The organism is Rhodanobacter sp. FW106-HT46G03, assembly GCF_058789895.1.
Map to the genome: position 1 here is coordinate 2,622,785 of NZ_JBYTCC010000001.1, position 450,296 is coordinate 3,073,080.

Sequence of the window (450,296 nt, forward strand, 5' to 3'; positions counted from 1 at the left end):
ACGCCGTACTCCGTGCTCGCCGCGCGAATGGTGTCGGCGTACGCCGTGAGGTTGAGCGGCACGCTGCCCCAGCGGATGGTCGAGTGCAGGTCGCAGGCAAAGCAGGTGGCGATGTAGCTGAACAGCATCTTTGCCGCCTGCGCGGCGCGCCCGGCCGGGCGGATGTTGGTGTACTCCACGCTACCGTCGGCGCGCGCAATACGGTACACCGCGCCGCGCAGCACGCGATCGCCCGGCGCCTGCGGCGCGGGCACGTCGGGCAGCACCGCCGCGGCGCCGGCTGCCTGGTGGTAGGTCCAATGCCCGCGCAGCGCGGCCGGCACCACGGAAGCGGGCGGCAACGCCGGTGCCGGCGGTTTCGCCGTGGTTTGCACGCTGCCTTGTACCGCGGCAAGCAGCGTGGCCGCGGCATCGAACGCACTCTTGGTACCCACTACCGTGCCCTGCACGTGCTGCAGCGTGGCGGCCTTGGTCGCGCGACGCGCCGGGGCGCGGCCATAGACGCCGAGCTTGCGGCAATCGCGATAACCGACGGCACTGCTGGTGAAGACCGCCTCGCCGCCGGGGCCCAGGCAGCGATACAGCGTGCCGGCCTGCGCGCGCGGCAGCCACAGGGAACCGGCCAGGAGTACCCCGGCGAGCGCGGCAAAACGCAGCATCGCTGACAACTCGGAAGCGGCGACCCGGGCGGCGGCGTCGCTCCCCTGCGGGCGCACGGCATGAGGCATGCCGAAAGTGTGCCGCCCCGCGGTCCGCCCGCCAAGCACCGGCTGTTGGTTTCGTGCACCGGCGCACTCCGCGCCAGACATTCAAGTCATTGATCCTGCAACGCTTGCTGGAACAAGCGGTGGTCAGCGCGTAAACTGCACGGTTCAGCGCACGTGCGCCCCGCCTCCACCACGGTACCCGCACCATGAGCGGCAAGCTTTTCATCAAGACCTACGGCTGCCAGATGAACGAGTACGACTCGTCCAAGATGGCCGCTGTGCTACACGCCTCGCACGGGCTCGAACTGACCGAAAACGAGGCCGAGGCCGATGTGATCCTGGTCAACACCTGCGCGGTGCGCGAAAAGGCGCAGGAAAAGGTCTTCAGCCAGCTCGGCCGCTGGCGCGAGCTCAAAGACGGCGGCAAGCCGGTGCTGATCGGCGTCGGTGGCTGCGTGGCCTCGCAGGAAGGCGACACCATCGTCAAGCGCGCGCCCTATGTCGACCTGGTGTTCGGCCCGCAAACCCTGCACCGCCTGCCGCAGATGCTCGACGCCACGCGCGCCACCGGCAAGCCGCAGGTGGACATTTCTTTCCCCGAGATCGAAAAGTTCGACTGCCTGCCGGAGCCGCGCGCCGAAGGTCCGACCGCATTCGTGTCGATCATGGAAGGCTGCTCGAAATACTGCAGCTACTGCGTGGTGCCCTACACCCGCGGCACCGAAATCAGCCGCCCGTTCGACGATGTACTGGTGGAAGTGGCGCAGCTCGCCGAGCAAGGCGTGCGCGAGGTGAACCTGCTCGGCCAGAACGTCAACGCCTACCGTGGCCCGATGCACGGTGGCGGCACCGCCGACCTCGCGGTGCTGATCCACGCCATCGCGCAGATCGAATCGATCGGCCGCATCCGTTTCACCACCTCCCATCCATTGGAGTTTTCCGACTCGCTGGTGGAGGCGTATGCGAACGTGCCCAAGCTCGCGAACTTCCTGCACCTGCCGGTGCAGTCCGGATCCGACCGCATCCTCGGGCTGATGAAGCGCGGCTACACCGCGGCCGACTACCGCCGCAAGATCTACCAGCTGCGCGCGGTGCGCCCGGACATCTGCGTCAGCTCGGATTTCATCGTTGGCTTCCCCGGCGAGACCGACGCCGATTTCGAGGAGACGATGACGCTGATCGACAAGGTCGGCTTCGACCAGAGCTTCAGCTTCATTTTCTCGCCGCGCCCCGGCACGCCGGCCGCGAACCTGGCCGACCCGACGCCGATGGCCGTGAAGCACACACGGCTCGAACGCCTGCAGGCCAAGCTCAACGACAACGGCCGCAAGGTAAACGAGGCGATGGTGGGCAGCGTGCAGCGCGTGCTGGTGGAAAAGCCCAGCACCAAGAACCCGCGCGAACTGGCCGGGCGCACCGAAAACATGCGCTACGTGAACTTCCCCGGCGACCCGCGCATGATCGGTCGCTTTGTCGATGTGGTCGTCACCGAGGCGATGACCAACTCGTTGCGCGGCCGCGTGCATGCGCTGGCGGAGGAGCTCGCCGCGTGAGCGCCTTGCACCCCGCCCCGGTCGCACGCCGGCAACGCGACTTTGCGCTCGACCCCGAGGACAACGCCCGTCTCGCCAACCTGTGCGGACCGCTCGACGAGCACCTGCGCCAAGTGGAGCTGCGCCTCGGCGTGGAGATCGACCACCGCGGCAACCTGTTTCGCGCCACCGGCGACGAGGTCGGCACGCGCGCCACGGAAAAGCTCCTGCGCGCGCTCTACGCCTGCACCGAAAACGAAACCTTGAACGGCGCCAAGATCCATCTGCGGCTGGCCGAATCCGGCCTCGATGCGCTCGCGCACGACACCGGCGGCACGGCGCAGGAAGTGCTTATCAAGGTCAAGCGCGGCGTGATCAAGGGCCGCGGCCCGAACCAGGCGCGCTACCTGCACGCCATCGCGCGTCACGACATCAACTTCGGCATCGGCCCGGCCGGCACCGGCAAGACCTACCTCGCCGTCGCCAGCGCGGTGGAGGCGCTGGAAGCCAACCGCGTACAACGCATCCTCTTGGTGCGTCCGGCGGTCGAGGCGGGCGAAAAGCTCGGTTTCCTGCCCGGCGACCTGTCGCAAAAGGTCGACCCCTACCTGCGCCCGCTGTACGACGCGCTGTACGAAATGCTTGGCTTCGAGAAAGTGGCCAAGCTGATGGAGCGCAACGTGATCGAGATCGCGCCGCTGGCGTACATGCGCGGACGCACCTTGAACGATTCGTACGTCATTCTCGACGAGGCGCAGAACACCACCGTCGAGCAGATGAAGATGTTCCTCACCCGCATCGGCTTCGGCGCGGTCGCGGTCATCACCGGCGACGTCAGCCAGGTCGACCTGCCGCGCAACGTGCGCTCCGGCCTGCGCCATGCCATCGACGTGCTGAAGGACGTCGACGGCATCAGCTTCACCTTCTTCGACTCGCACGACGTGGTGCGCCACCCGCTGGTGGCCAAGATCGTGCGTGCATACGAGGCGTTCGAGGCGGAAGCCGGGATTGGCAATACGGGATTGGGGATTGGGGAAAAGTCAAAGCCCGCACCCTGATAACCCTTGCCGCCACGGATACGCATCAATGCCCGCTGCTCGCTCGAATCCCGAATCCCGCATCTCGAATCCCGTGATCGTGCATCTCGGTTACGCGGTGCCGCGCGCAGGCATTCCCGCGGCGGCGAGTTTTCGGCATTGGGTGGCAGCGGCCTTGCGCGGGGCCAGGCGGCGGCAGGCGGCGGAGGTGTCGATTCGCATCGTCGGGGTCGAGGAAGGCCTTGCGCTGAACAACCAGTACCGCGGCAAGCATTACGCCACCAACGTGCTGTCGTTTCCGGTCGAATTGCCTGCCGGCGTGCGCTCGCCGCTGATCGGCGACCTGGCGATCTGCGCACCGGTGGTGGCGCGCGAGGCGGCCGAGCAAGGCAAGCCGGCGCGCACGCACTGGGCGCACCTCACCATCCACGGCACGCTGCACCTGCTCGGCTACGACCACGTTATCGACGCGGAAGCGGAAGCCATGGAAGCGCTGGAAACCCGCGTGCTCGCCGGCCTCGGCATCGCCGACCCGTACGCGCCTCGCGCCTGAATCGACACGCCTTTTCCGCTAGACTGACGGTTCCGCCCGTCTCGGGCTGTGCTACATCGAGTAATGAACGACGACCCCGGCAGTACCAGCGGCCCGGCCCATCGCACCTGGTGGGACAAGCTGGGCCACCTGTTTTCCGGCGAGCCGCGCAGCCGCGCGGAACTGATCGACGAGCTGCGCACCGCCCAGGTCAACGGCCTGCTCGGCGCCGAAACCCTGCCCATGCTCGAGGGCGCGCTCAAGGTCACCGAGCTGTCGGTGGATGACGTGATGGTGCCGCGCGTGCAGATCGTGATGCTCGCCGCCGACACCCCACTTTCCGAGATCCTGGCCGCGGTGGTCGAATCCGGCCACTCGCGCTTTCCGGTGCACGGCGAGGACAAGGACGACATCCTCGGCATCCTCCTGGCCAAAGACCTGCTGAAGTTCTTCGGCAACGGCGACAACTTCGACATCCGCACCATCCTGCGCCCGGCGGTGCTGATTCCCGAGTCAATGCGCCTGAACGTGCTGCTCGAAGAATTCCGCCGCAGCCGCAATCACATGGCGCTGGTGGTGGATGAATACGGCGGCGTCGCCGGTCTGGTCACCATCGAGGATGTGCTCGAACAGATCGTCGGCGACATCGACGACGAGCACGACGACGAAGACGAACCCGCGCAGATCGTCGCCCAGAGCGACGGCTCATGGCTGGTCAGCGCGCTCACCCCGATCGAGGATTTCAACACCGAGCTCGGCGCCGCGTTCTCCGACGAAGAGTTCGACACCATCGGCGGCCTCCTTACCGCGCAATTCGGGCACCTGCCGGAAGCCGGCGAAGACGCCGCTGCTGGCGATTTCCGCTTCCATGTCACCGCCGCCGACGACCGCCGCGTGCAGCAGTTCCGGGTCACGCGCGACGCCCCCGCGCTTTCGTAGGAGCGGCCCTGGCCGCGATCATTCCGCATGCACCACGCACCCGCGGCAGGCTTTGCTGTCGCCACGATCCGCCTGATCCGCTGCCTCGCGGCTTGCGTGCTGCTGTGGTGGCTGCCGGCGTCTGGCGTCCGCGCCAGCGTCGCCAACGCGCCCGGTGCCAACCTCGAGGTCTACCTCGTCACCTACGGCCCCGGCGACGTGTACTGGGAGCGCTTCGGCCATGACGCGATCGAGTTGCGCGACGCCGTCGGTGGTGAAGCGATCAACTTCAACTACGGCATGTTCGATTTCAACGCGAAGAACTTCTTCCTGAATTTCGCGCGTGGCCGCATGCGCTACCTGATGGATGCGGAACCAACCGAGCCCGAAGAAGCCGACTACGTCGCCGCCGGGCGCTCGATCACCCGCCAGCGCCTGGCGCTCTCACCGCAGCAAGCCGGTGCGTTGCGTGATTTCCTGCTGTGGAACCTGCGCCCGGAAAACGTCGGCTATCCGTACGACTACTACGTCGACAACTGCACCACGCGCGTGCGCGACGCGTTCGACAAGGCGCTCGGCGGCATCATCCACACCCAGCTCCTGACGCAAACCGGCAGCATGACCTACCGCCAGCAGACCGTCCGCCTGATGCGTGCGCAACCGTGGCTGATGTTGGTGCTCGACCTCGGCCTCGGCCCGTATGCCGATCAACCCATGAACGGCTGGACCGAAAGCTTCCTGCCCGAAGTGCTGCAACACCAGCTGCGCAGTATTCGCGTGCCCGGCGCTGCCGGCGGCAACCAACCGCTGGTCGAAAGTGAGACCGTGCTGGCGCCCAGCCGCGTCGTCGCCCCGCCCGCGAGCGCCCCCGACCTGCGCCTGCCGCTCGCTGCCGCCGGCCTCGCCTTGGCACTCATCCTGCTCGCCACCGCACGCTGGTGGCGCACCGGTTACGCCCTGCTCGTCAGCATGTTCTGCATCGCCGCCGGCCTGGTCGGCGTCATCCTGATCGCGCTGTGGACCCTCACCGCCCACCACTCCGCCTGGGCCAACGCCAACCTCCTGCTGTTCGGTCCGCTCGCTTTCCTGCTGTCCCGCGCCGCCTGGCGCCTGCGCCACGGGCACGCGCCCTCGCGTCTCGCCGGCACCGCGCTCAGCATGCAACTCCTCGCCGTACTCGCCGCCATCGCCCTGCACGCCCTGCCCGGCACCGTGCAGCAAAACCAACCATGGATCCTGTTCGCCCTGCCCGTCTGGTTGGCCGTAGCGTGGACCCTGCGCCAGGAGCGGCGCGCCGTTACCTGACGACGGGTTTGCCGCTGCAACCACTGCCGCGGCATCATGCCCGGCATGAACAGCATTGCTCCCGTGCGGCCGCCCGCCGATCCACAGGCCATGGTGGTGAACTGTGTCGGCTACCGTCGCGACGGCACGCGTACCGGTGATGTCAGCATCGACGCAATCAGCGACGTGCTGCAGCAGCCGGACACGTTCGTGTGGGTCGGCTTGAACGAACCGGACGAAGCGCTGCTGCTCAAACTGCAGGAAGAGTTCGATCTGCACGACCTCGCCATCGAGGACGCGCAAAGTGCGCACCAGCGCACCAAGATCGAGGCGTATGGCAACTCGTTGTTCATCGTGGTGCAGACCGCGCAGCTTGAAAGCGGTCACATTGCCTTTGGCGAAACGCACCTGTTTCTCGGCGCGCGCTATCTCGTCACCGTGCGCCACGGTGCCTCGCTCTCGTATGCCCCGGCGCGCCGCAGTTGCGAACACTCGCCCGAGCTTCTGGCGCTTGGACCGAGCTACGGCATGTACGGCGTGCTTGATTTCATCGTCGACAATTTGTTGCCGATCGTGCGCGATTTCCGCGAAGAGCTGCAGGAGCTGGAGCAGGACATCTTTGCCGCCAGATTCAACCGCGACACCGTGCGCCGGTTGTACGACATGCAGCGCGACCTGATGACGCTGCGACTCGCCGCCTCGCCGCTGCAGGATGTCATCAGCCAGCTGATGCGGCTGCATCCGCAGTTGATCCCCGACGAACTGCACGCGTATTTCCGCGACGTGCACGACCACGTGACGCGGGTGAACGACGCCATCGGCGCGATGCGCGAAATGCTCTCCGCCGCCATCACGGTGAACCTTTCGCTGGTCACCTTCGGCCAGAACGAGGTGATGAAAAAACTCGCCGGCTGGGCCGCCATGCTCGCCGCCCCGACGCTCATCACCAGTTGGTACGGGATGAATTTCCAGCACATGCCGGAGCTGGCGAAGCCGTGGAGTTACCCGGCCATCATCGGTGTCGTCGCCTGCGTGGTGGGCGGCATTTTCGTCGTGCTCAAACGCTCAAAGTGGCTTTAGCCGCGCGGGCGGCAGGAAACCAGGTTGCGTAGCTGCGCTGGCTTGGCCCGCCCTCCGCGCCAATTCACTCCACCGGCGTGTGCCGGTAGCGCGCCACGTCCTGCGGGCTCACCGCACCGGCACGATTGCCCCACATCGCACGCACATAGCTGACGACGCTGGCGACATCGACGTCATCCAGCGTCTGCTGGTAGGGCGGCATCGAATACGGACGGTGGTTGGTGACCGTGGTCGGCGCAAAGCCGCCCAGCAGTACGATGCGGATCGCGTTGATGCCGGAAGGCTCGGTGACCGATGCGTTGCCAGCCAGCGGCGGATAGACACCGGCAACGCCGCGGCCATCGTCGCCGTGGCAATCCGCGCAACGCTTGCGGTACACCTCCTCCCCATGCGCCACCAGCCGGCGCGCATCGAACAACTGCCAACCCGGCCCCGGCACCTGGCGCGGCGGCAACGCAACGAGATGGGCGGCGATGGCGTTGAGGTCGGCGGCGGTCAGGTACTGGGTACTGCCGCGCACCACGTCCGCCATCGGGCCAAACGCGGCGCCGCGCGCGGCCTGCCCCATCTTCAGCAAATCGACGATGTCCCGCTCGCGCCAACCTGCCAACCCGCCATGCGGGCTGGCAGCGAGGTCGGGCGCAAACCAATGCTGTGCCGGGATCTCGCCCCCGGTCAGCAACGCGCGGTGGCGGGTGGCGCCGAAACGGTTGCGCGGCGCGTGGCACTCCGCACAGTGCCCGATGGCGTCGACCAGATAGGCTCCACGATCACCGGCCACCGGTGCCGCCGGACCGGGGCGAAAATACAGCGCACGCCACAGGCGCAGCAGCCGGCGCTGGTCGTAGGGAAACGCCAGCTCGCTCGACGGGGCTGCCTGGCGTACGGCCGGCAGCGACTGCAGGTAGGCGAAGATCGCCAGCGCATCGTCCCGCGTCATGCGCGTGTACGAGGTGTACGGAAACGCCGGATACAGCGGCTGGCGATCGCGTCCGATACCGGTGTGCAGTGCCTGCCAGAAATCCTCGAAACTCCACGCGCCGAGACCGGTGGCCGCATCCGGCGTGAGGTTGGGCACGGCGACATTGCCGAACGGGGTCGGTAGCCGCCGCCCGCCGGCATACGCGGTGCCACCCTTGGCGGTGTGGCAGCCGGCACAATCAGCGGTCAGTGCGAGATAGGTGCCACGCGCGATGAGCGCCGGATCATGCAGGCTTGCCGCACTTACGGTGCTTGCCGCGCGCGCGACCGGCGCGTGCCCCAGTGGCCGCAACCACCACCACGCGCCCATGGCCAGCGCCGCCATTACAACTGCGCCAGCAACCGCACGACGCGCCTTCATGTGCCGGTCTGGCTGCCGGCCAGCACGCCGCAACGCAGCGGCGGGTCGACGCTGCCAGCCGGTTGCGCGTGCATGTCAGCCGGCAATTCGCGACTGGCGATCCACGCCGCCACGGCGCTGATGTCGGCGGCATCCAGGCGGCCGGCGATGTGCGCCATGCAATCCGGCGCTACCGTGGCGCGGGTATGCGTGCGCCACGCGCCGAGCTGTGCACTGAGGTAGTCGTACGGCAGGCCGACCAGGCCGGGAATGTCGGGCTCGACGCCGGTCAACTGCTTGCCATGGCAACGCTCGCACGCCGGGATGCCGCGCCGTGCGTCACCCTCGCTCACCAGTTGCGCGCCGCGCGTAAGCGCAGCCGGCGGCAGGATCGGCAACTTGGAACGCACGTATGGCACCTGCTGCGCCGAGAAGTAATCGGCAATCTCGCGCAAATAGGCCGGGTCGAGCCCGCGCACGGTGTATTCCATCGGCGCGTACTTGCGCAGCCCGCGCTGGAAATCGGTCAGCTGCCGCGCCAGATAGCCGGCCGGCTTGCCGGCCAGGCGCGGAAAGAAGCCGCTGTCCGGCGTGCCCTCGCCATGCTCGCCATGGCAGGCCACGCAGGCCGCAATGCGCTGCTGCAAGGTGTTCGGTACCGGCGGCGCCGGGGCCAGGGTTGGTGCGTCCGGCGCTGCCGCCCAGACGGTGGCGACGCCACATGCAAGCACCAACGCCGCAAGGCGGCGCACGATACGGCCGGCGGCGTGGCGCGGCCGGCAAGATGGGCACGGGTTCATGCTTGAAGTATAGGCATCCCGCCCCACCGGATGCGCGGCTATGCTGCCAAGAGAACGTCTCACAGGGGAATGCCATGTCGAAGCATCTGCCGGCCTGCACCTTGCTCGCCGCCACCTTGTTTGCCTGCACGCCGCTGGCGGCGCAGAAGGTGGAAACCGCCTACGCCTCCATCGCCACGCTGCAGCAGCGCATGGATGCCGGCAAGCTCACCGGCAAGACGCTGACCCAGGAATTTCTCGACCGCGTCGACCACATCGACCGCCATGGCCCGACGTTGCGCGCCGTGCTGGAAACCAACCCTGACGCGCTCTCCATCGCGGCAAGCCTTGACGCCAAACGTACGCCGCAACACGGACCGTTGTACGGCATCCCGGTGCTGCTCAAGGACAACATCGACACCGGCGACCGCGAACACACCACCGCCGGCTCGCTCGCGTTGATGGCCGCACCGGCGCCGCGCGATGCAACGATCACCGCCAGGTTGCGCGCCGCCGGCGCAGTCATCCTTGGCAAGACCAACCTGAGCGAGTGGGCGAATTTCCGCTCCAATCACGCCTCCAGTGGCTGGAGCGGTGTCGGTGGGCAAACCCGCAACCCCTACATGCTCGACCGCAACCCGTGCGGATCGAGCGCCGGCTCGGCGGCCGCGGTGGCCGCTGGGCTCGCTACGGTGGCGATCGGGACCGAAACCGACGGTTCGATACTCTGCCCGGCGTCGATGACGGGCCTGGTCGGCATCAAGCCCACGCTGGGTCTGGTGAGCCGCGCCGGCATCGTGCCGATCAGCGCCAACCAGGACACCGCCGGCCCGATGGCGCGCGGCGTGGCCGATGCCGCCGCGCTGCTCACGGTGATTGCCGGCAGCGACCCGCGCGATCCGGCTACAGCGGAAGCCGACCGGCACGCCACCGACTACACCCGGTTTCTCGACCTGAATGGACTCAAGCGCAAGCGCATCGGCGTGGTGCGCGAGCTGGCCGGCAACGAGCCGAACGCCGACCGCGTGCTGGATGCCGCCATTGCCGCCATGCGTGCGCAAGGCGCGATCGTGATCGACCCGGTGACGCTGCCGCACCTGCGCGATCTCAGTGCACCGGAAATGACCGTGCTGCTGTACGACTTCAAGCACGACGTGAACGCCTACCTCGCCACGCGCACCGGGTTGCCGGTGCACGCGCTCGCGGACCTCATTGCCTTTGACACGACCCATGCCGCGCAGGAGATGCCGTGGTTCGGGCAGGAGTTGTTCGAGCAGGCCGAGGCAAAGGGGCCGCTCACCGACGCCGCCTATCGCACGGCACTGGCGAAAGCGAAAAAGTTCGCTGGCCCGGAAGGTATCGACGCCGCACTCAAGGCCCACCACCTCGACGCCTTGCTGGCACCCTCGTGGGGGCCGGCGTTCACTACCGATCTCATCCTTGGCGACCACGTGGTGAGCGGCGACCCGACCATCGGCGGCGTTTCGCAGCCAGCCGCCGTTGCCGGCTACCCGTCGATCACCGTGCCCGCCGGCTGGGCCCATGACCTGCCCGTCGGCATCGTATTGTTCGGCGCGAAGTGGAGCGAGCCGAAGCTGATCGAGATCGCCTACGGTTTCGAACAGCACACGCATGCGTGGCAGCCGCCGAAATTCCTCAAGGGACCTGGAATCGGGAATGGAAAATAGGGAATCGGAAAGTCAGCCAGTGACGCCGATTACCTACCCGCGCACCGACTTGCGCACGATCAGCATCGCCAGCTCCAGCGACTGCTCGTAGTTGAGCCGTGGGTCGACCATCGACTTGTAGGCCCGTTCCAGATCGGCCTCGGACAAGCCGCGCGCGCCACCGGTGCACTCGGTGACATCCTCGCCGGTCAGTTCCAGATGCACGCCGCCCAATTGCGTACCGGCCGCGGCGTGGATGTCGAACGCCTGCTCGAGCTCGCCGCGAATATTGTCGAAGCGTCGCGTCTTGTAGCCGTTCGAGGTGTTTTCGGTGTTGCCATGCATCGGGTCGGCCACCCACAACACGCGCCGGCCGGAACGCTTCACCGCGTCGAGCAGCGGGGGCAGCGCCGCCGCAATTTTGGCGTTGCCCATGCGGTGGATCAGCGTCAGCCGCCCGGGCTCGTCGTCCGGGTTCAGGCGCTCGATCAACGGCAGCAACAGTTCCGGCGTGACGCCCGGCCCGACCTTGACCCCGATCGGATTGCGGATGCCGCGGAAATACTCCACATGCGCGCCATCCAGCGCTGCCGTGCGCATGCCGATCCAGGGAAAGTGCGTGGACAGGTTGAACCAGCCGGGGTTGCGCGGCACCAGTCGCGTCTGCGCCTGCTCGTAATCGAGCAGCAGCGCCTCGTGCGAAGTGTAGAAATCCACCTTGGAGAAACCGGCGATCGGCCCAGCCAGCGTCTCCATGAAGCGCAGCGAATCGCCGATGGCCTTGACCATCTGCCGATACTCGGCGGCGAGCGGCGAGTGCTCGACCCAGGCCAGATCCCAGTACTCCGGGTGCCGCAGGTCGGCAAAGCCGCCACCGATCAGTGCGCGCACAAAATTCATCGTCAGCGCCGAGTGCGCGTGGGCGCGGATCAGTCGCTGCGGATCAGCACGTCGTGCCTGCGCGGTGAACGCCGCGCCGTTCACCACATCACCGCGAAAACTGGGGAGCGTCACGCCATCACGCGTTTCGGTATCCGCCGACCGCGGCTTGGCGTACTGCCCGGCAAACCGCCCGACGCGGAGCACCGGCTTCTGCAAGCCATGCACCAGCACCAGACTCATCTGCAGCAGCACCTTGAGTCGGTTGGAGATGATCGGGCTGGTGCAGTCGGCAAAACTTTCCGCGCAATCACCGCCCTGCAACAAAAACCGCTTGCCCTCCTGCGCCTCGGCCAGCCCCTGCTTGAGCGCCAATACTTCCCACGAGGTCACCAGTGGCGGTTGCGCCGCAAGCTTCGCCAACGCCGCGGCCAGTTCGTCAGCATCTTCGTAATGCGGTTGCTGCAGCGCCGGGCAGCTGCGCCAGGAACTTGGTGCCCACTCGGCCGGACGCATATCGGGCACCCCCGCCTTCATGCGCCGACTCCCTTCGCCCGGTTGCGGCCGGCAACAATTGCCCAGGCGCCAAGCAGCACGAACCAGATCAACGACCACCACGGCATCGACAACCCCAGAATCGGTTGTACCGCCGCGCACTCGCCCGAGCCGGACAATACCTTCAGCAGCACGGCAACAAGCCCGCCGTTGCTGGCACGGGTCTCCAGCAGATAACCAAGCGGCGCGCCGCAGCTCGCCACCGCACCCGGCGGTAGTGATTGAATCCACAGATGGCGGACGGCAATGCCGGCACCAATGATGGCAACGGCCGCCGTCAGCACCGCGTACACCCAGCGTCCACCGCCGCGCGGCGCGTGCAGGCCACCGATCAGGAACACGACGCCGAGCGCAATGAAGACCACGCGCTGCAGGATACATAGCGGGCAGGGATCCATCAGCAACACGTATTGTGCGTACAGCGCAAACGCGATCAGCCCGGCACACACGAGAAAGCCCGCCAGGAAGCTGAAGCGGAACGACCAACGCAAGGGATTCATGCTCAAGCCACGACCGGAAAACTGCGACGTTAACCGCTTTGCCGCATGCTGTCAGCACTCGCGCTCGTGCCGTGCCGGCACAAGGCGAAAAACCCCGGCCAGTTGCCCGGTCGGGGTCTCGTTCGGACGTATAAACGTCCGCATATGGTGCAACCTTACTCGGCTTCGGCTTCCGCCTGTGCCTGCGGGCGACCGACCAGTTCGACGTAGGCCATCGGCGCATTGTCGCCGTCACGGAAACCGCACTTCAGGATCCGCAGGTAACCGCCGGCACGCTCGCGGTAACGCGGCCCCAGCTCGACGAACAGCTTGCCCACCGCTTCCTTGTCGCGCAGGCGCGAAAACGCCAGGCGACGGTTGGCGACGCTGTCGGTCTTGGACAACGTGATGAGCGGCTCGGCAACCCGGCGCAGCTCCTTGGCCTTGGGCAAGGTGGTACGGATCAGCTCGTGCTTGAACAACGACGACGCCATGTTCTTGAACATCGACTCACGATGAGCCGTAGTGCGATTGAGCTTGCGTCCGGAGTAAAGGTGGCGCATGGGAATTCTCTCTGTCTGTTGTTATGAAAGGCCGGCACTTGTGTCCGACCTCCCGCGGTTGCCCGCTTATGAAACCTGGGATTCGACGTGGGGGATTCGAGATTCGAAACAGCCACGCACTCGCGAGGACATGCTTTGTCGAATCCCCAATCCCTACTCCCGAACCCCGGCTGTCAACCCAACTGCATGCCGTGCGAAATGCCGGCCGGCGGCCAGTTTTCGAGCTTCATGCCCAGTGCGAGGCCACGCGAGCCAAGCACATCCTTGATTTCGGTGAGCGACTTCTTGCCGAGGTTTGGCGTCTTGAGCAACTCCACCTCGGTCTTCTGCACCAGATCACCGATGTAATAAATGCTCTCGGCCTTGAGGCAGTTGGCCGAACGCACGGTGAGCTCGAGATCGTCGATCGGACGCAGCAGCAGCGGATCGAAACCGCTCTTTTCCGCCTTGTCGGTCGCGCTCTCGCGATGCGAGAAGTCGCCGAACACCGACAGCTGGTCATTGATGATCTCGGCTGCCTTGCGCACCGCGTCCTCGGCACCGATCGTGCCGTTGGTCTCGATGTCCAGCACCAGCTTGTCGAGGTTGGTGCGCTGCTCGACGCGCGCGGCGTCGACCTCGTAGGCCACCTTGAGGATCGGACCGAACGAGGCGTCAAGCTGCAGACGACCGATCGGACGCGCCTCGTCGTCCGGATGCTGGCGCATGCTGGCCGGCTGATAGCCGATGCCGCGCCGCACCTTGAGCCGCATGTTGAGCGTGATGTCCTTGGTCAAGTGGCAGATCACGTGCTCGGGATTGATAACCTCGACCGTATGATCGAGCACGATATCCCCGGCCGTAACCACACCCTTGCCTTTCTTGCTCAAGGTCAGCACCACCTCTTCACCGGTATGCTGGCGAATCGCGATGCCCTTGAGGTTCAGCAGGACTTCGATGACGTCCTCCTGCAAACCCTCAAGCGTGGTGTACTCGTGCAGCACGCCATCGATTTCAACCTCGACGATCGCGCTGCCCGGAATGGACGACAACAACACCCGCCGCAGTGCATTGCCCAGGGTGTGTCCGAAGCCGCGCTCCAGCGGCTCGACCACCACCTTGGCACGATTGGCTCCGAGCTGTTCGACGGTAAGGCCGCGCGGACGCAGCACGCTAGTTGACGAAACTGCCATGCAGAGCTCCGATGATTACTTCGAATAAAGCTCGACGATCAACGATTCATTGATGTCGGTCGGCAGATCGCCGCGATCCGGCACTGACTTGAACGTGCCCTCGAATTTCTTGCTGTCGACCTCGACCCAGCCCGGACGCAGGTCCATGGTGTCGAACACGGTCGCCGCTTCCTGCACGCGCAACTGGTTGCGCGCGCGCTCCGTCAGCGCCACCGCGTCGCCCGGCTTGATCTGGAACGACGGAATGTTGACCTTCTTGCCGTTGACCAGCACCGCCTTGTGGGCGACTAACTGGCGCGCCTGGGCGCGGGTCACCGCGAAGCCCATGCGGTATACGACGTTGTCCAGGCGGCACTCCAGCAGGCGCAACAGGTTTTCGCCCGTGTTGCCCTTGATGGTGGTGGCCTTGGTGTAGTAGTTGCCGAACTGGCGCTCAAGCACACCATAGATGCGCTTGACCTTCTGCTTTTCGCGCAACTGCACGGCGTAGTCCGACAAGCGCATGCGCTTGTTCGCGCCATGCTGGCCGGGCTTGTTTTCCAGCTTGCACTTGGAGTCGACCGCGCGGGCCGGGCTCTTCAGGCTGAGATCTGCGCCTTCGCGACGCGCGAGCTTGCAGGTAGCTCCACGATAACGGGCCATGGGTATGCTCCTTCAGACTCGACGCTTCTTGGGGGGACGGCAGCCGTTGTGCGGAATCGGCGTCACGTCAATGATGTTGAGCACCTTGTAGCCCAAGGCGTTCAGCGAACGCACCGCAGATTCGCGGCCGGGGCCGGGGCCCTTGATGCGCACTTCGACCGTCTTCACGCCGTAATCGCCGGCGGCACGCCCGGCCTTTTCGGCGGCGACCTGGGCGGCAAACGGCGTCGACTTGCGCGAACCGCGGAAACCCGCACCACCTGCCGTGGCCCACGACAATGCATTGCCCTGGCGATCGGTGATGGTGACGATGGTGTTGTTGAAGGAGGCCTGCACGTGGGCCACGGCATCCGTGACGACACGCTTGATCTTCTTCTTGGTCTTGACTGGCTTGGCCATGATTCGATCCGTTTACTTTTTGATGGCGCGACGCGGACCCTTGCGGGTACGTGCGTTGGTACGCGTGCGCTGACCGCGCACCGGCAAGCCGCGACGATGACGCAGGCCGCGATAGCAGCCCAGATCCATCAGGCGCTTGATCGACATGCCCACCTCGCGTCGCAGATCACCCTCGACCACATACTTGGCGACTTCTTGGCGGAGCTTTTCCACCTCGCCTTCGCTGAGCGACTTGATCTGGGTGGTCGGCGCCACACCAGCGTCGGCACAAACCTTCTTGGCCCGGCTGCGACCGATACCGAAAATACTCTGCAGGCCGACCCAGACATGCTTCTGGACCGGCAAATTGACACCCGCGATGCGCGCCATGATGCGTACTCTCCGATGCGTTTCGTGCGCGGTAAACGCGCAATCTTAACCAAAAACAGCTTGACAGGGAAGCCACGCGGCATCTACCGCCCGCGCGTATTCCATCCAACGACCTGTCCCATGCGCCCCAGCAGCCACTAGTTGCGTCGGAGATTGGCCTTCTTGAGCAGACTTTCGTACTGGTGACTGACGAGGTGTGCCTGCACTTGCGCGGTGAAATCCATCACCACCACCACCACGATCAGCAGCGACGTTCCGCCGAAGTAGAACGGCACATGCCAGAATTTCTGCATGAACGACGGCACGAAACAGACCAGCGCGAGGTACAGCGCGCCAACCGCCGTCAAGCGGGTCATCACCGCGTCAATGTAGCTGGCGGTCGATTTGCCCGGACGAATGCCCGGAATCAACGCGCCTGAACGCTTGAGGTTGTCGGCCGTCTCGTCGGCGTTGAACACGATCGCCGTGTAGAAGAATGCGAAACCAATCACCAATGTCGCCGAGACGATCTCGTACACCGGCTCGCCCGGCGTCAGCATCTGCCCCAGGCGCTGCAGCGTGCTGCCAAACCAGCCCGCGTCGGTACCGGAGCCAAACCAGCTCGCCGCCGTCGCCGGGAACATCAACAGGCTTGACGCAAAGATCGGCGGGATGACGCCCGACATGTTGATCTTGAGCGGCAGGTTGGAGCTTTGGTTCTGGTAGGCGCGCGCGCCGCCCGAGCGGCGTGCGTAATTCACCGTTATCCGCCGTTGCGCGCGTTCCATGAACACGCAAAACGCGGTCACGCCAAGCACCACCACCACCACGATCAGGAGCATCAGCACCGACAGCTCACCGTTGCCGGACATGTTGAGCGTCTGCACGACCGCACCCGGCAAACCCGCCACGATGCCCGCGAAGATCAGCAGCGAGATACCGTTGCCAATGCCGCGCTCGGTCATTTGCTCGCCAATCCACATCAGGAACATGGTGCCCGCCGTCAGGCCCACCACCGAGGCGAACACAAAACCGAAACCGGGCGTGTAGACGACTGGAGCGCCACCCGCCGCAACTTGCTTTTGCAGCGCCACCGCAATGCCGAACGATTGGAACAGTGCCAAGCCAACGGTGCCGATGCGGGTATACATCGTCATCTTGCGTTTGCCGGCCTCACCTTCCTTGCGCAGCTGCTGCAAGCTGGGCACCACCGACCCCATCATCTGCACCACAATGGATGCCGAGATGTACGGAATCACGCCCAAGGCAAATACCGAGAACCGCTCCAGCGCGCCACCCGAGAACATGTTGAACATGTCCATCAGGCCGCTGCCGTTCACCAGGTTGCTCATGGCGTCAGGATTGACACCCGGCACCGGAATGAAGGAGCCCAGACGAAACACAGCGAGCGCGCCCACCACAAACAGGATGCGCTGGCGCAGCTCCGTGAGCTTGCCCAGTTTGCCGAGTGCGTTGTTGCCCTTGGCTTGAGCCACCGCGATTACTCCACGCTGCCGCCGGCCGCTTCAATCGCGGCCTTGGCACCCGCCGTCGCCAGCAGACCGGACAACTTTACCGCGCGCTTGATCTCGCCCTTCAGGACCACCTTGACCTTGCGTGCGTTGCTGTCGATCAACCCCGCCTTGTGCAACGCGATCGCGTCGATGACGTCGTCCTTCAACGCGGCGATCTGGTACAGGAACACCTGCTGGCTCTGTGCCTTGAGCTTCGAGCGGAAACCCACTTTCGGCAGCCGGCGCTGCAGCGGCATCTGACCGCCTTCAAAACCGACCGTGTGGGAGCGGCCCGTGCGCGCATGCTGGCCCTTGTGGCCGCGCCCCGCCGTCTTGCCGAGGCCGGAGCCGACGCCGCGACCCACACGCAGTTTGGACTTGCGCGAACCGGCGGCGGGTTGAATGTTGTTCAGACGCATCGGATTACTCCTCCACCCGCACCAAGTAGTAGACCGTGTTGATCAGGCCACGCACCTGCGGGCTGTCCTTCAGTTCGCGGACATCGTTGGTCTTGTTGAGGCCCAACGCCTTGACGCTGAGACGATGCCGCGCCTGCACGCCGCGCAGCCCCTTTACCAAGCGCACGCGCACGGTACCGGAAATTGCCGCTTTCTTAGCCATTGCCCAACACCTCCTCCACCGACTTGCCACGCTTGGCGGCCACCTGTTTCGGCGACGCTACAGCCTGCAGACCCTTGATGGTCGCGCGTACCAGGTTGATCGGATTGCGCGAACCGACGGCCTTGGCCAGCACGTTCTTGACCCCGACCACCTCGAGCACGGCACGCATGGCGCCGCCCGCGATGACGCCGGTACCTTCAGAGGCCGGTTGCATGTAAACGCGTGCCGCACCGTGGTTCGCCTTGATCGCGTACCACAACGTGCCGTTGTTCAACTCGACGCTGACCAGGTTACGACGCGCCCGATCCATGGCCTTGGAGATGGCCACCGGCACTTCACGCGCCTTGCCATAACCAAAACCGACCTTGCCCTCGCCGTCGCCAACCACGGTCAGGGCAGTGAAACTCATCTGGCGGCCACCCTTGACGGTTTTGGCCACGCGGTTGACGGCAATCAGCTTTTCGAGCAGACCGTCAGAACTTTCGCGATCGTTGGAAGCCATTTCTCGATTCCGTGTGCCCGGACCATCCGGGACTTTTGCTTGCGGCGAAGCCGCTTGTAGTTGTGTTTACCGCGGGGATTCGAGAGACGGAATTCGGGATTCGCAGAAGCGGGCTCTTTCGAATCCCGTATCTCGAATACCCAATCCCGGCTCTTCAGAACTTCAAACCTGCCTCGCGGGCAGCGTCGGCGAGCGCCTTGACGCGGCCGTGGAAGCGGAAGCCGGAGCGGTCGAAGGCAACCGACTCCACACCGGCCTTGAGCGCACGCTCGGCGACTGCCTTGCCAACCGCAGCTGCCGCCGCGAGATTCTTCTTGCCCTTCAAGCCTTCGACGACGGCTTTCTGTACCGTCGATGCTGCGGCCAGCACCTTCTCGCCGTTGGCGTCGATCACCTGGGCATAAAGATGCTGGTTGGTGCGATGCACCGACAAGCGCGCCACATTCAACATGCGGATGTGCGAGCGAGTCGACTTGGCGCGCCGCAGACGAGATTCGTTTTTGTTCATCGGTGTTGTCCCTTGAAAGCGGATCGGCTTACGCCTTCTTGGCTTCCTTCAACGTGATCGTCTCGCCTGCATAGCGCACGCCCTTGCCCTTGTAGGGCTCTGGCGGACGGAAGCCGCGAATCTTGGCAGCGGTCTGGCCCACGGCCTGCTTGTCGGCGCCCTTGACCAGAATCTCGGTTTGCGACGGCGCCTCCAGCGTGATGCCGGCCGGCGGCTCGAACACCACTGGATGCGAAAAGCCCAGGCTGAGGTTGAGCGACTTGCCGGCCATCGCCACGCGATAACCCACGCCGACCAGCTCGAGCTTGCGCTCGTAGCCCTCGGAAACGCCCTTGACCATGTTCGCCAGCAGCGCGCGCGCCGTGCCGCCGAACTTGTCGTCGGCGCCTTCGGCCAGCTCGATATTCACCGCATCGCCGCTGGTGACAATCGACACGCCCGGCAACGCATGCACCGACAACGTACCCTTGGCGCCCTTGACGGTGATGACGTCGGCGGCGACCTTCAGTTCCACGCCCTTCGGCAGGTGGATCGTCTTTTTGGCAACTCGTGACATCGTCGACTCCTTAGGCGACCTGGCCGATGATTTCGCCGCCAACGCCCTTGGCACGTGCCTGGGCATCGGTCAGCAAACCAGCCGACGTCGAGATGATCGAGATGCCGAGGCCACCGAGCACCTTCGGCAGTTCACCCTTGCCGCGATAGACCCGCAGGCCGGAACGGCTGACCCGCGAAATCGACTCGATGGCCGGGCGGCCTTCGAAATACTTGAGTTTGATCTCAAGCACCGGCTTGCCCGCTTCCTGAGCAACCTGTGCGTCGAGAACGTAACCCTCGTTCTTGAGAAGGTTGGCCAGCGCCACCTTCAACTTCGACGACGGCATACGCACCGTCGGCTTGCCCACCATTTGGGCATTGCGGACACGCGTAAACATGTCGGCGATGGGATCAGTCATGCTCATGAAAACTTCCTTCAGAGTGCACCGATATCCGAGAAACCGGAGATCAATCAGATTGTGAGGCGACAGAGCCGCCTTCTGCGTTGCGCAGACCGGCGAGTCTATCAGCCTTTCCAGCCAATTGCGAATATCAATGCGGACTAGCGGTACGACGCCCAAGCGTCGCCTTGCGACACGGCACGCTGCCGCGCCGTCAACGATTTACCAGCTTGCCTTGCGCAGCCCTGGCACGTCGCCGCGCATGGTGGCTTCGCGCAGTTTGCTGCGGGCCAAGCCGAACTTGGCATACACCGCGCGCGGGCGCCCGGTCAAAGCGCAACGTGTGCGCTGCCGGCTCGGGCTCGCGTCACGCGGCAACTTCTGCAGCTTGCCCTGAGCTTCCATCTTCTCGTCGTAGGACGACTTCGGGCTGAGCACGATGGCTTTCAGTTCCGAGCGCTTGGCGGCATACCGCTTCGCGATCTTGAGCCGCTTGAGGTCGCGGTTGACCATTGATTTCTTTGCCATGCGATTCTCGCGTCTCTCAGTTGCGGAACGGAAAGCTGAAAGCTTCCAGCAGCGCTTTGGCTTCGGCGTCAGTCTTGGCCGTGGTGGTGATCGAGATGTTCATGCCGCGCAGGGCGTCAATCGCATCGAACTCGATCTCCGGGAAGATGATCTGTTCCTTGATGCCGAAGTTGAAGTTGCCCCGGCCATCGAACGCACGGCCGGAAACACCACGGAAGTCGCGCACACGGGGCAGCGAAATATTGATCAGACGATCAAGGAACTCCCACATGTTCGCCCGGCGCAGCGTGACCTTGCAGCCGATCGGCCAGCCCTCGCGGATCTTGAACGAGGCCACGGAAACCCGTGCCTTGGTCGTGATCGGCTTTTGCCCGGCGATCTTGGTCATGTCGGCAACGGCGTTTTCCAGCACCTTCTTGTTGCCCGCCGCTTCGCCCACGCCCATGTTCAGCGTGATCTTGGTGATGCGCGGAACCTGCATCACGTTCTGGTAGGCGAACTTCTCGGTGAGTTTCGCCACGACCTGTTCTTGGTAAACCTTCTCAAGGCGCGTCATGTCATTGGTCCTTACGCGTCCACGACCTCGCCGCTGGAGCGGAACACGCGCACCTTGCGCCCGTCTTCGAGCGTCTTGGTGCTTACGCGTTCACCCTTGTTGGCGGCGGGGTTGAACAGCTGCACATTGGAGAGATGGATCGACGCCTCACGCTCGACGATCCCGCCAGCCTGCTGGGCCTGCGGGTTCGGCTTGGTGTGGCGCTTGACCAGGTTGACGTTGGAGACGAACACGCGCTCGCCTGCAACCCGCAGCACTTCGCCGCGCTGGCCCTTGTTTTTGCCGGCGATCACGATCACCTGATCGCCCTTGCGGATACGGTTCATGTCTGGCCTCCGCTCAGATCACTTCGGGAGCCAGCGAGACGATCTTCATGAACCGCTCGCTGCGCAGCTCGCGCGTCACCGGCCCGAAAATGCGGGTGCCGATCGGCTCGAGCTTGTTGTTGAGAAGTACCGCCGCATTGCCGTCGAAACGGACCAGCGACCCGTCAGCGCGACGCACGCCCTTGGCGGTACGCACCACCACGGCGTTGTACACCTCGCCCTTTTTCACCTTGCCACGCGGAATCGCGTCGTTCACGGCAACTTTGATGACATCGCCGATCGTCGCGTAGCGTCGCTTGGAACCACCGAGCACCTTGATGCAGGTGAGTTCCTTTGCGCCACTGTTGTCCGCGGCCGAGAGCGTGCTTTGCATCTGGATCATGGCTGCACCCTCCTCAAACGTTCGCGCGGACGACGATTTCGACCACGCGGTGATGCTTGGTCTTGGACAACGGCCGGCACTCGGCAATCCGCACCAAGTCACCTTCCTTCGCACCGAGGTCATCCTGTGCGTGCAATTTGGTCGACCGCCGCACGATCTTGCCGAGCAGCGCATGCTGCACCTGGCGCTCGATCAGGACGGTAACCGTCTTGTCCATCTTGTTGCTGACCACGCGCCCTTCGAGGGTGCGCACCTGCTTTTGCTTGTCACTCATGTCGGCGGTCCCTTACTTCTTGCCGCCGAGCACGAATTTCGTGCGGGCGATGTCGCGCCGGACGCGGCGCAGCTGGTGCGGCTGGCCGAGTTGCCCGGAACCCTTCTGCATGCGCAGGTTGAACTGCTCCTTGCGCAGGTCGAGCAGGTGCTGCTTGAGCTCGTCAGCCGACTTGGTTGTCAGATCTTTGATGGCCATCACATCACCGCCCGGGTCACGAACTGGGTTTGCACCGACAGCTTGGCGGCAGCCAGGCGGAACGCCTCGCGTGCCGACACCTCATCGACGCCTTCGATCTCGTACAGCATGCGGCCCGGCTGGATCTGGGCCACCCAGAACTCCACGCCGCCCTTGCCGGCGCCCATACGCACTTCGATCGGCTTCTTGGTGATCGGCTTGTCGGGGAACACGCGGATCCACAACTTGCCGCCGCGCTTGACGAAGCGGGTCAGGCAACGGCGGCCGGCTTCGATTTGGCGCGCCGTGAGCTGCCCGTGGGTAATGGCCTTCAGGCCGTAATCACCGAAACTGACCACATTGGCGCGCTGCGCCAAGCCGTCATTGCGGCCTTTGAACTGCTTGCGGAATTTGGTTCGCTTGGGTTGCAACATGGCAACTCTCCTTACTTCGCCGCGCGCTCGCGACGGCCTTCGCCATCACGACGCGACTCGCGGTCACGACGACCTTCGCCACCCTCGCGACGCGACGGGGCCGGGGAGTCGTCTTTCGCTTCCTGGCCGATCTGCGTCACGTCGAAGACTTCGCCTTTGTAGACCCACACCTTGACGCCGATCTTGCCGTACGTGGTGGCCGCCTCGGCAAAGCCGTAGTCGATGTCGGCGCGCAGTGTGTGCAGCGGCACCCGACCTTCGCGCGACCACTCGGAGCGGGCAATCTCGGCGCCATTCAACCGGCCCGAAACGTTGATCTTGATGCCCAGCGCGCCAAGGCGCATGGCGTTGCCGACCGAGCGCTTCATGGCGCGGCGGAACATGATGCGGCGCTCAAGCTGTTGCGCGATCGACTCGGCGACGAGTTGGGCATCCAGCTCCGGCTTGCGCACCTCGTTGACGTTGATGTGCGTGGGCACGCCCATCAGCGCCGAGACTTCCTTGCGCAGCTTCTCGATGTCCTCGCCCTTCTTGCCGATCACCACGCCCGGACGGGCGGTGTGGATCGTGACGCGCGCGGTCTTCGCCGGGCGTTCGATCAACACGCGGGAAATACCCGCGGCGGCAAGCTTGGTCTTGAGCATCTCGCGCACCTTGATGTCGGCAACGAGATACTTGGCGTAATCCGCCTTGTTGGCGTACCACTTGGCATTCCAGTCCTTGGCAATGCCGAGGCGGATGCCGGTGGGATGAACTTTGTGACCCATCGTCTGTGTCCCCCGTCAGTTGCCAACGACCACGGTGATGTGGCTGGTGCGCTTCAGGATCCGCGAACCGCGGCCCTTGGCGCGTGCATACATACGCTTCATCGCCGGGCCCTCGTCCACGAACACGCGGGCGACTTTCAACTCGTCGACATCGGCACCCAGATTGTTCTCGGCGTTGGCGACGGCCGAGAGCAGCACCTTGCGCACAAGGTGGGCACCCTTCTTGTTGGTGTATGCGAGCACGTCGCTGGCCCGGCCCACGGGAAGCCCGCGGACAAGATCGGCCACCAGGCGCGCCTTTTGCGCCGAAATGCGGGCGCCACGCAGGATCGCTTTGGCTTCAGTGCTCATCACTTGCCCTTCTTGTCGCCGACATGGCCCTTGAAGGTACGGGTCACCGCGAACTCGCCGAGCTTGTGCCCGACCATGTTCTCGTTGATCAATACCGGCACGTGCTGACGGCCGTTGTGGATGGCGATGGTCAGGCCCACCATGTCGGGCACGATCATCGAGCGGCGCGACCAGGTCTTGATCGGGCGCCTGTTATGAGTGGAAACCGCAGCTTCCACCTTCTTGACGAGGTGAAGGTCAACGAATGGACCTTTCTTCAGAGAACGCGGCATGTCGGTTTCCTGTTACTTGCGACGACGCACAATGAAGTGCTGCGTGCGCTTGTTGTTGCGGGTCTTGTAACCCTTGGTCGGCTGACCCCACGGGCTGACCGGATGACGGCCACCCGAAGTCTTGCCCTCGCCACCACCATGCGGATGGTCCACCGGGTTCATCACCACGCCGCGAACGGTCGGGCGAATACCCAGCCAGCGCTTGACGCCGGCCTTGCCGAGTTTCTTCAGGCTGTGCTCGCCGTTGCCCACTTCGCCGATGGTTGCGCGGCAATCCACCGACACCCGGCGCATTTCGCCCGAACGCAAACGCAACGTGGCGTAACCGGACTCGCGGGCGACCAACTGCACCGAAGCCCCGGCGCTGCGGGCGATTTGCGCGCCCTTGCCCGGCTTCATCTCGATGCAGTGAATCGTGGAACCCACCGGAATCGAGCGCAGCTGCAGGCAGTTGCCCGCCTTGATCGGCGCGTCGCGCCCGGACAACAGACGGTCGCCAACCTGCACGCCCTTGGGCGCGATGATGTAGCGGCGCTCGCCGTCGGCATAGCACAACAACGCGATGTGGGCAGTGCGGTTCGGATCGTATTCGATACGCTCGACCTTGGCGGCAATGCCTTCCTTGTCACGCTTGAAGTCGATGATGCGGTAATGCTGCTTATGGCCGCCACCGCGGTGACGCGTGGTGATGCGGCCGTAGTGATTGCGGCCACCGGTCTTGGACTGCGCCTCAGTCAACGCCGCGTACGGCGCGCCCTTGTGCAACCCTTCGGTGCGGACGCTGACAGCGTCGCGGCGACCCGGCGAGGTCGGCTTGTGGTTGATTAGTGCCATCTCGAAAACTCCTGGCTCAGGCCTTGGCTGCCACGTCGATGGTCTGCCCATCGATGAGCCGCACATACGCCTTGCGCTTGCCCTGGCGGCTGCCAGCGCGGGAACGGAAGGACTTGACCTTGCCCTTGCTGTTGACGATGTTCACCTGCTCGACCTTCACCTCGAACATGTGCTCCACCGCCGCGCGGACATCGGCCTTGGTTGCCTCGGGGGCCACCACGAACACGTACTGGTTGTGCTCGCCGATACGGGCAGCCTTTTCGGAGATGTACGGCGCGCGCAGCGTATCGTGAATGCGTTCGTTGCTCATGCCAGCCACTCCTCGATCTTCTTCACGGCGTCGACCGTCAGCACGACATGGTCGGAACCGACCAGGTTGACCGGGTTCAGCGCCATCACGTCGACGACATGCAGGTAGGGGATGTTGCGCGCGGCGAGGTACAACGCCTCGTTCGAGTCTTCCGACACCAGCAGCACGCGGCCGTTGGCCTCGAGCTCGGCGAGCTTGGCCACCATCGCCTTGGTCTTCGGCTGTTCGATGCCAAAGCCTTCGACCACCTTGAGGCGGCCCTGGCGATTGAGCTCGGACAGAATCGAACGAATCGCAACGCGGTAGGCCTTGCGGTTGACCTTCTGGTCGAAGCTACGTGGGCGCGCAGCAAACGCGATGCCGCCGCCGACAAAGATCGGCGCGCGATAGTCGCCGTGGCGTGCACCACCACCCTTCTGCTTCTTGAACTTCTTGGTGGTGCCGGAAATCTCGCTGCGCGTCAACTGCGCCTTGGTGCCGGCGCGTGCGCCAGCCTGATAGGCGACCACGACCTGATGCACCAGGGCTTGCTTGAATTCACCACCGAAAACACTTTCGGACACGGCGAGCGGCTTGGCGCCAATGACATTGAGTTCCATGGCGTCTCTCCTCAACCCTTGGTGGTCGGACGGATCACGACGTCGCCACCGGTTGCACCCGGTACCGCGCCCTTCACCGCGATCAGATGGCGCTCGGCGTCAACCCTGACCACTTCCAGACCCTGCTGCGTGCGATTCACATTGCCCATCTGGCCGGCCATCTTCTTGCCCGGGAACACGCGCCCCGGGGTCTGGCGTTGACCAATGGAGCCTGGCGCACGATGCGACAACGAGTTGCCGTGCGTCGCATCGCCCATCTTGAAGTGCCAGCGCTTGATCGTGCCCTGGAAACCCTTGCCCTTGGACACGCCGGCAACGTCGACGATCTGCCCGGCCTTGAACACGTCCTCAGCCTTGATCTCGGCGCCGACGCTGTACTTGCCGAGATCCTCGTCGCTGACGCGGAACTCCCACAACCCGCGACCCGGCTCGACTTTCGCCTTGGCGTAGTGACCCTTGGCCGGCGCGGTCAGCAGGTTGGCGCGCTTGGCACCCGTGGTGACCTGTACTGCGCTGTAGCCATCGTTGTCCGTCGTCTTCAACTGGGTGACGCGATTCGGGGTGGCCTCGATCAAGGTCACCGGGATCGAGCGCCCGTCCTCAGTGAAGAGTCGGCTCATGCCGCATTTGCGGCCTACCAGTCCGATACTCATGTTCGTATCCTGTCTATCGCTCAGCCAAGCTTGATTTGGACGTCCACGCCAGCGGCGAGGTCAAGCTTCATGAGCGCGTCCACGGTCTTGTCGTTGGGGTCGACGATGTCGAGCACGCGCTTGTGGGTGCGTGTCTCGTACTGGTCGCGCGCGTCCTTGTCGACGTGCGGCGAAACCAGAATGGTGTAGCGCTCGATCTTGGTGGGAAGCGGGATCGGACCCAGCACCGTTGCACCGGTACGCTTGGCCGTCTCAACGATCTCGCTGGCCGAGCGGTCGATCAGGCGATGATCGAATGCCTTGAGGCGGATGCGAATCTTCTGGTTCGCCATAAACCGTGTCCTGTTATCGAAAGAACCTGGATGCACAACGATGCGGCTTCTCGCCCCATCGCACTGCCCGTTGCTGCCACTGACGGAACGTCAAGCTCCGAATCTCAAAAACGCCAAGCGAGCTCATTCGGGCTCGCCTGGCGTAAAACCGACTTCGTGTTCCGATGACGAGCCATGCCCCGTCGCCATTAGTTTCACGATGGCCGTCCACGGCCAGCGAACTCGAAGTGCTTCCTGCACCTCATTTCGCGGTAGGGAGGCCAGGTTTTAACTGTCCTCACAAAGGAGCTGCGAAGTATAGCGGCATTTCATGCCGCTGGGAATAGGGATGCGTGATTCGAGATTCGTCCAGACACAGCCTTGCGAGCCGCCGCTCTTCCGAATCCCGAATCCCGCCTCCCGAATCCCCGCTTGTTACTTGATGACCTTCGCCACCACGCCCGCGCCGACGGTGTGGCCGCCTTCGCGGATCGCGAAGCGCAGGCCGTCGTCCATCGCGATCGGGTGGATCAGGCTCACCACCATCTTCACGTTGTCGCCCGGCATCACCATCTCCACCCCCGCCGGCAGCTCCACCGAGCCCGTCACGTCCGTCGTGCGGAAATAGAACTGCGGGCGGTAGCCCTTGAAGAACGGCGTGTGGCGACCGCCCTCTTCCTTCGACAGCACGTACACCTGTGCCTCGAAGTCGGTGTGCGGGGTGATCGTGCCCGGGTGCGCCAGCACCTGGCCGCGCTCCACGTCGTCACGCTTCAAGCCGCGCAACAGCAGGCCCACGTTGTCGCCCGCCTGGCCCTGATCCAGCAGCTTGCGGAACATTTCCACGCCGGTGACCGTGGTCTTCTGGGTCGGCCGGATGCCGACGATCTCGACTTCCTCGCCGACCTTGATCACGCCGCGCTCCACGCGGCCCGTCGCCACCGTGCCGCGGCCCGAGATCGAGAAGATGTCCTCGACCGGCATCAGGAACGGGTGGTCGATGTCGCGCTTCGGCTCCGGAATGTAACTATCCAGCGCGTCCACCAGCTTGATGATCGACGGCACGCCGATCTCCGACTGGTCGCCTTCCAGCGCCTTCAGCGCCGAACCCACGATGATCGGGGTGTCGTCGCCCGGGAAGTCGTACTTCGTCAGCAGCTCGCGCACTTCCATCTCGACCAGCTCGAGCAGCTCCGCGTCGTCCACCATGTCCGCCTTGTTCAGGTACACGATGATGTACGGCACCCCCACCTGGCGGCTCAGCAGAATGTGCTCGCGCGTCTGCGGCATCGGGCCATCCGCCGCCGACACCACCAGGATCGCCCCGTCCATCTGCGCCGCGCCCGTGATCATGTTCTTCACGTAGTCCGCGTGCCCCGGGCAATCCACGTGCGCGTAGTGCCGCTTCTCCGACTCGTACTCCACGTGCGACGTCGAGATCGTGATCCCGCGCGCCTTCTCTTCCGGCGCCATGTCGATCTGGTCGTACGCCTTGAATTCGCCGCCGAACCGCTCCGCACCGAGCTTCGTCAGTGCCGCCGTCAACGTCGTCTTGCCGTGATCCACGTGGCCGATCGTCCCCACGTTCACATGCGGCTTGGTCCGCTCGAATTTACCCTTTGCCATGACTTGAGACCTCTAAGTGGAACTTGTTTGTCAGTGCGGCAGCCGCCGCGTCGTTGGATTCACGCGACCGCGAGGCCGCACTGTCTTCATCAAACGCACGGCCGGCAGCGGCCGTCATGGGGGGATGCCGCAGCCGCAAACGGCTGCGCACCCTGGAATTACGCCTTCTTGATGACCTGCTCGGCGATGTTGTTCGGCGCTTCCGCGTAGTGGTCGAACTCCATCGTGAACGTCGCACGCCCCTGCGTCAGCGAGCGGATCGACGTGGCATAGCCGAACATCTCACCCAGCGGCACGAACGAGTCGACGGTCTTGCCGCTCGGGGTATCTTCCTGACCGCGCAGGATACCGCGACGACGGCTCATGTCGCCCATGACGTCGCCGACGTATTCCTCCGGCGTCACCACCTCGACCTTCATGATCGGCTCCAGCAGCACCGGGTTCGCCTTGGCAAAGCCCTGCTTGAACGCCATCGAGGCCGCGATCTTGAACGCCATTTCCGAAGAGTCGACATCATGGTACGAACCGAACACCAGCCGCACCTTGACGCCCACCACCGGGAAACCGGCCAGCGGACCGCTGGTGATCGTCTCGCGCAGGCCCTTCTCGACCGACGGGATGAACTCCTTCGGAATCACGCCGCCAGTAATCTCGTTCAAGAACAGGAAGTCGTCCTTGATGAGCGGGGCGAGCTTCTCGTCCGCGCGATCCTCGTCGGTAATCGGCGACAGAATGATGACGACGTGGCCGTACTGGCCCTTGCCGCCGGACTGTTTGGCGTGCTTGTAGTCGCTCTTGACGTCGCTGGAACGGATCGTCTCGCGATACGCCACCTGCGGCTTGCCGACATTGGCCTCGACATTGAACTCGCGGCGCATGCGGTCGACGAGAATGTCCAGGTGCAGCTCGCCCATGCCGGAGATGATGGTTTGCCCGGACTCTTCGTCGGTGTGCACGCGGAAAGACGGATCCTCCTGCGCAAGACGGCTGAGCGCGATGCCCATCTTTTCCTGATCGGACTTGGTCTTCGGCTCGACCGCCATCGAGATCACCGGCTCCGGGAACGTCATCCGTTCCAGGGTGATGACATGATCCTGCGCGCACAGCGTGTCGCCGGTCGTCACGTCCTTGAGGCCAACCGCGGCGGCGATGTCGCCGGCGTGCACTTCCTTCAGTTCGTGACGCTCGTTCGCGTGCATCTGCAGGATGCGGCCAATGCGTTCCTTCTTGCCCTTGACCGGGTTGTAGACCTGGTCGCCCGCATTCAACGTGCCCGAGTAGACACGGAAGAACGTCAGCGAGCCGACGAACGGATCGGTCATGATCTTGAACGCAAGCGCGGAGAACGGCGCCTCGTCGCTGGCCTCGCGATGGTCTTCGCGCTCGCTCTCGTCCATGCCCACCACCGGCGGGCGATCCTTCGGCGACGGCAACAGTTCGACCACGGCATCCAGCATGGCCTGCACGCCTTTGTTCTTGAAGGCGGTGCCGCAATAAACCGGAATGATTTCGTTGGCGAGCGTGCGCTGACGCAGACCGGCGATGATCTCCTCCTGGGAAAGGGAACCCTCTTCCAGGTACTTGTTCATCAGCTCTTCGCTGGCCTCGGCGGCGGATTCGACCATGAAGCTGCGCGCTTCATCGGCCTTGTCCTTGAGCTCAGGCGGAATGTCCTTGTATTCGAATTTGGTGCCCTGCGCGTCCATGTCCCACAGCACGGATTTCATCCGCACCAGATCGACCACGCCTTCGAAACCGTCTTCGACACCGATCGGCACCACCATCGGCACCGGGTGGGCGCCAAGGCGGGATTTCAGCTGGCCAACGACCTTGTCGAAGTTGGCGCCGGTGCGATCCATCTTGTTGACGAACGCCAGGCGCGGCACTTTGTACTTGTTGGCCTGGCGCCACACGGTCTCGGACTGCGGCTGCACGCCGCCGACCGCGCACAGCACGAACACCGCGCCGTCGAGCACGCGCAGCGAACGCTCCACCTCGATGGTGAAATCGACGTGCCCCGGGGTGTCAATGATATTGAAGCGGTGCTGCTGCATGGAGTGATCCATGCCGTTCCAGAAGCACGTGGTTGCCGCGGACGTGATGGTGATGCCGCGCTCCTGCTCCTGTTCCATCCAGTCCATGGTGGCGGCGCCATCGTGGACTTCGCCAATCTTGTGATTGACGCCGGTGTAGAACAGGATGCGCTCCGTCGTGGTGGTCTTGCCGGCATCGATGTGGGCCATGATGCCGAAGTTGCGGTAGCGCTCGATGGGAGTGGTGCGTGCCATGGTCGTATCCGACGGACTTCCGTTTCCGATAGGGCAACGGCGGCCTTCGTGGCCGCGTTTATTGGGGAGATCCGGCAGCGATGCCGGTTGAACGGGCGCCGACGAGTGTCGTCGGCGCCACACCGCCGCGAATTACCAGCGGTAGTGCGAGAAGGCCTTGTTGGCCTCCGCCATGCGGTGCGTTTCTTCGCGCTTCTTGGCAGCGCCACCGCGGCTTTCCGAGGCTTCAAGCAACTCGGCAGCCAGCTTGCGCGGCATCGAGGCCTCACTGCGCTTGCGCGCCGCCTCGATCACCCAGCGCATGGCCAGCGCGGTACGCCGGCCCGGGCGCACTTCGACCGGCACCTGATAGGTAGCGCCACCGACGCGACGCGACTTCACTTCAACCGCCGGCGCAACATTGCTGAGCGCCTTTTCGACCAGCGCCACCGGCTCGGCGTGCTTCTCGCCCAGATGATCCAGCGCACCGTAGACGATGCTTTCGGCGACCGACTTCTTGCCGCTCTTCATCACCATATTGATAAAGCGAGCGATCAGCTGGCTGCCGTGCTTGGGATCCGGCAGGATGACACGGGCAGGGTGAGAACCTTTACGCGACATAATTGTGTCCTAACAGTCAGGATTTCGGTCGCTTGGCGCCGTACTTCGAGCGCGACTGGCGACGCTTGGTGACACCGGCGCAGTCGAGGCTGCCGCGCACCGTGTGGTAGCGCACGCCAGGAAGATCCTTGACGCGGCCGCCGCGCACGAGCACTACCGAGTGCTCCTGCAGGTTGTGGCCTTCGCCACCGATGTAGCTGATCACTTCAAACCCGTTGGTCAAACGCACCTTGGCAACCTTGCGCAGGGCGGAGTTCGGCTTTTTGGGAGTGGTCGTGTAGACGCGCGTGCAGACGCCGCGACGCTGCGGGCTGTTCTGCAAGGCAGGCGAATCGCTCTTGTAGCTCTTCGGGCTGCGGGATTTGCGCACCAACTGATTGATAGTCGACATGCGTAGCCTTTCCTGAAAACATAAAGGCAGGCCGAACACACTCGGTCTGCCAAGAAGCGGGAATATAACACGTACGACTCGTCTCGGACAAGTCCGCACCCGCCTTCCGTGACCCGAACACGAGGCGCATCCGTGCACCTCATTTCGTATGTTCACCGCGTTGCGTCGTGGCGACGCTTACTCGGCGTGCGTCCCACTGCTGGCCGGTGCCTTTTCGGACGTTGCCGACGTGGAGCCGGAAAGCGTGTCGAGATCAGAGGCGCTCAAACCGCTCTGGTTGCGGCGTGCCGTGTGGTACGCCATGCCGGTACCAGCGGGGATCAGGCGACCGACGATAACATTCTCCTTGAGCCCCCGCAACGTGTCGCGGGTGCCGCGCACCGCCGCCTCGGTCAGCACGCGCGTGGTCTCCTGGAACGAAGCCGCCGAAATGAACGACTCGGTCGCCAGCGACGCCTTGGTGATGCCGAGCAGCACCGACTCGAACTCCGCCGGACGCTCGTCCTTGGCCACCGCGCGCTCGTTCTCGATCATGATGCGCGTGCGCTCGACCTGCTCGCCGCGCAGGTAGTGGCTGTCGCCCGGATCGGTGATCTCGACCTTGCGCAGCATCTGGCGAATGATCGCCTCGATGTGCTTGTCGTTGATCTTCACGCCCTGCAGACGGTAGACGTCCTGGATCTCCTTGACCAGATATGTGGCCAACGCCTCGACGCCCTTCAGGCGCAGGATGTCATGCGGGGTCGGCTCGCCATCCACCACGGTTTCGCCCTTCTCCACGTGCTCGCCTTCGAACACGATGACCTGACGCCATTTCGGAATCAGCTCCTCGTAATCGTTGCCGTCGGCGTCCTTGATGATCAGCCGCTGCTTGCCCTTGGTGTCCTTGCCGAAGCTGACGATGCCGGAGCGCTCGGCCAGCACCGCCGGCTCCTTCGGCTTGCGCGCCTCGAACAGGTCGGCCACGCGCGGCAGACCACCGGTGATGTCACGGGTCTTGGACGACTCTTGCGGGATGCGCGAAATGACGTCGCCGACGCCGACCTTGGCGCCGTTCTGGATCTGCACGATGGCGCCGGCCGGCAGAAAGTACTGCGCGGCGATGTCGGTGCCCGGCAGCTTGAGCTCGTTGCCCTTGGCGTCTTCCAGACGCACGATCGGGCGCAGATCCTTCGCATGCGTGCCGCGGCGCTTCGGGTCGGTGACCACCGCCGATTCCAGGCCGGTCAGTTCGTCGGTCTGGTTCTGCACGGTGACGCCATCGACGAAGTCGATGAAGCGCACCACGCCGGCCACTTCGGTGACGATCGGGTGGGTATGCGGATCCCAGTTGGCGACAGTCTGGCCCGCTTTGATCGGCGCGCCGTCCTTGACGGCAATGGTGGCGCCGTAGGGCACCTTGTAACGCTCGCGCTCGCGACCGCTGGCATCGAGCACCGAGACTTCGCCCGAACGCGACACCGCCACGCGGTGGCCTTGCTCGTGCTCCACCGTCTTGAGGTTGTTGTACTTCAAGGTGCCGGTGGTCTTGACCGACACGTTGTCGACCGCCGCGGCACGCGATGCCGCACCGCCGATGTGGAACGTGCGCATGGTGAGCTGGGTGCCGGGCTCGCCGATCGACTGCGCCGCGACCACGCCCACCGCCTCGCCCATGTTGACCAGGTGGCCACGCGCCAGATCGCGGCCGTAGCACAGCTTGCATACGCCGTGCGGCGCCTCGCAGGTGATCGAGGAGCGCACCAGGACCGACTGCACGCCGGCATCGTCCAGTCGCTTGACCAGTGCCTCGTTGAGCAGCGTGTTGCGGGTGACGATCGGCTCGTCGTCGTTGCCCGGCGCGTACACGTCCTCGGCCGCAACACGACCAAGCACGCGATCACCCAGTGGCTCGACCACGTCGCCACCTTCGATGATCGGGGTCATCGTCAGGCCGTTCTCGGTGCCGCAATCGTCCATGGTGATGACGACGTCCTGCGCCACATCGACCAGGCGTCGGGTGAGGTACCCGGAGTTGGCGGTCTTCAGCGCCGTGTCCGCGAGGCCCTTGCGGGCGCCGTGGGTGGAGTTGAAGTACTGCAGCACGTTCAGGCCTTCGCGGAAGTTGGCCTTGATCGGGGTTTCGATGATGGAGCCGTCAGGCCGCGCCATCAGGCCGCGCATGCCGGCCAGCTGGCGAATCTGCGCTACCGAACCACGCGCGCCGGAGTCGGCCATGATGTACAGCGAGTTCATCGACTTCTGCGGCACCTGCTTGCCTTCGGCATTGGCCACCACCTCGGTGCCGATACCGTCGATCATCGCCTTGGCGACCTGCTCGTTGGTGCGCGACCAGATGTCGACCACCTTGTTGTAGCGCTCGCCGGCGGTGACCAGACCCGACTGGTACTGCTGCTGGATCTCGACCACTTCCTTTTCGGCGACCGCGAGGATCGCCTTCTTCTCGGTCGGAATCTTCATGTCGTCGATGCCGATCGAGATGCCCGAACGGGTGGCGAGGCGGTAGCCGGTGTACATCAACTGGTCGGCGAGAATTACCGTCCACTTGAGGCCAAGCAGGCGATAGCACGCGTTGATGACCCTGGAGATCGCCTTTTTCGACAGCTCGGTGTTGACCAGCGCGAACGGCAGCCCTTCCGGCAGAATGTCGTGCAGCAAGGCGCGACCCACCGTGGTGTCGACCAGCTTGGTTTCCTTGGTCCGCGTGCCGTCGGGGTTGATCGTCACCTCGGTCATGCGCACCTTGCACTTGGCGTGCAGCGCGGCCACCCGGGTGTCATACGCACGCCGCGCCTCATTGACGTCGGCAAACACCATGCCAGTGCCCTTCGCGTTCACCAGCTCGCGGGTCATGTAGTACAGGCCCAGCACCACGTCCTGGGTCGGCACGATGATCGGCTCGCCGTTGGCCGGCGACAGGATGTTGTTGGTGGACATCATCAGGGCGCGCGCTTCGAGCTGCGCCTCGATCGACAGCGGCACGTGCACCGCCATCTGGTCGCCGTCGAAGTCGGCGTTGAACGCAGTGCACACCAGCGGATGCAGCTGGATCGCCTTGCCTTCGATCAGCTTCGGCTCGAACGCCTGGATACCCAGACGGTGCAGGGTCGGCGCGCGGTTGAGCATCACCGGGTGTTCGCGGATCACCTCTTCGAGGATGTCCCACACCTGCGCCTCTTCGCGCTCGACGAGCTTCTTGGCGGCCTTGATCGTGGTCGCCTCGCCGCGCGCCTGGAGCTTGGCGAAGATGAAGGGCTTGAACAACTCCAGCGCCATCTTCTTGGGCAGGCCGCACTGGTGCAGGCGCAGGCTCGGGCCGACGGTGATCACCGAACGGCCGGAGTAATCCACGCGCTTGCCGAGCAGGTTCTGGCGGAAACGGCCCTGCTTGCCCTTGATCATGTCGGCGAGCGACTTCAGCGCGCGCTTGTTGGTGCCGGTGATCGCGCGGCCGCGACGGCCGTTGTCGAGCAGCGCGTCGACCGATTCCTGCAGCATGCGCTTCTCGTTGCGCACGATGATGTCCGGCGCATTGAGCTCGAGCAGGCGCTTGAGGCGGTTGTTGCGGTTGATGACGCGGCGATACAAGTCGTTCAAATCCGACGTCGCAAAGCGGCCGCCATCGAGCGGCACCAGCGGGCGCAGATCCGGCGGCAGCACCGGCAGCACCGTCATCACCATCCACTCCGGCTTGTTGCCGGATTCGATGAAGGCCTCGATCAGCTTGACGCGCTTGGTCAGCCGCTTGAGCTTGGTTTCGGAATTGGTCGAGGCGATTTCTTCCTTGAGACGAATGACTTCCGCCGGCAGGTCGATCGACTTCAGGAGCTCGTAGACCGCCTCGGCGCCCATCCGCGCGTCGAACTCGTCGCCGTGCTCTTCCACCGCCTCGAGGTACTGGTCTTCGCTCAGGAGCTGGCCACGCTCGAGCGGGGTCAGACCCGGGTCGATCACCACGAACGCCTCGAAATAAAGGATGCGCTCGATGTCGCGCAGCGTCATGTCGAGCATCAGGCCGATGCGCGAGGGCAGCGACTTCAGGAACCAGATGTGCGCCACCGGGCTGGCCAGCTCGATGTGGCCCATGCGCTCGCGGCGCACCTTGGCCAGGGTCACCTCGGTGCCGCACTTCTCGCACACCACGCCACGGTGCTTCATGCGCTTGTACTTGCCGCACAGGCACTCGTAATCCTTCACCGGGCCGAAGATGGCGGCGCAGAACAGGCCGTCGCGCTCGGGCTTGAACGTGCGGTAGTTGATCGTCTCCGGCTTCTTCACCTCGCCGTACGACCACGAGCGGATCAGCTCGGGCGAGGCCAGCGAGATCTTGATCGAGTCGAATTCCGGCGTGGCACGCTGCTGGTTGAAAAGATTGAGCAGGTCTTTCATGGTTTTCTCCGAAAGAGCGGGAATAGGGAATGGAGAATCGGGAATAGGAAGAGTGGGGAACGGAGGTTTGGGGACGCCGCGATGCTGCGCGGCCGTGCCCTATTCCCTATTCCCTACTCCCTCACCAATCACTTGGACTCTTCCAGCTCGATGTCGATGCCGAGCGAGCGGATCTCCTTCACCAGCACGTTGAAGGATTCCGGCATGCCCGCCGTCATCTCGTGGTTGCCGTCGACGATGTTCTTGTACATCTGGTTACGGCCCTGAACGTCGTCGGACTTCACCGTGAGCATCTCCTGCAGCGTGTACGCCGCGCCGTAGGCCTCCAGCGCCCACACTTCCATTTCGCCGAAGCGCTGGCCGCCGAACTGCGCCTTGCCGCCCAGCGGCTGCTGGGTAACCAGCGAGTACGGGCCGGTCGAACGCGCATGCATCTTGTCGTCGACCAGATGGTGCAGCTTGAGGTAGTGCATGTAGCCCACCGTGACCTCGCGGTCGAACGCCTCGCCGGTGCGACCGTCGTACAGCGTGGTCTGACCGGAGGTCGGCAGGTCGGCGAGCTTCAGCATCGCCTTGATCTCGGTCTCCTCGGCGCCATCGAACACCGGCGTCGACATCGGCACGCCGCGCTTGAGGCTTTCGGCCAGCTCGACGACCTCGTCGTCGCTCATGGCCTTGAGGTCGACGTGCTGCACGGCGCCGGCAACGTGGGTGTTGTAGATCTCGTCGAGGAACTCGCGAATCTGCTTGGCCTTGGCATGGTTTTCCAGCATGTGCTGGATCTTCTTGCCCAAGCCCTTCGCGGCCCAGCCCAGATGCACTTCGAGAATCTGCCCGATGTTCATTCGGCTCGGCACGCCGAGCGGGTTCAGCACGATATCCATCGGCGTGCCGTCCGCCTGGAACGGCATGTCCTCGACCGGCACCACCAGCGAAACCACGCCCTTGTTGCCGTGCCGGCCCGCCATCTTGTCGCCCGGCTGGATGCGGCGCTTCACCGCCAGAAACACCTTGACCATCTTCAGCACGCCGGGGGCGAGGTCGTCGCCGGCGGTGATCTTGGCCTGCTTCTCCTTGAAGCGCTTGTCGTACTCTTCCTTGTGGCGGGCAACCTGTTCGGCCGCACGTTCAAGGAACTCGGTGACGGCTTCGTCCTTGACGTTGATCTTGAACCAGTCGTCCTTCTTCAGGCCGTCCAGGTAGGCATCGGTGATCGCGGCGCCGCGCTTCAGGCCGCCAGGACCGCTCATCGCGCTCTGGCCGACGAGCTGCTTGCGCATGCGGCTGTAGATTGCGCCTTCGAGAATGCGGAACTGGTCGTCGAAGTCCTTGCGGATACGCTTGACCTCGGTCTCTTCGATCTGCCGTGCGCGCTTGTCTTTCTCGATGCCATCGCGGGTGAACACCTGCACATCGATGACGGTGCCGTCCATGCCCGGTGGCACGCGCAGCGAGCTGTCCTTCACGTCGCTCGCCTTCTCGCCGAAGATCGCGCGCAGGAGTTTTTCCTCCGGCGTGAGCTGGCTTTCGCCCTTCGGCGTGACCTTGCCGACCAGGATGTCGCCCGCCTTGACCTCGGCGCCGATGTAGACGATGCCGGATTCATCCAGCCGCGCCAACGCCTGCTCGCCCACGTTCGGGATGTCGGCGGTGATCTCTTCGGAACCCAGTTTGGTGTCGCGCGCGACGCAGGCCATCTCCTCGATGTGGATCGAGGTGTAGCGGTCTTCCTGCACGACGCGCTCGGAGAGCAGCACCGAGTCTTCGAAGTTGTAGCCGTTCCAGGGCATGAACGCGATCAGCATGTCCTGGCCCAGCGCCAGCTCGCCGTGGTTGGTCGAGGAGCCGTCGGCCAGGGTGTCGCCCTTCGCCACCTTTTCGCCCACCGAGACCAGCGGACGCTGGTTCAAGTTGGTGTTCTGGTTGGAGCGGGTGTACTTGGTGAGCGGGTAGATGTCGACGCCGGCGTCGTTCTCGCCGATCTCGTCGTCATTGACGCGCACCACGATGCGACCGGCATCGGCCTGGTCGATCACGCCGCCACGCTTGGCGGCCACGGTGACGCCGGAGTCGCGCGCCACTGCGCGCTCGATGCCGGTACCGACCAACGGCGCCTCGGAGCGCAACACCGGCACTGCCTGGCGCTGCATGTTGGCGCCCATCAAGGCGCGGTTCGCGTCGTCGTGCTCGAGGAACGGCACCAGCGCCGCCGCGACCGACACGGTCTGCATTGGCGAGACGTCCATGTAATCCACTTCGGCCGCCGGACGCAGCTCGGATTCGCCGCGGAAGCGGCAGGACACGAACTGCTCGATGAAACCGCCGTGCTTGTCGAGCGGCGAGTTGGCCTGCGCGATCACGTGGTCGCCTTCCTCGATCGCCGAGAGGTAATCCACCTGGTCGGTAACCTTGCCGCCGGCCACCTTGCGGTACGGGGTCTCGAGGAAGCCGTACTGGTTGGTGCGCGCGTACACGGCGAGCGAGTTGATCAGGCCGATGTTCGGGCCTTCAGGGGTCTCGATGGTGCACACGCGGCCGTAGTGGGTGGGGTGCACGTCACGCACCTCGAAGCCGGCGCGTTCGCGGGTCAGGCCGCCCGGCCCGAGCGCGGACACGCGGCGCTTGTGGGTCACCTCGGACAGCGGGTTGTTCTGGTCCATGAACTGCGAAAGCTGCGAGGAGCCGAAGAACTCCTTCACCGCCGCCGCGACCGGCTTGGCGTTGATGAGATCCTGCGGGGTCAGGCCATCGGCCTCGGCCAGCGACAGGCGCTCGCGCACCGCGCGCTCCACGCGCACGAGGCCGATGCGGAAGGTGTTTTCCGCCATCTCGCCCACGCTGCGCACGCGACGGTTGCCGAGGTGGTCGATGTCGTCCACCGTGCCGTGGCCGTTCTTGATTTCGATCAGCACCTTCAGCACGTCGAGCAGGTCGGAGCTGTCGCCCAGCTCCTTGACCAGCCGTTGGCACTCCTCTTCCTTGCGCTCGGCAAAGTACTTGTGGTCGTACAACACGCCCGGGCCGACGATTTCCTTGCGGCCCACGCGGCGGTTGAACTTCATCCGGCCCACGGCCGACAGGTCGTAGCGGTCGAAGGTGAAGAACAGGTTGAAGAACAGGTTCTGCGCGGCGTCCTTCGTCGGCGGCTCGCCGGGGCGCATCATGCGGTAGATCTCGACCAGCGCTTCAAGCTGGGTATGGGTGTTGTCCACGCGCAGGGTATAGGAGATGTACGCGCCGCGATCGAGGTCGTTCACGTACAGCGTCGGCACGGTCTCGATACCGGCCTTGCGGAACGCTTCGAGCTGCTCGACGGTGAGCTCGTCATTGGCCGAGGCCAGCAGCTCGCCGGTCTGCGGGTCGGCAATGTCGACCGCCACGATGCGGCCCACCGGGTAATCGTCGGGCACCTCGAGCACGGCGATGTTTTCCGCCGCCAGCTGGCGCACGTGGCGCGCAGTGATGCGCTTGCCCGCCTCGACCAGCACCTTGCCGCCCACGGCGAGGTCGAAGGTGAGGGTTTCGCCGCGCAGGCGCTCAGCGACCAGCTCAAGCGTGGTACCGCCCTTCGCGCCAAGGTGGAACACGTTGTGCTCGAAGAAGATCGCGAGCATTTCCTCGTTGGTGTAACCCAGCGCACGCAACAGCACCGTCACCGGCAACTTGCGACGCCGGTCGATGCGGGTGAACAGCGCGTCTTTCGGGTCGAACTCGAAGTCCAGCCACGAACCGCGGTAGGGGATCACGCGCGCGGAGAACAGCAGTTTGCCCGAACTGTGCGTCTTGCCGCGGTCGTGGTCGAAGAACACGCCCGGCGAGCGGTGCAGCTGCGACACGATGACGCGCTCGGTGCCGTTGATGATGAAGGTGCCGGTGTCGGTCATGAGCGGGATCTCGCCCATGTAGACCTCCTGCTCCTTGACGTACTTCACCGCCTTGCGCGAGGCCGGGCTGTCCTTGTCGTAGATCACCAGGCGCACGGTCACGCGCAGCGGCGCGCTGTAGCTCATGCCGCGGCTGCGGCACTCGCGCTCGTCGAACGCCGGCTCGCCCAGGCGATAATCGACATACTCGAGCGCGGCGTTGCCGGAGTAGCTGGAAATCGGGAACACCGATTTCAGTGCGGCATGCAGCCCCTTGTCACCGCGCTTCTTCGGAGCGACGTGCTCCTGCAGGAATTCCCGGTAGGAGTCGGTCTGGATGGTCAGCAGATTGGGCACGCCCAGCACGGGTGGCCGCTTGCCGAAATCCTTGCGGATGCGCTTCTTCTCGGTAGACGAGTAGGTCATGGGTTGACGCCTCGGTTCGCAGTGACGCCGGCGATGCCGCCTGCCGACTGAATGATGAAAAGCTGGATCTGGGGGATCGCGGTTGGGGACTCGTGCGAGTCTCCAGTCGCCATGCCTCAAATCAAAAGCATCCGTGCCTGATGGACAACAAATGGGCTCCGGCCCATTTGTTGCTCGCCCGCCAAAGGCGGGCTCCGCTGGATCAGGCGCAAGCGCCTGATCCACGGCGGGCCATCCTGGCCCGCAGCCCAGCACCGCCGGGCTGCTCTTGAAGCGGGCAAAGCCCGGGGGCTTTCGCCCCCAGGCTCGCATCGCGCAAAGCCAAACTGAAGGCGCGCAAGAGCGCCAATTACTTCAGTTCAACCGTGGCGCCTGCCGCTTCGAGATCCTTCTTGAACTTCTCGGCCTCTTCCTTCGAGACGCCTTCCTTGAGAACGCCACCCTGCTCGGTGAGGTCCTTGGCTTCCTTGAGGCCCAGGCCGGTGATGACACGCACCGCCTTGATGACATCGACCTTCTTCGCGCCGGCCGACTTCAGCACGACGTTGAACTCGGTCTGCGCTTCGGCTACCGGGGCGGCACCGGCGGCAGCCACCGCCACCGGGGCAGCAGCGGACACGCCAAACTTCTCTTCGATCGCCTTGACCAGCTCCATCACTTCCATCAGCGACTTCGCGGCAACGGCTTCAACGATCTCTTCGTTCGTCAGGGACATGTTGGTTTACCTCTGAAATGGGATTCGATACGGAACAAGCGTGGGGTCAGGCCGCCGCCGGCGCTTCGGCCGGCGCTGCGCCCTCGCCCTGCTTGTCGGCCACTGCCTTGACGGCCCGGGCGAACATCGCCGCCGGTTCCGCCAGCACACGGGCCAGCATGGCGAGCGCTTCGTCGCGGGTCGGCAACGCGGCCAGCACGTCGACGTGAGCGGGCGGGAAGACCTTGCCTTCGACCGAAACGACTTTTGCCTTGAGCTTGTCGTTGGTCTTGGCGAACTCCTTGATCAGGCGACCGGCAGCGCCGGGCTCCTCGATCGAGAATGCGTACAAGAGCGGACCGGTCAGGGCGTCCTTGACGCCTTCGAACTCGGTACCGGCAACCGCGCGCGACGCCAACGTGTTCTTGACGACTTTCAGGAACACGCCGATCTCACGCGCCTTCTTGCGCATCGCGGTCATCTGCTCGACCGTGGTGCCCGCATACTCGGCGGCGATCAGGGAGTGCGCCTTTGCGGCGACTTCGGCCACTTGCGCGACCACTTCTTGCTTCTGGGTCAGATTGAGAGCCATGGCACTCCTCCAAATGAACTCCGCTCACGGCTCCTGCCGCTTGCGGTCCTGGGCGGCGCCTTCCTTGACGCCGAGGGCATCAGCCCCGGGGTGACGGCCTTTCCAGAACGACGAATCATTCCAGTGGGGGCGGCACCATCTGCGCAGGCGGAGTGGCGAACCACCCGATTAAGCAGTGCACTGCCGGCGACACCGGCAGCCCGACCGCACCTGCGGTCTTTGACGGCGGCTCCGAAAACCGGAGCGCCCTCAAAAACGCTGCGCGCAGCCATGTGGCTGCGCGCCATAAACCAACTTACTTCGCCGCCGCAACACTCAGCGACGAGGTATCCACGGCAACGCCAACGCCCATCGTGCTGGACAGCGCCACCTTCTGCAGAAACTGCCCCTTGGCGTTCACCGGCTTGGCTTTCACCAGGTCGTTGATGAGCACGTTGAGGTTGTCGGCCAACTGCGCCACTTCGAACGTGGCCTTGCCGATCGTGGCATGCACGATGCCGGCCTTGTCATTGCGGAACTTCACCTGCCCCGCCTTTGCGTTCTTTACCGCGGTAGCGACGTCGTTGGTGACCGAGCCGTCCTTCGGGTTCGGCATCAGGCCGCGCGGGCCGAGCAACTGGCCGAGCTTGCCGACCACGCGCATGGCGTCCGGCGAGGCAATGACCCGGCCGAAGTCGAGCTCGCCCGCATGCAAACGCTCGGCGAGGTCTTCCATGCCGACCGCATCGGCACCAGCCGCCTTCGCCGCCTCGGCCTTTTCACCCGGCGGGCAGAACACGGCAACCTTGATGGTCTTGCCGGTACCGTGCGGCAGCAGCGAGGAGCCGCGCACGCCTTGGTCGGACTTCTTGGCGTCGATGCCGAGGCGAACCGCGACGTCGACCGACTCGGCAAACTTCGCCTTGGCGTTGTCCTTGACGATCTTCAACGCTTCTTCGAGACCGTAGATCTTGCCCGGCTGCACTGCGGCCTGGGCTGCTTTCATGCGCTTCGTGAGCTTTGCCATGTCTTAACCCTCCACCACCAGGCCCATGCTGCGCGCGCTGCCACCAATGGTGCGCACCGCGGCATCCAGGCTGGCCGCCGTGAGATCCGGCTCCTTCTGCTGCGCAATCGCTTCAAGCTGCTTGCGGGTGATCTTGCCCACCTTGTCGGTGTTCGGCTTGGCCGAACCCTTGGCGACCCCGGTGGCCTTCTTGATGAGCACGGTGGCTGGCGGCGTCTTGGTGATGAAGGTGAAGCTGCGATCCGAATAAGCCGTGATGACGACCGGGATCGGCAGCCCCTTCTCGATCTTCTGCGTGGCGGCGTTGAACGCCTTGCAGAACTCCATGATGTTGAGGCCACGCTGGCCGAGTGCCGGACCGACCGGCGGGCTCGGATTGGCTTCGCCTGCCTTGACCTGCAGCTTGATGTAACCGACAACTTTCTTTGCCATGAGGTTTTCCTTGCGAGTTCAGGCGCCTTGCGGCTCCTCGCGCAGCTCGATCCGTGACGTGGAAAGCCCCTGCTCATCCCGCGGGAGCCATAACAAACGAACCCGCCGCAGCGAAAAGCCACAGCGGGAACCGCGTAGTTTAGGGAGTTGTCACTCTATGCGCAAGCACACGGTACAGCGCGCTTGCGCGGCTGGAACAGTCCATCGGGTACGGAAAATCGAAAAGCGTGCAGCGACCTACGCGCGCGAAGCGGTGTTTCCCATCCCCGACGCCCTACCCCGGCCGTCAGGCCTTCTCAACCTGCCCGAATTCCAGCTCGACCGGGGTGGAACGGCCAAAGATCAGCACGGCAACGCGCAGGCGGCTCTTCTCGTAGTTGACTTCCTCGACCACGCCGTTGAAGTCGTTGAACGGGCCATCGGTGACGCGCACCATCTCGCCCGGCTCGAACAACACCTTGGGCTTGGGTTTCTCGACGCCTTCCTGCACCCGGCTGAGGATCGCGTCCGCTTCGCTGTCGCGGATGGGCAGCGGCTTGTCGGCGGTGCCGCCGATGAAGCCCATGACCTTGGGCGTGTCCTTGATGAGGTGCCAGCACTCATCGTCGATGCGCGGCACCTTGGTGTCCGGCAGGGTCTCGATCTGCACCAGCACATAGCCGGGGAAAAACTTGCGGTCGCTGCGGCGCTTCTGGCCGCCACGCATCTCGATGACCTCTTCGGTGGGCACCAGCACCTCACCGAACTTGTCTTCCATGCCCGCCCGCTGGATGCGATCCAGCAGCGCCCGCTTCACCTGGTTTTCGAAACCCGAATAGGCATGTACCACGTACCAACGCTTGCTCACGGCCTTGACCTCACATCTTGAGCAGCCAGTCGAGAATGACCGACTTCAATATCAGGTCAATCAAGCCCAGCAGCAGCGACAGGATGACGACCACCAACAGAATGACACCGGTCGTCTTGATCGTCTCGTCGCGCGTCGGCCAGACCACCTTGCGCATCTCGAACTGCGATTCGGCAAGAAAGTGCCGCACGCGCCGGCCGAGCTCAGTGAACGCCGTGATCGACAGCGCGATGGCCAGCGCCGCAATGACGGCCAGCAGACGAGCGACCCCGGGGATCCGCTGATCGTTGTCGAACCACGTATAGAAAAAGATGCCGGCCACCAGAATCGCGGCAGCCAACACCAGTTTGGCAATATCGGCAGCGCTTGTGCCTTTGGGCGATTCAGCCTTGATGTTCATGTGTGGTCTGCGAATGCAATCGACGGATGCGGCCGAAGAGCCAGGCTTGCCGTCATTCGCCGTCGACCCTCGATGAGGTGGCACGCCAGGAGGGACTTGAACCCCCAACCTGCGGTTTTGGAGACCGCTGCTCTGCCAATTGAGCTACTGGCGTAGGAAATCCGGGATTCGGGATTGCGATTCGAGATTCGTCCAGACACAGCCTTGCGAGCCGCCGCCCTTCCGAATCCCGAATCCCGCCTCCCGAATCCCCGCTTGTTACTTGATGACCTTCGCCACCACGCCCGCGCCGACGGTGTGGCCGCCTTCGCGGATCGCGAAGCGCAGGCCGTCGTCCATCGCGATCGGGTGGATCAGGCTCACCACCATCTTCACGTTGTCGCCCGGCATCACCATCTCCACCCCGGCCGGCAGCTCCACCGAGCCCGTCACGTCCGTCGTGCGGAAATAGAACTGCGGGCGGTAGCCCTTGAAGAACGGCGTGTGGCGACCGCCCTCTTCCTTCGACAGCACGTACACCTGTGCCTCGAAGTCGGTGTGCGGGGTGATCGTGCCCGGGTGCGCCAGCACCTGGCCGCGCTCCACGTCGTCACGCTTCAAGCCGCGCAACAGCAGGCCCACGTTGTCGCCCGCCTGGCCCTGATCCAGCAGCTTGCGGAACATTTCCACGCCGGTGACCGTGGTCTTCTGGGTCGGCCGGATGCCGACGATCTCGACTTCCTCGCCGACCTTGATCACGCCGCGCTCCACGCGGCCCGTCGCCACCGTGCCGCGGCCCGAGATCGAGAAGATGTCCTCGACCGGCATCAGGAACGGGTGGTCGATGTCGCGCTTCGGCTCCGGAATGTAACTATCCAGCGCGTCCACCAGCTTGATGATCGACGGCACGCCGATCTCCGACTGGTCGCCTTCCAGCGCCTTCAGCGCCGAACCCACGATGATCGGGGTGTCGTCGCCCGGGAAGTCGTACTTCGTCAGCAGCTCGCGCACTTCCATCTCGACCAGCTCGAGCAGCTCCGCGTCGTCCACCATGTCCGCCTTGTTCAGGTACACGATGATGTACGGCACCCCCACCTGGCGGCTCAGCAGAATGTGCTCGCGCGTCTGCGGCATCGGGCCATCCGCCGCCGACACCACCAGGATCGCCCCGTCCATCTGCGCCGCGCCCGTGATCATGTTCTTCACGTAGTCCGCGTGCCCCGGGCAATCCACGTGCGCGTAGTGCCGCTTCTCCGACTCGTACTCCACGTGCGACGTCGAGATCGTGATCCCGCGCGCCTTCTCTTCCGGCGCCATGTCGATCTGGTCGTACGCCTTGAATTCGCCGCCGAACCGCTCCGCACCGAGCTTCGTCAGTGCCGCCGTCAACGTCGTCTTGCCGTGATCCACGTGGCCGATCGTCCCCACGTTCACATGCGGCTTGGTCCGCTCGAATTTACCCTTTGCCATACGCCAGAGTCCCGGTGGAGTCAGTGATGGGGAAACAACCGCCCGGTGCGGGCGAAACCTGTAACGTGGTGCTCATGACTGGAATCGAACCAGCGACCTCTTCCTTACCAAGGAAGTGCTCTACCGACTGAGCTACATGAGCAGAAACTTGCAACGGCTTCCGTGTCGACTGCCGGTTCGGCATCCGGCCGAACGCATGAAATGGTATCGCGTCGCGCGGCAGGCTGGTTCAGTGGAGCGGGAGACGGGAATCGAACCCGCACCATCAGCTTGGAAGGCTGAGGTTCTACCATTGAACTACTCCCGCCCTGCGTGCAGCGTGTTGCGGGCCGCGCCGCTCTCGCGTCGCGTTCCGATTCGCTCCCGGCGAATCGGTCGAACCTGCACTCCATTCGGTGGTTCTCATCCACCTCATGAAGTGCCTTGAATCGCTATCGTGGTGGAGGGGGGTGGATTCGAACCACCGAAGGCGTGAGCCAGCAGATTTACAGTCTGCCCCCGTTGGCCGCTTGGGTACCCCTCCAACAAAGAAGGCGTATTGTGTGGATCGGCCCCGCAGCTGTCAACACCTTGGCTCGGTGTCGGCACGTGATTTGCACGCGTGGTACGCGGTATTTCAGCCGCTCGGCTCGCAGCGTTCCGCCGCGTGCGCGTCAACCAACTCTTCCATCTTGTGCGACAGCGCCTGCATGCCCTTGGCGTAACGCTGCAGGCGGCGCTCGGCATCGTCGCGCGGCTCCCAGTGCGGCACCGGCGTGGGTCCGCCATCGGCGTCATCGAGTGCAACGAACACCATCACGCAGCTCGTTGCCAGGCGCTCCTCGCCGCGGCGCAGATCACGGGCGAGCACTTCCACCGCCAGATGCATGCTGGTGGTACCGGTATGGATCAAACGCGCACGCACGGTCACCAGATCACCGATGCGGATCGGCGCCACGAACTGGATGCCGCCCACCGAGGCGGTGACGCAATAGGCGCCGCTCCACGCCACGGCGCAGGCGTAACCGGCCTGGTCGATCCATTTCATCGCCATGCCGCCATGCACCTTGCCCCCAAAATTGACGTCGGTGGGCTGGGCGAGAAAACGAAAGCTCACCTCGTGCTGGGTTCCAGGCATGGATGTGGCCCACGGCAAACAGGTGTCCCGATTATGCACGCGTGGGCCACTGCCGGCAGCGGCTTCTCGGGAACATGACGGCAAGCCGGGGAAGACACGGCGGCATGACTCAGGCACCCGGTCCGCCCTTGCGGCAACGGCGCGGATTGGCCTGGAGTCTGGTTGGCGAGCTGCACTGGCCTGGCCGCGCGCGGCCAGGCCAATCTTGGGACGGGAACAGCACGGCGACAAACTTCATCGTCGCGCCTCAGCCTGCGGCGACTGCGCCGGTCAGACGTTGAACAGGAAGTGCATCACGTCGCCGTCCTGCACGACGTAGTCCTTGCCTTCCTTGCGCAGGCGGCCGGCGGCGGCGGCGCCTTGTTCGCCCTTGTGGGCGATGAAGTCAACGAAGGAGACGGCTTCGGCGCGGATGAAGCCGCGCTCGAAATCGGTGTGGATGACGCCGGCGGCCTGCGGGGCGGTGAAGCCGCGGTGGATGGTCCACGCGCGCACTTCTTTCGGGCCGGCGGTGAAGTAGGTTTCCAGGTCGAGCAGCTTGTAGCCGGCGCGGATCACGCGGTTCAGGCCGGGCTCGTCCAGGCCCATGGACTGCAGGAACTCGCCGCGGTCGGCCTCGTCGAGCTGCGCCAGCTCCTCCTCGATGGCCGCGCACACCGGCACCACCTCGGCACCTTCGGTTTGCGCGTGGGCGCGCAGCGCGTCCAGGTGTGGATTGTCGGTGAAGCCGTCCTCGAGCACGTTGGCGACGTACATCAGGGGCTTGAGCGTGAGCAGGAACAGGTCGCGGACCAGTGCCTTGTCCTCGTCGGACAGGCGCAGGCTGCGCGCGGACTTGCCCTCGTTCAACGCGGCGGCAAGTTTCTCCAGCACCGGGCGCTTGGCCAGCGCCTCCTTGTCGTTGGCCTTGGCGGCGCGCTCGACGCGGTTCAGCGCCTTGTCCACCGATTCGAGATCGGCCAGCGCCAGCTCGGTGTCGATGGTTTCGATGTCGGCGATGGGGTCGACCTTGCCGGCGACGTGGATGATGTCCGGATGCTCGAAGCAGCGCACCACGTGGGCAATGGCGTCCACCTCGCGGATGTGGGCGAGGAACTTGTTGCCCAGGCCCTCACCCTTCGATGCGCCGGCGACGAGGCCGGCGATGTCCACGAATTCCACTGCCGCCGGCACGATCTTCTGCGGGTTCACCACCGCCGCCAGTTGCGCCAGTCGCGGGTCCGGCACCGGCACCACGCCGACGTTGGGCTCGATCGTGCAGAACGGAAAATTCGCCGCCGCGATGCCGGCCTTGGTGAGCGCGTTGAACAACGTGGACTTGCCGACGTTGGGCAGGCCGACGATGCCGCATTTCATGCTCATGGTTTTCTCCGGGATTCGGGATGTCGGGATAGGAGATTCGGAAAAGCGGGATCGCCAGGCGTCAGACGAATCCCGCATCCCTTATCACGAATCCCGGCTTGGGGTATGCAGCAGCTGCATCGCCTTGTCGAACTCGCCGGCGACCGCAAGGGGCAGAACGTCGAGGGCGCGGGCGATGGCGTCGAGGATAAGGTCTTCGTCCTGCGCGGAAGGCCGGCCGAGCACCCAGTTGACCACTCTGTCCTTGTGCGCAGGATCGTGGCCGGGGTGGCCGGTGCCCAGGCGCAGGCGATGGAACCTGCCATGGCCAAGGTGCGCGATGATGTCGCGCAGGCCATTCTGGCCACCATGGCCGCCGTCGAACTTGATCCGCGCGGTACCGGGCGACAAGTCGAGATCGTCGTGTGCCACCAGGCATTCGACCGGGTCGATCTTGTAGTAGCGCAGCGCCGCGGCCACGGCGATGCCGCTTTTGTTCATGAAAGTGGACGGTTTGAGCAGCCACACCGGGCTGCCGCCAACTCGCACGCGGCAAACCTCGCCGTGCAGTTTGCCGTCGGAACCCCAACGCTCGTCCTGGCTCGCCGCCAGGGCGTCCACAAACCAGAACCCGGCGTTGTGCCGGGTTCGGAGGTATTCGGCACCGGGGTTGCCCAGCCCGACAATCAGCTTCAGACCCGCCATGATGGGGCGCAAACCGCAGTGACCCGCGCCGCGAACGGCGCGGGTCGGCGCGACTTACTTCTTGCCCTTGGCCGGAGCGGCATCCTTCGCCGGGGCGGCAGCGCCCTTGGTCGGGGCGGCCGCATCCTTGCCGGCGGCGGCCGGGGCCGCAGCGGCGGCGGCGGCATCGCCCTCGGCGGCCGGGGCCGGCTCTTCTTCCACTTCGATCTTGGCCATCACCGCGGTGACCACCGCCGCGTCATGCGCCTCGCCCAGGTGCAGCTGCACCAGCTGCACATCCGCCGGCAGCTTGAGCTGCGAGAGGTGGACGATGTCGCCGAGCTTGAGATCCTTCAGGTCGACCTCGATGTGCTCGGGCAGATCCTTCGGCAGGCAGTACACCTCGACCTCGTTGAGGTTGTGGGTGATGACCACGCCGGCCGTCTTCGCCGCCGGAGAAACCTCCTTGTTGAGGAAGTGCAGCGGCACGTTGACGCGCAGCTTGACGCTCTCGTCGATGCGCAGGAAATCCACGTGCATCATCTGCTGCTTGTACGGGTGCTTCTGCCAGTCGCGCAACAGCACCTTCTGCACCTTGCCGTCGATGCTCAGGTCGAGCAGCGAGGAGAAGAACCACTCGTTCTTCGCGGCCAAAAGGATGGTGTTGTGCTCGACCTGGACGTTTTCAGCCGGCTTGCCCGCGCCATAGACGACGCCCGGCACGTAGCTCGCACGACGCAGGCGGCGGCTCGCACCTTTCCCCTCGTCCTTGCGGCTCTCGGCCTTGATTTCGTGAACCTTTGCCATGTTGTGATACCTCGGAAGTTGGCCACCTCGCGGTGGCTGGGTGACTTCCCCGCGACCAGGGAAGTCGATGTGCAGGGAATCGGGAATGGGGAATGGAAAATCGGAAAAGCTGCGTTGCTGCGATCCGATTCCCTATTCCCTACTCCCTACTCCCGTATTCAGTCCACATACAACGAACTCACCGACTCGCCATAGGCGATGCGGCGGATGGTTTCGGCCAGGAGCTCGGCCACCGAGAGCTGGCGAATCTTGGGGCACGCCTTGGCCTCGGGACGCAGCGGCAGGGTGTCGGTGACGACCAGGCGATCGAGGCTGGATTTTTCCAGGTTGCCGAGCGCCGGGCCGGAAAGCACCGGGTGCACGCAGTAGGCCACCACCTTCTTCGCGCCGCGCTCCTTGAGTGCCGCCGCGGCGGCGCACAGGGTGCCGGCGGTATCGACGATGTCGTCCACCATGACGCAGGTCTTGCCGGCAACGTCACCAATGATGTTCATCACCGTCGCCACGTTGGCGCGCGGCCGGCGCTTGTCGATGATGGCGAGATCGGCGTCGTCCAGCCGCTTGGCAACCGCGCGCGCGCGCACCACACCGCCAACGTCGGGGCTGACCACGACCATGTCGTCGGTGCTGTAGTGGCGCCAGATGTCGGCCAGCAGCACCGGCGAGGCATAGACGTTGTCCACCGGGACATCAAAAAAGCCCTGAATCTGTTCGGCGTGCAGGTCGACCGTGAGTACGCGGTCGATGCCGGCGGTGCTGATGAGCTTGGCCACCAGCTTGGCGGTGATCGGCACGCGGGTGGAGCGCGGGCGGCGATCCTGGCGGGCATAACCGAAATACGGCATCACCGCGGTGACGGTGGTGGCCGAGGCGCGCTTGAGGGCATCGGCCAGCGCCAGCAGCTCGACCAGGTTCTTGGCGCTCGGCGCACCGGTCGGCTGGATCACGAACACTTCCTGCCGGCGAACGTTCTCCTCGATCTCGATCTGCACCTCGCCGTCGCTGAAGGTGCTGACCAGCGCCTTGCCGAGCGGCACGCCCAACCGATGGGCGATCTCCTCGGCAAGTTGCGGATGCGCCTTGCCGGCGAACAGCATCATCGGACTGGAATCGGTCCTGTCCACGCTTGTATACCTCGATACCCGTTACTGGCTGGATGGCTGGGGCGGCAGGATTCGAACCTGCGCATGCGGGAATCAAAATCCCGTGCCTTGACCAGACTTGGCGACGCCCCACCAATGGTTTTGCGGTGCCGCCCCGTGGCGACGCCTTGGGCCGGCCCCATGGCCGACTGCGAGCGAACCGTCCTGTTTCGCCCGTCAACGCTGCCTGCGACGATGGCGCGACAAGGCTTCGTGCAAAGGCGAAACCGCCGCACCGGTGGCAACCCGGGCCGTGAACGCCGACGGACAACGGGCCGCGATGGCCTGTGCCTGCTCCAGCGTACGCACTTCCAGAAAGCCGCAACCGCCACTGCCAGAAAGCCGTGCCGCCCCATGGCGACCCAACCAATCCAGCGCCGCCGCCACCTGCGGATGGTGCTTGCGCACCCCGGCAGTGAAGGCATTATCCGCTGCTTCGCCCGAAATAAAGGCGGAAATTGTCGCTGGCGACGTCGGAGGTGTCAATTCCGCGACCGCTGGCGTGATGGCCGAAGCCCCCCGTTCACCGGGATCGAGCAACACGTAATGCCGGCGCGGCAGATGCAACGCGGTGATCTGTCCCCCCATGGCGACCCAGGCTGCCTCGCCGCACAGAAAGGCCGGCACGTGCGCGCCAACGCGGCGCGCCACGGCGGCCAATTCGTCCTCGCCGAGTCCGCATTGCCATAGTTGATTGAGCGCCACGAGCACGGTCGCGGCATTCGAGCTGTCGGCACCGAGGCCACCACTGGGTACCAGTTTCCGCCCCAAGGCCAGATCGGCCCCCGGCCCGTCACCGGCCTGTTCGCGCAACAGGCGCGCAGCGCGCATGGCCAGGTTTTCCTCGGATACGCCACCGAGGCAGTGGATTGCAGCATCGGCGCGCGCGCGCACCTGCAATTCGGTACCGGCGTCGAGCAGGCGATAGGCCGCTTGCAGCACGGCGCTGTCGTCGTCACCCCGACCCACGACGCGCACGCACACATTGAGTCGTGCCGGCGCCGGCCAGGCATGCCAATCATGCGCGGCGAGCGGCGCCAGCGCGCGGCTCATGAACACGCGCAGATGGTCGGGGAACCCGTTTTCGCGGTCGCGCGCCAGCTCCGGCGCAAACGCCGGCGCGTGCTTGTCGACGATCACGAAGCCGTGTTTGGCGTAGAACGGCGCGTTCCACGGCACATCGGCCAAAGTGCCCAGATCCACCCGCCGATAGCCCGCTGCGCGCGCCCAGGCGCAGGCGTGTTCGAGCAAGGCAGCGCCAATGCCGTGCTGGCCGTGCGCTGGCAGCACGTCGATCTCGGCAACGCCGATCGCGTCTGCGCGCGACATCGGATCGAGCCAGATAAAACCGAGTTCATTGCCGTCGATATCCAGCGCCACCCACACATAACCGCGCACCAGCGCCCGCAACAGCTCGCCGCGCGGCATCTCCACCGCTGCATACGCCGGCCACACCGGGTGCGTACGAAACAACTGCACCGCCTTGCGCTCGATCGTGCACAGGGCATCCAGTTGGTCGGGCTCGGCGCGTTCGATGGTGTACGCCACCGGGATTTACCTCGGCGCGAAAGGACTGTCGGGCTGAGGCCCAACCCACAGGAGCACCGGCTTTCGTGGGTCGGGATTCATCCCGACCAAGGGCAGCCGAGCGGCGAAACGCTGAGGGTTCATGGCTGCAAATCCCAATTCTCGATCGACAGCCGCACCTTGTACGGCGGACGCGCGGCAAACACGGTGGTGGGCAGTGGCGGCGTGCGGGTGGTGTCCCACGCGCGGTACTCCACGCTCCAGCCATCCTGCGTCAGGAGCGACGGCAAGCGGTTGTCGCCAAAGGCGATCTCGGCCGGGCCACTGTCGGCACGCAAGCCCAGTACCCACGCGCGCAGGTCGCGCATCGGCACTTCCCAGCCGAGCGCACGCCGCATCAACGCCTCGGCATCCGGGCCATGCCGCGGGCCGCCATCCAGGCCTTCCAGCACGGCGCCGCTCGGGTCGCCATGCAACTCGAAACTGCGTCCGGTGATTGGCGTGCGGAATACGAACCGGTAGTGCTCGCCGTCCTGGGTCCAGGTGAAACCGCCGCTGCCGCCCTCATGGCCGTCGGAGACGCCGAGCCGTCCGCTCAATACCCAGTGGCTGGTGTGCACCAGTGCCTGCTCGCGCGCAAGTTGCGCGTTGAGCAATCCAGCGTCGCCCTTGATGCGCACCATCTGCGGTGCGCATGCCGCCAGCAGCAGCGGCAGCGCCGCCACCCAAAGTCGCACATGACGGTTCATGGGTGCAGTCGCTTGATGGTGTTGGCAAGGTTGACGTTGTGCGGGTCGAGCTTGCGCACCTGATCGAATACCTGCTCGGCCGCCGCATGATTGCCCTGCTGCCACAGCACTTCGCCCAGATGCACGCCAATATCGGCCTGTTTGCTGGCTTGCCACGCGCCGCGCAGGGTTTGCGCCGCCTGGGCAAGGTCGCCCATGCGGTATTGCAACCAGCCCCACGAGTCGGCAATGGAGGGATCGTTCGGCCGCGCGGCACGCGCGCGAGTCAGCAGCTGCTCGGCTTCGGGCAGGTCGCGGTTGGCGTCGGCCAGGGTAAAGCCGAGCGCATTGCTGGCGTCGACGTCGTCCGGCTTCTGCTTGAGGATGGCGCGGAAATCGCGTACTGCGTTGTCCACCTGACCGGCTTCGGCGTAGGCCAGCCCGCGCCCGTACAGCAGCCCGGAGTTGTTCGGCACCACTTGCAGTGCGCGGGTGAACGCGGTGATCGCCTGCACGTAGTTGCCTTCGCGCAGATACAGCTCGGCATCCAGCTGCCACGCCTGGCGCAGCTGGTCGGGCTGATCGAGGTAATCCAGCTGCAACTGGCCCAGCAGCTCGTGCGCCGCCGCGCCGCGGCCTTGCGCCTGCAGCAGCACCGCGCTGCGCAGATCGGCGTCGAACGCGTGCGGATCGTCGTCATCGACCTGTCCGTACCAGCTGAGCGCCTCGCTGCCACGGTGCAGCATTTCCGCGAGCTGGCCGAGCAGGTAGGCGCTGTGCTCGCGCACGCCGGCCGGCGCCTGCTGTACTTGCCGATACAGCGCGGTCAGCGCCTTGGTGTCGTTGCGCCGTGCCGCCAGCGCGGCGCGCAGGCGGTAGGTACCGACATCCTGCGGACCGTGGTCGAGCAACTTTTCGGCTGCCGCATAGTCGCCGGCCTCGCTCAGCATGCCAGCGTAGACCAGGCGCAGATGCACGTCGTTCGGTGACCGCGCGATCGCCTGCTTCAGCAGTTTCCGCGCGCCCGGCACGTTGCCGTTGTGGGCCTGCATGCGCGCGGCCCACGCATACACCTCACCGTTGTGCGGAAAGCGTGCCAGCGCCGCGTCCGCCAGATGCTGCGCCCACGCATGGCGGCCCAGCTTGTCGGCCAGCTCGCTCATCGCCAGCCACGCCTGCGGATCGGGCGGCAGGCGCTGCGGCGTCGCCAATTGCTCCAGCAGTTGCCCGGCCTGGGCCTGGTCGCGCGCGCCCACCAGCACGCGCGCAAACGAGCGCCACGCATCCTTGTCGCGGGTTTCGGTGAGCAGTTTCAACTGCCGCCGCGCCTCGGCGGTGTCGCCGCGGTCGAGCGCAAGCTGTGCGCGCGCCTGCGCCATCGCCGCCGGCTTGCCGCCCAGCGCCTGCCAGCGGTCGAGCGCGCGGGTGGCGGCCGCGTCGTCGTGGGTTGCAATGGCCAACAGCGCCGCACGCTCGGCCACCACGGGGTCGCTGCTGAGCGCCATCGCGCGGTCGTAGTGGCCGGAGGCCACCGCAAGATCGCTGCGTCCAAGCGCCATTTCGCCCGCCATGAGCTGCGCCAGCAGGTCGTGTTCGGCATCTGGCGTCGCCACCGTCATGCGCGCCATCGGCTGCGCCGGTGCCGGCGGACGCGTCGGCTTGGGCGGCAACGGCGCGCAACCGGCCAGCCCGAGCATCAACGCCGCCACTGCCGTAAAATGCCGCATTGGCTTGTCATCGCAACGCGCGTTTCGCACACTGACCACTTGTTTGTCCGCCGTCCGTCTGTCCGTTGCGCCATGTCCGGGTGGCTACCCAAGGCGCCGCGGCGACAAGCTTAGCCTACGCTGCCAGACACACGCCGGAATCTTCGTTACGCCATGCCGCTGATCGCCCTCGGGCTCAACCACCTCACTGCACCGATCGGTCTGCGCGAACAGGTGGCGTTCGACGCGGAGGCAACGCCGTTGGCGCTGCACGAGCTGCAGCACGAACCCGGCGTGGAAGAAGCCTTGATCCTGTCCACCTGCAACCGCACCGAGCTCTACGTGAGCGTGGCCGCCGGTGCCGAGGCGCTGCCGCGGGAGTGGCTGGGTCGCCAGCATCACCTGACCCCCGGCAAGCTCGACGAGTTCCTGTACCGCCACGACGAGCAGGAAGCCGCGCGCCATCTGTTTCGCGTCGCCACCGGACTGGACTCGATGGTGCTCGGCGAGCCGCAGATCCTCGGCCAGGTCAAGGACGCCTACCAGCTTGCGCGCGAGGCGCACACGCTCAAGGCGCCGCTGGATCGCCTGTTGCAGCACACCTTTGCGGTGGCCAAGCGGGTGCGCACGGAAACCCAGGTGGGTGCGCACACGGTGTCGATCGCGTTCACTGCGGTGCGCCTTGCCGAGCAGGTGTTTGCCGACCTGCACGAAGCCTGCGTGCTGCTGATCGGCGCCGGCGACACCATCGAGCTGGCGGCGCAGCACTTGGCCGACCGCAAGGTGCGCCGGCTGATCGTCGCCAACCGCACGCTGGAACACGCGCAGGATCTCGCCGGCCGCTACGGCGGCTACGCGATCGCGCTGGCCGACCTGCCGCAGCACCTGCCCGAGGCCGACGTGGTGATTTCCTCCACCGCCTCGCGGCTGCCGCTGGTCACCCGACCAATGATGGAGCGCGTGATCGCCACGCGACGCCGCAAGCCGGTGTTCATGGTGGACATCGCCGTGCCGCGCGACATCGAGCCGGCGGTGGGCGAGCTGCCGGACGTCTATCTCTACGGCATCGACGACCTGCAGCAGGTGATCGACGACAACCGCCGCTCGCGCGCCGCCGCCGCGCGCGAAGCCGAGGCCATCATCAACCTGCAGGTGGACCGCTACATGGCCTGGCGCCACGCGCTCGGCCTGCACAACCCGCTGGTGGCCATGCGCCAGCATGCCGAAAACCAGCGCGACGAAGTGCTGGAAAAGGCACGTACCCTGCTGGCCCACGGCAAGACGCCGGAGGAGGCGCTGGCCTTCCTCGCCCACACGTTGACCAACAAGCTGCTGCACGAACCCAGCGCCCACTTGCGCGAGGCGGCACTGTCCGGGGATCTCGACCTGCTGCACTCGGCCGGGCGGCTGTACGGACTGGACGAGCACAAGCCCGAACCCTAGCGGTGCGATGTGCCTTGCCGCCGGCGCGCGCTGCGCATCGGTGCCCTTCCCCATCACCGCTGCCGCCACGCATGACCCCATCCATCCGCCGCAAACTCGAAACCCTCGCCGAGCGCCACGAAGAGCTTGGCCTGCTGCTGGCGCAGCCGGACGTGCTGGCCGATGCCGCGCGCTTTCGCGAGCTGTCGCGCGAATATGCGCAGCTGGAACCGCTGGTGGCGGCGCTGCACGAACACACCGCAGCGCAGCGTGAGCTTGCCGAAGCGCGCGCGCTGCTGGACGACGCCGACCTCGGTGCGCTGGCAGCGGACGACGTCGCCCGCTGCGAGGCGCGGCTGGCCGAGCTCGACGGCGAGCTGCAAGTGCTGCTGCTGCCGAAAGACCCGCGCGACGAGGCCAACCTGTATCTCGAAGTGCGCGCTGGCACCGGCGGCGACGAGGCCGCGCTGTTTGCCGGCGACCTGCTGCGCATGTACCTGCGCTACGCCGAGCGTCGGCATTGGCAGGTGGAAGTGCTGAGCGAGCACGTGGGCGAAAAAGGCGGCTGCAAGGAGGCGGTGGTGCGCATTGAGGGCCGCGGCGCGTATTCGCGGCTCAAGTTCGAGTCCGGCACGCACCGTGTGCAGCGGGTGCCGGAAACCGAGTCGCAGGGGCGCATCCATACCTCGGCCGCCACGGTGGCGATCCTGCCCGAGCTGGACGAGATCGACACCATCGAACTGAACCCGGTCGACCTGCGCATCGACACGTACCGGTCTTCCGGCGCCGGCGGCCAGCACGTCAACAAGACCGACTCCGCCATCCGCATCACCCACCTGCCGACCGGCACCGTGGTCGAGTGCCAGGACGAGCGCAGCCAGCACAAGAACAAGGCACGTGCCATGAGCCTGCTGAAGGCGCGCCTGCTCGACGCGGCACAATCGCAGCAGGCCGCCGTGCAGGCGCAGGAGCGGCGCCTGCAAGTCGGCTCCGGCGACCGCAGCCAGCGCATCCGCACCTACAACTTCCCGCAGGGACGGATCACCGACCACCGCATCAACCTTACGTTGTATCGCCTACCCGAAATACTCGGCGGCGATCTGGACGAGCTGATCGACGCCCTGACGCGCGAGCATCAGGCCGACGAACTGAAGGCGCTGTCCGGATCATGAGCGACCTCACCGCACGCGAGCTGGCCGCCGCGCTCGAGCGTCTGGCGGAGCTGCTCGAACACGGCGCCAACGCGGCGGCGGAAACCCTCGCCGCGCACACGCGCGAACGCTTCCCGCACGAGCCGGAGCCGATCCGCCTGCACGCTCTGGCGCTGCTGCAATCAGGCCAGCGCGAACAGGCCCGGCAGGCGCTGCAGCACGCGGCACAAGTGGCCCCGCAGCACATCGCGACCCAGTGCAACCTCGCCACGCTCGAACTTGAAGACGGCGACCCCAATGCCGCCATTGTGCGTCTGCGCACTGCGTTGCGCCGGGCGCCCGGCCACCCCGACATCCTCAACGCCCTGGGCACGGCGCTGATGGCGGCGGCACGCCACGCCCAGGCGCGCGAAGCCTTTGCCATGGCCACCCACGGCGCACCGACGCACGCCGGCGTGCGCCTGAACCTCGCCGCGGCCGAGCTGGAACTCGGCCACGCTGCGCAGGCGGAAATCCACGCGCGGGAGGCCTTGCAACTGGTGCCGGAGTTGCCTGCTGCACACGCACTGCTCGGTCACGCGCTGCGCGCACAGCACCGCACCGCCGAAGCCGCACGCGTGTTTCTGGCGGCCGAACAGCGCGAACCGCACAACCCGGTGCACGCATATGAAGCCGGCCTGGCACTCGACGATGCCGGCGCGCTGGACGCTGCGGCCACGGCGTGGCGACGCGCGCTGCAAGCCGATACCGGGTTTGCCCCGGCGCTCGGCCAACTGGTCTACGCGCAACGCCGACGTTGCGACTGGCGCGGGCTGGACACGCTCGGCGCGCAGCTGCGCCGAGCGGTGGACAATCACCGCGAAGGCATTGGCCCGTTCGCGTTCCTCGCCGAGGACGCCGACGCCGCTGCACACCGCCGCTGCGCCGAAACCTACGCCGGCGTGATCGAACGCCGCATGGCGCCGCTGCGCACGCAACTGGCGCTGCCCGCGTTGATCCTGGCTGCGGAGGCGCCGATCCGCGTGGGCCTGGTCGCCGACGGCTTCGGCGCGCATGCCACCGGGCTGCTGCTGGTGGCGCTGATCGAAGCGCTGGCCACCAGCTCGCTCGACGTCCACCTGTTTGCCACTACGCCGGACGATGGCAGCGCCCTTCGCCGCCGCCTCGCCCGCGCCGCCACCATGCATGAGCTTGCCAGCATGAACGCCGCGCAGTCGGCGCTGGCGATCCACGCCGCCGGCATCGAGATCCTGTTCGACCTGAACGGTTACTGCGGCAAGGACAACGCCGAGCTGATGGCGCTGCGCGCCGCACCGGTGCAGGTGAACTACCTCGCCTACCCCGGCACCAGCGGCGCGCCGTGGATGGACTACCTGCTCGCCGACGCCACCGTTGTGCCGGATGCCATGCGCCCGGCCATCAGCGAAAAGCTGCTGCGCCTGCCGCGCTGCTACCAGCCCAGCGACACCACCCGCGCCGTCGCCCCCGCGCCATCACGCAGCGCGTCCGGCCTGCCGGAACACGGCACCGTGTTTGCCTGCTTCAATGCCGGCTACAAGCTCAACCCCGCCTCGTTCGCGCGCTTTTTGCACGTGCTTGATGGCGTGCCCGACGGCGTGCTGTGGCTGCTTTCCGTCGGTGCCGATGGCGACGAACGTCTGCGCCACGCTGCCACCGAACACGGCATCGCGCCGGCGCGCCTGGTGTTCCTGCCGCACCTGCCGCACACCGAATACCTCGCGCGCTACGCGCTGGCCGACCTGTTCCTGGATACCCTGCCGTACAACGCGCACACCACCGCATCCGACGCGCTGTGGGCCGGCTGCCCGGTGCTCACCCTGCGCGGCGAAACTTTTGCCGGTCGCGTCGCGGCAAGTCTGCTGGAACACGTCGGCCTGCCGGAGTTGATCGCCGACGACGAAACCGCCTTTGTCGAGAGCGCGATCGAACTCGGGCAAAACCCGAATGGGCTGGCCACGCTGCATCGCTACCTCGCGCAGCAAGGCCGCCGCAGCGAGCTGTTCGACATGCCGGGTTACGCCCGCGATTTCGAACGCGCCGTGCAATGGATCAGCGCGCGCCATCGCGCCGGCCTCGCGCCGCAAGACCACGATGTCGCGCCCGCCATCAGCCGGTGACAAACCCGCTGCGCGCGGCCTCCGCGATGTCTTCGCGCGCCACCGCCACGACCTTGGCCGCCGGTGGCCCCTGCCACAGCCAGCGTTCGAGCGCGACGAGCGCGGGCGCACTGCCTTCGGCGATCACCTCGACGCGGCCGTCCGCAAGGTTCGTCGCGCTGCCGGCCAAACCGAGCACACTGGCCTTCTCGCGGGCGCTGGCGCGAAAAAACACCCCCTGCACGCGGCCGCTGACGAGAAAGCGCGCGGCAGGCATCAAGGTTTGCCTTTCGCGATGGCGGCATCCAGCATCTTCGCGTCGATCGGACCGAGGAAGTGGGTGGCGACGGTGCCGTCCGGCGCAATCAGCCAGGTTGTCGGCAAGCCCCGAGGCTCGGCGAAATCCTTGAGCGGCTTGTCCAGCGTGACCTGCGCCACCGGATAACGCACCGGGTGTTTGGCGAGAAACGCCTTGATGTCCGCCGGCTCGCTGTCGTCGTAGGCGATGCCGATCGCACGCACATTCGCGTGGCTGCGCACGTAGCGCGAGAGGTCCGGCATCTCCTTGATGCACGGCACGCACCAGGTGGCCCAGAAATTGACGATCACCCAGTGCCCGCGCTGCGCGGCAAGGCTGAAGTGCCCGCCACCGAGCGTCGCCACTTCCAGTGCCGGGTGCGTCGGCATCGCCGCCTGCACCGGGTTGGCAACCGCCAGCGCAAGCAAGCACGCCGTCAGCCAGTGGAATCGCTTCATGCTCATGTCTCCGGGTGTCCGTCCGTCGTGCCGGCAGCGGGAAACGCCGTCGCCAGCGGCGTGCCCAATCGCACCTGCACCGCGTCGGCCAGCTCGTCGAGCTGCGCCAGCAACGGCATCGGCAGATCCAGCCCGAGCGCCGCCGCCGCGCTTGCCGGCTGCAGCGGCAACCGGTAGGTGCTGTGCCGGTACACGCGCAGCAAGTCGGCGCTGTCGAGCGCACGGCTGAGCAGCCAGCCGCCGGCCTCGCTGCGCTGGATCAGGTCGGCACGCGCAAGGTCGTCGAAATACGCCGCCACCGCGGCACCACGCAGACGTGGCTCGACCGCCACGATCGCGGCCGCATCGACCGTGGCGCCACGCCGCTGGGCGCTGACGAAATGCCCCAGCACGATCATCAGGCCAAGAAATTCCTCGCCCTCGGGCAAGCCTTCCGCCGGCGGCTGGTAATCGAACGCAGAGGCCGACGCCGCGATCGACGCGCCCAGGATCACGATGATCCACGACAGGTAGATCCACAGCAGGAAAATGGGGATCACCGCGAGTGCACCGTAGATCTCGCTGTAGCTGTGCGCGTGATGCACGAAGCGCGCGAACCCCCAGCGCGCCAGCTCGAACAGCACCGCACCGAGCAGCGCGCCGATCACCGCCTTGCGCCATGCCACGCGGCAATTCGGGATCAGGCCGTACATCAGCCACAAGGTGGCAAAGGTGACCACGAACGGCAGCACGCCGAGCATGCGCTGCCCAGCGCTCTCCAACTGTCCGGCCGCCTCGGCGAGCAGCGGGATGGCGGTGACATACGAGGTGAGCGCAATGCCGCCGACCACCAGGATCGGCCCCAGCGTCAGGGCCGCCCAGTACAGCAGCAGGCGCGACCCCCAGCGCCGCGCCTGGTGCACGCGCCAGATGCGGTTCAGGCGGTCCTCGATGCTGACCATCATCGCGATCGCGCTGAACAGCATCACCAGGATGCTGAGCCCGGTGAGCTTGCTGGCGTTGGCGGCGAACGCGATCAGGGTCTCCTGCACGCGCTCGCCGGCGGCCGGCACGAAGTTGCGGAACACGAAATCCAGCAATGTGCCGCGCGCCTGCGCAAACATGGGGAACGCCGCGAACATCGCCAGCATCGCCACCGTCAGCGGCACCAGCGACACCAGCGTGGTGTAGGACAACGCGCCCGCGGTCTCGAAGCATTTGTCGTCGACGAAGCGTCGCCACAGAAAGCGGCCAAAGCTCACCAGACGGTCGCGGTCGAAGCGCTGTTTCATGGGCGATGGTCAGCCTCGCGGGAATCGCCCGTACACTAGCGCAACATCTTCGCCACGCCCACGCATGCTCGACATCCTCGTTCTCTACTACAGCCGTCACGGCCACACCGCGCTGCTCGCGCGGCTCATCGCGCGCGGCATCGAGGAGGTGCCCGGTGCGGTGGCGCGCCTGCGCCAGGTGCCGCCGGTGGCGCCGGTGACCGAAGTGGCGCAGCCCCCGGTGCCGGAAGACGGCGCGCCCTACGCCACCCGCGACGACCTCGCCCAATGCAGCGGCCTCGCGCTGGGCAGCCCGACGCGGTTCGGCAACATGGCCGCGCCGCTCAAGTATTTTCTTGACGGCACCGCCGCCGAATGGGTCAGCGGCACGCTCGCCGGCAAGCCTGCCGCCGTGTTCACCTCCACCACCACGATGCATGGCGGCCAGGAATCCACCCTGTTGTCGATGGCGCTGCCGCTGCTGCATCACGGCATGCTCCTGGTCGGCATTCCGTTCACCGAACCCGAGCTCACGACGACGCAGACTGGCGGCTCGCCGTACGGCGCCACCCATGTCAGCGGCCCGCAGGGTGACCGCCCGATCAGCGAACACGAACGCACCCTCGCCCGCGCGCTCGGCCGCCGGCTCGCCAACGCCGCCCGCCGGCTCGCCACGCCATGAATGCACCACTCCCCATCGAACAAAAACTCGGCCTTGCCGCCTGGGCCGCGCTCACGCTGTTGCAGCCGGTGTGGCATGGCTGGCTGTTCCCCATGGCAAGCAGCGCCGCCACCGTGTGGATCGTCGCCATCGCCACCGTGCCCCTGCTGCTGCCGCTCTTCGCGCTGCGCCGCGTGACGCGCGCGCTCTTATGGGTCGGCATCCTCGCGCTGTTCTACTTTTGCCACGGCGTGGCCGAAGCGTGGAGCCTGCCGGCCGAACGTGCACTCGCCATCGTCGAAATCGCCCTGACCCTGGTGCTGATCGCCGCCCTCGGCGCCGGCGTACGGCGGCCGCGGCGCAGCAACCCCTGATCCACGCGCGCGCCTTCACGCCACGCTGCCTATACTCGCCCCGTTCCCGCAACGGAGGCTCGCCATGGCATTCCTGCAGACCGCGCCGCAACTGGCGCATCCGTGGCGCGAGGAGCGCGTGTTGCATGCGTGGCTGGATCGCGTGCTGCCGGCGGGGCGTCGCGCAGCGCTGGACGCCGACCTTGATGCGCTCGGCGATTACGCACTTCACGCTTGGCAACGTGCGCGCACTATCACTCCGCGCACGCCGGTGCTGACCCAGTGGGACGCGTGGGGGGCACGCGTGGATCGCATCGAGCTCACGCCGACGTGGCAGGAAGGCGCCGCCATCACGGCCCAGCACGCGGTGCTGGCGGCAGGCCATGAAGCGAGCGAATACGCGCGGCTGGAAGAGTTTGCCCGGGTATACCTCTACCACGTGGCCAGCGAGTTCTACACCTGCCCGCTGGCAATGACCGACGGTGCGGCAACGGTGCTGAAAGCCTCGGACAATCGCGAGCTCATGGCACGCGCGCTGCCGCATTTCCTCAGCCGCGACCCGGCGACGCTGTGGCTGAGCGGCCAATGGATGACGGAAACCCACGGCGGCTCGGACGTCGGCAACACCGAAACCGTTGCACGCAAGAGCGACGACGGCCAGTGGCGCCTGTACGGCCGCAAGTGGTTCAGCTCGGCGGTGGTCGGCGAAGCCGCGCTGGCCCTCGCGCGACCGGAAGGCGCCGGTGCCGGTTCCGGCACGCTCGCGTTGTTCTACGTGGAAACCATGGACGGTGCGCACCGCCGGCCTGAGCTTTCCATCGACCGGTTGAAGGACAAGCTCGGCACGCGCGAGCTGCCCACCGCGGAGATCCATCTGGACGGCCTGCCGGCGTGGCCGGTCGGCGAGCTCGCACACGGCGTGCGCCAGATTGCGCCGGTACTCAACATCACGCGCACCTGGAACACGATTTGCGCGGTGGCGCACATGGCCCGTGCGATCGAGCTGGCGCGCGACTACGCCATGCACCGCGAAACCTTCGCCCGCCCGCTGATCGAGCAGCCGCTGCACGCGCAGACGCTGGCCGACATGCAGGCCGAATTCGAGGGCGCGTTTGCGCTGGGGTTCGAGGTGGCGCTACTGCTGGGCCGGGTGGAACACGGCACCGCCGCGCCGCACGAAGTGCAGCTTTTGCGCCTGCTGACGCCGCTGGCAAAGCTGTGGACCGGCAAGCTTGCGGTGCGCATCTGTTCCGAAGCACTCGAATGCTTCGGCGGCCAGGGCTACATCGAAGACACCGGCCTGCCGCAATTGCTGCGCGACGCACAGGTGTATCCGATCTGGGAAGGCGCCACCAACGTGCTCGCGCTCGATGCGCTGCGCACCCTCGACGGCAGTGCGCTGATGGCGCTGCGCACCGCCTGCGCGGCGTGGAACAAAGGCGGCGATCCGCGCGCGGCGTTCGCGATCGACGCGGCGCTGGACGCGGCGCAAGCCCACCTCGACGCCGACCGCGCCCGGCTCGAAGCGGGCGCGCGCGGCATCGCGCTCACGCTGGCGCGCTGCGCGGCGGCGGCCCTGCTCACGCGGCAGGCCACGTGGTCACAGGAGCGTGCCGACGCGCGTCCGGCGGCGGCGTTGCGGCGGTTTCTCGGCCACGGCCTGACGCGCCTGGCCGATACCGAGCCGGACGATACCCACCTGCTGCTGGGCTGAGCGGCAAAGCCCGCTAAAATGGCGGCCTTACCTTGAGCGGCGCATGACCATGCAACACCTCACCATCGTCACCACCGGCGGCACCATCGACAAGATCTATTTCGACGACAAGTCGGACTACAAGATCGGCGCGCCGCAGATCGGCGACATCCTCGGCCAGCTCGGCGTGGCGTTCACTTTCGACGTGATCCCGATCCTGCGCAAGGACAGCCTGCACATCACCGACGAGGACCGCGCGCTGATCCGCTCCACCATCGAGGCGCAGCCGGCGCGGCACGTGCTGGTCACCCACGGCACCGACACCATGGTGGAGACAGCCAAGGTGCTGGCCGGCATTCCCGGCAAGGTGATCGTGCTCACCGGCGCACTGAACCCGGCACGGTTCCAGGGCTCGGACGCGGTGTTCAACGTGGGCTGCGCCGTGGCCGCGGTGCAGACCCTGGCCGACGGCGTGTACATCACCATGAACGGTCGTGTATGGGACCCGGCGCACGTGCGCAAGAACCGTGCGGAAAACCGGTTTGAGGAAGTGCGTGGCTGAGGCCCGCGGAAACGCCTTGAAAAAGCGTACTTGAGAGCTGGGTCTGCGTGAGGCTGGCGCCCACCCCTGCCACGCCTACCCGAACATTCTGGGATGGTTCCACGCCGGATCGAACGCCGGGCTGATCACGCCCTCGACGAAGGCCTGGATCATGTCCCACCTGGCCGTGGGCATTGTCCATTCGGGCGCCCCCATGACCAAGAACCCCGGCCAAGGCCGGGGTTCTTGGTCGCAAGTGCCGGACACGGCGCCGGTTGCCCCGCGCCGTGCCGGTATCGCCATCAGTTCAACGTTTCGGTCAGCGTCACGCCCGAATACGTCTGGTACGCACGCACCGCGATGTAGTACGTGGTGGTGGTCGACGGGGTGAAGCTGCAGCTCTCACTGTTGCCGGTCTTGTACGGGCGGCAGTTGTAGCTGGTGGTGGTCGGCGCCGAGCCGGCCCGCACGTACAGGTCCGCATCGCCCGTACCGCCGGAGATGGCAAACACTGCCGTATGGCCGGCCTGCACGGTTTCGGTGTAGGTGGGCGACCAGTAACCGGTCGCCACCGTGGGCAGGCTCACGCTGGTGGTGGTGCCACCACCCGTGCCGCCGGTGGTGTAGGAGGCCTTCACCGAGACGCCCGAGTACGCCGCATAGGCGTGCACCTTGATGTAGTACTTGCCGACCTGCGGTGCGGCCACGGTGCAGCTTTCCGCGTTGCCGGTCTTGTACGGGCGGCAATCGTAGCTGGACGTGGTCGGCGCGCTGCCGAACTTGGTGTACAGGTCGGCATCGCCAGTGCCGCCGGAGATCGACATCACCAGGTTGCTGGCACCGGTTGGCACCGAGATGAAGTAATCGTTGTCGGCCCCGCTCGCGGCCGACACGCCGGTCACCGCAACGTTGTTGGTCAGCTCCGTCACGCCGGTCGTGCCGCCACCGCCGGTACCCGGGCAGGTGACCCCCACCGCGGTGAAGGCGGCCACCACGTCATTGACGACGTAGCCAAGATCGGTTGCCGCCGACTCCACGCCGCACGCGCCGGAGTTGAACGTGGACGTGGCCGTCCAGTACGACTTGTTCGCCAGGGCGAAAACCTGGAACGCCTTCTTGACGTCCCAGCCGCCGGTCTTGGCCAACACGCAGAACGCCTTGTTGTACACGCCGCTCGAATAATGCACATCGAGGCCGGAGGTGTAGTTGGCCGCGTTGTCGATCGAGCCGCCATCCTGCGGGGGGTTGCACATGTAGCGCAGTGCATCGCCAATGCCGGCACTGGTCTTGACGATGTCCTCGCCGACCAGGAAATCGGCGGCGCCGCGGTCGTAGAACTCCGCCGCCTCGCCGGCGATGTCCGAGTACGCCTCGTTCATGCCGCCGGACTGCCCGGTGTATTCCAGGTTCGAGTTCTGCTCGGTGTAGCCGTGGCTGATCTCGTGGCTGGTCACGTCGAGCGACACCAGCGGGTAGAACGTGCTGGCGCCGTCACCGAAGTTCATCGCCGTGCCGTCCCAGAACGCGTTCTCGTAATTCGACTGATAGTGCACGTTCATCCGCAGCTGCATGTTGAGCGGCGGTGCCCCCATGTAGGACACGTACATGTCATGCACCACGCCACCGAAGTGGTGCGCGTCATTCACCGGCGAATACGCGCCATTGATCGCGTCGGTATCGCTGTTCGGGCAGGTGAAACTGACGATCGAGCCACCGCTGCTCGCGTGGTTGAGGTTGTAGGTGACGACGTTGGTGTTCTGCAACGTGCAGGTGCTGCCGGATTGCGCGACGTCGAGCGCCGCGTAGTCGGTGCCGTACACATATTTGCCGGTTTTCTGGTTGCCGCCGGGGCCGGTTGCGCTGGCATCGGTCAGGCCGTCCCAGCTTTTCAACACCTCGCCGGTGTTGGCGTCCACGATGGCGGTCGGACGCGTGGGCAGGCTGTCGTTGACGAAATACGACACGCGATAGACCAGCCGCGCCGCGCCGTCATCCATCGGGTAGACGAACAGATCCGACTGCTGATTGGCCATCTTTGCGCCGGCAGTCAGCATCGTATGGGCGTGTGCCTTGAGGCGCGCAATGGCGGCCGCGCCGGTAAGCTTCGGCGTCACCGAGCTCACCCCGGAGACGTTGCCCTGCAAGAGCTCGCCGGTGGCGCGCAGTGCGTTGCCCTGCGCATCCTGCAGCACGGCCACGCTGCGGCCGTATACCGGTACGCCGCGGTACATCTGTTGCTGGCGCACCACGCGATGGCCATCGGGCAGCGCCACCGTGCTGCGCGGTGCCAGCGTGGCACCGGCTCCCAGACCAAGGCGTGCCGCCAGCGTGTTGCCCGGTGCAGCGGCAAGGTTCTGCACCCGCACCACCTGGGCATTGCCGGCCGCGGCAACGCCGGCCATGGCCATCCCCACGGCGGCCACCAGCACCTTCAAACGAAACTCGTTCTGCATTGATCGACTCCTGGACTTTTTTTGAGACAAGCAGGCCCGATGCGGCCTGACCGGCCTCATGCGAGAAATGCCGTGCGTGGCACGGCCCAAATGCGCTTGCGATCCAGCGACCCCGGCGGTCGCGTCGAAACAGGCTGCGCCCCTAGCAATCCTTGCGTCGCAGCGGGTTGACGCACTACGGCCCAGCGGCAAGACGCCGCTTCGAGGTCATTCGTCGCCCTCCCCGGTGGCGAACCGCCAGCACGTTATTCCTTGCGAGCATGACGCGCAAGAAATTTTCACATCGGTTCGGTGACTCCAGTCACAGCCCGCGGCTTTTGGCACTTCACGGCCGTGCACCGCACAACGCGTCCACACGCGTCATGACCGTGTATTCGGCCAGTGCCTGGCCTTTGCGGACCGATGCACAGCGCGCTCACGCCACACGGCGTCGGTCGCGCACAAACAAACGGGAACCGGAGAGACAACGGTTCCGCAGGACGCAGAAGCTTGCGTACGGTGCCGCCCACACGGCAAAACAGGGTGTTCGTGGGTCGGGTCCGCACCTCCGTCGCCACGCAGCACTGCGTCCACCCCGACGTTGGCGGTGCCCTTTGCCCCGCACCAACGACAAGCGCCCGCAAAAGCGGGCGCAAGGCAATGGCCGCAGCGAACGAAGCTACAGCTACAGCATGCCGGTTTCGAGCTTGGCCTCTTCCGACATCATGGTGTGGTTCCACGGCGGGTCGAACACGAGGTCGACGTCGGCCTCGGCCACGGTCGGGATCATCAGGAGTTTGGTGCGCGCATCGTCGACCAGGATGTCGCCCATGCCGCAGCCCGGCGCGGTCAGCGTGAGCTTGACGTAGACCCGGCGCTGCCCGTCGTCGCGTTTTTCGAGGCTCATGTCGTAGACCAGGCCGAGGTCGACCACGTTCACCGGGATCTCGGGGTCGAACACGCCGTGCAGCTGCTGCCAGCACAGTTTTTCGACGTCGGCGTTGGTGGCGTTTTCCGGCACCGTCAGCGGGGCGGGCTTCTCCTTGCCCAGCGCATCGGCGTCGTCACCGGCGATGCGGAACAGGTTGCCGTCCACATACACCGTGAAGCTGCCGCCGAGCGCTTGCGTGATGTAACCGATCTGGCCGGCCGGCAGCGTCACCTCTTCACCCTGCGGCACCATCACCGCATCGCAGTCGCGCGAAAAGGTTACCGGTTCGCTGCTCAGCGCAAATCCACTCATGCCACATCACCTTTTGTCGAAGACCCATGCCGCACGTCGCGTACAGCAGGTCGATTATGTCGCAGCGCGTCGCCGCCTGCCTGTCCCAGATCAGGCGCCACCCCGGGGGGCCGGTGCAATGCGGTTATGATCGGCGTTTTCGCCTTGCCGATCGACGCCTTGCCTCCTGCTTCCCCGCCTTCCGCCTCGGCCCTGCGCACGCTGGCCGGCCTCGTCTTTGCGGCGTTCAGCGCGGCCATGCTCGGACTCGCCGCCGGCGCGGTCTGGATGGTGGCGGCGATGTATCTGCAACGCGCTCCGGACTGGTTGGCGTTTGCTGCCGGCGCTCTGCTGGCGCTGGCTACCCGACACTGGCTGCGCCGCCCAGGCCTCGCGGCGGCACTGCTGGCCATGTTCGCGACCCTGCTGGCAGCGCTGTATTTCAACGTGTTGATCGCCGCCGTCCGGCTGGCCGCCAACTTCGATCTGGGGCTGGTCGAGGCGATGCGCACTGCCGGCATTGCCATGTTGATTGCGCTAGCGCGCGTCGGACTGACGCCGGGCGAGCTGGCGTGGTATCTGCTGGCAGCGCTGTTTGCCGGCTGGCTTGCGTGGCGCCCCGGCGCCCGCAAGCCCTGAAGGTCAGTCGTCGATCGCCTTCAGTGCGCTGACCAGTTGCCCGGCAGCAGCCTGGCCGTCGCCGTACAGCATGCGCGTGTTGTCGGCGTAGAACAGCGCGTTTTCGATGCCGGCAAAGCCGCGGCCCTTGCCGCGCTTGATGACGATGACGTGCTTGCACGCCGCCACGTCGAGGATCGGCATGCCGTAGATCGGCGAACCGGGATCGGTCTTGGCCATCGGGTTCACCACGTCGTTCGCGCCGATCACCAGCGCCACGTCGATGTTGGGAAACTCGGCGTTGATGTCGTCCATGTCCTCGATCAGGTCGTAGGGCACGCCGGCCTCGGCCAGCAGCACGTTCATGTGCCCCGGCATGCGCCCGGCCACCGGGTGGATGGCGAATTTCACTTTCACGCCGCGGTCGATCAGCGCCTTGGCGAACTCCCACACCTTGTGCTGGGCCTGCGCCACCGCCATGCCGTAGCCCGGCACGATCGCCACGCGCTCGGCGTAGGCCATCATCACCGCCGCGTCGGCGGCGTCGATCGGCTTTTGTGCGCCGCTGATTTCCTGCGCCGTCCCACTGGCGGCGGCGCCGAAGCTGCCAAACAGCACGTTGCTGATCGAGCGGTTCATCGCCTTGGCCATGAGCTGGGTCAGCAGCGTGCCGGCCGCGCCCACCACCATGCCGGCAATGATGATCGCCTCGTTGCCCAGCACGTAGCCTTCAAATGCCACGGCCAGCCCGGTGAACGCGTTGTACAGCGAGATCACCACCGGCATGTCGGCGCCGCCAATCGGCAGCGTCATCATCAATCCGAACGCGAGCGCCAGCAGGAAGAACGCGCCGATCAGCGGCAGCGTCAGCCCGTTGCCGATCAGTGCCGCCGCGCAAGCCAGCGCCGCCACCAGCACGACCAGGTTGATCACGCGCTGGCCGGGAAACACGAAGCGCTTGTCCATCCAGCCCTGCAGCTTGGCAAACGCGATCATCGAGCCGGAAAAGCTCACCGCGCCGATCAGCGCGCCTAGCACGCCAAGCACCAGCACCGCCGTCGGCAACGGGGCGACCGCCTCGGCGGCCTGGCGGGCCGCGTCGGCAGCCCAGTTTTCGAGCTTGAGCGGCGCGGTGTCCGGCACCGCCAACGCGCCGTGGCGCGCATGTGCGATCAACTCCACCGCGCCGATCGCGGCCGCGGCACCGCCGCCCATGCCGTTGTAGATCGCCACCATCTGCGGCATCGCCGTCATCGCCACCCGGCGGCCGGTCCACCAGGCAACGACCACGCCGATCAGCACCGCGGCAAAGATCAGCCCGCGGTGCTGCATGTCCGGCAGCGCAAACGTGGCCAGCACGGCAACCAGCATGCCCACGCCGGCCCACACGATGCCGCCGCGCGCGGTGCGCGGCGAGCTCATGCGCTTCAGGCCCAGGATGAACAACAGCGCCGCCAGCAGGTAGCAGGCCTTGACCAGCGTCGGTACCCAGCTCATGGCTTGCCCCCCGGCTTTTTCGCGCTGGGTTTGAACATCTCCAGCATGCGTTCGGTCACCACGTAGCCGCCGGCGGCGTTGCCGGCACCGAGCAGCACGGCGACAAAACCGAGTGCGGTCTCAAACGGCGTCGTGGCATGGCCGAGCGCTATCATCGCCCCCACCAGCACGATGCCGTGCACGAAGTTGGAGCCGGACATCAGCGGCGTGTGCAGGATCACCGGCACCCGCGCAATGATTTCGTAGCCGGTGAATGCGGCCAGCATAAAGATGTACAGCGCCAGGAACCCGTCGAGCATGTGTCTCCCCCGCCTCGCAGTCGCGACTGCCGCATCATACGGTGCGTGGTCAACCTGCGCGAGCCCGCAGCGTTGAACACGGGTACCGAACCGCTGGAGCGCACGCATGCACAGGCCGACGACGCGGACGCAGCCGGCATGAATGGCCTTGCAACAACCTTCGACGCAGAGCTCGTCGCGGACAGCGCGTGCGCGGCGCCGGCAACGCTGGACACCTTCCTGGCCGGCGTGGAGCGCCGCGCGTTCCGCATTGCCGAGATCAATCTGCGCCAGCACGAAGACGCGATGGATGCCGTCCAGGACGCCATGTTGCGCCTGGTCAGCCATTACCGTGACAAGCCGGCGAACGAATGGGCGCCGCTGTTCTGGGGCATCCTGCGCCGACGCATCGTTGACCTGCAGCGCCGGCGCAAGGTGCGTTCCATCGTGATCGGCTGGCTGGGCGGCGGGCACGACGACAATGGCGAGGAGCTGCCGAGCTGGGACCCGGCCGACACCGGCCCCGACCCGCTCGACCGCGTGCGCGATGCCCAATCCTGGGCCGACCTCAGCCGCGCGCTGCGCGCGTTGCCGCGCCGCCAGCGCGAGGCATTCTCCCTGCGCATGCTGGAAGGCCTCGACGTGGCCGAAACCGCGCAGGCCATGGGCTGCTCCGAAGGCAGCGTGAAAACCCACCTGTCGCGCGCCATGCAACGGCTGCGCAAAGAGTTGGAGGATTGGCAATGAAGACGTCCGATGAAACCTTCGCGCGCCAAGCCCGCACGCTTTACCACACGGCGGCGCAGCGGCTCGACCCGGCGCTGGCCGCGCGGCTGCGCACGGCGCGCCGTGAGGCGCTGGCCGGCACGGCGCGTCCGGCACGCCGCGTCGCGCGCTGGCTGGTGCCTTCCGGCGCCTGTGCCGCGATTGCCCTGGCGGCCGTGCTGAGCTGGCCAACCATGCCGCTCACTGACGCGGGCGTGGCGGGCAGCACGGCAAGCGCCAACCAGACGACCGAAGCCGACAACCTGTTGCCACCCGACCCGGAACAGGCCGATCCCAACCTTTACCAGAACCTCGATTTCTACGGTTGGCTCGCCGCCAACGCCCGCCAACCAGCCCACTGACCCATGCGCGTACGTTTCCACCCCCTGTGGTTGCTGGTCATGGCCACCTTGCTCGGCTTCGCCACCACCCTGCCGCTGGCGGCCCAGGATGCGCCGGTGGCGTGGAGCAGCCTCACGCCCGCACAACGCGACCTGCTCGCGCCGCTGCAACCGGCATGGGACACGGTGCCGGCACGCCGCCAGCAGCACCTGCTGGAAAAAAGCGAACACTGGGTGACGCTGCCGCCGGAACAACGTGACGAAGTGCGGCGCCGCATCGAACACTGGCAGGAGATGACCCCGCAAGAGCGGGCGCAGGCACGCGAAAACATCAAGCTCTATCGCGCCATGCCACCGGAACAGCGCGAACAGCTGCACGCGGCCTACCAGCGGTTCCAGACCTTGCCACCGGATCAGCGCGCCACCCTGATGCAGGAGTGGCATTCGATGCCGCCCACCCAGCGCTTGCAATGGCTGCACCAGGGCGACGCTGGCGGCATGGCACCGGCAGCGCGCCGGCCGCATCGCTGAACGCGGCACCTGTCGGGCTGAAGCCCGACCCACGAAAGTCGCGCCGGTGGGTCGAAGTTCATCCCGACACGCTCCTGCCGGGCGTCCCCGGCAGGACGAATCAGGCTTTGAACAGCACCTCGCCGGCACGCACGACGCAGCTCTTGGCGACCAGCTCGTCGCCGAAATCGGGGGCAAGCGCGCCTTCTTTCAGCAGCAGTTCGACGAAGTGCAGCACATTGCGCGCGTACATCTCCGACGCGTGCAGCGGTGCGCCGGCTGGCAGGTTGAGCGGCCCCAGCACGATGACGCCGTGGTGGTCGACCCGCTCGCCGGGTTTGGTCAGCGCGCAATTGCCGCCGCTTTCGGCCGCCAGGTCGACGATCAGCGCGCCGGGCTTCATGCCTTCGATCATCGCCGCTGAAAGGATCTTCGGCGCCGGACGCCCGGGTACCGCCGCGGTGGACACCACCACGTCGAACGCCTTGAGATGATCGGCCAATGCCTGTTGTTGCGCGGCGCGTTCCTCCGCCGACAGCTCGCGCGCATAGCCGCCGCTGCCGGCGGCGCTGACGCCGAGATCAAGGAACTTGGCGCCGAGCGATTCCACCTGTTCACGCGTCTCCGGACGCACGTCGTAACCCTCGACCTGCGCACCGAGCCGGCGTGCGGTGGCGATCGCCTGCAGACCGGCCACGCCGGCGCCGATCACCAGCACCTTGCTCGGCCGGATGGTGCCGGCCGCGGTGGTCAGCATGGGGAAGAACTTGGGGCACGCTTCGGCGGCGATCAGCATCGCGCGGTAACCGGCCACGGCAGCCTGCGAGCTGAGCACATCCATCGCCTGCCCGCGGGTGGTGCGCGGCAACAGCTCCAGCGCAAAGGCGCTGAGCTTGCGCGCGGCCAGCGCGGCGATACGCGCAGTCGCGCCATAGGGCCGCAACTGCCCCACCACCAGCGTGCCTTCGCGCAGCTGGCCAAACACGGCGTCGTCGGGCGGCAACACGCAGGCCAAAAGGTCGGCCTGCGCCAGCACTTCATCCGCGCTGGCAAACGCCGCCTCGGGGTAGGCCGTGTCGGGAAAACCGGCGGCACTGCCCGCCCCGCGCTCCAGCAGCACGCGCACGTCCTTCGCCGCCAGTTTCTTCGCCACCTCGGGCGTGATCGCCACGCGGCGCTCGGCCGCAGCCGTTTCCCGCAAGGCAGCTACCGTGATCGGCATTGCACATCCCCTCGTCGATGACCCCGTGCATCTTATCGACTCTGACGCCGCTGCCACCAGCGCGGCACGCGCTAAGCTGGCATGCCGTCCAGGTTCCGGAAGACGCGATGGCACTTGCCCCTGTCCATGCCGATTTGCTCGCCCTTGCCCGCAGCGCACGCCAGCATGCCCACGCGCCTTATTCGGGCTTTGCCGTGGGCGCCGCCGTGCGCACCCGCGACGGCCGGCATTTCCTCGGCTGCAACGTCGAGAACGCGGCCTACGGCCTGTGCAACTGCGCCGAGCGCACGGCGCTGTTCGCCGCGATCGCGGCCGGCTGCCAGCCGGGCGATTTCGTCGCGCTGGCGGTGGTGGCCGACACGCCCGAGCCGGTCAGCCCGTGCGGTGCCTGCCGGCAGGTGATGAGCGAACTGTGCGCGGCGGACATGCCGGTGATCCTCGGCAGCCTTGGAGTCGCCAGCAGCCAGACCAGCGTCGGCGCGCTCCTGCCCGATGCCTTCACCCTGCAGGCGCCTGCGCGCTGAAGCAGCGCGAGGCGCCGGTTACCATGCAGGTTTCCGTCAGCGATCCCGCCATGTCCAACCCGCTGCAATTCCTGCTCGACCGCCACTCCGTTCCCTCGCGCCAGTTGATCGAACCGGCGCCTGACGACGCGATGCTGCGCGAGTTGCTGGCCGCGGCGATCCGGGTGCCCGACCACGGCACGCTGGTGCCGTTCCGGCTGATCCGGCTTGCAGGCGAGGCCAAGCTGCAGTTTGGCGAACGCCTCGCCGCGATCGCGCTACGCAAGAACCCCGATCTGCCCGAGCCCAAGCGCGAGAAAGAGCGCAAGCGTTACACTTGGGCGCCGCTGGTGATCGCCGTGATCGTGCGGCTCGACGTCAGTGGCCGCATCCCGGACATCGAGCAGCGCCTGAGCGCCGGTTGCGTCGCGCACAACCTGCTGCTGGGCGCGCAAGCGCTGGGCTTCGGTGCGCAGTGGCTTACCAGTTGGGCGGCGTACGACCACGACGCAGCCGCGGTGCTCGGGCTGGCGGACCACGAACACGTGGTGGGCTTCGTGCACATCGGCACGCCGAAGATCGGGGTGCCGAACCGCAAGCGCCCGGCGCTCGACGACGTGCTGTCCACGTGGGCGCCATGAACGCGCCCGGCGCCTACCTGGTCGACGGCAGCCTGTACGTTTTTCGTGCCTGGCATTCGCTGCCGGACGATTTTCGCGACACCGACGACCGCCCGGTCAACGCGGTGCACGGCTTCACGCGTTTCCTCTGCGAGCTACTGGAAAAGGTGCAGCCGCAGCGCATCGCGGTCGCCTTCGACGCCTCGCTCACCAGCTCGTTCCGCAACGCGATCTACCCGCCCTACAAAGCCAACCGCGAGCTGCCGCCGCCCGATCTGGAGCACCAGTTCGTGCTGTGCCGGGCGGTCACCGCCGCGCTCGGCATCCAGGTGCTGATCGACCACCAATACGAGGCCGACGACCTGATCGGCAGTGCGCTGTGGAACCTGCGCGGCCACGGCGAGGCCAGCGTGATCGTCTCTGCCGACAAGGATTTTGGCCAGTTGCTGGGCGCGCACGACGAGCAATGGGACTATGCGCGCAACCACCGCTGGGGCCCGGATGGCGTGGTGGAAAAACTCGGTGTGCGGCCCGAACAGGTGGCCGATTACCTCGCGCTGTGCGGTGACGCGGTGGACAACATCCCTGGCGTGCCTGGCATCGGCGCCAAGACCGCTGCCGCGCTGCTCACCCGCTTCGGCACGCTGGACGACCTCCTCGCGCGCATCGACGAGATCCCGTTCCTGCGCCTGCGCGGCGCCGCCAGCATGGCGGCCAAGCTGCGCGAGCACGGCGAGGATGCGCTGCTGTATCGCCGCATCACGCGCATTGCGCTGGATGCGCCCATCCCCGCCGACATCGACGCGCTGCGCCGCCACGGCGCCGACGCGGCGCAACTGCATGCACTGGCCGACCAATTGCGCTTCGGGCCGCTGACGCGCGCCCGGCTCAAGGCGCTGGCCGACTGACGCCAGCCTCCGCCTCGGCCAGCAGCCGCCCGATCGCCACACCCAGCGACAGATCATCCACGGTGCCGAAATGCTGGTCGCGCAGCACGCCGTCGGCATCGATCAGAAGCAGCGTCGGCGTGCCCTGCATGCGATACCTCTGCATGGTCAGCGGGATCGGGCCGGCGTCCGTCGGCGTGTCGACGCCAACCGGAAAGCCGTAGCGGTACTCGTGCAAGAAAGCCTCCAGCGCTTCGGGATTCTGCTGCGCGTGGTGCTCGAACACCGTGTGCAGGCCGATCACGGCGAGCCGCTCCGGCGGAAATGCCGAATGGATGCGCTGCATCTGCGGCAGCGCCGTCATCGCGCAGCCGGGGCACAGCATCTGGAACGCGTGCGCAACCACCACCTTGCCGCGCAGGCTGGCCAGCGTCAGCGGTTCGCTGTTGAACCAGCGGGTAACCTGCCACTCGGGCGCAAGATCGGCAGCGGGCATAGGGTACCTCCGGCAAGGAACAAAACGGCCCGCCCAACGGGCCTGCCGCCAGTCTAGTGGACGGCCACCAGGCACGATCCGGCTCGCCGGCACCCCGCATGCGCCAAGGGTCATGCTTCGCCCGTCCGCGCGACGCGCTATCGTGCCGGTCTCACCTCTTTGCGCGGAACCGCCCATGCACCACTCCCATTGGCTGCTTGCCACCGCCATCGCCGCCGGCCTGTGCGGCACCCCGGCATGGGCCGCCGCGCCTGCCACCGCCAGCTCGAACATCGGCATCGACCTGGCCGGGGTCGACCACGCGGTCAAGCCGGGCGACAACTTCTTCGACTACGCCAACGGCACCTGGCTCAAGACCGCGCAGATTCCCGCCGACCGTTCCAGCACCGGCACCTTTCTCAAAATTTTCGAGCTGACCGAGCAGCACACTGCCGACCTCATCCGCAACGCCAATGCGGGCCACCCGGCCGCCGGCAGCAACGCGCGCAAGATCGCCGACTACTACGCCGCGTACATGGACGAGGCCGCGATTGCGCGCAACGGCATGGCGCCGCTCAAGCCCGAACTGGCCGCCATCGACGCGATCAAGTCCAAGGGCGACCTCGCGCGCATGCTCGGCAGCCGCCTGCGCGCCGACGTCGACCCGATCAACTCCACCCACTTCCACACCGAGCACCTGTTCGGCCTGTTCGTGACGCAGGGCCTGGAAGACCCGAGCCACACCATCGCCTACCTGTTGCAGGGCGGCCTGGCGATGCCGAGCCGCGATTACTACCTGTCGACCGAACCGCACATGGCCGAAGCGCGCGCCAAGTACCGCGCCTACGTGGTCGCCTTGCTCAAGCAGGCCGGCCATGCCCAACCGGAACAGACCGCCGACACCGTGATCGCGCTGGAAACCAAGATCGCCAAGGCGCAGGAAACCCTGATCGACAGCCAGGACGTGCACAAGGCGAACAACCTGTGGACGGCCGCCGACTTCGCGAAAAAGGCGCCGGGGCTGGATTGGGCCACGTACTTCAAGGCGGCCGGCCTCGCGGGCCAGAAGACCATTGACGTGTGGCAACCCCACGCCACCACCGGCCTGGCCGCACTGGTCGGCAGCGAGCCGCTGGCAGCGTGGAAGGATCTGCTCGCCTTCCACACCCTCGATGCCGCCGCGCCGTTGCTGCCCAAGGCGTTTGCCGACCTGCATTTCGATTTCTACGGCCACACGCTGCAAGGCACACCCGAGCAGCAGCCGCGCTGGAAGCGTGCGGTGGGCGCCACCAACACCGATCTCGGCGACGCCGTGGGCCAGCTCTACGTGGCCAAATATTTCCCGGCCTCGTCCAAGACCGAAGTGCAGCAACTGGTCAAGAACCTGATTGCCGCGTTCAACGACCGCCTCGACACCCTGGCGTGGATGACGCCGGCCACGCGCGCCAAGGCGAAGGAAAAACTCGCAACGCTGAAGGTTGGCGTCGGCTACCCGGGCACCTGGCGCAGCTACGCGGCGCTCGACATCCGGCCCGACGACCCGCTCGGCAACCACCAACGCGCGGTGAAACACGAGTACGAGCATCAGCTGGCCAAACTCGGCAAGCCGGTGGATCGCAGCGAATGGTGGATGACCCCGCAGACGGTGAACGCGGTGAATCTGCCGCTGCAGAACGCGCTGAATTTCCCGGCCGCCATCCTGCAGGCGCCGTTCTTCGACCCCAGGGCCGACGCCGCCGCCAACTACGGTGCGATCGGCGCCATCATCGGCCACGAGATCAGCCACAGCTTCGACAACACCGGCGCGGATTTCGACGCCCAGGGCAAGCTCGAAAACTGGTGGACACCTGCCGATCTCGCGCATTTCGAGGCCGCTGGCAAGGCGCTGGTCAAGCAGTTCGACCAGTACCAGGCGCTGCCCGGCCTGCACGTCAACGGCGAGCAGACGCTGGGCGAAAACATCGCCGACGTCTCCGGCCTGACCATCGCCTGGGTCGCCTACCACAAGTCGCTCGGCGGCAAGCCGGCGCCGGTGATCGACGGCCTCACCGGCGACCAGCGCTTCTTCCTCGCCTTCGGCCAGGCCTGGCGCAGCAAGATCCGCGACGCCGCACAACGCCAGCGCCTTGCCACCGACGTGCACGCCCCGGCACAGTTCCGCGCCCTCACCGTGCGCAACCTCGACGCCTGGTACCCCGCGTTCAACGTGAAGCAAGGCGAGAAGCTGTACCTCGCACCGACGCAGCGGGTGAAGATCTGGTAGCTGGCAGCCGGGATGCGGGATTGGGGATTTGGGAAAAGCGCGCTGCGGCGAGACATTCGCTCCTGAGCCGATGCGAAAACGCCGCACTGGGTGCGGCGTTTTCGCGTCTCAGCCGAGCGCGAGGACGTCGCCGAGCAGGGCTTGGGCGGTCACTTCCGGGCCGGCGCCGGGACCCTGGATGACCAGCGGCTGGGTGTGGTAGCGAGTGGTGGTGAGGGCAAACTGGTTGTCGGTGCCGTACAGGCGCGCCGCAGGGTGGGTGAGCGGCACTTCGACCAGGCCGACGCGGGCATGCCCGCGCTGGTTCAAGCGCGCAAGAAAGCGCAGCACGCAACCGCGTGATGCTGCCTCGGCATGGCGTGCGGCCAAGGGCGCGTCGAGCTCTTCCAGACGTGCGAGGAAGGCGTCGGTGGCCAGCGCGCGCAAGGCCTCCGGCACCAGGCCTTCGACCTGGACCTCGTCGGTACCCAGCGCAAAGCCGGCGTTGCGCGCGAGGATCAAGAGCTTGCGCGCGACGTCGTCGCCGGAAAGATCGGCGCGTGGATCGGGCTCGGTGTAGCCCAACTCGCGCGCTTCGCGCAGCAGCGCGGAGAACGGCCGGCTGCCGTCGTAACCATTGAACAGATAGCTGAGCGAACCGGAAAACACGCCTTCGAGCGTGAGCAGCGCATCGCCACAGCGGCGCAGGCGGCGCAGCGTGGAGAGCACCGGGAGCCCCGCGCCGACGGTGGCCGTGTCGCCATACACCGCACCGTGCGCCAACGCCGCCTGCAGGGCACGCCAGCCGGCCAGCTCGCCGCCAGCCAGGGCCTTGTTGGCGGTAACCACGTGGTAGCCGTGCGCCAGCCACTCGGCGTGATGGGTCGCCAGCGCAGCGCTGGCCGTGGCGTCCACCACCACCTTCGTCGTGGCGCCACTCGCATCCAGCGCCGCCAGCAGCGTGGCGTCGTTGCGCGCCTCGCCGCTGTCGCGCAGTTGCTCGCGCAGATTGCGCGCGGCAAGGCGCGCAGGGTCGGTCTCCTGCCGCCGCGAATTGGCCGCCGCCACCAGCTGCACCGAACCGGCCGCCGGGGTATTCAACAGTTTCAGGAACGCGCCGCCGACGACACCGGTGCCGAGCAGGGCCACCGCCGTCGCCATGCGCGGTTGCGCCGCTGGCGCGGCCGCCGTCGCGAGCACCGCACTCATGCGGAAACCCGGCGTTTCGCCTCGCCCGCCTGCTGCGCGCGCACCAGCGCCGCGTCGAGATCGCGCAGAAGATCGTCGCCATCCTCGATGCCGACCGACACGCGCAGGAGGTTGTCGGCAATGCCGGCGCAGCGGCGCGCTTCAGGCGCCATCGAGGCGTGGGTCATGCTGGCCGGGTGCGCGATCAGGCTTTCCACCCCGCCGAGCGATTCGGCCAGCGAGAAGAAGCGCAAACCGTTGACGAACGCGGCGATCTGCGCTTCGTCGCCATCCAGCTCGAAACTGAGCATGGCGCCAAACCCCTGCTGCTGGCGCGCGGCCAGCGCGTGGTACGGGTTGGCCGCAAGGCCCGGGTAATAGACCTTGCGCACCGCTGGGTGCGCAGCGAGATGCTCGGCGATGCGCACCGCGTTTTCCTGGTGCTGACGCAGGCGCACGCCCAGCGTGCGCAGGCCCCGCAGCGTGAGGTAGCTGTCGAACGGCGCGCCGATGATGCCGTTGCAGTTGCCCCACCACTTGAGCTTGTCGGCCAGCTCCGGCTCGCGGGCGATCACTGCGCCGCCCACCACGTCGCTGTGGCCGTTGATGTACTTGGTGGTGGAGTGCACCACCACGTCCGCGCCCAGCGTCAGCGGCTGTTGCAGCGCCGGCGACAGGAAGGTGTTGTCCACCACCACCAGCGCGCCGACCGCGTGCGCCGCCTGCGCCACGTGGCGAATGTCGGTGATGCGCAGCAGCGGATTGGACGGGGTTTCCACCCACACCAGCGCCGGCGTGGCGGCCAGCCCTTCGGCCAGTGCCGCGGGGTCGGTGAGGTCGGCAAACTTGAGCGTGAAGCGGCCCTTCTTGGCCCACGCATCAAGCAGGCGCCAGGTGCCGCCGTAGCAGTCGTGCGCGGCCAGCACGGTGGCGCCGGTCGGCACCAGTTCGAGCACCAGCGCCACCGCCGCCATGCCGCTGGCGGTGATCACCGTGCCCGCACCGTGTTCCAGGTCGGCCAGCGCTTCGCCCAGCAGATCGCGCGTGGGGTTGCCGCTGCGCGAGTAGTCGTAATGCCGCTTCTTGCCGAACGCCTCGAAGCTGTAGTTGGTGGACAGGTGCAGCGGCGGCACCACCGCGCCGTGCTGGGTGTCGCTTTCGATCCCGGCGCGCACGGCGCAGGTGCTGGGGGCAATGGCTTGGCTCATGGGGTGGCTCCGAAAATCAGGAAGGAGGGGGAACGCGCGGCGCAGCGTCACATCAAGGCAGCACGCAACAGCGGCGCAAGCTGCTCGGGTTCCTTGAGAAACGCGTCGTGGCCATAAGGGGACTCGACCACTTCGAGCGTGGCCGGCCCGCGCAACCGGCGCTGCAGCTCGCACAGGTCGGCGAGCGGCACCAGGCGATCGGACGGAAAGCCGATCAAGGTGGCCGGCAGCGGCACCCGTTCGGGCTGGATATCGTGCAGATCGATGGATTCGGACAACGCGAGGAACCGGTCGGCATCGAAGCGGGCGACAAACCGCCGGCCCTGGTGTTCGAGGTAATCCTCGACCGGAAAGTGGAAACGGTCGCCGCGCCACTCCGGCGCACCGGCGAAACGGCGACCGAACTCGGCGCTGCCGCGGTAAGTGGTCATCGCCAGCTCGCGCGCCAGCGCCAACGCCGCGTCGATCTGGCCGCTGGATTGCCCCAGCCGCACGATGCCGCGCTGCACGCTGCGCTGGGCGGTGGACAGCGGGTGGGCGTGATGCGCGCCGGCCAACAGCACCAGGCGTTCCGCCCGCTGCGCGTGCCGCGCGGCAAACGCCAGCGCCACCATCGCACCGTACGACGAGCCGACAAAGGCATGCGCCTTGGCGATGCCGAGCGCGTCGAGCAACGCAGCCAAGAGGTCGGCCTGGTCCTCGCTGGAAATGGTCTTGGTGCCGAGCTCGCCCGGCACCGCCCAGTCGATCGCCAGCACGCGCCAGCGCGTCAGGTCGATCGCCGCGTCCGCCGCGACCAGCGCCTGCCACCAGCCGGGGTTGGCGGCATCCGGCGTGGTGACGTCGCGGTCGGCGGAGATGCCGCCCTGCACGATCACGGTGGGCGCATCCGGCGCGCCGCACCACAGGTAGCGCACGTCGACGTCACGTGCGGCGTGGCCGTACTTGGGCTGGATGCGCAGTTGGCGGGTCGTGCGCTGCATGCCGAGCGCACCATGGCGGCTGCCGGTCGCAAGATCGACGACGTCGGCGTGGCGAACGGTGCGGGGATCGGTCAGCTGGCTCACGGGTATCTCCTCTCCGGCATCGACCTGCGGTGACCTCGGGAGGAGCGCCACGCAGGCGACCACCGCCGCTTGCGCAAGCTGCCCATCTGTCAGTACGCGCCAATGCGCCACCGCAGGAGTTGGCACCGTGGCGGATGACTCCGCAGGTTGCCCCGGCTTCAAAGGGCCTGTCCCTCAGCCGGTCTCGATGAGTGCGGTGAATATTGGCGGGCGTCCGCAAACCTGTCAATAGACGTCTAAACGTCTGGACGTTCATATGCATATTCGTGATATAAATTTGCGCGTGCTGCGCTGGCCTCGCACAGTGGCTGGCGGCATGGCTGATGCGGATCAGGTTGGCCACGCGATGCGCGTAAGCTATGCGCGTCCCCCGTCCCGCCCGGGGCATACTTTCGCTACGCGAGCCTTCCAGCATGAGCATCCAATCCGATCTTTCCGCCGCCGTCGGCCACACCCCGCTGATCCGCCTGCGCCATGCCAGCGAGCTGACCGGTTGCGAGGTGCTGGCCAAGGCGGAAATGCTCAACCCGGGTGGCTCGATCAAGGACCGCACCGCGCTCGGCCTGGTGCTGGACGCGGAACAGCGCGGGCAACTCCTGCCCGGCGGCGTGATCGTCGAAGGCACCGCCGGCAACACCGGCATCGGCCTGGCGCTGGTCGGCGCCAGCCGCGGACACCGCACCGTGATCTTCATGCCGAACACGCAAAGCGCCGAAAAGATCGCCGCGCTCAAGATGGCCGGCGCCGACGTGCACCTGGTGCCTGCCGTGCCGTACAGCGACCCCAATCACTACTCCCACCACGCGCGCCGCTATGCGGAGACGCAGAACGTCGCCAAGGCGGGCAGTGCGTGGTTTGCCAATCAGTTCGACAACACCGCCAACCGCGACTACCACACCGCCACCACGGCGGTGGAAATCTGGGAGCAGACCGCCGGCGCCGTCGACGGCTTCGTCTGCTCGGCCGGCACCGGCGGCACCCTGGCCGGCGTGGCGTTCGGGCTCAAGGCGCGCAAACCGGGCGTGCGCATCGCGCTGTCCGACCCGACCGGCTCGGCGCTGGCCAACTACATTCTGCACGGCGAGCTGGCAGCCAGCGGCAACTCCATCAGCGAGGGCATCGGCTCCAGCCGCATCACCGCCAACTTCGACGGCGCGCCGATCGACACCGCGTATTCGATCCCCGACACCGAGTCGGTGCCGCTGCTGCACCAGTTGCTGGAAGCCGAAGGCTGGTGCGTGGGCGGGTCGAGCGGCGTCAACATGGCTGGCGCGATCCGCCTCGCCCGCGAGCTGGGGCCGGGGCACACGGTCGTCACCATCCTGGCGGATGCCGGTACGCGCTACCAGGCCAAATTGTTCAACCCGCCGTTCCTGCGCGAAAAAGGCATCCCGGTGCCGGCGTGGCTCGACCGTGCCTTTCCGACCACGCCGACGCGCGCCACAGCGGCCTGACGGGGCGTCGATCCAGCACCGCTTCATGCATGCGCTGCTAGCGTGCGCCCATGACGATCACGCCTTTCGACTTGCGCGCCACCATCGTGCGCAACGGCTATGCCTTTGCGGATGCGCCGACCATGCGCACCCTGCTCGATGCCGACACGCTGGCCGACTGGCCGGCATTCGTCGCCAGCTGGGATCGTCTGGGCGACGACCGTTATCTCGCCGCCAAGGGGCGCCACCGGCGCCGTCGGCATGCCGTATTTGCCGCCGATGCCACCGGGCCCATCGAACGCCAGCCGAACCAGCCGCACTACCAGAGCCTCACCTACAACAACCTGCAGGGCGGCATTGAACGCTGGTTCGAACCGCTGGAACCGGCGATTGCCGATGGCGCGAGCCTTGCGCGCATCCTCGCGTTTTGCCGCGAGCAATTCGGCACACTGGCGCCGGCAACGGCGCACTGGCACATCGAGGTGCACCAGTTCCGCATCGAGGCGCGGGCAGCGGAAGCCGGCGAGCCGACGCCCGAGGGCGTGCATCGCGACGGCGTGGATTTCGTGCTGGTGTTCATGATCGACCGCACCAACATCGAGCGCGGCGTCACCACCATCCACGCGCCCGACGGCCACGAGCTGGGCCATTTCACCCTGGCCCACCCGTTCGAGGCCGAGCTGATCGACGACCACCGCGTGTTTCACGGCGTTACCCCGGTACTGCCCAAGGTACCCGGCGAGCCGGCCCACCGCGATGTGCTGGTGGTGACCTTCAAGGCGGCCTGAGCGCAAACTCCTGCGCCGCTGTACGCAGGAAAAACGGCATACGCACCCATCACGTAACGCGGCAGTAACATTCTGCTTGCGCAACGAGGCAGGGGGGCCCGTTGCGCCACCCGGCGCCGAGGAGCGGCGCCTCATCCTGCCGAGGCATCTCATGATTTCTCGTACGTTGCGACTCACCCACGCGACACGCACCCATTCATTCCGTCGCCAGACCCTCGCCGCCGCCTGCTCGGCCGCGCTGCTCGGCCTGGCCTTCTGCAGCACCGCCATCGCCCAGGACACCCAGCCGGCCACCGCCACCGGCACGACCAGCAGCAAGGCGCCGGCCCCCAAGAAGAACGCCGAAAAGAAACCGGCCGACAAGCAGAACGCGCAAAACCTCAACGCCGTAATCGTCACCGGCATTGCCGGCAGTATCGAAAATTCGCTGAGAACCAAGAAGAATTCCAACGAAATCGTCGAGGCGATTTCCGCCGAGGACATCGGCAAGCTGCCTGACGCGAGCATTGCCGAGAGCCTGTCGCGTCTGCCCGGCCTGGCCACCCAGCGCCTGGACGGCCGCGCCAACATGATCTCGATCCGTGGCTTCTCGCCAGACTTTTCCGGCACGCTGCTGAACGGTCGCGAGCAGGCCACGGTCGGCGAGAACCGCGGTGTCGACTTCGACCAGTACCCCTCCGAGCTGATCAGCGGCGCGGTCGTCTACAAGACCCCCGATGCCACCCTGATCGGCCAGGGCCTGTCGGGCACGGTGGACCTGCACACGATCAGGCCGCTGGATCAACCCGGCCGGGTGATCACCGCCAACGTGCGTGGCGAATACACCACCAACGGCGATCTCAACCCCGGCACCGACGTGGGCACGCTGGGCCACCGCGCCAGCATCTCCTATGTCGACCAGTTCTTCGACCACACCCTGGGCCTCGCCGTGGGCTTCGCCCAGCTCGATTCACCGATCCAGAACAAGCGGTACAACTACTGGTGGTGGAACGCGGACAACGGCCCCATCGGCATGAACCAGAACTGGGGCGCGCCACTCACGCCGGGCCTGCCCGACAACGTGGTCAACCAGCAAGGCATGGAGCTGGACGCGCAGTCGCAAACGCAGCGGCGCAACGGCCTGATGGCGGTACTGGAGTGGGCACCCAGCGAGCACACCCACTCCACGCTGGACATGTACTACTCCACGTTCGACAACAAGAAGTACACCAACGACGCACAGTGGTCGAACAACCCGTGGGACAACGTGGCGTTCAGCAACGCGGGCATCACTTCCGCACTGCCCTACCCCATCGTCACCTCGGGCACGATCAGCGGGATCAAGCCGATCCTGCAGAACCAATACCACCACGAGCACGACAAGCTGTTCTCAGTGGGCTGGAACAACCAGTTCTTCTTCGACAACGGCTGGACCGCCACCACCGACCTGTCCTATTCCGGCACCCGCGACAAGGTGCGTGACATCCAGATGTACATGGGGCTGCCTCCGGGCACCACGGCTTCGGTCGACTTCAACACCCCCACTGGCTTCGACTTCCCGAACCTCTCTCCCAGCGTGAACCTCGCCGACCCGAACATGGTCGGGTTCACCGACCCGGGTGGCTACGGCCGCAACGGTCGCGAAGAGTTCGACCGGCAGACCGATACCATTCGCGCGGTGCGCTTCGAGGTCAGCCATCCGCTGGGTTGGATCTTCAGCGACTTCGTGCTGGGCGCGAACTACTCCCAGCGCATCAAGCGCAAGAACGCCGATGTGTTCTTCGCCTGGTTGAACGGCAATGGTTCCTCCAACACCTCGACCCTGCCGTATGACTCGAACTTCTTCGCGCCGATCACCGGCTTCGTGGGCCGGCCCACGCGGCTGAACTTCGGCGGCATCCCCGGCATCCTGTACTACAACGTGGCGGAGGCGCTGCAAAACCAGTTCTACCTCACCGAGGCAAACGGCGCCGGCGACTGGAGCCGCAACTATTCGATCACCGAGAACGTGCCGGTCGGCTACGTGAAGTTCAACATCGATACCAACGTTGGCAACGTACCGGTGACTGGCAACGTCGGTGTGCAGGTGGTGCACACCAACCAGAGCTCGCGGGCGCTGCAAACCGACAACAACGGCGATGCCATCGGCACGCTCAGCGGCGGTATCAGCTACACCAACTGGCTGCCCAGCCTGAACCTGGTATTCCACCTTACCGACCGCCAGGACATCCGCTTCGGCTTCGCCAAGACGCTGGCGCGCGGGCGCATCGACGACGAGAAGGTAGCCAGCTCCGCCTGGGTGTCCAAGATCACCCAAGGGCCGGCCGCCGGCCAGGTGCTGTGGGCGGGCAGCGGCGGCAACCCGAAGCTCAAGCCTTACGTGGCGGTGGGCACCGACCTGTCCTACGAGTTCTACTTCGGCAAGTCGAGCTACTTTGCCGCGGCCGTGTTCAACAAGAACCTGCTCAACTACATCGCCACGCAGACCGAGTTGAACCACGACTTCACGGGCTACGTCAACAACGACCCCACGCTGACGCCCACCAGCAACATCGGCTCGTTCACCATGCCGATGAACGGCAGCGGCGGCAAGATGCAGGGGCTGGAGTTGTCCGGCTCGCTGGAAGGCGGCCTGCTCGCCGATGCACTGGACGGTTTCGGTGCACAGGCCAACTTCTCGCTGACCAACAGCACCGTGTCGCAAAAGGTCATTGGTTCCATCCCGGGCGGCGCCGGGTCGCCACCGACCACCCTGCCGGGCCTGTCGCGCAAGGTGGCCAACCTCACGCTGTTCTACGAGAAATACGGCTGGTCGATACGCGTCGCCGAACGCTACCGCTCCTCGTTCACCGGCGAGATCGTGCCGAATTTCAACCAGATCGCGTATACGAAGGTCATCCCCAACCGGCAGACCGACCTGCAGTTGGGCTACGCCTTCGACGCTGGCAAATGGAAGGGGCTGACGCTGTTGCTCCAGGTCAGCAACTTGACCAACTCGCCTGATGCGAAGGTGCAGGTCTCCGGTCTGGCCGATGGCGAGCAGTTGACCATGCCGCAGTACTACGACACCTACGGTCGCACCGTGCTGCTGGGTGCGAGCTACAAGCTGTAAGCCTGCAACCTTGACGCCCTCCCCGGCCCGCGCCGGGGAGGGCGTTTTCGTGTCCGGCTACAATAGCCGGCTTGCTTCGAGACGCCCCATGTCCACCCATCTTCAAGAAACCCGCCGCCGGCGCACGTTCGCCATCATCAGCCACCCGGACGCGGGCAAGACCACGCTGACCGAAAAGCTGCTTCTGTTCGGCGGCGCGATCCAGCTGGCCGGTGCGGTCAAGGGGCGCAAGGCCGCGCGCCACGCCACCTCCGACTGGATGGCGCTGGAGCAGGAGCGCGGCATTTCGGTCACCAGCTCGGTGATGCAGTTCCCCTACGCCGGCAAGATCGTGAACCTGCTCGACACGCCGGGGCATGCGGACTTTTCCGAGGACACCTATCGCGTGCTCACCGCGGTCGACTCCGCGCTGATGGTGATCGACTGCGCCAAGGGCGTGGAGGAGCGCACGATCAAGCTGATGGAGGTGTGCCGCCTGCGCGACACGCCGATCATGACCTTCATCAACAAGCTCGACCGCGAGGGCCGCTCGCCGATCGACCTGCTGGACGAGGTGGAGTCGGTGCTGGGCATTGGCTGCGCGCCGGTCACCTGGCCGATCGGCATGGGCAAGCGCCTGAAGGGCGTGTACCACCTGTTGCTGGACGAGGTGCACGTGTTCGAGCCGGGCAAGAACTTCACCCGCCAGGATTCCACCATCTTCAAGGGTCTCGATGCCCCCGGCCTCGAAGCCGCGATTGGCGCCGAGGCGCTGCGCGAAGTGCGCGAGGAGCTGGAGCTGATCCGCGGCGCCGCGCCCGCGTTCGACGAGGCCGATTACCTCGCCGGCAGACTGACCCCGGTGTTCTTCGGCTCGGCGGTCAACAACTTCGGCGTGCAGCTGCTGCTCGACTTCTTCGTCGACCACGCGCCCAGCCCGCGCCCGCACGCCACGACCACGCGCGAGGTCGATCCGGAGGAAACCACGCTCTCGGGCTTCGTGTTCAAGATCCAGGCCAACATGGACCCCGGCCACCGCGACCGCGTCGCCTTCATGCGCGTGTGTTCGGGCACCTACAGCTCCGGCATGCGCATGCTGCAGACCCGCACCGGCAAGGAGGTGCGCATTGCCAACGCGCTGACGTTCATGGCGAGCGACCGCGAGATCGTCGAAACCGCCTACCCCGGCGACGTGATCGGCCTGCACAACCACGGCACCATCTCCATCGGCGACACCTTTACCGAGGGCGAGATGCTGCGCTTCACCGGCATCCCCAACTTCGCGCCCGAGCTGTTCCGCCGCGCGCAGCTGAAAGACCCGCTAAAAATGAAGGCGCTGCACAAGGGCCTGGCCCAGCTGTCCGAAGAAGGCGCCACCCAGTTTTTCCGCCCGCTGATGTCGAACGACCTGATCCTTGGTGCCGTCGGCGTGCTGCAGTTCGACGTGGTCGCCTACCGGCTCAAGGACGAGTACGGCGTGGATGCGGTGTTCGAAAACGTCGGCGTCGCCACCGCACGCTGGGTGTACTGCGACGACGACAAGACGCTGGAAGAGTTCCGCGAGAAAAACGCGCTGCATCTTGCCATCGACGCCGCCGGCGAACTGGTCTACCTCGCCCCCTCGCGCGTGAACCTGCAACTTGCGCAGGAGCGCGCACCCGAGGTGCGCTTCTCCGCCACCCGCGAACACGCGGTGGCCGTCGAGGTCTGAAGCCCCGTGTAGACCGGGACTTCAGACCGGCGGTGGCCGCATGCCGGTCAAGGGATGGCCGGATAGGCCGGATCGGCATCCAGCGTGGCTTCGCACACGGCGGCGAGTTCGAGCAGGCGCAGGTCGGAGCCGCGCGCGCCGATCAGTTGCAGCCCCACCGGCAAGCCGTTGGCCAGCGTGCCCATCGGCAAGCTCACCGCCGGGCAGCCGGCGAGGCTGGCAAAGGCGGTGAGATCCCCCTGGTTTTCCGGCACCGGGCCATCGAGCGGGAACGCGCTCTGCGGCGTAGTGGGAACCACCAGCACGTCGATTTGCGCAAACAGCCGGCGCATCTTGAGCGCTGCGGCATCCAGCACGCGATCGGCGTGCACGTAATCGGCCGCGCTTTTTTTCTGCGCGTAGCCAACCAGGTGGCGAAAATGCGGCGACACCGGGTGCACCGGGTCGGCCAGATCGTCGGCATAGGTGCCGAGCATCTCCGCCTCCATCAGCAGGAACCCGGCGCGCCGGGTGCGGGCGAAATTCCAATCGTCGAAATCAACCGTGCGACGTTCGCCCAGTGCGTGCGCAAGCTTGCCTACAGCAGCCTCAAACAACGCCGCCACTTCGGCCTGCACGCCCACGGCAGCCAGGTCGGGCAGAAAACCGCTGCGCAACTTGCCTGGCTCCCAATCCGGAAGATCCAGCGCCACCCGTCGCCGGCGCGAGCGCGCATCGTCGGCGTCGTAGCCCGCGAGTACCTGCAGCAGCACGGTCAGGTCCGCCACGCTGCGCGCAAGAATGCCCACGCAATCCAGCCGCCGCGCCGCCGGCACCAGCCCGCGTGCGGAAATCTCCCCGTGCGTCGGCTTGAGCGCATACACGCCGCAATAGCTGGCCGGGATGCGGATCGAACCCAGGCTGTCCGACCCGATGGCTGCCGCCGCCAGCCCAGCCGCCACCGCGGCCGCCGCGCCGCCGGAGGAACCACCCGCGGTGTAACCGTGTTTCCACGGGTTGTGGGTCGGGCCGAAATGCGGGTTGTCGGTGGCAGCACCAAGCGCGCCTTCGTCCATGTTGGTCTTGCCGACCAGGATGGCACCCGCAGCGCGCAGCCGCGCGATCACGTGCGCATCGCTCGCCACCGGCTGTTCGCGGCCCGGCATGCCGGCGCGCGTCGGCCAGCCGGCAATGTCGATGTTGTCCTTGATCGCCAGCGGTATGCCGTCGAGCCGACCGATCACGCCATCGCGGCGACGGTGCTCGGCGGTGCGCGCCTGCTCCTGCATCAGGCTGAGACTCAACCCCACATACGCGTTGAGGCGCGGGTTGATCCGTTCGATCGCCTCCTGATACGCATCGGCCAGTGCCTGCGGTTTGGTGCGCCCGGCGGCCAGCCAGTGCAGCAGCTGGTAAACGCTGGCGCGGCGCAAGTCGAGATCGGTGATCGGCGGCGTCGAATTCATGAAGCCCTCCTGCCCAGACATGCCCCGATTATCACCGCGCGAAGTGAACTCGGCGCAAGCCCCAGGCGTGTGGACGGTGGAAACGCGAAGCGCAACACGCATTGCCCGACGGCGCCCGAATCCGCACAATGACGGCTCGCATACCTGCCAACACGCATGGTTCATTCGTGTGTGCGGCCATGTTCGAGGGCGCTGTGAGCGAAGAACGCGAAACCATGGAATACGACGTCGTCGTGGTCGGCGCCGGCCCCGCCGGCCTCGCCTTCGCGATTCGCATGAAGCAGCTCTCCGCCGACACCAGCGTGTGCGTGATCGAAAAAGGCTCCACCATCGGCGCGCAGATTCTCTCCGGCGCGGTGATCGAACCCGGCCCGCTCGATGCGCTCCTGCCCGGCTGGCGCAAGGCGCCGCCGCCGATCTGCGTGGCGGCCAGCCACGACGAGTTCTGGCTGTACACCAAGAAAGGCGGCATCCGCCTGCCGACTCCGCCGGGGATGAAAAACCACGGCAACTTCATCGTCTCGCTCGGCGCCATGTGCGCGTGGCTCGCGCCGCAGGCCGAAGCGCTGGGCGTGGACGTGTTCCCCGGCTTCGCCGCCGCCGACACCGTCTATAACGCCGACGGCTCCGTCGCCGGCGTGCGCATCGGCGACATGGGCGTGGCCAAAGACGGCACGCACAAGGCCGGCTACACCCAGGGCATCGACATCAAGGCCAAGGTCACCGTGCTGGCCGAAGGCGCGCGCGGCAGCCTTACCAAGGCGCTAGTCAAACGCTTCAAGCTCGACGCCGGTCACGATCCGCAGGCGTACTCCATCGGCATCAAGGAGCTGTGGCAACTGCCCGACGATGGTCGCGTGCAGCCCGGCAAGATCGTGCACAGCGTGGGCTGGCCTGCCGACACGCATATCTATGGCGGCAGTTTCCTGTATCACCTGGACCAGAACCGCATCGCGCTCGGCTACGTCAGCGGGCTCGACTACGCCGACACCGAATACGTGCCGTGGGAAGCGTTCCAGCAGTGGAAGCACCACCCGCACGTGAAGCCATTGCTGGAAGGCGGCAGCATCATCTCCGCTGGCGCGCGCGCCATCGCCACCGGCGGCTGGCAGTCGCTGCCCACCTGCGAAATGCCCGGCGCGATATTGATCGGCGACGGCGCGGGCCTCTTGAACGTGCCCAAGATCAAGGGCACCCACCAGGCCATCCGCTCCGCCGTGCTCGCGGCGGAACACCTGCTGGCGAGCGGTTTCAAGGCCGCAGGCTACGACGCCGAGCTGCGCGCGTCCGCCGCCATGGACGAGCTCAAGCAGGTACGCAACATCAAGCCCGGCTTCAAGAAAGGCCTGTGGTTCGGCCTGGCCAACGCCGCGTGGGAAACCGTCACCGTCGGCCACTCGCCGTGGACGTGGAAAAACAAGCCCGACTGGTCGAGCCTCAAGAAACTCGACAAGCACACGCAGCCCGGACGCGACTACGTCGACCGCGACCTGCCCCCGCGCGACCGCCTCGCCGGCGTCTACCACGCCGCCACCGAGCACGACGAAGACCAGCCCATCCACCTGCACGTGCTGAACACTGACATCTGCGTCACCCAATGCGCCGCGGAGTACGACAACCCCTGCACCCGCTTCTGCCCCGCCAACGTCTACGAAATGGTCGACGACGACAACGGCGGCAAGCGCCTGCAGGTCAACGCCGCCAACTGCGTGCACTGCAAGCTGTGCGACATCAAGGACCCCTACGAGAACATCGTATGGACCACGCCGGAAGGCGGGTCGGGGCCGAATTATCAGAATTTGTGAGGCTAAGACGCAGCCGCAGCGATTAGCTTCGCTGCAACAACCGCACTCTCGGACCAGCTCTTCCATCTCGTATTCGTGCGCGCAATGGACGCAGGTTCGTGTAGCCACTTCGCCAGTACTGCCACCAGCGTGGTGCCACCGGAATCCTTGAAGTAGCACGCATGTTCGCCAGCCACCTCTCGAAACACGGGGATATCGCGCGCGATCACGGGCAGCCCGTGCCTGGCTGCCTCAATCAATGGCAGGCCAAAGCCTTCTCCAAATGAGGCTGCCAGAAGGATCGAACTTGATCGGTAAATTGCCTCAAGTTCAGCATCGTCTGCATCCGGAACCCAAAACAGCCTGTGGTCTCGTTCTCGATGGCCAGCAAGCCGCTCATGTAACGGCTCCATCATCCAGCCACGGTGGCCTACGATGACGAGGTTGAAGTTTTCACCCCGATCCCAAAGCTCTTCACAGGCATCGAGTGCTTGCAGATACCCTTTACGCGGCTCAAGGGTTCCGACCATCAACAGAGTGGGTCGATCAGCCAGCGGCATGACAAGTGCGTCTCGCAGCACCCCTTTGTTTCCCGTAGGTTTGTCGTCAACCCCAAGTCGGAAGTGGGCAACCACTGGGCGAGTTCTAAACTGATATCCCTCTTCGCAATCACTTGTCCAACGACATACCGCGTCGGCGGTGGCACGCGAGTCACACAATAATTGGTCCGCCAATCGCTTTACCAGCTTCCACCATGTGCCAAACCTAGCTCGTGCATAAGGATGAAAGCACTCGGGCAAATCGAGTGGTAACAAGTCATACACCAGAAAATGCGTGGTGACGCCATGTCGGCGCCAATGTTCTAGCTGTGGCTGGGCTTCAACGAGACGGTCTACAGCCCAGTCGAGACCAATAAAACGGTCGCCTTTCCGCACCTCAACCGCAGGCTCATCCAAGGTTTCGTCTGACTGACAGAGAAGGAACCTCGCATAACGCCGCGCGTAGTGGAATCGCCCCTGGCGAATACGCACAGGCTCAATACTTACACCCTCCGGAGGGGACGCAAGCCAAGCCTTCAACAACTCACGTACGACGCGTTGTACCCCAGTGCCTATATCCTCCGATGCTATCTCGCTAACATCCACAAGCCATTGCGAAAACCTTTCCGGCCCTCGCGCCGCCACCACCAGCTGTGCAACCGCTGCGATATCTGAATCCGCAGCCGGACCTTGTAGAGCGCCGATTTCATCCAGCACCTGAAGTTCACCGGTGCCGGCGGCACCGACCACACAGTGGCTCTGCTGACGTGCCTGAAGCTCCTGCAAAGCTGCCCGGGCACGCGTCGCCACCCGCTCCCAACTGAAGTCAGCCGCACGTGCCAGCCCATAGCGCCTAAGTTCACTGGCACGCTCCGGCGACTCGAGCACCTCACGCATGCGCTCAACAACAGACGCCTCACGTAGCGGATCGAACAGTATGTCGCCTCGCCCCATTACCTCGGGAAGACTGGTCGCATTGCTCGCGATAACGGGGGCCCCCGAAGCCATGGCTTCAAGTGGCGGCAAGCCAAAGCCTTCCCGAAACGACGGAAATACAAACAGCGCGCATCTTTGGTAGAGCTGAACCAGCACGTCGTCATCCACGTAGCCGGCGAACACCAGCCGAGCCGGATCCAGGCCCACATGTTTCGCCGCCCTTTCCAGTCGTCCACGTTCCTCAGCCGCAATTTCGCCCACTAAGAGCAGGTGATGTTTATCGCGCAAGGCACGAGGTAACCCCGCGAAAGCTCGCACAAGGAGTTCCACGTTCTTGCGCTCGTCGAACCCGCCCCCGTAGAGGACGTAAGGGCTATCGAACCCCAAACGAACACGTAGCGCCCACTCGGCCTCATCATCTCTCTGGAGCGGCCGAAAGCGTTCACCGACGCCAGCTCCAATTGCGACCACCGAGTTCGCTGCCAAACCGAGCCGTTCAATGGCGTCCTTACGTACCCAGTCGGAAATCGCGAGCAGACCATGCATCTTTTTGAGCAGAAGCAGCCGATCCTCGTACCACGCTCGCAACTGAGGGTGCTGGAGATGCACGCCGGGGTCGCTCAACGGAATAAGGTCATATAGGGTTGCGACGCTCAAACTCCCATCCGGAGGTCTATCCGGCAATAGCACGTCGTCGACATATCCTTCAAATAAGCTGCTGTGCCAGATCACCTGACCTCTCAGGCTCTCCAAGTAGTGTCTCTGTGCTCGTGCAGCCGCCCTCCGAACCCAGCGCTGTGCACCCCGCCAAGCACCAATACCATCAGGCGCGCCGAATACATAACGTGAGCACGTGTGGAACTCTCCGATGATCGAGTCGCAGGCATCGTCAAAACGTGCATTAAGCAGTAGCGCCGTGTCTCTATGTGTTTCTGCCTGTGCCAACCATGCCCTCGTAAGCGACCGCGTGTAACGGCCAATGCCGCGAAGCCGACTTTGGCATTGCGCTCCTTGAAGGTCGAGGATGATCTTCATCGGCGCGCCATCCGCGCCTTCAGTGCCCGATAGACCTCCGCCGTAGACTCAGGAAGGTCGTCGAGCGCAAGGGGCTGCCAGTCTTGCGGAGTGCGCGGGGCAAACATGTTACGTAAACGTACATCGATCCACGGCAGACGCCCCATTATCCGCGACATCCATTGGCGCAACCACGGGTAGCGTCTGACCAAGCGCTTCAACGTTACCAACAAGTGCCTCACATCCCCGCCCCGCCTGATTTGCCAGGCAGCACCTGGCGCAGGATTGCTTTCGCACTGTCACGCGAAAAGTACTCTCGGATGAGCCGCCTCCCGCCCGCAGCGAGCCGGGTCCACAGAGCTGGATCGTCATAAAGTCGGAGAATGGCAGCTGCGAAAGCTTCCGCATCAGCGGCGATGAGCCCTTGCTCTCCGTCAATGATGTGCATTCCTTCAGCTGCCGTGGGCGTAAGCACGACTGGCACACCATAACTCATCGCCAGATTCACCTTTCCCTTTACTCCCGCTCCAAAACGCAGCGGAGCCACAGATACCCTGCATCGATTCATCAACATATCAAGGTCGGGTACTCGCCCATGCAAGCGCACTCCGGGGCGAGCGAGCCGTGCGCCAAGCTCCGCAGTCATATCACCAACAGCATCCAGGCACAGGTCGTGCTTCGCAGCACGCAGAATCGGCAGGATGGCCTCGACAAACCAAATCAAGGCATCGACGTTCGGGGGATGCCCCGCACCGCCAATGAACAGGAGATCGCTACGTGCTGCGAACGGCGCTCCGCCTTCATGCGACTCGTGGATGTTGCTCAACAGTTCGACACGTGCATGCGGCAGCTCGCGCGAAAGCAAGCCTCGCTCGGTTTCGCTCACCACAAACGTGAGATCGCATTGGCTGATGAGCGCAAGCTCGCGACGTCGTGATGCTTTCGCCTGCCGAGCAAGGCGCCAGTTCCCCGTCAACGTTGCCACCCGCCTCTCCCGCAGGTGGTGCAAGTCAACCGTATCGAAGATGCACCGCGCACTTGGCGCCCGTTTGCGCACCAACCAGAAATATTGGGCTGCCATCGGCAGCCGACATAGCATCACAGCATCCAGCTCCTTACCGTAACGACGCAGCCAAGGCAGCACGCCTCCGTGATGTACGCGCGCGCCATAGCAAGCCAACGATATTGCCTGATCGACAGAAACACCGCCTTCGTCCACGAAAAGGTCGACGTGCCAACCAGCGTCGCACAGCAGCCGCAGCATCGCGCAAAGTCGGTACGAACCTGAGTCCCTTGTCGGGTCAGGGCATGCGGTCTCGATGACCAGCATGCTCGGGCGCTGCAACGCGTCTGCCCACGGCTCCTGCACCACCGGAGCCACCTGACGTTCCAGTGCGGAAAGCTCAATGCGGCGCGCATGCAAGTGCCGCAAGGTACCCCGCCCCCCCCGGAGGGACAAGCTCCGCTGCAAGCGGTGAAACCTCTGCGACGCTCGCCTGAGGTACCACACCAATTCGACGAACACGCCAAGCAAATGAACCTCGATCGAGTCCTGCATCCGCATGATGCTTTTAGTCACGTTAGAATAGCGGCTTTCTTGTCATCCGAAGCGCCTTGATGGCGCCGGTAGAGGAACCTACAGGTGAAAATTCTGGTCGGCTACAAGCGCGTCGTTGATTTCAACGTGCGCATCCAGGTCAAGCCCGACGGCACTGGCGTCGTCACCGACGGCGTGAAGCTCTCGGCCAACCCGTTCGACGACATCGCGCTGGAAGAAGCCCTGCGCCTGCGTGAAAAAGGCATCGCTACCGAGGTGGTGATTGCCGCCATCGGCCCGGCCGACCTCACCGCGCACCTGCGCAACGGCTTGGCCATGGGCGCCGACCGCGCCATCCACGTGGTCACTGCCGACGCCGTGCAGCCGCTCACCGCCGCGCGCACGCTGCTCAAGCTGGTGGAAAAGGAACAGCCCGGCTTGGTCATCCTCGGCAAGCAGGCGATCGACGACGACGCCAATCAGGCCGGCCAGATGCTGGCCGCGCTGTGGGATCGCCCGCAGGCCACCTTCGCCAGCAAGCTGGACGTGGCCGGCGACAAGGCCACCGTTACCCGCGAAGTGGACGCCGGCCTGGAAACCATCGAGATCGATCTGCCGGCTGTGGTCACCGCCGACCTGCGATTGAACGAGCCGCGCTTCATCAAGCTGCCGGACATCATGAAGGCCAAGAAAAAGCCGATCGACACCATCGAGTTCACCACGCTCGGCGTGGAAAACGGCGACCATCTCAAGGTCACCCGCTACGCCGCGCCAGCCAAGCGCAGCAAGGGCGTGATGGTGAAGGATGCCGCCGAGCTGGTGGCCGCGCTGAAGCAAAAGGGCCTGCTGTAAACCCATCCCATTGTGGGCGCTCGCTCGTGGGCGACACTCTCAACCCAATTCTCTTGTAGGAGCCCGCTAGCGGGCGATGCTCTTCTTCCAAGATTCAGAGCAAAAGCCATCGCCCGCAAGCGGGCTCCTACAAAAAAGCTCCGGAGACAATCATGAGCAAGATTCTCGTCATCGCCGAACACCTGGACGGCAAGCTGAACCCCGCCACCGCGCGCGCCGTGAGCGCTGCCAAGGCCGCCAAGCCGGAAGCCATCGATGTGCTGGTGCTCGCCGCACAGGCCGCCGGCGTCGCCGCCGAAGCCGGCAAGATCGACGGCGTGAGCCGCGTGCTCACCGTCGAGCGCGCGGAAAACGCGCACCCGCTCGCCGCCGTGCTCGCGCCGCAAATCGCCAAGGCCGCCGCCAACTACAGCCACGTGTTCGTGCCCTCCACCACGTTCGGCAAGGACGTCGCCCCGCGCGTTGCCGCGCTGCTTGGCGCAGCGCAGATCAGCGATGTCATGGCGGTCGCCGACGCCACCCACTTCAAGCGCCCGATCTACGCCGGCAACGCCATCATCGACGTCGAAACCGACCCCGCGCACGTCGTGGTCGCCACCATCCGCAACGCCTCCTGGCCAGCCGCTGCAAACGGTGCAGCCAGCGCGCCGGTCGAAGCCCTCGCGCTCGACGTCGTGCTGCCCGGCCACACCCGCTTCGTTGGCCTGCAGTCGGGCAAGAGCGACCGCCCCGACCTGCAAAGCGCCGCCAAGGTGGTGTCCGGAGGCCGCGGCGTCGGCTCCAAGGAAAACTTCGACATCATCTTCAAGCTCGCCGACAAGCTCGGAGCCGCCGTGGGCGCCTCCCGCGCCGCCGTGGATGCCGGCTACGTGCCCAGCGACATGCAAGTCGGCCAGACCGGCAAGATCATCGCCCCCGAGCTGTACGTGGCTATCGGCATCTCCGGCGCCATCCAGCACCTCACCGGTATCAAGGACGCCGGCACCATCGTCGCCATCAACAAGGACGGCGAGGCACCGATCTTCGAAGTGGCCGATTTCGGGCTGGTGGGGGATTTGTTCAAGATCATTCCCGAGCTTGAAACCCTCATCAACTAACCACCAATACAGAGCCCTGCTTTGCTGAAGTGCTCAGGCTGACATCTGAAGTAACATCGGCAGGTTTCCCGGTGTAATGGATTCTCTACGGCCTTCATAGTCGGCGGAGGGGGCAGCGCCCCCTACCAAGGCGTTAAGGAAACTCATGTGGTAGACCAAACTCTCCAAACCTCCGCCATACCTGATAAGTCTGATATTCCGCTTGTTGTCGATCTTGATGGCACTCTGATCCATTCCGACCTGTTGATCGAATCGGCCCTTCAGCTACTTCACAAGAAGCCATGGATGCTTTTCTCTCTATTGTATTGGCTATTGCAGGGCAAAGCGTGCCTCAAGAGGATGATCGCAAACCGAGTCCGTCTAGATGCAGAAACGCTGCCGTACAACACAAAGTTGTGCGAATGGCTACGGCAGCAGAGGGGTACGCGTCGATTGATATTATCTACGGCATCCGACGCACTGTTGGTCAGCACTGTGGCTGAGCACACCGCACTCTTTGATGAAGTGATCACCAGCGACGGCATCACGAACAATGCAGGCAAGAAGAAGGCGAGTACTCTGCTCTCACGCTTTGGTGCTGGTGGTTTTGATTACGTGGGTAACACAAAGCAAGACCTTCCCGTATGGCGCCAAGCACGCCACGCCATTGTGGTCGGCAACTCTCGTCGGCTCGTAAAGCAGGCGAGCGCTGTAAGCACAGTCACAGCAACCTTCCCTGTCGCAAACAGCAGTCCACGTGTTTGGGGAAGGGCTTTACGTCTGCACCAATGGATTAAAAACCTACTCATTTTCATACCACTGCTAGCGGCTCATCTTGTCGACAGCACCGCGCTCCTGCACAGCCTATCTGCGTTCTTGATTTTCGGTCTTTGTGCGTTCGAGCGTCTATTTACTCAATGACCTGCTCGACTTGCAAGCCGACCGCCGCCATCATACGAAACGTCATCGCCCCTTCGCAGCCGGTGCACTACCGCTTCTCGTGGGGATACTTCTATCCCCAATACTAACCATCATCGCATTTTTACTCGCACTTCTTATAGGGGCCAAATTTGCGTTGGCGCTCGCAAGCTACTACCTACTGACACTCGGATATTCATCCTATTTCAAGCGGAAGGTCATGCTCGACGTTGTAGTCCTCGCAGGCCTATACACCATGCGAATCCTCGCAGGAAGCGCGGCAATCGACGTTATCCCGTCGTTTTGGTTGTTGGCATTCTCCATGTTCATCTTCCTCAGCTTAGCCATGCTCAAACGATATACTGAACTGATCGCGCTACGCTCCCAAGGTAGTATCATGACCAAGGGACGTGGCTATCACGTGGATGATATCCCACTTATTCAATCCCTTGGTGGTGCGAGTGGTTATCTGGCTGTGCTTGTACTCGCTCTGTACATAGACAGCACCACTAGCCAAGCCCTGTATCATCGCCCGCATGCACTCTGGCTGATATGCCCAATTATGCTTTATTGGATTAGCCGTGCTTGGGTAATTGCTCACCGAGGGGCCATGCACGACGATCCGGTCATCTTCGCAATCAAAGATCAAGTCAGCCGCCTCCTTGTTGCTGCCATGGTCATAGTTGTGATCTTTGCTATCTAGACCACAAGGACAAGACCTATGCCACAAGAACCTGCACTACTGCGTTATCTACCGGCAGTATTGTTTTCCGTTGCTCTAAATGCATCTGCACAATTATTCCTCCGCAGAGGATTGGTCAATCTCTCGCTAACGATGCCTAGAGGTACGAAGGCTGCCATAGGTACGTTACTTACAATTCTCAATTGGGGAGTAGTGCTTGGTCTTCTCTGCTATGCCATCAGTGTATTGACATGGATGTACGTGCTATCTAAGGTTCAGGTAAGCATTGCGTACCCATTTCTAAGTATCGGTTATGTCATCGTTTTGTTTGGCGGCTACTTCTTTTTCAAAGAACCCATCACGATCACCAAATGTATAGGCATTGCGGCAATCTGTGCCGGCGTGGTCCTTATTTCGAAGGCGTAATTACATGGTTAACCATATAATCTTTGGCGGCTCCGGCTTTACTGGACGCCACCTCTCTCAGGCCTTATCCACGCGCGGCGAGGTGCAACTATTATGCGACATTGAAGAACCGAGCTTTCCGTTACCGTTGGGCGCAAAGTTTCTACAGGTTGATATTACTAAGCCACAACAGCTTGCAGCCATTCCTGCAGGGCGCGAGGATATCGTCTACAATTTGGCCGCACGGCAGTTCCATAACCGGGTCCCTACTGTAAACCAAGATGCTTGGTTTAATGCTGTAAACGTCAAAGGCACTGAGAATATCTTGCATTGGATGGCTGGGCATTCCGCCCATAAGCTGATAACGCTTAGCACCGACATGGTTTACGGGGTGCCGCAAAAGCTGCCGGTTCCCCCTTCACATCCTCGCAACCCACTCGGCCCGTATGGCCGCAGCAAGCTTCGCGCCGAAGACCTTTGTACCCAAATGCGCAAGAGTGGCGCGAGCATTACAGTGTTGCGCCCGCGCATGATTGTCGGGCCGGGGCGTCTAGGCATACTTATTAAGCTATTTGACCTGATGCGGAGGAACCTTCCAATACCAATGATTGGCAACGGCAAGAATCATTACCAAATGATTTCCGTGCATGACGTGATCACGGCTATCCTAGCCTCGACGGACGCCGGATTCCCAAACATCGAGCTAAACTTGGGCTCTAGCAATCCTCCCACGGTGCGCGACCTGTTGGAAGAATCAATTCGCCTGGCCCATTCGAATTCGCGCGTATTCGCTACCCCAGCACGACCGCTAAAGTGGGTGCTTGCCGCGCTTGAACGACTAGGTCACCCACTACTTCACCGTGAGCAATACGGCATTGCCGATATCAACTATCTCGTAGATATCGAACCGACCCGTCTAGCAATCGGTTGGTCACCAAAGTATTCGGATACTGATATGTTGTTTCAAGCTTACGAAGAGTATCGATCTATGGAGCGAAATTGACGTGGCGGCCAAATGCCCTAGCAATGTATGTTAGCAGCATAAAAGTCCTTCATAGGCAATAGCGAATTTCATGATGCTTAAGATTAAAAATGGTTCGCCAAGGGCGTACACGTTTCATCGCGTAATGTTGATTATGATTGCAATCACATTGACGATCATATCCGTGTGGTTCTCACGCGATCCATACATTCAAGGTGACGGCATTGAATACCTTGCGATGACATCGTCTATCGTCAATCACCGTTCGCCGGATCTACGAAGGACTGATGTCACAGATTTGCTGAGCAATCCTGCAATCCAAGCAATTAATGCTAACTACATGCGTGAACTGTTACCTGCATTTGGTAACGACGAAGCCAAGCAAATAAACGGTTATTTTCGCTCAAAAGACGGCAGGTTCTACTCTTACCACTTCTGGCTTTATCCAATCTTCAATGCACCGGGATTCGTGCTGTCTAACTGGTTACATATTGATCCAGTTAATTCTTTTTTATTTACAAACGTGTTAATTTTGTTATTGGCCTCAATACTTGCAGTGTCTTGTAGAAGATACTCGATAGGTCAACAATGGGCCTTGTTTGCCTTTATCTGGCTCGGTGGCTCCAGTTTATATGTAAATTGGAGCAGCCCAGAGGTCTTCACATTTTCTACAATGGTCATGGCGGGCATAGAACTTAAGAACCGACGCTACTTCCTTGCCTCATTCCTACTTGCATTAGCCGCGCAGCAAAATCCGCCAGTAGGGCTCCTGAGCGCGGCGTCGCTCTTACTTACCCTGCCCAATCTATGGAGGGGCCGCGCCAAACTACTGTGGCTGTCGAAGCAACTCGCAAAGGGCGTTCTAGTCTGCGTTACGCTCCTTCTGTCCCCATTATTTTACTTCATTAGCTATGGTACATCCAATCTGATTGCGCACTCCGGCCAAGCTTCTGCTGCCAACATATCTGCTGCGCGGCTTGTCTCGTTTTTCTTCGACTTAAATCAAGGCATGGTTATCGGCATACCAGGGCTCGCGGTCGCAGGCACCATTGCCTTGCTTTATTTATGTAACCGAAAGCGTTTCGCGAGATTGCCACTAGGTATTTTGCTACTCGCAGCAATCAGTACACTACTTATGGTCATCCCAAGCCTGAGTACGATCAACTTCAATTCCGGCTCAAGTGGGATGGCGCGCTACGCGTTGTGGTGCGCCGTGCCGTCTGGTTTCGCCCTTATTGAGCTGATAGGTTGTATAGAGCAAGCTTCGTGGCAGTGGACCACCATAGGGAGTTTCGTATTCGCTCAGTTGGTCTCGCTTTCTTCTATGGGGACGCCATTCAATGGCGGCAGTTATCTTGAACTCCGCAGCGGTGCTAGATTTTTACTGCGGCATTCTCCAAGCTGGTACAGCCCAGTACCGGAAGTCTTTGCTGAGCGTATCAGCCATCGTGACGGCGGAGCCAATCCACAGGATACGTATTTTTACGTACACCAAGGGCAGGTTGTCAGGGTGCTATTCGATCGCATTGCCGGGCCACTTTGGCTTCCGCCCTGCCCGAGCCTTCGCCCCCATACAGACTATGGGTCTGGCCGATGGACTTATTTGACGCCACGGGATGGTTCTTGCCGTTCAAACTTGCCCGACGGTGGTCACGTCGTAAGGCGCGGGCTACAGGGTGATATCGCGCCAGTACTCGACAATGTCGAGCGATCATTTACCTGGAAGGCCTGTAGTCTTCCATCACAAGTGGGAGTGACGACTCCTCAATGCGATCGTATTGCCAAAGCTGATGTAGACAAGCCGGGCTATATGGTGTTTGGTCCATACGTCCATTTGCCAGCTGGGCGATACCAAGTGTCCTTCCTCGTCAGGACACACGGGGGCCCAACTACCAAGTGGGACGTCGCTGCCTCTGGTGCTGGTAACATTATCGTTGCGGGAAAGTTCGACGATACCCAAACGATTTTTAAGCCCTTCCGCGTCTCATTCACCGTCCCGGACAATATGGATGGCGCCGCCTACGAGTTTCGTATTTATTTCACAGGACAGCCCACCATCGAGGCAGAAAGTGTTACCTTAAAACTGATGTGAGGCACCCGCGGGTTCTAATGGGGTAACGCCTCTGTTTAACCAACTTACGATATGTTGATCGTTAGATGGCTTTCGGCGCCCATGAATCGAAGATCAAAGCCTTGTATTCATATCAGCAACGAACTGATCTCGTGAAGCATTGCTTCTACTAATGCGGGAGAACCTTTCGACTCGATGTTCAAGCGAAGCAGCGGCTCGGTATTGGACGGACGTAGATTAAGACGCCAACTACCGAAGTCCATGCTGACTCCGTCCACGTGTCCCACCGTCAATACGTTTTGCCTGAATCGAGTTACAATCGCGTCGATGGCCTCCTCAGTGTTAGCAACTTTGAAGTTGATCTCGCCACTGCAAGGGAACGCCTGCCGTCTCGCGCGAAGCATGTCAGCAAGCCCCTCTCTCGTCCTACTTATGCGCTCGGTCAATAGCAGCCACGGGATCATGCCAGAGTCACAGTATGCAAAGTCCTTGAAATAGTGGTGCGCGCTCATCTCGCCACCGTAGATGGCGTCTTCCTGACGCATGCGCTCCTTGATGAAGGCATGGCCCGTCTTTGACTCGATCGGTGTTCCACCCGCATCGCGAACCATCTCGATGGTGTTCCAGGTCAGGCGCGGGTCGTGGATGATTTTTGCGCCGGGGTGCTTGGCCAACAATTGAGTAGCCAGTAGGCCAACAACATAGTAGCCCTCGATAAACTCGCCTTCGCTGTCGAAGAAGAAGCAGCGATCGAAGTCACCGTCCCAAGCGATGCCGAGGTCGGCGCCATATTTGCGTACGGCATCGGACGTCGCGGAACGATTACCCGGAAGAAGTGGGTTGGGGATTCCGTTGGGGAAGCTAGCATCCGGTTCATGATTGATGCGAATGAAGTTATAAGGAAGATGCTTCGCCAGCAAGTCGACAATCGGACCGGCGCATCCATTGCCTGCGTTGACCACAACTTTCAGCGGGCGCAGCTTTTCTGGGTCGATGTAGCCAAGCAGATGATGAATATATGCAGACTTGTCGTGGTCGCTGCGCGTGCGGCCAGGTTGCGACGCATCGCGGAACTGACCTGCTTCGACCAGGCGTTCAACCTCTCTTAACCCTGTGTCGCCACTGATCGGCCGCGAATCCTCGCGAACCAACTTCATGCCGTTGTAGTCCGTGGGGTTATGGCTCGCCGTGATCATGATGCCGCCAGCAATCTTTCGATGGAATGTCTGGAAGTAGACCTCCTCGGTGCCACACAATCCGATGTCGATAACATTGCAGCCTGCGCGGTTCAATCCGGACGAAAGTGCTGCGGCCAACGCGGGGCTATCGCGGCGGATGTCGTAACCCACCACCACGGTTCCACATCCCACTACTTCGGCGTACGCGCGACCAATGCGTTCAGCCAGTTCTATATTCAGTTCATCCGGTATGCGGCCACGGATGTCATAGGCTTTGAAGCTTTTCAGTGCCATGGTTTTGTCCTTTTTAGATTGCTTGACAGCAAGCTTCAATCTTCGGCTGCGTACATCCATGCCAATGTTTGTTGCAACGGGATGATTTCCAGTGGCCCAATCAGCCCGGCCAACTTGCGATTGTCGCCAATCAGGCGGCGCACTTCGTTTACACGCACAAACGCCGGGCTCACCTTGATCTCGATCTGGTACCCCGCCATGGCCCCGACCATGCGTATGACATCGGTCAGGGTGTATGCGTGCCCGGAACACAGGTTGACGGCCTGACCGGCTGCATCAGCATCCAGCAGGCGTCGATAGGCGCGCACCACAAACCGAACATCCTGAAAATCGCGAGCCACATCGATGTTGCCCAGCTCGATGACCTGCTCCTTGCGTCGGAAGTGTCCGACGATCTTAGGTAGCAGGAATTTTTCGGACTGCCCGACGCCGGTGTAGTTGAACGGTCGAACCAGAACGATGGGTAGCCGATCCATCCAGAGCCTAGCCATGTATTCCATGGCCAGTTTGCTGACGGCGTAGTCGTTGGCAGGACTGGCGGTGACATCCTCACTCAACAACTCGATCTGGCTGTTGCCATAGATATTGGCGCTGCTAGCAAGCAGCACACAACGTGGCCGGTGGTCACTGGCTACCAGCGCCTCAAGCAGATGGCGTGTGCCCACCACGTTCGTACGGTAGATCGCATCCACATCGCCATGTGCCACATTGCTGATCGCCGCAAGATGCACGACTACATCCGGACGCACGGCCGCGACAGCGTCCATTACTCCGGCGCGGTCGCAAAGGTCCACTGCCGTGGTACCACGTGCGGTCTCTTGTCCGAGACTGCTGACTTCGTAGCCGGCGAGCTGTAATTCGGATGCCAGGTAGCGGCCAGTGAACCCGTGGCAGCCCGTGACCAGTGCCACGGGCCGGGGGCGATCAGAAGGATTTCCCATGCGCATTTCGCTCCAGGTCAGCGGCCACCATCATGCTGCACAAGTCTTCCAAGCTGGTTTGCGGTTGCCAGCCAAGTGCAGACCGCGCTCTGCTGGCGTTGCCGACCAACAATTCGACTTCGGCCGGGCGATAATAGTCGGGATTGACTACCACCAAGGTGCGTCCTGTTTCATGGCAGACACCACTCTCGGCCTCACCCGCCCCCTTCCAGTCGATCGATACGCCAATCGCCTTGAACGCCATGGCAACGAAGTCGCGCACGGTTTCAGTGCGCCCAGTGGCCAGCACGTAGGTGCCGGGCGCATCTGCCTGCAGCATACGCCACATGCCCTCAACATATTCTTTGGCGAATCCCCAGTCGCGTTTCGCATCCAGATTGCCCAGCTCAAGGCGATCTGCAAGGCCGAGTTTGATCTTGGCCACCGTATCGGTGATCTTGCGTGTTACGAACTCGCGCCCGCGCAAGGGGGATTCGTGGTTGAACAGGATCCCGCTGCAGCCATAAATGCCATAGGACTCGCGGTAGTTGACCGTGATCCAGTGCGCATAAAGCTTTGCTACGCCGTAAGGGCTGCGGGGGTAGAACGGCGTGTCCTCCTTCTGCGGCACAGCCTGCACCTTACCGAACATCTCGGAAGTAGACGCTTGATAGAAGCGAATCTCGGGGTTCACAATACGGATGGCTTCCAGCAGGTTCAGCGCGCCCACCGCAGTGACCTGGGCCGTAAGCACCGGCTGGGCAAACGATACGCCCACGAAGCTCTGCGCAGCCAAGTTGTAGACTTCGGTAGCCTTGCTCTCCTGCAATACACGAATCGCCGATCCGAGGTCGGCCAAGTCGAATTCGATCAAGTGCAGGCGTGGATGCTTGTCGACGCCACGTTCCTTGATGCGCCAGAAGTTGACCGAACTGGTGCGTCGATACGCCCCATAGACCTCATAGCCCTTTTGCAGCAACAGCTCGGCAAGGTACGCCCCATCCTGACCCGTGATACCCGTTATTAGTGCAGTCTTCATTGAACTTAATTCCGTATGAACAAGAGTGGCTACGTAAAAGCAAAGCCGGTTTTGTGTTGTTGCCGCAGAAATCGAATGCCCGATTGCTTGATCGAATCAGTGTCGATCAGTAAACCGCTGGTTACTTGACTACTACCTTGTAACCTTTGATGGTGACATGCGTGCCATCTGCCACCCGCGCACGAATCTCCAGATCGCTGACAGGCTGCGGTAGGCTGAAATCAAACGAAGCCAGTTGGCCCGCCGTCGCTTCGGACGGCTGGACCTTCACGGTCTTGGCAACCTTCGCGCCCTGCGCATAGGACGCATCGAGCTCCAGCGGTTGGGCCGGCTGCGCACCATCAAACTGGCCGAATACGGTAACCGTGTAATTACCGGCAGCCATGCTGGCGTACGGGCCAAACATCAACTGACCCGCCGCCCCCGTCGACTCCAACCCTTTGCCGGCTACCACACGACCCACCTGGGTTGGCACCTTGCCGCTATCCGCCTGCACATCCAGCAACACGGTACCCGCCGGGCGCGCCTGGTTTTGGGCAGACGTCGCCGCAGAAGATGCAGACGACGCATCTGACGCTGAGATGGCCGGATGTTGTCCGCAACCGCACAGCAATACAAGAAGCCCCGACGCCAATGCCGCGCCACGATATTTGTTCACGTTCATCATATTCTCCTTGGAAGTATTCGAAGATTCACAGATCGGGCGAAGTAACCATTGTCGCAGTTTCCGTTGCCGAGTCGTGATCCAACCATGCCAGCGACATCTGCCGTACCCCCAAGCCAAGCAAACGGGTATCCCGAGACAGCCCCAGCGCTGCAGGCGAGATGGCGTCGGCCTGTAGCAAGGTAATTTCCAGCTCACCGTGCTCACCAAGCCAAGTGGATGAAACGGGCCACTGCCGCGAAACCTCTGGACGCGCATGGCTGCAATCCCATGTGTCGAGCAAATGGCCGTTGGCGTAGATCTGGAACCGTTGCAGCGAATGGCGGGCATCCACGAACGCCTTCGCTTGCAGGGCCAGGCAAAGCTGTCGGCCATCGCATTGGCCCGACAAGCGCAGGTGCAGGCGTGAACGCTGTCCCAGTGCCCAACGGCCCCAAGGTTCCGACTCCCCCCACCCGGTGAATTCTACCTTCGTCGCAATGGAACCCGCAGCCGGTACGAGTTGCAGCCCCTGCGCTCCCACGGCCACGCCCGGTTCATACGTTGCACACCAAGGAGCGAGCCAACCCGGCGCATCGCTCACCAGCAGCATCCGAGCCAACTGCGCGGCGCTTTGCTGCCAACTCAGCCAAGGCATGCCCACCGAGCCAGGTGCCCGGGACGCTGCATGCTCCGCAAACCAGCGCTCAATGGTGTCCGCCAATCCACTGGCGTCGTTGGATTGAAAATAGGTGGCATGCGCCCCGGCAACCTCGCGGAACACAGGCAAATCCCGCGCAATGATGGGGACCCCATACTGAGCAGCTTCAATCAGCGGAAGACCGTAGCCTTCGCCTTCGGAAGCCGATAGCAACACGGTGGCCGCGCGGTAAAGCCCACGCAGCATGGTGTCGCTGATCCCCTGGCACCAAAACAAGTGTTTGCCGGCCTCCGGATGGCTCAGGAGCCTTTGGCAGAAGGCCTCCATCATCCAACCCTGCTTGCCCACGATGACCAGATTCAGGCTTGCGCCATGTGCCCACAGGGCCTCAAAAGCTGCCAGCGCTTGCCCGTGCCCCTTCCTAGGCTCAAGGGTGCCCACCATGAGCACCGTGGGGCGCTGGGTTATGGCCTCCAACGCTGTTTTGTCGGTATCAGTCAACTTTTCTGGTTCGGCCGGCTTGCCATCCAGGTCGGCACCGATATGCGAGAAGCCCAGCCGTAGCGGAAGCTTCCGCGGTACCTGGCGGTGATCGATCCATGTGCACAGCTCCTCCGCCACCGTGCGACTGATGCATACAAGACCATCGGCGCAGGTGGCGATACTCTCCAACCAGCGCGCATGCATGGCCTCGGTGTCTTTTGGGAAAAACGCCGGCTGCAATACAGGCAGCAGGTCGTAAACCAGGAAGTAGACGGCAATGCCGCGATGGCGCCAGCTTTGATACAGCGCCTGGTGCGCAGGCACTCTATCCGCGACCCAGTCCAGGCCAAGAAAGACATCGCCACGTCCCAGCTCAGCAGCTTCTTCATCAAGGTCGACACTTTTCAAGCCCAGCAAGCGCAACGCCAAATCGTGCGCATGCACGTAACGCCCATCGACCAGTTTCACCAATTCGACACGCCATCCGTCCGGCGGCGCCTGCAGCAACTCACGCGCCAAATTGCGCGTGACACGTTCGATGCCCGTCTTGAGGTCATTTCCGGCAACCACCGTCACGTCCAGGAACAACCGCGGCAAGCGCATGGGTTGCCGGTTGTGCACTAGCGCCTGCGCTGTCAGCCACAGATCCTTCTCTTGGGTGACGACACCGCCTGCCACGCCGAGGGTTCGGATCGTGTCTTGTTCCAAGGCCAGCGGATGCGTAGTCGCGAACGTTTCGATGGCATCGCGGTAAGCCTGCGCAACCTTGGGCAAGGCATGATGTTCCGTTACTTCGTGCAGGGCCCTTTCGGCGAGCGCCTGGCGCAAGGTCGGCGAGCCGGCCAGCCGCTCCAAGGCATCGGCCAGCGCTCGCTCTTCGAAATGGTCCGGGAGCTTCACCAAGGCATCGTCAGGCAATTCGGCGAAAGTGGCGTGTGCGTTGACGATCAAGGGCAACGCATGCGCCATACAATCGAACACCGCGGCCGACGTTTCACCGCGCGATTCCGTGCGCAACTGCACGGCGACATCGGCCGCCGCCAGCCACGCTTGGTAAGCGTTGTCTTCGGCGAAACCAGTGATGCTGATGAGCGAACGCGCCTGCGCCTGCTCAATGCGCCGCACCAATGCCTGGCCATAATCGCCGCCATGGTTTTCGCCGACAAACACCAATCGGCAATCGGCACGTCTGGCCAAGGTCGACGACAACCAAGCCTCCAGCAGGCAATGGTTGAGTTTGGTGGGCGCCAACATGCCGAACGAACACACCACGAAGGCATCGTCAGGTAAATACAAGTGTTTACGGGCGGCTTTGCGATTCGCCCGATGCGGAGCTTTCGGGAAAGGAATCCGGCGCATCCACGAAGCCGCATGATCGCCGTGGAAACGCCGTGCGTTCGCAATGGCGTAGTCCGAGTGCACCAAAACACCAATGGCGGACTCGAAGACCTCCGTATTGCTCGAGTATGCGCCGATGGTGTAGTCGCGTCCCCTCTGCTGGTCGTCGAGCAATGCTCGGTACCCATGGCCGCCGTACAGCCTGCGCGCATAGTCGGGTTCCGTGCCGGCATGGAGCGAGCGCCAATGGCTCAAAGCTCCGAGACAGGAATCGTGCAGTACGACCGTGCCGGGATACCGCCATAGCAGGTCGAACATATGAAGATGGAAAGGCGAGTTGCCGAACTGGTACAGGATCCGGTCAAACCGATGCGCGTTCTGAGCAAACCAGGTGGTCGTGCGCACTGGTACGCGGGTCTTGAGCTGAACCACAGCCGCTTGCGCCGGCGGTACGACCACATTGATGGCGTAATACTTGGCCAGCTCCGGCAACAGCTCGGCACTGTAGTCGGCTATGCCCGATGCTTCGGGTGGCAGCGGCGACACATAAGCCAGCCGCAGACGGCTTTTGTGCTCCCGTCCGCCGACCGCCTGCTTGGCCCTGCCCGCTTCGAATGCCTCCAGCATCCGCTTGGCACCGCGTTGCCAAGTGAACCCTTTCGCCCGCTGCTTGCCGTACTCAGACCATGCCCGACGCAATGAAGCATCGTCCAAGACCTGCACCATCTGCCCAGCAAGGTCATCAATGTTTGCCGGATCAAAAAGCATGGCGTCCTGTCCAACCACTTCCGGCAAACTGGTTCGGTTGGCCGCCAGCACGGGCGCACCACAGGCCATGGCCTCGAGCACCGTCAGGCCAAAGCCCTCGTGCAGCGAAGGAAACACGAACAGCGCGCATGCGTTGTACAACCCAACCAGCTCGACGTCGTCGATCTGCCCAGTAAAGATCACATCCGTCGCACTGAGATCATGCTTGCGCATGACCTCCTGGAGAAGTACCCGTTCGCCATTGCTGATTCGGCCGCCAATGACCAATAGATGACTGTGGCGAATAGCGGCCTTCGTCCGTGCAAAGGCCGCAATCAGGCTTGAAACGTTCTTGCGGGCGTCAAAGCCCCCCATGTAGAACACGAAATCCCGGTCGATGCCGTGCACCAAGCGCAGCCGTGCTCGCACGGACTCGACGTCTGCCCCATTTAACTGGGTGAAGGCGTCTTCCACACCACATGGTGCGACCGTGACTCGTTGCGCCGGCAGGTCAAGGCACTCCATTGCTTCTTTCTTGGTCCACTCGGAAATCGCAAACCAGTGATCCTGTTTGCGCAGGTCATCCACCTTGCGCATATACCACGCACGCATGTGCTTATCGACCAGATACTCCTCCGGTCGAGTCAGCGGAATCAGGTCATACAGTGTGGTGGACTGTGCGGCGCTACCGGTCAGCCGTCCGCTTGACGTGGCGGAGTCATCCAGCCAGCCCTCGAACAGGCTGGCATTCCACACCCAATCGGCCCCCATCCCGCGCAGAAAGTTTTCGCGCAGCAGTTCCGCTGCATATCGGCGCCAATCATTGCCCGGCTCGATCGCTGCCATCGGGCCCGGCAGAGTGTAATCCACGATGCGTTCGGGCGGCAGCCAATGCGAGAACGCCAGCCGCAGGCTATCTTCGCTACGATCCAGACGCTCGTTCAGCACCAACCAGATCTCGTGCCGCCCTTGCGCAGCCTCGGTCAGCGCCAGCGCCATGGACTTCGCGTACCGGCCGATGCCCCGATGCCGGCTTTCCGACTGCGCACCTTGCAAATCAATAACGATCTTCATTGGATGGCCTATCCTTTTGCCTTACCTGCGCTCGTGTTGGTCATGCGTCTCGATATGTGATAATTCAACACTGTGATGCAGCCGCTGGTAAACCACATCGATCGTTGGCGAAGCCATTCCTTCACCGTGCAAAACATCAAGTGGATTGGCGGAGCTTGCCCCCGCACCCAAGGTAATCGCTGGATGGTCCAGCGCAACAGCTACCAGCTTGGCTTTCAACTTGGGTGACATCATCAGTACCCCGGCACCCAAGCGACGAATCAATGGCCGGCGAACGCTGGCTTTGATCGCGCGCCGTACTGCGCGCCGAATGGCCGCACGGGCACGTCCACGTTGGATCGCTTGTGGGAAGGGCTCCGATGCCGCGCCCGATTCAGCATCGAGTGGCTTTACCCACCGCCGCAACGTACGAATCGGCCTCGTCCAGCGCCAGGAGCGACTGTTCATAAGCTCCTGCAAAGCGTGCTCCGCACGCGAAGCATGATCAACTTGTTCATGCAACTCGCGGTCGAGTCTGCTTGCATGCTGCGCAAGCGCCGCCTGTTGCTCATGCGCTTGTGCCAGTTCATGACGGCCCTGCTGGATGACTGCCCGCAAGTTGTCGATGCTTCCGCTTTGAACGGCATTGTCCCGTTCAAGTTCGACGATACGGGATGCATCTGCTTCGCGAAGTCGCCGCAGCTCACCCCGTTCTGCCTGCTGTGCGTTTTGCACACCCTTCTGAAGTGCGTTCTCTTGTTCCAGCATCGCAATGCGTCGTAACCGGTTGTCGCTGTCATGGCGCAACGCATCCAACTCGGCCAAGTCACGCTGCCACTGTTCGTGTAGGTGCACTTTCTCCTGCTCCAATGTCGCGATACGCCGCAACCGGTTGTCGCTGTCGCGGCGCAATGTGTCCAACGAATCCAACTTCCGTTTCAGCAACTCTCGCGAATCGGTATCGCGGTTAGTCAATTGCGCCAGCCTTGCACCGTGGCTGAAAACTTCACTTCCCAGTCCACAGAGATACTGTTCCATCGTCGCAGACCAGAGGCTCTCTGCTTCCTCATGATGCGTTTCGTCATTGCGGTCACTCGGCTGCATCCGCACGAAACTATCCAGCAAGGCATGGAAGCTCCACTCGCTCCTTGGACGCACCCAAAGTGACTTCAGCCATCCCGAATATGGTGCAGGCAGGCTGAAAGGGCTGACAAACGGAGGCACGCGATAGGGTGAGACAGCATTCAGCGTAGGCTTTACTGTTTCATGCACGAACGAAAAAAACGTTAGAAACAGATCACTCGGCCAGTGTCCAGCCATCGATTCGTGGCTAATCGAGCCGTAATCAATAAGGAGCGATGACCCGTCTTGGTGCAGTAGAACATTCCATACCCGTACATCATTGTGGTAATAGCCGTACCGCTCAAGGACAGCCAGTTGTTCAAGTACGTCACCAATAACCCGATGTGGGTCGTAACTGTCACCACGTGCTATTGCATCGAGCAACAATTGGCCATCTATCATCTCTCGGACTAGCCACCCTTCGGTGGCAGTCTCGCCAAACGAGTCAAGAGAAGGCCAACTATTGGCCAGTTCAGCAGGTGGATTGCCAAGCACCTCAATCTCACGCCGCAACTCCAGGCGATTGGATTCACCCAATTCGCCGTCCAACCTTTGAACCTTCGCCATGCAGCCCTTGCCAAAGAAGTAACGACGCGAAAGCTGGTAAGTGCCCAAAGCCATGGCATGTGGATCGGTAGTTGACTTGGCAAACGCGTTCAGCACGCCTCCCAAGTACCAATAACGATTACTAGCTACATAGAGAGGACGTTGGATATCCGAAAGATGGGTGGGGAAACGCGCTACCTCATGTACGAAGGCAAAGCCACCAAGGAACTCACGCGAATCGCGCGGCTGCGCCTCGGCCCAGTACAAAGGCTCGGTTGCTTGTGCCAACTCGAAAACACCAACGCTCACACACGCCGCGAGACGGTCCAGCAACTGTCGCGTAGCCGGAAATCCATGTTCATATGCGACGTGGTGAAACACACTAAGCCCGAGAACGAGATCAAAACTGTCGTCATCGAGTCCGCAGATAAACTCCTCCAGTCGAGCGTGTTGAAAGTGCAAAGCCCAATCAGAATGCTCGGCTGCCAATGCCGAACAGACCTCCACATTGGCCGCAAGGTAGTCGACTCCAACCACACTGGCGCCTGTCGCCGCCAACGATAGGCTGATAAAGCCTTGCGCACAGCCAAGGTCAAGTATCCGAACCTGCCGCCCGAGCTTGTGGCACATTTCATCCAGTAGCGGGCTGACATGTCGCAGTCGATCACAGCAATCGCGCGACGTCTGAGCAGCCAATTCTGGGTGGCCAAATATTGGCTGATAAACCTCAGGCAGCGCGGCCACCTTGTCTGCAAGCACACCCATCATGCACCCACCTGCACACTTGAAGAAAACTTCGCTCCCAGATCAAGGATGCCTGAGCCGCGCCGCGAGCTATCAGTAGCAGCCAAAATTGCATCGTAACGGCGATCCAGTGGTAGCAGGTCGTTTTCACCACGTCGTTCCGAAACACCTACAGAAATCAAGTGGACGCCTGTATTGAACTGCCAAGGGAATTCAAAGCTGGCAACAACACATGACCCTGGCAGATAAGTGTTTCTTACTTCATCGCCATCACTCAAATGTGAGTTGGTTCCATAAAGGAATACGCCATCATGCGATTTTATCAAAAGGCCAAACACTGGACCCGTGACCTCACGCTCAAACAAGACGCGATAGCTCAACTTGCACGTATGGCCACTTTCCAACAAGGATGGAAATTCGAGCCCATCCATAGTGATGCTGTAATCCAGAATGCGAGCACCGCCATCACCCCATCGATATTCCTCAGCGCGGTAAAGTGGCCGTGTGTGGAAGCGGTCAGTATGGTCCAACGCAAACGGCGTTACGACACTTGTACCTTCCCCGACAGCCTCAGGTGCCTCGTGGCGCCGGTCCCCACCGAACAAGTCGTCAAGATACGCATTGCCTACGTCTCGCGACGGGCCATCCATGACAACAGTGTGATCGCGTATATAGATGCAGCGTGAACAATGTTTCGTCACGTCTGTGACCGAATGTGAAACGTACAACAATGTGGTGCCCGTTTCCTTGAGCTCATTGATACGCTTGAAACACTTGGCTTGAAACGAAAGGTCACCCACCGACAAAGCTTCATCTATGACAAGCAGATCGGGGCGGAAGGCAGTAGCTACCGCAAACGCAACGCGCACCTGCATGCCACTCGAGTAGGAACGCATGGGCTGGTCGAAGTATTCACCAATACCAGCGAACTCTTCGATACCAGGCATAGCCCCGAGAATATCTTCGCGTGCATGTCCCATGAGCCCGCATGCGTGCATGACGTTCTCGCGCGCGGTGAATTCCTGGTTGAAGCCCATACCAAGCTCGAGTATCGCTGTAACGCTACCATCCACTTGCAAGCTTCCGGAGCTCGGATCAAGTGTACCTGCGATCATCTTAAGTAGGGTGCTCTTGCCGGCGCCGTTGCGCCCAAGGATACCAATCGACTCACCCGCTTCAACTACGAGATCGATGTCGTGAAGAACCCAGTTGTCGGTAAAGCCACCCTCTTTGCCAAACCACCCGGCGAAGCGTCGCCACTGCGACCCGAAGACGCGATAACTTTTACCAAGTCCAATCGCACGAATGATGGCCTTGTTCATAATACATCCACCATCTCACTGCTGGCTCGCCTGAACAAAAACAATGCGACCCCAAGAAGCGCCATGGAAATAGCAAGCACCGGAAGAATCAGCCTCCATGGTGGAGCCGTGTCAAAAAGCAACGCATCCTGAAAGCCGCGAGCAATGCCTGACATTGGGTTCAAGTAAATCAACGGGCGTATGCTTGGCGGGAGAATCTCCGGGGAGTACACGATAGGCGTGAACCAGAACATGATCTGCAAGATGATAGGTACCACCTGACCGATATCCCGGATGAATACATTTAGCGTCCCCAAGATGAGGCCTACACCAAGGCCAAGTATCAAGGTCACCGCCATCAGCGGAAACACCCATAGAGCGCCGATTCCCGGATAGCGACCGAACGCAGCCATGACCAGTAAGGTGGCCACGAACAATAACGCGCCGTTTACGAGCGCCACTCCGGACGTTATCGCTGGCAAGCAACTCTTAGGGAACCGCACCTTTTTCATCGTATTGCTGTTGTCAACGAAGATAGTGGTGCAGCGCATAACCAATTCATTAAAAACTGACCATCCGACCATACCCGCCAGAAGGTATATCGAGTATGCCAACTTATCGTTGACGCCTTGTAGCCGTACCGACATTATTTCAGAGAAGATTATGGCATAAATCGCAGCCTGGGCCAGCGGGTTTATAATCATCCACAATGCACCCAGCTTACTTCGCACAAAACGCGACTGAAATTCGACACGCACTGATGAGATGATGAAGTGGCGATAAGTCCAGACCGCTGACCAAATACTTCTCATAACTAATTTTAGCTTCCACTTATGCCTAGTATTCGGAACACGCTATCAAGTTGGCGGCGCCGTCCTTGGTCAATTTAGTGCGCCAATCAAGTCCTCTTGCAAATCGTTCAAACTTTCCACTCCCACCGACAACCTCACCAACCCGTCACTGATTCCCAGCCGCTTACGGATGGCGGGTGGCACCGAGGCGTGGGTCATGATGGCCGGATGTTCGATCAAGCTTTCGACGCCGCCCAGGGATTCGGCCAGCGAAAACAGGTGGCAGCGCTCCAGCATGCGGCGCGCTTTCTTCAAGCCGCCCTTGACCTCGATGCTGACAATGCCGCCGAAGCCGTGCATTTGGCGCTTGGCCAGCGCGTGTTGCGGGTGGCTCTTGAGGCCGGGGTAGATCACGCGTTCGATGGCCGGGTGCTTTTCCAGCCACTTGGCAAGTTCCAGCGCGTTCGCGCAATGGGCTTGCATGCGCAGGTGCAGGGTTTTCAGGCCGCGCATGGCGAGGAAGGAATCGAACGGGCTGGCGACGGCACCGACCGAGTTCTGCAGGAAGGCCAGGCGTTCGGCCAGTTCATTGGTGCTGGCGACGACGATGCCGCCGACAATGTCGGAGTGGCCATTGATGTACTTGGTGGCCGAGTGCACTACCAGATCCGCGCCGAATTCCAACGGGCGCTGCACCGCAGGGCTGCAGAAGGTGTTGTCCACCACCAGCAGCAGGCCGTGCTTCTTGGCAAACGCGGCAACCTTGGCGAGATTCACCAGCTTGAGCAGCGGGTTGGTCGGCGACTCGGCCCAGATCATGCGGGTGTTGGGTTTGAGTGCAGCCTTGAGCGCGGCGGCGTCATTCAGATCGACGAAACTGAAATCAAGCCCCGCGCTGCGCCGGCGCACGCGCTCGAACAGGCGGTAGGTGCCGCCGTAGAGGTCGTCCATGGCGATCACGTGGCTGCCGGAGTCGATCAGTTCCAGCGTGGTCGATGCTGCGGCCATGCCGCTGGCGAAGGCGAAGCCGGCGACGCCGCCCTCGAGGCTGGCAACGCAACGCTCGTACGCCATGCGCGTGGGGTTTTGCGTGCGCGAGTACTCGTAACCCTTGTGCTTGCCCGGGCTCTCCTGCACGTAGGTGGAGGTGGCGTAGATCGGCGTCATGATGGCGCCGGTCGTGGGATCGGGGTGCTGGCCGGCGTGGATGGCGCGGGTGCCGAAACCAAGGTTGGGAGACTGCGTTTTCTTGGGCATGAGGGGTGTGCTTGGCGGATAGGCCCGCGCGTTGATCGCAAGCCGCTTAGTCTACCAGTCGCCCACATAGCTTCCTTAACGCTGTGCTCATCCCGGGCCACGATCCACTCGGGTCCATATGCGAGAATACGTATTTCCGTTGCGCAAGGAACCCCGCAATCATGACCACGCTGCTTGTCACCGGCGGCGCCGGCTTCATTGGTGGCAATTTCGTGCTGCAGGCGGTGGCCGACGGGCTGACGGTCGTCAACCTGGACATGCTCACCTACGCCGGCAACCTCGACACCCTGGCCACGCTCAAGGGCAACCCGCGGCACGTGTTTGCGGAAGGCGATATCGGCGACCGCGCCCTGGTCGCGAAGCTTTTGGCCGCGCACAAGCCGGACGCCGTCGTGAACTTCGCGGCAGAGTCGCATGTGGATCGCTCGATCGACGGTCCCGCGGCGTTCGTGGAGACCAACGTCACCGGCACGCTGGCGCTGCTGGAATGCGTGCGTGATTACTGGCGCTCGCTGGAGGGCACGGCGCGCGAGGCATTCCGCTTTCTGCACGTGTCCACCGACGAGGTCTACGGTTCGCTCGGCGCCGAAGGCAAGTTCACCGAGCACACGCCGTATGCGCCCAACTCGCCCTACTCCGCGTCCAAGGCAGCCTCCGATCATCTGGTGCGCGCGTTCCACCACACTTACGGCTTGCCCACGCTCACCACCAACTGCTCGAACAATTACGGGCCCTATCAGTTCCCCGAAAAGCTCATTCCGCTGGTGATAGCCAAGGCGCTGGCTGGCGAGCCGCTGCCGGTGTATGGCGACGGGCTGAACATCCGCGACTGGCTGTACGTGGGCGACCATTGCGCCGCGATTCGCCGCGTGCTCGAAGCCGGCCGCGTGGGCGAAACCTACAACGTTGGCGGCAACTCCGAGCGCAACAACATTACCGTGGTGAAGACGATCTGCGCGATGCTCGACGCGCGCCATCCGCTGGCCGATGGCCGCCAGCGCGAGTCGCTCATCACCTTTGTCAAGGATCGCCCCGGCCACGACCGGCGCTACGCGATCGACGCCACCAAGCTCAGGCACGAGCTGGGCTGGCAGCCGACGCAGACCTTTGATACCGGCATGGCACAAACCGTGGACTGGTACCTCGCAAACCAGCCCTGGGTGCGTCGCGTGCTGGATGGCAGCTATCGCATGGAGCGACTCGGCGCATGACCACGCAACGCAAGGGCATCATCCTCGCCGGCGGCTCCGGCACCCGACTGCACCCGATCACCCGCGCAGTGAGCAAGCAGCTGCTGCCGGTGTACGACAAGCCGATGGTGTACTACCCGCTGGCCACGCTGATGCTGGCCGGCATCCGCGACGTGCTCATCATCAACACGCCGCACGAGCAGGCGATGTTCCAGCGCCTGCTGGGCGACGGCTCGCAGTGGGGCATCAACATCCACTACGCGGTGCAGCCCTCGCCGGATGGCCTGGCACAGGCGTTCACCATCGGCCGCGAGTTCATCGACGGCAAGCCGAGCTGCCTCGTGTTGGGCGACAACATTTTCTATGGCCACGGCTTCACCGAGCGCCTCAAGCGCGCGGCCAGCCGCGAGCAGGGCGCCACCGTTTTCGGCTATTGGGTGAAAGACCCGGAGCGCTACGGCGTGGCCGAGTTCGACGCCAGCGCCAAGGTCATTGGCCTCGAAGAAAAGCCCGCGCAACCGAAGTCGAACTATGCGGTGACCGGACTGTATTTCTACGACGCCAAGGTGTGCGACTACGCTGCGGCGCTCAAGCCCTCGCCGCGCGGCGAGCTGGAAATCACGGACCTCAACCGCTGCTACCTCGCTGAGGGCACGCTGCACCTGGAGCAGCTCGGCCGCGGCTTTGCCTGGCTCGACACCGGCACCCATGAATCGTTGATGGAAGCGGGCAACTACATCGAGACCATCGAAAACCGGCAAGGCCTCAAGGTGTGCTGCCCGGAGGAGATCGCTTTCGTCAACGGCTGGATCGACGCCGAACAGCTTGGTCACCTCGCTGCCGCCTTGGCGAAGACCGGCTACGGCCAGTACCTGCAGCGTTTGGCCATGCAGGGGCCGGTGCGATGAAAGTGATCGAAACGCGCCTGCCCGGTGTAAAGGTGATCGAGCCGCAGGTGTTCGGCGACGCGCGCGGCTTTTTCTACGAGAGCTACAACGAGGCCAAGTACCGCGATGCCGGCATCGACCGCCGCTTCGTGCAGTCCAACGTGTCGCGCTCCGCACGCGGCGTGCTGCGCGGCCTGCACTACCAATGGCCCAACCCACAGGGCAAGCTGGTGAGCGTACTGGAAGGTGAGGTGTACGACGTGGCGGTGGACATCCGCCATGGTTCGCCCACGTTCGGCCGGTGGGTGGCAGCAATGCTCACGGCAATAAATCACCACCAAATCTGGATCCCCGAAGGCTTCGCCCACGGCTTCTGCGTGGTGTCCGAAGCAGCCACGTTCTGCTACCAGTGCACCGCACTGTACGACCCCAAGGCCGACGCCGGCGTGCGCTGGAACGATGCGGCGCTCGGCATCGACTGGCCGGTGGCCGAGCCGCTGCTATCGGAGAAGGACACCAAGTCCCCGCTGCTGGCGGACATCCCGGCGGAGCGGTTGCCGGTTTACGCGTCATGAAGACCCTTCTGCTTGGCGTCAACGGCCAACTCGGCCGCACTTTCATCGAGGATGGCGGGCTCGCGGCGCGCGGTGAACTGGTGACGGCTTGCCGCGATGGTTCGCGTTTCGACGGGGCGCGCGTCGAGGCAGCCGACCTTGCCGAGCCAGCGACGCTCACGGCGCTGCTCGATCGCGTGCAGCCGGACGTGATCGTCAACGCCGTGGCGTACACGGCGGTGGATCGCGCCGAGCAGGAGGAAGCACTGGCCACGCGCGTCAACGCCGATGCCGTCGGTGTGCTGGGCAATTGGGCCAAGGCGCACGGCGCGCTCGTCGTGCACTACTCCACCGACTATGTGTTCGACGGCGTGGCGCACACCCCGTATGCCGTGGATGCGCCGGTCGCGCCCCTGGGTGCCTACGGGCGCAGCAAGCTCGCTGGCGAAGTCGCGCTGCGCGCCAGCGGCGCCGCGCATTTCATCTTTCGCACGGCGTGGGTGTACGCGCCGCATGGCAAGAATTTTCTCACCACCATGCTGCGCGTGGGGGCCGAGCGCGACGAGCTGCGGGTGGTGGCGGACCAGATCGGCGCGCCGACCAGCACGGCGCTGATCGTCCACGGGACGCTGGCAGCACTGGAAGCGTGGCGCGCCGCAGCGCCGGCCGAACGCGCGGCGCTACAGAGCACGCACCACCTCGTCGCCAGCGGGCACACGTCGTGGCATGGCTTTGCCACGACGATTTTCGACGGCGCGACCAAACGGGGATTGCTGGCCCGCGCGCCGCACGTGGTCGCCATCGGCACCGCCGAGTATCCGACGCCAGCAAAACGCCCGGCGTGGTCAGTGCTCGACAACTCCGGGTTCGAGCGAGACTTCGTCTGTGCGCTACCCGAATGGCAGAAGGGTCTGGATAACGCGCTGAATGCGCTGGCCCGAGTGCGACGCGCCTGAACTATCCCCGAGCACTGGCTGCGGTGCAGATCGTGACTGCGTACAATCGCCACACGTTTCGCCGGTAGGCATGGTGTGGCGGGTATGACGCCCGCTCCGCATTACTGGCTTAGATCAAACAAGGACCTCCACATGCTAATTCCCTTGATCCTCAGCGGCGGCAGTGGCACGCGGCTGTGGCCGATATCACGCAGGAATCTACCTAAGCAGTTTCTGACGCTCATAGGCAAAGGGACGATGTTCCAGCAAGCCGTCGCCCGTACCCATGGGTTGCCGGAGGTGGCACCACCCATTGTGGTGGCAAGCGAGAATCATCGCTTCCTCGTCGCTGAGCAACTACGTGAGGCGAACGTCGACGGCAGCACAATCGTGCTTGAACCCGCCCCACGCAACACCGCACCGGCAGTCGCCTTGGGCGCACTCGAAGCGCTCCAGCGAGATAAGGATGCCGTGCTGCTGGTGCTGCCGGCCGACCATCAGATCGGCGACACCGCTGCCTTCACCCAAGCCGTCACCAAAGCGTTGCCGCTTGCCGCACAAGGCTGGCTGGTGACTTTCGGCATCCGCCCGGATCGAGCAGAAACCGGGTTCGGCTACATCCGTCGCGGCGAGGCGATCGGGGCCGACGGCTTCCGCGTCGAGCGCTTCGTCGAGAAGCCCGATGCCGATACAGCAAAAACCTATCTCGCCGATGGCAGCTACGACTGGAACTCGGGCATGTTCCTGTTCCGTGCTGATCGCTACCTGGAAGAACTCGGCGCCCATGCGCCGGCCATGCTGGACGCCGTGCGCGCGGCGCACGCCACGGCCAAGGGCGACCTGGATTTCGTGCGCGTGGACAAGGATGCCTTCGCCGCCGTACCGGAGGACTCCATCGACTATGCGGTGATGGAAAAAACCGCGCGCGCCGCAGTCATCCCCACCTCGTGCGCGTGGAGCGACATCGGCTCGTGGCAGGCGCTGTGGCTGGCCGGCACGCGCGATGCCGACGACAACCTGCGCGAGGGCGACACGCTCACCGTGGACACCCATGGCTCGCTGCTGCGCTCGCACCCGCACCATTTGATCGCCACCGTCGGCGTCGATGATCTCGTCGTCGTCACCACGCCGGATGCCACGCTGGTCGCGCGCCGTGATGCCGCGCAGGACGTCAAGAAGATCGTCGCCCAGCTCAAGGCCGCCAACCGCAGCGAGCACGCCTTCCACCGCGTCGTGCGCCGCCCGTGGGGCAGCTACGACTCGCTGGAATCGGGCAGCAGGTTCCAGGTGAAACGCATCGTGGTGAAGCCGGGCGCCAGCCTCAGCCTGCAAAAACACCACCACCGCGCCGAGCACTGGGTGGTGGTTTCCGGCACCGCCGAAGTCACCTGCGACGACAAGGTGTTTCTGCTCACCGAAAACCAGAGCACCTATATCCCGCTCGGCAGCAAACACCGCCTGCGCAACCCCGGCAAGATGGCACTGGAGCTGATCGAAGTGCAGTCCGGCAGCTATCTCGGCGAGGACGACATCGTGCGGTTCGACGACGTGTACGGGCGGGCGTAATTTTTCTCTACACCGTGGGAGCGCACCCTGTGCGCTCCCACGGCGGCGGCACGCAGCAATGCGAGGAGTCGCACAGAGCGACAAGCATCCGCCGGCGGCAACTCGCAAGGCATGACCGACATATCGAAACCGGAGTGGATTGCCGCACAGGCGATCGGCCGGCACGGCGTTCCTCACGGCTGGCGCCATTCCTCGCCCGGCATGATGCGACGCATGAAGGCATCGAACATCGGCACGGTGAAGGCCGTATCGCCATGGCTCGGGCTCCAGACCATGCCCTTGGCGATCAGGTGATTGCGTGTTGGCCCCAGTGCGGTGACCTTGCGGCCCAGCACGTCGGCAATATCGCCGGAACGATGCGGGCCAGGGCCGATCTCGGCCATGGCCCGCAGATAGATCTTTTCCGCCGGCGTCAGGCGGTCGAAACGGACGCGAAAAAAGCTTTCGTCCAGGGCCGCCGTGGCTTCGATGGAGGCCTGTTCCACATCCGCCAGCGTGATCGGCGAGGCATCCGCCACGTCCCACGCATGCTTGCCCCACTCCTGCAGGAAATACGGATAACCCTCGGTGGCGGTGACGATGCGCGCAAGTGCCGCGGGCTCGAAATCGACGCCTTCCGCGCGTGCCGGCACAATCAGCGCATCGCGCGCCGCGGCATCATCCAGCGGCCCGACGAACGGAAAGTCGAACAGCCGTTCCGCATAGGATTTGGCGCGCCCCATCTGCCCCGGCAACTGCGGTAGCCCGGCCCCCACCAACATCACCGGCACCTGTTGCTGCGCACAGCGGTGCAGCGCAGTGATGAGCGCGGCCAACTGATCCTCCGCCACATATTGCAACTCGTCGATGCACAAGACGAGAGCCGTACCCGCTGCCTGCGCAGCGCGCCCGGCGGCCTCCAGCAACGCCTGCAGATCGTGTTCCAGATCGCCATTGTCGGCGAGGCCAGCCTCGGGCTCGACGTCGATGCCCACCTCGATATCCGCGTACTTTAACTTGAGCCCCTTGGCGAAGCCCGCCAGCGCCTGCAGCGCGCGCCGCCCCAGATCGGCTGCCTGCGCCGAACGGGACAGACGCAACAAGGATTGTCGCAGCTGCGGTGCCAGCATGGCCGGCAGCGACCGGCCTTCTGGCGCTTCCACCCGCAAGGTATGGATGCCATGCGCCTCCGCCTGCACGCGCATGCGATCCAGCAGCACGGTCTTGCCGACACCGCGCAAGCCGATCATCAACACGCTCTTGGCTTGCCGTCCTGCGCGCACACGCTGGGCGGCAACGTCAACCGTGCGCAACAGCTCATCGCGGCCAGCAAGCTCCACGGGCGGCGCACCGGCACCTGGCGTATAGGGGTTTGCGACGGGATCCATGGGCGAATCATACCGGTCTTATAAAAGTTATCAAACCTTGATAATGTCTATAAAGATCACCAAGGCTTCAAGCCGATGGCGTACCGCATCTTTGCCCCCTACTCCACGGTCACCGACTTGGCCAAATTGCGCGGCTGGTCGACGTCGGTGCCGCGCAGCACGGCGACGTGATAGGCGAGGAGCTGCAGGGGGACGGTGAAGACGGCGGGCGCGATGAAGGCGCCGCCGGCGTCGATGCGCACGAGGTGGCCGCGGTCGAGGTTGCCGTCCATCGGGGCAGCGCTGTCGGCGAAGACGATGAGCTCGCCGCCGCGGGCGCGCACTTCCTGCAGATTGGATTTGAGCTTGTCGAGCAGCGGGCCGTTGGGGGCGACGGCGACCACCGGCATGTCCTCGTCCACCAGCGCGAGCGGGCCGTGCTTGAGCTCGCCGGCCGGGTAGGCCTCGGCGTGGATGTAGGAGATTTCCTTGAGCTTCAACGAGCCTTCGAGCGCCACCGGGTATTGCGCGCCGCGACCGAGAAACAGGGCGTGGTGGCGCGGGATGAAGCGCTCGGCCAGCTCGATGATCTGCGGTTCGAGCTTGAGCGCGCGCTCGATGGCGCGCGGCAAGCTTTGCAGTTGCGCACACAGCTGCGCGTGCTGCTCGGCGGGCAAGCCGCGCTGGCTGGCGAGGCGTAGCGCCAGGAGCGCGAGCGCGGCCAGCTGGGTGGTGAAGGCTTTGGTGGAAGCGACGCCGATTTCCGGGCCGGCGCGGGTCATGAGTTTCAGATCCGCCTCGCGCACCACCGAGGATTCGGGCACGTTGCAGATCGCCAGCGTGCCCAGATACCCGCGGCGTTTGGATTCGCGCATCGCGGCGAGCGTGTCGGCGGTTTCGCCGGATTGCGAAATGGCGACGAACAAGGTGTCCGCCGGCACCACCGCCTCGCGGTACCGGTACTCGCTGGCGACTTCCACCATCACCGGCAGGCGCGCGTGTTCCTCGATCCAGTACTTGGCGACCATGCCGGCGTGGTAGCTGGTGCCGCAGGCAATGATGTGCACGCCGCGTACTTTCGCCAACAGTTCGTCGCCGCCGACGCCGAAAATATTGGGCAGCACGCCGTGCGCGCCGAGGCGCGATTCCAGCGTGTCGGCGACCGCGCGCGGCTGCTCGAAGATTTCCTTCTGCATGTAGTGGCGGTACTCGCCGCGCTCCACCGCGTCGGTGGACAGCTCGCTTTCGTGCACGGCGCGATCGACCGGCTTGCCGTCGAGACCGAACACGCGGGCGCCGTCGCGGGTGATCTCGACGACGTCGCCCTCGTCGAGATAGATCATGCGGTTGGTCACCTGGATCAGCGCCTGCGCGTCCGAACCCAGGAAGTTTTCGCCGATGCCGATGCCGACCAAGAGCGGCGCGCCGCGCCGTGCGCCGACGACCTTGCCCGGCTCGTCGCGGCTGACGACGGCGATGGCGTAGGCGCCTTCCAGGCCGCGCATCACGTCGAGCACGGCCTCGCGCAAAGGCAGGCCGGCGGCGGCGCGCTCTTCGATCAACGCGGCGATCACCTCGGTGTCGGTTTCGGAGGTGAACACGTGGCCGCGCGCTTTCAACGTTTCGCGCAGGCTTGCGTAGTTTTCGATGATGCCGTTGTGCACGATCGCGATGCGGCCGGCGATGTGCGGGTGCGCGTTGGCCTCGTTCGGCACGCCGTGCGTGGCCCAGCGCGTGTGTGCGATGCCGGTGCCGCCGGGGAACGGTGCGGCGAGGTATTTCGCTTCCATCTCGCGCACCTTGCCCTTGGCGCGCACGCGGTGGATTTCTCCGCCTTCGAGCACGGCGAGGCCGGCCGAATCGTAGCCACGGTATTCCAGCGCCTTGAGGCCGGCGATGAGCAACGGCGCCACATCACGCTGCGCGACGGCAGCCACGATTCCGCACATGGTGGAACTCCTTGAAAAACCGTGCCGCGACTGTGCCGGCCACGCGTTTCAACCGGCTTTCAGTCGACCTTTCGCCGCAACCAGTTCAAGAGGTCGATGCGCGTAATGAACCCGAGGAAGGCGGCGCCGTCCATCACCACGGCCACGTGGCCGCGCTCGAATACCGGCAGCAGCGATTCCACCGACGCGTGCACGTCGAGCTTCTGCACGTCGCGAATCATCGCCACCTCGACCGCATCGCGGAAGCGCGCCTGGTCGGCATGCACGTGCATCAGCACGTCGGATTCGTCGACGATGCCGACCAGCTGGTCGCCCTCCACCACCGGCAACTGCGAGACGTCGTAGAGCTTCATGCGGTTGTAGGCGGTAATCAACAGCTCGTGCGGGCCGACCACCACGGTGTCGCGCTTGGCGAACGGGCGCAGCACGAGGTCGCGCAGGTCGCCGTGCTGCTCGCGTTCGAGAAAGCCGTTGTCCAGCATCCAGTAGTCGTTGTAGAGCTTGGAGAGGTACTTGTTGCCGGTGTCGCACACCAGCGTCACCACGCGCTTGGGCGCGCCTTGCTCGCGGCAGTAGCGCAGCGCGGCGGCGAGCAGCGTGCCCGTGGACGAACCGCCAAGCACGCCCTCCTTCGCCAAGAGATCGCGCGCGGCGAGGAAGCTCTCCTTGTCGCTGATGGAGTAGGCCTTTTTCACGCGGGTGAAATCGCTGATGGTCGGCAGGAAATCCTCGCCGATGCCTTCCACCATCCAGCTCGCGGTCTTCTTCGACAGCGTGCCTTCGTTGATGTACTGCGCGAGGATCGAACCGACCGGATCGGCCAGCACGATCTCGGTCTTGGGCGAGGCCTTGGCGAAGAACCGCGAGAGGCCGGTCATGGTGCCCGACGAGCCGCAGCCGACGACGATCGCGTCGACCTGGCCGTCCATCTGTTCGAGGATTTCCGGGCCGGTGGTCTCGATGTGCGCGCGCGGGTTGTCGGGGTTGCCGAACTGGTTGATGAAGTACGCGCCCGGAGTTTCCTGCGCGATGCGCGCGGCCATGTCCTGGTAGTACTCGGGGTGGCCCTTGGCGACGTCCGAACGGGTCAGCACCACTTCGGCGCCCATCGCCTTCAAGTTGAAGATTTTCTCGCGGCTCATCTTGTCCGGCACCACGAGGATCAGCTTGTAGCCCTTCGCCTGCGCCACCAGCGCCAGACCCAGGCCGGTGTTGCCGGCGGTACCTTCGACCAGGGTGGCGCCGGGCTTGATCCTGCCGGCCTGCTCGGCCCCCTCGATCATCGACACGCCGATGCGATCCTTGATCGAGCCACCGGGGTTCATGTTTTCCAGCTTCAGGAACAGCTCGCAGCGGCCGGTGTCGAGGCGCTGCGTGCGCAGCATCGGGGTATGTCCGATGAGTTCGAGAACGCTGTGTTGCACCGTCATGATGGCTTTCCTTGGGCCGGCGTATCGGGGGTGCCCATGATAACTCGTCGTTATAAGGCGACCTATGCGCGTCAGGGCGATCCGCTCGTGTAGGAGCCCGCTCGCGGGCGATGGCGCTTTCGCCCAAGAGCATCGCCCGCATGCGGGCTCCTACAAGGGAGACAGCCCACGAGAGCCCGGGCCCATGAAACATCGCGGCCCCGGCCATCTTCCAAAGCGGAAGATGCCGAGGCCATCAGGAAACGCGGGGGCGGGGTGCTCAACCGAACTGGCGGCGCCCTTCCCACATGCGTTCCAACCTTACTTTTGCCTGCAGTTTTTCGCGCTTCATGCTGGCGAGCGTGCCCTCGTCCATCGGCAACACGCCGATTTCGGCGTCATGCACCTTGCTGTCGAGCTCGCGGTGGTGCTGGTACAGGCGCCGGAATTCGGCGTCCTTCTTCATCAATGCTTCCACGTCGTCATGCTGGGCTTCGAACATGATTGAGCCTCCTCGTGAGTGAGCATGCGGGTGCGGCGCACCCGTTGCGCCGGCGCCCGGCACGCACCCCCACACGCCCGCGCCGGCGTACCGGTAGCGGGCGAAATGACGAAGGGGATGGGCATGAGGCAAACCGGCGGTCATGGAGCGATGCGCTCCATCGGCTCTGACCGTACACCGCGCGCAAAAGTGCCGCAAGACATCACGCAACGCGCCGCGGCAGGCTGCCGCAGCGATGTTGCACTGACGTCAAATCAACGTGAAAACAAAGGCTTGCACCAGCACGAAACGTGCCGGTACACGATTGGGGCCAGGGTCTGTCAGGGCTTGCCGCCGTCGCCTTGTTCGATCTGCGCACGCATGGCCTTGGCGGCTTTGGCGGCCAGTTCAGCCTGATGTTTGGCCGAACGTGCCACCCGGCTTTGCGCCTCGGCCAGACGCTTGGCCTTGGCTGCTTCGGCTTGCGCCTGCTGCGCGGCCTGCGAGTAGGCCTCGCCCTGCAGCTGCAGGCGCTGCGCCTCCTCCTGCGCCATCTGGTATTGCAGGCGTTGGCGTTCCAGCTCGCGGCGCGCGGTGTCCGCTTCCTGCCGCGTGTTGTCGAGCTGGATCTGGTCGTGTTCGCGGTCGAGCTGGGTGAGCTTGGTTTGCGCATCGCGCAGCTGCGCGGTGGCCTTGGCCAGATCGACCCGCCGCTCGGCCATGTACAGCGCATGCGGGCGGTCGCTGGAACCGGCTTGCGCGAGCTGGCCGATGGCATTGCGCGCCAGGGCCTGTTCCGCCTGCGCGTAGTTGCCGAGCACCGGGTCGCTGGCGAGCTGGTTCAAGGCATTGGTCAGGCGACCGACGTCGATGTCATCGCGCTTGGCCTGCGCGCTGCCAAGGGTGCCAAGCGCCAGCAAGGTGGCCGCCGCCAGAGTGGCAAGGCGCTTCATGGCTGGTCTCCGGCAGGCTGAAAGCCCGCGTCGTTGCCGCCCTGCGGCGGGTTGTCGGTGGGTACGGTCTGAAAGCCCTGCCCCGGTTGCGGCGCGGACAGTGTCGAGGCCGATGGCGCCGGCATGTCTTCGATAGGGGCGGCGGCCGGCAACGGCGATGAGCCGGCTGGCGCCGGTGCGGAACTGGCGCCGGCCGGCATCGCCAGCGGCTTGGCGAACTCGGCCGCCGCCGCGGCGGCGGCTTGCGCACCCTGCTCGCGCAGCGCGGCGTTGGTGTCCAGCTTGGCCTGGATCTTGGTGCGCGCGGCGCCCAGGTTGGCCTTGGTCTGCGCCAGCTGCGCATCCACCTGCGATTCGGCCGCGAGGTCGGCGGCCTTGGCGTACTTGCGCGCGGCGATCGCTGCTTGCGCCTGCTGGAACTTGTCCTGCGCAAAGCCGTAATCCACCGGGTCGTAATCAGCGGCGCCAGCATCGCGTGCGGACTGCAACTGCGACTGCGCCAGGTTCATGGCCTGGTTTGGCGGCGGCGCGCTGGCGCAACCGCCGAGGGTCAGCGCCAGCGCCAAGGCGCCAGCCGCCGACAAGGTGTGCAGAAGCCCGCTGACACGGACTTTCGGCACGGATGAAAAGGATGTGTGCACCATCACGCATTCCTGACTAAGCTTCTGCACTTATTGTGAGCGGGCGCGATCGCGCATTGCAACGGCGGGCGACAGAGGTTCAGTGTGGACATTGGTTATTTCCTCAAGTTGATGGTCGACAAGGGCGCCTCGGACATGTTCCTGTCCACCGGCGCGCCGGTGAACATCAAGGTCGAGGGCAAGCTTTATCCGCTCGGCAATACCGGGCTTCCGGGCGGCATGGTCAAGAAGATCGCCTACTCGCTGATGGACGAGGGCCAGGTACCGCAGTTCGAGCGCGACCTGGAGCTGAACATGGCGCTGGCGGTGAAGGAGGCCGGGCGTTTCCGCATCAACGTGTTCAAGCAGCGCGGTGAAGTGGGGATGGTGATCCGCGCGATCAAGAGCGAAATCCCGAACGTCGAGCAGTTGCAGCTGCCGACCATCTTCCGCGACCTCATCATGGAGCAGCGCGGGCTGATCCTCGTGGTCGGCGCCACCGGCTCGGGCAAGTCGACCACGCTGGCGTCGATGATCGACCACCGCAACACGCATTCGGCCGGGCACATCCTCACCATCGAGGACCCGATCGAGTACCTGCACCGGCACAAGCGCTCGATCGTCAACCAACGCGAGGTCGGGCTGGACACGCACAGCTACGCCGAGGCGCTGAAAAACGCCATGCGCGAGGCGCCGGACGTGATCATGATCGGCGAGATCCGCGACACCGACACCATGGACGCGGCGATCTCGTTCTCCGAAACCGGCCACCTGTGCCTCGCGACGCTGCACTCCAACAACGCCGACCAGACGCTCGAACGCATCCTCAACTTCTTCCCCGAGTCGGCGCACAAGAACATCCTGATGAACTTGGCGCTGAACCTCAAGGCGGTCATCAGCCAGCGCCTGGTGATGGGCAAGGACGGGCGCCGGCTGCCGGCCGCCGAGGTGCTGCTGAACACGCCGCTGATTCGCGACATGATCCGCCGCGGGCAGATCCACGAGGTCAAGGAGGCGATGGAGCGCAGCCTCGAAGCTGGCATGCAGACCTTCGACCAGTCGCTGTACCGGCTGTACAAGGAAGGCCGCATCGAGCTGGAAGAGGCGCTGGCCAAGTCCGATTCGCGCGACGGCCTCGCGCTCAAGATCCGCTTGGCCGAAGGCGGCGGCAACAATGCCAACGACAGCGCGCTGATGGGCGGCAACGACCCCTACGGCATGGGTTTCTGATCGTCGCCGCGGGCCGACGGCAAGGCTTGCCCGTCTTCCAGCCGATTGCGGTACAGCGCCGCGCGCACCAGCATCATCAGCGTCACCGGCGCCGTCAGCACGAGCAACGCGCTAATCAGCAGCACCGTCGGCAGTGCCTCGCCTTGCAGCGCCGAGAACCCGAGCGCACACGCCAGCACGACGCAAAACGTGCCCAGCGTGCTGCCGAGCGTCGGCGCGTGCACGCGCTGGTAGAAGTTGCGCAGGCGCAGCAGCCCGAACGAACCGACGCACGCAAACCCGGCACCGGCCAGCACCAGCACCCCGACCAGCACCGCCAGCCACGGCGGCAGGGCGCTCATTCGATCACCTCGCCACGCAGCAGGAACTTGGAAAACGCCAGCGTGCCGGCGGAACCGATCAGGGCGATCACCAGCGCCATCTCCACGTACAGCGCACTGCCCACCCGCAGGCCGATGGTCAGCAGCAGCAACATGGCGTTGACCTGAAACGCATCCAGCGCCAGCACGCGGTCCTGCGCGCGCGGTCCGCGCAGCATGCGCACCAGCGCAAACCCCATTGCCAATAGCAGCAGGCCTTGCGCAACGACCACGGCGACGGCGAGAAAGATCTGGCTCATGACTGGAATACCCGCAGCAAGGGTTGTTCGTAGCGGCGCTTGATCGCCTCCACCCACACCGTTTCGTCGACCAGATCGAGCACGTGGATCAGCAGCACGCTGCGCTGCGGGTCATGCTCGACCCAGATCGTGCCCGGCGTGGAGGTGATGATGCAGGCGAGCAACGCGAGACCGTGCGGGTCGGTCAAGGCGAGCGGGATCGCGACGAAGCCCGCATGCACGCGCCGCCGACGCCCCAGCACCAGCCGCGCCACCGCGAAATTGGAGCGCACGATGTCGGCCGCCACCCGTGCAAACAGCCGCAGCAGGGTGGGCAGATGGCGTACGCGCGCCGGCGGCGGCGCAAGGCGCCCGTAGGTCCACGCCAAAATCCACGCCAGCAATCCGCCGGCAACCCAGGTACCCGGCGCGAGGCTGTGCCGCAACAGCAGCCAGACCACGAGCAGCAGCGCGGCCATCCACGGATGCGGCAGCAGCCGCCTCATGGCAGCACCGCCCGGATGTACTGCGCCGGCGCATGCAGCTGCGCACTGGTGGCCAGCGCGTAGCGCCACGGCCCCGCCGCCAGCACGGTCAGCACGCCGCACACGGCAAGCAGAATCAGCACCGAGGCCACCGCGCCGGGGCGCGTCGCGGGGAACACCCAGTCGCCCTCGCTCCAGAAAATGCGGATGCCGGCACGCACCAGGGCAATCAGCGTGCACAGGCCGGCGGCCACGGTCAGGCCAAACAACACCTGCGCCGCACTGCCGGCGCCAAGCAGCGGCGCCAGCAGCGCAAACTTGGCGAGAAACCCCGACAGCGGCGGCAAGCCGGCAAGCAGCAACGCGCACAACAGGAAGCAGCCGCCCAGCAGGCGCACCGGCGCCGGCACCGAGGGCTGGCTTTCGTCCTCGTCGGCGTACAGCGCCAGCCCGCTCGGGTCGTAGGGTTCCAGCAGCGCTGCGCTTTCGGCCTCCTCGCGCGGCGCGATCAGCCCGGCCAGCAGAAACAGCGTGGCAAGCGCCAGGGTGGAGATCACCAGATACGCCAGCGCGCCGGCAATGACTGTGCCCTGCTGCACGCCAACGGCGCCAAGCAGGCTGCCGGAGGACACCACCACGTTGTAGCCCGCCAGCTCGCCCAGTTCGCGCGTACCGAACATGCCGATCACCCCGGCAATGATCGTCGCGATGCCGCCCCACACGAGCCAACTGCCGCCAAAGCCGGCCGAAGCGGCGCCGGCGCCCGCGCCAAACAGCAACAGCGACAGCCGCAGCAGCACGTAGAGGCCCACCTTGGTCATGATCGCGAACGTCGCCGCCACCGGCGGTGCCACCGCGGCATAGGTGCGCGGCAGCCAGAACCCGAGCGGCCACATTGCCGCCTTGACCAGGAACGCGACGCCCAGCAACCCGGCACCGGCATGCAGCAGCGCGCGCGTATTGGCCGGCACCTGCGGCACAAGCTGCGCCAGTGCCGCCATGTTGAGGGTGCCGGTGACGCCGAAAATCAGGCTCACGCCGACGAGGAACAACAGCGAGGCCACCAGGTTCACCGCGATGTAGTGCAGCCCCGCGCCCACCTGACGCACGCCCGGCCGCCGCAACGCGAGACCGTACGACGCCGCCAGCAGCACCTCGAAAAACACGAACAGGTTGAACAGGTCGCCGGTGAGGAACGTGCCGTTCAGGCCCACCAGCAGGAACTGCGTCAGCGGTTGCACCGCGCCGTCGGGCTGGCGCCAGCGATCCAGCGTGCACGGCAGCAACGCGACCGCGAGCGTCGCCGCCAGCAGCAGCATCAGCGCGCTGAGCCGGTCCGCCACCAGCACGATGCCGAAACGTGCCGGCCAACCGCCGATGCGATAAGCCAGCGGCGTGTCGTTTGCCGTCAGCAGCAAACCCGCTGCCACCGCCAGCACGGCAAGGCCGGACACCATGCCGAGCACCGCGGCCATGCCGCGCCGGCGCTCGCCGAGCAGCAGTTGCAGCGCCGCCGTGGCCAGCGGCACCAGGATCGGGGCGATCAGCCAATGCGGATTCACGGCGTGCCGTCCGGACCATCGACATGGTCGTTGCCGCTGGCGCCGCGCGAAGCCAGCAGCACCACCAGAAACAGCGCAGTGGTGGCAAACCCGATCACGATCGCGGTCAGCACCAGCGCCTGCGGCAGCGGGTCGGCGTATTGCGTCAGGGGCGCCCCGGCGCGCAGCACCGGATCGGCGCCAGTGCGCAGCCCACCGATGCAGAAAATGAACAGGTTGACCGCGTAGGACAGCAGGGTCAGCCCAATGATCGCCTGGAAGGTGCGCGGCCGCAGCATCAGCCACACGCCGCAGCCGGCCAGCACGCCAATGGCCAACGCCAACACCAGCTCCATCAGCTCGTCTCCGGATCGTCGCCGCGGTGCGGGCGGCGCAGCGATTGATGGGCCAGCGCCACCAGCATCAACGAGGTGGCGCCCACCACCGCCCCGAACACGCCCAGATCAAACAGCATGGCGCTGGCCAGCGGCAGCTCGCCCAGCAGCGGCAGGGCCAGGTGGCGCGCATGCGAGGTGAGAAACGGTTGGCCAAACGCCAGCGCGCCAAACCCGGTGGCCGATGCGATCAGCAGACCCAGCGCCGCCCAGCGCAGCGGGGCCACGCGCAAACGCGCCTCCACCCAGCGCGCGCCGCGCGCCATGTACAGAAAAATCAGCGCCACCGACACCGCCACGCCGGCGGCAAAACCGCCGCCCGGCAAATCGTGCCCGCGCAGGAACAGATGCACGCCCAACATCACCACCACCGGGGCCAGCCACTTGATGATGAGGCCGGGGATGCGCAAGTCCTCGACCATCGGCGTCACCCCGTCGTCGTGGCCAACCGCCGCCTGCAGTTGTTGCTGGCGCGGTACCCCGATGCTCTCCGGCGCCGGACGAAACCGGCGCAGCAAGGTGAACACGCTGAGCGCCACAATCACCAGCACGGTGATTTCGCCCAGCGTATCGAAGCCGCGGAAATCGACCAGGATCACGTTGACCACGTTGTGCCCGCCGCCCTGGGCGTACGCGTTTTCGAGATAAAAGCGCGACGCGGAATCGGCAACCGGGTGCCGCATGGCCAGGTAGGCGAGCGTCGCCAGTCCGCCGCCCGCCAGCACCGCCAGGCTGCCGTCGCGCCAGCGCCGCACCCGCTCGCGCACGGTGGGCGTGCTGTGCTCGTCGACGCGCTTGGGCAGCCAGCGCAAGCCGAGCAGCAGCACGATGGTGGTGACCGCTTCCACCACAAGCTGGGTCAGCGCCAGATCGGGCGCCGACAGCCACGCAAAGCTCACGCACAGCACCAGCCCGACACCGCCGGTGAGCACCAGCGCGGACAAGCGGTGATATTTCGCGCGCCGCGCGGCGGCGATGGCGCCCACGCCGCCGAGCAGCCACAACCCGGCAAACAGCGGATCGACCGGCGAGGGTGCCAGCCCGAACCGCATCGTCGCGCCCCACGTTGCTGCCCCGGCGGCGATCAGTGCCACCAGCACGATCAGGCGCAATTGCACCTGCAGGCGACGCGCGGGAAACGCCGGTTGCAGGGCCGCGGGCAAATCCACCGTGAGCCACGCGAGGCCGCGCTCGTAGAGCCGCCGCGTATCGAACCGCTCCACCCACGCCGGCACATCGTGCCGGTTCAGCCAGTTGCGCAACAGCACGAACCCCACGCAGCCGCCCACCAATGCCATCGCACTCATCAGGAGCGGCGCATTCCAGCCGTGCCACACCGCGAGGTTGTAGGCCGGCGTGGCGGCACCCAGCACCGCGTGCGCCGCAGCCGCCAACGGCGCGCCGATGGTGGCCGCGGGCAGCATGCCCACCAGCAGACACGCCAGCGCCAGCAGGCCGATCGGCGCACGCATCCAGCGCAGCGGCTCGTGCGGCACCCGCGGCAACGCATCGCGTGCGCGGCCAAAGAACACGCCCACCACGAAACGCAGCGAATACAGCACCGAAAACGCGCTGGCCACCACCGCCAGCGTCGCCACGACCACATCCGTCACCGGGCCTTGCGTCGTCGTCAGCGCTACCGCAAAGAACATTTCCTTGGACAAAAAACCGTTCAACAGCGGCACGCCGGCCATCGCCGCGCTCGCCACCACGGCCAACCCGGCCGTGATTGGCATGGCGCGGTACAGACCGCCAAGCCGCCGCAAATCACGCGTGCCGGTCTCGTGGTCGACCGCGCCCGCAGCCATGAACAGTGACGCCTTGAAGGTGGCGTGGTTGACGATATGGAAGATCGCCGCCACCGCGCCCAATCCGTTGCCCAGGCCGAGCAGCATGGTGATGAGGCCCAGGTGGCTCACGGTGGAATACGCCAGCACCGCCTTCAGATCGCGCTGGAAACTCGCCGCCACCGCGCCCAGCAGCAGGCTGGCCAACCCGGCACCGCCGATTGCCCAGAACCATGCTTGCGTGCCGGCCAGCACCGGCCACAGCCGCAACAGCAGAAACACGCCGGCCTTCACCATCGTCGCCGAGTGCAGGTAGGCCGATACCGGCGTCGGCGCCGACATCGCCTGCGGCAACCAGAAATGGAACGGAAACTGCGCGCTCTTGGTCAGCGCGCCGAGCGCCACCAGCGCGAGGATGACCGGGTATTGCGCGCTCGCGCGGATCGCCGCACCGGCGCCGAGAATCGTGTCCAAGTCGTAGCTGCCGGCGACCTGCCCGAGCAGCAGCATGCCGGCAAACAGGCACAACCCGCCGCTGGCGGTCACGATCAGCGCCGTGCGCGCGCCTTCGCGCGCCGACGCGCCATGGTTCCAGTAACCGATCAGGAGAAACGAGAACAGGCTCGTCAACTCCCAGAAAAACACCAGCTGGATCACATTGCCGGCAGTCACCACGCCGGTCATCGCCCCCATGAACACCAGCAGCAACGCGCACAAGCGGCTGAGCCGATCCTCCCCCGGCATGTAATAGCGCGCATAGGCGGTGACCAGCAGGCCGATGCCGAACACCAGCACCAGAAATAGCCACGCCAGGCCGTCCACCCGCAGCACCAGATCGAGCCCGAGCGCCGGCACCCACGGCAGCGTCCAGCGCAGCACCTGCCCCGCGGCCATCGCCGGCCACGTGCCGAGCGTCAGCAGCAGGCCGGCCGCGGCCACCGCCATCGTCAGCCAAGTGGCCGCTGCGCGCCGGTGCATGCAAGCCGCCAGGAGCCCGCCGGCGAACGGCAGGCAAAGCAGGGCTGGCAACGCGGCATCCAGGGTCATCAGGCGATCCGTCAGGGATGGCGGCGGGCTTCGTAGGTTGCCGGAGTGCGGCGCAGCGCACCGCGCGCGACCACCTACCCGAGTCTACAGGCCGCCGTGCGTGCGCCACAAAGCCGTTATAGTCGAAGCACCCATGCGCATCCGCGTTGAACGCGGTTGCCGACGCGCTCGGCTCAGGAGAACGCCCATGTCCGCCCTGCCCGCCCCCCCGCATACCCTGTTGCTGGCGACCGACCTGCGCGGACGCTGCGACCGCGCCACCGATCGCGCCCGCCAGCTCGCCCGCCAATGGCAGGCGCAGTTGCACGTCGTCCACGTGTTGCCGCCCGGCAACGAAAGCTGGCCGACCTTGCCGCTCGACCTGGAGCCCGCTTCGCCATCCGCGGATGCCGCCTACGCCATGCAGCAATTGCGGCGCGAATTTGTCGACGATGATGCCGTGCAGTTGCACGTCATCGAGGGGACGCCGGCGGACGCCATCCTCGAACTCGCCGTCACCATCGGCTGCGACTTGATCGTGCTGGGCAGTGACGACGAACCGCCCGTCGGCCGTCTGGGCCGGGTGCTGGAAAGCCTGCTGCGCCGCTCGCCGATATCATTGCTGGCAGTACGCAAGCGGCCACGCAGCGCTTATGCGCAAGTACTGGTCGGCACCGACTTCACCACCGAATCGCGCTACGGCTTGGAGGCCGCAGTCGCGTGGCTGCCCACCGCACGGCTCACGCTGATGCACGTGCTGGACGTGGCTTACCAGTCGCTCTGGCTTGACGCCCCCCACGTCGACCCGTTGCTGGCCATGGAGCACGACACCATGCAGGCATTCCTGGCCGACACGCCGCTGCCTGCCGACGCTTCGACACGCCTGCAGACGCAACTGGAACACGGCCACGCCGAACGCGTGCTGCGCGAGGTGGCCATCGCAAGCGGCGTCGATCTCATCGTCATCAGCGCCTTCCGGCGCGGACTCGCGTTCCATATCCTGGTCGGCGGCACCGTGCGGCGCATCGTGCCGACTGCGCCATGCGACGTGTTGCTGGTGCGTGCGCCGGCGTGAGGTGTCCGGTGCACGGCATTGCTGTTTTGGGACGGGTGATGCCGCGCGGCAAAGGCCGGTCGGGCTGAGACAAGAACGCGCATGGCGCGTCGGTCCACGCCGTGCTTGGCCGAATCCTGAATCCCGGCTCGTCACACCGCCGCCGGCGCATCCGGCTGGCACTCCGGCGCCGCGGCACGGAACGCCTCCAGCTCGTGACACGCCGCATGGATGCGCGCGATTGTCGGGTACGGCTCCATCGGCACGTGCCAGCGCTGCGCGTTGTACACCTGCGGCACCAGGCACACGTCGGCCAGCGTCGGCGTGTCACCGTGGCAAAAACGGCCGGTGTTCATGTTTTCGCCCAGCATGGCCTCAAACGCCGCAAACCCGGTCGCGATCCAGTGCCGCGACCACGTCTTGCGCTGCGCCTCATCCACACCCAGCTCGCGCTCGAGATACTGCAGCACGCGCAGGTTGCCGAGCGGGTGGATATCGCACGCGACCAGCTGCGCGAGCGCCCGCACCTGCGCGCGACAACGCACATCGACCGGCAGCAGCGGCGGTTCGGGAAAGGCCTCGTCCAGGTATTCGCAAATGGCCAGCGACTGGGTGAGCACGCGATCGCCGTCGCGCAAGGTCGGCACCAATTGCTGCGGATTCAGCGCCGCGTAGCCCGGCGCGTGCTGCTGGCCGCCATCCTTGACCAGGTGCACCGGGCGGTTTTCATAGCCGAGACCCTTGAGGTTCAGCGCGATGCGCACGCGGTAGGCGGCGCTCGATCGCCAATAGCCGTACAACACGAGACCAGTAGCCATGCTTGCCTCCTCGATCGAACTCAGGAGCGTGGGCGGCAGAAACGCAAGCGGCTGCGGCTGCGCCGTTTTGGCCTTCCTCCGCGCCGGTCTTTGGCCCATGGAACCACCATGGGCCGGCAAACCGTCACGCAAGCTGGCTCAAAACGTCTTTGCCTCGCCTGCTTGGTTTCCACCGCCCACGCTCCTAGCCAGCGTTATTTGCATCACTTGGGAGCGGATCGGACAATACACGTTTTCTGCCCGCCGAGCGTCGGCGGCAGCAACCAGGCGGGCGAGGCAACGCCGATGCCGCCTGGGTCTGCCACCCACGCTTCCAACGACAGCCCTTTCCTGCACCGGGAGCCACACCGTGTCCGTCATCCGCATGAGCGACCTCGACCTCAACGGCAAGCGCGTCTTGATCCGCGAGGATCTCAACGTGCCACTGGACGAGCACGGGCAAATCACCTCCACCGCACGCCTGGAAGCCGCGCTGCCCACGATCAAGGCCGCGCGCAACGGCGGGGCGAAAGTGATGGTGATGTCGCACCTGGGGCGCCCGAAGGAAGGCGAGTTCGACCCCAAGGCATCGCTGGCGCCAGTCACCCAATGGCTGGCGGACAACCTCGGCCAGCCGGTGCGCCTGATCCGCAAATACATCGGCGGCGTGGAGGCCGGCAACGGTGAGGTGGTGGTGCTGGAAAACTGCCGCATGAACGTCGGCGAGGCGAAGGACGACGAGGCGCTGGCGAAGCAATATGCCGAGCTGTGCGACGTATTCGTGATGGACGCCTTCGGCACCGCCCACCGCGCGCAGGCCTCGACCCACGGCGTGATCCGCTTTGCGCCGATCGCCGTCGCCGGCCCGCTGCTGTCGGCCGAGCTGGACGCGCTGGGCAAGGCGCTGGAACACCCGGCCAAGCCGTTGCTGGCGATCGTCGCCGGCTCCAAGGTGTCGACCAAGCTCACCCTGCTGGAAAACCTGATCGGCAAGGTCGACCAGCTCATCGTTGGCGGCGGCATCGCCAACACGTTCATCGCCGCACTCGGCCACGGCGTCGGCAATTCGCTGGTGGAGCCCGATCTCGTCGATGCGGCGAAAAAGGTGCTGGCCGACGCCAAGGCGCGCGGCGCCGAGGTGCCGCTGCCGACCGACGTCGTGGTGGCGCCGGCGTTCTCGGCCAGCGCGCCGGCCACGGTCAAGCTGGTGGATCAGGTACGCGATGGCGAGATGATCCTGGACATCGGCCCGGAGACCGCCCAGCGCTACGCCGCGCTGATCGCGAAAGCCGGCACCATCGTGTGGAACGGCCCGGTGGGCGTGTTCGAGTTCGACGCGTTCGGCAAGGGAACCGAGGTGCTGGCGCATGCGGTGGCCGATTCCAACGCGTTCTCGATCGCCGGCGGCGGCGATACCCTGGCGGCGATCGACAAATACGGCGTCAAGGCCGGCATTTCCTATATCTCCACGGGTGGCGGCGCGTTCCTCGAATTCCTCGAAGGCAAGGAGCTGCCGGCGGTAACGGCACTCAAGGCGCGCGCCGCGAAGTAATGCTCTGCCTGTTCGACCTGGACGGCACCCTGGTCGATTCCGAACCCGGAATCACCGCCTGCATCCGCTATGCGTTTGACCGGCTCGGCGTCGCCGCGCCGGTCAATCTCAAACCGTGGATCGGTCCGCCACTGCGGCACAGCTTCGCGCCGTATCTGGATGGCGACGGCGCGCGCATCGAAGCCGCGGTGGCGGCTTATCACGAGCGTTTCGCCAATGCGGGCTGGCGCGAGTACGCGATCTACGCCGGCATCGGCAAGGTCATCGAAAGCCTGCATGCCGCCGGCCATCGCCTGGCCATCGTCACCGGCAAGCCGGTGGAACACGCCACGCCGATCGTGCGCTCGCTGCCGTTCGGCGCCGCCTTCGGGCGCATTTACGGCCCGTTGCCGACCGCCACGCGCAGCGAGAAGGCGACGATGATCGCCCGCGCGCTGGACGACTTCGCCAGCACCGCGCGCAACGCGGTGATGGTCGGCGACCGCCACTTCGACATCGACGGCGCGCTGGCCAACCGGGTGCGCGGCATCGGCGTGCTGTGGGGTTTCGGCAGCCGCGACGAGCTGGTCAACGCCGGGGCGAAAACGCTGGCGGCCACGCCCGCCGAGCTGATGGCGGCGCTCGCCGCCTAGCCACCGCAGGCCGTACCCCCTCTCTCCGAAGCGGGGCGGGCGGTCGTGCCGCCAATCGGAAAAACGAAAAGGGCGCCGCATTCCTGCGGCGCCCTTTCGTTCCGCGCAGCCGCTCAGCGCACGACGCGCTTCACCGCATCCACCACCTTGGGCACGGTGAAGCCGAAGTACTCGAACAGCTGATCGGCCGGAGCCGAGGCGCCGAAGCCGTGCATGCCGATCACTTCGCCATCCAGGCCGACGTACTTCAGCCAATAGTCGGCGGTGCCGGCTTCGACCGCGACGCGGGCGCTGCACCACGCCGGCAGCACGCCTTCGCGATATTCCACCGGCTGCGCATCGAACACCTCGGTGCACGGCATCGACACCACGCGCACCGGTACGCCCTGCTGGGCCAGCGTGCGTGCGGCCTCCATCGCCAACTCCACTTCGGAGCCGGTGGCGATCAGGATGGCCTTGAATTTGGTATCGGCCGGATCGGACAACACGTAGGCGCCGCGCGCGATGGCGGCCACCTGTTGCGGCGTGCGCTCCTGGTGCTTGAGCGTCTGGCGCGAGAACACCAGGCCGGTGGAGCCCGCCTTGCGCTCGATCGCGGCCTTCCAAGCCACCGCCGACTCCACCGCGTCGCACGGGCGCCACATGTCGAGGCCGGGGATGTAGCGCAGCGTCGCCATCTGCTCGACCGGCTGGTGGGTCGGGCCGTCCTCGCCCAGGCCGATCGAGTCGTGGGTGTAGACGTGGATGGAGTGCGCGCCGATCAGCGCGCTCATGCGCACCGCGTTGCGCGCGTAGTCGGAGAACACGAGGAACGTGGCGTCGTACGGCACGAATCCGCCGTGCAGCGCGATGCCGGTGCCGATCGCGGTCATGCCGAACTCGCGCACGCCGTAGTGCATGTAATTGGCGTCCGGGCTCTTCTCGGTGACGCTGACCGAGCCCTTCCACATGGTGAGGTTGGAACCGGCAAGGTCGGCCGAGCCGCCGATCAGCTCCGGCAGCAGCGGGCCGAACGCGTTCAGCGTGTTCTGCGAGGCCTTGCGGCTCGCGAGATCCGGGCCTTCGGCCTGCAGCTTGGCGATGTAGGCCTGGGAATCGGCGGCCCAGTTCTCCGGCAGCTTGCCGGCGAGACGGCGGTCGAGCTCGGCGGCCAGCGCCGGGTTGGCCTTGGCGTAGGCGGCGTAGAGCGCGTTCCATACGGCCTCGCGCTTGGCGCCGGCGGCCTTGGCGTCCCAGCCGGCGTAGATCTCGGCCGGGATCTCGAACGGCGCGTAGTGCCAGTCGAGCATGTCGCGCGCCGCGGCGATTTCGTCCTTGCCGAGCGCGGCGCCGTGGCTGGCCGCGGTGCCTTCCTTGTGCGGCGCACCGAAGCCGATGATGGTTTTGCACATCACCAGGGTGGGCTTGCCGACGTCCTGTTTCGCCGCGGCCAACGCGGCCTTGATCTCGTCCGGGTTGTGGCCATCGACGCCGCGCAGCACGCGCCAGCCGCAGGCCTCGAACCGGCCGGCGGTGTCGTCGGCGAACCAGCCGGGCACCTGGCCGTCGATCGAGATGTTGTTGTCGTCGTAGATCAGCGTGAGCTTGCCGAGCTTCCAGGTGCCGGCGAGCGAGATCGCCTCCTGCGAGATGCCTTCCATCAGGCAGCCATCGCCGCAGAACACCCAGGTGTGGTGGTCGACCACGTCGAAGCCCGGGCGGTTGAAGCGTTCGGCCAACAGGTGTTCCGCCAGCGCGAAGCCGACACCGTTGGCGATGCCCTGCCCGAGCGGGCCGGTGGTGGTCTCGACCCCCGGGGTTTCGTTGTATTCCGGGTGGCCGGGGGTCTTCGAGTGCAGTTGCCGAAAGCGCTTGAGCTCGGCTATCGGCAGGTCATAGCCGGTCAGGTGCAGCAAGGCGTACTGCAGCATCGAGCCGTGGCCGTTCGAGAGCAGAAAACGGTCGCGGTTGAACCAGTGCGGGTTGGCCGGGTTGTGCTGGTAGAAGTCGTTCCACAGCACCTCGGCGATGTCGGCCATGCCCATTGGCATGCCCGGATGCCCCGATTTCGCCGCCTCCACAGCATCCATCGCGAGTGCGCGTACGGCGTTGGCAAGTTGGCGGCGGGTAGTCATGGAAAGCTCCGTATGTCGACCGAAAGCGCCATTGTGGCGCAAGCCTGCAGCGCTGTCGCGGTGCAGCAGTGGCCGGGCCCGTCGGTCGGCGTGCAGTCAGCTAGGTTAACTCCGCATTAATAGTGAACTATTCGGTATTGAATCTTTTTCACACGGACTTATCAAAGGGGACGTGCCCGGTGTTCGAACCAACATCGGGCATGCGGCACGCGCCTTTTCCCCCCATGCGCGCGCCGGTTCCTTACATAACAGGAGACTCTCCATGAAAAAGACCCTGCTCGCCCTTGCCCTTGCCGCGACTGGCATGCTGGTGGTTCCGGCTTCGTTCGCGCAGAACGCACCGGTCGACAACGCAGGCTGGTTCATCAACGGCAACGTTGGTCGCACCTCGGTCAACCACGGCCCGTACGACGACCACGACACCGGTTACGCGCTGAATGGCGGTTACCGCTGGTCGCTGGCGCCGAATTTCGCGTTGGGTGCCGAGATCGGCTACAACGACCTGGGCAACATCCGCGCCAAGAACATCTTCCACAGCGCGCCGATCATGGCCCCAGGTCACTCGCAGCTGCACGGCTGGACGGCCGGTGCCAACGCACGGCTCGCACTGAGTGACAGCTGGTACCTCTCCGGCCGCACCGGCGTCTACAGCTGGACCGGCCACGGTCTCAGCAACGACGTCAACCCGGTCCGCAAGAGCCTCGACGACACCAGCTGGTACGCGGGTGCCGGCGTCGGCTACAACCTCACGCCGCAGCTCAGCGTGGGCCTGAACTACGACTACTACGACGCGCAGAAGCAGCGGGTCGACCTGAGCACCGACATGGTGTCGGTGAGCGCCGAATACCGCTTCTGATCCGATCGTTCAGCGTTGCATGCACGACGAAGGGCGCCGCAAGGCGCCCTTCGTTTTTCGTTGCCTTTGAGTTCCCGTTAACTTCACGTTAGCATCCGGCAGCCGCGTGACCTTGCGGCGTGAATACCTCTCAAGGCACAAGGAGTCCCTACATGTACCGGAAATTGCTTCCCCTCGTCGCCGCCTGCGGCCTCTTCGCCACCACTGCCCAGGCCGACCAGACCAACGGCTGGTTCGTCAATGGCAACGTCGGTACCGCCCACTACAAGGCGACCGTCAGCGGCGTGCCCGGCAGCGGCACCGACAGCAACACCGCGTTCATCCTCACCGCCGGCTACCGCGACCAGGGCATCCTCGGCTTCGAAGCCGGGTACACCAACCTCGGCAGCACCACCGCAAAGGACGACTTCGGTGATCGCGCCAAGCTCAAGGCCGACGGCTGGACGCTCGGCCTGAACGGCCATTTCAACCTGAAGGACCGCTGGTACCTTTCGGCGCGCGGCGGCCTGTTCCTGTGGAAAGTGAAAGCCAACGTCACCTACACCGACGTCACCGGCGGCCGTACCACCTTGCGCGGCGACGAACAGGCGCTGGACTGGTACGCCGGCATCGGTACCGGCTACGACATCAGCCGCAACTGGAGCGTGGGCGCGAATTTCGACTACTACAAGATCAGCAAGCACGGCTACGACATCGGCACCCGGGTGTTCTCGGTTGGCGCCGAATACCGCTTCTGAGCAATATCGCGACAGGGTTGAAAACAGGACGGGCGCCGCAAGGCGCCCGTCTTTTTGCGACACGGGATGGAACGGCTCAGCCGTTCCACTGCCCGAGGGCAGCCAGGCCATTGTCTTTCGCCCGGGCATGGACGGTCTTCTGCGCCTCGGCGTAGTTGGCCTTCATGTCCTTCGCCCACAGCTTGAGCGCCGCCTGCTGCATGGCGCGGCCATACGAGAACGACAGCGGCCACGGGTGCGGACCGATCTTGTTCATCGCGTTGAGGTGGGCGGTGGACTGCTGGTCGGTCTGCCCGCCGGAGAGGAACACGATGCCCGGCAGCGACGCCGGCACGCAGGTCTTGAGCACGCGCACGGTGGCCTCGGCCACTTCCTCGGCGTCGGCCTGCTCCTCGCAGCTCTTGCCGGGGATGACCATGCTGGTCTTGAGGATTACGCCTTCGAGCATCACGTTCTGCTCGTAGAGCGCATTGAACACGCTGCGCAGCACGGCTTCGTGCACTTCGTAGCTGACCTCGATGGTGTGGTCGCCATCCATGATGACTTCCGGCTCCACCATCGGCACCAGCCCGGCTTCCTGGCACAGCGCCGCGTAGCGCGCCAGCGCGTGGGCATTGGCTTCGATCGCGGTCGAGCTGGGGCTGTCTTCGGAGATGTTGATGACGGCGCGCCACTTGCAGAACTGCGCGCCAAGCTTGGCGTACTCGGCGAGCCGCTCGCGCAGGCCGTCCAGGCCCTCGGTCACCACGTCGCCGGGGAAGCCGGCCAGTGCCACCGTACCCTTGTCCACCTTGATGCCGGGGATGATGCCGGCCTTTTTCATCACTTCGACGAACGACACGCCGTCCTTCGTCTTCTGGCGCAGGGTTTCGTCGTAGAGGATGGCGCCGGAAATGTGCTCGCCGAGATTCGGCGTGGTCAGCAGCAGCTCGCGGTAGGCACGGCGGTTTTCTTCCGTGCACTCGATGCCGACGGCGTCGAAACGCTTCTTGATGGTGCGGGTCGATTCGTCGATGGCAATGATGCCCTTGCCGGGGGCAACCATGGCCAAGGCAACGCTTTCGAGATCTTCGATACTCATGACGGCTCCGTGCGGCGAGGCAATGACGACCCGCTCAGGTGGGTGCCGCCCGGCTGCGGGCGGCAGGTTCAGAGCCGCGGATTATATCCGGAACCCCGCCGACTGCCGGTGGACGGTCAGCGCGGGGCCGGCAGCGTCAGTGACCGTACCCCGGCAACTTGCAGGGCGCCATCACCTTTTGCTGGCCGTCGTGGCCATCGGGCGCGTTGAACGGGATCACGTAATAGGTGTCGATCGGGTTGCCGGCGCGGTTGGTCAGTGACGGACCGTAGCGGAAGTTCTTCACCGCCGTGACCGCGGTCGGACCGAGGTCGCTCTTGGGCACCAGCTTGGCGAGCTGCACGTTCATCGGCACGCCGTCGGAGCCGATCACGTAGGTGACCGCGGCGCAGCCCGGCGCGTTCAGGTTGAGCCCGCTCGCCGGCGCACTGGTCTCTACCTTGGTGTTGAGCAGGATCCAGTAGTGGTACAGATCCTGCGGACCGACCCGCCGGGTCTGCGCCAGCGCCGGCATGGCGCAGGCCAGCGCGGGAAGCGCGATGAGCAACGAACGGAGCAGCGTGCGAGTGGTCATGAGGAGTCCTTGCGGCGACGGGATTCGAGATTGGGAAATAGGGGATTCGGAAATCGCAACCCGGCGAACTTGCCGCAACCGGCTCTGCCGCATTCCGAATGCCGAATCCCCCTATCCCGGCGATCTGCCCGGAGTCTACGGCGCATAGCATCACGCCAGCGTGCAGATCGCTACAGATCGCGGCTGCTGTCCACCGCGCCGCCCGCTCCCACCGACAACAGCTTCAGGGTATTGGTGCCGCCGACGTGGCCAACCTTGTCGCCATAGGTGATGACGACGTTGTCGCCTTCGGCGAGCCGCCCCTGTTCGAACAACAAGCGTACGGCGGCACGGGTGGAGGCGGCCATGCTCTGCTTTTCGCCGTGGCTGAAGGCCACCGGGCGCACGTCGCGCAGCAGCAGCATGCGCCGGCGCGCGGCGGCAAACGGCGACATGCCGTAGATCGGCACCGCGCTGCGGTAGCGCGACAGCCACTGCGCGGTGGCGCCGGATTCGGTCAGCGCGATGATCGCGCGCGCGCCGAGCCGGCCGGCCAGCACCATCGCGGCGAAGGCGATCGCCTGATCGGTGCGGTCCAGCCGATGGTGCGGGTGCGAGAGGTCTTCCTTCGGCTCGAACTGGCGCTCGGCGCCCAGGCAGATGCGCGCGAGCGCCGCGACCGCCAGGTCGGGATGCGCACCGGCGGCGGATTCCTCGGACAGCATCACCGCGTCGGTGCCGTCGATCACCGCGTTGGCGACGTCGAGCACCTCGGCGCGGGTCGGGATCGGCGAGCGCACCATCGATTGCAGCATCTGGGTGGCGGTAATCACGGCGCGGTTGCGCGCCACCGCCTCACGGATGATCTTTTTCTGCAGGCCGGGCAGCTCGGCATCCCCGATTTCCACGCCAAGATCGCCGCGCGCCACCATCACCACGTCGGAGGCGTCGATGATTTCGCCCAGCACCGGGATCGCATCGGCGCGTTCGATCTTGGCCACCAGCGCGGCATTGCCGCCAGCCTCGTGCAGCAGGCGGCGTGCCTCGTCCATGTCGGCTGCGCGGCGCACGAACGACACGGCGAGAAAGTCGGCGCCGATCTCGGCGGCGAGCTTGATGTCCGCGCGGTCCTTGTCCGACAACGCGGAAACCGACAGCCCGCCGCCCTGGCGGTTGAGCCCCTTGCGGTCCGAGAGCTTGCCGCCCACCAGCACCTGGCAGCGGATCTCGCTGCCGGCCACTTCGAGCACGGTGAGCGCAACCAGGCCGTCGTCCAGCAACAGCACATCGCCGGCCTGCACGTCGCGCGGCAGGTCGTGGTAGCTCACGCCGACTCGATGTTCGTCGCCGGCCGGCGCATCGGCGCTGCAATCGAGCACGAACGCGGCGCCGGTGACGAGCTGGATCGGCCCGTTCGCGAAGCGCTCGATGCGGATTTTCGGCCCCTGCAGGTCGGCGAGGATGGCGACCTCGCGTCCCACCGTGGCCGCCGCCGCGTGCACCGCCTTGGCGCGCTTGCGGTGGTCGTCCGGCTCGCCGTGCGACAGGTTGAGCCGCGCCACGTCCACCCCGTTGGCAATGATGCGTTCGAGCATGCCGGGCGCATCGGTGGCCGGGCCAAGCGTGGCGACGATGCGAGTGCGGCGGGTTTGCGTGGGGGTGCTCATCCGGTGTTTTCCGCGTCTTGCAAAAGTTGCCCCGACTATACGGCAGCCCTCGCGCGAACAAGCCGGAATCGGCTCACTTTTGCAAAGTGGTATTAAGCACTTGCGCCAGGTGCACGCCGGCGATGCGCAGCTGGTTTTCGGCCACCGGCAGCTCCTTGGCCACGTAGTCCTCGCCGATCTTGTGCCCGCTCGGGTAGATGCCGTGGGTGATGGCGCAGGACTCTTCGGCCCACTGCGCATACGGGTTGTCCAGCGGCGAAATCGGCGCCGGCAGTTTCGCCGGACCTTCGGCGGCGAGCGTGGCGCTGTATGCCTGCCAGTCCAGGCCGCGGGTGTTCAACAGGCCGGAATCCCACACCCGGTGCAGGTTGGTGCCGCGGCCCTCGAACTGCACCTGGTAGCGGTTGCCGCCAAGGTCGTCGCGATCGCCGGCATGCAGCGGCTGGTGGATATCGCCCACGAAATGCACCACGAACTTGAGCGCCTCAAGGCGCGCGGCAGCGCTTTGCGTGCGGTCGCCGAGGATCGCGAGGTAGTGCGGCAGCGCCGCGACGATGCACTCGCCGTCGCCGCAGTCGCGCGGCGGGTCGTAGTGGCAGTCGGCATCGTGAAAGTTGACGTAATGCAGCCGACGGGTCTGTTGCCAGAGATCCTGCCGGTCCGGGTCATCCCGCACCTGGTCCGCCCAGCTCGCCACGTCGGCCAGTTGCGTGGTGTGTTCCGCCGCGAGCAACTGCTCGACCGCGGCCAGTGCCGCCGGATCGAGCTGCTGCTGCGCCAACGCGGCGACGATGCTGTGGCCCAGCGGGCCCCAGGCCTGGGCCGCGGGCACGGCGATCAGGGTAGCGAGGGCGGCAGCCAGCAGGCGGCGGGGAAAGGGCATGGACGGCTCGAGACACGTTGGAGGAAAGCCCATCCTGCCATCTTTGCGCGCTCACGCATGGCCCGGAAGTCCCGCCGTGGCGCGCCGGGCCAGCCACGTGTAATACAGCAGCGGGATCACCACCAGCGTCAGCACGGTCGACACCAGGATGCCGAAGACGAGCGACACCGCGAGCCCCTGGAAGATCGGGTCGCCGAGGATGAAGAACCCGCCGAGCATCGCCGCCGCCGCCGTCAGCGCAATCGGCTTGGCGCGCACGGCCGCGGCGTCGATCACCGCATCGGTGAGCGGCCGGCCGGCGGCCAGCGCGTGGTTCACGAAATCGATCAGGAGGATCGAGTTGCGCACGATGATGCCGGCCAGCGCGATCATGCCGATCATCGAGGTGGCGGTGAATTGCGCGCCAAACAGCGCATGCCCGGGCATCACGCCAATCACCGTGAGCGGAATCGGAGCCATGATGATGAGCGGCACGAGGTAGCTCTTGAACTCGCCGACCACCAGCAGATAGATCAGCAGCAGCCCGCCCAGATAGGCGAGCCCCATGTCGCGGAAGGTTTCGTAGGTGATCTGCCACTCGCCGTCCCACTTCACCGCGCTGCCGCTGGTGTCGGCCGGCTGGTGGATGAAGTCCTGGGTGACGCTCTGGCCGTCGAGCGGCGTATGCGCGAGTTTGCCGACCAGCGAAAACATGCCGTACAGCGGGCTGTCGGCGTGCCCGGCATCATCCCCGGTCACGGTGGCGTAGGGCAGCAGATCCTTGTGGTACGCGGCATCTTCCCAGCCGGCTTGACGCACCGTGGTCAAGCCCGACAGCGGCACCAGTGCGCCATCGCGGCCACGCACGCGCAAGGCCAACAAGCGATCCATGCTGGCCTGGTCGCCCGGCGCCAGCCGCAAACGCACCGGCAGCGCGCGCCGCGTACGGCCGTCCATCAAATAGGTGGCGTCGTCGCCGGCCAGCGTGGTGCGCAGCGCCTGCACCACCTCGGCCTGGCTTACGCCAAGCCGCGCGGCGCGCTCGCGGTCGATCGTCACCACCTGGCGCGGGGCGTCGGCCTCCTCGCTGGTGTCGATGTCGACGATGTCGGGGTTGGCACGGAACAATGTTTCCAGCTGCAAGGCCGCGGTACGGATCGCCTGCGCGTTGGGGCCGTAGACCTCGGCCACGATCGGCGCCGTCACTGGCGGACCGGGTGGCACTTCCACCACCTTGAGCGAGGCGCCATGGCGCGCGGCGATCTGCGCCAGCGCGGGGCGCGCGGCCAGCGCGATCGCATGGCTCTGGCGCTTGCGCGCGTCCTTGTCGACCAGATTGACCTGCAGGTCGCCCACCAGCGGGCCACTGCGCAGGTAGTACTGGCGCACCAGTCCATTGAAGGTGATCGGCGCCGCAGTGCCGGCGTAGCCCTGCCAGTTTTTCACTTCGGGAATGGTGGCAACCTGTGCGGCCAGCTCGTGCAGCAGCTGGTTGGTGCGCTCCAGCGTGCTGCCCTCGGGCATGTCCACCACCAGCTCGAACTCGCTCTTGTTGTCGAACGGCAGCATTTTCAGCACCACCACCTTGGCCACCACCAGGCCCACCGACGCCAGCACCAGCACGCCCATCGCGGTGAACAGCCAGTGCCGCCGGCGCGCCGCGCGCGGGCCATGCAGGAACGGACGCATCACGCGGCGAAACAGGTCGGGAATGCGGCCGGTGGCGGCCTCGTGCGCACCGCTGGCTGCGTCGGCACCGGCCGGGTCGGCGTCGACGTGATGGCGCAGCAGGCGCAGCGCGAGCCACGGCGTCAGCACCAGCGCGACGGCCAGCGAAATCAGCATGCCGGCCGAGGCGTTGATCGGGATCGGCCGCATGTAGGGCCCCATCAGGCCGGAGACGAACGCCATCGGCAGCAGTGCGGCAATCACGGTGAAAGTGGCCAGGATGGTCGGCCCGCCGACCTCGCTCACGGCGGCGGGGATCGCCGCGCGCAACGTGCGCCCGCCCAGCGCCATGTGGCGGTGGATGTTTTCCACCACCACGATCGCGTCGTCGACCAGGATGCCGATGGCAAAGATCAGCGCAAACAGCGACACGCGGTTGATGGTGAAGCCCATCGCCCACGAGGCGAACATCGTCAACAGCAGCGTGATCACGACCGCGCTGCCGACCACCACGCCCTCGCGCCAGCCGAGCGCCAGCACCACCAGCAGCACCACCGACAGGGTCGCGAGGAACAGGTGCAGCAGGAGCTCGTCGGCCTTCGCCACCGCGGTTTCGCCGTAGTCGCGCGTCACCGCCACGTGCACGCCGGCAGGGATATCCAGGTTTTCCAGATGGGCGAGGCGCGCGCGGATCGCGGCGGTGATATCGGCGGCGTTGGTGCCCGCCTTTTTCGCCACGGCAATGGTCACCGCCGGCGCGTTGCCGGTGGCCGGACCGCCCTTGCCCGCGGGCGTGCCGAACCACGCATAGCGTACCGGCACCTCGCCACCGGCACGGATGCGCGCCACGTCGGCAAGGTGCACCGGCGCCCCGCCCTTGAGCCCGATCACCAGCTGCGCGACGTCGTCGGCGCTGGCGAGAAACGTGCCGGCGGTGACCGGCGTGGCGCGGTTCGCGGCAACCTGGTCGCCCGCCTGCGCCACGACGTTGGCCGCGCGCAGGGCGTTGACCAGGTCGGCAACCCGCAGGTTGTAGCTGGCCAGCTTGCCGGGATCGAGCTCGACCAACACCACGCGATCGGGCGCGCCGATGGTGTAGACGTCGCGGGTGCCGGGGATGCGCTTGAGGTCGGTTTCCAGCGTACGCGCGACCTGGGCGAGTTGTTCCGGACCGGTGTCGGCGCGATCGCTCCACAGCGTGAGCGCCATCACCGGCACATCGTCGATCCCCATCGGCCGCACTACCGGCTGGCCGACGCCGAGGCCGGGCGGCACGAAATCGCGCTCCTGGAATACGCGGTTGTACAGCCGCACGATCGCGGCCTGGCGCGGCACGCCCACCTTGAACTCCACGGTGACCACCGCCACGCCCGGCCGGCTCATCGAGTACACGTGCTTGACGCCCTCCAGCTCCGAGAGCTTCTGCTCCAACGGATAGGCCACAAGGTTTTCCACCGCGCGGGTGGAGGCGCCGGGAAACGGCACGGTGACGTTCGCCATCGTCACGTCGATCTGCGGCTCTTCTTCGCGCGGCGTGATCATGATCGCCGCGAAACCGAGCAGCAGCGCCGCCAACGCCAGCACCGGCGTAAGCGGAGAAGACTGGAACCAGCGCGCGATGCGGCCGGTGAAGTGCAACCCCGGCGCACTCATGGCTGCGCCTGCGCGCGCTGGGCGATCAGCCAGCGGGCCGCCGCGGCCGGATCGGCGGCAATGCGCTCGCCGGCATCGAGCCCGGCCAGCACCGTCACCCGGTCGCCTTCGGTGTCACCCAGGCGCAACTGGCGCAGCGCCACTCGCCCCTGCGCCACCACGTAGACGCCGGTCAGTTCACCGCGTTCGACCACCGCGCTGCGCGGCACCGAGATCACTGGCGAACCCGCACCCGCAAACGCCAGCTTCACCGTGGTGCCGGGGGACAGGTCGCGGGTGTCCGGCGGCAACCCAAGCCGCACATCCACGGTGTGGGTTGCCGGGTCGGCCACCGGAAACACGGTGATGCCGGTAGCGGCGATGCGGCGCCGACCGTCATCGGCCAGCACCGTGGCGTGGCCGTCGGCGCGCAACGCCGCGGCCACGCCTTGCGGCAGTTTTGCCTCCACCCGCAATGCGCCGAGCGACGCCACCGCAATCAGCTGCTGCGGGAACGGCGGACCCGCCGCGGCTTCGCCCACCTGCACGTAGCGTTTGGTGACGACGCCATCGAACGGCGCACGCACCACGGTGTAGCGCTGCTGGGCGGCAGCCGCGCGCGCCTGCTCACGCGCGGCATCGAGCTGCGCCTTGGCGCTGTCGCGCTGCATGCGCACGCGCTCGAAATCCGCGCGCGACACGTAGCCCTGCGGGGCGATGGCCGCAAACCGCTGGTAATTGGCCTGCGCGTCGGCATACGCCGCCTGCGCGGCCGCGGTCTGGGCCTGCGCGGCGCGCAACGCGGATTGCTGCTCGACGTCGGTGAAACGCACCAATACGTCGCCGCGCTTGACCGTCGCGCCCACATCGAACGGCAGGGCGGTGACGCGCGCGTTGGTTTGCGCCATCAGCACCGCGGCATCCACCGCCTGCACCGTGCCGTCCCAGGTTTGCGCGCCGGCCGCGCCGGCATCGGCCAGCACGGTTGCCAGCGGCGGGTCGCTGGCCGCGGGCGCGGGTACTGCCTGCTTGCCGTGACAGCCGGCAAGCAGGGCAGCAAACAGCAAAAGCGCGATGGGACGCGGCACAAACACCTCCTTATGCGCGCGGCGTGAACGCGCAACCGGGGCGCAGCCCGAACCGGGCCAGGATACGGGCCAGCGGGCAGAACCCGGTGAATGACGACTGCAGCAGATTGGCGCCAACGAACACGGCAAGCAGCAGCCACCCGTTGGATACGAAATACGCCAATGCCACGCTGAGCAGCACCATGCTGCCGGCGAAACCGATAACGACGCGTTCGATGCTCATGCAAGTCTCCTGGCGATGGGCCGGAAGGGACCCGGCTAGAAGTCATGCTAATTTAGTTATAGCTAAATTAGCAAGCCATGCTAAAATCAAGCCGTTGCAACCTACCAATGGTAGCCATGTCCGCTCTCCGCAAACCCGATCTTGCCGCCATGCGCGAACGCGCCGAAGACGCTTCGCAACTGATGAAAACGCTGGGCAACCCGCAGCGGCTGCGCATCCTGTGCCTGCTCGGCGGGCGCGAGTTGTCGGTGGGCCAGATCAACGAGGAGCTGCCCGACCTCAGCCAGTCGGCACTTTCGCAACACCTGGCCAAGCTGCGTGACGAAGGGCTGGTGCACACCCGGCGCGAGGCGCAGACGATCTGGTACACGCTGGCCACCGGCCCGGCTGAGCGGATCATCACCACGCTCTACGGCATTTATTGCGAGTCCGGCAGCGACAGCGCCCGCAAGCCTGCAAGCCGCTGACTTCGGCTGCGGCAATCTGCGCCACCGCAACGCCAACCGGCACAAGGGCTTCCGCTAGAATGGCAGTTCCGGCAACCCGTTCAGGTCGCCATGGCCCGTCATCGCATCGGAGGAAGTGTCCCCATGACCATCAAGGTCGGCATCAACGGCTTCGGCCGCATCGGTCGCAACGTGCTGCGCGCAGCCGTGCAGAACTTCAGCAAGGACATCCAGGTCGTGGCGATCAACGATCTGCTCGATCCGGAGCACCTTGCGCACATGTTGCGGTACGACTCGGTGCACGGGCGCTTCCAGGGCGAGGTCAAGGTCGACGGCAACAATCTGGTGGTGAACGGCAAGCCGATCCGCCTCACTGCCGAGCGCGACCCGGCCAACCTCAGGTGGGGCGAAGTCGGGGTGGACGTGGTGATCGAATCCACCGGCCTGTTCCTGACCAAGGAGCTGGCGCAGAAGCACATCGCCGCCGGTGCGAAGAAAGTCATCATGTCGGCGCCGTCGAAGGACGGCACGCCGATGTTCGTCTACGGCGTCAACGACAAGACCTACCAGGGCGAGGACATCATCTCCAACGCCTCGTGCACCACCAACTGCCTGGCGCCGCTGGCCAAGGTGCTGAACGACAAGTGGGGCATCAAGCGCGGACTGATGACCACCGTGCACGCCACCACCGCCACCCAGAAGACGGTGGACGGCCCGAGCGGCAAGGACTGGCGCGGCGGCCGCGGCATCCTCGAGAACATCATCCCGTCCTCCACCGGCGCGGCGAAGGCGGTCGGCGTGGTGATCCCGGAGCTCAACAAGAAGCTCACCGGCATGAGCATGCGCGTGCCAACCTCCGACGTGTCGGTGGTCGACCTCACCTGCGAGCTGGAAAAACCGGCGAGCTTCGACGAGATCCGCGCCGAGATGAAGAAGCAGGCGGAAGGCCCGCTGAAGGGCATCCTTGGCTACACCGAGGAAAAGGTGGTCTCCACCGATTTCCGCGGCGAGACCTGCACCTCGGTGTTCGACGCCGACGCCAGCATCGCGCTGGACTCCAACTTCGTGAAGCTGGTGAGCTGGTACGACAACGAGTGGGGCTACTCCAACAAGTGCCTGGAAATGGTGCGCGTGGTCGCGGCGTAGGCCGGCGCCACCGCATGTGACGAAAAACCCGCGCCGGGCAACCGGCGCGGGTTTTTCATGGCCACCGCCCGGCGGTTCAGGCCGTGCGTTCGGCCGCGTCGGCGCGCACGCCGAGCCACGCCTTGAGCGAGGCGATGAACAGCGGGATCGAGCCGAAGATGATGAACACCAGATCGCCCGGCAGGCGCAGCCATTCGATCAGGTGCGAACGCGGCATGCCCATGTAATCCATGCTGCGTGCGTGCCAGTAGCCGTGCTTGAGCACATCCCAGATCTGCAGCAGGCCGCTCGGGAACAGGCTCATCACGATCATCAGCACCAGCCCGGCATTGGTGCCCCAGAACGCCACCTTGACGTACTTCTCGATGCCCGGCCAATGCTTGTCGCTCGCGGTCTGGCGCAGCACGAACACCATCAGCGCGATCGCCAGCATGCCGAACACGCCCATCAGCGCCGCGTGCCCGTGGTTCGGCGTGAGCTGGGTGCCGACCTCGAAGTAGCTGACGATCGGCAGGTTGATGAGGAAGCCGAACATGCCGGCGCCGACGAAGTTCCAGAACCCGACCGCCATCAGGAAATAGAACGTCCACTTGTGCGGCACCCGGCGCGGCGTGCCGTCCAGCGCCACCTCGCCCTTGGTGGTGCGCACGAAGTCCCAGGCATCGAGCGTGAGCAGCGTGAGCGGCACCACCTCCAGCGCCGAGAACAGCGCCGACATCGCCATGTTGAACTGCACGTGGCCGACGAAATACCAGTGGTGGCCGGTGCCGATCAGGCCGCCGAGGAAATACAGGATGGCGTCGAGATAGATCACCCGCATCGCGGTGTTGTGGTGGGTGAGGCCGATCTGCACAAAGGTGAGCGCCACCACCGTGGTGGCGAAGAACTCGAAGAAGCCTTCGACCCACAGGTGGATGATCCAGAAGCGCCAGGTCTCCACCACCGTGAGGTTGGTGTGCGCGCCGTAGAACAGCGCCGGGATGTAGAACACCGGGATCGCCACCGCCGCAAGCAGGAACATCCGCCCCACCGGCTTGACGTTGGGGTTGGCGATCTTCGCCGGCCGCGCGATCCAGTACAGCACCGCGAACCAGACCACCAGGCCGATCACCAGCAGGTACTGCCAGATGCGCCCCAGCTCCAGGTACTCCCAGCCCTGGTTGCCCAGCCAGAACCACCAGTCGCCCAGAAGGTTCGACATGCCGGCCCACTCGCCCAGGAGGCTGCCGGCAATCACCGCGATGAAGGCCGCAAACAGCAGATGCGCCCACACCGCCATGCCGCGCGGCTCATCCTTGCGCAGCGAGCGGCCGAGAAACAGCGCCGCCGCCACATACGCGGTGGCGATCCACATGACCGCGCTCTGCAGATGCCAGGTGCGCATCAGGTTGCTGGGGAAAATGTCCTCGAGCTGGAACCCGTAGAAGCTGCCCGGATCGGCGCGGTAATGCGCGGTGGCGCCGCCCACCAGGGTCTGGAACAGGAACAGCGCGGCCACCACCACGAAAAACTTCACCAGCGCGCGCTGGCCGGGGCTGGCCTGCCCCGGCACGATGCTCGGCTCCAGCCGGCGGCCGCGGGAAACCCAGCCCAGGTAGTCGAACTTGCCGAACATCAGGAGCACTGCGGCGATGCCGCCCAAGAGCACCATCAGGCTGAGCGCGCTCCACAGGAAGGCGCCGGGAATCGGCCGGTTGCCCACCAGTGGGTCATACGGAAAGTTGTTGGTGTAGGAGTAGTCGTAGCCCGGCCGGTTAGCCACCGAGGCCCAGGCCGCCCACGCCACGAACGCGGTGAATTGGCGCAGCTCGGTCGGGTCGCTAATGAGGTTCGGCTTGAGCCCGCCGTTGCGCTCGGGATGCTTGAAATACTCGGTCCAGTGTGCGATCTGCCCCTGCCACGCGGCTGCCTCGGCGGCAGTCAGGGTCAGGGTGCCGCTGGCCGCATCGAAACGGTTGGTCTTGAGCGACACCGCAGTCTGCGCGCTTACCGCGGCCCGCTGTCCGGCATCCAGGGTGGCCAGTGAGCGGCCGTACTGCGCCTGGGCCAGGGCCTCGGCGGTATCCACCCCGATTTCATGCAGCGCCTCAGCCGAGTAGTCCGGCCCAAGGTAGGCGCCATGGCCCCAGATCGAGCCGTTGTCCATCAACCCGTATTTCAGGAACACCGCCTGCCCGGCGCGGATGTCGTCGCCGGTGTAGAGGGTTTGTCCCTGCGCAGCGACCACGTGCGCCGGTACCGGCGGAGCCTTCTTGTAGCCTTCCACGGTGATCGCGATCAGCACCACCATGCCAAATACCAGCACGATCAGGATGGTGCGAACCCACCAAGGCGACAGCTTCGCGTAGTCGTCGGTGGGAGGGAGTGCGGCGTCGTTCATCGGTGCTCTCCTTTCTCGAACCAGGCCAGCAGCGGCCGGCTTACGGACAAAAGGCGTTGCCGGCGCGGGCCGGCAAACTAAGACGATCGATCATGCACAACGGTGGCGGCCGCTCCCCACGTGGCCGTCTGCCGAACCTTAACCGTTCCATCGCACCGAGGAAACCGGCGGCGCCGTGCCCCTCAGCGTTTCAGCAACCGCAGTTTGTCCGGCGCGCCATCCCACTTGGCGGCGTCCGGCATGCAGGGAAACTTTTCGGTCATCACCGGCCACTGCTTGGCCAGCTCGGCGTTGAGCCCGAGGAACACCGCCTGCCCGGCCGGCAGGTCGATGTCGGCGTAGATCGCGTCCACTGGGCAGACGTCCACGCACAGCGTGCAATCGATGCATTCGTCGGGGTCGATCGCGAGGAAATTCGGGCCGGCATGGAAGGCGTCGACCGGACACACTTCGACGCAATCGGTGTGCTTGCAGTTGATGCAGTTCTCGGTGACGACGTGAGTCATGCAACCTCTCCCGAAACAACCACTTCGCGACGATGCGCCGGCCGCCGCGACGCGGTCATGACGTGCCTCAGCACCCGCGCGCACCTTGGGCAAATTGTCGCAGTCGGCTGACGCGCGTCACCTGGGGCGGTTGCCGCGATGCGACAATTGGGAGCTTAACCTCAGGGGATACCCATGCCCACCACCGAGTATTACAACGACCGCGTCGTTCGCCAGTTCCTGCTGGCTGCTGCCGTATGGGGCATCATCGGCATGTCGGTCGGCGTCTACATCGCCGCCGAGCTGTACTGGCCGGTGCTGAACTTCGACATCCCGTTCATCACCTTCAGCCGCCTGCGCCCGGACCACACTTTCGGCGTGATCTTCGCCTTCGGCGGCTCGGCGCTGATCGGCACCTGCTACTACGTCGTGCAGCGCACCAGTCATGTACGCCTGGCCTACGACCGCCTCGCCGCTTTCACGTTCTGGGGTTGGCAGCTGGTCTGCATCCTGGCGATGGTGACGGTCCCGGCCGGCCTCACGCAGAGCAAGGAATACGCCGAGTCCGAGTGGTGGATCGACATCCTGCTGGCGATCGTGTGGATCAGCTACGGCGTGGTGTTCTTCGCCACCCTCGCCCGGCGGCGCATCAAGCACATCTACGTGGCGTGCTGGTACTACGGCGCGTTCATCGTGGCAGTGGCGCTGATGCACATCGTCAACAACCTCGCGATCCCGGTGTCCTGGACCAAGTCCTACCCGATCTACTCGGGCGTGGTCGACGCCATGGTGCAGTGGTGGTACGGCCACAACGCGGTGGCGTTCTTCCTGACCACCGGCTTCCTGGCAATGATGTACTACTTCGTGCCGCGTCAGGCGCAGCAGCCGTTGTGGAGCTACCGCTTCTCGATCGTGAACTTCTGGGCGCTGATCTCGGTGTACATGTGGGCCGGCGCGCACCATCTCATGTACACCGCGCTGCCGGACTGGGTGCAGTCGGTGGGCATGGCGTTCTCGATCGTGCTGCTGATGCCGTCGTGGGGTTCGGCGGCGAACGGCCTGATGACCTTCAACGGCGTCTGGCACAAGCTCAAGACCGACCCGGCGGTGAAGTTCATGGTGATGTCGCTGGTGTTCTACGCGGCGGCCACCACCGAAGGCACGATGATGGCGATCAAGACCGTCAACTCGCTGTCGCACTACACCGACTGGACGATCGCCCACGTGCACTCCGGTTCGCTCGGCTGGGTGGCGATGATCACCATCGGCTCGCTGTACGCGATGGCGCCCAAGGTGCTCGGCAAGCCGGCAATGCATTCGCACAAGGCGATGGAGCTGCACTTCTGGCTGCACATGACCGGCACGTTGCTGTACGTGGTGTCGATGTGGACCGCCGGCGTCACCGAGGGCGAGATGTGGCGGGCCACGCTGCCCGACGGCGCGCTCAAGTACGGCTTCCTGGACAGCCTGATCGCGATCAAGCCGCTGTACGTCATCCGCTGGTTCGGCGGCGTGATGATCCTCTCCGGCATGTGGGTGATGGCGTGGAACCTGTGGCACACCGCCGGCGACGCGCGCGCCCGCCTCATCAAGCCGATCCCGGTACCGGTCGCCGAACCGGCGCCGCACCAGATCCCGGCTCCGCTGCCGGCGGCGGGCTGAGGAGAGACGACGATGGCATACAAGCATTTCGAAGCGATCGAAAAGCACGCGCCGCTGCTCGGCGTGTGCATCGCGATCATGGTGTCGCTCGGCGGCCTGGCCGAAATCCTGCCGCTGTTCATCCAGGCCCACCAGGTCAAGCCCCCGGCCAACGTCAAGCCGTACGACCCGCTGCGCCTCGCCGGGCGCGACGTGTACGTGCAGAACGGCTGCTACCTGTGCCACTCGCAGATGATCCGCTCGCTGCGCTTCGAGACCCAGCGCTACGGCCACTTCTCGGTCGCCGAGGAGTCGGTCTACGACCGCCCGTTCCAGTGGGGCTCCAAGCGCACCGGCCCGGATCTCGCGCGCGTCGGCGGCAAGTACTCCGACAAGTGGCAGCTGATGCACCTGATAAACCCGCGCAGCGTGGTGCCGCAATCCAACATGCCGAATTACCCGTGGCTGGCGAAGAACGCCATCGACGGCGCCGACATCCAGGCGCGCATGCGCGTGCTGCGCAAGCTCGGCGACCCGTACACCGACGCCGACATCGCCGCCGCGCCGGAAGCGGTCAAGGGCAAGACCGAGATGGACGCGCTGATCGCGTACCTGCAGGGCCTGGGCATCGCCAACGAGCCGCGTCAATTGGCCGACAAGCCTTCGGTGGACGGGAGCGTGCAATGAATCCGATCTGGGGTGAAATCTCGGGCGTCGTCACCGTGTTCCTGATGGTGCTGTTCATCGGCATCTGGTTCTGGGCGTGGCGCAAGCACCACAAGCCGACCTTCGACCGCATGGCGCACCTGCCGATGGAAGACGAAGATCTGCCGACCCAAGACGCGGCACACGAGGAGAAGACCCGATGAGCACCGGCCTTTCGATCTGGGTGATGTGCCTGGTGGTGTTCAACATGGGCATCACCTTTTTCCTGTACCTGTGGGGCCCGCACGCCAAAATTCCGCAGTCGCCGGATGGCACCACCGGCCATATCTGGGCGGGCGGCGCGATTCGCGAAGGCCTGCACCGGCTGCCGCGCTGGTGGCTCATTTCCTCCGGCACGTTCTACGTTTTGGCGTTTGGCTACCTCGTGCTGTACCCCGGCTTCGGCAACCACAAGGGCACGCTGGGCTGGACCGCCCACGGGCAACTGGCAGCGGAAGAAAGCGCCAACGACGCCAAGCTGTTCCCGCTGCTCGACCGCTTCCGCTTGTACACGCCGGAGCAACTGTCGAAAGACCCGGCGGCGCTGCAACTGGGCAAAGTCTGGTTCGAGGACAACTGCGCCGCCTGCCACCAGTACAGCGGCAAGGGCAACATGGCCCTGGGCGCGCCCAACCTCACCGACCGCGACTGGCTCTACGGCGGCACCGGCAAGGACATCACCACCTCGATCCACGACGGTCGCAACGGCGTGATGCCGGCTTGGGCCAGCCTGGGCGAGGACACGGTGAAGAACCTTGCGCAATACGTGCTGGGCCTCTCCGGCCAGCCGCACGACGCGCAGATGGCGGCCGCGGCCGAACCGATCTTCAAGAGCACCTGCGCCGCCTGCCACGGCCCGGATGGCAAGGGCGGCCAGGCGGTGGGCGCCCCCAACCTCACCGACCAGATCTGGTTGCACGGCGGCACGTTGGTCGACATCACCAAGACCATCCACGACGGCCGCCAGGGCCACATGCCGAACTGGGACAAGCGCCTGACCGACGACCAGATCCACGTGCTGGCGGCCTACGTCTACCACCTGTCGCACCATGCCGACGCCGCCGCCACGGACTGACCGCAGTCAGTGGTACCACCAGCCCATCGCGTGGTTCGGGCTGGTGGTATTCCTGTTGTCGGTGGCCGGTTGCGTGTGGATCATCGTAGTCAGCGTCAAATACGACGACGCGCCGGTCGCGCACCACGCCAACACGGTGCTCGGCGTTCCCGTCTCGGCGTCGAGCAGCCGCCGACCGCAACCATGAACCCGCTCGCCGCGGCGTGGACCCATCCGCAGCTGCTGGCGCAAGTCCTGCGGCCACGCCGCGACGGGCGCAGCGAGGTGGCGTTGCGCTGCGATGCCATCACCCAGCCGCGTGCTGCGCTCGCGCTGGAACAAGCCCTGCGCGCCCTGCCCGGCGTGCAGCACGTGGCGATCCAGCCCGCCGCGCACCGCGTGCGCGTGGTGTGGGACGCCGACCGGCTTGGTCTCGATGATCTGCTCGCGCAATGCGCCGCCGCACACTGCCCCGCCGAACCGCTGATCCACGATGCCGCCGACACCCGGCGCGCGACCGAGCTGCACAGTGCGCTGAAGCGCCTGCTGGTGGCCGGCATGTGCATGATGCAGGTGATGAGCTACGCGCTGGTGATCTATCTCGGCGTGGTCGATGCCGTCGATGTCACCACCCGCAACCTGTTCCGCTGGCTGGGCTTCCTCACCACCATTCCGCTGGTGGCATATTCCGCCTGGCCGTTCTACACCGGCGCGCTGGCCGAACTGCGGCAGCGCCGGCTCGGCATCCATCTGCCGGTGGCGCTCGCGGTGCTGCTGGTGTTTGCCGCCAGCGCGGTGAACACCGTGCGTGGCGCCGGCGAGATCTATTTCGACTCGATCGGCATGTTCGTGTTTCTGCTGCTGGTGGGGCGCTATGTCGAACTGCGCGCACGCGCGCTGGGCAACGCGCAGGGCGATGCGGCGATCGACGCCGCGCCGCTGCTGGCGCAGCGCTACGCCGCCGACGGCCGGATCGAAACCGTGCCGGCGCTGGCCTTGGTACCCGGTGATCGCGTGCACCTGGCTGAAGGCGCCACGGTGCCTGCCGACGGCACGCTCGACACTGCCGCTGCACGCTTCGACGAGACGCTGCTGACCGGCGAATCGCGTCCGGTCCAGCGCCACCACGGCGAACCCCTCATCGCCGGCAGCGTGCTGCTCGACGGGCCGGGCGTGCTGCGCGTCGAACAGGTCGGCGCCGCCACCGCATCCGCCCGCATCGGCGCGCTGGCGGTGCGTGCGCGCCGGGCCCGCCTGACGGTGCCGGCGGGTGATCGCGCCATCGGCCGTTTCATCGCCCGCGTCCTGGTGCTGACCGCGCTGACCGCCGCCGCGTGGCTGCTGGTCAACCCCGCCCGCGCCTTCGATTCCGCGGTGGCGGTGCTGGTCGTCGCCTGCCCGTGTGCATTCGCGCTGACCGCGCCGGCCGCGTACACCCGTGCGCTGGCGGTACTCGCGCGCCGCGGCGTGCTGGTGACCAACGCCGCGGCCCTGGGCCGGCTGGCGGACGTCGACGCCGCGCTGTTCGACAAGACCGGCACGCTCGGTGTGCCGCAGCTTGACCTCTCCGCCATCGAGCCGCTCGGCGCGCGCACTCGCGACGAAGTGCTGGCGCTGGCGGGGGCACTGGCACGGGAGAGTTCGCACCCCCTGGCGCAGGCGGTAACCCGGATCGCCGGCAGTAACCCGAACGGCGCGCATGCGACCGCAGTCGAGGCGGTTGCCGGCGCCGGCCTGCGCGGCCTGGTCGCCGGCCGCAAACTACGGTTCGGGCGCGCCGACTTCGCGCTCGCCGGCCAGCCAGTACCCGCCGCGTTGCGCGAACAGACGATACTTGCCGATGACACCGGCGCACTTGCCGTATTCCATCTCGCCGAACGCCCGCGCGCCGATGCCGGTGCCACGCTCGCGACCCTGCGCAGCGAAGGCGTCAGCTTGAGCATGGCCAGCGGCGACACCCCCGCCCGCGTCGCACAACTTGCGGCCGCCCTGCACATCGACGACTGGCACGCCCGGCAAACGCCGGAAACCAAGCTGGCCCACCTGCAATCGCTGCGCGCCGCCGGCCGCACCGTGCTGGTGGTGGGTGATGGCAGCAACGATGCGCCGATCCTCGCCGGCGCCGACGTTTCCGCCGCGCTTGCCAGCGGCACCTCGCTGGCGCACGCGCAGGCCGACCTGCTGCTGCTCGACGATCATCTGGACGGCCTGGTGCACGCGCGGCGCACCGCGCAGGATCTGCAGCTGATCGTGGCGCAGGGCCGGCGCTGGTCGCTGGTCTACAATCTGTGTGCGGTGCCGTTTGCGGCCTTCGGGCTGGTCACGCCGTGGCTGGCTGCGATCGGCATGTCGCTCAGCTCGCTGGCCGTGGTGCTCAATGCCTTGCGCACCGGCCGCGAGCCGCTGCCCGCGGCGCCGCAGGAGTTGCCGGCATGAACGTGATCCTGGTATTGATCCCGGTCACCATCGTCGTGATCGGGGTCGCCATTGCCCTGTTTTTCTGGGCGGTGAACCATCAACAATTCGACGACCTCGACAGCCCCGCCGTGCTGCCGCTGCTGGACGATGTACCCGTAACGCCCGCCACCCCCGACCCCACCGCCGAGGAGGCCAAAGAAGCCCGATGAATACGCTGGACGAAACCCACATCGCGACCCTGGTCGACCACTTCTACGAGAAGGTGCGCGTCGACCCATTGCTGGGCCCGGTGTTCAACGCCGCGGTGCACGACTGGGTCGCCCACAAGGCGCTGCTCACCCGTTTCTGGTGCTCGGTGGTGCTGCGCGCGCAAAGTTATCGCGGCAACCCGCTGGGCGTGCACCGCGCGCAGCCGGCGATCCGCACCGAGCACTTCGTGCGCTGGCTGGAACTGTGGCACGCGACCACGCGCGAGGTGATGGAACCCGATGCCGCCGACGAAATGGACGCCTTCGCGCAGCGCATCGGCCGCGGCATGAGCATGGGCATGGGCCTCGCCCCGCCACGCAGCGCGCAGCAGCCATTCGGCCTGTCGGTGGTCAGCACGACCCAGGCCTGATCGCCGCCCCACGCAAACAAAAAGCCCGCGGTTCGCACCGCGGGCTTTTTTCATGCCATGACTACGCAGTTCAGGCCAGCGCCTTGAGCGCGGCGTCGTAGTTCGGCTCGTGGGTGATCTCATCCACCAGCTCGGCGTGGATCACCTTGTCGTGCGCATCGAGCACCACCACCGCACGCGCCGCCACACCGGCCAGCGGGCCGTCGGCAAGCGCCACACCGTAGTCGCGCAGGAACTCGCGGCCGCGCATCAACGACAGCGTCTTGACGTTGTTGAGGCCTTCGGCACCACAGAAGCGGCCCTGCGCAAACGGCAGGTCGGCCGAAATGCACAGCACCACGGTGTTCGCCAGCTTGTCGGCCACCTCGTTGAAGTGACGCACCGAGGCCGCGCACACCGGCGTGTCGATGCTCGGAAAAATGTTGAGCACCTTGCGCTTGCCGGCAAAGCTCGCCAGCGTCGCCTCCGCCAGGTCGCCGCCGACCAGATGGAAGGCCGGTGCCTGACTGCCAACGGCCGGGAAGCTGCCATCGACGCGCACCGGGTTGCCTTGGAATTTCACTGTGGACATCGCAAGTCTCCTCAAAACGGATTACAGAATGAACATGGCCTTGGCCAGAAACACGATGCCAGCCATCAGCGTCAGCACGATGCGGTGCGTGTAGCGAAACCGGCACACCGTCATGCGGCCGCGGAAGCCGGACCAGATCGCGTTGGCGAACACACCGAGCACCGCGAACGCCAACGTTACCTTGGCCAACAGCAGCCAGCCGAAATGCCGGCCGTCGCCGATGCACTGGATGCCGTTGCAGTACTGGTCGAACAACACGAAGCCGCTCAAGAACAACAGTATGACCACGATCGGCATGTAATGCCGCACGCGCGCCATCACCGCGGTCTCGAGCTGGTGCATCGTGGCCGCATCGAAACGCTGGTGCAGACCTTCGAGCACGAACACCTCGAACGCCGCCGCCCCCACGAAAAGAATGGCGCAGGTCAGGTGGATCAACACCACCCACTGCAAATACGTCGCAAACCAAGCGTGCACGTTGCACTCCTCACCGCTGGCGGCCAGGTGCCGTCGACCGCCCTTTTGCGCCGATCAGCCCGGCCGGCCATCCGCACGCGGCGTCAGGTAGATCCACGCCGACCGCAGCACCCACGGCAAGAACGCCACCAGCCAGCCGGCGCCCGCCACCACCAGCCACAGATAGTGGTCGCCGCCCAGCTCGGCACCGATGCGGATCAGTGCCACCACCTGCAGCAGGCCGAAGCACAGCCACGGAATCGGGTGCATCTGCAGCGGTCGCCCGGAGTGGCCATGGGTCACGCGGGTCACCATGGCCACCAGCATCGAGCCGAAGAAACCGATCGCGATCGCATGCAGCGGCGCCAGGCCGAGGATGTGCGCGCCGCTCGTGGCGTAAACGAGGTCCTGCGCCGAGAACAGCACGAAGCCGATCGGCAGCCACGCAAAGGCAATGTGCAGCACTGCCAGGAGACCCGGGTGCATGCAGCGCCACGGTTTCCACATCAGCCAATGCGCGCCGAACACCAGCGCCAGCGGCACGTCGCACAACCACAGCCAGCCGGCCAGCCCAGCCGACACCAGCACCACATGCGCAATCAACAGCGCCCACGCCACCGGCAGGCTCCAGTTCGGCCGCCACATTGCGTAGCCCGGCACCAGGTTGCGGCTGAAAAACGGCAGCATGCGATGGGTGACGGTGAAATAGATCGGCAGCAAAAAGGTAAACGTGCCCATGCGCACCGCCACCCAGGCGGCATCCGGCGACACGCTGTCCGGAAACAGCAGCCAGGCGAAGAACAGCGCCAGCCCCAGCGTGCCGACGCAAAACGCCGCCAGCGTCGACCAGCCGTGCTTGTTGCGATCCGCCGAGGCGCGCAGCACGCCGGCCAAAGTGCTGACGCCGATCAGGTAACCGGCCAGCATCATCGCCACGCCGATCTTGAGCACCGTTGGCATGTCGAGCAGGCCGATGGTGCCGACGATGTAGCCGCCCAGCACGCCCCCCGCCACCGGCAGATAACGCCGGGCCGGCACGGTCGGCCCGTTCATCCAGCGCGGGAATGTGGTCATCAGGAAGCCGAACATGAACAGCGGAAACAGGCCGTACTGGATCAGCATGGCGTGCCCCCACACCGGCGGGATCGTGGGCTGCGGCCAGGTAAACCAGCCAAAGCGCAGCGATGCCAGCTCCAGCGTCCACCAGGTCATGCTGAGCAGCACCGCAATGGTGCCGGCGAGAAACAGCGGTCGATGCGGCGCAGCCGCAAGCAGCGCGGCCGGGCCGTCGGCGAAGGTCGCCGAAGAAGTGGATGCGTCCATGGTTACCTTGGGCATTGAATACGAATCAGTTTCGCAGCTCGCCCCGGTGGCGGCCCTGACGTGGATCAGCGCCGTTTTCGCGGTGAACCGTCAATCCGGCAGCAGGCTCGCGCCCAGCTCGCACAACGCGTTTTCGTCCAGCAGTACCAGCTCGCGGCCTTCGAGCGCGATCAAGCTCTGGCTGCGGAAGCGGCCCAGCACGCGGCTGACGGTCTCCGCGGCCAGCCGCAGGTAATTGGCGATGTCGCCGCGCGACATGCTGAGGTGGAAGCGCGTGGCGGAATACCCGCGCGAGGCGTAGCGGTTGGACAAGTCGATCAAAAACGCCGCCATGCGCTCGTCCGCACTGTGGTCGCCCGCCAGCAGCGACACCGCTCCCAGCTCCTTGCTGATGAGACGGAAAAGGTGCTGCTGCACGTTCGGCTGGCGCGCCGCCAGCGCGCTCATCGCCGGGAACGAGAAGCGGCAGAATTGAGTGTCTTCGAGCGCCACCGCGTCGCACGGGAAATGCTCGGGATAGATCGCGTTGAGCCCCACCACTTCGCCCGGCAGGTAGAAACCCAGCACCTGCTCGTTGCCGTCGCGGTCAAACAGCCGGGTTTTCACCGAGCCGGTGCGCACCGCATAGATCGCGCGGAACGAATCGCCGGTGCGAAACACGTGCTCGCCGGCGCGGAACGGCCCCACGTGCTCGACCAGGCAATGCAGCGCCGCCAGGTCGGTCTTGCCATAACCCACGGCCGCGCAGGATTCCGCAAACGCGCAGGTGGAGCAAAAGTGCGCCGCGTCGCCGTCGTCGGTGATCGGCTGCGGCGTGGGGCGCACTCGGCGGGTTGTCTGGATGGATGGCATGGCGGCAGGCACCGTGGGGTCGGTGTGGTCGAATCCTTGCATGATACGCAAGCTGTCCAGTGCCCGCGAGCTCGTGCGGCATCACAGCCCCCGGCCGACCACGGCTCCGGGCACCTCAAAATGTGGGTAACAGAACCCAAGACGACTGCAACGACGCATTGTATCGGCCACCGCGCGCTGGTTTTCGGCCCACGAACCACATAGGGGTCAAACCCCCGCCGCGCAAGCGGTGCCAAGGCAGCACGGCCAGTCGGATTCCAGCCAGCCACGCGCTTTGCTGCTCATTTTTCGACAAAGGCGCGCTCGATCACGTAATCGCCTGGCTCGCGCGTGCGCGGCGAGGCGCGGAAACCGCGGCCGTCGAGCAGCGCGGAAAGGTCCTCCAGCATGCCGGGGCTGCCGCACAGCATCACCCGGTCGATGGCCGGATCGAGCGGCGGCAGCCCGGTGGCCGCGGCCAGCGAGCCGTCGACGATGGCATCGGTGATGCGCCCATGGTGGCGAAACGGCTCGCGCGTCACCGTGGGGTAGTAGATGAGCTGTTCGCGCACCCGCGCGCCGAGGTACTCGTGTTGCGGCAGCTCGGTTTCGAGATAGTGCGCATAGGCCAGGTCGGCCACGCGGCGCACGCCGTGCGCCAGCACCACCTGGTCGAAGCGCTGGTAGGTTTCCGGGTCGCGGATGATGCTCATGAACGGCGCCAGCCCGGTGCCGGTGCCGAACAGGTACAGGCGCTTGCCGGGTTTCAGGTCGGTGAGCACCAGTGTACCGGTCGGCTTGCGCGACATCACCACCGGGTCGCCCACGCGCAGGTGCTGCAGGCGCGAAGTCAGCGGCCCGTTCGGCACCTTGATCGAGAAGAACTCCAGATGCTCCTGCCAGCTCGCGCTGGCAATCGAATACGCCCGCAGCAGCGGCCGCCCCTCCGCCTCCAGCCCGATCATCACGAACTGCCCGCTGTCGAAACGGAACCCCGCATCACGCGTGGTGCGGAACGAGAACAGTGCATCGTTCCAGTGCTGCACGTCGATCACGTGCTCGGTGGCCATCGCTACCATGTATGTGTCGCCGCCTCGAACCGCGCATGCCGCGCGCCGCCGATCGGCGCCACCCATGCTGCAATTGCAGCATTTTACGCGATGTGCCGGTTTGCCGCCTGTGGCTGAACGCCCGCGGCGCCGGCGCTGTATCCGCTGGCGCAATGCGGGACAATGGCGGCCTGATGAATACGCCGGTCACGCCAACTTCGCCGTGGCGGCTGTCGGTCGCGCCGATGATGGACTGGACCGACCGCCACTGCCGCTATTTCCACCGCCTGCTCGCACCGCACGCACGGCTGTACACCGAGATGGTGACCAGCGCGGCGCTGGTGCGCGGCGGGCAGTGGCGCCTGCTGGCGCACGACGCGGCGGAGCACCCGCTGGCACTGCAACTGGGCGGCAGCGAGCCGGCCGAGCTGGCGACCGCGGCGCGGATGGGCGAAACGGCCGGCTACGACGAGATCAACCTCAACGTCGGCTGCCCTTCCGACCGCGTGCAGTCGGGCCGGTTCGGCGCCTGCCTGATGCGCGAGCCGGCGCTGGTGGCCGCCTGCGTCAAGGCCATGCAGGATGCGGTCGGCGTGCCGGTCACGGTGAAATGCCGGATCGGGGTGGACGACCAGGATGCCTACGCCGACCTGCAGCGCTTCACCCAGACCATGGTCGACGCCGGCGTGCAGGTGTTGATCGTGCATGCACGCAAGGCGTGGCTGAAGGGCCTTTCGCCCAAGGAAAACCGCGAAGTGCCGCCGCTCGACTACCCGCGCGTGCATCGCTTGAAGCGTGATTTCCCGACGCTGACGGTGGCGATCAACGGCGGCATTACCACGTTGGCGCAGGTGCGCGAGGAGCTGGCGGCGCTCGACGGCGTGATGCTCGGCCGCGCCGCCTACCACGACCCATACCTGCTGGCCCGGCTGGAGCACGCGCTGTACGGCACGCCGCTACCCACCCGCGAAGTGGTGTTGGAGCGCATGCGCCCATATATCGAGACGGAACTGGCGCGCGGCACGGCACTCAAACACATGACCCGCCACCTGCTCGGTCTGTACCAGGGCGAACCCGGCGCACGCGGTTTTCGTCGGCGCCTGAGCGAGGAGGCGCACCGGCCGGAGGCCGGCTGGACGCTGATCGAACGCGCGCTGCCGATGGCGGCAGCGGCGTGACAGCGGTGACCGGTGCGGTCACTATTCAGGTTCACTATCGAAACTGAACGATGCAAGGCAACTGACGGTTCGGATGTTTCATGAAGGCATGTCGTACATGGGTCGTGTCACTGGCGTTGGTGCTCGGCGCCGGGCCGGCGCTTGCGCAGTCGCAGGCCAAGCCTGGCGAGCTGAGCCTCGGCGACGCAGTGACGCATGTGCAGCAGGAAACCGACGGCCAAGTGCTGTCGGCCGAATCGCGCCGCTGGGATCGGCGCACCGAATACCGTATCAAGGTACTCACCCCCGAAGGCCACGTGCGGGTAATGACCGTACCGGCCTCCGGCAACAGCGCACGCCCCGCCCTTCCGGCAATCCGCAACATCCCGCACCCGCCCGCCCGCGACTTCGGCGGCAAGGAGAGACACTGACATGCGCATCCTTTTGGTGGAAGACGAGGCGCCGCTGCGCGAAACGCTTGCTGCACGCCTGAAACGCGACGGCTTTGCCGTCGATGCCGCGCAAGACGGCGAAGAAGCGCTCTACCTCGGCCGCGAGGTGCCGTTCGACCTGGCCATCATCGACCTCGGGTTGCCGAAGATGAGCGGCATGGAGCTGATCAAGGCGCTGCGCGAAAACGGCCAGCGCTACCCGGTGCTGATCCTCACTGCGCGCGGCGGCTGGCAGGACAAGGTCGAAGGCTTGAAGCAGGGCGCCGACGATTACCTGGTCAAGCCGTTCCACGTCGAGGAGCTCCTGGCGCGGATCAATGCGCTGGTGCGGCGCGCCAGCGGCTGGTCCAAGCCCATCCTGGCCTGCGGGCCGATCAAGCTCGACACCACCGCGCAGACGGTCAACGTCGAAGGCAAACCGGTGGATCTCACCAGCTACGAGTACAAGGTGCTCGAATACCTGATGCTGCACGCCGGCGAGCTGGTCTCCAAGGCCGACCTCACCGAGCACATCTACCAGCAGGATTTCGACCGCGATTCCAACGTGCTGGAAGTGTTCATTGGCCGCTTGCGCCGCAAGCTGGACCCGGACGGCGCACTCAAGCCCATCGAGACCGTGCGTGGACGTGGATACCGCTTTGCCATCCCTCGCACCGACAACGACGACGAGTGAGCCGGCGCGGCGCCGCCCGCTGTCGCTGGCGGCCCGCTCGGCGATCACCTCGGGCCTGGTGTTGGCGGCGTTCCTCGGCCTGGTCGGGGTAGTGATGGCGGTTGCCAAGAAGCAGAGTGCGCTGAACACGCTGCATGATCGCCTGCGCGACGCCGCCATCACCGACATCATCACCCACACCGACGCCAACCGCGACGGCCGCCTGCTGCCGCCCGACTCGCCGCCGCAGAAGTTTTCGCAACCCGGCTCCGGGCTGTACGCGGTAGTGCTCGGGCCGGAAGGTTTCCGCTGGGAATCCACCAGCGCGATCGGCCACGATTTCCATTTCCTCACGCCGCTCAAGCCGGGTACGCGCCAGTTTGCCGGCCCGGTGGATACCCGCATGGGGCGGCTGTACTACTTCGCGATGGGCGTGGCGTTCGACTACCCCGGCCACAAGTCGACCCCGGCCACGGTGATGGTGGCGCAGAACGAACAGCAGTTCGAAGGCGAAAACGCGGTCTACCGGCGCACGCTGGCGTTGTGGCTGTCCGCGCTGGGCATGCTGCTGATCGTGCTGCAGATCGTGCTGCTGCGCTGGAGCCTGCGCCCGCTGCGCAAGGTAGCCAGCGACCTCTCGCGCGTCGAGCACGGCGACAGCGACCATCTGGACAGCCAGTACCCGCTTGAACTGACCGGCCTCACCGGGCGCATCAACGGCTTCATCGATAGCGAGCGCGAGCAGCGCGCGCGCTATCGCCACACCCTGGCCGACCTCGCGCACAGCCTGAAGACGCCGCTGGCCGTGATCCGCTCGCAGCTCGAATCAGCTGAGCAGGGCCCGGCGCGCACAGGCGTGCTGGAGCAGGTGCAACGCATGAACGATCTGGTCGCCTACCAGCTCGCCCGCGCTGCTACGTCCGGGCGGCAGACCTTTGCCACCGCGGTGCCGATCGCCAGCCACGCCGAGGACCTGGTGCGCATGCTGGAAAAGGTCTACGCCACGAAAAACGTCCTGTGCGAGTTCGACATCCAGGAGGGCGCGAGCTTTTACGGCGAGCTCAACGACCTGCTCGAACTGATGGGCAACCTGCTCGAAAACGCGTTCAAGTGGACGCGCCACCATGTGTTTCTCGTGGTCACCGTGCCGCCGGCCGCCGGCCGCACCCACGCCGGCCTCAAGCTCAGCGTCGAGGATGACGGCCCCGGCATCGCCGCCGACCAGATCGAGAAGGTGCTGCAGCGCGGTGTGCGCGGGGACGAGCGCGTGCAAGGCCACGGCATCGGGCTGTCCATCGTGCAGGACATCGTCAAGGCTTACCGCGGGGAGCTGGTGGTGGATCGCTCGCCAGATTTCGGCGGTGCCCGCTTCAGCGTCAACCTGCCGGCCGAATAACCGCCGGCGTCGCGCCCACCACCGCTACTGGATCGAACCGGGCAGCAGCGATTGCCAGCCCAACGGAGCCGGACGTGCGCTGGTTGGCGCGGAACTGCGGCCACCGTGTTCGCTGCCACCGGCCGTGCTGCCGCCACGGCTGCCCGTGGCATTGCTGTTGTCACCGTCGCTTTCGCTGCCGCGCCGCGAGGATGCGGCGTCATGGCTCAAACCGAGCAGATCGCCACCGGTGGCGCCGCCCGCCTCGTGCAAGCTGCTTTCGGCGGCGTTGCGGCTGCCCGACGCCATGTCGTGGGTATCCATCTCCGCTGCCATCGCGCTGCCGATACCGGCCAGGGCCAGCACGCCTGCCACCATCCATTGTTTGCCACTCATGGCATGCAACCCCTTGATCCACAAGCGAGGTTTTGGATGTTCGCAGAAAGCCGCGGGCGATGCCAGTGCCGCCGTGACACGCCCGCGGCAGGCCCACCAGACGCCGGGACGAAACATCACCGACGCCGTTACAATGCTGCGAATGCGCCCAATGAATTCCAATGTGGCAGCCGTGCCCGCGATGCACGTTTTCGCCTGATGCAGGCCGCCGACCTCCTGGCCGAGCTGGCTGCCGGTGAACCGCGCTCCGGGGTGGAGCTGGCTGCCAAGGCCGGCGTGACACGCGCCGCGGTGTGGAAACAGATCGAAGCCCTGCGCGCCCGCGGGGTGCCGATCGAGGCGGGCGGCGCGGCGGGCTACCGTCTGCCATGGCCGGTGCAACTGCTGGATGCCGGGCACATTCGTGCCGCCCTGCCGACCACCGTTGCCCGCCAACTCGGTGGGCTCGAAGTGCACTGGGAACTGGATTCGACTTCGAGCGAGCTGCAACGCCGCGGTGACGACGCCAGCGACCTCACCATCGTCATCGCCGAGACCCAGGGCGCCGGGCGTGGCCGGCGCGGCCGGCAGTGGTTGTCGCCGCCGGGATTGAACCTGTACCTGTCGTGCCTCAAGCGTTTCGACGGCGGCTTTGCCGCGCTGTCCGGACTGTCGCTAGCGATTGGCGTCATCGTGGTGCAGACACTGACGGGCCTGGGCGCGGCGGAAGTCGGTCTCAAATGGCCCAACGACTTGCTGGCCACCGCACCCGGCCAGCCACCGGGCAAGCTCGCCGGCATCCTGGTCGAACTGAGCGGCGAATACCTCGGCCCGTGCGCCGCGGTCATCGGCATCGGACTCAATCTGCGGTTGACCACCGCGCTGCGCGAGCAAGCCGGCCAGCCAGCCTGCGATCTTGCCAGCCTGACCGGCGGCACGCCCCCCGACCGCAACCGCCTCGCCGCCGCGTTGATCGCGGCACTGGTCAACGGCCTCGCGCAGTTCGAGCGCAAGGGGTTTGCGGCGTTTGCCAAGGACTACGCGCGGCATGACTTGCTGCACGGCTTGCCGCTGCGCCTGACCGGCGCTGGCGGCACGCACACCGGCATCGGCGCCGGCGTGGATGAGCGCGGCGCGTTGCTGCTGCAGCGTCCGGACGGCTCGCTGCAACATGTCGACAGCGCCGACGTGACGGTGCGCCGCGCATGAACCTCCTGCTCGACCTGGGCAACACCCGCCTCAAGTGGGCGCTGGCCGAAGACCGGCAGTGGCAGGCGCACGGTGCCATTGGCTGGCAGGACGACATGCCTGCCGCCCTCGCGCGCGCCTGGCAGGCGCTGCCCGCGCCGGCTGCCGTATTCGGCGCCTCGGTGGTGGATACGCTACGCGAAACCCTGGTGGCGACCGCCGTCACCGCCGCCTTCAATCGGCCGACGTCGTGGCTGCGCACGCCGGCGGCTGCCTGCGGCGTGCGCAACGCCTATCCCGAACCGCACCGCCTCGGGGTTGACCGGTTTCTGGCGATGGTTGCGGCCTACGTCGACGGGTTGGCTCCCTGCGTCTTGGCCGGCGTCGGCACCGCGCTGACGCTGGATGCGCTGGCCGCCGACGGCAGCCACCTCGGCGGGTGGATCGCCCCCGCACCGCGGCTGATGCAGCAATCGCTGCTGGGCGCCACTGCGCAGGTACATCCGCAGCATCCGGGGCGCATCGTCGACGCCGCCGACAACACCGCCGATGCCGTTGCTTCGGGCTGCTGGCTGGCGGCGGTGGCCTTGATCGAGCGCTTCACGCTGCACATGGCGCCCGCGCTGGGCGGCGCCCCCATCCTGCGCCTGGGCGGCGGCGACGCCAGTACCTTGCTGCCGCTCTTGGCGCGCCCGGCGCAGCTGGCCCACGACAGCGTGTTGCACGGACTTGCCGCGTGGGTCGCGGCACAATAGGTCGTTTTCGCCACCAACGAGGGGCCGATGTTCCTGCGCTTGTTGTTCGTCCTGCTGGTGACGCTGAACATCGTGGTTGGCGCGTGGCTGTTCCTGGGCCAGCCCTACCCGCACGTGGCGCCAGTCACCAACCCCGGCGTGCCGGAGCTGCACCTGCTGTCCGAGGTCCCTGCCAGTGCGGCGACCACGGCCACCACCAGCCCCGCATCACCCGCCCCAGCCGTGGCCGACGCGACGAGCGCCGCTGAACCCGCAGCGCCGTCCACTCCCGCCAAACCAGCCGTGCCAGCCCCACTGCGCTGCCTCGCCCTCGGCCCGTTCGCCACGCCGCATGATTTGCAACAGGCCCGCAACGCGCTCACGCCCTACACCAAGCGCACACGCTCGCGGCAGGAACAGGTTTCGCAATCGCGCAGCTGGTGGGTCTATCTGCCCGCCTCGCCCAACCGCGCGCAAGCCATCGCCACTACCCGCCAGCTGGCCGACAAGGGCATCAACGACTACTTCGTCGTCAGCGGCAGCGACCAGCCCAACACGGTGTCGCTCGGCCTGTTCCACGATCAGGACAACGCCAAACGCCGGCGGGCGGAAGTGGTGGCTGCCGGCTTCCCCGCCCGCGTCACCGAGCGCACGGAAACGGTGCCGCAATACTGGCTCGACCTGGTCACCGCGCGCAGCGACCTCGACTGGCGCACCCGCGTCAAGGCCGCCGGCGTGGGCTCGCACACCACGCGTTGTTTCTGAGAGAATCCCGCCCCTTGCCGGCATAGCTCAGTTGGTAGAGCAGCTGCCTTGTAAACAGCAGGTCCCCAGTTCGAATCCGGGTGCCGGCACCACCTTGCATGCGCACATCGCCACGTCGGTCGCCCCGCTAAACTGGGCGGCAATCTCATTTCGTGGACATGCACCATGAGCAGCAAAACGATCGCACTGGTGGGGGTTCCCACCGACATCGGCGCCGGCGCGCGCGGCGCGTCGATGGGGCCGGAGGCGTTGCGGGTGGCGGGCATTGCCGAAAAGCTGCGCGCCCGCGGCTACGAAGTGCTCGATCGCGGCAATCTGCACGGGCCGCACAACCCGTGGCTGCCGCCGGTAGACGGCTATCGCCACTTGCCCGAGGTCGCCGAATGGAACCGCGCGGTGCACGCAGCGGTCCACGCCGAGTTGGCGCAGGACAATCTGCCGATCATGCTGGGCGGCGACCACTGCCTCGCCATCGGCTCGATCAGTGCGGTCGCCCGCCACTGTCGCGAGCACGGGCGCAAGCTGCGCATCCTGTGGCTCGACGCGCACACCGATTTCAACACCGCGGCGGCCACGCCCTCGGGCAACATCCACGGCATGCCGGTGGCGTGCCTCACCGGCAACGGCCCGGAACTGCTCACCTCGATCGGCGGCCACACCCCGGCGATCACGCCGGCCGAGCTGCGCCAGATCGGCATCCGCTCGGTGGATGAAGGCGAAAAGCGCCTCGTGCGCGCCGCCGGACTCACCGTGTTCGACATGCGCCACATCGACGAAGTGGGCATGCGCCACACGCTGGAAGCGGCGATGGCCGGCGTGGACGACAACACCCACCTGCACGTGAGCCTCGACGTCGATTTCCTCGACCCGGCAATCGCGCCCGGCGTCGGCACCACCGTGCGCGGCGGGCCGAACTACCGCGAGGCGCAGCTGTGCATGGAGATGATCGCCGACTGCGGCAAGCTCGCCTCGCTCGACATCGTCGAGCTGAACCCCGCGTTCGACCGCAAGAACGCCACCGCCAAGCTCGCCGTCGACCTGATCGAAAGCCTGTTCGGCAAATCCACCTTGCTGCGCTGACGCCGTGGTAGCGCCCGGCGCCGTGCGCGTGGCGAACCGGCAACCACCGGGACGCCTGCGCGCACGGTGCCGCCAGTCACTCCTCCACCAGCGCGGCCGCTGGCGCATTCGCCATCACGGAGGCAATGCCGTTGTCGCGGGCGGCCTCGGTTTCATACATCTCGCTGCTGCCGATCACCTGATGGTTGGCTGCCTTGAGGTCGAAATGGAACTTGCCGTTGGCGGAAGTCTTTTTTTCGAAACGCGCGGCATCCACCGCATGCCGTCGCACCGACTCGATGCCGCTACGCGCGCTGGCTTTTTCCTTGTACCCCTCACTCTTGAGGATGATCTGGCCATTCGTGGCCTTGAGGTTGAAGTAGGTCTCGCCGTTCTTTCCGGTAAACAACGTGAACTTGCCTGGCATCGGTGTGCCTCCGCGGGTGTCGCCCCTGCATCGGGAATATGCCGCGCCAAAAGTGATCTTTTTGCATCGGCGCGCAAAAACTGGGACGGCGCGCGAATGACGTACACTGCCATTTTTGCGCCGCACGCCCCATGCACACCCGAGTCCTTACCGGCATCACCACCACCGGCACCCCGCACCTCGGCAACTACGTCGGCGCGATCCGCCCGGCGATTGCCGCCAGCCGACGTGCCGAGGTCGATGCGTTTTTTTTCCTCGCCGACTACCACGCGCTGATCAAGTGCGGCGACGCCGCGCGGGTCGAGCGCTCGCGGCTGGAGATCGCCGCCACGTGGCTCGCGGCCGGGCTCGATCCGCAACGCGTCACGTTCTACCGGCAGTCGGACATTCCAGAGATCCCGGAGCTGTGCTGGTTCCTCACCTGCGTCACCGCCAAGGGGCTCCTGAACCGCGCGCATGCGTACAAGGCGGCCGTCGATCACAACCGCGAAACGGGCGATGACCCGGACGCCGCGATCACCGCCGGGCTGTACATGTACCCGGTACTGATGGCAGCCGACATCCTCGCCTTCGACGCCAACCATGTGCCGGTCGGCCGCGACCAGATCCAGCACATCGAGATGGCGCGCGACATCGCACAGCGGTTCAGCCATCTATACGGCCACGAGTTCTTCGTGCTTCCTGAGGTGGCGATCGACGAGGACGCGCCGACGCTGCCCGGCCTGGACGGCCGCAAGATGTCCAAGAGCTACGACAACACCATTCCGCTGTTCGCCGGCGGTGCCAGGGCGCTGCGCGAAGCGGTGTCGCGCATCGTCACCGACTCGCGCGAACCGGGCGTGGCGAAGGATCCGGACAGCACCTCGCTCACCACCATCCATCAGGCGTTTGCGAGCGTGGAGGCGCACGCGGCGTTTCGCCAGGCGCTGGTCGACGGGCTGGGCTGGGGCGAGGCGAAGAAGCAGCTCTTCGAGTTGCTGGACGCGACGCTGGCGCCGATGCGCGAGCGCTACGAGGCACTCCTCGCCAGGCCGGCTGACATCGAAGAGATCCTGCATGCCGGCGCCGCGAAGGCGCGCGCGATCGCCACGCCCAAAATCGCCGCCATCCGCGCCGCGGTGGGCCTGCGCGCGTTCCATCAGATGCAGGGCGAAAAACCCGCCAAGGCGGCAAAGACCAAGGCAGCCAAGGCCGCGCGCCTGGCGAGTTTCCGCGATGGCGCCAACGGTTTCCGCTTCCGCCTGTTTGCCGCCGACGGGGCGGAGCTCCTGCTCTCCGTGCCGTTTGCCGACCCCAAGGCTGCTGGCCGCGTGCAGCAGCAACTGCAGGCCGGTGCTGGCGGCGTCGCACTGCGCGCCGAGGGCACGCAATGGGTGCTCGCCGTCGACGGCAACGAGGTGGGACGCTCCGCAGCGGTGGCGGACGAAGCCGCGCGCGCCGCGCTGCGCGGGCACCTCGAAACCGCGCTCGCGCAACTTGTCCGCCACGACGACTGACGCCCGCCATGCGCTTCCTCGCCCTGCTGCTGCTTGCGCCGATCCTCGCCGTGCTTGGCTGGATGTACCTGCACTACGCCAGGTCGCGACCGCGCTCGATCGCGCAGCGGCGCATCGACGCCGCAGCGCTGTGGGTCGCCACGCTCGGCGCGGTGGCCGTTTGCATGGTCGCCTACGACGCCGTGTCGCTGCCCGGCATCGAACACGCCACCGGTCTGCGCGCGAGCGGCGCGATCTGGCGGCAGGTGTTTCCGCCGCTGTGCGGCTACGGCGTGTTCACCGGCGTGCTGTTTGCGGCGCTGGGGTTGCGCCGGTGGCGAAGCTGAAGGCCGGGATTCGAGATTCGAGATTCGGCAAGGCGACCTCGGGGAGCGCCGAGGTCGCGGGTCAGGCTTCAGCCCGACACATTACCCCAACCGAACGCCACGCTCAGCGCACCAGCGGCACGATCTTCTGCTCGATCGCACCGAAGACCGACGCGCCAGCCTGATCGGTGATTTCGATGCGCAGCGTGTCGCCGTACTTCAGGAACGGGGTCGAAGGCTTGCCGTCGCGCAGGGTCTCCACCGTGCGCTGCTCGGCGAGGCACGAAGCGCCAAGGCTGGTGTCCTGGTTGGCGATGGTGCCGGAGCCGACCAGCGTGCCGGCGGCGAGCGGCCGCGTTTTGGCCACGTGCGCCACCAGCTCGGCAAAGCTGAACTGCATGTCGACGCCGCATTCGGGCGCGCCGAACCACTTGCCGTTGAGCCAGGTGCGCATCGGCAGATGCAGCTTTTCGCCCTGCCAGGCGTCGCCCAGCTCGTCCGGCGTCACCAGCACCGGCGACAACGCGGAGCGCGGCTTGGACTGCAGGAAACCGAAGCCCTTCGCCAGCTCGCCGGGAATCAGGCCGCGCAGCGAAACATCGTTGATCAGGCCGACGAGCTGGATGTGCTGCGCCGCCTGGGCCGGCGTCGTGGCCATCGGCACGTCGTCGGTGACCACGATCACCTCGGCTTCGAGGTCGATGCCGAACTCCTCGCTGGGCACCATCACGTCGTCGCGCGGGCCGAGAAAGCCGGCGCTGGTGGCCTGGTACATCAGCGGATCGGTATAGAACGACTTGGGCACCTCGGCACCGCGCGCCTTGCGCACGCGCTCCACGTGCGGCAGGTAGGCGCTGCCGTCGACGAACTCGTAGGCGCGCGGCAGTGGCGCGGCAAGTTGGTGCACATCCAGGTCAAACGCACCGGCCGCCGCACCCAGCGCCAATTGCTGTGCCAGCGCATTCAAGCGCGGCGCCGCGTGCGGCCAGTCGTCCAGTGCGGCCTGCAAGGTGGGGGCAATGCCGTCGGCACGCACTGCCCGCGTCAGGTCGCGACTGACCACCACCAGCGTGCCGTCGCGGCCGCCAACCTTGAGTGAACCCAGCTTCATGCGATGTTCCCGTAGCAAAAGACCAGGACAGCCGGCGCGCGCCGACTGCCGCGAGGAGACGTTACCCGCTCAGACCGGCGGCTGGAAATGCTTTTCCAGATCCAGCCAGCAATGATCGTAGTCTTGCTGCAGTGCCGGCGATTCCAGCAGCTGGCGGGTGGGATGGATGGCCAATTGCGTCTCGAACATGAAGGCCATGGTGTCCGCCACATGCTGCGGCTTGCTGGTATCGGCGTGCGAGCCGGCCTCGAACGAGGCGCGATCGGGGCCGTGCGCACTCATGCAATTGTGCAGGCTGGTGGCGCCGGGCTCGAAGCCACCTTTGCCGCCGCCCTTGGCGTCGTACACGCCGTGGATCAGCCCCATGAACTCGCTGGCCACGTTGCGGTGGAACCAGGCCGGACGGAACGTGTCCTCGGCCACCAGCCAGCGCGGCGGGAAAATGGCAAAGTCGATGTTGGCCACGCCCGGCAATGCGCTGGGCGAGGTCAGCACGCAGAAGATGCACGGGTCGGGATGGTCGTAGCTGATCGAACCGATCACGTTGAACCGGCGCAGGTCGTAGCGGTACGGCGCGTTGTTGCCGTGCCACGCCACGACGTCGAGCGGCGAGTGGTCGATCGGCGCGCGCCACAGGTTGCCCTGGAACTTCGCGATCAGCTCGAACTGGCCGTCGGTGTCTTCGTAGGCCGCCACCGGGTATTCGAAATCGCGCGGGTTGGCGAGGCCATTGGTGCCGATCGGACCCAGCTCCGGCAGGCGGAAATGCGCGCCGAAGTTTTCACCCACGAAACCGCGGGACTTGCCGTCCGGCAGCTCCACGCGAAAACGGCAACCGCGCGGAATCACCGCAATCTGCTGCGGCTCGACGTCCAGCACGCCCATGTCGGTCAGCACCCGCAGGTGGCCGGCCTGCGGCACGATCATCAGTTCGGCATCCGCATCGTAGAAATAGCGGCCCACCATGTCGCGGTTGGCCAGGTACTGGTGGATGCCGATGCCATGCTGCGACGCCGCCGCACCGTTGCCCGCCTGCGTCACCAGGCCGTCGATGAAATCGAGCGCACCGGTTGGTTCCGGCAATGGCGACCAGCGGAACCGGTTGGGTGACGCGGGCACCTCATCGAAACGGTTGTGGAACGTGGGGTGCGCGTACGCCGCGAAATGCCCGTGCGTGGCACCCGGCCGGATGCGGTACAGCCAACTGCGCCGCGTGGCCTCGCGCGACACCGTGAACGCGGTGCCGGAAAACTGCTCGGCGTACAGCCCGTAGGCCACCCGCTGCGGCGCGTTGCGCACGATCAGACATGGGTTGCCTCTTGCAATTCAAAGCCTCCCGGCGGGCGAGGGGCGCAGGATGTCACAGCACGCCGCGCTTCATCTGGTCGCGTTCGATCGACTCGAACAGCGCCTGGAAGTTGCCTTCGCCGAAGCCTTCGTTGCCCTTGCGCTGGATGATCTCGAAGAAGATCGGGCCAATCACGTTCTCGGTGAAGATCTGCAGCAGCAGCTTCTTGTGGGTGGCGGTATCGGCGTCGATCAGGATCCCGTTCTTGGCCAGCCGCGGCACATCCTCGCCGTGGTTGGGGATGCGCGCATCCACCACTTCAAAATAGGTATCCGGCGTATCGAGAAACTTCACGCCCGCCTTGCGCATGCCTTCCACCGTCGCGTAGATGTTCTCGGTGAAGCAGGCGATGTGCTGGATGCCCTCGCCGTGGTACGCGTCGAGGTATTCGTTGATCTGGCTCTTCGCGTCCGAGGACTCATTGAGCGGAATGCGCACGATGCCGTCCGGCGCGGTCATCGCCTTGGACACCAGGCCGGTCTTGGCGCCCTTGATGTCGAAGTAGCGGATCTCGCGGAAGTTGAACAGCTTCTCGTAGTACTGCGACCACTTTTCCATGTTGCCGAAATACAGATTGTGCGTGAGGTGGTCGATGAAGCTGAGGCCGAACCCCCTGGGATTCTGATCGACACCGGGGATCGGCGCGTAGTCGGCCGCAAACACATCGCCCGTGCGCGGCACGAGATACAGCATGCAATCGCCGATGCCCTTGATCACCGGCACCTCGACCGCGCGGCTGGCGAGCTTGTGCGTCATGGCCTCGGCGCCCTTGGCGAGCACCGACTCCTCCACCGTCGCCACCGGCTTGGTGAAGCGGATCGCGAAGCCACAGGCGCTCGGGCCATGCGTGGCGGCAAAGTCGGCGGCGAAGGAATCCGGCTCCTCGTTGACGAGGAAATTGACGCCGCCTTGGCGATACACCGTGATCGCGCGCTGCTTGTGCTTGAGCACCGCGGTGAAGCCCATCAGCTTGAACAGCGCATGCAGTTCCTGCGCGCGCCCTTTCGGCGCGGCAAATTCGACGAACTCGAAGCCATCGATGCCCATCGGGTTTTCAAAGGTGGTGACCTGCATGCCGTATTTGAGCTGGGCGTTCATGACGCGACTCCTGAAGTTCGAAACGCGATGGCGTGCACGCAGCGAAGGTGCAACCATGCCGGTAACCCACCCTTATAGTTTCACCTGTAACTACTTGCAAGGAACGTCGCACCAATGCCGGTTGCCACCCATGCCGACCACGCCCCGCTGGAGCTGGAGCGCTTCATCCCGTACCAGCTCTCCATCGTCTCCAACACTGTCAGCCAGACGATCGCCGACGATTACCAGGCGCGCTATGACCTGAGCGTCACCGAGTGGCGCGTGATGGCGGTGTTGGCGCGCTTCGACGGACTCTCCGCGCGCGAGGTGGCCGAACGCACCGCCACCGACAAGGTGGCGGTGAGCCGCGCGCTGTCGCGCCTGGTCGCGGCCGGCCGCGTGCGCCGGCACATGCACGAAAACGACAAGCGCCGTTCGGTGCTCGGCCTCACTCCCGCCGGCTGGGAAATCCACGACGTCGTGGCCCCCATGGCCCGCCAGCGCGAACGCGACTTTCTCGCGCAATTGAGCGACGAGGAGCAGGCGTGGCTCGGGCGGATTCTCGACAAGTTGATGCCGTAGGGGGCGGGATTCGAGGGTCCGCGAGACGGAAGCGCGCGCGTTGATGTGTCTGCGCGTCACCGAGCCGATCATTTGAGTCCGGCATCAGAGCTAAAGCCGTTACCAGTGCCCCGGGACAGGGCTCCTGCCCTGCCCGGGACTCGCCGGGATCGGGCATCGCCCGATCCCGGCTCCGTCCGGCGCAAAGCGCCGGACGAGGGGCCATCCATGGCCCCTATTTCACCCCGTGCATGAGCCGGTTGACGAGCGGCGCGATGGCGAGCAGCAGCACGCCTGCGCCAAGCAGCAGCCAGAAGCTGAAGGTGAAACCGGAGAGCGCGGCGGCGGCGGTGAGGCCGTGGCTGCCGGCGATGCGGCTGGCGAAGAGGCCGCTGAGGTTGCCGCCGACGGCAAGCGAGAGGAACCAGCCACCCATGGCGAAGCCGACGAGTTTCGGCGGCGCGAGCTTGGTCACCATCGACAACCCGATCGGCGAGAGACACAGCTCGCCCAGCGTCTGCATCACGTAGCACAGCACCAGCGGCCAGAACGGCAGCAGGCCATTCGTACCGAGCAAGTGCGCGAGCGCGTACACCAGCACCAGGAAGCCCAGCGCGTTGAACACCAGGCCGAAGCCGAACTTGCGCGGAATGGACGGCTCGAGATGCCGCTTGTCGAGCGCGCCCCACGTGAGCGCAACGAGCGGCGCGAACACGATGATCGCCAGCGGGCTGACCGACTGGAACCAGCCGACCGGGAATATCCAGCCGCCGAACAGTTTGCGGTCGACCAGATTTTCCGCGAGGAAATTGAACGTGGTGCCGAGCTGGTAATAGAACATCCAGAACAGCACGTTGAACGCGAAGATGATGAGCATCGCCACCACGCGCTGGGTCTGCACCGCGCCGCTGCGCGCGGCCTCCACCAGCAGCAGCGCGGCGACCACCACGAACAGTAGCCCGAGCAGCCATTGCAGGCCGGTCGCGCCCACGCCTTCGAGCAGCCAGTACACCAGTGGCACGGCGATCAGCGCCCCCGCGGCCACGCCCAGCACGCGCCCCATGCCTTCGGCACTTGCTGCCGGCCGACCGATACCCTTGAGCGTGCGCCGCCCAAACCAGAACCACAAAAAGCTGAGCAGCATGCCCACGCCGGCGGCGAGGAACACCAGCCGATAGTTCTGCTGCAGCGGCGTGGCGGTGAAGTGCGCGGCCATCCAGCCGGTAAGCAGCGGGGCAATCAGCGCGCCGGCGTTGATGCCCATGTAGAACAAGGTGAATCCGCGGTCACGACGCGGATCGTCGCGGCCATAGAGCTGGCCGACGATGGATGAAATGTTCGGCTTGAACAAGCCGTCGCCCACGATCACCAGCGCCAGGCCCACCAGCAACATCGCGCGCATGGGCACCGCCAGCACAAACAAACCGGCGGCCATCACCACGGCGCCCAGCAGGATGGTGCGCTGGTAGCCGATCAACTTGTCGGCCACATAGCCGCCGAAAATACCGGTGCCGTAGATGAGCGCGGTGTAGCTGCCGAAGAGAGCGCTGGCCCACGCCTGCCCGCTCGCATCGCCGTGATAGAACTGCGCCACCACGTAGAGCGCCAGCGCCCAGCTCACGCTGTAAAACGCAAAACGTTCCCAGAACTCGGTCATGAACAGCATCCACAGCGGACGTGGATGGCCGAACAGTTGCGGGTAGTCCGGCGCTGCGGCAGCAGATGTGTTCACGCGGGTTCCAATCGAAGTGGCAAGCGCGCAGATGTAACGGCCGCCACGCCGCGCGTCAAACGCGCGGCATCAACGCGTGTCGCGCATCCACTGCGGCTCCCCCGGTGTTGCTGGTGCGAACGCTGCGGCCCGAAGCGTCCGCGCCGGCGGAAAGGCTCAGCCGCCGTGCAGCACCGTGCGCACTTCGATCAACTCGGGGAAGAACGTGAGATCGAGCGCGCGCTTCAGGAACGCCACGCCGGTGGAGCCGCCGGTGCCGCGACGGAAGCCGATGATGCGTTCCACCGCCTTCATGTGGCGGAAGCGCCAGAGCTGGAAGTTTTCCTCCACGTCCACCAGCGTCTCGCACAGGTGGTACTCCGGCCAGTATTTCTCCGGCGCCTCGTAGATGGCGCGGAACACCGGCAACAGGTCCTCGCGCGCCTGCCAGCCTTGGGTCACGTCGCGTTCGAGGATGTCCCTGGGAATGGCATGCCCGCGCCGCGCCAGCCAGCGCAGCACCTCGTCGTACAGGCTCGGCGCGGCAAGCGTCGCGGCCAGCCCGGCGCGAATCTCCGGCGCGTGGTCGAACACCGCGAGCATGTCGGCGTTCTTGTTACCAAGCATGAACTCGACAGTGCGGTACTGCGCGCTCTGGAAGCCCGAGGACGGCCCGAGCGCGTCGCGGAACGCGAGGTATTCGTGCGGCGTCATCGTCTCCAGCACCGACCACTCGTCGAACAACTGCTGCTGGATGCGCTTGACCCGGCCGAACACCTTGAGCGCCTGGTCGGCTTTGTCCGCGCGCAGCATCGCCAGCGCCGCGGAGAGCTCGTGGATCATCAACTTCAGCCACAGCTCGGCCACGTGGTGCTGCACGATGAACAGCATTTCGTCGTGGTACGGCGGGTCGGAAACCGGTTTCTGCGCAGCCAGCAGGGTGTCCAGTTGCAGGTAGCTCGCGTAGGTCATGCGACCGGAAAGGTCGCGCTGGATGCCCGCTTCGAGTTCGCGTCGGTTGTCCGTCATCCGGGTATGCCGTGGCTTGGAAACCGTGCAGTTTAATGCGTGGCCACATGCGGGCGCCGATCCAGGTCAAAACCTTGCGCCGCAGGCGTCCCGTACCATCGCGCATGCTGCGCCGTGTCTTGCTGCGCAATGCCGCAGCCTGTTATCTATGCGCAGTTTTCTCAAGCCGTTTTGATCGCAGCGAGCATCATTGCGGCTACTCGCGCCGGGCCCGTCATGGGCCGCCGCCCCCACTTTCCCCCCTCGCCACCGGGAGCGATTCGTGACCATCGCCGCCAAGTTCGAAATCGAATACCTGCAGTACCTCGACGCCGATGGCAAGCAGGTGCGTGATGACCTGCCAGCCTTCACCAAGAACCTCGACCACATGGTCGAGCTGTACAAGTTGATGCTCTCCACCCGCGTGTTCGACGCGAAATCCATCGCGCTGCAACGCACCGGCAAACTCGGCACCTACGCCAGTTGCCTCGGCCACGAGGCCGCGCACGTCGGCGTCGGCAGCGCGATGAAGCCGGAGGACGTGCTGGCGCCGAGCTACCGCGAATACGGCGCGCAGCTCTACCGCGGCGTGCAGCCGCGCGAGGTGTACATGTACTGGGGCGGCGACGAGCGCGGCAACGACTACCAGAAGGAACCCGCGCGCCACGACTTCGCGTGGAGCGTGCCGATCGCCACCCAGTGCCTGCATGCGGCCGGCAGCGCGCTCGCGTTCAAGATGCGCGGCGAGAAGCGCGTTGCGGTATGCATGATCGGTGACGGCGGCTCGTCCAAGGGCGACTTCAATGGCGCCATCAACATCGCCGGCGCGCGCAAGCTGCCGCTGGTGGCGGTGATCGTCAACAACCAGTGGGCCATCTCGGTGCCGCGCAAGATCCAGTCCGGCGCCAAGACGCTGGCGCAGAAAGGCATCGGCGCCGGGCTGCACTGCATCCAGGTCGACGGCAACGACATCATTGCCGTGCGCAAGGCGATGGAAGACGCGCTGGAACGCGCGCGCAAGGGCGACGGTGGCAGCGTGGTCGAGGCGGTCACCTACCGCCTGGGCGACCACACCACCGCCGACGACGCGCGCCGCTACCGCGGCGAAAAGGAAGTGAAGGACGCCTGGGCGCGCGAACCGCTCAAGCGCCTGCGCAACTGGCTCACCGCCAAGGGCGCGTGGGACGACAAGAAGGAAGAGGCGTGGAAGGCCCATTGCGACGAGTGGATGGACGACGAGGTAAATGCCTACCTCGAAACCAAGCCGCAACCGGTCACCGCGATGTTCGACTACATGTTTGCCGAACTGCCCGCCGACCTCGCCAAACAACGCGCCGCCATGCTTGCGCGCGAAGCGCAGTAAGGACCCACCACCCATGGCACAGATCACCCTTATCGAAGCGGTTACCCAGGCGCTTGCCTACGAAATGAAACACGACGAGAGCGTCGTCGTGCTCGGCGAGGACGTCGGCGTCAACGGCGGCGTGTTTCGCGCCACCGTCGGGCTGTCGGAAAAATTCGGCGAGTGGCGCGTGTTCGACACGCCGCTGGACGAGCTCACCATTGCCGGCGTCACCGTCGGCCTCGCGGCGCAAGGCATGAAGCCGGTCGCCGAAGCGCAGTTCGAAGGCTTCATCTACCCGATGATGGAGCAGATCGCCTGCCATGCCGCGCGCATGCGCAACCGCACCCGCGGCCGGCTCACCTGCCCGGCCGTGTTCCGCGCGCCGTGGGGCGGCGGCATCCACGCGCCGGAGCACCACTCCGAAGCGAACGAACATCTGTTCACCAACATCCCCGGCCTGCGCGTGGTACTGCCCTCATCCCCGGCGCGCGCCTATGGCCTGCTCCTGGCCGCCATCCGCGATCCCGATCCGGTGATGTTCTTCGAACCCAAGCGCATCTACCGCCAGTACAAGGAAGAGGTGCCCGACGACGGCGAAGCGCTGCCGCTCGACGTGTGCTTCGTGCTGCGCGACGGCAGCGACGTCACCCTGGTTACCTGGGGCGCGCAGGTGAAGGAAACCCTCGAAGCCGCCGACCAGCTTGCCGAAGAAGGCATCAGCGCCGAGGTGATCGACGTCGCCACGCTGACCCCGCTCGACTTCGACACCATCGCCGAGTCGGTCGCCAAGACCCACCGCTGCGTGATCGTGCACGAAGCGCCGAAGACGGCTGGTTTCGGTGCCGAAATCGCCGCCCGCGTCGCCGAGGAATGCCTCTACGACCTTTACGCCCCGGTCGAGCGCGTCACCGGCCCCGACACCCACATCCCGCTGTTCCGTCTCGAAATGAAATACCTGCCCAGCGCGGAACGCGTCGTCGAGGCTGCCAAGCGCGCGCTTGCGGCCAGCTGATTTGTCGCCGGGAATCGGGAAGAGAGAATAGGGACCAGGCAAAGTACTGCGCCGCCGCCCGCTCTTCCGGTTCCCGATTCCTTATTCCCCATTCCCGGATCAAACCCATGGCCGACACAAAAACATTTCATCTCCCCGATCTCGGCGAAGGCCTGCCGGACGCCACCATCGTCGAGTGGCTGGTGAAGGAAGGCGACAGCGTCAAGCTCGATGCGCCGCTGGTGTCGATGGAAACCGCGAAGGCCGTCGTCGAGGTGCCGTCGCCGTATACCGGCAAGGTGCTGAAGTTCCACGGCGCCGCCGGCGATGTCATCGAGACCGGCGCCGAGCTGGCGGATTTCGAGCTCGACCCGAAGGGCAAGCAGCGCGCCGAAAGCGGTGGCACCGGCCACCACGCGCCGGCGAAGAAAGCCGCTGCGCCAGCACCCGCCCCGGCGCCCGCGCCAGCCCCCACCGCCGACCGCGAAGACGAAGGCACCGTGGTCGGCGCGATGATTTCCAGCAACGCCGTGCACGTCGAACAAGCCGCCTCCATCGGCGGCGTCAAGGCGGTGCCGGCGGTGCGCGCGTTGGCCAAAAAGCTCAAGGTCGACCTGGCGCGCGTGCGCCCGACCGGCGCCGATGGCGTGGTGACGCTGAAAGACGTCAAGGCCGCCGCCGCCAACGGCAGCGCGCAGCTCGGCGCCGCACCGGCGCAGGTTGCCGCGCCCGTCGTTGCCGCACCCGTTGCCGCGCGCAGCGCCGTGTCGCTCGCCGGCAAGCCGGTACGCACCGCGCCGCCCACCACGCACGTCATCGGCCAGCCCGAGCAGCTCAAGGGCGTGCGCCGTAACATGGCGCGGGTGATGGCCGACGCCCACGCGCGCGTGGTGCAAACCACCATCGTCGACGATGCCGATCTGCACGCCTGGCTCGGCAAGCAGGACATCACCGCGCGCACCATTCGCGCCATCGTCGCTGCGTGCAAGGCGGAGCCCGGCCTCAATGCCTGGTTCGACGACAAGAACCTCACCCTCACCAAGCACCCGCAGGTGGATCTCGGCATCGCCGTGGACACGCCCGACGGCCTGTTCGTGCCGGCACTGCGCAACGCCCACCTGCTCGACCCCCGCGGCGTGCGCGAGGGCATCAACCGCCTGCGCGCGCAGGTCGAGGATCGCTCGATCCCGCCCAGCGAACTCACCGGCTACACCATCAGCCTGTCCAACTTCGGCATGTTCGCCGGCCGCTACGGCACCGTCGTCGTGGTGCCGCCGTGCGTCGCCATCGTCGGCGTCGGCAAGCTGAGCCACGACGTGGTCGCAGTCATGGGCGGCATCGAAGTGCACCGCCGCCTGCCGATCAGCCTTACCTTCGACCACCGCGCCTGCACCGGCGGCGAAGCCGCACGCTTCCTCAAGGTGCTGCTGGACGACCTGGCGCTGCCGCAGTAAGCGGGCCCGCAAGCCTGTATAAAGCCGCCCTTCGGGGCGGCTTTTTTTGGTGCGCCCTGCCCGGCGCACCAAAGAAAAACCCCGCCGTAGCGGGGTTCTTCGTGTTGCAGGAAACGTGGAACGGTGGATCAGAAATCCATCCCGCCGCCCATGCCGCCCATGCCGCCCGGTGCACCGCCGTGGCTGTGCTCTTCCTTCTTGGGCAGCTCGGCGACCACGGCTTCGGTGGTGATCGCGAGGCCAGCGACGCTGGCGGCGTACTGCAGGGCCGAGCGGGTGACCTTGGTCGGATCCAGGATGCCGAACTTGATCATGTCGCCGAACTCGCCGGTGGCAGCGTTGTAGCCGTAGTTGCCGTCCTTGCCGTCCTTGCCTTCCTTGACCTGGTTGACGACGACGCTGGCTTCGGCGCCGGCATTGGAGACGATCTCGCGCAGCGGCGCTTCCAGCGCGCGGCGGGTGATCTCGATGCCGAGGTTCTGGTCTTCGTTGTCGCCCTTGAGGCCTTCGATGGCCTTCTGCGCGCGCAGCAGAGCCACGCCGCCGCCGGGGACCACGCCTTCTTCAACCGCCGCACGGGTGGCGTGCAGGGCGTCTTCGACGCGGGCCTTCTTTTCCTTCATCTCGACTTCGGTCGCGGCACCCACCTTGATGACGGCCACGCCGCCGGCCAGCTTCGCCACGCGTTCCTGCAGCTTCTCGCGGTCGTAGTCGGAGGTGGTCTCTTCGATCTGCTGCTTGATCTGCTTGATACGCGCTTCGATCTTCGCGGCTTCGCCGGCGCCGTCGATGATGGTGGTGTTTTCCTTGGTCACCACGATCTTCTTGGCATGGCCGAGATCGTTGATGGTGGCCTTTTCAAGCTGCAGGCCGACTTCTTCGGAAATGACCTGGCCGTTGGTGAGGATGGCCATGTCCTGCAGCATCGCCTTGCGGCGATCGCCGAAGCCCGGCGCCTTGACGGCGGCGACCTTGACGATGCCGCGGATGGTGTTGACCACCAGCGTCGCCAGCGCCTCGCCTTCGACTTCTTCCGCCACGATCAGCAGCGGCTTGCCGGCCTTGGCCACGCCTTCGAGGATCGGCAACAGCTCGCGCACGTTGGAGATCTTCTTGTCGTGCAGAAGGATGAACGGGTCTTCCAGCTCGACCTGCTGGCTCTGCTGGTTGTTGATGAAGTACGGCGAGAGGTAGCCGCGGTCGAACTGCATGCCTTCGACCACGTCCAGCTCGTTGTCGAGCGACTGGCCTTCCTCGACCGTGATGACGCCTTCCTTGCCGACCTTCTTCATCGCCTCGGCGATGATGTCGCCGATGTGCGTGTCGGAGTTGGCCGAGATGGTGCCGACTTGGGCGATGGCCTTGTCGTCGGTGGTGGGCTTGGACAGGCTCTTCAGCTCGGCCACGGCCTTGGTCACGGCCTTGTCGATGCCGCGCTTCAGATCCATCGGGTTGATGCCGGCGGCGACGGCCTTGAGGCCCTCGCGGATGAACGCCTGCGCCAGCACGGTGGCGGTGGTGGTGCCGTCGCCGGCGTTGTCGGAGGTCTTGGAAGCGGCCTCCTTCACGATCTGCGCGCCCATGTTTTCATAGGCATCGGCCAGCTCGATCTCCTTGGCGACGGACACGCCGTCCTTGGTGATCGTCGGTGCGCCGAAGCTCTTCTGGAGCACGACGTTGCGGCCCTTCGGGCCGAGCGTCACCTTGACGGCGTTGGCGAGCGTGTTCACGCCCTTGAGAATGCGTGCGCGGGCGTCTTCGCCGAAGCGGACTTCTTTGGCTGCCATATTTGTAACTCCGGGATTCGTAATTCGGGATTGGGGATACGGTTGAAGCGGGTGCGGCGAGAATGGGGTGGAGCCGGCTACGGGGGTGGCGCAGGGCGCCGACGAATCCCGAATCCCGACTCTCGAATCCCGGCTTCTCAGCCCTCCAGCACCGCCACCACGTCGTCTTCCTTCAGGAAGACCAGCTCTTCGCCGTCGATCTTGATGTCCTGGCCGGCGTACTTGCCGAACAGCACGACGTCGCCGGCCTTGAGGCTCATCGGACGCACCTTGCCGTCCGACTGGATCAGGCCGGTACCGGCGGCGATGACCTTGCCGCGGGTCGGCTTTTCGGTGGCGCTGTCGGGGATGACGATACCGCCGGCGGAGACGCGCTCCTCTTCCAGGCGCTTGACGATGACGCGATCGTGCAGCGGACGCAGTTTGCTCATGGGTGGCTCCCAAGTCAGGTAAACAAGAAAGTGAGTGGCCAACCGGCCGTCCAACCGCGACGACCTGTTAGCACTCGGTGCAAGTGAGTGCCAATTCTAGCCGTGCAGGGCGCCACTGCAACCTGCGACGCACCACGCCAACACGAACTGGCCCTGACCACAGCTAGTGGGGGAGCGTCCGACTGGTTTCAAGGGCCGGGGACGCCGCGGTTAAAGTGGACGCACCATGAGCACCGCAACCCTGCCCCCCGCCGCCGTCCTTCTCTGCCAGTGCTCCTGTCCGGACCTGGCGTGCGCGCGGCAACTGGCGGAAACCCTGGTCGGCGAACGGCTCGCCGCCTGCGTCAATGTGCTGCCCGGCGTGCAGTCGGTGTACCGCTGGCAGGGCCAGATGCAGAACGAGACGGAAGTGCTGCTGCTGATCAAGACCACGGCGGAACGGTTCGACGCGCTCAAGGCGCGGCTGCGCGCCCTGCACCCGTACGAACTGCCGGAGCTGGTGGCAACCCCGGTGGCCGCCGGGCATGCGGCCTATCTGGACTGGGTGCGGGCGAACGTCGCGGCGGCCGGTGGCCCCGCCGGCAAGCAGTCATAATGTCTGGGCGTGCACGGTGATTTTGCCGGAGTCGAGATGCTGAAGTTCTTCCGCCGCGGTCTGCTGCTGGCCGGCCTGCTTGGCCTCCTTGCCGCCTTCATGCCAGCCATGGCGCAAAGCGCGGACGACGGCCTGCTGCCGGTCACCGAGGCCTACCAGCTCAGCGCCGACACCACGACGCCCGGCGTGGTGCGGCTGCACTGGAAGATCGCGCCGGACTATTACCTTTACCGCGGGCGGATGAAGTTCACCGCCGGCCCCGGCGTGACGCTGGGCGCGGCGCAGACGCCGGCCGGCGAAACCATCAACGATCCCTACATCGGCCCGCAGGAGATCTACCACCACGCGGCCACCGCGACGATCCCGTATACCGTCGCGCCGGGCACCACGCGGCTCGCGCTCGATGTGCGCTATCAGGGTTGCCACGAGGTGGAGCCCAAGATCTGCTACCCGCCGCATACCGAACATCTCGATCTGCCCCTGCCGGCGGCGGCCGCGGGCGGCCATTCGCTCGGCAACGCGCTGCAGCAACTCGGCGCCAACGCGGCGGGCGGCGACAGTGGCGCGGCGTTGCCGGCTGAGCAGGCATTCCGGTTCTCGGCGCTGGCGAAGGACCGGCATGAGCTCCTGCTGCGCTGGACCATGCCGAAGGACTATTACGTCTACCGCGACCGCATCCAGTTGCGCCTGAAGGATGCCCACGGCGTGACGCTCGACCAGCCGACATGGCCGGCCGGCGCCGTCGAGCATGAAGACGTGCAATTCGGCAAGGTCGCGGTGTATTTCGGCGAGCTCGACCTGCCGGTGGCGCTCGCCGGTGACACCTCCAACCTCGCGCAGCTCACGCTGGAAACCACCTTCCTCGGCTGCAAGGACGGCGGCGTGTGCTACCCGCCGATCACCCGGCAGGCAACCATCGACCTCGGCGGTGGCGCCGCCGCGGCCGGCACGCCGGTGGCAACAGCCACCGCCACCACCACATTACCAACCGGCCCGCTGCGCACCAGCCTCGTGGCCGCGTTGCTGCTGGCGCTCGGCGGCGGCTTGATCCTGAACCTCATGCCGTGCGTGTTGCCGGTGCTGTCGATCAAGGCCGTGAGCGTGCTCGAACACGGCGGCGACGCCGCGCATCGCCGCCGCCACGCGCTGGCCTACACCGCCGGCGTGCTGGCGAGTTTCGCCGCGCTCGGCGGGGGCATCGTGGCGCTGCGCGGCGCCGGGCACGCGCTGGGCTGGGGTACGCAACTGCAACAACCGGTAGTGGTGGCCATTCTCGCCTGCGTGATCTTTGCGCTCGGCCTCGCCATGTCGGGCGTGATCGAGCTGGGCGCCAGCTGGGGCAATGCCGGCGCCGGGCTGGCCGCGCGTGGCGGCGCCGGCGGCAGCTTCTTCACTGGCGTGCTGGCGGTGGTGGTCGCCAGCCCGTGCACCGCACCGTTCATGGGCGCCGCGCTGGCGTATGCGTTCGCGGCACCGATGATGAACGCCTTGCTGGTGTTTCTTGCACTGGGCATCGGCTTGGCGCTGCCGTTCCTGGCGATCGGCTTCGTTCCCGCCGTGGCCCGCTGGCTGCCCAGGCCGGGGCGCTGGATGCAAACCCTGAAACAGGTGCTGGCGTTCCCGATGTACCTGACCGCTGCGTGGCTGGCCTGGGTGCTGGCCAACCAGCGCGGCGCCGACGGCGTGGGTCTGCTGCTGGTGGCGCTGGTCGCGCTGGCGGCCGCGCTGTGGTGGATCGAGCGCAGCCGCGGGCGCGGCCCGCTGCGCCACGCGCTGACCGCCGTGCTGGCGCTGGCCACGCTGGCGCCGCTGTATCTCCTGCAGCAGGTGCCGGCCGTCGCCGGCAGCGTCGCCGCCAACCGCCTCAGCGTGCCATACAGCGCGGCCAGACTTGCCGAGCTGCGCGCCGCCGGCACCCCGGTATTCGTCGACATGACCGCCGACTGGTGCATCACCTGCAAGGCCAACGAGCACACCGTGCTCGCCTCGGCCGCGTTCCGCGACCTGCTGCGGCGCACCGGCGCGGTGTACATGCAGGGCGACTGGACCAACGAGGACCCGGCGATCACCGCCTTCCTGCAGCAGTACCACTCGCCCGGCGTGCCGCTGTACGTGGTGTTTCCCGCAGGCGGCGGGGCCGGACGCCAGCTGCCGACGGTGCTGACCACGGCGCTGGTGACGCGCGCGCTCGACGAGGCGGCGCGCGGATGAGCCGCGGCCGGCCATGAGCCGCGAGAACCTGGTCATTCTTGTCGCCGCCGTGCTCGCGGCGGCGGTCGGCGGCTACCTGCAGCACGCAAGCCGCGTCGCGCACGCCGACGGCGGCGTGGCGACCACCACCGTCGACGCCCCGGCACCGGCGCTCTCCTTGCCCGATCTGGCCGGCCATACGCGCACGCTGTCCGACTACGGCAACCGCCGCGTGCTGCTGAATTTCTGGGCCACGTGGTGCGCGCCATGCCTGAAAGAGATGCCGGCGCTGGACGCCGCCCAGCGCAAGTTCGGCGATCAGGGCGCGATCGTCGTCGGTATTGCCATGGACGATCCCGACCGGGTCCGGGCATTTCTCGCCGCGCACCCGGTCAGTTACCCGATTTTGCTGGGCTCGCTGGATGACCCCAGCACCCCCAAACAGTGGGGAAATCGCGACGAAGTGTTGCCTTATAGCGTGTTGATCGACGCCAATCAGCGCATTATCGCTACCCGCCGTGGCCCGCTCGACGCGGCGCAGCTTGCCGACTGGTTACGCACGTCACCACGCTGAGCGCGGCATACGCGGTCGCACGGTGGTTGCCCGCAACCTACGCTGAACATCGTCGATCTGCGGCGAACTGGACAACATCGACTCGACCGCGCACACTGCGCGGCGGTTCGGGCCGTCCGGCCGCCAGCACAGGTGTGGCGTGGCAAAACTTCTGGTCCTGCACGGGCCCAACCTCAATCTGCTCGGTACCCGTGAGCCAGCGATCTACGGTCGCGCAACGCTCGCCGACATCAACCAGCGGTTGACGGCGCAGGCGCAGGCGGCCGGCCATGAGCTGGCGTGGTTCCAGTCCAATGCCGAGCACGAGCTGATCGGCCGCGTGCACCAGGCCCGCGACGAGCAGGTGGCCATGCTGCTGGTCAACGCCGGCGCCTATACCCACACCAGCATCGCGCTGCGCGACGCGCTCGCCGGCGTCGCCATCCCGTTCATCGAAGTGCATTTGTCCAACGTGTTTGCGCGCGAGCCGTTCCGCCACCACTCGTATCTGTCCGACCTTGCCGTTGGTCTCATTTGCGGCTTTGGTGGCGACAGCTACCGCCTGGCGCTGGACGCCGCCATGCAGCGCCTCGCCGCGCGCTGACGTACCCGTTCCCTTTTCCGTCGCCTGCGGGCGGCGCCAACACCCTGAAGGCCAACCCATGGATCTGCGCAAGATCAAAAAGCTGATCGACCTGCTCGAAGAGTCGAACCTCGCCGAACTGGAGATCAAGGAAGGCGAAGAGGTCGTGCGCCTGTCGCGCGTGCCCAAGGGCGGCATGGTCGCCGCCGCGCCCGCGCCGATGTACGCCATGCCGGCCCCGCCCCTGGCCGCTCCGGCGGCCCCGGCCATCGCCGCTCCGGTCGTTGCCAGCGCCCCCGCCGTCGATGCCCTGCCCGACGGCCACGTCATCAAGTCGCCGATGGTCGGCACCTTCTACGCCGCCGCCACCCCCGGCGCCGCGCCGTTGGTCAAGATCGGCCAGCAGGTCAAGGTCGGCGACGCGCTCGGCGTGATCGAAGCGATGAAAATGTTCAACCAGATCGAAGCCGACGCCGCCGGTACCGTCAAAGCCATCCTTATCGACAACAGCGAGCCGGTCGAATTCGACCAGCCAATGTTTGTGATTGGCTGAGAGGCGGGGATTCGGGAGTGGGGATTCGAGATTCGGCACCGCGGCCGCACCACCGGCTTGAAGTATGGCGCGACGCCATGGACCTCGTCGAAGCGATCTACCGGATCAGTGCCACTTTTCCCGACTTCGAACGCTTTGCCCTCAGCCAGCAGATACGGCGTGCTGTTGTCAGCGTGCCGTCGAACATTGCCGAAGGTGCCGCCCGCAAATCGACCTCGGAGTATCTGCGGTTCCTTTCCATCGCTCGCGGCTCACTGGCCGAACTGGACACGCAATTGCATATCGCCGAACGGCTCGACTACACCACGTTTCCACCCGATGCCGTGGAACTGGTCAATTGCGTCTTCGCCAAACTGAACGCCCTCATCCGCTCCCTCCAGCCCCGCGAAAGTTGAGGCACCGCGCAGCATCAACGCTCTTGCTCTTACCAATCCCGAATCCCAGATCCCGAATCCCATGCCTCTAGAAAAAGTCCTCATCGCCAATCGCGGCGAAATTGCGTTGCGCATCCTGCGCGCGTGCCAGAGCCTCGGCATCAAGACGGTCGCGGTGCATTCGACGGTGGATCGCAATTTGAAGCATGTCGGCCTGGCCGACGAGGCGATCTGCATCGGGCCGGCACCGTCGGCCGAGAGTTACCTCAACATTCCGCGCATCATCGCGGCAGCGGAGATTTCCGACGCACAGGCGATCCACCCCGGCTACGGGTTTCTCTCCGAGCGCGCGGATTTCGCCGAACAGGTGGAGAAATCCGGCTTCGTCTTCATCGGCCCTTCGCCGGACGTGATCCGCATGATGGGCGACAAGGTGCAGGCGATCCGCGCGATGAAGGCGGCCGGGGTGCCGTGCGTGCCCGGCTCCGGCGCGCCGCTGGGCGAGGACATGGCGGAAAACATGCGCATTGCGCGCGAGATCGGCTACCCGGTGCTGATCAAGGCGGCGGGCGGCGGCGGCGGGCGCGGCATGCGCGACGTGCGCACCGAGGCGCATCTGGCCAACGCGATCGTGATGACCAAACAGGAGGCCAAGGCCGCGTTCGGCAACGATCAGGTCTACATGGAGAAATTCCTGGAAAACCCGCGCCACGTCGAGATCCAGGTGCTGGCCGACGGCCAGGGCCACGCGATCTACCTCGCCGACCGCGACTGCTCAATGCAGCGCCGCCACCAGAAGGTGACCGAGGAAGCGCCGGCGCCCGGCATCCCCGAGGATTTGCGCGCACGCATCGGCAAGGTGTGCACCGACGCCTGCCTGCGCATCGGTTACCGTGGCGCCGGCACGTTCGAGTTCCTGTATCAGGACGGGCAGTTCTATTTCATCGAAATGAACACCCGCATCCAGGTCGAGCACGGCATCAGCGAGATGATCACCGGCGTCGACCTGGTGCGCGAGCAACTGCTGATCGCCGGCGGCGAGCAGCTGTCGATCCGGCAAGAAGACATCCACGTCACCGGCCACGCGATCGAGTGCCGCATCAACGCGGAAGATCCCGATACCTTCCTGCCCTGCCCAGGTACGGTGAAGCGATTCGAGGCGCCCGGCGGCCCCGGTGTGCGGGTGGATACCCACCTCTACGACGGCTACCAGATTCCGCCCAACTACGACTCGATGATCGGCAAGATCATGGTGCATGCGCCCGACCGCGGCACCGCCATTGCGCGCATGCAACTGGCGCTGGCGGAAACGGTGATCGAAGGGGTGAAGTGCAACATCCCGCTGCAGCAGCGCATCCTTGCCGATGTCGGTTTCCAGCGCGGCCGGCAGAACATCCATTACCTCGAAAAGCGCATTGCCGAGCAGCGCGAAAAGGCGGCGACCGGCAAATAAGCCGGTCGCATACCACCCATGCCGTTCATCGAACTCTCGCTCACCACCCGTCACGACCGTCAACCGCATGTCGAAGAAGCGCTGGACGACCTCGGTGCGCTGTCGGTGACGTTGCGCGACGCCAACGCGGAAACCCCCGACGAACAGGCGATTTTCGAGCCCGGCGTCGGCGAGCTGCCGCTGTGGCCGACCGTCACGCTCTCCGCGCTGTTTGCAGCCGACACCGATCGCCGCGGCCTCGCCGCGGCGCTCACCGACCTGTTGCCGTGGTTGCCCCCCGAAGCGCTCGTGTTCGCCGACGTGCCCGACCAGGATTGGGAGCGGGTGTGGATGGATCAGTACCACCCGATGGCGTTCGGCAAGCGGTTATGGATTTATCCGTGGAACGTGGAGCCGCCGGCAGATGCCGGACAAGTCGTGGTGCGGCTCGATCCCGGCCTTGCCTTCGGCAGCGGCACGCATCCGACCACGGCGCTGTGCCTGGCGTGGCTGGACGGGCTCGATCTCGCCGGCAAGACGGTGATGGATTACGGCTGTGGCTCCGGCATCCTCGCCATCGCCGCGCTGAAACTCGGCGCCGCGCACGCCACCGGCGTGGACAACGATCCACAGGCGCTGATTGCGACCCGCGACAACGCTGCGCGCAACGGCGTCGCCGGACATCTGGACGTCCATTTGCCGGAAGCCAACACCACGCCGCCGGCCGACGTGTTCGTCGCCAACATCCTGGCCGGCCCGCTGGCGCAGCTGGCGCCCACCTTTGCGCAAGCCGCCAAACCGGGGGCGCCGTTCGCCATCTCCGGCATCCTCGACAGCCAGCAGGACGAACTCCTCGCGCGCTATGCCGAGTGGTTCGACGACCTGCACACCGACCTGCGCGACGGCTGGGTGCGCATCAGCGGGCGGCGGCGCGGCTGACCGCAACCGCCTGCTAAGCTGACGGCTCGTCTTGCGCCACGGCCCGCATGTACACCCAATGCCCTGAATGCCTGTCGGTGTTTTCGCTCGGCGCGCCCGTGCTGGTGCAGGCGCACGGCATGGTCATCTGCGGACACTGCGGCGCGAGCTTCGATGCCATGGCAACGCTCGGCGAACAACTGCCGCCGGAGCCCTTCGAAGCGTTGCCGATCAACCCGCCGGGCCTCGCCGTGCCGTTGATCGACGACGTGGTGTATCGGCCCAAACCGGCAACGCCAGTCGTGGCGGCGCCGGCGGCGGCACTGCCCGGCGAGGATTTCTCGCAACTGGTGTTTGCGCCGCGCTTTGCGCAAAAAACATCCAGCCGCCGGCCGAAACGCGCACGCCGCTACCGCGGCGAGCGGCCGCGACGCTGGCCGTGGCTCACCGTCTGCGCCGCATTGCTGCTGGCGCTCGGCGCGCAGCTGGCCTGGATCAACCGCGACTATCTCGTGCGCGATCCGTTGACCGGCGCCTGGCTGCACCACCTGTGCAACACATTCGGCTGTCGGCTGCCACTGGTGGCCGCCCCCAAACAACTGCGCCTGCTGGCCAGCAACGTCGAGACCCACCCCAACGCCGCGCACGCGTTGATGATCAGCCTGAGCCTGCGCAACCAGGCCCGCTTCACCCAGCCGTGGCCGGTGGTCGTGGTGACGCTGTTCGACGCTGGCGGCCACCAGCTCGCCATGCGTCGCCTGCAACCCACCGATTACCTCGATGACGACGACGTACTGCACGCCGGCCTTGCACCCGGTGCCACCACCGCCCTGTTGCTCGAAGTCGAAGACCCCGGCGACAAGGCCGTGGCCTACGAGTTCGGCTTCGAATAAGCGCGACACCGCAGCGCAGCACTTAAAATCCGCGCCCGGCGCGGGTAGACTCTTTGCCCTTCGACGCCAGTTCGTGGCGCCTGAAAGACCATGAACGACACCCACCACGACGCCGCCATGCGCCCGCCGTGGTGGGACTGTCGCGCAAGCCATACCGAGGGAATGCCCGTGAATGCCGTAAGATCGCCAGCCACCGAAGCCGCCGCCCGTCCGGCCGCTTCGCAAAGTGCGCTCGGCGAGTGCGTGACGCGTACGGTGCGCCGCTACTTGGCCGACATCGGCGACACCCCCTGCAGCGAAGGCCTGCACGCCCTGGTCATCCACGAGGTCGAAGGCCCGCTGCTGCGCGAAGTGCTCGCCTTCCATGGCGGCAACCAAAGCCGCGCCGCCACCGCCCTCGGCATCAACCGCGCCACGCTGCGCAAAAAACTCGCGGCGCATGGGTTGCTCTGAGCGGGGATTCGGGATTGGGGATTTGGGATTCGATCCCTAAGCCCACGGTTTTCCGCCAGCACCCACTTCGCGACCACGTATCTCGAATCTCCCATCCCAAATCCCGGAATCCAACCATGCCTACCCCGTCCATCGTCCCCATCCGTCGTGCCCTGATCAGCGTTTCCGACAAGGCCGGAGTGATTGAGCTGGGCAAGCGGCTGGCAGCGAAGGGGGTGGCGCTGCTGTCCACCGGCGGCACGGCGCGCGCGCTGCGTGAAGCCGGCATTGCGGTGACCGATGTCAGCGAGGTCACCGGTTTTCCGGAAATCATGGATGGCCGGGTAAAAACCCTGCACCCGAAGATCCACGGCGCGCTGCTTGGCCGGCGCGGCACCGACGATACAGTGATGGCCGAGCTCGGCATCGCCGGCATCGATCTCCTGGTGCTGAACCTCTACCCGTTCGAGGCCACGGTCGCCAGGCCCGACTGCTCGCTCGAAGACGCGATCGAGAACATCGACATCGGCGGCCCGGCGATGCTGCGTTCGGCGGCAAAGAACTGGAACGACGTCGGCGTCGTCACTTCGCCCGACCAGTACGCAGCCGTGCTGGCCGAGTTCGAAGCCACCGGCGGCATTGCCCGCGCGACACGCTTCAAGCTGGCGGTGGCGGCATTCAACCGCGTCGCGGCCTATGGCGACGCGATCAGCAATTACCTTTCCGGCCTCGAACTGGACGCAGGCTGCACGAAGGTCACCGGCCACGCTGCGTTCCCAGCGCAGGAAAACGCCCACTACGAGAAGGTGATGGACCTGCGCTACGGCGAAAACCCGCACCAGCAGGCGGCGTTCTACCGCGACGCGAAACCCGAGCCGGGCACACTGGCAACCTTCCGCCAGCTGCAGGGCAAGGAGCTCTCGTTCAACAACATCGCCGACGCGGATGCCGCGTGGGAGTGCGTGCGCAGCTTCCACAAACCGGCGTGCGTGATCGTGAAGCACGCCAACCCGTGCGGCGTCGCGGTAAGTCTCGATGGCATCGGCAAGGCCTACGACCTGGCGTTCCAGACCGACCCGACCTCGGCGTTCGGCGGCATCATCGCGTTCAACCGCGAGCTGGACGGCGCCACCGCGGAAGCCATCGTCGCACGCCAGTTCGTCGAAGTGGTGCTCGCGCCGGGCTACACCGACACCGCGCTCGCCGCGCTGGCGAAAAAGCACAACGTGCGCGCGTTGGTGATCCCGCCGCCGGCCAACGGCGAGCTGTGGGCTGCGCACCCCGGCCACAACATCAAGCGCGTGGGCTCGGGCTTGCTGGTGCAGACCGCCGACACCGGCATGATCACCGCCGCCGATCTCAAGGTGGTGACCAGGGTCGCCCCTACCGAGGCGCAGGTGAACGACCTGATCTTTGCGTGGAAGGTGGCGAAGTTCGTCAAGTCGAACGCCATTGTCTACGCCAAAAACCGCCAGACCATCGGCGTCGGTGCGGGCCAGATGAGCCGCGTGTATTCGGCGCGCATCGCCGGCATCAAGGCCGCCGATGAAAAGCTCGAGGTGCGCGGCTCGGTGATGGCGAGCGACGCCTTCTTCCCGTTCCGCGACGGCATCGACGCCGCCGCCGAAGCCGGCATCGTGGCGGTGATCCAACCCGGGGGCTCGATGCGCGATGCCGAAACCATCGCCGCTGCCGACGAGCACGGCATGGCAATGGTGTTCACCGGCATGCGCCACTTCCGCCACTGAGCCACGGCACCGCGCGCCGTTTGCGGCGATGCCGGCACCGCGCCAGGAGCGTGGGCAGTAGAAACCAGGCAGGCGAGGCAAAGCCGTTTTGAGCCAGCTTGCGTGACGGTCTGCCGGCCCCTGGTGGTTCCCTGGGCCTGCAAACCGGCGCGGAAGATGGCCAAAGCGGCGCAGCCGCAGCCGCTTGCGTTTCTGCCGCCCACGCTCCTAACGTGACCCTGATCGGCCGATGCGCATGCGTCGGCCGATCGCGTTTCCGCGTCCCCGCGAGGCACCCCCGATGCATCCGCTCGACCGCCCGGCATGGGCCAGCCTGGTTTCCTTCCATCAGCCGCTGTCGCTTGGCGCCGCGCAGGCCCGGCGCTACGCACGCGACGTCAACGTCTTTGCCGCCACCGGCGCGGAAAGCGAAGACGCGCTGGCGGCGCTTGCCGCGCTGGTCGCCTCCGGCGAACAGGTCTACGTGCTGCAGGCGCCGCCGATCCGGGTGCCCCCGGAACTGGTCGCGCTCCGGCAGGCGCTCTGCGTGCAGATGCTTGCGGCCAACCCGGTTGCAGATGCCGCGGACACCACGGACATGGTGCCGCTCGGCGCCGCCGACGCGGCGGAGATGCTGGCGCTGGCCGAACTCACCGAGCCCGGCCCGTTCCGCCTCGGCACCTGGCGCATGGGCCAATTCTTCGGCATCCGCATCGGCGGCCGGTTGGCGGCCATGGCCGGCGAGCGCTTCCACTGCCCGGGGTTCGCCGAGGTCAGCGGCGTGTGCACGCATCCGGATTTCCGCGGCCGCGGTCTGGCCAGCCGCCTGTCACGCCATGTGGCCGCACGCATCGCTGCGCGCGGCGAAACCGCGTTCCTGCACGCGTGGCAGGATCACGCCGACGCCATCCACCTGTACCAGCGGCTGGGTTTCGCCTGGCGCTGCGACGTGAACGTGGCCGTGCTCGCCCGGCGCTGACGACGGCTACTGGCCGCTGTCGCCCTTGGCTGCCGGCGCGCGGCTGCCGCCCCACTGCAGCACCTTGTACATCACTGGACGCACTGGTGGCGCGCCGTTGGTGGCGTGCATCACGCCGCGGTCGTCCACCGTGTAGGTGTAGGACAGCCCGCTTTTCATGGTGACCACCACCATGTAGACCTGACCACCACGGTGGTACGCCTGATACACCGCGTCGCCTTCGGTGTGCACGGTGACATCGTCGGCCGGGTGGGTGTCCGGCACGGTTTCCGCCTTTTGCCCCGGCGTTGCCGGCAGCGGGATCGGCTTGCCCGGCAAGGGCGTGGCGGTGACCGTGGCCGGGGTGCTGCTGGCGGCCGGTGCCGGTGCACTGGGCGGCGCCACCGCCTGGGTGCCGGGGTCGTTCATGCCCGGCGGGGGCGGCAGCGGCGCGAACTTTGGCGGCGCTGTCTGCGCAAACGCCGGCATGGCCGCCAACGCGGCAAGGGTGACAAGGCTCGCAAGGCGTTTCATCGTGGCTGCTCCGTAGGTGGTTCAAGGATACCAGTGACCTTGCCGGCCCCCATATAAAAGCGCATGCGAGAATTGCCGCATGGCCAAGCTCATCCTGATCGACGGTTCCTCCTACCTCTTTCGCGCCTACCACGCGCTGCCGCCGCTGACCAACGCGGCCGGCGAGCCGACCGGCGCACTGTATGGCGTGGTCGGCATGCTGCGCGCGACGCTGGCGGCGAAGCCCGACTATGCGGCCTTCGTCGTCGACCACTCGCACCACACGTTCCGCACCGAGATGTACCCCGAGTACAAGGCCAACCGCCCGCCGCTGCCGGATGACTTGCGGGCACAAATCCAGCCGATGCTGGACATCGTTGGCGCACTCGGCTTTCCGATCCTGCGCGTGCCCGGCGTGGAAGGCGACGACGTGATCGGCACCCTGGCGCTGGCTGCGCAGGCGGAGGGCATCGAAGTGGAAATCTCCACCGGCGACAAGGACATGGCGCAACTGGTCGGGCCCGGCGTGAGCCTGGTCAACACGATGACCCACACCCGCATGGATCGCGATGGCGTGATTGCCAAATATGGCGTGCCGCCCGAACGCATGATCGATTTCCTGACCCTGATGGGCGACACCGTGGACAACGTGCCCGGGGTGCCCAAGTGCGGCCCGAAGACCGCCGCCAAGTGGATCGCCGACTACGGCTCCTACGACGGCGTGGTCGCCAACGCGGACAAGATCGGCGGCAAGATCGGCGAGAACCTGCGCGCCGCGCTGCCGCACCTGCCGCTCTCGCGCGAGCTGGTGACGATCAAGACCGACGTGGCGCTCGACGGCGGTCCCGCCACGCTGGCGCTGCAGGCCCCGGATGTACCCGCGCTGCGCACGCTGTTCGAGCGCTACGAGTTCCGCGGGGCGCTCAAGGAGCTGGAGACGCGGCTGGAGCAGCGGGCGGCGGGCGGCACCCAGAGCCACGAAACGCCGGAGCCGGAAAACCAGGCCGTCGATCCCGCCATCCCGCATCCCGAATCCGGCGCCGAAGGCAGCTACGAGCTGGTCACCACCCAACGGCAACTCGACGCCTGGGTCGTGAAGATCCGCCGCGCGCCGCTGATCGCGTTCGACACCGAAACCACCGGCCTCGACGCGATGCAGGCGGACATCGTGGGCCTGAGCCTTGCGGTGGAGGACGGCAAGGCCTGCTACGTGCCGCTGGCGCACGATTACCCCGGCGCGCCAGCGCAGCTTGACCGCGACGCGGTACTCGCGCAGCTCAAGCCCATCCTCGAAGACCCCGCGCGGCCCAAGGTTGGCCAGCACGCGAAATACGACATCAACATCCTGGCCCACTACGGTATCGCGGTGGCCGGCGTGCGCCACGACACCATGCTCGAGTCCTACGTGTGGAACGCCACTGCCACGCGCCACGACATGGATTCGCTGGCCAAGAAGTACCTCGGCTACGACACCGTGCATTTCGAGGACGTCGCCGGCAAGGGCGCAAAGCAGATCCTGTTCTCGCAGGTGGATCTCGCCACCGCCTGCCGCTACGCCGCGGAAGACGCGGACATCACCCTGCGCCTGCACCACGCGCTGTGGCCGAAGCTCGAAACCGAGCCGCGCTTGCGCGCGGTGTACGAAGACATCGAGATGCCGCTGGTGCCGGTGCTGGCGGCGATGGAGCGCCGCGGCGTGCTGATCGACGTGCCGGCGCTGCGGCGCATGAGCCAGGAGTTCGGCCGGCGCATGCACGAGCTGGCGCAGCAGGCATGCAAGGAGGCCGGGCACGAGTTCAATCTGGATTCGACCAAGCAGCTCAAGGCGATCCTGTTCGACGAGCTGGGTCTGCCGATGAAGCTGAAAACGCCCGGCGGCCAGCCGTCCACCAACGAGGAGGCACTGGAGGCAATCGCCGATGCGCATCCACTGCCGCGGCTGATCCTCGACTACCGCGCGCTGGCGAAACTGCGTTCGACCTACACCGACAAGCTGCCGGCCATGGTCAACCCGCGCACCGGCCGGGTGCACACCAGCTACCACCAGGGCGCGGTCGTCACCGGCCGGCTGTCGTCCTCCGACCCCAACCTGCAGAACATCCCGGCGCGCACCGAGGAAGGCCGGCGCATCCGCCAGGCGTTCATCGCACCCGCGGGCTGGTGCGTGCTCGCCGCCGACTACTCGCAGATCGAGCTGCGCATCATGGCGCACCTCTCGCAAGACGCGAATCTGCTGAAAGCCTTCCACGACGGCGGCGACATCCACCGCGCCACCGCGGCCGAAGTGCTCGGTCTGAAACCCGAGCAGGTGACGCGCGAGCAGCGCCGCGCGGCCAAGGCGATCAACTTCGGGCTGATGTACGGCATGAGCGCGTTCGGGCTGGCACGCCAGCTCGGCATCGACCGCGGCGAAGCGAGCGACTACATGGCGCGCTATTTCGCGCGCTACCCCGGCGTGCACGCGTTCATGGAAACCACGCGCGAGGAAGCCAAGCGCAAGGGTTACGTGGAAACCATCTGCGGCCGCCGGCTGTACCTGGACAACCTCACCGCGCGCAACGCCGCGATCCGGGCCGGCGCCGAACGCGCGGCGGTGAACGCGCCGATGCAGGGCAGCGCCGCCGACATCATCAAGCGCGCGATGATCGCCGTGGCGGCGTGGCTCGCCGGACGCGACGACGCGCACATGCTGATGCAGGTGCACGACGAGCTGGTGTTCGAAGTGCACAAGGACGCGGTGGATGCCATCCGCGAAGGCGTGAGCGCCCGCATGCAAGGGGCGGCGGAGCTGGCGGTACCGCTGCTCGTCGGCATCGGTGTCGGGGCCAACTGGGACGAGGCGCATTGACGCGCGTTTAACACCACGGTTACGGCCATGTGAAGTGAACGAAACCTGACTTTTTTTCGCGCCGGCGGTAGAACTTTTTCGCACCGGCGCGTTCCTATACCCCGGACGCACGCAACGGCGTCCCGGCTGCTCACCTCCCTGGACAGCCACCGGAGCGCGGAACCTATCCCCTGGGTGACGCCTCCCCGGCCCCGAAAGCACCCCCTGGCTTTCGGGGCCTTTTTTTATCGGCATACTGGTGGCCGGTTTGCCACGGATACCCGCATGCGCCTCACCCTCATTCTGCTTGGCCTCGTCCTCGTCGCGCTCGGCGTCTGGGTCGCGCTTGGCGACGCCAACTACACCCAAACCGAAACGCTGGTGCAGTTCGGCTCGGCCAAGCTCACCGCCGCGCACACCAAGGTGGTGCCGGTGTGGATCGGCATTGCCGGCATCGCCGCCGGCGTGCTGGCCGCGCTCGTCGGCTGGCGCAAGTGCTGACCGTCGACAACGGGAAGCTGGACAGCGTCGGTACAATCGACGGGATGGATGTTTCGTACCTGATCGACTCGCTCAACGACGCGCAGCGCGAAGCCGTGTGCGCGCCACCCGGCCACTATCTGGTGCTGGCCGGCGCCGGCTCGGGCAAGACCCGCGTGCTCACCCACCGCATCGGCTGGCTGCTGCAGGTCGAGCGCGTGCCGCCATGGGCGATCCTCGCCGTCACCTTCACCAACAAGGCCGCGGGCGAAATGCGCGCGCGGCTGGAAAGCCTGATCCCGGGCGGCACGCAAGGGCTCACCGTCGGCACCTTCCACGGCATCGCCCACCGCCTGCTGCGCCGGCATTGGCACGAGGCCGGCCTGCCCGAAGGGTTCCAGATCATCGACGCCGACGACCAGCAACGGCTGGTGAAACGGGTGATCGCCGGACTCGGGCTGGACGAGGCGCAGTTTCCGCACCGGCAGGCGACGTGGACGATCAACGGCTGGAAGGACGAAGGCAAGCGTCCCGACGCGATCGAACACCACGACCACCCGGTCACCGCGACACTCGTGCGCATCTACCAGGCCTACGAGGATGCCTGCCGCCGCGCCGGCCTGGTCGATTTTGCCGAACTGCTGCTGCGCGCCCACGAGCTGTGGCTGAAGAACCCCGCGGTGCTCGCGCACTACCAGCAGCGCTGGCGACATCTGCTGATCGACGAATTCCAGGACACCAACGCGCTGCAGTATGCGTGGATCCGCGTGCTCGCTGGCGCATCGCAGGGAATCGAGAATCGGAAATCGGGAATACGGAAAGCGAGCGCCACCGCGACCTCCGGCGAAGCACCTATTTCCGATTCCCCATTCCCTATTCCCGCGGAAACCGGGCAGGTTTTTGCAGTAGGCGACGACGACCAGTCCATCTACGGCTGGCGCGGCGCGCGGGTGGAGAACATGCAGCAGTTCCTCCGGGACTTCCCCGGCGCACGCACGATCAAGCTGGAGCAGAACTACCGTTCCACCGCGACCATCCTCGCCGCCGCCAACAGCGTGATCGCGCGCAACGGCGGCCGCCTGGGCAAGAACCTGTGGACCGCCGACGGCGACGGCGAGCGCATCGCGCTGTACGCCGCGTACAACGAGCAGGACGAGGCGCGCTTCGTGGTGGACCGCATCCGCGAGTACATCGCCGGACACGGCCACGCGCGCGATTGCGCCATCCTCTACCGCTCCAACGCGCAGTCGCGCAACTTCGAGGAGCAGCTCAACCAGTTCAAGGTGAAATACCGGGTCTACGGCGGCGTGCGTTTCTTCGAACGCGCCGAAGTGAAGGACGCCTTGGCGCACCTGCGCCTCACCGCCAACCGCCACGACGACGCCGCCTTCGAGCGCGCGGTGAACACCCCGCCGCGCGGCATCGGCGAACGCACGCTGGACACCCTGCGCCGCCGCGCCCGCAGCGCCGACACTTCGCTGTGGGAAGCCGCGCTGGGCGAACTCGCCGACGGCAGCCTCGCCGGCCGCGCGAAAAATGCCGTGCGCGGGTTCCTCGCGTTGGTGGATGAGTTGGCGCGGGATTCGAAATACGAGATGCGGGATTCGGAAAAGCGCCAGGTCGACGACGGCGCCGGCTCTGCCGAATCCCCTATCCCCAATCCCGGATCCCTTCCGCTCGCAGAGCGGATCGACCACATCCTCGCCGCCACCGCCCTGCGCGACCACTACGAAAAGGACACCCGCGGCAACGGCGAGGCGCGGGTGGAAAACCTCGACGAGCTGGTCAACGTCGCCGGTCGCTTCGAGCGCACGCAGGAGGACATCGACGCCGGGCTCGACGAGCTCTCCGCCTTTCTCTCGCGCGCCGCGCTGGAAGCCGGCGAGGGCCAGGGCGAGGCGTACGAAGATTGCGTGCAACTGATGACGCTGCACTCGGCGAAGGGGCTGGAGTTTCCGCTGGTATTCCTGGTCGGCATGGAGGAAGGCCTGTTCCCCAGCCAGCGTTCCACCGAGGACGAGAGCCGGCTGGAGGAAGAGCGCCGGCTGGCGTATGTCGGCATCACCCGCGCGCGCGAAAAACTCGTGGTGAGCTACGCCGAATCGCGGCGCCTGCACGGCGGCGAGCAGTTCCCCCGGCCCTCGCGATTCCTCAATGAAATGCCGGCCGAGCTGATCGACGAAGTGCGTCCGCACGTGCAGGTGAGCCGCCCGGTGTATGCCGGGCGCGCCGGCGGTGCGTTGCCCACCTGGCGCGAGGACCCCGGCGTGCAGCTCGGCCAGCGGGTGAACCACCCGAGCTTTGGCGAAGGTGTGGTGATCGCCGCCGAAGGCAGCGGCCCGCACCTGCGCCTGCAGGTGAATTTCGAGGACGCCGGCACCAAGTGGCTGGTGGCCGCCTACGCCAACCTCACGCCGCTGTGAGCGGCGCTGGCGCATAACTCAAACGTTTCGACCTTTGCGGCCTTTATCGAGGAGTCGGTGCATGGATCAGCAAACCCAGTTGGCGCACGCACGCCAGTTCCGCGCGCTGCACGACCGTCGGCACACCTTGTTGTTGCCCAATGCGTGGGACGCCGGCAGCGCCGCGCTGCTTGCCAGTCTCGGCTTTCCCGCGGTGGCCACCACCAGCGGTGGCGTGGCGTGGTCGCTTGGTTATCCGGATGGCGAGCAGGCGCCGTTTGCTGACGTGCTGGCGGCGATCCGCCGCATCACGCGCGCGGCGGCGGTGCCGGTGAGCGTGGATTTCGAGGCCGGTTACGGCGACACGCCGGTGGCCGTCGCCACCCACGTACGCAACGCGATCGACGCCGGCATCGCCGGCCTGAACCTCGAGGACGGCGTGCGCCACACGACCCTGCGCCCGGTGGACGACGCGGCCGCCCGCATCGCCGCGGCGCGCGAGGCCGCCGAACAATCCAAGGTGCCGATCTTCATCAACGCCCGGGTGGACACCTACATGGTGCCGTGGCAGGGCAGCGACGCCGAACGGCTGGAGGAAACCGTGCGCCGCGCGCAGGCCTATCTTGCCGCCGGTGCCGATGGCATCTATCCGATCGGCGCCAGCGATCCGGCACTGCTCAAGACGCTGTGCGCACGGATCGACGCGCCGCTCAACGTCGCCGCTTTCGACAATCTGCCGGATCTCGCCGAGCTCGCCAAACTCGGCGTCGCCCGCGTCACCACCGCCACCCGCCTCGCCACCCTGGCCTACGCCGCCGCCCGCGACGCCGCCGCGCGGCTCAAGGCCAGCGGCCATTTCAGCGGGCTCGCCACCGACTTCGGCTACGGCGACCTGCAAAAACTCTTCCCCCACGCCTGAATCGAGACTCCCCGATGACCCAACGTCTCAACTACCAGACCGCCTCGCCCGATGCGTTCAAGGCGATGATCCACACCGAACAGACCGTGCGCAAAAGCGGGCTGGAGGAATCCCTGCTGGAGCTGGTGAAGATCCGTGCCTCGCAGCTCAACGGCTGCGCGTGGTGCCTGGACATGCACACCAAGGACGCCCGCGCCGAAGGCGAGACCGAGCAGCGCCTGTACCTCATTCCGGTATGGCGCGAGGCGCCGTGCTACAGCGAACGCGAACGTGCGGCGCTGGCATGGACCGAGGCCGTCACCCAGCTGCGCGACGGTGAAGTACCGGACGCGGTGTACACCGAGGTACGCCGCCACTTCGACGAAAAGGCCGTGACCGACCTGACGCTCGCCATCATCGCGATCAACGGCTGGAACCGGTTCAACATCGCGTTCCGCACCACGGTCGGCAATTACGTCAGCCCGAAGGCGAAAGCCTGATTGGACGGCCAAACGGAGGCACCATGAACAAGCAGCAACCCGTTACCGCCATCCTCGGCGCCGGCCCCGGCCTCGGTGCGGCGCTGGTGGCGCGCTTCGTGCGCGAAGGCCACGCGCTGGCGCTGTTGACGCGCACGCCGGCGAGCAGGCAGGCCGCGCTGGACGCCGCCGCCAGCGCCGGCGGCCGTGCGCAAGGGTGGGATTGCGACGCCGGAAGTCCGTCATCGGTCGCCGCCGCGTTTGCCCAGGTGCGCGCCGCACTCGGCGACCCGACGGTGCTCATCTGCAATGCCGGCAGCTTCACCCGCGGCGGCATCCTCGACCTCACGCCCGAAGCCTTCGAGGCCGCGTGGCGGGCCAACTGCTATGGCGGCTTCCTCGCCGCGCGCGAAGTGTTGCCGGCCATGCAAAAAGCACACGCGGGCACGATCCTGTTCACCGGCGCCACTGCCGCGCTGCGCGGCGGCGCCGGCTTCGCCGGGCTGGCAGTAGGCAAGTTCGGCCAGCGTGCCCTGGCGCAAAGCCTCGCTCGCGAATTCGGCCCGCAGGGCATCCACGTCGCCCACGTCGTGATCGACGGCCAGATCGATTCCCCGCGCACCCGCAGCCGCGACCTCGGCCGCGCGGTGGCCACGTTCCTCGCGCCGGAAGCCATCGCCGACGCCTACTGGATGCTGCACGCGCAGACGCACACCGCGTGGACACAGGAGCTCGACCTGCGTCCGGACGTCGAAAAGTTCTGAACGCCACGCACAAAAAAACGGCGATGCATGCATCGCCGTTTTTTCATGTCAGCGAAAAGCTCAGTGGCCCTTTTCCAACCCCTGCGCCTTGAGCGCCTTCTGCACGCCGGCGTCCGTGCGCATCTTCGCCTCGAAGCGCTTGAGGTTCTCGTAACCGGTCAGGTCAACCTTGACGAAATGCGCCCAGGTCAGCACCACGAACAGGTACGGATCGGCGATCGAGCGCGTGGTACCGGCCAGCCAGTCGCGCCCGGTGAGGTGCTTGTCGATGATGCCGAACAAGCCGCGCAGGCGGTCAAGCGCCACCGCATGTGACTTCGCGATGAGCTTTTCGTCGCCGAGGAAGTCGGTGGAACCGAACAACGGCTTGAACGCCGGATGGACGTCTGAATTGAGCATGCCCAGCCAGCGGTTCACCTCGGCGCGGCCGCGCGGCGTGCCATCGCCATCGAGCTTGGCCTGCGGATGCTTGTCGGCGATATAGCTCAGCACCGCGGCGTTTTCGTTGAGGATCCAGCCGTCTTCGTCGATCACCGGCACCTGGCCGTTCGGGTTGATCTTGAGATACGCCGGCTGGTGCAGATCCTCTTTTTTCAGCAACTCGACGGTGTACGGCTCACCGGCCCACTCCAGCACGATGTTGCTGACCAGACCGCAGGAACCGGGAAAACTGTAGAGCTTCATGGGGTGACTCCTTGGGACGACATCAACCAGTATCGCACCGTGCACCGGGGCGGCAAGCGCGGCAGGTCAAGACTACGAGCGAGGTGAAAACCGCGTGTACACGCGGCGCTTTTTTGGCCTGTGCGGGGCGTGTATGGTCGCCGCATCGACATCATCCGGAGCACGCGCCATGGGTACCGCAACCGAGGCCTTCCTGACCGCGCGCAACACGCTGCTGAAGTATCGCGACGACTACGCCAGCGCCGTCGCGCACTTCGCCTGGCCAGCGCTCGACCATTTCAACTGGGCGCTCGACTATTTCGACGTGATGGCCAGGGACAACCCGCGCGACGCGCTGGTGATCGTCGGCAACGGCGCCACCCGGCGCCTGAGCTTTGCGCAAATGGCCGTCCACTCGGCGCAGGTCGCCAACCACCTGCGCAGCCTCGGCGTGCGGCGCGGCGACCCGGTAATGCTGATGGCCGGCAACGAAGTCGCGCTGTGGGAAACCATGCTCGCCTGCATCAAACTTGGCGCGCCGTTCATCCCCTGCAGCGTGCTGCTGACCGAGCAGGATCTGGTCGAGCGCATGCAGCGCAGCGGCGCGCGCCACGTGGTCACCAGCCGCGCGTATGCCGGGCGCTTCACGACCGGCGTCGGCGCGCACGTATGCATCGGCGGCGACGGCGCGCCGGACGGCTGGGTGAACCACGAAGCCGCACGCGCGTTTCCGGAAACCTTTGCGCCGGACGGCGGGACGCGCGCCGACGATCCGCTGATCTACTACTTCACCTCGGGCACCACCTCGCAGCCCAAGCTGGTGGTGCAGACCCACGCGAGTTATCCGGTCGGGCACCTGACCACGATGTACTGGGTGGGCATCCAGCCTGGCGGCGTGCATTTCAATCTCTCCTCGCCGGGTTGGGCCAAGCACGCGTGGAGCCCGTTCTTCGCCCCGTGGAACGGCGAGGCCACGGTGGTGGCGCTGAACACTGAGCGCTTCGATGCCGACGTGCTGCTTGCCTGCCTTGCCGACGAGCACGTCAACACCTTCTGCGCGCCGCCCACCGTATGGCGCATGCTGATCCAGAAAGACCTCGCGGCGTGGCGCAACCGGCTCGCGCTGCGCGAGCTGGTGAGCGCCGGCGAACCGCTCAACCCGGAGGTGATCGAGCGCATCCGCAGCGCATGGGGGCTCACCATCCGCGACGGCTACGGGCAGACCGAAACACCGGCGCTGATCGCCAACAGCCCCGGCCAGAAGCTCATCGCCGGCTCGGTCGGGCGGCCGATGCCTGGCTTCCACATCGAGCTGCTCGACGGCGACGGCCAGCGCAGCGACCAGGGCGAGGTGTGCATCGCGCTCACGACGACGCGGCCCACCGGGCTCATGCAGGGTTACTTGAACGCCCCGGAAAAGACCGCCGAAGTGATGCGCGATGGCTACTACCACACCGGCGACATCGCCGCGCGCGACGCCAACGGCTGGTACACCTACGTCGGCCGGGCCGACGACGTGTTCAAGGCTTCGGATTACCGCATCAGCCCGTTCGAGCTGGAGAGCGCCATGATCAAGCACCCGGCCATCACCGAGGCCGCGGTGATCCCCAGCCCCGACCCAGTGCGCACCTCAGTGCCCAAGGCGTTTGTCACGCTGGCGGCTGGCACAGTGGTCACACCCGCGCTGGCACGCGACGTGTTCGTGTTCGCCCGCCAGGAGCTCGCTGCGTACAAGCGCGTGCGTCGCATCCAGTTCGTGGTGGAGCTGCCCAAGACCATCTCCGGCAAGATCCGCCGGGTGCAGTTGCGCGCCGATGAGATCCGCCGCCGCGCCGCAGACCAACGCGGCGAGCAGGAGTTTCTCGAAGAGGATTTTCCGGATTTGAAGTCGGAGAAGTGAGCCAAACCATAACGTGTTGCGTTACATGACGCCAGCCGTTATGGTTCGCCCATGATTCGGAGTTTCGCCAGCAAGGATGCCGAGACGATCTGGCGCGGTGTCCCGACGCGTCGATTGCCGCTGACGATCCAGCTGGTCGCGCGCCGCAAGCTGCGCATGCTCGACAACGCGGCGACGTTGAACGATCTGCGGGCTCCACCGGCCAACCGGCTGGAACGGCTGAAGGGCGACCGTGCCGGCCAGTACAGCATTCGCATCAACGGCCAATGGCGCATCTGCTTTCGCTGGGAAGACGGCGCGGCGCACGACGTGGAAATCGTCGACTACCACTGAACATCGGAGCCGAATGTGAAAACCCTGCCCAACATCCACCCGGGCGAGATCCTGCTCGAGGAATTCCTGCAGCCGCTCGGCATCAGCCAGAACGCGCTGGCGCGTGCAGCGGGGGTTCCGCCGCGGCGGATCAACGAGATCGTGCTCGGCAAGCGCAGCGTCACCGCCGACACCGCGGTGCGGCTGGCCGCGGCGCTCGGCACCAGCGAGCGGTTCTGGCTTGGCCTGCAGGCCGATTACGATCTCGAACTCGCGCATCGCACCATCGGCAAGGCTGCGGCCAAGATCACCCGCATCGCCGCGTAGCCGCTGCGGCTATCTGTCGGCGCGCGGCCGATACCCGCCAGCAAACCCGCGTGCCGGGTCGCCGTAGAAACCCGTGAGGCCAGGCACCAGTTCACCGGCGAGGAAGCGCGCGACCTGCGCGGCGCTGGCTCCGAGCAGACCCACCTTGTGGCGACCATCGCGGTCGACGACCTCGGTCAGCACCGCGATGCCGGCTATGCACGCGGCGTGCGGCGCCTCCGGCACGGTACTGCCGGGTTCGCCGCGCAAGTCGGCGAGGCCATCCACAGCGAGCGCGCGAATGCGCACGCACGAGGCTTCAACCCGTGCGCGCAAGGCATCCGGCGACATATGCAGAAAGGCAGCGCGGCGTTCGATGATCCACTGCGTCAGCTCGCCCGGATCGACGCCGGGGCACTGCCCGCGATACGCGGCGCCGAGGCAATGATCGGCGGCAGCGGCAAGATGGGCGACGTGGTCGTAGCGCGCGTGCAGTGCGGCGAGCCGCGCCTGCTGGCCGTGCGCCGGCAGCTCGTGCGCGGCCAGCGCAAAGATCTGGCCAATGGACGCCGCCGCAAAGTACTCGGCCGGCGGCTTGCCGTAGCCGGGGTCGCCGGGATGATGGTGGTCGATGTGGGTCACGTTCGCAGCCTCATGCGACCAGCCACATTCGACCGCGTGCACCGTGGCAAACGCCGCAGCGTCCAGTGGTGGCGGATCGGCGGCGTATGCATTGCCGGGGTAGACGCGCTTGCCGGCGCGCGTGGCCGGTATCCACTCGAAGGCGAGAAACTCCAGCACCTCGCGGATGAGCTTCATCTCCGGGTCTTTCGCGCCAAGCACGAACAGCGTGCGCGATGTCGCCGGGTCGAGCACTGTACTGGCCATGGCCCTGGTGCGATCAGCCCTTGAGGCGCGGCACGCCGTGCTCGTCGCGCTCTTCCAGCGCAATCGCAGAGGTGTCGATGACGCCCGCGCCGTGTCCGGCCAGCGACTGCACGGCTTCGCCGCGCGTCATCGCCAGCGCGTTGCGCCAGCAGCGTTGCGCGCGCTCGGCATCGCCCTGCCCGGCCAGCGCCTCGCCGAGCACCTCCCACGCACCACTCGATGGCACCAGCGCCAGCGAACGTTCGAGATACTGGCGCGCCTTGCCCCACAGGTGGTCGCGCACGCACACGCGGCCGGCCGCCAGCAGCAGCACGGCATCGTTCGGATGCGCGTCGAGCCAGCCTTCGACCCGGCGCAGCCGCGCGTCGAGATCGCCACCGGCCAGGATGCCGTAGGTTTCCGCCAGCTGCGGCGACCACTCGCGGCGCAAGGCCGATTCGAGCTCGTCCATCGCCGGCAGGATCAGGCCGAAGCCAGCAATGCGGCGGGCATACGCGTCGATCGCCGCCGGCACCCGGCGTTGCGTCTTCGGCAGGTTCGACCACAAGGTGTTGAGCTCGGCGCCGTCCGGCGCCGCATCGATCGCCGCGCGCAGCACTTCGGCTTCGAGTGCCGCGTAGCCACGGGCGCCAAGTGCACCGCTCTTGTGCAGAGGCTGGAGTGTGGTCAGCGCACGCTTGGTGTCGCCCGCCGCGAGCGCCGCCTGCGCCAGCTCGCGCCAACCGCCCGGCGGCAGCGTGCCCTTGTCGGCATCGGGCGCCAGCAAGGCCAGCGCTTCGCCCGGCTTGCCGTCGCGGCACAGGATGCGGGCACGCAACACCCGGGCCGCCATCGGCGCCGACTGCGAGGCTTCCGCGAGAATCTCCAGCGCGCGCTCGTGCTCCCCCCGCCGCGAGGCGGCCTCGGCCGAAGCCAGCAGCGCCGGACCACGCATCAAGTCCAGTCGCGAGGCGCGGTTCAAATCGCGCTCGGCGTCGCCAAGGCGACCTTCCAGCAGGGCGATCAAGCCGGCGGCAAGACGCCGGCGGCTGACCCGCCGATGGCGCCGCGACAGCGCACCAAAGGGCCAGCTCACGAGCCGCCACAAGCCGGTCAGCACCGCCCACGCCACCACCAGCACGACGACGGCGGCCACCACCGTGGTCTGTACCCGCCAACCGTGCAGGCGCACCAGCACGTAGCCCGGATCGGCAGCCACCCAGTGCCAGCCGAACGCGGCCAGCGCAGCCGCGATCACCAGCCACAGGATCCAGCGCCACAGGCTCATCGTGCCGCCCTCGTCGGGCGCGGTGTAGTGGCCGCCGGAGTGGGCGTGTCGGTCAGCGTGTGCAGCGCGCGCAAGCTGCGCAGCTCCGTCAGGGCCGCACCCAGCGGCACCGGCCGGTTGTGCGGCAACGCGGTCGCCAGCTGCTTGAGACCGGCCCGCGCCTGCTGCACGGCGTCGTTGCCGGTGTCGAACTGGGTGGCGAGGCCGTCGCTGGCGCGCTGCACGGCGCCCGCCCAGGCGCGCGGATCATGCGCCAGCAGCGCGGCCTGCGCCTGGGCCAGATCGAGCGCCACCAATTCACGCGCGAATCGCGCATCGGCAATCGCCAGCGGCGCACCGTTGTCGCGCTGCACGCTGACCACGCCGGCCAACGCGCGGCCAATGCGCGCCCACGCTCCGGTGGCCGACGCATCGACCGGGGTATCCAGCGGCTTCAGCGGCAGGCCCGGCAGCTCGTCACGCAGCGCGGAGAGCTTGCCCAAGGCCACCGATTGCTCGGTCGGCTGGGTCGCGAGCAGCGCGCGGCGCTCGGTCTCGATGCTTTCGCGCAGGCCGGCAAACGCGCCGTCGTTCACTTCCGCCAACGTTTGCGCTGCCAGCGCATAGGCGCGGACGGCACCGCGCGCGTCATGGAACAGGTCGTAGCGCGACTTTGCCATGCGCAGGAGCGACTCGGTTTCATCCAGCAGGGTGGCATCGTGCGCCGAGAGCGTGGTCTCCGAAAGCTTGCCCACAGCCTCTTCCAGCAGGCGCAGGCGATCGCCTTGCGCCTGGGCGGATGCTTGCAGGTTGTGGTCGAGCTGGTCGGCCGCATCCAGCCGCTGCGCAAGGTTGGCACGCCCACCGCTGACGCTGGCCAGCGTGGTTTCCAGCGCGCTCACGCGTTGCTGCAGGGCGGCAAGCGCATGTGCATCGGCTGCCTGGCCACTGCGCTGCCGCCACTGCTGCCAGCCGACGTAACCGGCGGTGAGCAGCGCGATCACGGCCAGCAGCAAGGCCAGCGCAATACTGCCGCCGCGCGACGGCGGTCGCGGCGCCGCGCGGGGTGACGGGGCGGTGGTGCTTGCGGAATCGTGTTCGTCCATGTCCGGCATGCTAACAGGCAGGCCCGGCGGCTTCATCGCCAGCCCGTGAAGCGCGCCCTAGGGGCGCGCGGCAGCGGCCAGCAAATCGGCGGCATTGGCCGACGCAGCCAGCACACTGCGCCGGAAACCGGCCTCTTGCGCGGCCTGTGCAAGACGCTCGCTGCTCACCACGGCCACCGCCGCGCACAGGTGTGCTCGCGCTACCGGCGGCAGCAGATGCATGAGGTGGCCGAGCGCCTCGGCGCTGGACAACAACACGCGGGCACTGCGCGGCAGGCGGTCGATCGCCGCGGCGTGCCGCCGGTCGAGCCGCGGCGGCACGCGGCAATAGACATGCAGTTCGCGCAATTGCGCACCGCGCGACACCAACTGCTCGCGCAACACGCCGCGCCCGCCCGGCGCGCCGATCAGCGCCACGCGCCGCCCGGCCAAGTGTTGCGTCGCCTCCAGGCCAAGCACGCCTTCGCTGTCCTGCCGGGCCGGCACCAACGCCGCCACCCCGAGCCGGGCCAGCGCACGCGCCGTACCGTGCCCCACCGCCAACACCAGGGCGCGCGTGCGCAGCGGCGCCAGGCGCGCCGCGAAACGCACCGCCGCCGGGCTTGTGAACACCAGCACTTCATCCGCCAGCGCCGCACGCAGGGCCGCGGCATCGCCGAGGCCGCGCAACGACAGGCCGGGCAGCAGCACCGGTATGCCGCCTGCCGCGCGCACCCGGCGCACCAGACCGCCGGCGGTGCCGGCAGGGCGCGTGATGACGATGGTGCGCCCCGCAAGCGCCGCGCTTGTGCCTGAATCGTGGAAAGCCATCGGCACTCCCATTACTGCCATCGGGCGAACACTTGCAGTGTAATGGCGGGCTGCGAAGACGACGGATCCACCGTGAACCCGAACACCGACCCCGCGCACGAGCTGGTGCGCTTCATGTACGACAGGATTCCCCTCGCCCGCGCCATGGCGCTGGAGCTGGCTGCCTATGACGAGCACCACCTGTGCCTGCGGGTACCGCTGGCGCCCAATGTCAATGACAAGGGCTGTGCCTTCGGCGGCAGCCTTGCCAGCCTGATGACGCTCGCGGGCTGGGGGCTGGTGGAACTTGCGCTGCGCGCCCGCGGCGAGGTCTGCGACGTCTACGTGGGCGAATCCACCGTGCGTTACCTGCAGCCGGTGTGGGCCGATTTCAGCGCCGAGGCACGGCTGGCCGAAGGTGCCGACTGGGCGCGCTTTTTCACCACGCTGGCCGCACGCGGCAAGGCACGCACCGAGGTGTCCTGCTGCGTGCCGGGCGCCGACGGCAAGCCGGCAGCCACCCTGAGCGCCCGCTTCGTGGCCAAGCGTCACGATTGATGCCCCCGAAGCCGCGCCGCACAATGGCGCGACTTTCACGGAACCCTCTGCCATGCGCCGTCTCCTGCCCCTGCTTGCCGCCAGCGCCTTGCTGCTGGTTGGCTGCGCCGCGCAAAAGCGCAGCGATACCCTGACCACCACGCTCAACGCCTATGCCGGCGCCGTGCGCTGGAACGGTCTGCAAAGCGCCGTGAGTTTCGTCGACCCGGAGGTGCTCAAGGCGCATCCGCCGACCAATCTCGACCTGGCGCGCTACCAGCAGGTGACCGTGACCGACTACGACGACGGCAACGGCCCGACGCCGGTGAGCGACACCGAAGTGCGGCAAACCGCGCGCATCAGCTTCGTCAACAAGCACACCCAGGTGGAACGCAGCGTGGTCCAGCAGCAGCTGTGGCGCTACGACGAGAAAACCCACCGCTGGTGGCTGGAAAGCGGCCCGCCCAACATCCAGCAGGATTGAGCACCCCTGTACAATCGGTGGTTTGACCCTGACGGCGCGGCGTGCGCCGGTGGAACCGACATGCAAGATTTCCTGCACAAGCTGCCCCAATTCCTCGGCAACCACGCGGCGCTGGCGGCGCTGTTCGCGATCCTCCTGGCCGGCCTCATCGTGACCCAGCTCGGCATTCTGTTCGGCAAGGTGAAAGAGCTCACGCCGGGCGGCCTGACGCTGCTCATCAACCGCCACAGCCCGCTGCTCATCGACCTTTCGGCGATCGCCGATTTCGAGAAGATGCACGTGCCGGGCGCGCGTCACGTGCTGATGAGCCAGTTCGATCCGGAGCAGAAGGACCTCGCCAAGGCGAAGGAGCTGCCAGTGGTGGTGATCGACAAGGACGGCCGCGGCAACTCGGCCAAGGCCGCGCAGCGGCTGGTCAAATCCGGCTTCAAGCAGGTGTACACGCTGGGCGGCGGCGTGCTGTCGTGGCAGGCCGCGCAACTGCCGGTGGCAAAAGGTCGCTGAAGGCTACCTTGCGGGCGTCTGGCGGTATCCGGCCGGCTTGAGGCCAGGCTAATCGCGGGCAACCTGTCGGGCTGAAGTCCGACCCCCGGGGGCGGCGAAGCTTGCGCCGGTCGACCCTTGGCCCGACCATCGCCTGCGCCATTACGGATGAAATCCGGCGCGCCTGGCAATGAGTTTGGCCAGCACGTCGGGGGCGTATTCGAACGAGTCGTAGTACAGCCGCTCTTCGGGCAGGCCGGCAGCGATGAATTGCCGGCGCGCGGTCTCGATCATCGCCGGCGGGCCACTCATGTAGACGTCGTGCGCGGAAAGATCCGGGTAATCAGCCAGCACCGCCGCGTGCACCAGACCGCGCCGCAACGGCGGCTCGGCCTCGCCTTCGGACAGCACCGCGTGAAAGCGCAGGTGGCGCGAGCGGTGCAGCCACTGGTCGATCAGCGCGGCCAGATACAAGTCGGCGAGGTGGCGCACGCCCCAGTACACCGTCATCGCGCGGCGGGTGCCGAGCGCGAGAAAGTGCTCGACCACCGCTTTTACCGGCGCAATGCCGGTGCCGCCGGCCATGAAGATCATCGGCCGCTCCGAGTCCTCGCGCGCGACAAACGTGCCCAACGGCGCATCGATCCGCAGCGTGTCGCCCACGGCAAGCCGTTCGGCTACCTCGGAGGTGAAACCGCCGCCGGCAACGTGGCGCACATGCAGCTCGATCAAGCCATCGCGCCGCGGCCCGTTGGCGATCGAAAACGGACGGCGGCGGCCGTCGTCGAGCACCACGTCGAGATACTGCCCCGGCAGCCAGCGCAGGCGCGCCTCGCCCGCCACCGGCAGCAGCCGCAGGCCGGTGACGTTCGGCGCCAGCGGCCACTTTTCCACCACCCGCACGCTCAGTTCGCGCCGCGCGATGTCTTCCACCGAGGGCACTTCGCGCGCCTCGAGCAACAGATCGGTCGTTGGCACCGCCTGGCACGGCAGGATCGCATGCTGCGCCAGCTCGCCGGCATCCAGCGCCAGCGGTGGATTGCGCGGGTAGCCGCACTGCCCGGCCAGCAAGGTGGCCTTGCAGCTGCCGCACACGCCGGCGCGGCACGAATACGGCAACGCCACGCCGGCGCGCTGCGCGGCTTCGAGCACGGTTTCGTCGGCGCCGACGGTAAACCGCCGTCCGGTGCGTTGCAGGGTCACGATGGACACTGGTGCATTGTCGCCGCGATGGCCACGCGCCGACAATACGGCTTTCGGTAAAACTGGAGCGACATGAGCATCTGGCACCACGACATCGACCTGGCGCGCGTCAACGCCTGGCGGGCGGGCACGCTGATGGAGGCGCTCGACATCCGCATCACCGCGTTCGGCGACGACTGGCTGGCCGGCACCATGCCGGTCGACCAGCGTACCCACCAGCCCTACGGCCTGCTGCACGGCGGCGCCTCGGTGGCGCTGGCGGAAACCCTCGGCAGCACCGCGGCCATGCTCACGCTCGACCCGGCGCGTTACCGCACGGTCGGGCTCGACATCAACGCCAACCACTTGCGCAGCGTGCGCAGCGGGCTGGTGACCGGCACCGCGCGGCCGTTCCACCGCGGGCGCAGCACGCAGGTGTGGGAGGTCCGCATCGAAGACGCCGCGGCCCACCTGGTGTGCATCTCGCGGCTGACAATGGCGGTGGTGCCGGCCGCCGCCGTGGCCGCGACATGAAAACCGCGCCCTACGCCACGCTGACGCCCGACCTCGTGCTCGATGCAGTCGCTGCCTACGGCCTATGGCCGGATGGCCGCCTGCTCGCCCTGAACAGCTACGAGAACCGCGTGTGGCAAGTGGGCATCGAGGATGCCGCGCCGGTGATCGCGAAGTTCTATCGCCCGGGGCGCTGGAGCGATGCAGCCATCGCCGAGGAACACGCGTTTGCGCAGGAACTGGCGGACGCCGAGATTCCCCTCGTCGCGCCGCTCGCGTTTGCCGGCCGCACCCTGCTCGTGCACGCCGGTTTCCGCTACGCACTCGCGCCGCGCCACGGCGGCCGCGCGCCACAACTTGAAGCGCGCGAAACGCTTGAATGGCTCGGTCGCCTGCTGGCGCGCGTGCATGCGGTCGGCTCACGGGCAACGTTTGCGCAGCGCGGCGCGCTCAACCGCGAAAGCTTCATCGCCCGCCCGATGCACGCGGTGCTCGCCTCGTCCCTGCTGCCCGCGCACCTGCACCCGGCGTACCGTGACGCGGTGCACGCGCTCGATCGCGCGATCGCCACCCGCGAGGCCGCAGTCGGCCCAGTGCGCACGCTGCGCCTGCACGGCGACTGCCATGCCGGCAACATCCTGTGGACGGATGCCGGCCCGCATTTCGTCGACCTCGACGACGCGCGCATGGGCCCTGCCATGCAGGATCTGTGGATGCTCGCCGCCGACGATGCCGCGCTTACCGCGCTACTCGACGGCTACGAGCAATGGCGCGACTTCGACCGCACTGAGCTGGCGCTGATCCCGGCGCTGCGCGCGATGCGCCAGGTGCATCACGCCGGTTGGATCGCCGCGCGCTGGCTCGATCCGGCCTTTCCTGCCGCCTTCCCGTTTGCCGCCGAACCCTGCTGGTGGGAAGAGCACATCGGCGACCTGCATGCGCTGGCAGAGGAACTCGCCTGACGCCCGCGGTTTCGCCCCGCTGACGCCTCTGGCAGACTGGCGCCTCCCACGCAGGAAGCGACCGATGAAACGATCCCGCACCGCCAGCCTGATCCTGATGGGCAGCGCGCCACTGCTGCTCACCGCCTGCAGCCACGAGCCGGACGCCGTGCGCAGCGGCCTGTACACCTCGGTCGACGCCTGCGTTGCTGCCGGCAACGACGCCACCGCATGCAGCGACGCCTACGTCAAGGCCGCGCAAGAGGCCAAGACCGACGCCCCGGCGTTCTCCACCGCACGCGAATGCGAAGCGCGTTACGGCGAGCTCGCATGCGTCGAGCGCACGGTCGGCGGCCACGGCTATTTCATGCCGATGATGGCCGGTTTCATGCTGGCCCAGGCGATGCGCGGCAACACCGCCACCGGCGCATTTCGCAGCGCGGCGGCGTTTCGCGACAACGCCAACGGCTGGCACCAGGCGCCTTGGCAAAACCAGGGCCCGCCAAACCAAAACCCGCCGGCAGGCGGCGGCTACGGCAGCGGCGGGGGTTACGCCGGTGGTTTTCGCAGCGGCAGTGGGCGCGCGCTGGAAACCGTTACCAGCGCCCCCGACCGCGCGGTGACCACGGTGGGCCGCGGCGGCTTCGGCAGCGGCGGCGCGGCGCGCGGCATGGGTTTCCACGGCTTCGGCGGCTGATGCAGCGTATCGCCATCACCGAGCGCGCGGACTGGCGCGCGCAAGCCGCCGCGTACGGCTTCGGTTTCCACACCATCGACGCCGCCCCGTACTGGGACGAGGCCGCGTACTACGCCTTCACCCTGCGCGAAATCGAGCGGGCGATCGAAGCGCCCACGCAGACGCTGCACCAGATGGCGCTCGATCTCGTCGACCGCATCGTGGGCGACGAACGGCGCCTGCGCCAGCTGGCGATCCCCGAGGCGTACTGGGACTGGATCGCGCACAGCTGGAAAACGCGCACGCCGCACCTCTACGGACGCATGGACCTTGCCTACGACGGCATCGGCGCCGCCAAGCTCTACGAGCTCAACTACGACACCCCGACCTCACTGTACGAAGCCGCGTTTTTCCAGTGGCAATGGCTCGAGGACCGCATCGCCGATGGCACGCTGCCGCGCGACGCCGACCAGTTCAACGCGATCCAGGAGCGCCTGGTCGAGCGCTTCGCCGCCCTTGCACCGCGCATCACGCAGCCGTTCCATTTCAGCGCCGTGCGCGACTCGATCGAGGACCAGGGCACCATCGCCTACCTGCGTGATTGCGCGCTGCAGGCCGGTATCCGGTGCGGCACGCTCGCCATCGAAGACATCGGTATCAGCGTCGACGGCCGCTTCACCGATCTCGACGACCGTGCCATCGGCTGCCTGTTCAAGCTGTACCCGCTCGAAGACCTGTTTGCCGAAGCGTTCGGCCGCTACCTGCCGCGTTCCGGGCTGCAACTGATCGAACCGCCATGGAAGGCGATCCTCAGCAACAAGGGCATCCTGCCGTTGCTGTGGGAAGCCCACCCCGGCCACCCCAACCTGTTGCCGGCGCGCCTCGACGACGGCTCGCCGCTGCCGCCGGGCTGGGTACGCAAGCCACTGCATTCGCGCGAAGGCGCCAACGTGACGCTGCGCCTGGCCGATGGCCACGAGGTCGCCACGCCCGGCCCCTACGCCGGCCCGTGCATCATCCAGGCCTGCCACCCGCTCACCGCATTTGCCGGCCAGTACCCGTTGGTGGGCAGTTGGGTGGTGGGCGACGCGGCCTGCGGCATGGGGCTACGCGAGGATCGCACCCTGGTGACCCAGGACAGCGCGCGCTTCGTGCCGCACGCGATCATCGCCTGACCGCGCCACACGCGGAGAGCGTGAGCCATCAGCGCGTGCGCTCGTCGATGTCGGTGACGCGGCCGTCGACCAAGGTCACCACGATCACCCGGCCATCGCGCCGATACTGCCAATGCTCGCCCGGACTGGCGGCAGCCGACGTCACCCGCGTGCCGCGTCGCTTGCGACTGCGGCTATGGTTCGACACCGCTCGCGCATGGGACTTGTACGACGGCTTGCCAAGCAGGGCCACCACCGTGGCCGCACCATCGCCGGTCACCAATACCTGGCTGCCCACGCGCAAGCTATCGCCCGCCTGCGCACCGGACACCATCAGCGCCAGCCCGAGCAGGCCCCACCATGCCAATGGCCGCATGACATCACCGTTCGTTTGCCGGGCCCATCGCCCGCGCCCACGTTAGGTGGCCTCCGCCACCCGCGCCCAGCGTCATGTACGACCGCGACCGGTCAGCGCGACGCGCGCCGTGGTGTCGGCGTCGGCTGGCGGCTTACTGGCCGAGGTCGATGAGGTCGAGCGTGCGTCCGTGGTTGTCACGCACGCCTTGCTGCAGCGAAACCAGCTGGCGCACCGTCGGGCACAGCGCCAGCACCTGCGGCCGCAGCTGCTGCATGCGTTGGCGCATCCGCGGCTCGAGTTGGGTGGCAAGATCGGCCGCGCGGTCGCGCAGTGCACCGGCGGCCTGCAGATCGCCGCTGGTCGCGGCGTCGATGGCTTGCTGGCCAAGCGCACCGGCCACCAGCGGCAGCAGATCGCCGGCGACCTGGTCGATCACCTGGTCGGCCATGCTGCCCTGCCAGTCGTGGGTGCTTTGGCTGGCCGCGATGCGCTGCTTGAGGCTGGTCGACTCGGCGGCCAGTTTCTGCGCCATCTGCGCGCGCGTACCAGCATCCAGCCCGAGGCCCGCCGATTCGTCGCGCAAGCCCTGCACCGCGATGTCGACGCCGTGGTCGGCGACCACCTTGACCTTGGGCACCAGCGCACGCAGGTCGCGCTCGAACAGGCTCAGGCGATCCTGATCCTCGGCGTTGAGCGGCACCTTCGCGCCATCCACCTGCAAGCTGCCGTGGCTCAGTTCCACCCGCAGCGGCGCCGGGCTGGGGCGGTCGAACAGCACGCTATCCGGGCGAATGGTGACGTCGTAGCTGCTGCTGGCATGGCACGTGGTGGCGAGATCCTGTGCATGCAGCGGCGTGGCCAGCGCCAGGGGCAACAGCAGGGTCAGCAAAACCGGGGTACGCATCGACAGGTTCCGTGGCAAGAATCGGCTACCGATAGCCCGCACGCCGTCAACCCACGCTGAATGCGTCAGTGGCGCCGGCGGAATTGCGCACGCGCCGCCGGCGTATCGAGCCGCCACACCAGCCACCCCAGAAACGGCACCGCCAGCGCCTTCAAGCCCAACGTGATGCGATACACCCGGCGCGCGTGCGCCACCGCCGCGTGCAGTTTGGCGTCGGCGCCAAATTGCGTCAGCGCATCCGCGCTGGCCTGGTCGAACTGCGACCAGCGTGCGAGCATCATGCCGCCACTGGCCAACATCCACAGGGCAAGTGCGGCACAGGCAACGCGCAACGGCGCGCGCGCCCAGCCCTGGCGCAAGATGCAGCCGGCGCACAGCACGATCAGCACGAACGCCGCGGCAAAATAGCCAACGTCCCACGCCAGCAGCTGGTTCAGCGCCCCCGCGTCGGCGGCGGAAACCCGTGCGCGCTGCGCCCACAACAGCTGCGCATGCATCAGGTACTGCACGCAGCCGAAGCCGGCCAACAGCAGCAACAGCCACACCGCCACCCGCCACGGCATCAGGCCGCGCGGCGCGCTGCGGGTATCCAGCCGTGCCATCACCGGCATCAGCGCGCCGCCTTGGGCTGCTTCGCAAGATCGGCCAGCACCTGGCCGGAGTTCGCCTGCGGGTCGACCTTGGTGTAGATCTTCGCGATCCTGCCCTGCGGGTCGACCAGGAACGTGGTGCGCGCGGCGTAATGCACGCCAGCCATCGAGGTGAGCACGCCATAGGTCGTCGCCACCTTGCGGTCAGCATCGGACAGCAGCGGGAACGGCACGTGGTACTTCGCGGCAAACTCCGCGTGCGATTTCACGTTGTCGAGGCTGACGCCCACCACGTCGGCGCCGGCCTGGCGCAGCTTGGCGATATCGTCGCGAAAAGTGCATACCTCGGTAGTGCAGCCGGGGGTGAAATCCTTCGGGTAGAAATACAGCACCAGCCAGTGGCCGTGGTAATCGGCGGGGCTGCGCCAATGGCCGTTCTGGTCCTGCAGGCGAAAGCTCGGCGCGGAGTCGCCCACCTGCGGTCCGGCTTCGGCGGCCAGCAATGGCGCGGCCAGCAGGCCGCATAACAAGGTGAGTAGAAGCAGCAGTGACAGGCGACGCATGGCAGATCCTCCGCAATCGCGATGGTGACGGTCCAGTTTACGCGCCGGTCGCGCCCGGCGCGCGACAAGGCGCGCCGGGTGCCGGTCCCAACGGAAAGCGGCAGTGTTTTCCACCGATGCCGATGCATCCGCGCCATCCGTGGCCGATTGCCACAAACTCAGCGGCGGCTGATGGTGAACTTGCCCACCGACACGCCGAGGTTGATGCCTTCACCGTGGCCAGCCAGCGCCAGCGAGGTGGTGCCCTTGGTCAGCACCTGCGCGGTGCCGCTTTTCACCACGCCAAGTTCGGCGCCGGCCTGCGCGTAATTGCCGAACACATCTCCGATGTTGCGCACGTGGGTGATATCGCCGGTACCGTGGTCGATGCGGAACTTGCCGGCGGTGAGACCGCCGCCGATCACCTTGATTTTCACCGCGGCCTGCTCGCCGTTGTCGCAACGCACGGTGCCGCTGCCCTCGGCGCGCTTGTAGATGATCGACCAGCCTGACAGGCTGAAGTCGAGGTGACATTTGACGTTGGCTTCGGCCGCGTAGGCCGGCATGGTCGGCGCTGCCGTCAGCGCCACCATGCCCAGCGAAAGGACGACAGTCAGGGCCAGAGTGTGCTTGCTCATCGTGATCTCCTTGGCTTGCATCATTGCCCGACCAGCGTTGACGCCTCGCCGTCACGATCGCGTGAGCGGCGGATGACACCGTTCATCTTGATACTTCGCTAACACCACACGCATACACTGAGGCCGTCGTTTCGACCGGAACAGGTATGCCCAAGTATTCGCTGGTGGGTTATGACGGCTCGGATGCCGCCCGGCGCGCATTCGCGTTTGCCATGGACCTGGCGCGTGCCTGCCACGGCCGTGTGCGCGTGGTCTCGGTGTTGCAGGTGGCCGAAGGGGGCGACACCGTCGCCCTGATGATGACCGATGCCGGCGACCAGCGTGGGCAGGAATTGCGCGCCGAACTGGCCACCATTGCACCCGACACCGCGGAGCTGGCCGACATCGAGCTGGTACACGGCAGCCCCGGCGATGTGTTGCTGAACGAAGTGGGCCAGCACGCGATCGACCACATCGTGATCGGCCACACCGAGCGCGGCGCGCTGGCGCGCTGGCTGCTGGGCTCGGTCTCCAGCAACGTGCTGGCGCGCGCGCACGTACCGGTCACGGTCGTGCGCTGAACCGTTGCCCGGCCAGCCAGCGCGTCACCGCGCCGTGAGTCGGGATTCATCGGATGCATCCCGACCAGACTCTGGGATGGGCAGCCGATTGCCCGCAAGTCGGATACGAGCCGGGCGCCCGGATCAAACCTGCGCAGTCGACTACTTCCTGCCGCCCTTCTTCGGCAACGCCTGCCATTGGTCGGGCACGAAGCCGCCCACCTCGTACACCAGCGCGACCTTTTTCTCGCCATCCTGCATGGTCACGTTCAAGGTGATTTTTTGCGCCTTCGCCAGTTGCGCAATGAACCCCTTGTCGTCACGGATCATCAGCGCCGGCTCGCCGGTCGACGGCGCATACGCCTTGATCTCGCGCGCGGTGTCGTCGAATTTCGCCTTGATCGTGCAATTGGCGTGGCACACGAAGCCATGCGCATCACTGAACAGGAATGCGCTCTGGCCCCAACTGGTATGCCGGCGCAGCACAAGGCGCACGCGGGTATCGGTCGGAGTGCTGTTGTAGATCGAGGCCGTGGACTGCGTGCCGCCAGCCATCGGCGCCGTCTGGTATTGCCACAGCGCGGCAAGGCGCCGCTGGGTGCTCACCGTCTGCCAGCGCTTCTCGATCTCCGGCAGCGTCTGCTGCACTTCCTTGGCCGCCGCGCTGTCCGGGAAGCGCTGCACGATGTCCTTGCCCATCGTCACCGCCATCTCGTCGTTCTTGATGCGCAGCAACTCGCGGTAGGTGTCGAGATTGCGCTTGGCCGCAGCATCCTGTACCTGCGCCGCCTGCTGCGTCGGGTTCGGCGCCGGTGCACCGCCCTGCGAACAGGCAGCCAGCAACAAACCGCCGGCAACGGCGGCAAGCAAACGGCAGGCAACGGTCTTCATCGGCAAGCTCTCGCGCGAAACATCAGCGGCGAGATTGGAACAAGCCGCCCACGCAGCGCAAGCAGCCCACGCCAACGCGCTAGCTGTCGGCCAGCGCCGGCACCGGTGGGGCTGCAGCTCGCCCCGAAAGTGGTAACCGCGCCATGCGCGGCGTCGCCCCGCGTTCGCACCCTTCGCTCCCGGGTTCGGCGAGGCCAAACCGTGCGCGTGGCAATGAGCAAGCGATTCCAACCCGGAACGCCGGTGCCGGAGCGGTGACACGACGTCGAACGCGAACAGTGTGCGGGCGTCGAACCAACCGCTCGTTACACTTGACGCCCCTCACGCCAACCAGCTCCGCCATGCTCGTCACCACGCCCGAAGCTTTTCTCGACGCCTTTGCCGCACTCGCGCCACTGCCCGCTGCGGCGGCCACCGCGCGCGCCGCATTTATGGTCGCCCCGGCGGGGTTTTCACTGGCCGCGGAATCGGCGCGCGACAACCGTTACATGGCAATGGATCAGGCCGTGGATCCGCTGCGCGCGCTGGCCCAGCACCAGGCGCTGGCGCAGGCGTTGCGCGCCGACCTGCCAGTGATCGTCTTTCCTGGCGATGCCGCCACGCCGGATGCGGTGTTCCCCAACAACGTGTTCGGTACCGCGCCCGGCAACTTGGTGGTGGGTCGCATGCACCACGCCGTGCGCCAGCGCGAAGCCGAACGCGCTGACATCCGCGCGTTCTTCGGCGAGCTGCTGGGCTACGACGAGGTCGACCTCTCCGGCTGCGGCGATCTCGTTGCCGAGCTGACCGGCTCGCTGGTGATCGACCGCGCGCGCGGCATCGGCTACTGCGGCCTGAGCGAACGCTGCGACCGCGCCGGCGCCGAGGCCATGCACCAGGCGTTCGGCCTGCGCCTCACCTTTTGCTTCGACCTGGCTGCAGGCGAATACCACACCAACGTGGTGTTCGCCCTGCTCGCGGGCCGCGCCGCGATCCTTGCCGCCGACGGCTTTGCCGATCCGGCCGTGCCGCAGGCGATTGCCGGCGCCTACGGGGGACGCGCGTTGTGGCTCACCACCGCACAGAAACAAGCCTATGCGGCGAACGCGATCACGCTTGCCGAGGATCGCGTGTGGCTGAGCGCCGGCGCCGCCGCGTCGCTCACCGAAGCGCAGCGCGATGCCCTGGCACAGTGGGGCTTTCGCCTGGGCAGCGTCGATCTGTCCGAGATCGAGAAGGCCGGCGGCAGCCTGCGCTGCTGCGTGGGCGAGATTTACTAGCGGGCTGGCCGCCTGGCGTTGCCCCTGAACCCGGTAGGCCCTTGCCGTCTCCGCAAAAGAAAACCCGCCAATGGCGGGTTTTCTTTATTGGCTTGCAGCCGCCGGGTCAAATCGTGATCGGATTGGGCTGTTCGGGGTCAAGCTGGTATTCCTTGAGCGCGCGGGCGACGTCCTTGGCGTTGACCTTGCCTTCCTTCGCCAGTGCGGCGAGGGCAGCATGCGCGATCCAGTGCGCGTCGACCTCGAAGAAGTCGCGCAGGTGCTCGCGGGTGTCGGAACGGCCGAAGCCGTCGGCACCGAGCACGGTGAACGAGCGGCCATCCGGCACGAACGCGCGCACCTGGTCGGCCACCGCGCGCACGTATTCGGACGCGGCGATCACCGGGCCGTCGTGGTCGGCGAGGCTGGCGGTCATGTACGCGATACGCGGCGCCTTAGCTTCCGGATGCAGGCGGTTCCAGCGTTCGCAGTCGAAGCCGTCGCGCGACAGCTCGCTGTAGCTCGGGCACGACCACACGTCGGCCTTGACGCCGAAATCGGCATCGAGCAGTTCCGCCGCCCGCAACGCCTCGCGCAGCGCGCCGCCGGCGGCCATGAGCTGCACCCGCGGCACGACCGCCTTGCCCTTGGCCTTGCCCTTCTCGCCACCGCCGTCGCGCACCAGGTACATGCCCTTGATGATGCCGTCGTAGCAGCCTTCGGGCATGTCCGGGTGGGTGTAGTTCTCGTTGGTGGTGGTGATGTAGTAGAAGACGTCGTGCTGCTCCTCGTACATTTCCTTCACGCCGTGCTGCAGCAGCACCGCCACCTCATAGGAATAGGTGGGGTCGTAGACGCGGCAGTTGGGAATGGTGCCGGCCACCAGCGGCGAGGTGCAATCGTTGTGCTGCAGGCCTTCGCCGGGGAAACTGCAGCCCGCGGTGGCACCCACCAGGAAGCCGCGCGTGCGCTGGTCACCGGCCGCCCAGATCAGGTCGCCGATGCGGCGGAAACCGAAGAACGAGTAGTAGATGAAGAACGGCAGCATCGGCTTGTTCGACACCGAATAGCTGGTGCCGGCCGCGATCCACGCCGATACGCCGCCGGCCTCGGAGATGCCTTCCTGCAGCACCTGGCCGTCTTTCGACTCGCGGTAGTACAGCAGCTCGTCGGCATCCTGCGGACGGTATTTCTGGCCGAACGGCGCGTAGATGCCGATCTGGCGGAACATGCCCTCCATGCCGAACGTGCGTGCCTCGTCGGAAACGATCGGCACCACGCGCGGGCCGATCTCCTTGTCGCGCAGCAAGAGATTCATGCCGCGCACCAGCGCCATGGTGTTGGAGATTTCGCGCTCGCCGGTGCCCTTGGTGATCTGCGCAAATGCGGTGAGCTCCGGCGCGTGGGTACGCTCGTCGGTGCGCCGGCGGCGCTGCGGCAGGAAGCCGCCCAGCTCGCGGCGGCGATCCAGCATGTACTGCACTTCCGGGGAATCCATGCCGGGGTGGTAGTACGGCACGTCGGCCAGCTTGTCGTCGGGAATCGGCACCTGGAAGCGGTCGCGGAACTGGCGCACCGCGTCGTTTTCCATCTTTTTCTGCTGGTGGGTCGGGTTCTGCGATTCGCCCGAACCGATGCCCATGCCGTAGCCCTTCACCGTCTTGGCAAGGATCACGGTCGGCATGCCCTGGGTGTGCACCGCCGCATGGTAGGCGGCATACACCTTGTGCGGATCGTGGCCACCGCGGTTCAAGCGCCACACGTCGTCATCGGAAAGGCTTGCCACCATCGCGCGCGTTTCCGGGTACTTGCCGAAGAAATGCTCGCGCGTGTAGGCGCCGCCGAAGGCCTTGCACGCCTGGTACTCGCCGTCGACGGTTTCCATCATCAGCTTGCGCAGGACGCCGTTCTTGTCGCGCGCCAGGAGCGGATCCCAGTAGCTGCCCCACACCACCTTGAGCGCGTTCCAGCCGGCGCCGCGGAATACGCCCTCGAGCTCCTGGATGATCTTGCCATTGCCGCGCACCGGGCCGTCGAGGCGCTGCAGGTTGCAGTTGACGACGAAGATGAGGTTGTCCAGTCCTTCGCGGCCGGCGAGCGAGATCGCGCCCAGCGACTCCGGCTCGTCCACCTCGCCGTCGCCCAGGAAACACCACACCTTGCGGTCGGTCTTGGGCATCAGTCCGCGGTGTTCGAGGTACTTGAAGAACTGCGCCTGGTAGATCGCCTGGATCGGACCCAGGCCCATCGACACCGTCGGCACCTGCCAGTAATCGGGCATCAGCCACGGGTGCGGGTAGGAGGTGAGCAAGTGGCCGTGCGAAACGGTATCCAGTCGGAAGCTGTCGAGCTGTTCGGCGCTGATGCGGCCCTCGAGGAACGAGCGCGCGTAGATACCGGGGCTGGAATGGCCCTGATGGAAAATCAGGTCGCCGGGGTGCTCGGCGCTCGGCGCGCGCCAGAAGTGGTTGAAGCCGACGTCGTACAACGTGGCGCTCGACGCGAAGCTGGCGATATGGCCGCCGAGCTTGCCCGGCTTGCGATTGGTGCGCACCACCATCGCCATCGCGTTCCAGCGGATGATCGAGCGGATGCGCCACTCCATCGCGGCGTCGCCGGGGCTCTTGGCCTCGTTCGCCGGCGCGATCGAGTTGACGTACGCGGTGGTCGGATCGAACGGCAAATGACCGCCGGCGCGGCGCGTGGTATCCACCATCTGTTCGAGCAGATAGTGCGCGCGCTCGGTGCCGTCGTGGTTGATGACGGCACTCAGTGATTCGACCCATTCCTTGGTTTCGGTGGGGTCGAGATCCTGGTCAAGGATGTCGTCGAGCTGATCCATGGGAAAGTCTCCACGGCGCCATGCGGCGCTGATGCTTGCGGAAGGCCAACCGTCGGGGAAACGGTCAGCAAACCCCAAGTCTAGCGGCCGCTGCGTACGCCTGCCAATTCGACCCAGGTCGAGCGCCAACCATGCGCCCGCGCATGCTTGCCCGGCGAATACGCCGCACGCGGAAAACAGGGTTCAGTGCGCGCCGAGCGCGCCGCGCACGAGCGCCACAAACCGCGCCTGATCGATCTCCAGCACGATGCGCGCCTGCGCCGCGCAGCCCGATCGCCCGTTCCAGTCGACCACCGTCATGCCGCGGGTCAAACGGCCGTCCAATTCGATGGCGACCGCGCGCGTTTCCGCCCGGGTGACGATGGTCGGATCGATCGCCACCGCCATCGCCAGCGCATCGGCCGCCACCACGCCGCTGCGGTCATGCCTGGCGTTGTACGCGCGCGCCGTGCCAAACACCTTGGCAAAGAACCGCGCACGCGCGTCGCCGGCAGCCAGCCACGCATCGAACTCGGCGTCCACAAAACCATGCCGCAGCGTGAGTTCCCAATCGACGAGGTCGAATGCGGGGAACGCCTCGAACACGACGTGTGCGGCTTCCGGGTCGAAACCGATGTTGAACTCCGCAGGCAAACTGCGGGTATTGCCGTGGCCGGTGACCGCCCCGCCCATCACCACCAGCCGCCGCACGCGCTGCGGCAATGTCGGATCGAGCCGCAACGCCAGCGCGATGTTGGTCAGCGGCGCCAGCGCCACCAGCGTCAGTTCGCCGGGACGCTCGCGGGTCAGGCGCAGCAGCGCGAGCGCAGCGGCCTCGGCTTCGGCGCTGGCGGCAGGCTCCGGAAAACCCACGTCGCCCAGCCCATCCGCACCATGCACCTGCGCGGCGTCCTCGTCCGGCGCGCGCACCAGCGGCGTCGCACAGCCGGCGTGGATGGGAAAGCGGCCATGGACGAGGTCCTTCAGCACCCGGGCGTTGCGCACGGTGTGGCCGAGGCCGACATTCCCGGCAGCGATGCTCAGCGCCACGATGTCGGCATGCGCGTGCGCCATCAGGATGGCCAGCGCATCGTCCACGCCGGGGTCGGTATCGATCAGGAGCCGCGCGCGGGTCATGCATCGATTCTCGCAGAAACCCGCGGCCGCAAACCTGCGCGCGATCAGCCCGCCGCAGTGAACACGGTGCCCGCCGGGCCGAAGGGTTGCACCAGCCAGTGATCGGCCAGCAGAAAAGCGAACAGCGCAAACAGATAGATGATCGAGTACTTGAACATGCGCATCGCGAAATACGCATCCGGCGGGCGGATCAGCCGGATCGCGTAGTACAGGAACCCGGCACCGAGGGCCAACGCGCCACCAAGGTAGATCCAGCCGTTCATGCCGGTCAGTGCCGGCAGCAGGCTCACCAGCACCAGCAGCACCGTGTAGAACAGCACCTGCCAGCTCGTGTACTTGACCCCATGGGTCACCGGCAGCATCGGGATGCCGGCACGCGCGTAGTCGTCGCGGCGGAAGATCGCCAGCGCCCAGAAGTGCGGCGGCGTCCACACGAAAATGATCAGGCACAACTGCAGCGCATACGGATGCAGCGAGCCGGTGACCGCGGTCCAGCCGATCACCGGCGGGATCGCGCCGGCCAGCCCGCCGATCACGATGTTCTGCGGCGAGGCGCGCTTGAGCACGGCGGTGTAGATCACCGCATAGCCGATCAGGCCGACGAAGGTCAGCACCGCGGTCAGCACGTTCACCCACAGCGCCAGCACGATCATCGACACGATGCCGAGCGTGAGCGCGAAGGCGAACGCCTGCCGCGGCTTGAGTTGCCCGGCGGGCAGCGGCCGGTGCGCGGTGCGCACCATCACCTTGTCGATGCGTTGGTCAATCAGCTGGTTGAACGCGGCGGCGGATGACGACGCCAGCCAGATGCCAAGCGTGCCGAAAATCAGTGCCTGCCAGCGCGGCAGGCCCGGCACCGCGAGAAACATGCCGATCACCGCGCAGAAGACCAGCAGCACCACGATGCGCGGCTTGGTCAGCTGAAAGTATTCGCCCATCACCCCGGTCATGCGCCATCCCCCTCAACCAACGGCTTGCGCTGTGTGCGCGCCAGCGCTCCCACCAAGCTCAACAGTAACAGGGCCGCCATGCCGTTGTGCGCGGTGGCCACCGGCAGCGGCAAGCCGAAGTGCACATTGCTGATGCCGAGCAGTACCTGGCAGACGAGCGCCGCGACGATGGCGCCCGCGCACACCCGAAGCCCCCGCCGTGCCAGCCGCCAGCCGAGCCACAGCAGGTACGCCGTCACCACCAGCGCGCCAAGGCGATGCACCATCTGGATCGCCGTGCGCGCGGCGCCGTCGAGCACGCCGCCTTCGTAGTCCACCCCGATGCCGCGCCACAGGATGAAGCCCTGGTGGTAATCCGCAGCGGGCCACCACTGGCCGAGGCAATGCGGAAACGCGGCGTCGCCAAACCCGCAGGCGAGCGCGGCATAGTTCGACGAGGTCCAGCCACCGAGCGCGATCTGGCAGGCGAGCAGCACGATGCCGAGTGCCACCCAGCGGCGCAGGCCGCGCAGCGCGTCGTTGTTCGCGGCGATGCCGGCAAAGCGCAGTGCGGCGTAACCCAGCAGCGCCAGCGTGGTCATGCCGCCCAGGAGATGCCCGGTGACGACGATGGGCTTCAACAGCAGGGTTACCGTCCACATGCCAAGCATGGCCTGGAACACGATGACGCCAAGCGCAACCAGGCACACCTTGGCTGCCGTCGGCGCCCGCAACAATCCGGCCGCCACCAGCGGCAACACGATAGCGGCCGCGGCGAGCACGGACGACGGCACATGCTCGCCGCGCATGTACAGCGTCACCCCGATCGCCGCAAACAGCGCACTGCCGCCGACCAGCCACCAGAGGCGCCGCTGGCGCCACGCAGCCATCACCGCCATCGCCAACACCAGCATGCCCAGCGTGCCAGCCAGCATGCGGTGCACCTGCTCGCGCCACGCCTTGTGCGCCACGTACGGGCGGTTCGGAAATGCCGCATCCGCCTGCGCCACCGCCTGCGCGTGCTGCGGCCAGGTGGCCTCGCCATAGCAGGTGGGCCAGTCCGGGCACGACAGGCCGGCATCCGACAGCCGCACGAAGGCGCCGAACATTACCAACCCGAGGGCGAACACGGCCGCCAGCAGGCTCAGCCAGCGCAGGCCGCGCGACACGCCGGCGCGGCTCACCGGATCACCTTGCGCAGGTCGCGCAGCACGCCAGCCGGATCAAACCCTGCCGGGTAACTGGCCAGCGCGGTGCCGTCCGATTCGACCAGCACCGCGCCGAGGCTGTCGGGCTCACTCGGACGCCACGCGTCGAGTTTGCCGTCGGTATCGGCACCGATCCGCCAGAAGTTCGCCATGCCCTTGGCGTCCGCGCCGGTCGGCGGCGCGCCGACATACAGCAGCCGCAGTCGCGACTGGTTCTGGTTGAGCATCACCCGCGCCTTGGCCAGCGCGGTCAGCGCGGCGTAACAGTGGCTTGCACAATCGGGCCCGGGCAACGCAATCAGCGTCAACCGCGGCTTGACGTCGCGCCATGCCCAGACGCCGCCATCGGCCATCCGGATCGACAGCTGTTCCTGTGCAAAGTTGCGCTGCGGCAGGATCGGCAAGCCGTTGCCTTTGGCCGTCGGCTGCCAACCGGCCAGCGTCAGCGCCAGCGCCACCAGAAACGGCACGAGAAACACCGCGCCAACCAAAAGCAGTTTCACCCGGCCCTTGCGCAGGGCGGCGGCGGTATCGGTCATGGGCCATCCACATGGTCGGTGGGAGGTTGGCGCCGCTTGCGGCGCTTGTCGCGGTTCACCACGAGCAAAATGACGATCACCGCGACGGCAAACGAGAACCACTGGAACGCGTACGCACGATGGCGCGCCGGCGGCATGTCGCCGAAATCCAGCGTGTGCACGCGCACATAGATCGACGCCGGGTCGGCATCCAGGCTCAGCATGCGTGGATAGAGCGTAGCGCCAAGGTCGGCAGCCACTTGCGTCGGGTCGAGGTAGATCGACTTTTTCGGCCACGTGGTCTGCCGCGCCAGCGCATTGCCGCCCATTTCGAACCCGCGCGGCGGTGGCGGCAGGTACAGCCCGTGCAAATGCTGCACGCCGGTCGGCAACACAGGCAATTGCGGCGTTTTATCGGTGCCGTTGCCGGGCAGGAAACCCAGGTCGACCAAGAGCAGTCGCGAGCTGCCGGTCAACTGCAGCGGCACGAACACCTCGACCCCGCCAAGATCGTCGTGCTTGGGGTTGTCGAGCAGGTAGACGCGATCGGCAACATACTGCCCGCGCACATCGATGCGCGGAAACGCATCGGCCGGCGGGTTGAGCGCCACGCTGGCAAAGCTTTGCGGCGCCGCGGTGGCGGCGGCGGCGTACCGCTGCAGCAGATCCACCTTGAAATCCGCGCGGTGCAACTGCCAGACGCCAAGCCGCACGAACAGGGCAGATGCCGCCAGCGTCAGCACGATGGCCCACCATGGTGGTCGGCGCAGCCCGCCTAGCACGGTGTGCCGCCGCGCGTGGTTATACTCGACGCCATTCCATCGCGCGGATCGCTCACATGGGCTCCATCTTCAAGATCATCGTGGTGGTGTTGCTGCTGGTGGTCATCTTCAGCCTCGCCCAGGCGCTGTACTACATGATGACCGACAAAGGCAGCGACGGGCGCATGGTGTGGGCCCTCACGCGCCGCGTCGTGCTCTCGCTGGTGGTGATCGGCATCGTCATTTTCGGCATCTGGATGGGTTGGCTGCATCCGCACGACGTCGGTCAATGACCACCGCCCGCCGCACCACGAAAAAACCGCCTTCCGGCGGTTTTTTCGTGCCTTGCCGGCACCTGCCTCAAAGCACGTAGACGAACAGGAACAGGCACAGCCACACCACGTCGACGAAGTGCCAGTACCAGGCCACCGCCTCGAAACCGAAATGATGCTCGGGGCTGAAGTGCCCCTTGAGCACGCGCAGCCAGATCACTGCCAGCATGATCGTGCCGATCGTCACGTGGAACCCGTGGAAGCCGGTCAGCATGTAGAACAGCGAGCCGTACACGCCGGTCTGGAACGTGAGGTTCAGTTCGCGATACGCCTCGGCGTACTCGTGCGCCTGGAAGGTCACGAAGGTCGCGCCCAGCAGCACCGTCAGCCCCAGGAACACCAGCACCCGCCCGCGATGCCCGCCGCGCAGCGCGTGGTGCGCAATCGTCACGGTAACGCTGGAGGTGAGCAGGATCAGCGTGTTGAGCAGCGGCAGCCCCCACGGCACCACGGTGCTGAACGCGCCACCGAGCGCCAGCGGCCCGTTGCCGCCATCCGCGCCCCAGGTGCCCGCATACGCGTCGTACAGAAACTGGTGGGTCAGCACGCCATGGCCGCTACCGGCCAGCCACGGCAGCGAGAACATGCGCACGTAAAACAGCGAGCCGAAGAACGCGCCGAAGAAAAACACCTCGGAGAAGATGAACCACATCATCCCCATGCGGAACGAGGTATCCACCTGATCGTTGTAGCGGCCGGCCAGCGACTCGCGGATCACCGAGCCGAACCAGCCGAAAAACATGCCGAGGATGCCAAGCGCGCCGATGGTGATGACGGTCTTGCCGAAACCCGCCTCGCCCGGCTCGGCGTTGAGCCAATGCGCAGCACCAAAAACGGTAAGGAACAACACCACCGCGGCCACGATCGGCCAATGGCTGCGGTTCGGTACGAAATAGATGTCTTGCTGTTGAACCATGATGAGACCCCGTGGAGTTCCCTGGTGACCGCCGGCACGGCACGCCGTGCTCCTGCGCCGCTATTTCATCAAAAGAATCTGCAAAAACGACAGCAGATAAAAAATGCCGATCACCACTGCCAGCACCGTCACCGTGCGCCGCACGCCGCGCCGCTGTGCGCGGCCCATCGGCGTGCGCGCGACGGCGGCGGTGCCGTCGCGCACCTGACGGCGCGGCGGCTCGACCTCGCCCACCGCGGCGGCCTCAATCATCCGCGCCACTGTGTGCCAACTCCTCGTCGCGCACCACCGGCGGCACCTCGAAGGTGTGGTAGGGCGCCGGCGACGGCACCGTCCACTCCAGCCCCTTCGCGCCCTCCCAGGCACGGTTGGCAGCCTTCTGCTTGGAGAAGAACACGCAGTGGATGATGACGCCGAGGAAAATCAGCTGCGAGGCGCCGAACAGGAAGCCGCCAATCGAACTGACCATGTTGAAGCCGGCGAACGCCACGTTGTAATCGGGAATGCGTCGCGGCATGCCGGCCAGGCCGAGGAAATGCTGCGGGAAGAACAGCACGTTCACGAACACCAGGCTGCACCAGAAATGCACCTTGCCCCAGAACTCGCTGTACATGTGCCCGCTCCACTTGGGCATCCAGTAGTACGCGGCCCCCATGATCGCGAACGCGGCGCCGGTCACCAGCACGTAGTGGAAATGCGCCACCACGAAATAGGTGTCGTGATACTGGAAATCGGCCGGCACCAGCGCCAGCATCAGGCCGGAAAAGCCGCCGATCGAAAACAGCACCACGAACGCGATCGCAAACAGCATCGGTGTCTCGAACGTGAGCGACCCGCCCCACATGGTGGCCACCCAGTTGAACACCTTGATGCCGGTCGGCACCGCGATGAGCATGGTGGCGTACATGAAGAAGATGTCCGCGCCCACCGGCATGCCCACCGCGAACATGTGGTGCGCCCAGACCAGGAACGACAGGAACGCGATGCAGGCGATCGCCAGCACCATCGCCTTGTAGCCGAAGATCGGCTTGCGCGCGAAAGTCGGGATGATCTCCGAGATGATCCCGAATGCCGGCAGGATCATGATGTAGACCTCGGGGTGACCGAAGAACCAGAACACGTGTTGGTACAGCACCGGGTCGCCGCCGCCGCCCGGGTTGAAGAAGCTGGTGCCGAAATACTTGTCGGTCAGCAACATGGTCACCGCGCCGGCGAGCACCGGGATCACCGCGATCAGCAGGAACGCCGTGATCAGCCAGCTCCACACGAACACCGGCATCTTGACCAGGTCCATCCCGGGCGCACGCATATTTAGGATGGTGGCGATGATGTTGATCGCACCCATCACCGAGCTGATGCCCATGAGGTGGATGGCAAACACCGCGTAGGCCAGCGACCCGCTTTGCAGCGACAGCGGCGGATACATCGTCCAGCCGCCGGCCGGGCCCCCGCCTGGCAGGAGCAGGGTCGAGTACAGCAGGATGAACGCGAACGGCAGAATCCAGAACGACAGGTTGTTCATGCGCGGCAACGCCATGTCCGGCGCGCCGATCATGAGCGGGATCATCCAGTTGCCCAGCCCCACGAACGCCGGCATGATCGCGCCGAAGATCATGGTGAGCCCGTGCATCGTGGTCAGCTCGTTGAACGTATACGGCTGCACCAGCTCCAGCCCGGGCTTGAACAGCTCGGCGCGGATCAGCATGGCAAAGCTGCCGCCGACGAAAAACATCGTCAGCGAGAAGATCAGGTACAGCGTGCCGATGTCCTTGTGGTTGGTGGACATCAGCCAGCGCTGGACGAAACTCTTCGGCGCGCCGTGATGCTCTTCATGTAGGTCTTGCGTGGTTGCGGTGGCCATGGCCTTGCACCTCTGACTCAAATCTTGTCGATGGCGCAGCCGTGGCGGCTGCGATCAGAAAACGGGAAGGCGCTCACTGGCGCGCCACGGCGAGTGCCGTCGGCGGCGCCGCCGGCGCCGCGGCCGTGGCCGGCGCGGCCTTTTCCTGCGTCGCCAGCCACGTCTGGAATTCGGCCGGCGATACCGCCTTGACCACGATCGGCATGAAGCCGTGATCCTGGCCGCACAGCTCGGCGCACTGCCCGCGATACACGCCCGGCTTCACGATGTTGGCCCAGGCCGAATTGACGATGCCGGGAATGGCATCCATCTTCCAGCCGAAATCAGGCACCCACCACGAGTGGATCACGTCACCCGCAGTGATGACGAAGCGGATCTTGGTGTTGGTCGGCAACACCAGTTGCCGGTCGACGTTGAGCAGATAGGTGTGCTCGCCATCAACTTGCACCGCGTAGGGATCCATGCCGGAATGCAGCTGCCGCGTCTTGTCCGACTGCGCATCCAGCTTGGACACGAAACCGACGTTCTGGATCGCCTTGCCCTGGTAATCGACGTAGTCGTAGCGCCACTTCCACTGGTAGCCGGTGACCTTGACCGTCATCTGCGAGCCGGTGGTGTCGGCAAACGTGACCAGCCCACCGGTGGACATCCACGCCAGCGTGGCAAGGATGATGACCGGGATCGTCGTCCATATCACTTCGACCGTGGTGTTGTGCGCCCACTTCTCGGCCACCGCGCCGCGCGATTTGCGGAAGCGGAACATCGCGATGAACATGGCGCCGAACACCAGCACGCCGATCACCGTGCACACCCACAAACCGACCTGGTTGAGGAAATACGCCTCGCCCGACCAAGTGGTGACACCCTGCGGCATGTTGAGTTGCCACGGGCGCGGGTCGGCCTGCGCTGCGCCGGCGCCAAGCGCCAGCAGCACCCCGCCCGCGGCGACCATCGCGCGTCTCACCCGCGCCGTCACCGCGCGACCGCGGCCTCGCGCAGTGCTGCCCGTTCCGATCCTGCCAGATGCCATGCTTACGCCCCTAGTTGATCCAACCGTGCGGCTGGTCGTGGTTGCCGCCCAGCAATATCTTGAGTTTTCGCCACAACGCGACGCGTTCGGGTTCGGCGAGGAACGTGCCGATTTCCAACTCGCGGCCGTGCGACGCCAACAACAAACGTCGATGCCCGTTTTCCCCATCCTCCAGCCGTGCCCGTACCCAGTACGGCTGGAAACTCACTTGCCGATGCCCCGGCAACCAGCTCACCTCGAGCGCCGCGGCGCCCAGGGTGATCCGTTCGCTGCAATCCCCCGCACGCCACGCCACCGCCAGCGCAACCGCCATGGCACCGGCCTCGAGCGCGGCAAACAGCGGCGCAAACACGTTGCCCTGCCAGCCGCCCCATACGCCGGTTGCCAGCGCCAGCACCGCCAGCGCCACGATCAGCCTGCGCATGCCGCGCCGACTGAGCGCGCGATTGGGTTTGAGCCAAATCGTGACGCCGGATGAATCGGCCACTGCAGGGCGAAGCACGATCATGGAAGTACCGCGTGCCAAGAGCGGGTCGATCATAGGTCGTGAAAATGCAATGGGCAAGATTGTCGCAGGGGCTTGAGGCAAATCATGCCAACCCGCCCGCGAGTCTCGGCATCGGGTTACCAGTGACCGTCACTGGTACGGCACGCAGCGTAGAATCGCCGGTTTCGGTTCACTCTCACTCATCAAGTTCCCAACGTGACTTCGCCCATTCTCAGCCCCGAACTCCCCACCGGCGCCGAGCCGGCCCGCGCGCGGATTACCGCCGCGTGGCTGCGCGACGAGACCGAAGCGGTCAACGACCTTTTGACCCAGGCCAGCTTTCCGCCCACCGAGCGCGAGGCGGTGATCGACCTTGCCGCCGGCCTCGTCACCCGGGTGCGCGCCCGGGTGAAAGACCAGAGCGCGGTCGAATCCTTCATGCGCCAGTACGATCTTTCCAGCGAGGAAGGCGTGCTCTTGATGTGCGTGGCCGAGGCGCTGCTGCGCATCCCCGACAAGGCCACTGCCGACAAGCTGATCCGCGACAAGCTGGGCGATGCCGATTGGAAAAAGCACCTCGGCCAGAGCGAGTCGCTGTTCGTCAACGCCAGCACCTGGGGACTGATGCTCACCGGTCATCTGGTGCAGTTGGCCGAGGAAACCCGGCGTGACTTCACCGGCGCCCTGAAGCGCCTGGCCGGCCGCGCCGGTGAGCCGGCGGTCCGCCTCGCGGTGCGCCAGGCGATGCGCATCATGGGCCATCAGTTCGTGATGGGCCAGACCATCGACGAGGCGCTCGACCGCTGCGCGAAGAAGGAATACGCGGTGTACCGCTATTCCTACGACATGCTTGGCGAGGCGGCACTCACCGCGGAAACCGCCGAGCGCTACCAGCAGGATTACCGCAACGCGATCGGGCGCATCGGCGCGCGCGGGCCGTTCGCCAGCCACGAGGTGGCGCCGTCGATCTCGGTCAAGCTCTCGGCGCTGCACCCGCGCTACGAAGTCGCCCGCCGCGAGGAGGCGCGCGCCGCGCTCACCGCCAAGCTGCTGGAACTCTCACAGCTCGCGATGAAGGCCGGCATCGCGCTGTCGGTGGATGCCGAGGAGGCCGACCGGCTCGAGCTCTCGCTGGATATCATCGGCGCGGTGTTCGCCCACCCCTCGCTCGAGGGTTGGAATGGCTTGGGCATCGTGGTGCAGGCGTACTCCAAGCGCACCCCGTTCGTGATCGACTGGGTCACCGAGATGGCACGCACCACCGGCCGCCGCTGGTATGTGCGCCTGGTCAAGGGCGCGTACTGGGATGCCGAGATCAAGAAGGCGCAGGAGCAGGGCCTGCCCGGCTACCCGCTGTACACGCGCAAGCCGAACACCGACGTCTCCTACCTCGCCTGTGCGCACAAGCTGTTCGACGCCGGCACCGCGCTCATCTACCCGCAGTTCGCGACGCACAACGCGCACTCCATCGCCGCCATCCACCACATCGCGCGCGGCCGCACCTTCGAGTTCCAGCGCCTGCACGGCATGGGCACCGACCTGTACGCCGAGGTGATCGGCAAGGACAAGCTCGACGTGCCGTGCCGCGTGTACGCACCGGTCGGCACGCACGAGGACCTGTTGCCGTACCTGGTGCGCCGCCTGCTCGAAAACGGTGCCAACACCAGCTTCGTCAACCGCGTGGTGGATGAAACCCTGCCGGTGCGCGAGCTGGTGGCCGACCCGTGCGAGAAAGTGCGCGGCTACGCTTCCATCCCGCACCCGCGCATCCCGCTGCCAGTGAACCTCTACGGCGACAACGCGGCGCAGGCACAGCATTCCAATTGGGTCACCCGGAAGAATTCCATGGGCATCAACTTCTCCAACGACAACGAACTCAAGGCCCTGGCCGACACAGTGAATGCGAACGCCGGCCCGTGGCACGCCGAGCCCCTGGTACCGGGCGCGCAAGGCCACGGCGCGACGGTGACGGTGACCAACCCGGCCGACCGTCGGCAGACCGTAGGCAGCTACGTCGCGGCCGACGCCGCACTGGTGGACCAGGCGCTGGCCAACGCCGTCGCCGCGCAGGGCGACTGGGATCGCCTGCCGGCCGCCAGCCGCGCCGCCATCCTCGAACACGCGGCCGATCTCCTGGAATCCCGCCGCGCCGAGTTCATCGCGCTGTGCGTGCGCGAGGCCGGCAAGGGGTTGGGCGATTCGATTGCCGAGATCCGCGAGGCCGCCGATTTCCTGCGCTACTACGCCGCCATGGCGCGCCGCCTGTTCGGCCAACCGGAACAACTGCCCGGCCCCACCGGCGAAGCCAACCAGCTGTACTTGAACGGCCGCGGCGTGTTCGTCTGCATCAGCCCGTGGAACTTCCCGCTGTCGATCTTCCTCGGCCAGGTTTCCGCTGCGCTGGCCGCCGGCAACAGCGTGATCGCCAAGCCGGCCGAACAGACCAGCCTGATCGGTTTTGCCGCGGTCAAACTGCTGCACGAGGCCGGCATCCCCGAAGCCGTGCTGCAATACCTGCCGGGCGACGGCGCGGTGGTCGGCGCCGCGCTCACCAAAGATCCGCGCGTGGCCGGCGTCGCCTTCACCGGTTCGACCGACACCGCATGGGCGATCAACCGCACCCTGGCCGCGCGCAATGCGCCGATCGCCGCGCTGATCGCCGAGACTGGCGGCCAGAACGCGATGATCGCCGACTCGTCCGCGTTGCCCGAACAGATCGTCAAGGATGTCGTCGCCGCCGCGTTCCAGTCGGCTGGCCAGCGCTGCTCGGCCGCGCGCGTGCTGTTCGTGCAGGACGACATCGCCGACAAGGTGATCGACATGCTTGCCGGCGCGATGGCCGAGCTGAAAGTGGGCGACCCTGGCCAGCTCTCCACCGACGTCGGCCCGGTGATCGACGAAGACGCCAAGCAGCTTCTCGTCGACCATGCTGCCCGAATGGACCGGGAGGCGAAAAAGATCACCGAGGCGAAACTCGACGCCGACGTTGCCGCCCACGGCACCTTCTTTGCCCCGCGCGCCTACGAGATCAAAGACCTCGCCACCCTCAAGCGCGAAGTGTTCGGCCCGATCCTGCACGTGATCCGCTGGAACGGCACCGAGCTGCCCAAGGTGGTGGAAGAGATCAACGCCACTGGCTATGGCCTGACGCTCGGCATCCACAGCCGCATCAACGACACCGTGGAGTACATCCGCAGCCACGCCCGCGTCGGCAACTGCTACGTCAACCGCAACCAGATCGGCGCGGTGGTCGGCGTGCAGCCCTTCGGCGGCGAAAGCCTCTCCGGCACCGGTCCCAAGGCCGGCGGCCCGCACTATTTGCTGCGCTTCGCCGGCGAGCGCACATTCACCGTCAACACCACCGCGGCGGGCGGCAATGCGTCGTTGCTGACCATCGGGGAGTAAGGGCCGGGATTCGGGATTGGAGATTCGGGATTTGTAATGGCAAGAGCCCGCGGCCCGCGCGCGCGGGTTGGCGACGACATCACAGGGGAGCTTCGGCTCCCCTGTGGCGTTTCCGGGGATGAAAAAAACCTCCCCGCTTGCGCGGGGAGGTTTGGTGGCAAGGGGCCACGATGGGAAAGCGTCAGAGCTTGTATTGCGCCGAGAAGCTGAGCAGGTTGCCGTAGTCGCTGAAGCGGCCGGTCAGCACATCGCCGGTGGCGCTGGTCGCACCGGCGACGCCGGCATGGCTGACGAAGATGTGCGCGTAGGACGCGTTGAGGTTGAAGTGGTCGGTGACCTTGTAGCCGACGCCAAAGGTAACCATGCGGCGCGCCGCATCCGGCACGCGCGGGTCGCGGTTGGTGTTTTTCATCGGCGCCTGGTCAAGCGCAAAGCCGGCGCGCAGGGTCAGTTGGTTGGTGGCGTAGTACTCGCCGCCCACCGAGGCATACCAGGTGTCGCGCCAGCCAAACGGCAGCGTGGTATCAGGCTGCGAAGGGTTGGCGTAGTTCACGGTGAGCTCGCGCATCACGCTCCACTGGGTCCAGGCGAGGTCGGCACCAATGCCGAACTTGTCCTCCTGGTGCCAGTAGCTCAACGTGGCCGTGGCCGGGTTGGTCAGCCGTGCGGTACCGGTGGTGTGCTGGAACGCTGGAATGCTGCCACCAAGCTGCGGGTTGGCCAACAGCAGGTCGTAGCCCGGCGTGGTGGTGAAGTTCGCGGTGCCGTCGATGTCGTGGCTGATGCGCGAACGGTAATCCAACGCAACGCGGTCGTTGGCGGTGGGCTTCCACAACGTGCCGATCTGCCAGCCCCACGCCCAGTTGTCGCCCTTGACCCGGGCCATGCCATCGACGCCGGGCGGCGTGGCTGCGGCAACGCCGGCCTTGGCGGCTTCGGCCGCAGCCGCCCCCGCCTGGGCCTGCGCCACGATCGACTGGATCATCGCCGTACCCTGCGCCACCGAGATCTGACCGGCGGCCATGCCGGCCTCGATCTGGGTGACCGCGGCGGTGGCCTGCGCGGTACCGGCCGCAAGCTGGTCGTTGATGCCGCCGATGATCTTGCCGCCGATGGCGTTGAAGTTGATCGCGTTGGTCAGCTCGGCGCTGGTGCGCTCGGCAATGGCGCTCGCGCCGACGCTCCACTGGTCGTTGATCTTGAACGAGGCCGACAGCGTGGCATCCAGCGATTGCAGTTTGGTCTTGATCGCGTCGTAGCGGCCCATCCAGTTGCTGTCGTACTCGGTCTGGAAGCCGAACGGCGCATCAAACGCGACACCGAGGTTCACGCGGTCGCTGACCTTGGTGGCAAACGCGAAAGCCGGCACCGGCAGCGTGGTGCCGGCATCGCCGCCGTTGCCGCCGCCAATCGGGTGGCCGAAAGCATCGCGTGAGGTGCCCTTGAACTTGGCGCTGAAGTTGATGGCGGTGACATCGGCCTGGAAGTAAGTGCCGTCCAACTCGCTCATCGCGGCCGGGTTGTTGGCCACGACGGACACGTCGTTGCCGGCGGTGACCGAACCGGCGTAGGCCCGGCCCAACCCCTGCGCACTGTTTTCCTTGAGCTGGAACGCGCTGGCGTTGGCGGCGTTCGGCACCAGGGCGCCCGCAATGGCCAGGCTGAGCGCAGCCAGCGCCAGCGGGCGGGCGACGTTCGGAAGGGAACGGAATGACTTGGACATCACAGGCTCCTGAAATGCATGACAGTTGACTCGCACGGCGTTACCAAAACGAACAATTTTCATACACACGTTTAACATACGTGCCCGCACTGTGCCTTTTTGACCGTGTGCTTGCAAGTGCCCGTGCAGCAAGCTCGCTGCACCGTGCCATCCCGTCACGGCCCATCCCGTCGCTACCGGATGTCGCCCATGCAATGTTTCGTCTACGCGAGCCGGCGCAAGCCGGATACCTACGTTTGGCTGTCGCGTCGCGACGGTTTCGAGTTGCTGCCGAAAACCCTGCACGACATGCTCGGCGAGCTGCGCTTTGCACTGGAAGTGGCACTCGACGCCGAACGCCGACTGCCGCGCGACGACGCCGGGCAAATCCTTTCGCACCTGACCGAACGCGGCTGGCATCTGCAATTGCCGGTCGAGGAAGCAGCCGCCATCGGCGGCGCCACGTCGACGCACTGACCGCCGCGATGACGGGTTAACACGAGGTTACCGTCCCGTTTGGCGACGATTCCTATACTGTGCCGATGACTCAACCGAAATTACGTCGACGCCCGCCGCTGCTGCCCTCCCTCGCGTGGTTCCTGCCCGGTTGGGCCATGGTCGCGTTGGCTGGCGTGGTGGCACATCCGCTCACTCTGATCCCGTTGCTGCTCGCCAACACCCTGGTGATGGCGGCGGTATGCCACGCCATCGGCTTCGACCCCGAGTTCAGTTTCAGGCGCACCGTGCTTCGCCGCGGTACGGCGCATCTGGTGATGTTCACGCTGTACGCGGTGATCGTGTTTGCCCTGGTCGCCTGGCCGATGCTGGCGCTGAACCAGTCGCACAGCCTCTCCGCCACGCTGGCGCTGGTCGCCACGCTGGTGCTGGCGCTGGCCGCGCTGTGGCGCCCGTGGCCGGCGTTCGGCCTGGTTTACGTCTGGGATGATGCCTATCCCGCGCGGCACGACGGTTCGTGGATCTTCACCGCCACGTTGCGCAGCCTGATGTTTGGCCGCTATCTCGCCCGCGAGGAGCGTTTCTTCAGCCACTTCCTGCCGGCCGCGCTGGCGTTGCTGGTGCTGACCTGGAGCGCGATCGCGCTCAGCGGCCTGTACGGCATGCTGCCGCCCGAAATCCGCACCGCACTGCTGGCGGTGTACGGCTTGCTGGTGCTGCCGCTGGGCTGCCTGGTGCTGGCCAACCGCACGCTGCACGCCATGTTGTGCGCGCAGCGCGACCGCCAGCGGCCACGCACGGCCGAAGCCGCCAATCCGTCTGTCCCCTCGCCGATCCCCGACCTGCCGCCACCGCCGCTGACCGCGGCCGAAAGCACCGCCGGCACCGCCGAGCAGGCCACCGCACTGCTTGCCGCCACGCGCGAAGGTGATATCGAGCGGGCGCTGGCGCTGGTTGAAGCCGGCGCCGATCCAGCCACCACACCACCCGCCAGCGACCGCGACCAGCGCCCCGTGCTGATGCTCGCTGCCCTGCTGCCGGACCCCCGCCTCTTGCGCGCGCTGATCGCCCACGGCGCCGACGTCAACCAGGCCAGCGGCGGGTTGACGCCACTGCTCGCGGCCACGCGCGACAGCTGGCATGGCCGCGCCGATGCGGTGATGACGTTGCTCGCCAACGGTGCCAACCCGCTGGTGACCGACCTCGACCAGCGCACCGCGCTGCACGGCGCGGTACTGAGCGAGGAGCCGATCGTGGCGGCGATGCTGCTCGACGCCGGCACGCCGATCAACGCCCTCGACCAGTCCGGCGCCAGTGCGCTCAGCATCGCGTGTGCGGCCGCCAACTGGCCGCTGGTGAAGTTTCTGCTCGAACGCGGCGCCAAGCCGGCGCCGGCCGGCGGCACCCCGGCGCTGGTCGCCGCCGCCGGCATCACCGACGACGACGTCGCCGGCGTGCAACTTTTGCTGAAACACCGCGTCGCCATCAACGCGGTGGACGCCGGCCACCGCAGCGCGCTGATCGCCGCCGCCGCCGAGGGCCACGAGCTGATCGCCCGCACGTTGTGTGCCGCCGGCGCCGATATCACGCTCGCCGACCGCAACGGCAGCACCGCCCTGATGGAAGCCGCGCGCGCCGGTGCAGTCGGCATCGTGCAGCGGCTGGCCGAGGCGCAGCCAGACGCCCGCGTGCGCGACCGCCATGGGCGCGACGCGCTCACGCTTGCCTGCCAGTCGTCGCGCGCCCACGCGGACACCGTGCGCGCGTTGCTGGCGCTCGGCGCCGAGCCCAAGGCACCCGGCAGCGACGGCCGCAGCGCGCTGGATTACGCCGCCGCCGCCGGCCGCTGGGATCTCGTTGCGCTGCTCGATCCGGATACCCCGCTGCCCACCAGCCTCGGCGCAGGCACGCTGGCGCCCGGCGCCGACACGCCGACCCACCTGCTTGATGCCCTGCGCTTTGGCAACTGGACGGTGGTGGCCGGTTTTGGCGAGCGCGCACCGACGTGGCCACAGGCGCAGCTCGCCCAGCTCTACCTGGAACTGGCCCAGCCGGAGCAACGCCAGGCGCGCCATTGGCTCCTGGCGCACGGCCTCGACCCGGAGGCGCGCCTGCTCGCCCAGCAGGCGGACGAAGCTGGCGATGGCGAGACCCACTGGCAGCCGCTTGGCCGGCGGCTGTTCGACGCACTGCTGCTGCAGTTGCCTGCGGCGGCCGATGCCGTCACCGAATTGCTGCAGGCCGGCGCGACACCCGCCGGCGCCGGCCTGCTCGCCCAGGCCGTGCAGCGCCTTGGCAGCACGCCGGACGCGCGCCTGCCACTGGCCCTGCTGGACGCCGGTGCTGACCCGTTTGGCACCGACCAGCGCGAGCGCACGCCGCTGCAACTCGCCGCGGCCTACGGCCAGAGTGAACTGGTCAAAGCCTTGCTCGCCCGCGGCTGCAACCCCGACGCCCGCGACCGCGACGGCCGCACGCCGCTGTTCGCCGCGCTTGAGCAGGGCGCTGCCGCGCTGCCGCTGGTCCGCGCGCTGATTGCCGCCGGCGCCGACGCCGAAGCTGCCGACGCCAACGGCGAGACGCCGCTCGGCCTCGCCTTTGAGCACCCGCAGATCGAGCACTGGCTGGATTGGGGCGCGTGGGCGCGTCCGCACCGCCCGCTGCGCGCCGACGACCTGCCGACCGCGGCGCGCGACGGTGCCCTGGCTGCCGTGCAGCGCCTGCTGGAGCTGGATTTCCCGGTGGATGCCGTCGACGCCTTCGGCGCCACCGCGCTGCTGCATGCCTGCGGCGCCGGCCACCGCGACGTGGCCGAAGTGCTGCTCGATGCCGGGGCGAACCCCGAGCACGCAGCTACCAACGGCATGACGCCGCTCGCCTCCGCCGTGGCCGGTCAGCGGGAAACCACCACACACCTGCTGCTCGACCGCGGCGTCAGCGTGGACCAGCGGCTGCCGAACCAGGGCACCGCGCTGATGGTCGCCGCCGCGCTCGGCCACCCGGCGCTGGTCGATGCTCTGCTCACGGCGGGCGCCGACGTCAACGCCACCGACGCGGACGGCCACAGCGCCCTGCACGCCGCCGCGCAATACAGCTTCCGCCACAACGACAGCCTGCGCGCACGCCGGTTGTTCGACACCCTGCTCAGGCATGGCGCCAGCGTCGACCGGGCCGACCACGACGGCAAGACCGCGTTGATGCTGCTGCTGGGTGCCCACATGCACCCGCTGAAGGATTGCGACGCCACCCACCTGGGTGCGCTGGTACCGGTGCTGCTCGAAGCCGGCGCCGACGCCACCCGCGCCGATACACACGGCCTCACCGCCCTGCACGCCTGCGCCATGCACGCGCTGCTCGCACCTGCCCGCGTGCTGCTCTCGCGCGGCGCCGATCGCGCCGCCGTCGACGGCCTCGGGCGCACCGCGGCCGATGTCGCGAACCAGCTCGGCTACATCGACATCGCGCTGGAACTCGGCACGCGCCACGGCAGCCCCATCCCCAGCGTGCGCCAGACCCTGCGCACGCGCGCGGAAGAATAGCGGCCGCCTCGCGCAGAGCCCGTTCACGCTGACGGAAACCCCGAACGCTGGAGGGCACCAAGCCCTCCGACGTCATCGGCGTGGCACACCAATCAGGGCATTCGGTGACCGCGTGTCCGCCCTGGCCACGCAGCGCGGAAGGCCGCGGCAAGCGCCGTTTTTTCACGGGCTCCCGGGTTTGCCAACGGCCGCCGCAGGCACCTCGGCATCGGCTTCGAACAGGCGATCGAGTTCCACCTGTGCCTCGCGGGTGGTTTCCACCAGCTTGGCCTCGTCGTCGTAAACGACGTATTGCGCCTTGAGCAGCTCGGCGTCGTGCACGCGAAAGCGCTCCACCTGGCCGGCGGCATAGGCGGCCGGCAGACCGAGCGCCAGCAGCACCTGTTCGGTGAGTTTCAGGCTGGAATACAGCGTTTCGCGCACCGGCTCGTCCACACCCAAATCCATCAGCCGCCACACATGCTGGCGGTTGCGGGCGCGCGCCAGGATCTTCAGGCCCGGGTACACCCGGTGCACCATGCGCGCCACCTGCAGGCTGGTTTCCGCATCGTCGATCGCCAGCACGAACACCTCGGCCTTGCCGGCGTGCACCGCACGCAGCAAATCGGGGCGGGTGACGTCGCCATAAAAGGTATCGCCCCATTGGCCAAAATGGCGCACGCGATCCATCTGTTCGGCCGAATGGTCGAGCGCGACGAATGGCACGCCCTGCGCGCGCAGCACGCGCGCCACGATCTGCCCCATGCGCCCGTAGCCGGCCACGATCACCCGCGGTGGCTGCACCACGGCCGGGTCGGCGCTGCGCACCGGGGCATCCGCGTGACCGGCACCGAGCAGTCGCGCGGCGCCGATGACCAGCAGCGGCGTCAGCGCCATCGACAGGCTGATCGCCAGCACCAGCAGGTCGCGCTGCGGAACGGTGATGAGGTGGCGCGTCGCCGCTTCGCCCAGCACCACGAATGCGAACTCGCCGCCGCAGGCGAGCAGCGCCGCCAGACGCAGCGCATCGGCGCGCCCGAGCCCGGCCAGGTAACGGCCAAGCGGCCACAGCACCAGGCCCTTCACCACCAGCAGGGCCGCCACCAGGCCGGCGACCACGAGCGGCGCATGCAGCAGCAGCGACACGTCCATCGACATCCCGACGCTGACGAAAAACAGACCGAGCAGCAGCCCCTTGAACGGCTCGATGTGCGACTCGACCTCGTGCCGGTATTCCGAATCAGCCAACAGCACGCCGGCGAGGAACGCGCCGAGCGTGGCCGACATGCCGGTCAGGTCCATCAGCAGCGTCACCCCGGTCACCACCAGCAGCGCAGTGGCGGTGGACACCTCGACCGTGTCGGCCTTGGCCACGAAGCGGAACAACGGCCGCAACAGATAGCGCCCGCCGACCATCACCACGCCAACCACGGCGATCGCACGCAGCGTGCCGGCAAGATCGAAGCCGTGTCCCGCCGTGCTATGCGCCAGCACCGTCACCGCGGCAATCAGCGGGATCGCGGCCAGATCCTGAAACAGCAAAATCGCGAACGCCTGCCGGCCATAGGCGCTGTTCGCCTGCTTGCGCTCGGCCAGGATCTGCAGGCCGAACGCGGTCGACGACAGCGCCAGCCCACCGCCGACGATCACCGCCGCACCGGGCCGCAGGCCGAACGCCCACCAGCCGAGCACACCGATCACGCCGCTGGTGGCCAGCACCTGCAGCAAGCCAGTGCCAAACACCGCCCGCCGCATCACCCACAAGCGCCGCGGCGACAGCCCCAGGCCGATCACGAACAGCATCAGCACCACGCCGAACTCGGACGCAGCCGCCACCCCTCGCGTATCGCCCACCAGTCCCAGCACCTGCGGCCCGATCGCCACGCCGGCCAGCAGATAGCCCAGCACCGAACCGAGCCGGAAGCGCTTGGTGAGCGGCACGGCGATCACCGTGGCCAGCAAGAACACCACCGCAAGCTGGAGAAAATGCTGACTGTCCACGGACGCTCCCGCAACGACGCTGGCCGATTATTCCACGGGCGCGTTCATCGGCGATGCGAACGCGCGTCGCGGCCGCGTGGGATCATCCGCGCATGAAAACCTTCGCCGCACTGTTCGCCTTCGTCCTGTTCGCACCGCTGGCGCCGGTGGCCGCGCACGCCGCCATACCGGTGTACGGCTACCACGTGGTGCACCGCTACCCGCACGACGTGAAGGCATACACCGAAGGCCTGCTGTACCGCGACGGATTCCTTTACGAGAGCACCGGGCAGGTCGGCAGCTCCGGCGTGCGCAAGGTCGAACTCGCGACCGGCAAGGTGCTGCAATCCGCGCCGACGCCATGGCCGGATTACGGCGAGGGCATCGCGAACTGGAAGGATCGGCTGATCCAGCTCACGTGGAAGAACCAGGAGGGTTTCCTCTACCACCTGGCAACGCTTGAGCCCTACGCCAAGTTCGGTTACCCGGGCGAAGGCTGGGCGCTGACCAGCGATGGCCAACGCCTCTACATGAGCGACGGCACGCCGACCATCCGCATCCTCGACCCGGAAACGCTCCGGCAGACCGGCAGCATCGCGGTCACCGTGGCCGGCGAGCCGCTGCGGAACATCAACGAGCTGGAATGGGTGAAGGGCGAGATCTGGGCCAACGTGTGGCTCACCACGCGCATCGCGCGCATCGATCCGGCCAGCGGCAAGGTGGTCGGCTGGATCGAACTGGCCGGGCTGGTGCCGCCCGCCAGCACACTGGCCGACCCGCTCAACAATGTGCTGAACGGCATCGCCTACGACGCCAAACACGACCGCATCTTCGTCACCGGCAAATGCTGGCCGTGGTTGTACGAAATCCGGCTGACCGCCCCCGCACGCAACCACTGACGCCTATTTCGGCAACGCGCCGATCGTGCGCAACCAAGTGGCGGCCAGCGCCGGCCAATGCGTGATCGGCGCCGCGGTGGGGCGCAGGCCGAACGCATGGCCGCCGTGCGCGTAGATGTGCAATTCGGCCGGCACGTGCGCTTTCGCCAACGCGGCGGCATAGACCAGTGACTGGCTGACGCCATCGGTGTGGTCGTCCTCCGCCTGCACCAGGAAGGTGGGCGGGGTGTCGCGCGTCACCGGCACATTGGGATTGAGCTTGCCATCGTCGAATGCCAGGTGTCCGGGGTAGATCGCCAGCACGAAATCCGGGCGGTCGCTTTCGCGGTCGGCGGCATCGACTGGCGGGTAGGACTCGCGCTTGAACTGCGTGCTGGTTTCGGCCGCGAGATAACCGCCAGCCGAAAAGCCGATCACGCCGACGTGGTGCGGGTCGACATGCCACCGTGCGGCATGAAAACGCACGAGGCGGATCGCGCGTTGGGCGTCCTGCAGCGCGGGCTGCGGCAACGCAAAGTCATCGGGGTAGGTCCGGCGGCGCCAGTCATAGGGCGCGCTCGGCACGCGGTACTTCAGCAGCACGCAGGTGATGCCCTGAGAGGTAAGCCAGGCGCAGACCTCGGTGCCTTCGAGGTCGATGGCCAGCACCTGGAAGCCGCCACCCGGGAACACCACGACCGCGGTACCCGTGTTCTTTTCGCCGGGCGCGTAGACCGTCAGCGTGGGCTGGCCGACGTTGCTCACGGCCAGCCACGGGCGGCCGGCGATCAGGTGCTCCGTGCGCAGCGTTGCGGATTCCGGCCCCGGCATCGGCTGCGCATCCGGTGGCGTGCCGGGCCACAGCGGCACCTGCACATGGCCGGCAGCGGGCTGCCACGTTCCGGCATCCACCCGCAGGCTGATGCCGGCCAGCAGCAGAGTCAGCGCCACGATCCACAGCTTCATGGCGCCCCTTCGTCGTCGGACAATGACGGCAGCCAGCATGTCCTGCGCAACGGGCGCTCCGCTGGCACGGCCATGGATTTCCACCGACAGTCGGCGCGCCTATTCCCCGCGCAACCAGCGCGCGGCCTGAATCGCGTAATAGCTGAGGATCGCGTCGGCGCCGGCGCGCTTCATCGCGGTGAGGGCTTCGAGCACCACCGCCTTCTCATCGAGCCAGCCGTTCTGCGACGCGGCTTTCAGCATCGCGTATTCGCCACTCACCTGATACACGAAAGTGGGCACGCCGAAGGTGTCCTTCACCCGGCGCAGCACGTCGAGGTAGGGCAGGCCCGGCTTCACCATCACCATGTCGGCGCCTTCGTCGATGTCCAGCTCGACCTCGTGCAGCGCCTCGTCGGAGTTGCCGATGTCCATCTGGTAGGTGTGCTTGTTGCCCTTGCCGAGGCTGGCGGAGGAACCCACCGCGTCGCGGAACGGGCCGTAGAAGCTCGACGCGTACTTCGCCGAGTAGGCGAGGATGCGGGTGTGGATGTGGCCGGCTTTTTCCAGCGCGTCGCGGATGGTGCCGATGCGGCCGTCCATCATGTCCGAGGGGGCGACGATGTCCATGCCCGCATCGGCCTGCGCCAAGGACATCTTCACCAGCGCCTCCACCGTCGGCTCGTTCATCACGTAGCCGGCGGCGTCGATCAGGCCGTCCTGGCCGTGCGTGGTGTACGGGTCGAGCGCGACGTCGCCGATCAGGCCGAGCTCGGGGTATTTCGCCTTCAGCGCGCGGGTGGCGCGATGCATGAGGTTGTCCGGGTTCCACGCCTCGCGCGCATCCAGCGACTTCACCGCATCGCCTGGCGAGGGAAACAGTGCCAGCGCCGGGATGCCCAGCCGCACGCATTCACCGGCCAGCTTCAGCAGCTCGTCGATCGACAGCCGGCTCACGCCCGGCATCGACGGCACCGGCTCGCGCTGCGCCTGACCCTCGATCACGAACGCCACCATGATGAGGTCGCTCGGCAGCAGCGTGTGCTCGCGCATCAGCGCGCGGGAAAACGCATCGTGGCGCATGCGGCGCATGCGGGTGGCAGGAAAGCTCATGGCGGAATCTCACGTTGCAATTCGCGCATTTTAACGCGGTGCATCGCCGTTCACGGCGACAGCGGTACAACAAAGCGCCAACACCAAACCCACGCGATGCCTACATTGCGCAGTGCACGGTGACCGCGTCCCCTGCGAGGAATCGCCATGAGCATCTCCCCACGCCAAGCCATCCACGCCGATCATCCGCTCCCTGTCGGGGCACGTTACCTTGGCCCGCACAGCACCCACATCCCGTTCGACGTCACCGTGGTGTTGCGCCGCAGGGGGCCAGCACCGGCGCCCGCGGCATGGCCGCAAGCCCCACGCTGGTCACGCGCTGAATTCGGTCTGCACTGCGGCGCCGATCCGGCCGACATCGAGCGCGTGCGCGGCTATGCGCAGGTGCACGGGCTGGTGGAAACCGGCTGCGAACCGCAGCGGCGCGTACTGCATCTGCGCGGTTCGCTGGATGCGATGCAGCGCGCGTTCGGCGTGCAACTGGGCCGCTACCGGCTCCCCGGCGTGCGCCGCTACGTGGTGTGTTGCGATCGCGCGCCCAGCCTGCCGCACAACATCGCGCCAGCCGTGCTCGCGGTGCTGGGGCTGGATCGCCGCCCGGTGGCAAAGCCGCATTTCCGCAAGGCGCGGGCGACGCCGAACCAGACCTACACGCCGCCGCAGGTGGGGCAGCTCTACCGTTTCCCCGCCAATACCGACGGCAGCGGCCAAGGCGTGGCGTTGATCGAGCTCGGCGGCGGTTTCCGCAAGACCGACCTTGCCACGTACTTTGCCGCACTGGGCATCGCCAAGCCGCCCGCGGTGACCGCGGTATCGGTGGCCGGCGGCAAGAATCGTCCCGGTGGCCAGGCCGATGCGGAGGTGATGCTGGACATCGAGATGGTCGGCGCGCTGGCGCCGGGCGCGGCGATCGCGGTGTACTTTGCGCCAAACACCGACCAGGGGTTCTACGAGGCGATCTCGCAGGCCGCGCACGATGCCAAGCGCAAGCCGTCCATCATCTCGATCAGTTGGGGCGGCCCCGAGGACACTTGGAGCGCGTCCGCGCTCACCGCGATGCAAAGTGCACTGGCGGATGCCGCGGCGCTCGGCGTCACGGTGACCGCCGCCGCGGGCGACAGCGGTGCGAGCGACGGCGAGAGCGACGGCCAGCCACATGTGGATTTCCCGTCTTCCAGTCCGTACGCGCTGGCCTGCGGCGGCACCACGCTGAGCGCCAGCGCCAGTGCGATCACCAGCGAGGTGGTGTGGAACGAAACCGCGGCGAATGAAGGCGCCACCGGCGGCGGGGTCAGCACGGACTACGTGCTGCCGAGCTGGCAGCAGGACAGCAAGGTGCCGAAGGCGCCGAACGGTTTCGCCGGCCGCGGCGTACCCGACGTGGCGGGCGATGCCGACCCGCTCACCGGCTATCGGGTGCGGGTGGACGGCCAGGACACGGTGATCGGCGGCACCAGCGCCGTGGCGCCGCTATGGGCCGCCCTGCTGGCGCGCTGCAACCAGTCGCTGGGGCGCGCCGTGGGCAATCCGCACACCGCGTTCTACCAGATCGGCGAAGCGGCCTTCCACGACGTGACCCGCGGCAACAATGGCGCCTATGCCGCCGGCAAAGGCTGGGATGCCTGCACCGGGCTCGGCAGTCCAGACGGCCAAACGCTGCTGGCGGCGCTGGCGGCGCAAGGCAAGTCCACTGCGACCCATCGCCGGCAGGCTTGAGGGGGTCGCGACACGCTGTGCCGTATCCCGCATCGTGTTGCGCCGCGCCCGCATCCCGATGCGGGTCGGGGGAAGCCCGGACGACGCATGCCTTCCCGCCCTTGTGCGGTCGGCAGCGGCTGAAGAGCACGGTGCCGACTGCCCGGGACGGCATGCCGTAGCCCATCCGCGCCACTGACTCTGCCTGCGGCTTTGCCGACGCCGCTGGCCGAGCGTCTGCCGGTGGCATTGCCGGCGTGCATGATCGAGCCGACCGGCTGAAACCGGGCCGCTGCGCGCTGCAGACTGGACGCGCACCCGTGTTGCGATGCATCGTAGGCGTTTCCCCGACCTGCCCACACCCCATGCCCCACGCGACTTCCGCCACCCTGCTTGCCGATCTGGGCGGCACCAATGTGCGTTTTGCAATTGCCGGCCCCAACGTGGCGACGCCGCTGGTGATGGACAGCATCCGCCGTTACCGGGTCACCGAATTCCCCTCGCTCGACGCCGCCGCGCAGCAGTATTTCGCCGATACCGGCGGCAAGGCCACGCAGGCGGTCATCGCCGCCGCCGGGCGCATCGCCGGCGGGGAAACGGTGAAGGTCACCAACAACCCGTGGGCGATCTCGGCCCAGGTGCTGCGCGCCAGGCTCGGCATGACCGCCGTGCAACTGGTCAACGATTTCGCCGCACAAAGCATGTCGGTGCCACTGTTGACGCCGGCGGCGCTGACGCCGGTCGGCCCCGTGCCGGCTCCGCAACTGTGCGTCCCGCGACCGCAGACCTTCGTGGTGATGGGCCCCGGTACCGGGCTCGGCGTGGCTGGCCTGCTGTGGCGCGACGAGCGCTGGATCGTGCTGGAAAGCGAGGGCGGGCATGCCGGTTTCGCCGCGCACACCGCCGAGGACGTGGAGATCCTGCACCGCTTGAACGCGCGTTTCGGCCGGGTATCGAACGAGCGCATGATCTGCGGCAACGGGCTGGTGAATCTCTACCTTGCATTGGCCGACATCGCCGGCCAGCCCGCGGAGGACTACACCCCCCCCGACATCACCGCGCGCGCCGAAGCCGGCAGCGATCCCTTGTGCGTGCGCACGGTGGAAACCCTGGCCGGCATCTTTGGCAGCGTCGCCGGGGATCTGGTGCTCTCGCTCGGCGGCTGGGACGGCGTCTACCTCACCGGCGGCGTGCTGCCGTTCCTCCTGCCGTGGCTGCACCGCGGCGGTTTCCGCGAGCGCTTCGAGGCCAAGGGCCGGTTCCGCGAAACCATGGAGCGCGTGCCCACGCTCGCCATCGTGCACCCCGAACCCGGCCTGCTCGGTGCCGCCGCCATCGCGCTGCGCAATGCAGGCTGCAGTCTGAAACCCGCGGCCTGATCGCTTGCGCGGGCATCACGGCAGCTACGCCACGATGCCCGCCTCACCTTTGCGAGGAACCACCATGCCACGCCGCGACACCGCCTTTTTGTTCGACCTCGACGGCACGCTGGTCGACAGCGTCTACCAGCACGTGCTGGCGTGGAAGGAAGCGCTCGACGCCGAAGGCGTGAACCTGTCGGTGTGGCGCATCCACCGCCGCGTCGGCATGAGCGGCGGCCTGTTCACCCACGTGCTGGCCGGCGAAACCGGGCAGACCATCGACGACGCGCAACGCGCGCGGCTGTACGAGGCGCATGCCGCCGCGTTCAACCGCCTGCACGCGCAGGGCGCGGTGAAACCCCTGCCCGGCGCGCGCGAACTGCTGGCCAAGCTCACCGAGCGCAACATCCCATGGGCGATCGCCACCAGCGGCCAGTTGCGCACCGCCATCCACAACCTCGAAGCGCTCGGCGTCGACCCGGACAAGGTGCCGGTGGTGACCCGCGACGGCGTGCGCCACGCCAAACCCGATCCCGACCTGTTCCTCGCCGCCGCCGCGCGCCTCGGCTTCGACATCCAGCGCGCCCTGGTCGTGGGCGACAGCGTGTGGGACATGCTCGCCGCCCAGCGCGCCCGCGCCCTTGGCATCGGCCTGCTCTCCGGCGGCTACGGCGCCAGCGAGCTCGAACGCGCCGGCGCCTTCCGCGTCTACGAAGACCCGGCCGACCTGCTGCGCCACATCGACGAGGTGGCGTCGCGGGAGTAAGCCGCGCTTGTAACGAAGGGGCGAGCACCGGCATAGTCCCGACACGCAACACGGACACGGGAACCATCATGCGGGTGCGGCTGGAAGATGTGGCGCGGGCGACAGGCGTCTCGCCCAAGACGGTGTCCCGCGTGCTCAACGAGGAGCCGTCGGTCAGCGCCGCCACGCGCCAGCGGGTGCTCGCGGCGATGAAGTCGATGAACTACCGCCCCAGCCCCGCCGCACGCGGTCTGGCTGGCAACCGATCGCTCCTGATCGCGATGCTCTACGACAACAGCAACAACCCCGCCTCGACCTACCTGGCCGAAATCCAGAACGGTGTGCTCGATGCCTGCGAGACAAACCGCTACAGCATGATGGCGTGTCCGCTGCGTATGCTCGGCAAGGACTTCATTCGCCGCCTAGACGCGCTGGTGGTCGACCATCACATCGATGGTGTGGTGCTGACCCCGCCGCTCACTGACGGCCGCAAGCTGCTGGCCCGGCTGCGCGAGCACAAGGTGGCACACGCCAGCATCTGCCCGCTGCACAGCAAAGGTGTGCTGGGCGTCTGTATGGACGAGACCCGCGCGGCGGCGGAGCTGGTTGCCCATCTCGTCGGCCTCGGTCACCGCCGCATCGGTCACATCACCGGCATCGCCAGCCACGGCGCCAGCCGGTGGCGCCGGATCGGCTACGAATCCGCCCTGGCCACCGCCGGACTGGTCGTCGACCCGCAATACATCGTGCCAGGCGAATTCACCTTCGGCTCGGGCGTCGCTGCGGCGCGTCAGTTGTTTGCCCTGCCGCAACGCCCCAGCGCAATCTTTGCCGCCAACGACGACATGGCCGCGGGAGTCATGTGGGCGGCCAATGCGGCCGGCCTTGCCGTACCCCGTGACCTGTCGGTTTGCGGTTTCGACGACACGCCGATGGCCACTCAACTCTGGCCGCCACTCACTACCGTGCATCAGCCCAGCCGCGAAATGGGCCGGATTGCCACCCTGCAGTTGCTCGGGCAGTTGCGCGGCCTCGACCAAGGCCAGCTCGTGCAGGTGCCATATACGCTGCAATTGCGCGGATCGACCGCTGCCGCACCAGGCTGACCCCGCCGCAGGCTGCGTATCTCCTTCGACCCGAACCGCCATCACCATGTCGGCGGCCAAGGCGTGCGCTCCCAATTTTTCACGAATGTCTTGACAGCGCTGACTTGTCTGATAGACATTCGCTGTCATGTCTGCATCCACGCTGCGGCCGGGATCGGCTGGTCAAAGGAATACGCGAATGCCCATCGCACGCACATCCCGGCTTCCGGCTGCCTTGGCCCTCGCCGTCTTCATCGCGTTCGCCCCGGCGAGCTTTGCAGCGGATCACGCCGCTACCACCGCGCACCCGCAAGCATGGCCGCGCGCTACTTGGCCGCTGCCGCCAGACCCTGCCCTGGAACGGCGCGTCGCCGCGCTGATAGCGAAGATGACGGTGGCCGACAAGGTGGGCCAGTTGATCCAGGCCGACATCGGCAGCGTCACCCCGGAGGACGTGCGCAAGTACCGGCTCGGCTCAGTGCTAGCCGGTGGCAATTCCAAGCCGCAGGGCGGCCGTTTCGCCACCGCGGCACAGTGGAAGTCGCTGGCCGACGCGTTCCAGCGCGCCGCAACGGATACTTCCAGCGGCGGCGTGGCGATCCCGCTGCTGCTGGGCATCGATGCGGTCCACGGTGACAACGGCACGATCGGCGCCACGCTGTTTCCGCAAAACTCGGCATTAGGCAACGCGCACGACCCCGCGCTGATACGCGCGATCGGCGCGGCCACCGCCGCCGAGGTGCGCGCCACCGGCTTCAACTGGACCTTCGCGCCCACCCTGGCCGTACCGCAGGACCCGCGTTGGGGCCGCGCCTACGAAGGCTATTCACAGGACCCAGGCGTAGTCGCCGCCTACGCCGCAGCCATGGTCGAGGGTCTGCAGGGCAAACCCGGCAGCCCCGGTTTCCTCGATGCCTCGCACGTCATCGCCACCGCCAAGCACTACCTGGCCGACGGCGGCACCAAGGACGGCAAGGATCAAGGTGATGCGCAGATCAGCGAGCGAGCGCTGATCGACGTGCACGCCGTCGGCTACCCACTCGCCATCGACGCCGGCGTGCAGAGCGTGATGGCCTCATTCTCCAGTTGGAACGGCGTGAAGATCCTTGCCGACCATGGCCTGCTCACTGACGTGCTCAAGCAGCGCATGGATTTCCAGGGCTTCGTGGTCGGCGACTGGAACGCGCAGGGCCAGGTGCCAGGTTGCACCAACGAAGATTGCCCGGCCGCGTTCAACAATGGTGCCGACATGCTGATGGCGCCCGACAGTTGGCGCGGCCTGTACCGCAATACGCTGGCCGAAGTGAAGGCAGGGGTAATCCCGATGGCGCGGCTCGACGATGCCGTCGCACGCATCCTGCGGGTGAAGTTCCGCCTCGGCCTGTTCGACGCGCCGCTGCCCTCGCAGGAGCCGCTGGCGCGCGACGCTAGCCACGTGCTGGGCAGCCCGGCGCACCGCGCGCTGGCGCGGCGCGCGGTGCGCGAGTCGCTGGTGCTGCTGAAGAACGACGGCCACCTGCTGCCGCTCGACCCGCGCCAACGCATCCTGGTGGCCGGCGAAGGCGCCGATGACATCTCGCGGCAGAACGGCGGCTGGACGCTCACCTGGCAGGGTACCGGGCTCACCAACGCCGATTTCCCCGGCGCGCAGTCGATCGGCGCCGGCATCGCGCAGCAGGTGAAGACCGCCGGTGGGCAGGCGGAGATCGCTCCCGCCGGCCACTACACGCGCAAGCCCGACGTGGCCATCGTGGTGTTCGGCGAAACACCCTATGCCGAGTTCCAGGGCGACCGCGCCAACCTGCTGTTCCACCCCGGTGACGACCACGACCTCGACCTAATCCGCCGCCTGCGCGGCCAGGGCATTCCCGTGGTGGCGGTGTTCCTCAGCGGGCGCCCGCTGTGGGTGAGCCGCGAGATCAACGTCGCCAATGCTTTCGTGGCCGCGTGGCTGCCAGGCAGTGAGGGCGGCGGCGTGGCCGATGTGCTGCTGCGCGAGCCAAATGGCCAAGTGGATTTCGATTTCCACGGCAAGCTGGCCTTCGCCTGGCCCTCCACCGCCATGCCCGGCCACAGCGCACCCGCGTTTCCGCTGGGCTACGGCCTTACCTATGCCGACCACGTGACGGTGCCTGCACTGTCCGAAAATTCCGGCGTCAGCGGCGCTACCGTGCGCGTGGACGACTATCTGGAAAAGGGCGCCGCCGTCGCCGGCTATACGCTCAACCTCACCGGCGTCGATGGCCGCCGCAGCAAGGTCCTCGCCACCCCGGCCGCCAGTGCAGACGGCAGCCTGCGCCTCACCGCGCTGGACTACCGCGCGCAGGAAGACGCGCGCCGCCTCGACTGGTCCGGCGGCCCGGCCGCCCTGAGCATCGATGCCGACCATCCGCTCGATCTCGACCGCCAGGCCAACGGCGACGTGATGTTGGTGACCACCTTGCGCCTCGCCGCGCCGTCCCCCGCGCCGGCCTGGATCGGCATGGGTTGCGGCCACGACTGCCGTGGCCGCGTGGCGCTGAAACCGCTCGCGCCGGCGCACTGGCTGCGTGTGGGCGTACCGCTGAAATGCCTGCAGGCGGCCGGCGCCAACATGCGCCACATCGTGCAGCCGCTCGTGCTCGAGGCCAGCCGCGGCACGCAGTTGGCGGTATCCAGCGCCACGCTGGGCACCAACGCCGATCAGGTGGTGGGTTGCGCGAAATGAGCACGTGACACCGGAGACCACCTGGCAGCGGTTGATGGCCAGCCACCCGCGGCGCGGGCCCGGCCGGTCGGCCGGGGAACCACGCCATATGTGGGACACGCTTCCACACATACCCAAAAATCATTTATCGCCACCCACGACCGGATGCGCCCGCACCCGGAATGGAGTTAGAGTTTTACGACAGCGCTGTCGTACATAGACAGGATTACGCTGTCAATTGGGGAACAGTCGCTACGCCACCGGCACCGCCGGCATCACCCGTCAGCCACAACAAAACGAAGAGGGGATACCACATGAAAACGCGTTACTCGGCGCTGTATGCCGCCATGTCGCTCGCACTCGCGCCCTGCCTGGCGCAGGCAGCGCCGCAGGATGCGACGCCGCCATCCCATGCTCCGGCCGAAAAGGTCAAGCAGCTCGATACGGTCACGGTTTCCGCCGTCAAGCACGAGACTCCGCTGCAGAAGACCCCGGTCGCCGTCAGCGTCATTGCCGCCGACACCATCGAACAGCAGCGCGTGATGACGGTGCAGGACTTGGCGCCGCTGGTGCCCAGCCTGCAGGCCACTTCCGAAGGCGACCACGGCGTGGTCACCCTGACCATGCGCGGCATCGGCAACGACAGCGCCAAAACGGAGTACGCCGACCCCGAGGTGGCGGTGTTCGTCGACGGCGTCTACGACCCGCGCGCCGAAGCCGCGGCCGGCCTGCTGCTGGACATCGACAACGTACAGGTGATGCGCGGCCCGCAGGGCACCCTGTGGGGGCGCAACTCCACCGCCGGCGCGATCAGCTTCGAGACCATCAAGCCCGACATCGACGGCGATTTCTCCGGCAACGCGCAGATCGAGGCCGGCAACTACCACCAGATGGGCACCCGCGCGGCGGTGAACCTGCCGATCAGCAGCACGTTCGCGATGCGCGTGGCCGTGGCGCACGAGCAACACGACGGCTACGTCGACTACCAGAACCCCGCCGGCCAGTTGCCCAGCGTGGCACAGCAGCAGGCCACCTACCTCGCCACCGGCGGCGACCCGGCGAAGTTCATCCCGATCGACCCGAACCAGTACGCGCACAACGGCGCCAAGTACAACGCGCAGGACCAGACCGCGGCCCGCGTGAGCGCGCTGTGGAGACCCAGCGACGCGTTCCAGTGGAACCTCTCCTACGAGTACTTCATCGACCGCGGCACACCCGACATGAACCTGATGCAGACGCCGCGGCCCGGGCAGTCGTTCTGGTCGGCGCTGATCGACACGCCGCCCTACCTGCACCGCAATTCCGGCACCTGGCGCAGCCGCATGACCTGGGACATCAGCGACTCGGTCGAGGCGACCTACGTTGCCGGCTACAACCAGTTCTTCGGCGCCAGCGAATTCGACCAGGACGCCGGTGTCGGCGTGCCCACCAGCTTCACCACCGGCGCCACCTACCAGAACGACCGCACCAATTACTCCAACTACAAGAGCTACAGCCACGAGATCAACCTGAAGTCCCGCGGCTCGCAGGTTATCGACTGGGTCGTGGGCGCCTACTACAGCCATGAGAACAATGACATCCGCTTCGACATCCCGCAGATGCATGGCACCCAGCACGGTAGCGTGAGCTGGCAGGGGTCATTCATCCAGCCCAAGGAGCTGGTGAACTCGAGCGCCGTGTTCGGCCAGGCCACCTGGAACGTGTCCGATATCTGGCACCTGACCGGCGGCGTGCGCTGGTCCAACGACGAGAAGCGCAACATCGACGGCCGCGGTTGGGGCTGGGCCTACAACCCCGACCTGTCGCAGTTGCCGATCGCGCCCAGCACGATTCCCGGCCCCGCGACCAACTTTGCCATCTCCACTATCAACGATGCCAAGTACAAGCACGGCCAGCTGACCTGGCTGGGCCGCGTCGCCGCTGATCTCGGCAAGAACGCCATGATCTACGCCAGCGTCTCCACCGGCTACAAATCCGGCGGCACCCAGGATGCCGGTTCGCTGTACAAGCCCGAGAAGCTGACCAACTACGAGATCGGCGCCAAGCTCACCTTCCTCGACGGCCACCTGACCTGGAACAACGCGGCGTACTACGAGAACTTCAAGGACTTCCAGCTCGCCGCGCCGGTCACCTTCCCGAACGGCAACCTCGGCCTGGCGTTCTCGAACGTGGGCGGCAGCACCAAGGTGGCCGGCTTCGAGTCGGAGCTGGCGCTGCTCGAGCCCGACGACCGCGCCAACCTGACGTTGTCGTACATCCCCAAGAAGACGCTCGGCACGCTGATCTACGCGGGCAGCAACGACTACCAGGGGTTGCCGGCCTGCCCACCGGCCTCGGGCATCGCCAGTTGCATGGACATCACCAGCAACGACCTTGCCCATGCGCCGACGCTCGCGGTGTCCGCCCTCTACGAGCATGATTTCCACCTGCCCAACGGCGGTCGCCTGACCCCGCGCTTCAGCGGCCAGTACCAGACCGCACAATGGCTCAGCCCGTTCAACCTCGGCGACGGCGACAAGCAGAAGGCGTACTTTCGCGGCGACATCGCGCTGCGCTACACCGAGCCGCAGGGCCGCTGGTGGGTCAGCGTGTACGCGCAGAACTTCAACGATGCCCGGGTGCGCACCAACGCGATGCGCTTCGTGATGCCCGACGGCAGCCTGCAGTACGTTTCCCAGTACCTGGCACCACGCACCTACGGCGCCAGCGTGGGCATGTCGTTCTGAATCGATGCGCCGGCCACCGGCCGGCGCATCGCCACCTTGGCCGTGTCGTCAAGGTGCCGTCGCCGTTTCCGACGCACTCCTCCCCCGACACGGCAAATTGCGCCGGACCCGCAAGGGCCCGGCGCCTCTTTTTGCCCCGCGCGCACCGGTCGCCCGGGCGAGGTCCCGGGCGGCGGCGCGCCTACAGCTCGGCGACGGCCGGAAAGAACTCGGCGTTTTCGCGCTGCAGCCGCTCGTGCAGAGCTTTCAGCACCACCTTGGCATCGCGCCGGAACCCTTCCGGATCCACTTCGGTGCGTGACGCCACCCGCCAATGCTCGACAAACGCGGTGAACGATTCGCTCAGCGCCATCAGCTCGGACTGGTAGTGCGCGGCAAGCGACGCCATGCCCGGCTTGGCGACGCGGCTCAGTTCCGGATACAGCACCTGATCCTCCAGCGCGAGGTGCAGCTTGATCTGCCCGGCGATGGCGGTGAGGTGCTCGGCGATCTCGTGGGTATGCACGGCAATGCCGCCCTGGCTGAGCCGGCGCATCGTCGCGATCTGCTGCGCGATGTGCTGACGATCCTGCAGGTAACGCTCGACATGCATGGTGGCACCTCGTGTGCGTACGGAACATCCCTGCGCTTTGTCGGCCCGCGCGCCGCCGGATTGAGGCCGTGCTCAGTCGGGCGCCAGCAGCATGTCCAGATCGCCTTGGTCGAACGCCAGCCGCGTGCGGCTGCCGCCGCCGTCGAGCACGGCCTGCGCGAGTTCGGCCTTGCGCGCCTTCATCTCCTCGATGCGCTCCTCGACGGTGCCGCTGGTGATGAGGCGGAAAACGAATACCGGCTTGTCCTGGCCGATGCGGTGGGCGCGGTCGCTGGCCTGCGCCTCGGCGGCGGGGTTCCACCAGGGGTCGTAGTGGATGACGGTGTCGGCGGCGGTGAGGTTCAAGCCCACGCCGCCTGCCTTGAGCGACAGCAGAAACAAGGGCACCTCGCCGTGCTGGAACGCTTCCACCGGCGCGGCACGGTCGCGGGTTTCGCCGGTCAAGGTGACGTAGCGGATGCGGCGGCGGTCGAGCTCGCTGGCGATCAACCGCAACATGCTGGTGAACTGCGAGAACAGCAGCACCTTGCGGCCTTCGTCCAGCAGCGGCGGCAGCATTTCCATCAACAGGTCGAACTTGGCGGAGTTCTGCACGCCGCGCGCGGTTTCCAATTTCACCAGCCGCGGGTCGCAGCACACCTGGCGCAATTTGAGCAACGCATCGAGCACGACGATGCCGGAGTGCGCGATGCCGCGCTGCGCGATCACCTCGCGCAGCTCCTCGGCGAGCGACAGGCGCAGGCCGTCATACAGCTCGCGCTGGCGGCCTTCGAGCATGACGCGGCGGGTGATCTCGGTCTTCGGCGGCAGCTCGGTGGCCACCTGCCCCTTGGTGCGGCGCAGGATGAAGGGCGCGAGCCGGTGGTTGAGGCGCTGCTGGCATTCCTCGTCGTGCGCCCGCTCGATCGGGATGCGGTAGAAGCGCCGGAATGCGTGCTCGTCGCCAAGCAGGCCGGGTACCGCCAGGTCGATCTGCGACCACAGCTCGCCCAGGTGGTTTTCCAGCGGCGTGCCGGTCAGGCACACGAAACGGCGGGTGCGCAGCGTGAGCAGCGCGCGGCGCGCCTGCGTGCGCGGGTTCTTGACCTGCTGCGCCTCGTCCAGCGCGATCAGCGCAAACGCCTGCCGGCGCAGCGGCACGACATCGCGCGGCAACAAGGCGTAGCTGGTCAGCACGATGTCCTGCGCGCCGAGCTGGGCGAACGCCTCGGCGCGCTGCGGACCATGCAGGGTGAGCACGCGCAGCGCCGGGGCAAAGCGCGCCACTTCGGCCTGCCAGTTCGGGATGAGGCTGGTCGGCACCACGATCAGCGCCGGGGTTTCCAGCGCACCGGCCTGCTTCAGCGCCAGCAGATGGGTGATGAGCTGCAGCGTCTTGCCCAACCCCATGTCGTCGGCCAGCACGCCGCCGACGCCGGCTTCGGCCAGGGCGTTGAGCCAGCGCAGGCCTTCGCGCTGGTAGGGCCGCAGTTCGGCGACGAGTCCGGTCGGGATCGCGTCGCTGGCGCGCGCGGCGGCATCGCGCAGGCGCGCGGTGAAGCCGCGCAGGTTTTCCGGCGCTTCCAGCGTGCCGTCGGTGGGCAGCACGGCGGCCAGCTCGTCCAGCCGGCCGGCCTGCACGCGCGGCAGGTGCAACTGTTTGCGCGGCTTTTCCAGGTATTCAGCCAGCGGCGCCAGCAGGCCGCGCAGCTCCTTGAGCCGCACCGGCACCCGGCGACGCTCGTCCACCGGCGCGTACCACACGGCATCGTCCGGCTCGTTCGGCACCGGCGTCAGGTGCAGCTGGCGCTCGGCCAGCGCCTGCGCCACCGCGGGCAACAGATTGCAGCGCTTGCCGTCGAGCTCGATGCCAATCTCGAGATCGAACGCGTGGTCGTCGGTGTCTTCCTGCGCCCTGCCGTACCAGCGCACCGGGCCTTCGAGCACCTCGAACGGAAAGCTCGGCGCGTAGTCGAGCGTGAAGCCTTCGGTTTCGAGCCGCGGCCGCAGCGCGAGCCAACGTGCCGGCGTATTCACTTCGAGCGCACCGGCGTGGCCGGTGCCCGGGAACAGCCAGGCGTCGTCGGGCAAGGTGTCGGCGATGTCCCAGGGCAGGCCTTCGGTATCCACCACCGGGGTCAGGCCGATGCGTTCGAGCTGCTCCATGGTGGCCAGCTCTTCGGCACGGCGGCGGGCGATTTCCACCAGTTGCCCGCCACGCACGCGACGCACCAGCGGATCGCCGCCGCGGCTGGGCAGGCGCTCGCCGCCGTAGTCGAACGCCAGACGCGCCCATGCCAGCGGCGCCGCGCCGCCGGCCAGCCGCGCGTGCCGGGTCAGCGCCTGCAGCGTGAGGATGGGCTTGGGCGCGAGGTCGGCACGCTGCAAATGCGCGAAGACTTGCGGCGACGGCACCCGCGCCGCAACCGGGCCACCGGCGATCGCGGCGGCAAACGCCGCGCTGTCTTCATGCCGCAGCGGCGGCAGGTCGAGCCACGCAGTTTCCGCCGGCGCGGCGTCAAGGTGGCCGAGCGTAGCGTGCTCGGCGTCGAGAAACCACAGGCTGTCGATGCGCAGCAGGCGCTGGTTGTGCGGCAGTTGCGGCACCAGGCGCTGGCTGCCGTCGGCTTCCAGTTGCCAGTCCCAGGCGAGCGGGATGGCCTTGCCGCGCGACAGGCGCAGGCCGGCAAGGCCGCCGAGGAAACACGGCGCGGTATCCAGCAGTTCCGTCAGCAGGCTGCCGCCGAGCCGACCGGCAAGACGCGCGTAACTGCGGCCCTTGCGCTGGCTCTGCGGCAGGCCCAGCACGCTGGCGGCAAGCCGCTGCTCATGTGGCGGCAACGGCGAAGAGGCGAGCGTGTGGCTGTCCAGCGGCACCGGATGCACGTGGTGCCCGTGCTCGGCCACGTCGAGCACCATCGGCGCGACATCCAGGTGCGCCCACGCGGCACCGTCCTCGGGCAGGACTTCAAAGAAGAAACCGAGCACGACCGGCGCGGCCGCAAGTGGCGGCACCGATGGCGTCAGCACGCGCTGCCAGCCTGCCGGCAGGCGCACATCGCAGGCGTGCTGTTTGTCCTCCGGCTGCGACATCCGCAAGCGCCTCGTGACGACGACCAAAAGCCCGAGCTTAGCAGGCTTGATGTCCTGTCCGCGCACGCAGCGATCCGCCGAACGCCGGCCCGTACGGCTGCCGCCACGCCGGTGTCAGTGGGTATCCCAGTGCGCCATCGACGCGCGCGTCCCGCCGGACCGGAGCCGCGCTGGATGCCAAGTTCGGCGGATTGGCGCCTGCGACAGCTCAGCTGTTGCCGAACAAGCCGTGCGGATACTCGGGTTTGCGCTCGCGCGCCATCAGCGCCTTGAGCCCTTCGGCGGGCGTCACTTCGCCATGCAGCACGGCGCGCACACCGGCGCTGATCGGCAGGTCGAGGCCGCCGTGCTTGGCCGCGAGCCGTGCCACCTCGTCGGCCGCCAGCACGCTTTCCACCACCTGGCCGATCTCGCGGACCGCGTCGTCGATCGCCACGCCGCGGCCGAGCGCCAGGCCGAGCCGGCGGTTGCGCGACAGGTCGCCGGTGCAGGTAAGCACCAGATCGCCCAGACCGGACAGCCCGATCAGGGTTTCCGGCTTGGCGCCGATCGCCATGCCCAGCCGCAGCATTTCGTTCATGCCGCGGGTGATGAGCCCGGCGCGCGCATTCAGGCCCAGCTGCATGCCGTCGGCAATGCCGGTGGCCACGGCCAGCACATTCTTCATCGCGCCGCCCAGCTCGGCGCCCAGCATGTCGCCGCCGGTATAGGCGCGCAGGTTGGGGGCATGCAAGAGGCCGGCGAGGCGTTGCGCGCAGGCGGCGTCCTCCGAATGCACGGTAACCGCGCTCGGCAGTCCGGCCGCCACTTCGCGCGCAAACGACGGCCCGGTGATGACCGCCGCCGGATGCTCAGGCAGGCGCTCTGCGACCAGCTCGTGCAAAAACCGCCCGGTGCCGGGCTCGAAGCCCTTGGTCGCCCACGCCAGCGTCGCGTGGTCGGCCAGGAGCGGCGCCACCTCATCGAGCATCGCCGCAAACGCGTGGCTGGGCACCACCAGCAACACGATGTCGGCGCCCTGCACGGCGGCAGCCAGATCGGCCTGATACACCAGCGTGTCCGGCAACTCGATGCCTGGCAGGTAGCGGGCATTGCAGCGGCTGGCCGCCATCGCGGCGAGGGCTGCCGGGTCGCGTCCCCACAATGTGGTAGCGACGCCGTTGCGCGCCGTGAGCGCCGCCAGCGCGGTGCCCCAGGAACCGGCACCCAGCACCGCAAGGCGGATTGGTTCGGCCATGCGACCGACTCAGCTGTTGAGCGTGGCCGGCGCGTCGCCGCCGCTGGTCATGCGCCGCAGCTGTTCGGCATACAGCGCATCGAAGTTGATCGGCTGCAGCAGGAACGGTGGGAAACCGCCCTCCAGCACCATCGAGGAGATGATCTGGCGCGCATACGGGAACAACAGGTTCGGGCAGTAGCTGCCGATCACGCCGGCGCGATCCTCGTTGCTGAACCCGGCAATGCCGAACAGGCCGGCCTGCTCCACCTCGGCAAGATAAGCCGTGTGTTCGCCCAGCGTGCAGGTGAGCGTGACGCTGAGCACCACCTCGTAGAGGTCGTTGCCCAGGTCCATTGCCTTGTGCCCGAGGTTCAACTGCACCTGTGGCGCCGGCTGGCTGCCCTCGCCGCTGAATTCCTGGAAAATTTTCGGCGCGCCCGGCACCTCGAAGGAGACGTCCTTCACGTAGATCTTCTGCAGGACGAGCTGCGGCGCGGTGCCCTGCGCGCTGGCCTGGCCGTTGGTGGCGACTTCTGCCATGGGTATGCCTCGGTTGGGAATGGCGTCAAAAGAGCCTGATTGTTTCATACCTGCCGGCACGCTGCACCCCGCACGCGCTTGCGACCGGTCGCACGGGATTGCGCCAACGCCTGTTTTCAGTAGACAATACACAGCTCTTCGACATCGACCCGGGCCTTCCGGGGCTTCCGCCACGCGGTGCGGAATTGCGACGGCGATCCGTTTCACCCCTCCAGCATCGCGTGGCGCATGGCGCCGCTGGGCCGATGTCGCCCTGGCCAACGGGCGGTCAACGAATACTACGGAGCTCATCATGGCCCGCATTTGCCAAGTCACCGGAAAGGGTGTGCAGACCGGCAACAACGTCTCGCACGCCAACAACCGTACCCGTCGCCGCTGGTTGCCCAACCTGCACGAGCGTCGCTTCTGGGTGCCCAGCGAAAAGCGCTGGATCAAGCTGCGCGTTTCCAACCACGCGCTGCGCACCATCGACAAGAAGGGCATCGAGGCCGTGGTAGCCGAGCTGCGTGCCCGCGGCGAGAAGATCTGAGGAGACCATCATGGCCAAGAGTTCCAGTGACAAGATTCGCCTGATTTCCTCGGCCGGCACCGGCCACTTCTACACCACCAAGAAGAACAAGAAGAACACGCCGGAAAAGTTCGAGTTCAAGAAATACGATCCGGTCGTGCGCAAGCACGTGATCTACAAGGAAGGCAAGATCAAGTAAGACCCGACGCTTGGGCGCAAGCCGAAAGCGTTGTCGAAAAACCCGCCCGCGTGGCGGGTTTTTCGTGTCCGTGCACCGAAGCCGCACACCGGCGTTATGGTGTTTGTATCGGGCATCGAGGCCCGGTCGGAGGTCGTCATGCTCTCTCGCATCCTCGCGTACGCACTCCTGGCCACGGGCGCCCTGCTGGCTGCGCCGGTGCACGCTGCCGAGACCCCCGCCGGCAACATCACCGTCACCTACGAACATCCGGACCAGTTCACCGAGGCGCGCAAGCTGCGCGCGTTGGCGCCCAGCCGGCTGGACGATGGCTATCTGGCAACACTCAAGACGTTCATCGAAACCCGCGCCGGCAGGATGCTGCCGCCGGGCGACCACCTTGCCATCACGGTGACCGACATCGACCGCGCCGGCAGTTTCGAGCCGTGGCTGGGGCCGCGCCTGCAGGATGTGCGCATCATCAAGGACATCTACCCGCCGCGGATCGACCTGCACTTTCGGCTGACCAATGGTGAAGGCAAGCTCGTGCGCGAAGGCACCCGCAAGCTGCGCGACCCCGGCTTCATGTACGACACCGCCACGCGCTTCGGCAGCGGCAACCTGCGCTACGAAAAGGCCCTGCTCGACCGCTGGCTCGCGAAGGGGCCGGACAAGCTCTAGGCGTGGCGACCTTTTGAGGAATGGGATGCGGGATATTGGGATTCGGGATTCGGCACAGCTGCTTGCGGCAAGTACCGGTGGTTCCGTGGGGTGGGCTTCGGCCAGACTCACAAAAAAGCGCCCGCCAATTGGCGGGCGCTTTCGTTGCTACATAGCGCGTGGAATCAGGCGCCGGCTGCCGCGTAACCCTTGAGCCGTTCGGCAAACTCCTGCAGCGCGCGGATGCCGCTTTCCTCGGCTTCGCGAATCCACTGTTGCAGGCCTTTCAATGCCTGGTCGGCGCCGCGCTGGTCGAGCAGCGCCGCGAGCCGGCTGCGGAATTCGCACACCACCTTGAGCTGCGGACGCTTGGACAGCACGGCCTGCAGCTTGCCGTTGCCTTCGGCATCCAGCCAGCGGCCGCCGTTGGCGAGCGCGCGGCGCAGGCGGCGCGGCACCGCCTTGAGGTTGTTGCCGGCACGCTGCGCTTCGCTGTGCAACGTCGGCACGATGACCTGGCGGTAGAAATCGGTCATCGCCTCGATGCGATGGGTCAACACGGCTTTCAGCGTTTCCGTGTCGGGCAAGGCCACGTTCGGGCGCACATTGAGCGTGGGTGCCACGCGCAGCACTTTGGCCAGACCGACCGCGCGCAACGCGCAGATCGCCGACCAGCCGATGTCGAACTCCCACTTGCGCAGCGCGAACTTGGCCGAGCTGGGAAACGCGTGGTGGTTGTTGTGCAGCTCTTCGCCGCCGATCCAGAAACCCCACGGAATGAGGTTGCGCGAGGTGTCGGTGGTCTCGAAGTTGCGATAGCCGGCCCAGTGGCCAACGCCGTTGACGAAACCGGCGGCCCAGAACGGGATCCAGATCATCTGCACCGCCCACACCGCGCCGCCGATCACGCCGAACAGGGCGAGGTCGATCACCAGCATCAACGCCGGGCCGAAATACGGGTGCCCGCCGTACACCTTGTGCTCGACCCAGTCGTCCGGCGTGCCGCGGCCGTACTTTTCCATGTCGGCCTTGATGTGGCAGGCGTCGCGGTAGAGCGACACGCCATCCCAGAACACCTTGTTGATGCCGTACACGACCGGGCTGTGCGGATCTTCCGGGGTCTCGACCTTGGCGTGGTGCTTGCGGTGCACAGCCACCCATTCGCGGGTGACCATGCCGGTAGTGATCCACCCCCAGAAGCGGAAGAAATGCGCCAGCGCCGGGTGGAAATCCACGCCGCGGTGGGTCTGGCTGCGGTGCAGGTACAGCGTCACGGTGAAGATCGTGAGCTGGGTGACCACCAGGAGATACACAAGAATGCCGGCCCAACCCCAGTGGGTAAGGCCGCCGGACAGGAAGTTCAGCACGCTATCGAACATCGACGAAGTACTCGGGCAAATGCACGGGGAGTTTAGGCGGGAAACGCCATACCATCCAGCATGTTAAAGGGTCACGGTTCCCACTTTCGTTAAAGCGGCGGTGCTTACGGCGGTTGTGCGCAACGGCGCACCCACGGACAATCGCCGCATGACCGTTGCCGCGGCAAACCCTGTCCTTCAGCTTGACCACGTTGGCCGCCGCCGCGCCGGGCGCATGGTGGTCGACGAGGTAACCCTCGAACTCGGCGCCGGGCAGGTGCTCGGCCTCCTGGGCGTGAATGGTGCCGGCAAGTCGACCACGCTGGCGATGATCGTCGGCGCCCTGCAGCCGGATATGGGTACGATCCGCATCGGCGGCAAGGACCTGACGGAGGAACCGATCGCCACGCGCCAGCTCGTCGGCTGGCTGCCCGAGCGCGCGCCGGTGTGGCCGGAGCTGACCGTGGCGGAGCATCTCGCCACCCATGGCCGTCTGCGCGGTTTGCGCGGCACGGCATTGCGCGCCGCGGGCGATGCCGCGCTGGCACAGGCCGGCATGACCGAGCTGCGCCAGCGGCTGGCCGGCGCGTTGTCGCAAGGGCAGCGCCAGCGCCTTTGCCTGGCCTGCGCGCTGCTGCATCGCCCGGCCCTGCTGGTGCTGGACGAGCCGGCGAACGGGCTCGATCCGGTACATGCCGCCGCGCTCAAGCAGACTATCCGCACGCTGGCGCAGGGCGGCACGGCCGTCATCCTGTCCACCCATCTGCTGGCCGAAGCCACCGCCGTGTGCGATCACGTGGCAATCCTGCATGAGGGTCGCCTGCGCCACGTCGGCGCCATTGCGGCCGGCGACCAGGCCGCGCTGGAACGCACGTTCTTCGAGATCGCCATGCACGGCGCCAACCCGGCGGCACGCGCCGCATGAACTTCATCGCGATGTTGCGGCTGGAACTCCTGCGCCTGCGCGTGCGCCCGTTCGGCTGGGTGCTGCTCGCGCTCGGCATCGGCTGGCTGGGGTGGAATTTCACCTTGATGGTGGGCTCGTTCCTCGCCAGCCAGGTGCAGCGCGCAGGGCTGCCGGACAGCCCCGGCTACGTCGATCTGGTCGCCGTGCCGCTGCTGGGGGCGCTGGCGCAGCTCGCGTTCCTGGTGGTGCCGCTGCTGGGCATGTCCACGCTGGCCGGCGAACGCCGCAACGGCACGCTGGCCGTGCTGCTTGCCAGCGGCGTGCCGGCGTCGCGCATCGTGCTGGGCAAGTACGCGGCACTGGTGCTCTGGCTGTTGGTCTGGCTCGCGCTGACGCTGGCGATGCCGCTGTCGCTCGCGCATGCAACGTCGCCCGATTGGGGCAAGCTCGCGGCGGCCACGCTGGGGTTGTTCCTGATGCTGGCGAGCCTCTCCGCCATCGCGGTCGCCGCCTCGGCGTTCACCAGCCACCCGGCGCTGGCGGCGGTGGTCGGCCTGCTGGTCGGGCTCGGCCTGTGGACGCTCAATCTCGGCGCGCAGCGCGCCGGCATCGATGACGGCGCGATCAACGCCATCGCCATGAGCACGCACGTGCAAAACCTCCTGCGCGGACTGGTTTCCAGCACGGATCTGCTGTGGTTCGTGCTGGTCATCGCAGCGTGCCTTGCGCTGGCGACGCGGCGCATCGCCACCGACCGGGAGCGCGGCTGATGCGCTGGGCACGCCGTTTCGACCGTGCCCTGTTCGCCCTGCTGCTGCTCGCCGGCGCGGGCGCGCTGGGCTACCTCGGCAGCCGCCACGTGTGGATGGCCGACTGGACGGCCAATGGCCGCGTCAGCCTGTCGCCGCAGAGCCGCGCGATCCTGAAGCGCCTCGCCGGGCCGGTGGAAGCGGTGAGCTATGCCAGCCCGCGCGGCGACCTGCGCGCCAGCATCGCGGCCTTCCTGTCACGCTACACGCAAGCCAAGCCGGATTTCACCCTGCGCTTCGTCGACCCGCAGCAGGACCCGGCGCAGATGCGTGAACTCGGCATCGGCGTCGATGGCGAGGTGATCCTCCATTGGCACGGCCGCCAGCAACGGCTCACCGAACTTTCCGAACGCGACGTCACCAATGCGCTGGAACGGCTCGTGCGCGGCAATGACCGCATCGTCGCCTTCGTCACCGGCGATGGCGAGCGCTTGCCGTCGGGCGACGGCAAGGCCGACCTCGGCATGCTGCTGGCGCCGCTCGCGCAAAGCGGCCTGCGCGCGGTGCCGCTGAGCTTTGCCCAGGTGCCGTCGGTGCCACAGGGCACCGATCTCGTGGTGCTCGCCAGCCCCACCGTGGCTCTGCCCGCCGGCGCCGTCGACGCGCTGGTCGCCTACGTGAAAGATGGCGGCAACCTCCTGTGGCTGCGCGACCCGGCGAACGGCGAGCTCGGCCTCGCGCCGCTTGCGAAGGCACTCGACGTGCAGGTGCTGCCCGGCGTGCTGGTGGACGGCGCCGGCGCCGCGCTCGGCCTGCACGACCCGCGCGTGCTGGTGCAGGCGCAATACCCGCCGAACCCGATCACGCTGGGGTTCCAGCTCGCCACGCGTTTCCCGCAGGTGGCCGCGCTGGCGCGCACCGGCGGCGACTGGACGGTGACGCCGTTGTTGCGTTCCAGCGCGCAAAGCTGGACGGCCTTCCACCCGATCGACAACGCGCACCCGTCCGCCATCCGCTATGACGCCGCGGCCGGCGAGCTGCGCGGTCCGCTCGATTTCGGCTTGGCCCTCGCACGCCTGTCGCCCAGCCCGGACAAGCGCGAGCAGCGCGTGGTGGTGATCGGCGACGGCGACTTCCTCTCCAACGCCTACCTCGGCGAAGGCGGCAACCGCGAATTGGGCGAGCGTGTCGTCAACTGGCTGCTGGGCGACGACGCGCTGGTGAACGTGCCCCATCGCGGCGTGCCCGACCGCGTACTCGCCATCGACCAGCGCACGCTCAACGCGGTGTCGATCGGTTTCCTTGCCGGCCTGCCTGCGCTGCTGCTGGCGGTCGGCGGGTGGATCGCATGGCGGCGCCGGCGGCGATGAAACGCGCGGCACGCACACGCCTCGTGATGCTGGCCGCCGTCGCGACCCTGGTCGCGCTTGCCACCTGGCAGTGGCGGCACGACGCCGCGCGCGCACCAGGCACCTTGCTTGCGCTCAACCCCACTTCGGTCACCCGAGTCGCGCTCACGTTGGGAACCGCCGTGCCGCGGCAGTGGACGCAGCGGGACGGCCACTGGTACACCAACAACGGCCAGCGTGCCGACGATCGCTACGTGAATGGCCTCGTCGCCACGGCCGCCGCGCCGGTACTCGAATGGCGCGCACTGGCGGATTTCGCCCCGGCAAAGATCGGCCTCGCACCAGCGCAGTCCGTACTCACCCTGGACGGCCACGTGCTGCGCTTCGGCGCCATGTCGGCCACCGGCCCGCAATGCTACGTGCAGGTCGGCAACCGCGTCGCACTGGTCTCCCTGCGCTACCAGCCGCGTCCACCCGCGCCCAAGCACGTCGAGCTGCACTGATGCCCGAGCTGCCCGAAGTCGAAACCGCCCGGCGCGGGCTCGAGCCACATCTCGTCGGCCGCCGCGTCACCGCCGTCGTGCTGCGCCGGCGCAACCTGCGCTGGCCGATTCCGCGTGAAGTGGAAACCCTGCTGCCCGGCCAGCGCATCGACGCGGTCGAGCGCCGCGCGAAATACCTCCTGCTGCACACGCCCGTCGGCAGCGCGCTGCTGCACCTGGGCATGAGCGGCATGTTGCGCATCCTGCCGCCGGACACGCCGATCGGCCCGCACGACCACGTGGATATCGCACTTGCGCGCGGCGCCCACGAGGGCCCGCGCGTGCTGCGCTTCACCGACCCGCGCCGCTTCGGCTGCCTGCTCTGGCAGCCACCCGGCAGCGGGCATCCCCTGCTCGCTCACCTCGGCCCCGAACCGCTCACCGATGCGTTCGACGGCGACCTCTTGTGGCGCGCCTCGCGCGGCCACACCGCCGCGGTCAAAAGCTTTTTGATGGACAACGCGGTCGTGGTCGGCGTGGGCAACATCTACGCCGGCGAGTCCCTGTTCGCCGCCGGCATCGACCCACGCCGCGCCGCCGGCCGCGTTTCCCGCGAGCGTTACGCGGTACTCGCCCGCGAAGTCAAGCGCATCCTTGCCTACGCGATCGAACGCGGGGGCACCACCTTGCGCGATTTCCTCCGCCCCGATGGTGGGCCGGGTTATTTTTTCCGCGAGCTGATGGTCTACGGCCGCACCGGCGAACCATGCAAGGTATGCGGCACGCCGATCCGCCACACCGTCACCGGCCAGCGCTCCACGTTCTGGTGCCCACACTGCCAGCGCTGAAAGTCGCCCATATAGGTCGGGCTTCAGCCCGACGGCGACCGCGCCAAAAGCCTCGTCGGGATGCATCCCGCCCCACGGGCCTTGCGCACAAGGCCTCGGTCCGGCCACGGCGTAGCGCCCGTACAATGCACACTTCTCGAAGGACTTCCCATGCGCCTCATCCTGTTTCGCCTGATCGCCATCCTGGAGATTGCCGGCGGTTTTTACGGCTTTGTGCGCCGGCTGCAGCAATTGCTGGCGTCGGGTTTTGCGCACGGGTCGATCACGGCGGTGCTGGCGCTGGCGGCGTATGCGTTCGTGCTGGTGGCGGGCGTGCTGCTGCTGGAAAACAGCGAGCGTGGTATCCGTTTTTCGCGCTGGGCGCAGCTGCTGCAGCTGCCGCTCATCGCCACGCCGCTGCTGAGCTACGCGGTGCACTGCGGCGGCTACGTCAACGTGTATGCGCTGCTGCGGCTGCCGTTGGCGCCGGGCATCGACTGGCACTTTGGCAGTGAGGGGTTCGTGCTGGCGGTCGGTGGGCCGGCGGCGGCGCGGCTGGGCCTCAACCTGCTGGCGCTGCTGTCGTGGCTGGTGCTGAAACTGCGGTAGGCGACGACTGCGGAACCACCCGGCGCGCCGGGCAACCACCGCCGCGAACGATCACGCAAACACGATGCTGGCGATGGCGCCGTTGGTGCCTGCGCGCGGACGCATCGACACGTGCCAGCCATAGAGGTCGCACAGCCGGCGCACGATGGCGAGACCCAGGCCCGCGCCGCTGCCGCCGGCCCCTTCGCCGCGCACGCCGCGCTGGAACAGGCGTTCGGCATCCTCCGGCTTGATGCCGGGGCCGGTGTCGACCACTTCGACCCGGTCGGCGCTCACCTCCACCCGCACGCTGCCTTCGAGCGTGTACTTGATGGCGTTGCCGATGAGGTTGGTCAGCGCCACCGACAGCACCGAAGCCGGAGCGTTGATGCTGAGCGGCACCGTGGCCTCCAGCTCGATCACCAGCGGCTTGCCGCGCACCTGCGGGCGCTGGCTTTCGATCACGTCGGCGGCCACCTTGGCCACCTCGGTGGTTTCGCCGCGCGTCGGTCCGCGGCGCTCGGCGCGCGACAGCAGCAGCAGCGCCTCGATCAGCTCGGTCGCCTGGCGCGAGGCGCGCTCGATGCGCTTCAGGCGCTCAGCCAGTTTCGGCGTGAGATCGGGCGAACCCTGCAACAGCTCGGTGGTGCTGGCGATGACGGCGAGCGGCGTGCGCAACTCGTGGCTCACGTCGGAGTTGAACTCGCGGTCGTGCTCGACCATCGCGGTGAGCCGCACCGAGTATTCGTCCAGCGCATGCGCCAGCTCGCCGACCTCGTCGTCGGCAAAGTTCTGCGCCAGCGGCTCGGCCTTGCCGGCCTTGCGGAAATCGCGGATGCGCTGCGCCAGGAGCGTCACCGGCTTCAGCACCTTGCGCGACAACCACAGGCCGATCGCCAGCGAGAGCAGGCTGAACAGCAACACCGAAAACACCAGCGAGGTGATGAGCTGGCGCTTGCCGAGATCCTCGCGGCTGATGTCGTAGCGCACGAAGCCGATGATGCCGTCCTGGCGCCGCACCGCCAGCTTGTAGTGGCGCGCCCGCCCATTGGCATCGACGTCGTGCATGTCGTACACGCCGGTGGCGAGATCCTGCCAGGCAAGCGGCGCCTTGTAGATCGTGCGGTCGCTCCACATCCAGGCGTCGATCAGCTCCGAGGTGGCGGGCTGGCCGGGGTGGTGGATGACCTTGTTGACCGCCTGATCCACGTCGTGCTGGAGGGCGGTGACCACCAGCTGGTTCTCGACCTTGGCGCGCACGTACAACGACGCAGCGGCAAACAGCACGCTGAGGCCGAGGCCGAACAGCGCGAACGAGAGGACCAGGCGGAACCGCAGCTTACGCCTGGACTGCATCCGGCTCGACCATGCGGTAACCGATGCCATGCCGGGTGTGGATCAGCGGCTGGTCGAACGGCTTGTCGATCGCCGCGCGCAGGCCGTGGATATGCACGCGCAGCGAATCGGAATCGGGCAGCTCCTCGCCCCACACTTTCTGTTCCAGATCCTGTCGGGTCACCACCGACGGGCTGGCTTCCATCAGCGCCTGCAAAAGTTTCAGGCCGATCGGGTTGAGCTGGATCGCCTTGCCGGCGCGGTTCACCGTGAGCGTGTCGAGGTTGAACGTGAGGTCGGCCACCTTGAGCACCCGGCTTTGCGGGCCCTTGCCGCGACGCGCCAGCACTTCGAGCCGGGCGCACAGCTCGGCCAGCGCGAACGGCTTGGTCATGTAGTCGTCGGCGCCGGATTCGAAGCCGGTGAGTTTCTGCTCCAGCGCATCGCGCGCGGTGAGCATCAGGATCGGCGTCTGCTTGTGCGCCTCGTGGCGCAGTTTTTTTGCCACCTCGATGCCGTCCAGGCCGGGCAGGGTGAGGTCGAGCACGATCACGTCGAAATCGTTCACCACCGCGAGGTGCAGCCCGGTGACGCCGTCGCCGGCGAAATCCACCACGCTGCCACGGTCTTCAAGATAGTCGCCAATGTTGGTGGCGATATCGCTGTTGTCTTCAATCACCAGTACGCGCATGGCACCGCTCCGCGCCACCGCCGGCGAAGGGCCGGCAACCTTGCCAAGCTTAACATTTGCCGCGCCTGCGACCGGCCGCAAGAAAAAACCCGGATGCCACGGACACTTGCCGTGGCATCCGGGTTTGAGTTGGTACCCGTCACCGTCATCCATCGTTGCCGAACCCTGCGGCACGCCATGGGAAATCGACAGCGCGGTTTTATACGGACGACCGGGTTACACGCGGGTTAACCCGATGTCAGCGTGGTGCCGGTGCGTCGCCGCGTACACACCTTGGCCGCCACCTTGGCCTGCAGCAGCTCGATCACGGCGCCGGCCACGTCCACGCCGGTGGCCGTCTCGATGCCTTCGAGCCCCGGCGAGGCGTTGACTTCAAGCACCAGCGGCCCGTGCGCCGAGCGCAACAGATCGACACCGGCAACCCCGAGGCCGAGCACGCCGGCCGCACGCACGGCCATGTCGGTTTCCGCGGCATTCAGCGTCACCGCCACCGCGCTGCCGCCGCGGTGCAAGTTGGCGCGAAAGTCGCCGGCACCCGCCTCGCGCTGCATCGCCGCCACCACCCGGCCACCGACCACCAGGCAGCGCAGGTCGCAGCCGTTCGCCTCGGCAATGAACTGCTGCACGAGGAAATTGGCGTACAGCCCACGAAACGCCTCGATCACGCTTTGCGAAGCCGCGCGTTTTTCGGCCAGCACCACGCCGGTGCCCTGGCTGCCCTCGTTGAGCTTGATGACGTGCGGCGGGTCGCCGAGCAGCGCCAGCAGATCCTCGGTGTCGTCCGGGTTGTCGCCAAATACCGTCACCGGCATCGCGATGCCCTGCGCGGCCAGCATCTGCAGGCTGCGCAACTTGTCGCGCGCACGCAGCACGGCGTCGGAGGGGTTGGGCGTGTACACCCCCATCATTTCGAGTTGGCGCAGCACGGCCGTGCCGTAGAACGTGCTTTGCGTGCTGATGCGCGGAATCGCCGCGTCGATGTCGCGCACCGGCTTGCCCTGGTAGCGGATGGCCGCGTTGCCCGGCGCCACGCGTACATAACAGCGCAGCGGGTCGAGCACGCGCACGGTGTGGCCGCGTGAACGACCGGCTTCCACCAGCCGTCGGGTCGAATACAGCCGCGCGTTGCGCGAAAGAATGGCGATCTTCATCGGCGCCGCACGATCACCAGAGGCCGCAAGCCGCGGTCGGGGAAGATGGAGCGGGCGAAGCGAATCGGCCCCAAGTCATAACTCATTGAGTTAAAAGGTGATTCGCGTCGTCGAATCAAGTTTCTGGACTCGATTCTGGACTCAATTTTCTCACATGGGTGAGCGGCCCGCCAGCGTCCGTCCATACTGGTCCACCAGGCGCCGTCGACATCCACTCAAGTTGCCTGCGCGATGGTCGCCGCGTCACACTTTCACGGCACCTTCGCATCCTACCTCGCCTTGCGCCGGAACGCTGATTTCCACGGTGGCCGTCCCCCCGATCCCTGCCCCGTCATCCATTTCGCCAAGACGGATTTCGTCTGAGGGATGACCTGTCGGGTCTGGGCTTCAGGGGGCGGGACGTCGCCCCTCATGGGCCATGCCGGAAACACGGCTGGCGCGACGATGACCTCGTCGGTCTAACGCCGCCCGGGCCGCTATGCGGTCAAGCGCCCTGACGCAAAAAGTCTTTCCTGGCACTTGTCGCAGCCGGAACACTCCCTCCCACGAACCCTCTGGCATCGCCCAGGCGGCCCGTGCCGGAAAGCACGGATCACGCTTGCGATGGCCACTGCGGGCGACGGCGAGGCCGCCCCCACGATGGCCCGACAGCGCCCCCGCGGATCGCCATCTCCCTGTTGCCAGCCACACATCGGGTTCGACCGGGTGGAGGCAACAACATGGATAAGGTACTCCCAGCCAACACGCATACCAAGGTGTTCTATCGCCCCATCGAGGCGGCGATCCGATGGGCAGGGCTCTTACGGCACGAAGCGCGCATCCTGCGCATGGTTCACGGGCACGACGCACTGCCGGAACACACCAATGTGCCCGACTGGTCGCAACTTCGCCTGAACGTCGAACGGCTACGCGACGCCCTGGTCAACGGCGATCTGCCTTACGGCAAAAACGGTATCACCTGCGATGACACGTCGCTGCTGGACTCGCCCGACCTGACGGTTCGCCATGTCGATCTGAAGGTGTGGATGATCCGCTTCTACCCCGACCAGCGCCCCGCCTTTCTCTTCGATGCGTTCGAACGCCACCTGCATCCAGCGATCAGCGTGGAAGCGGTCCAGGCGCTGCTCATGGACCGCGAGGCGCTACGCGTGCAACTCGCGGATCGACTCAAGGCATGGGACGCACTGCAGGAGGAGTACCAGGCCTTGAGCGCCGCGCATGCCGCCATGGAGAAACAGGGCGTCGCGCTGGGCCCGCGCAGCGAATCGACCTACCTGAACATCGTCGGCGGCCTGCTCACCTTGCTGCTCGGCAAGTCGCCGGGCGGGGTGCCGTACTCCTCGTTCGGGACACTGGAAGCGGTCATCAACGCCCTGGTGGCCCACTATGGCGACCACGCCGGCATCAGCGAACGCACGCTCTGGTCCAAATTCGCCGCTGCCAAGCGCCATCTCCAGTCGCAGGACACCTGACTGCAATTGCAGAGACGCCTTCTGCCATTGCGGTGCATCGGTGGCCGACTGTCTATTGAATGAAGGGCACATTCAACACCGGGCGCCGCTGAGCGCCAAGGAGTGCCCTCCATGTCTTCGCAGACCCATGCCTCGGCGACGCCCACCGAATCCGCCGTGGCGGAGCCCGCGCCGGTCGAGCACCGCATCCTGCGCCGTGCCGAGGTCGAGGCCAAGACCGGCTTCAAACGTGCGCACCTCTACGCCCTCATGAAGCAGGGCAAGTTCCCCAAGGCGATGCGCCTGGGCGTGCGTGCCATCGGCTGGGACTCGGTCGAGATCGACCAGTGGATCACCGACCGCCTCAAGGAACGGGACTGAGCCTTTCCACGAGGAGAACGCGCATGAAAGTGGTGTCAATCATCTCGACCAAGGGCGGTGTCGGCAAGACCACCACCGCAGCCAACCTCGGCGGCTTCGTGGCCGACGCGGGTCTGCGCGTATTGCTGCTCGATCTGGACGTGCAGCCCACACTGTCGAGCTACTTCACGCTGACGACGCGTGCGCCCGCGGGCATCTACGAGCTGCTGGCCTTCAATGAACGGCGGATCGAGCAACTGGTGTCGCACACGGCGATCACCGGCCTGGACCTGGTGCTGTCCAACGACGACCGCGGCGAACTCAACACGCTGCTGCTACACGCCCCGGACGGCCGCCTGCGGCTGCGACATTTGCTGCCGGCGCTCGCTCCGCTTTACGACCTGCTGCTGATCGATACCCAAGGCGCGCGCAGCGTGCTGCTGGAGACGGCGGTGCTGGCGTCGCATCTCGCGCTCTCGCCGGTCACGCCCGAGATCCTGGCCGCCCGGGAGCTGCGACGTGGCACCGTGCAACTGATCGAGGACATCGCGCCGTATCGGCATCTCGGGATCGAACCGCCGCCGCTGCACTTGCTGATTAATCGCGTGCATCCGGTGTCCTCGAATGCCCGGCTCATCCAGCAGGCGCTGCGCGACATCTTCCAGGGCCAGCCCGGCGTGCAGGTCCTCACGACCGACGTGCCGGCCATCGAAGCCTATCCGCGCGCGGCGACACGGGGCTTGCCGGTGCACCGGGTGGAGTACCGACAACCGGCCGGCCGCGTGGCGCCGGCCGCCTTGGAGACCGTGCGCGCGCTGGCCAGCGAGCTGTTCCCCCTATGGCACGAGCGCTTCGCGCAAGTCGATGGCCGAACGACACCGCGAACGGCCCGCCGGAGCGGGGATCATGATGAGCGCGCATGAGCTGGCCCGCGGCCACAGGCGCCTGCGCAGATTGATCGAGTTCGCGCTCGGCGAAGGCTGGCACGTCAAACGCACGCCAGGCGGGCACCTCAAATTCACCAAACCCGGCTGCGCTGCCATCTACACCAGTTCGACGGCCAGCGATCACCGCGCCGGCCTGAACGCCCGTGCGCAGCTTCGCCGTGCCGACCGTCAGGCGCAGGTGGCGGCGCCCGAGGAGCCGTTACCGGAGCCGGGCCGTGGCTGAACTCACCCCCCAGGACATGGCGGCCAAGCTGATGGCCGCCGGCTTCGAGCGCAACGGACCAGGCGCGACCGCCTTGACGGACCCGATCGCCGATACACCCATGGTCGTGACGCTCGATCAACTGCGTCCCTACGACCACGACCCGAGGGTGATGCGCAATCCGGCCTACGAGGACATCAAGGCGTCCATCCGCGAGCGCGGGCTCGATGCGCCACCGGCGATCACACGGCGTCCCGGCGACCCCCACTACATCATCCGCAACGGTGGCAACACGCGACTGGCGATCTTGCGCGAACTGTGGGCCGAGACGAAGGACGAGCGGTTCTTTCGCATTCCCTGCCTGTTCCGTCCATGGCCCGCGCGCGGCGACGTGGTCATGCTGACCGGCCATCTGGCCGAGAACGAGCTGCGCGGCGGCCTGACCTTCATCGAGCGGGCATTGGGCATCGAGAAGGCCCGGGAGTTCTACGAGCAGGAGAGCGGCGAGTCGCTGTCGCAATCTGAACTCGCGCGGCGGCTGACAGCCGACGGCTACCCCGTCCAGCAGTCACACATCAGCCGCATGCAGGATGCCGTGCGCTACCTGCTCCCGGCCATTCCGACGGTGCTTTACGGTGGGCTGGGTCGCCATCAGGTCGAACGTCTCGCGGTGTTGCGCCGTGCCTGCGAACGCACCTGGGAACGCCGCGCCGTCCACCAGCCGCCCACCGTGGACTTCGGCGCATTGTTCCAGGATGTGCTGGCCTCGTTCGACAACCAGGGGAAGGCTTTCGACCTGCAACGCGTCCAGGACGAGCTGGTGGGGCAGATGGCTGACCTCTTGGGCGCGGCCTACGACACGCTGCAACTGGAGATCGACGACAACGAGCATCGCCAGCGTGCCCTGACCAGCGATCCGGCCACGGCAAGCACGGCCTCGTCACCGGCCGCCGAGGCCACGGACACGCCGCCTGCCGCGACGCCAGAGGCCGCACCGTCTTCGGTGACCCTGCCGCCCAGACCGGCGAACGTGCCTCCGACACCGCCCTTGCTCCCAGCATCGCCCGCCGCGAGCCGCACCTCCTCGCCGCCGTCACCGGAATCGTCGCCGCCACGCGAAGAACGCCTGCATGGCCACATCGTATCGCCGGCGCCGACCACCGAACGCCTTCAGTCCATTCAACGCCTGGTCTCCGAGCAGATGGGCGATCCCATACCGGACTTCGAGGCCGACGTGTTGCGTGCGATTCCCGTCCAGGCGGGCGGGCTGTACCCGATCTCGGACGTCTGGTACATCGAGCCCGGCCTGGATACGCCCGAACGCCTGCGCGTGCACATTGCACAATTCGCCCGCGAGGTAGCCGAAGAAGCCGGCGCAGCCGACTGCATCGAGTCGAGCGACGGCGGCATCGGCTTCCGGTGCACCGCCCCGGCCGCTGCGTCGCTGTCGGACTTCGGACGCACCGTCCTCTCGCTGCTGGATGCGCTGAACGGGGCGTGCGAACCACCGCTCGCGCTGGACCGCACCCGGTTGGCGGCGCAACTGGCGCCGCTGCTCGTGGGTCGCGGGGGACCGCCGCCGCGCCTGAGCGACAACGGACTGGTCAAGCTGTTTCGTCTGCTACGTCTGGCCAGACGCCTTCTTGAACTGGAAGCCCCGAGCGCCATCGACCCACCGGAACATAGCGACTGAGCACGGGAGGTTCGTATGCCGGCACCGCATCCTCTCAACCAGGCCGTGATCGCCCAGGCTCTTCACGATCTGCGCAACGGCCAACTGCGCCGCTGCAAAGCCATGGGCTTCGGCGAGGAAGAACTGGATGCGCTCAAGCATCCGGCGCTGGTCAGTGTGTTGGCCAACGCCACGGTGTCCTGGTGCTCGGTGTCGATCAATCGCGAGGTGCTAAAGCGACTGCTGAGCCAGGTCCACGACGTGGAGAAGGAAATCGCCACCGTCGACCGCATGCTTCGTCTGGGCGCGAGTACCGACATGGTGAGCCATTTTTTCGGCCTGACCCATCAAGAGGTCGCGCTGCGGCGCGATATCCTCGGCTTGCCCAAACGCAAGGGCCGGCATCCAGTGCTCGACGAGGCCCAGGACGCAACGCTGTGGCAGCGCTGGGCCGCCGCCCGCAAGGAACGCGGCGTCGCGCCGGACGACGAAACGGCGATGCTGACGCTGACCATGGATCTGGCCGAATCGATGGCGCTGCCGATGTCCGTGGTGTGGGCGGCCATACGTACCTGGGTCGATCAGGGATTGCTGTAAGGCCATGGCGACGGACGACGCACCGCGGCGCAACGGCCCCATCGCGCTGTCGGCGCTGTTCGACGACGCCTTGTCCCGACTGAAAGCCGGTGCGGGCGGCACCTCGCCGAACGATGGCTTTCTGTACAGCGGCAATCGTCAGGAGAGCGTGCCGCGCGCGCTCTTCCTCGACCGGCGCCTGACGCCGCTCGAACGCAACGCCTGGCAGGTGTTCCGGTTGCTACTGAACGACGATGGCGTGACCGCGTTTCCCACCTACGACCAGTTGCGCCCCTATCTGGCCTCCATGCCCTGCGCGGCGCAGGCGTCCCATGAGACGGTCGCCCGTGCCTTGACTCTGCTGCGGCTGACGCGCTGGATCAGCCTCGTGCGGCGTCGGCGTGACGCGCGAACGGGCCGTATCCTGGGCAATCTCTACGTCCTGCATGACGAACCGCTCACGCCATTCGAAGCGATGCAGCTCGATCCCGACTACCTGGGGCTGGTGAGCCAGGCGCTTGCCCATGCAGCCAAGGCGGTGCAACGCGTCGGTGTCAACACACTGCGCGAGATCGCCGAGGACCCGCTACTCAACGGCCGCACCTTGCCCACCCGCCTGCAGGTCCTCGCGCAGCGCATGGCCGGCCATGGCTGGATAGCGGACAGTTATCCACAGGAAGAGGCCGATCGTGAATCCGAAGAAGGCCCGGAAACCCTGCTTCGGAATGCCGGCCGGCCGTCTTCGGAATCCGAAGCAGGGGCAAAACCCGCGTCAGACGGCGCACTTCGGAATCCGAAGGAGGACCGTACAGTACGTAAGGACCGTATCAATGAAGTACGTACAGTACCGCGCGCGAAGGCGTTACAGGATTTGCGGCTGCCCGACCGCTTTCTGCGCCTGAAGGACGAGCAGCAGGCCGGGGCGCTGGTGGCTTTGCAGCAGGTGAACGAGGCGCAGCGGCAGGCCGTGCTCGACGAATGGGCGGCGCGTTGCCGCAACAGCTCGGTACGCAATCCCGCCGGCTACCTGTTTGGCATCGTCCAGAAAGCGATCCGCGGCGAATTCAAGGCGTGGGCGGGTGAAGCCGGTGCGGCGTCCGAGGCCGTGCCGGCACCGCCTCAACCGTCGCCATCACCGCCGCCCCCGCCGCGCCGCGCCGCCGATCCCGAACTAGTACGTACCTACCTGGAACAGATACGCGCAACCTTGCGTCGACGTTGATCTTGCCTTGAGCTATCCCCTGGGGATAGCTGGCACAGGTGGCCTTCCCATGGTTGCCGACGCCGGTGTAACGTCATCTCGATAGAGGGGACTCGGCCGACCCACCCTCCGAAAGTTGGGAGTTACCGTCACCGATGCCGATGGGCGAGAGTCACGAACATGGCTTCAGGAGGATCACATGTGCGCCCTTCACCCGCCCATGCGCCAAGACCCGCCGCACATCGTCGACGACAGCCTGGAGGACGATGAACCGTTCGACACCGTCACGACGATGATCGACACCGCGCACGCTATCGCCACGCGGCTTGAAATGCAGCTCAATGAGCTGTATGACGTGCTCGGCCCGGTGCTCCCAGCAAATATCGAAACCATGGCCGATCCGGACGAGGAGCCGCCATCGGGCCCAAAGGCGGTCAGGCAACTTCATCACCTGTGCGATCGCTTGAACGTCATGTCGCGGGCGCTCGACGTGCTTGTCCGCGACGCCGCAATCTGAATCGCATGGCGATTGCCCGCATTCGGTCAGCCCGCGTGAGCCACGTAGCTATCCCCAGGGGATAGGTGGAACAGAAAGCCTTCCCGTGTCGGCAAACCGGGCCAACGCCGGATGCGGTTTGTTGACTGACGGCCTTCCGTCAACTCCCCATGCTGACGACTCCTGTTTTCCGCACGAGTCGTCCCCATGCCCAACGAACCCCTGCAACTGAACCTTGGTTCATTGCGCAGCGCGATGTCGCTGACGCTGCACACCCACCACGCCTCACGCATCTGGCACGGTCGCGCGCCGTCCGAAGGACGACCCGGCATCATCGGTCTGAACGGCTTTGTCTCGATCATGAACAAGATGAAGCGCGGCTCGGAGCAGGACGACCCGTACTCGGACTGGTGGATGTTGCGGATCGAAGAAAAGCTCGCGCAGACCAAAGCCGGTTTGCAGACCCTGCGCGAGCAGGTGGAGCAGGCGCTCGCCGACGTCCCTCCGGCTCTATCCCTCGGTGAGAACCTCAATTTGCAGCCAGTCAAGCTGCCACTGTTCGTCAATGCCCAACTCGGCTTCATGGCGGTCTATCTCCTGGCCGACTACGACGATCTCGCACGCAAGCTGATCCTCGCGCACCACACCGCGTTGATCGACCGCAGCACGATGGAGCGCTGGCTCAACGAGGGTGCACACGCCTTGCGCAGCCTGTTCTCGCTGGCCCAGCAATACCGCTATTCCGGCACGCAGCGTGACGATTTCGCCGCCAACAATGCCGCGGCGCGGGCGGCGCTGGAGAAGTTCGGTCCCTTGCCGCAGGACGTGCTGGAAGGCACGCGCCGTTCGCGCTTCGCACCGCCGCTTGCGCGGCGCGGGCAACCGCAGGTCCGCACCGAGGACCGGGCCAGCACTGCGGCACCATCCGACGCGGCCGAATCCCACGCACAAGGTGCGACGGCGACCGGCGAGGACGAATCAGCATGACGGGACCGGACACCACGCCACGCCGGTCTTTCCTCCCTCTGGAACCGACGGACTTCCAGCGGCTGGAACATGCAGCCTATCTAAAAGGCCTTTTACAGCCCTTTAAAGGTAAGGGGAGTCTGGAGACCTGGGCCAGCCAGTGCACCGCATTGCGCGACGACATGATTGCGTTGGCGCTGCGTCGCGTGCTGCCCCAGGCGCGCGCGTATCCCTTCAACCTGCTCCCCGTGCAACTGGCTCAGCAGACCACCGGGGCCGGCACAACATTTCTGCGGTGGCGCAATCCCGACCGTTCCGCGATGGGCGTGACGCTGTGGCAGGACGCGCTCACGAATCCCGCGACCCCGGAACGGCTCATCGATGACCTGTACGCGATGGAGTTGCAACGCATCGTGCTGAACATGCAGGTCAGCCTCACGCACAGCATCGCCCGCCAGGCCCTCGAATGCGCCAGCAAAGTGGCCGAAGCCGAGGCGGTCTATCTGCGGCGCGTCCATCGGCACGCCGCATCCGTTCCGTCCACGTCCCCCAAGGAGTCACCATGAGCACGCATTTCAGCGGTGAGGGCAACATCGGTTCAGCGCCCGAATACCGCGAATTTCCCAATGGCAACGACGAACCGCGTCGGCTACTGCGTCTGAACGTCTATTTCGATAACCCGGTGCCAGGCAAGGACGGCAAGTACGAGGATCGCGGCGGCTTCTGGGCGCCGGTGGAGTGGTGGCATCGCGACGCCGAACGCTGGCAATCGCTCTATCAGAAAGGCATGCGCGTATTGGTGGAAGGGCGCACCATGCGCGACGAGTGGGAGGACGCCGACGAGAACGAGCGCGTGACCTTCAAGATCGAGGCGCGTCGCGTCGGCATCCTGCCGTACCGTATCGAGTCCGTCACGCTCAGTCCCAAACCCGTCAACAACGACGCCCCGCCTACGGCCGAGCACTAAAGGCCGGAGGGCGGCTGTCACAACGGTCCGCCGCCCTCCATGCGCCAGCCCAACTATCCCCAGGGGATAGCGCCAGCGTTCGGTCCGGGGACCTGCACCCGTATCGCCCCATCGTGCAATCGGACGGCGGCAAGTTCCGTTTCTTTGCAGCCCGCTCCGCACGCCACGGACATCCTGCTGTTCATTCGATGAACCGCCCACATCCGAGGAGGCCGCATGCGCGTGTACCTGTGCGAGAAGCCCTCGCAGGGCAAGGACATTGCGCGGGTCCTCGGCGCGAAACAGCGCGGCAATGGCTGCTACAACGGTGTCGGCATCGTCGTGACATGGTGCATCGGACACCTGATCGAAGCAGCGTCGCCGGAAGCCTACGACGAGCGATACAAGCGCTGGTCCATCGAACAGCTTCCCATCATTCCCGAGCGCTGGCGCGTTGAACCCAAAGCGACGACCGCCGCGCAGTTCAAGATCGTCAAACAGCTCGTCGGCCAGGCCGCCGAATTGGTGATCGCGACCGATGCCGACCGCGAGGGCGAGATGATCGCCCGGGAAATCCTCGACCTGTGCGGCTATCGCGGCCCGATTCAGCGCCTGTGGCTGTCAGCACTGAACGACACCTCCATCCGCAAGGCGCTCGGCGCACTCAAGCCTTCCGCGGAGACGTTGCCGCTGTACTACTCAGCGCTGGCGCGATCCCGAGCCGACTGGCTGGTCGGCATGAACCTGAGCCGGCTGTTCACGGTGCTCGGCCGCCAGGCCGGCTACTCCGGCGTGCTTTCGGTCGGTCGCGTGCAGACGCCGACCCTGAAGCTCGTGGTCGACCGCGACCGCGAGATTACGCGCTTCGTCGCCGTGCCGTACTGGGCCATCGAGGTCACGTTGTCGGCCCGCGGCCAGTCATTCGTCGCTAACTGGATGCCGCCGCAGCACTGCACCGACCACGCCGGACGCTGCCTGCAACAGCCGGTGGCGCAGCAAGCGGTGGAACGCATGCGCGTGGTCGACACGGCCCAGGTGGTGTCAGTGGAAACCGAGCGCGTGCGCGAAGGCGCGCCGCTGCCGTTCGACCTGGGCACGCTTCAGGAGGTGTGCTCGCGGCAGTTGGGCCTCGACGTGCAGGAGACGCTGGACATCGCCCAAGCCTTGTACGAAACGCATAAAGCTACGACCTATCCGCGCTCGGATTCGGGCTATCTGCCCGAGAGCATGTTGGCCGAAGTGCCGGTCGTGCTGGACAGCCTGCTCAAGACTGATCCAGGCCTGCGTCCTTTGATCGATCGGCTGGATCGCCATCAGCGCTCACGCGCCTGGGATGACGGCAAGATCGGCGCGCACCACGGCATCATTCCGACGCTGGAGCCGGTCGATCAGTCGGCTATGAGCCAGAAGGAACTGGCCGTCTACAAGCTGATCCGCGCGCATTACCTGGCGCAGTTTCTGCCACCGCATGAATATGACCGCACGACGGCGCGGTTCGCCTGTGCCGGTCATACCTTGCAGGCCGTCGGCAAGCAGCTGGTCGTGCAGGGCTGGCGTCAGGTGCTCCCCTCGTCCGAGCCGGAGGAAACGGAAGGCGAGTCGGCCTCCCGGAGTCAGGTGTTGCCGGTGTTGCAACCAGCGCTTTCGTGCCAGGTGGATGCCGTGGACCTGAAGGCGATGAAGACCTTGCCACCCAAGCCATACACGCAAGGCGAACTGGTCAAGGCGATGAAAGGCGTGGCCAAACTCGTCACCGATCCGCGGCTGAAGCAGAAGCTCAAGGACACGACCGGCATCGGCACCGAGGCCACGCGGGCCGGCATCATCAATGGGCTGCTCGGCCGTGGTTACCTGGTGAAGAAGGGGCGTGCGGTCCGCGCGTCGGATGCCGCCTTCACGCTGATCGATGCCGTGCCGGCCGCCATCACTGATCCCGGCACCACGGCTATCTGGGAACAGGCACTCGACAGGATCGAGGCCGGCCAGATGACGCTGGATGCGTTCATCGCCCGGCAATCCGCCTGGGTCGCCCAACTCGTACAGCAGTATCGGAGTACGACGCTCTCCATCAAACTGCCGCCTTCGCCGCCGTGTCCTCGATGCGGCGCGCCCATGGGGCAGCGTATGGGCAAGAAAGGTGCATTCTGGTCATGCAGCCGCTATCCCGAATGCAAAGGCACATTGCAAAGCGAAGCCCCAGCGGGGCGGGGCACGACCGTGCGCAAGCGGCGTCTCACCCCTAGAGCATCCTGACAATCTCGAATCCCCCTGGCACGCCACCGACTCTTCGGCGACAGGGCCAACGTCCCGCATGCCCTGAGGGACACCCAGCGCGCAACGCCTTCTCGATCCGTGTGCGCGTCTCGCGCAGCCGTCCCCGGCCGCGGGACCTGAAGGTAGCTTCTCCGCGAACCGTCTCCGGCGCGTTCTGCTGATCTGTATGTCTTCCGCGTCTGCGAAGGGTCCCCCGATGGCTTGCCAGGCTGCGCGAGCCACCCGGAGACCCTTCGTGGTCAGCGGTATTCGGTGCCGGTGCCCGCCGGTGAAACAACGGGCTCCCTTTGTGCGCGGATGTGCGCCAGACGATGCCGGCCTCAGCCACGACATGGGCCGGGTGTGATTGCTGACAGCAGACGGTTCTAGCGACGACCGGGCCTGCCAATCAGCCCACGGGTGGTTCCTCTTTCCTCCCGAGCCGAAGGCCACCGGGCCTTCGGCGCCTTTCTCCTGCCCATCAATCGGGGCTGGGCCAGATGCCGTTTTCCAACTGACGCGGCGCCGCCCCCGCACGAAGCTGCCCACATGTTCGCTGATTCGTCAGCACATGCCAGCAGCCAGGGTTTCGAGGCTGCCGCGGGGTTCTCTCCGCGCAACCCACCAGTCCGATTTCGCATCGACCACCGCGGACGAGCGCCTCACGGCGCCGATGCTTCGTTTCCTCACCTTGCGGGCGTTTCCACTTCCGCCGGGACGTGGGGCACCCGATCCACCATGGAGCAGCGTGCTATGTCTCTTGTCCCCAACGTGAAGCCACTGACCGCCAAACAGGCCAGGTCTGAATCCATCGGCTATCTCGCCTTGCTCTACACAGGCCACCGCCTGTCGTTGCAAGTGCTCCATAGCGCATCCGGCCACTACATCGGCACTGTCGATGAAGAAGGGCCGGTTTCCCGCGAGTCCCTCCAGTACTTTCCCTCGGCCGAGGTCGCTCACGACGCCCTGGCGACGGGCCGTTGGCAACAGGCACTGCCGAAGGAGCCGCTCGCCAGGAGATTCATCGTGAAGCCATCCATACCGCAAGACGTTCTCGATCAGATCACTCGGGAGAATGACCACTTCGCCCAAGCGCCCGAGGCGTTCTTTCAAGCCTGGAAGCGTGGTGTCGAGATCGCCGGTGCCGAATGGTTCGGCGATGGTACGCGGGACGGACTGAAGCGTGCCACCACGAAGTGGGACCTGCGGCCGAACATGCTGATGGTCAGCGATGCCCTCGGCGTGCTGAGCAGCGGGCAACGGATGTTTCTCTCCGCAATGGTGAGTTTCTACAACGCCCGCGAAGGTGGCGCGATGCTCAAGCGCTGCGGTTTCGAGGGACTCTCCGATCTTGGAGGGCTCGATCTCGAACGCCGCAGGGTCATTGCTGATCTCGTGCTGTATTACAACGGCTGGTGATCGCCGAGGGACATGCCGCCCCATCTGGAGCCATGTCCCTTCGTTTCCCTACGGCTCTCACTTTCCACACTGCTGACTCACCTGATAGGCCGTCTTTCCTTCCACCCGCTGGGGTTCATCCCCTAGCGCGGGGATGCCTCCAGCCGTATTCCACTGGAGAAACCCCATGTTCCATACGAACAATCCCTTTGCACGCGGGTATCAAAACTTGCGTGTCATCCGCACCCTCTGCATCAGTTTCGAGGATGGCAGCCCCCTTGTTTGGCGATCCATCCATGGCAGCCAGGCGCACCTGCCCGACGAAGAACTCGCGCAGTCTTCGTGCATCGTTGCCAACGACTTCGCCTTGATCGGTCCGTCGCAGATAATCAGCGACGAACTGGCCCGTCAGTGCACGGATGGCGAGGGCATCGTCCGCGCGGTGGTCTACGCCATCTATGGCGACGATATCGATGGGCATCCTGTCTATATCGGCGATACGTATTCGGAGGAGGCCGCACATGAAACGGTGCAGCGACTGCGCTTCGAGACCGGCCATTACAGCCGGTGCTGGGAAATCAGCCGCGCGCACCTCTCTGTGGAAAGTTGGCATTACCTCGCCAATCTCGCAGACCTTGCCACGCCGACCGGCTTCCTGTTCATCGCGTTCCGCATCCCGTACAGCCCGGCGATCGGCGTGAAGCTAATCGCAACTCCCTGGACGGACGCCAATCTGGAACACACGGAAGGCATTTCCATCGTGCGACTGCGACAAGAGCATGTGGACCACGGTCTGCCCACTGATCTGGCGGACGTGCTTCACCTGGCCGGTGAAGCCGATGTGCGCATCCTGATCTTCGATGCCGATGCGCCAGCGCTGGAAGGGCTCGCGGTCCATGAAACGTAGTTCTGCAATCTGCAAGCAATCTCATCCTACCTTTTGCGGGTCGCGCGCCTGCAAGGTCGCCGCGGCCTGCTCCCCATCTCCGGAGCCTCACCATGTCCGCTCATCTTGATCTGGATACCATCGCCGACTGCGCCATAAACGAGCACGGCCCCGAGCCGGATTTCGACCAGCAACTGCATGCCTGCATCGATGCCATGATGCAGGACGACACCGTGGGTCGAACCTGGGTGATTGTGCGCGAGAAGGCGGATTTGCGCATCCGCCACATCGCCACCCTGGACCTGCTTGCAGCCGGGCTGGACCGCTACGAAGTGGTCCTGTTCGATGGCGGCAACACGCATGGCGAACGTTGGAAGCACGTGTTCTTTCCCGCGTAGCGCATGCACCATTTCGTGTACGAAAACTGATCTTCCGCCAGCCCCTCGCCAAAAGGGGCTTTTTTTCGCCGCAAAGCGGCTGCGTCCAGATTCCGTTTCACTGCCGCGCGATCGGCACCCGCGCGCGATGCTGCGCGCATGTTCGCTGGCGTAGCCGGCAGCATACCCAGGCAGTCGAGGCCTTCGAGACTGCGAGTGCGTCCACCGCGCTGGTCATTGCCATTTCCCGGACGCACGCCGCGTCCATCCACACCATCCACAAGGGACCTTTCCTCCCTTGCGGGCCGGGAGTCCCTTGCCTTTCCTCAAGGAGATTCTCATGGACCGTTCCATTATTCGTAGCCAGATGCCCACGCTCGTCGCGGGTCATGTTCCGCGCAACATCCGCTCGTTCAAGTTCCGCTTCTTCGATGGCAAGCCGCAGGAGTCCACGCTGGGCTTCGTGATCGACCCACAACCGTTCGACGGTACGGTGATCGCGACCACCGATGAAGCCATCGTCGTCAAGACCGGCCGCGCGGAATTCGCGGTGTTGGATCGCAGCCTGGTATCTGCCGTTCCCGACGAAGGAACCAAGGTGCATGTCCATCCCTACGCAAGGCGCCGTTTCGACGGCCTGCGCGCGGATACGCCAGAGGAGCGTACCGAGCATACCGCCGATGGCAGGCCCTATACCGTCAAGACGCACATCCTCGGTTCGGCGCCGGCCAAGCTCCCCATCCCAGAGCCGCAATGCCCGGAGCTGGGCGATCTGATCCAGCAACTGGAGCAACTGCCGGCACCCGATCGCTATCGCCGCATCACGCACCTTCTGGTCGATGCCGGCGCCCGCGATTTCACCTGGGTCGATCCGACGCCGGACGGGATTATCGAGACGCCTGCGGCGATCAGTTTCACCGTCGAAACCACCAAGTTCGCAGGCCGGGTCACGGTGCTCTACGACCGCGGCGGCGACGTCTATGTGGTGGAGCTGCACCGCGACGGGGAACTCGTCGAGCGTATTGACGAGGTGTATTTCGACAGCCTCGGCGACGTGCTAGCGCACTGGATCGATGACGGCCGCTGGCGCCAGATCGGGGTGAACATCATCGGCACGAAGGCATCCCGCCAACGTCGCGCGGTATCGGCATAACAGGCAACTACTGACGCTCCCCTTTGGCCTCCTTACGGAGGCTTTCTTTTTCCCCAACACCCCTCGCCGTGTACGGCGTGATAGAGCCTCAATGCCCCAAGTCGCTTCAATGCGGCCACGCCCGGCTTCCGATTCCTGGTAGTACAGGCGAGACAAGCGTGCCACGCTCGCCCCATGTTCCGCTGACGTCGTCAGCGACATGCCAGACAGCCCTCGGTCCTCAAGGCTGTGCACGGTGTTCCCGTGTGACCGAACCCGTTCGCATCGGCATCCATGCGCGAACGCCCGTCAGTTCTCGACGGTGATGCCATCGCTGTTCCGTCAACCCACGCGGGGGTTTCACACCTTCCCCGCCTGGGTTGGGTGTGTCTCCGCAATTTGTCCCATTGGAGATGCACCATGACCACTTCCAACGAAAAGTCCTACTTCGACCTGCACATCACCGGCCTCGGCTATCTCAATCGCATCCGCGAGGTGAAGCCGAAGAAGGGCGATGCCTTTCTCGCCTGCGACATCGCGGCCCTGAACGGCCCCAGCGACGACGCTTCCTACGTGCGTTTCGACACGCGCGTCTCTGGCTCCGAAGCGCAACACCTTGTCCGCCGCTGCAGCCAGGCGGTCGAAGCCGAGAAGAAAGTCCTGATCGGCTTCCGCCTGGGTGATCTGTGGACCGACACCTTCACCTACACCAAGGGCAAGCGTGCCGGCGAGCACGGAGTGAGCCTGAAAGCCCGCCTGTTGTTCATCGGTTGGATCAAGGTCGACGGCAAGCTCGTCTATAAAGCCGAGCCCAAGCCGACCGAAGCCGACGAGCGCGAACCGGACGCCCCCGCGACGACCGATACGCCCGCCGAGCAGCAAGCTGCCGTGCCGCAACCCTCCGAGCCGGTGACAGAAGCTGCCGACGAAGCCACTACCGATGCGCCCGCATTGGCTGTCGCCGAGTCGTTCTGATCCGCAAGGCCCCGTTGCTCGGGGCCTTGTTTCTTCCTTGCATCCACATGCTGCTCGCCTTTCGGCGCTGACGGCATGAGGGCGCTCGTTCATAAGCAGGAGTCCTTCATGATTACCATTCCCGGCCAATTGGCCATCAAGACCATCCACGGCAGGAACGGCGACTTCAACGTGGGCCGCCTTGCAACGTCCATCGGCGAGTTCGTCGTAAAGAACGCCGAACTGGACCAGTACACCGAAGGCAAGTACGAGGGCGATTTCGCGATCGTCGAGATTCGTCCGTCCACATACAACGCCAACGGTCGCATGGTCATCGAAATCCGTGCCGTCCTTGGCGGGATGACGCTGTCCGCTATCGACGCCCTGAGCCGTGACGAAGCCCGTCGGCTGAGTCCGCAGGAAGTCGATCCGATCGACGAGGAGGCACAGGCTCCCGCGCCGGCAACGTCCAGGGCGCAAGCCAAGGCGAAGCCCCGGAGCCCGCGCGATCCGCTGATTGATACCACGCCATTCGGCGAAGCGCCGGCCGTTACGTCTCCCGAGGCTTCGGCCGACGCGGACGACGCGGCGCTGTTCGGCGTGCTCTGGCCGCTGAGCGACAGCGTCAAGCTCGACGCGACCGTCGATCGTCGTGTTCTGCGCGAGCAGCGCGACCGTCTCGGTGCGTTGGGCTACGAGTTTGCCCCGTTGTCTCAGGACTGGCATCTCGTCAAGGCTTGATCCATCCGTCGCTTCGGTGACGTTTCACCACCCGCCGGGGTCCTTCCCTGCAGGGAGGTTCTCCAGCTTCTTCCCGGAGATTTTCATCATGTCCACCATCACTCGCGACACCCCCCGTTCAACGCTGGATGAACCCGCGTGGCGGGAATTCTGCAAGACGGCCGCTGAACACGCCCAGCGTGGTTGCGGCCTGTCGTGGGATCACTGGGTCACGCTTTTCAGTTCGGAGATCGATATGCAAGCCAGTCGGTTGCCGGAAGACCAGCGCGCTCATGCCCTGGAAATCGCAGCCCAGGAATGGGACTACGCAACGCCTGCCGAACGGCAGGAAACCCAGGACTGGAATGCCGCTAACGGCTACTGCTCCCACGGCATCACCTTGGGTTGCTGCCCAGCAGGTTGCGGTTCGTAAGTCGCACCGGGTTCCATCGCCGCACGCGCGGCATTCCATCACCCGCCGGTGGTTCTCCCTGCGGGGAGGCCTCCGGCTCCGATTTTTCAGGAGACCTCTCATGGGCTGGTTTTTCTCAACTCAATCGCGGTCTGAACTGATCGCGGAACTGATCGAACCGCAGGAGACCGAGCGCGCCAGCGTGAAGGTCATCGCCCACACGCTGCGCGGCAACGTGCTGTGGTCCGTCGCCGAAGTGACCGCCAAGGTCGAAGGCGTGCATCGGGATCTCTCGCCAGGACAATCCCTGCGCTACATCCGCTGCGATCTTCTCGAACTCAGCGGCCGCCAGTGGGGCTACAAGCCCTTGGACGAATCCATGCACCCGTACTACTACTCGTGCCCGCCGTCTTATCTGGACCTCGCACCGGAGCAATCCGCCGATTGGCGTGCAGGCGTTCGCGCCTACCACGCGCGGCGGCGCACTCCCACGGCATCCGTGGCACCCGCCGCGGTGCTGATGGCCTGAGCCCGGAGGAACCAACATGGACCCGATCCTGGCTGCGCTCTCGCCCTCGCTGTTGAAGCTCGTCGAAGGGAGTTTGTCCAACGACGAAGTGTCCTCTGACGAGGAAATGCTGGCGTATTTCATCAATAACGGCCTCACCGAGGAACAAGCGCGGCAGGCATTGACCTACCGCGACCAGTACCTCAACAACATCTACCTGGAGGGCTTCACGCCGATCACTTCAGTAGATGAGGCGCTTCACTTCAACCCGCACACCCGGCAGTTCGAGCCGGACTGAGCGGTTTTCTTCTACCCCCTGGGGCAGTGCTCGCCCCGGCGGGCGGTGCTGTTCCCGTTCATCCGAGGACACCACCATGCCCGCCAATACTTCTTCCACGCTGTACCGCATCGACGAATGCCCGGACGTGATGGCCGACGCCTGCGTCGGCGACGACCAGGGCAACCTGATCTTCCTGTCCATCTGGGCGCGGGACACCGCCGTCCAGGAGTTCCTGGCTCGTCTGACCCTCGGGCGCGACGAACAGGGGCTGGACCAGTTCCACATCGTCACCGAGCAAGAAGGCTCGCTTCCGGTGTTCGTCGGCGACGTCGAACGCCTAGAGAAGCGCACGGCGCGCGCTTACAGGCGCACGCTGTTCGGCTCCTTGACCAACCTATGGCTGTTCGATCGGCGCTGCGTCAAGCCCGACAAGGCCAATGCCAGCGCGCTGGCGCTTCTGCCCCGCGATTCCGCGCACCGGCTCGACCGGCTGTGGACACTGGTGCAGGACACCTGCCCGCTGCCCCTGCTCGATCACTGGCGCGAGACCGTGCTGGAACTGCTGCAATCCCAGGCCATGTTGAGTCGCCTTCCGCTGGCCCTCGGACCGCTGGAGGGCCATCGACTGGCCATCAACGTGCCGGCGCTGACCACGGCGCTGGGTGCACTGATCCGCCACGGGGAACTGCATACCGACGCCAGCGAACCGGCGTCGCAACCTTCGCTGCTCTGCGTGGCGTGATTCCCCAACACGGGGCATGTGCGCGAGTGCATGCCCATCTTCCTTCATCCCACACCGGAGAAATCCCATGGCTCTCATGTTCCCGCGCCTTGCACGTAATTTTGTCAAAGCAGGCTATTTCCCGACCGATGAACCGACGCTAGAGCGGGCACTGTCCGCACTGGCGCCGACCAACGGCTCGATGTGTATTCTCGATCCCTGCGCCGGTGAAGGCGTGGCGATCGCCGAAGCCGCTCATGCCCTCGGGCGCCGGCAGGCCAAGGCGTTCGCCGTCGAGTACGACGCCGAACGGGCGCGTCATGCCCGCTCGCTGGTCGATCACTGCATCCATGGTGACCTGATGGACACATTGATCTCACGACAGGCGTTCGGCCTGCTGTGGCTCAATCCGCCCTACGGCGATCTGTCGAAAGACGCCAACGGCAACATCGGCTATCAGGGCCAGGGCCGGCCGCGGCTGGAAAAGCTGTTCTATCAGCGCAGTCTGCCGCTGCTGCAATACGGCGGTGTGCTGGTCTTCATCGTCCCCAGCTACGTGCTCGACGCCGAGCTGGTCGGATGGCTGACGCGGCACTTCGCCGATCTGCGCACTTACCGTGCGGTGGAGACGCAGTTCAAGCAGGTGGTGATCTTTGGTCGCCGGGTTCGCCAGCGCGACCAGGCATCGGATACGGTCAAAGCCATGCGCGGGCTGCTGCTGCAGATCGGGCAAGGTGATGCCGAGGCCGAGGAGCTTCCCAACGAATGGCCGTTCCTGCCCTACATCGTCCCCGCCAGCCCCGCCGAGCCGGAGCACTTCTATCGCGTGACGATGGAGCCTGAGCAGTTCGCCGACGAAGTCGGCCGGTTGCAAGGGCTCTGGCCAACGCTGGACACGCACCTCGGCGTCGCGCAGCAGTCGCTGCGGCCGCCGGCGCGGGCCTTGTCCCACTGGCATCTCGCCTTGGCTCTGGCCGCGGGCGCGATCTCCGGCGTGGTGAAGTCCAAGGCCGGCCGCCTGCTCGTCGTGAAAGGTGACACCCACAAGGAGAAAACCCTCCAGACGGAGTACACCGAACGCGACGACGGCTCCGTGGCCGAAACCCGCATTCTCACGGACAAGTTCGTCCCTGTGATCCGCGCCTGGGACATGACGCCGGGCTCCGCGACGCGGGGCGAGGTGTTGACCATCCGCTGATCGCTGTTCCTCGACGGTTCACCGTCGCTTTCATCCACCCACCGGGGTCATGTCACCCCGCTGGGGCGCCGTGACCCTCCCATTTATCAAGGAGTCCTTCATGGCAACCGAAGCCGTTTTCGCCAGCCTGGTGCCTTACCTGCGTTTCTCACCCGGCCAGGTGGTCATGACCATCGGCGTCAATGAACTGGTCCAGCAGGGCCGGCTTAATCCCTCGTCGTACCTTCGCCGCCACCTCGGTGGCGATTGGGGTGATCTGGACGACAGCGACAAGCGGCAGAACGATGCTGCGCTGAAGTCCGGTGAGGATCGGCTGTTTTCCTCCTACCAGGTCACGCCCGACCTGAAGCTCTGGATCATCACCGAATGGGATCGCAGCGTCACCACGTTGCTGCTCCCGAGCGAATACTGATTCACATCCACGAACGGCGTATCGCCGTTTGCCTTTTCCCAGTCCGGGGCATGCCACCGCCCCGCGAGGGAGGTGCATGCCCCTTCTCTTTGGAGCATTACCATGTCCCTCGAAATCGAAACCGTTCCTCTCACTGCCGACGTCGTGTCCCTGCAGGGCGACCTGCTCGACGAGGCATCTTCTCCACTCAAACTCAGCCTGCAGGACTTCGTTGCCGAGTTCGGTGACGAATTGCTGGACTCGCTCAACCGTGCTAACCCGCCGGTTTATACGGGCCAACCGCGAGCGTATCGCCAGGTGATTCTGGCTGGCCTCAAGCGTCGCCTGTTCGACGCGCAGGCCGAGGTGGTCCACGCTGTCAGCGAGCTGCTGATCGATCGCTGCGAGCGTGCCGCGATCGTCAACGGCGAGATGGGGTGCGGCAAAACGACCGTCGGTATTGCCACGGCCGCTGTGCTCCATGCCGAAGGCTACCGCCGCACCCTGGTGCTGTCGCCGCCTCATCTTGTCTACAAGTGGCGGCGCGAGATCCAGGAGACGGTGGCTGGCGCTAAGGTCTGGGTGCTCAATGGCCCGGACACGCTCGTAAAGCTGCTGAAACTGCGCGAGCAGTTGGACGTCCCGGTGCAGGGCCAAGAGTTCTTCGTCCTGGGCCGTGTGCGGATGCGGATGGGCTTCCACTGGAAGCCCGTCTTCACCCGTCGGCGCACGCTCCACGGCGACGTGGGGACGTGCCCGGATTGCGGTCAAGTCATCACCGACCTCGATGGCGAGCCGATCAATCCGGTCGAACTCGAAGCCGAGGAGTACCGCCGCAAGTGCGGCCACTGCAACGCACCGCTGTGGTCGTTGATCCGTCCCAGAGGCTTGTCCGCGAGCGACCAGTCCTCCGCCGTCCTCAAAGCCTTGAAACGCATCCCGACCATCGGGGAAGTCACCGCGCAGAAGCTGATGCAGAAGTTCGGCGATGCGTTCCTCGCATCGATGCTCGGCGACAACATCCATGAGTTCATCAATCTCATGGACGACCGCGGCGAACTGGTCTTTTCGGACCGGCAGGCCCATCGCATGGAACGTGCGATGGCCAACATGGAGTTCGGCTTCGGCGAGGGCGGCTATCAGCCATCCGAGTTCATCAAACGGCAGCTTCCCCAGGGCACGTTCGATCTGCTCATTGCCGATGAGGCCCATGAGTATAAGAACGGTGGCTCCGCTCAGGGCCAGGCGATGGGCGTGTTGGCAGCGAAGTCACGCAAGACCTTGCTGCTCACCGGCACGCTGATGGGCGGCTACGGTGATGATCTCTTTCACCTGCTGTTCCGCGCCTTGCCAGGGCGAATGATCGAAGACGGCTACCGGCCGACCAAGAGCGGCAGCATGACGTCGGCGGCAATGGCGTTCATGCGCGACCACGGCGTGCTCAAGGACATTTATTCCGAGAGCAAGGGCACCGCCCACAAGACCGCCAAGGGCTCGAAGGTCTCGGTGCGCACCGTCAAGGCGCCGGGGTTCGGTCCGAAGGGCGTACTGCGTTGCGTACTGCCATTCACGGTCTTCCTCAAGTTGAAGGACATCGGCGGCAATGTGCTGCCACCCTACGACGAGGAGTTCCGCGAAGTCACGATGGATACGGCGCAAGCCGCCGCCTATCGCGAACTGACGGGTCGCCTGACCGCCGAGCTGAAGCAGGCTCTGGCGAAACGCGACACCACGCTACTGGGTGTTGTCCTCAACGTGCTGCTGGCCTGGCCGGACTGCTGCTTCCGGTCGGAGACCGTGGTGCATCCACGCACCCGCCAGACCCTGGCGTTCGTTCCGGTCCAGTTCAACGAGCTGGCCGTGATGCCCAAGGAACGGGAGCTGATCGACATCTGCAAGCAGGAGAAGGCAGAAGGGCGCAAGACCTTGGTCTATACGGTCTACACCGGCACGCGCGATACCACATCGCGTCTGAAGGTATTGCTGGAGCAGGAGGGCTTCAAGGTGGCGGTACTACGCGCCAGCGTAGATGCCTCCCGCCGAGAGGACTGGATCGCTGAGCAACTGGACCGCGGCATCGACGTGCTTATCACCAATCCCGAGCTGGTCAAGACGGGACTGGACCTGCTGGAGTTCCCGACAATCGTCTTCATGCAGTCGGGCTACAACATGTATTCGCTCCAACAGGCCGCACGCCGCTCATGGCGCATCGGACAGAAGCAGCCGGTCAAGGTGATCTACCTGGGCTACGCGGCCACGTCGCAGATGACCTGCCTTACGCTCATGGCCAAGAAGATCATGGTCTCGCAAAGCACGTCAGGAGACGTGCCAGAATCCGGGCTCGATGTCCTGAACCAGGATGGCGACTCGGTTGAAGTAGCGCTGGCCAGGCAACTGGTGACTGCGTAGTACATGTTCTCAAGCCGGCGATTTTTGCGAGTCGCCGGCTTTTTTTATCCCGGTATGGCGATTGCTGACCCTACGCGTTACTGCGTCGGTCGCAGGGCAGAACCGTTTTGTGATTCTTTTACTGGTGCGCATTACCTAATAGCGTTACCGCACGCCATGCCGAGCCAGCAGCCTATCAAAAAAATCAGAGACGCATCGTTGGGCTCGCGGGCCGATCTTCTGCTGACCGAGGTCGACGTCCATCAATTCGTAGCCGCCGAAGCGGTAGACCTCATATCCCATCAGCCGTAGCCGGCGATCTTCCGCCACCATCTCGGCGTAGCGCTGCGCGTTCGCGATGAACCGATCCGGCACTGAAGGGTCCTGTACTGCATAGTGCTGGCGACCATCGATCTCGATCACGATGCGCACTCCTTGCTCTAGCATCAGCAGAAAATCCATGCGCTGGCGTGCCAAGAACGGCTCGTCACCGCGCTGACGTCGCGTGTAGGGGTCATAGTGCAGATATACCTGCGGAATCAGCGCCGGCAACCGATCCCCGAGTGAACCACCATAGCGCTCATAGTAGCCTTGGAACACTGCAAATTCACCCGGCGAGCGGGCGCCCAGTACCGCTTGGCGCAGCCGCCGGAACAACTGATCTTTCGCGCTGACCTGGTCACTGATATCTTGAAGTTCGGCATACCATTCCCGCAGGTCCTTCCAGAGCAGCAACCCTGAACTAGGCAAGGGCCGGTCGAAGACCAACACCTTTTCGGCATGCTTGACAATCTCAACGTCGTTGTTGACGGCATCGCGAAACACAAGCTCCGGCTTCTCTCCGATCGAGGCGAAAATCAGGTTCTTCATCGTTCCGGCAACGCCAGCCTGTGCACGGACCACACCATAGATGGCATAGCCCGACTCCACGCCCGTCTGTCGAACTGTAAAGCCATCCCGCCTCAGCGCTGTGCCGATCGCAGCCGCCAGTTCCGCTTGCTCCTCATCTCTGCGTGTCATAGGGTGCAGAAGCTTGGTCAACAACGCGAAGAAGCGCGTCTGGCTGCACGTCAGCGCGCCGCACTGGGTCAGCAACTCTTCATGCGACCAGTCATCATTGCGCACGCAGTGCTGCACAATCTGCGCGTGCAGACTGCTGCGAACGAGTAGCCCCGTCGGTTCGTCTTGGATGACGGAGGCACCGAACACTTCGCGGAGACTGTCGATCAATGGCAGCTCCCCGAACAGGGAAGCCAACGGATTAATGACCTTAAGCACGTCACGACGGACCAACGCACTCACCCTATGTTCCGAATGATCTGTCATCTCGCTCACGGTGTCCGCGAGATCCTCCGACGCATATTCGCGCAACACCCGGGCTGCCAAGTCGAGGAGGTCCGCCTCGCACCAGGAGAGGATACGGCGCCTAACGTATAGCCGCTTACTGTTGAAGGCCTCCTGAGAATCGTTCTCTTCGACGGCCTGCTGAATCCCCAAGCGAACACATACGTCCGGAACGTCGTAAGCCTTGGCCGTGGCGACGGCCTGTGCGATTTGCTCCTTCAACGTGTCGAGAGGAATAAGCATCGGCGTGTCCCCTGAATCCTGCATTGCTTCTCCACGGCATTGCATAAGCCGGTATTTTACAAGATGAAATTCGTGGGGCGTTGCAAAGCGGTAGTGCCGCAGTTCGGTTTGTTGGCTGCCGCGATGAACGGATACGGCGATGGTGGCGGCTCAGTGCTTAGGGAACCGACCCATGCGACCATTCCCCCGCATTTTTCGCCGCTATCTGGCAATCCAGGGCGTACTGGCCGGCAGTCTCCTAGCGGCGGGCTGCGCCATCATCCCGGCGCCTTCCACGCCGCTACAGGTGAAAAACTCCACCAGTGCACCAGCGGCATCGTCTGCTACATCGGCGGATGAATTCCCGGCCTGGCTCATCCCTGTCATCCGCCGGGGGCGCTACACGCTGGTCGAGATGGTACCCGACGCCGGCCAGCGGGACCTGATGCAACAGGTCGTGGATATCGCGATTCCGCCGACCTTCGACATCACCGTAGGCGATGCGCTTCGCTACGTGCTTCTGCGTTCAGGCTACCAACTTTGTGACAGCACCGACGCAGCCACGCTCTATGGCTTGCCGCTACCCGCGTCGCAACTGCATCTCGGTCCACTGTCATTGCGCGATGCGTTGCTAACCCTGGCAGGGCCGGCTTGGGATCTGTCCATCGACGAGGCCAATCGGCAGGTGTGCTTCGGGCGGCACGCGAACCCTGCATCCGTCCTCCCCGCCAAAGCGATAGAACCCACCGAGTCGACGGCATCGCCCCCGTCCAGCGTAGATCCAGTCCCATTCGACGATCCCCTTCAGCCTTGGGAGGTACAGCCGTGACCCTTCCTCCATCTCCATTCGACCAAGGTCGCCGTGGCCGCTGGTTGAAGATCGCGGTGAGCGCGTGGCTGCTGCTCGTTAGCGTGATCACGGTCATCAACAGCGTTGGCCTGTCCAGGCTAACCGAGCAGACGCGCCGTAGCGAGGAAGCCGCTCAGTTCAAGGCGTTGAGTGCTCGCGTTACCGATCTCGCCCAGCAGGTAGATGCTGGCCGGCGCCAGCCCAAGCCGGCTACCCAGGCCGATTTCCTGAAGGTACGCCGAGCGCTGGACGAACGGCTCGCGCATACCGAGCAGGCCCAAGCCGGCCTGGCTCGGGCCAGCGACGTGCAGGCGCTCGCGGCGCGTGTGGCTGTGGTAGAAGAACACCAGCAGCAAGCGCATTCGCTATCGGCGACGCCGACTGTGCGCCGGCGTGTAACGACTAAACCCAAGATGCTCGAACCGCCATTCCGAGTGGTCGGCATGGATGTGCGCGGCGGCGAACGCTTCCTGTCGATCGCGGCGCCAGCGGAAACGTCACTCGCGAATGTGCGTCTGCTGCGCGAGGGGGACACCGACAGCGGTTGGCAGCTTCAATCCATCGACACCCACGCTGCGCTGTTCCTGGTGAATGGCAAGACGCAGCGCGTGGCACTGCCGTAGGACGGGGGCCATGACAAGGAAGAACGTCGCCGCCTGCCTGGCCTGCGTGCTCGGTTTGGTGTCTTTGCACACGCAGGCGCAGTCGGTACCAGTAGTGTCCCCTCGGACTCATCTCAGCCGGACGCAGGCGAGCGTGGACGCGGCGCTTGATGAACGGCAGGCACGCGATTGGGGCCTGCGCCCCGAGGAATGGGCGCGCTACCGCCAGTTGATGCAGGGGCCGCTCGGCATCTATTCGCCCAACCTCGATCCATTGACCGCTCTCGGCATCGAGGCAGGCAGCGAGGATGAGCGCAACCACTACGCGGAATTGCAGGTACGGGCTGAGGCACGGCGGGTCGACAAGACACTGGCCTATCAGCGTGCGTATGACGCGGCCTGGCAACGCCTGTTCCCTGGCGAGCCCCGCCTGAGTCTGCCAGGCGCCCAGGCACCGAGCGCCGGCAACATGGGTTCCGGCCGGCTCGCGGTATTCGTCAAGGCCGACTGCGCGCCTTGCACGCAGCGCGTGCGGCAACTGCAGGCGGCCGGTACGCCATTTGATCTCTACATGGTCGGCAGTCGCGGGGACGACGCCCGCATCCGCCAATGGGCCGTGCAGGCCGGCATCGATCCGGCCCGTGTGCACGCCCGAACCATCACGCTCAACCACGACGGCGGCCGGTGGCTCTCGCTGGGCCTGTCCGGCGATCTGCCCGCCGTGGTGCGCGAGGTGAATGGGCAATGGCAACGCCAGTAAGCATGTGGCGGCCATGCAGCCGGTGGCGCGACATTCTCGCCGTGGCATGGCTGACGGGCACCGGCGTCCTGGCCCACGCCGTGCAGGCACAAGAACTGCCGCCGCCCGCCTACCAGCTCGCCGCACAGCGGGCTGGCGTGCCGTCCCCGGTGCTGTACGCGGTCGCCTTGCAGGAAAGCGGGGCGACGCTGCAAGGCCGGCTGGTCCCCTGGCCGTGGACGCTCAACGTGGCCGGCCGAAGCGAACGGTACGCCACGCGCATCGCTGCCTGCGCGGCGTTGCACCGCGCCTTGAGCCGGGCGCCTGCCAGCCGCATCGATGCCGGCCTCGGCCAGGTCAATCTCGGCTACCAGTCGCATCGCTACCATGCGCCCTGCGAGCTTCTTGATCCGTACCGAAACCTCGCGATTGCCGCCGACATCCTGCGCGAACAGCACCTGCCTGGCGAGGACTGGTTGCTCGCCATCGGTCGTTATCACCGTCCCGCCGGCGGCCCGGCGGCGATTCGCTACCGACGCAGCGTTCATCGGCATCTGGTGCGCGTACTCGGTCCTGGTGCTTCCCTTTCCTCCGTGAGCACGACACCATGAATCGTACTGCCTCTGTCCTCGCCCTCGGCCTGCTCGCATCAACGACTGTCTATGCACAGAACGCGACGTCGCAGCCAATCGTCGTCGAAGACCGCGGCGGTATCTCCGCGCTGCCGTACTACCAGGCGCTGAATCCACAGAATGTCGGCTCCACTACACCGCCTGCGCCGGCTTCCCGCATCGGCAACTCGGCCGACGCCGAAGCAGCCATGCTGCCCGTGCACTCCACGCGGCTCTCGCCGGGCAACGAACCGCGCCGTGTGATCCGGGCGCCAGGCCTGACGCCGCTCTTCCTGGTCGGCGATGACGACCGCTCGCGCGCCTGGTTGCGACAGCACCAAACCGAGTTGCGCGATCTGCAGGCCGTGGGCTTGGTGGTCAATGTGGTTTCTGTCGCGGCATTGGCATCGCTGAGGCGTCTTGCGCCGGGCCTGGTGCTGTCGCCGGCCTCGGCCGACGACCTCGCGCAGCGGCTGGGCATTCGGCACTACCCGGTGCTTATCACCGCCACCGGCATCGAGCCCTGACGTGCGGCATGCCCCATGGCCCAGCCCCATGCCATCGAGGTGCTGCTTCGGCCAGCGGTGGAGCTATACACCGTTGCGGTATGCACGGGCGCCGCGGTTCTGTGCATGGTGGCACCGTGGTCGCTCGCGCTGAGTCCACTGCTGGGCCTAGGCAGCGCGCTGGCTTTCCTAGCCTTCGGCACGATCCGGCTGAGGGACGCCTGGGTCATCTTGCGCTATCGCCGCAACATCCGCCGTTTGCCCCGTTATGTGATGACCAGCCGCGACGTGCCTGTGAGTCAACAGCGGTTGTTCGTCGGCCTCGGATTCCGCTGGGACCAGCGGCACACGCACCGGCTGTTGCAGACCTACCGGCCCGAGTTCCGGCGCTACGTGGAGCCGACCGCGATCTACCGCATCGCGCGGCGGCTGGAAGAGCGATTGGAGTTCGCGCCGTTCCCGCTTTCCCGATTCGCGAAGGCGCTGAGTTGGGACAGTCCGCTGAATCCCGCGCGGCCATTGCCGCCGGTCGGCGGCCTTCCGCGGTTGCACGGCATCGAGCCGCACGAGATCGACGTCACGCTGCCACTGCCCGAGCGCGTTGGCCATAGCCTGGTTCTGGGCACCACACGGGTGGGCAAGACCCGACTCGCGGAACTGTTCATCACGCAGGACATCCGACGCCGCAACGCGGCGGGGGAGTCCGAGGTCGTCATCGTGTTCGATCCAAAGGGCGACGCCGATTTGCTCAAGCGCATGTACGTGGAGGCGAAGCGTGCGGGGCGCGAAGGTGAGTTCTATGTCTTCCATCTCGGCTGGCCGGACGTTTCGGCGCGTTATAACGCCGTGGGCCGCTTCGGGCGCATTTCCGAGGTCGCCACGCGCATCGCTGGTCAGCTTTCAGGTGAAGGCAACAGCGCGGCATTTCGCGAGTTCGCCTGGCGGTTCGTGAACGTCATTGCACGCGCCCTGGTCGAGCTGGGGCAGCGTCCGGACTACCTGCTGATCCAGCGCCACGTCATCAATATCGATGCGCTGTTCATCGAATACGCACAGCACTATTTCGCCAAGACCGAGCCCAAGGCTTGGGAGACCATCGTCCAGATCGAGGCGAAGCTCAACGAGAAGAATATTCCGCGCAACATGATTGGACGCGAGAAGCGGGTGGTGGCTCTGGAGCAGTATCTGTCGCAGGTACGCATCTATGATCCGGTACTCGATGGCTTGCGTAGCGCCGTGCGCTACGATCGCACCTACTTCGACAAGATCGTCGCGAGCTTGTTGCCCCTCCTGGAAAAGCTCACCACCGGCAAGATCGCGCAACTGCTCGCGCCGAATTACTCCGATCTCACCGATGCGCGTCCGATCTTCGACTGGATGCAGATCATCCGCAAGCGCGCGGTGGTCTACGTCGGCCTGGATGCACTGTCCGATGCAGAGGTGGCTTCGGCAGTCGGCAACTCGATGTTCGCGGATTTGGTGTCGGTGGCCGGTCACATCTACAAGTTCGGCATTGACGATGGCTTGCCGGGTGCCAGTTCGGGCGTGAGGGTTCCCATCAACGTGCATGCCGACGAGTTCAACGAACTGATGGGCGACGAGTTCGTGCCGATGGTCAACAAGGGCGGAGGCGCGGGTGTGCAGGTCACGGCCTACACGCAAACGCTCTCCGACATCGAGGCTCGTATCGGCAATCGCGCCAAAGCGGGCCAGGTGGTGGGCAACTTCAACAATCTCTTCATGTTGCGCGTGCGCGAGACCGCGACCGCCGAACTGCTCACGCGCCAGTTGCCCAAGGTCGAGGTGTACGCAACGTCGCTGATGAGTGGAGCGACCGACAGCTCCGATCCGCATGGCGACACCGCCTTCACATCCAACACCCAAGACCGTATCAGTAGCGCCAGCGTGCCGCTCATCGAACCCGCTCACGTTGTCGCGCTCCCCAAAGGACAATGCTTCGCGCTGATCGAAGGCGGCAACCTGTGGAAGATTCGCATGCCGCTGCCTGCACCCGATCCCGACGAGATCATGCCGAAGGACCTTCAGGAACTGGCCGGCTACATGCGGCAGCACTACGTCGAGGCGGGCGACTGGTGGGAGAACCAGGGATTGCCGGGATTGCAGGACAGCGCGCTACCGGACGACTTGCTGGACGACTTCCGGCATTTGGCGACCGCTAATAACGAGGCCCAATCGTGAACGATCCCGCCGTCGCCGCGCAGCGCGCACAGCAGCGGCAGCAAGGGGCGATCGCCAGTTTGGTCACGCTGCCGTTCCGCTTCTTCGGTGTCCTGTGCGGATCGCTGCTGCTGTGCATTGTGATCGAGTGCATCGGCATGCACTTTTTCTGGCCACAGGAAAGCTGGCATCACGCTCAAGCCATGTTCAACCATGAGCTGGACCAATTCTCGGCCAACTTCACGCGCAGCGCATTGGTGCAGGAACCGGGGCGAACCGCGAACGCCATCGTCGAACATGCCTATGACTGGTTGTTCATCAGGAGCGGACTGCTGGCGTGGATACGCGACGCCTCGGCACAGGCAAGTGCCGGCACGCACCACCAGGCTCATGACTTTCGCTATTACATGGCGATCATATACGTGCATATGGAAGGCTATCTCATCGCATCGGCCTACACGATACTGACCTTCCTGGTGCGGTTTTTTGTGCTGGTGTTGACGCTGCCGCTCTTCCTGCTCGCCGCCTTCGTCGGTTTCGTGGATGGGTTGGTGCGGCGGGACATCCGCCGCTTCGGCGCGGGGCGAGAATCGGGGTTCGTCTACCACCGCGCGAAGTCCAGTCTGATGCCGCTAGCGGTCTTGCCATGGGTCACGTACCTCGCGTTGCCGGTCAGCGTGCACCCACTGCTGATCCTGTTGCCCGCCGCGATGTTGCTCGGTGCGGCCGTGGACGTTACGGCGGCGAGCTTCAAGAAGTATATATGAGCGCCTCCCTTTGCCAAGCAGTCGTAGCGATGACCAACAGGATCGATTGCAGCTATATATCCGGCCTTGATGTAGCGAGCACTTCTGCTACGGGCCCTAATGGAATCCGCTGACTCACACCTCATTACCTCTTCGAACTTAGGGTTCAATACTTCTTTCAGGCTTGGTGAGTCCCGGTCTGACCTGTTTTGCCATTACGTACGTTGCCTGTGCAACCTTCCTGCGTTCAACTCCCGATATCGTTCAAGCAGTCTTTATACGCACATGATCGCTGTTGTACGGCTGACCATGAGCCAGCACAGCCCAGATCGTCCGTGCCATCTTGTTTGCCAAAGCCACCGCAACCACGTTGATCGGCTTTCGTTCCCTGAGCTGCGTTACCCACGCACTAGGCTTCTTGGCGTGCAGCAAGACACTATGGGCGCCATTGACCAACAGTGTTCGCAGATATCGATCGCCGCGCTTGCTGATTCCATGCAGGTTAATCTTGCCACCGGAGCAGACCTGTCGAGATGCCAAGCCCGCCCACGCGGCAAACTCACGAGCGGAGCGGAATGCGGAGGCATCGCCCATGGATGCCACTGCCGCTGTTGCGGTCAAAAGCCCAACGCCAGGGATCTCGCTGATAGCTTTGACGGCCGGGTTGTTCTTGCTCAGTTCCCGTATCCGTCGTTCTAGAGCATCAATCCTCTGGTTTACCGTGTCGATCTCGCTGAACTGCTCACGCAGGCTGTCGATCAGCACGGTAGGCAGCCGTTCCGTTAGCCGAGCAAGTATCTCGGGCATTGCCTTTGCAAGGCTCGCTGCACCAGTTCCCATCACTTCGCCATACTCGGCCAACAGGCCGCGCAAAGCATTGGTCTGCATCAACCTGAACTTCATCAACTGCGAACGCATACGATGTAACGTCAGCATGGCCTGCTGCATCTCGGTCTTCACAGCAACGGCTTTACTCGGCTGCTGAACCGCACGCCATATTGCGTGGGCATCGGCCATGTCGTTCTTGTTACGGATATTGAAAGCCTTCACGAACTCGCCAGGCATCAGCTTGACCTGGTGTCCCATGGCCATGAGCCGTCTTGCCCAATGATGGGCACCACCGCTGGCTTCCATGCCGACCAGGCATGTTGTGCGATTCGCGAAGAACTCCAAGAACTTGGCCCGCTTGATGGCCTTGTTCACGATCTCTCCGGTCTCTTCGTCTACGAAATGTACCTGGATGACGCTCTTGGCGATATCGACACCGACTGGTATGGGCTTCATGTCCGCTCCTTGTGCTGAGTTCACAAATACCTGCGTGGTGGTAGAAGTTTCGCACTTTGATGCGGACTACCCACAACACACACCACCCCCGCTATCGTCGCGTGCGGGGTGGGAGGCGCTCATACCATTACCTCTAGGCAGCGCGTTTACTTCGGGCGTCGCGTCATAAAAGTGGTGGCATCCCGATCCCGATTGATTGCGGCGCGCGCGGCCCAGCCGCTTCAGCATCGAGCCATCCGTATCCCCGGAGCACGGCACGATGGCTTCACCCCGACACTACGCGCTGATCTGGCGCCACGCCTGCGTGGTGTCATTGCTCGTCGCTTCGGGATGGCAATCCGCCACCGCTGCGGACCATGCGACCGAGCGCGAGCAACTCTCCGCGATCTCGCGTCAGCTCGAATTACTCGACCGCCTCGTCGAACACGCGGCCGATGTCTCGCCCCAGGAGCGTGCCCGCTACCACTTCGACTATGTCCGCCTGCGCGAGGACGTGAAGCGCATCCACGCGGGCGTGCAGGACTATCTCGTTCCGCAACGCGCCCAGCCACGCGACCCCATACCGTTGTCCAGCAACTACGTGCGCAGCGACAACGACATGGCCGATGGCAAGGAGGCATCGAAACCATGACGCCTTCCGCCGACCAGGTTGCGGCCTTTCAGGCCAACGGCGGCTTTACCCCAACCGCCGTCTCCACCGTCGTGCTCAGCGTCGTGTTCGCCGTGCTCCTGGTATGGGGTGTATGGGCGATGCGTACCGCGTATGTCGGCTGGGCCGAGCAACGCCTTACCCAACGCCAGTTCCTCGGCGTCGTCGTGCACTTCGTCGCGATGTACGTGGTGCTGACTTTCTTCCTCCTGTCCTGAGCCACCTGAAAGGCCGTACTGCCATGCGCAATCGTCTCGTCTCTCGCATCATCCGGCGCGTCATCGCGCCGCTCGTCCCGTTGATCTTCACCGCCATGCCGCTGTCAGCATATCCGGGGCTTCCGACCATGGAAGACCCGTCACGTGGCGAGGGCAGCGGCATCCTGCAAACCCTCCAGAACTACGGCTACGACATCGTGATGCTGATCGCGCTGCTCGTGGTGGCTTCGATGTTTGTCGGTGTCTGCTATCACGCCTACACCCGCTATTCGGAGATCCACACCGGCCGGGCCACCTGGGGCCAGTTCGGCCTGACGGTCGCCGTGGGCGCCATGCTGCTCGTCGTCGGCATCTGGCTGCTGACCAAGGCGACCGGCGTGCTGTAAGGGGCGACGCATGGCCACCCCAGAGCCCCTGCAAGACGCGCTCGTGACGTTCCTGCCACACCGCCTGAACCGCCAGCCGGTGGTGGTGCGCGGGTTGACGGCTGACGAGCTATGGATCTGCGCCGGCCTGTCGGCGGCGGCCGGCCTGGCGCTCGGGCTGCCGCTGGCCTGGCTCACGCGCAGCATCGCCATGGTGCCGACGCTGATCGTCGCCAGTATCGCACTGGGCGTTTTCGCCGGCGGCGGTTTCCTGCGACGTCAGAAACGTGGGCGGCCCGAGACGTGGCTTTACCGGCAACTTCAGTGGCGGCTGGCACTGCGTTACCCCGCATTAGGTCGGCTGCTCGGCGGGCGAGCGCTCATCACCCGTTCGGGTTATTGGACCACGCGGCGTCAGGCCCGTGCCCGCCGCATCTCAGGGACCGCCGCATGAGCCGCTTCCGCAACGAGATCACGCACCTTCAGGCGCACGTCAAGACGCTGCGTCTTGCGGCCGGTGCGCTGTTCGTCGTGACGCTGCTGCTCACCTTCGGCTGGTGGAGTGCCCCGAAAAATCTCACCATCCATGTTCCGCCTGATCTGCGTTCGGGCAGCACGCGCCGGTGGTGGGACGTGCCGCCCGAAAGCGTGTACACCTTTGCGTTCTATATCTTCCAACAACTGAATCGCTGGCCGACGGATGGCGATGCGGACTACCCGCGCAACCTGCATGCGCTCTCGGCCTACCTTACGCCCGCTTGCCGTGCCTATCTGCAACAGGACTACGAATACCGACGCAGCAACGGCGAGCTGCGTCATCGGGTACGTGGCATCTATGAGATCCCCGGCCGGGGCTACGGTGACGATCCGGCCACACGGGTCAAAGTCGTTTCCAACAACGACTGGATTGTGACGCTCGACGTTACCGCCGACGAGTATTACGGCGGGGACCAGGTCAAGCGTGCGTTCGTGCGCTATCCGCTAAAAGTCGTGCGCATGGACGTCGATCCCGAGCACAACCCGTTCGGCCTGGCACTCGACTGCTACGCCCGCACGCCGGAGCGTATCGAGATTGCCCCGGCGCCAACGCCGGCCAGCACACCCGTCAGCACGACGGGACATCCGCAGGGAGACACCACCCCATGAAGCGTTCTGTCCTGTCGGCCTTGGCCGGCCTCGCTCTGCTGGGTGTTGTCTCAGCCAGCCATGCGGTTGAAATCCTGCATTGGGCACGCTTGCCGCTGGCCGTGCCGTTGATCGTCGGCCAGGAACGCGTGGTGTTCGTCGACCGCAACGTGCGAGTCGGCGTACCGCCGGACATTGCCGATCACTTGCGCGTGCAGAGTGCGGGCGGTGCGATCTACCTACGTGCAAGTGCTCCGATCGCACCGACGCGACTGCAATTGCAGGACGTGGAATCCGGTGCGCTGATCCTGCTCGACATTGCCGCTGAGCCGCCCAAAGACGATCAGCCGCCGCTGGAGCCGGTGCGCATCGTGGAGGACGAAGCGATCAGCGCGCGGTACGGCAGCGACAAGGCGGGTGCTGCTGCGGGCAGGGCCGATGACGCTTCGAGTGCGCCCGGTGCGTCCCCCAGGTCACGCGAGACGCCCATTCCCGTGGTGCTGACCCGTTACGCCGCGCAGAACCTCTATGCGCCTTTGCGCACGGTCGAGCCGGTCGCAGGCATCGGCCGCACGAACTTGCCTCATGGGCTCGTCCTGGATTCCCTGCTGCCGACCCTTCCCGTTCGGGCTCGGGCACTCGCCGCGTGGCGACTGGAGGACCAGTGGGTGACGGCGATACAGCTCACCAATACGACTCATCACTGGCTCGACCTCGACCCTCGGGCACTGCAAGGCGATTTCGTGACGGCCACCTTCCAGCATCCGAACCTGGGGCCGGTGGACCAATCCACGGACACCACCGTGCTCTATCTCGTTACTCGCGGCCACGGCCTGGCCGAGTCGCTGCTGCCGGCGGTCGCCCCCATCGACCCCGCGGTGAACCTGCCGCCTGCAGCGGCGGCTGGCCAGGCCGAAGGAGGTCGGGATGAAGAGTAACGGCCTGCTCAAGTGGCTGATGATCCCGATCGCGCTGGCGGTCGTCTTTGTCGGTGTCAAGCTCTTCTCTGGCGGCTCCGGTACCAAGTCCCCGCCGCAGGACGGTGCCAGTCAATTGACGCCCACAGAAATGAAAGCACTGGGCATCGAAGGCGACACGCCGCGCGACACCGTCGCAACACTCGTCGCACAGGTCAAGCAACTACGCAACGAATTGCAGACGTCGCTCAACGACAACAAGAATCAGAAGACCGAGAACGACCGCCTGCGCGCACGCGAGAGCACCATCGACCAGCGTATCCAAAGCGCGATCAACGGCGAGCGCAGCCGTCTGCAGGAAGAGCGCGATCAGGTCGCCAGCGACCGCCAGCAGACGCAGGGCCTGTTGCAGGATTTGCAAAAACGTCTGGACGGGTTGACCAGCAAGGGGAATCAGGCCGACCTGCCGGTGGGCCTCGGATTGGAGGATGGTGACGGCAAGAATTTCAGCGCCAGCAGCGGGGGCATGCGTTGGATTGAACCCGAAGACGCAAAGCCGGATACGAAGAACAGCAGCAAAGAACCGAGTTTTCCGACCAGCTTCGGCCCGGCGCAGAAGACGCTCTCCAGTGCGGCAGATACAGTGGGCGAGACAGGTGCGAAGGTCGCGGGTGCATCGTCCGCGAAGCCGGTCTACACCGTGCCGACCAACGCCACGCTGATGGGCTCGGTTGCCATGACCGCGTTGATCGGGCGCGTGCCGGTGGATGGTACGGTCAACGACCCATACCCGTTCAAGGTGCTGATCGGCCCCGACAACCTGACCGCCAACGGCGTCGACATTCCCGATGTGGCGGGTGCCGTCGTCAGTGGCACGGCCTCGGGCGACTGGACACTCTCGTGCGTGCGCGGGCAGATCCGTTCGGTCACGTTCGTCTTCAACGACGGCACGATCCGCACCGTGCCGGAAGACTCGGGCAACGCCAACGACGACACCAGCAGCAACAGCGGACAGAACGGCAATACCCACATCCTCCAGGGTGGACTCGGCTGGATCAGTGATCCCTACGGCATCCCATGCGTGTCCGGTGAGCGACGCAGCAATGCCGAACAGTACCTCGGCTCACAGGCGCTCATCACCGCGGCCGGGGCCGGTGCTGCGGCGCTCATTCCCAAGGGCGATGACAACTATTCCTTTGTCAGCGGTAGCAATGGCCAAACGCTTGGCACGGTGGGCATCTCGGGCAACGAAGCCATGGGCCGCATCCTCGCCGGCGGTGTGGAGCAGATGTCGCAGTGGGTCAACAAGCTCTACGGTCAGGCGTTCGCGGCGATCTATGTGAAGCCCGGTGCGAAGGTCGCCGTGCATCTGGATCACCCGATCAACATCGACTACGACCCGAAAGGCCGCCGGGTCAACCACCGTATCGGAGAATCTCATGCGCCGGATCTGGATTGATGCCGCAGCCGGCCTGTTGGCCGTCACCATCCTGGTCGCGCTCGGTGGCTGTGCGACCAGCAAGGAGAAACTGCTGCCGCACGGTGACAGTACGATGCTCGATATCTGGAACCAGCAGACGGGTGGCAGCGCTGGGGGCGGCCAGGCCGCACGGCAGCTTCTCGACGCGCGTCAGGGGTTGCGCCGCCCCATGACCGAAGTCGATGTGCAGGATGCGCCGGGGGCCAACGCAGCCTACACCCGCAGCGCGGCCAACGAAATCTATCGCCAGTTCCACCGACTGCCGAATCCCGACCTGGTGATGTACGTGTTCCCACATCTGGGCGGCACCGATCCAGTGCCGGTGCCCGGCTACACGACCGTGTTTCCGCTCTACCAACGGGTGCAGTACGCGATGCCGGGCGAACGGCTGGAGGACTATTGATGGCGTGGTCGCTGCCCTGGCCGCGTAAGGTCGCCCCGCGCGCCGATGCTGATGCCGACGAGCCGGATGCGTGGGCACGGCACATTTCCGCCCTGGCCGGGCACGGGATTCCCGCGCCTGGCGACACCCTGACGCGCGGCAAGCGCAAGCCCGCCACCCAGGCGGACGTGGAGGCGCTGTACGACGTCGCCCCGTCTTTTGCGGACCTGCTTCCCTGGGTCGAATATCTGCCTGACTCGGAGAGCATGCTGCTGGACGACGGGCAGTCCGTCGCCGCTTTCTTCGAGCTGCTGCCGATCGGCACCGAAGGTCGCGAGATGAGCTGGCTGTGGCAGGCCCGTGATTCGGTAGAGAACGCCTTGCAGGACTCGTTCGATGAACTCGATGAGCATCCGTGGGTGGTGCAGTTCTACGCGCAGGACGAGCCGGATTTCGACGACTACCTGGGGACGCTGCACAACTACGTGCGCCCTCGCGCCCAGAGCAGCGCCTTCAGCGACTTCTACCTGCGTTTCTTCGCGCATCATCTGCGCGCGATCGCCAAGCCGGGCGGCCTGTTCGAGGACACGACCGTCACGCGCCTGCCCTGGCGCGGCCAGGTTCGCCGCGTGCGCATGGTGGTTTATCGGCGCACACCGACGACGGCCAGCGCTCGCCGCGGCCAGACGCCCGCGCAGGCGCTCTCCACGATCTGCGACCGGCTCACGGGTGGCCTGTCGAACGCCGGGATCAAGGCCAAGCGTCTCGACGCAGCGGCGATTCACGCCTGGTTGCTGCGCTGGTTCAACCCGGCGCCGGCGTTGCTCGGCGACACGCCGGAGGACCGGGAACGCTTCTACATGCTTACCCGCTACCCGGACGAACAGGAGGAAGGCGAGATCGAGCTGGCCAGCGGCACCAACTTCGCGCAGCGACTGTTCTTCGGCCAGCCGTGCTCGGACGTGTCGAGCGGCACCTGGCTATTCGACGGCATGCCGCACCGGGTCATCGCGATGGACCGCCTGCGCACGCCGCCAGCCACCGGCCACCTGACCGGCGAAACGCGCAAGGGCGATGCACTCAATGCGCTGATGGACCAGATGCCCGAGGACACGGTGCTGTGCCTGACGGTCGTCGCCACGCCACAGGATGTGCTCGAAGCGCACCTCAACCACCTCAGCAAGAAGTCGGTCGGCGAAACGCTCGCCTCCGAACAGACCCGTCAGGACGTACAGCAGGCACGCAGCCTGATCGGCAGCGCCCACAAGCTGTATCGTGGCGCAGTGGCGTTCTACCTGCGCGGGCGCGACATGGACGAACTCGATGCGCGCGGCCTGCAATTGGTCAACGTGATGCTTAACGCGGGCGTTCAGCCCGTGCGCGAAGAAGACGAGGTCGCGCCGCTCAACAGCTATCTGCGCTGGCTGCCGGCCGTCTTCGATCCATCGGCCGACAAGCGTCAGTGGTACACGCAACTGATGTTCGCGCAGCATGCGGCGAATCTCGCGCCGGTATGGGGTCGCAGCCAGGGCACAGGCCATCCGGGGATCACCTTCTTCAACCGCGGCGGTGGCCCCATCACCTTCGATCCGTTGAACCGTCTCGACCGGCAGATGAACGCGCACCTGTTCCTGTTCGGGCCGACCGGCTCGGGCAAGAGTGCCACGCTCAACAACATCCTGAACCAGGTCACAGCGATCTACCGGCCACGCCTGTTCATCGTCGAGGCCGGCAACTCGTTCGGTCTGTTCGGCGACTTCGCCGCACGGCTGGGGCTGTCGGTGCATCGGGTCAAGCTCGCGCCCGGCGCCGGCGTGAGCCTCGCGCCATTTGCCGATGCATGGCGGCTCGTCGCTACGCCGAGCCAGGTGCAGACGCTCGATGCCGATGCGCTGGATGAAGCGCCGGATACCAGTGCCGAGCCCGACGGCGACGAACAGCGCGACGTGCTCGGTGAACTGGAGATCACCGCGCGTCTGATGATTACCGGCGGTGAGGACAAGGAGGAAGCGCGCATGACGCGCGCCGACCGCAGCCTGATCCGCCAGTGCATTCTCGACGCCGCGCAGCGTTGCGTGGCGGAACAGCGTCCTGTGCTTACGCGCGACGTGCGCGACGCGTTGCACGAGCGCAGTGGCGACGCGACGCTGCCGGAAATGCGGCGCACCCGGCTGCTGGAAATGGCCGACGCGATGAACCTGTTCTGCCAGGGTGTCGATGGCGAGATGTTCGACCGGCCCGGCACGCCCTGGCCCGAAGCCGACATTACTGTGGTGGACCTCGCCACGTTCGCGCGGGAAGGCTACAACGCGCAACTTTCTATCGCCTACATATCGCTCATCAACACGGTGAACAACATCGCCGAGCGCGATCAGTTCCTTGGGCGGCCGATCATCAACGTCACGGACGAAGGCCACATCATCACCAAGAATCCGCTGCTCGCGCCCTACGTGGTCAAGATCACGAAGATGTGGCGCAAGCTCGGGGCTTGGTATTGGCTCGCCACGCAGAACATCGACGACTTGCCCAAGGCGGCCGAACCGATGCTCAACATGATCGAGTGGTGGATCTGCCTGTCCATGCCGCCGGACGAGGTCGAGAAGATCGCGCGCTTCCGCGAACTGAACGCATCGCAGAAGGCGCTGATGCTGTCGGCTCGCAAGGAAGCCGGTAAGTTCAGCGAGGGCGTGATTCTCTCCAAGAGCATGGAGGTGCTGTTCCGCGCCGTACCGCCGAGTCTCTATCTAGCGCTCGCGCAGACCGAACCCGAAGAGAAGGCCGAGCGCTTCCAGTTGATGCAGCAGTACGGCGTCAGCGAATTGGATGCGGCGTTCATGGTGGCCGAGCAGATCGACCGTGCCCGAGGCATCGCCTCGCTCGCACTCGATGCGCTTGCCTGAGAGGAGGCGAAACTCATGCGCAAGCTACGCGCTTTTCCAACCGTTCACCACCTTTGGATCGGCCTTGTCGTCGCCGTCTTCTTCGGCGTCGGAGGCGGTTTGTTGCTTCACCGCATCACACACGGCTCGCTGCGGTCGTCGGCTTCCGGGCACTGGTCCTCGTCCTCGGGTCCGCCGTGGATCTATGGCCGCCCCAATGCTCGCTTCACGGTCATCGAATACGGCGACCTGGAATGCCCATACTGCCGCGCGTACTTTCCGGTGCTCAGGCACTGGATCGATGCCCATCCCGACATCAACTGGCAGTGGCGGCACTTGCCGCTGGCGATGCACGACCCCGCCGCCACGGCCGAGGCCCGGATCGCGGAATGTGCGGGCGAGGTCGGCGGTTCTGCTGCGTTCTGGAAAGCCGTGGCATGGATCTACGCGCACACTCGCAGCGATGGTCAGGGTTTGCCGCCCGGCATGCCGTATCCGGACCTCACGCCGGCCATGCAGCGCTGTCTGAACAGCGACCGGCCGGACACGGCGATCCGGGCGCAGTCCGCCAATGCCATCAGCATTGGCATCAAGGGAACGCCCACGCTGCAGGTGCGCGACCGGCGGTCCGGCCGGACGCTCCTGATTCCCGGTCCCGCCGAGGGCGATGCGTTGCTGTCGGCGATCGACTGGCTGGCGCTCGATGGTCAATCCACCGCCGGCTCGCCCTCCACCGAAATGCCTGCCGACGCTGTCGGCGACATGCCCAGGTAGCCACGATCTTCAAGACTACGGCGCGGCACGCCCGCGCTGATCGCCCCGGTTCGCTTCGCATCCCACGCGCGAACAGCCACCGCATGCGGTGGTGGATGCCACTCATATTCGATGCCATCTCTGGAGGGTTTGCCCCTCCAGGGCAGGTGCCCTCCGACTTATCCCAACGGAGGTTCACCATGTCCCGTATCCTCGCCGATGCGTCCCGCAAAGCGCTTCACCAAATCTCTGCCCAGCAGGAAGACTGGATCATTCAACACGCCATTACCTTGCTCGAACAACGCGTGTTCAGTTCCGGCCCGTGCCTCGCCAATCCTTCCGACGTCCATGACTATCTGCGTCTGAAACTGGCCACCGAACCCAACGAGGTTTTTGTGGCGATCTTCATGGATAGCCAGCATCAGGTCATTGCCTACGAACCGCTGTTCCACGGCACGATAGACGCAGCAGTGGTGTATCCGCGCGTGCTCGTTCAGCGCGCTTTGGCACATAACGCCGCCGCCCTGATCCTGGCGCATCAACATCCTTCCGGCGTCGCAAAGCCGTCTGCCGCGGACAAGGCGATCACTCGGGATATCAAAGCGGCCCTGGCCATGGTCGACGTACGTGTGTTGGACCACATCATCGTGGGCAAAGGCACGCCGTATTCGTTCAGCGAGGCGGGACTTCTTTAGCCGCCCGTTTCTGCGGGTGGCTCAGCGTAAACACGGGGCCCTCCAATCGGTTGTCGTGCATGCATCCCTGCGGGGGCTTCGGCTCCCGTTTTTCTTGGCCAGCGGTTCTCTTGACTAAGAAAACGGGAAGGTACGCGGTTCGCTTTCCTTGTCGCGAACAGCCTGAGCCAGGAGTCGACTAGAGGCTTGACTGACTCGATGGTCACCCGATATGAAGAAGAACCTTTGCCCGCCTGCTTGTCCGAATCGCCACATCGCCGTGACCGTATTCGTGGCCGGCTTTGGTGCTGCGGTGTCGATCCAGAGCGCCGCCGCCGAGGTGCTGGTCGTCACTGACAGCCAGCACCCCGTCCAGGCGACTGCCGATGCTCGGGTGATCGAGCTGGATCAGCCCGCGCGCATCGAGGCGGAGCTGTCCGCGGGCCTGCCTCAAGATCAGAATCGGGCCGCGATACTCGCGCGGCAACGCTTGCAGGCAAACGGCGGCGCGCTGGCGAAACGCCTCGCCAGAGCCTATCAGGGTGATGCCGACGCCTGGGGCCTGGGGCTGGCGAAAATTCCCGCCGTCGTGGTCGACCGACGCTACGTCGTCTACGGCGATCCCGATGTCGCGCGGGCGGTGGCGCGGATCAATGCTTACCGGCGTGCGCAGCCATGAGCGGACAATGGCTCCCGCTTTCCCGCCGGCTGCGCATGATTGTCGCATCGCTTTTGCTGGGCGTTTGCGGGTCGGCGCTTGCAGTGAACACGGCGACCATCATTGCGTCGTCATTGTCTCCCGATTGCCTGGACTACCGCGTCGTCGGCATCTGCTATTGGTTGTTCTGCTCGTGGGGCGGTTGCACCGTGCGCACTTCGGTCAAGGTAAGGCACTACGTCCCGGATGCCGTGGTGTCGAGCTATTCCAATACCGGCAAGAATCCGTGGACCGAGGTGGCGCTGATGAGCGTACCGAACGCAACGGCCCAGGCCGGTGGCGACGGCACTACTAACCAGGATCACGAAAACAACCTGTCCGAGTTCAAGAACGCCGATGTGATCGGCCATCCGGGTGCGACCGTCTTCAGTCGGTACGCCAGCCAGTTCGGCTATACCTGCGCGGGTGCGGGCACCGCGCTCATGCCGTATCTCCTGAGCACCCTCGACACGGTGGCTTGGCGCTACAACGTCCCCGAATCGGTTTACCCCGAAGCCCTGGTTCCTGGCATGCGCGAGATTGGCAGTCGGGCCACGCTGAACCTGTGGGGCAACGTGTATCCGCGCGGCGGCTTCTTGCACCAGGCCGACGATTACAAGAGCGCCGCAGTCGTCGCGCAGCGCGCCGGCGACATCGTGACCCGTCGCGGCCAGATCCATGTGTATCAACCGCTGCTGGCCGACGCCTACGACGGCTACTGGCCGGCCGGTCCCTTGAGGGAGGGGGATGCCTCGACAGGCAAATGGCAGGAACTGACGCCGACGCTCTCGACAACCTGCGCGGTGTTTCCCAACAGCAACGTGCACGTGCAGGCCGCGCAGGGTGACTACGCCTGGACGCTCTGGCGTCCGTATGCCTGCTGCCAGCGCAGGGGCCAGGTCTTTCTTGGCAGTACGGATTTCATGTGAGGACCAGCGGATGAACGGGATGAGGGTGGTATCCAGGGTCCGGGCGAAGTCCTACTGCTGGCGCATGCTGTTCGCCGCCATCGGATGGACTACGCTGATCGCCAACGTCGGGGCGCAACAGACCCACATCGATGCAAACGGCGCCAGCGTCAACGGCAGTGTGATCGGCGACGATGTGCTTTACAGCATTGGCGGCGGCCGCGCCGTGTCGATGGGCAGCGCGGGCAGTATGCAAAGCCTCGGGGTGGGCCTTGGCTGGAACAGCAATCTGATCTGCGGCGACATGAACCTGTCGACCACGTTGCAGAACCAGCTTAACGGCATCACCAACGGGTTCCAGACGATCATGAGCAGCGTGATCCAGAACGCCACGAGCGCCGTAGCGTCGTTGCCTGCGCTCATCATCCAGCGTGCCGATCCAGGGTTATACAACCTGCTGACTAACGGCATCCTGCAGGCTCGGCTCGACTTTGACCGCAGCAAGATGACTTGCCGCGCCATCGCGGGCCGGATGGCGGACATGGCGGGTGGCCAGGCGAGCTGGGACCAGCTTGCCGAAGGCATGGCACTCAAGCAGTCCGTCACCAGCGCTGACGCCGTTTCCGCGATCGAGCAGGCCGAAGGCAGCAAGGGCAACAACGGTGTGCCGTGGGTAGGCGGCAGCAGTGCCGGCGGCAGCGGCCAGCGCTCGATCAAGATCGTCAGCGACGTCACCCGCGCCGGCTATAACCTGCTCAACGGGCGCAGCGCCACCGACACGTCGTCGATCGACGCCGCCGCCTGCGGCGACCGGCTGACCTGCCAGACCTGGGCCTCGCCGCAGGCGGCCTCCGATTGGGCGACCCGCGTACTCGGCGAGCGCGAGCAGCAGACCTGCGAGAGCTGCACGAAGACGCAGACCACGCCGGGCGTGGGCCTGACACCGCTGATCGAGGAGGAATACGAAACCAAGCTGAAGGCGCTGCAAGATCTGGTCACCGGCGCAAAGCCGACCACGGCGGCCAATCTCGACGCGGCCGGCAGTAACGCGCTGCCTATCACGCGCGGCGTCATCGAAGCGCTGCGCGATGAACCGGACCAGGATGTGCTGGGCAAGCGCCTTGCGTCGGAAGTGGCACTTTCGAGCATGCTGGAGAAGGCGTTGCTGTTGCAGCGGACCTTGCTCACCGGAGAGAAGGAGCCAAACGTCGCGGCCAATGACCTCGCGGTGAAGGCCGTCGATGCCGAGAACAGCACGCTGGAGCAGGAAATCAACAACCTGAAGACGGAACTGGAACTGCGGCGGGAACTGGCGGGAAATTCGGCCATGATGCTTATCGGCCGCCATGACGCACGGGCCAATGGTTCACGCGGCATCTTCCAGGGCGATGCGGTACCCGATCGTCTCGACCAGATCGAAAAGCCGCGGAGCGGCACGCCATGACGCGCTCGACGTGGTGGCGTTGCGCCTGGCTCTTCAACCGCCGTGTCGCGATGGCGCTGCTTTGGAGTGCGCTGGTCATCGGCGCCGCCGTGGCCGTCAACCTCGCAGGCATCCGGGCCGTCGGCGGTATCGCGCAATGGGAGCGCTGGCTCCAGACGCAGGCGTGGGTTTTCCTGCTCTGGCGGATCGCCTTGTACGCGGCTACGGCCCGTGGCTGGTGGTGGATGCGCCAACGGGTACTGCGGCGCGAGCCTATCGCCGAAACACGTCTGCGCTTCCTTCGCCTGGAAATCGCCGCCGTGACGGCGATCGTACTGATGGAAGGTAGCGTCTGGCTGCGGCACGGCTAGGCGGGAGAGAGACATGACGCTCTATACGACCGACTATCTGGAGTACTACCTGACCCTGGTGGGCTGGATCGTCAACAACGGCATTTGGAACATCCTCGTTGCCAGCGGCGTGTTCGCGTTGCCATTCGTTGGCATCGTGATTCAGGAATGGCTGCGCGCGCGGGCCGAAGGCGCAGACGAAGGCAACAAGGGCGTGCTGTCCTCGATGCGTATCGAGAACCGGATATTCGTCGCGATCGTGGTCATCATGTTCGCAGGCATCCCGTTTATCCCGGTGAGCCTTTCCACGATCAAGTTCGACACGACCCGCTCCCAGCAGTGCCAGGTCAACGTCCCGCAGCCCGCCGATACGGGCTGGGGAACGACCTATACCGCGCTCAACAACCAGAGCGCGATGGTCCCGGTGTGGTGGTTCTTCATGCACGCCATCTCGAAGGCCATTACCGGAGCGGCAGTGGCAGCGATTCCGTGCGGAACCGACCTGCGACAGATTCGTATGGACGTGGACGCCACCCGCATCAACGACCCGGTCCTTGCCCAGGAGGTGGCCGACTTCACGCACGACTGCTATGGGCCATCGCGCGCCAAGCTCTTCATGAACCGGCCGACGCTGTCCGACGACCAGATGAACGACGTGACCTGGATTGGTTCGTCTTACTTTCTGAACACGAGCGGCTACTACGACAGCTACCATTCGAGTACGCCACGCACAGCATGGCCCTACGACGCCACGCGCGATGCTGGGTTGGCCCAGGTGGACAGTGGTGGGGGTTACCCGACCTGCCGCCAGTGGTGGTCAGATGGCAGCCAGGGGTTGCACAGCCGGCTGCTGGCTCAGGTTGACCCCGACTTGTTGAGTCGCATCGGGAAGTGGGCCGGCTTCCTTTCTCAGAGCGAGGTCGACGATTCGGTGATCCGCGCGATCGTGTCCCCTCAGCAGCAGAAGATGAATCAAGGACAGGTCTATACGGACTACGGTGGTCAGGTCGGCATGACGCTGCCGAACGTCGCCGCGCGTGGGGCGGGCGATGTGGGGCTGGCTGTCGGGTCGCTCGGCTTTTTTCCGGCGATGGACGTCGTGCGGCAGGCGCTGCCGATGGTGCTCGCGTTCCTCAAAATGGCGCTCGTCATCTGCATCCCGCTCGTGCTGATGATCGGCACCTACGAGCTGAAAGCCGTGGTGACGGTGAGTTGCGTTGAGTTCGCACTGTTCTTCACGGACTTCTGGTTCCAGCTCGCGCGGTGGATCGATAGCACGATCCTCGATGCGCTTTATGGCTGGGGGTTTGGTGCAGGCCGACCGCACACGAACTTCGATCCCCTGATCGGGTTGAACAATACGTTCGGAGACATGCTGCTGAATTTCGTCACGGCGACTATGTTCATTGTTCTACCCGGTTTTTGGGTTGCTGCGCTCGGTTGGGCAGGTGCCAACATTGGCAACGCACTGCGTGGTTTGAACGACGCGACGGTTGACGCAAAGAACGCCGGACGCTCCGGCTCCGGAGCAATTACGAAAGCTGTGAAATAGCAGCCTACCCTGAAGAGCGCGCATGCTCGTCTGTCATTTCGATCCCCCAAACCCATCAGAATTCCGCGTGCGCTAAGCACGCATGCGTTTGCCGGCTTGGTCACTCCGCAATGGCCATCCAATAGACGAAGTCGATACATCAAGTCGAATCGTTGATGGAACCCATCGGCTTTGACGATTGATACGTGCTATCGAGACTATAGAAACAAAAGTCTTGCGCCTATCGCCTCTCGGAATAAAGCTTCGGTTTGCTAGCCAACCTCTCTGTCGCCATAACTCGTATAAAGGAGACGCTGCATGTCAGCCGAAGCGAAATGCCCGTTTCATCTCACCGGCACCACCAACAAAGACTGGTGGCCCAACCAACTCCGACTCGAGCTGCTGAACCAGCACTCAGAAAAATCCAATCCGCTTGGCAGGCAATTCAACTACCGCAACGAGTTCAAGAAACTCGACTACGCGGCGCTGAAGAAAGACCTGCTGGCGCTGATGACCAACTCGAAGGACTGGTGGCCGGCCGATTCCGGCAGCTACGCCGGCCTGATGATCCGCATGGCCTGGCATAGCGCCGGCACCTATCGTATAGGCGACGGCCGCGGTGGTGGCGGACGCGGCCAGCAGCGCTTCGCGCCGCTCAATTCGTGGCCAGACAACGTAAACCTCGACAAAGCACGCCGCCTGTTGTGGCCGGTCAAGCAGAAGTACGGCCAGAAGATCTCCTGGGCCGACTTGATCATCCTCGCCGGCAACGTCGCGTTGGAATCCGCCGGTTTCCGCACCTTCGGCTTTGCCGCAGGCCGCGAGGACGTATGGGAGCCCGACCTGGACGTGTCCTGGGGCAACGAGACCGAATGGCTGGCCCTGAGCGACACGCCCAACAGCCGCTACTCGCACGGCAAGCCGGGCGAGCGCAATCTCGACGACCCGCTGGCTGCCGTGCAGATGGGTCTGATCTACGTGAATCCGGAAGGCCCCGACGGCAACCCCGACCCGGTCGCCGCCGCACACGACATCCGCGAGACCTTCGCGCGCATGGCGATGAACGACGAAGAAACTGTCGCACTGATCGCCGGTGGCCACACTCTCGGCAAGACCCATGGCGCCGGTCCCGCCGATAACGTCGGTGCCGCCCCGGAAGCCTCGTCGCTGGAAGGACAAGGCCTGGGCTGGGTGAGCAAGTTCGGCAGTGGCAAAGGCAAGGACACCATCGGCTCCGGTCTGGAAGTCACCTGGACCAGCACGCCGGCGCAGTGGAGCAACGACTTCTTCAAGTTCCTGTTCGACTTCGATTGGGAACTGGAGAAGAGCCCGGCCGGTGCGCACCAATGGGTCGCCAAAGGAGCCGATGCGATCATTCCCGGGCCATCACCGGATTCGCCCAAGCGCCGGCCGACCATGCTCACCACCGACCTGTCGCTGCGTTTCGACCCCGCCTACGGGAAGATCTCGCGCCGTTTCCGCGATGACCCGCAGGCCTTCGCGGATGCCTACGCGCGCGCGTGGTTCAAGCTCACTCATCGTGATCTCGGTCCGAAATCGCGCTATCTCGGACCAGAAGTCCCCAAGGAAGAACTGATTTGGCAAGATCCGCTGCCCAAGGCCACGCATCAGCCGAGCACCGCCGACATCGCCGACCTCAAGGCGAAGATCGCTGCCTCCGGCCTGACCGTGTCGCAGATGGTTTCGATCGCATGGGCCTCGGCCTCGACCTTCCGCGGCGGCGACAAGCGTGGCGGCGCGAATGGTGCGCGAATCCGACTCGCACCGCAGAAAGACTGGGCGGTCAATGCGCTGGCAGTGAAGGCGCTGCCGAAGCTGGAGGAAATCCAGAAAGCGTCCGACAAGGCCTCGCTGGCCGACGTCATTGTGCTGGCGGGCGGTGTAGGTATCGAGATGGCCGCAAAGGCCGCCGGCATTCATGTCGATGTGCCGTTCTCGCCGGGCCGCGTCGATGCCGGCATGGAGCAGACCGACGTTGAGTCCTTCCACTACCTTGAGCCTTTCGCCGACGGCTTCCGCAATTACACAAAAGGCAAGTCGGCGATCCCGGCCGAACACTTGCTGGTGGACAAGGCCCAACAGCTCACCCTCACCGCACCGGAGATGACCGTGCTGGTCGGCGGCCTGCGCGTGCTGAACGCCAATTACGACGGCAGCGACCACGGCATGTTTACCGACCGACCCGGCGTGCTCAGCAACGACTTCTTCGTCAACCTGCTGGACATGGCCACCGAGTGGAAGCCGGTCGGCGAGTTGTACGAGGGCCGTGATCGCAAGAGCGGCGCGGTGAAGTACACAGGTACCCGCGTCGACCTGGTGTTTGGCGCCAACTCGGTGCTGCGTGCGCTGGCCGAGGTCTATGCCAGTGCCGACGGCAGGGAGAACTTCGTGCGCGACTTCGTAGCGGCCTGGACCAAGGTCATGAACCTCGACCGCTTCGATCTGGCGTGAGTCTGTCCCACTCTCTGCCAAGAGAGTGGGAACCGTCTATGACGAAGGTTTCTTCCAGTGCCTGTCACGGCTTGATGATGGTCATCCAAACGGATGACCGTCGTTCGGCCTGTGGGAAAGGACGAACCAGTCTGCACCCGTCAAGACCATGGGGCATAGAGATGAAGCAGGAAGTCTTTGACGGCATCGCCCGCGGAAAGCTGCCCTTGCTGGCTGCCAGCCTGTCCGACCAGCAAGTCCCTATGGATGGTGCCCATTCAAGTGGGCCCCTCGGCGCTCCCGGCCCGGTAAACGTTGATCTGGTTTCAGCGCATATCCAATGGACGGCGATTCTCGCTCAAATCTCCCACACTGCCGAACGGTGCGCGCACTCGGACATGGTGCAACAGCTCAAGGCGTTCGGCGTGAAACGCACGAGGACCGTGGTGATCGACCTGGCACACGAATACGTCAAAGCCCGTGGCATGGCCACCTCCTTGGGTTTCGCGCCAAAAACCCGGGAGGTGGTGCGCATCGCGCGGGCTATGCCAGTACACGAGCAGTTGGCGGACGAATTTCGTGCGTTGGCCAACGCCTATCGGAAGCTCTCGACTGTCTTGGTACCGAAGGATCAGGACCGCTTTTTCCGCTGGATCGTCGACCATGCAACCGTGCACGACTCGCGAGCCCGCAATCTTGCGAGGGAGGCAGCCGAGCCCATGTGTCAGGAGGGGCGGTCATGACGCAAGAATCCCGCGAACTGCGCCGTGCCGGCCTGAAGGTCACCCACCCGCGCATGCGCATTCTGCAGATCTTCGAGGAAGATGACGCTCGTCACCTTACCGCTGAGGACCTCTACAAGAAGTTGCTCACTCATCAGGAAGACATCGGCTTGGCGACGGTGTACCGCGTACTGACCCAGTTCGAAGCGGCCGGCATTCTCATCAAGCACAACTTCGAGGCAGGACAGGCGGTCTACGAGCTAGATCGTGGCCAGCACCATGACCACATGATCGATGTGGGCAGCGGTAAGGTCATCGAGTTCGTCAACGAGGAGATCGAGAAACTACAGCGCGAAATCGCCGCCAGCCACGGCTACGTGATCGAGGACCACAGCCTAGTGCTGCACGTGCGACCCGTGAAGCGGCCGAAATAAGCAACGACGAACAGATTAATATTGAAGCGTCCCCGTGCTTTCGAGTCATCTGGGAGCAGCGGTCCTGGATGACGTCATGCCCATGGGCGATGGCCGTGATCTACATATCAGCGATACCCCGCAACTCCTCATGCAATGGAGGCTATCTTGGAAACCCGTCCCCCGGTCCCGCCCTTCACGGCGGAAACCGCCACCCAGAAAGTCCGGCTGGCTGAAGACGCCTGGAACAGCCGCGATCCCGAGCGCGTGTCCTTGGCGTATGCCGTGGACACGCATTGGCGCAACCGTGCCGAGTTCGTCGATGGTCGCGATTCGGTAAAAGCGTTTCTGAATCGCAAATGGAACCGTGAGCTTGACTATCGTCTTATCAAAGAACTTTGGGCGTTTGATAGCCATCGCATCGCCGTGCGCTTCGTCTACGAATGGCGGGACGACTCCGGCCACTGGTACCGCAGCCACGGTAACGAGAACTGGCTGTTCGATGATCAGGGGCTGATGGTCCAACGCCATGCCAGTATCAATGACCAGCCCATCACCGAACACGAACGCAGGTTTCACTGGCCGGCGGGACGCCGGCCGGATAGTCACCCAGGGCTGAGCGAATTGGGACTCTGATCCTCGACGATAGCAACCGGACGAGGGCGTCGTCGTTATCGATCGTCTTCTTCAAACACTCGACCATAATCCGTGCGAACGTCGTTTTCGTAGTACCCGTGGCCCTCCTGCCCGTTACGCCATTCTCCTTCGTGGGCCATGGAAGTATTGCCTGTTATCCAAGCCGCTACGATCGCAAAAAGAAACATTAGCGCCAGCCAGAAAGCGGCATAGAACAAGATAGCCAGAACGCCGAGCTTAACGGCCCACAGCAAAGCAGTGGCACCGCCGGTAGGTACACCTTGAGCCACCAACCAAGCCACGGCTTGGCGCTCACGATGCGTATAGCCACGCCACACCCCGCCCAGCCAGTGGCCAAATCGCTCTGCATTGCTACGGTGGGTTTTCGTGTTCATGGCCGTCACCTGCTACATGAGGAATGCCTATTCCAGTTTGCTTTAATTCATTCGGTTCGGGGCTTCGGTATGTTCTTTCGCTGCTTCAGGACGCTTCGTCATCCTGTTCCACCGGGCCGGGATCGGGTTCCACGCCTATGCGGTAGGTGGCAACGAAACGTGGCCAATCCACATGGTCAACCAGGTCGATGTCCTCGATGACGCTGACCTTCGCTCCTGCCCGCTCGAACAGGGCGATGCTCCTGCCGGGATAGTTGTTGCGCGACGGATAGAGCACCCCGTCGAACAGCGCCCGACCGTCGTCTCCAAGCATCGCATGCACCTGGGCGGACATCCGCTGCGTGTGCGTGTAGTCGCGGCTGGCCAACTGCTCCAGATTCAGGCCGAAGTAACCCGCCATGACGCCCGGTGCTGTGAGGTCGGCCAGGAGCACGTCGGTCATCACGCCTACTGCGCGCACCATCCGACCTTGAACTTCTTTCAGCGCGATCGAACGATCCGTGTCTTCAAGCCACTGGTGCTTGTGAAACACCGACTCCATCAGCGCCGTGGACAGGTCGCGCCCCAGGTAGAGCACACCGTACGCCTGTACCGGGTCATCGTAGCGATTGGTGCTGCTGCGGCCATAGTACAGTGGGCTGCCCCGATAGACGACGCGGCTCACATGCTGGAGCAGTTCACCGGCATCGATCAGGAACGAAGGCAGCTCGTCGCTCATGGTGGTCTCGCTTCAATGCACCTGGACGCCCAGCACGTTGAACACGGCCTCGGCCACGTGGTCGATCGTGCCATGCGTTACCGCATCCACCGGCGAGCGCCCACCCAAGCCTTCGAGCGGTTCGGACAGCGCGCGGTAGATCGTCCAGTGGTCGATGCCCTCGACCTCCTGAAGCACGGTTTGGGTCAACTGCTGCTTCACCGGGTCGAGCTGCCAGTCGGGCAGCTTCTGACCGCGCCCCCCCACGTTCAACGCCAGCAGGCGACGGGCGAGGATGTCCTTGTAGATCTGCTGGCGCGACTTGTCCGCCAGCTTGGCGAACTCGGGGATCGGCAGGTTGTGCGGCTGGTTGAAGGTTTCCAGCAGCACGGCGCGGCCTCGCTGAATGTCGGTTCCAGTCGGTGCCCAGCGCGTGTCGGCGCGCAGCGCGGCCGCCTTGCGCTTCAAGGCCTGTTTCACCGTTTCTCGTTCGAGGTTGGCGGGCAGTTTCACCGCCTCCACACGCTCATGAATGAACGCCTGCAACTCGGCCGCGAAAGCCGGGGCATCCCGGATTTCGACGGTATCCGCGAAACGACGCACGTCCTCCACCGTGACGCGCGGCAGACGATCGGCAATAGATTCGATGGCAGTGGGCATGGTCATCTCCCAGGTAGGTTCGAGACAAGATTTACTCTAGTCGCCTTAGTCTCGTTTGTCAACTTTGTCGCCTGAGTAATTACCTACCTGGCGGAAGCGGTGTCCCCGCAGCATAGGCCGAGGGCAGCGCCGAGTCGCCGCCTAATCCATTTGCCCGGGTTCCATATTGACGCTGGAGCCGCAACGCAGGCTTCGCTATACCGAAACGGTTAAAGGCCAAAGGGCCGAAAGGGCAAGGGAATGGGCTGCAAGGGGAAAGGCCCTACCTCGAAAAGGCCAAAAGGCCAAAAGGCCTCCCGGTCGGCTGACATCAGGACACCTACATGCTCTCCCTGTTCCAGCGAAAAAAGGCCTCGGCCGCTTCGGCTCCTTCACCAATGCCCGCCACCGCTCCCCTTAAAGGGTTGCTGCGGCCCGAGTCGGCCGCGTCGCTGCTCGCCACGCCACGCCGGCAAAAGCTGCTGGAACACATCTGGCAGCGTACCTCGGTGTCGCGTCGCCAGTTTGCCTCCCTTTATCTTTCGCCGCTGGAACGCTACGCCGAGCTGGTCCAGCAGTTCCCCGCGTCGGAGACTCACCACCATGCCTATCCGGGGGGCATGCTGGATCATGGCTTGGAGATCGTCGCCTACGCACTCAAGCTGCGGCAATCCCATCTGCTCCCGGCCGGAGCCACGCCGGAGGCACAGGCCGCCCAAGCCGAGGCGTGGACCGCAGGCATCGCCTACGCCGCCTTGCTGCACGACATCGGCAAAATCGCGGTTGACCTGCATGTCGAGCACGCCGACGGCAGCATCTGGCACCCCTGGCATGGACCGTTGCAGCGTCCGTATCGATTCCGTTACCGCAAGGAACGCGAATACCGGCTGCACAGCGCCGCGACGGGCCTGCTTTATACCCGACTGCTGGATCGGCACATCTTTGATTGGCTCAGCGACTATCCCGACCTCTGGGCAGCCTTACTGTACGTGCTGTCTGGACAGTATGAGCATGCCGGCACGCTCGGGGAGCTGGTCGTGCAGGCCGATCAGGCTTCGGTCGCCCAGGAACTCGGTGGCGATCCCAGCAAGGCTCTGGCGGCCCCTCGACACGCGCTACAACGCAAACTGTTGGACGGCTTGCGCTATCTGCTGAAGGAGGAGTTCAAGCTCAACCAGCCGCAGGCCTCGGACGGCTGGTTGACGCAGGATGCGCTCTGGCTCGTGAGTAAAACGGTCTCCGACAAGTTGCGGGCCCACCTGCTGTCTCAGGGTATCGACGGCATTCCATCCAGCAACACGGCCGTGTTCAACGTTCTCCAGGATCACGGTATCGCCTTGGCTACACCAGACGGCAAGGCGATTTGGAAGGCCACCATCACCAGTGACAGCGGCTGGTCGCACAGTTTCACGCTCCTGAAATTACCTCCCGCCATGATCTGGGAAGCAGCCGACCGTCCCGCACCTTTTATGGGTAGCGTGCAGATCGAGCAGGAGCATCCTGACGCCTCTGGAATCGAAAGGCAGGCAACGGCCGTGGTCGCGCCCATCGAAGTTGCTAAAGCTTTTCCTAAGAGTGCGGCGCCTGCCACCCCGGAGAACGATAATGTGAGTGCCTTGCTCGACCTGCTGGATCAACCGCCAACATCCGCGTCACCCTTGTCCTCGACTGTTGAGCAAAGCAACGCGGGCACGGCTACCGAAGGACCAGTGCCCGTCGCGGATGCGGTGCCATCGCTGGCGCATCTCCCGGAGTCCTCCGGTGAGGATTTCCTGACCTGGCTGCGACAGGGTATCGAAGCGCGCAAGTTGATCATCAATGACGCCAGGGCGTTGGTACACACCGTCGCAGGATCGGCCTACCTGGTCAGTCCCGGTGTTTTCCAGCGCTACACGCAGGAACACCCGCATGTTGGCACGCTGGCCAAGCAGGAAAAACTGGAGGCCTGGCAATGGGCGCAGAAACGCTTCGAGAAGTTGGGCTTGCACCGCAAGCAAACCAACGGCTTGAACATCTGGACCTGCGAGGTTACGGGGCCGCGCAAATCCCGGCGGTTGCACGGCTATTTATTGGAAGATGCAGGGCGATTATTTGCTGCAATCCCGCCGGACAACCCCTACTTATCCCTGCAGGTGCCCGCACGGGAAGGCGAAGATGGCATAGAAGCGGTACGGAACTAGGAAGTTGGGCGGTCAAACGATCACGGCCGAGCAGTTTGAGGTCATTCGATTTCTGGCAAAGCGCGGCAGTGCCGCTCGGTGACATCCATCAAGGCAGCGGGAGATTTCCCAAGGGCCGAGGCGATCTTGAAGATCAGCGCTAGTGTAGGCATGTGCTGGCCACGTTCGATCTTGCCCATATGCGACCTTTCAATGCCCGCTATGTGGGCCAGTGTCTCTTGGGCGATCCCGTCTGCTGTCCGCAGTTCCCGAACAGCGGTACCGAACGCAACGGCGAGTTCGGAATCGTGGGTTGTGGTGCCGGCGGGGCGGCCACGGCGGATGGGACGTTTTTGCATCATGCAAAAGCGTCCACGGTTACACCAATTTAAACCACGTTAAACTTAACTCATTTCCCGTAGAATGTGCCGACAACCCTCTTCTATTGAGGCCGTTGAGACATGTCCGAACCAGCTTCTTCGCAGGCGCTACGGCTTGCCGTCGCTTGTGAAACGTCCATCGTCTCACTGTCCAGGTTGCTGGCTCTTCAGCGCGCTGAAGAACCAGCAACGCTGATTGCATTGTCGGAGGTGACGCCAGCGGACCTGGCCGCGGGGATGAGGGAAGGCCGTTTCGATGCCGGACTTACGCTGAGTCCCGTGCAGGATGAATCTGTCCAGTCCCAAGTGCTGTGGCAAGACGACCTGGCAGTGGTGGTCCCATTTCGCTCCCCGTTGCTTGCCTATCCGCACATCACGCTGGAAGCGTTAGCTGAATACCCCGTCGTCATGTGGTGTCCCAGCACCTGCGAACTGATCAACCGCAAAGTGCACGAGCTTCTGGACGGGCTACGCGCAGCGCCAATCGAGGTCGTCCAGCACGTTCGCTCCTTCGACCTGATGGTCACGCTGGTAGGTGCTGGATACGGTATCGGATTCAGTGCACGTTCCCATACGGTGACGCTGCGTGCAGGGGATGTCGCTATCCGTCCGCTTCCGGTGCCTGCCCCGATGCTGGTGACGCACCTGGTCTATCCCCCAGGTCCCAAGTCGCCGCACCTCAACAGATTCGTTCGCCGTGCGGTCTCAATCTGCTGAGGCCCGGCGAGCGGGCAAAGTGACATTTGTAGTAGTCGCTATTGCGTCCGGGCAAGTCGCTCGGTGGCCTCTACGACATCGGCGGGCACGTCACGAGCGCGGGCCCAACCCGAGCTGTACGCGAGAACAGTCACCATGATGCCGACGAAAGACAAGGCCGCCAGCACCTGCATATGCCATACCGCGGCAAATCCCAGCACCAAAGACCATGCAGCGAGGAAGACGCCGACTGCCGTGTTCCCAGGCATGTGGATCGAACGAAATCCTGTCATCGGTGGCCGGGCTTGGTGCTGCTTCATTTGCCACCAGGCATCAGTGTCATGTACGAGGGGAGTGAAGGCGAAGTTGTACTCCGGTGGCGGCGAAGGGATGGACCATTCCAGCGTTCGTCCCTCCCACGGATCGCCCGTAACGTCACGCAGCTCGTCGCGGCGCCTCCAACTGACCCAAAGCTGTATGAGGAACGCGCCGATGCCCAAGGCAATGAGTCCTGCACCAACAGCAGCAATCTCGAACCAGATCTGCAGCGACGGATCATCGAAGTGATTCATGCGGCGGGTAACGCCCATGAGACCCAGCACGTAAAGCGGCATGAACGCCAGGTAGAAGCCCACCAGCCAGCACCAAAACGAGCATTTTCCCCAAAACGGATCGAGCCGATAACCGAAGGCCTTCGGAAACCAGTAGTTGATCGCCGCGAAAATGCCGAACACAACGCCGCCGATGATGACGTTATGAAAATGCGCCACGAGGAACAGGCTGTTGTGCAGCACGAAGTCGGAAGGTGGCACGGCCAGCATGACCCCGGTCATGCCGCCGATCACGAAGGTGACCATGAAGCCGACGGTCCAGAGCATTGGCACGTCGAACTTGATCCGCCCACGGTACATGGTGAACAGCCAGTTGAAGACCTTGGCGCCCGTGGGGATCGAGATGATCATCGTGGTGATGCCAAAGAACGAGTTGACGCTGGCACCCGAACCCATGGTGAAGAAGTGATGCAACCACACCAGGTACGACAATACGGTAATCACCACGGTGGCATATACCATCGACGTGTAGCCAAACAGTCGCTTACGGCTGAAGGTGGACACCACCTCGGAAAACACGCCGAACACTGGCAGGATCAGGATATAGACCTCGGGATGGCCCCAGATCCAGATCAGATTCACGTACATCATCGCGTTGCCGCCGAAGTCGTTCGTGAAGAAGTGCGTGCCGACGTAGCGGTCGAGGAGAAGCACGCCCAAGACCGCGGTGAGCACGGGAAACGCGGCGACGATCAGGACATTGGTGCACAGCGATGTCCAGGTAAAGATCGGCATTCGCATCATCGACATGCCGGGCGCACGCATCTTGATGATGGTCACGAGCAGATTGATACCCGATAGCAGGGTGCCCACGCCGGCGATCTGAAGGCACCATGCGTAGTAATCGACCCCTACGTCGGGACTCTGCGCCAAGCCCGATAACGGAGGGTATGCCAACCAGCCAGTGCGCGCGAACACGCCGAAGAACATCGATATCATCAACAATATCGCGCCGGCAGTCGTCATCCAGAAGCTGAAGTTGTTGAGCGACGGGAACGCGACATCACGCGCACCGATCTGTAGTGGTACGACGTAATTCATCAAGCCGGTAATCAGCGGCATGGCCACGAAGAAAATCATGACAACGCCGTGAGCCGTGAAGATCTGATCGTAGTGATGCGGAGGCAGATAACCCGGATCACCGTTGAACGCTATGGCTTGCTGAGCACGCATCATCAGCGCATCGGAGAACCCACGTAGCAACATCACCAGGCCCAGCACCATGTACATGATACCGATCTTCTTGTGATCCACGGTCGTGAGCCAGTCATGCCACAGCGGCTTCCATAGCTTTGCACGCGTGATTGCAATAAGGATCGCCGCAGCGATGGCGATGACGACATAGAACGTCGCCACGACGATGGGCTCTTCGGAGGGAAATGCACTCCATGTGAGGCGCCCGAGCCAGGGATGGGATGAGACAAACACAATCAGGTTCCTATGCAGGCATGTAGTGGCCGCGTTCCCGCCCGAGGAAGCGATCGGTGGCACGCATCGACCATGGAAATAAAAGTGTACCGTACCGTTCGGTATTGTCAAAGCAGCGCTTAGGAGAGCGATCTTTAGAAGAGACTTTCGCGCCGCCGATTGGCTGGCGTGAACCCATCCCAACTTCGGAGGGCCGTTGAGGGCCGTCAGAGAGCCCGAGTCTGAACCCGCTATTCCGCTTTACCCACCAAGTCGCCATCGCGGCTCAGAATGAGGTGTATCCGAATCGCGTCCTCCACGCTCAGCGTCCCTAAAAACTGCGTCAGCGTGGCGTCGAACACCTTGGTCACTTGCTCGACGCGTCGTTTGCCCTTCTCGGTGATCTGTACATCAACGGTACGGCGATCTGTTTCAGCTCGTCGCCTGGTGATAAGTCCTTGTTGAACAAGCAAATCACAGGTGCGTGTAAGGTGGCTTCGGCTGCGCCTGTACATCGCGGCCAGCGCCGCTGGTGTAGACGTACCTTCGCAATTGATCTTCAGGAGCGACAGCACCATGAATGCGCTTTCTTCCATTGCCAACGCCGTCAGAACCCGTCCGATTTCTCGCCTCAGACGGTTCGATATGTCCTGAAGGTGAAGGTAACCCAACACACGATTCGAAGACGCCGAATCGAGGCGCGCGGAACGCCTGAAAGTACCTTGGGTATGGATATCGGTAGCCATACGATCATCGTCCCCGCAGAGAGGATGGGGGTACGCATCTGCCTAGTTTTGCACAAACACCAAGGTAGCCTATAATACCGAACCGCTCGGTACAAGATGACCCTAAAACGGGTCATGCGCTTCACGCCGGCAATAAACCGAGGGCCCTTGAATGCGAGAGCTAGCTATGACAGGCGTTCCAGTCAGCCTATCGATTCCTCGACATAGCCATCATGTATGGGGGGCGCGAACGGTTCCTTCCGCGTGTGCCAACCCGTCATGAGGCAGCGCATCGAGCACTACGCCTTGATTGGCGACGGTCACACAGCCGCACTGGTAGGAAGAGACGGTTCCATCGACTGGCTGTGCCTGCCTCACTTCGATTCGGCCGCCTGTTTCGCGGCACTCCTTGGAAAGAGAAACAACGGGTTCTGGCAGGTCGCGCCTGCGGCGAAGGTGAAGTCCGTGACGCGCCGGTACATCGACGGCACGTTGATCCTGGTGACCACTTTTTGCACCAGTGGAGGGGAGGTCGAACTGACCGACTTCATGGCCATGGACCAAGACAGCCGGCACCTTGTCCGGCGTGCGCGCGGCATCAAGGGAAAGGTGCGATTGCGCTTCGTCCTGGCGGTGCGTTTCGACTACGGCATGACGGTGCCCTGGATCAGCAGGATCGACGACCATACCCATACCTTGGTCGCCGGTCCAGACGCGCTCGTGCTGCGCACGCCGCTGAGATTGCACAACGACAACGACGTACTCACTGCGGAGTTCACCGTCAAAGAAGGTGACACCGTGCCGGTGGTGCTGAGCTACGGCCCGTCCTACGAGGCATCGCCGGCGATGATCGATGTCGACCGCAGCTATCAGCGGACGAAGGCCTATTGGCAGGGATGGTCGATGCGTGGCGCCGAGGCCGGTCCATGGACCGACGTTGTTCGGCGCTCGCTGCTGACGCTCAAAGCGCTGACCTTCCATTCCACTGGCGGCATCGTTGCCGCAGCCACCACTTCCCTTCCGGAATTCCTCGGGGGCGAGCGCAATTGGGATTACCGCTATTGCTGGCTTCGCGATGCAACCTTTACCCTGCTTGCCTTTCTGAATGGCGGATACGAAGAGGAAGCAGATCTCTGGCGCGAATGGCTACTCCGGGCCGTAGCCGGTCGCCCAGAGCAGATCCAGATCATGTACGGGCTCCGGGGCGAACGACGCCTAGACGAGTGGACGGTTCCTTGGCTCAAGGGCTATCGGAAGTCGTCGCCGGTGCGCGTCGGCAATATGGCCGCCAAACAGGTACAACTCGACATTTTCGGGGAGTTGTCACATGCCATGGCGGTAGCTGCCAAGGGTGGCTTGCCTCCCCCGGCCAGAGGACTCGCGCTTCGCACGGCGCTTCTCGACCACTTGGAGAAGGTGTGGCGAGAACCGGATGCCGGCATCTGGGAGATTCGTGGTGAACCGCGTCATTTCGTCCATTCCAAGGTCATGGCATGGGTATCATTCGATCGCGCGGCCACCAGCGATTACCTGGACGGCGATGCACCCAAGCAGAAGCACTACCGGAAACTGGCCGACCGCATCCATGCGGACATTTGCAAAAATGGGGTGGACCTGAAGCGCCGTTGCTTTGTCCAGTCGTATGGTTCGACGGAACTAGACGCGTCAACGCTGCTGTTCGCCATCGTCGGTTTTCTTCCTCCCGACGACGAGCGTGTGACCAATACCATACGGGAAATCGAGCAACGGCTTGTCTGGGACGACCTTGTCCTGCGTTACGAGAGCGGTAGCGGTGTCGATGGGCTGCCGCCAGGCGAAGGTGCCTTCCTGGCTTGCAGCTTCTGGCTAGTCGACAACTATGTGCTCCAAGGACGGTTTGAAGACGCTCAGCGATTGTTTCGACGGCTGATTACACTGACCAATGACGTGGGGCTGCTCGCCGAGGAATATGATCCGCGGGCAAAGCGTCAGCTCGGGAACTTCCCTCAAGCCTTCAGCCATGTTGCCCTCGTCAACTCCGCTTTCGCCCTGCATAGGGCGATGGCGAAAGCCCGATCGTCGGGCGGCGAAAAGCCCTTGTCGGAATTGCCGCACGTCAAACCGAATCAGGCCTGATTTGCGGCCAAGTTGATACGCATCACGCTGTTCGGTCAGTGATAACCCCGATCGCCGACTTTTCCACGGAACACCCAATACGCCCAGCTCGTGTAAGTGATGATGGCCGGGATGATGATGACGGCGCCGGCCAGCATGAACGCTTGGCTTTGTGGCGGTGCGGACGCCTCCCAGATTGTGACCGCGCGCGGCACCATATAGGGGTACATGCTCACGGCGAGGCCGACAAACCCGAGCAGAAACAGAACGAGAGCCATGAGGAAAGGCAGCCGTTCAGCGTGCCGCCGCAGGCTCCAGAAGAAGGCGACAGTGGCGACGACAACCAGCAACGGCACCTGCGCGGTCAGCAGCACGCCCGGCATGGCGAACCAGCGCCGCCAATAGTCGTAGGCCAGGAAGGGCGTCGCGATGCTCACGGCCGCCATGGCGAGCAGTGTGGCGATGCCAAGACCGAGGGCGAGTTTGCGCGCATGAGCCTGAGTCCGCCCCTCCGTTTTCCAGATCAGCCAGGTCGCCCCAAGCAGAGCGTAGCCGATCATGACCGACACGCCCGTCAACAGAGTGAAGGGGCTCAACCAGTCGAGCCAGCCACCGGCATAGGCGTCGTGCTCGACGCGGATGCCCTGCAGGATGGCGCCCAGGGTGATCCCTTGCGCAAGCGCCGCGATATGGGAGCCCACGGTAAAGGCGACGTCCCAGACGGGGCGATGGCGGTCATCGCGCCAGCGAAACTCGAAGGCGACGCCACGGAAGACGAGACCGAGCAGCATCGCGATCATCAGCGGATAGGTCGCGGGCAGGATGATCGCGTAGGCGATGGGAAAGGCCGCCATGAGGCCGCCGCCACCCATCACGAGCCAGGTCTCATTGCCGTCCCAGATAGGCGCAATCGCGTTCATCGCCTCGTCACGTTCGTTCCCAGCGGGAAAGCTCGGGAACAGAATGCCGATACCCAGATCGAATCCGTCCATGACGACATACGCGAAGATGGCGAAGGCAATAATGCCGGCCCAGACTAGGGAGAGATCGACGTTCATCGGTATGCCCTCACTCGCCGGCAGCGTTCTTGTGGACGCCGGACGCAGGCGTAATGCCGCTCGCCCGCTGGGGAATTCGCGGCGGTTCGCTTTCCTCAGGACTTGGCGGCGTCGCCATCAACCGCAGCAGATAGTAGATGCCGGCCCCAAAGGCGCAGAAATAGACCACCGCAAAGGCGCCCAGCGAGGCCGCCACGGCGGGAGCCGCCAACGGCGAATGAGACTCCTCGGTGCGCAAGAGCCCGTAGACCGTAAAAGGCTGCCGTCCCACCTCGGTCGTCACCCATCCTGCGAGGACGGCAACCAGACCGGATGGGCCCATCAGCACGGCGAAGCGGTGAAGCCAGGCCCAGTCGTAGAGCTGCCGACGGATGCGAGCCCACAGGCTCCACAATCCAAGGCCGAGCATCGCAAGGCCCAATCCCACCATGATGCGGAACGACCAGAACACGATCGCCACCGGCGGCCACTGATCACGTGGAAAGTCGCTGAGGCCCTGGAGCGGCGCCTGCGGATCGTGTTTGAGAATGAGCGACCCTACATAAGGCACGGAGATTTCGTACAGAACGCGCGCCTCATTGCTGCTCGGTAGCCCGAACAGGATCATCGATGCGCCGTGTGGGCTCAGATGATAGTCGCCCTCCATGGCAAGCACCTTGGCCGGCTGGTATTCGAGCGTATTGCGTCCCTGCAGGTCGCCGGCGAACATCTGGATCGGCGTGACGATGGCGGCCATCCACATCGCCATGGAGAACATCTTGCGCGCGCCCGGATTGGCCCGATCTTTCAGCAGATGCCACGCACCCACGCCTCCGACCAGGAGCGCGGTCGTAAGGAAACACGCGATCACCGTATGGACGAGCCGGTAGGGGAAGCTCGGATTGAAGATGATGGGTAGCCAGGAGCCTGCGGGCACGAATTGCCCTTTGGCGTTGATCGCATAACCTACCGGCGTCTGCATCCAACTGTTTGCGGCGATGATCCACGTCGCCGAAATCAGCGTGCCCAGGGCCACCATGCAACCCGCGAAGAAATGGACCCGCTTGCCGACCTTCGAGATACCGAACAGCATCACGCCGAGAAAGCCCGCTTCCAGGAAGAAGGCAGTCATTACCTCGTAGGTCATCAGGGGGCCGATGATCGGCGCTGTTTTCGCCGAAAACACCGACCAGTTCGTGCCGAACTCGTAGGACATGACGACGCCCGATACGACGCCCATGCCAAAGACCACGGCGAAGATCTTGAGCCAGTAGCGGTACAGATTGGCATAGACGCCCTGACCCGTTTTCAACCAGAGCGCTTCTAGCACCACGAGGAAGCTGGCCAGTCCGATCGTAAAGGCAGGAAAGAGGAAATGGAACGAAATCGTGAAGGCGAACTGCGCTCGCGCCAGGATCAGCGGATCGAGAGTCATTGCACCTGCTCCGGATCGTGAGAAGCGCCAGCGGTTGTATCCTCGATAATGACGCGCGCGCCGCGTTGACCGCTGACGTAAGTCCACAGCCAGCTTAGCGTGACAGCCAGACGGTCGCGCAACCCGATTAGAAAGTAAATGTGGGCGACGCCCCAGCCCCACCAGGCTAGCCGTCCCTTCAGTTTCAGCCAGCCAAGGTCCATGATGGCGGCTCGCTTACCAATTGTCGCAACGGCACCGAAATTCGAGTACCGGAATGGCCGTTGCCAAGGCTTTCCGCGAAGCTTCGACCGGATGACTGTTGCAACGTAGCGGCCTTGCTGCTTAGCAGCCTGCGCCACGCCCGGGATCAACTTTCGCTCCGCAGTTTCGACATGCGCGCTGTCGCCAATAACGAAGATATCCGGATGATTGGGAACGCTCAGGTCCGGCGCCACCTCGACACGTCCGGCACGATCAGCCGATGTGTTGAGCCATTGGGCGGCGGGTGAAGCGGCAACGCCTGCAGCCCATACAATGTTCCTTGCAGCGAGAAAAGTATCACCGAACGCGACAGCTCCATCTTCACACTGCGATACGGCCTGCTGGAGCTTGATTTCGACCCCCAACTTCTCCAGCGCACGGCGCGCATAGGCCGAAAGACTCGGAGCGAAGCCAGGAAGAACAGTCGGGCCTGCCTCAACGAGAACGACACGGGCGTCGCGCGTATCGAAGTTGCGAAAGTCCTTTCTTAGCGTCTCACGTGCAAGCTCAGCGATAGTGCCAGCGAGTTCCACGCCGGTGGGCCCGGCGCCCACGATCACGAAAGTCAGGAGTCGCGCGCGTCTGGCGGCATCGGTTTCCCACTCAGCCTGTTCGAAGGCACCAAGAACGCGCCGGCGGATTGCGATGGCATCATCGAGTGTCTTCAGGCTGGGCGCATACCGCTCCCATTCGTCATGTCCAAAATAGGACTGGCGCGAGCCGGTCGCCAACACCAGTATGTCAAAAGGTACCGCCGGTTTTTCGCCTCCCAACAGAACGGTCTTCCGTTCTGTGTCCACGGCAACGACCGTCCCCAGTAGGGTGGTGATGTTTCTGTATCGGCGCAAGAGCCAGCGGATTGGCCAGGCGATCTCCGCTGTCGCCAGAGACGCTGTGGCGACCTGATAGAGCAAGGGCTGGAACAGATGATAGTTCCGCTGGTCGATCATCGTAATGCGGATTGGTGCAGACGCGAGACGTCTTGCGGCCTGAAGGCCGCCGAAGCCGGCACCGACAATGACGACATGAGGAACACCGGGACTCGATTTGCTTGTCATCTTTGAGGCGGACCCGTCGCAGGCTGAATTAGGTTTATTAATCCGGTGTGGCAGGGAAAAACCGCTACCGGGATGTGGAGCGGCAGCGCGCCTCCGTCCAGGGCGTAGGGTGCGCTGCCGCTGCGGCACTTGCCGCTCGGCTTACGTCAGCTTGTAGGACTTGGCGCCCGTTCCAGCGAGTACGCCGCTGTCGACAATGAGGTACTCGTTGCGGATGGGCGTGCCACTAAAATAGCTTTCTAGGATCTCCAACGTCCCCGCCGCATAACGTGCCTGGGCCGAGAGCGACGTGCCGGAAATGTGCGGCGTCATCCCGTTCCAGGGCATAGTCCGCCAAGGATGATCCGCCGGCGCCGGTTGCGGGAACCACACATCGCCTGCATAGCCGGCGAGGTGCCCTGATTCGAGCGCCCGCACGATCGCATCACGCTCGATCAGCTTGCCGCGCGCAGTGTTGATGAGGTACGCACCACGCTTCATTTTGGCGAACATCGCATCGTTGAAGAAATGCTCGGTCGATGGATACAGCGGCATGTGTAGGCTGACGATGTCCACCGCTTTGACCAGCGACTCAGCGTCCGGATGAAAGGTGAGATTCAGTTCCTTCTCGACTTCCGGGTTTAGGCGGTGAGGGTCGGTGTAGTGCAGTTTTAGGTCGAAAGGCTTCAGCCGGCGCAACACCGCCACGCCGATGCGGCCAGCCGCGACGGTGCCGAAGTGCATGCCCTCAACGTCGTAGCTGCGCGACACGCAGTCTGCGATGTCCCAACCGCCTTCGACGGCAATCTTGTGGGATGGCAAATAGTTGCGAACCAGCGACAGCACCATCATCACCACATGCTCGGCCACGCTGATGCTGTTCGAGCCTGTAACCTCGGCCACCGTGACATGGGCCTTGGCTGCTGCTTCCAGATCGACGTGATCCGAGCCAATGCCGGCGGTCAGCGCCAGCTTCAGCTTCTTCGCCTTGGCAATGCGTTCCTTGGTCAGGTAGGCCGGCCAGAATGGCTGCGAGATCACCACTTCCGCGTCGGGCAGGTGCTTCTCGAACTCGGAATTCGGGCCGTCCTTGTCGCTGGTGACGATCAGCTCGTGGCCGTTCTTCTCAGCCCACGTGCGCAGACCCAGTTCACCCGACACGCAGCCGACTAGCTCGCCCGGCTTGAAGCCGAGCGGCCCTTTCGGCGTCGGCGCCGTCTGGCCGTTGGCGTACTTGGTAATGGTGGGAATGTCGTCCCGCGGGTAGGCCGGCGGATAGCCGGTTTTCGGATCGGGATAAAGGACACAAAGAATCTTTGCCATCGCTAGGTATCTCCTTGAGGGGCGTTTCACGGCCGCAACGTGCGTCACCGCTTCGTCAGAACGTTACGTGGAGCGGACGGAGCACTCCAATCGTTCGGCGGAATCTCGTGATAACGACGATCTATCAGGTAAATTTACGAGGGCGCGTAGGCCATCGTTGAGCCCTGTGGGTCATCAAAACAAGGGAGAAACTATCGTTTGCCTACGGCGGCAGCCAGCAAGCGTGGACAATAGGACTGAAGCCGCAATTCCGTGTGGTCAGGCAATGCCCGTGGGATTGACGGATATCGCTTTTTGCCCATCGGATTGGCGCGACATACGGGAGCCGGAAGCAGCGCATAGTCGCATTGCGTGATGCAACGCTCCGCCCGATGGCTACCGCTCATCCGGCCGCTGCTGCGACGCCGACCTGGGCAAAGGCTGATTGAGAATGGCCTCAAAATCGAGGTTGGAAGCAATTTTCCAAATGGCATGGGAAAGTGCCGTCTGGGGCTCGCGATGCAGCCGGACCAGGCAAACGTCTTCGGCATGTGCCGGCGTGATCGGATGGACTCTAAGGCCAGCACCTTCATATTGGATGGGCAATGCGCTAAGCGGCATGATGCTAAACGCGCGCCCGCTTTGACACTCGCTCAACAGGACGCGAATGGCGTTGGCTTCAAGTACCACGTTAGGTGTCGCGTTGACGCTCCGGAACCGCTCTTCGATCGTCTGGCGGTTCTGCATGTCTTGGGTAAGTAAGCACAGTGGCAGGTCAGCAACTTCCGCCCAGCCCAGATGATGTGGAAGCGACGTTTGCTCGCTACTGACTAGGATGTAACGCTCGGAGAACAGCGACAACACGTCATAGTCGTCACCCTCTATCGATCTCTCATAAAGCATTCCCAGATGCAGGTCCTGCGACTTCAAACGCTGGAGGATCTCCGGCGTGCTAAGCGACAGCACCTCGAGCGTAAGCTGCGGCAAGATTTCCCTGTATTCGGCGCTAAGCAGGGTCGCCGCACCGCCGGCCGTAGGGATGACACCGATCGCAAGATGGCCCTGTGGGACGCTGCGCACTAGATCCGCTTCCTGCTTGAGCCCCTCCAGCGAGGCCAGCACCTGCTGCACCCACACGATGACGCGCTCGCCCTCTGGGGTAATTCCCTCGAAGGATCGGTTGCGCTTGACTATGGTGATGCCAAGTTCACGCTCCAGCTCCCGAAGTCCATTCGATAGCGCGGGCTGGGAAACGTGGCAGGCTTCCGCGGCCCGCCCGAAATGGCGGTACCTGTCTAGAGCGATCAGATAGTTAAGCTGGCGGATGAACATTTAGATTCGTCTCAATGGCACACTCTACATGCCCAAAGGGAATGTGCTGCATGCCCAGGATATCGTCGGGCAGGCGCCAACACGGTACGGCGCAAGTAGGTGTTTGGCATCACTTCCGGGAGTTCCAGCTCATATCGTCGATCAATTTGGGTTCGATAAAGCCCAAGAATGCCCGCGTCTTGGCCGGAACGTTGCTAGTGGGTAACAGGGCGTAAAGAGGAGTCGGCACTAAGCTCCAGTCCGTCAACACACGAACCAGGCCAGCGGCCCGCACAGCCCGGCGCATCATATCGAATGCCGGTAGTGGCGCGATGCCGAAGCCGGCAGCGGCCAGATGTGCCAACGCGCCGGCATGGCTGGCCGTCATTCTCCCGGTGACGTCCACTCGCTTCGTCTCCGAGCCATTGAGTAATTCCCATGTGCTTCGGTCATGAGCATCGCTGATGCGCAGGCACTCGTGTCGGATCAAGTTCTCCGGGGTACCAGGCGTTCCGCGTTCGGCGAGGTAGGCAGGCGACGCGTAAAGCTCGCGTGGCAGCATTAGAATTCGGTGTGCTACCAGCTCGTAATCGGGCTGACGTCCGAATCGGAGCGCAAGATCGTAAGTGTTTGAGATCGGATCAAGTACCTCGTTGCCCATATGAAAATCACATGCGATGCGCGGGTACTGCCTACCGAACTCCCGCATCATGCCGGGAATCAGTATCTGTGCAAGGCCGTCAGGCAAGGAGATCCGAAGCATGCCTGCCAAGGATTCATTCATCTCGGCGATCTGTTCGTGCGCTATGCGCAGTTCATCGACAAGTCGGCGGCAGTGCTCGTAATAGATCGTCCCTGCTTCAGTGAGACCAAGCCGCCGCGTACTTCGATTAAGAAGGCGTATGCCGATCGCATGTTCCAGCTCTGTGATGCGTCGCGACAGCGTTGACGATGGGATATCCAGCGCCTCGGAAGCACGGGTAAAGCTCTGGCGTCGGACCACTTCTACATATATGGCTGTGTCGTTTAGGTTGATATCCATATCGCGCCTCCCTCCGTTCGCGACGGAGCCATGTTCTATTTAGATTTATCGCGTAACTCAGCAATTCCCTCGTGCGCAACACTCAGCTTTTCTACAAGCCGGCGACAACGCTGGTAATAGAAAGACCCTCCGCTAGTGAGATCGAGCCGCCGTGTCGTGCGGTTAAGAAGCCGTGTTCCGATCGTGCGTTCCAGTTCCGTGATGCGGCGAGATAGCGTCGACAATGGAATGCCCAGTGCCTTGGAGGCGCTTGTAAAGCTCTTACGTCGAACCACTTCTACATATAGAGCTATGTCATTTAGATTGATATCCATACGATCCGCCTAATACGTGTCGCCCCCTGCCGCGTCGATTTCTGGTTTAACTCGCTCTATGAAGTGTCTCAGCGGCTCGGAAGGTTCGCTGTCTGGCCGCAACAGATATGTCGTCAGTTGCACTGCGTCGCCGGCCAGAGGCCGAACTACGATGTCCGGGTGGCTGAAATCCTGGATATGCGCGGCGTTGGTAAACGCGATGCCATAGCCGGCAGCGACCAGTGCGATTAGCATGTCGTAAGAGAGCACATGGTCCGCAACAATGGGCTCGACATCCACCATGCGCAGAACGCGCTCAATCTGTCGAGCGCAGCCTTCACAGGCCTCGGGATGGCACAAGACCAGGGGGAAGCGCAGTGCGTCTTCTAAAGGTATGGACTTATGTAAGAGCAACGGATGGCGCGCCGGTACAGCCGCAACCAGTGGGTCATGCCACACGGGTTCGGCCAGAATGCCTTCGCCAACATCTTCCGACTGCGCAAACCCTACGTCATACAAGTCATCGCGGAGCCCTTTGACCTGATGCGAGAACGGCGTCTGGAACACACGTATGCCGACTTCAGGCTCCTCCGCTCGGCACCGCGCCAGCAGAGCGGCCATGCGCGAGGGAACGATGCCGTCGGAAACCGCCACGCGCAACATGCCGCGGTAACCATTGGCGGCGTTCTTCACGTTGATTTTGGCTTGGTCCAGGGCGGCAAACACACGGCGCACATCCTCCAAGAACACTTGCCCCGCCCAGGTCAGCCGGGTGCCACGTGCTGTGCGCTCGAAGAGCTGAGCGCCAAGATCGTATTCGAGTTCTTTTATCGTGCGCGATAGCGGAGACTGCTCGATGTGCAGGCGCTCAGCAGCACGCGCGAAATGCAATTCTTCCGCGACTGCAATGAAACTGCGTAGGTGGCGTATTTCCATCCTGGTGACACCCCATTCAGTCCGCTCTAACATCGTTGAGACTGCGCACATGAAACGCCACGCCGGTAAGTCATGGGCGCAGATCAGTCTCGATCCTTCAACTAGCCATAAAAGTCCCGTTGATCCGGCGAATCGCTCAGCTCTTCAGCCGCTCGCGCGTTGAGAAGGATGTGCCTCAAGCACCTTCTCAGCGTATCCACGTCGCGCTCGTCAATGCCGTCGAGGAGGGCTTCAAAAGCGCCCGCAAAGATGGCTGGAAGTTGCTCCGAGATCTTTTTTCCTTTGGAAGTGGCGCGCAGGTAAGTGGCGCGTCTGTCGTTCTCGCACGGTATCCGTTCGACCAATTCAAGACGAACAAGACGATCCACCAATCGTGTGATGGCGCTCGAATGCAGCTTGTACTCACGAGCGAGGTCCATCGATGTCGCGCTATGCCGATACATCAGCAAGAGAAGCACGCTCGCCTGCATGCCTGTGATCCCGCCAGTCGCATAGGTCTTGTGTGTCACGAATTGCCACATGGCCACGTTCGCCCGACTCATGACGTGCAGAAGGCTATGAGGGAAATCAAAATTGACGTCTTTCGAGTTCGGCACAGACATGTCACTCTCCCCGTGCGTGCATCACGCGCGTGACAACTCTTGCCAGCAGCGTTGCCGGATAGATGTGGCCAATGGACGCTTCAAGGATTGTCATCCCGCGAGCGATGGGAGTGAGGGGCACAATGTCCCCGAAGCCCACGGACGTGAGAGCCGAGAATGAGAAATATTCGAGCGCAGCGCGAAGTGCGGGTTGATTGTTGGTGGCCGGTAGTCCGGAGAACGCATGAACGGACAGCGCCACGATCAAACGGAAAATCAACGTGAAAAGCAAACCGATATTGAGATAGATGATGAGCGAGCCAAAGGCTCGATAGGTCGTGAAGCGGCCAGGTGCGAAGACAGTGACTAGCACGGTTGCGGTCAGCAATAAGAAGGCCGAAATTGCCAACAGGTCCTGTGTGACCACGGCCAGTAAATTTTCTTGGAAGTGTGCCAGTACGATGACGCAACCGAACAGCCCGAGAGCTACCGAACCAATGGCGACGGTCCATTTCGTTCGTGTGGTGAAAATCACCAACGAGGCGCAAAGAAGCGGCACGACGCCGATGACACTCGCCGGCACCAGCGGCCTAGAGGCCGCGGCCGGAATCATTCCAAAAACGGCGATGCACTGCACGACAAGCAGAACGAACATCGCTGGATCACACCAGCGCTGATGCAGTTGCGAAATCAGGCCGCCTACCTTGTTGGTGCCGTTCATCGTCGTCCGCCCATTCGCTAGAGGGCCCGATAGCGTTACAGCCCCGTAGACGTGCCAAGGGATTCCTATGGCGGGCGCCGTCGTCCAGGGCTCCTACATCAGTGACCCGTAACCTTCTTGAGCGGCCCCTTTGGACGCTTGATGAGCCAAACCACGGCGATGGAGGCAAGCATCAGGAAGGTCGCTTCCTGGTAGAAATCGTTGGTCGCCAGCATGACCGCCTGGCTGTCCACCATTCGGGAGAACATGGCGATGGCGCTCTGCGGGGGGACACCGGCATGGGCGAGCTTGGAACTCACATCCATCGGGGCAAAAGGATCGATCGCGGCGACGAGTTCAGCCCGGCTGAACTTGGTCATATGGTCCCAATACGTCTGAGTCAGGGACGAACCGACCGCCATGCACAGGACGCGCAGGAAGTTCTGCAATCCCGATCCGCCGGCAATCTTCTCCGCCGACAGATCGGAAACACCGAGGGACGTCAGCGTGATGACGCAGGCCGGGATGCCCGCACCTAGGATGAACATCGGAACCGCCACGGACATGACGCCCACCTGCGACGTCATCAAGGCCCGCATGACAAACGAGAGCGCCAGCACGCCCATGCCGTAACTGACCAGCAGTCGCGGATCGATCTTTGGCAACAGGCGGCCCACGATGGGCGACGTCACCACCGCGAGAATGCCCATGGGCGCCGTCGCGTAGCCCGCCCAGGTGGCGGTGTACCCCATCCATTGCTGCAACCAGAGCGGCGTCAGCACGATGTTGCCGAAGAAGATGCCGTACATCAGACAAAGCGTGATTGTCGATATCAGCCAGTTGCGTGATTTGAAGACGCTCAGATCGATGACGGGGTGATCATCGGTCAGCTCCCAGATGATGAACAGCACCAGCGAGATGGCCGCCACCACGGCGCAGGTCACGATCAGATTCGAGGAAAACCAGTCGAGGTCACGCCCTTTGTCGAGCATGGTCTGAAACGCGGACACGAATAGGACGAGTAGCGCCAGACCGATGCCGTCGAACCGCGAACGCCGGATGATCGTCTCCCGCCCATGCAGCACCCACAGGGTTCCCAGGCCCACCAGCAGGCCGAAACCGATGTTGATGTAGAAGACCCATTGCCAACGCCAGTTGTCAGTGATGACGCCACCCAGGATGGGGCCGATGATAGGCGCCACGACGGTCATCATGCCCCACAGGGCAAGCGCTATGTTCGACTTCTTCTCCGGGAACGCAGCCAGCAGCAGTGTCGACGACAAAGGGATGAGAGGACCACCGGCGAGCCCCTGCAGGACACGGAACAACACCAGGCTTGGCATCGACCAGGACAGGCCGCAGCACACCGAAAACAGCACGAACAAGGCGACGGACCACACAAAGACCCGGACCTGACCGAATTGCAGCGCGAGCCAGCCAGTCAACGGCACGGTGATCGCTTCCGCGACCGCATAGGCGGTAATGATCCACGTCCCCTCGTCCGTGGATACGCCGAGGTAGCCGGAGATCGTGGGCATGGCCACGTTGGTGATGGTGGTGTCGAGCACCACCATGAAGTTACCCAGCGAGAGCACCAGCGCCGCGAAGGCCAGCTTGAATCCTGAAAGTGGCGGGAATTGCGAAGACGACATGGCGCTACTCCTGCGCGTTTTTCGCGTGTTCCTGATGGGCGCCGGAGGTCGTCACATCAACGGTAGCTTCCATCGACAGACCTATACGCAAGGGATGCTTCTTGAGCTGCTCCGGATCGAGGTGAATACGCACCGGCAAGCGCTGCACGACCTTGATCCAGTTGCCCGTCGCGTTTTGGGCCGGAATCACCGAGAGGGCAGACCCCGAGCCACCTTCAAAGCCTTCGACCCAGCCGTCGTACTCGACGTCATCACCATAGAGGTCCGAGGTCAGTTTCGCCTTCTGGCCCGGCCTGACGTTGCGCAACTGGTTTTCCTTGAAGTTGGCATCGACATAGATTTGCTGGATCGGAACGATATTCATGAGCCGGGTGCCTGCCTGAACGTGTTGTCCGATATCGACCGCGCGCTGCGAAACGATTCCGTCAACGGGGGCGCGTATGATCGTTCGGTCAAGATCGACGCGCGCCTTGTCCAGTCGAGCCTTGGCAGCCACAACGATCGGGTTGGTTTCGATCGTGCTGTCCAGGAACAGCGCCTGGTTGGCCTGCTGCGACCCATGCGCGGAAACGCTGGCGGCACGAGCTGCCTTGAGATTGGCCTCGGCCTGTCCGAGAGCGGCCGTGGCCTCGCGCAGCGCCGCCTGGGCGTTCGTGAAGTCCTGTGCGGACACCGCACCACCGTTCACGAGATTGCGACGCCGCTTTTCATCCAACACCGCTTTGTCATATGCCGCACGAGCCCGGGCGACGTCACGCTCGGCGCTGGCGATCTGCGCCTCTCGCAAATCGAACTGCCCTGCCAGTGCGGTGTCGTTGGCCATGATCTGTCGGACTTGCCGACGTGCACGCCCGAGTTCGGCTTCGGCCTGATCGACCGCAATCTTGGCGTCGGTGTCATCGAGGACGACCAGGACATCACCTGCGTGAACAGCCTGGGTATTGACGACCTTGACCTCCTTGACCGGGCCGCTGACCAATGGCGTGACGTCCGCGACTTCGACGGCGGTATAAGCGTCGTCGGTTGTCACCGTTTTGCCAGCAAAGAAAATAAGCCATACGCCATAACACACCGCGATCAGGACCAGCACGCCGCCAAATGCCAGAAGCATCTTCTTGCGCTTTTCCTTCTTGACCGGGTCGGCAGGGGGTGTCGGCTGCCCTTGGGTTTCGTCGTGTTCAGTACTCACGGCTTTACTCGCGCCTCAAAAGTTGAATGGGATTCGAATCCGCCTCCCAGGGCTTTAACCAAAGCCACATCGAGGGAATATCCGCGGGCATGAATGGCCGCGTCGGCCAGTCGCGCCTGAAGCAAAGCGTCCTCAGTCGTGAGCACCGTGAGGTAATCAACGAGGCCGCCCTGATAACGTTCTTTCGCCAGGCGATAGGATTCTTCGCTGTGGGTCAGTTCGGAGTCGGTCGCCGCCGATCGATCGACCAGCGCGCTCAGGCTGCGAACGGCATCCGCGGTTTCATGCAGGGCTTGCGTCAACGCCTCGTTGTACGAAGCGACCGCGAAGTCATACTCGGCCCGCGCGCCGCGATAGTTGGCGCGCAGTCGACCGCCTTCGAAGATGGGCAGGCTGATCGCCGGCCCTACGCTGCCAACATCCGAACCGGATTTGAAAAGGTTGTTGAGGCCAAGAGACTGGTAGCCGACGAACGCCATGAGATTGACGTTGGGGTAAAACTCGGCTCGCGCCACGCCCACACGCTTCGCTGCTGCTTCGACACGCCAGCGTGCAGCAACGACTTCGGGAATCCGCCCCAGCAGGTTCGCATCCAACGCATCGGGAAGGCCAACCGGACGGCGGAGCGACAGCGAGGGCCGCCCTATATCGAGCCCTCGGTCCGGCCCTTTGCCCAACAAGGCGGCGATACCGTTTTGGGCGAGCTGGATCTGCTCGTTCGCCTCCGCTAGAGCCGCCTTGGTGGCGTCAACTCTGGCAGCCGAGTCTTCGAGTTCCGTTCGCGCGTCCACGCCTTGGGCGACACGCCTTTGCACAAGCTGATCGAACGCTTGCCGGTTGCGGAGCGTATCGGCAACGACGTCACGGCGATCATAGAGAAACTGCAATTGGACATAGGCGTCTGCGAGCGTCGTCGTCAGCAGTAGCCGGGCCGCTGCGGCATCCGCTTCGGTTGCCTTGGCTTCCGACGTCGCGGCCTTGAGAGCGTCGCGATTCTTCCCCCAGAAGTCCAGTTCCCAACTGAAATCCAGCGTCACCTCGCCCATGTCGTTCCAGCCACGGGGAACGGCAGTCTTGGGAAAGATGTAGTTGTAGCTGAGCTTTTCCTTGCTCACGGATGCACCCGCGCCGACCGTCGGATACAACGCCGAGCGCGCTATTTGCGAACGGGAGATCGCTTCGCGCACCCGTGCCTCGGCCTGAGCCATCGTGGGCGAATGCGCCAAGGCTTCGGCCATCAACTCGTCGAGCTGGTGGTCACCAAACTTGGTCCACCAGTTTTCGGTCGGCCAATCGGCCTTCGGCCCCGCAAGGCTTCGTTGGGAAGCCAGCTCGGATGCCTGCTCCGGCTGCGGCGCGGGCCCAACATTCGGCACCAAAGCGCATGAGCAGAGCACGACACTGAGCGAAGCTGTCGCAGCCATCGCCAACCGCCGGAAGATTTGTGGCCCTACGCCAGCGCCATTCTCAAGCTGACACCGCATCGTTACCGCCCTGGATTCAGAAACAAGATGGCGTATGCTAAACCGCTCGGTTCGGTACAGTCAAGAGTTTGACGAATCAACTAGTTTGCCGCGCTAAATCGGCATCCAATCGATACCGAACCGATCGGTATGATTTGGTCCGATTGTGTGGTATTGTCCAGTTTTCCCTCAGTAGCGAGAGAGAGGACACATGGCTATCTCATCAGCGCAATCAAAGTCGCTCACCACCGCCAAGAGCCGGTCATCCGAGGGGGTAGTGGCTCAATCCGAGAAAGCACGCCTCGTCCTCGCCGGCGCCCGAAAGGTCTTCTTTGCCCATGGCTACAGCGTGGCGACGACCGACATGATCCAGCAGGCCGCTGGCGTGTCGAAGTCGACGGTGTATGCGCACTATCCGAACAAAGAAGCCCTGTTCGTCGCCGTCGTCGAAGCCGAGTGCGAGCACTTCCTGAGCACCATACGCAAGCTCAAATTCACCAGCGAACGGCTCGCGGACATCCTGACCGCCATGGCTCGGGCCTATTTGGAAATCGTGCTATCGCGAGAGGGTTTGGCGCTCTTTCGCATGGTCGCGTCGGAGGCACCGAGGTTTCCTGAGCTGGGGCGGGGCTTCTATATCGCCGGTCCTGGCACCGTCAATCATATGGTCGCGGAGAAGTTGGAGGCCGCCGTGTCGCGTGGCGAGGTGGATCTCGGTGGCATCGGCATCGATTGCGCCGCGGCCATGTTCGTGAATCTGGTGCGTGGCGAACTGATGATGCAGTGCCTGATGCACCCGGACGCTCCGGCTTCAGCGGCTCAACGCGATCAGTGGACAAAAGACGCCGTCAGGGTATTCCTCCGCGCTCTCCAGAAGACGAAATGAGCGCCCGGAGCAGCGACGCATCTGTCGGAAAGTCCACTCCGGCGCGTCGTTGCATCCTGAAGAAGACACCGCTTTCCCGACCCCGGTCCGACGCAGCGATCGTGACCCCGGCACGTTTCAAACTTTGCAAGGGCGTTCAATGAACCTCGATTTCGTGCGGTCCCACGCATTCGCCATGCCCCTTACGAGTCCCGCCTTCCCCATGGGACCCTATCGCTTCGTCAATCGTGAATTTTTCATCATCACATATCGCACCGATCCGGCTCGCTTGCGGGAGGTCGTTCCTGAACCGCTTCAGGTGACCCAACCGCTCGTGCACTACGAGTTCATCCGTATGGCCGACTCGACCGGCTTCGGCGACTACACCGAAAGTGGTCAGGTCATCCCTGTTGAGTACGAAGGCGTTGCAGGCGGCTACACGCTTGCGATGTATCTCAATGACCATCCGCCGATCGCAGGCGGGCGCGAGTTGTGGGGCTTCCCGAAGAAGCTGGCCACGCCGACACTTGCCACACACACCGATACGCTGCTGGGCACGCTCGACTACGGTCCGGTGCGCGTCGCCACGGGCACCATGGGCTACAAGCACAAGGAGCTGGATATCGCCGAACAGGCGAAGCGGTTGGCGGCCCCGAATTTCCTGCTGAAGATCATTCCGCACGTCGATGGTTCACCTCGGGTGTGCGAGCTGGTGCGCTACTACATGCAGGACATCACCCTGAAAGGCGCGTGGAGCGGACCTGCCTCGCTCGCTCTCGCTCCGCATGCACTGGCACCTGTCGCGGACCTGCCGGTTCTGGAGATCGTGGAGGCCCGCCACCTTGTCGCCGACCTCACCCTCGGGCTGGGCGAAGTCGTCTACGACTACCTCGCGAAATAGTGCGCACTAGGCGCCCGTTTCTTTCCACGTTTTACATAGGAATCCAGCATGAACAATCTGAATGGCAAGGTCGCCGTTGTCACGGGCGCGGCGAGCGGTATCGGCAAGGAAATCGCGTTGACGCTGGCCCAGGCCGGCGCGGCGGTCGCCATCGCCGATCTGAATCTGGATGGCGCGAACGCCGTCGCCAAGGAGATTCAGCGCGCAAAGGGCAAGGCCATCGGCGTGGGCCGGCATGCAGCAGGCAAAGCGATGGGCGTGGCGATGGATGTCACGAATGAAGATGCGGTTAACCAAGGCATCGATCAGGTTGCCAAGGAGTTCGGGTCAATCGATATCCTGGTCTCGAATGCGGGCATCCAGATCGTCAATCCGATCGAGGACTATTCCTTTGCCGATTGGAAGAAGATGCAGGCGATCCATGTTGATGGCGCATTCCTGACGACGAAAGCGGCGCTCAAATACATGTACAAGGATGACCGGGGCGGCGTCGTGATCTACATGGGCTCGGTGCATTCGCACGAAGCCTCGCCCCTGAAATCGGCCTACGTCACCGCCAAACACGGACTGCTTGGCCTCGCCCGGGTCCTCGCGAAGGAAGGTGCGCCACACAATGTGCGTTCGCACGTCGTATGCCCCGGCTTCGTCAAGACGCCGTTGGTCGAAAAGCAGATTCCCGAGCAGGCAAAGGAACTCGGCATCTCCGAAGAGGAAGTGGTTCGCCACATCATGCTCGGCGGCACCGTCGACGGCGTCTTCACCACCGTCGAGGACGTAGCGCAGACCGTGCTGTTCCTCTCGACGTTTCCGAGCGCGGCACTGACCGGACAGTCGTTTGTCGTGAGCCATGGCTGGTTCATGCAGTAACCAGGCGCAGTCGAGGTGCTCAATGGCCCATCAAGAGGTTGACTTCCTTCTCATCGGAGGAGGCCTGGCAAGCCTGCAGGCCGCCGAGGCGCTACGGCGCGAGGGCGCCGCTGGTTCGATCCTGATTCTGTCCGCCGAATCGACGCTGCCCTATCACCGGCCGAGTTTGTCGAAGGGCTATTTGCTCGGCGAGGCCGAGGGGCACCATATCCTGGTCTATCCCGAGCAGTTCTATAGTGAGCAGCAGATCAACGTGGAGTTGGGCGTACAGGCCACTTCGGTCGACACGACTCGGCAGGTAGTGACAGTTTCCACCGGAACGTCGATCCATTACGGCAAGCTGTTGATCGCAACCGGCTCGGTTCCGCGGCCGTTTGAGGTGCCGGGCGCCTCCCTCCCAGGGATTCACACCCTGCGATTCAAGACGGACTGCGACGCGCTGCGAGAGGCCACATCGAAAGCCAAACGTGCAGTGGTCGTAGGCGGCAGCTTCCTGGGTATGGAGGTTGCGATGTCGCTGCGCGCGCTGGGCCTGGCCGTCACGGTGGTCGAAGGCGACGATCGGCTGCTCCGGCATCTCGAATCCCCCATGCTCTCGGACTTCTTCGGACAATACGCGCAGGCCGAGGGCGTCTCGGTGTTGGCTGGCGATCCAGCGGTGGCTTTTCATGGCCGCAAGAAGGTAAGCGAAGTCCAGACGCAGAGTGGCAAGGCGATACCGTGCGATCTGGTCGTGGTCTGCACCGGCGTTGAGCCAGCCACGCAGTTTCTCGATGGCAGCGGCATTGCGCTGGACGACGGCCGGATCGTGGTCGACGACCTGCTTGCGACCAGTGCACCGAACGTGTGGGCTGCCGGCGACGTCACCAGTTTCCTGGACCCGGTCTTTTCGTGTCGGCGCCATATCGAACACTGGGACAACGCGGCCAAGCAAGGGCGTCTCGCCGGGATGAACATGCTCGGTCGCCGTCTGCGCTACGACATGGTTTCCTATTTCTTCTGCGAAATCGGTGATGTGGGTTTCGACATGCTGGGCGCACCGGAGAATTCGGATGAATGGATCGCCCGAGGCTCCCTGAAAGATCGCTCCTTCGCGCTTTTTTATTTGAAGGACAGCGTACCGCGCGCCGCATTCTCGCTCGGACGACCTGCGGATGAAACGCGACGCGCCGAAGGCCTGATCCGCTATCGCACGAATCTGCTGCTGCAAAAGGAGAAGTTGAGCGACCCGGGCTTCACGCTGGATCAACTGCCCACGCAAACCGTGCTGATCCTGCAAGGCGGCGGGGCACTCGGTGCTTTTGAGTGCGGTGTCGTTAAAGGACTCGAAGAACACCAAATCTACCCGGATATCGTCGCTGGCATCTCGATCGGCGCACTCAACGGCGCGATCATCGCTGGCAATCCGAAGCATGCCACCGAGGCCTTGCAGGCATTCTGGTCGGATTTGCAGGTGGCCTCGAATCCGATGATGCCCGAAGCATGGCGGCATGCGACCACGGCAATGCAGATCCTGCAGTTTGGTGTGCCGCAGTTTTTCAGGCCACGGTGGATGCCCGCGCTGGATACGCCTTGGCTACCTCCCTGGGACTGGACGGGTTACTACGATACGGCACCCATGAAGAAGCTGCTGACGCAGTACGTGGATTTTCAGTCGCTCAAGACCAGCCCCGTACGTCTGCTTGTCGGCGCCGTCAACGTGCTGACCGCCCAGCTCGAAGTGTTCGACAGCTACGTGGATGACCTGACTCCCGAGCACGTCCTGGCCAGCGGCAGCCTGCCGCCGGGGTTCTCCTGGACGTTCGTCGATGGCAAGCCGTATTGGGATGGCGGCATGGTGAGCAATTCGCCGCTCGACCTGGTGATCGACCGTTGTGGGCCTGATGGAAAGCGGGTCTTCATCGTGGACCTGTTCGCCGGCGAGAAGACATTGCCCACGAACATGATGGAGGTTATGGCTCGACGCGACGAGATCGTCTATTCGGAACGCATCCGCAGCGACCTTCGTTCGCGCGAATTAGCCGGTGCTTACCGCAGCCTGATCGACTACATCCTTCAGGAGGTCGACGCGACGGTGCGCGACAAGATTAGGCAGCGACCACGGTATATCCAACTCATGGGCGATGAAGCGCCCATGAACATCACGCGCTTCATACGCAAGGGGGCGCCCAGCGAACCCTCCTCACGGGACTATGACTTCTCGGATGTGTCGATCCAAGCCCATCAAGCCCAAGGCTATGACTTGGTGAACGACGTGTTGGGTCCGCCGCCGGCGAGTACCTCATGCCCGCCCGAGGACGGTGAACCGGACGAGCCAGTTATGGGGAGGTACGGGACGTGATCCCGTAGGCTCGCACGCCTGAGTCGTCGTGGGCAGGCGTGCCTCGCATCAACTGCAAGATCTCCACGGCGCTTTCTGTCCGCGATACGTTTCCCATCAGGAGAATCCCATGAGCGAAGACCTTTCCCACCTGCCCTTCGAACTCTATCGGGCCAATGCGCAACTCTTCCAGAAACTTGGCGAATTGGCGCAGCAGGCCAGTCAACAATGGCACACCCAGCGCCAACGCGCGGTCGTCGCTGCGCTTGAGCAATTCGATGAGGATCTGAAGGACATCCTCAGTGCCAAGGACATGCCGGCGTATGTCGCTGCGCAGACGCGCATCGCGCGGACGCATTGGGAGAAATGCCAACGCGCGCTGCAGGCGGCGGTACAGCCCGGTGACAAAGCGCCTGCCGCACTGATCGCGGCACAGGCCGAAGCCTTCCAGGAATGGCAGCAGCACTTGGCTGGCATCGTCGTGAGCGCCAGCAAGGTCGCTCCTGTTTTCGGGACCTGGACGGACTATCCCAACCGGCTCCTGCAGATGTGGACAGGCGCACCCGCTGCGCCCGAGCCGAAGGGGAACCGCAATGCAAAATAGGCGGACCGCGCTCGTAACGGGCGGGCTCGGCGACTTGGGAACCGCCATCGCCAAAGCGATGGCGGCCGCGGGTCATACCGTATTGGTGACGTATTCGCCTAGCAACGGCCGCGTGCAGACGTGGCTTCAGACGCAAGCCTCGGCAGGCTACTCATTTAAGGCGTATCCGGTAGATGTCTCGCACTACGACTCCTGCCAACAATTGGCCACCTCAATCCGGGCCGAGCGAATCCACGTCGATATCGTGGTCAACAACGCTGGCATCGTGCAGGACGGCACCTTTCGCAAGCTGACCAAGGATAGCTGGGACGCGGTTCTATGCACCAACTTGGATTCCGTCTTCAATGTCACGAAGCAATTCATCGATGGCATGATCAATCGCGGCTGGGGCCGGGTCATCAACATTGCCTCGATCAACGCCTCGAAGGGGCAGTTCGGCCAGTGCAACTACGCTGCGGCCAAGGCAGGCATGCACGGCTTCACCAAATCGCTCGCTCTTGAGGTCGCTTCTAAAGGCGTGACGGTCAATACCGTTTCGCCGGGCTACCTCGATACGAAGATGCTTCATGGCATGCCGGCTGACGTGCTGGACACTCAGATCATTCCACGCATTCCCATCGGGCGACTAGGTCGCCCCGAAGAAATTGCGGCATTGGTTGCGTTCATCGCCAGCGAGGCAGCGGGTTTCATGACGGGCAGCAACGTGTCCATGAATGGCGGCCAGCACATGTACTGAAGTATCAGATGCGTCCGCTCTGGAGCTCACTGCCAACCCCTAAGAAGGGAAGAGTCCTGCCACACAGGGTGGCGAGGCAATTGGGGTAGCGGACGTCCTTTCAGCGACTATCGGATAGTGCTCTTACCCCGTGCAATATCTCCATCGGAGCGATCAGGGGTGTGGTTCGTTTTTCAACGTTCCAGGATACCCATGGAAAAAATAAAAGCTTGCTGGCAACGCAATGCGTTGCTGGTTGCGGCAGCCCTCGTTCTTGGGATGACATTCACTCGCGCGCGTGCCGGCGAATTCGGTCTGCGGTTGGCGGCCGGCGTTGCGGACCACGACGTGAAAAAGAGCGATCTAGCCATCGTCTGGGACCCCGGGCTGAAATGGGGGGAAATCGGAAACTATCATTTCACCGTCGTTGGGGAGGCTCATGCCGCTTACTGGGCCATCCGGGAAGACGGCGCTGTCCATGCGGGTATCTGGGAATTCGGATTCACACCCGTGTTCCGCTTCATCAGGGATTCGGGCTGGTTACGCCCGTATGTGGAAGCAGGTGTGGGTATCCGACTGCTATCTCATGTGCGGGAAACGCAGGACCGGACATTGTCATCGTCCTTTCAGTTTGCTGATATGGTCGGCGTCGGCGCGCAGTTCGGGGATCACCAACAATATCAGGCTGGTTTCCGCTTTCAGCATCTGTCGAATGCGGGCATCAAGCGCCCGAATCCTGGCATCAACTTCAGCGAGATTTACATGCAATATAACTTCTAACTTCTAACTTCTATGCGCCCTTGTACCAAGGGCAATGTAGGAGCATCACCGTAGCAAACCTTGGCGAGGCAGTGGCAGCAGTGCGCGATGCCACACACACTCGACGACTCGCCCACGGATTAGTCGCACTCTCAGTTGCCCGTTGGTGCTAATCCGTGCAGGTAGCTTTTAATGATCTTGCGACTTTCGCTCAGGTCGCGCAGTTTCTCGTCCAGTGTCTCGACTTCCCGGTGCAGAGCTGTCCGCACCTCGCGGCATGGCTCAAAGATCGGTTGATCGCCCAACATGCACGGCAATAGCACCCGGATGGTTTCAACCTTCAGACCCGCAGAACTCAACATACGAATACGCTGAGCGGTCTGAACCTCCGCTTCGCCGTAATTGCGATAACCCGATTCAGTGCGTGCCGGTTGAAGCAAGCCTTCCTGTTCGTAGTAGCGCAGCATCCGCCGGCTGACGCCAGCGCGACGCGCCAGTTCTCCAATCTTCATGGTGAACTCCGTATAGACCCCTTGACCTTAACAGCACTGTCAGAGTTTAGCCTTGAGCCGTCTATTACGAAAGCGAGGTTCACCATCATGGCAGTAGCTGAAATTAACCATGCAAAAGTCTCCTATCAGGTTGACGGACATGGGCCTGGGCTAGTGCTGGTACACGGCACCGGCGGAAATGGGGAAAGCAACTGGGGGCATCTGGTCGAACGGTTCGCGACGACCTGGACGGTGGTACGGCCCGACTATGCCGGTTCGGGAGCAACCGTGGACGACGGTCAGCCTCTATCCGTACCGATATTGGCCGCACAGGTGGTGGGGGCCGCACGGGCAGCCGGCGCGGTGCCATTCGATATGGTGGGTTTCTCGCTGGGAGCGAGCGTGGCCGCCTACGTCGCGGCCGAATATCCGGACGACTTGCGCGCGTTGGTGCTGTTGGCAGGTTTTGCATCAGGGGCCGACAGTCGTATGCAACTGGAGTTCGGGTTGTGGCGCGACCTGATCCACACTGATAGACGCGCGATGGCCCGGCTGGTCTTACTCACAGGCTTCAGTCCTGCTTTTTTGCAGGGACTCAGCGTGCAGCAAATCGAGGAGAACATCGACGACATCGTTATCGGCAACCAATGGGAAGGCATGGCGCGACAGGTGGCGCTCGACCTTTCTCTGGACGTAAGAGAGCAAGTCAAACGTATTAACAAGCCTACTTTGGTCATTGGTTGCACCCAAGACCACATGGTTCCCACGGCTCATGCCCGAGCACTGGCAGCAACAATTCCAGGCGCGCAATACGCGGAGCTGGAAAGCGGCCATCTGGCGCCGTTGGAGCGGCCTGACGAATTCGTGCAACTAGTTGCCGATTTCCTTCGCGCCGGGAAACAATAAATGCGTCGGCTTCTTCTCTTGATGCTAGCGGCATTTGTTGCACAGACCACCGAATACCTACCCATCGGTTTGCTGCCGCAGATCTCCAGTAGTCTGAAGGTGTTACCGGCACAAACAGGTTTGCTGGTGACAGGCTACGCATGGATCGCTGCGCTCACGGCCATGCCGTTTACCTTGGCAACCCAACGGCTACCACGACGTACCGTGTTTGTCGGATTGCTTGGCGTCATCGCGTTGGCGAATGCTTTGGCAGCTCTCGCCAACAGCTTCACCATGTTGGCGAGCTTGCGCGTGCTGACCGCTCTTACGCATGGTGTGTTCTGGTCGATGATCGCGCCCTATGCAGTGCGCCTTGTGCCGGAAATGCCTGCCAGCCGTGCTACGGCATGGGCGCTAAGTGGCATCTCGTTGGCACTTGTCGTCGGCGTGCCGTGTGCAACCATAATTGGCCATTGGTTGGGATGGCGAGTGGCGTTTGCCACGTATGCTGCCTTGGGTGGATTGACCGTGATGCTGTCTTTCAGATTGTTGCTGCCCGAGAGCAATCCCATACCGTTCTCGGCGAAGCAGGGTATGGCTGAAAAATCAATTGCACTTTACACGGTGGCGATCGTCACTCTATTGGTTGTTGCTTCGCACTTCACGGGATACACCTACATCGTACCGATTCTGACTGGAATTGGGCATATCCCAGAAGGACGACATGCGCTGTTCCTCTTGAGCTTTGGCGTGGCCGGTGCCATAGGAACGGGATTGGCTGGGCGGCTCACCATCAACCCAGGCTTGCTGTCGCTTATCGCGGCTGTGGGTGTCATTGCCAGCCAAGTGGCCATGTTGATAACGGGAAGTTCCGAACTAAGCGTCTTGATCGAAATGGCATCGTGGGGTGTATCCATCGCCATGCTAATCGTCGGCCTGCAAAGCTGGGTCATAGCGATCATGCCCGAGCGAGCGGAAGCTGCGTCATCCCTCTACGTGGCAGCCTTCAACCTGGGGATTGGTGGTGGTGCACTTGCGGGCGGGATTGCACTCGCTTGCGGGAGCATTGACACAGTACTAAAGACGGGCAGCCTGTTGGGAAGTGTCGCGTTGTTGGGTTTTGTAATCCTGCTGCGACGAACGAAATTTCATCGGACAAACCACGTTGGCGAAAAAGCATAGGAATCTTTATGGAGTGGCGTCATCTACGATGTTTTCGTGCTTTCGTGTTTTGGCCGACGAACTCCATTTCGCCCGTACAGCGGAGCGGCTGCACATCGTGCATTCACCCCTTTCACGGGCGATCAAGGAACTAGAAGAAGGCCTTAGAGTTCGGCTGTTCATCCGCAACTCGCGCAGCACACGCTTGTCATATACTGCGATCTTCACCAACTTGCAGCAGGCCCGCGAGAGGCTAAAGCGGTCGTCGGTGGCTACGACTAGACGGCCAACTGCGCATCGCTCCGTCCGACGGCATCATGCCGCCGCGCCTGAGCGCCTTCCGCGCGAAGTGCCGGGATCTTGGCATCAACTTCAGCGAGATTTACATGCAATAAAACTTCCAACGGATGCAATTTGGCATGGCTTAAGCCATGTCGGAAGTCTAAGCCGGTCATTATTGCGCAGGCGCCCGGTCGATAAAGAGCGTTCGACGAAGCGTTTAACGTCGTCCCGTTCAGTGATCGGAAGATCCTTTCGGCCGCGTACCCCAGAACAGCACAGCTTCGATCAAAAGAAATATGGCGACGGGAACGATAGCCCCTGCCGTGCCCGCGATCTCATCTCCGAACCGTGTCGCCACATAGAGCAGCACGATCATGCTGAGCGCCATTCCCGGCGCCCCAAGTCCGCGCAGCGCTGCACTGCGATGATAACCGAGCCAGAACGCGGCCCTTGCGACGATCCAAACCACCGTTGTCGCGACCACTGCACGCATCGCCGCACCGTCTACGCAATAGGCTGCCAGTCCGAATAGCGATGCTGCAAACACGATGATTTGCTCGACAGTGTTCTGTAGATACCTTTGATTGATGAGGAGTCTTCTTGTCTCGAAATGCACCAACGGATCGAACGCGGGCGAGGTCAATCGTTCGTGTGCTACGGCTTCGACACCTGTTACGAGGCAGAACAGTACGGCTAGACAAAAGCATTTGAGCGCCAACAGCATTCGGGCAGCGAGGCTGTCCATGCCCGGCAGAGGCGACATCCAGTAGTCGATGCAAAGCCACAGTCCCAAGGCGAGTAGCGAAGCAACCGCGATAGCGGCGATGCCGTTGGTGCGCTGCCGACGAAAATCTACTGAGTCTGAAATTGGGTCGCTCATGGATTTTCCTTGCATGTTGTAGGGAGGCGCGTCGCTGCAAGCTGTCCCTGTCCGATGGCAGAGGCTGTGCCAGCGCGAGATTGACAGAAAACGCAGCCCTCTGGAGCGGGATGCGGATATTCGATTCATCGAAGGCGGCTTAACCTACGTGCTGCGCAGGCCATTCACTTTGTCGCACGGTTGCACCGACGATTGTAACGAGGCGGTCGAAATTGTCGGTCGTCACGCTTTCGATGGCAGAACGGCCACGAAGCGCGCCGCGCGGTTGTGTGAGAGCGTTGTAGATCTGCCAAGGATCGGCGCCGCGGGTCATCTTCAGAATGGCCTGAACCAGAGCGTGCTTGATGGGGTGCAAGTGCCAGTCCGGGACTTTCATGCCGCGGTTGCCCACACTCAGCGCCAGCAGATTTCCCGCCTGGATCTCGTAGTTGATCCAACGCCGAGACTTGCCCGCCATCTTCGCAAACTCGACGACCGGCACGTTATGCGGCTCGTTGAAGCGGTCGAACAGTTCCGCCCGTTGGCGCTGAATGTCGGACAACACGGGCGGTTCGACGGACCGGGGCGGCGGCACCGCTGGTAGCCGTTGGGGCGCTACAGGAACGAGCGGCATCGCTTTGGTCCCCGGCTGAGCGACCAGCATCATGGGGGAAGCCCCGGGTGTAACGCGTATCGGGTCCACCGTAGCCAACGCATTTTGCGCCGGTGCTGGCAGGTCTTCGAGCCGAATCGTCAATGGCGTGCTGGCGACCTCGACCCGCTCCTGTTCAAAGAGATCAAGGCGGTCGGCCCAATCCTGCATCATCCGGCGACGTTGCTCGACGTACTCGGCGTGATTGTAGGTCGCGCTGGTCCTGTTGGGGTCGACATGGGAAAGCTGGGCATCCACCCACTTCAGCGGATAGCCGATCTCGTTGAGTGCGGTGGAGATCGTGCCTCGGATGCCATGGCCGGTCAGCAGGTCGCGGTAGCCCATGCGCTTGAGCGCGTTATTGAGTGTGTTTTCACTCATCTGATCTTTGATGTCCCAATCATGAGGAATCAAATAGCGCTGAGCGGGTTTGAACTGCTCCAGGAAGTAACGAACGACCTCCATGGCCTGGGCGGACAAGGGGACGATGTAGGGGGGAATATCCTGCGGCCGTTGGCGCTTCCGCCGCATGTCCAGTTGCAGTTGCTTGACGATCTCCGGCGGGATGATCCACAGCCCCTGATCCAGGTGGAACTGGTCGGGTGTCGCCAAGCGAAGCTCGCCCGTGCGCACGCCGGTCAGAAAGAGCAACCGGATACCGAGTTGGGTCCGCAGCCGACCATGATAGTTGCGCAAGCGCTGCAAGAACTTTGGCAGCTCGTGCATGCGCAAGAAGGGGTTGTGGTTGACGGGCGGTAGTGGCACCGCCACGACATCCAGGTCGGACGCGGGGTTGGATTCGAGGTCCGGCACCTTGATGAGTGCCCAACGATACAGTTGGTTGAGCCACGTCCTGACTTTTTCGGCCACCGACAGGGCGCCACGGCTCTCGATCTTCTCGATCACCTCCAGCAGGTCGTGTCGTTTGATCTCGTAGATCGAGCGCTTGCCCAATTTGGGCAAGACGTCCTTTTTGAAGATGCGAGGGATCAGCGCGCGGGACGTGTGCCGCCCTTCCTTGAGGCTAGGCGCGCGGTGTTTGAACCACCTCTCGTACACCGACTCGAAGGTGTTCTCGTCGGCAAACCGGATCGCGGCGCGCTTCTGCTTGCGATGTGCGCGCGGATTGACGCCCCGGGCCAGCAGAGCACGCGCTTCGTCGCGTAGCGCGCGCGCTTCGCGCAGCGTCACTTCGGGATACGTCCCCAAGGACATCCGTTTCTGCTTGCTCGCCCAGTAATAGCGGAAGTGCCAGGTCCTCCCGCCGGCGGCCGTCACGGCCAGGGAGAGACCATCGAAATCGCGGAGTGTGTAGTCCTTGCCGGTGGCCTTGGCTTGGCGCACGGCCATGTCGGAGAGAGGCATGTTCCAGCTCCTGAACATGAGTCAGGACTGGATGCTGATCGCGTCGACCGCGCCCCTCTACGAACAATACGGAAACCAGCGCACCCGTAAATATGGACTTGTTTATGGACTTAAAAGCCCTGGATGCGGGTGGATGTCGGTGGACGTCAACAGACCATCGAAGCGGGAAAACTTCCCATCAAATCAACAGCTTGCATACTTCAGTGGACGCCCACGGATTTCCGTGGATTCAAGATTTGGAGCGGGTGAAGGGAATCGAACCCTCGTCAGTAGCTTGGGAAGCTACAGCTCTGCCATTGAGCTACGCCCGCTGGGGCTTGCGGATGGTAACCGGGATGCGGCGCCGTGGGAATCGCCGCGCGCGGATGAACCGCAGTTGGCCGCACGCCGTCCGCCGGCTGAATCGCCACGCGGGTACGCGGTCGGCAACGCGGCGCAGCGCGCGCGCTTGCGCATAATCGGCACACCGCCACCCGCTTCGCGGGAACCCGGAGAGACCCGATGCGCCTACCGTCCCCTGCCTCCACCTTGCGCCGGCGTGCGCTGCCGTGGCTGGCGACGTTGCTGCTGCTGGCCGGCGCGACGCTGGCGCATGCGCAATCCACGGCAGATGCTGCACCGCCGGATCGCGTCGCGCGCCTGGCCTACATTTCTGGCGACCTCGGCCTGCTGCCGGCCGGCGGCCGCAACTGGGGCGACGCGGACATCAACCGCCCGCTGACCACCGGCGACAAGCTCTCCACCGCCAACGACTCGCGCGCCGAGCTGGAGCTGGGCGGCGGCACGCTGCGCATGGCTGGCAATACCGACTTCGGCATGTTGAACCTCAGCGACAGCATCGCCCAGGTCGAGCTCACCCGCGGCACGCTGAACCTCGCCGTGCGCCGGCTTGACCAGGGCCAGAGCTACGAGATCGACACCCCGACCCTGGCGCTGGTGGTGACCCAGCCGGGCAATTTCCGCATCGACGTGGACAGCGACGGCCACGGCACGCAGGTGACGGTGTTCGACGGACAGGCCACGGTGTACGGCGAAAACAACGCGCAGCGCGATGTGCTTGCCGGCCGGCACTACCAGTTCGACGACGCCTCGCTCGGCGCGCTGATGATCACCGAGATCCAGGGCGAGGATGCGTTCGACGCGTGGTGCGATGCGCGCAACCAGCGCTATGAGCGGTCACGCACGCGACGCTACGTGTCCGCCGACATGGTCGGTGCACAGGATCTCGACCAATACGGCGACTGGCAGACCACCGCCGAGTACGGCGCGGTGTGGTATCCGCGGGCGATGCCAGTGGGCTGGGCGCCGTACCGCTACGGCCACTGGGCGTGGATTGCGCCGTGGGGCTGGACCTGGGTGGATGCCTCGCCCTGGGGCTTCGCGCCCTACCACTACGGCCGCTGGGCGGTGATCGGCGGCGCCTGGGGCTGGGTGCCCGGCCCGATCTTCGTGCGCCCGGTGTATGCGCCCGCACTGGTCGCCTTCGTCGGCGGTGGCGGCTGGAGCGTCGGAATCGGCATCGGCGCCGCGCCGGTCGGCTGGTTCCCGCTCGGCCCGGGCGAGATCTACAACCCTTGGTACCACGTGGATCGTGGCTACTACCAGCGCGTGAACATCACCAACATCTACGTGCACAACACCTACAACCGCACGGTGGTCATCAACAACATCGACCGCCAGTACAACGATTACCGCAGCGGCCGGATGCCGCCCGACCGGCGCTACGCGAACCGCGGCAACGCGCACGGCTTCACCGCCATGCCCGGCAAGGATTTCGCCAGCGGGCAGCGCGTGGAGCGCGACCAGATGCGGATCGATCCACGCCAGCTCACTGCTGCACCGGTGCTGGCCCACGGCGTGACTGCGGTGCGCCCGACGCCGGCGAGCTTCACGCCAGCGCGCAACCCGCGGGCACGGCCGTTGCCCGTCGCGGACTTCCACCGCGACGTGGTTGCGCGCACGCCGCCGCCGGCTGCGCTCGCCGCCACCCGCGCGCCCTTTGCGCCGGCCGCGATCCGGCCGGCCGGCGCCCCCGCCGCGCGCCCGTTCACCAATGTGCGGGTGCTGAACCCGCGCGCCACGGGGCGGGAGGACGCAAACGCGATGGATGCCTCGGCGCGCCCCGGCCGCCCCATGCCGCCACCCGCCGCGGAAGCTGCCCGTCCCACCGCGCAGCCCCCCGTCGCGCCGGCTCGTGCGTCGCGCCTGCCGGGTGAAACCGCCGTGCCGCTGTCGCCCGGTGCGCTGCCGTCATCGCGCTTTGCCCACCCGGACGAGTTGCCGCGCGGCATGCGCATGCGGCGTGCGGATGCCGCCGCACCGGCACCGGCGCCGCAACGCGCCGGCAACCTGGAGCACCCGGCACCGGCCATGAACGACCGCGCCCCGGCACCGGCGCAGCTGCCGCAAGGGCCGCGCATCGAACGCGCGACGCCGGCGGAAAACAGCGCCGACGCGGCGCGCTACCCGTCGCCGCGTTACGACGCCCCGCGCCCACAGCACGAGTCGATGCAGGATCAACGCGCCTTCAGGACACCCCGCCAAACCGATCCGCAAGGAGAACCCAACTACCCGCGCCCGGAGTCGGTTGCGCCGCGCAACGCCGCGTCACGGTACGAGTCCCCGCGCTTCCAGGAGCCCCCGCAAAAGGCGGCACCGCGCAACGAAGCGCCACGCTTCCAACAACCGCGCCAAGAGGCCGCGCCGCGTTACGAGGCTCCGCGCTTCCAGCAGCCGCCGCAAAACGCGCCGCCGCGGGAGGCGCCGCATCCGGCGGCACAACCGCGGCGGCACGCCGAACCAGCGCCCCGCAAGGTCAATCCCAAGCAGGACGAACAGCAACGTTGAGCGCACCACGCAGCCGGCTCCGGAAGGCCGGTCGCGTGGCGCGACGGCGGGCGCCGGGAGGGTATCGCTACAATGCGCGCTCCCTTGGCGGGCCACCACGGCGCGCCATTGCCTCCGTTCCAGCGCCCCCTGTTCCCCGATGACCGACGATACCCTGCCCCCCGCCCACCCGCGCCACATCCGCAGTTTCGTGCTGCGCGAGGGGCGCATGACCCCCGCGCAGCAACGCGCCTTCGAGGATTACTGGACGCGCTACGGCATCGACTACACCGGCCGCGTGCAGGACTTCGCCGCGCACTTCGGTCGCCAGGCGCCGCTGGTGCTGGAGATCGGCTTCGGCAACGGCGAGGCGCTGGCGTGGGCGAGCGAGCACGACACCGCGCGCGATTTTCTCGGCGTCGAAGTGCACGGCCCCGGCGTCGGCCGCCTGATGAACACGCTGGCCGCACGCGATGCGCGCAACGTGCGCATCTACCGCCACGATGCGGTGGAAGTGCTGGAAAACGAGCTTGCCCCCGGCACCCTCAGCGAAGTGCGCATCTGGTTCCCCGACCCGTGGCACAAGGCACGCCACCACAAGCGGCGCATCATCCAGCCCGAATTCGTCGCGCTGCTCGCCACCCGCGTGGCGCCCGGCGGCCTGCTGCACCTCGCCACCGACTGGCAGCCCTACGCCGAGCACATGCTGGAAACCCTCGAGGCCGCCCCCGACTGGCGCAACGCCACCGGCCCCGGCCAGTACGCCGCCAAACCCGACTGGCGCATCGAAACCCGCTTCGAACGTCGCGGCCTTGCGCTCGGGCACGGGGTGCGGGATTTGCTGTATCGGCGCGTGGAGCCCTGACGGCTCCACGCGCCGGGAGTCGGGATACGGGATTGGGGATTTGCAAAAGCCCCGGCCTCACACGCCGCTTTCAATTCTGCTCTTGCGAATCCCCAATCCCGCATCCCCCCTTATACTGACCCGACCCTCACCCAGACAGGCGTCCGCGTGATTCGGCCACCGTCACCCGCCGCGCACGCCTGTCGCACGCCCGATCAGGACACGCGTTCGTGACGCTTTCGCTCACCCCCGAAATGATGCTGGTGCTCGGGTTGGTGGGCTTCACCATGCTGATGCTGGTGCTGGAGTGGATCCGCGCCGATCTCGTGGGGCTGTTGATCGTGGTGGTGATCGGCCTGACCGGCGTGATCCCCGCCGACAAGGTGTTCAACGGGTTTGCCGGCAACGCGGTGATCGCGATCATCGCGATCATGATCATGGGCGAAGGCCTGGATCGCGCCGGCGTGCTGGCCGCTGCCGCGCGGCTGGTGATGCACATGGCGAAAGGCGTGGAGTCGCGCCTGGGCGTGGTTATCAACCTCATGGCCAGCGTGTTCAGCGCCATCATTCCCAGCCAGGCGCTGGCGGCGTTGATGATCCCGATCACCAGCCGGCTCTCGGCGCGCACCGGGGTGCCGATCTCGCGCCTGTTGCTGCCGATGGCGTTCTGCATCCTCACCGGCACCAACACCACGCTGATCGCGAACTCGCCACTGATCGTGCTGAACGATTTGATCGTCAGCGCCAACGCCAACCTGCCGGCCGGCGCGCACACGATCCCCAAGTTCGGCCTGTTCAGCATCACCCCGGCGGGCCTGCTGCTGGCCGCGGTCGGCATCGCGTACTTCTATTTCTTCGGCAACCGGCTGCTGCCGGCGCGGGAGGATGCGCGGCTCAAGGTCACGCCGGGGCGCACCGAAAGCTACTTTGCCGACACCTACGGCATCGTCGGCGAAACCGCCGAGCTCACGGTGACCGCGGAAAGCCCGCTGGTGGGCATGAGCATCGGCGAGGCCGAGCAACTGCACGGCGCGCCATTGATCCTGGCGATCAAGAGCGGCAACGACGAGCGCATGGCGCCGCCGGCCGACTACGTGATCTGGGTCGGCTCGGTGCTGGGCGTGCTCGGTCCGCGCGAAGAGCTCGACCAGTTTGCCAACAACCAGCTGTGCCAGCTTTCCACCCGCATCCGCCAACTGGGCGAGCTGTTCAATTCGAGCCGCGCCGGCATTTCCGAAGTGGTGATTCCGCCGGTGTCGCGCTTCGTCAAGCACACCGTGGCCGGGCTGCACCTGCGCAAGCGCTTCGGCATCTCGGTACTGGCAGTGACCCACGGTGACAAGGTGGTGCGCGACGACGTGCGCGCCACCACGCTGCGCGCCGGCGACACCGTGGTGGTGCACAGCACCTGGCGCAACCTCGCGATGGCGGCGGAGGATCGCGATTTCGTGGTGGTGACCGACATCCCCAAGGAAACCCAGCGCCCCGGCAAGGTGTGGCAGGCGATCGGTTTTTTCGTGATGGCGAAATGCCTCGCGCTGTTCACCAATCTCGACCTTTCGGTGGCGATGATGTGCGGCGCGGTCGGCATGCTGCTGACCGGCGTGCTCAACATGGACGAGGCGTACAAGGGCATCAACTGGAAGACGATCTTTGTCACCGCCTGCCTGATTCCGCTGGGCTGGTCGATGGACGCCACCGGCACCGCGGCATGGCTTGCGCAATACGTGCTGCATTACCTGGGCGACGCCTCGCCGTGGGTGCTGCAAGGCACGCTTGCCGTGCTGACGCTGCTGTTCTCGCAGGTGATGTCGAACGTGGGCGCCACGGTGATGATGGTGCCGATCGCGATCAGCGTGGCGATCGCCACCGGCGGCAACCCGTCGGCCTACGCCATGATCGTGGCGGTGTCGTCCTCCAACACCTTCCTGCTGAGCTCGGGCCACCCGGCGCTGATGATGGTGACCGGCCCCGGCGGCTACCGCGGCACGGATTTCCTGCGCGTCGGCATTCCGCTCACGCTGCTGATGCTGGTGGTTACGCTGGTGTCGATCAACCTGCTGTTCCACTGACCAGCGCGGGCGCCGTCACCAGCCACACGTCGCCGTCCTCGACGCGCACCGGCAAGGCGCGCAACTGCTCGCCACGGCACGGGCCGCCCACGCACACGCCGTCGGCACAGTTGAAGCTCGCGCCGTGCACCGCACAGATGATGAGCTCGTTCTTGCGCAGGAATTGCCCCGGCGCGTAATCCAGCCGGCGCCCCGCGTGCGGGCACACGTTGAGCCACGCGGTCACCGCCTCGCCGCGGCGCTGCACGATCACGCTCTCGCCATCCACCGCGGCCACATCTTCGATCGCGGTGGTGCCGCCGTCGGGGATGGCGTCCAGCCGGCACAGCGGCACCTGGGTTGCGCGGGTATCCATTGGCACTTGTCTCAAAACCGGAATGACCCCATGGTATCGCTCCCAAGTGCTTGATTTTGCACAACAGGTTTTTAACATGATCCTCCAACTGCCGATATCTCGCCGTTCCCGCCACCCGCTGGTGCGCGCGCTGTCGCTGCTCCTGGGCCTCGCAATGGTGGGCCTGCTGCTGGTGTTCGGGCTGGTGGTGGCCGGCATCCTGACGGTGGGCGGCGCGGTGTTTCTGCTGTGGCGGCAATGGCGTTTGCGGCACCCGCGCGCCACGGTGCCGCCGCCGCACCAGTCCCCCGCCAACGTGCTCGAAGGCGAGTTCGTGGTACTCCACGAACGGCACTGAGGAACCCCTCGCCAAGCCAGTCAGGCTGAACCCGCCCGCCCCCCAGGCCTGCGGTGAACTCGCGGGTCGCGCTTCAGCCCGACTTGCCCCTTGCGCAACGGCCCGAGGCAACGCACGACCACGTGCCGTTACCCATCGCGCGCAGCGATAATGCGCGATTTCCTGCAACGATCCCGCATGTCCTTTCCCCTTTCCCGCACGACGCCCGGCGCGCCGCGTTACCTCGTCCCGTTGGCGCTGGCCACGCTCTACCTCGTCTGGGGTTCGACCTACCTCGGGATCCGGTTTGCGCTGGAAAGCTGGCCGCCGTTCCTGCTTGCGGCGATCCGGTTCGTGTTTGCCGGGGGCGTGCTCTACGCCTGGCTGCGCCTGCGCGGCGCAGCGGCGCCAACCCGGCTGCAATGGCGCAATGCCGCCATTACCGGCACCTTGCTGCCGGCCTTCGGCACCGGCTTCGTGTGTTATGCCGAGCAGTACGTGAGCTCGGGCGTCGCCGCGGTCGCTATCGCCAGCATGCCGCTGTTCATGGCCTTGTTCGAAGGCGTGTACGGCAACTGGCCGAACCGGCGCGAAACGCTCGGGCTGGTCGTCGGCTTTGCCGGCGTGATCGTGCTGAACCTCGGCGACACCCTCTCCGGCTCGCGCGTCGGCGCCCTGACGCTGCTGATCGCCGCCGCCGCGTGGGCGTTCGGCTCGGTGTGGAGCAAGCGCCGCGACATGCCGCGCGGGGCGATGAACGTCGCCGCGCAAATGCTGTGCGGCGGCGCGGTGCTGGTGGTGCTGGCGCTGGCCACCGGCGAACGCTGGCCGCAGGCGCCGACGCTCAGCGCCACGCTCGCGCTGGCCTACCTCGCGGTGTTCGGCTCGCTGGTCGCGTTCAGCGCCTACCTTTACGCATTGGCCCACGCGCGCCCGGTGCTGGCCACCAGCTATGCCTACGTCAACCCGCCGGTAGCGGTGCTGTTTGGCGTGGTGCTGGCCGGCGAGCATGCGGGCGCCTTCGAGCTGGCCGGCATGGCGATCATCCTGGTCGGCGTCGCCGCCATCACGCTGGGGCATCGCGGCGGGCACTGACCACTGCCCACGCCGCAGGCACCGACCATTGTCGGCTTGTCGCTCCCCCCGAATGGCGCCACGATGCGGCAGCTTTGGGGAGAACCGCATGAAAGCGACGAACGAAGGCTGGATGGCGCGCCTGGCACTGCGCAGTGCAGCGTGGTCGGAGCGCTGGTTTCCGGATGCATGGATCTTTGCCGCACTCGGCGTGGTGATCGTCGCGTTGGCCACACTGGGCTTCGGCAGCACGCCAGTGGCGACGATGAATGCCTTCGGCGACGGCTTCTGGAGCCTGATCCCGTTCACCATGCAAATGGCGTTCATCGTGATCGGCGGCTACGTGGTGGCCACCGCCCCAGTGGTAAAGCGCCTGATCGACCGCCTGGCGCAGATCCCGCGCACCGGGCGCGGCGCCATTTGCTACATCGCGTTCCTGTCGATGCTCACCTCGCTGCTGTCGTGGGGCTTCTCGCTGATTTTCGGCGGCCTCCTGGTACGTGCGCTGGCACAGCGCGAAGACCTGCGCATGGATTACCGCGCTGCCGGCGCCGCGGCGTATCTGGGCCTCGGCGCGATCTGGGCGATGGGGCTCTCCTCCTCCGCCGCGCAGCTGCAGGCCAACCCGGCCAGCATGCCGCCGGGGCTGCTCGCCATCACCGGCGTGCTGCCGTTCACCAGCACCATTTTCCTGTGGCAGTCGCTGGTGATGACCGCCTGCCTGATCACGGCCTCGATGCTGGTGTGCTGGTTCACCGCGCCGTCGGACCAGAACGCCCGCACCGCGCGCGACTACGGCATTACCGAAGGCGCCGCGGTACCGGAACTGCCGCCGCGCCAAAAGCCGGGCGAGTGGCTGGAATACAGCCCGCTGCTGTCCATCGTGATCGGCGTGATGGGGCTGGGCTGGCTGGGGCACGAGTTCATCACCAAGCACGCGGTGAGCGCCATCGCCAACCTCAACACCTACAACTTCTTGTTCCTCACCGTGGGCCTGCTGCTGCATTGGCGGCCACGCAGTTTTCTCGACGCGGTGACGCGCTCGGTGCCGAGCACCGCCGGCGTGCTGATCCAGTTCCCGCTGTACGGCGGCATTGCCGCGCTGCTCACCAAGGCGCAGGGCTTCGGCGGCGAAACACTCGCGCACCGGCTCTCGCAGCTCTTCGTGCATATCGCTTCCACCGACAGCTTCCCCGCGGTGATGGGCCTGTACTCCGCCGTCCTCGGTTTCTTCGTGCCCTCCGGCGGCGGCAAGTGGCTGGTCGAGGCGCCCTACGTGATGCAGGCGGCGAATGACCTGCACGTACACCTGGGCTGGGCGGTGCAGGTCTACAACGCCGCCGAAGCGCTGCCCAACCTCGTCAACCCGTTCTGGATGCTGCCACTCCTCGGCGTACTGGGCCTCAAGGCGCGCGACGTGGTGGGCTACACCTTCATGCAGTTCGTGGTGCACCTGCCGCTGGTGATCGGCCTGTTGTGGCTGCTTGGCCTGACCCTGCAATACGTGCCGCCCGTGATGCCGTAATCCCCTCGCTACCGTGGGTCGGGATTCATCCCGACCCACGAGGGCGCCGGTGGCAACGCCCAGGCTCGCAGCCGATGCCCCGCCCCTCACGTTGCCGCGCTACGCTACGGGGCATGGACTACGTCATCGCGCCTCCCGCCGTTCCGTCCCTGCCGGTGCAAGGCAGCCCGCAACGTTTCCCCATCCGCCGCATCTTCTGCATCGGCCGCAACTACGCCGAGCATGCCAAGGAAATGGGCGCCACGATCGAACCGGGGCGCCCAATGTTTTTCTGCAAGCCGGCCGACGGCGTGGTGGCCGACGGCGGCGACGTACCGTATCCCTCCGTCACCCACGACTTTCACCACGAGGTGGAAATGGTGCTGGCGCTCGGCGCCGGCGGCGCCAACGTGCCGGCCGAACGCGCCGCGGCGCTGGTGTGGGGCGTGGGCGTGGGCCTCGACCTCACCCGCCGCGACCTGCAGGCGCAGGCCAAGGCCAAGGGCCACCCATGGGACGCCGCCAAGGCCTTCGACCACTGCGCGCCGATCTCCGCGCTGCGCCGCATCGACGGCGCCTTGCCGCCGGCCGCCACCGTACTGAGCCTGTCCGTCAACGGCGCCGAACGCCAGCGCGTGCAGCTCGGCGCGATGCTGCACGACGTGCCACACATCCTGGCAGCGTTGTCGGAGCTGTTCGAACTGCATGCCGGCGATCTCGTCTTCACCGGCACCCCGTCCGGCGTCGCCCCCCTCGTGCGCGGCGACCGCTACCACGCCGAGCTGGCCGGCTACGCCACGCTCGACGGCCGCATCGTCTGACCCTTTCGTAGTGCCCACCCAAAGGAGAGTCGAACCATGAGCATGCTGCAGGAGTTCAAGGCGTTCGCCATGCGCGGCAACGTGATGGACATGGCCGTTGGCATCGTGATTGGCGCCGCGTTCGGCAAGATCGTCAGCTCGCTGGTCAGCGACGTCATCATGCCGCCCATCGGCTGGCTCACCGGCGGCATCGACTTCTCCGCCATGAAATGGGTCCTCAAACCCGGCGACGACAGCGACCCGAAACACAAGATCGCCGAAGTCGCCATCAACTACGGCACCTTCATCAACACCATCATCACCTTCATCATTGTCGCCTTCGCCATCTTCATGGTCATCAAGATGATGAACCGCATGCAGAAAAAGCAGGAAGAAGCCCCGGCCGCGCCGCCGGCGGATGTGGCGCTGCTTACCGAAATTCGGGATTTGCTGAAGAACAAGTAGGCGCTATCGGCCCGGGTCGCGATTTTCGGCCCGGGCATTTGCTTCCGGCATCAGACCGATGCTGCATACATCGCAAGGCGTTACCCCCGGAGAAGAGCATCAGAGAAATGTCCGGGGCATTGTCCCCGACACCTTTCCTCGCTGTCGAATGGCTACCGCAAGATCCGTCGTGTGTTAACCACACCAGACGCGAGAAAGTTCTCTTTAGATTGTGGTTGCAGAGTCTACCCGCGCCAAAGCAAGATCAGGATGACCGCGATAAGGCCGGATACCATCCACCATTTAAGTGACTCCAATCCGTTGGTCAAAACCTTCAAGAGTTCAATGACCGCCGTTGCTAGTTCATGCTGCGCCGTATCGCGCGGCTCGATTTGCTCTTCTGCTTGGTTTGGCGCGTTTGCGCGAGCCCATGGATGAGTCCTTTGTAACCGCTGGCAGCGTTCTTGATATGTCGCGCCTATCGACCAGTAGGAGTCGTTGTATTCCGACCAATCGCCTTCAGGTAGTAGTTGATATTCCGATTCCAGGTGTCCGCGCAGGTCGTGGTCGAGGAGCAGAGCGTCGTTACACAGTACAGCGATTAGGAAGGCTTCTTGATCGATGTTGTAACCGCTATCCAAGTCCTCCTTTGAAAGGCGGTCTTTGCCGTAATGCGCACAACGGCTCAGGCGTGCGGTCCAGTCGTCGGTGGCACTTCCTGTACTTGCGGTTCCGACTTGTGGCGTTCCGAACACAGCCGCGACCCGACAGCAAAGTCGTTGGGGCGCGGAAAGCGATCCGTAGCGGCTGCTGTCCTCGATGTCATTCGTTCCATCGCTGCCATTGCGGGGCTTTACAGCAAGCCACCTCGCAAAAAACTCGTGTGCCTCGAGCGAGTAAGGGCGCAGACTCGGGTCCGTAGCGTCCAGAATGCTTATCAGTGTCCTCGCCCAATCGTCCGTCGCCGGAGCCGTGTTCAGGAGACGCTCAATACCAGCCCGAATAGCCTCAGATCCATCGTCCGGGCCGTCCGGGGAGTCTCGCACTTCTTCCCCGAGGCGTGGGTTGTTCCTTGTCCAAAAGACGAACAGGCGCCATATGTCGTCCTCGGCCTGTGCAAAAACGCCTGCGCGATTGTACAGGCATGCCAGAACCTCATCGCCCACCGTCGGGTTCGCCAGTAGCGTGGCGAGCGCTTTGTAGTTTTTCGCAGTGATAAGCGAATGGATGAGCACATCCCCGCCGAGTAGCTCCGTATGCCAGCGGGAACCCCGTGTCGCACGCCGGTTGCTCAGGCACGCATGGCGCAACTCGATGTCGTATTGGATGGCTACGGTCGTATCCTGCAATTCCAGCGGACTGCGTTCATACACCAGTTGCAGCATGGTGAGGTCGTCGCCGCAGGCTGCAAGTCGGGTGTTGATGCGCGGGTCGTTTAATGCCAATAGGGCCGCCTTGATGCTGCCATCACGAAGGCGTTCGCTCGCGGTGGCACCCGGTTTCGGTGCGCTGGCCTCGTACAACGCGCGCACCACACTGCTGTTCTCGCCGTATGCAGCCAAGGCGAGGTTGATCTGCGGGTCGTTGCGCGAGAACAGCGCGGCCTCGATGTCGGCGCCGCAGAAATACCCCCCTTTGTCGGCGGCCGCTTTGAACGCGTCAAACACGGCCTCGGGTGCCGCGTGAAGCAAACGGGAGCCAGCCAAGCGCTCGTTAAACTGGGTCAACTGCGGATCGACGTCGATCATTGCTCCCCCTTCCCGTTCGCCTGCGACCGTGCGCGCGTACCGCTCTACGGTACTGCGGGGAAAGGCGCTGCGGGGAAAGTGCCGGGGACAATGCGGGGGCACCAGTAACGAGGCAGATTCACTTAGCTGCAGATCAAGTCGTACACAAGTAACGTCAGGGATGAGGATGAAGTCGGGCTTACACTTGCGATGATCAAGGGCAGATGTGCACGCGCTCACAAGGCGAGCTCATCCCTGATATCCAGCGGAGATTGCCATGATCGACCAGGTCTTCATCAGCTTTCCCGTCGCCGACCTGCAACGGTCGGTTGCCTTCTTCGAGGCGCTCGGTTTCACCCGCAATCCGGCCTTCAGCGATGACACGGCTGCGTGCATTGTCATCAACGACACCACGTCGGTGATGTTGTCCTCGCATGCGAAGTTTCGCGAGTTCACGCCCAAGGCGGTTTGCAATACGGCTGACGCGATCGAAGTGCTGATCTCCCTCAGTCGCGACAGCCGCGAGCGGGTGGATGAGCTGGTGGCGAAGGCGCTTGCTGCCGGCGGCTCGACCTATGACAAGCCGGAGGATTTCGGTTTCATGTACACCCACAGCTTTGTTGACCTGGATGGCCACGGCTGGGGGTTGCTCCACATGACGCCGCAGCCGGCACCGTAGGGAAACCGGGCCACGGGAATGGTCCTGCTGCGGAAATGTACGCAGCAGCACGCCGAGTACATTGCGGATCGGCTGACGACCGATCGCAACGGGCGCAGGTCGCGCACCCGTCAGTGCGCTGTCGGGGCCAATCGTGACTTTCGGCCCGCAGGGGCGGCGCGGTCGCGCGGCCATAATCAGGGCTTGCGCCCATTGGACAACCACCATGCCTCGCCCCGCCCTCGTCCTCATCGCCGCCGGCCTGCTGCTTGCCGGCGGCGGCGTGTCTGCTGCGGATACACGGATACCAACTACGGCGGTGACCACCGCGGAACACCTGCGCGATCAGGCGCTGACCGATCCGACCGCGATGCGGATATTGACCTCGCTCACCACCGAAGTCGGGCCGCGGCTGGCGGGAAGCGCGGCCGATCAGCGGGCGCGCGATTGGGCGGTGGCGAAGTTCAAGGCGTTGGGTTTCGACAAGGTGTACACCGAGCCGGTGACGTATCCGCGTTGGGTGCGGCGGCACGAGAGTGGCGCCATCGTGGCGCCGTTCGAGTTGCCGCTGGTGCTCACCGCGCTGGGCTACTCGCCGGGCACGCCGGCAGGTGGGCTCACCGCCCAGGTGATCGGTTTTGACAGCCTCGCCGCGCTGAAGGCCGCCGACCCGGCCAGCATCCGCGGCAAGATCGTCTACGTCGGCTACCGCATGCAGCGCAGCCGCGATGGCCACGATTACGGCATGGGTTCAGCGGTGCGCACGGCGGGCGCGGTGGTGGCCATGGAAAAGGGCGCTGCCGGCTACCTGTTGCGTTCGGCCGGCACCGACGCGCATCAGCGCATCGCGCACACCGGCCTCACCGGCTTCAGGCCCGGCGCCAAGGGCATTCCCGCCGCGGCGCTCTCCAATCCCGACGCCGACCAGCTCGAACGCGTGCTGGCCTACGGCAAGCCGGTGACGGTAAGGCTCAATCTGGATTGCGGCTTCGATGGCGACTACACCGGCGCCAACGTGATCGGCGAAATCACCGGCAAAAAATATCCGCAGCAGGTGGTCGCCATCGGTGGCCATCTGGATTCATGGGACCCGGGCACTGGCGCGATCGACGACGGCGCCGGCATCGCGATTTCGATGGCGGCGGCCAAGCTCATCGCCAACCTGCCGCAGCGGCCCGACCGCACCATCCGCGTGATCGCCTTCGCCAACGAGGAAATGGGCCTGTGGGGCGCGCGTGCGTATGCGGATCGGCACGCCGGCGAGGTGGCCAACTTCCAGCTCGGCACCGACTCCGACCTCGGCGCCGGCAAGGTGTACCGCCTGAGCGCGAGCGTGAAACCCGAGGCACGCCACGCGATCGAACAGATCGCCGCCGTGCTCAAGCCACTGGGCGTGGACTACGACGCCACCCGCCCCGGTGGCGGCGGTTCCGATCTCGGCTCGATGCACGCCAAGGGCATGGCCGCGCTCACGCTGAGCCAGGACGCCACGCACTACTTCGACTGGCACCACACCGCGAACGACACGCTGGACAAGGTGAACCCGAAGGATCTGGCGCAGAACGTCGCAGCGTATGCCGCATGGACGTACATGGCCGCGCAGGCCAAGGGCGATTTCGGCTCGGCAGCCGGGGCGTTCAAGGGGGATGGCGGGGAGGAGTGACCCCAGTCCGCTGCGCTTCGCTACGGACACCTGCAACTTGTGGGTCGGGCCGAAGCCCGACCCTCGGTCGCTCAGCGCGTCTCGTACCCGCCATCCGCCAGCACTTTCGGCACGCAGAAGGTTCTGGGCAGCACGGTGATGGCGACCGGCACCAGCACCTTCTTCTCGACGCCACCGACGGCGGCGCAGTCGGTGCCCGGCGCAAGCTGGTAGTGGATGATGCGCACGGTGTATTGCGGGCACACGTCGGCACACGGGAACTCCACTACCACCGGCGTGCCGGCGTGCGTGCCCAGGCTGACGGTCTGGCCCATCGTGGCCGCCTTGTCGACCGGGCTGGCGGCGTAAGCACGCAGGGCGGCGTCGGTCAGCGGCACGCGGGTTTGCGCGCAGGCGCTGTTGGCAACAGCCGCGGCAAGCAGCACAAGCAGGGCGGGGATACGCATGCGGCAGCTCCGTGACCGGGAATACCACGGTAACCCAAGCGGCCAGGGCGCGCGCCCGCAGCCGGTCACGCTTCCGGCGACGGCCTGCATCGCCCCGTACTGGTTCACACTGAGGTGCATCGCCCGCTGCGCTGATGCACGCGTCAACGACTCTCCGTCGCGTCCGGCGGCTCGTCCAGCGTCTGCAGGTTCGTCTTGATCCGCTCCATCACCGCCAGCGCTGCGTGCAGCTCGTCCTAACCAATGCCCCGCGTCGCATCGCGGCGCAGCTCGCGCGCGATGCGTTCCATGTCGTCCACCACTTCGTGTGCCTGCGCGGTCACGTACAGCCGCCACGCACGCCGGTCATGCGGGTCGGCGCGGCGCTCGACAAACCCGGACGCCTGCAGGCGGTCGATCACGCGCCCCACGGCAATCGGCTCCATCTCCAGGTGCTCCGCCAGCTCGTTCTGGCGCATGCCCTCGCGGCGGTACAGCATCTTCATTGCCCGCCACTGCGCACGCGTCAGCCCAAACGCCACCGCGCGCCGATCAAACAGTTTGCGAAACAGCAGCGTAACGTCGCTCAGCAGATAGCCAATCGACAGTTCCTCGGTTCTCGCCATGTCTGCACCCCCGCTGCGCTGCGTGCAGCATAGAGTGTCTGGGTGGGAGCCGGGATTCGGGATACGAAATTCGGGAAGAGTGCTTCGCGCCGAGAGACCCCATGCCCATCACCGCTATCGAAGCCGACCTCACCGCGCTCGCCGTGGACGCCATCGTCAACGCGGCGGATGAAACGCTGCTGGGGGCGGTGGGCGAGCCGCGACGTTTGCGCGAGTCCGGTGGACTCACGCGGCGCGGCGAGCGCCGGAGGCAGGATGCCGGAGGCCGGGTTGCTTGGTGAGCGATGGATCGCGAACCTAGCAACGACTCGAGCCCGCCGCCCCGCGAGGAATTATGCCCATCACCGCCATCGAAGCCGACCTCACCACGCTCGCCGTGGACGTCATCGTCAACGCAGCGAATGAAACGCTGCTGGGCGGCGGTGGGGTTGATGGTGCGATCCACCGCGCGGCCGGCCCGCGTCTGCTGGCGGCGTGCCGTGCGCTGCCGGAAGTCCGCCCCAGTGTGCGCTGCCCGACCGGGGAGGCGCGGCTCACACCGGGGTTCGATCTGCCGGCACGGTGGGTGATCCACACCGTTGGTCCGGTATGGCACGGCGGCACGCACGGGGAGCCGGCACTGCTGGCGGCGTGCTACCGCCACGCGATGGAAATCGCGGCCGCGCAGCAGTTGCGGCGCATGGCGTTTCCCGCCATCAGCTGTGGCGTGTTCGGCTATCCGGCCGAGCTGGCCGCGGGCGTCGCGGTCGCAAGTCTGCGGGCGGCGTTGACAGCGCATGGCGACCTCGACGTCACGCTGTGCTGCTACAGCGCGCCGATGCAACGCATCGTGGCGGCCGCATTGCGCGCGGGCAACGCGGCTATTTGAGCTCGAACGGATACAGCGGTGGCAGGCCGTCGTCCGGCGGCAGCGTGTCCCGGCGCCAGGCGAAGCCGTGGGCAAACGCCTTGGCCAAGTCGGTCGCCCCAGTATCTCCCCCGGTGCCGTAGCAACGCTGCTGCAGCGCCGCCAGCGCGCGACGCTGCGCGTCGTTGGCCAGCGCTGCGGCCAGCTCGCCCGGCTGACGGATCGCCGGCCGCTCCGCATGCGCCCACGCGAGCAGGCTGCGCAACTGCTGGCCAGCATCACCGCTATGCACCGCCGCATCGAACGCACGACGCAGGGCCGCCGCATCCGGGGCCAATGCCGGTGCCACCCGTGCGGGGGTCGGCATCGGCAACAGTGCGCGGCGGCGCCGCTGCCACCACCACGCAAGGATGCTCAGCAGCCACAAAGCCACGCTGGCGACCGCGATCCAGCGCCAGGGGAAAGTGCGCACCGGCGCCGGCGTGGTCGCCACCGGCGCCGCGGGCTTCGGCGTCGCACCCGCCGCCGGCATGCCAGGAGGCGAGGCACTGGCGCCGCCGGCCGCCGGCAACACGGTCAGCGTGTGGGCCGGGATTTCCGCCATCTTGGCTTTCCCACTGGTCACATCGAACCAGCGCACCGTAGTGGCCGGGATCGTCAGCGTGCCGGCGCGTTCGGGCACCAGCGCAAACGCGCGCTGCCGGCTGCCTGCCAGCCACGGGCCATCGCTGGCGGTGCTCGTCTTGGGTTGATCCGGATACACCTGCGCACCGGTGACCGCCGGCAGGCTCAGGCTCGGCAGGGCAGCGGTCGGCAAGCCGATGGCGGAAAGGTGCATGACCAGGTTGATCGGCTGCCCCACGCGCACCGGGGTGCCCGCCGTAGGCCAGCCATCCAGCGTGAGGGTGAGCGCGCGCGCCGGCAGCCACGCCGTCTTGCCCCAGTCGGCCGGCGCCGCCTGCACCGGCACGCTGAGCGCCGAAGTGCTGGCGGTCACCGTGGTGCCAAGACCAAAGAAGCTGTCCGGATCGTTCGGATCGAGTGCTTCGCCCTGAAACCCGAGCGCGGGGATGGTCAGCGTGCCGGCGCGTTGCGGCACCAGCGCGTAGTCGCGCTCGATCACGTGCCAAGTGCGGCCACCACGGGTTTCGTCGTAGCGCAGATCCTTGCCCACCTGATCGAGCGCCACGCCGTCGACCTGCGGCGTGTCGATGGTGCCGCGACTCAGATCGCCGCGGTAATACAGGCGCACCACGTAGCTGAGCTGCTGACCGACGTAGCCGCCTTGTGGCGTGACCGTGGCCTGCATGAACACGTTGCGATCCGGCGTGGCGGCCGCGCTGGCCGCGCTCGGCGGCGTCACCGCGAGTTGCAGCGGCGCGGTCTGCGCGCCGGCCACGGTGAGCGCCGGGATGGTCAGCGTGCCGACGCGCCTGGGCCGCAGCACCACGCCGATCACCAGTTCGGCGCTGCCGCGTCCGTTGACGATGCTGAGGTTGCTGCTTTGCGACTGGCCGAGCACGTCGAAATCGGACGCCAGCGGCGTCAGGTCCGGCATGCCGCCGAAACCGCTAGCGCCGTGCACGTGCAGGTTGAGGGTGACGGTGTCGCCCAGTTGCACCTGGCTGCGGTCGAGTGTCGCCGTCACCGTGGTTGCCGCCGCCAGTGCCGGCAGCAGCAAGCCCAGCACCAGCCACACCCTGCACCATCGACGCCCCATCACTGGCCTCCTGCGTCCGGCACGCCACCGTGGCGCTCTTGGTATTCGAGTTCAAACTTGCGGCGCAACAGCGCGCCGGGGTCATCCGGCACACGGCGCAACGCATCGCGCAAATCGGGCGGCAATTTGGCGGACGTGTCGTCCGCCGCGTTCGCGCCCAGTTCGTGCGTCGGCGCCGCCGGTTTGGCCGGCTGCGCCGCGCCGAGCTGGCGATCGAGCTGCTGCTTGAGCGCCTGCTGCGCACGCGCCGCCTGTGCCTGTTGCGGCGCCTGCTGCGCCGGCGTCGGCGGCGGCTGGTCGGGGCCCTTGCCGAAAGGCGGCCTTTTGTCCGATTTGCCGGCATCCGGTTTTGCTGCGCCATTGGCTTGCGACGGCGCTGGCTTGCCCGCATCGCCGCTGCCCTGGGAACGGTTGTCCTTTGCCGCCTGGTCGGCGCCGGACGGCGGTTTCTGCTGGTTGCCCGGGCCCTGGCTTTGCGGCTGCTTGCCCTGCCCATTGGAAGGCTTGCCCTGGCCTTGCGACGACGAGGATTTCGGCGATTGCTTGGGCGGCTGATGCTGGCGCAGCCAGTCTTCGACCGCCTTGCGGTTGGCCATCGCGTCGGCATTTTTCGGATCGCGCTTGAGCGCCTCGTCGTAGGCGTGGATCGCGTCGGCAAACTTGCCTTCACGCGCCAGCGCGTTGCCACGGTTGTAGGCACCGTCGCTGCCCGGCGCCTTCTGCAAAACCTTCGCCGCTGCGGCGTACTCGCCCGCACGATAGGCGGCGGCGCCGCGCCACGCGGGGTCGCGCGCCAGCATCAGCGCCTGTTTTGCATCGCCACGCGCCAGCGCCGCGGCAGCTTGCTGATCGGGGCGCTGCCACAGGTCGCGCCAACTCGCCGCCTGCGCCGGCATCGGCAGTGCCGGCAGCAATACCAGCGCCAGCAGCACCAGCCAGCCGCGCTGAAACGCCAGCGCCGCGAGCAGCAACACCGGCAGCAACAGCCACGGCCCGCGCTCCTGCCACGCGTCGCCCTGGGTGCCTGCCGCCGACTTGGTGCGCCCGGTCTGCAAATCGGCGTGCAGCGCAGCGACATCGCCATCGTCGCTGCTCATCGGCACATAGCGCCCGTCGCCCGCCGCGGCGAGCGCCGCCAAGGCGGCATCGTTGCGGCCGGCCAGTTGCAAGTTGCCCTTGGCGTCATGCAGGAAACCGCCGCCGGGCAGCGGCACCGGCGCACCTTGCGGCGTACCGACGCCGAGCACCGCTACGCGCACACCCGCAGCACGCGCCTCGCGCGCCGCCGCCTGGGCCGCGGCGTCGGCGGCGTCGGTGAGCAGCACGATGGTGCCGCTGCCGGCCTTGGCATCGCGAATCAGGCTCACACCCTGCTTGATGGCCGCGGCCGCGTCGTTGCCATCGACTGGCATGGTGTCCGGCGCCATCGCATCGAGCAGCGTGCCGAGGCTGTGCACATCGGAAGTGAGCGGGGCGACCACGAAGGCCTCGCCGGCATAGCCGATCAACGCGTTGAGCCCGGCGCGGTTTGCCATCAGCAAGGCGTGCGCCTTGAGCCGCGCGCGGTCGATGCGGCTGGGCGCGACGTCGTGCGACAACATGCGTTGCGAGAGCGAAATGGCCACCACCTGCGCGGCGCGCTGGGTGTACAACGGCGAGGCGACCCGGCTCCAGGTCGGCCCGGCCAGCGCCAGCGTCGCCAACAGCCACGCGAGCGCGGCAAGCATCGGCGGCGCGCGCCGCGGCAACGCGCGACCCTGCACCACGCTCGGCAGCAAGGCGGCATCCACCAGCCGCGCCAGCGATCGCCAACCCGCCTGCCGCCGCCGAACCGACCACACGATCCACGGCAGCAGCAGCAAGCCCAGCAGCCACCAGGGCCGCAGAAAATGAAACGCCGCGGATGCGCCCATCATGCGGCGCGCTCCCGTCGCCACTCGCGCGGCCAGCTGGCGAGCAGCCACAAGCCCAGCGCCGCCGCCAGCGGCCACGGATACCACTCGCGCCGGGGGCGCAGGGTCGGGCCGGATTGCGGCATCGGCTCCAGCGCGTCGATGGCGCGATACGCATCGGCCAACTCGCCGCTGTCGGTGGCACGGAAGAAACGCCCGCCGGTCTCGGTCGCCATTTGCGTCAGCATCGACACGTCGAGATCGGCCGACGGATTCACCACCTGGGCGCCGAAAAAGCCGGGGATGCGCATGCGGGTGGCGCCGATGCCGACGGTATAAATGCGCACACCGGCGGCCTTCGCCGCGCGTGCGGCTTCGAGCGGGCTGATGCTGCCGGCGTTGTTGACGCCGTCGGTCAGCAGCACCAGCACGCGCGCCTGCTCGGGCAGCGCCGACAAGCGCTTCACCGCGATCGCCACGGCATCGCCAATCGCGGTCTCGGTGCCGGCCAGGCCCACCGCCGCGCCCTGTAGCTGTGCCCGCACGGCATTCAAGTCGTAGGTGATCGGGGTGACGAGAAACGCGCGCGAGCCGAACAGGATCAAGCCCATCTCGTCGCCCTGGCGACGGTCGATGAAGTTGCCGGCGATGGCCTTGACCGCGGCAAAGCGGCTTACCGATTGTCCGGCAAGCGACATGTCCGGCGTGCGCATACTGCCGGAGAGATCGACCGCCAGCAGCAGCGCGCGGCCGCTGTGCTGCTGCGCCTGCGGCGGGCCCACCCACTGCGGGCGCGCCGCTGCCGTCAACAGGCATAGCCACGCCAGTGCCAGCAGCCACAGCGAACCATGGCGTGCCGGGTGGGCACCAAAGGCTGCGAGATCGAGACCCGGCTGCGGCAAATGCAGCGCCGGACCCGGCGTCGTCGGCGTCAGCCAGCGCCGCGCGAGCAGCGGCAACGGCAACAGCCAAAACAGCCACGGCCAGGCGAACTCAAACACGCGTGGCCTCCTTTACGGCCCGTCGCCAGCCGCGCGGCCGGGCCGCCGCATGCAGCCAGAGACGCGCTGCCTGTCGCGCGGCATCCGCATCGGTGGCGAGCGCCGGGCGGTACATCGCCGCGTCCAGCGCGGCGAGGCGCTCCACGACCTGCGCATCGACGCGCACCCGCGCCAGCGTGGCACGCCACGCGGCCCCGCTTTGCCGCGCCGCGGATGGCACGTGCAAGCGCGCCACCCGTCGCAGCAGCTGATGGATACCGGCCAGCGTGGCACCCGCATCGACGGCCTGGCGTTGCACCCGGTCCAGCTCGGCAAACCAATGCTCGCGGCGGCGCGTGATGGTGCGCTCGCGGCGCCACAGCCAGGCACCCAGCAACGCCAGCACGACCACCATGGCGGCCAACACCCACCACCCGGGTGCCGGCGGCCACCACGGCGGTGCCGGCGGCAGGTGGATGTCGCGCAACACCGGGCCGCGTGCAGGCGCTGCGGACAGGATCATCGCCGCGACCTCGTGGCGCCGAGCGCGGCCACCACCGCATCGACCGGATCATCGCGCGTATCCAACACCCGGCAACGGGCGCCGGCCGCGCTTGCCAGCGCCTGCAGCCGCTGCACGCCAGCGCCCATGCGCTGACGAAACTCGCGGCGCTGGCCCTCCCCGACCAGTGTCATTTCCCGGCGCTCACCAGCGTGTTCCAGCGGGAAGCGGCCGGCCGGCGGGTCGTCATGTTCGAGCGCGTCGGCAATCACCAAGACGCCCATGTCGGTGCCGCGACGCAACGCCGCAAGCGCGGCACCCGCATCGTCGTCGACACTGAAACCATCGCTGACCAAGAGCAGGTGGTTCGCGTGCTGGCGCAACTGGCGCAGGCGACGCAAAGCCTGCGACAGCGGCTCGCTGTGCGGCGGCCGGGGCGCGGCATCCCAGGCGGCCAGTGCGCCGCACAATGCCAGTGCGCCACGTGGGCCGGCCTGCGGGCGCAAAAGATCGTTGCGCGTGCCAAACGCCGCCAGCCCCACGCGCTCGCCGGCACCGATTGCCAACCACGCCGCCGCGGCGCAGGCACGCGCGGCCTGCACCGACTTAAACCGCGCGCGGGTGCCGAAATGCATGCTGGCGTGGGTATCCAGCAGCACCAGCAGCCGACCCTCGCGTTCTTCCTGAAACAGCTTGGTGTGCAGGGTGCCGCTGCGTGCGGTAAGCCGCCAGTCGAGTCGACGCACATCATCGCCAGCCTGGTAGGCGCGCGACTCGGCGTAATCCATGCCGCGGCCGTATAGATGGCTGACCTGCTGGCCGCTGCGCATCGCGCGACTGGCAGCCTGCGGCAGATGCAGGCGGCCGATACGGCGCCCGAGCGCGACCAGCTCGGCCAGTGCGACGCGGATCGCGCCATCGCCATCGGCCGGCAGATCGGCAGGGACCGCAATGCTCACGGCAGCGGCACGAGGTCGAGCAGGCGGGCAATCACCTGGTCGGCGTGCACTCCCTCGGCCTCGGCTTCGTAACTGAGCAGCACGCGGTGACGCAGCACCTCGTGCACGATGGCATGCACGTCTTCCGGCAGCACGTAGTCACGCCCGGCGAGCCAGGCCTCGGCGCGCGCGCAGCGATCCAGCGCGATGGTGGCGCGCGGACTGGCGCCCCATGCGATCCAGCGCTTGAGCTCGGGCCCGTACTGGCCGGCATCGCGCGTGGCCAGCACGATCTGGGTGAGATATTCCTCCAGCGCCGGCGCCAGGTGCACCGCCATCGCCGTCGCGCGGGCGGCAAACACGTCGGACTTGCTCAGCAGCGCCGCTGGCGCCGCCGCCTGCGACCCGTCATGCCGTGCCTGCTCGCGGGCCAGGCGCAGGATCGCCAGCTCGGCCGCGGCATCGGGGTAGCCGATGGTCACATGCAGCAGAAAGCGGTCGAGCTGCGCCTCGGGCAGGGCAAACGTGCCTTCCTGCTCGATCGGGTTCTGGGTGGCCATCACCATGAACAGCTCGGGCAGCGGCCAGGTATTGCGGCCCACGGTGATCTGCCGCTCGGCCATCGCTTCGAGCAGTGCCGACTGCACCTTGGCCGGCGCGCGGTTGATCTCGTCCGCCAGCACGATGTTGTGGAACAAGGGACCACGTTCGAACTCGAAGCTGCCCGTCTGCGGCCGGAACACGTCGGTGCCGGTGAGATCGGCCGGCAACAGGTCGGGGGTGAACTGCACGCGGTGAAAGTCGGCGGCGATGCGCGCCGCCAATGCCTTCACCGCCGTGGTCTTGGCCAGCCCCGGCGCGCCTTCCACCAGCAGATGTCCGTCGGCCAGCAGCGCCACCAGCAGGCAATCGACCAGCTTGGGCTGGCCGATGACCGCTTCCTGCAACGAGGCGCGCAATGCCGCAAAGGCTTGCTGCAGGCGATCGCGCGCCGCGGTTTCGGGCATATCCATCATCGGCTTCCAGTCATTCGGCGCCGCTATCGACCGCGGCAAGCACTGGAAGTTTAGCCGGGCGGCAAACCCGTTCAGCCCCGGAACGCGAAAAGGCGGCCGTGGCCGCCTTTTCGTTTGCCGTCATGAAGCCGGCTTATTGCAGCGAATCGTTCAGGATGCGCGGGGTCACGAAGATCAACAGCTCCGCCTTGGTGTTGTTGCGCGTGGTGTGGCGGAACAGGAACCCGATGCCCGGGATGTCGCCCAGGCCCGGCACCTTGGTCACGCTGTTGTTCTTGTTGATCTCGTAGATGCCGCCGAGCACCACCGTCTGGCCGTTGTCCACCAGTACCGAGGTGTTCACCGACTGGGTGTCGATCTGCGGCACCTGGCCGTTCGGGGTGGTGAGGAACTTGGCCAGCGAGTCCTTCGTCACGTTGATGGCGAGATACACGCGGTTGTCGGCAGTGATCGTCGGCGTCACCTTGAGCTCGAGCACCGCGTCCTTGAACTGCACCGATGCGGTCTGGCCGATCGCGCCGCCGCCGCCCAAGCCACCCTGATAGGTGACGTAGCCGATCTCCTGGCCTTGGCGGATCACGGCCTGCTGCTGGTTGGCGGTGATCACGCGCGGGCTGGAGATGACCTCGCTGCGGCCCTCGGTCTGTGCGGCCGACAGCTCGAGATCCAGCGCGTAGTTCTTGCCGAGGATCGCGAGACCCAGTTGGCCGGCGGGTGTGCTGGCAGGCAGGTTGACGTTGAGTCCGGTGCCATCACCCAGCGCGATGGCGCCGGTACCGCCAGTTGCCGATCCGCCCTGGTTGTTGCCCAGGTTGCTGCCCAGCGCGCCACCGATCTGCACCAATTGGCCGCTCGGGTTCGTGCGCTGGCCGTTGATGCCCCACTTCACGCCCAGCTCGCGGGCGAAGTCGTCGGTGGCGATCACGATGCGCGACTCGATCAGCACCTGCTGCACCGGCTTGTCGAGTTGCGCGACGAGCTTGCGGATCTGTGCGGTCTTCTCCACCGTGTCGTTGAGCAGCAACGTGTTGGTGCGCTCGTCGAAGGAGACGCTGCCACGCGGGGACAGGAAGCCGCGCGAGACATTGGCACCACCCGCACCACCGCTCGCCCCGCCGCCACCCTGCATGCTGCCCGTGGTCAAGAGCTTGGCGATATCAGTGGCCTTGCCGTAGCTGATCGGAATGTAGCTGGTGACGAGCGGTGCGTTGTCCTCCGCCTTCATGCGGGCAGTGGCCTGATCCTCTTCGTACTTGGCCAGCTCCCCTTGCGGCGCCACCCAGATGACGTCGCCGTCGCGGCGCTTGTCCAGGCCCTTGGCGCGCAGGATCACATCCAGCGCTTGATCCCACGGCACGTTGACCAGCCGCAGCGTGATGCTGCCGGTGACGCTGTCGGAAGCAACGATGTTGAGGCCCGAGGTGTCGGCGATGAGCTGCAGCACCGAGCGCACCGGGATGTCCTGGAAATTGAACGTGGCGCGCTTGCCGGTATAGGCCGGGTGCTGATCCAGCGGCTGGTTCGCCCCCCCGGCCACCGGCGTGCGGCCCGTGCCGGTCGTACCCTGCTTGGACGCCACCTCGACCACGTACTGCTGGCCTTCCTGGTAAGCGGAGGTTTCCACCACGCCGTGGGTGGCAATCGTGAGCTGCGTGCCACCCACCGCGCTGGTGCGGGTATTGATCGACTGCACTGGCGTGGCGAAATCACGCGTATCCAGCCGCTGCGCAAGATTGGCCGGCACGCTGGCGTTGGGGATGCTCACCTCGACCTTGTCACCAATGGTGCGCATCTGTGCATCGGCACCGGCGCGGTTGAAGCTGACCACCACCCGGCCAGCACCGTTGGCGGCACGGTGGAAATCAACCTTGCTGACGGCGATCGCACCGGCCGCGGTTTCCGGTACGCGCTTGGACGGATCGATGACCGACGCGGTGGTGACGCTGCGCGGCACCGGCGCCGGAGCGGCGGCAGTCTGCGGCGCGCTGCCATTGGCAACCGTCAGTACCAGGCTGTGCCCCTGCACTGCCGACTGGTATGGCACCGAGCGCATCAGCTCGACGACCACACGGGTGCGCCCGCCCGCAGCGACGGCCGACACGCCGGAGGTGGCGCCTTGTCCGATCGCGGTGTGCCGCGGCGCCGTGGTGTCGGTGCCGGCAAAGTCGATCGCGATGCGCGCCGGGTGGTCGGTGGTGAAGATGCGCGGCTGCGGCGGCGTGCCGGTGAAGTTCAGATGCAACTGCACGCTGCCGTCGGGCAGGGTGGTGTAGTTGATGTCCTTCAGCGTGTTGGTGCCGGCGGCGAACGCCGCGGTGGCGAAACCGCCGCCGACAAGCAGCAGCAAGGAAAGGAGACAACGCATGGCGTGGCGCATGACCCGGCCCTGGACGAATTGGTTGTGGTTGCTCATTGGATCGGCCCCTGTGTCCCCTATTTCTCGCCGAGTGCGATGCTGGCGGGACGTTCCATCCAGCCACCATTGCCGTTGGATACCAGCTCGACCAGATCAATATGGTCGTCGCTGATCGCCGTGATATGACCGTAGTTCTGGCCCATGTATTCGCCGCCGTGCACCGGATGGATCACGCCGGTCGGGTCCTTGATGAGCGCTTCGATGCCGCTGCCAGTGCCGATCGTGCCGACCATCTTCAAGCTGTCGAGCGCGAACATTTCCAACGGTTGCTTGGGCCGGTTCTGGTCGGGTCGCGGGCCGGCAGTGGCACCGGTGTCCTGCTCGGCAACGCTCGGCGCGAACGGGTCGCGCAGATCCTGGTCGGCGTAGGTGAAGGTTTCAAAGGTCTTGATGACGGGCAGCGGCGGAATCGGCGCGCCCTTCTTGGCCTTTTGCTGGGTGATCCACTCGCGCAGGTCGGAAGTGCCGCGCGTGCACCCGGCAAGCATCACCGCGGTGGCCAGCATCAGCGCAAGCTTGGCCAGCGTGGCCGGACGGATGGTCATGGAGCGTGTCATCACTTGTGCCCCCCCGCCTGCTTGCCCGGCCCCTTCGCCGCAGCCGCCGCTTCGTCCTCATCAAGGTAGCGGTAGGTCTTCACCGTGCCTTGCAGCACCAGTTCGCCATCGGTGGAAGTGCCGTTCTTGCTGGCATGCTCGGGCGTCAGCGCAACGTCGTGCATGGTCAGGATCACCACCCGCGGCAACGACGCCACGCCACTGATGAAGGTGCCGAACTGGTGATAGGTGCCCACCATCTTGAGCTGGATCGGCTTCTCGGCGTAGAAATCCTTCGGCACCTCGGGTTGCGGCACGAACGAGTCGACCTGCAAACCGGCGGACAGCGCGGTTTGCGAGATGTCGATCAGGAGCTCGGGCATCTCGGTCCTGCTCGGCAGCTGGCGCAACAACTGGCGCAGCATGTCTTTCATCTCGTCCAATTGCTGTTGCAGCGCTTCGAGGTTCACCGCCTTGGCCTGCTTGGTGGTGAACTCGGTCTTGAGCTGGTCTTCCTTGCTGGCCAGTGATGCCAGCTCGTCCTGCTGGCTGCTCACGTAGAAGTACCAGCCGAGCAGCACCACGACGCCAAACGCCAGTGCGGTGAAGAACACCTTGACCGACTTTGGCCAGCCGCCGACGTTGTTGCGGTCGAGCGAGCGCAGATCATCGATGAGCTTCATGGCTTGGCCTCCGGATTCGCCGCCGGGGCCGGAGTTGCCGCAGGCTTTGCCGCTGCTGCAGTCGCCGGCGCGGGCGCGCTGCCGGATGTAGCTGGCTCGCCGCCGGCACCGTTGTCATCCGCCTTCGGCTTGCGCAGCGTCACGCTCAAGCCGAACGTGTACGGGGTGCGCGAGGCATCGTGCGTGTTTTCGGTCTTGGTCAGGTCGACGTGGCCCATCCACGGCGAGGCTTCGATGTTGCGCATGTATTCGGCAACGCTGGCATTGGACTGCGCGACGCCATCCAGCGTCATCGTGTCGCCGGCCTGCTTGAGGCTGGCCAGGCGCACGCTGGACGGAATGGTTTTCACCAACTCGTCGAACAGGTGCACCATCTTCGAGCGATCAGCCTGCAACTGCTCGATGATCTGCTTGCGCGCCAGCAGGTGCTCGCGCACCTTTTCGAGATCCTTGATCTTGTCGATCTTGACGTCGACCTGCTTGATTTCGTTTTGCAGGATGGTGTTGCGCTCGTTCTGGTTGTCGATGCGCGCGCCCATCCAGAACGACCACAACAGGACAAAGCCCAGAGCGGCGACCAAAGCCGCGCCCAGTTGCCCGTAGAACTCGCGTTCGCGCTGTTTGCGGCGCTCGACGCGCCACGGCAGGAGGTTGACGTGTGCCATCAGTCGAAACTCCTCATCGCCAGGCCGACCGCGATCATCAGCGCCGGGGCATCCTGGGTCAGCATCTGGCCTTGCACCTTCGGCGACACCGACATCCGCGCCAGCGGATTGGCGACCACACAGGGCACCCCAACCTGCTCTTCGAGCATGCCGGCAATGCCGTCGATCGTGGCGCAGCCGCCGGCCAGCACGACCTGATCGACCTTGCTGTATTCGCTGCCGGCAAAGAAGAACTGCAGCAGGCGGCTGACCTGCTGCACGAGGGACTCCTTGAACGGCTCCAGCGCCTCGGTGGCGTACGACTCCGGCAACCCGCCCTTGCGTTTGGCGCGCCCGGCTTCCTCATAGGAGAGCCCGTAGCGGCGCATGATTTCGTCGGTGAGCTGCTTGCCGCCGAACACCTGCTCGCGCGAGTAGATCGTGCGCTGGTTGCGCAGCACCGAGAGCGTGGTCATGGTGGCGCCGATGTCGACCACCGCCACCAGTGCGTCGCGGCCGACGTTGAGCTGGTCGGTCAGGAGCGCAAAGGCGTTTTCCATTGCGAACGCCTCGACGTCGATCACCTTGGCGGTGAGACCACCAAGTTCAAGCGCCGCCACGCGCATGTCGACGTTTTCGGTACGCGAGGCGGCCAGCAGCACGTTGTTCATTTCCGGGTTGTCACGCACCGGCCCGATCACCTCGAAATCAAGGCTGACCTCGTCGATCGGGTAAGGGATGTACTGGTTGGCCTCGACCTGGATCTGGCCTTCGAGATCGTCCTCAGTCAGTTCACTCGCCATCGGAATGATGCGGGTGATGACCGCCGAACCTGCAACGGCCGCTGCAGCATGCTTGAGCCTTGAGCCGGAGCGCGCGAGCGCACGGCGGATCGCCTCGCCCACCGCGTCGACCTCGACGATGTTCTTTTCGACCACGGCATTGGGCGGCAACGGCTCGACCGCATAACTTTCCACGCGGTAGCGATTGCCGGCCTGACTGAGCTGCAGCAACTTGACCGCAGTCGAACTGATGTCGACCCCGATCAGCGCCGGCTTCTTGGGTGTGAAGAGCCCCACGGTGTTACCCCCTTTGCCCCTGGGCACCAACCGATGAGTTTCCGGCCGATGTTCGGCGGCATTAGAGCGAAAATTTTACGTAGGTGCAATGGTCTGCGGCCGGTTTCTCAAGTATTTCCCGTGATGCGCGGCACATTTGGCCAAGCACGTTTTTCTACCGTGACGGAGGCCTCGTTTCGAGCTATCCGGACGATCTTGTGAAGCGCGACGCGACAAAACCGCAGATGTAGCGCCACCGCCGTCCGCAGCCTCGCAACCACGGCCATTTCGGCGCCTGCCCGTATACTTCGGCGGTTTCCGGCCTAGGTCCGCCCCTTGATGCGTATCCTGAAGCGCCTCTTGCGCCTCGCTCTGATCCTGCTGTTTTCCGGACTGCTGCTCGGCGTCGGCGCCATTGGCGTGGCGTATTGGTTGATCGCCCCGCGCCTGCCGTCGGTGGCGGTGCTGAAGGACTACCACATGCAGGTGCCGCTGCGGGTGGAAAGCGCCGACGGCAAGCTGATCGCCACGTTTGGCGAAACCCGGCGCATCCCGGTGTCGATCGACCAGGTGCCGGCGAACCTCAAGCATGCGGTGCTGTCGGCGGAAGACGCGGATTTCTACCACCACCCCGGCGTCGACTGGCGCGGCATCGTGCGCGCGGCGTGGCATGTGGCGCTGTCCGGCGGCGACAAGACGCAGGGCGGCTCGACCATCACCCAGCAGGTGGCGCGCAACTTTTTCCTGAGCCCGGAAAAACTCTATTCGCGCAAGCTGACGGAAGTTTTCATTGCGCTGCAGATCGAGCATGAGCTGAGCAAGGATCAGATCCTCGAGCTTTACCTCAACAAGATGTTTCTCGGCCACCGCGCCTATGGCGTCGCCGCTGCGGCGTCGTACTACTACGGCAAGACGCTCGACCAATTGACCATTGCGCAGTGCGCCACCATCGCCTCAACCTTCCAGCTGCCGTCGCTGGTGAACCCGATCAACAGCCCGGCCCGGATGCTGGCGCGGCGCAACTGGGTGCTGGGCGAAATGCTGCGCCACCGCTACATCACGCAGGCGCAGTACCAGCAGGCCATTGCGGAACCCAACGATGGCGCCCCGCATGAGGCGCCGATCCAGGTGGACGCGCCCTATCTGGCGGAAATGGTGCGCCGGCAAGTGCTCGATCGCCTGGGCAACGACGCGCTGACCGAAGGCTACGTGGTCAAGACCACGCTCGACAGCACGCGCCAGGACACCGCGGTGCAGGCAGTGCGCACCGGGCTCATCGCCTATGACCGCCGGCACGGCTGGCGCGGGCCGGAGGCGCACGTCGATCTCACCGCCGCCGATGGCAAAACCGGCGCTGCGCACGCGCTCGCCGGCTACACCGACATCTCCGGACTGGCGCCGGCGCTGGTCACCGCCAGCTCGGCCAGCTCGGCCGAGCTCCAGCTGGTGGGCGGGCAAACCATCACGCTTGATCTGGACGCCGTGGCCTGGGCGCGGCCCTACCTCGACGACAGCCGGGTTGGCGCGGCGCCGAAACGGGTCGACGCCGCGCTCAAGCGCGGCGACATCGTGCGCGTGATGCGCAACGCGAACGACGCGTGGCAGCTCGCGCAGATTCCGGCAGCGCAGGCAGCGCTGGCCTCGGTACGGCCGGAGGACGGCGCGGTCGAAGCCCTGGTCGGGGGTTTCAATTTCACCCGCAGCAAGTTCAATCGCGCGGTAATGGCAGCGCGCCAACCAGGATCGAGCTTCAAGCCGTTCCTGTACGCGGCCGCGTTCGACCACGGTTTCACCCCGGCATCCATCATCAACGATGCCCCGCTCGCGCTGCCCGACCCGTCGCGCCCTGGCGGGCTGTGGACGCCCAGCAACGACGACGACAAATTCGCCGGCCCGATGCGCCTGCGCGAGGCGCTGGTGCAATCGAAGAATCTCGTCTCCGTGCGCCTGCTTGCTGCCATCGGCGTGCGCTATGCGCGTCACTTCATCACCCGCTTCGGCTTCGCGCTCGACGCCTTGCCGGCGAACCTCTCGATGGCGCTGGGCACTGCCTCGGTGTCGCCGATGAATATGGCTCGCGCCTATGCGGTGTTCGCCAACGGCGGTTACCTCGTCACCCCGTATTTCATCCGCGAGATCGACGATCGCAACGGCAAGCCGGTGTACATCGCCAACCCTGCGCGCGCTTGCGGCGAATGTCAGGAGCGCCTGCTCGAAAGCACGCCGGCCGGTCCGCCGCCGCCCGACATGGGCAAACGCCCGGCCAACCGCCTGGCTTCCGGCGCGCCGGCCAGCGCAAGCAGCAGCGACGACTCCGGCGTGGGTACGCTGCCCGCCGACGCGCACGGCAGTGGCGCGCATCCACCGGTGCTGGCGCCGCGCGTGCTCGGGCCGCGCACTGATTTCCTCATCACCTCGCTGATGCAGGACGTCATCCTGCGCGGCACCGGCTCGGCCGCACGCGCCCTGAACCGTCCCGACCTGGCCGGCAAGACCGGCTCCACCAACGATCACCGCGACGCCTGGTTCGCCGGCTTCAACGGTGACATCGCCACCACCGTGTGGGTCGGTTTCGACAATTACGGCTCGCTTGGCCGCGGCGAATTCGGTGCCAAAGCCGCGCTGCCGATCTGGATGGACTACATGGGCAGCGTGCTCAAGGGACTGCCGCCAGCGACGCTGCCCATGCCGCCCGGCATCGCCACCGCCACCATCGACCGCGCCAGCGGACTGCCGACGACCGCGGGCGACCCGAACGGCATGACCGAGTATTTCAAGGTCGAAGACCTTGACCGCCTGCGCCAAGAGGCCACTCAACAACAGCAAAACCAGTCGAACCCGTACGACATTTTCTAGCGACACGCCGACCGGGCGAACAGGGTTGGGTGCGGATGGACGCAGGTCGGGATTCGGGATTCGGAAAAGCAGAACCGCGCGAGTGCATGAGCTCATGGCCGAGCCGGCGCTCGCGCTTGGGTTGCGGCCCGACCGATTTTGCCGTGCCACATCGCGTTGCCGGTCGGTCCACGGCGATTCACGTCGCTCCCCAACCGGCCGGCTTGCGCTACGCTGCGCGCGTCTATCCGGGCGGAGGCAGCTCATGGCGCGAGACGAGCATCACCGCATCCATGCGAATGACCGCCAGCAGCACAACCGGCGGCGGGTCGCGCAAGAGGCCGCGCGATTGATGACCGAGCACGGCATCCGCGACTACCACCGGGCCAAGCTCAAGGCGGCCCAGCGGCTCGGTATCGATGATGCGCAGGCGCTGCCGCGCAATCAGGAGATCGAGGACGCGCTGCGCGAGCACCAGCGGTTGTTCCTGGGCGATCGCCAGCTGCAACTCGTGCGCGAGCGGCGTGAGGCCGCAATCGAGGCGATGCGCTTCCTGGCGCCGTTCGAGCCACGCCTGGTCGGCGCGGTGCTCGAAGGCACCGCCGATGAGTGGTCGGCGGTGTGCCTGCACGTGTTCAGCGACGACCCGGATGCGATCTACCAGTTCCTGCACGAACGCGGCGTGCCGTTCGAGACCGAAACCCGGCGCCTGCGCGCCACGCGCGACACCCAGGTGGAGTACCCGGTGCTGCTGTTCGCCGCGGGCGACTTGCCGTTCGACCTCACGGTGATGCCACGCAACGCACTCCGCCAGGCACCGCTCGACCGTGTGGACGAGCACCCGATGCGGCGCGCCTCGCTCGCCATGGTTGCTGCGCTGCTGGCGGAGGATCAGGCCGGCGACGAGCTGGAGCGCATGCTGGCGCGGGTGCGCCGATAGCCGTCGCGCCCGCAACCACCGTGGGTCGGGCTTCAGCCCGACAAGCTCCTGGCGAAACGCCGGTCGGGATCAAGCCCGGCCCACAAGGAATGCACGGAACCCGGCGTCCCAAAAAACAACGCCCCGGCGAGCCGGGGCGTTGCAGCAGGCGATGCGGAAAGCGCGCCGCGATCAGCGCTTGTCGCTGGCGACGTAATCGCGCTTGGTATGGCCCACGTACACCTGGCGCGGACGGCCGATGCGCGCCCCCGGGGTTTCGTGCTGTTCGATCCAGTGCGAGATCCAGCCAGCGGTACGCGCAATGGCAAACATCACGGTGAACATCTCGGTCGGGATGCCGAGCGCCTTGTAGATGATGCCGGAGTAGAAATCGACGTTCGGGTACAGCTTGTGGCTGACGAAGTAGTCGTCCTTCAGCGCCCGCTCCTCGAGCTTCATCGCCACGTCCAGCAGCGGGTCATTGACGCCGAGCGCGTCGAGCACCTCATGGCAGGTGTTGCGGATGATGGTGGCACGCGGGTCGAAGTTCTTGTACACGCGATGGCCGAAGCCCATCAGGCGGAAGTTGTCGTTCTTGTCCTTCGCACGCACGATCGCCGACTCGACGTTGTCCGGCGTGCCGATCTCCTTGAGCATCTTCAGCACGGCCTCATTCGCGCCGCCGTGCGCCGGGCCCCACAGCGCGGTGATGCCGGCGGCGACCGACGCATACGGGTTGGCGCCGGTCGAGCCGACCAGACGCACGGTGGAGGTCGACGCGTTCTGCTCGTGGTCGGCATGCAGGATGAACAGCAGGTCGAGCGCCTTGGCCACCACCGGATTCATCTCCAGCGGCTCGCTCGGCACCTCGAACATCATGTGCAGGAAGCGGTCGGCGTACTCGAGGTTGTTGCGCGGATAGCGGAACGGCCAGCCGATGGAATAGCGGTAGCAGGCGGCAGCAATCGTCGGCATCTTCGCGATCAGGCGGATCGCGGCGAGCTTGCGGTCGGCCGGATTCTCGACGTCGAGATCCTCGTGGTAGAACGCCGACAGCGAAGCGACCGAGGCGGCCAGCATCGCCATCGGATGCGCGTCGTGGTGGAAGCCCTGGAAAAAGTTCTTCAGCGACTCGTGCATCATCGTGTGATGCGCCACCTCGTCCTTGAACTTGGCGAACTCGGGCACGGTCGGCAGCTCGCCGTTCAAGAGCAGGTAGGCCACTTCGAGGAAGCTGGATTTCCCCGCCAACTGCTCGATCGGGTAGCCGCGATACAGCAGAATGCCCTTCTCGCCGTCGATGAAGGTGATCGCGCTCTTGGTGCTGGCGGTAGCCCCGAAACCGGGGTCGATGGTGTAGTGCCCGGTCTGCTTGTACAAGGTGGAAATGTCGATGCACGCCGCACCGAGGGTGCCCTCGACGAGCGGCAGTTCGGCACTGCGCTGGTTCGATTCATCCACCAGCTTGACGATCTTGGGATCGGACACGGGAACCTCCTGAAAAAGTCGCCGCCAGAGGGCACTGCAGGGCGGCGCCGATTGGCCATGGATACATGCACCGCGCCGGGGAAAGCGTTCGATGCGATTGCCGGGATTATCGCACATCGCTCCATCCGCATGCGTGCGCGGATGGTCGAATGGCGCGCACGAAAACACACAGGGCAAGCGCGCGGCCTGCCCTGTGTGTCATGCCGCTGCCGTCAGCGACGGCGTGGCCGAATGCTTACTTGTGCGCGTAGCGCTTGCGGAACTTGTCCACCCGGCCGCCGACGTCCAGCGTCTTCTGCTTGCCGGTGTAGAACGGGTGCGAATGGCTGGAGATATCCACCTTGACCAGCGGGTACTCGTTGCCATCCTCCCACTTGATGGTGTCCTTGGTGGCAATCGTCGAACGCGTCAGGAACGCGAAATCGGAGGACAGATCCTGGAACACCACCGGGTGGTAATTCGGATGGATATCGGGCTTCATGGCGGGCTCGGTGCAACGTGAAAAGACGGCAAGCTTAGGGAGATTCGTGCATTGCGTCAAGGCGCGCGGCGGTCAGTCGGCGCGCCGCTGGGCGGCGCGAATCTGCGCATCCACCGCTGCCAGCGCCGTCATGTTCACCACCCGGCGCACGCTCGATGCCGTGGTGAGAATGTGCGCCGGACGGTCCACGCCCATCAGGATCGGGCCGATCGCCACGCCATCGGTCATCACCCGCACCATGTTGTAGACGATGTTGGCGCTGTCCAGGTTGGGCATCACGAACAGATTGGCGCGACCGGTGAGCGTGGTGTTGGGGAAAATGCGCCGGCGCAGGGACTCGTCCCAGGCGGTATCGGCCTGCAGCTCGCCGTCGACGTCGAGCTTGGGCACGCGCGCCTTGAGGATCTCGCGCACGCGGTGCATTTTTGCCGCCAGCGGGTTGTCGTGGCTGCCGAAGTTGGAGTGCGAAAGCAGCGCCACTTTCGGCTCGATGCCGAACAGTTTCAGCCGGTACGAGGCCTGCAAGGTGGCCTCGGCAATCTGCTCGGCGTCGGGGTCGAGCTGCACGTGGGTATCCAGGAAAAACCAGGTGCCCTTGTCGTTGATGACGCAACTCATCGCGGAGGTGCCGCGTACACCGGGGTCGAGCCCGAACACGCTGCGCAGGTAGCCGAGCTTCTTGTGGTAGCGCCCCACCAGGCCGCACAGCATGGCGTCCGCCTCGCCGCGTTCGACCATCATCGCGGCGATCAGCGTGGGCCGCGAACGCATCAGGTTCTTCGCCGCGTCCGGGGTCACGCCGCGGCGCTCGGTGAGCGCGTGGTACTGGCGCCAGTACTCGTTGAAGCGCGGATCGTCGTGGATGTTGGTCAGCTCGAAATCGACACCGGCCTTGAGCCGCAGGCCGAGGCGCTGGATGCGCATGTCGATCACGTCCGGGCGCCCGATCAGGATCGGAAACGCGAGTTTGGAATCGACCACGCTCTGCACCGCGCGCAGCACGGTTTCCTCTTCGCCCTCGGCGTACACCACGCTCTTCAGATCGGCGCGCGCACGGTCGTACACCGGCTTCATGATGAGGCCGGTGCGGTAGATGAACTGGCCGAGCTTTTCCTTGTAGGAGTCCATGTCGGCGATCGGGCGCGTGGCCACGCCCGAGTCCATCGCCGCCTGTGCCACGGCCGGTGCGAGGCTCACCAGCAGGCGACGGTCAAACGGCCGCGGGATGAGGTATTCGGGGCCGAATTTCGGCGTGTCGCCGCCGTAGGCACTGCCAAGGTCGGTGGCTTCCATCCGCGCCAATTGCGCAATGGCGCGCACGCAGGCCACTTTCATCGCCTCGTTGATGCCAGTCGCGCCGACGTCCAGCGCGCCGCGGAAAATGTACGGGAAGCACAGCGCGTTGTTGACCTGGTTCGGGTAATCCGAACGGCCGGTGGCGATCACGCAATCCGGGCGCGCCGCCTTCGCGACTTCCGGCAGGATCTCCGGATTCGGATTGGCCAGCGCCATGATCACCGGACGCTCCGCCATCGTGGCCAGCATTTCCGGCTTGAGGATCGCGCCGGCCGAAAGGCCGAGGAACACGTCGGCGCCGGCAACGATCTCCGCCAGCGTGCGCTTGTCGGTGGCGCGCGCGTAACGCGCGCGATCCGGATCGAGGCCCGGGCGGCCCTGGTAGATCACGCCGTCGCGATCGAACGCAATGATGTTCTCCGGCGGCAGGCCGAGCGCGACCAGCATGTCCAGGCAGGCGATGCCGGCGGCACCCGCGCCGGTATGCGCCAGCTTGACGTTTTCGATTTTCTTGCCGACCACCTCAAGCGCGTTGAGGATCGCCGCGCCGACGATGATCGCGGTGCCGTGCTGGTCGTCGTGGAACACCGGGATGTGCATGCGCTCACGCAGCTTGCGCTCGATGATGAAGCACTCCGGCGCCTTGAAATCCTCGAGGTTGATGCCGCCGAAGGTCGGTTCCATCGCGGCGATGATGTCGACCAGCTTGTCCGGATCGTGCTCGGCCAGCTCGATGTCGAACACGTCGATGCCGGCGAACTTCTGGAACAGGATCGCCTTGCCTTCCATCACCGGCTTGCCGGCAAGCGGGCCGATGTCGCCCAGGCCGAGCACCGCGGTGCCATTGGTGATGACCGCGACGAGATTGGCGCGCGCGGTCATTTCGCTCGCCGCCTGTGGGTCCTTCACGATCGCGCCGCAGGCATAGGCGACGCCCGGCGAATACGCCAGTGACAGGTCGCGCTGGGTCAGCAGCGAGGTGGTTGGGGTGACCTTGATCTTGCCTGGGCGCGGGTAGCGGTGATATTCGAGCGCGGCGCGGCGCAGGTCGTCGATATGGGCCATTGGAAAGGGCTTTTCAGGGGTTATGGGGTGCCGTCTGGCGGCTGTCGGCATCGTATCACCGGCCCCTCGCGCGAACCCGCTGCAGTGCGGCCAAGCGCCACGTCGGCGGCCGCGACGGCGTCCATGTGGATGCCGTTGATGAACACCGAAAATGCGAGTTTGCCGGCCAGCCCGTGCACCTCGCGCATCCACGGCGGCAACCAGTGCGGCGGCGCGATCGCCCCGGAGGCGAAATGCGGCGCGAGGCTCTCCACGTCGGCCAGCGCGAGCTTGCCGGCAAACAGGTGACGCAGGTGATCCATGCGCCGCGCACGAAACGCCCAGCGGAAAAACGTGTGCACGGTGAGCAGGCCCGAGAGATACACGTTGTCTTTCGCGAACGCCGCGCCGCCGGTGGTGGGCACCCCGCGAAACACGCGCTGCGCACTGTGGAAGCTGTCGGCCGCCCCCTGCCCGCGTGCGTGGAAAAACCGGTACACCTCGACGAAATCGGCACCGGAGAGCGCCATGTCGATCGCGAGGATGCGCAGCCCGATGCGTTTCAAACGGGCGATGTCGATCGCGCCAGACATGAGTTCCGCAAACACGGCCAGGCCTTCCTGGGTGGCGGTGACGCGCGGCGAGGTGCGGGCCAGCGAAGCGAGCAGCGGCTGCCGCTTACCGTTCAGCGCCGTCAATGTGTGCACCAGCGCCTCGTGGGCCAGCAGCTGGTGGCGGTCGTAGGCAGTGAACTGCGCGCCGCCGCGCAAGCGGATGCGGGTCGCGCCGGCTGCCGCCTTGGCGGTCAGCTCGGGATCGACCTCGACGCGCACCACGCCCGCGCCGAAAAAACCGTCAAGCGTGGCGGCCAGCTCGTCGCGCAAGGTGTCCGCGGCGATGGTTGCGGGCGCTTCGTCCGCCAACAGGTCGGCGCCAAGTTCATCGGCCAGCTCGACGAAGTAGCGGGCGGCATCGAGATTGCTGCGCGTGCTGCCGGGGATCGAATCGGTCGGCTTGCCGTAGAGCGCGATCGAAGGTGCGCTGACACCGGCGGTGCCGACCGCATCGAGCATCTGCGCGGCCATGCGCCAGGAATCGGCGGTGCGCACCAGATAATCGCGTAGCGGCGCATCGTCGAGCGTGCCTGCCTCGCCGGCGATCGCTGCCAGCTCAGCGCGCGCTTCGGCCAGATCGGGGCGACGGTAGTCCACCTGCGGCAGCGCAAAGCGTCCGGCGGCGTAGTCGGCGATCAGGTGGTTTTCCAGCGAAGCGGGCCAGGCGACGGTGCCGAGAATGTGGATGCCGCGTACCGCGGCCAGCAGGCGCCGGTCGAGCGCCGCGCAGCGCATCAGTTCGGCGTCAGCGGTCATGGTCGCTACCGGAACGCAATGGGCACACCAGCCAGCCGGCATCCACCGGCATCAACGCAGCGGGCCACATCGTCCAGACCACGGCGTGATGGCCACCCGCCGTTCGCCAGGCACCAACGACGGCCAGTGCGCCCGAAACCGACATGGCCACGGCGAACCATCGGCGCGCGCCGGCGGTCGATGTCGGCGACAACGCCACGCCGCTATTCCCGCTCGCGCGCACTGCGCGTCACGAACGGCCGCTCGACCGGACGCCCGCCGCGCTGACGGCGCAGTTTTGCCTCAAGGGTGGCGGCCTGTTCCTCGCGCTCGTCGCGCAGCTTGAGGTAATTGCGCCAGCGCTCGGGGGCGAGCTCACCACTGACCAGCGCCGCCTGTACCGCGCAGCCCGGCTCGCTGCCGTGGCCGCAGTCGGCAAAGCGGCAGGCGGTGGCGAGTTCCTCGATGTCGGCGAACAGGTCCAGATCCTCCTCGCCGGTCAGTTTCAGCTCGCGCATGCCCGGGGTGTCGATCAGGCAGCCGCCGCTGGGCAGGCACAGCAGCGCGCGGTGGGTGGTGGTGTGGCGGCCGCGGCTGTCGTGGTGGCGCACCGCACCGGTGGCCATCTTGTCGATGCCGAGCAAGGTGTTGGTGAGGGTGGATTTGCCGGCGCCGGAGGAGCCCACCAGCACCGCGCTGTCGCCCAGCTTGAGGTAGGGCGCAAGCGCCGTGACGCTGGCGGCATCCTTGCCGTTGATGGCGTGGATCGGCGTACCGGGCACCAGCCGCGTACGCAGCTCGGCGACGCGCTCGGTGGCATCGGCGTTGAGGTCGGGCTTGCTCAGGAGCACCACCGGCTGCGCGCCCGAGCCTTCGATCAGGCTGAGATAACGCTCGATGCGGGCAGCGCTGTAGTCGCCGTCGAGCCCGGTCAGCACCAGCACGTAGTCGATGTTGGTGGCGATCACCTGGCGCAGGTAGCGCTCGCCGGCGGCCGCGCGCGAAAGCACGGTGCGGCGCGGCAATACGGTCAGAATATGCGCCGGATGACCGGGTTCATATTCGACGAAATCGCCGACCACCGGCCGCGTCGCGGGGTCGATGCCGCGTTTCAGGAACTGCCCGGCGGGCTGCGCACCGAACTCCGCGTTGCCGTCGTGCAAGGCATAGCCCGCGCGGTGTTGTGCCACCACACGGGCCAGCGGACGCACCGGCAGCACGTCGCCGCGCCAGCCGATGTGCCGCAATCGTTCGAGGGTTTCGGCGTCGCTCATGGGAGGTTTCCGGCAGACGGCCACATTATGCCTTGCCCCGAAATTGCCCGACAGCCGGCCGCGCACCGGCTCGCGCTGCACCGCACAACGCTGCTAGGATCGGCGCTGCATCGGCGCTGGCGCCGGTTTTCGAGGATGTTCGCGGTGGCTTCGATCAATCCCAGCTCCCATTTGGCCGACGTGCGCTACGAGATCCGCGGCGCGCTTACCCGCCGCGCACGCGAGCTCGACGCCGCCGGGCACGAAATCATCAAGCTCAACATCGGCAACCCGGCGCGCTACGGGTTCGAGACGCCAGCGCATCTGCGCGAAGCGATTGCCGCACACCTGCACGACAGCGAGGCGTATTGCCACGAGCAGGGCCTGGACGTGGCGCGCGAGGCGATTGCCGAGCAGCAGCGCGCACGCGGCGCACAGCAAGTGTCGATCGAGCGCATCTTCATCGGCAACGGCGTGAGCGAGCTGATCGACCTGAGCCTGCGCGCCCTGCTGCAACCGGGCGATGAGGTGCTGCTGCCCAGTCCGGACTACCCGCTGTGGAGCGCCGCCACCATCCTGAACGGTGGCACGCCGCGCTATTACCCCTGCCTCGCCGAAAACGACCATCTGCCGGACGCGGACGAGATCGAGGCGCTGGTGACCCCGCGCACGCGCGCATTGGTACTGATCAACCCCAACAACCCGACCGGCGCGAACTACCCGCGCGCACTGCTCGAACGCATCGTCGCGGTCGCCGCACGGCACAACCTGTTGCTGCTGGTCGACGAAATCTACGACGAGGTGCTGTACGACGGCGCGGTGTTCCAGCCGCTGGCGGAAGTGGCCGGCGACCTGCCATGCGTGAGCTTTGGCGGGCTGTCCAAGGTGTACCGCGCCTGCGGCTACCGCGTGGGCTGGCTCAGCCTTTCCGGCAACCTGCAGCGCAGCGCCGAGTATCGCGACGCGCTGCAACTGCTGGCCGCGCTGCGCCTGTGCGCCAATGTCACCGCGCAGTGGACGATTCCGGTGGCGCTGCACGGCCCGGCCACGATCCGCGCGCTGACCGCGCCCGGCGGCCGCCTGCACGAGGCGCGCCGCGCGGTGGTCGAAGGCGTTGCCGCCAGCGAGTTCCTTGCCGTGGTGAAGCCGGCCGGTGCGCTGTACGCGTTTCCGCAGATCCGCACCGACCGTATCGCCGCGTTCGACGACGAGACTTTCGCGCTGCGCCTGCTCGAACAGGAGTCGGTGCTGGTGGTGCCCGGTTCGAGCTTCAACGTGCCGGAGAGCCGCCACCTGCGCCTGACCCTGCTGCCGCAGCCGGCGCAATTGCGCGAAGTGTTCGTGCGCATGGAGCGCGTGCTCGCCCGGATGGCCGAAGAGCAGCCACGGCGCGCCGTCGCTTGAGCGGGCGCTACCTCGCGCTCGGCGACTCCTACACCATTGGCGAAGGCGTCGCCGCCGACGCGCGCTGGCCGCTGCGGCTGGCGGCGGCGCTGGGCATCGAGGCGCCAACGCTGGTGGCCACCACCGGCTGGACGACGGATGAGCTTGCGCTGGCCATGGATACAGCGCGCTTCGAGCCGCCGTACGACCTCGTCAGCCTGCTGATCGGCGTCAACAACCAGTACCGCGGCTACCCGCTGGATGCCTACCGCGCCGAGTTTCGTGCCTTGCTCGCGCGCGCCGTCGCCCTGGCCGGCAACCGCGCGGGGCACGTGCTGGCGTTGTCGATCCCCGACTGGGGTGTGACCCCCTTCGCTGCCGCCAGCGGGCGCGACACCGTGCGCATCGGCACCGAGATCGACACCTTCAATGCCGCCGCGCGGGCCGAGGTACACGCCGCCGGCGCGCACTGGGTCGACATCACCGGCATCTCGCGCCGCACGGGCGAGGCCCTCGCGGCGGACGGCCTGCACCCCGCCGCCGCGCAATACGCGCACTGGGCCGAGCACGCACTGCCGGTGGCCGCCGCGGCGCTCGCCAGCGCTTGACGCGCATCCGCCGGGCACGCCGCCCATCGGCGGTATCATCAGAGATCCCCAGCCGGAGCCATCCATGTCGTCGCTAGATTCCGCCACCCGCGAACGTATCGAAACGCTGCTTCAGAACCACCCGGTGGTGCTGTTCATGAAGGGCGACCGCCAGCAGCCGATGTGCGGATTTTCGGCCGCGGCCACCAACATCCTCAACGAGCTCTTGCCCGAGTACCACACGGTGAACGTGCTGGAGGATGCCGAGATCCGCGACGGCATCAAGGAGTACGGCAACTGGCCGACGATCCCGCAGCTCTACGTCAACGGTGAGCTGGTCGGCGGCGCCGACATCATCCGCCAGATGTATGGCAGCGGCGAACTGCACGCGCTGTTCAAGCTGCCGGCACCGGATCGCACGCCGCCGGAAATCACCGTGACCGACGCCGCCGCCAAGGCGATCCGCGAAAGCATGGAGCACGCCGACGGCCTCGCGCTGCATCTCGAAATCGGCCGCGACCAGAGCGCCGGGTTCCAGCTTGCGCCGGCCGGCGACAGCGACATCGTCGCCAGCTCGAACGGCCTGGAAATCCACTTCGACCCGGACAGCGCGCAGCGCGCCAAGGGCATCGTGATCGACTGGGTCTCCACCGCACAGGGCGAAGGCCTGAGCCTGAGTTTTCCCGGCTCCGGCAAGATCCGCGACCTCGACGTCGCCACGCTCAAGGCGCGCCTGGCCAAGGGTGACATCACCCTGGTCGACGTGCGCTCCGCGGCTTCGCGCGACGGGCTGCCGGCGCTGCCGCAGGCGCGCATCCTCGAAGACGAGGGCGATGGCGTGATCGGCACGCTGCCGAAGGACACCGAGATCGCCTTCATCTGCATGCGCGGCATCTCCTGCCGTACCGTGGCCGAGCGCTACATCGCGCACGGCTTCACCCACGTCTACAGCGTGACTGGCGGGATGGAAGCGTGGGACGCCGCGAAATAAGTCCACCGCGTCACACCCGCCCGCAACCCGCCTTGGTCACGGCTTGCCCGCAAACGCCCCGGCGAGCCAGCCGTGCATCAGCCGGTAGCTGCGGGCGGCGGCTTTCGCGTCGTACTTGCAGCCCGGCGAGTTCTCGCCGACTTCGGTGAAACAGTGCACGGCGTGGCCAAGCACCACGAACTGCCAGTCCGCCGGGCTTTGCCGCATCTCGGCCATGAAGGCATCGGCGTCCTTCATCGTCCAGGTGTCGTCCGCGCCGTTCATCGCCAGCACGTTCGCCTTGATGTGTTTCGCCAGCTTGGCGTCGTCGGTGGACAGATCACCGTGGAAGGACACCACGGCAGCCACGTCGGCACCACTGCGCGCCAGGTCGAGCACCACCGCGCCGCCAAAGCAGAAGCCGATGGCCCCCAGCTTCGCGGTATCGATCGGCGCGCTGCCAGCCTGCGCCCTGAGCTGCGCGAGCGCTGCGTTGATGCGCGCACGCATCAGCTTGCGGTCGGCATACAGCGGCTTCACCGCGGCCTGCGCCTGGTCGGCATGGCCCGGCGTCGGGCGCACGCTTGCGCCGTACATGTCGGTCAGCAGGATGACGTAGTCCTTGCCGGCGATGTCTTCGGCCTTTTTGATCGCGGCGTCGTTCACGCCGAACCAGTTGGGCACCATCACCAGTCCGGGACGTTTCGCCGTGCTCGCATCGTCATAGACCAGCACGCTGTGGAACTGCGTGCCGCCCTGCGTCCACTCCACCGTCTTGTGCACCATCTTTGCCTGCACGCCGAACGTGCTTGTCGCCAGCATGCATGCCGCGAGATACCGGATGTAACGCATGTCGTTTCCTCCGATCAGCCAGCTTGTCGTGCCGCCCGCGCTGTGCGCGGCCACCCGAAGATAAATCAGACTCCCGCCGCGTGCCGCGCAAGTTGCCGCTTGAGCGGAGTTACACGATCGAGCACCGCGACACCGACGCCGCGCGCCGCCACCGCCGGCAGCAACCGCCACGCGAACGCGCGCGCCAGCGCGTCGAAACTGCAGGCATCCAGCGTATCCGCGCTGCGCCGGCGCCGGGCATAGCGGCGCAACACGTGCGCCGCGGCAAAATCCGCACCGGCCGCGCGCGCAGCGAGCAAGGTGTCGCGCAACTCCACCACGTCGCGCAGGCCAAGGTTCACGCCCTGCCCGGCGAGCGGATGCACCGCGTGCGCGGCATCACCCAGCAGCACCAGTCGTTCGGCCTGATAGGTTCTCGCCAATTGCAGCTTGAGTGGAAACGCGGCCCGCCGCGTGGTCGCGGTGATGCGCCCCAGGCGGAAGTCGCTCGCCACACCAAGCTCATTGCAGAAATCCGCGTCGCCGAGTGCCAGCACCCGTTGTGCCTCGGCCTCGGGCAGGCTCCACACCACCGAGCTGCGGCCATCCGCCAGCGGCAGCAGGGCGAGCGGGCCGGTCGGCAGGAATCGCTGCCAGGCGGTTTGTGCATGCGGGCGTTCCGTCGCAACATGCGCCACCACCGCCCGTTGCGCGTAGTCGCGACTGCGCACCGCGATGCCGGCCAGCTTGCGCAACGGCGATGCTGCGCCATCGGCGGCTACCACCAGCCGCGCGCCGAACGTGCCGCCATCGGCCAACTCGAGCTGGACGCGATCCGCGCGCACGTCCAGGCCGCTCACCGCCGCCGGACACCGCCGCTGGACGCCGGCGGCGTCCAGCGCCTGCCACAGCGTCCACTGCACGAGGTTGTTCTCGACGATATGGCCCAGCAGATCGCGGCCTTCGGTCGCGGCATCGAAATGGATCGCCGCACCACTTGCCGCATCCCATACGTGCATCTGCGCATACGGGCCGGTTCGCGCTGCGCGAATGGACGTCCAGACGCCCAGGCCATCGAGCAACGCGATCGACGACGGCGCCAGCCCGACCACGCGCAGGTCGACTTCATCACCGGCCTGCCACGGTTTCGGTGCATGCGCCTCGACCAAGGCGGTGGCAAAACCGGCCCGCGCCAGCGCCAGTGCCGCTGCGGCGCCGACCATGCCGCCGCCGACCACGGCAACGTCGAGCGCCGGGCCGCGACGCGCGGCGTGCGCGGGATCGACCGCGCTCACGGCAAACGCTCCAGCACGGCGCGTGGCGGCGTGCCGCGAAAACCCATGCCGTGCCGCGCCAGCAGGTGTTGCAGCGGTGCCACACGGTCGTGCGCCAGCAGGGCCAGCGAACGCAGCGGCGCCAGTGCCGGTTGCGCCAGGCAGGCCAGCCGCACCAGTCCGTGGCTCATGCGCAGTGTGCCGTCGCGGTCGGGCGCGCGGCGGGTGGCGTAGTCGGCCAGCAGCGAGGCCGCACCGGGGTCGCTTGCGCCAGCCACCAGCTCGGCCAGTGTCAGCGCATCACGCAGGCCGAGGTTGAAGCCTTGCGCACCAATCGGGTGCACGGTCTGCGCAGCGTTGCCGACCAGCACCGCGCGCGGGCCGGTGACGCGCGCGGCGACGACGCGATGGATCGCATACGGCCGATGCTTACCCGGCCGCGACAACCGCCCGAGCCGCCAACCGAAACGGCGTTGCGCGAGCGCAATGAAATCCTCGTCGTTCAATGCCGCAACGGCTTCGGCGTCGGCGGCGGGCACCGTCAACACCAGTCCGCAGCGACGTTCGGCCAACGGCAGCATGGCAACCGGGCCGACATCGGAAAACCGCTCGAACGCACGGTTTTCATGCGCCCGCTCTGGCGTGACGGTAGCGACAAACAACGTCTGCTCGTAGTCGAAGCGTGCGGCGTCGATACCCAGCGTCTGGCGCACAAAGGACTCGGTGCCATCGGCGCCCACCAGCAGCGCGGCCATGACCGCTCGTTCGCCATCCGGCGTGCGGATGCGCGCGCGCCAACCATCGGCCACCGCATCGAGCCCTTCGAGCTTGCCCGGCGCGATCCGCGTCAGCTGGGTGCAGGCGTCGAGCCGGCGCAGCAACGCCGCACCCAGCTCGCGTGCCGGCAGCGTCCACCCCAGCGCGTCGACGCCCTCGCTGGCCGCCTCCATGCGCGCACTGCCGAACTCACCGGCGCGACTCACGCGAATGTGGCGGATCGGCGTGGCCTGGTCCGCCGCGTGCGGCCACACGCCAATCGCGGCCAGGCCATTGACGGTGGCGCGCGCCAGCGCCAGGTTGCGCTCGTCGTAGCTCGGCTGCGCAGCAACGTGTGGCGCGGCGGCCTCGACCATGGTGGCGGCGACGCCGGCGGCATCCAGCGCGATCGCGAGGCTCGCGCCGACCAGGCCGCCACCGACGATCAGCACGCCGGGCGTGAAAGCATTCGTCTCAGTCATGCGCGGGATGATACGCGGGCCAGCGCCGGCGCATCGGCCCGCCGGCTTGCGCTAAACTCCGAAGCCTGCAAACCGTCGCACGACACGGAGTTTTCATGACCACCTCGACTACCCGGCGCCTCGCCATTTTCCTCGGCTTGGCCGTGGTGATGGGCGTCACCCGCATCCATCTTTCGCTGCTCGACCATTCGCTGTGGGATGCGTCGTGGGGGGTGTTCTTCCTCGCCGGTTTCTGGCTGCGCGGACAAGTGCGCTGGGCGTTCCCGCTGCTGCTGGCCGAAGCCGTGCTGGTCGACTACTTCGTGATCACCGGCCAGGGCATCGATTTCTGGAGTGCCTACTGCGTGTCGCCGGCGTACTGGTTCCTGGCCCCCGCCTACGGCGCGCTCTGGGCCGGCGGCAGCTGGCTGGCCAAGCGCCAGAACGGGCTCACGCTCCACACGCTGGCGCTTGCCGTCGGCGCGCTGTTGGTGGCCGAGGGCGCGTGCTACCTGATCTCCAACGGCAGCTACTACTGGATCAGCGCCACCGTCCCTGGCCCGCGCAGCTTCGGCGCGTGGTTCGCCAACCTCGGCGACTGGTACGCCGCGTTCCTGGTTGGCACCGCGGCCTACGTCGCCTTGGGTGGTGTGCTGCACGCGCTGGCTACCCAGCTTGCGCGCAGCACGCAGCACGACCGTCTGGCCCAGCGCTAAGTCGGCCACATGGGCAACCGGGTCTCGAAGGTCTACACCCGCACTGGCGACAACGGCACGACGGGGCTGGGCGACGGCACCCGGGTGCCAAAGGATGCCTCGCGCGTCAACGCCTATGGCACGGTGGATGAGCTCAATTGCACGCTTGGCATCGTGCTGGCGTGCGATGGCGTGAACGCCGAGATCCGCGAAGTCCTTACCCAGATCCAGCACGAGCTGTTCGATCTGGGCGGCGAGTTGTGCATCCCCGGCATGGTCACCGTGCAGGATGCCGACGTGACGAAGCTGGAAACCATCCTCGACCGTTTCAACGACCAGCTGCCGCCGCTCAAGGAGTTCATCCTGCCCGGTGGCGGCCTGGCGGCGGCACATTGCCACCTGGCACGCACCGTGTGCCGGCGCGCCGAGCGCGCGGTCATCACGCTGCGCCGCGAGGAACCCGATACCCGCCTGCAGCCGCAGCATTACCTCAATCGGTTGTCCGACCTGCTGTTTGTGCTGTGTCGCGTGCTGGCACGCGAGAGCGGCCACGGCGAGGTGCTGTGGCACCACGAACGGCGCCCGCGCCCCAAGCCGACGGCCGGCTGACCGCGGCATGCTGCGGCTGTACACGCATCCCGCTTGCCTCAACCACATCCCCGGCCCCGACCATCCGGAGTCCCCCGCGCGGCTCGCCGCGGTGTTGCGCGCGCTCGATCGCGACTGCTTCGCCAGGATTGACCGCGTGGAGGCGCCGCGCGCAACGCGCCAGCAGCTCCTGCGCGTGCACACCGCCGCCCACGTCGCACGCATGCTGGCGCCGGTGGCGCCGGGGCATGCGCAGTATCTGGACGAAGACACCGTGCTCTCGCCCGGCACCGCCGAAGCCGCACTGCGTGCGGCCGGGGCCAACGTCGCCGCTGTCGATACGGTGCTGGCCGGGCATGTGCAGCACGCCTTTTGCGCGGTGCGCCCACCGGGCCACCACGCCACCCACGACACCGCGATGGGTTTCTGCCTGTTCAACAACGTTGCCGTCGGCGCTGCGCACGCGCTGGCGGCGCATCGGCTCAAACGCGTGGCGATCGTGGATTTCGACGTGCACCACGGCAACGGCACGCAGGACATCTTCTGGCGCGAGCCGCGCGTGCTCTACGTGTCCAGCCACCAGATGCCGCTCTACCCCGGCAGCGGCGAGGCGGCCGAACGCGGCGTCGGCAACATCATCAACCGCGCGTTGTCGGCCGGCGACGGCCCGTACCTTTTTCGCGAACTGTGGGAAGGCGACCTGCTGCCGCGCCTGCGCGCGTTCAAGCCGCAGCTGGTGCTGGTTTCCGCCGGCTTCGACGCGCACCAGAACGATCCGCTCGCCGACCTGTGCCTGGGCAGCGAAGACTACGCGTGGATCACCGCCAAACTCGTCGACCTCGCCGACTACTGCGCCGACGGACGGCTGGTGTCCACCCTCGAAGGCGGCTACGACCTCAAGGCGCTGGCCGCCAGCACCGCCGCGCACGTCGAAGTGCTGATGGACTGAATCACTCGCCGGCCGGCTTGAAATCCAGCGCCAGCGAATTGATGCAGTAGCGCAACCCAGTCGGCTGCGGGCCGTCGGGGAACACGTGCCCGAGGTGCGATCCGCACTGGGCGCAACGCACTTCGGTACGCCGCATGCCGTGGCTGGTATCCGCGTGCTCGCTCACCGCCTCCGGCGCCAGCGGCTGGAAGTAGCTCGGCCAGCCGCACGGCGAGTCGAACTTGGCCGCCGAACCAAACAACGGGTTGCCGCACGCGGTGCATGCGTAAGTCCCCGCTGCGTGGTGGCGGTACCACTTGCCGCTGAACGGTGCCTCGGTCGCCGCCTGCCGACATACCGCATACCGATCCGCGCCCAGCTCGGCGCGCCATTCGGCGTCGGTCTTGGCCTCTCGCACTTCGCCCATGACTGAACCCTCTTGCTGTCGTGGATATATGCCGCAGGGCCTTTCTGCTAGTTTTACGGGCCTCGCTTCGTTGGACTTCCATTGTGACGCGCTCGTTCCCTCGCCGCCGCCTGCTGGCCATTGCGGCCGCCCTTGCCTTGGTTGGCGGCCAGGCCGACGCCGCCGGCAGCAGCTTCGGGCAGCAGCCCAAACCCGCGCGCGATGGCGGCGTGGCGGCGTGCCCGCTTGGTTCCTTCCATTGCGCGCCGCGTCCGTACAACTACGCGATGTGCCGGCCCAACGCGATGCTCGGGTTCTACGATCCCACGCTCAGCCGCGACAGCAGTGCGCGCGCCACCAGCCAGACCCTGGTCACCGCGCAGCACATCGACAGCTCGAACCAGGACGTCTACCACCTCGAAGGCAACGCACGCTTCGACCGTGCCGACCAGCAGCTCAGCGCCGACAGCATCGACTACAACAACACCACCAGCGACTACGACGCGCGCGGCAACGTGCATTACCAGGATGCCGGACAACTGCTGGCGGCCAGCCGCGTACACGGCAACAACGACGCCTCCACCGGCGTCGCCAGCGACGTGCGCTACCAGATGCTCGCTGCGCGCGGCAACGGCGCCGCCAGCCAGGCGCAAATGTTCGACGCCGACCGCACGCGCTACTCGCAGGCCAGCTATTCGACCTGCGACGTGGGCCACCACCTGTGGGAGTTCCGCGGCAAGTCGATCACGGTCAACAAGGAGACCGGTCGCGGCGTGGCGCGCAACGCCACCTTTCGCGTGGGCAGCCTGCCGCTGATCTACCTGCCCTGGTTCAGCTTCCCGGTGGACAACCGGCGCATGACCGGTTTCCTGTACCCGACCTTCGGCCATAGCAGCCGTTCGGGCTACTACGCCAGCGTGCCGTATTACCTGAACCTTGCGCCCAACTACGACGCCACGCTCGACCCGCGCATCTATACCCTGCGCGGCCCGATGCTGGGCGCCGAGTTCCGCTATCTCCTGCCCGGTTCGCACGGCACGTTCAACGCGCAATATTTGGCGAACGACCGTGGCCCGAACGACCTCGGCACCACGGCCAACACCGCCGACACCAACCGTTATCGCGTCACCTTCAGCGATACCACGCAGCTGTGGCAGAGCTGGAATTTCACCACCGCGATCGACCGCAGCTCGGACAACAACTTCTATTACGACTTCGGCAACAACCTTGGCGGCTCGCCGGTCTACGCGCTCACCTCGAACGCGCAGATCGCCGGCGGCGGCAAGTGGTGGAACGCTTCGGTGGGCGGCACCGCCTACCAGAACATGAACCCGTTCCTCACCGACGCCTCGCTGCCGTACCGCCAGCTGCCGTACGCCAACTTCAATCTCGACCTGCCGCTCTCGCGCTGGTTCGAGTTCGGCATGCAGAATCAGTACGTGGCGTTTCGCAAGCCGGGCCACGTCGAAGGCGGCCGCGCGGATATCGAGCCCTGGCTGGCCGCCGATTTCGGCGCGCCCGGATGGTTTGTGCGCCCGCGCGTGGCGTGGCGCTATACCGGCTACCGGCTCTCCAACGGCTACCAGCGCTACGGCTACTTCGGCGCGCTCGCCAACGGCGTCACCACGCCGTTCACGAACCGCTCGCCAAGCCGCTCGCTGCCGATCGTGAGCGTGGACAGCGGCCTCGTATTCGACCGCAACGCCTCGCTGTTCGGATCGAGCTACACCCAAACGCTGGAGCCGCGGCTGTATTACCTCTACGTGTCGTACCGCAACCAGGACGCGCAGCCGCTGTTCGACACCAATCGAATGAGTTTCGACTACTGGCAGCTCTTCTCCACCAACCAATTCTCCGGCGCCGACCGCCAGATGAACGCCAACAACCTCACCGCAGCGCTGACCACGCGCCTGCTCGACGACGGCGGCGTCGAACGCCTGTCCGCCAGCATCGGCCAGATCCACTACTTCACCCCGCAGCGGGTGCAACTGCCCAACAGCGCGAACACCAGCAGGCCGGCCACCGACTGGGTGCATTCGGCCTACGTCGCACAGCTCGATCTGCAACTTTCCGACCGCTGGCGGCTGTCCAGCGCCTACCAGTGGAGCCCGAACACGCGCGAAACCGACATGGCGATGCTGCAACTGCAAGGGCGGTTGGGGGCGGACGGCGTGGTCAACTTTGCCTACCGCTACCGCCGCGGGCTGATGGAACAATACAGTGCCTCCGCGGTCTACCCGCTTACCGACCGCTGGCGCCTGATCGGCGCATGGACTTACGCGGAGCCGGTCAAGGGTGTCGTCAACTCCTTGCACGGCACCGTCGAAGCGCTGGCTGGCGTCGAGTTCGACAGTTGCTGCGTCACCTTGCGCCTGGTCGACCGCAGCTACGTCAACCAGAGCTACTACGGCACCACCCCGGCACCGGGACAGACCAACTTGCGCGACAACGCGGTGATGTTCGAGGTCGTGTTCAAGGGGCTGGGCTCGACCGGCGGCCAGATCGACCCGCTGTTGCGCCGTGATATTCTCGGCTATCAATAATCCGCTGCACCTACCCCGGCTGCTCTTCCTGATGAAGCGATTCCTTGCCCTGCTCCTGCCCGCCGTTGCGCTGGCCTTGCCCGTCCACGCGCAGCTGCTCAACCAGGCCGCTCCGGCGGCCGCCAAGCCCGGCGAGGTGCAACCGCTGGACCGCATCGTGGCCGTGGTCAACGAGGACGTGATCCTGCAGAGCGCACTCGACAACGCGGTGCACTCGATCCAGCAGCAGTACGCCGGCAAATCCGGCCAGCTGCCGCCGCTCAACGTGCTGCAGCAGCAGGTGCTCGATCGCCTGGTGCTGATGAAACTGCAGTTGCAGAAGGCCGACGATCAGGGCATTCGCGTCGCCGACACCGACGTCGACCAGGCGGTGGGCGAAGTGGCCGCGCAGAACAAAATGACTGCCGATCAATTGCGCGCCGCCGTGCAGCGCAACGGCGAGGATTTCGCCGCGTTCCGCCAGCAGATTGCCGAGCAGCTCACCGTGCAGCGCCTGCACCAGAGCGTGGTGCGCGACCAGGTATCAGTCACCGACAGCGAAATCGACAACCTGCTCACCAGCCCCGCCTACAAGGCCGGCGAAGTGCACCTGGCGCACATCCAGATCAGCACTCCATCCGGTGCCGATGCCGCCCAGATCCAGGCCGCCGGCGCCAAGGCCGAGGCCGCTCTCAAGGCGATCCAGGGCGGGATGGATTTCAACGCCGCGGCCATCCGCTACTCCGACGCCCCCGACGCGCTTGACGGCGGCGACCTCGGCTGGCGGCGCATGGACGAGATTCCGTCCGCGTTTGCCGACACCATCGCCAACATGAAGCCCGGTCAGGTCAGCGCTGCGCTGCGTGGTCCGACCGGCTTCCACATCCTCAAGCTGGTGGGCGAGCGGGCATCCTCCAAGCGGATCATGACCGAGTACCACTTGCGCCAGATCCTCATTAAGCCAAGCGAGCTCCTGACGCCGGCACAGGCACAACAGAAGGCCGACGAGCTCTACACCCGGCTCACCACCAAGCAGGCCGACTTCGCCAAGCTGGCCAAGGACGACTCCGCGGACGACACCAGCGCCAACCTCGGCGGCGACATGGGCTGGATCACCCAGCAGGCCGCTGGCAGCGCCATTGCGCAGCAGCTCGGCCAGCTCAAGGATGGCGAAGTCTCGCATCCGTTCCAGACCAGCGCCGGCTGGGTGATCGTGAAACTCGAAGGCACGCGCCAGAGCGATCTCACCACCCAGATGGAACGCGACCAGGCGCGACAGGCAATCGGCAACCGCAAGGCCGAGCAGGTGTACGACGACTTCCTGCGCGACCTGCGTGCCAACGCCTACGTGCACGTGCTGGTGCCGGCACTGCGCGACGACAACAACACGCCGCCGAGCGCCGGCGCGCAAGCTTCCTGAGCGCGGCCACGCGCATGTCGTTGCCGCGGCTTGCCATCACTGCCGGCGAGCCGGCCGGCGTCGGTCCGGAGCTGATCGCACGCCTGGCGGCCATGCCGATCGCCGCCGATCTCATTGCCATCACCGATCGCGATCTGCTTGCCCGCGCCGCGGCGCGCTGCCACCTCGCCCTCGACCTGTACGACGACGACGGGCGTGCACTCGACACGCGGCCCACCGGCGCCTTGCGCGTGCACCACGTGCCGCTGGGTGCCACCGAAAACCCGGGCCACCCCGATGCACGCAACGGCGCGCACGTGATCGCCACGCTCGGCGCAGCCGCCGACGGCTGCATGGCCGGCCGCTACGCCGCCGTGGTCACCGCGCCGCTGCAAAAAGCCACGGTGATCGAGGCCGGCTTCGCGGATTTCACCGGGCACACCGAGTTCTTCGCCCAGCGCGCGCACTGCGACGTGGTGATGATGCTGGCGAGCCCCGAGCTGCGCGTCACGCTGGCCACCACCCACCTGCCGCTGCGTGAAGTGCCGGGTGCGATCACCCATGCGCTGCTCGAACGCTGCCTGCGCATCGTGCACCATGCCCTGCACACGCAGTTCGGCATTGCCGCGCCGCGCATCGCCGTGCTGGGGCTCAACCCGCACGCCGGCGAGAACGGCCACCTCGGTCGCGAGGAACTGGATCTCATCATTCCGCTGCTGGACGCGCTGCGCGCCGAAGGCATGCAGCTCATCGGTCCGTTACCGGCCGACACCGCCTTCGTGCCGGCACAGCGCGCACGCTACGACGCGGTGCTCGCGATGTACCACGACCAGGCGCTGCCGGTGCTGAAAAGCGAGGCTTTCGACCGCACCGTGAACATGACGCTCGGCCTGCCCTTCATCCGCACCTCGGTCGACCATGGCACCGCGCTCGACCTCGCCGGCACCGGCACGGCCGATCCCGCCAGCCTGCTCGCTGCAGCCACGATGGCGATGGCTCTCGTCGCCCGCTCCGCTCCCTCTCAGCACTGAGGGGCCGCCCTCACGAAAAGCCCCATGAGCGCCCGCCCCAAGAAAAGCTTCGGCCAGCACTTCCTGCACGACACGCGCTACATCGACGACATCGTGCGCGCGATTGCACCAAAGGCAGACGACACGCTGGTGGAAATCGGCCCTGGCGAAGGCGCGCTGACCTTGCCGCTACTGGCGGCCGCGGGCACGCTCACCGCGATCGAGCTGGATACCGACTTGATCCCCGCGCTCATGGCGCGCGCAGCGCCCGTCGGGTTGCTAACGCTGCTGCAGGCCGATGTGCTGAAGGTGGATTTTGGCGCCCTTGCGCGCGAACGCGGCGGTGCACCGTTGCGCATTGCCGGCAACCTGCCGTACTACATTTCCAGCCCGATCCTGTTCCACTGCATCGCACACGCGACCGCCATCCGGGACATGCATTTCATGCTGCAAAAAGAAGTGGTCGACCGCATGGCGGCCGCACCCGGCAGCAAGGTGTATGGACGCCTGTCGGTGATGCTGCAGCTCGCCTGCCACGTGGTTCCCCTGTTCGAGGTGCCGCCGGCGGCGTTCCGCCCGCCGCCCAAGGTGGACTCCGCCGTGGTGCGGCTGGTGCCGCGTGCTGCGCACGAGTTGCCGGCAGTCGACGCCGAAATGCTGCAGCAACTGGTCAAGGCCGCGTTCGGCCAGCGGCGCAAGACCTTGGGCAACGCGCTGCGCGGGGTGCTCGACGCCACCGCGATCCGCACCGTCGGCATCGATCCGCAAGCGCGCGCCGAAGCATTGGCACCTGCCGATTTCGTGCGCCTCGCGCAGCAATACGCCGCACTGCGCACCGCCTGATCTGCAACCGCCGCTTCGCGCGGCGCACGCCGTACAATCATCGGCATGAAACTGAAAGATCCCTACACGATCGACGTGCAGGTACAAACCCGCTTCGTGTCCGAGCAATCGCGACCACACGACAACCGTTACGTGTTTGCCTACACCATCACGCTGCGCAACGAGGGCAGCGTGCCGGCGCAGCTGCTGGCGCGGCATTGGGTCATCACCGACGCCAATGGCAAGGTGGAAGAAGTGCGCGGCGACGGGGTGGTGGGCGAGCAGCCGTGGATGCGGCCGGGCGACGATTTCGAGTACACCTCCGGCGCGGTGCTGGAAACCCCGGTCGGCACCATGGGCGGCACTTACCAGATGCTGGCGGACGACGGCACCCGGTTCGACGCGCAGATCCCGCGCTTCACGCTGTCCATCCCGCGCACCTTGCACTAGGGCAGCGCGCATGGCCACTTACGCGATCGGCGACGTGCAGGGATGCTACCCGGAGCTGCAGCGTCTGCTGGAAAAAATCCATTTTGATCCCGCCGCCGACCAGCTCTGGTTCTGCGGCGATCTGGTCAACCGCGGCGGGCAATCGCTGGCCACTCTGCGGTTGATCCACAGCCTGCGCGAGCACACCGTCATCACCCTCGGCAACCATGACCTGAGCCTTCTGGCGATCGCGATGCGCAAGCCCGAGGCCCAGGCCAAGGTCAACCCCGAGCTGCGCGAAGTGCTGTACGCCGAAGACGCACCGGTGCTGCTTGAATGGCTGCGCATGCAAAAGCTGCTGCATCACGACGAGGCGCTCGGCTGGACCATGATCCACGCCGGGCTGGCGCCGCAATGGACGCTGCGGCAGGCGCAGAAAGCCGCGCAGGACGTTGAGCGCGAGCTGTCCAGCCCGCGTCACGGACGCATCCTCAAGAACCTGTTCGGCAATCGCCCGGCCGGCTGGTCGAACCGCCTGCAGGGGCTGGATCGCCAGCGCGCGGCGATCAATCTCCTGACCCGCATGCGTTTCTGCGACGTCAACGGTCGTATCGACTTCGATGCCAAGGGCGAACCGGGCAGTCAGCGCCCCGGCCTGTATCCCTGGTTTGCCGTGCCCGGCATGCGCCATCGCGCGACGCAGATCGTATGCGGCCACTGGTCGGCGCTGGGTCGTTTCGCCGGCCTTGGCGTGCACGCGATCGACACCGGTTGCGTGTGGGGCGGCCAGCTCACCGCGTTGCAGATCGACCTCGATGAGCCGCGCTACATCACTGTCAACGCGGAACCGTACCGCCAACGACCACCCGGCGGCGGGGACTGACAGGCCGCCAAAGGCGAGCTGTCAGCGATCCATGCGTGGATCGCACGTTGCGCCGCCGCGCACCAGTACAGGCTTCTGCTTCGCGCCGGGCTAACCGAAGACCCACGGCGCAAGCCATCCCATGCAGACGCTCCCGTGAAGAACTCCGCCTCGGCGGAGTTCCCTGTGGCTCACGTCAGTTCAGCTGCCCGTGACAGTGCTTGTACTTCTTGCCCGAGCCGCATGGGCACGGATCGTTGCGCCCGACGCGCGGGACCGCATTGGCCTGCGCGAGATGCATGGTGCCGGCCGCCGCCGCGACTGCGGCCGGATCGGCTTCGAGGCCGCCGCCTTCCGGCGCGCCGCCGCCACTGGCCAGCATCTGCCGCTGCAGGCGCTCGGCCAGGCGTTGCTGCTCGGCCTCCATCGCGGCCACTTCCTCTTCGCTGCGGATGCGGATGCGCGCCAGCATCTGCACCACGTCGGCCTTGATGCGATCGAGCATTTCGGAGAACAGGCGGAACGACTCGCGCTTGAACGCCTGCTTCGGGTCCTGCTGCGCATAGCCCACGAGATAGATGCCTTGGCGCAGGTAATCCATGTTGGCCAGGTGTTCTTTCCACGCATTGTCGACCACGGTCAACATGATGTGCTTTTCAAGCGCGCGCATGGTTTCCGCACCGACCTGCGCCTCCTTCGCCGTGAACAGCTCGTCGAGCTTTTCGCGCACATGGTTCAGCAGCATCTGCGAATCCATTTCCGACTGGCTTTCGAGCCACTTCGGCAACTCAAGCGCAAGGCCGAATTTGGATTCCAGCTCGCGATTCAGGCCGGGGATATCCCACTGCTCGTCGATCGAATCGGGTGGCACGAAATTGCGCACCATGGTTTCGATCACGTCCTGACGGATGTCCGCGACGGTGGCCGAGACATCGTCGCCCTCGAGCAGCTCGTTGCGCTGCCCGTAGATCACCTTGCGCTGGTCGTTGGCGACATCGTCGAATTCGAGCAGGTGCTTGCGGATGTCGAAGTTGTGCTGCTCGACCTTGCGCTGCGCCTTCTCGATCTGGCGCGAGATCATCTTGTCCTCGAGCGCGTCGTCCTCCTTCATGCCGAAACGCTTCATCCAGCGCACCAGGCCTTCGCCGCCGAAGATGCGCAGGAGGTTGTCTTCCATCGACAGGTAGAAACGCGAAGAGCCGGGATCGCCCTGACGGCCGGAACGACCGCGCAGCTGGTTGTCGATGCGGCGCGACTCGTGCCGCTCGGTGCCGATGATGTGCAGGCCGCCGGCAACCAGCACCTCTTCGTGGCGCTGCTGCCATGCCGCCTTGATCTTGGCGCGGTCGGCGTCGGTTGCCCCCGCCGGCAGCGCCGCCAACTCGGCCTCGAGGCTGCCGCCGAGCACAATGTCGGTACCGCGGCCGGCCATGTTGGTGGCAATCGTGACCTGCCCCGGCCGCCCGGCCTGGGCGACGATCTGCGCTTCGCGCTCATGCTGCTTGGCGTTCAGCACCTCATGCACGACGTGCGCCTTGTCGAGCTGCCCGGAGAGCAGTTCGGAGACCTCGATCGAGGTGGTGCCGACCAGCACCGGCTGCCTGCGTGCGTGGCAGGCCTTGATGTCCTCGATCACCGAGTTGTACTTGGCCTGCTGGCCGAGGAACACGAGGTCGGGGTTGTCCTTGCGGATCATCGGCTTGTTGGTGGGAATCACCACCACTTCCAGCCCGTAGATGCTCTGGAACTCGTAGGCCTCGGTGTCCGCGGTGCCGGTCATGCCGGACAGCTTCTTGTACATGCGGAACAGGTTCTGGAAGGTGACCGTGGCCAGCGTCTGGTTCTCGCGCTGGATCGGCACGCCCTCCTTCGCCTCCACTGCCTGGTGCAGACCGTCGGACCAGCGCCGGCCCGGCAAGGTGCGGCCGGTGAACTCGTCGACAATGATCACTTCGCCGTCGCGTACGATGTAATCCACATCGAGCTGGTAAATCGCATTCGCGCGCAACGCGGCGTTCAAGTGATGCACGACAGCGAGGTTCTTGGCGTCATACAGGCTGCTGTCGGCGGTGATGACGCCGGCTTCGTGCAGATATTCCTCGGCGTGCTCCATGCCGTCTTCGGACAGATGCACCTGCTTCTGCTTTTCGTCGACCCAGAAGTCGCCTTCGCCTTCCTCTTCCTTCTGACGCGTCATGCGCGGCACGATCTTGTTGACCGCGAGGTAGAGCTGCGGGGAGTCCTCGGCGGGGCCGGAAATGATGAGCGGTGTGCGCGCCTCGTCGATCAGGATCGAATCCACCTCGTCGACAATGGCGTAGTTGAGGCCGCGCTGATAGCGCTGCTCCTTGGAAAGCGCCATGTTGTCGCGCAGGTAGTCAAAACCGAACTCGTTGTTGGTGCCGTAGGTAATGTCGGCGGCATACGCCTTGGGCTTGTCGGCGTGATCCATGCCCGGCCACACCACATCGGTGGTAAGGCCGAGAAAACCGTACAGGGCGCCCATCTGCGCGGCGTCGCGCCGCGCCAGGTAGTCGTTCACGGTGACCACGTGCACGCCCTTGCCGGCGAGCGCATTCAAGTACACCGGCAGCGTGGCGACCAGGGTCTTGCCTTCGCCGGTGCGCATCTCGGCGATCTTGCCCTGATGCAGCACGATGCCGCCGACCAGCTGCACGTCGTAGTGGCGCATGCCGAGCACGCGCTTGGCGCCCTCGCGCACGGTGGCAAATGCCTCCGGCAGGAGCTTTTCCAGCGATTCACCCTGGGCAAAACGTTCCTTGAACGCAGCCGTCTTGCCGCGCAGCTCGTCATCGGTCAATTTCTCGAACTCGGGCTCGAGCGCGTTGATGCGTCCGACGGTTCGATGCAACTGGCGCACGACGCGTTCGTTGCGGCTGCCGAAAAGGCTGGTAAGGGCACGATTGAGCATCGAATTTCCGGGTGGATGAGACAACGGCCCGCAACGCGGGCCAATCGAGCATGTTACTACACGCCCACTTTCGACATGCCGCGCGCGGCACCGTGTTCCCCGGTGGCGACGCGACACGCGCTTTTCAAGGTGAGGTGCCTGCCGGGTACGCCGCTATGATGTGCGGGTCACGTCTGCCGAGCCGCCATCCATGTCCCGCGCCCGTTCGCCTGCTTCCGGCCCGCGTGCCCTGGGCGCGTGCGGTGCCTTTGCGAGCCTCGCACGCCGCAGCGCCACGCTGGATGCGCTCGATCGCGCCTTGCGCCAAACCCTGCCGTTGCCGCTGCGCGACGAGGTGCGGTTTGCCAATCGGCGCGGCACGCGTCTGGTGTTCCTCGCCAGCTCGCCCGCCTGGGCCACACGCCTGCGCCTGATGCAGGGTTCGATCTTCGCCGCCGCGCACAGCCTCGATGTCGCGGCCGACACGCTGATCGTGAAAGTGACCCCGCTACCGCGGATCACGCTGGAGGCGCCACCGGCACGCATCCTGTCGGACCGCGCGGCGGCCCACCTGCGTGCGGTCGCCGCCACCGCCAGCGACCCCGAATGGCGCGCGCTCTACGACCGCCTTGCAGCGACCGCGACGCCATCCGATACCCCAAAACGCTGACCGCCGCATCTTGCGATGCGGCGGTCGGAAGCAACCCGCAATGCGATCAAATCGCCTGCGCGGGATGGATGTAGGAGATCGGCGACACCGCCGGCTCCTCCTTGAAGCTGACCTCTTCCCAGGCGGAAGCATCGGCCACCAAGGTACGCAGCAATTTGTTGTTGAGCTCGTGGCCCGACTTGTGCGCGTTATAGGCGCCGATCAGGCTGTGACCCAGGAGGTACAAATCGCCGATGGCGTCCAGAATCTTGTGTTTGACGAACTCGTCTTCGTAGCGCAAGCCGTCTTCGTTCAGCACACGGTAGTCGTCGAGCACTACGGCGTTGTCCATCGAACCACCCAGCGCGAGGTTGTGCTCGCGCAGCATTTCGATGTCGCGCATGAAGCCGAAGGTGCGCGCACGGCTGACTTCCTTCACGAACGAGGTGGTGGAGAAGTCGATCTCGGCGTGCGAGGTGCGCTTGGAGATGATCGGGTGGTTGAACTCGATCGAGAAGCCGACCTTGAAGCCCTCAAACGGCTCGAAGCTGGCCCACTTGTCGCCTTCCTGCACCTTCAACGGCTTTTTGATCCGGATGAAGCGCTTGGCGACGTTCTGCTCCTCAATGCCAGCCGACTGCAGCAGAAACACGAAGGGGCCGGCGCTGCCGTCCATGATCGGCACTTCGGGCGCGGAGAGGTCGACATAGGCATTGTCGATGCCCAACCCGGCCATCGCGGAAAGGAGATGCTCCACCGTCGCCACCCGCACTTCGCCGTTCATCAGCGTGGTGGAGAGGCGGGTGTCGCCCACGTTGTCCTGCCGTGCGCGCAGTTCCACCGGCGGGTTCAGGTCGGTGCGACGGAACACGATGCCGGTGTTTGGTGCGGCCGGACGCAACGTCATGTACACCTTGTCACCGGTGTGCAAGCCGACGCCGGTGGCGCGGATGACGTTTTTTAGTGTGCGCTGCTTGATCATCGTCGTTGTTACCTGCCAAGTAGCAGCCAGTCAGGGAACGGATGCTAACACAGTTTTAACTAGCTGCAATAGCAAACCGTACCGTACAGTCTGGTGTGCGTTCAGGCACCTGTCGAGGTGGCCCTGCCGGCGGCACGCCCGGTGCCAAATGGCACGAGGCACGACACGACAACCGGATAGCAGGACGGGAATCCGCTATCCGGTGCCGGAGCGCGCATCAGGCCTGCGCCCGAGGTGCGCTCATGTGCCGTCCCGGCACATCGTCCGTTGGCAAACGACATCAACGCGGCAAGCCACGCCGCGTGCACACGCGCGTAACAAACGACGCGCACCGTTGCCGATGCGTATCGCCGGTGGTCAGTCGGCCTGCCGACGCAGGAACGCCGGAATGTCGAGGTAACCCGCATCCTGCTGCGCGGCGGGGGTTTCCGCACGCGGGCCGGCATGCATGCTGGGATCGGCCTGGGCGTAGTCCACCACTTCGTTGCCGGTGCCGGTGCGCAGCACGACCGGACGCGGGCGCGCCCGCATTTCGATCTGCTTGGTCTCGGCCGCGCGCACGGTACGCGAGGCCGGGGCGCGGTTGAGGCCGGTGGCCACCACGGTGACCCGAACTTCGTCCTTCAGCTCGGAGTCGAGCGAGGTGCCGATCACCACCGTAGCGTCCTCGCTGGCGAAGTCGTGCACGATGCGGCCAATCTCGTCGAACTCGCGCATGGTGAGGTTCGGGCCGGCGGTGACGTTGACCAGGATGCCGCAGGCGCCGTTGAGGTTCACGTCTTCCAGCAGCGGATTCTTGATCGCCGCCTCGGCGGCGGCCTGCGCGCGGTCGTCGCCGCTGGCGGTGCCCGAGCCCATCATGGCCAGGCCCATCTCGCTCATCACAGTGCGCACATCGGCAAAGTCGACGTTGATCAGACCGGGAGCCGTGATCAGGTCGGCAATGCCCTGCACCGCGCCTTGCAGCACGTTGTTCGCGGCCTTGAACGCATTAATAAGCGTGACGTCGCGGCCAAGCACGGTGAGCAGCTTCTCGTTCGGCACGGTGATCAGCGAGTCGACGTGCTGGGAGAGGTCCTCAATGCCCTTGTTCGCCACCTGCATGCGCCGCCGGCCCTCGAACGGGAACGGCTTGGTGACCACCGCCACGGTGAGGATGCCTTTTTCCTTCGCCAGCTGGGCGAAGACCGGCGCGGCGCCGGTGCCGGTACCGCCACCCATGCCGGCGGTGATGAAGACCATGTCGGCGCCGTCGAGCATGGCCTCGATCGCTTCGCGGTCTTCGAGCGCAGCCTGGCGGCCGACTTCCGGGTTGGCGCCGGCACCGAGGCCCTTGGTGACATTGGCGCCCAGCTGCAGGTGCGTACGCGAGTTGCAACTGCCCATGGCCTGGGCGTCGGTGTTGGCCACCACGAACTCCACGCCTTCGATATTGGCGTTGATCATGTGCGCCACGGCATTGCCGCCACCGCCGCCGACACCGATCACCTTGATAACCGCATTGGGTGCGAGTTTCTCGATCAGTTCAAACATTTCCCGTCCTCCACAGTTTGTTGTCGTTGTAACCGCGGTGCGTCTCCTGTCGCCCCACGGTGATGGGCGGGTTGCCCCGCCCGCGGCGTCACTTCCTGTGGCGCCTGAACCCTTGCGCTAGAACTCTTTGGTGAACCAGCTGCGCCACTTGCCCAGAAACCCGCCCACGTGGCCGAACGACGGCAGGCCGGCGTGCGCCGGCGCGCCGCGCCGCGCGGCCTGCAGCAGCAGGCCGACGCCAGTCGCGTGTTGCGGACTGGTGACCACTTCGCCCAACCCGGTAACACCCTGGGGCACGCCCAATCGCACCATCTTGTTGAAAATCTCCTCGGCCAGTTCGAGCGCGCCCTCCATCCGCGCGGCGCCCCCGGTCAACACCACGCCGGCCGCGAGCATGCTGTCGTAGCCGGAGGTGCGCACCCGGTCCTGCACCATCTCGAAGATTTCCTCGTAGCGCGCCTGCACCGTCTGCGCCAACGCCTGGCGCGCGAGCCGGCGCGGCGGACGATCGCCGACGCTGGGCACCTGGATGGTTTCCTCGGCCCGGGCCAGCGCCGCCTGCGCGCAGGCGTACTTGATCTTGATTTCCTCGGCGTGGGCGGTCGGCGTGTGGACGCCGTAGGCGATGTCGCCGGTCACCTGATCGCCGCCGATCGGCAGCGACGCGGTGTAGCGGATCGAACCCTGGGTGTAGATCGCGATGTCGGTGGTACCGGCGCCGACGTCGACCAGGCACACGCCGAGCTCGCGCTCGTCTTCGGTGAGCACGGCCTTGGCGCTGGCGACCGCGGCCGGCACCAGATCGTCCACCGCGAGGCCGCAGCGCTGGATCGCCTTGGTGATGTTCTGCACCGCGGTGGTGGCGCCGGTCACCAGGTGCACGTTGGCTTCGAGCCGCACGCCGCTCATGCCGATCGGTGCGCGGATGCCGTCCTGGCCGTCGATGCGGTATTCCTGCGGCTCGCGGTAAAGCACCGTGTGGTTGGACGAGATCTGCACCGCGCTGGCCGACTCCAGCACCTGGTCGAGGTCGCTGCGGGTCACTTCGTGATCGCGGATCGCCGCGCTGCCGCTCAGGTTGCGGGTTTCGAGATGGCTGCCGGAGATCGACGCCGTCACCGAGCGAATGTCGCAGCCGGCGAGCTGCTCGGCCTCGAGCACCGCCGCCTGGATCGAATTCACCGTGGATTCGATGTCGACCACCATGCCCTTGCGCATGCCGCGCGACTGGTGGGTGCCGACCCCAATCACCGTGATCGGCTCGTCCGGGCCGTATTCGCCGACGATGGCGGTGACCTTGGAGGTGCCCAGGTCGAGGCCCACCACAAGTTGTTTGTCGTTGCGCGTCTTCATGTGCATGGTCTCAGGAACGGCGCACCGCGGGAGGCGCCGCGGCGGGCGCGGCGGGTTGCGGCCAACGCACCGCGAATCCGTTCGTGTAGCGCAGGTCGGCGGACTGGAAACCGGCGTCGTGGCCGGCGATCAATTGCGGATAGACATCAAGGAAGCGGCGCAGGCGGGCGCCGGCCAGATCGCGGTCGCCGATCACGATGCGCGCGCCGCTGGTGGTGGTGATGCTCCAGCTGCCGCGCGCGGTGAGCGTCACGCCGTTGATGTCGAGATTGGTGCGGGTGAACGCCTTGCGCACGTCGGCGTAGAACGCGACCACCTCGGCCAGGTGGTCATCCGGCCCGGACAGGCTGGGCAGCGCGGCGGCATCGGCGGCATCCAGCGGCGCGCGGAACAACTGGCCCTGGCGGCTGATGAGCTCGTCGTGGTTCCAGCGCGCAAACGGCTGGCGCTCAATGATGCGCAACTGCAAGGTATCCGGCCAGCGCTTGCGCGCCTCCACCGATTCCACCCAGGGCAGCGCCGACACCGCGCGCCGCACGTCGTCCAGATCGAGCGCAAAGAACCCCTTGCCGAGCCGCGGCAGCACTGCGGCGCGCAGCTCCGGCATGGTCACGTGGCGAAACTCCGCCTGCACGGTGAGCTGGGTGATCGGCCAGCGCGCGCTGGCAAACCAGCCGCGCAGCGCACCGACGACCGGCAGCGCGATCAGCGCCGCCACCAGGCACCACACGACAAGGCGGAGGGTGCCTCTCATGGATGGCCTCCGCGGGAGGCTGGGGATTCGGGATTCGGGATGGGGGCTTGGGCAGCGCCGCCTGCAACCCCGATTCCCGATTGACCAGTCGCTGGTCCCGGACCCGCGAAGCTGGTCTCCAGCACCCGCCAGCACAGGGTCTCGTAGTCGATGCCGGCGGCGCGGGCGGCCTTGGGCACCAGCGAGTGCGAGGTCATGCCGGGCGCGGTGTTCACTTCCAAGAGCCAGTTGCGGCCCTGGCGGTCGCGCATCACGTCGACCCGCCCCCAGCCGCGGCAGCCCAGCGCGTCGAACGCCGCCAGCGCGAGCGCGCGCAGCTCCGCCTCGGCGTCGCCTTCCAGGCCCGGGCACAGGTATTGAGTGTCTTCGGCGACGTACTTCGCGTTGTAGTCGTAGAACGCGGCCTTGGGCACGATGTGGATCGACGGCAGCACCTCGCGGCCAAGGATGCCGACGGTGAGCTCGGCGCCTTCGATCAGGGTCTCCATCAAGAGGTCGCCGGGGTATTTCGCGGCGAGCGCCACGGCGGCGTCGAGGTCTTGGTCGGCGAACACGCGGGTCACCCCGACGCTGGAACCTTCGCACGCCGGCTTGACGATCAGCGGGTAGCCGATGGTACGCGCGGCCGCGTGCACATCGGCGCCGCGCGGCAGGGCGACGAACTTCGGCGTCGGCAGGCCGTGCGACAGCCACACGCGCTTGGCGCGCACCTTGTCCATCGACAGCGCCGAGCCGAGCACGCCGGAGCCGGTGTACGGCACGCCGAAGGCTTCGAGCACGCCTTGCAGCACGCCATCCTCGCCGCCGCCGTGCTGGCCGTGCAGGATGTTGAACACACGGTCGAATTTCTTGTCGCGCAGCGCATCGAGCACGCCGCCGATGCCGTCGACCGCCTGTGCATCGACGCCGCGCGCGATGAGCGCCGCCAGCACGTTGCGCCCGGAATCGAGCGACACCGCGCGTTCGCTGGAGGTACCGCCCATGACCACGGCCACGCGGCCAAAGTGGCCGGGATGCGGGATACGGGATGGGGGATTGGGCATCACGCGCCTCCCTTGGTCTTCAGTTCGCCGAGCTTCGCCAGTTCCACCGCGGCGGCACCGATGTCGCCGGCACCGAGCAACAGCAGCAGATCGCCGTCGTGCAGCAGCGCCGGCAAGGTGTCTTTCAATTCGCGCGGATGTTCGATGAACACCGGATCGACCTTGCCGCGCGCGCGCACCGCGCGGGCCAGCGCGCGGCCATCGGCACCGGCAATCGGCGCCTCGCCGGCGGCGTACACATCGGTCAGCACCAGCACGTCGACGTCGGCCAGCACGTTGGCGAAATCGTCGATGAGATCGCGCGTGCGGGTGTAGCGGTGCGGCTGGAAGGCCACCACCAGCCGACGCTCCGGCCAGCCGCCACGGGCAGCAGCAAACACGGCGGCGATTTCGCGCGGATGGTGGCCGTAGTCGTCGACCAGCAGCGCATGGCCGTGGTCGAGCGCGATCTCGCCGCGTCGATGGAAGCGTCGACCGACGCCCTGGAAATTCGCCAGCGCGCGCTGGATCGCCTCGGCCCCCACGCCCAGCTGCCAGCCGATGCTCGCGGCAGCCAGCGCGTTCAACACGTTGTGCCGGCCCGGCAGGTTGAGCGTCACCGGCAGCACCACGTCGGCGCCGGGCAGGTGCATGTCGAACTGCATCTGGAACCCGTGCTGCACCACGTTGGCGGCGCGCACGTCGGCGTCCTGCGCGGCAATGCCGTAGGTCATCACCCGGCGCGTGGTCGACTTGGCGAGCGCCGCCACTTCGGCGTCGTCGACGCACAGCACGGCGAGGCCGTAGAACGGCAGGCGATGCAGGAAACTCGCGAACGCCTGCTTCACCTCGGCAAAGTCGCCGTGGTAGTTCTCCAGATGATCGGCGTCGATGTTGGTGATCGCCGCGATCACCGGCGAGAGCAGCAGGAACGAGCCGTCCGACTCGTCGGCCTCGGCCACCAGGTATTGCCCGGTGCCGAGCCGCGCGTTGGCGCCGGCGGCGTTGAGCTGGCCACCGATGACGAAGGTCGGGTCGTAGTTGGCCTCGGCCAGCACGCTGGCGACCAGGCTGGTCGTCGTCGTCTTGCCGTGGGTGCCCGCGATCGCGATGCCGCGCCGGAAGCGCATCAGCTCGCCGAGCATTTCCGCACGCGGAATCACCGGGATGCGCGCGGCGCGCGCGGCGATCAGCTCCGGGTTCTCGGGATGGATCGCACTGGAGGTGACCACCACATCGGCATCGGCCACATACGCGGCGTCGTGGCCGACGTGCACCAGGATGCCGAGTCCGGCGAGGCGTTGCGCGGTCGGCGAGTTCGCCTTGTCCGAGCCCGATACGGCGTAGCCCAGGTTGTGCAGCACCTCGGCAATGCCGCTCATGCCGACGCCGCCGATGCCGATGAAGTGCACGCGGCGGAACGTGGTCATCAAGTCCTCGTGGGCGGACAGGCGTTTCATGCGGCCACCTCCATGCAGGCGCGGGCAATCGCCTCCGCGGCATCCGGTTTTGCCAGGGTGCGCGCCGCCGCGGCCATCGCCACCAGGTGCGCGCGGTCGTCCAGCAGCGCGCCCAGGCGCTGCGCCAGTTCATCCACGTTCAAATCGCGCTCCTGTATCAATTGCGCCGCGCCGGCAGCCACCAGCGCTTCAGCGTTGCGGGTCTGGTGGTCGTCCACCGCGTGCGGAAACGGCACCAGCACCGCGCCGAGCCCGGCGGCGGTGAGCTCCGCCAGGGTCAGCGCGCCGGCCCGGCAAACCGCGAGATCGGCCCACGCATAGGTGCCGGCCATGTCGTCGATGAACGGCACGATGCGCGCCTCGACCCCAGCCTGCGCGTACGCCGCGCGCGCCTCGGCTTCGCCGCGCTGGCCGGACTGGTGCAGCACTTCCGGCCGCCGATCATGCGGCAAGCGCGCCAATGCCCGTGGCAACGCCGCGTTCAAGGCGCGCGCGCCGAGGCTGCCGCCCAGTACCAGCAAACGGGCGCGCCCGGCGTGCTGCGCAAAACGTTCGGCCGGCGGCGTCAGCGCAGCGATCGCGCTGCGCACCGGGTTGCCCACCCAGGTGGCGCCCGGCAAGGTGTCGGCAAAGCCGGCAAGCACGCGCTGCGCGTAGCCGGCGAGCTTGCGGTTGGTGAACCCCGCCACACGGTTCTGCTCGTGCACCACCAGCGGGCAGTGCAGAAAGCGGGCCGCAACGCCGCCCGGCCCGGCCACGTAGCCACCCATCGACAGCACCGCCCGCGGCTTGCACTGGCGCAGCACCACCAGCGCGGAAAGCAGCGCGCGCGCCAGCATCCACGGCGCCGCGAGGCGTGTTTTCCAGCCCTTGCCGCGCAACCCGCCGACCGCAATCGCATGCAGGTTGATCCCGTGCGCCGGCACCACCCGCGTCTCCATCCCGCCGACTGCGCCGAGCCACGTCACCGGCACGCCCTGCGCACGCAACGCCTCGGCCACGGCAAGCCCGGGGAAGATGTGTCCGCCAGTGCCGCCGGCCATGATGAGGACGGGCCGGGATTCGGGATCCGAGATCCGAGATTCGTCGGAGCGCGGCGCGCGAACACTGGAACTTTCTTGATCCACACCAGACATCAAGGCAACGGCCTCGCCAGCTGCGCTCCGACGAATCCCCCATCCCCAATCCCGAATCCCGGCTGCGCGCGTCATGCGATCGCCCCCTCGTGCCGAGGCACTTCCACGCGCGCGACAGGCGGCACTCCCTGGCGGGCGGCTTCGCGGCGGGCGAGGGCGCGGTTGATCTCGAAGGTGGCGCGTAGCAGCACGCCGGCCATGGCGCAGGTGAGTACCATCGAGGAGCCGCCGTAGCTGATGAGCGGCAGGGTGAGGCCCTTGGTCGGCAAGGCGCCGAGGTTGACGCCGATCGAGACGATGGCCTGCATCGCCAGCATCAAGGCAATGCCGAACGCGACGTAGCCGGCAAACCGCTGTTCGACCTTGATCCCCTTGAGGCCCATGCGCAGGCCGCGCCAGACCACGATCGCGAACAGGCCCATCACCAGCAGCACGCCGGCCAGACCAAGCTCTTCGCCGATCACCGCAAAAATGAAATCGGTGTGCGCCTCGGGCAGGTAGGAAAGCTTGAGCACGCTCGACCCCAGCCCCACGCCGGTCCATTCGCCGCGACCGATCGCCATCAGCGACTGGGTGAGCTGGAAACCATCGGTGAACGGGTGCGCCCACGGGTCCATGAACGAGGTCAGGCGCTTGACGCGATAGCTCTCGCCGGTCGCCGCGATGTACAGCAGCGGCATCAGCGGCAAGCCCATCAGCGCCAGGTGCAGCGGGCGCGCGCCGCCCAGCCACACCATCGCGATGGTGACCGAAATCACCAGCGTCGCCGAGCCGAAGTCGGGTTGCGCGAGCAGCAGCAGCACCAGCACCGCGGCCACCACCAGCGGCTTGAACAGGCCGAGGAAACTGGTTTCGACACTGTCGCGATGGCGCATGAGGTAACTGGCGACGTACACCACCAGGATCAGCTTCACCGCCTCCACCGGCTGGAAACTGGTCACCACGAGATTGAGCCAGCGGTGCGCACCATTGATGCGCATGCCGATGAACGGCAGAAACACCGCCGCCAACAGCAACACGCCCAGCCCCAGCAGCGGAAAGGCGCGCCGTTCGAGCAGCTTCAGCTCGGTGCGCATGGCAATCGCCGCCGCGGCAACGCCGATCGCGAGGTAGAACAAGTCGCGCTTCAGGAAATAGAACGCCCCGCGCGCGCTGTTCTCCGCCACCGCGATCGAGCTCGAAGTCACCATCACCACGCCGATGCCGACCAGCCCGAGCAGCGCCAGCAGCAGCAGCAAGTCATAGCGACCCGGCGCATCGTCGCGGCGCGTGGCTTGAGAGGCGGCGTCAAGCATGGTCGCCTCCGGCACGGGATTGGGTTTGCGGGATTGGGGATTGGGCAAGGCGGGCACACGGGAGCGCCGCGGGCTTGCGCCCACGTATCCCGTATCCCGTATCCCGTATCCCGGCCATCATCACCTCACCTTGAGTGTTGCCAAGCCGATCAGCACGAGCACCACCGACATGATCCAGAAGCGCACGATCACCCGCGGTTCGGGCCAGCCCTTGAGTTCGAAGTGGTGGTGGATCGGCGCCATGCGGAACACGCGGCGGCCGGTGAGCTTGAAGCTCGCCACCTGGATCATCACCGAGGCGGTTTCCAGCACGAAGATGCCGCCCATCACCAGCAGCACCACTTCTTGCCGCACGATCACCGCGATACAGCCGAGCGCGGCGCCGATCGCGAGCGCGCCGACGTCGCCCATGAACACCTGCGCGGGATAGGTGTTGAACCACAGGAAACCCAGCCCCGCCCCGGCGAGCGCGCCGGTGACGATCGCCAGCTCGCCGGCGCCGGGGATCGCGGGAATGCCGAGGTAATCGGAGAACACGCGGTTGCCGGCGAGATAGGCGAACACGCCGAGCGCGCCGGACACCAGCACCGTCGGCATCGTCGCGAGGCCATCCAGGCCGTCGGTGAGGTTCACCGCGTTGGAGAAGCCGACGATGATGAAATAGGTGACGACGACGAAGAACCCGCCGAGCGGAATCACCACGTGCTTGAACAGCGGCACGTACAGCGAGGTTTCCGCCACCGGCAGGCTGCCGACCGCGTGCGGCGCGGTGAAATACAGGAATAGCGCCGCGGCCAGGCCGAACACCGACTGCCAGAAATACTTCCAGCGGCTGGCCAGCCCACGGCTGTCCTTCAGCACCAGCTTGCGATAATCGTCGTAGAAGCCGATCACGCCGAAGGTGAGCATCACCGCCAGCACGACCCACACGTAGCGGTTGTGCAGGTCGGCCCACAGGATCGAGGCGACGGTCACCGCGAACAGGATCATCACCCCGCCCATCGTCGGCGTGCCGGCCTTGGACAGGTGCGTCTTCGGGCCGTCGCTGCGCACCACCTGCCCGGCTTTCAGCACCGCCAGCTCGCGGATCATCGCCGGGCCGAGCAGCAGCGTGATCGCCAGCGCGGTGAGCGCGGCCATGATGCTGCGGAAGGTGATGTACTGGAACAGGTGCAGCGCCGTGAAGTGGCGCGCCAACCAGTCCGCGAGTTCAAGCAGCATCGTTAGCATCCCCCTTGCCGGCCGCTGCGAGTGCGGCGACGACTTCCCCCATGCCGGCCGAGTGCGAGCCCTTGATCAGGCAACTGACGCCGGCGTGGATCGTGCCGGTCAGTGCCGCGATCAGCGCCGGCTTGTCGGCGTAGCACTCCGCCCCCGCACCGAAGGCGGTGGCTGCCAACGCGCTGAGCGGGCCCACCGCGTACAGGCGGTCGATGCCGGCCGCCTTGGCCTTGGCGCCAACGGCCGCGTGCAAGGCGCGCTCGTCCGGCCCCAGCTCGGCCATGTCGCCGATCACCAGCCAGCGCTCGCCCGCGGCCAGCGCCAAGGTGTCGATTGCGGCTGCCATCGAACTCGGGTTGGCGTTGTAGCTGTCGTCGATCAGCGTCCAGCCCTTGCCGGTCGCGATCCGGCGCAGCCGCCCCGGCACCGCGCGCGCCTGTTCGAGGCCGGCGACGATGGTGGCCAACGGCACGTCGAGCGCGAGCGCAATGCTGGCCGCCGCCAGCGCATTCCTCACGTTGTGGCGCCCCGGCAGCGCGAGATCGACCTCGGTATCGCCCGCCGGCGTGCTGAGCAGAAACCGGCTGCCGTCGGCGCGCTCCTCGACGATGTCGGCGCCCACATCGGCCTTGTGCTCCAGCCCGAAACGCAGCGTGCGCCGCGCACCCGCCAATCCGGTGAAGAACCCCGCGAACGCATCGTCCGCATTGATGATCGCCGTGCCATCGGCCGGCAGTGCCTGGTACATCGCGCCCTTGGTCTCGGCAACGACCTCGACGCTGCCCATCCGCTCAAGATGCGCCGGCGCAATGAGGTTGACGAGGCCGATATCGGGCCGTGCGATGGCGGCGAGGTAGGCGATGTCGCCCGGCTTGCCGGCGCCCATTTCGAGCACCGCGTACTCGGCGTCCTCCGGCATCGACAGCAGGGTCAGCGGCAGGCCGATCTCGTTGTTCAAGCTGCCCTGCGTGGCATGCGTGCGGCCGTGCAGGGCGAGGATCGCCGCGGTCAGCGTCTTGACCGTGGTCTTGCCGTTGGAGCCGGTGATGCCGATCACCCGCGCATGCCGCTGTGCGCGCACCGCGCTGGCGAGGTCGCCCAGCGCGGCCTCCACGTTTTCCACCAGCACCTGCGAAAGCGGCGAGTCGACCTTGTGCGCCACCAGCGCCCCGGCCGCGCCGGCGGCCAGCGCCTGCGGCAGGTAATCGTGGCCGTCGACGTGCTCGCCCTTGAACGCGGCAAACAGGCCGCCAGGGACGATCTTGCGCGTGTCGATCGCGACCCCCGCCACCTCGGCGTCGGCGCCGACGAGGTGCCCGCGGGTCCACACGGCAATGGAGGAGAGTTTCATCATGCGCGCCGCTCCAAGGCCGCGCGCGCGACCAGCTGGTCGTCGAACGGATGCTTGCCGGTCGCACCCTCCTGATAGGTCTCGTGTCCCTTGCCGGCGATCACCACCGCGTCGCTCGGGCCAGCCTGCGCGATCGCACCGGCGATGGCTGCAGCGCGGTCGCGCTCGACCGTATAGGGATGTCCGTCGGCCATGCCGGCCACGATCTGCGCCACGATCGCGTCGCCGTCCTCGCCGCGCGGGTTGTCGTCGGTGACGATGGAAACGTCGGCGAGCCGCGCCGCCAACGCGCCCATCAGCGGACGCTTGCCGGCGTCGCGCTCGCCGCCGCAACCGAACACGCAAATGAGCTGACCGGCACAATGCGCGCGCACTGCGTGCAGCACCTTGTCCAGTGCGTCGGGCGTGTGCGCGTAGTCGACCACCACCAGCGGCAGGCCATGGTGGCCGCCAAGGCGGCTCATGCGGCCGTTCACCGGTTCGAGACCCTGCAACACCTGCACCACGCGGTCGAACGGTTCGTCCAGCGCGCCGAGGCAGGCGGCGACGGTGATGAGGTTGGCGACGTTGAAGCGGCCGATCAGATGGCTGCGCACCGAGTGCCGTCCCCATGGTGTGCGCAGGCTGAAGGCCAGGCCCTCGGCCGAGGTCACGACGCCCTCGGCGGCAATCTCGGCCGCCGCTTCGCCGCTGGCACTCAGACGCAACGCGCGTACATCGGGCGCGAGGCGTTCGAGCAGTTGCACACCAAACGCGTCGTCGCCGTTGATCGCCGCCGCGCGCAACCCCGGCCACGCGAAGAGCTTCGCCTTGGCCGCGCCATAGGCCTCCATCGTCTTGTGGTAATCGAGATGGTCGCGGGTGAGGTTGGTGAATGCGGCGACCTCGAAATCGACCGCGCCAACCCGGCCCTGGTCGAGCGCGTGCGAGGAGACCTCCATCGCCACGTGGGTGGCGCCGGCGGCGCGGAATTCGGCCAGCAGGCGATGCACGCTGATCGCATCCGGTGTGGTCCGCGCGCCCGCCGTCAGGTGTCCATGCAGCCCGGTGCCCAGGGTGCCGATGGTGGCGGTGCGGTGGCCGAGCGCGGTGAGCGCCTGCGCCAGGAGCTGCACGGTGGAGGTCTTGCCGTTGGTGCCGGTGACGCCGACGATGCGCAGCGCTTCGGCCGGGCGGTCGTAGAAGCGCGCGGCGATCTCGCCGAGGTGCGCGTGCAGGTGGTCGATCCACACCACCGGCACGCCGATTGCCGGCAGCTCCAGCGCGGGCGCCTCGGCCAGCACCACCACCGCGCCACGCTCCACCGCGCCATCGGCATACGCCGCGCCGTGGCCGTGCGTGCCGCGCAGGGCCACGAACGCCTGGCCGCGACCGACCTGACGCGAATCGAGGCTGAGCCCGGACACCACCATGCGCGCCGCCGCCGGCTGCGCCGCCAGTTGGGCGTCGGCGATGCCCAGCAGCAGCTGGTCGAGATGCCCGCTCATGGCTTGCCTCCGAGCGTGGGCGCCTCGTCGATCGGCGCCTCGTGCGCCGCGTTGTCCACCGCCGGCGCGGGCAGCGCCGAAGCCGGCGCGGTCGGGTTGCCGACCAGCCCGCCGTTGCCCTGCAACGGACCGCCGACATACCAGCGGCCGATGTTGTCCGGCGGGATGTCAAGCAGACGCAACGCGCCACCAAGCACCGCGGAAAACGCCGGCGCCGCCACCAGCCCGCCGAAATAACCGTACTGGCTCGTCGTGCCGGTGATGACCACCGCGCCGACCAGCCGCGGATGGCTCGCCGGCACAATGCCGATGAACAGCGAGTTGTAGGTGTTGGTGGAATACCCGCCCGCGATCGCTTGGTGCGAAGTGCCGGTCTTGCCGGCCACGCTGTAATTGGCGATGCGCCCGCGCGAGCCGGTGCTGCCCGGGCCGGTGACGGTTTCCAGCATCGACACCAGCTCGTGCGCGACCTGCGGCGAAACGATCTGCTTGCCGGGGCTGTCGTCGCCCTTGATGAAGGTGGGCGTATGCAACACGCCGTTGTCGGCGATGGTGGCGTAGGCGTTGGCCAGCTGCAGCGGGGTCACGTTGACGCCGTAGCCGTAGGCCATGATCGCCTTTTCCAGCGGCCGCCAGTCGCGCCCCACCTTGAGGTAACCCGAAGCCTCGCCGGGAAAGCCGCTGCCGCTGGAGTTGCCGAGCCCGAACGCGCGATAGGTGTCGTACATGAGCGGCGTGTCGAGGCTCATCGCGATCTTCGCTGCGCCGACGTTGCTCGAACGGGTGATGACGCCGGTCGGGGTCAGCAGGCCATTCGGATCGTCGTCGCGGATGTCGTGGCCGTAGAAGTACCAGTGGCCGTTGCCGGTATCGACGATCGGGCTGGTCGGGGTGTACTTGCCGCTGGACAGCGCCGCCGCCAGCGTCAGCGCTTTCATCGTCGAGCCCGGCTCCACCACGTCGGTGACCGCGCGGTTGCGCCGCTGCCCCGGCTTGCTGTCGGCCACCGCATTCGGGTTGAACGTGGGCAGGCTCGCCATCGCCAGCACCTCGCCGGTGTGCACGTCGAGCACCACGATCGAGCCGGCGGCGGCATGAAACTTGTCCAGCGTGTTCTTGAGCTCGTTGTAGGCGAGAAACTGGATGCCGCGGTCGATGCTGAGCGTCAGGTTCTGGCCCGGCTTGGGCGCCCGCACCTGTTCAAGATCCTCGACGATGTGGCCCTTGCCGTCGCGGATCACGCGCTTGGCCCCCGGCTTGCCGGCAAGCCAATCGTCGTAGGCCAGCTCCAGACCTTCCTGGCCGTGGTCGTCGATATTGGTAAAACCGAGGATGTGCGCGGTGACTTCACCCGACGGGTAAAACCGCTTGAACTCGCGCTGGCCGTTGACGCCGGGAATGTCCAGCGCCAGCACCGCCTGCGCCGCCTCGGGCGCCATCTGGCGGCGCAGGTAGACGAACTCGCGGTTGGCGCGCGCTTCGAGGTATTGGCGGATGTCCGCCACGTTGCCGCCGATCGCCTGCGCCAGCGCCGGCAAACGGTCATCGTTCGCCAGCAACTCTGCCGGGTTGGCCCAGATCGAGGTGACCGGCGTCGATACCGCCAGCGGCTCGCCGTTGCGGTCGAAAATGGTGCCGCGCGAAACCGGGATCGGCACCTCGCGCAGAAACCGCGCATCGCCCTGCTTCTGGTAGAACTGCTTGCGCACCACCTGCAGGTCGAACGCACGCGCGGCGAGGCCAAGCGAAGTCAAGCCCAGCAGCACCGCCACCACCGTCATGCGGTGCTGCACATTCGGGCCGCCACCATGGCGGCGGTTGCTCGCCGGGCTGCCGTGCAGGAGACGGGCGATGGCGTGCTCGCGCCAGCTCATCGGTGCAACAACCGGATGTCTTGCGGGCGCGGATCGAGCATGCCGAGCTGCTTGCGCGCCTCCTCGTCGATCCGCCGCGGCTCGGCAAAGGTCGCCTGCTCCAGCTCCAGCCGGCCAAACTCGATATTCATTTCGTCGCGCTGGTTTTGCAGCGCCGTCAGCTTGACGAACAGTGCGCGGCTTTCGTAGCGCGCCCACACCACGCCGATGGCACTGGTGATCACGGCGGCGAACAGCGCCAGCAGCAGGGTGAGCTGCAGCGCCTTCATGCTGCCTCCCGGGCGGGCAGCTTTTCCGCCACGCGCAGCACCGCCGAGCGCGCGCGCGGGTTGCGCGCCAGCTCGGCAGCCGAGGGGAACCGTGCCTTGCCGACCGCTGCCAGCTCGGCCACCGGGGCGGCGCGCGGCGGCGCACGGCGACTGCCCTGCACACGGCCGGAATGGTCGCGAATGAATTGCTTGACGATGCGGTCTTCGAGCGAGTGGAAGCTGATCACCGCCAGCCGGCCGCCCGGCGCCAGCCGGGCCAGCGCGCCCGCCAGCCCGCGCTGCACGGCATCGAGCTCGCCGTTGACCGCAATGCGCAGCGCCTGAAAGCTGCGCGTGGCCGGATGCTTGCCCGGTTCGCGCCGGCCGATGGTGGCCTCGATCAACGCCGCCAGTTCGCCGGTGCGCGTGATCGGCACCGCGCCGCGGCGCTCGACGATGGCGTGCGCGATCTTGCGGCTGAACCGCTCCTCGCCATAGCGCCACAGGACGTCGGCGATGTCGCGCTCGTCGGCGCGGGCGAGGAAATCCGCGGCGCTTTCGCCGGCCGTGGTGTCCATCCGCATGTCGAGCGGCGCGTCATGCATGAAGCTGAAACCGCGCGCGGCGTCGTCCAGTTGCGGCGAGGAGACGCCGAGATCGAGCAACACGCCATCCAGGCCTGCGGCGGTCGCGTCCCAGTCGGCGAGGTCGGCAAAATTGGCATGCCGGATCGCCACCCGCGGGTCGCCGGCAAAATCCGTCTGCGCGGCGGCAATCGCCTGCGGGTCGCGATCCATCAACAGCAAGCGTCCGCCGGGGCCGAGGCGTGACAGCACGGCGCGCGCATGTCCGCCGCGTCCAAACGTGCCATCCAGGTACCGCCCGCCTGCCTGCACGGCAAGGCCCTCCACCGCTTCTTCCAGCATCACCGGGATGTGCTGCCACTGCGTCACGCCGCACCTCCCGCCCAGTCAAGCACGCACTCGGCCGCGCGCCGGCTCAGAGCGCCAGCGCCGCCATGTCGTCGGTGATCTCGTCTTCGCCGATGGTCTGGCGGATCTTGGCCAGGTGAGCCTGCTCGCTCCACAACTCGAACTTGTTGCCCATGCCCAGGAGAACCGCCTTCTTCTCGATGCCGGTGGTGGCCCGCTGGCTGGCGGGCAGCAGGATGCGTGCCGCGCCGTCGGGCTCGACCACCGTCGCCGCACCGACCAGCTTCATCTGCAGATCGCGATGCGCCTTCACGACTTTGGGGAGCTGGTTGACCTGATCGCGCACCGCTTCCCACTCCGCGTAGGGAAACAGCCACAGGCAGCCCGGCTCGAAGGGGTTGTAGGTCACCACCAGCCGGTTCGCGCAGGCGCCCGCCACCAACTCGCGGTAGGCGGTTGGTATGGCCAAGCGGCCCTTGTCGTCGACAGTGATGGCGGTCTCGCCTTGGAACACGGGTCGGCTCCACTAAAACCCACGATTTCACACTGTTTGCCACCTTAGTCTCGCCAAGTGAGACTGTCAAGGTGTTTTTGCTTGTGAATCAATGGGAAAGACGCACCTGCTCAGTATTTCCAGCACTTCCTGAGGAACGTTTTAGAGGTGCTTGAATGCAGTCGCTTTTTTATGAACCATGGCGATGCCGTGGTGGGGATGCCACCTGAACCGCCCGCACCGCCGCGGCTTCCGGCGCATGCCTGCGCCGGAAGCCGTGATGGATGAGGTGGAGTCGGCCGATAAGCCGGGTTCTGTGCGCCTCGCGGCGTGACAGTCATTCCTCTCGGCCAGGCGTCGCCGCCTGGCTCCAGCAACCTACCCGGGGACGACGCGGGCCACGCCAATGTCCCCCTATTTGGTCTTGCTCCGAGTGGGGTTTGCCGTGCCGTGCGGCGTTGGCCCCGCACGCGGTGCGCTCTTGCCGCACCCTTTCACCCTTGCCACGCGCACCCGAAGATGCCGTTCGGCGGTCTGCTCTCTGTTGCACTTTCCGTCGGCTCACGCCGCCCAGGCGTTACCTGGCACTCTGCCCTGTGGAGCCCGGACTTTCCTCGACGCGCTCGCGCGCGACGCGACTGTCTGGCCTACTCCGCTGACCATTGTAATGGCTGGGATTCGGGATTTGGGATACGGGATTTGGAGAGGCGCACCTGCGGAAACCATCACGACTCATATAGCGCCTTGCGCGGCGCGCCGCTGATCGCCGCCGCCAGCTTGGCGGCCTTGGCCGGTGACAGCTCTTCGCGCAGGATGGCGAACACGCGGCGGCCTTCGACGAGTTTCGCATCGACGTCGGCTTCGTCGGCGTGGCCGGCGACGAGGATCACGCATTCCCCACGCTGCTGGTCGGGGTCGGCTGCGACTCGCTCGGCGAGCGCGGCAAGCGGCTCGCCAAGGACGGTTTCGAACACTTTGGTCAACTCGCGCGCCAGCACCGCCTCGCGCTCACCACCGAACACGTCGCGCAGGTCGGCCAGGCTCTCGGCGATGCGGTGCGAAGATTCATAAAAGATGAGGGTGCGCGGTTCGCCGGCCAGCGCCTGCAAGCGCGCCCGCCGCGCGGCGGATTTCGGCGGCAGAAAACCTTCGAACACGAAGCGGTCGCTGGGCAACCCGGCCACCGACAACGCGGCGATCGCGGCGCAGGCGCCGGGGATCGGTGCGCAGCGGATGCCGGCGGCACGCGCGGCGCGCACCAGGCGGAAACCGGGGTCGGACACCAGCGGTGTGCCGGCATCCGAAATCAGCGCCACCGATTCGCCCTCACCCAGGCGCCGCACCAGGGCCGCCACGGCCTCGCGCTCGTTGTATTCGTGCAGCGCGACCAGCGGGGTATCGATGCCGTGGTGCATCAGCAACGGTCGGCTGTGGCGCGTGTCCTCGGCGGCAATCACCGCCACGGCGCGCAAGGTCGCGATCGCGCGCGCCGAAAGATCGTCACGATGGCCAATCGGTGTTGCAACGACCCACAGGCAACCGGGCGGGACAGCGGACATGCACAAGCTCCAAAAAAGCGATCCGCTATCATCGCCCATTCGTCGCCCATGCCGACAAGGAGGCTCTCGATGCGCCCGTTTTCCGTGATCCGGCCGCTGGTCGTGCTGCTGACCTGCCTGCTGATGCTGAGCGCCTGTGCGCTGGTCGCCACGAAAACCTCGCCGGAGGAACTGGCCGCCGCACAAAGCGCGGCAATGCTGGCGCGCCAGGGGCAACTGGACCAGGCCGCGCGGGCCTACCTGGTGTTGGCCGACCGCTACGGCGGCAACGCCGACCACTACCGCGTGCTGGCCGCCGACGCGTGGAGCGGGAGCGGCCATATCGACACCGCGGCGCCGGTACTGGCCAGGATTCGCCGCAACAACCTCACCGGCAGCGACCCGGTGCGTCTGGATCTGCTGCGTGCCAACCTCGCCCTGCACCACCACGACGCCGCCACCGCGTTGCGCCTGACCACGCAGCCCACGGTGGCAGTGCCGGACGACCTGCAACTGCGGCTGTACGAATTGCGCGCCCGCGCGCTTACCGCCACCGGCGACCGCTGGGGCGCCGCCCGCACACGCGCCGAAATGGACTCGCGGCTGCACGGCCTCGACCGCGCGCAAAACCGCAGGGCGATCGTGCACGAACTGACCGCCCTGGGCGTGGGCCCACTCAAGCAACGCGCCGCCGCGATGCAGCCGGGCGACCGCATGCTGCCGTGGATCAACCAGGCCCTGCAGCAACTCGGTGTCGCCGTGGCGCAGCCACAGCCCACGCTCAACCAGCCGGTCGGCACCTTGCTGCCCGGCACCGGCGCGGACGTGCGCGAGGGCTACCGGATGCCGGCACACGTAGCCTTGCTGCTGCCGGAAAGCGGCGCTTTCGCCGATGCCAGCGAAGCCATCCGCGAGGGCTTTTTTGCCGCCTACGCCGAAGCGGCGCGCAACCACGCGCCACGTGCATCAGTGCGCATCTACGACACGCTCGGCACCACCTCTGGCGCGGTCGGCGCCTACCAGCAGGCCACCAAGGATGGCGCGCAACTCGTGGTCGGCCCGCTCACCCGCAACGCCGTCGCCGCCGTGTTTGCGTTGCCGCAACTGCCGGTGCCGGTGCTGGCGCTGAACCACCCGGACGACAAGCAGTTGCCAGCGAGCGAGGCCAGCGAGTTCGGGTTGTTGCCGGAAACCGAAGGCGCACAGGCCGCCGACCACATGGCCGAGCGCAACCTGCTGCAGGCCTACGTGATCGTTTCCAGCGACGACTTTGCCCAGCGCGCGGCGGCCGCGTTCAAGGCCGAGATGGCAGCCCGTGGCGGCAACGTCGCCGGCATGGCGACACTGCCCACCGGCAGCGTCAACTACACCAGCACGATCGCCCAGCTTGGCGCGAATGGCGCCGGTGACGGTGCCGGCATCTTCATCAGCATGCGCCCGGCACAGGCGCGCCTGCTGGTGCCGCAACTGCTGACGGCCAAGATCACCCTGCCGGTGTTCGCCACCTCGCACGTCTATGCCGGCAACGACAACCCCACCGCCGACAACGATCTCAATGGTGTCGAGTTTCCCGACGCGCCGTGGCTGTTCGACGCCCAACCCGGCCTGCCGAAACATGCCGATGTCGCCAACCTGCTGCCCGCCGCGCGCGATGCCGGCGCGCGCTTGTTCGCCTTCGGCATGGATGCGTGGAACCTCGTGCCCTACCTGCACTGGTTGCGCGACCACCCCGGCAGCTACCTGCCCGGTGCCACCGGCCAGCTCACCGCCGACGAGTTCGGCCAGATCCGCCGCGTCATGACCTGGGCCAGATTCGACAACGGCGTCGCCCGCCCACTCAGCGACAGCCTGCAGGTCGACAACGCGCCGGCCCCCGCGGGCACCAGCCCGACGCCGGCCACCCCGGCGCCGGCAGGCAGCGCCGCCGCCCCGGCCGGCGCCGGCTGATGCGCGAGCGTGGCGCCCGCTTTGAACAGCGCGCCGCCACCGAGCTGGAGCGCGCCGGGCTGAAAACCCTGGCCCGCAACTACACCACGCGCCACGGCGAGCTCGACCTCGTCATGCTCGACGGCGCCACCGTCGTGTTCGTTGAAGTGCGCCAGCGCGCGCACGCCGAGCACGGCGACGCGCTCGCCTCGATCACCCGCAGCAAGCGCGACAAGCTCATCCGCACCGCCCAACTGTGGCTCGCCGCCAACCCGCCCCACGCCCACCGCACCTGCCGCTTCGATGTGGTGACGTTCGACGGCAGTGCCGACGCCGCGCGCGGGCACTGGCTGCGCGCGGCGTTCGAGGCGGATTGAAGCGCCGAGGCATTATTCTTCGCGCATGGCTCTGACCGTTTCTGCACTCGCCGCCCTGCGCGGCATCTTCCCCGGCGACAGCCTCGTCACCGATCCGGCGCGGCGCGAAACCTGCAGCCACGACCACTCGCGCTGCCACGGCCTGCCAGATGCGGTGGCGCTACCGAGCACGCATGCCCAAGTCGAAGCCCTGGTGCAGCTGTGCCGTGCCGAGCGCATCGCGCTCACGGCGCGTGGCGGCGGCACCAGTTCCACCGGCGCGTCGGTGCCATTGGCGGGCGGCGTGGTGGTGGATTTCGGACGCATGAATCGCATCGTGCGGATCGATCCGGATGACCGCCTGGCAGTGGTCGAGCCGGGGGTGACCAACGAGGCACTGCAGCAGGCGTTGGCGCCGCACGGTTTCTTCTGGGCGCCCGATCCGGGCTCGGCGCCGTGGTGCACGGTGGGCGGCAACCTCGCGTGCAATGCGGGTGGGCCGCACGCGGTGAAATACGGCGCCACGCGCGACAACGTGCTCGGCTTGCGCGCGGTGGCCGGCACCGGGGTCGGGTTTCGCTGCGGCACGCAGACCACCAAGGATTCCACCGGCTACGACCTGACCCGCCTGCTGGTCGGCTCGGAGGGCACGCTGGCGCTGATCACCGAAGCCACGCTCAAGCTCACACCGAAGCCGCCGGCAACGCGCAGCCTGCTGGCGAGCTATGCCAGCGCCGATGCCGCGGCGCAGGCGGTGGCGCGGATCATGGCGCAAGCCACCACGCCCTGCGCACTGGAATTCATGGACGCGCTGGCGCTCAAGCTGGCGCGCGATACCCACTCCGATGCCGGCGTGCCGGATGCCGCGGCGCTGTTGATCGTCGAGGTGGATGGCGAGGACGCCACGGTCGATGTTGCTGCTGCCGCCGTGGCGCGTGCCGCACGCGGCGACGGGCTCGAAACGCTGCACGTGGCCCGCGATGCCGGCGAGAATGCGGCGCTGTGGGCTGCGCGCAAGGCGCTGTCGCAGGCGCAGAAACAGGTCACCACGCACAAGATCAACGAGGACGTGGTGGTGCCGGTCAGCCGCCTGCCGGAGCTGGTGCGCGGCGTGCATGCACTCGGCGAGCGGCACGCAGTGCCAGTGGTGAGCTTTGGCCACGCCGGCAACGGCAACCTGCACGTGAACTTTTTGCCGCGTGACGAAGCGGAAATTGCGCGTGCGGAAACCGCGCTGCCGAAACTGTTTGAACTGGTCGTTGCGCTGGGCGGCACGCTCTCCGGCGAGCACGGCATCGGCCGGGTGAAGCGCGACTACCTGCCGCTCGCGATTGGCGCGGAAACGCTGGGCCTGATGCACGCGGTGAAAGCCGCGTTCGACCCCGACGGCGTCCTCAATCCGGGCAAAGTCCTGCCGTGAACCGCGTCGAGCCATTCGATCACCTGATGGCGCGCATCCGTGCGTGCACCCTTTGCGCGGCGCACCTGCCGCTCGGACCGCGGCCGGTGCTGCAGGCATCCCGGACATCGCGCCTGCTGGTGACCAGCCAGGCGCCGGGACGCAAGGTGCACGAGAGCGGCGTCCCGTTCAACGACGTCAGCGGCAACCGCCTGCGTGAGTGGATGGGGATCGACCGCGAGACGTTCTACGATGCGGCGCAGGTCGCCATCATCCCGATGGGTTTTTGCTACCCCGGCACCGGCAAGGGCGGCGATCTGCCGCCGCGGCCGGAATGCGCGCCCACCTGGCACCCGCAACTGCTGCCGCGACTGACGCAACTGCAGCTCACGTTGGCAATCGGCCAGTACGCGCTCGTCGGCATGCTCGGCAAGGAGCACTGCGCGAAGCGGCTCACCGACACCGTGCGCGCCTGGCGCGAACACCTCGCGCGCGCCAGCGTGCTGCCGCTGCCGCACCCCAGCCCGCGCAACAAGCTGTGGATGCAACGCAACCCGTGGTTCGAGGCGGAACTGCTGCCGGTGCTGCGCGAGCGCGTGGCGGCGGCGCTGGCTCAGAGCGCGCCGCGGGTGACGATGAGTTCCAGCCCGAACCCGACAAAGATCAGCCCGGCGCCGCCATCCACGAATCGGCGCAGCCGCAGGTAGCCGGCACGCACGCGCGGCAACGCAAACACGCTGGCCACCAGCGCAAACCACGCCAAGGTCTCGGCCACGATCATCAGCCACAGCCCCCAGCGTTGCGCCAGCGTGAGCGGGGTGCGGATGAAGGCCGCGAAAATGCT

General features: G+C 65.7%; 427 protein-coding genes, 7 tRNA genes, 1 other RNA gene, 3 pseudogenes and 1 riboswitch (2 of these 439 running past the window's edge). Of the genes and pseudogenes, 215 read left to right on the forward strand and 223 right to left on the reverse strand.

Annotated elements, in window-relative coordinates:
- Positions 1-659, reverse strand: the 5' portion of a protein-coding gene (locus AC3WP6_RS11655) for a lytic transglycosylase domain-containing protein (protein WP_492627869.1). The gene continues 382 nt to the left of window position 1, outside the view; only the first 659 of its 1,041 coding nucleotides appear in the window; the start codon lies at positions 657-659; the stop codon falls past the left edge of the window.
- Positions 660-913: 254 nt separating this feature from the next.
- Here AC3WP6_RS11655 and miaB point away from each other — a divergent pair, with 254 nt between their 5' ends.
- The 6 genes from miaB to AC3WP6_RS11685 all read left to right on the forward strand — a co-directional run bounded on the left by miaB (position 914) and on the right by AC3WP6_RS11685 (position 7,090).
- Complete coding sequence (gene miaB / locus AC3WP6_RS11660; RefSeq protein WP_492627870.1) at positions 914-2,260, forward strand: tRNA (N6-isopentenyl adenosine(37)-C2)-methylthiotransferase MiaB; 1,347 nt, start codon at positions 914-916, stop codon at positions 2,258-2,260.
- Positions 2,257-3,297 carry a PhoH family protein gene (locus tag AC3WP6_RS11665; RefSeq protein ID WP_492627871.1) on the forward strand — a complete coding sequence of 347 codons (1,041 nt, stop codon included), beginning with the start codon at positions 2,257-2,259 and terminating at the stop codon, positions 3,295-3,297. Before miaB ends, AC3WP6_RS11665 begins: the two co-directional genes overlap by 4 nt.
- A 28-nt stretch (positions 3,298-3,325) precedes the next feature.
- Entirely contained in the window at positions 3,326-3,829 is a 504-nt protein-coding gene (ybeY, locus tag AC3WP6_RS11670) for an rRNA maturation RNase YbeY (protein WP_492627872.1), read from the forward strand.
- A 63-nt stretch (positions 3,830-3,892) separates the two neighbouring features.
- A complete protein-coding gene (locus AC3WP6_RS11675) occupies positions 3,893-4,747 on the forward strand; it encodes a CorC family transporter (protein WP_492627873.1) in 855 nt (284 codons plus the stop codon).
- A 27-nt stretch (positions 4,748-4,774) separates the two neighbouring features.
- On the forward strand, positions 4,775-6,031 hold the full coding sequence (locus AC3WP6_RS11680; RefSeq protein ID WP_492627874.1) for a lipoprotein N-acyltransferase Lnb domain-containing protein: 1,257 nt from the start codon (positions 4,775-4,777) through the stop codon (positions 6,029-6,031).
- A gap of 45 nt (positions 6,032-6,076) precedes the next feature.
- The gene (locus AC3WP6_RS11685) at positions 6,077-7,090 is read left to right on the forward strand and encodes a magnesium and cobalt transport protein CorA (protein WP_492627875.1); all 1,014 of its coding nucleotides are present in this window, start codon (positions 6,077-6,079) and stop codon (positions 7,088-7,090) included.
- Positions 7,091-7,154: 64 nt separating this feature from the next.
- On the opposite strand, the gene AC3WP6_RS11690 is transcribed toward AC3WP6_RS11685, so the two are convergent.
- Together AC3WP6_RS11690 and AC3WP6_RS11695 are read right to left on the reverse strand one after the other, a co-directional pair.
- The gene (locus tag AC3WP6_RS11690) at positions 7,155-8,396 is read right to left on the reverse strand and encodes a c-type cytochrome (protein ID WP_492627876.1); all 1,242 of its coding nucleotides are present in this window, start codon (positions 8,394-8,396) and stop codon (positions 7,155-7,157) included.
- 32 nt (positions 8,397-8,428) lie between these two features.
- A complete protein-coding gene (locus AC3WP6_RS11695) occupies positions 8,429-9,211 on the reverse strand; it encodes a c-type cytochrome (RefSeq protein ID WP_492627877.1) in 783 nt (260 codons plus the stop codon).
- A 74-nt stretch (positions 9,212-9,285) separates the two neighbouring features.
- Here AC3WP6_RS11695 and AC3WP6_RS11700 point away from each other — a divergent pair, with 74 nt between their 5' ends.
- Positions 9,286-10,878: an amidase gene (locus AC3WP6_RS11700; protein ID WP_492627878.1), complete on the forward strand. Its 1,593-nt coding sequence runs from the start codon at positions 9,286-9,288 to the stop codon at positions 10,876-10,878.
- A gap of 33 nt (positions 10,879-10,911) precedes the next feature.
- Here AC3WP6_RS11700 and AC3WP6_RS11705 read toward each other — a convergent pair whose 3' ends face one another.
- From AC3WP6_RS11705 to AC3WP6_RS11975, 55 genes are all read right to left on the reverse strand, one after another.
- The gene (locus AC3WP6_RS11705) at positions 10,912-12,273 is read right to left on the reverse strand and encodes a class II 3-deoxy-7-phosphoheptulonate synthase (RefSeq protein ID WP_492627879.1); all 1,362 of its coding nucleotides are present in this window, start codon (positions 12,271-12,273) and stop codon (positions 10,912-10,914) included.
- The gene (locus AC3WP6_RS11710) at positions 12,270-12,791 is read right to left on the reverse strand and encodes a disulfide bond formation protein B (RefSeq protein ID WP_492627880.1); all 522 of its coding nucleotides are present in this window, start codon (positions 12,789-12,791) and stop codon (positions 12,270-12,272) included. Before AC3WP6_RS11710 ends, AC3WP6_RS11705 begins: the two co-directional genes overlap by 4 nt.
- A 155-nt stretch (positions 12,792-12,946) precedes the next feature.
- A complete protein-coding gene (gene rplQ, locus AC3WP6_RS11715) occupies positions 12,947-13,333 on the reverse strand; it encodes a 50S ribosomal protein L17 (RefSeq protein WP_492627881.1) in 387 nt (128 codons plus the stop codon).
- 173 nt (positions 13,334-13,506) lie between these two features.
- Positions 13,507-14,505 carry a DNA-directed RNA polymerase subunit alpha gene (locus tag AC3WP6_RS11720; RefSeq protein WP_492627882.1) on the reverse strand — a complete coding sequence of 333 codons (999 nt, stop codon included), beginning with the start codon at positions 14,503-14,505 and terminating at the stop codon, positions 13,507-13,509.
- Positions 14,506-14,520: 15 nt separating this feature from the next.
- Entirely contained in the window at positions 14,521-15,147 is a 627-nt protein-coding gene (gene rpsD / locus AC3WP6_RS11725; protein WP_492627883.1) for a 30S ribosomal protein S4, read from the reverse strand.
- 12 nt (positions 15,148-15,159) lie between these two features.
- Positions 15,160-15,546 carry a 30S ribosomal protein S11 gene (gene rpsK, locus AC3WP6_RS11730; protein WP_007513384.1) on the reverse strand — a complete coding sequence of 129 codons (387 nt, stop codon included), beginning with the start codon at positions 15,544-15,546 and terminating at the stop codon, positions 15,160-15,162.
- Positions 15,547-15,558: 12 nt separating this feature from the next.
- Complete coding sequence (rpsM, locus tag AC3WP6_RS11735; RefSeq protein ID WP_492627884.1) at positions 15,559-15,915, reverse strand: 30S ribosomal protein S13; 357 nt, start codon at positions 15,913-15,915, stop codon at positions 15,559-15,561.
- 137 nt (positions 15,916-16,052) lie between these two features.
- Entirely contained in the window at positions 16,053-17,390 is a 1,338-nt protein-coding gene (secY, locus tag AC3WP6_RS11740; RefSeq protein ID WP_492627885.1) for a preprotein translocase subunit SecY, read from the reverse strand.
- A gap of 5 nt (positions 17,391-17,395) precedes the next feature.
- Positions 17,396-17,827: a 50S ribosomal protein L15 gene (gene rplO, locus AC3WP6_RS11745; RefSeq protein WP_492627886.1), complete on the reverse strand. Its 432-nt coding sequence runs from the start codon at positions 17,825-17,827 to the stop codon at positions 17,396-17,398.
- Between the two features lie 4 nt (positions 17,828-17,831).
- A complete protein-coding gene (gene rpmD, locus AC3WP6_RS11750) occupies positions 17,832-18,029 on the reverse strand; it encodes a 50S ribosomal protein L30 (RefSeq protein ID WP_492627887.1) in 198 nt (65 codons plus the stop codon).
- A complete protein-coding gene (rpsE, locus tag AC3WP6_RS11755; RefSeq protein WP_492627888.1) occupies positions 18,022-18,531 on the reverse strand; it encodes a 30S ribosomal protein S5 in 510 nt (169 codons plus the stop codon). The genes rpmD and rpsE overlap by 8 nt, the downstream gene beginning before the upstream one ends.
- 154 nt (positions 18,532-18,685) lie before the next feature.
- Entirely contained in the window at positions 18,686-19,039 is a 354-nt protein-coding gene (gene rplR, locus AC3WP6_RS11760; protein ID WP_492627889.1) for a 50S ribosomal protein L18, read from the reverse strand.
- Between the two features lie 28 nt (positions 19,040-19,067).
- Positions 19,068-19,595 carry a 50S ribosomal protein L6 gene (gene rplF / locus AC3WP6_RS11765; protein WP_492627890.1) on the reverse strand — a complete coding sequence of 176 codons (528 nt, stop codon included), beginning with the start codon at positions 19,593-19,595 and terminating at the stop codon, positions 19,068-19,070.
- Between the two features lie 10 nt (positions 19,596-19,605).
- A complete protein-coding gene (gene rpsH / locus AC3WP6_RS11770) occupies positions 19,606-20,001 on the reverse strand; it encodes a 30S ribosomal protein S8 (protein ID WP_492627891.1) in 396 nt (131 codons plus the stop codon).
- A 198-nt stretch (positions 20,002-20,199) separates the two neighbouring features.
- Positions 20,200-20,505 carry a 30S ribosomal protein S14 gene (gene rpsN / locus AC3WP6_RS11775; RefSeq protein WP_492627892.1) on the reverse strand — a complete coding sequence of 102 codons (306 nt, stop codon included), beginning with the start codon at positions 20,503-20,505 and terminating at the stop codon, positions 20,200-20,202.
- Between the two features lie 16 nt (positions 20,506-20,521).
- Entirely contained in the window at positions 20,522-21,061 is a 540-nt protein-coding gene (gene rplE, locus AC3WP6_RS11780) for a 50S ribosomal protein L5 (protein ID WP_492627893.1), read from the reverse strand.
- Positions 21,062-21,072: 11 nt separating this feature from the next.
- Positions 21,073-21,387, reverse strand: coding sequence for a 50S ribosomal protein L24 (gene rplX, locus AC3WP6_RS11785; protein WP_492627894.1), 315 nt, complete (start codon positions 21,385-21,387; stop codon positions 21,073-21,075).
- 13 nt (positions 21,388-21,400) lie between these two features.
- The gene (gene rplN, locus AC3WP6_RS11790) at positions 21,401-21,769 is read right to left on the reverse strand and encodes a 50S ribosomal protein L14 (protein ID WP_492627895.1); all 369 of its coding nucleotides are present in this window, start codon (positions 21,767-21,769) and stop codon (positions 21,401-21,403) included.
- Between the two features lie 13 nt (positions 21,770-21,782).
- Entirely contained in the window at positions 21,783-22,043 is a 261-nt protein-coding gene (gene rpsQ, locus AC3WP6_RS11795; protein ID WP_492627896.1) for a 30S ribosomal protein S17, read from the reverse strand.
- Between the two features lie 12 nt (positions 22,044-22,055).
- The gene (gene rpmC, locus AC3WP6_RS11800) at positions 22,056-22,241 is read right to left on the reverse strand and encodes a 50S ribosomal protein L29 (protein ID WP_492627897.1); all 186 of its coding nucleotides are present in this window, start codon (positions 22,239-22,241) and stop codon (positions 22,056-22,058) included.
- Positions 22,241-22,654, reverse strand: coding sequence for a 50S ribosomal protein L16 (rplP, locus tag AC3WP6_RS11805; RefSeq protein WP_492627898.1), 414 nt, complete (start codon positions 22,652-22,654; stop codon positions 22,241-22,243). The genes rpmC and rplP overlap by 1 nt, the downstream gene beginning before the upstream one ends.
- An 11-nt stretch (positions 22,655-22,665) precedes the next feature.
- A complete protein-coding gene (gene rpsC, locus AC3WP6_RS11810; protein WP_492627899.1) occupies positions 22,666-23,421 on the reverse strand; it encodes a 30S ribosomal protein S3 in 756 nt (251 codons plus the stop codon).
- A gap of 15 nt (positions 23,422-23,436) precedes the next feature.
- Positions 23,437-23,772 carry a 50S ribosomal protein L22 gene (rplV, locus tag AC3WP6_RS11815; RefSeq protein ID WP_492627900.1) on the reverse strand — a complete coding sequence of 112 codons (336 nt, stop codon included), beginning with the start codon at positions 23,770-23,772 and terminating at the stop codon, positions 23,437-23,439.
- Entirely contained in the window at positions 23,772-24,044 is a 273-nt protein-coding gene (rpsS, locus tag AC3WP6_RS11820; protein ID WP_492627901.1) for a 30S ribosomal protein S19, read from the reverse strand. Before rpsS ends, rplV begins: the two co-directional genes overlap by 1 nt.
- A 12-nt stretch (positions 24,045-24,056) precedes the next feature.
- Complete coding sequence (gene rplB, locus AC3WP6_RS11825) at positions 24,057-24,878, reverse strand: 50S ribosomal protein L2 (protein WP_492627902.1); 822 nt, start codon at positions 24,876-24,878, stop codon at positions 24,057-24,059.
- Between the two features lie 16 nt (positions 24,879-24,894).
- Entirely contained in the window at positions 24,895-25,188 is a 294-nt protein-coding gene (gene rplW / locus AC3WP6_RS11830) for a 50S ribosomal protein L23 (protein WP_492627903.1), read from the reverse strand.
- On the reverse strand, positions 25,185-25,787 hold the full coding sequence (gene rplD, locus AC3WP6_RS11835) for a 50S ribosomal protein L4 (RefSeq protein WP_492627904.1): 603 nt from the start codon (positions 25,785-25,787) through the stop codon (positions 25,185-25,187). The genes rplW and rplD overlap by 4 nt, the downstream gene beginning before the upstream one ends.
- Positions 25,788-25,798: 11 nt before the next feature.
- Positions 25,799-26,440: a 50S ribosomal protein L3 gene (gene rplC / locus AC3WP6_RS11840; RefSeq protein ID WP_492627905.1), complete on the reverse strand. Its 642-nt coding sequence runs from the start codon at positions 26,438-26,440 to the stop codon at positions 25,799-25,801.
- 20 nt (positions 26,441-26,460) lie between these two features.
- Positions 26,461-26,772 (reverse strand): 30S ribosomal protein S10, encoded by a 312-nt coding sequence (rpsJ, locus tag AC3WP6_RS11845; protein WP_014402136.1) that lies wholly within the window; start codon positions 26,770-26,772, stop codon positions 26,461-26,463.
- 414 nt (positions 26,773-27,186) lie between these two features.
- Positions 27,187-28,377 carry an elongation factor Tu gene (gene tuf / locus AC3WP6_RS11850; protein WP_492627906.1) on the reverse strand — a complete coding sequence of 397 codons (1,191 nt, stop codon included), beginning with the start codon at positions 28,375-28,377 and terminating at the stop codon, positions 27,187-27,189.
- Positions 28,378-28,535: 158 nt separating this feature from the next.
- Positions 28,536-30,665, reverse strand: a complete 2,130-nt coding sequence (gene fusA / locus AC3WP6_RS11855; RefSeq protein WP_492627907.1) for an elongation factor G — start codon at positions 30,663-30,665, stop codon at positions 28,536-28,538.
- Between the two features lie 132 nt (positions 30,666-30,797).
- Positions 30,798-31,265 (reverse strand): 30S ribosomal protein S7, encoded by a 468-nt coding sequence (rpsG, locus tag AC3WP6_RS11860; protein ID WP_492627908.1) that lies wholly within the window; start codon positions 31,263-31,265, stop codon positions 30,798-30,800.
- A gap of 16 nt (positions 31,266-31,281) precedes the next feature.
- Positions 31,282-31,656, reverse strand: a complete 375-nt coding sequence (rpsL, locus tag AC3WP6_RS11865; protein WP_492627909.1) for a 30S ribosomal protein S12 — start codon at positions 31,654-31,656, stop codon at positions 31,282-31,284.
- A 177-nt stretch (positions 31,657-31,833) separates the two neighbouring features.
- The gene (rpoC, locus tag AC3WP6_RS11870; RefSeq protein WP_492627910.1) at positions 31,834-36,045 is read right to left on the reverse strand and encodes a DNA-directed RNA polymerase subunit beta'; all 4,212 of its coding nucleotides are present in this window, start codon (positions 36,043-36,045) and stop codon (positions 31,834-31,836) included.
- 128 nt (positions 36,046-36,173) lie between these two features.
- Entirely contained in the window at positions 36,174-40,334 is a 4,161-nt protein-coding gene (gene rpoB, locus AC3WP6_RS11875) for a DNA-directed RNA polymerase subunit beta (RefSeq protein ID WP_492627911.1), read from the reverse strand.
- A gap of 349 nt (positions 40,335-40,683) precedes the next feature.
- Positions 40,684-41,049 (reverse strand): 50S ribosomal protein L7/L12, encoded by a 366-nt coding sequence (gene rplL / locus AC3WP6_RS11880; RefSeq protein ID WP_492627912.1) that lies wholly within the window; start codon positions 41,047-41,049, stop codon positions 40,684-40,686.
- Between the two features lie 46 nt (positions 41,050-41,095).
- Positions 41,096-41,620: a 50S ribosomal protein L10 gene (gene rplJ / locus AC3WP6_RS11885; protein WP_492627913.1), complete on the reverse strand. Its 525-nt coding sequence runs from the start codon at positions 41,618-41,620 to the stop codon at positions 41,096-41,098.
- A gap of 295 nt (positions 41,621-41,915) precedes the next feature.
- Complete coding sequence (rplA, locus tag AC3WP6_RS11890; RefSeq protein WP_492627914.1) at positions 41,916-42,626, reverse strand: 50S ribosomal protein L1; 711 nt, start codon at positions 42,624-42,626, stop codon at positions 41,916-41,918.
- A gap of 3 nt (positions 42,627-42,629) precedes the next feature.
- Positions 42,630-43,058 carry a 50S ribosomal protein L11 gene (gene rplK, locus AC3WP6_RS11895; protein ID WP_492627915.1) on the reverse strand — a complete coding sequence of 143 codons (429 nt, stop codon included), beginning with the start codon at positions 43,056-43,058 and terminating at the stop codon, positions 42,630-42,632.
- A gap of 286 nt (positions 43,059-43,344) precedes the next feature.
- Positions 43,345-43,905: a transcription termination/antitermination protein NusG gene (gene nusG, locus AC3WP6_RS11900; protein WP_492627916.1), complete on the reverse strand. Its 561-nt coding sequence runs from the start codon at positions 43,903-43,905 to the stop codon at positions 43,345-43,347.
- Positions 43,906-43,915: 10 nt separating this feature from the next.
- A complete protein-coding gene (gene secE, locus AC3WP6_RS11905; RefSeq protein WP_492627917.1) occupies positions 43,916-44,305 on the reverse strand; it encodes a preprotein translocase subunit SecE in 390 nt (129 codons plus the stop codon).
- Positions 44,306-44,383: 78 nt separating this feature from the next.
- Positions 44,384-44,459 (reverse strand) — tRNA-Trp (locus AC3WP6_RS11910).
- A 104-nt stretch (positions 44,460-44,563) separates the two neighbouring features.
- The gene (tuf, locus tag AC3WP6_RS11915) at positions 44,564-45,754 is read right to left on the reverse strand and encodes an elongation factor Tu (RefSeq protein WP_492627906.1); all 1,191 of its coding nucleotides are present in this window, start codon (positions 45,752-45,754) and stop codon (positions 44,564-44,566) included.
- Between the two features lie 66 nt (positions 45,755-45,820).
- Positions 45,821-45,896, reverse strand: a tRNA-Thr gene (locus AC3WP6_RS11920).
- Positions 45,897-45,987: 91 nt separating this feature from the next.
- Positions 45,988-46,061 (reverse strand) — tRNA-Gly (locus AC3WP6_RS11925).
- 130 nt (positions 46,062-46,191) lie between these two features.
- Positions 46,192-46,277: transfer RNA gene (locus tag AC3WP6_RS11930), tRNA-Tyr, on the reverse strand.
- Between the two features lie 93 nt (positions 46,278-46,370).
- Positions 46,371-46,871, reverse strand: a complete 501-nt coding sequence (locus AC3WP6_RS11935) for an acyl-CoA thioesterase (RefSeq protein WP_492627918.1) — start codon at positions 46,869-46,871, stop codon at positions 46,371-46,373.
- Positions 46,872-47,141: 270 nt separating this feature from the next.
- Positions 47,142-48,233, reverse strand: a complete 1,092-nt coding sequence (gene ychF / locus AC3WP6_RS11940; RefSeq protein WP_492627919.1) for a redox-regulated ATPase YchF — start codon at positions 48,231-48,233, stop codon at positions 47,142-47,144.
- 84 nt (positions 48,234-48,317) lie between these two features.
- A complete protein-coding gene (gene pth / locus AC3WP6_RS11945) occupies positions 48,318-48,917 on the reverse strand; it encodes an aminoacyl-tRNA hydrolase (protein ID WP_492627920.1) in 600 nt (199 codons plus the stop codon).
- Between the two features lie 54 nt (positions 48,918-48,971).
- Positions 48,972-49,703, reverse strand: a complete 732-nt coding sequence (locus AC3WP6_RS11950; protein ID WP_492627921.1) for a 50S ribosomal protein L25/general stress protein Ctc — start codon at positions 49,701-49,703, stop codon at positions 48,972-48,974.
- Between the two features lie 158 nt (positions 49,704-49,861).
- Positions 49,862-50,803 (reverse strand): ribose-phosphate diphosphokinase, encoded by a 942-nt coding sequence (locus tag AC3WP6_RS11955; protein WP_492628696.1) that lies wholly within the window; start codon positions 50,801-50,803, stop codon positions 49,862-49,864.
- A gap of 57 nt (positions 50,804-50,860) precedes the next feature.
- A tRNA-Gln gene (locus AC3WP6_RS11960) sits at positions 50,861-50,938 on the reverse strand.
- Positions 50,939-51,022: 84 nt separating this feature from the next.
- The gene (locus AC3WP6_RS11965; protein WP_492627922.1) at positions 51,023-52,393 is read right to left on the reverse strand and encodes a 4-(cytidine 5'-diphospho)-2-C-methyl-D-erythritol kinase; all 1,371 of its coding nucleotides are present in this window, start codon (positions 52,391-52,393) and stop codon (positions 51,023-51,025) included.
- Between the two features lie 119 nt (positions 52,394-52,512).
- Positions 52,513-53,121 carry a lipoprotein insertase outer membrane protein LolB gene (gene lolB, locus AC3WP6_RS11970; protein WP_492627923.1) on the reverse strand — a complete coding sequence of 203 codons (609 nt, stop codon included), beginning with the start codon at positions 53,119-53,121 and terminating at the stop codon, positions 52,513-52,515.
- Entirely contained in the window at positions 53,118-54,827 is a 1,710-nt protein-coding gene (locus AC3WP6_RS11975; RefSeq protein WP_492627924.1) for a tetratricopeptide repeat protein, read from the reverse strand. Before AC3WP6_RS11975 ends, lolB begins: the two co-directional genes overlap by 4 nt.
- A gap of 153 nt (positions 54,828-54,980) precedes the next feature.
- Here AC3WP6_RS11975 and hemA point away from each other — a divergent pair, with 153 nt between their 5' ends.
- The 3 genes from hemA (at position 54,981) to AC3WP6_RS11990 (ending at position 59,517) form a co-directional block, all read left to right on the forward strand.
- Positions 54,981-56,249 carry a glutamyl-tRNA reductase gene (hemA, locus tag AC3WP6_RS11980; protein ID WP_492627925.1) on the forward strand — a complete coding sequence of 423 codons (1,269 nt, stop codon included), beginning with the start codon at positions 54,981-54,983 and terminating at the stop codon, positions 56,247-56,249.
- Between the two features lie 71 nt (positions 56,250-56,320).
- Complete coding sequence (prfA, locus tag AC3WP6_RS11985; RefSeq protein ID WP_492627926.1) at positions 56,321-57,400, forward strand: peptide chain release factor 1; 1,080 nt, start codon at positions 56,321-56,323, stop codon at positions 57,398-57,400.
- Positions 57,397-59,517, forward strand: a complete 2,121-nt coding sequence (locus tag AC3WP6_RS11990; RefSeq protein ID WP_492627927.1) for an O-linked N-acetylglucosamine transferase, SPINDLY family protein — start codon at positions 57,397-57,399, stop codon at positions 59,515-59,517. Before prfA ends, AC3WP6_RS11990 begins: the two co-directional genes overlap by 4 nt.
- Here the strand turns inward: AC3WP6_RS11990 and AC3WP6_RS11995 are convergent.
- From AC3WP6_RS11995 to AC3WP6_RS12005, 3 genes are read right to left on the reverse strand one after another with little or no spacing between them, the layout of a single operon-like run.
- Complete coding sequence (locus AC3WP6_RS11995; protein WP_492627928.1) at positions 59,507-59,773, reverse strand: acylphosphatase; 267 nt, start codon at positions 59,771-59,773, stop codon at positions 59,507-59,509. The genes AC3WP6_RS11990 and AC3WP6_RS11995 overlap by 11 nt on opposite strands.
- Complete coding sequence (locus AC3WP6_RS12000) at positions 59,773-60,252, reverse strand: TlpA family protein disulfide reductase (RefSeq protein ID WP_492627929.1); 480 nt, start codon at positions 60,250-60,252, stop codon at positions 59,773-59,775. The genes AC3WP6_RS11995 and AC3WP6_RS12000 overlap by 1 nt, the downstream gene beginning before the upstream one ends.
- A 2-nt stretch (positions 60,253-60,254) precedes the next feature.
- The gene (locus AC3WP6_RS12005) at positions 60,255-61,523 is read right to left on the reverse strand and encodes a YihY family inner membrane protein (RefSeq protein WP_492627930.1); all 1,269 of its coding nucleotides are present in this window, start codon (positions 61,521-61,523) and stop codon (positions 60,255-60,257) included.
- Positions 61,524-61,587: 64 nt separating this feature from the next.
- On the opposite strand from AC3WP6_RS12005, the gene wrbA reads away from it, so the two are divergent.
- From wrbA to AC3WP6_RS12025, 4 genes are all read left to right on the forward strand, one after another.
- Positions 61,588-62,184, forward strand: coding sequence for an NAD(P)H:quinone oxidoreductase (wrbA, locus tag AC3WP6_RS12010; protein WP_492627931.1), 597 nt, complete (start codon positions 61,588-61,590; stop codon positions 62,182-62,184).
- Complete coding sequence (locus AC3WP6_RS12015) at positions 62,181-62,537, forward strand: DUF2069 domain-containing protein (protein ID WP_492627932.1); 357 nt, start codon at positions 62,181-62,183, stop codon at positions 62,535-62,537. Before wrbA ends, AC3WP6_RS12015 begins: the two co-directional genes overlap by 4 nt.
- Before the next feature lie 64 nt (positions 62,538-62,601).
- On the forward strand, positions 62,602-64,230 hold the full coding sequence (locus AC3WP6_RS12020; protein WP_492627933.1) for an acyl-CoA dehydrogenase family protein: 1,629 nt from the start codon (positions 62,602-62,604) through the stop codon (positions 64,228-64,230).
- A gap of 49 nt (positions 64,231-64,279) precedes the next feature.
- Positions 64,280-64,771, forward strand: coding sequence for an asparaginase domain-containing protein (locus AC3WP6_RS12025; protein WP_492628697.1), 492 nt, complete (start codon positions 64,280-64,282; stop codon positions 64,769-64,771).
- 281 nt (positions 64,772-65,052) lie between these two features.
- Here AC3WP6_RS12025 and AC3WP6_RS12030 read toward each other — a convergent pair whose 3' ends face one another.
- Together AC3WP6_RS12030 and sufT are read right to left on the reverse strand one after the other, a co-directional pair.
- On the reverse strand, positions 65,053-67,203 hold the full coding sequence (locus AC3WP6_RS12030; RefSeq protein WP_492627934.1) for a M4 family metallopeptidase: 2,151 nt from the start codon (positions 67,201-67,203) through the stop codon (positions 65,053-65,055).
- Positions 67,204-67,867: 664 nt separating this feature from the next.
- On the reverse strand, positions 67,868-68,425 hold the full coding sequence (gene sufT, locus AC3WP6_RS12035) for a putative Fe-S cluster assembly protein SufT (RefSeq protein ID WP_492627935.1): 558 nt from the start codon (positions 68,423-68,425) through the stop codon (positions 67,868-67,870).
- Positions 68,426-68,551: 126 nt separating this feature from the next.
- Between sufT and AC3WP6_RS12040 the strand changes: the two genes are divergently transcribed.
- Positions 68,552-69,043, forward strand: coding sequence for a hypothetical protein (locus AC3WP6_RS12040; RefSeq protein ID WP_492627936.1), 492 nt, complete (start codon positions 68,552-68,554; stop codon positions 69,041-69,043).
- Positions 69,044-69,046: 3 nt separating this feature from the next.
- On the opposite strand, the gene AC3WP6_RS12045 is transcribed toward AC3WP6_RS12040, so the two are convergent.
- Both AC3WP6_RS12045 and AC3WP6_RS12050 read right to left on the reverse strand, forming a co-directional pair.
- Positions 69,047-70,519, reverse strand: coding sequence for an NAD(P)(+) transhydrogenase (Re/Si-specific) subunit beta (locus AC3WP6_RS12045; RefSeq protein WP_492627937.1), 1,473 nt, complete (start codon positions 70,517-70,519; stop codon positions 69,047-69,049).
- A complete protein-coding gene (locus AC3WP6_RS12050; RefSeq protein ID WP_492627938.1) occupies positions 70,516-70,818 on the reverse strand; it encodes an NAD(P) transhydrogenase subunit alpha part 2 in 303 nt (100 codons plus the stop codon). Before AC3WP6_RS12050 ends, AC3WP6_RS12045 begins: the two co-directional genes overlap by 4 nt.
- A 138-nt stretch (positions 70,819-70,956) precedes the next feature.
- Between AC3WP6_RS12050 and AC3WP6_RS12055 the strand changes: the two genes are divergently transcribed.
- Genes AC3WP6_RS12055 through AC3WP6_RS12065 form a run of 3 tightly spaced genes read left to right on the forward strand, consistent with a single transcriptional unit; the run spans position 70,957 to position 72,434 of the window.
- The gene (locus AC3WP6_RS12055) at positions 70,957-71,544 is read left to right on the forward strand and encodes an RNA polymerase sigma factor (protein ID WP_492628698.1); all 588 of its coding nucleotides are present in this window, start codon (positions 70,957-70,959) and stop codon (positions 71,542-71,544) included.
- Positions 71,541-71,924 carry a DUF3619 family protein gene (locus tag AC3WP6_RS12060; protein WP_492627939.1) on the forward strand — a complete coding sequence of 128 codons (384 nt, stop codon included), beginning with the start codon at positions 71,541-71,543 and terminating at the stop codon, positions 71,922-71,924. Before AC3WP6_RS12055 ends, AC3WP6_RS12060 begins: the two co-directional genes overlap by 4 nt.
- A gap of 3 nt (positions 71,925-71,927) precedes the next feature.
- On the forward strand, positions 71,928-72,434 hold the full coding sequence (locus AC3WP6_RS12065) for a DUF3106 domain-containing protein (protein ID WP_492627940.1): 507 nt from the start codon (positions 71,928-71,930) through the stop codon (positions 72,432-72,434).
- Positions 72,435-72,534: 100 nt separating this feature from the next.
- Here the strand turns inward: AC3WP6_RS12065 and AC3WP6_RS12070 are convergent, their stop codons facing one another.
- On the reverse strand, positions 72,535-73,635 hold the full coding sequence (locus AC3WP6_RS12070; protein WP_492627941.1) for an NAD(P) transhydrogenase subunit alpha: 1,101 nt from the start codon (positions 73,633-73,635) through the stop codon (positions 72,535-72,537).
- A 107-nt stretch (positions 73,636-73,742) separates the two neighbouring features.
- Between AC3WP6_RS12070 and AC3WP6_RS12075 the strand changes: the two genes are divergently transcribed.
- The 3 genes from AC3WP6_RS12075 to AC3WP6_RS12085 are packed head-to-tail and all read left to right on the forward strand — an operon-like array spanning position 73,743 to position 75,666.
- Positions 73,743-74,159 (forward strand): cytidine deaminase, encoded by a 417-nt coding sequence (locus AC3WP6_RS12075; RefSeq protein WP_492627942.1) that lies wholly within the window; start codon positions 73,743-73,745, stop codon positions 74,157-74,159.
- 50 nt (positions 74,160-74,209) lie between these two features.
- A complete protein-coding gene (locus AC3WP6_RS12080; protein WP_492628699.1) occupies positions 74,210-74,779 on the forward strand; it encodes a nitroreductase family protein in 570 nt (189 codons plus the stop codon).
- Positions 74,776-75,666, forward strand: coding sequence for a 5'-3' exonuclease (locus tag AC3WP6_RS12085; protein ID WP_492627943.1), 891 nt, complete (start codon positions 74,776-74,778; stop codon positions 75,664-75,666). Before AC3WP6_RS12080 ends, AC3WP6_RS12085 begins: the two co-directional genes overlap by 4 nt.
- On the opposite strand, the gene AC3WP6_RS12090 is transcribed toward AC3WP6_RS12085, so the two are convergent.
- Positions 75,647-76,141, reverse strand: coding sequence for a peroxiredoxin family protein (locus tag AC3WP6_RS12090; protein ID WP_492627944.1), 495 nt, complete (start codon positions 76,139-76,141; stop codon positions 75,647-75,649). The genes AC3WP6_RS12085 and AC3WP6_RS12090 overlap by 20 nt on opposite strands.
- 175 nt (positions 76,142-76,316) lie before the next feature.
- Here AC3WP6_RS12090 and AC3WP6_RS12095 point away from each other — a divergent pair, with 175 nt between their 5' ends.
- Entirely contained in the window at positions 76,317-78,383 is a 2,067-nt protein-coding gene (locus AC3WP6_RS12095; RefSeq protein ID WP_492627945.1) for a M13 family metallopeptidase, read from the forward strand.
- Between the two features lie 108 nt (positions 78,384-78,491).
- On the opposite strand, the gene AC3WP6_RS12100 is transcribed toward AC3WP6_RS12095, so the two are convergent.
- From AC3WP6_RS12100 to metX, 3 genes are read right to left on the reverse strand one after another with little or no spacing between them, the layout of a single operon-like run.
- Positions 78,492-79,571: a homoserine dehydrogenase family protein gene (locus tag AC3WP6_RS12100; protein ID WP_492627946.1), complete on the reverse strand. Its 1,080-nt coding sequence runs from the start codon at positions 79,569-79,571 to the stop codon at positions 78,492-78,494.
- Positions 79,568-80,758 (reverse strand): cystathionine gamma-synthase, encoded by a 1,191-nt coding sequence (gene metB, locus AC3WP6_RS12105; RefSeq protein WP_492627947.1) that lies wholly within the window; start codon positions 80,756-80,758, stop codon positions 79,568-79,570. Before metB ends, AC3WP6_RS12100 begins: the two co-directional genes overlap by 4 nt.
- A gap of 47 nt (positions 80,759-80,805) precedes the next feature.
- On the reverse strand, positions 80,806-81,816 hold the full coding sequence (gene metX, locus AC3WP6_RS12110) for a homoserine O-succinyltransferase MetX (RefSeq protein ID WP_492628700.1): 1,011 nt from the start codon (positions 81,814-81,816) through the stop codon (positions 80,806-80,808).
- An 88-nt stretch (positions 81,817-81,904) separates the two neighbouring features.
- Positions 81,905-82,019: riboswitch (SAM riboswitch) on the reverse strand.
- Positions 82,020-82,238: 219 nt separating this feature from the next.
- On the opposite strand from metX, the gene AC3WP6_RS12115 reads away from it, so the two are divergent.
- The 4 genes from AC3WP6_RS12115 to AC3WP6_RS12130 all read left to right on the forward strand — a co-directional run bounded on the left by AC3WP6_RS12115 (position 82,239) and on the right by AC3WP6_RS12130 (position 88,827).
- Positions 82,239-83,279, forward strand: coding sequence for a cysteine synthase A (locus AC3WP6_RS12115; RefSeq protein WP_492627948.1), 1,041 nt, complete (start codon positions 82,239-82,241; stop codon positions 83,277-83,279).
- 50 nt (positions 83,280-83,329) lie between these two features.
- A complete protein-coding gene (locus AC3WP6_RS12120) occupies positions 83,330-84,046 on the forward strand; it encodes a 2OG-Fe dioxygenase family protein (protein WP_492627949.1) in 717 nt (238 codons plus the stop codon).
- A gap of 151 nt (positions 84,047-84,197) precedes the next feature.
- Complete coding sequence (locus AC3WP6_RS12125; protein ID WP_492627950.1) at positions 84,198-87,137, forward strand: TonB-dependent receptor; 2,940 nt, start codon at positions 84,198-84,200, stop codon at positions 87,135-87,137.
- Between the two features lie 88 nt (positions 87,138-87,225).
- Complete coding sequence (locus tag AC3WP6_RS12130) at positions 87,226-88,827, forward strand: peptide chain release factor 3 (RefSeq protein ID WP_492627951.1); 1,602 nt, start codon at positions 87,226-87,228, stop codon at positions 88,825-88,827.
- 47 nt (positions 88,828-88,874) lie between these two features.
- Here the strand turns inward: AC3WP6_RS12130 and AC3WP6_RS12135 are convergent, their stop codons facing one another.
- The gene (locus AC3WP6_RS12135) at positions 88,875-90,272 is read right to left on the reverse strand and encodes an amidase (RefSeq protein WP_492627952.1); all 1,398 of its coding nucleotides are present in this window, start codon (positions 90,270-90,272) and stop codon (positions 88,875-88,877) included.
- 179 nt (positions 90,273-90,451) lie between these two features.
- On the opposite strand from AC3WP6_RS12135, the gene AC3WP6_RS12140 reads away from it, so the two are divergent.
- Entirely contained in the window at positions 90,452-92,077 is a 1,626-nt protein-coding gene (locus tag AC3WP6_RS12140; RefSeq protein ID WP_492627953.1) for an electron transfer flavoprotein-ubiquinone oxidoreductase, read from the forward strand.
- Positions 92,078-92,079: 2 nt separating this feature from the next.
- Here the strand turns inward: AC3WP6_RS12140 and AC3WP6_RS12145 are convergent, their stop codons facing one another.
- Together AC3WP6_RS12145 and AC3WP6_RS12150 are read right to left on the reverse strand one after the other, a co-directional pair.
- Positions 92,080-94,566 (reverse strand): glycosyltransferase family 4 protein, encoded by a 2,487-nt coding sequence (locus tag AC3WP6_RS12145; RefSeq protein ID WP_492627954.1) that lies wholly within the window; start codon positions 94,564-94,566, stop codon positions 92,080-92,082.
- A 217-nt stretch (positions 94,567-94,783) separates the two neighbouring features.
- Entirely contained in the window at positions 94,784-95,875 is a 1,092-nt protein-coding gene (locus AC3WP6_RS12150; protein ID WP_492627955.1) for a glycosyltransferase, read from the reverse strand.
- A 312-nt stretch (positions 95,876-96,187) separates the two neighbouring features.
- On the opposite strand from AC3WP6_RS12150, the gene AC3WP6_RS12155 reads away from it, so the two are divergent.
- From AC3WP6_RS12155 to AC3WP6_RS12180, 6 genes and pseudogenes are all read left to right on the forward strand, one after another.
- Entirely contained in the window at positions 96,188-96,934 is a 747-nt protein-coding gene (locus AC3WP6_RS12155) for an electron transfer flavoprotein subunit beta/FixA family protein (protein WP_492627956.1), read from the forward strand.
- Positions 96,935-97,086: 152 nt separating this feature from the next.
- Positions 97,087-98,031, forward strand: coding sequence for an electron transfer flavoprotein subunit alpha/FixB family protein (locus AC3WP6_RS12160; protein ID WP_492627957.1), 945 nt, complete (start codon positions 97,087-97,089; stop codon positions 98,029-98,031).
- A gap of 195 nt (positions 98,032-98,226) precedes the next feature.
- Positions 98,227-99,631, forward strand: a pseudogene (locus tag AC3WP6_RS12165) (UbiA family prenyltransferase).
- A 132-nt stretch (positions 99,632-99,763) separates the two neighbouring features.
- Complete coding sequence (locus tag AC3WP6_RS12170; RefSeq protein ID WP_492628701.1) at positions 99,764-100,036, forward strand: EamA family transporter; 273 nt, start codon at positions 99,764-99,766, stop codon at positions 100,034-100,036.
- A 4-nt stretch (positions 100,037-100,040) separates the two neighbouring features.
- Entirely contained in the window at positions 100,041-101,018 is a 978-nt protein-coding gene (locus AC3WP6_RS12175) for an NAD-dependent epimerase/dehydratase family protein (RefSeq protein WP_492627958.1), read from the forward strand.
- 70 nt (positions 101,019-101,088) lie between these two features.
- The gene (locus AC3WP6_RS12180) at positions 101,089-103,089 is read left to right on the forward strand and encodes a hypothetical protein (RefSeq protein ID WP_492627959.1); all 2,001 of its coding nucleotides are present in this window, start codon (positions 101,089-101,091) and stop codon (positions 103,087-103,089) included.
- A gap of 107 nt (positions 103,090-103,196) precedes the next feature.
- On the opposite strand, the gene AC3WP6_RS12185 is transcribed toward AC3WP6_RS12180, so the two are convergent.
- The 9 genes from AC3WP6_RS12185 to AC3WP6_RS12225 form a co-directional block, all read right to left on the reverse strand.
- Entirely contained in the window at positions 103,197-104,540 is a 1,344-nt protein-coding gene (locus AC3WP6_RS12185; protein ID WP_492628702.1) for a phosphohexomutase domain-containing protein, read from the reverse strand.
- A gap of 35 nt (positions 104,541-104,575) precedes the next feature.
- Positions 104,576-105,481 carry a GDP-mannose 4,6-dehydratase gene (locus AC3WP6_RS12190; RefSeq protein WP_492627960.1) on the reverse strand — a complete coding sequence of 302 codons (906 nt, stop codon included), beginning with the start codon at positions 105,479-105,481 and terminating at the stop codon, positions 104,576-104,578.
- A complete protein-coding gene (gene gmd, locus AC3WP6_RS12195) occupies positions 105,465-106,499 on the reverse strand; it encodes a GDP-mannose 4,6-dehydratase (RefSeq protein ID WP_492627961.1) in 1,035 nt (344 codons plus the stop codon). Before gmd ends, AC3WP6_RS12190 begins: the two co-directional genes overlap by 17 nt.
- Before the next feature lie 121 nt (positions 106,500-106,620).
- Complete coding sequence (locus tag AC3WP6_RS12200) at positions 106,621-107,163, reverse strand: hypothetical protein (protein ID WP_492627962.1); 543 nt, start codon at positions 107,161-107,163, stop codon at positions 106,621-106,623.
- Positions 107,164-107,191: 28 nt separating this feature from the next.
- Complete coding sequence (locus tag AC3WP6_RS12205; RefSeq protein WP_492627963.1) at positions 107,192-111,445, reverse strand: glycosyltransferase; 4,254 nt, start codon at positions 111,443-111,445, stop codon at positions 107,192-107,194.
- 21 nt (positions 111,446-111,466) lie between these two features.
- Entirely contained in the window at positions 111,467-113,860 is a 2,394-nt protein-coding gene (locus AC3WP6_RS12210) for a methyltransferase domain-containing protein (RefSeq protein ID WP_492627964.1), read from the reverse strand.
- Positions 113,857-115,158, reverse strand: coding sequence for an ABC transporter ATP-binding protein (locus AC3WP6_RS12215; RefSeq protein WP_492627965.1), 1,302 nt, complete (start codon positions 115,156-115,158; stop codon positions 113,857-113,859). The genes AC3WP6_RS12210 and AC3WP6_RS12215 overlap by 4 nt, the downstream gene beginning before the upstream one ends.
- Positions 115,155-115,895, reverse strand: a complete 741-nt coding sequence (locus AC3WP6_RS12220; protein ID WP_492627966.1) for an ABC transporter permease — start codon at positions 115,893-115,895, stop codon at positions 115,155-115,157. The genes AC3WP6_RS12215 and AC3WP6_RS12220 overlap by 4 nt, the downstream gene beginning before the upstream one ends.
- A gap of 123 nt (positions 115,896-116,018) precedes the next feature.
- Positions 116,019-117,185 carry a cystathionine gamma-synthase gene (locus AC3WP6_RS12225; RefSeq protein WP_492627967.1) on the reverse strand — a complete coding sequence of 389 codons (1,167 nt, stop codon included), beginning with the start codon at positions 117,183-117,185 and terminating at the stop codon, positions 116,019-116,021.
- Between the two features lie 161 nt (positions 117,186-117,346).
- On the opposite strand from AC3WP6_RS12225, the gene rfbB reads away from it, so the two are divergent.
- The 5 genes from rfbB (at position 117,347) to AC3WP6_RS12250 (ending at position 122,317) form a co-directional block, all read left to right on the forward strand.
- Positions 117,347-118,396: a dTDP-glucose 4,6-dehydratase gene (rfbB, locus tag AC3WP6_RS12230; RefSeq protein WP_492627968.1), complete on the forward strand. Its 1,050-nt coding sequence runs from the start codon at positions 117,347-117,349 to the stop codon at positions 118,394-118,396.
- Positions 118,393-119,283 carry a glucose-1-phosphate thymidylyltransferase RfbA gene (gene rfbA / locus AC3WP6_RS12235; protein ID WP_492627969.1) on the forward strand — a complete coding sequence of 297 codons (891 nt, stop codon included), beginning with the start codon at positions 118,393-118,395 and terminating at the stop codon, positions 119,281-119,283. The genes rfbB and rfbA overlap by 4 nt, the downstream gene beginning before the upstream one ends.
- Positions 119,280-119,837 carry a dTDP-4-dehydrorhamnose 3,5-epimerase gene (gene rfbC / locus AC3WP6_RS12240; protein WP_492627970.1) on the forward strand — a complete coding sequence of 186 codons (558 nt, stop codon included), beginning with the start codon at positions 119,280-119,282 and terminating at the stop codon, positions 119,835-119,837. The genes rfbA and rfbC overlap by 4 nt, the downstream gene beginning before the upstream one ends.
- Positions 119,834-120,772, forward strand: a complete 939-nt coding sequence (rfbD, locus tag AC3WP6_RS12245; protein ID WP_492627971.1) for a dTDP-4-dehydrorhamnose reductase — start codon at positions 119,834-119,836, stop codon at positions 120,770-120,772. The genes rfbC and rfbD overlap by 4 nt, the downstream gene beginning before the upstream one ends.
- A 132-nt stretch (positions 120,773-120,904) precedes the next feature.
- A complete protein-coding gene (locus AC3WP6_RS12250) occupies positions 120,905-122,317 on the forward strand; it encodes a mannose-1-phosphate guanylyltransferase/mannose-6-phosphate isomerase (protein WP_492627972.1) in 1,413 nt (470 codons plus the stop codon).
- Positions 122,318-122,490: 173 nt separating this feature from the next.
- On the opposite strand, the gene AC3WP6_RS12255 is transcribed toward AC3WP6_RS12250, so the two are convergent.
- The 6 genes from AC3WP6_RS12255 to AC3WP6_RS12280 all read right to left on the reverse strand — a co-directional run bounded on the left by AC3WP6_RS12255 (position 122,491) and on the right by AC3WP6_RS12280 (position 129,099).
- A complete protein-coding gene (locus AC3WP6_RS12255; protein WP_492627973.1) occupies positions 122,491-123,684 on the reverse strand; it encodes an ATP-binding protein in 1,194 nt (397 codons plus the stop codon).
- A gap of 98 nt (positions 123,685-123,782) precedes the next feature.
- The gene (gene glmS, locus AC3WP6_RS12260) at positions 123,783-125,612 is read right to left on the reverse strand and encodes a glutamine--fructose-6-phosphate transaminase (isomerizing) (protein ID WP_492627974.1); all 1,830 of its coding nucleotides are present in this window, start codon (positions 125,610-125,612) and stop codon (positions 123,783-123,785) included.
- A gap of 59 nt (positions 125,613-125,671) precedes the next feature.
- Positions 125,672-127,042, reverse strand: a complete 1,371-nt coding sequence (locus AC3WP6_RS12265; RefSeq protein ID WP_492627975.1) for a pyridoxal-phosphate dependent enzyme — start codon at positions 127,040-127,042, stop codon at positions 125,672-125,674.
- 259 nt (positions 127,043-127,301) lie between these two features.
- Positions 127,302-127,523, reverse strand: a complete 222-nt coding sequence (locus tag AC3WP6_RS12270) for an HP1242/YdcH family protein (protein WP_492627976.1) — start codon at positions 127,521-127,523, stop codon at positions 127,302-127,304.
- A 320-nt stretch (positions 127,524-127,843) separates the two neighbouring features.
- Complete coding sequence (locus tag AC3WP6_RS12275; RefSeq protein WP_492627977.1) at positions 127,844-128,455, reverse strand: hypothetical protein; 612 nt, start codon at positions 128,453-128,455, stop codon at positions 127,844-127,846.
- The gene (locus tag AC3WP6_RS12280; RefSeq protein ID WP_492627978.1) at positions 128,452-129,099 is read right to left on the reverse strand and encodes a DUF4398 domain-containing protein; all 648 of its coding nucleotides are present in this window, start codon (positions 129,097-129,099) and stop codon (positions 128,452-128,454) included. The genes AC3WP6_RS12275 and AC3WP6_RS12280 overlap by 4 nt, the downstream gene beginning before the upstream one ends.
- Positions 129,100-129,180: 81 nt before the next feature.
- Between AC3WP6_RS12280 and AC3WP6_RS12285 the strand changes: the two genes are divergently transcribed.
- Positions 129,181-130,305, forward strand: a complete 1,125-nt coding sequence (locus tag AC3WP6_RS12285; RefSeq protein WP_492627979.1) for a PilT/PilU family type 4a pilus ATPase — start codon at positions 129,181-129,183, stop codon at positions 130,303-130,305.
- Here the strand turns inward: AC3WP6_RS12285 and mnhG are convergent.
- Genes mnhG through AC3WP6_RS12315 form a run of 6 tightly spaced genes read right to left on the reverse strand, consistent with a single transcriptional unit; the run spans position 130,287 to position 136,158 of the window.
- A complete protein-coding gene (gene mnhG / locus AC3WP6_RS12290) occupies positions 130,287-130,646 on the reverse strand; it encodes a monovalent cation/H(+) antiporter subunit G (RefSeq protein WP_492627980.1) in 360 nt (119 codons plus the stop codon). The genes AC3WP6_RS12285 and mnhG overlap by 19 nt on opposite strands.
- The gene (locus AC3WP6_RS12295) at positions 130,643-130,924 is read right to left on the reverse strand and encodes a K+/H+ antiporter subunit F (RefSeq protein ID WP_492627981.1); all 282 of its coding nucleotides are present in this window, start codon (positions 130,922-130,924) and stop codon (positions 130,643-130,645) included. The genes mnhG and AC3WP6_RS12295 overlap by 4 nt, the downstream gene beginning before the upstream one ends.
- Positions 130,921-131,409 (reverse strand): Na+/H+ antiporter subunit E, encoded by a 489-nt coding sequence (locus AC3WP6_RS12300; protein ID WP_492627982.1) that lies wholly within the window; start codon positions 131,407-131,409, stop codon positions 130,921-130,923. Before AC3WP6_RS12300 ends, AC3WP6_RS12295 begins: the two co-directional genes overlap by 4 nt.
- Entirely contained in the window at positions 131,406-132,950 is a 1,545-nt protein-coding gene (locus AC3WP6_RS12305) for a monovalent cation/H+ antiporter subunit D (RefSeq protein WP_492627983.1), read from the reverse strand. Before AC3WP6_RS12305 ends, AC3WP6_RS12300 begins: the two co-directional genes overlap by 4 nt.
- Positions 132,947-133,285 carry a Na+/H+ antiporter subunit C gene (locus tag AC3WP6_RS12310; protein WP_492627984.1) on the reverse strand — a complete coding sequence of 113 codons (339 nt, stop codon included), beginning with the start codon at positions 133,283-133,285 and terminating at the stop codon, positions 132,947-132,949. The genes AC3WP6_RS12305 and AC3WP6_RS12310 overlap by 4 nt, the downstream gene beginning before the upstream one ends.
- Complete coding sequence (locus tag AC3WP6_RS12315; RefSeq protein ID WP_492627985.1) at positions 133,285-136,158, reverse strand: monovalent cation/H+ antiporter subunit A; 2,874 nt, start codon at positions 136,156-136,158, stop codon at positions 133,285-133,287. Before AC3WP6_RS12315 ends, AC3WP6_RS12310 begins: the two co-directional genes overlap by 1 nt.
- Before the next feature lie 187 nt (positions 136,159-136,345).
- On the opposite strand from AC3WP6_RS12315, the gene AC3WP6_RS12320 reads away from it, so the two are divergent.
- Complete coding sequence (locus tag AC3WP6_RS12320; RefSeq protein ID WP_492627986.1) at positions 136,346-137,212, forward strand: universal stress protein; 867 nt, start codon at positions 136,346-136,348, stop codon at positions 137,210-137,212.
- A gap of 131 nt (positions 137,213-137,343) precedes the next feature.
- Here the strand turns inward: AC3WP6_RS12320 and maiA are convergent, their stop codons facing one another.
- Positions 137,344-138,009 (reverse strand): maleylacetoacetate isomerase, encoded by a 666-nt coding sequence (maiA, locus tag AC3WP6_RS12325; RefSeq protein ID WP_492627987.1) that lies wholly within the window; start codon positions 138,007-138,009, stop codon positions 137,344-137,346.
- Between the two features lie 349 nt (positions 138,010-138,358).
- On the opposite strand from maiA, the gene AC3WP6_RS12330 reads away from it, so the two are divergent.
- Together AC3WP6_RS12330 and AC3WP6_RS12335 are read left to right on the forward strand one after the other, a co-directional pair.
- The gene (locus AC3WP6_RS12330) at positions 138,359-139,540 is read left to right on the forward strand and encodes a phosphoglycerate kinase (RefSeq protein WP_492627988.1); all 1,182 of its coding nucleotides are present in this window, start codon (positions 138,359-138,361) and stop codon (positions 139,538-139,540) included.
- Complete coding sequence (locus AC3WP6_RS12335) at positions 139,540-140,172, forward strand: HAD hydrolase-like protein (protein WP_492627989.1); 633 nt, start codon at positions 139,540-139,542, stop codon at positions 140,170-140,172. The genes AC3WP6_RS12330 and AC3WP6_RS12335 overlap by 1 nt, the downstream gene beginning before the upstream one ends.
- Positions 140,173-140,285: 113 nt before the next feature.
- Here AC3WP6_RS12335 and tkt read toward each other — a convergent pair whose 3' ends face one another.
- Positions 140,286-142,286, reverse strand: a complete 2,001-nt coding sequence (gene tkt / locus AC3WP6_RS12340; protein ID WP_492627990.1) for a transketolase — start codon at positions 142,284-142,286, stop codon at positions 140,286-140,288.
- A 262-nt stretch (positions 142,287-142,548) separates the two neighbouring features.
- On the opposite strand from tkt, the gene AC3WP6_RS12345 reads away from it, so the two are divergent.
- Together AC3WP6_RS12345 and AC3WP6_RS12350 are read left to right on the forward strand one after the other, a co-directional pair.
- A complete protein-coding gene (locus tag AC3WP6_RS12345) occupies positions 142,549-143,142 on the forward strand; it encodes a porin family protein (protein WP_492627991.1) in 594 nt (197 codons plus the stop codon).
- Positions 143,143-143,294: 152 nt separating this feature from the next.
- On the forward strand, positions 143,295-143,879 hold the full coding sequence (locus AC3WP6_RS12350; protein ID WP_492627992.1) for a porin family protein: 585 nt from the start codon (positions 143,295-143,297) through the stop codon (positions 143,877-143,879).
- A 76-nt stretch (positions 143,880-143,955) separates the two neighbouring features.
- Here AC3WP6_RS12350 and AC3WP6_RS12355 read toward each other — a convergent pair whose 3' ends face one another.
- From AC3WP6_RS12355 to AC3WP6_RS12385, 7 genes are all read right to left on the reverse strand, one after another.
- Entirely contained in the window at positions 143,956-144,960 is a 1,005-nt protein-coding gene (locus AC3WP6_RS12355) for a class I fructose-bisphosphate aldolase (protein ID WP_492627993.1), read from the reverse strand.
- Between the two features lie 136 nt (positions 144,961-145,096).
- Positions 145,097-145,534 carry an energy transducer TonB gene (locus tag AC3WP6_RS12360; RefSeq protein WP_492627994.1) on the reverse strand — a complete coding sequence of 146 codons (438 nt, stop codon included), beginning with the start codon at positions 145,532-145,534 and terminating at the stop codon, positions 145,097-145,099.
- A gap of 170 nt (positions 145,535-145,704) precedes the next feature.
- Entirely contained in the window at positions 145,705-147,180 is a 1,476-nt protein-coding gene (gene pyk / locus AC3WP6_RS12365) for a pyruvate kinase (RefSeq protein WP_492627995.1), read from the reverse strand.
- Between the two features lie 73 nt (positions 147,181-147,253).
- Positions 147,254-148,063: a S1/P1 nuclease gene (locus tag AC3WP6_RS12370; RefSeq protein ID WP_492627996.1), complete on the reverse strand. Its 810-nt coding sequence runs from the start codon at positions 148,061-148,063 to the stop codon at positions 147,254-147,256.
- Positions 148,064-148,114: 51 nt separating this feature from the next.
- Entirely contained in the window at positions 148,115-151,363 is a 3,249-nt protein-coding gene (locus AC3WP6_RS12375; protein ID WP_492627997.1) for an efflux RND transporter permease subunit, read from the reverse strand.
- Positions 151,360-152,430, reverse strand: a complete 1,071-nt coding sequence (locus AC3WP6_RS12380; protein ID WP_492627998.1) for an efflux RND transporter periplasmic adaptor subunit — start codon at positions 152,428-152,430, stop codon at positions 151,360-151,362. The genes AC3WP6_RS12375 and AC3WP6_RS12380 overlap by 4 nt, the downstream gene beginning before the upstream one ends.
- A gap of 10 nt (positions 152,431-152,440) precedes the next feature.
- Positions 152,441-152,653 (reverse strand): YgaP family membrane protein, encoded by a 213-nt coding sequence (locus AC3WP6_RS12385; RefSeq protein ID WP_492627999.1) that lies wholly within the window; start codon positions 152,651-152,653, stop codon positions 152,441-152,443.
- A gap of 116 nt (positions 152,654-152,769) precedes the next feature.
- Between AC3WP6_RS12385 and AC3WP6_RS12390 the strand changes: the two genes are divergently transcribed.
- Positions 152,770-153,120, forward strand: coding sequence for an ArsR/SmtB family transcription factor (locus tag AC3WP6_RS12390; protein ID WP_492628000.1), 351 nt, complete (start codon positions 152,770-152,772; stop codon positions 153,118-153,120).
- A 123-nt stretch (positions 153,121-153,243) separates the two neighbouring features.
- Positions 153,244-154,245, forward strand: a complete 1,002-nt coding sequence (gene gap / locus AC3WP6_RS12395) for a type I glyceraldehyde-3-phosphate dehydrogenase (RefSeq protein WP_492628001.1) — start codon at positions 153,244-153,246, stop codon at positions 154,243-154,245.
- Positions 154,246-154,321: 76 nt separating this feature from the next.
- Here the strand turns inward: gap and AC3WP6_RS12400 are convergent, their stop codons facing one another.
- Together AC3WP6_RS12400 and fdxA are read right to left on the reverse strand one after the other, a co-directional pair.
- Positions 154,322-156,625: a nitric-oxide reductase large subunit gene (locus AC3WP6_RS12400; protein ID WP_492628002.1), complete on the reverse strand. Its 2,304-nt coding sequence runs from the start codon at positions 156,623-156,625 to the stop codon at positions 154,322-154,324.
- Positions 156,626-156,807: 182 nt separating this feature from the next.
- Positions 156,808-157,131, reverse strand: coding sequence for a ferredoxin FdxA (gene fdxA, locus AC3WP6_RS12405; RefSeq protein ID WP_492628003.1), 324 nt, complete (start codon positions 157,129-157,131; stop codon positions 156,808-156,810).
- Positions 157,132-157,305: 174 nt separating this feature from the next.
- Here fdxA and ccoN point away from each other — a divergent pair, with 174 nt between their 5' ends.
- From ccoN to AC3WP6_RS12445, 8 genes are read left to right on the forward strand one after another with little or no spacing between them, the layout of a single operon-like run.
- A complete protein-coding gene (gene ccoN / locus AC3WP6_RS12410) occupies positions 157,306-158,772 on the forward strand; it encodes a cytochrome-c oxidase, cbb3-type subunit I (protein ID WP_492628004.1) in 1,467 nt (488 codons plus the stop codon).
- A gap of 12 nt (positions 158,773-158,784) precedes the next feature.
- Complete coding sequence (gene ccoO / locus AC3WP6_RS12415) at positions 158,785-159,438, forward strand: cytochrome-c oxidase, cbb3-type subunit II (protein ID WP_492628005.1); 654 nt, start codon at positions 158,785-158,787, stop codon at positions 159,436-159,438.
- Entirely contained in the window at positions 159,435-159,620 is a 186-nt protein-coding gene (locus tag AC3WP6_RS12420; RefSeq protein WP_492628006.1) for a cbb3-type cytochrome oxidase subunit 3, read from the forward strand. The genes ccoO and AC3WP6_RS12420 overlap by 4 nt, the downstream gene beginning before the upstream one ends.
- Positions 159,617-160,531, forward strand: coding sequence for a cytochrome-c oxidase, cbb3-type subunit III (ccoP, locus tag AC3WP6_RS12425; RefSeq protein WP_492628007.1), 915 nt, complete (start codon positions 159,617-159,619; stop codon positions 160,529-160,531). Before AC3WP6_RS12420 ends, ccoP begins: the two co-directional genes overlap by 4 nt.
- Positions 160,506-160,718 carry a hypothetical protein gene (locus tag AC3WP6_RS12430; RefSeq protein WP_492628008.1) on the forward strand — a complete coding sequence of 71 codons (213 nt, stop codon included), beginning with the start codon at positions 160,506-160,508 and terminating at the stop codon, positions 160,716-160,718. Before ccoP ends, AC3WP6_RS12430 begins: the two co-directional genes overlap by 26 nt.
- Positions 160,715-162,946, forward strand: coding sequence for a heavy metal translocating P-type ATPase (locus AC3WP6_RS12435; protein WP_492628009.1), 2,232 nt, complete (start codon positions 160,715-160,717; stop codon positions 162,944-162,946). Before AC3WP6_RS12430 ends, AC3WP6_RS12435 begins: the two co-directional genes overlap by 4 nt.
- Positions 162,943-163,137, forward strand: a complete 195-nt coding sequence (ccoS, locus tag AC3WP6_RS12440) for a cbb3-type cytochrome oxidase assembly protein CcoS (RefSeq protein ID WP_492628010.1) — start codon at positions 162,943-162,945, stop codon at positions 163,135-163,137. The genes AC3WP6_RS12435 and ccoS overlap by 4 nt, the downstream gene beginning before the upstream one ends.
- Positions 163,134-163,547, forward strand: a complete 414-nt coding sequence (locus AC3WP6_RS12445) for a group III truncated hemoglobin (protein WP_492628011.1) — start codon at positions 163,134-163,136, stop codon at positions 163,545-163,547. Before ccoS ends, AC3WP6_RS12445 begins: the two co-directional genes overlap by 4 nt.
- A gap of 70 nt (positions 163,548-163,617) precedes the next feature.
- Here AC3WP6_RS12445 and tpx read toward each other — a convergent pair whose 3' ends face one another.
- The 5 genes from tpx to AC3WP6_RS12470 all read right to left on the reverse strand — a co-directional run bounded on the left by tpx (position 163,618) and on the right by AC3WP6_RS12470 (position 167,807).
- Positions 163,618-164,118, reverse strand: coding sequence for a thiol peroxidase (gene tpx, locus AC3WP6_RS12450; RefSeq protein ID WP_492628012.1), 501 nt, complete (start codon positions 164,116-164,118; stop codon positions 163,618-163,620).
- A 21-nt stretch (positions 164,119-164,139) separates the two neighbouring features.
- Positions 164,140-164,595, reverse strand: a complete 456-nt coding sequence (locus AC3WP6_RS12455; protein WP_492628013.1) for a CopD family copper resistance protein — start codon at positions 164,593-164,595, stop codon at positions 164,140-164,142.
- Between the two features lie 54 nt (positions 164,596-164,649).
- Positions 164,650-165,912: an NnrS family protein gene (locus AC3WP6_RS12460; protein ID WP_492628014.1), complete on the reverse strand. Its 1,263-nt coding sequence runs from the start codon at positions 165,910-165,912 to the stop codon at positions 164,650-164,652.
- Positions 165,913-165,987: 75 nt separating this feature from the next.
- Positions 165,988-166,749, reverse strand: coding sequence for a cyclic nucleotide-binding domain-containing protein (locus AC3WP6_RS12465; protein WP_492628703.1), 762 nt, complete (start codon positions 166,747-166,749; stop codon positions 165,988-165,990).
- Between the two features lie 281 nt (positions 166,750-167,030).
- Positions 167,031-167,807 carry a ferredoxin--NADP reductase gene (locus tag AC3WP6_RS12470; RefSeq protein ID WP_492628015.1) on the reverse strand — a complete coding sequence of 259 codons (777 nt, stop codon included), beginning with the start codon at positions 167,805-167,807 and terminating at the stop codon, positions 167,031-167,033.
- A gap of 164 nt (positions 167,808-167,971) precedes the next feature.
- Here AC3WP6_RS12470 and dusA point away from each other — a divergent pair, with 164 nt between their 5' ends.
- The 4 genes from dusA to AC3WP6_RS12490 all read left to right on the forward strand — a co-directional run bounded on the left by dusA (position 167,972) and on the right by AC3WP6_RS12490 (position 171,434).
- Positions 167,972-168,955, forward strand: coding sequence for a tRNA dihydrouridine(20/20a) synthase DusA (gene dusA / locus AC3WP6_RS12475; protein ID WP_492628016.1), 984 nt, complete (start codon positions 167,972-167,974; stop codon positions 168,953-168,955).
- Between the two features lie 104 nt (positions 168,956-169,059).
- Positions 169,060-169,365 carry a PepSY domain-containing protein gene (locus tag AC3WP6_RS12480; protein ID WP_492628017.1) on the forward strand — a complete coding sequence of 102 codons (306 nt, stop codon included), beginning with the start codon at positions 169,060-169,062 and terminating at the stop codon, positions 169,363-169,365.
- A gap of 1 nt (position 169,366) precedes the next feature.
- Positions 169,367-170,059: a response regulator transcription factor gene (locus AC3WP6_RS12485; protein ID WP_492628018.1), complete on the forward strand. Its 693-nt coding sequence runs from the start codon at positions 169,367-169,369 to the stop codon at positions 170,057-170,059.
- The gene (locus tag AC3WP6_RS12490; RefSeq protein WP_492628704.1) at positions 170,025-171,434 is read left to right on the forward strand and encodes an ATP-binding protein; all 1,410 of its coding nucleotides are present in this window, start codon (positions 170,025-170,027) and stop codon (positions 171,432-171,434) included. The genes AC3WP6_RS12485 and AC3WP6_RS12490 overlap by 35 nt, the downstream gene beginning before the upstream one ends.
- A gap of 24 nt (positions 171,435-171,458) precedes the next feature.
- Here the strand turns inward: AC3WP6_RS12490 and AC3WP6_RS12495 are convergent, their stop codons facing one another.
- On the reverse strand, positions 171,459-171,809 hold the full coding sequence (locus tag AC3WP6_RS12495) for a hypothetical protein (protein ID WP_492628019.1): 351 nt from the start codon (positions 171,807-171,809) through the stop codon (positions 171,459-171,461).
- Positions 171,810-172,007: 198 nt separating this feature from the next.
- Between AC3WP6_RS12495 and AC3WP6_RS12500 the strand changes: the two genes are divergently transcribed.
- From AC3WP6_RS12500 to rocF, 5 genes are all read left to right on the forward strand, one after another.
- The gene (locus tag AC3WP6_RS12500; protein WP_492628020.1) at positions 172,008-172,997 is read left to right on the forward strand and encodes a biotin--[acetyl-CoA-carboxylase] ligase; all 990 of its coding nucleotides are present in this window, start codon (positions 172,008-172,010) and stop codon (positions 172,995-172,997) included.
- Complete coding sequence (locus AC3WP6_RS12505; protein ID WP_492628021.1) at positions 172,994-173,731, forward strand: type III pantothenate kinase; 738 nt, start codon at positions 172,994-172,996, stop codon at positions 173,729-173,731. Before AC3WP6_RS12500 ends, AC3WP6_RS12505 begins: the two co-directional genes overlap by 4 nt.
- A gap of 27 nt (positions 173,732-173,758) precedes the next feature.
- Positions 173,759-174,475, forward strand: coding sequence for an SPOR domain-containing protein (locus AC3WP6_RS12510; RefSeq protein WP_492628022.1), 717 nt, complete (start codon positions 173,759-173,761; stop codon positions 174,473-174,475).
- 16 nt (positions 174,476-174,491) lie between these two features.
- Positions 174,492-174,567: transfer RNA gene (locus AC3WP6_RS12515), tRNA-Thr, on the forward strand.
- A 73-nt stretch (positions 174,568-174,640) separates the two neighbouring features.
- Complete coding sequence (rocF, locus tag AC3WP6_RS12520) at positions 174,641-175,555, forward strand: arginase (protein WP_492628023.1); 915 nt, start codon at positions 174,641-174,643, stop codon at positions 175,553-175,555.
- 76 nt (positions 175,556-175,631) lie between these two features.
- Here the strand turns inward: rocF and AC3WP6_RS12525 are convergent, their stop codons facing one another.
- Complete coding sequence (locus AC3WP6_RS12525; protein ID WP_492628024.1) at positions 175,632-175,961, reverse strand: YegP family protein; 330 nt, start codon at positions 175,959-175,961, stop codon at positions 175,632-175,634.
- A 131-nt stretch (positions 175,962-176,092) separates the two neighbouring features.
- Between AC3WP6_RS12525 and AC3WP6_RS12530 the strand changes: the two genes are divergently transcribed.
- Complete coding sequence (locus tag AC3WP6_RS12530) at positions 176,093-177,457, forward strand: tryptophan--tRNA ligase (RefSeq protein WP_492628025.1); 1,365 nt, start codon at positions 176,093-176,095, stop codon at positions 177,455-177,457.
- 8 nt (positions 177,458-177,465) lie between these two features.
- Complete coding sequence (locus AC3WP6_RS12535) at positions 177,466-177,783, forward strand: hypothetical protein (protein ID WP_492628026.1); 318 nt, start codon at positions 177,466-177,468, stop codon at positions 177,781-177,783.
- Positions 177,784-177,886: 103 nt separating this feature from the next.
- Here AC3WP6_RS12535 and AC3WP6_RS12540 read toward each other — a convergent pair whose 3' ends face one another.
- The 3 genes from AC3WP6_RS12540 to hppD all read right to left on the reverse strand — a co-directional run bounded on the left by AC3WP6_RS12540 (position 177,887) and on the right by hppD (position 181,295).
- Positions 177,887-178,873, reverse strand: coding sequence for a fumarylacetoacetate hydrolase family protein (locus tag AC3WP6_RS12540; protein ID WP_492628027.1), 987 nt, complete (start codon positions 178,871-178,873; stop codon positions 177,887-177,889).
- 69 nt (positions 178,874-178,942) lie between these two features.
- A complete protein-coding gene (hmgA, locus tag AC3WP6_RS12545) occupies positions 178,943-180,172 on the reverse strand; it encodes a homogentisate 1,2-dioxygenase (protein ID WP_492628028.1) in 1,230 nt (409 codons plus the stop codon).
- A gap of 61 nt (positions 180,173-180,233) precedes the next feature.
- Complete coding sequence (gene hppD / locus AC3WP6_RS12550; RefSeq protein WP_492628705.1) at positions 180,234-181,295, reverse strand: 4-hydroxyphenylpyruvate dioxygenase; 1,062 nt, start codon at positions 181,293-181,295, stop codon at positions 180,234-180,236.
- Between the two features lie 138 nt (positions 181,296-181,433).
- Between hppD and AC3WP6_RS12555 the strand changes: the two genes are divergently transcribed.
- Positions 181,434-181,880 carry a MarR family winged helix-turn-helix transcriptional regulator gene (locus AC3WP6_RS12555; RefSeq protein ID WP_492628029.1) on the forward strand — a complete coding sequence of 149 codons (447 nt, stop codon included), beginning with the start codon at positions 181,434-181,436 and terminating at the stop codon, positions 181,878-181,880.
- Positions 181,881-182,094: 214 nt separating this feature from the next.
- On the opposite strand, the gene AC3WP6_RS12560 is transcribed toward AC3WP6_RS12555, so the two are convergent.
- Positions 182,095-183,591, reverse strand: coding sequence for a peptide MFS transporter (locus AC3WP6_RS12560; protein ID WP_492628030.1), 1,497 nt, complete (start codon positions 183,589-183,591; stop codon positions 182,095-182,097).
- Between the two features lie 156 nt (positions 183,592-183,747).
- Positions 183,748-184,599, reverse strand: a complete 852-nt coding sequence (locus AC3WP6_RS12565) for a tryptophan 2,3-dioxygenase (protein ID WP_492628031.1) — start codon at positions 184,597-184,599, stop codon at positions 183,748-183,750.
- A 262-nt stretch (positions 184,600-184,861) separates the two neighbouring features.
- Here AC3WP6_RS12565 and pdhA point away from each other — a divergent pair, with 262 nt between their 5' ends.
- From pdhA to AC3WP6_RS12580, 3 genes are all read left to right on the forward strand, one after another.
- On the forward strand, positions 184,862-185,941 hold the full coding sequence (gene pdhA, locus AC3WP6_RS12570) for a pyruvate dehydrogenase (acetyl-transferring) E1 component subunit alpha (RefSeq protein ID WP_492628032.1): 1,080 nt from the start codon (positions 184,862-184,864) through the stop codon (positions 185,939-185,941).
- A gap of 13 nt (positions 185,942-185,954) precedes the next feature.
- Positions 185,955-186,935 carry an alpha-ketoacid dehydrogenase subunit beta gene (locus AC3WP6_RS12575; RefSeq protein ID WP_492628033.1) on the forward strand — a complete coding sequence of 327 codons (981 nt, stop codon included), beginning with the start codon at positions 185,955-185,957 and terminating at the stop codon, positions 186,933-186,935.
- 107 nt (positions 186,936-187,042) lie between these two features.
- A complete protein-coding gene (locus AC3WP6_RS12580; RefSeq protein WP_492628034.1) occupies positions 187,043-188,368 on the forward strand; it encodes a dihydrolipoamide acetyltransferase family protein in 1,326 nt (441 codons plus the stop codon).
- Between the two features lie 128 nt (positions 188,369-188,496).
- On the opposite strand, the gene groL is transcribed toward AC3WP6_RS12580, so the two are convergent.
- Together groL and AC3WP6_RS12590 are read right to left on the reverse strand one after the other, a co-directional pair.
- Positions 188,497-190,155, reverse strand: coding sequence for a chaperonin GroEL (gene groL, locus AC3WP6_RS12585; RefSeq protein WP_492628035.1), 1,659 nt, complete (start codon positions 190,153-190,155; stop codon positions 188,497-188,499).
- Between the two features lie 137 nt (positions 190,156-190,292).
- Entirely contained in the window at positions 190,293-190,586 is a 294-nt protein-coding gene (locus AC3WP6_RS12590) for a co-chaperone GroES (protein ID WP_492628036.1), read from the reverse strand.
- Between the two features lie 226 nt (positions 190,587-190,812).
- Between AC3WP6_RS12590 and cutA the strand changes: the two genes are divergently transcribed.
- The 12 genes from cutA to AC3WP6_RS12650 all read left to right on the forward strand — a co-directional run bounded on the left by cutA (position 190,813) and on the right by AC3WP6_RS12650 (position 201,815).
- Positions 190,813-191,181 carry a divalent-cation tolerance protein CutA gene (gene cutA, locus AC3WP6_RS12595; RefSeq protein WP_492628037.1) on the forward strand — a complete coding sequence of 123 codons (369 nt, stop codon included), beginning with the start codon at positions 190,813-190,815 and terminating at the stop codon, positions 191,179-191,181.
- Positions 191,182-191,217: 36 nt separating this feature from the next.
- Complete coding sequence (locus AC3WP6_RS12600; protein WP_492628038.1) at positions 191,218-193,392, forward strand: protein-disulfide reductase DsbD family protein; 2,175 nt, start codon at positions 191,218-191,220, stop codon at positions 193,390-193,392.
- 13 nt (positions 193,393-193,405) lie between these two features.
- Positions 193,406-193,945 carry a TlpA family protein disulfide reductase gene (locus tag AC3WP6_RS12605; RefSeq protein WP_492628039.1) on the forward strand — a complete coding sequence of 180 codons (540 nt, stop codon included), beginning with the start codon at positions 193,406-193,408 and terminating at the stop codon, positions 193,943-193,945.
- Positions 193,946-194,084: 139 nt separating this feature from the next.
- Positions 194,085-194,528, forward strand: a complete 444-nt coding sequence (gene aroQ / locus AC3WP6_RS12610) for a type II 3-dehydroquinate dehydratase (protein WP_492628040.1) — start codon at positions 194,085-194,087, stop codon at positions 194,526-194,528.
- 58 nt (positions 194,529-194,586) lie between these two features.
- Entirely contained in the window at positions 194,587-195,060 is a 474-nt protein-coding gene (gene accB / locus AC3WP6_RS12615; protein ID WP_492628041.1) for an acetyl-CoA carboxylase biotin carboxyl carrier protein, read from the forward strand.
- Positions 195,061-195,137: 77 nt separating this feature from the next.
- Positions 195,138-195,455, forward strand: coding sequence for a four helix bundle protein (locus AC3WP6_RS12620; protein WP_492628042.1), 318 nt, complete (start codon positions 195,138-195,140; stop codon positions 195,453-195,455).
- Between the two features lie 61 nt (positions 195,456-195,516).
- The gene (accC, locus tag AC3WP6_RS12625; protein WP_492628043.1) at positions 195,517-196,887 is read left to right on the forward strand and encodes an acetyl-CoA carboxylase biotin carboxylase subunit; all 1,371 of its coding nucleotides are present in this window, start codon (positions 195,517-195,519) and stop codon (positions 196,885-196,887) included.
- Positions 196,888-196,905: 18 nt separating this feature from the next.
- Positions 196,906-197,805 carry a 50S ribosomal protein L11 methyltransferase gene (gene prmA, locus AC3WP6_RS12630; protein ID WP_492628044.1) on the forward strand — a complete coding sequence of 300 codons (900 nt, stop codon included), beginning with the start codon at positions 196,906-196,908 and terminating at the stop codon, positions 197,803-197,805.
- A gap of 47 nt (positions 197,806-197,852) precedes the next feature.
- On the forward strand, positions 197,853-198,677 hold the full coding sequence (locus AC3WP6_RS12635; RefSeq protein WP_492628045.1) for a zinc-ribbon and DUF3426 domain-containing protein: 825 nt from the start codon (positions 197,853-197,855) through the stop codon (positions 198,675-198,677).
- Positions 198,678-198,839: 162 nt separating this feature from the next.
- Positions 198,840-199,130 carry a helix-turn-helix domain-containing protein gene (locus tag AC3WP6_RS12640; protein WP_492628706.1) on the forward strand — a complete coding sequence of 97 codons (291 nt, stop codon included), beginning with the start codon at positions 198,840-198,842 and terminating at the stop codon, positions 199,128-199,130.
- A gap of 116 nt (positions 199,131-199,246) precedes the next feature.
- Positions 199,247-200,857, forward strand: coding sequence for a bifunctional phosphoribosylaminoimidazolecarboxamide formyltransferase/IMP cyclohydrolase (gene purH, locus AC3WP6_RS12645; protein WP_492628046.1), 1,611 nt, complete (start codon positions 199,247-199,249; stop codon positions 200,855-200,857).
- 280 nt (positions 200,858-201,137) lie between these two features.
- Positions 201,138-201,815 (forward strand): GNAT family N-acetyltransferase, encoded by a 678-nt coding sequence (locus tag AC3WP6_RS12650; protein WP_492628047.1) that lies wholly within the window; start codon positions 201,138-201,140, stop codon positions 201,813-201,815.
- A gap of 6 nt (positions 201,816-201,821) precedes the next feature.
- Here AC3WP6_RS12650 and AC3WP6_RS12655 read toward each other — a convergent pair whose 3' ends face one another.
- The gene (locus tag AC3WP6_RS12655) at positions 201,822-202,328 is read right to left on the reverse strand and encodes a DUF2782 domain-containing protein (RefSeq protein WP_492628048.1); all 507 of its coding nucleotides are present in this window, start codon (positions 202,326-202,328) and stop codon (positions 201,822-201,824) included.
- 79 nt (positions 202,329-202,407) lie between these two features.
- Between AC3WP6_RS12655 and polA the strand changes: the two genes are divergently transcribed.
- The 6 genes from polA (at position 202,408) to AC3WP6_RS12685 (ending at position 210,157) form a co-directional block, all read left to right on the forward strand.
- Positions 202,408-205,155, forward strand: a complete 2,748-nt coding sequence (gene polA / locus AC3WP6_RS12660) for a DNA polymerase I (protein ID WP_492628049.1) — start codon at positions 202,408-202,410, stop codon at positions 205,153-205,155.
- 264 nt (positions 205,156-205,419) lie between these two features.
- On the forward strand, positions 205,420-205,635 hold the full coding sequence (locus tag AC3WP6_RS12665) for a hypothetical protein (protein ID WP_492628050.1): 216 nt from the start codon (positions 205,420-205,422) through the stop codon (positions 205,633-205,635).
- A 44-nt stretch (positions 205,636-205,679) separates the two neighbouring features.
- The gene (locus tag AC3WP6_RS12670) at positions 205,680-208,037 is read left to right on the forward strand and encodes a 3'-5' exonuclease (RefSeq protein ID WP_492628051.1); all 2,358 of its coding nucleotides are present in this window, start codon (positions 205,680-205,682) and stop codon (positions 208,035-208,037) included.
- A gap of 61 nt (positions 208,038-208,098) precedes the next feature.
- Complete coding sequence (locus AC3WP6_RS12675) at positions 208,099-208,935, forward strand: isocitrate lyase/PEP mutase family protein (RefSeq protein ID WP_492628052.1); 837 nt, start codon at positions 208,099-208,101, stop codon at positions 208,933-208,935.
- A 14-nt stretch (positions 208,936-208,949) separates the two neighbouring features.
- A complete protein-coding gene (locus tag AC3WP6_RS12680; protein WP_492628053.1) occupies positions 208,950-209,414 on the forward strand; it encodes a carboxymuconolactone decarboxylase family protein in 465 nt (154 codons plus the stop codon).
- Between the two features lie 23 nt (positions 209,415-209,437).
- Positions 209,438-210,157: an SDR family NAD(P)-dependent oxidoreductase gene (locus AC3WP6_RS12685; RefSeq protein WP_492628054.1), complete on the forward strand. Its 720-nt coding sequence runs from the start codon at positions 209,438-209,440 to the stop codon at positions 210,155-210,157.
- 60 nt (positions 210,158-210,217) lie between these two features.
- Here the strand turns inward: AC3WP6_RS12685 and AC3WP6_RS12690 are convergent, their stop codons facing one another.
- A complete protein-coding gene (locus tag AC3WP6_RS12690) occupies positions 210,218-210,841 on the reverse strand; it encodes a glutathione S-transferase family protein (protein ID WP_492628055.1) in 624 nt (207 codons plus the stop codon).
- A 169-nt stretch (positions 210,842-211,010) separates the two neighbouring features.
- Between AC3WP6_RS12690 and AC3WP6_RS12695 the strand changes: the two genes are divergently transcribed.
- The 3 genes from AC3WP6_RS12695 to AC3WP6_RS12705 are packed head-to-tail and all read left to right on the forward strand — an operon-like array spanning position 211,011 to position 213,359.
- Positions 211,011-212,720 (forward strand): AMP-binding protein, encoded by a 1,710-nt coding sequence (locus tag AC3WP6_RS12695; protein ID WP_492628056.1) that lies wholly within the window; start codon positions 211,011-211,013, stop codon positions 212,718-212,720.
- Between the two features lie 51 nt (positions 212,721-212,771).
- Entirely contained in the window at positions 212,772-213,053 is a 282-nt protein-coding gene (locus AC3WP6_RS12700; RefSeq protein WP_492628057.1) for a type II toxin-antitoxin system RelE/ParE family toxin, read from the forward strand.
- A gap of 15 nt (positions 213,054-213,068) precedes the next feature.
- Positions 213,069-213,359 carry a HigA family addiction module antitoxin gene (locus tag AC3WP6_RS12705; RefSeq protein WP_492628058.1) on the forward strand — a complete coding sequence of 97 codons (291 nt, stop codon included), beginning with the start codon at positions 213,069-213,071 and terminating at the stop codon, positions 213,357-213,359.
- 9 nt (positions 213,360-213,368) lie between these two features.
- On the opposite strand, the gene AC3WP6_RS12710 is transcribed toward AC3WP6_RS12705, so the two are convergent.
- Genes AC3WP6_RS12710 through AC3WP6_RS12725 form a run of 4 tightly spaced genes read right to left on the reverse strand, consistent with a single transcriptional unit; the run spans position 213,369 to position 217,388 of the window.
- Positions 213,369-214,226, reverse strand: coding sequence for a hypothetical protein (locus AC3WP6_RS12710; protein WP_492628059.1), 858 nt, complete (start codon positions 214,224-214,226; stop codon positions 213,369-213,371).
- 13 nt (positions 214,227-214,239) lie between these two features.
- Positions 214,240-215,493: a heme biosynthesis protein HemY gene (locus tag AC3WP6_RS12715; protein WP_492628060.1), complete on the reverse strand. Its 1,254-nt coding sequence runs from the start codon at positions 215,491-215,493 to the stop codon at positions 214,240-214,242.
- Positions 215,490-216,578 carry a uroporphyrinogen-III C-methyltransferase gene (locus AC3WP6_RS12720; RefSeq protein WP_492628061.1) on the reverse strand — a complete coding sequence of 363 codons (1,089 nt, stop codon included), beginning with the start codon at positions 216,576-216,578 and terminating at the stop codon, positions 215,490-215,492. The genes AC3WP6_RS12715 and AC3WP6_RS12720 overlap by 4 nt, the downstream gene beginning before the upstream one ends.
- Before the next feature lie 57 nt (positions 216,579-216,635).
- A complete protein-coding gene (locus AC3WP6_RS12725; protein WP_492628062.1) occupies positions 216,636-217,388 on the reverse strand; it encodes a uroporphyrinogen-III synthase in 753 nt (250 codons plus the stop codon).
- A gap of 42 nt (positions 217,389-217,430) precedes the next feature.
- Between AC3WP6_RS12725 and AC3WP6_RS12730 the strand changes: the two genes are divergently transcribed.
- The 3 genes from AC3WP6_RS12730 to AC3WP6_RS12740 are packed head-to-tail and all read left to right on the forward strand — an operon-like array spanning position 217,431 to position 218,892.
- Positions 217,431-217,925, forward strand: coding sequence for a YiiD C-terminal domain-containing protein (locus AC3WP6_RS12730; RefSeq protein ID WP_492628063.1), 495 nt, complete (start codon positions 217,431-217,433; stop codon positions 217,923-217,925).
- A 52-nt stretch (positions 217,926-217,977) separates the two neighbouring features.
- The gene (locus AC3WP6_RS12735; RefSeq protein ID WP_492628064.1) at positions 217,978-218,388 is read left to right on the forward strand and encodes a hypothetical protein; all 411 of its coding nucleotides are present in this window, start codon (positions 217,978-217,980) and stop codon (positions 218,386-218,388) included.
- A 60-nt stretch (positions 218,389-218,448) separates the two neighbouring features.
- A complete protein-coding gene (locus AC3WP6_RS12740) occupies positions 218,449-218,892 on the forward strand; it encodes a rhodanese-like domain-containing protein (protein ID WP_492628065.1) in 444 nt (147 codons plus the stop codon).
- Positions 218,893-219,033: 141 nt separating this feature from the next.
- On the opposite strand, the gene AC3WP6_RS12745 is transcribed toward AC3WP6_RS12740, so the two are convergent.
- Positions 219,034-220,083: a 2Fe-2S iron-sulfur cluster-binding protein gene (locus AC3WP6_RS12745; protein WP_492628066.1), complete on the reverse strand. Its 1,050-nt coding sequence runs from the start codon at positions 220,081-220,083 to the stop codon at positions 219,034-219,036.
- 63 nt (positions 220,084-220,146) lie between these two features.
- On the opposite strand from AC3WP6_RS12745, the gene AC3WP6_RS12750 reads away from it, so the two are divergent.
- The 4 genes from AC3WP6_RS12750 (at position 220,147) to AC3WP6_RS12765 (ending at position 223,358) form a co-directional block, all read left to right on the forward strand.
- Positions 220,147-220,587 carry a hotdog fold thioesterase gene (locus tag AC3WP6_RS12750; RefSeq protein ID WP_492628067.1) on the forward strand — a complete coding sequence of 147 codons (441 nt, stop codon included), beginning with the start codon at positions 220,147-220,149 and terminating at the stop codon, positions 220,585-220,587.
- The gene (locus AC3WP6_RS12755) at positions 220,584-221,528 is read left to right on the forward strand and encodes a serine/threonine protein kinase (RefSeq protein ID WP_492628068.1); all 945 of its coding nucleotides are present in this window, start codon (positions 220,584-220,586) and stop codon (positions 221,526-221,528) included. Before AC3WP6_RS12750 ends, AC3WP6_RS12755 begins: the two co-directional genes overlap by 4 nt.
- Positions 221,529-221,592: 64 nt before the next feature.
- A complete protein-coding gene (locus AC3WP6_RS12760; RefSeq protein ID WP_492628069.1) occupies positions 221,593-222,204 on the forward strand; it encodes a DUF1190 domain-containing protein in 612 nt (203 codons plus the stop codon).
- Positions 222,204-223,358 (forward strand): glutathionylspermidine synthase family protein, encoded by a 1,155-nt coding sequence (locus AC3WP6_RS12765; RefSeq protein ID WP_492628070.1) that lies wholly within the window; start codon positions 222,204-222,206, stop codon positions 223,356-223,358. Before AC3WP6_RS12760 ends, AC3WP6_RS12765 begins: the two co-directional genes overlap by 1 nt.
- A gap of 28 nt (positions 223,359-223,386) precedes the next feature.
- On the opposite strand, the gene AC3WP6_RS12770 is transcribed toward AC3WP6_RS12765, so the two are convergent.
- From AC3WP6_RS12770 to AC3WP6_RS12790, 5 genes are all read right to left on the reverse strand, one after another.
- On the reverse strand, positions 223,387-223,713 hold the full coding sequence (locus AC3WP6_RS12770; protein ID WP_492628071.1) for a DUF2845 domain-containing protein: 327 nt from the start codon (positions 223,711-223,713) through the stop codon (positions 223,387-223,389).
- Between the two features lie 133 nt (positions 223,714-223,846).
- Positions 223,847-224,599, reverse strand: coding sequence for a DUF2884 family protein (locus AC3WP6_RS12775; RefSeq protein WP_492628072.1), 753 nt, complete (start codon positions 224,597-224,599; stop codon positions 223,847-223,849).
- 65 nt (positions 224,600-224,664) lie between these two features.
- Positions 224,665-225,210 carry a hypothetical protein gene (locus tag AC3WP6_RS12780; RefSeq protein ID WP_492628073.1) on the reverse strand — a complete coding sequence of 182 codons (546 nt, stop codon included), beginning with the start codon at positions 225,208-225,210 and terminating at the stop codon, positions 224,665-224,667.
- Positions 225,210-225,752, reverse strand: a complete 543-nt coding sequence (locus tag AC3WP6_RS12785; protein ID WP_492628074.1) for a peroxiredoxin — start codon at positions 225,750-225,752, stop codon at positions 225,210-225,212. Before AC3WP6_RS12785 ends, AC3WP6_RS12780 begins: the two co-directional genes overlap by 1 nt.
- A gap of 158 nt (positions 225,753-225,910) precedes the next feature.
- Positions 225,911-226,369 carry a hypothetical protein gene (locus tag AC3WP6_RS12790; RefSeq protein WP_492628075.1) on the reverse strand — a complete coding sequence of 153 codons (459 nt, stop codon included), beginning with the start codon at positions 226,367-226,369 and terminating at the stop codon, positions 225,911-225,913.
- A gap of 146 nt (positions 226,370-226,515) precedes the next feature.
- On the opposite strand from AC3WP6_RS12790, the gene AC3WP6_RS12795 reads away from it, so the two are divergent.
- On the forward strand, positions 226,516-226,929 hold the full coding sequence (locus AC3WP6_RS12795; RefSeq protein WP_492628076.1) for a universal stress protein: 414 nt from the start codon (positions 226,516-226,518) through the stop codon (positions 226,927-226,929).
- Positions 226,930-227,070: 141 nt separating this feature from the next.
- On the opposite strand, the gene AC3WP6_RS12800 is transcribed toward AC3WP6_RS12795, so the two are convergent.
- On the reverse strand, positions 227,071-227,799 hold the full coding sequence (locus AC3WP6_RS12800; RefSeq protein WP_492628077.1) for a hypothetical protein: 729 nt from the start codon (positions 227,797-227,799) through the stop codon (positions 227,071-227,073).
- A 341-nt stretch (positions 227,800-228,140) separates the two neighbouring features.
- On the opposite strand from AC3WP6_RS12800, the gene AC3WP6_RS12805 reads away from it, so the two are divergent.
- Complete coding sequence (locus tag AC3WP6_RS12805) at positions 228,141-229,058, forward strand: arginine deiminase-related protein (RefSeq protein ID WP_492628078.1); 918 nt, start codon at positions 228,141-228,143, stop codon at positions 229,056-229,058.
- Between the two features lie 106 nt (positions 229,059-229,164).
- Here AC3WP6_RS12805 and aceE read toward each other — a convergent pair whose 3' ends face one another.
- The 6 genes from aceE to AC3WP6_RS12835 form a co-directional block, all read right to left on the reverse strand.
- Positions 229,165-231,879, reverse strand: coding sequence for a pyruvate dehydrogenase (acetyl-transferring), homodimeric type (gene aceE, locus AC3WP6_RS12810; RefSeq protein ID WP_492628079.1), 2,715 nt, complete (start codon positions 231,877-231,879; stop codon positions 229,165-229,167).
- A gap of 183 nt (positions 231,880-232,062) precedes the next feature.
- Positions 232,063-232,995: a nucleoside hydrolase gene (locus AC3WP6_RS12815; protein ID WP_492628080.1), complete on the reverse strand. Its 933-nt coding sequence runs from the start codon at positions 232,993-232,995 to the stop codon at positions 232,063-232,065.
- 44 nt (positions 232,996-233,039) lie between these two features.
- Entirely contained in the window at positions 233,040-233,945 is a 906-nt protein-coding gene (gene cyoE / locus AC3WP6_RS12820; RefSeq protein WP_492628081.1) for a heme o synthase, read from the reverse strand.
- Positions 233,942-235,108: a COX15/CtaA family protein gene (locus tag AC3WP6_RS12825; protein WP_492628082.1), complete on the reverse strand. Its 1,167-nt coding sequence runs from the start codon at positions 235,106-235,108 to the stop codon at positions 233,942-233,944. The genes cyoE and AC3WP6_RS12825 overlap by 4 nt, the downstream gene beginning before the upstream one ends.
- A complete protein-coding gene (locus AC3WP6_RS12830) occupies positions 235,105-235,671 on the reverse strand; it encodes a redox-active disulfide-containing membrane protein (RefSeq protein ID WP_492628083.1) in 567 nt (188 codons plus the stop codon). The genes AC3WP6_RS12825 and AC3WP6_RS12830 overlap by 4 nt, the downstream gene beginning before the upstream one ends.
- Entirely contained in the window at positions 235,668-236,432 is a 765-nt protein-coding gene (locus AC3WP6_RS12835) for an SURF1 family protein (RefSeq protein ID WP_492628084.1), read from the reverse strand. Before AC3WP6_RS12835 ends, AC3WP6_RS12830 begins: the two co-directional genes overlap by 4 nt.
- A gap of 56 nt (positions 236,433-236,488) precedes the next feature.
- On the opposite strand from AC3WP6_RS12835, the gene AC3WP6_RS12840 reads away from it, so the two are divergent.
- Entirely contained in the window at positions 236,489-236,704 is a 216-nt protein-coding gene (locus AC3WP6_RS12840) for a twin transmembrane helix small protein (protein ID WP_492628085.1), read from the forward strand.
- A 67-nt stretch (positions 236,705-236,771) separates the two neighbouring features.
- On the opposite strand, the gene AC3WP6_RS12845 is transcribed toward AC3WP6_RS12840, so the two are convergent.
- The 5 genes from AC3WP6_RS12845 to AC3WP6_RS12865 form a co-directional block, all read right to left on the reverse strand.
- Entirely contained in the window at positions 236,772-237,659 is an 888-nt protein-coding gene (locus AC3WP6_RS12845) for a cytochrome c oxidase subunit 3 (protein WP_492628086.1), read from the reverse strand.
- A 60-nt stretch (positions 237,660-237,719) separates the two neighbouring features.
- Positions 237,720-237,893, reverse strand: a complete 174-nt coding sequence (locus tag AC3WP6_RS12850) for a hypothetical protein (RefSeq protein WP_492628087.1) — start codon at positions 237,891-237,893, stop codon at positions 237,720-237,722.
- 10 nt (positions 237,894-237,903) lie between these two features.
- Positions 237,904-239,520 (reverse strand): cytochrome c oxidase subunit I, encoded by a 1,617-nt coding sequence (ctaD, locus tag AC3WP6_RS12855; protein ID WP_492628088.1) that lies wholly within the window; start codon positions 239,518-239,520, stop codon positions 237,904-237,906.
- A gap of 73 nt (positions 239,521-239,593) precedes the next feature.
- Positions 239,594-240,472: a cytochrome c oxidase subunit II gene (gene coxB / locus AC3WP6_RS12860; RefSeq protein WP_492628089.1), complete on the reverse strand. Its 879-nt coding sequence runs from the start codon at positions 240,470-240,472 to the stop codon at positions 239,594-239,596.
- Between the two features lie 88 nt (positions 240,473-240,560).
- Complete coding sequence (locus tag AC3WP6_RS12865) at positions 240,561-241,058, reverse strand: DUF2244 domain-containing protein (RefSeq protein WP_492628090.1); 498 nt, start codon at positions 241,056-241,058, stop codon at positions 240,561-240,563.
- A gap of 195 nt (positions 241,059-241,253) precedes the next feature.
- On the opposite strand from AC3WP6_RS12865, the gene putA reads away from it, so the two are divergent.
- Positions 241,254-244,442 (forward strand): bifunctional proline dehydrogenase/L-glutamate gamma-semialdehyde dehydrogenase PutA, encoded by a 3,189-nt coding sequence (gene putA, locus AC3WP6_RS12870; protein WP_492628091.1) that lies wholly within the window; start codon positions 241,254-241,256, stop codon positions 244,440-244,442.
- Between the two features lie 181 nt (positions 244,443-244,623).
- On the opposite strand, the gene AC3WP6_RS12875 is transcribed toward putA, so the two are convergent.
- Positions 244,624-246,165 (reverse strand): OmpP1/FadL family transporter, encoded by a 1,542-nt coding sequence (locus AC3WP6_RS12875; protein WP_492628092.1) that lies wholly within the window; start codon positions 246,163-246,165, stop codon positions 244,624-244,626.
- Between the two features lie 189 nt (positions 246,166-246,354).
- Here AC3WP6_RS12875 and AC3WP6_RS12880 point away from each other — a divergent pair, with 189 nt between their 5' ends.
- A complete protein-coding gene (locus tag AC3WP6_RS12880) occupies positions 246,355-246,621 on the forward strand; it encodes a YcgL domain-containing protein (RefSeq protein WP_492628093.1) in 267 nt (88 codons plus the stop codon).
- A gap of 65 nt (positions 246,622-246,686) precedes the next feature.
- A complete protein-coding gene (locus tag AC3WP6_RS12885; protein ID WP_492628094.1) occupies positions 246,687-250,139 on the forward strand; it encodes an ankyrin repeat domain-containing protein in 3,453 nt (1,150 codons plus the stop codon).
- 162 nt (positions 250,140-250,301) lie between these two features.
- Here the strand turns inward: AC3WP6_RS12885 and AC3WP6_RS12890 are convergent, their stop codons facing one another.
- The gene (locus AC3WP6_RS12890; protein ID WP_492628095.1) at positions 250,302-252,119 is read right to left on the reverse strand and encodes a monovalent cation:proton antiporter-2 (CPA2) family protein; all 1,818 of its coding nucleotides are present in this window, start codon (positions 252,117-252,119) and stop codon (positions 250,302-250,304) included.
- 92 nt (positions 252,120-252,211) lie between these two features.
- Between AC3WP6_RS12890 and AC3WP6_RS12895 the strand changes: the two genes are divergently transcribed.
- Positions 252,212-252,997 (forward strand): glutaminyl-peptide cyclotransferase, encoded by a 786-nt coding sequence (locus tag AC3WP6_RS12895; protein WP_492628096.1) that lies wholly within the window; start codon positions 252,212-252,214, stop codon positions 252,995-252,997.
- A 3-nt stretch (positions 252,998-253,000) separates the two neighbouring features.
- On the opposite strand, the gene AC3WP6_RS12900 is transcribed toward AC3WP6_RS12895, so the two are convergent.
- Both AC3WP6_RS12900 and hemB read right to left on the reverse strand, forming a co-directional pair.
- On the reverse strand, positions 253,001-253,942 hold the full coding sequence (locus AC3WP6_RS12900; protein WP_492628097.1) for an alpha/beta hydrolase: 942 nt from the start codon (positions 253,940-253,942) through the stop codon (positions 253,001-253,003).
- Between the two features lie 99 nt (positions 253,943-254,041).
- Entirely contained in the window at positions 254,042-255,034 is a 993-nt protein-coding gene (gene hemB, locus AC3WP6_RS12905; protein ID WP_492628098.1) for a porphobilinogen synthase, read from the reverse strand.
- A 147-nt stretch (positions 255,035-255,181) separates the two neighbouring features.
- On the opposite strand from hemB, the gene AC3WP6_RS12910 reads away from it, so the two are divergent.
- From AC3WP6_RS12910 to AC3WP6_RS12935, 6 genes are all read left to right on the forward strand, one after another.
- Positions 255,182-256,750 carry a S53 family peptidase gene (locus AC3WP6_RS12910; RefSeq protein ID WP_492628099.1) on the forward strand — a complete coding sequence of 523 codons (1,569 nt, stop codon included), beginning with the start codon at positions 255,182-255,184 and terminating at the stop codon, positions 256,748-256,750.
- Between the two features lie 344 nt (positions 256,751-257,094).
- Entirely contained in the window at positions 257,095-258,108 is a 1,014-nt protein-coding gene (glk, locus tag AC3WP6_RS12915) for a glucokinase (RefSeq protein ID WP_492628100.1), read from the forward strand.
- A gap of 64 nt (positions 258,109-258,172) precedes the next feature.
- Positions 258,173-258,856: an HAD family hydrolase gene (locus AC3WP6_RS12920; RefSeq protein ID WP_492628101.1), complete on the forward strand. Its 684-nt coding sequence runs from the start codon at positions 258,173-258,175 to the stop codon at positions 258,854-258,856.
- Positions 258,857-258,924: 68 nt separating this feature from the next.
- Entirely contained in the window at positions 258,925-259,941 is a 1,017-nt protein-coding gene (locus AC3WP6_RS12925) for a LacI family DNA-binding transcriptional regulator (RefSeq protein ID WP_492628102.1), read from the forward strand.
- 178 nt (positions 259,942-260,119) lie between these two features.
- Positions 260,120-262,627: a glycoside hydrolase family 3 protein gene (locus AC3WP6_RS12930; RefSeq protein ID WP_492628103.1), complete on the forward strand. Its 2,508-nt coding sequence runs from the start codon at positions 260,120-260,122 to the stop codon at positions 262,625-262,627.
- Between the two features lie 293 nt (positions 262,628-262,920).
- Complete coding sequence (locus AC3WP6_RS12935) at positions 262,921-265,332, forward strand: TonB-dependent receptor (protein WP_492628104.1); 2,412 nt, start codon at positions 262,921-262,923, stop codon at positions 265,330-265,332.
- A 181-nt stretch (positions 265,333-265,513) separates the two neighbouring features.
- Here AC3WP6_RS12935 and AC3WP6_RS12940 read toward each other — a convergent pair whose 3' ends face one another.
- From AC3WP6_RS12940 to secB, 4 genes are all read right to left on the reverse strand, one after another.
- Positions 265,514-265,924: a hemerythrin domain-containing protein gene (locus AC3WP6_RS12940; protein WP_492628105.1), complete on the reverse strand. Its 411-nt coding sequence runs from the start codon at positions 265,922-265,924 to the stop codon at positions 265,514-265,516.
- 72 nt (positions 265,925-265,996) lie between these two features.
- Entirely contained in the window at positions 265,997-268,996 is a 3,000-nt protein-coding gene (locus tag AC3WP6_RS12945) for a DEAD/DEAH box helicase (RefSeq protein WP_492628106.1), read from the reverse strand.
- A 208-nt stretch (positions 268,997-269,204) separates the two neighbouring features.
- Entirely contained in the window at positions 269,205-270,233 is a 1,029-nt protein-coding gene (locus AC3WP6_RS12950; RefSeq protein ID WP_492628107.1) for an NAD(P)H-dependent glycerol-3-phosphate dehydrogenase, read from the reverse strand.
- 9 nt (positions 270,234-270,242) lie between these two features.
- The gene (gene secB, locus AC3WP6_RS12955) at positions 270,243-270,755 is read right to left on the reverse strand and encodes a protein-export chaperone SecB (protein WP_492628108.1); all 513 of its coding nucleotides are present in this window, start codon (positions 270,753-270,755) and stop codon (positions 270,243-270,245) included.
- A gap of 292 nt (positions 270,756-271,047) precedes the next feature.
- On the opposite strand from secB, the gene rpmB reads away from it, so the two are divergent.
- The 3 genes from rpmB to AC3WP6_RS12970 all read left to right on the forward strand — a co-directional run bounded on the left by rpmB (position 271,048) and on the right by AC3WP6_RS12970 (position 272,122).
- Positions 271,048-271,284, forward strand: coding sequence for a 50S ribosomal protein L28 (gene rpmB / locus AC3WP6_RS12960; protein WP_492628109.1), 237 nt, complete (start codon positions 271,048-271,050; stop codon positions 271,282-271,284).
- Between the two features lie 10 nt (positions 271,285-271,294).
- Entirely contained in the window at positions 271,295-271,462 is a 168-nt protein-coding gene (gene rpmG / locus AC3WP6_RS12965) for a 50S ribosomal protein L33 (protein WP_492628110.1), read from the forward strand.
- 138 nt (positions 271,463-271,600) lie between these two features.
- On the forward strand, positions 271,601-272,122 hold the full coding sequence (locus tag AC3WP6_RS12970) for a DUF3016 domain-containing protein (protein WP_492628111.1): 522 nt from the start codon (positions 271,601-271,603) through the stop codon (positions 272,120-272,122).
- Between the two features lie 164 nt (positions 272,123-272,286).
- Here AC3WP6_RS12970 and AC3WP6_RS12975 read toward each other — a convergent pair whose 3' ends face one another.
- Positions 272,287-273,480 carry a DesA family fatty acid desaturase gene (locus AC3WP6_RS12975; RefSeq protein WP_492628112.1) on the reverse strand — a complete coding sequence of 398 codons (1,194 nt, stop codon included), beginning with the start codon at positions 273,478-273,480 and terminating at the stop codon, positions 272,287-272,289.
- Positions 273,481-273,628: 148 nt separating this feature from the next.
- On the opposite strand from AC3WP6_RS12975, the gene AC3WP6_RS12980 reads away from it, so the two are divergent.
- The 6 genes from AC3WP6_RS12980 to AC3WP6_RS13005 all read left to right on the forward strand — a co-directional run bounded on the left by AC3WP6_RS12980 (position 273,629) and on the right by AC3WP6_RS13005 (position 278,382).
- A complete protein-coding gene (locus AC3WP6_RS12980; protein WP_492628113.1) occupies positions 273,629-274,384 on the forward strand; it encodes an ABC transporter ATP-binding protein in 756 nt (251 codons plus the stop codon).
- Complete coding sequence (locus AC3WP6_RS12985) at positions 274,381-275,136, forward strand: ABC transporter permease (RefSeq protein WP_492628114.1); 756 nt, start codon at positions 274,381-274,383, stop codon at positions 275,134-275,136. The genes AC3WP6_RS12980 and AC3WP6_RS12985 overlap by 4 nt, the downstream gene beginning before the upstream one ends.
- The gene (locus AC3WP6_RS12990; protein ID WP_492628115.1) at positions 275,136-276,485 is read left to right on the forward strand and encodes a GldG family protein; all 1,350 of its coding nucleotides are present in this window, start codon (positions 275,136-275,138) and stop codon (positions 276,483-276,485) included. The genes AC3WP6_RS12985 and AC3WP6_RS12990 overlap by 1 nt, the downstream gene beginning before the upstream one ends.
- On the forward strand, positions 276,464-276,967 hold the full coding sequence (locus tag AC3WP6_RS12995; protein WP_492628116.1) for a hypothetical protein: 504 nt from the start codon (positions 276,464-276,466) through the stop codon (positions 276,965-276,967). Before AC3WP6_RS12990 ends, AC3WP6_RS12995 begins: the two co-directional genes overlap by 22 nt.
- Positions 276,967-277,794: a bifunctional DNA-formamidopyrimidine glycosylase/DNA-(apurinic or apyrimidinic site) lyase gene (gene mutM / locus AC3WP6_RS13000; RefSeq protein WP_492628117.1), complete on the forward strand. Its 828-nt coding sequence runs from the start codon at positions 276,967-276,969 to the stop codon at positions 277,792-277,794. Before AC3WP6_RS12995 ends, mutM begins: the two co-directional genes overlap by 1 nt.
- Before the next feature lie 150 nt (positions 277,795-277,944).
- Positions 277,945-278,382, forward strand: coding sequence for a hypothetical protein (locus AC3WP6_RS13005; RefSeq protein ID WP_492628118.1), 438 nt, complete (start codon positions 277,945-277,947; stop codon positions 278,380-278,382).
- Between the two features lie 51 nt (positions 278,383-278,433).
- Here AC3WP6_RS13005 and AC3WP6_RS13010 read toward each other — a convergent pair whose 3' ends face one another.
- From AC3WP6_RS13010 to rimK, 3 genes are all read right to left on the reverse strand, one after another.
- A complete protein-coding gene (locus AC3WP6_RS13010; RefSeq protein WP_492628119.1) occupies positions 278,434-279,717 on the reverse strand; it encodes a sensor histidine kinase in 1,284 nt (427 codons plus the stop codon).
- Positions 279,701-280,387 carry a response regulator transcription factor gene (locus tag AC3WP6_RS13015; protein WP_492628120.1) on the reverse strand — a complete coding sequence of 229 codons (687 nt, stop codon included), beginning with the start codon at positions 280,385-280,387 and terminating at the stop codon, positions 279,701-279,703. Before AC3WP6_RS13015 ends, AC3WP6_RS13010 begins: the two co-directional genes overlap by 17 nt.
- Before the next feature lie 227 nt (positions 280,388-280,614).
- Complete coding sequence (rimK, locus tag AC3WP6_RS13020) at positions 280,615-281,538, reverse strand: 30S ribosomal protein S6--L-glutamate ligase (protein ID WP_492628121.1); 924 nt, start codon at positions 281,536-281,538, stop codon at positions 280,615-280,617.
- 755 nt (positions 281,539-282,293) lie between these two features.
- Between rimK and AC3WP6_RS13025 the strand changes: the two genes are divergently transcribed.
- The 25 genes from AC3WP6_RS13025 (at position 282,294) to AC3WP6_RS13145 (ending at position 303,994) form a co-directional block, all read left to right on the forward strand.
- On the forward strand, positions 282,294-283,010 hold the full coding sequence (locus AC3WP6_RS13025) for an ATP-binding protein (RefSeq protein WP_492628122.1): 717 nt from the start codon (positions 282,294-282,296) through the stop codon (positions 283,008-283,010).
- Positions 283,011-283,121: 111 nt separating this feature from the next.
- Positions 283,122-283,370: an AlpA family transcriptional regulator gene (locus tag AC3WP6_RS13030; protein WP_060715335.1), complete on the forward strand. Its 249-nt coding sequence runs from the start codon at positions 283,122-283,124 to the stop codon at positions 283,368-283,370.
- A gap of 23 nt (positions 283,371-283,393) precedes the next feature.
- Entirely contained in the window at positions 283,394-284,272 is an 879-nt protein-coding gene (locus AC3WP6_RS13035) for a ParA family protein (protein WP_060715336.1), read from the forward strand.
- Positions 284,256-284,519 carry a hypothetical protein gene (locus AC3WP6_RS13040; RefSeq protein WP_060715337.1) on the forward strand — a complete coding sequence of 88 codons (264 nt, stop codon included), beginning with the start codon at positions 284,256-284,258 and terminating at the stop codon, positions 284,517-284,519. Before AC3WP6_RS13035 ends, AC3WP6_RS13040 begins: the two co-directional genes overlap by 17 nt.
- On the forward strand, positions 284,512-286,191 hold the full coding sequence (locus AC3WP6_RS13045; protein WP_060715338.1) for a ParB family protein: 1,680 nt from the start codon (positions 284,512-284,514) through the stop codon (positions 286,189-286,191). Before AC3WP6_RS13040 ends, AC3WP6_RS13045 begins: the two co-directional genes overlap by 8 nt.
- A gap of 15 nt (positions 286,192-286,206) precedes the next feature.
- Positions 286,207-286,767 carry a DUF2857 domain-containing protein gene (locus AC3WP6_RS13050; protein ID WP_060715339.1) on the forward strand — a complete coding sequence of 187 codons (561 nt, stop codon included), beginning with the start codon at positions 286,207-286,209 and terminating at the stop codon, positions 286,765-286,767.
- A gap of 4 nt (positions 286,768-286,771) precedes the next feature.
- The gene (locus AC3WP6_RS13055) at positions 286,772-287,968 is read left to right on the forward strand and encodes an STY4528 family pathogenicity island replication protein (RefSeq protein ID WP_060715340.1); all 1,197 of its coding nucleotides are present in this window, start codon (positions 286,772-286,774) and stop codon (positions 287,966-287,968) included.
- 178 nt (positions 287,969-288,146) lie between these two features.
- The gene (locus AC3WP6_RS13060; RefSeq protein ID WP_060715341.1) at positions 288,147-288,464 is read left to right on the forward strand and encodes a hypothetical protein; all 318 of its coding nucleotides are present in this window, start codon (positions 288,147-288,149) and stop codon (positions 288,462-288,464) included.
- A gap of 186 nt (positions 288,465-288,650) precedes the next feature.
- Positions 288,651-289,430 carry a PFL_4669 family integrating conjugative element protein gene (locus AC3WP6_RS13065; RefSeq protein WP_060715342.1) on the forward strand — a complete coding sequence of 260 codons (780 nt, stop codon included), beginning with the start codon at positions 288,651-288,653 and terminating at the stop codon, positions 289,428-289,430.
- A complete protein-coding gene (locus AC3WP6_RS13070) occupies positions 289,427-289,975 on the forward strand; it encodes a DUF3158 family protein (protein WP_060715343.1) in 549 nt (182 codons plus the stop codon). Before AC3WP6_RS13065 ends, AC3WP6_RS13070 begins: the two co-directional genes overlap by 4 nt.
- Positions 289,972-290,376 (forward strand): single-stranded DNA-binding protein, encoded by a 405-nt coding sequence (locus tag AC3WP6_RS13075; RefSeq protein WP_060715344.1) that lies wholly within the window; start codon positions 289,972-289,974, stop codon positions 290,374-290,376. The genes AC3WP6_RS13070 and AC3WP6_RS13075 overlap by 4 nt, the downstream gene beginning before the upstream one ends.
- A 216-nt stretch (positions 290,377-290,592) precedes the next feature.
- Positions 290,593-292,608, forward strand: a complete 2,016-nt coding sequence (locus AC3WP6_RS13080) for a DNA topoisomerase III (RefSeq protein WP_060715345.1) — start codon at positions 290,593-290,595, stop codon at positions 292,606-292,608.
- 1,026 nt (positions 292,609-293,634) lie between these two features.
- Positions 293,635-294,027, forward strand: coding sequence for a hypothetical protein (locus AC3WP6_RS13085; protein WP_060715401.1), 393 nt, complete (start codon positions 293,635-293,637; stop codon positions 294,025-294,027).
- A 166-nt stretch (positions 294,028-294,193) separates the two neighbouring features.
- Positions 294,194-294,913 carry a DUF5983 family protein gene (locus tag AC3WP6_RS13090; protein ID WP_060715346.1) on the forward strand — a complete coding sequence of 240 codons (720 nt, stop codon included), beginning with the start codon at positions 294,194-294,196 and terminating at the stop codon, positions 294,911-294,913.
- A gap of 92 nt (positions 294,914-295,005) precedes the next feature.
- Complete coding sequence (locus tag AC3WP6_RS13095) at positions 295,006-295,290, forward strand: hypothetical protein (RefSeq protein ID WP_230959687.1); 285 nt, start codon at positions 295,006-295,008, stop codon at positions 295,288-295,290.
- 319 nt (positions 295,291-295,609) lie between these two features.
- Positions 295,610-296,422, forward strand: coding sequence for a GTPase (locus AC3WP6_RS13100; protein WP_492628123.1), 813 nt, complete (start codon positions 295,610-295,612; stop codon positions 296,420-296,422).
- Positions 296,423-296,821: 399 nt separating this feature from the next.
- Entirely contained in the window at positions 296,822-297,376 is a 555-nt protein-coding gene (locus AC3WP6_RS13105) for an STY4534 family ICE replication protein (protein WP_060715348.1), read from the forward strand.
- Between the two features lie 108 nt (positions 297,377-297,484).
- Positions 297,485-298,096, forward strand: coding sequence for a DUF3275 family protein (locus tag AC3WP6_RS13110; protein WP_060715349.1), 612 nt, complete (start codon positions 297,485-297,487; stop codon positions 298,094-298,096).
- A gap of 88 nt (positions 298,097-298,184) precedes the next feature.
- A complete protein-coding gene (locus tag AC3WP6_RS13115) occupies positions 298,185-298,508 on the forward strand; it encodes a hypothetical protein (RefSeq protein WP_060715403.1) in 324 nt (107 codons plus the stop codon).
- A 100-nt stretch (positions 298,509-298,608) separates the two neighbouring features.
- On the forward strand, positions 298,609-299,016 hold the full coding sequence (locus tag AC3WP6_RS13120) for a hypothetical protein (RefSeq protein ID WP_060715350.1): 408 nt from the start codon (positions 298,609-298,611) through the stop codon (positions 299,014-299,016).
- A 16-nt stretch (positions 299,017-299,032) separates the two neighbouring features.
- Positions 299,033-299,293, forward strand: a complete 261-nt coding sequence (locus AC3WP6_RS13125; RefSeq protein ID WP_060715351.1) for a hypothetical protein — start codon at positions 299,033-299,035, stop codon at positions 299,291-299,293.
- Positions 299,294-299,369: 76 nt separating this feature from the next.
- Positions 299,370-300,017 (forward strand): hypothetical protein, encoded by a 648-nt coding sequence (locus tag AC3WP6_RS13130; RefSeq protein WP_060715352.1) that lies wholly within the window; start codon positions 299,370-299,372, stop codon positions 300,015-300,017.
- A 67-nt stretch (positions 300,018-300,084) separates the two neighbouring features.
- A complete protein-coding gene (locus AC3WP6_RS13135; protein ID WP_060715353.1) occupies positions 300,085-301,194 on the forward strand; it encodes a DUF6094 domain-containing protein in 1,110 nt (369 codons plus the stop codon).
- Between the two features lie 100 nt (positions 301,195-301,294).
- Positions 301,295-301,606 carry a hypothetical protein gene (locus AC3WP6_RS13140; RefSeq protein WP_060715404.1) on the forward strand — a complete coding sequence of 104 codons (312 nt, stop codon included), beginning with the start codon at positions 301,295-301,297 and terminating at the stop codon, positions 301,604-301,606.
- 102 nt (positions 301,607-301,708) lie between these two features.
- The gene (locus AC3WP6_RS13145) at positions 301,709-303,994 is read left to right on the forward strand and encodes a DEAD/DEAH box helicase (RefSeq protein ID WP_060715354.1); all 2,286 of its coding nucleotides are present in this window, start codon (positions 301,709-301,711) and stop codon (positions 303,992-303,994) included.
- Positions 303,995-304,138: 144 nt separating this feature from the next.
- Here AC3WP6_RS13145 and AC3WP6_RS13150 read toward each other — a convergent pair whose 3' ends face one another.
- The gene (locus AC3WP6_RS13150; protein WP_063909311.1) at positions 304,139-305,560 is read right to left on the reverse strand and encodes an AbiJ-related protein; all 1,422 of its coding nucleotides are present in this window, start codon (positions 305,558-305,560) and stop codon (positions 304,139-304,141) included.
- A gap of 172 nt (positions 305,561-305,732) precedes the next feature.
- Between AC3WP6_RS13150 and pilL2 the strand changes: the two genes are divergently transcribed.
- Genes pilL2 through AC3WP6_RS13185 form a run of 7 tightly spaced genes read left to right on the forward strand, consistent with a single transcriptional unit; the run spans position 305,733 to position 311,792 of the window.
- Complete coding sequence (gene pilL2, locus AC3WP6_RS13155; protein WP_060715405.1) at positions 305,733-306,368, forward strand: PFGI-1 class ICE element type IV pilus protein PilL2; 636 nt, start codon at positions 305,733-305,735, stop codon at positions 306,366-306,368.
- Between the two features lie 56 nt (positions 306,369-306,424).
- Positions 306,425-307,012 carry a hypothetical protein gene (locus AC3WP6_RS13160; RefSeq protein WP_492628124.1) on the forward strand — a complete coding sequence of 196 codons (588 nt, stop codon included), beginning with the start codon at positions 306,425-306,427 and terminating at the stop codon, positions 307,010-307,012.
- A gap of 10 nt (positions 307,013-307,022) precedes the next feature.
- Positions 307,023-307,751 carry a TIGR03759 family integrating conjugative element protein gene (locus AC3WP6_RS13165; RefSeq protein WP_060715357.1) on the forward strand — a complete coding sequence of 243 codons (729 nt, stop codon included), beginning with the start codon at positions 307,023-307,025 and terminating at the stop codon, positions 307,749-307,751.
- 2 nt (positions 307,752-307,753) lie between these two features.
- A complete protein-coding gene (locus tag AC3WP6_RS13170) occupies positions 307,754-308,341 on the forward strand; it encodes a lysozyme family protein (RefSeq protein ID WP_373421697.1) in 588 nt (195 codons plus the stop codon).
- Positions 308,338-308,868, forward strand: a complete 531-nt coding sequence (locus AC3WP6_RS13175) for an integrating conjugative element protein (protein WP_060715358.1) — start codon at positions 308,338-308,340, stop codon at positions 308,866-308,868. Before AC3WP6_RS13170 ends, AC3WP6_RS13175 begins: the two co-directional genes overlap by 4 nt.
- Before the next feature lie 15 nt (positions 308,869-308,883).
- Entirely contained in the window at positions 308,884-311,046 is a 2,163-nt protein-coding gene (gene traD, locus AC3WP6_RS13180) for a type IV conjugative transfer system coupling protein TraD (protein WP_060715359.1), read from the forward strand.
- Complete coding sequence (locus AC3WP6_RS13185; RefSeq protein WP_060715360.1) at positions 311,043-311,792, forward strand: TIGR03747 family integrating conjugative element membrane protein; 750 nt, start codon at positions 311,043-311,045, stop codon at positions 311,790-311,792. Before traD ends, AC3WP6_RS13185 begins: the two co-directional genes overlap by 4 nt.
- Positions 311,793-312,035: 243 nt before the next feature.
- Here AC3WP6_RS13185 and AC3WP6_RS13190 read toward each other — a convergent pair whose 3' ends face one another.
- Positions 312,036-313,055, reverse strand: coding sequence for an IS110 family RNA-guided transposase (locus AC3WP6_RS13190; protein WP_060715361.1), 1,020 nt, complete (start codon positions 313,053-313,055; stop codon positions 312,036-312,038).
- Positions 313,056-313,314: 259 nt separating this feature from the next.
- Here AC3WP6_RS13190 and AC3WP6_RS13195 point away from each other — a divergent pair, with 259 nt between their 5' ends.
- The 20 genes from AC3WP6_RS13195 to AC3WP6_RS13290 all read left to right on the forward strand — a co-directional run bounded on the left by AC3WP6_RS13195 (position 313,315) and on the right by AC3WP6_RS13290 (position 331,628).
- Positions 313,315-313,686, forward strand: coding sequence for an integrative conjugative element protein, RAQPRD family (locus AC3WP6_RS13195; RefSeq protein ID WP_060715362.1), 372 nt, complete (start codon positions 313,315-313,317; stop codon positions 313,684-313,686).
- A complete protein-coding gene (locus tag AC3WP6_RS13200) occupies positions 313,683-313,922 on the forward strand; it encodes a TIGR03758 family integrating conjugative element protein (RefSeq protein WP_060715363.1) in 240 nt (79 codons plus the stop codon). Before AC3WP6_RS13195 ends, AC3WP6_RS13200 begins: the two co-directional genes overlap by 4 nt.
- A 23-nt stretch (positions 313,923-313,945) precedes the next feature.
- The gene (locus AC3WP6_RS13205) at positions 313,946-314,308 is read left to right on the forward strand and encodes a TIGR03745 family integrating conjugative element membrane protein (protein WP_060715364.1); all 363 of its coding nucleotides are present in this window, start codon (positions 313,946-313,948) and stop codon (positions 314,306-314,308) included.
- Positions 314,309-314,318: 10 nt separating this feature from the next.
- Complete coding sequence (locus AC3WP6_RS13210) at positions 314,319-314,741, forward strand: TIGR03750 family conjugal transfer protein (protein ID WP_060715365.1); 423 nt, start codon at positions 314,319-314,321, stop codon at positions 314,739-314,741.
- Complete coding sequence (locus tag AC3WP6_RS13215; RefSeq protein ID WP_060715366.1) at positions 314,738-315,433, forward strand: PFL_4703 family integrating conjugative element protein; 696 nt, start codon at positions 314,738-314,740, stop codon at positions 315,431-315,433. Before AC3WP6_RS13210 ends, AC3WP6_RS13215 begins: the two co-directional genes overlap by 4 nt.
- A complete protein-coding gene (locus AC3WP6_RS13220; RefSeq protein ID WP_060715367.1) occupies positions 315,430-316,350 on the forward strand; it encodes a TIGR03749 family integrating conjugative element protein in 921 nt (306 codons plus the stop codon). Before AC3WP6_RS13215 ends, AC3WP6_RS13220 begins: the two co-directional genes overlap by 4 nt.
- Positions 316,340-317,788 carry a TIGR03752 family integrating conjugative element protein gene (locus AC3WP6_RS13225; RefSeq protein ID WP_060715368.1) on the forward strand — a complete coding sequence of 483 codons (1,449 nt, stop codon included), beginning with the start codon at positions 316,340-316,342 and terminating at the stop codon, positions 317,786-317,788. Before AC3WP6_RS13220 ends, AC3WP6_RS13225 begins: the two co-directional genes overlap by 11 nt.
- Entirely contained in the window at positions 317,769-318,212 is a 444-nt protein-coding gene (locus tag AC3WP6_RS13230) for a TIGR03751 family conjugal transfer lipoprotein (protein ID WP_060715369.1), read from the forward strand. Before AC3WP6_RS13225 ends, AC3WP6_RS13230 begins: the two co-directional genes overlap by 20 nt.
- Positions 318,212-321,091: a conjugative transfer ATPase gene (locus tag AC3WP6_RS13235; protein WP_060715370.1), complete on the forward strand. Its 2,880-nt coding sequence runs from the start codon at positions 318,212-318,214 to the stop codon at positions 321,089-321,091. Before AC3WP6_RS13230 ends, AC3WP6_RS13235 begins: the two co-directional genes overlap by 1 nt.
- A gap of 15 nt (positions 321,092-321,106) precedes the next feature.
- The gene (locus AC3WP6_RS13240) at positions 321,107-321,844 is read left to right on the forward strand and encodes a DsbA family protein (RefSeq protein WP_060715371.1); all 738 of its coding nucleotides are present in this window, start codon (positions 321,107-321,109) and stop codon (positions 321,842-321,844) included.
- A 179-nt stretch (positions 321,845-322,023) separates the two neighbouring features.
- Positions 322,024-322,518, forward strand: coding sequence for a RadC family protein (gene radC, locus AC3WP6_RS13245; RefSeq protein ID WP_007180708.1), 495 nt, complete (start codon positions 322,024-322,026; stop codon positions 322,516-322,518).
- 211 nt (positions 322,519-322,729) lie between these two features.
- Positions 322,730-323,176, forward strand: a complete 447-nt coding sequence (locus AC3WP6_RS13250) for a TIGR03757 family integrating conjugative element protein (RefSeq protein ID WP_176328121.1) — start codon at positions 322,730-322,732, stop codon at positions 323,174-323,176.
- The gene (locus AC3WP6_RS13255; RefSeq protein ID WP_060715372.1) at positions 323,173-324,123 is read left to right on the forward strand and encodes a TIGR03756 family integrating conjugative element protein; all 951 of its coding nucleotides are present in this window, start codon (positions 323,173-323,175) and stop codon (positions 324,121-324,123) included. Before AC3WP6_RS13250 ends, AC3WP6_RS13255 begins: the two co-directional genes overlap by 4 nt.
- 64 nt (positions 324,124-324,187) lie before the next feature.
- Entirely contained in the window at positions 324,188-325,546 is a 1,359-nt protein-coding gene (locus AC3WP6_RS13260; RefSeq protein WP_105797320.1) for an integrating conjugative element protein, read from the forward strand.
- Positions 325,543-325,896, forward strand: coding sequence for a hypothetical protein (locus tag AC3WP6_RS13265; RefSeq protein WP_060715373.1), 354 nt, complete (start codon positions 325,543-325,545; stop codon positions 325,894-325,896). Before AC3WP6_RS13260 ends, AC3WP6_RS13265 begins: the two co-directional genes overlap by 4 nt.
- A 13-nt stretch (positions 325,897-325,909) precedes the next feature.
- Entirely contained in the window at positions 325,910-327,427 is a 1,518-nt protein-coding gene (locus tag AC3WP6_RS13270; RefSeq protein WP_060715374.1) for a conjugal transfer protein TraG N-terminal domain-containing protein, read from the forward strand.
- A 297-nt stretch (positions 327,428-327,724) separates the two neighbouring features.
- Positions 327,725-329,878 carry a catalase/peroxidase HPI gene (katG, locus tag AC3WP6_RS13275; RefSeq protein WP_060715375.1) on the forward strand — a complete coding sequence of 718 codons (2,154 nt, stop codon included), beginning with the start codon at positions 327,725-327,727 and terminating at the stop codon, positions 329,876-329,878.
- 161 nt (positions 329,879-330,039) lie between these two features.
- Complete coding sequence (locus AC3WP6_RS13280) at positions 330,040-330,600, forward strand: hypothetical protein (protein ID WP_060715376.1); 561 nt, start codon at positions 330,040-330,042, stop codon at positions 330,598-330,600.
- Entirely contained in the window at positions 330,597-331,013 is a 417-nt protein-coding gene (gene fur, locus AC3WP6_RS13285) for a ferric iron uptake transcriptional regulator (RefSeq protein ID WP_060715377.1), read from the forward strand. Before AC3WP6_RS13280 ends, fur begins: the two co-directional genes overlap by 4 nt.
- A gap of 147 nt (positions 331,014-331,160) precedes the next feature.
- Entirely contained in the window at positions 331,161-331,628 is a 468-nt protein-coding gene (locus AC3WP6_RS13290) for a nuclear transport factor 2 family protein (protein WP_492628125.1), read from the forward strand.
- Between the two features lie 35 nt (positions 331,629-331,663).
- Here the strand turns inward: AC3WP6_RS13290 and AC3WP6_RS13295 are convergent, their stop codons facing one another.
- From AC3WP6_RS13295 to AC3WP6_RS13305, 3 genes are all read right to left on the reverse strand, one after another.
- On the reverse strand, positions 331,664-332,023 hold the full coding sequence (locus AC3WP6_RS13295) for a DUF3742 family protein (protein WP_081091364.1): 360 nt from the start codon (positions 332,021-332,023) through the stop codon (positions 331,664-331,666).
- An 85-nt stretch (positions 332,024-332,108) separates the two neighbouring features.
- The gene (locus AC3WP6_RS13300) at positions 332,109-332,741 is read right to left on the reverse strand and encodes an RES family NAD+ phosphorylase (RefSeq protein WP_060715379.1); all 633 of its coding nucleotides are present in this window, start codon (positions 332,739-332,741) and stop codon (positions 332,109-332,111) included.
- Between the two features lie 12 nt (positions 332,742-332,753).
- Positions 332,754-333,380, reverse strand: a complete 627-nt coding sequence (locus tag AC3WP6_RS13305) for a hypothetical protein (RefSeq protein ID WP_060715409.1) — start codon at positions 333,378-333,380, stop codon at positions 332,754-332,756.
- 323 nt (positions 333,381-333,703) lie between these two features.
- On the opposite strand from AC3WP6_RS13305, the gene mobH reads away from it, so the two are divergent.
- A complete protein-coding gene (gene mobH / locus AC3WP6_RS13310; protein ID WP_060715380.1) occupies positions 333,704-335,539 on the forward strand; it encodes a MobH family relaxase in 1,836 nt (611 codons plus the stop codon).
- Between the two features lie 41 nt (positions 335,540-335,580).
- Here the strand turns inward: mobH and AC3WP6_RS13315 are convergent, their stop codons facing one another.
- Positions 335,581-335,877, reverse strand: a complete 297-nt coding sequence (locus AC3WP6_RS13315) for a helix-turn-helix domain-containing protein (protein WP_060715410.1) — start codon at positions 335,875-335,877, stop codon at positions 335,581-335,583.
- A gap of 102 nt (positions 335,878-335,979) precedes the next feature.
- Here AC3WP6_RS13315 and AC3WP6_RS13320 point away from each other — a divergent pair, with 102 nt between their 5' ends.
- Positions 335,980-336,615, forward strand: coding sequence for a LysR family substrate-binding domain-containing protein (locus AC3WP6_RS13320; RefSeq protein ID WP_060715381.1), 636 nt, complete (start codon positions 335,980-335,982; stop codon positions 336,613-336,615).
- Between the two features lie 38 nt (positions 336,616-336,653).
- Here AC3WP6_RS13320 and cyoB read toward each other — a convergent pair whose 3' ends face one another.
- Positions 336,654-338,561, reverse strand: coding sequence for a cytochrome o ubiquinol oxidase subunit I (cyoB, locus tag AC3WP6_RS13325; protein ID WP_492628126.1), 1,908 nt, complete (start codon positions 338,559-338,561; stop codon positions 336,654-336,656).
- 302 nt (positions 338,562-338,863) lie between these two features.
- A complete protein-coding gene (locus AC3WP6_RS13330) occupies positions 338,864-339,358 on the reverse strand; it encodes a MarR family winged helix-turn-helix transcriptional regulator (protein WP_081091365.1) in 495 nt (164 codons plus the stop codon).
- 258 nt (positions 339,359-339,616) lie between these two features.
- Here AC3WP6_RS13330 and AC3WP6_RS13335 point away from each other — a divergent pair, with 258 nt between their 5' ends.
- Positions 339,617-341,452 carry a glycoside hydrolase family 15 protein gene (locus AC3WP6_RS13335; protein WP_060715411.1) on the forward strand — a complete coding sequence of 612 codons (1,836 nt, stop codon included), beginning with the start codon at positions 339,617-339,619 and terminating at the stop codon, positions 341,450-341,452.
- Positions 341,453-341,487: 35 nt separating this feature from the next.
- On the opposite strand, the gene cydB is transcribed toward AC3WP6_RS13335, so the two are convergent.
- From cydB to AC3WP6_RS13400, 13 genes are all read right to left on the reverse strand, one after another.
- Positions 341,488-342,495, reverse strand: a complete 1,008-nt coding sequence (cydB, locus tag AC3WP6_RS13340; protein ID WP_492628707.1) for a cytochrome d ubiquinol oxidase subunit II — start codon at positions 342,493-342,495, stop codon at positions 341,488-341,490.
- A 4-nt stretch (positions 342,496-342,499) separates the two neighbouring features.
- Positions 342,500-343,903: a cytochrome ubiquinol oxidase subunit I gene (locus AC3WP6_RS13345; protein WP_060715385.1), complete on the reverse strand. Its 1,404-nt coding sequence runs from the start codon at positions 343,901-343,903 to the stop codon at positions 342,500-342,502.
- Positions 343,900-345,204, reverse strand: a complete 1,305-nt coding sequence (locus AC3WP6_RS13350) for an NAD(P)/FAD-dependent oxidoreductase (RefSeq protein ID WP_105797317.1) — start codon at positions 345,202-345,204, stop codon at positions 343,900-343,902. The genes AC3WP6_RS13345 and AC3WP6_RS13350 overlap by 4 nt, the downstream gene beginning before the upstream one ends.
- Positions 345,205-345,345: 141 nt before the next feature.
- Positions 345,346-346,506: an NAD-dependent formate dehydrogenase gene (locus tag AC3WP6_RS13355; RefSeq protein WP_060715395.1), complete on the reverse strand. Its 1,161-nt coding sequence runs from the start codon at positions 346,504-346,506 to the stop codon at positions 345,346-345,348.
- Positions 346,507-346,881: 375 nt separating this feature from the next.
- Positions 346,882-347,817, reverse strand: a complete 936-nt coding sequence (locus AC3WP6_RS13360; protein WP_060715396.1) for a LysR family transcriptional regulator — start codon at positions 347,815-347,817, stop codon at positions 346,882-346,884.
- Between the two features lie 109 nt (positions 347,818-347,926).
- The gene (locus tag AC3WP6_RS13365; RefSeq protein WP_060715397.1) at positions 347,927-348,838 is read right to left on the reverse strand and encodes a LysR family transcriptional regulator; all 912 of its coding nucleotides are present in this window, start codon (positions 348,836-348,838) and stop codon (positions 347,927-347,929) included.
- A gap of 35 nt (positions 348,839-348,873) precedes the next feature.
- Positions 348,874-349,152, reverse strand: coding sequence for a LysR family transcriptional regulator (locus AC3WP6_RS13370; protein ID WP_081091367.1), 279 nt, complete (start codon positions 349,150-349,152; stop codon positions 348,874-348,876).
- A 9-nt stretch (positions 349,153-349,161) separates the two neighbouring features.
- On the reverse strand, positions 349,162-350,067 hold the full coding sequence (locus AC3WP6_RS13375; protein ID WP_060715398.1) for a LysR family transcriptional regulator: 906 nt from the start codon (positions 350,065-350,067) through the stop codon (positions 349,162-349,164).
- A 101-nt stretch (positions 350,068-350,168) separates the two neighbouring features.
- Entirely contained in the window at positions 350,169-350,669 is a 501-nt protein-coding gene (locus AC3WP6_RS13380; RefSeq protein WP_060715399.1) for a MarR family winged helix-turn-helix transcriptional regulator, read from the reverse strand.
- A gap of 1 nt (position 350,670) precedes the next feature.
- Complete coding sequence (locus AC3WP6_RS13385; RefSeq protein ID WP_105797605.1) at positions 350,671-351,369, reverse strand: ion channel; 699 nt, start codon at positions 351,367-351,369, stop codon at positions 350,671-350,673.
- A gap of 98 nt (positions 351,370-351,467) precedes the next feature.
- Positions 351,468-353,000 carry a DHA2 family efflux MFS transporter permease subunit gene (locus AC3WP6_RS13390; protein ID WP_060715281.1) on the reverse strand — a complete coding sequence of 511 codons (1,533 nt, stop codon included), beginning with the start codon at positions 352,998-353,000 and terminating at the stop codon, positions 351,468-351,470.
- A gap of 4 nt (positions 353,001-353,004) precedes the next feature.
- Positions 353,005-354,189, reverse strand: a complete 1,185-nt coding sequence (locus tag AC3WP6_RS13395; protein WP_060715282.1) for an HlyD family secretion protein — start codon at positions 354,187-354,189, stop codon at positions 353,005-353,007.
- Positions 354,186-355,613: an efflux transporter outer membrane subunit gene (locus tag AC3WP6_RS13400; RefSeq protein ID WP_060715294.1), complete on the reverse strand. Its 1,428-nt coding sequence runs from the start codon at positions 355,611-355,613 to the stop codon at positions 354,186-354,188. Before AC3WP6_RS13400 ends, AC3WP6_RS13395 begins: the two co-directional genes overlap by 4 nt.
- Before the next feature lie 250 nt (positions 355,614-355,863).
- On the opposite strand from AC3WP6_RS13400, the gene AC3WP6_RS13405 reads away from it, so the two are divergent.
- The 7 genes from AC3WP6_RS13405 (at position 355,864) to AC3WP6_RS13435 (ending at position 362,704) form a co-directional block, all read left to right on the forward strand.
- On the forward strand, positions 355,864-356,538 hold the full coding sequence (locus AC3WP6_RS13405) for a TetR/AcrR family transcriptional regulator (RefSeq protein WP_081091350.1): 675 nt from the start codon (positions 355,864-355,866) through the stop codon (positions 356,536-356,538).
- A gap of 139 nt (positions 356,539-356,677) precedes the next feature.
- The gene (locus AC3WP6_RS13410; protein ID WP_060715283.1) at positions 356,678-357,418 is read left to right on the forward strand and encodes an acetoacetate decarboxylase; all 741 of its coding nucleotides are present in this window, start codon (positions 356,678-356,680) and stop codon (positions 357,416-357,418) included.
- 48 nt (positions 357,419-357,466) lie between these two features.
- Positions 357,467-358,285, forward strand: a complete 819-nt coding sequence (locus AC3WP6_RS13415; RefSeq protein ID WP_060715284.1) for a 3-hydroxybutyrate dehydrogenase — start codon at positions 357,467-357,469, stop codon at positions 358,283-358,285.
- Positions 358,286-358,307: 22 nt separating this feature from the next.
- On the forward strand, positions 358,308-360,626 hold the full coding sequence (locus tag AC3WP6_RS13420) for an FAD-dependent oxidoreductase (protein WP_060715285.1): 2,319 nt from the start codon (positions 358,308-358,310) through the stop codon (positions 360,624-360,626).
- Between the two features lie 109 nt (positions 360,627-360,735).
- Complete coding sequence (locus AC3WP6_RS13425) at positions 360,736-361,209, forward strand: phasin family protein (protein ID WP_492628127.1); 474 nt, start codon at positions 360,736-360,738, stop codon at positions 361,207-361,209.
- Positions 361,199-361,945, forward strand: coding sequence for an acetoacetyl-CoA reductase (gene phbB, locus AC3WP6_RS13430; protein ID WP_060715287.1), 747 nt, complete (start codon positions 361,199-361,201; stop codon positions 361,943-361,945). Before AC3WP6_RS13425 ends, phbB begins: the two co-directional genes overlap by 11 nt.
- Positions 361,946-362,137: 192 nt before the next feature.
- Complete coding sequence (locus AC3WP6_RS13435) at positions 362,138-362,704, forward strand: acyloxyacyl hydrolase (RefSeq protein WP_060715288.1); 567 nt, start codon at positions 362,138-362,140, stop codon at positions 362,702-362,704.
- Between the two features lie 131 nt (positions 362,705-362,835).
- Here the strand turns inward: AC3WP6_RS13435 and AC3WP6_RS13440 are convergent, their stop codons facing one another.
- Positions 362,836-363,195, reverse strand: coding sequence for a MerR family transcriptional regulator (locus AC3WP6_RS13440; protein ID WP_060715289.1), 360 nt, complete (start codon positions 363,193-363,195; stop codon positions 362,836-362,838).
- An 87-nt stretch (positions 363,196-363,282) separates the two neighbouring features.
- Here AC3WP6_RS13440 and AC3WP6_RS13445 point away from each other — a divergent pair, with 87 nt between their 5' ends.
- From AC3WP6_RS13445 to AC3WP6_RS13455, 3 genes and pseudogenes are all read left to right on the forward strand, one after another.
- Positions 363,283-364,080 (forward strand): alpha/beta fold hydrolase, encoded by a 798-nt coding sequence (locus AC3WP6_RS13445; RefSeq protein ID WP_060715290.1) that lies wholly within the window; start codon positions 363,283-363,285, stop codon positions 364,078-364,080.
- The gene (locus AC3WP6_RS13450; protein WP_060715291.1) at positions 364,081-365,241 is read left to right on the forward strand and encodes an MFS transporter; all 1,161 of its coding nucleotides are present in this window, start codon (positions 364,081-364,083) and stop codon (positions 365,239-365,241) included.
- 28 nt (positions 365,242-365,269) lie between these two features.
- A pseudogene (locus AC3WP6_RS13455) lies at positions 365,270-365,371 on the forward strand (LysR family transcriptional regulator); the annotation flags it as partial.
- A 363-nt stretch (positions 365,372-365,734) separates the two neighbouring features.
- On the opposite strand, the gene AC3WP6_RS13460 reads toward AC3WP6_RS13455, so the two are convergent.
- The 3 genes from AC3WP6_RS13460 to AC3WP6_RS13470 form a co-directional block, all read right to left on the reverse strand.
- Positions 365,735-366,382 carry an MAPEG family protein gene (locus tag AC3WP6_RS13460; RefSeq protein WP_060715292.1) on the reverse strand — a complete coding sequence of 216 codons (648 nt, stop codon included), beginning with the start codon at positions 366,380-366,382 and terminating at the stop codon, positions 365,735-365,737.
- A 139-nt stretch (positions 366,383-366,521) separates the two neighbouring features.
- On the reverse strand, positions 366,522-368,378 hold the full coding sequence (locus tag AC3WP6_RS13465; protein ID WP_060715293.1) for a tyrosine-type recombinase/integrase: 1,857 nt from the start codon (positions 368,376-368,378) through the stop codon (positions 366,522-366,524).
- Between the two features lie 237 nt (positions 368,379-368,615).
- Positions 368,616-368,689 (reverse strand) — tRNA-Gly (locus tag AC3WP6_RS13470).
- Positions 368,690-368,879: 190 nt separating this feature from the next.
- Here AC3WP6_RS13470 and AC3WP6_RS13475 point away from each other — a divergent pair.
- From AC3WP6_RS13475 to AC3WP6_RS13485, 3 genes are all read left to right on the forward strand, one after another.
- Positions 368,880-371,225, forward strand: a complete 2,346-nt coding sequence (locus AC3WP6_RS13475; protein ID WP_492628128.1) for a DUF6600 domain-containing protein — start codon at positions 368,880-368,882, stop codon at positions 371,223-371,225.
- Between the two features lie 139 nt (positions 371,226-371,364).
- Positions 371,365-372,069, forward strand: a complete 705-nt coding sequence (gene trmB / locus AC3WP6_RS13480) for a tRNA (guanosine(46)-N7)-methyltransferase TrmB (RefSeq protein ID WP_492628129.1) — start codon at positions 371,365-371,367, stop codon at positions 372,067-372,069.
- A 233-nt stretch (positions 372,070-372,302) separates the two neighbouring features.
- Positions 372,303-374,120 (forward strand): SLC13 family permease, encoded by a 1,818-nt coding sequence (locus AC3WP6_RS13485; protein WP_492628708.1) that lies wholly within the window; start codon positions 372,303-372,305, stop codon positions 374,118-374,120.
- Here the strand turns inward: AC3WP6_RS13485 and AC3WP6_RS13490 are convergent.
- Positions 374,101-374,475, reverse strand: coding sequence for a Rieske (2Fe-2S) protein (locus tag AC3WP6_RS13490; RefSeq protein ID WP_492628130.1), 375 nt, complete (start codon positions 374,473-374,475; stop codon positions 374,101-374,103). The two genes, AC3WP6_RS13485 and AC3WP6_RS13490, sit on opposite strands and share 20 nt — an antisense overlap.
- A 76-nt stretch (positions 374,476-374,551) precedes the next feature.
- Between AC3WP6_RS13490 and AC3WP6_RS13495 the strand changes: the two genes are divergently transcribed.
- The 5 genes from AC3WP6_RS13495 to mscL all read left to right on the forward strand — a co-directional run bounded on the left by AC3WP6_RS13495 (position 374,552) and on the right by mscL (position 378,634).
- A complete protein-coding gene (locus tag AC3WP6_RS13495) occupies positions 374,552-374,812 on the forward strand; it encodes a hypothetical protein (protein WP_492628131.1) in 261 nt (86 codons plus the stop codon).
- A gap of 177 nt (positions 374,813-374,989) precedes the next feature.
- The gene (yedA, locus tag AC3WP6_RS13500; protein ID WP_492628132.1) at positions 374,990-375,886 is read left to right on the forward strand and encodes a drug/metabolite exporter YedA; all 897 of its coding nucleotides are present in this window, start codon (positions 374,990-374,992) and stop codon (positions 375,884-375,886) included.
- Between the two features lie 112 nt (positions 375,887-375,998).
- Positions 375,999-377,390, forward strand: a complete 1,392-nt coding sequence (locus AC3WP6_RS13505; protein ID WP_492628709.1) for a short-chain fatty acid transporter — start codon at positions 375,999-376,001, stop codon at positions 377,388-377,390.
- A 113-nt stretch (positions 377,391-377,503) separates the two neighbouring features.
- The gene (locus tag AC3WP6_RS13510; RefSeq protein WP_492628133.1) at positions 377,504-378,190 is read left to right on the forward strand and encodes a fumarylacetoacetate hydrolase family protein; all 687 of its coding nucleotides are present in this window, start codon (positions 377,504-377,506) and stop codon (positions 378,188-378,190) included.
- A gap of 36 nt (positions 378,191-378,226) precedes the next feature.
- Positions 378,227-378,634 carry a large-conductance mechanosensitive channel protein MscL gene (gene mscL, locus AC3WP6_RS13515; RefSeq protein ID WP_492628134.1) on the forward strand — a complete coding sequence of 136 codons (408 nt, stop codon included), beginning with the start codon at positions 378,227-378,229 and terminating at the stop codon, positions 378,632-378,634.
- Between the two features lie 224 nt (positions 378,635-378,858).
- Here the strand turns inward: mscL and AC3WP6_RS13520 are convergent, their stop codons facing one another.
- The gene (locus AC3WP6_RS13520) at positions 378,859-380,361 is read right to left on the reverse strand and encodes a hypothetical protein (RefSeq protein ID WP_492628135.1); all 1,503 of its coding nucleotides are present in this window, start codon (positions 380,359-380,361) and stop codon (positions 378,859-378,861) included.
- Between the two features lie 256 nt (positions 380,362-380,617).
- Between AC3WP6_RS13520 and AC3WP6_RS13525 the strand changes: the two genes are divergently transcribed.
- On the forward strand, positions 380,618-381,019 hold the full coding sequence (locus tag AC3WP6_RS13525) for a VOC family protein (protein WP_492628136.1): 402 nt from the start codon (positions 380,618-380,620) through the stop codon (positions 381,017-381,019).
- Positions 381,020-381,224: 205 nt separating this feature from the next.
- On the forward strand, positions 381,225-382,661 hold the full coding sequence (locus AC3WP6_RS13530) for a M20/M25/M40 family metallo-hydrolase (RefSeq protein ID WP_492628137.1): 1,437 nt from the start codon (positions 381,225-381,227) through the stop codon (positions 382,659-382,661).
- Between the two features lie 71 nt (positions 382,662-382,732).
- Here the strand turns inward: AC3WP6_RS13530 and AC3WP6_RS13535 are convergent, their stop codons facing one another.
- Complete coding sequence (locus AC3WP6_RS13535; protein ID WP_492628138.1) at positions 382,733-383,107, reverse strand: hypothetical protein; 375 nt, start codon at positions 383,105-383,107, stop codon at positions 382,733-382,735.
- Between the two features lie 143 nt (positions 383,108-383,250).
- Positions 383,251-383,712 (reverse strand): annotated as a pseudogene (locus AC3WP6_RS13540) (MarR family winged helix-turn-helix transcriptional regulator).
- A 101-nt stretch (positions 383,713-383,813) separates the two neighbouring features.
- On the opposite strand from AC3WP6_RS13540, the gene AC3WP6_RS13545 reads away from it, so the two are divergent.
- The gene (locus AC3WP6_RS13545) at positions 383,814-383,993 is read left to right on the forward strand and encodes a hypothetical protein (protein WP_492628139.1); all 180 of its coding nucleotides are present in this window, start codon (positions 383,814-383,816) and stop codon (positions 383,991-383,993) included.
- 53 nt (positions 383,994-384,046) lie between these two features.
- The gene (locus tag AC3WP6_RS13550) at positions 384,047-384,580 is read left to right on the forward strand and encodes an O-acetyl-ADP-ribose deacetylase (RefSeq protein WP_492628140.1); all 534 of its coding nucleotides are present in this window, start codon (positions 384,047-384,049) and stop codon (positions 384,578-384,580) included.
- Here AC3WP6_RS13550 and AC3WP6_RS13555 read toward each other — a convergent pair.
- The 11 genes from AC3WP6_RS13555 to AC3WP6_RS13605 form a co-directional block, all read right to left on the reverse strand.
- On the reverse strand, positions 384,573-386,279 hold the full coding sequence (locus AC3WP6_RS13555; RefSeq protein ID WP_492628141.1) for a BatD family protein: 1,707 nt from the start codon (positions 386,277-386,279) through the stop codon (positions 384,573-384,575). The two genes, AC3WP6_RS13550 and AC3WP6_RS13555, sit on opposite strands and share 8 nt — an antisense overlap.
- Positions 386,279-388,195, reverse strand: coding sequence for a tetratricopeptide repeat protein (locus AC3WP6_RS13560; RefSeq protein ID WP_492628142.1), 1,917 nt, complete (start codon positions 388,193-388,195; stop codon positions 386,279-386,281). The genes AC3WP6_RS13555 and AC3WP6_RS13560 overlap by 1 nt, the downstream gene beginning before the upstream one ends.
- Positions 388,192-389,172: a VWA domain-containing protein gene (locus tag AC3WP6_RS13565; RefSeq protein ID WP_492628143.1), complete on the reverse strand. Its 981-nt coding sequence runs from the start codon at positions 389,170-389,172 to the stop codon at positions 388,192-388,194. The genes AC3WP6_RS13560 and AC3WP6_RS13565 overlap by 4 nt, the downstream gene beginning before the upstream one ends.
- The gene (locus AC3WP6_RS13570; protein WP_492628144.1) at positions 389,165-389,674 is read right to left on the reverse strand and encodes a DUF4381 family protein; all 510 of its coding nucleotides are present in this window, start codon (positions 389,672-389,674) and stop codon (positions 389,165-389,167) included. The genes AC3WP6_RS13565 and AC3WP6_RS13570 overlap by 8 nt, the downstream gene beginning before the upstream one ends.
- A complete protein-coding gene (locus AC3WP6_RS13575; protein ID WP_492628145.1) occupies positions 389,671-390,612 on the reverse strand; it encodes a DUF58 domain-containing protein in 942 nt (313 codons plus the stop codon). Before AC3WP6_RS13575 ends, AC3WP6_RS13570 begins: the two co-directional genes overlap by 4 nt.
- Positions 390,609-391,604 carry an AAA family ATPase gene (locus AC3WP6_RS13580; protein WP_492628146.1) on the reverse strand — a complete coding sequence of 332 codons (996 nt, stop codon included), beginning with the start codon at positions 391,602-391,604 and terminating at the stop codon, positions 390,609-390,611. The genes AC3WP6_RS13575 and AC3WP6_RS13580 overlap by 4 nt, the downstream gene beginning before the upstream one ends.
- A 136-nt stretch (positions 391,605-391,740) precedes the next feature.
- Positions 391,741-394,020 (reverse strand): type IV pilus secretin PilQ, encoded by a 2,280-nt coding sequence (locus AC3WP6_RS13585; RefSeq protein WP_492628147.1) that lies wholly within the window; start codon positions 394,018-394,020, stop codon positions 391,741-391,743.
- A gap of 20 nt (positions 394,021-394,040) precedes the next feature.
- Positions 394,041-394,568, reverse strand: coding sequence for a pilus assembly protein PilP (locus tag AC3WP6_RS13590; protein WP_492628148.1), 528 nt, complete (start codon positions 394,566-394,568; stop codon positions 394,041-394,043).
- A gap of 11 nt (positions 394,569-394,579) precedes the next feature.
- Positions 394,580-395,242 (reverse strand): type IV pilus inner membrane component PilO, encoded by a 663-nt coding sequence (locus AC3WP6_RS13595; protein WP_492628149.1) that lies wholly within the window; start codon positions 395,240-395,242, stop codon positions 394,580-394,582.
- A complete protein-coding gene (locus tag AC3WP6_RS13600; protein ID WP_492628150.1) occupies positions 395,239-395,907 on the reverse strand; it encodes a PilN domain-containing protein in 669 nt (222 codons plus the stop codon). Before AC3WP6_RS13600 ends, AC3WP6_RS13595 begins: the two co-directional genes overlap by 4 nt.
- Complete coding sequence (locus tag AC3WP6_RS13605) at positions 395,907-396,965, reverse strand: pilus assembly protein PilM (RefSeq protein ID WP_492628151.1); 1,059 nt, start codon at positions 396,963-396,965, stop codon at positions 395,907-395,909. The genes AC3WP6_RS13600 and AC3WP6_RS13605 overlap by 1 nt, the downstream gene beginning before the upstream one ends.
- A 318-nt stretch (positions 396,966-397,283) precedes the next feature.
- Here AC3WP6_RS13605 and AC3WP6_RS13610 point away from each other — a divergent pair, with 318 nt between their 5' ends.
- Together AC3WP6_RS13610 and AC3WP6_RS13615 are read left to right on the forward strand one after the other, a co-directional pair.
- Positions 397,284-399,800, forward strand: a complete 2,517-nt coding sequence (locus AC3WP6_RS13610; protein WP_492628152.1) for a penicillin-binding protein 1A — start codon at positions 397,284-397,286, stop codon at positions 399,798-399,800.
- A 244-nt stretch (positions 399,801-400,044) separates the two neighbouring features.
- The gene (locus tag AC3WP6_RS13615; protein ID WP_492628153.1) at positions 400,045-400,719 is read left to right on the forward strand and encodes a hypothetical protein; all 675 of its coding nucleotides are present in this window, start codon (positions 400,045-400,047) and stop codon (positions 400,717-400,719) included.
- Between the two features lie 171 nt (positions 400,720-400,890).
- Here AC3WP6_RS13615 and AC3WP6_RS13620 read toward each other — a convergent pair whose 3' ends face one another.
- From AC3WP6_RS13620 to rsgA, 5 genes are all read right to left on the reverse strand, one after another.
- Complete coding sequence (locus AC3WP6_RS13620) at positions 400,891-402,186, reverse strand: citrate synthase (RefSeq protein ID WP_492628154.1); 1,296 nt, start codon at positions 402,184-402,186, stop codon at positions 400,891-400,893.
- Positions 402,187-402,421: 235 nt separating this feature from the next.
- Complete coding sequence (locus tag AC3WP6_RS13625) at positions 402,422-402,667, reverse strand: type B 50S ribosomal protein L31 (RefSeq protein WP_492628155.1); 246 nt, start codon at positions 402,665-402,667, stop codon at positions 402,422-402,424.
- 72 nt (positions 402,668-402,739) lie between these two features.
- Positions 402,740-405,028, reverse strand: a complete 2,289-nt coding sequence (locus AC3WP6_RS13630; RefSeq protein ID WP_492628156.1) for an NADP-dependent malic enzyme — start codon at positions 405,026-405,028, stop codon at positions 402,740-402,742.
- Positions 405,029-405,048: 20 nt separating this feature from the next.
- Complete coding sequence (locus AC3WP6_RS13635; protein WP_492628157.1) at positions 405,049-406,377, reverse strand: peptidase MATCAP family protein; 1,329 nt, start codon at positions 406,375-406,377, stop codon at positions 405,049-405,051.
- A gap of 203 nt (positions 406,378-406,580) precedes the next feature.
- Positions 406,581-407,630 (reverse strand): ribosome small subunit-dependent GTPase A, encoded by a 1,050-nt coding sequence (gene rsgA, locus AC3WP6_RS13640; RefSeq protein ID WP_492628158.1) that lies wholly within the window; start codon positions 407,628-407,630, stop codon positions 406,581-406,583.
- Between the two features lie 144 nt (positions 407,631-407,774).
- Here rsgA and AC3WP6_RS13645 point away from each other — a divergent pair, with 144 nt between their 5' ends.
- The 3 genes from AC3WP6_RS13645 to grxD all read left to right on the forward strand — a co-directional run bounded on the left by AC3WP6_RS13645 (position 407,775) and on the right by grxD (position 410,570).
- The gene (locus AC3WP6_RS13645; RefSeq protein ID WP_492628159.1) at positions 407,775-409,013 is read left to right on the forward strand and encodes an aminotransferase class I/II-fold pyridoxal phosphate-dependent enzyme; all 1,239 of its coding nucleotides are present in this window, start codon (positions 407,775-407,777) and stop codon (positions 409,011-409,013) included.
- Complete coding sequence (locus tag AC3WP6_RS13650) at positions 409,010-409,600, forward strand: GDSL-type esterase/lipase family protein (protein WP_492628160.1); 591 nt, start codon at positions 409,010-409,012, stop codon at positions 409,598-409,600. The genes AC3WP6_RS13645 and AC3WP6_RS13650 overlap by 4 nt, the downstream gene beginning before the upstream one ends.
- A gap of 64 nt (positions 409,601-409,664) precedes the next feature.
- Positions 409,665-410,570 carry a Grx4 family monothiol glutaredoxin gene (gene grxD, locus AC3WP6_RS13655; protein ID WP_492628161.1) on the forward strand — a complete coding sequence of 302 codons (906 nt, stop codon included), beginning with the start codon at positions 409,665-409,667 and terminating at the stop codon, positions 410,568-410,570.
- 36 nt (positions 410,571-410,606) lie between these two features.
- On the opposite strand, the gene AC3WP6_RS13660 is transcribed toward grxD, so the two are convergent.
- The 3 genes from AC3WP6_RS13660 to ubiH all read right to left on the reverse strand — a co-directional run bounded on the left by AC3WP6_RS13660 (position 410,607) and on the right by ubiH (position 413,892).
- Positions 410,607-411,401 (reverse strand): dienelactone hydrolase family protein, encoded by a 795-nt coding sequence (locus AC3WP6_RS13660; RefSeq protein WP_492628162.1) that lies wholly within the window; start codon positions 411,399-411,401, stop codon positions 410,607-410,609.
- Positions 411,402-411,466: 65 nt separating this feature from the next.
- A complete protein-coding gene (locus AC3WP6_RS13665; RefSeq protein ID WP_492628163.1) occupies positions 411,467-412,675 on the reverse strand; it encodes an FAD-dependent oxidoreductase in 1,209 nt (402 codons plus the stop codon).
- Complete coding sequence (ubiH, locus tag AC3WP6_RS13670; RefSeq protein ID WP_492628164.1) at positions 412,672-413,892, reverse strand: 2-octaprenyl-6-methoxyphenyl hydroxylase; 1,221 nt, start codon at positions 413,890-413,892, stop codon at positions 412,672-412,674. Before ubiH ends, AC3WP6_RS13665 begins: the two co-directional genes overlap by 4 nt.
- A gap of 95 nt (positions 413,893-413,987) precedes the next feature.
- Between ubiH and AC3WP6_RS13675 the strand changes: the two genes are divergently transcribed.
- The 3 genes from AC3WP6_RS13675 to AC3WP6_RS13685 are packed head-to-tail and all read left to right on the forward strand — an operon-like array spanning position 413,988 to position 416,103.
- Complete coding sequence (locus tag AC3WP6_RS13675) at positions 413,988-414,587, forward strand: hypothetical protein (RefSeq protein WP_492628165.1); 600 nt, start codon at positions 413,988-413,990, stop codon at positions 414,585-414,587.
- 9 nt (positions 414,588-414,596) lie between these two features.
- Positions 414,597-415,175, forward strand: coding sequence for a cob(I)yrinic acid a,c-diamide adenosyltransferase (locus AC3WP6_RS13680; protein ID WP_492628166.1), 579 nt, complete (start codon positions 414,597-414,599; stop codon positions 415,173-415,175).
- Between the two features lie 10 nt (positions 415,176-415,185).
- Positions 415,186-416,103, forward strand: coding sequence for a histone deacetylase family protein (locus AC3WP6_RS13685; protein WP_492628710.1), 918 nt, complete (start codon positions 415,186-415,188; stop codon positions 416,101-416,103).
- Between the two features lies 1 nt (position 416,104).
- On the opposite strand, the gene msrB is transcribed toward AC3WP6_RS13685, so the two are convergent.
- Positions 416,105-416,509 (reverse strand): peptide-methionine (R)-S-oxide reductase MsrB, encoded by a 405-nt coding sequence (gene msrB / locus AC3WP6_RS13690; RefSeq protein ID WP_492628167.1) that lies wholly within the window; start codon positions 416,507-416,509, stop codon positions 416,105-416,107.
- An 83-nt stretch (positions 416,510-416,592) separates the two neighbouring features.
- Between msrB and AC3WP6_RS13695 the strand changes: the two genes are divergently transcribed.
- The 6 genes from AC3WP6_RS13695 to AC3WP6_RS13720 are packed head-to-tail and all read left to right on the forward strand — an operon-like array spanning position 416,593 to position 423,553.
- On the forward strand, positions 416,593-419,031 hold the full coding sequence (locus AC3WP6_RS13695) for an LPS-assembly protein LptD (protein WP_492628168.1): 2,439 nt from the start codon (positions 416,593-416,595) through the stop codon (positions 419,029-419,031).
- A gap of 31 nt (positions 419,032-419,062) precedes the next feature.
- Positions 419,063-420,430: a peptidylprolyl isomerase gene (locus AC3WP6_RS13700; protein WP_492628169.1), complete on the forward strand. Its 1,368-nt coding sequence runs from the start codon at positions 419,063-419,065 to the stop codon at positions 420,428-420,430.
- A gap of 14 nt (positions 420,431-420,444) precedes the next feature.
- A complete protein-coding gene (gene pdxA, locus AC3WP6_RS13705; RefSeq protein ID WP_492628170.1) occupies positions 420,445-421,440 on the forward strand; it encodes a 4-hydroxythreonine-4-phosphate dehydrogenase PdxA in 996 nt (331 codons plus the stop codon).
- 24 nt (positions 421,441-421,464) lie between these two features.
- Positions 421,465-422,262, forward strand: a complete 798-nt coding sequence (gene rsmA / locus AC3WP6_RS13710) for a 16S rRNA (adenine(1518)-N(6)/adenine(1519)-N(6))-dimethyltransferase RsmA (RefSeq protein WP_492628171.1) — start codon at positions 421,465-421,467, stop codon at positions 422,260-422,262.
- A gap of 45 nt (positions 422,263-422,307) precedes the next feature.
- Entirely contained in the window at positions 422,308-422,691 is a 384-nt protein-coding gene (gene apaG / locus AC3WP6_RS13715; RefSeq protein ID WP_492628172.1) for a Co2+/Mg2+ efflux protein ApaG, read from the forward strand.
- A 10-nt stretch (positions 422,692-422,701) separates the two neighbouring features.
- Complete coding sequence (locus AC3WP6_RS13720; protein ID WP_492628173.1) at positions 422,702-423,553, forward strand: symmetrical bis(5'-nucleosyl)-tetraphosphatase; 852 nt, start codon at positions 422,702-422,704, stop codon at positions 423,551-423,553.
- 175 nt (positions 423,554-423,728) lie between these two features.
- On the opposite strand, the gene secA is transcribed toward AC3WP6_RS13720, so the two are convergent.
- Entirely contained in the window at positions 423,729-426,464 is a 2,736-nt protein-coding gene (gene secA / locus AC3WP6_RS13725) for a preprotein translocase subunit SecA (RefSeq protein ID WP_492628174.1), read from the reverse strand.
- 190 nt (positions 426,465-426,654) lie between these two features.
- Between secA and AC3WP6_RS13730 the strand changes: the two genes are divergently transcribed.
- Complete coding sequence (locus AC3WP6_RS13730) at positions 426,655-427,113, forward strand: DciA family protein (RefSeq protein ID WP_492628175.1); 459 nt, start codon at positions 426,655-426,657, stop codon at positions 427,111-427,113.
- A 46-nt stretch (positions 427,114-427,159) separates the two neighbouring features.
- On the opposite strand, the gene lpxC is transcribed toward AC3WP6_RS13730, so the two are convergent.
- The 17 genes from lpxC to rsmI form a co-directional block, all read right to left on the reverse strand.
- Complete coding sequence (gene lpxC / locus AC3WP6_RS13735; RefSeq protein ID WP_492628176.1) at positions 427,160-428,074, reverse strand: UDP-3-O-acyl-N-acetylglucosamine deacetylase; 915 nt, start codon at positions 428,072-428,074, stop codon at positions 427,160-427,162.
- Between the two features lie 357 nt (positions 428,075-428,431).
- Positions 428,432-429,607, reverse strand: a complete 1,176-nt coding sequence (gene ftsZ, locus AC3WP6_RS13740; protein ID WP_492628177.1) for a cell division protein FtsZ — start codon at positions 429,605-429,607, stop codon at positions 428,432-428,434.
- Between the two features lie 117 nt (positions 429,608-429,724).
- A complete protein-coding gene (ftsA, locus tag AC3WP6_RS13745; protein ID WP_492628178.1) occupies positions 429,725-430,960 on the reverse strand; it encodes a cell division protein FtsA in 1,236 nt (411 codons plus the stop codon).
- 10 nt (positions 430,961-430,970) lie between these two features.
- A complete protein-coding gene (locus AC3WP6_RS13750; RefSeq protein WP_492628179.1) occupies positions 430,971-431,714 on the reverse strand; it encodes a cell division protein FtsQ/DivIB in 744 nt (247 codons plus the stop codon).
- Positions 431,711-432,757, reverse strand: coding sequence for a D-alanine--D-alanine ligase (locus AC3WP6_RS13755; protein WP_492628180.1), 1,047 nt, complete (start codon positions 432,755-432,757; stop codon positions 431,711-431,713). Before AC3WP6_RS13755 ends, AC3WP6_RS13750 begins: the two co-directional genes overlap by 4 nt.
- Positions 432,757-434,196, reverse strand: a complete 1,440-nt coding sequence (gene murC / locus AC3WP6_RS13760) for a UDP-N-acetylmuramate--L-alanine ligase (protein ID WP_492628181.1) — start codon at positions 434,194-434,196, stop codon at positions 432,757-432,759. The genes AC3WP6_RS13755 and murC overlap by 1 nt, the downstream gene beginning before the upstream one ends.
- Positions 434,193-435,332, reverse strand: coding sequence for an undecaprenyldiphospho-muramoylpentapeptide beta-N-acetylglucosaminyltransferase (gene murG, locus AC3WP6_RS13765; RefSeq protein WP_492628182.1), 1,140 nt, complete (start codon positions 435,330-435,332; stop codon positions 434,193-434,195). The genes murC and murG overlap by 4 nt, the downstream gene beginning before the upstream one ends.
- 71 nt (positions 435,333-435,403) lie before the next feature.
- Complete coding sequence (ftsW, locus tag AC3WP6_RS13770) at positions 435,404-436,627, reverse strand: putative lipid II flippase FtsW (protein WP_492628183.1); 1,224 nt, start codon at positions 436,625-436,627, stop codon at positions 435,404-435,406.
- A 120-nt stretch (positions 436,628-436,747) separates the two neighbouring features.
- On the reverse strand, positions 436,748-437,848 hold the full coding sequence (gene mraY / locus AC3WP6_RS13775; RefSeq protein ID WP_492628184.1) for a phospho-N-acetylmuramoyl-pentapeptide-transferase: 1,101 nt from the start codon (positions 437,846-437,848) through the stop codon (positions 436,748-436,750).
- Entirely contained in the window at positions 437,838-439,202 is a 1,365-nt protein-coding gene (locus AC3WP6_RS13780) for a UDP-N-acetylmuramoyl-tripeptide--D-alanyl-D-alanine ligase (RefSeq protein WP_492628185.1), read from the reverse strand. Before AC3WP6_RS13780 ends, mraY begins: the two co-directional genes overlap by 11 nt.
- The gene (locus AC3WP6_RS13785) at positions 439,199-440,686 is read right to left on the reverse strand and encodes a UDP-N-acetylmuramoyl-L-alanyl-D-glutamate--2,6-diaminopimelate ligase (protein WP_492628186.1); all 1,488 of its coding nucleotides are present in this window, start codon (positions 440,684-440,686) and stop codon (positions 439,199-439,201) included. The genes AC3WP6_RS13780 and AC3WP6_RS13785 overlap by 4 nt, the downstream gene beginning before the upstream one ends.
- Positions 440,683-442,560, reverse strand: coding sequence for a peptidoglycan D,D-transpeptidase FtsI family protein (locus AC3WP6_RS13790; RefSeq protein ID WP_492628187.1), 1,878 nt, complete (start codon positions 442,558-442,560; stop codon positions 440,683-440,685). The genes AC3WP6_RS13785 and AC3WP6_RS13790 overlap by 4 nt, the downstream gene beginning before the upstream one ends.
- Complete coding sequence (gene ftsL / locus AC3WP6_RS13795) at positions 442,557-442,829, reverse strand: cell division protein FtsL (RefSeq protein WP_492628188.1); 273 nt, start codon at positions 442,827-442,829, stop codon at positions 442,557-442,559. Before ftsL ends, AC3WP6_RS13790 begins: the two co-directional genes overlap by 4 nt.
- The gene (rsmH, locus tag AC3WP6_RS13800) at positions 442,826-443,734 is read right to left on the reverse strand and encodes a 16S rRNA (cytosine(1402)-N(4))-methyltransferase RsmH (protein ID WP_492628711.1); all 909 of its coding nucleotides are present in this window, start codon (positions 443,732-443,734) and stop codon (positions 442,826-442,828) included. Before rsmH ends, ftsL begins: the two co-directional genes overlap by 4 nt.
- A gap of 73 nt (positions 443,735-443,807) precedes the next feature.
- A complete protein-coding gene (gene mraZ, locus AC3WP6_RS13805) occupies positions 443,808-444,254 on the reverse strand; it encodes a division/cell wall cluster transcriptional repressor MraZ (RefSeq protein ID WP_492628189.1) in 447 nt (148 codons plus the stop codon).
- A 266-nt stretch (positions 444,255-444,520) separates the two neighbouring features.
- Positions 444,521-444,887, reverse strand: an RNA gene (gene rnpB, locus AC3WP6_RS13810) — RNase P RNA component class A.
- Positions 444,888-444,958: 71 nt separating this feature from the next.
- Positions 444,959-445,792: a 16S rRNA (cytidine(1402)-2'-O)-methyltransferase gene (gene rsmI / locus AC3WP6_RS13815; protein ID WP_492628190.1), complete on the reverse strand. Its 834-nt coding sequence runs from the start codon at positions 445,790-445,792 to the stop codon at positions 444,959-444,961.
- A gap of 69 nt (positions 445,793-445,861) precedes the next feature.
- On the opposite strand from rsmI, the gene AC3WP6_RS13820 reads away from it, so the two are divergent.
- Genes AC3WP6_RS13820 through AC3WP6_RS13835 form a run of 4 tightly spaced genes read left to right on the forward strand, consistent with a single transcriptional unit; the run spans position 445,862 to position 450,159 of the window.
- Complete coding sequence (locus tag AC3WP6_RS13820) at positions 445,862-447,718, forward strand: penicillin-binding protein activator (protein ID WP_492628191.1); 1,857 nt, start codon at positions 445,862-445,864, stop codon at positions 447,716-447,718.
- A complete protein-coding gene (locus AC3WP6_RS13825) occupies positions 447,718-448,074 on the forward strand; it encodes a YraN family protein (RefSeq protein WP_492628192.1) in 357 nt (118 codons plus the stop codon). The genes AC3WP6_RS13820 and AC3WP6_RS13825 overlap by 1 nt, the downstream gene beginning before the upstream one ends.
- 25 nt (positions 448,075-448,099) lie before the next feature.
- The gene (locus AC3WP6_RS13830) at positions 448,100-449,473 is read left to right on the forward strand and encodes an FAD-binding oxidoreductase (RefSeq protein WP_492628193.1); all 1,374 of its coding nucleotides are present in this window, start codon (positions 448,100-448,102) and stop codon (positions 449,471-449,473) included.
- Entirely contained in the window at positions 449,470-450,159 is a 690-nt protein-coding gene (locus tag AC3WP6_RS13835; protein WP_492628194.1) for a uracil-DNA glycosylase family protein, read from the forward strand. Before AC3WP6_RS13830 ends, AC3WP6_RS13835 begins: the two co-directional genes overlap by 4 nt.
- On the opposite strand, the gene AC3WP6_RS13840 is transcribed toward AC3WP6_RS13835, so the two are convergent.
- Positions 450,066-450,296, reverse strand: the end of a protein-coding gene (locus tag AC3WP6_RS13840) for a LysE family transporter (protein ID WP_492628195.1). 393 nt of this gene lie beyond the right edge of the window; the window shows 231 of its 624 coding nt (coding positions 394-624); the start codon falls outside the window, past its right edge; its stop codon occupies positions 450,066-450,068. The genes AC3WP6_RS13835 and AC3WP6_RS13840 overlap by 94 nt on opposite strands.

Bases quoted from the DNA above. Each gene is read 5' to 3' on its own strand.
- AC3WP6_RS13545 (WP_492628139.1), top strand. From the start codon at position 383,814: ATGCCCATCACCGCTATCGAAGCCGACCTCACCGCGCTCGCCGTGGAC.
- AC3WP6_RS12805 (WP_492628078.1), top strand. From the start codon at position 228,141: ATGCTCGTCACCACGCCCGAAGCTTTTCTCGACGCCTTTGCCGCACTC.
- AC3WP6_RS13830 (WP_492628193.1), top strand. From the start codon at position 448,100: ATGGCTCTGACCGTTTCTGCACTCGCCGCCCTGCGCGGCATCTTCCCC.
- glmS (WP_492627974.1), bottom strand. From the start codon at position 125,612: ATGTGCGGAATCGTGGCTGCCGTCGCGCAGCGTGATGTGGCGCCGTTG.
- pdxA (WP_492628170.1), top strand. From the start codon at position 420,445: ATGTCGTTGCCGCGGCTTGCCATCACTGCCGGCGAGCCGGCCGGCGTC.
- AC3WP6_RS12175 (WP_492627958.1), top strand. From the start codon at position 100,041: ATGGTTAACCATATAATCTTTGGCGGCTCCGGCTTTACTGGACGCCAC.
- AC3WP6_RS12115 (WP_492627948.1), top strand. From the start codon at position 82,239: ATGAGCATCCAATCCGATCTTTCCGCCGCCGTCGGCCACACCCCGCTG.
- AC3WP6_RS13785 (WP_492628186.1), bottom strand. From the start codon at position 440,686: ATGAGCGGGCATCTCGACCAGCTGCTGCTGGGCATCGCCGACGCCCAA.
- rpsK (WP_007513384.1), bottom strand. From the start codon at position 15,546: ATGGCCAAGCCAGTCAAGACCAAGAAGAAGATCAAGCGTGTCGTCACG.
- AC3WP6_RS12270 (WP_492627976.1), bottom strand. From the start codon at position 127,523: ATGTTCGAAGCCCAGCATGACGACGTGGAAGCATTGATGAAGAAGGAC.
- AC3WP6_RS12085 (WP_492627943.1), top strand. From the start codon at position 74,776: ATGAACGCGCCCGGCGCCTACCTGGTCGACGGCAGCCTGTACGTTTTT.
- AC3WP6_RS11680 (WP_492627874.1), top strand. From the start codon at position 4,775: ATGCACCACGCACCCGCGGCAGGCTTTGCTGTCGCCACGATCCGCCTG.
- rplN (WP_492627895.1), bottom strand. From the start codon at position 21,769: ATGATCCAGATGCAAAGCACGCTCTCGGCCGCGGACAACAGTGGCGCA.
- AC3WP6_RS12315 (WP_492627985.1), bottom strand. From the start codon at position 136,158: ATGACCCTGGATGCCGCGTTGCCAGCCCTGCTTTGCCTGCCGTTCGCC.
- AC3WP6_RS13135 (WP_060715353.1), top strand. From the start codon at position 300,085: ATGGCTCTCATGTTCCCGCGCCTTGCACGTAATTTTGTCAAAGCAGGC.
- aceE (WP_492628079.1), bottom strand. From the start codon at position 231,879: ATGGATCAGCTCGACGACATCCTTGACCAGGATCTCGACCCCACCGAA.
- AC3WP6_RS13790 (WP_492628187.1), bottom strand. From the start codon at position 442,560: ATGAGCTGGCGCGAGCACGCCATCGCCCGTCTCCTGCACGGCAGCCCG.
- AC3WP6_RS13625 (WP_492628155.1), bottom strand. From the start codon at position 402,667: ATGAAGCCCGATATCCATCCGAATTACCACCCGGTGGTGTTCCAGGAT.
- AC3WP6_RS12060 (WP_492627939.1), top strand. From the start codon at position 71,541: ATGAAGACGTCCGATGAAACCTTCGCGCGCCAAGCCCGCACGCTTTAC.
- tpx (WP_492628012.1), bottom strand. From the start codon at position 164,118: ATGTCCACAGTGAAATTCCAAGGCAACCCGGTGCGCGTCGATGGCAGC.
- AC3WP6_RS11975 (WP_492627924.1), bottom strand. From the start codon at position 54,827: ATGCGGCATTTTACGGCAGTGGCGGCGTTGATGCTCGGGCTGGCCGGT.
- AC3WP6_RS12040 (WP_492627936.1), top strand. From the start codon at position 68,552: ATGATCGGCGTTTTCGCCTTGCCGATCGACGCCTTGCCTCCTGCTTCC.
- AC3WP6_RS12180 (WP_492627959.1), top strand. From the start codon at position 101,089: ATGATGCTTAAGATTAAAAATGGTTCGCCAAGGGCGTACACGTTTCAT.
- rpsH (WP_492627891.1), bottom strand. From the start codon at position 20,001: ATGAGCATGACTGATCCCATCGCCGACATGTTTACGCGTGTCCGCAAT.
- AC3WP6_RS13195 (WP_060715362.1), top strand. From the start codon at position 313,315: ATGGCTTCACCCCGACACTACGCGCTGATCTGGCGCCACGCCTGCGTG.
- AC3WP6_RS12590 (WP_492628036.1), bottom strand. From the start codon at position 190,586: ATGAGCAAACTGCGTCCGCTGCACGATCGCGTCATCGTCAAGCGCCTG.
- AC3WP6_RS12020 (WP_492627933.1), top strand. From the start codon at position 62,602: ATGGCATTCCTGCAGACCGCGCCGCAACTGGCGCATCCGTGGCGCGAG.
- AC3WP6_RS12565 (WP_492628031.1), bottom strand. From the start codon at position 184,599: ATGACGGACAACCGACGCGAACTCGAAGCGGGCATCCAGCGCGACCTT.
- AC3WP6_RS12525 (WP_492628024.1), bottom strand. From the start codon at position 175,961: ATGCCAGGCAAGTTCACGTTGTTTACCGGAAAGAACGGCGAGACCTAC.
- AC3WP6_RS13435 (WP_060715288.1), top strand. From the start codon at position 362,138: ATGGAAAAAATAAAAGCTTGCTGGCAACGCAATGCGTTGCTGGTTGCG.
- AC3WP6_RS12080 (WP_492628699.1), top strand. From the start codon at position 74,210: ATGTCCAACCCGCTGCAATTCCTGCTCGACCGCCACTCCGTTCCCTCG.
- AC3WP6_RS12685 (WP_492628054.1), top strand. From the start codon at position 209,438: ATGAACAAGCAGCAACCCGTTACCGCCATCCTCGGCGCCGGCCCCGGC.
- AC3WP6_RS12900 (WP_492628097.1), bottom strand. From the start codon at position 253,942: ATGAAGCTGTGGATCGTGGCGCTGACTCTGCTGCTGGCCGGCATCAGC.
- AC3WP6_RS13330 (WP_081091365.1), bottom strand. From the start codon at position 339,358: ATGGCTACCGATATCCATACCCAAGGTACTTTCAGGCGTTCCGCGCGC.
- AC3WP6_RS13120 (WP_060715350.1), top strand. From the start codon at position 298,609: ATGGGCTGGTTTTTCTCAACTCAATCGCGGTCTGAACTGATCGCGGAA.
- AC3WP6_RS12000 (WP_492627929.1), bottom strand. From the start codon at position 60,252: ATGAAGCGATTCCACTGGCTGACGGCGTGCTTGCTTGCGCTGGCGGTT.
- AC3WP6_RS12670 (WP_492628051.1), top strand. From the start codon at position 205,680: ATGGATGTTTCGTACCTGATCGACTCGCTCAACGACGCGCAGCGCGAA.
- AC3WP6_RS13090 (WP_060715346.1), top strand. From the start codon at position 294,194: ATGTTCCATACGAACAATCCCTTTGCACGCGGGTATCAAAACTTGCGT.
- glk (WP_492628100.1), top strand. From the start codon at position 257,095: ATGCCCCACGCGACTTCCGCCACCCTGCTTGCCGATCTGGGCGGCACC.
- miaB (WP_492627870.1), top strand. From the start codon at position 914: ATGAGCGGCAAGCTTTTCATCAAGACCTACGGCTGCCAGATGAACGAG.
- AC3WP6_RS12735 (WP_492628064.1), top strand. From the start codon at position 217,978: ATGCGCCGTCTCCTGCCCCTGCTTGCCGCCAGCGCCTTGCTGCTGGTT.
- ccoN (WP_492628004.1), top strand. From the start codon at position 157,306: ATGCCCACCACCGAGTATTACAACGACCGCGTCGTTCGCCAGTTCCTG.
- AC3WP6_RS12160 (WP_492627957.1), top strand. From the start codon at position 97,087: ATGAGCAAGATTCTCGTCATCGCCGAACACCTGGACGGCAAGCTGAAC.
- AC3WP6_RS12910 (WP_492628099.1), top strand. From the start codon at position 255,182: ATGAGCATCTCCCCACGCCAAGCCATCCACGCCGATCATCCGCTCCCT.
- AC3WP6_RS12005 (WP_492627930.1), bottom strand. From the start codon at position 61,523: ATGAAACAGCGCTTCGACCGCGACCGTCTGGTGAGCTTTGGCCGCTTT.
- AC3WP6_RS13475 (WP_492628128.1), top strand. From the start codon at position 368,880: ATGCGCCTACCGTCCCCTGCCTCCACCTTGCGCCGGCGTGCGCTGCCG.
- AC3WP6_RS13315 (WP_060715410.1), bottom strand. From the start codon at position 335,877: ATGCAAAAACGTCCCATCCGCCGTGGCCGCCCCGCCGGCACCACAACC.
- AC3WP6_RS13450 (WP_060715291.1), top strand. From the start codon at position 364,081: ATGCGTCGGCTTCTTCTCTTGATGCTAGCGGCATTTGTTGCACAGACC.
- AC3WP6_RS12690 (WP_492628055.1), bottom strand. From the start codon at position 210,841: ATGAAGCTCTACAGTTTTCCCGGTTCCTGCGGTCTGGTCAGCAACATC.
- pth (WP_492627920.1), bottom strand. From the start codon at position 48,917: ATGGCGGGTCTGAAGCTGATTGTCGGGCTGGGCAACCCCGGTGCCGAA.
- AC3WP6_RS12535 (WP_492628026.1), top strand. From the start codon at position 177,466: ATGCGCTTCCTCGCCCTGCTGCTGCTTGCGCCGATCCTCGCCGTGCTT.
- AC3WP6_RS13080 (WP_060715345.1), top strand. From the start codon at position 290,593: ATGCGCGTGTACCTGTGCGAGAAGCCCTCGCAGGGCAAGGACATTGCG.
- AC3WP6_RS11990 (WP_492627927.1), top strand. From the start codon at position 57,397: ATGAGCGACCTCACCGCACGCGAGCTGGCCGCCGCGCTCGAGCGTCTG.
- rpsM (WP_492627884.1), bottom strand. From the start codon at position 15,915: ATGGCGCGCATCGCGGGTGTCAATTTGCCGGTCCAGAAGCATGTCTGG.
- rfbD (WP_492627971.1), top strand. From the start codon at position 119,834: ATGAAGACCCTTCTGCTTGGCGTCAACGGCCAACTCGGCCGCACTTTC.
- purH (WP_492628046.1), top strand. From the start codon at position 199,247: ATGCCTACCCCGTCCATCGTCCCCATCCGTCGTGCCCTGATCAGCGTT.
- AC3WP6_RS13300 (WP_060715379.1), bottom strand. From the start codon at position 332,741: ATGAGCGACGAGCTGCCTTCGTTCCTGATCGATGCCGGTGAACTGCTC.
- AC3WP6_RS13345 (WP_060715385.1), bottom strand. From the start codon at position 343,903: ATGACTCTCGATCCGCTGATCCTGGCGCGAGCGCAGTTCGCCTTCACG.
- AC3WP6_RS13445 (WP_060715290.1), top strand. From the start codon at position 363,283: ATGGCAGTAGCTGAAATTAACCATGCAAAAGTCTCCTATCAGGTTGAC.
- AC3WP6_RS13350 (WP_105797317.1), bottom strand. From the start codon at position 345,204: ATGACAAGCAAATCGAGTCCCGGTGTTCCTCATGTCGTCATTGTCGGT.
- AC3WP6_RS13065 (WP_060715342.1), top strand. From the start codon at position 288,651: ATGCCCAACGAACCCCTGCAACTGAACCTTGGTTCATTGCGCAGCGCG.
- polA (WP_492628049.1), top strand. From the start codon at position 202,408: ATGGCCAAGCTCATCCTGATCGACGGTTCCTCCTACCTCTTTCGCGCC.
- ftsZ (WP_492628177.1), bottom strand. From the start codon at position 429,607: ATGTTTGAACTGATCGAGAAACTCGCACCCAATGCGGTTATCAAGGTG.
- AC3WP6_RS13570 (WP_492628144.1), bottom strand. From the start codon at position 389,674: ATGATCCTGTCCGCAGCGCCTGCACGCGGCCCGGTGTTGCGCGACATC.
- AC3WP6_RS13225 (WP_060715368.1), top strand. From the start codon at position 316,340: ATGAAGAGTAACGGCCTGCTCAAGTGGCTGATGATCCCGATCGCGCTG.
- AC3WP6_RS12070 (WP_492627941.1), bottom strand. From the start codon at position 73,635: ATGCCGATCACGGTAGCTGCCTTGCGGGAAACGGCTGCGGCCGAGCGC.
- hemB (WP_492628098.1), bottom strand. From the start codon at position 255,034: ATGAGCTTTCCTGCCACCCGCATGCGCCGCATGCGCCACGATGCGTTT.
- coxB (WP_492628089.1), bottom strand. From the start codon at position 240,472: ATGGTCGCCGCGGGCGGGGTGCTGCTGGCGCTTGGCGCCGGCGCAGCG.
- AC3WP6_RS13050 (WP_060715339.1), top strand. From the start codon at position 286,207: ATGCCGGCACCGCATCCTCTCAACCAGGCCGTGATCGCCCAGGCTCTT.
- rpsQ (WP_492627896.1), bottom strand. From the start codon at position 22,043: ATGAGTGACAAGCAAAAGCAGGTGCGCACCCTCGAAGGGCGCGTGGTC.
- AC3WP6_RS12375 (WP_492627997.1), bottom strand. From the start codon at position 151,363: ATGAGTGCGCCGGGGTTGCACTTCACCGGCCGCATCGCGCGCTGGTTC.
- AC3WP6_RS13485 (WP_492628708.1), top strand. From the start codon at position 372,303: ATGATGCTGGTGCTCGGGTTGGTGGGCTTCACCATGCTGATGCTGGTG.
- AC3WP6_RS13700 (WP_492628169.1), top strand. From the start codon at position 419,063: ATGAAGCGATTCCTTGCCCTGCTCCTGCCCGCCGTTGCGCTGGCCTTG.
- fdxA (WP_492628003.1), bottom strand. From the start codon at position 157,131: ATGACTCACGTCGTCACCGAGAACTGCATCAACTGCAAGCACACCGAT.
- AC3WP6_RS12120 (WP_492627949.1), top strand. From the start codon at position 83,330: ATGACGATCACGCCTTTCGACTTGCGCGCCACCATCGTGCGCAACGGC.
- tuf (WP_492627906.1), bottom strand. From the start codon at position 28,377: ATGGCAAAGGGTAAATTCGAGCGGACCAAGCCGCATGTGAACGTGGGG.
- AC3WP6_RS12770 (WP_492628071.1), bottom strand. From the start codon at position 223,713: ATGCGGCCATTGGCATGGTGGGGCCTGCTCGGGCTGGCGCTGATGGTG.
- AC3WP6_RS13825 (WP_492628192.1), top strand. From the start codon at position 447,718: ATGCGCGAGCGTGGCGCCCGCTTTGAACAGCGCGCCGCCACCGAGCTG.
- AC3WP6_RS12780 (WP_492628073.1), bottom strand. From the start codon at position 225,210: ATGCCGGTGATGGCACGGCTGGATACCCGCAGCGCGCCGCGCGGCCTG.
- AC3WP6_RS13375 (WP_060715398.1), bottom strand. From the start codon at position 350,067: ATGGAAATACGCCACCTACGCAGTTTCATTGCAGTCGCGGAAGAATTG.
- maiA (WP_492627987.1), bottom strand. From the start codon at position 138,009: ATGGCTACTGGTCTCGTGTTGTACGGCTATTGGCGATCGAGCGCCGCC.
- rplO (WP_492627886.1), bottom strand. From the start codon at position 17,827: ATGCGTCTGAACAACATTCAACCCGCCGCCGGTTCGCGCAAGTCCAAA.
- AC3WP6_RS12310 (WP_492627984.1), bottom strand. From the start codon at position 133,285: ATGGAGCTGGTGTTGGCGTTGGCCATTGGCGTGCTGGCCGGCTGCGGC.
- AC3WP6_RS12950 (WP_492628107.1), bottom strand. From the start codon at position 270,233: ATGGCCGAACCAATCCGCCTTGCGGTGCTGGGTGCCGGTTCCTGGGGC.
- AC3WP6_RS12605 (WP_492628039.1), top strand. From the start codon at position 193,406: ATGAGCCGCGAGAACCTGGTCATTCTTGTCGCCGCCGTGCTCGCGGCG.
- AC3WP6_RS13440 (WP_060715289.1), bottom strand. From the start codon at position 363,195: ATGAAGATTGGAGAACTGGCGCGTCGCGCTGGCGTCAGCCGGCGGATG.
- rplP (WP_492627898.1), bottom strand. From the start codon at position 22,654: ATGTTGCAACCCAAGCGAACCAAATTCCGCAAGCAGTTCAAAGGCCGC.
- AC3WP6_RS13550 (WP_492628140.1), top strand. From the start codon at position 384,047: ATGCCCATCACCGCCATCGAAGCCGACCTCACCACGCTCGCCGTGGAC.
- AC3WP6_RS13585 (WP_492628147.1), bottom strand. From the start codon at position 394,020: ATGAGCAACCACAACCAATTCGTCCAGGGCCGGGTCATGCGCCACGCC.
- AC3WP6_RS12845 (WP_492628086.1), bottom strand. From the start codon at position 237,659: ATGGTTCAACAGCAAGACATCTATTTCGTACCGAACCGCAGCCATTGG.
- rfbC (WP_492627970.1), top strand. From the start codon at position 119,280: ATGAAAGTGATCGAAACGCGCCTGCCCGGTGTAAAGGTGATCGAGCCG.
- AC3WP6_RS13055 (WP_060715340.1), top strand. From the start codon at position 286,772: ATGGCGACGGACGACGCACCGCGGCGCAACGGCCCCATCGCGCTGTCG.
- AC3WP6_RS12920 (WP_492628101.1), top strand. From the start codon at position 258,173: ATGCCACGCCGCGACACCGCCTTTTTGTTCGACCTCGACGGCACGCTG.
- AC3WP6_RS13095 (WP_230959687.1), top strand. From the start codon at position 295,006: ATGTCCGCTCATCTTGATCTGGATACCATCGCCGACTGCGCCATAAAC.
- rsmH (WP_492628711.1), bottom strand. From the start codon at position 443,734: ATGCTGGAAGAAGCGGTGGAGGGCCTTGCCGTGCAGGCAGGCGGGCGG.
- AC3WP6_RS13075 (WP_060715344.1), top strand. From the start codon at position 289,972: ATGAGCACGCATTTCAGCGGTGAGGGCAACATCGGTTCAGCGCCCGAA.
- AC3WP6_RS12555 (WP_492628029.1), top strand. From the start codon at position 181,434: ATGCCGGTTGCCACCCATGCCGACCACGCCCCGCTGGAGCTGGAGCGC.
- AC3WP6_RS13190 (WP_060715361.1), bottom strand. From the start codon at position 313,055: ATGAAGCCCATACCAGTCGGTGTCGATATCGCCAAGAGCGTCATCCAG.
- ctaD (WP_492628088.1), bottom strand. From the start codon at position 239,520: ATGGCCACCGCAACCACGCAAGACCTACATGAAGAGCATCACGGCGCG.
- AC3WP6_RS13680 (WP_492628166.1), top strand. From the start codon at position 414,597: ATGGGCAACCGGGTCTCGAAGGTCTACACCCGCACTGGCGACAACGGC.
- sufT (WP_492627935.1), bottom strand. From the start codon at position 68,425: ATGAGTGGATTTGCGCTGAGCAGCGAACCGGTAACCTTTTCGCGCGAC.
- AC3WP6_RS11705 (WP_492627879.1), bottom strand. From the start codon at position 12,273: ATGAAGGCGGGGGTGCCCGATATGCGTCCGGCCGAGTGGGCACCAAGT.
- AC3WP6_RS12300 (WP_492627982.1), bottom strand. From the start codon at position 131,409: ATGAGGCGGCTGCTGCCGCATCCGTGGATGGCCGCGCTGCTGCTCGTG.
- tuf (WP_492627906.1), bottom strand. From the start codon at position 45,754: ATGGCAAAGGGTAAATTCGAGCGGACCAAGCCGCATGTGAACGTGGGG.
- AC3WP6_RS13200 (WP_060715363.1), top strand. From the start codon at position 313,683: ATGACGCCTTCCGCCGACCAGGTTGCGGCCTTTCAGGCCAACGGCGGC.
- AC3WP6_RS13355 (WP_060715395.1), bottom strand. From the start codon at position 346,506: ATGGCAAAGATTCTTTGTGTCCTTTATCCCGATCCGAAAACCGGCTAT.
- AC3WP6_RS13420 (WP_060715285.1), top strand. From the start codon at position 358,308: ATGGCCCATCAAGAGGTTGACTTCCTTCTCATCGGAGGAGGCCTGGCA.
- AC3WP6_RS12125 (WP_492627950.1), top strand. From the start codon at position 84,198: ATGATTTCTCGTACGTTGCGACTCACCCACGCGACACGCACCCATTCA.
- AC3WP6_RS12895 (WP_492628096.1), top strand. From the start codon at position 252,212: ATGAAAACCTTCGCCGCACTGTTCGCCTTCGTCCTGTTCGCACCGCTG.
- secE (WP_492627917.1), bottom strand. From the start codon at position 44,305: ATGAACATCAAGGCTGAATCGCCCAAAGGCACAAGCGCTGCCGATATT.
- AC3WP6_RS13030 (WP_060715335.1), top strand. From the start codon at position 283,122: ATGTCTTCGCAGACCCATGCCTCGGCGACGCCCACCGAATCCGCCGTG.
- AC3WP6_RS13495 (WP_492628131.1), top strand. From the start codon at position 374,552: ATGATCCTCCAACTGCCGATATCTCGCCGTTCCCGCCACCCGCTGGTG.
- AC3WP6_RS13525 (WP_492628136.1), top strand. From the start codon at position 380,618: ATGATCGACCAGGTCTTCATCAGCTTTCCCGTCGCCGACCTGCAACGG.
- AC3WP6_RS12945 (WP_492628106.1), bottom strand. From the start codon at position 268,996: ATGTCGCAGCCGGAGGACAAACAGCACGCCTGCGATGTGCGCCTGCCG.
- rpsN (WP_492627892.1), bottom strand. From the start codon at position 20,505: ATGGCAAAGAAATCAATGGTCAACCGCGACCTCAAGCGGCTCAAGATC.
- AC3WP6_RS13465 (WP_060715293.1), bottom strand. From the start codon at position 368,378: ATGCCTCTCTCCGACATGGCCGTGCGCCAAGCCAAGGCCACCGGCAAG.
- radC (WP_007180708.1), top strand. From the start codon at position 322,024: ATGTCCCGTATCCTCGCCGATGCGTCCCGCAAAGCGCTTCACCAAATC.
- AC3WP6_RS12700 (WP_492628057.1), top strand. From the start codon at position 212,772: ATGATTCGGAGTTTCGCCAGCAAGGATGCCGAGACGATCTGGCGCGGT.
- cyoE (WP_492628081.1), bottom strand. From the start codon at position 233,945: ATGACCGGGGTGATGGGCGAATACTTTCAGCTGACCAAGCCGCGCATC.
- AC3WP6_RS12635 (WP_492628045.1), top strand. From the start codon at position 197,853: ATGTACACCCAATGCCCTGAATGCCTGTCGGTGTTTTCGCTCGGCGCG.
- AC3WP6_RS12205 (WP_492627963.1), bottom strand. From the start codon at position 111,445: ATGAAGATCGTTATTGATTTGCAAGGTGCGCAGTCGGAAAGCCGGCAT.
- AC3WP6_RS12250 (WP_492627972.1), top strand. From the start codon at position 120,905: ATGCTAATTCCCTTGATCCTCAGCGGCGGCAGTGGCACGCGGCTGTGG.
- AC3WP6_RS13490 (WP_492628130.1), bottom strand. From the start codon at position 374,475: ATGGATACCCGCGCAACCCAGGTGCCGCTGTGCCGGCTGGACGCCATC.
- rpsL (WP_492627909.1), bottom strand. From the start codon at position 31,656: ATGTCGACTATCAATCAGTTGGTGCGCAAATCCCGCAGCCCGAAGAGC.
- AC3WP6_RS12280 (WP_492627978.1), bottom strand. From the start codon at position 129,099: ATGGTGCACACATCCTTTTCATCCGTGCCGAAAGTCCGTGTCAGCGGG.
- rplK (WP_492627915.1), bottom strand. From the start codon at position 43,058: ATGGCAAAGAAAGTTGTCGGTTACATCAAGCTGCAGGTCAAGGCAGGC.
- AC3WP6_RS12580 (WP_492628034.1), top strand. From the start codon at position 187,043: ATGGCCGACACAAAAACATTTCATCTCCCCGATCTCGGCGAAGGCCTG.
- AC3WP6_RS11955 (WP_492628696.1), bottom strand. From the start codon at position 50,803: ATGATGCTGTTCGCCGGCAAGGCGCATCCGCAACTTGCCGAGGAGATC.
- ftsW (WP_492628183.1), bottom strand. From the start codon at position 436,627: ATGCTTGACGCCGCCTCTCAAGCCACGCGCCGCGACGATGCGCCGGGT.
- AC3WP6_RS13390 (WP_060715281.1), bottom strand. From the start codon at position 353,000: ATGTCGTCTTCGCAATTCCCGCCACTTTCAGGATTCAAGCTGGCCTTC.
- AC3WP6_RS12720 (WP_492628061.1), bottom strand. From the start codon at position 216,578: ATGGACGAACACGATTCCGCAAGCACCACCGCCCCGTCACCCCGCGCG.
- AC3WP6_RS13780 (WP_492628185.1), bottom strand. From the start codon at position 439,202: ATGATGAAACTCTCCTCCATTGCCGTGTGGACCCGCGGGCACCTCGTC.
- AC3WP6_RS12295 (WP_492627981.1), bottom strand. From the start codon at position 130,924: ATGAGCCAGATCTTTCTCGCCGTCGCCGTGGTCGTTGCGCAAGGCCTG.
- AC3WP6_RS13630 (WP_492628156.1), bottom strand. From the start codon at position 405,028: ATGGCCCATATCGACGACCTGCGCCGCGCCGCGCTCGAATATCACCGC.
- AC3WP6_RS13425 (WP_492628127.1), top strand. From the start codon at position 360,736: ATGAGCGAAGACCTTTCCCACCTGCCCTTCGAACTCTATCGGGCCAAT.
- gap (WP_492628001.1), top strand. From the start codon at position 153,244: ATGACCATCAAGGTCGGCATCAACGGCTTCGGCCGCATCGGTCGCAAC.
- AC3WP6_RS12400 (WP_492628002.1), bottom strand. From the start codon at position 156,625: ATGAACGACGCCGCACTCCCTCCCACCGACGACTACGCGAAGCTGTCG.
- AC3WP6_RS12620 (WP_492628042.1), top strand. From the start codon at position 195,138: ATGGACCTCGTCGAAGCGATCTACCGGATCAGTGCCACTTTTCCCGAC.
- AC3WP6_RS12840 (WP_492628085.1), top strand. From the start codon at position 236,489: ATGGGCTCCATCTTCAAGATCATCGTGGTGGTGTTGCTGCTGGTGGTC.
- AC3WP6_RS11685 (WP_492627875.1), top strand. From the start codon at position 6,077: ATGAACAGCATTGCTCCCGTGCGGCCGCCCGCCGATCCACAGGCCATG.
- AC3WP6_RS12655 (WP_492628048.1), bottom strand. From the start codon at position 202,328: ATGAAACGCCTTGCGAGCCTTGTCACCCTTGCCGCGTTGGCGGCCATG.
- rpoC (WP_492627910.1), bottom strand. From the start codon at position 36,045: ATGAAAGACCTGCTCAATCTTTTCAACCAGCAGCGTGCCACGCCGGAA.
- AC3WP6_RS13100 (WP_492628123.1), top strand. From the start codon at position 295,610: ATGGACCGTTCCATTATTCGTAGCCAGATGCCCACGCTCGTCGCGGGT.
- AC3WP6_RS12650 (WP_492628047.1), top strand. From the start codon at position 201,138: ATGCATCCGCTCGACCGCCCGGCATGGGCCAGCCTGGTTTCCTTCCAT.
- fusA (WP_492627907.1), bottom strand. From the start codon at position 30,665: ATGGCACGCACCACTCCCATCGAGCGCTACCGCAACTTCGGCATCATG.
- ccoO (WP_492628005.1), top strand. From the start codon at position 158,785: ATGGCATACAAGCATTTCGAAGCGATCGAAAAGCACGCGCCGCTGCTC.
- AC3WP6_RS12145 (WP_492627954.1), bottom strand. From the start codon at position 94,566: ATGAAGATCATCCTCGACCTTCAAGGAGCGCAATGCCAAAGTCGGCTT.
- AC3WP6_RS12975 (WP_492628112.1), bottom strand. From the start codon at position 273,480: ATGTTCGATAGCGTGCTGAACTTCCTGTCCGGCGGCCTTACCCACTGG.
- AC3WP6_RS13600 (WP_492628150.1), bottom strand. From the start codon at position 395,907: ATGGCACACGTCAACCTCCTGCCGTGGCGCGTCGAGCGCCGCAAACAG.
- AC3WP6_RS13015 (WP_492628120.1), bottom strand. From the start codon at position 280,387: ATGCGCGTACTGGTGATTGAAGACAACAGCGATATCGCCACCAACATT.
- AC3WP6_RS12680 (WP_492628053.1), top strand. From the start codon at position 208,950: ATGACCCAACGTCTCAACTACCAGACCGCCTCGCCCGATGCGTTCAAG.
- AC3WP6_RS13520 (WP_492628135.1), bottom strand. From the start codon at position 380,361: ATGATCGACGTCGATCCGCAGTTGACCCAGTTTAACGAGCGCTTGGCT.
- AC3WP6_RS13295 (WP_081091364.1), bottom strand. From the start codon at position 332,023: ATGAACACGAAAACCCACCGTAGCAATGCAGAGCGATTTGGCCACTGG.
- AC3WP6_RS12875 (WP_492628092.1), bottom strand. From the start codon at position 246,165: ATGTCCAAGTCATTCCGTTCCCTTCCGAACGTCGCCCGCCCGCTGGCG.
- AC3WP6_RS12725 (WP_492628062.1), bottom strand. From the start codon at position 217,388: ATGGCTTTCCACGATTCAGGCACAAGCGCGGCGCTTGCGGGGCGCACC.
- AC3WP6_RS12430 (WP_492628008.1), top strand. From the start codon at position 160,506: ATGCCGACGCCGCCGCCACGGACTGACCGCAGTCAGTGGTACCACCAG.
- AC3WP6_RS11700 (WP_492627878.1), top strand. From the start codon at position 9,286: ATGTCGAAGCATCTGCCGGCCTGCACCTTGCTCGCCGCCACCTTGTTT.
- rimK (WP_492628121.1), bottom strand. From the start codon at position 281,538: ATGAAGATCGCCATTCTTTCGCGCAACGCGCGGCTGTATTCGACCCGA.
- AC3WP6_RS12460 (WP_492628014.1), bottom strand. From the start codon at position 165,912: ATGCCCAAGGTAACCATGGACGCATCCACTTCTTCGGCGACCTTCGCC.
- AC3WP6_RS13675 (WP_492628165.1), top strand. From the start codon at position 413,988: ATGACCACCTCGACTACCCGGCGCCTCGCCATTTTCCTCGGCTTGGCC.
- AC3WP6_RS13660 (WP_492628162.1), bottom strand. From the start codon at position 411,401: ATGCGTTACATCCGGTATCTCGCGGCATGCATGCTGGCGACAAGCACG.
- AC3WP6_RS12025 (WP_492628697.1), top strand. From the start codon at position 64,280: ATGCAACACCTCACCATCGTCACCACCGGCGGCACCATCGACAAGATC.
- rplA (WP_492627914.1), bottom strand. From the start codon at position 42,626: ATGGCAAAGCTCACGAAGCGCATGAAAGCAGCCCAGGCCGCAGTGCAG.
- AC3WP6_RS13730 (WP_492628175.1), top strand. From the start codon at position 426,655: ATGTCCCGCGCCCGTTCGCCTGCTTCCGGCCCGCGTGCCCTGGGCGCG.
- AC3WP6_RS13005 (WP_492628118.1), top strand. From the start codon at position 277,945: ATGCGCCTCATCCTGTTTCGCCTGATCGCCATCCTGGAGATTGCCGGC.
- AC3WP6_RS13505 (WP_492628709.1), top strand. From the start codon at position 375,999: ATGGCGCGCCTGGCACTGCGCAGTGCAGCGTGGTCGGAGCGCTGGTTT.
- prmA (WP_492628044.1), top strand. From the start codon at position 196,906: ATGCCGTTCATCGAACTCTCGCTCACCACCCGTCACGACCGTCAACCG.
- rpmB (WP_492628109.1), top strand. From the start codon at position 271,048: ATGGCCCGCATTTGCCAAGTCACCGGAAAGGGTGTGCAGACCGGCAAC.
- rplW (WP_492627903.1), bottom strand. From the start codon at position 25,188: ATGAGCAACGAACGCATTCACGATACGCTGCGCGCGCCGTACATCTCC.
- AC3WP6_RS12970 (WP_492628111.1), top strand. From the start codon at position 271,601: ATGCTCTCTCGCATCCTCGCGTACGCACTCCTGGCCACGGGCGCCCTG.
- rpmD (WP_492627887.1), bottom strand. From the start codon at position 18,029: ATGGCTAAGAAAGCGGCAATTTCCGGTACCGTGCGCGTGCGCTTGGTA.
- murG (WP_492628182.1), bottom strand. From the start codon at position 435,332: ATGTCTGGTGTGGATCAAGAAAGTTCCAGTGTTCGCGCGCCGCGCTCC.
- pilL2 (WP_060715405.1), top strand. From the start codon at position 305,733: ATGCGACCATTCCCCCGCATTTTTCGCCGCTATCTGGCAATCCAGGGC.
- AC3WP6_RS13255 (WP_060715372.1), top strand. From the start codon at position 323,173: ATGAGCGGACAATGGCTCCCGCTTTCCCGCCGGCTGCGCATGATTGTC.
- AC3WP6_RS12190 (WP_492627960.1), bottom strand. From the start codon at position 105,481: ATGGGAAATCCTTCTGATCGCCCCCGGCCCGTGGCACTGGTCACGGGC.
- phbB (WP_060715287.1), top strand. From the start codon at position 361,199: ATGCAAAATAGGCGGACCGCGCTCGTAACGGGCGGGCTCGGCGACTTG.
- AC3WP6_RS12540 (WP_492628027.1), bottom strand. From the start codon at position 178,873: ATGAAGCTGGGTTCACTCAAGGTTGGCGGCCGCGACGGCACGCTGGTG.
- AC3WP6_RS12790 (WP_492628075.1), bottom strand. From the start codon at position 226,369: ATGAGCAAGCACACTCTGGCCCTGACTGTCGTCCTTTCGCTGGGCATG.
- rsmI (WP_492628190.1), bottom strand. From the start codon at position 445,792: ATGTCCGCTGTCCCGCCCGGTTGCCTGTGGGTCGTTGCAACACCGATT.
- pyk (WP_492627995.1), bottom strand. From the start codon at position 147,180: ATGAGCACCCCCACGCAAACCCGCCGCACTCGCATCGTCGCCACGCTT.
- AC3WP6_RS12210 (WP_492627964.1), bottom strand. From the start codon at position 113,860: ATGATGGGTGTGCTTGCAGACAAGGTGGCCGCGCTGCCTGAGGTTTAT.
- AC3WP6_RS13270 (WP_060715374.1), top strand. From the start codon at position 325,910: ATGACGCTCTATACGACCGACTATCTGGAGTACTACCTGACCCTGGTG.
- rplF (WP_492627890.1), bottom strand. From the start codon at position 19,595: ATGTCACGAGTTGCCAAAAAGACGATCCACCTGCCGAAGGGCGTGGAA.
- trmB (WP_492628129.1), top strand. From the start codon at position 371,365: ATGACCGACGATACCCTGCCCCCCGCCCACCCGCGCCACATCCGCAGT.
- AC3WP6_RS13555 (WP_492628141.1), bottom strand. From the start codon at position 386,279: ATGGGGCGTCGATGGTGCAGGGTGTGGCTGGTGCTGGGCTTGCTGCTG.
- AC3WP6_RS13060 (WP_060715341.1), top strand. From the start codon at position 288,147: ATGTGCGCCCTTCACCCGCCCATGCGCCAAGACCCGCCGCACATCGTC.
- AC3WP6_RS13405 (WP_081091350.1), top strand. From the start codon at position 355,864: ATGGCTATCTCATCAGCGCAATCAAAGTCGCTCACCACCGCCAAGAGC.
- AC3WP6_RS13150 (WP_063909311.1), bottom strand. From the start codon at position 305,560: ATGCTTATTCCTCTCGACACGTTGAAGGAGCAAATCGCACAGGCCGTC.
- rsmA (WP_492628171.1), top strand. From the start codon at position 421,465: ATGAGCGCCCGCCCCAAGAAAAGCTTCGGCCAGCACTTCCTGCACGAC.
- AC3WP6_RS12445 (WP_492628011.1), top strand. From the start codon at position 163,134: ATGAATACGCTGGACGAAACCCACATCGCGACCCTGGTCGACCACTTC.
- rsgA (WP_492628158.1), bottom strand. From the start codon at position 407,630: ATGAGCGACGCCGAAACCCTCGAACGATTGCGGCACATCGGCTGGCGC.
- rocF (WP_492628023.1), top strand. From the start codon at position 174,641: ATGAGCAGCAAAACGATCGCACTGGTGGGGGTTCCCACCGACATCGGC.
- AC3WP6_RS12255 (WP_492627973.1), bottom strand. From the start codon at position 123,684: ATGGATCCCGTCGCAAACCCCTATACGCCAGGTGCCGGTGCGCCGCCC.
- AC3WP6_RS12765 (WP_492628070.1), top strand. From the start codon at position 222,204: ATGCAGCGTATCGCCATCACCGAGCGCGCGGACTGGCGCGCGCAAGCC.
- accC (WP_492628043.1), top strand. From the start codon at position 195,517: ATGCCTCTAGAAAAAGTCCTCATCGCCAATCGCGGCGAAATTGCGTTG.
- AC3WP6_RS13240 (WP_060715371.1), top strand. From the start codon at position 321,107: ATGCGCAAGCTACGCGCTTTTCCAACCGTTCACCACCTTTGGATCGGC.
- AC3WP6_RS13610 (WP_492628152.1), top strand. From the start codon at position 397,284: ATGCGTATCCTGAAGCGCCTCTTGCGCCTCGCTCTGATCCTGCTGTTT.
- mutM (WP_492628117.1), top strand. From the start codon at position 276,967: ATGCCCGAGCTGCCCGAAGTCGAAACCGCCCGGCGCGGGCTCGAGCCA.
- ftsL (WP_492628188.1), bottom strand. From the start codon at position 442,829: ATGAAGGCGCTGCAGCTCACCCTGCTGCTGGCGCTGTTCGCCGCCGTG.
- AC3WP6_RS11720 (WP_492627882.1), bottom strand. From the start codon at position 14,505: ATGGCAGTTTCGTCAACTAGCGTGCTGCGTCCGCGCGGCCTTACCGTC.
- AC3WP6_RS12500 (WP_492628020.1), top strand. From the start codon at position 172,008: ATGCAGGCCGCCGACCTCCTGGCCGAGCTGGCTGCCGGTGAACCGCGC.
- AC3WP6_RS13335 (WP_060715411.1), top strand. From the start codon at position 339,617: ATGAGGCAGCGCATCGAGCACTACGCCTTGATTGGCGACGGTCACACA.
- AC3WP6_RS12170 (WP_492628701.1), top strand. From the start codon at position 99,764: ATGCCTAGAGGTACGAAGGCTGCCATAGGTACGTTACTTACAATTCTC.
- ubiH (WP_492628164.1), bottom strand. From the start codon at position 413,892: ATGACTGAGACGAATGCTTTCACGCCCGGCGTGCTGATCGTCGGTGGC.
- AC3WP6_RS12575 (WP_492628033.1), top strand. From the start codon at position 185,955: ATGGCACAGATCACCCTTATCGAAGCGGTTACCCAGGCGCTTGCCTAC.
- AC3WP6_RS12015 (WP_492627932.1), top strand. From the start codon at position 62,181: ATGAATGCACCACTCCCCATCGAACAAAAACTCGGCCTTGCCGCCTGG.
- AC3WP6_RS12995 (WP_492628116.1), top strand. From the start codon at position 276,464: ATGGCGGCGCCGGCGGCGATGAAACGCGCGGCACGCACACGCCTCGTG.
- AC3WP6_RS13175 (WP_060715358.1), top strand. From the start codon at position 308,338: ATGAATCGTACTGCCTCTGTCCTCGCCCTCGGCCTGCTCGCATCAACG.
- AC3WP6_RS13115 (WP_060715403.1), top strand. From the start codon at position 298,185: ATGTCCACCATCACTCGCGACACCCCCCGTTCAACGCTGGATGAACCC.
- AC3WP6_RS12335 (WP_492627989.1), top strand. From the start codon at position 139,540: ATGCTCTGCCTGTTCGACCTGGACGGCACCCTGGTCGATTCCGAACCC.
- AC3WP6_RS12030 (WP_492627934.1), bottom strand. From the start codon at position 67,203: ATGCAGAACGAGTTTCGTTTGAAGGTGCTGGTGGCCGCCGTGGGGATG.
- secB (WP_492628108.1), bottom strand. From the start codon at position 270,755: ATGGCAGAAGTCGCCACCAACGGCCAGGCCAGCGCGCAGGGCACCGCG.
- AC3WP6_RS13220 (WP_060715367.1), top strand. From the start codon at position 315,430: ATGAAGCGTTCTGTCCTGTCGGCCTTGGCCGGCCTCGCTCTGCTGGGT.
- AC3WP6_RS13590 (WP_492628148.1), bottom strand. From the start codon at position 394,568: ATGACCATCCGTCCGGCCACGCTGGCCAAGCTTGCGCTGATGCTGGCC.
- dusA (WP_492628016.1), top strand. From the start codon at position 167,972: ATGAATACGCCGGTCACGCCAACTTCGCCGTGGCGGCTGTCGGTCGCG.
- AC3WP6_RS13205 (WP_060715364.1), top strand. From the start codon at position 313,946: ATGCGCAATCGTCTCGTCTCTCGCATCATCCGGCGCGTCATCGCGCCG.
- AC3WP6_RS13130 (WP_060715352.1), top strand. From the start codon at position 299,370: ATGCCCGCCAATACTTCTTCCACGCTGTACCGCATCGACGAATGCCCG.
- AC3WP6_RS13460 (WP_060715292.1), bottom strand. From the start codon at position 366,382: ATGAGCGACCCAATTTCAGACTCAGTAGATTTTCGTCGGCAGCGCACC.
- AC3WP6_RS13360 (WP_060715396.1), bottom strand. From the start codon at position 347,817: ATGTTCATCCGCCAGCTTAACTATCTGATCGCTCTAGACAGGTACCGC.
- AC3WP6_RS12740 (WP_492628065.1), top strand. From the start codon at position 218,449: ATGCAAGATTTCCTGCACAAGCTGCCCCAATTCCTCGGCAACCACGCG.
- AC3WP6_RS11690 (WP_492627876.1), bottom strand. From the start codon at position 8,396: ATGGCGGCGCTGGCCATGGGCGCGTGGTGGTGGTTGCGGCCACTGGGG.
- mraY (WP_492628184.1), bottom strand. From the start codon at position 437,848: ATGCTGCTTGAACTCGCGGACTGGTTGGCGCGCCACTTCACGGCGCTG.
- rfbB (WP_492627968.1), top strand. From the start codon at position 117,347: ATGACCACGCTGCTTGTCACCGGCGGCGCCGGCTTCATTGGTGGCAAT.
- AC3WP6_RS12140 (WP_492627953.1), top strand. From the start codon at position 90,452: ATGTTCGAGGGCGCTGTGAGCGAAGAACGCGAAACCATGGAATACGAC.
- AC3WP6_RS13265 (WP_060715373.1), top strand. From the start codon at position 325,543: ATGACGCGCTCGACGTGGTGGCGTTGCGCCTGGCTCTTCAACCGCCGT.
- AC3WP6_RS12640 (WP_492628706.1), top strand. From the start codon at position 198,840: ATGCCCGTGAATGCCGTAAGATCGCCAGCCACCGAAGCCGCCGCCCGT.
- AC3WP6_RS11950 (WP_492627921.1), bottom strand. From the start codon at position 49,703: ATGGCAAAGGTTCACGAAATCAAGGCCGAGAGCCGCAAGGACGAGGGG.
- AC3WP6_RS12385 (WP_492627999.1), bottom strand. From the start codon at position 152,653: ATGAGCATCGAACGCGTCGTTATCGGTTTCGCCGGCAGCATGGTGCTG.
- rpoB (WP_492627911.1), bottom strand. From the start codon at position 40,334: ATGACCTACTCGTCTACCGAGAAGAAGCGCATCCGCAAGGATTTCGGC.
- tkt (WP_492627990.1), bottom strand. From the start codon at position 142,286: ATGACTACCCGCCGCCAACTTGCCAACGCCGTACGCGCACTCGCGATG.
- rpsE (WP_492627888.1), bottom strand. From the start codon at position 18,531: ATGGCTTCCAACGATCGCGAAAGTTCTGACGGTCTGCTCGAAAAGCTG.
- AC3WP6_RS13750 (WP_492628179.1), bottom strand. From the start codon at position 431,714: ATGAGAGGCACCCTCCGCCTTGTCGTGTGGTGCCTGGTGGCGGCGCTG.
- AC3WP6_RS12940 (WP_492628105.1), bottom strand. From the start codon at position 265,924: ATGCATGTCGAGCGTTACCTGCAGGATCGTCAGCACATCGCGCAGCAG.
- AC3WP6_RS12800 (WP_492628077.1), bottom strand. From the start codon at position 227,799: ATGAAGACCGTTGCCTGCCGTTTGCTTGCCGCCGTTGCCGGCGGTTTG.
- AC3WP6_RS12485 (WP_492628018.1), top strand. From the start codon at position 169,367: ATGCGCATCCTTTTGGTGGAAGACGAGGCGCCGCTGCGCGAAACGCTT.
- rplQ (WP_492627881.1), bottom strand. From the start codon at position 13,333: ATGCGCCACCTTTACTCCGGACGCAAGCTCAATCGCACTACGGCTCAT.
- lolB (WP_492627923.1), bottom strand. From the start codon at position 53,121: ATGAACCGTCATGTGCGACTTTGGGTGGCGGCGCTGCCGCTGCTGCTG.
- AC3WP6_RS13635 (WP_492628157.1), bottom strand. From the start codon at position 406,377: ATGACCGCTGACGCCGAACTGATGCGCTGCGCGGCGCTCGACCGGCGC.
- AC3WP6_RS13215 (WP_060715366.1), top strand. From the start codon at position 314,738: ATGAGCCGCTTCCGCAACGAGATCACGCACCTTCAGGCGCACGTCAAG.
- AC3WP6_RS11995 (WP_492627928.1), bottom strand. From the start codon at position 59,773: ATGCCTGCCGCGCGCTTTCTCGTCAGCGGCCGCGTGCAGGGGGTGTTT.
- AC3WP6_RS13105 (WP_060715348.1), top strand. From the start codon at position 296,822: ATGACCACTTCCAACGAAAAGTCCTACTTCGACCTGCACATCACCGGC.
- AC3WP6_RS13040 (WP_060715337.1), top strand. From the start codon at position 284,256: ATGATGAGCGCGCATGAGCTGGCCCGCGGCCACAGGCGCCTGCGCAGA.
- hemA (WP_492627925.1), top strand. From the start codon at position 54,981: ATGCCGCTGATCGCCCTCGGGCTCAACCACCTCACTGCACCGATCGGT.
- AC3WP6_RS12730 (WP_492628063.1), top strand. From the start codon at position 217,431: ATGGCGGGCTGCGAAGACGACGGATCCACCGTGAACCCGAACACCGAC.
- rplC (WP_492627905.1), bottom strand. From the start codon at position 26,440: ATGAGTATCGGACTGGTAGGCCGCAAATGCGGCATGAGCCGACTCTTC.
- mobH (WP_060715380.1), top strand. From the start codon at position 333,704: ATGCTCTCCCTGTTCCAGCGAAAAAAGGCCTCGGCCGCTTCGGCTCCT.
- AC3WP6_RS12985 (WP_492628114.1), top strand. From the start codon at position 274,381: ATGAACTTCATCGCGATGTTGCGGCTGGAACTCCTGCGCCTGCGCGTG.
- AC3WP6_RS12045 (WP_492627937.1), bottom strand. From the start codon at position 70,519: ATGAGCTGGGTACCGACGCTGGTCAAGGCCTGCTACCTGCTGGCGGCG.
- AC3WP6_RS13755 (WP_492628180.1), bottom strand. From the start codon at position 432,757: ATGCCCAATCCCCCATCCCGTATCCCGCATCCCGGCCACTTTGGCCGC.
- hppD (WP_492628705.1), bottom strand. From the start codon at position 181,295: ATGCAGGTCACCACCTTTGAAAACCCGATGGGCATCGATGGCTTCGAG.
- AC3WP6_RS12980 (WP_492628113.1), top strand. From the start codon at position 273,629: ATGACCGTTGCCGCGGCAAACCCTGTCCTTCAGCTTGACCACGTTGGC.
- AC3WP6_RS13235 (WP_060715370.1), top strand. From the start codon at position 318,212: ATGGCGTGGTCGCTGCCCTGGCCGCGTAAGGTCGCCCCGCGCGCCGAT.
- AC3WP6_RS13380 (WP_060715399.1), bottom strand. From the start codon at position 350,669: ATGTCTGTGCCGAACTCGAAAGACGTCAATTTTGATTTCCCTCATAGC.
- grxD (WP_492628161.1), top strand. From the start codon at position 409,665: ATGTCGTCGCTAGATTCCGCCACCCGCGAACGTATCGAAACGCTGCTT.
- AC3WP6_RS12420 (WP_492628006.1), top strand. From the start codon at position 159,435: ATGAATCCGATCTGGGGTGAAATCTCGGGCGTCGTCACCGTGTTCCTG.
- AC3WP6_RS13170 (WP_373421697.1), top strand. From the start codon at position 307,754: ATGTGGCGGCCATGCAGCCGGTGGCGCGACATTCTCGCCGTGGCATGG.
- AC3WP6_RS13320 (WP_060715381.1), top strand. From the start codon at position 335,980: ATGTCCGAACCAGCTTCTTCGCAGGCGCTACGGCTTGCCGTCGCTTGT.
- rpmC (WP_492627897.1), bottom strand. From the start codon at position 22,241: ATGGCCATCAAAGATCTGACAACCAAGTCGGCTGACGAGCTCAAGCAG.
- AC3WP6_RS12200 (WP_492627962.1), bottom strand. From the start codon at position 107,163: ATGAACGTGAACAAATATCGTGGCGCGGCATTGGCGTCGGGGCTTCTT.
- AC3WP6_RS12495 (WP_492628019.1), bottom strand. From the start codon at position 171,809: ATGAGTGGCAAACAATGGATGGTGGCAGGCGTGCTGGCCCTGGCCGGT.
- AC3WP6_RS12095 (WP_492627945.1), top strand. From the start codon at position 76,317: ATGCACCACTCCCATTGGCTGCTTGCCACCGCCATCGCCGCCGGCCTG.
- AC3WP6_RS12830 (WP_492628083.1), bottom strand. From the start codon at position 235,671: ATGACCGATACCGCCGCCGCCCTGCGCAAGGGCCGGGTGAAACTGCTT.
- AC3WP6_RS12815 (WP_492628080.1), bottom strand. From the start codon at position 232,995: ATGACCCGCGCGCGGCTCCTGATCGATACCGACCCCGGCGTGGACGAT.
- AC3WP6_RS13820 (WP_492628191.1), top strand. From the start codon at position 445,862: ATGCGCCCGTTTTCCGTGATCCGGCCGCTGGTCGTGCTGCTGACCTGC.
- rplR (WP_492627889.1), bottom strand. From the start codon at position 19,039: ATGAACAAAAACGAATCTCGTCTGCGGCGCGCCAAGTCGACTCGCTCG.
- AC3WP6_RS12135 (WP_492627952.1), bottom strand. From the start codon at position 90,272: ATGAATTCGACGCCGCCGATCACCGATCTCGACTTGCGCCGCGCCAGC.
- AC3WP6_RS12350 (WP_492627992.1), top strand. From the start codon at position 143,295: ATGTACCGGAAATTGCTTCCCCTCGTCGCCGCCTGCGGCCTCTTCGCC.
- AC3WP6_RS12265 (WP_492627975.1), bottom strand. From the start codon at position 127,042: ATGACGGTGCAACACAGCGTTCTCGAACTCATCGGACATACCCCGATG.
- murC (WP_492628181.1), bottom strand. From the start codon at position 434,196: ATGAAACGCCTGTCCGCCCACGAGGACTTGATGACCACGTTCCGCCGC.
- AC3WP6_RS12090 (WP_492627944.1), bottom strand. From the start codon at position 76,141: ATGCCCGCTGCCGATCTTGCGCCCGAGTGGCAGGTTACCCGCTGGTTC.
- mnhG (WP_492627980.1), bottom strand. From the start codon at position 130,646: ATGAGCGCCCTGCCGCCGTGGCTGGCGGTGCTGGTCGGGGTGCTGGTG.
- rpsJ (WP_014402136.1), bottom strand. From the start codon at position 26,772: ATGGCGAACCAGAAGATTCGCATCCGCCTCAAGGCATTCGATCATCGC.
- AC3WP6_RS12695 (WP_492628056.1), top strand. From the start codon at position 211,011: ATGGGTACCGCAACCGAGGCCTTCCTGACCGCGCGCAACACGCTGCTG.
- AC3WP6_RS13070 (WP_060715343.1), top strand. From the start codon at position 289,427: ATGACGGGACCGGACACCACGCCACGCCGGTCTTTCCTCCCTCTGGAA.
- AC3WP6_RS12675 (WP_492628052.1), top strand. From the start codon at position 208,099: ATGGATCAGCAAACCCAGTTGGCGCACGCACGCCAGTTCCGCGCGCTG.
- AC3WP6_RS12355 (WP_492627993.1), bottom strand. From the start codon at position 144,960: ATGAGTATCGAAGATCTCGAAAGCGTTGCCTTGGCCATGGTTGCCCCC.
- AC3WP6_RS12775 (WP_492628072.1), bottom strand. From the start codon at position 224,599: ATGCGTACCCCGGTTTTGCTGACCCTGCTGTTGCCCCTGGCGCTGGCC.
- AC3WP6_RS12370 (WP_492627996.1), bottom strand. From the start codon at position 148,063: ATGCCCTTTCCCCGCCGCCTGCTGGCTGCCGCCCTCGCTACCCTGATC.
- AC3WP6_RS12710 (WP_492628059.1), bottom strand. From the start codon at position 214,226: ATGGCCAGTACAGTGCTCGACCCGGCGACATCGCGCACGCTGTTCGTG.
- rpsC (WP_492627899.1), bottom strand. From the start codon at position 23,421: ATGGGTCACAAAGTTCATCCCACCGGCATCCGCCTCGGCATTGCCAAG.
- ychF (WP_492627919.1), bottom strand. From the start codon at position 48,233: ATGAGCATGAAATGCGGCATCGTCGGCCTGCCCAACGTCGGCAAGTCC.
- AC3WP6_RS12510 (WP_492628022.1), top strand. From the start codon at position 173,759: ATGTTCCTGCGCTTGTTGTTCGTCCTGCTGGTGACGCTGAACATCGTG.
- apaG (WP_492628172.1), top strand. From the start codon at position 422,308: ATGAAACTGAAAGATCCCTACACGATCGACGTGCAGGTACAAACCCGC.
- rplE (WP_492627893.1), bottom strand. From the start codon at position 21,061: ATGACGCGCCTTGAGAAGGTTTACCAAGAACAGGTCGTGGCGAAACTC.
- AC3WP6_RS13510 (WP_492628133.1), top strand. From the start codon at position 377,504: ATGGACTACGTCATCGCGCCTCCCGCCGTTCCGTCCCTGCCGGTGCAA.
- lpxC (WP_492628176.1), bottom strand. From the start codon at position 428,074: ATGATCAAGCAGCGCACACTAAAAAACGTCATCCGCGCCACCGGCGTC.
- ccoP (WP_492628007.1), top strand. From the start codon at position 159,617: ATGAGCACCGGCCTTTCGATCTGGGTGATGTGCCTGGTGGTGTTCAAC.
- AC3WP6_RS13260 (WP_105797320.1), top strand. From the start codon at position 324,188: ATGCTGTTCGCCGCCATCGGATGGACTACGCTGATCGCCAACGTCGGG.
- AC3WP6_RS13110 (WP_060715349.1), top strand. From the start codon at position 297,485: ATGATTACCATTCCCGGCCAATTGGCCATCAAGACCATCCACGGCAGG.
- AC3WP6_RS12215 (WP_492627965.1), bottom strand. From the start codon at position 115,158: ATGAACAAGGCCATCATTCGTGCGATTGGACTTGGTAAAAGTTATCGC.
- AC3WP6_RS12665 (WP_492628050.1), top strand. From the start codon at position 205,420: ATGCGCCTCACCCTCATTCTGCTTGGCCTCGTCCTCGTCGCGCTCGGC.
- AC3WP6_RS13410 (WP_060715283.1), top strand. From the start codon at position 356,678: ATGAACCTCGATTTCGTGCGGTCCCACGCATTCGCCATGCCCCTTACG.
- AC3WP6_RS13250 (WP_176328121.1), top strand. From the start codon at position 322,730: ATGAAGAAGAACCTTTGCCCGCCTGCTTGTCCGAATCGCCACATCGCC.
- AC3WP6_RS12360 (WP_492627994.1), bottom strand. From the start codon at position 145,534: ATGACCACTCGCACGCTGCTCCGTTCGTTGCTCATCGCGCTTCCCGCG.
- ccoS (WP_492628010.1), top strand. From the start codon at position 162,943: ATGAACGTGATCCTGGTATTGATCCCGGTCACCATCGTCGTGATCGGG.
- AC3WP6_RS13595 (WP_492628149.1), bottom strand. From the start codon at position 395,242: ATGAAGCTCATCGATGATCTGCGCTCGCTCGACCGCAACAACGTCGGC.
- wrbA (WP_492627931.1), top strand. From the start codon at position 61,588: ATGCTCGACATCCTCGTTCTCTACTACAGCCGTCACGGCCACACCGCG.
- AC3WP6_RS12750 (WP_492628067.1), top strand. From the start codon at position 220,147: ATGAGCATCTGGCACCACGACATCGACCTGGCGCGCGTCAACGCCTGG.
- AC3WP6_RS12930 (WP_492628103.1), top strand. From the start codon at position 260,120: ATGCCCATCGCACGCACATCCCGGCTTCCGGCTGCCTTGGCCCTCGCC.
- AC3WP6_RS13530 (WP_492628137.1), top strand. From the start codon at position 381,225: ATGCCTCGCCCCGCCCTCGTCCTCATCGCCGCCGGCCTGCTGCTTGCC.
- AC3WP6_RS12785 (WP_492628074.1), bottom strand. From the start codon at position 225,752: ATGCGTCGCCTGTCACTGCTGCTTCTACTCACCTTGTTATGCGGCCTG.
- rpmG (WP_492628110.1), top strand. From the start codon at position 271,295: ATGGCCAAGAGTTCCAGTGACAAGATTCGCCTGATTTCCTCGGCCGGC.
- ftsA (WP_492628178.1), bottom strand. From the start codon at position 430,960: ATGAAGACGCGCAACGACAAACAACTTGTGGTGGGCCTCGACCTGGGC.
- AC3WP6_RS12275 (WP_492627977.1), bottom strand. From the start codon at position 128,455: ATGAAGCGCCTTGCCACTCTGGCGGCGGCCACCTTGCTGGCGCTTGGC.
- AC3WP6_RS12150 (WP_492627955.1), bottom strand. From the start codon at position 95,875: ATGCTGGTCATCGAGACCGCATGCCCTGACCCGACAAGGGACTCAGGT.
- AC3WP6_RS13140 (WP_060715404.1), top strand. From the start codon at position 301,295: ATGGCAACCGAAGCCGTTTTCGCCAGCCTGGTGCCTTACCTGCGTTTC.
- AC3WP6_RS13125 (WP_060715351.1), top strand. From the start codon at position 299,033: ATGGACCCGATCCTGGCTGCGCTCTCGCCCTCGCTGTTGAAGCTCGTC.
- AC3WP6_RS12990 (WP_492628115.1), top strand. From the start codon at position 275,136: ATGCGCTGGGCACGCCGTTTCGACCGTGCCCTGTTCGCCCTGCTGCTG.
- AC3WP6_RS13165 (WP_060715357.1), top strand. From the start codon at position 307,023: ATGACAAGGAAGAACGTCGCCGCCTGCCTGGCCTGCGTGCTCGGTTTG.
- AC3WP6_RS13370 (WP_081091367.1), bottom strand. From the start codon at position 349,152: ATGGATATCAATCTAAATGACATAGCTCTATATGTAGAAGTGGTTCGA.
- AC3WP6_RS12065 (WP_492627940.1), top strand. From the start codon at position 71,928: ATGCGCGTACGTTTCCACCCCCTGTGGTTGCTGGTCATGGCCACCTTG.
- AC3WP6_RS13535 (WP_492628138.1), bottom strand. From the start codon at position 383,107: ATGCGTATCCCCGCCCTGCTTGTGCTGCTTGCCGCGGCTGTTGCCAAC.
- AC3WP6_RS13720 (WP_492628173.1), top strand. From the start codon at position 422,702: ATGGCCACTTACGCGATCGGCGACGTGCAGGGATGCTACCCGGAGCTG.
- AC3WP6_RS13365 (WP_060715397.1), bottom strand. From the start codon at position 348,838: ATGGATATCAACCTAAACGACACAGCCATATATGTAGAAGTGGTCCGA.
- AC3WP6_RS12715 (WP_492628060.1), bottom strand. From the start codon at position 215,493: ATGAGCCTGTGGCGCTGGATCCTGTGGCTGGTGATCGCGGCTGCGCTG.
- AC3WP6_RS12055 (WP_492628698.1), top strand. From the start codon at position 70,957: ATGAATGGCCTTGCAACAACCTTCGACGCAGAGCTCGTCGCGGACAGC.
- AC3WP6_RS12465 (WP_492628703.1), bottom strand. From the start codon at position 166,749: ATGCCATCCATCCAGACAACCCGCCGAGTGCGCCCCACGCCGCAGCCG.
- AC3WP6_RS12185 (WP_492628702.1), bottom strand. From the start codon at position 104,540: ATGGCACTGAAAAGCTTCAAAGCCTATGACATCCGTGGCCGCATACCG.
- AC3WP6_RS12320 (WP_492627986.1), top strand. From the start codon at position 136,346: ATGTCCGCCCTGCCCGCCCCCCCGCATACCCTGTTGCTGGCGACCGAC.
- cutA (WP_492628037.1), top strand. From the start codon at position 190,813: ATGAGCACCGCAACCCTGCCCCCCGCCGCCGTCCTTCTCTGCCAGTGC.
- AC3WP6_RS11935 (WP_492627918.1), bottom strand. From the start codon at position 46,871: ATGCCTGGAACCCAGCACGAGGTGAGCTTTCGTTTTCTCGCCCAGCCC.
- prfA (WP_492627926.1), top strand. From the start codon at position 56,321: ATGACCCCATCCATCCGCCGCAAACTCGAAACCCTCGCCGAGCGCCAC.
- AC3WP6_RS12865 (WP_492628090.1), bottom strand. From the start codon at position 241,058: ATGATCGTGCTTCGCCCTGCAGTGGCCGATTCATCCGGCGTCACGATT.
- AC3WP6_RS13560 (WP_492628142.1), bottom strand. From the start codon at position 388,195: ATGATGGGCGCATCCGCGGCGTTTCATTTTCTGCGGCCCTGGTGGCTG.
- AC3WP6_RS13400 (WP_060715294.1), bottom strand. From the start codon at position 355,613: ATGGCTGCGACAGCTTCGCTCAGTGTCGTGCTCTGCTCATGCGCTTTG.
- ybeY (WP_492627872.1), top strand. From the start codon at position 3,326: ATGCCCGCTGCTCGCTCGAATCCCGAATCCCGCATCTCGAATCCCGTG.
- AC3WP6_RS12345 (WP_492627991.1), top strand. From the start codon at position 142,549: ATGAAAAAGACCCTGCTCGCCCTTGCCCTTGCCGCGACTGGCATGCTG.
- AC3WP6_RS12470 (WP_492628015.1), bottom strand. From the start codon at position 167,807: ATGGTAGCGATGGCCACCGAGCACGTGATCGACGTGCAGCACTGGAAC.
- AC3WP6_RS13615 (WP_492628153.1), top strand. From the start codon at position 400,045: ATGGCGCGAGACGAGCATCACCGCATCCATGCGAATGACCGCCAGCAG.
- AC3WP6_RS12935 (WP_492628104.1), top strand. From the start codon at position 262,921: ATGAAAACGCGTTACTCGGCGCTGTATGCCGCCATGTCGCTCGCACTC.
- AC3WP6_RS13580 (WP_492628146.1), bottom strand. From the start codon at position 391,604: ATGGATATGCCCGAAACCGCGGCGCGCGATCGCCTGCAGCAAGCCTTT.
- AC3WP6_RS12925 (WP_492628102.1), top strand. From the start codon at position 258,925: ATGCGGGTGCGGCTGGAAGATGTGGCGCGGGCGACAGGCGTCTCGCCC.
- AC3WP6_RS11710 (WP_492627880.1), bottom strand. From the start codon at position 12,791: ATGAATCCCTTGCGTTGGTCGTTCCGCTTCAGCTTCCTGGCGGGCTTT.
- rplX (WP_492627894.1), bottom strand. From the start codon at position 21,387: ATGAACCGTATCCGCAAGGGCGATCAGGTGATCGTGATCGCCGGCAAA.
- msrB (WP_492628167.1), bottom strand. From the start codon at position 416,509: ATGGGCGAAGTGCGAGAGGCCAAGACCGACGCCGAATGGCGCGCCGAG.
- AC3WP6_RS13415 (WP_060715284.1), top strand. From the start codon at position 357,467: ATGAACAATCTGAATGGCAAGGTCGCCGTTGTCACGGGCGCGGCGAGC.
- AC3WP6_RS12390 (WP_492628000.1), top strand. From the start codon at position 152,770: ATGTCCGCTCTCCGCAAACCCGATCTTGCCGCCATGCGCGAACGCGCC.
- AC3WP6_RS11675 (WP_492627873.1), top strand. From the start codon at position 3,893: ATGAACGACGACCCCGGCAGTACCAGCGGCCCGGCCCATCGCACCTGG.
- AC3WP6_RS12600 (WP_492628038.1), top strand. From the start codon at position 191,218: ATGCTGAAGTTCTTCCGCCGCGGTCTGCTGCTGGCCGGCCTGCTTGGC.
- rplD (WP_492627904.1), bottom strand. From the start codon at position 25,787: ATGGAACTCAATGTCATTGGCGCCAAGCCGCTCGCCGTGTCCGAAAGT.
- rplL (WP_492627912.1), bottom strand. From the start codon at position 41,049: ATGTCCCTGACGAACGAAGAGATCGTTGAAGCCGTTGCCGCGAAGTCG.
- traD (WP_060715359.1), top strand. From the start codon at position 308,884: ATGGCCCAGCCCCATGCCATCGAGGTGCTGCTTCGGCCAGCGGTGGAG.
- AC3WP6_RS12755 (WP_492628068.1), top strand. From the start codon at position 220,584: ATGAAAACCGCGCCCTACGCCACGCTGACGCCCGACCTCGTGCTCGAT.
- AC3WP6_RS13385 (WP_105797605.1), bottom strand. From the start codon at position 351,369: ATGAACGGCACCAACAAGGTAGGCGGCCTGATTTCGCAACTGCATCAG.
- AC3WP6_RS13210 (WP_060715365.1), top strand. From the start codon at position 314,319: ATGGCCACCCCAGAGCCCCTGCAAGACGCGCTCGTGACGTTCCTGCCA.
- AC3WP6_RS12880 (WP_492628093.1), top strand. From the start codon at position 246,355: ATGCAATGTTTCGTCTACGCGAGCCGGCGCAAGCCGGATACCTACGTT.
- rpsG (WP_492627908.1), bottom strand. From the start codon at position 31,265: ATGTCGCGTAAAGGTTCTCACCCTGCCCGTGTCATCCTGCCGGATCCC.
- AC3WP6_RS11695 (WP_492627877.1), bottom strand. From the start codon at position 9,211: ATGAACCCGTGCCCATCTTGCCGGCCGCGCCACGCCGCCGGCCGTATC.
- gmd (WP_492627961.1), bottom strand. From the start codon at position 106,499: ATGAAGACTGCACTAATAACGGGTATCACGGGTCAGGATGGGGCGTAC.
- AC3WP6_RS13280 (WP_060715376.1), top strand. From the start codon at position 330,040: ATGAAGCAGGAAGTCTTTGACGGCATCGCCCGCGGAAAGCTGCCCTTG.
- mscL (WP_492628134.1), top strand. From the start codon at position 378,227: ATGAGCATGCTGCAGGAGTTCAAGGCGTTCGCCATGCGCGGCAACGTG.
- AC3WP6_RS13010 (WP_492628119.1), bottom strand. From the start codon at position 279,717: ATGCAGTCCAGGCGTAAGCTGCGGTTCCGCCTGGTCCTCTCGTTCGCG.
- AC3WP6_RS12505 (WP_492628021.1), top strand. From the start codon at position 172,994: ATGAACCTCCTGCTCGACCTGGGCAACACCCGCCTCAAGTGGGCGCTG.
- fur (WP_060715377.1), top strand. From the start codon at position 330,597: ATGACGCAAGAATCCCGCGAACTGCGCCGTGCCGGCCTGAAGGTCACC.
- rpsD (WP_492627883.1), bottom strand. From the start codon at position 15,147: ATGGCCCGTTATCGTGGAGCTACCTGCAAGCTCGCGCGTCGCGAAGGC.
- rplB (WP_492627902.1), bottom strand. From the start codon at position 24,878: ATGGCACTAATCAACCACAAGCCGACCTCGCCGGGTCGCCGCGACGCT.
- rpsS (WP_492627901.1), bottom strand. From the start codon at position 24,044: ATGCCGCGTTCTCTGAAGAAAGGTCCATTCGTTGACCTTCACCTCGTC.
- AC3WP6_RS12225 (WP_492627967.1), bottom strand. From the start codon at position 117,185: ATGCCCAAGAAAACGCAGTCTCCCAACCTTGGTTTCGGCACCCGCGCC.
- AC3WP6_RS13230 (WP_060715369.1), top strand. From the start codon at position 317,769: ATGCGCCGGATCTGGATTGATGCCGCAGCCGGCCTGTTGGCCGTCACC.
- katG (WP_060715375.1), top strand. From the start codon at position 327,725: ATGTCAGCCGAAGCGAAATGCCCGTTTCATCTCACCGGCACCACCAAC.
- AC3WP6_RS12075 (WP_492627942.1), top strand. From the start codon at position 73,743: ATGGCACTTGCCCCTGTCCATGCCGATTTGCTCGCCCTTGCCCGCAGC.
- AC3WP6_RS13145 (WP_060715354.1), top strand. From the start codon at position 301,709: ATGTCCCTCGAAATCGAAACCGTTCCTCTCACTGCCGACGTCGTGTCC.
- AC3WP6_RS13305 (WP_060715409.1), bottom strand. From the start codon at position 333,380: ATGCCCACTGCCATCGAATCTATTGCCGATCGTCTGCCGCGCGTCACG.
- secA (WP_492628174.1), bottom strand. From the start codon at position 426,464: ATGCTCAATCGTGCCCTTACCAGCCTTTTCGGCAGCCGCAACGAACGC.
- groL (WP_492628035.1), bottom strand. From the start codon at position 190,155: ATGGCAGCCAAAGAAGTCCGCTTCGGCGAAGACGCCCGCGCACGCATT.
- metB (WP_492627947.1), bottom strand. From the start codon at position 80,758: ATGAGCCAAGCCATTGCCCCCAGCACCTGCGCCGTGCGCGCCGGGATC.
- AC3WP6_RS12050 (WP_492627938.1), bottom strand. From the start codon at position 70,818: ATGCTCGACGGGTTCCTGGCGCTGTACATCTTTATGCTGGCCGCATTC.
- AC3WP6_RS12530 (WP_492628025.1), top strand. From the start codon at position 176,093: ATGCACACCCGAGTCCTTACCGGCATCACCACCACCGGCACCCCGCAC.
- rfbA (WP_492627969.1), top strand. From the start codon at position 118,393: ATGACCACGCAACGCAAGGGCATCATCCTCGCCGGCGGCTCCGGCACC.
- AC3WP6_RS12760 (WP_492628069.1), top strand. From the start codon at position 221,593: ATGAAACGATCCCGCACCGCCAGCCTGATCCTGATGGGCAGCGCGCCA.
- rplV (WP_492627900.1), bottom strand. From the start codon at position 23,772: ATGAGCACTGAAGCCAAAGCGATCCTGCGTGGCGCCCGCATTTCGGCG.
- AC3WP6_RS12130 (WP_492627951.1), top strand. From the start codon at position 87,226: ATGTCCACCCATCTTCAAGAAACCCGCCGCCGGCGCACGTTCGCCATC.
- AC3WP6_RS12435 (WP_492628009.1), top strand. From the start codon at position 160,715: ATGAACCCGCTCGCCGCGGCGTGGACCCATCCGCAGCTGCTGGCGCAA.
- AC3WP6_RS13035 (WP_060715336.1), top strand. From the start codon at position 283,394: ATGAAAGTGGTGTCAATCATCTCGACCAAGGGCGGTGTCGGCAAGACC.
- accB (WP_492628041.1), top strand. From the start codon at position 194,587: ATGGATCTGCGCAAGATCAAAAAGCTGATCGACCTGCTCGAAGAGTCG.
- yedA (WP_492628132.1), top strand. From the start codon at position 374,990: ATGTCCTTTCCCCTTTCCCGCACGACGCCCGGCGCGCCGCGTTACCTC.
- rplJ (WP_492627913.1), bottom strand. From the start codon at position 41,620: ATGGCTCTCAATCTGACCCAGAAGCAAGAAGTGGTCGCGCAAGTGGCC.
- AC3WP6_RS12100 (WP_492627946.1), bottom strand. From the start codon at position 79,571: ATGAGTGCGGTGCTCGCGACGGCGGCCGCGCCAGCGGCGCAACCGCGC.
- AC3WP6_RS12795 (WP_492628076.1), top strand. From the start codon at position 226,516: ATGCCCAAGTATTCGCTGGTGGGTTATGACGGCTCGGATGCCGCCCGG.
- AC3WP6_RS12885 (WP_492628094.1), top strand. From the start codon at position 246,687: ATGACTCAACCGAAATTACGTCGACGCCCGCCGCTGCTGCCCTCCCTC.